The 461373-nt window shown below is 40.0% G+C and carries 487 protein-coding genes, 2 other RNA genes, 6 pseudogenes, 6 riboswitches and 3 other annotated features (2 of these 504 only partly in view); of the genes and pseudogenes, 302 read left to right on the top strand and 193 right to left on the bottom strand.

All coding sequences use genetic code 11. The features are described 5' to 3' along the window. The 4 genes from asnS to ACFQWC_RS03665 form a co-directional block, all read left to right on the top strand. Nucleotides 1–464, top strand: the end of a protein-coding gene (gene asnS / locus ACFQWC_RS03650) for an asparagine--tRNA ligase (protein ID WP_299737916.1). It extends 829 nt beyond the left edge of the window; the window shows 464 of its 1293 coding nt (coding positions 830–1293); its start codon lies off the left edge, out of view; its stop codon occupies nucleotides 462–464. Nucleotides 465–606: 142 nt separating this feature from the next. Beyond that, nucleotides 607–1317 carry a DnaD domain-containing protein gene (locus ACFQWC_RS03655; protein ID WP_299737915.1) on the top strand — a complete coding sequence of 237 codons (711 nt, stop codon included), beginning with the start codon at nucleotides 607–609 and terminating at the stop codon, nucleotides 1315–1317. 113 nt (nucleotides 1318–1430) lie between these two features. Then, entirely contained in the window at nucleotides 1431–2087 is a 657-nt protein-coding gene (gene nth, locus ACFQWC_RS03660; protein WP_299737913.1) for an endonuclease III, read from the top strand. Continuing rightward, on the top strand, nucleotides 2084–2599 hold the full coding sequence (locus tag ACFQWC_RS03665; protein ID WP_299737911.1) for a YpoC family protein: 516 nt from the start codon (nucleotides 2084–2086) through the stop codon (nucleotides 2597–2599). The genes nth and ACFQWC_RS03665 overlap by 4 nt, the downstream gene beginning before the upstream one ends. 36 nt (nucleotides 2600–2635) lie before the next feature. On the opposite strand, the gene ACFQWC_RS03670 is transcribed toward ACFQWC_RS03665, so the two are convergent. Together ACFQWC_RS03670 and recU are read right to left on the bottom strand one after the other, a co-directional pair. Continuing rightward, nucleotides 2636–5347: a transglycosylase domain-containing protein gene (locus ACFQWC_RS03670; protein ID WP_377106079.1), complete on the bottom strand. Its 2712-nt coding sequence runs from the start codon at nucleotides 5345–5347 to the stop codon at nucleotides 2636–2638. Nucleotides 5348–5450: 103 nt separating this feature from the next. After that, entirely contained in the window at nucleotides 5451–6059 is a 609-nt protein-coding gene (gene recU, locus ACFQWC_RS03675) for a Holliday junction resolvase RecU (RefSeq protein WP_299737908.1), read from the bottom strand. Nucleotides 6060–6174: 115 nt separating this feature from the next. Between recU and ACFQWC_RS03680 the strand changes: the two genes are divergently transcribed. The 3 genes from ACFQWC_RS03680 to ACFQWC_RS03690 all read left to right on the top strand — a co-directional run bounded on the left by ACFQWC_RS03680 (nucleotide 6175) and on the right by ACFQWC_RS03690 (nucleotide 8382). After that, nucleotides 6175–7212 carry a DUF2515 family protein gene (locus ACFQWC_RS03680; RefSeq protein WP_377106081.1) on the top strand — a complete coding sequence of 346 codons (1038 nt, stop codon included), beginning with the start codon at nucleotides 6175–6177 and terminating at the stop codon, nucleotides 7210–7212. Between the two features lie 489 nt (nucleotides 7213–7701). Further along, nucleotides 7702–7956: a hypothetical protein gene (locus ACFQWC_RS03685; RefSeq protein WP_299737904.1), complete on the top strand. Its 255-nt coding sequence runs from the start codon at nucleotides 7702–7704 to the stop codon at nucleotides 7954–7956. A gap of 69 nt (nucleotides 7957–8025) precedes the next feature. Continuing rightward, nucleotides 8026–8382 carry a YppE family protein gene (locus tag ACFQWC_RS03690; protein WP_341356531.1) on the top strand — a complete coding sequence of 119 codons (357 nt, stop codon included), beginning with the start codon at nucleotides 8026–8028 and terminating at the stop codon, nucleotides 8380–8382. Between the two features lie 28 nt (nucleotides 8383–8410). Here ACFQWC_RS03690 and yppF read toward each other — a convergent pair whose 3' ends face one another. Continuing rightward, the gene (gene yppF / locus ACFQWC_RS03695; RefSeq protein ID WP_299737901.1) at nucleotides 8411–8593 is read right to left on the bottom strand and encodes a YppF family protein; all 183 of its coding nucleotides are present in this window, start codon (nucleotides 8591–8593) and stop codon (nucleotides 8411–8413) included. Nucleotides 8594–8794: 201 nt separating this feature from the next. On the opposite strand from yppF, the gene ACFQWC_RS03700 reads away from it, so the two are divergent. Beyond that, nucleotides 8795–9286: a YppG family protein gene (locus tag ACFQWC_RS03700; RefSeq protein WP_377106084.1), complete on the top strand. Its 492-nt coding sequence runs from the start codon at nucleotides 8795–8797 to the stop codon at nucleotides 9284–9286. 58 nt (nucleotides 9287–9344) lie between these two features. Here ACFQWC_RS03700 and ACFQWC_RS03705 read toward each other — a convergent pair whose 3' ends face one another. Next, on the bottom strand, nucleotides 9345–9788 hold the full coding sequence (locus ACFQWC_RS03705; RefSeq protein WP_299737897.1) for an Hsp20/alpha crystallin family protein: 444 nt from the start codon (nucleotides 9786–9788) through the stop codon (nucleotides 9345–9347). Between the two features lie 264 nt (nucleotides 9789–10052). On the opposite strand from ACFQWC_RS03705, the gene ACFQWC_RS03710 reads away from it, so the two are divergent. The 11 genes from ACFQWC_RS03710 (at nucleotide 10053) to ACFQWC_RS03760 (ending at nucleotide 21713) form a co-directional block, all read left to right on the top strand. Then, entirely contained in the window at nucleotides 10053–12290 is a 2238-nt protein-coding gene (locus tag ACFQWC_RS03710) for a DEAD/DEAH box helicase (RefSeq protein WP_377107230.1), read from the top strand. Between the two features lie 17 nt (nucleotides 12291–12307). Continuing rightward, entirely contained in the window at nucleotides 12308–13591 is a 1284-nt protein-coding gene (locus ACFQWC_RS03715; RefSeq protein WP_377106086.1) for a ribonuclease H-like domain-containing protein, read from the top strand. A 335-nt stretch (nucleotides 13592–13926) separates the two neighbouring features. Next, nucleotides 13927–14241 (top strand): CotD family spore coat protein, encoded by a 315-nt coding sequence (locus tag ACFQWC_RS03720; RefSeq protein WP_377106088.1) that lies wholly within the window; start codon nucleotides 13927–13929, stop codon nucleotides 14239–14241. Nucleotides 14242–14498: 257 nt separating this feature from the next. Then, entirely contained in the window at nucleotides 14499–15056 is a 558-nt protein-coding gene (locus tag ACFQWC_RS03725) for an SLOG family protein (RefSeq protein ID WP_299737889.1), read from the top strand. Between the two features lie 117 nt (nucleotides 15057–15173). Then, nucleotides 15174–15482 (top strand): cell division regulator GpsB, encoded by a 309-nt coding sequence (gene gpsB, locus ACFQWC_RS03730; protein WP_299737887.1) that lies wholly within the window; start codon nucleotides 15174–15176, stop codon nucleotides 15480–15482. A 60-nt stretch (nucleotides 15483–15542) separates the two neighbouring features. Further along, an RNA gene (rnpB, locus tag ACFQWC_RS03735) (RNase P RNA component class B) lies at nucleotides 15543–15929 on the top strand. Nucleotides 15930–16079: 150 nt separating this feature from the next. Next, nucleotides 16080–17219, top strand: a complete 1140-nt coding sequence (locus ACFQWC_RS03740; protein ID WP_377106091.1) for a THUMP domain-containing class I SAM-dependent RNA methyltransferase — start codon at nucleotides 16080–16082, stop codon at nucleotides 17217–17219. Nucleotides 17220–17316: 97 nt separating this feature from the next. Then, nucleotides 17317–17490, top strand: a complete 174-nt coding sequence (locus tag ACFQWC_RS03745; protein WP_341356527.1) for a hypothetical protein — start codon at nucleotides 17317–17319, stop codon at nucleotides 17488–17490. Nucleotides 17491–17694: 204 nt separating this feature from the next. After that, nucleotides 17695–19620 (top strand): ATP-dependent DNA helicase, encoded by a 1926-nt coding sequence (locus ACFQWC_RS03750; RefSeq protein ID WP_341356526.1) that lies wholly within the window; start codon nucleotides 17695–17697, stop codon nucleotides 19618–19620. 88 nt (nucleotides 19621–19708) lie between these two features. Next, nucleotides 19709–21223 carry a carboxypeptidase M32 gene (locus ACFQWC_RS03755; protein WP_341356525.1) on the top strand — a complete coding sequence of 505 codons (1515 nt, stop codon included), beginning with the start codon at nucleotides 19709–19711 and terminating at the stop codon, nucleotides 21221–21223. 22 nt (nucleotides 21224–21245) lie between these two features. Continuing rightward, complete coding sequence (locus ACFQWC_RS03760) at nucleotides 21246–21713, top strand: GyrI-like domain-containing protein (RefSeq protein WP_299737877.1); 468 nt, start codon at nucleotides 21246–21248, stop codon at nucleotides 21711–21713. A gap of 339 nt (nucleotides 21714–22052) precedes the next feature. Here ACFQWC_RS03760 and ACFQWC_RS03765 read toward each other — a convergent pair whose 3' ends face one another. Both ACFQWC_RS03765 and ACFQWC_RS03770 read right to left on the bottom strand, forming a co-directional pair. After that, entirely contained in the window at nucleotides 22053–23699 is a 1647-nt protein-coding gene (locus tag ACFQWC_RS03765; RefSeq protein WP_377106094.1) for a b(o/a)3-type cytochrome-c oxidase subunit 1, read from the bottom strand. A gap of 1 nt (nucleotide 23700) precedes the next feature. Further along, nucleotides 23701–24177 (bottom strand): cytochrome c oxidase subunit II, encoded by a 477-nt coding sequence (locus ACFQWC_RS03770; RefSeq protein WP_299737873.1) that lies wholly within the window; start codon nucleotides 24175–24177, stop codon nucleotides 23701–23703. Nucleotides 24178–24771: 594 nt separating this feature from the next. Here ACFQWC_RS03770 and ACFQWC_RS03775 point away from each other — a divergent pair. From ACFQWC_RS03775 to ACFQWC_RS03805, 7 genes are all read left to right on the top strand, one after another. After that, complete coding sequence (locus ACFQWC_RS03775; protein WP_299737860.1) at nucleotides 24772–25542, top strand: SDR family NAD(P)-dependent oxidoreductase; 771 nt, start codon at nucleotides 24772–24774, stop codon at nucleotides 25540–25542. A 208-nt stretch (nucleotides 25543–25750) separates the two neighbouring features. After that, nucleotides 25751–26821 carry a type III polyketide synthase gene (locus tag ACFQWC_RS03780; protein WP_299737858.1) on the top strand — a complete coding sequence of 357 codons (1071 nt, stop codon included), beginning with the start codon at nucleotides 25751–25753 and terminating at the stop codon, nucleotides 26819–26821. Next, nucleotides 26821–27387 (top strand): isoprenylcysteine carboxyl methyltransferase family protein, encoded by a 567-nt coding sequence (locus ACFQWC_RS03785; RefSeq protein WP_377106097.1) that lies wholly within the window; start codon nucleotides 26821–26823, stop codon nucleotides 27385–27387. Before ACFQWC_RS03780 ends, ACFQWC_RS03785 begins: the two co-directional genes overlap by 1 nt. A gap of 93 nt (nucleotides 27388–27480) precedes the next feature. After that, on the top strand, nucleotides 27481–27651 hold the full coding sequence (locus tag ACFQWC_RS03790; RefSeq protein WP_299737854.1) for a hypothetical protein: 171 nt from the start codon (nucleotides 27481–27483) through the stop codon (nucleotides 27649–27651). Between the two features lie 183 nt (nucleotides 27652–27834). After that, complete coding sequence (locus ACFQWC_RS03795) at nucleotides 27835–31452, top strand: dynamin family protein (RefSeq protein WP_377106100.1); 3618 nt, start codon at nucleotides 27835–27837, stop codon at nucleotides 31450–31452. Between the two features lie 199 nt (nucleotides 31453–31651). Continuing rightward, nucleotides 31652–32482, top strand: coding sequence for a sulfurtransferase (locus ACFQWC_RS03800; protein WP_377106102.1), 831 nt, complete (start codon nucleotides 31652–31654; stop codon nucleotides 32480–32482). Nucleotides 32483–32598: 116 nt separating this feature from the next. Further along, nucleotides 32599–33498 (top strand): 5'-3' exonuclease, encoded by a 900-nt coding sequence (locus ACFQWC_RS03805; protein WP_299737846.1) that lies wholly within the window; start codon nucleotides 32599–32601, stop codon nucleotides 33496–33498. Between the two features lie 59 nt (nucleotides 33499–33557). Here the strand turns inward: ACFQWC_RS03805 and ACFQWC_RS03810 are convergent, their stop codons facing one another. Further along, entirely contained in the window at nucleotides 33558–33695 is a 138-nt protein-coding gene (locus ACFQWC_RS03810; RefSeq protein ID WP_299737844.1) for a small, acid-soluble spore protein L, read from the bottom strand. Nucleotides 33696–33802: 107 nt separating this feature from the next. On the opposite strand from ACFQWC_RS03810, the gene ACFQWC_RS03815 reads away from it, so the two are divergent. Then, nucleotides 33803–34291, top strand: a complete 489-nt coding sequence (locus tag ACFQWC_RS03815; protein WP_299737842.1) for a divergent PAP2 family protein — start codon at nucleotides 33803–33805, stop codon at nucleotides 34289–34291. A gap of 34 nt (nucleotides 34292–34325) precedes the next feature. Next, nucleotides 34326–34592 (top strand): DUF6123 family protein, encoded by a 267-nt coding sequence (locus tag ACFQWC_RS03820; RefSeq protein ID WP_299737841.1) that lies wholly within the window; start codon nucleotides 34326–34328, stop codon nucleotides 34590–34592. A gap of 99 nt (nucleotides 34593–34691) precedes the next feature. On the opposite strand, the gene ACFQWC_RS03825 is transcribed toward ACFQWC_RS03820, so the two are convergent. From ACFQWC_RS03825 to ACFQWC_RS03835, 3 genes are all read right to left on the bottom strand, one after another. Beyond that, nucleotides 34692–35603 carry a DMT family transporter gene (locus tag ACFQWC_RS03825; RefSeq protein ID WP_377106105.1) on the bottom strand — a complete coding sequence of 304 codons (912 nt, stop codon included), beginning with the start codon at nucleotides 35601–35603 and terminating at the stop codon, nucleotides 34692–34694. A gap of 12 nt (nucleotides 35604–35615) precedes the next feature. Further along, nucleotides 35616–36002, bottom strand: a complete 387-nt coding sequence (locus ACFQWC_RS03830) for a reverse transcriptase-like protein (protein ID WP_299737837.1) — start codon at nucleotides 36000–36002, stop codon at nucleotides 35616–35618. Nucleotides 36003–36140: 138 nt separating this feature from the next. Beyond that, a complete protein-coding gene (locus ACFQWC_RS03835; RefSeq protein WP_299737835.1) occupies nucleotides 36141–36818 on the bottom strand; it encodes a queuosine precursor transporter in 678 nt (225 codons plus the stop codon). Nucleotides 36819–36920: 102 nt separating this feature from the next. On the opposite strand from ACFQWC_RS03835, the gene ACFQWC_RS03840 reads away from it, so the two are divergent. Both ACFQWC_RS03840 and ACFQWC_RS03845 read left to right on the top strand, forming a co-directional pair. Beyond that, nucleotides 36921–37577, top strand: coding sequence for a reverse transcriptase-like protein (locus ACFQWC_RS03840; protein WP_299737833.1), 657 nt, complete (start codon nucleotides 36921–36923; stop codon nucleotides 37575–37577). 72 nt (nucleotides 37578–37649) lie between these two features. Continuing rightward, complete coding sequence (locus ACFQWC_RS03845; protein WP_299737831.1) at nucleotides 37650–37826, top strand: zinc-finger domain-containing protein; 177 nt, start codon at nucleotides 37650–37652, stop codon at nucleotides 37824–37826. 72 nt (nucleotides 37827–37898) lie between these two features. Here ACFQWC_RS03845 and cspD (ACFQWC_RS03850) read toward each other — a convergent pair whose 3' ends face one another. Next, nucleotides 37899–38099: a cold-shock protein CspD gene (gene cspD, locus ACFQWC_RS03850; RefSeq protein WP_034758543.1), complete on the bottom strand. Its 201-nt coding sequence runs from the start codon at nucleotides 38097–38099 to the stop codon at nucleotides 37899–37901. A gap of 379 nt (nucleotides 38100–38478) precedes the next feature. Between cspD (ACFQWC_RS03850) and ACFQWC_RS03855 the strand changes: the two genes are divergently transcribed. The 5 genes from ACFQWC_RS03855 to mntR all read left to right on the top strand — a co-directional run bounded on the left by ACFQWC_RS03855 (nucleotide 38479) and on the right by mntR (nucleotide 42854). Next, on the top strand, nucleotides 38479–39414 hold the full coding sequence (locus tag ACFQWC_RS03855; RefSeq protein WP_299737825.1) for a metal ABC transporter solute-binding protein, Zn/Mn family: 936 nt from the start codon (nucleotides 38479–38481) through the stop codon (nucleotides 39412–39414). 18 nt (nucleotides 39415–39432) lie between these two features. Next, nucleotides 39433–40179, top strand: coding sequence for a metal ABC transporter ATP-binding protein (locus tag ACFQWC_RS03860; RefSeq protein WP_299737824.1), 747 nt, complete (start codon nucleotides 39433–39435; stop codon nucleotides 40177–40179). Nucleotides 40180–40194: 15 nt separating this feature from the next. Continuing rightward, nucleotides 40195–41493, top strand: a complete 1299-nt coding sequence (locus tag ACFQWC_RS03865; RefSeq protein WP_377106109.1) for a metal ABC transporter permease — start codon at nucleotides 40195–40197, stop codon at nucleotides 41491–41493. Next, nucleotides 41483–42358 (top strand): metal ABC transporter permease, encoded by an 876-nt coding sequence (locus ACFQWC_RS03870; RefSeq protein ID WP_299737820.1) that lies wholly within the window; start codon nucleotides 41483–41485, stop codon nucleotides 42356–42358. The genes ACFQWC_RS03865 and ACFQWC_RS03870 overlap by 11 nt, the downstream gene beginning before the upstream one ends. Nucleotides 42359–42437: 79 nt before the next feature. Further along, nucleotides 42438–42854 (top strand): transcriptional regulator MntR, encoded by a 417-nt coding sequence (gene mntR / locus ACFQWC_RS03875; protein WP_377106111.1) that lies wholly within the window; start codon nucleotides 42438–42440, stop codon nucleotides 42852–42854. 97 nt (nucleotides 42855–42951) lie between these two features. On the opposite strand, the gene ACFQWC_RS03880 is transcribed toward mntR, so the two are convergent. After that, nucleotides 42952–43170, bottom strand: coding sequence for a DUF3892 domain-containing protein (locus tag ACFQWC_RS03880; protein WP_299737814.1), 219 nt, complete (start codon nucleotides 43168–43170; stop codon nucleotides 42952–42954). Nucleotides 43171–43368: 198 nt separating this feature from the next. Between ACFQWC_RS03880 and ACFQWC_RS03885 the strand changes: the two genes are divergently transcribed. Continuing rightward, nucleotides 43369–44043: a class I SAM-dependent methyltransferase gene (locus tag ACFQWC_RS03885; protein ID WP_377106113.1), complete on the top strand. Its 675-nt coding sequence runs from the start codon at nucleotides 43369–43371 to the stop codon at nucleotides 44041–44043. A gap of 42 nt (nucleotides 44044–44085) precedes the next feature. Here the strand turns inward: ACFQWC_RS03885 and ACFQWC_RS03890 are convergent, their stop codons facing one another. Together ACFQWC_RS03890 and ACFQWC_RS03895 are read right to left on the bottom strand one after the other, a co-directional pair. Continuing rightward, entirely contained in the window at nucleotides 44086–45066 is a 981-nt protein-coding gene (locus ACFQWC_RS03890; protein ID WP_377106115.1) for a metal-dependent hydrolase, read from the bottom strand. A 1-nt stretch (nucleotide 45067) separates the two neighbouring features. Next, complete coding sequence (locus tag ACFQWC_RS03895) at nucleotides 45068–46201, bottom strand: MGDG synthase family glycosyltransferase (RefSeq protein ID WP_299737808.1); 1134 nt, start codon at nucleotides 46199–46201, stop codon at nucleotides 45068–45070. 179 nt (nucleotides 46202–46380) lie between these two features. Here ACFQWC_RS03895 and ACFQWC_RS03900 point away from each other — a divergent pair, with 179 nt between their 5' ends. The 12 genes from ACFQWC_RS03900 to ACFQWC_RS03955 all read left to right on the top strand — a co-directional run bounded on the left by ACFQWC_RS03900 (nucleotide 46381) and on the right by ACFQWC_RS03955 (nucleotide 58607). Continuing rightward, the gene (locus ACFQWC_RS03900; protein WP_377106117.1) at nucleotides 46381–48072 is read left to right on the top strand and encodes a formate--tetrahydrofolate ligase; all 1692 of its coding nucleotides are present in this window, start codon (nucleotides 46381–46383) and stop codon (nucleotides 48070–48072) included. 28 nt (nucleotides 48073–48100) lie between these two features. Further along, nucleotides 48101–48598: a hypothetical protein gene (locus ACFQWC_RS03905; RefSeq protein ID WP_299737805.1), complete on the top strand. Its 498-nt coding sequence runs from the start codon at nucleotides 48101–48103 to the stop codon at nucleotides 48596–48598. Between the two features lie 45 nt (nucleotides 48599–48643). Next, complete coding sequence (locus tag ACFQWC_RS03910; RefSeq protein WP_299737803.1) at nucleotides 48644–49507, top strand: DegV family protein; 864 nt, start codon at nucleotides 48644–48646, stop codon at nucleotides 49505–49507. Nucleotides 49508–49600: 93 nt separating this feature from the next. Continuing rightward, the gene (locus ACFQWC_RS03915; RefSeq protein ID WP_299737801.1) at nucleotides 49601–50245 is read left to right on the top strand and encodes an HD domain-containing protein; all 645 of its coding nucleotides are present in this window, start codon (nucleotides 49601–49603) and stop codon (nucleotides 50243–50245) included. Next, on the top strand, nucleotides 50242–52128 hold the full coding sequence (locus ACFQWC_RS03920) for an ABC-F family ATP-binding cassette domain-containing protein (RefSeq protein ID WP_377106119.1): 1887 nt from the start codon (nucleotides 50242–50244) through the stop codon (nucleotides 52126–52128). Before ACFQWC_RS03915 ends, ACFQWC_RS03920 begins: the two co-directional genes overlap by 4 nt. Before the next feature lie 78 nt (nucleotides 52129–52206). Then, nucleotides 52207–53334 (top strand): conserved virulence factor C family protein, encoded by a 1128-nt coding sequence (locus ACFQWC_RS03925; protein ID WP_299737797.1) that lies wholly within the window; start codon nucleotides 52207–52209, stop codon nucleotides 53332–53334. Nucleotides 53335–53357: 23 nt separating this feature from the next. After that, entirely contained in the window at nucleotides 53358–53792 is a 435-nt protein-coding gene (locus ACFQWC_RS03930; RefSeq protein WP_341356513.1) for a BrxA/BrxB family bacilliredoxin, read from the top strand. A gap of 96 nt (nucleotides 53793–53888) precedes the next feature. After that, nucleotides 53889–54674 carry a class I SAM-dependent methyltransferase gene (locus ACFQWC_RS03935; RefSeq protein ID WP_341356512.1) on the top strand — a complete coding sequence of 262 codons (786 nt, stop codon included), beginning with the start codon at nucleotides 53889–53891 and terminating at the stop codon, nucleotides 54672–54674. A gap of 756 nt (nucleotides 54675–55430) precedes the next feature. Beyond that, nucleotides 55431–56021, top strand: coding sequence for a YpjP family protein (locus ACFQWC_RS03940; RefSeq protein WP_299737791.1), 591 nt, complete (start codon nucleotides 55431–55433; stop codon nucleotides 56019–56021). A 597-nt stretch (nucleotides 56022–56618) separates the two neighbouring features. Then, nucleotides 56619–57308, top strand: coding sequence for an anthrax toxin lethal factor-related metalloendopeptidase (locus ACFQWC_RS03945; protein WP_299737789.1), 690 nt, complete (start codon nucleotides 56619–56621; stop codon nucleotides 57306–57308). A gap of 22 nt (nucleotides 57309–57330) precedes the next feature. Continuing rightward, complete coding sequence (locus ACFQWC_RS03950) at nucleotides 57331–58125, top strand: thymidylate synthase (RefSeq protein ID WP_299737788.1); 795 nt, start codon at nucleotides 57331–57333, stop codon at nucleotides 58123–58125. Next, nucleotides 58122–58607, top strand: a complete 486-nt coding sequence (locus ACFQWC_RS03955; RefSeq protein WP_299737786.1) for a dihydrofolate reductase — start codon at nucleotides 58122–58124, stop codon at nucleotides 58605–58607. The genes ACFQWC_RS03950 and ACFQWC_RS03955 overlap by 4 nt, the downstream gene beginning before the upstream one ends. 71 nt (nucleotides 58608–58678) lie before the next feature. Here ACFQWC_RS03955 and trhA read toward each other — a convergent pair whose 3' ends face one another. Next, nucleotides 58679–59317: a PAQR family membrane homeostasis protein TrhA gene (gene trhA / locus ACFQWC_RS03960; protein WP_377106126.1), complete on the bottom strand. Its 639-nt coding sequence runs from the start codon at nucleotides 59315–59317 to the stop codon at nucleotides 58679–58681. A gap of 192 nt (nucleotides 59318–59509) precedes the next feature. On the opposite strand from trhA, the gene ACFQWC_RS03965 reads away from it, so the two are divergent. The 3 genes from ACFQWC_RS03965 (at nucleotide 59510) to ACFQWC_RS03975 (ending at nucleotide 61535) form a co-directional block, all read left to right on the top strand. After that, the gene (locus ACFQWC_RS03965) at nucleotides 59510–60163 is read left to right on the top strand and encodes an SOS response-associated peptidase (RefSeq protein WP_299737782.1); all 654 of its coding nucleotides are present in this window, start codon (nucleotides 59510–59512) and stop codon (nucleotides 60161–60163) included. An 85-nt stretch (nucleotides 60164–60248) separates the two neighbouring features. Beyond that, nucleotides 60249–60521 (top strand): DUF2535 family protein, encoded by a 273-nt coding sequence (locus ACFQWC_RS03970; protein ID WP_299737780.1) that lies wholly within the window; start codon nucleotides 60249–60251, stop codon nucleotides 60519–60521. A gap of 171 nt (nucleotides 60522–60692) precedes the next feature. Beyond that, entirely contained in the window at nucleotides 60693–61535 is an 843-nt protein-coding gene (locus tag ACFQWC_RS03975; RefSeq protein WP_299737778.1) for a DegV family protein, read from the top strand. Between the two features lie 89 nt (nucleotides 61536–61624). Here ACFQWC_RS03975 and ACFQWC_RS03980 read toward each other — a convergent pair whose 3' ends face one another. Continuing rightward, complete coding sequence (locus ACFQWC_RS03980; RefSeq protein ID WP_299737776.1) at nucleotides 61625–62110, bottom strand: PCYCGC motif-containing (lipo)protein; 486 nt, start codon at nucleotides 62108–62110, stop codon at nucleotides 61625–61627. 225 nt (nucleotides 62111–62335) lie between these two features. Here ACFQWC_RS03980 and ACFQWC_RS03985 point away from each other — a divergent pair, with 225 nt between their 5' ends. The 3 genes from ACFQWC_RS03985 to ACFQWC_RS03995 all read left to right on the top strand — a co-directional run bounded on the left by ACFQWC_RS03985 (nucleotide 62336) and on the right by ACFQWC_RS03995 (nucleotide 64848). After that, nucleotides 62336–63334 (top strand): nucleoside hydrolase, encoded by a 999-nt coding sequence (locus tag ACFQWC_RS03985; RefSeq protein WP_377106129.1) that lies wholly within the window; start codon nucleotides 62336–62338, stop codon nucleotides 63332–63334. Between the two features lie 99 nt (nucleotides 63335–63433). Next, nucleotides 63434–64264: an SGNH/GDSL hydrolase family protein gene (locus ACFQWC_RS03990; protein ID WP_299737772.1), complete on the top strand. Its 831-nt coding sequence runs from the start codon at nucleotides 63434–63436 to the stop codon at nucleotides 64262–64264. Next, a complete protein-coding gene (locus ACFQWC_RS03995; RefSeq protein WP_377106131.1) occupies nucleotides 64261–64848 on the top strand; it encodes a YpmS family protein in 588 nt (195 codons plus the stop codon). Before ACFQWC_RS03990 ends, ACFQWC_RS03995 begins: the two co-directional genes overlap by 4 nt. 76 nt (nucleotides 64849–64924) lie before the next feature. Here the strand turns inward: ACFQWC_RS03995 and ACFQWC_RS04000 are convergent, their stop codons facing one another. Continuing rightward, nucleotides 64925–65665, bottom strand: a complete 741-nt coding sequence (locus ACFQWC_RS04000) for a DUF4397 domain-containing protein (protein ID WP_299737768.1) — start codon at nucleotides 65663–65665, stop codon at nucleotides 64925–64927. A gap of 333 nt (nucleotides 65666–65998) precedes the next feature. Between ACFQWC_RS04000 and rsgA the strand changes: the two genes are divergently transcribed. The 4 genes from rsgA (at nucleotide 65999) to ACFQWC_RS04020 (ending at nucleotide 68852) form a co-directional block, all read left to right on the top strand. After that, nucleotides 65999–67024, top strand: a complete 1026-nt coding sequence (gene rsgA, locus ACFQWC_RS04005) for a ribosome small subunit-dependent GTPase A (RefSeq protein ID WP_299737766.1) — start codon at nucleotides 65999–66001, stop codon at nucleotides 67022–67024. Nucleotides 67025–67282: 258 nt separating this feature from the next. After that, nucleotides 67283–67828, top strand: coding sequence for a peptide-methionine (S)-S-oxide reductase MsrA (gene msrA / locus ACFQWC_RS04010; RefSeq protein ID WP_299737764.1), 546 nt, complete (start codon nucleotides 67283–67285; stop codon nucleotides 67826–67828). After that, on the top strand, nucleotides 67821–68243 hold the full coding sequence (gene msrB, locus ACFQWC_RS04015) for a peptide-methionine (R)-S-oxide reductase MsrB (RefSeq protein ID WP_299737762.1): 423 nt from the start codon (nucleotides 67821–67823) through the stop codon (nucleotides 68241–68243). The genes msrA (ACFQWC_RS04010) and msrB overlap by 8 nt, the downstream gene beginning before the upstream one ends. 108 nt (nucleotides 68244–68351) lie before the next feature. Beyond that, nucleotides 68352–68852 (top strand): PTS sugar transporter subunit IIA, encoded by a 501-nt coding sequence (locus tag ACFQWC_RS04020; protein WP_377106135.1) that lies wholly within the window; start codon nucleotides 68352–68354, stop codon nucleotides 68850–68852. Nucleotides 68853–68944: 92 nt separating this feature from the next. Here the strand turns inward: ACFQWC_RS04020 and ACFQWC_RS04025 are convergent, their stop codons facing one another. Next, nucleotides 68945–69526 (bottom strand): DUF502 domain-containing protein, encoded by a 582-nt coding sequence (locus ACFQWC_RS04025; protein WP_299737759.1) that lies wholly within the window; start codon nucleotides 69524–69526, stop codon nucleotides 68945–68947. A gap of 164 nt (nucleotides 69527–69690) precedes the next feature. Between ACFQWC_RS04025 and ACFQWC_RS04030 the strand changes: the two genes are divergently transcribed. Next, a complete protein-coding gene (locus ACFQWC_RS04030; protein WP_082051089.1) occupies nucleotides 69691–69831 on the top strand; it encodes a YjcZ family sporulation protein in 141 nt (46 codons plus the stop codon). Between the two features lie 66 nt (nucleotides 69832–69897). Here ACFQWC_RS04030 and ACFQWC_RS04035 read toward each other — a convergent pair whose 3' ends face one another. Next, the gene (locus tag ACFQWC_RS04035) at nucleotides 69898–71679 is read right to left on the bottom strand and encodes a methyl-accepting chemotaxis protein (RefSeq protein WP_377106138.1); all 1782 of its coding nucleotides are present in this window, start codon (nucleotides 71677–71679) and stop codon (nucleotides 69898–69900) included. Nucleotides 71680–72022: 343 nt separating this feature from the next. On the opposite strand from ACFQWC_RS04035, the gene ACFQWC_RS04040 reads away from it, so the two are divergent. The 9 genes from ACFQWC_RS04040 (at nucleotide 72023) to ACFQWC_RS04080 (ending at nucleotide 80023) form a co-directional block, all read left to right on the top strand. After that, complete coding sequence (locus tag ACFQWC_RS04040; protein ID WP_341356509.1) at nucleotides 72023–73330, top strand: aspartate aminotransferase family protein; 1308 nt, start codon at nucleotides 72023–72025, stop codon at nucleotides 73328–73330. A gap of 2 nt (nucleotides 73331–73332) precedes the next feature. Next, nucleotides 73333–74031, top strand: a complete 699-nt coding sequence (locus tag ACFQWC_RS04045) for a 3-oxoacid CoA-transferase subunit A (RefSeq protein ID WP_299737750.1) — start codon at nucleotides 73333–73335, stop codon at nucleotides 74029–74031. Then, nucleotides 74010–74672, top strand: coding sequence for a 3-oxoacid CoA-transferase subunit B (locus tag ACFQWC_RS04050; RefSeq protein WP_299737747.1), 663 nt, complete (start codon nucleotides 74010–74012; stop codon nucleotides 74670–74672). Before ACFQWC_RS04045 ends, ACFQWC_RS04050 begins: the two co-directional genes overlap by 22 nt. 14 nt (nucleotides 74673–74686) lie before the next feature. Continuing rightward, nucleotides 74687–75952 (top strand): peptidase, encoded by a 1266-nt coding sequence (locus tag ACFQWC_RS04055; RefSeq protein ID WP_377106141.1) that lies wholly within the window; start codon nucleotides 74687–74689, stop codon nucleotides 75950–75952. Nucleotides 75953–76145: 193 nt separating this feature from the next. Beyond that, the gene (gene ablB, locus ACFQWC_RS04060; RefSeq protein WP_341356507.1) at nucleotides 76146–76979 is read left to right on the top strand and encodes a putative beta-lysine N-acetyltransferase; all 834 of its coding nucleotides are present in this window, start codon (nucleotides 76146–76148) and stop codon (nucleotides 76977–76979) included. Nucleotides 76980–77070: 91 nt separating this feature from the next. Continuing rightward, the gene (kamA, locus tag ACFQWC_RS04065; protein WP_377106143.1) at nucleotides 77071–78498 is read left to right on the top strand and encodes a lysine 2,3-aminomutase; all 1428 of its coding nucleotides are present in this window, start codon (nucleotides 77071–77073) and stop codon (nucleotides 78496–78498) included. Further along, nucleotides 78491–78781 carry a YokU family protein gene (locus ACFQWC_RS04070; RefSeq protein WP_299737739.1) on the top strand — a complete coding sequence of 97 codons (291 nt, stop codon included), beginning with the start codon at nucleotides 78491–78493 and terminating at the stop codon, nucleotides 78779–78781. The genes kamA and ACFQWC_RS04070 overlap by 8 nt, the downstream gene beginning before the upstream one ends. 109 nt (nucleotides 78782–78890) lie before the next feature. After that, nucleotides 78891–79115, top strand: a complete 225-nt coding sequence (locus tag ACFQWC_RS04075; protein WP_377106145.1) for a YozE family protein — start codon at nucleotides 78891–78893, stop codon at nucleotides 79113–79115. A 254-nt stretch (nucleotides 79116–79369) separates the two neighbouring features. Continuing rightward, complete coding sequence (locus ACFQWC_RS04080) at nucleotides 79370–80023, top strand: hypothetical protein (RefSeq protein ID WP_299737735.1); 654 nt, start codon at nucleotides 79370–79372, stop codon at nucleotides 80021–80023. Here the strand turns inward: ACFQWC_RS04080 and ACFQWC_RS04085 are convergent. Then, complete coding sequence (locus tag ACFQWC_RS04085; protein ID WP_377106148.1) at nucleotides 80007–80177, bottom strand: hypothetical protein; 171 nt, start codon at nucleotides 80175–80177, stop codon at nucleotides 80007–80009. The genes ACFQWC_RS04080 and ACFQWC_RS04085 overlap by 17 nt on opposite strands. Nucleotides 80178–80301: 124 nt before the next feature. Between ACFQWC_RS04085 and ACFQWC_RS04090 the strand changes: the two genes are divergently transcribed. Then, a complete protein-coding gene (locus ACFQWC_RS04090; protein ID WP_148969368.1) occupies nucleotides 80302–80478 on the top strand; it encodes a YozD family protein in 177 nt (58 codons plus the stop codon). A 117-nt stretch (nucleotides 80479–80595) separates the two neighbouring features. On the opposite strand, the gene ACFQWC_RS04095 is transcribed toward ACFQWC_RS04090, so the two are convergent. Next, entirely contained in the window at nucleotides 80596–81684 is a 1089-nt protein-coding gene (locus tag ACFQWC_RS04095; protein WP_299737728.1) for a DUF2515 family protein, read from the bottom strand. A 289-nt stretch (nucleotides 81685–81973) separates the two neighbouring features. Between ACFQWC_RS04095 and ACFQWC_RS04100 the strand changes: the two genes are divergently transcribed. From ACFQWC_RS04100 to ACFQWC_RS04110, 3 genes are all read left to right on the top strand, one after another. Next, nucleotides 81974–82777, top strand: a complete 804-nt coding sequence (locus tag ACFQWC_RS04100; RefSeq protein WP_377106150.1) for a serine/threonine protein kinase — start codon at nucleotides 81974–81976, stop codon at nucleotides 82775–82777. A 17-nt stretch (nucleotides 82778–82794) separates the two neighbouring features. Further along, on the top strand, nucleotides 82795–83565 hold the full coding sequence (locus tag ACFQWC_RS04105) for a sporulation protein (protein WP_299737724.1): 771 nt from the start codon (nucleotides 82795–82797) through the stop codon (nucleotides 83563–83565). A 97-nt stretch (nucleotides 83566–83662) separates the two neighbouring features. After that, the gene (locus ACFQWC_RS04110) at nucleotides 83663–83983 is read left to right on the top strand and encodes a YodL domain-containing protein (protein ID WP_299737722.1); all 321 of its coding nucleotides are present in this window, start codon (nucleotides 83663–83665) and stop codon (nucleotides 83981–83983) included. 75 nt (nucleotides 83984–84058) lie between these two features. On the opposite strand, the gene ACFQWC_RS04115 is transcribed toward ACFQWC_RS04110, so the two are convergent. Both ACFQWC_RS04115 and ACFQWC_RS04120 read right to left on the bottom strand, forming a co-directional pair. Then, nucleotides 84059–84202 (bottom strand): hypothetical protein, encoded by a 144-nt coding sequence (locus ACFQWC_RS04115; RefSeq protein ID WP_172655602.1) that lies wholly within the window; start codon nucleotides 84200–84202, stop codon nucleotides 84059–84061. Nucleotides 84203–84219: 17 nt separating this feature from the next. Next, nucleotides 84220–84342, bottom strand: a complete 123-nt coding sequence (locus ACFQWC_RS04120; protein ID WP_268876310.1) for a hypothetical protein — start codon at nucleotides 84340–84342, stop codon at nucleotides 84220–84222. 130 nt (nucleotides 84343–84472) lie between these two features. On the opposite strand from ACFQWC_RS04120, the gene deoD reads away from it, so the two are divergent. The 5 genes from deoD to ACFQWC_RS04145 all read left to right on the top strand — a co-directional run bounded on the left by deoD (nucleotide 84473) and on the right by ACFQWC_RS04145 (nucleotide 89572). Further along, nucleotides 84473–85177 carry a purine-nucleoside phosphorylase gene (gene deoD / locus ACFQWC_RS04125; RefSeq protein ID WP_299737716.1) on the top strand — a complete coding sequence of 235 codons (705 nt, stop codon included), beginning with the start codon at nucleotides 84473–84475 and terminating at the stop codon, nucleotides 85175–85177. 148 nt (nucleotides 85178–85325) lie between these two features. Next, complete coding sequence (locus tag ACFQWC_RS04130) at nucleotides 85326–86177, top strand: M15 family metallopeptidase (protein WP_299737714.1); 852 nt, start codon at nucleotides 85326–85328, stop codon at nucleotides 86175–86177. A gap of 178 nt (nucleotides 86178–86355) precedes the next feature. Then, nucleotides 86356–86943, top strand: a complete 588-nt coding sequence (locus ACFQWC_RS04135; protein ID WP_377106154.1) for a YitT family protein — start codon at nucleotides 86356–86358, stop codon at nucleotides 86941–86943. 119 nt (nucleotides 86944–87062) lie between these two features. Continuing rightward, nucleotides 87063–88523, top strand: a complete 1461-nt coding sequence (locus ACFQWC_RS04140) for a lmo1851 family serine protease (protein ID WP_299737710.1) — start codon at nucleotides 87063–87065, stop codon at nucleotides 88521–88523. A gap of 113 nt (nucleotides 88524–88636) precedes the next feature. Further along, a complete protein-coding gene (locus ACFQWC_RS04145; RefSeq protein ID WP_377106157.1) occupies nucleotides 88637–89572 on the top strand; it encodes an LCP family protein in 936 nt (311 codons plus the stop codon). Nucleotide 89573: 1 nt separating this feature from the next. Here ACFQWC_RS04145 and ACFQWC_RS04150 read toward each other — a convergent pair whose 3' ends face one another. Beyond that, nucleotides 89574–90299 carry an AlbA family DNA-binding domain-containing protein gene (locus ACFQWC_RS04150; protein WP_299737706.1) on the bottom strand — a complete coding sequence of 242 codons (726 nt, stop codon included), beginning with the start codon at nucleotides 90297–90299 and terminating at the stop codon, nucleotides 89574–89576. Nucleotides 90300–90586: 287 nt separating this feature from the next. Between ACFQWC_RS04150 and ACFQWC_RS04155 the strand changes: the two genes are divergently transcribed. From ACFQWC_RS04155 to ACFQWC_RS04175, 5 genes are all read left to right on the top strand, one after another. Further along, entirely contained in the window at nucleotides 90587–91507 is a 921-nt protein-coding gene (locus ACFQWC_RS04155; protein ID WP_341356504.1) for a CobW family GTP-binding protein, read from the top strand. A gap of 23 nt (nucleotides 91508–91530) precedes the next feature. Next, on the top strand, nucleotides 91531–91827 hold the full coding sequence (locus ACFQWC_RS04160) for a hypothetical protein (protein ID WP_299737702.1): 297 nt from the start codon (nucleotides 91531–91533) through the stop codon (nucleotides 91825–91827). Nucleotides 91828–91839: 12 nt separating this feature from the next. Beyond that, entirely contained in the window at nucleotides 91840–92202 is a 363-nt protein-coding gene (locus ACFQWC_RS04165; protein WP_377106159.1) for a DUF2085 domain-containing protein, read from the top strand. Nucleotides 92203–92305: 103 nt separating this feature from the next. Continuing rightward, entirely contained in the window at nucleotides 92306–92716 is a 411-nt protein-coding gene (locus tag ACFQWC_RS04170) for a MarR family winged helix-turn-helix transcriptional regulator (RefSeq protein ID WP_377106161.1), read from the top strand. Nucleotides 92717–92830: 114 nt separating this feature from the next. After that, complete coding sequence (locus ACFQWC_RS04175) at nucleotides 92831–94450, top strand: MDR family MFS transporter (protein ID WP_299737696.1); 1620 nt, start codon at nucleotides 92831–92833, stop codon at nucleotides 94448–94450. Nucleotides 94451–94534: 84 nt separating this feature from the next. On the opposite strand, the gene ACFQWC_RS04180 is transcribed toward ACFQWC_RS04175, so the two are convergent. After that, a complete protein-coding gene (locus ACFQWC_RS04180) occupies nucleotides 94535–94780 on the bottom strand; it encodes a DNA alkylation repair protein (RefSeq protein WP_044336558.1) in 246 nt (81 codons plus the stop codon). A gap of 71 nt (nucleotides 94781–94851) precedes the next feature. Between ACFQWC_RS04180 and ACFQWC_RS04185 the strand changes: the two genes are divergently transcribed. From ACFQWC_RS04185 to ACFQWC_RS04200, 4 genes are all read left to right on the top strand, one after another. Beyond that, the gene (locus tag ACFQWC_RS04185; protein ID WP_341356502.1) at nucleotides 94852–95136 is read left to right on the top strand and encodes a hypothetical protein; all 285 of its coding nucleotides are present in this window, start codon (nucleotides 94852–94854) and stop codon (nucleotides 95134–95136) included. A gap of 133 nt (nucleotides 95137–95269) precedes the next feature. Further along, nucleotides 95270–95629 carry a hypothetical protein gene (locus ACFQWC_RS04190; protein ID WP_377106164.1) on the top strand — a complete coding sequence of 120 codons (360 nt, stop codon included), beginning with the start codon at nucleotides 95270–95272 and terminating at the stop codon, nucleotides 95627–95629. Nucleotides 95630–95947: 318 nt separating this feature from the next. Beyond that, nucleotides 95948–96760: a CAP domain-containing protein gene (locus ACFQWC_RS04195; protein WP_377106166.1), complete on the top strand. Its 813-nt coding sequence runs from the start codon at nucleotides 95948–95950 to the stop codon at nucleotides 96758–96760. Nucleotides 96761–96979: 219 nt separating this feature from the next. Continuing rightward, nucleotides 96980–97753 carry an SDR family oxidoreductase gene (locus ACFQWC_RS04200; RefSeq protein ID WP_299737689.1) on the top strand — a complete coding sequence of 258 codons (774 nt, stop codon included), beginning with the start codon at nucleotides 96980–96982 and terminating at the stop codon, nucleotides 97751–97753. A gap of 60 nt (nucleotides 97754–97813) precedes the next feature. On the opposite strand, the gene ACFQWC_RS04205 is transcribed toward ACFQWC_RS04200, so the two are convergent. Beyond that, nucleotides 97814–99181 (bottom strand): MATE family efflux transporter, encoded by a 1368-nt coding sequence (locus ACFQWC_RS04205; RefSeq protein WP_377106168.1) that lies wholly within the window; start codon nucleotides 99179–99181, stop codon nucleotides 97814–97816. Nucleotides 99182–99337: 156 nt separating this feature from the next. On the opposite strand from ACFQWC_RS04205, the gene ACFQWC_RS04210 reads away from it, so the two are divergent. The 6 genes from ACFQWC_RS04210 to ACFQWC_RS04235 all read left to right on the top strand — a co-directional run bounded on the left by ACFQWC_RS04210 (nucleotide 99338) and on the right by ACFQWC_RS04235 (nucleotide 104850). Then, nucleotides 99338–100105 carry a carotenoid biosynthesis protein gene (locus tag ACFQWC_RS04210; protein WP_299737684.1) on the top strand — a complete coding sequence of 256 codons (768 nt, stop codon included), beginning with the start codon at nucleotides 99338–99340 and terminating at the stop codon, nucleotides 100103–100105. Further along, nucleotides 100102–100818, top strand: coding sequence for a lysophospholipid acyltransferase family protein (locus ACFQWC_RS04215; RefSeq protein WP_341356498.1), 717 nt, complete (start codon nucleotides 100102–100104; stop codon nucleotides 100816–100818). Before ACFQWC_RS04210 ends, ACFQWC_RS04215 begins: the two co-directional genes overlap by 4 nt. A 13-nt stretch (nucleotides 100819–100831) precedes the next feature. After that, the gene (locus tag ACFQWC_RS04220) at nucleotides 100832–101926 is read left to right on the top strand and encodes a glycosyltransferase family 2 protein (protein ID WP_341356497.1); all 1095 of its coding nucleotides are present in this window, start codon (nucleotides 100832–100834) and stop codon (nucleotides 101924–101926) included. Then, entirely contained in the window at nucleotides 101923–103398 is a 1476-nt protein-coding gene (locus tag ACFQWC_RS04225; RefSeq protein ID WP_377106171.1) for a phytoene desaturase family protein, read from the top strand. The genes ACFQWC_RS04220 and ACFQWC_RS04225 overlap by 4 nt, the downstream gene beginning before the upstream one ends. A gap of 171 nt (nucleotides 103399–103569) precedes the next feature. Further along, on the top strand, nucleotides 103570–104640 hold the full coding sequence (locus ACFQWC_RS04230; RefSeq protein WP_299737676.1) for an undecaprenyldiphospho-muramoylpentapeptide beta-N-acetylglucosaminyltransferase: 1071 nt from the start codon (nucleotides 103570–103572) through the stop codon (nucleotides 104638–104640). 60 nt (nucleotides 104641–104700) lie between these two features. Beyond that, nucleotides 104701–104850, top strand: a complete 150-nt coding sequence (locus ACFQWC_RS04235) for a DUF2639 domain-containing protein (RefSeq protein WP_299737674.1) — start codon at nucleotides 104701–104703, stop codon at nucleotides 104848–104850. Between the two features lie 83 nt (nucleotides 104851–104933). On the opposite strand, the gene ACFQWC_RS04240 is transcribed toward ACFQWC_RS04235, so the two are convergent. The 5 genes from ACFQWC_RS04240 to ACFQWC_RS04260 form a co-directional block, all read right to left on the bottom strand. Continuing rightward, nucleotides 104934–105449: a hypothetical protein gene (locus ACFQWC_RS04240; RefSeq protein WP_299737672.1), complete on the bottom strand. Its 516-nt coding sequence runs from the start codon at nucleotides 105447–105449 to the stop codon at nucleotides 104934–104936. A gap of 147 nt (nucleotides 105450–105596) precedes the next feature. Next, entirely contained in the window at nucleotides 105597–106154 is a 558-nt protein-coding gene (locus ACFQWC_RS04245) for a GNAT family N-acetyltransferase (RefSeq protein ID WP_299737670.1), read from the bottom strand. 277 nt (nucleotides 106155–106431) lie between these two features. After that, nucleotides 106432–107562: an amidohydrolase gene (locus ACFQWC_RS04250; protein WP_341356496.1), complete on the bottom strand. Its 1131-nt coding sequence runs from the start codon at nucleotides 107560–107562 to the stop codon at nucleotides 106432–106434. A 63-nt stretch (nucleotides 107563–107625) separates the two neighbouring features. Further along, nucleotides 107626–108225 (bottom strand): undecaprenyl phosphate transporter UptA, encoded by a 600-nt coding sequence (gene uptA, locus ACFQWC_RS04255; RefSeq protein WP_299737666.1) that lies wholly within the window; start codon nucleotides 108223–108225, stop codon nucleotides 107626–107628. A gap of 10 nt (nucleotides 108226–108235) precedes the next feature. After that, entirely contained in the window at nucleotides 108236–109015 is a 780-nt protein-coding gene (locus ACFQWC_RS04260; protein WP_377106175.1) for an undecaprenyl-diphosphate phosphatase, read from the bottom strand. Between the two features lie 244 nt (nucleotides 109016–109259). On the opposite strand from ACFQWC_RS04260, the gene ACFQWC_RS04265 reads away from it, so the two are divergent. The 13 genes from ACFQWC_RS04265 (at nucleotide 109260) to ribH (ending at nucleotide 120483) form a co-directional block, all read left to right on the top strand. Beyond that, nucleotides 109260–109583 (top strand): DUF4870 domain-containing protein, encoded by a 324-nt coding sequence (locus ACFQWC_RS04265; protein ID WP_148969340.1) that lies wholly within the window; start codon nucleotides 109260–109262, stop codon nucleotides 109581–109583. Between the two features lie 696 nt (nucleotides 109584–110279). Continuing rightward, entirely contained in the window at nucleotides 110280–111275 is a 996-nt protein-coding gene (locus ACFQWC_RS04270; RefSeq protein WP_377106177.1) for a helix-turn-helix transcriptional regulator, read from the top strand. Between the two features lie 136 nt (nucleotides 111276–111411). After that, nucleotides 111412–111627 carry a PLD nuclease N-terminal domain-containing protein gene (locus ACFQWC_RS04275; RefSeq protein ID WP_299737651.1) on the top strand — a complete coding sequence of 72 codons (216 nt, stop codon included), beginning with the start codon at nucleotides 111412–111414 and terminating at the stop codon, nucleotides 111625–111627. Beyond that, nucleotides 111624–112526 carry an ABC transporter ATP-binding protein gene (locus ACFQWC_RS04280; protein ID WP_377106181.1) on the top strand — a complete coding sequence of 301 codons (903 nt, stop codon included), beginning with the start codon at nucleotides 111624–111626 and terminating at the stop codon, nucleotides 112524–112526. The genes ACFQWC_RS04275 and ACFQWC_RS04280 overlap by 4 nt, the downstream gene beginning before the upstream one ends. Beyond that, nucleotides 112523–113299, top strand: a complete 777-nt coding sequence (locus tag ACFQWC_RS04285; protein WP_377106183.1) for an ABC transporter permease — start codon at nucleotides 112523–112525, stop codon at nucleotides 113297–113299. Before ACFQWC_RS04280 ends, ACFQWC_RS04285 begins: the two co-directional genes overlap by 4 nt. Nucleotides 113300–113392: 93 nt before the next feature. Continuing rightward, nucleotides 113393–114271, top strand: a complete 879-nt coding sequence (locus ACFQWC_RS04290; RefSeq protein WP_341356494.1) for a GNAT family N-acetyltransferase — start codon at nucleotides 113393–113395, stop codon at nucleotides 114269–114271. A 156-nt stretch (nucleotides 114272–114427) separates the two neighbouring features. Then, on the top strand, nucleotides 114428–115300 hold the full coding sequence (locus ACFQWC_RS04295; RefSeq protein WP_377107232.1) for a patatin-like phospholipase family protein: 873 nt from the start codon (nucleotides 114428–114430) through the stop codon (nucleotides 115298–115300). A gap of 141 nt (nucleotides 115301–115441) precedes the next feature. Continuing rightward, the gene (locus ACFQWC_RS04300; protein WP_377106185.1) at nucleotides 115442–116137 is read left to right on the top strand and encodes a hypothetical protein; all 696 of its coding nucleotides are present in this window, start codon (nucleotides 115442–115444) and stop codon (nucleotides 116135–116137) included. Nucleotides 116138–116193: 56 nt separating this feature from the next. After that, complete coding sequence (locus ACFQWC_RS04305; RefSeq protein ID WP_377106187.1) at nucleotides 116194–116514, top strand: four-helix bundle copper-binding protein; 321 nt, start codon at nucleotides 116194–116196, stop codon at nucleotides 116512–116514. Nucleotides 116515–116703: 189 nt separating this feature from the next. After that, nucleotides 116704–116847, top strand: a riboswitch (FMN riboswitch). 193 nt (nucleotides 116848–117040) lie between these two features. After that, nucleotides 117041–118108, top strand: a complete 1068-nt coding sequence (gene ribD / locus ACFQWC_RS04310) for a bifunctional diaminohydroxyphosphoribosylaminopyrimidine deaminase/5-amino-6-(5-phosphoribosylamino)uracil reductase RibD (protein ID WP_377107234.1) — start codon at nucleotides 117041–117043, stop codon at nucleotides 118106–118108. Nucleotides 118109–118133: 25 nt separating this feature from the next. Then, nucleotides 118134–118790 (top strand): riboflavin synthase, encoded by a 657-nt coding sequence (gene ribE / locus ACFQWC_RS04315; RefSeq protein ID WP_299737636.1) that lies wholly within the window; start codon nucleotides 118134–118136, stop codon nucleotides 118788–118790. Between the two features lie 16 nt (nucleotides 118791–118806). Further along, on the top strand, nucleotides 118807–120000 hold the full coding sequence (locus ACFQWC_RS04320) for a bifunctional 3,4-dihydroxy-2-butanone-4-phosphate synthase/GTP cyclohydrolase II (RefSeq protein ID WP_299737634.1): 1194 nt from the start codon (nucleotides 118807–118809) through the stop codon (nucleotides 119998–120000). Between the two features lie 12 nt (nucleotides 120001–120012). Beyond that, on the top strand, nucleotides 120013–120483 hold the full coding sequence (gene ribH, locus ACFQWC_RS04325) for a 6,7-dimethyl-8-ribityllumazine synthase (protein ID WP_044336602.1): 471 nt from the start codon (nucleotides 120013–120015) through the stop codon (nucleotides 120481–120483). Between the two features lie 219 nt (nucleotides 120484–120702). Here the strand turns inward: ribH and ACFQWC_RS04330 are convergent, their stop codons facing one another. Next, nucleotides 120703–120897 (bottom strand): hypothetical protein, encoded by a 195-nt coding sequence (locus ACFQWC_RS04330; RefSeq protein ID WP_299737630.1) that lies wholly within the window; start codon nucleotides 120895–120897, stop codon nucleotides 120703–120705. 93 nt (nucleotides 120898–120990) lie between these two features. Between ACFQWC_RS04330 and ACFQWC_RS04335 the strand changes: the two genes are divergently transcribed. Next, nucleotides 120991–122280 (top strand): NCS2 family permease, encoded by a 1290-nt coding sequence (locus ACFQWC_RS04335; RefSeq protein ID WP_299737628.1) that lies wholly within the window; start codon nucleotides 120991–120993, stop codon nucleotides 122278–122280. A gap of 141 nt (nucleotides 122281–122421) precedes the next feature. Here ACFQWC_RS04335 and ACFQWC_RS04340 read toward each other — a convergent pair whose 3' ends face one another. Further along, entirely contained in the window at nucleotides 122422–122718 is a 297-nt protein-coding gene (locus ACFQWC_RS04340) for a hypothetical protein (RefSeq protein ID WP_299737626.1), read from the bottom strand. Nucleotides 122719–122902: 184 nt separating this feature from the next. Here ACFQWC_RS04340 and dapF point away from each other — a divergent pair, with 184 nt between their 5' ends. After that, the gene (dapF, locus tag ACFQWC_RS04345; protein ID WP_299737624.1) at nucleotides 122903–123898 is read left to right on the top strand and encodes a diaminopimelate epimerase; all 996 of its coding nucleotides are present in this window, start codon (nucleotides 122903–122905) and stop codon (nucleotides 123896–123898) included. Between the two features lie 50 nt (nucleotides 123899–123948). On the opposite strand, the gene ACFQWC_RS04350 is transcribed toward dapF, so the two are convergent. Next, complete coding sequence (locus ACFQWC_RS04350; RefSeq protein WP_377106191.1) at nucleotides 123949–125811, bottom strand: DNA ligase D; 1863 nt, start codon at nucleotides 125809–125811, stop codon at nucleotides 123949–123951. Between the two features lie 139 nt (nucleotides 125812–125950). Here ACFQWC_RS04350 and ku point away from each other — a divergent pair, with 139 nt between their 5' ends. Together ku and ACFQWC_RS04360 are read left to right on the top strand one after the other, a co-directional pair. After that, nucleotides 125951–126781, top strand: a complete 831-nt coding sequence (ku, locus tag ACFQWC_RS04355; RefSeq protein ID WP_299737620.1) for a non-homologous end joining protein Ku — start codon at nucleotides 125951–125953, stop codon at nucleotides 126779–126781. Nucleotides 126782–126814: 33 nt separating this feature from the next. Continuing rightward, a complete protein-coding gene (locus ACFQWC_RS04360; RefSeq protein WP_299737618.1) occupies nucleotides 126815–127483 on the top strand; it encodes a phosphatase PAP2 family protein in 669 nt (222 codons plus the stop codon). 136 nt (nucleotides 127484–127619) lie between these two features. Here ACFQWC_RS04360 and ACFQWC_RS04365 read toward each other — a convergent pair whose 3' ends face one another. Next, entirely contained in the window at nucleotides 127620–129170 is a 1551-nt protein-coding gene (locus tag ACFQWC_RS04365; protein WP_377106193.1) for a hypothetical protein, read from the bottom strand. A gap of 336 nt (nucleotides 129171–129506) precedes the next feature. Here ACFQWC_RS04365 and ACFQWC_RS04370 point away from each other — a divergent pair, with 336 nt between their 5' ends. The 14 genes from ACFQWC_RS04370 (at nucleotide 129507) to ACFQWC_RS04435 (ending at nucleotide 142632) form a co-directional block, all read left to right on the top strand. Then, nucleotides 129507–129782 (top strand): YhdT family protein, encoded by a 276-nt coding sequence (locus tag ACFQWC_RS04370; protein WP_299737613.1) that lies wholly within the window; start codon nucleotides 129507–129509, stop codon nucleotides 129780–129782. Then, complete coding sequence (gene panF / locus ACFQWC_RS04375; protein ID WP_299737610.1) at nucleotides 129775–131217, top strand: sodium/pantothenate symporter; 1443 nt, start codon at nucleotides 129775–129777, stop codon at nucleotides 131215–131217. Before ACFQWC_RS04370 ends, panF begins: the two co-directional genes overlap by 8 nt. A gap of 72 nt (nucleotides 131218–131289) precedes the next feature. Beyond that, nucleotides 131290–132786, top strand: coding sequence for an FAD-dependent oxidoreductase (locus tag ACFQWC_RS04380; RefSeq protein ID WP_377106196.1), 1497 nt, complete (start codon nucleotides 131290–131292; stop codon nucleotides 132784–132786). Nucleotides 132787–132834: 48 nt separating this feature from the next. After that, nucleotides 132835–133692: a GNAT family N-acetyltransferase gene (locus ACFQWC_RS04385; protein WP_377106198.1), complete on the top strand. Its 858-nt coding sequence runs from the start codon at nucleotides 132835–132837 to the stop codon at nucleotides 133690–133692. A gap of 91 nt (nucleotides 133693–133783) precedes the next feature. After that, nucleotides 133784–134029 (top strand) — a binding site (T-box leader). 45 nt (nucleotides 134030–134074) lie between these two features. Further along, nucleotides 134075–134324 (top strand) — a binding site (T-box leader). 66 nt (nucleotides 134325–134390) lie between these two features. Beyond that, nucleotides 134391–135788: an anthranilate synthase component I gene (trpE, locus tag ACFQWC_RS04390; RefSeq protein ID WP_377106200.1), complete on the top strand. Its 1398-nt coding sequence runs from the start codon at nucleotides 134391–134393 to the stop codon at nucleotides 135786–135788. Beyond that, nucleotides 135785–136396 carry an anthranilate synthase component II gene (locus ACFQWC_RS04395; RefSeq protein ID WP_299737602.1) on the top strand — a complete coding sequence of 204 codons (612 nt, stop codon included), beginning with the start codon at nucleotides 135785–135787 and terminating at the stop codon, nucleotides 136394–136396. Before trpE ends, ACFQWC_RS04395 begins: the two co-directional genes overlap by 4 nt. Beyond that, on the top strand, nucleotides 136368–137393 hold the full coding sequence (gene trpD / locus ACFQWC_RS04400; RefSeq protein ID WP_299737599.1) for an anthranilate phosphoribosyltransferase: 1026 nt from the start codon (nucleotides 136368–136370) through the stop codon (nucleotides 137391–137393). Before ACFQWC_RS04395 ends, trpD begins: the two co-directional genes overlap by 29 nt. Continuing rightward, nucleotides 137394–138182 (top strand): indole-3-glycerol phosphate synthase TrpC, encoded by a 789-nt coding sequence (trpC, locus tag ACFQWC_RS04405; protein WP_341356485.1) that lies wholly within the window; start codon nucleotides 137394–137396, stop codon nucleotides 138180–138182. Next, nucleotides 138179–138784: a phosphoribosylanthranilate isomerase gene (locus ACFQWC_RS04410; protein WP_299737595.1), complete on the top strand. Its 606-nt coding sequence runs from the start codon at nucleotides 138179–138181 to the stop codon at nucleotides 138782–138784. The genes trpC and ACFQWC_RS04410 overlap by 4 nt, the downstream gene beginning before the upstream one ends. Before the next feature lie 33 nt (nucleotides 138785–138817). Beyond that, nucleotides 138818–140020: a tryptophan synthase subunit beta gene (gene trpB / locus ACFQWC_RS04415; protein WP_299737593.1), complete on the top strand. Its 1203-nt coding sequence runs from the start codon at nucleotides 138818–138820 to the stop codon at nucleotides 140018–140020. Then, complete coding sequence (gene trpA, locus ACFQWC_RS04420) at nucleotides 140013–140804, top strand: tryptophan synthase subunit alpha (protein ID WP_299737590.1); 792 nt, start codon at nucleotides 140013–140015, stop codon at nucleotides 140802–140804. The genes trpB and trpA overlap by 8 nt, the downstream gene beginning before the upstream one ends. A 150-nt stretch (nucleotides 140805–140954) precedes the next feature. After that, a complete protein-coding gene (locus ACFQWC_RS04425) occupies nucleotides 140955–141116 on the top strand; it encodes a hypothetical protein (RefSeq protein WP_299737587.1) in 162 nt (53 codons plus the stop codon). Nucleotides 141117–141249: 133 nt separating this feature from the next. Next, the gene (locus tag ACFQWC_RS04430) at nucleotides 141250–142254 is read left to right on the top strand and encodes a S66 family peptidase (RefSeq protein ID WP_377106204.1); all 1005 of its coding nucleotides are present in this window, start codon (nucleotides 141250–141252) and stop codon (nucleotides 142252–142254) included. Between the two features lie 12 nt (nucleotides 142255–142266). Continuing rightward, on the top strand, nucleotides 142267–142632 hold the full coding sequence (locus ACFQWC_RS04435; protein ID WP_377106206.1) for a VOC family protein: 366 nt from the start codon (nucleotides 142267–142269) through the stop codon (nucleotides 142630–142632). Nucleotides 142633–142716: 84 nt separating this feature from the next. Here the strand turns inward: ACFQWC_RS04435 and ACFQWC_RS04440 are convergent, their stop codons facing one another. Beyond that, complete coding sequence (locus tag ACFQWC_RS04440) at nucleotides 142717–143313, bottom strand: class I SAM-dependent methyltransferase (RefSeq protein ID WP_299737581.1); 597 nt, start codon at nucleotides 143311–143313, stop codon at nucleotides 142717–142719. A gap of 136 nt (nucleotides 143314–143449) precedes the next feature. Next, nucleotides 143450–143714 (top strand) — a binding site (T-box leader). A gap of 35 nt (nucleotides 143715–143749) precedes the next feature. Between ACFQWC_RS04440 and metG the strand changes: the two genes are divergently transcribed. Together metG and ACFQWC_RS04450 are read left to right on the top strand one after the other, a co-directional pair. After that, on the top strand, nucleotides 143750–145408 hold the full coding sequence (gene metG / locus ACFQWC_RS04445) for a methionine--tRNA ligase (RefSeq protein WP_377107236.1): 1659 nt from the start codon (nucleotides 143750–143752) through the stop codon (nucleotides 145406–145408). A gap of 18 nt (nucleotides 145409–145426) precedes the next feature. After that, nucleotides 145427–145915, top strand: coding sequence for a metallophosphoesterase family protein (locus ACFQWC_RS04450; protein WP_341356483.1), 489 nt, complete (start codon nucleotides 145427–145429; stop codon nucleotides 145913–145915). A 53-nt stretch (nucleotides 145916–145968) separates the two neighbouring features. Here the strand turns inward: ACFQWC_RS04450 and ACFQWC_RS04455 are convergent, their stop codons facing one another. Together ACFQWC_RS04455 and ACFQWC_RS04460 are read right to left on the bottom strand one after the other, a co-directional pair. After that, a complete protein-coding gene (locus tag ACFQWC_RS04455) occupies nucleotides 145969–146793 on the bottom strand; it encodes a GNAT family N-acetyltransferase (protein ID WP_377106209.1) in 825 nt (274 codons plus the stop codon). 119 nt (nucleotides 146794–146912) lie between these two features. Next, entirely contained in the window at nucleotides 146913–147974 is a 1062-nt protein-coding gene (locus ACFQWC_RS04460) for a DUF3900 domain-containing protein (RefSeq protein ID WP_377106211.1), read from the bottom strand. 157 nt (nucleotides 147975–148131) lie between these two features. Between ACFQWC_RS04460 and ACFQWC_RS04465 the strand changes: the two genes are divergently transcribed. From ACFQWC_RS04465 to ACFQWC_RS04475, 3 genes are all read left to right on the top strand, one after another. Beyond that, on the top strand, nucleotides 148132–149115 hold the full coding sequence (locus ACFQWC_RS04465) for a cation diffusion facilitator family transporter (protein WP_299737574.1): 984 nt from the start codon (nucleotides 148132–148134) through the stop codon (nucleotides 149113–149115). Between the two features lie 225 nt (nucleotides 149116–149340). After that, entirely contained in the window at nucleotides 149341–149958 is a 618-nt protein-coding gene (locus tag ACFQWC_RS04470; protein ID WP_299737572.1) for an NUDIX hydrolase, read from the top strand. A 968-nt stretch (nucleotides 149959–150926) separates the two neighbouring features. After that, the gene (locus tag ACFQWC_RS04475; protein WP_299737570.1) at nucleotides 150927–151376 is read left to right on the top strand and encodes a hypothetical protein; all 450 of its coding nucleotides are present in this window, start codon (nucleotides 150927–150929) and stop codon (nucleotides 151374–151376) included. Nucleotides 151377–151409: 33 nt separating this feature from the next. Here ACFQWC_RS04475 and ACFQWC_RS04480 read toward each other — a convergent pair whose 3' ends face one another. Next, on the bottom strand, nucleotides 151410–151658 hold the full coding sequence (locus tag ACFQWC_RS04480) for a DUF2164 domain-containing protein (protein WP_299737568.1): 249 nt from the start codon (nucleotides 151656–151658) through the stop codon (nucleotides 151410–151412). A gap of 248 nt (nucleotides 151659–151906) precedes the next feature. On the opposite strand from ACFQWC_RS04480, the gene mscL reads away from it, so the two are divergent. The 4 genes from mscL (at nucleotide 151907) to ACFQWC_RS04500 (ending at nucleotide 153700) form a co-directional block, all read left to right on the top strand. Further along, nucleotides 151907–152290: a large conductance mechanosensitive channel protein MscL gene (mscL, locus tag ACFQWC_RS04485; protein WP_377106214.1), complete on the top strand. Its 384-nt coding sequence runs from the start codon at nucleotides 151907–151909 to the stop codon at nucleotides 152288–152290. Nucleotides 152291–152372: 82 nt separating this feature from the next. Further along, a complete protein-coding gene (locus ACFQWC_RS04490; RefSeq protein WP_377106216.1) occupies nucleotides 152373–152927 on the top strand; it encodes a DinB family protein in 555 nt (184 codons plus the stop codon). Nucleotides 152928–153113: 186 nt separating this feature from the next. Further along, nucleotides 153114–153311 carry a cold-shock protein CspD gene (gene cspD, locus ACFQWC_RS04495; RefSeq protein ID WP_032088076.1) on the top strand — a complete coding sequence of 66 codons (198 nt, stop codon included), beginning with the start codon at nucleotides 153114–153116 and terminating at the stop codon, nucleotides 153309–153311. A gap of 173 nt (nucleotides 153312–153484) precedes the next feature. Further along, a complete protein-coding gene (locus ACFQWC_RS04500; protein WP_299737551.1) occupies nucleotides 153485–153700 on the top strand; it encodes a hypothetical protein in 216 nt (71 codons plus the stop codon). Nucleotides 153701–153946: 246 nt separating this feature from the next. On the opposite strand, the gene ACFQWC_RS04505 is transcribed toward ACFQWC_RS04500, so the two are convergent. Beyond that, entirely contained in the window at nucleotides 153947–154075 is a 129-nt protein-coding gene (locus tag ACFQWC_RS04505; RefSeq protein WP_299737548.1) for a hypothetical protein, read from the bottom strand. A gap of 256 nt (nucleotides 154076–154331) precedes the next feature. On the opposite strand from ACFQWC_RS04505, the gene ACFQWC_RS04510 reads away from it, so the two are divergent. The 3 genes from ACFQWC_RS04510 to ACFQWC_RS04520 all read left to right on the top strand — a co-directional run bounded on the left by ACFQWC_RS04510 (nucleotide 154332) and on the right by ACFQWC_RS04520 (nucleotide 157175). Continuing rightward, nucleotides 154332–155837, top strand: a complete 1506-nt coding sequence (locus ACFQWC_RS04510; protein WP_341356478.1) for a glycine betaine uptake BCCT transporter — start codon at nucleotides 154332–154334, stop codon at nucleotides 155835–155837. Nucleotides 155838–156002: 165 nt separating this feature from the next. Continuing rightward, the gene (locus tag ACFQWC_RS04515) at nucleotides 156003–156704 is read left to right on the top strand and encodes a Type 1 glutamine amidotransferase-like domain-containing protein (protein ID WP_377106220.1); all 702 of its coding nucleotides are present in this window, start codon (nucleotides 156003–156005) and stop codon (nucleotides 156702–156704) included. A 33-nt stretch (nucleotides 156705–156737) separates the two neighbouring features. Beyond that, the gene (locus ACFQWC_RS04520; protein ID WP_377106222.1) at nucleotides 156738–157175 is read left to right on the top strand and encodes a GNAT family N-acetyltransferase; all 438 of its coding nucleotides are present in this window, start codon (nucleotides 156738–156740) and stop codon (nucleotides 157173–157175) included. A 122-nt stretch (nucleotides 157176–157297) separates the two neighbouring features. Here ACFQWC_RS04520 and ACFQWC_RS04525 read toward each other — a convergent pair whose 3' ends face one another. Further along, nucleotides 157298–158389 carry an AI-2E family transporter gene (locus ACFQWC_RS04525; RefSeq protein WP_299737541.1) on the bottom strand — a complete coding sequence of 364 codons (1092 nt, stop codon included), beginning with the start codon at nucleotides 158387–158389 and terminating at the stop codon, nucleotides 157298–157300. Nucleotides 158390–158486: 97 nt separating this feature from the next. Between ACFQWC_RS04525 and ACFQWC_RS04530 the strand changes: the two genes are divergently transcribed. The 4 genes from ACFQWC_RS04530 (at nucleotide 158487) to ACFQWC_RS04545 (ending at nucleotide 163067) form a co-directional block, all read left to right on the top strand. After that, nucleotides 158487–159269, top strand: a complete 783-nt coding sequence (locus ACFQWC_RS04530; RefSeq protein WP_377106224.1) for a nucleotidyltransferase domain-containing protein — start codon at nucleotides 158487–158489, stop codon at nucleotides 159267–159269. 75 nt (nucleotides 159270–159344) lie between these two features. Further along, on the top strand, nucleotides 159345–160868 hold the full coding sequence (locus ACFQWC_RS04535; protein ID WP_299737536.1) for a spore germination protein: 1524 nt from the start codon (nucleotides 159345–159347) through the stop codon (nucleotides 160866–160868). Beyond that, on the top strand, nucleotides 160852–161964 hold the full coding sequence (locus tag ACFQWC_RS04540; protein WP_377106227.1) for a GerAB/ArcD/ProY family transporter: 1113 nt from the start codon (nucleotides 160852–160854) through the stop codon (nucleotides 161962–161964). The genes ACFQWC_RS04535 and ACFQWC_RS04540 overlap by 17 nt, the downstream gene beginning before the upstream one ends. Next, nucleotides 161961–163067, top strand: coding sequence for a Ger(x)C family spore germination protein (locus ACFQWC_RS04545; protein WP_377106229.1), 1107 nt, complete (start codon nucleotides 161961–161963; stop codon nucleotides 163065–163067). Before ACFQWC_RS04540 ends, ACFQWC_RS04545 begins: the two co-directional genes overlap by 4 nt. A gap of 77 nt (nucleotides 163068–163144) precedes the next feature. Here the strand turns inward: ACFQWC_RS04545 and ACFQWC_RS04550 are convergent, their stop codons facing one another. From ACFQWC_RS04550 to ACFQWC_RS04560, 3 genes are read right to left on the bottom strand one after another with little or no spacing between them, the layout of a single operon-like run. Further along, on the bottom strand, nucleotides 163145–163459 hold the full coding sequence (locus ACFQWC_RS04550; RefSeq protein WP_377106231.1) for a DMT family transporter: 315 nt from the start codon (nucleotides 163457–163459) through the stop codon (nucleotides 163145–163147). Next, nucleotides 163459–163803 carry a DMT family transporter gene (locus ACFQWC_RS04555; RefSeq protein ID WP_299737528.1) on the bottom strand — a complete coding sequence of 115 codons (345 nt, stop codon included), beginning with the start codon at nucleotides 163801–163803 and terminating at the stop codon, nucleotides 163459–163461. Before ACFQWC_RS04555 ends, ACFQWC_RS04550 begins: the two co-directional genes overlap by 1 nt. A gap of 4 nt (nucleotides 163804–163807) precedes the next feature. Next, nucleotides 163808–164404 (bottom strand): TetR/AcrR family transcriptional regulator, encoded by a 597-nt coding sequence (locus ACFQWC_RS04560; protein WP_377106233.1) that lies wholly within the window; start codon nucleotides 164402–164404, stop codon nucleotides 163808–163810. Between the two features lie 174 nt (nucleotides 164405–164578). On the opposite strand from ACFQWC_RS04560, the gene ACFQWC_RS04565 reads away from it, so the two are divergent. From ACFQWC_RS04565 to ACFQWC_RS04585, 5 genes are all read left to right on the top strand, one after another. After that, nucleotides 164579–164908, top strand: coding sequence for a hypothetical protein (locus ACFQWC_RS04565; RefSeq protein ID WP_299737524.1), 330 nt, complete (start codon nucleotides 164579–164581; stop codon nucleotides 164906–164908). 73 nt (nucleotides 164909–164981) lie between these two features. Continuing rightward, nucleotides 164982–165347: an aminoacyl-tRNA hydrolase gene (locus ACFQWC_RS04570; RefSeq protein WP_377106235.1), complete on the top strand. Its 366-nt coding sequence runs from the start codon at nucleotides 164982–164984 to the stop codon at nucleotides 165345–165347. 22 nt (nucleotides 165348–165369) lie between these two features. Then, a complete protein-coding gene (locus ACFQWC_RS04575; protein ID WP_299737520.1) occupies nucleotides 165370–165714 on the top strand; it encodes a VOC family protein in 345 nt (114 codons plus the stop codon). Between the two features lie 51 nt (nucleotides 165715–165765). Then, the gene (locus tag ACFQWC_RS04580; RefSeq protein WP_377106238.1) at nucleotides 165766–166245 is read left to right on the top strand and encodes an NUDIX hydrolase; all 480 of its coding nucleotides are present in this window, start codon (nucleotides 165766–165768) and stop codon (nucleotides 166243–166245) included. Nucleotides 166246–166283: 38 nt separating this feature from the next. After that, the gene (locus ACFQWC_RS04585; RefSeq protein WP_377106240.1) at nucleotides 166284–166781 is read left to right on the top strand and encodes a ribonuclease FAU-1 family protein; all 498 of its coding nucleotides are present in this window, start codon (nucleotides 166284–166286) and stop codon (nucleotides 166779–166781) included. Nucleotides 166782–167154: 373 nt separating this feature from the next. On the opposite strand, the gene ACFQWC_RS04590 is transcribed toward ACFQWC_RS04585, so the two are convergent. After that, nucleotides 167155–167346, bottom strand: coding sequence for a hypothetical protein (locus tag ACFQWC_RS04590; RefSeq protein ID WP_044336725.1), 192 nt, complete (start codon nucleotides 167344–167346; stop codon nucleotides 167155–167157). A 747-nt stretch (nucleotides 167347–168093) separates the two neighbouring features. Continuing rightward, entirely contained in the window at nucleotides 168094–168291 is a 198-nt protein-coding gene (locus ACFQWC_RS04595) for a hypothetical protein (RefSeq protein WP_377106242.1), read from the bottom strand. Nucleotides 168292–168899: 608 nt separating this feature from the next. On the opposite strand from ACFQWC_RS04595, the gene ACFQWC_RS04600 reads away from it, so the two are divergent. After that, complete coding sequence (locus ACFQWC_RS04600) at nucleotides 168900–169394, top strand: hypothetical protein (RefSeq protein ID WP_299737510.1); 495 nt, start codon at nucleotides 168900–168902, stop codon at nucleotides 169392–169394. A 49-nt stretch (nucleotides 169395–169443) separates the two neighbouring features. Here the strand turns inward: ACFQWC_RS04600 and ACFQWC_RS04605 are convergent, their stop codons facing one another. After that, nucleotides 169444–170298 (bottom strand): STAS domain-containing protein, encoded by an 855-nt coding sequence (locus ACFQWC_RS04605; RefSeq protein WP_299737508.1) that lies wholly within the window; start codon nucleotides 170296–170298, stop codon nucleotides 169444–169446. 125 nt (nucleotides 170299–170423) lie between these two features. Here ACFQWC_RS04605 and ACFQWC_RS04610 point away from each other — a divergent pair, with 125 nt between their 5' ends. Together ACFQWC_RS04610 and ACFQWC_RS04615 are read left to right on the top strand one after the other, a co-directional pair. Further along, on the top strand, nucleotides 170424–171002 hold the full coding sequence (locus ACFQWC_RS04610) for a histidine phosphatase family protein (protein ID WP_299737506.1): 579 nt from the start codon (nucleotides 170424–170426) through the stop codon (nucleotides 171000–171002). 84 nt (nucleotides 171003–171086) lie between these two features. Then, a complete protein-coding gene (locus ACFQWC_RS04615) occupies nucleotides 171087–171476 on the top strand; it encodes a thiol-disulfide oxidoreductase DCC family protein (RefSeq protein ID WP_299737504.1) in 390 nt (129 codons plus the stop codon). Between the two features lie 126 nt (nucleotides 171477–171602). Here the strand turns inward: ACFQWC_RS04615 and ACFQWC_RS04620 are convergent, their stop codons facing one another. From ACFQWC_RS04620 to ACFQWC_RS04635, 4 genes are all read right to left on the bottom strand, one after another. Beyond that, the gene (locus ACFQWC_RS04620) at nucleotides 171603–172010 is read right to left on the bottom strand and encodes a secondary thiamine-phosphate synthase enzyme YjbQ (protein ID WP_299737501.1); all 408 of its coding nucleotides are present in this window, start codon (nucleotides 172008–172010) and stop codon (nucleotides 171603–171605) included. A gap of 55 nt (nucleotides 172011–172065) precedes the next feature. Further along, entirely contained in the window at nucleotides 172066–172608 is a 543-nt protein-coding gene (locus ACFQWC_RS04625) for a 2'-5' RNA ligase family protein (protein WP_377106246.1), read from the bottom strand. A gap of 19 nt (nucleotides 172609–172627) precedes the next feature. After that, on the bottom strand, nucleotides 172628–172918 hold the full coding sequence (locus ACFQWC_RS04630) for a hypothetical protein (protein WP_299737497.1): 291 nt from the start codon (nucleotides 172916–172918) through the stop codon (nucleotides 172628–172630). A 75-nt stretch (nucleotides 172919–172993) separates the two neighbouring features. After that, nucleotides 172994–173719: a LamB/YcsF family protein gene (locus ACFQWC_RS04635; protein ID WP_377106248.1), complete on the bottom strand. Its 726-nt coding sequence runs from the start codon at nucleotides 173717–173719 to the stop codon at nucleotides 172994–172996. A 373-nt stretch (nucleotides 173720–174092) separates the two neighbouring features. Here ACFQWC_RS04635 and ACFQWC_RS04640 point away from each other — a divergent pair, with 373 nt between their 5' ends. Continuing rightward, nucleotides 174093–174557: an NUDIX hydrolase gene (locus tag ACFQWC_RS04640; protein WP_299737492.1), complete on the top strand. Its 465-nt coding sequence runs from the start codon at nucleotides 174093–174095 to the stop codon at nucleotides 174555–174557. A 54-nt stretch (nucleotides 174558–174611) separates the two neighbouring features. Here the strand turns inward: ACFQWC_RS04640 and ACFQWC_RS04645 are convergent, their stop codons facing one another. Together ACFQWC_RS04645 and ACFQWC_RS04650 are read right to left on the bottom strand one after the other, a co-directional pair. Then, nucleotides 174612–174788, bottom strand: coding sequence for a hypothetical protein (locus tag ACFQWC_RS04645; RefSeq protein WP_377106250.1), 177 nt, complete (start codon nucleotides 174786–174788; stop codon nucleotides 174612–174614). 185 nt (nucleotides 174789–174973) lie between these two features. Continuing rightward, the gene (locus tag ACFQWC_RS04650) at nucleotides 174974–176194 is read right to left on the bottom strand and encodes an MFS transporter (protein ID WP_377106252.1); all 1221 of its coding nucleotides are present in this window, start codon (nucleotides 176192–176194) and stop codon (nucleotides 174974–174976) included. A gap of 357 nt (nucleotides 176195–176551) precedes the next feature. Between ACFQWC_RS04650 and ACFQWC_RS04655 the strand changes: the two genes are divergently transcribed. Together ACFQWC_RS04655 and ACFQWC_RS04660 are read left to right on the top strand one after the other, a co-directional pair. Beyond that, the gene (locus ACFQWC_RS04655) at nucleotides 176552–177232 is read left to right on the top strand and encodes a response regulator transcription factor (RefSeq protein ID WP_299737485.1); all 681 of its coding nucleotides are present in this window, start codon (nucleotides 176552–176554) and stop codon (nucleotides 177230–177232) included. Then, nucleotides 177229–178638, top strand: coding sequence for a HAMP domain-containing sensor histidine kinase (locus ACFQWC_RS04660; RefSeq protein WP_299737483.1), 1410 nt, complete (start codon nucleotides 177229–177231; stop codon nucleotides 178636–178638). The genes ACFQWC_RS04655 and ACFQWC_RS04660 overlap by 4 nt, the downstream gene beginning before the upstream one ends. A 24-nt stretch (nucleotides 178639–178662) precedes the next feature. Here ACFQWC_RS04660 and ACFQWC_RS04665 read toward each other — a convergent pair whose 3' ends face one another. Beyond that, nucleotides 178663–179175, bottom strand: coding sequence for an Hsp20/alpha crystallin family protein (locus tag ACFQWC_RS04665; RefSeq protein ID WP_299737481.1), 513 nt, complete (start codon nucleotides 179173–179175; stop codon nucleotides 178663–178665). Nucleotides 179176–179748: 573 nt separating this feature from the next. Here ACFQWC_RS04665 and ACFQWC_RS04670 point away from each other — a divergent pair. From ACFQWC_RS04670 to ACFQWC_RS04680, 3 genes are all read left to right on the top strand, one after another. Further along, nucleotides 179749–182595 (top strand): 2-oxoglutarate dehydrogenase E1 component, encoded by a 2847-nt coding sequence (locus ACFQWC_RS04670; protein WP_377106255.1) that lies wholly within the window; start codon nucleotides 179749–179751, stop codon nucleotides 182593–182595. Between the two features lie 19 nt (nucleotides 182596–182614). Continuing rightward, a complete protein-coding gene (gene odhB, locus ACFQWC_RS04675; protein WP_377106257.1) occupies nucleotides 182615–183841 on the top strand; it encodes a 2-oxoglutarate dehydrogenase complex dihydrolipoyllysine-residue succinyltransferase in 1227 nt (408 codons plus the stop codon). Between the two features lie 174 nt (nucleotides 183842–184015). Continuing rightward, nucleotides 184016–184144: a hypothetical protein gene (locus ACFQWC_RS04680; RefSeq protein WP_299737475.1), complete on the top strand. Its 129-nt coding sequence runs from the start codon at nucleotides 184016–184018 to the stop codon at nucleotides 184142–184144. 108 nt (nucleotides 184145–184252) lie between these two features. Here the strand turns inward: ACFQWC_RS04680 and sda are convergent, their stop codons facing one another. Further along, nucleotides 184253–184387, bottom strand: coding sequence for a sporulation histidine kinase inhibitor Sda (sda, locus tag ACFQWC_RS04685; protein WP_044336757.1), 135 nt, complete (start codon nucleotides 184385–184387; stop codon nucleotides 184253–184255). 403 nt (nucleotides 184388–184790) lie between these two features. Here sda and ACFQWC_RS04690 point away from each other — a divergent pair, with 403 nt between their 5' ends. From ACFQWC_RS04690 to ACFQWC_RS04705, 4 genes are all read left to right on the top strand, one after another. Further along, the gene (locus ACFQWC_RS04690) at nucleotides 184791–186428 is read left to right on the top strand and encodes an AMP-binding protein (RefSeq protein WP_377107238.1); all 1638 of its coding nucleotides are present in this window, start codon (nucleotides 184791–184793) and stop codon (nucleotides 186426–186428) included. A 187-nt stretch (nucleotides 186429–186615) separates the two neighbouring features. Further along, a complete protein-coding gene (locus ACFQWC_RS04695) occupies nucleotides 186616–187494 on the top strand; it encodes a gamma-glutamylcyclotransferase family protein (protein WP_341356469.1) in 879 nt (292 codons plus the stop codon). A 30-nt stretch (nucleotides 187495–187524) separates the two neighbouring features. Next, nucleotides 187525–188355: a GNAT family N-acetyltransferase gene (locus ACFQWC_RS04700; protein WP_377106260.1), complete on the top strand. Its 831-nt coding sequence runs from the start codon at nucleotides 187525–187527 to the stop codon at nucleotides 188353–188355. Nucleotides 188356–188382: 27 nt separating this feature from the next. Continuing rightward, the gene (locus ACFQWC_RS04705; RefSeq protein WP_299737463.1) at nucleotides 188383–189009 is read left to right on the top strand and encodes a DedA family protein; all 627 of its coding nucleotides are present in this window, start codon (nucleotides 188383–188385) and stop codon (nucleotides 189007–189009) included. A gap of 38 nt (nucleotides 189010–189047) precedes the next feature. Here the strand turns inward: ACFQWC_RS04705 and ACFQWC_RS04710 are convergent, their stop codons facing one another. Further along, on the bottom strand, nucleotides 189048–189383 hold the full coding sequence (locus ACFQWC_RS04710; protein WP_299737460.1) for a hypothetical protein: 336 nt from the start codon (nucleotides 189381–189383) through the stop codon (nucleotides 189048–189050). Between the two features lie 162 nt (nucleotides 189384–189545). Between ACFQWC_RS04710 and ACFQWC_RS04715 the strand changes: the two genes are divergently transcribed. The 5 genes from ACFQWC_RS04715 to ACFQWC_RS04735 all read left to right on the top strand — a co-directional run bounded on the left by ACFQWC_RS04715 (nucleotide 189546) and on the right by ACFQWC_RS04735 (nucleotide 195800). Beyond that, complete coding sequence (locus tag ACFQWC_RS04715) at nucleotides 189546–189749, top strand: DUF6501 family protein (RefSeq protein WP_148971115.1); 204 nt, start codon at nucleotides 189546–189548, stop codon at nucleotides 189747–189749. 89 nt (nucleotides 189750–189838) lie between these two features. Then, nucleotides 189839–190744, top strand: coding sequence for a GNAT family N-acetyltransferase (locus tag ACFQWC_RS04720; protein WP_377106263.1), 906 nt, complete (start codon nucleotides 189839–189841; stop codon nucleotides 190742–190744). A gap of 170 nt (nucleotides 190745–190914) precedes the next feature. Beyond that, complete coding sequence (locus ACFQWC_RS04725) at nucleotides 190915–191796, top strand: ATP-binding protein (RefSeq protein ID WP_341356468.1); 882 nt, start codon at nucleotides 190915–190917, stop codon at nucleotides 191794–191796. Between the two features lie 10 nt (nucleotides 191797–191806). Further along, entirely contained in the window at nucleotides 191807–193726 is a 1920-nt protein-coding gene (locus ACFQWC_RS04730; RefSeq protein ID WP_377106266.1) for a vWA domain-containing protein, read from the top strand. Nucleotides 193727–194225: 499 nt separating this feature from the next. Further along, nucleotides 194226–195800 (top strand): cation:proton antiporter, encoded by a 1575-nt coding sequence (locus ACFQWC_RS04735; RefSeq protein ID WP_299737447.1) that lies wholly within the window; start codon nucleotides 194226–194228, stop codon nucleotides 195798–195800. Between the two features lie 70 nt (nucleotides 195801–195870). On the opposite strand, the gene ACFQWC_RS04740 is transcribed toward ACFQWC_RS04735, so the two are convergent. Both ACFQWC_RS04740 and ACFQWC_RS04745 read right to left on the bottom strand, forming a co-directional pair. Next, nucleotides 195871–197007 carry a toxic anion resistance protein gene (locus tag ACFQWC_RS04740; protein WP_299737445.1) on the bottom strand — a complete coding sequence of 379 codons (1137 nt, stop codon included), beginning with the start codon at nucleotides 197005–197007 and terminating at the stop codon, nucleotides 195871–195873. 14 nt (nucleotides 197008–197021) lie between these two features. Then, complete coding sequence (locus ACFQWC_RS04745; protein ID WP_341356466.1) at nucleotides 197022–197651, bottom strand: 5-bromo-4-chloroindolyl phosphate hydrolysis family protein; 630 nt, start codon at nucleotides 197649–197651, stop codon at nucleotides 197022–197024. Nucleotides 197652–197906: 255 nt separating this feature from the next. On the opposite strand from ACFQWC_RS04745, the gene ACFQWC_RS04750 reads away from it, so the two are divergent. Continuing rightward, a complete protein-coding gene (locus ACFQWC_RS04750) occupies nucleotides 197907–199085 on the top strand; it encodes a D-alanyl-D-alanine carboxypeptidase family protein (RefSeq protein ID WP_341356465.1) in 1179 nt (392 codons plus the stop codon). A 52-nt stretch (nucleotides 199086–199137) separates the two neighbouring features. Here the strand turns inward: ACFQWC_RS04750 and yidC are convergent, their stop codons facing one another. Further along, nucleotides 199138–199878 carry a membrane protein insertase YidC gene (gene yidC, locus ACFQWC_RS04755; RefSeq protein ID WP_377107240.1) on the bottom strand — a complete coding sequence of 247 codons (741 nt, stop codon included), beginning with the start codon at nucleotides 199876–199878 and terminating at the stop codon, nucleotides 199138–199140. 507 nt (nucleotides 199879–200385) lie between these two features. On the opposite strand from yidC, the gene ACFQWC_RS04760 reads away from it, so the two are divergent. Both ACFQWC_RS04760 and ACFQWC_RS04765 read left to right on the top strand, forming a co-directional pair. Then, nucleotides 200386–200763: a fluoride efflux transporter FluC gene (locus tag ACFQWC_RS04760; protein ID WP_299737439.1), complete on the top strand. Its 378-nt coding sequence runs from the start codon at nucleotides 200386–200388 to the stop codon at nucleotides 200761–200763. Continuing rightward, on the top strand, nucleotides 200753–201112 hold the full coding sequence (locus ACFQWC_RS04765; RefSeq protein WP_299737437.1) for a fluoride efflux transporter FluC: 360 nt from the start codon (nucleotides 200753–200755) through the stop codon (nucleotides 201110–201112). Before ACFQWC_RS04760 ends, ACFQWC_RS04765 begins: the two co-directional genes overlap by 11 nt. Before the next feature lie 65 nt (nucleotides 201113–201177). On the opposite strand, the gene ACFQWC_RS04770 is transcribed toward ACFQWC_RS04765, so the two are convergent. Further along, on the bottom strand, nucleotides 201178–201633 hold the full coding sequence (locus tag ACFQWC_RS04770; protein ID WP_299737435.1) for a cupredoxin domain-containing protein: 456 nt from the start codon (nucleotides 201631–201633) through the stop codon (nucleotides 201178–201180). 171 nt (nucleotides 201634–201804) lie between these two features. Here ACFQWC_RS04770 and ACFQWC_RS04775 point away from each other — a divergent pair, with 171 nt between their 5' ends. Then, nucleotides 201805–202155: a DUF1033 family protein gene (locus ACFQWC_RS04775; RefSeq protein ID WP_299737433.1), complete on the top strand. Its 351-nt coding sequence runs from the start codon at nucleotides 201805–201807 to the stop codon at nucleotides 202153–202155. Nucleotides 202156–202192: 37 nt separating this feature from the next. Here ACFQWC_RS04775 and ACFQWC_RS04780 read toward each other — a convergent pair whose 3' ends face one another. Genes ACFQWC_RS04780 through ACFQWC_RS04790 form a run of 3 tightly spaced genes read right to left on the bottom strand, consistent with a single transcriptional unit; the run spans nucleotide 202193 to nucleotide 205968 of the window. Further along, complete coding sequence (locus tag ACFQWC_RS04780; RefSeq protein WP_377106271.1) at nucleotides 202193–203332, bottom strand: Ger(x)C family spore germination protein; 1140 nt, start codon at nucleotides 203330–203332, stop codon at nucleotides 202193–202195. Then, nucleotides 203329–204441 carry a GerAB/ArcD/ProY family transporter gene (locus ACFQWC_RS04785; RefSeq protein WP_377106273.1) on the bottom strand — a complete coding sequence of 371 codons (1113 nt, stop codon included), beginning with the start codon at nucleotides 204439–204441 and terminating at the stop codon, nucleotides 203329–203331. The genes ACFQWC_RS04780 and ACFQWC_RS04785 overlap by 4 nt, the downstream gene beginning before the upstream one ends. Nucleotides 204442–204453: 12 nt before the next feature. After that, nucleotides 204454–205968 carry a spore germination protein gene (locus ACFQWC_RS04790; protein WP_299737427.1) on the bottom strand — a complete coding sequence of 505 codons (1515 nt, stop codon included), beginning with the start codon at nucleotides 205966–205968 and terminating at the stop codon, nucleotides 204454–204456. 154 nt (nucleotides 205969–206122) lie between these two features. Between ACFQWC_RS04790 and ACFQWC_RS04795 the strand changes: the two genes are divergently transcribed. The 4 genes from ACFQWC_RS04795 (at nucleotide 206123) to recQ (ending at nucleotide 209265) form a co-directional block, all read left to right on the top strand. Then, a complete protein-coding gene (locus ACFQWC_RS04795) occupies nucleotides 206123–206254 on the top strand; it encodes a YuzL family protein (protein ID WP_299737424.1) in 132 nt (43 codons plus the stop codon). Between the two features lie 237 nt (nucleotides 206255–206491). Beyond that, nucleotides 206492–206707 (top strand): cold-inducible protein YdjO-related protein, encoded by a 216-nt coding sequence (locus ACFQWC_RS04800; protein WP_034758928.1) that lies wholly within the window; start codon nucleotides 206492–206494, stop codon nucleotides 206705–206707. Between the two features lie 153 nt (nucleotides 206708–206860). Beyond that, complete coding sequence (locus ACFQWC_RS04805; RefSeq protein ID WP_299737417.1) at nucleotides 206861–206992, top strand: hypothetical protein; 132 nt, start codon at nucleotides 206861–206863, stop codon at nucleotides 206990–206992. Between the two features lie 140 nt (nucleotides 206993–207132). After that, nucleotides 207133–209265 carry a DNA helicase RecQ gene (gene recQ / locus ACFQWC_RS04810; RefSeq protein ID WP_377106276.1) on the top strand — a complete coding sequence of 711 codons (2133 nt, stop codon included), beginning with the start codon at nucleotides 207133–207135 and terminating at the stop codon, nucleotides 209263–209265. A gap of 61 nt (nucleotides 209266–209326) precedes the next feature. Here the strand turns inward: recQ and ACFQWC_RS04815 are convergent, their stop codons facing one another. Continuing rightward, nucleotides 209327–210928, bottom strand: coding sequence for an ABC-F family ATP-binding cassette domain-containing protein (locus ACFQWC_RS04815; RefSeq protein WP_299737413.1), 1602 nt, complete (start codon nucleotides 210926–210928; stop codon nucleotides 209327–209329). 445 nt (nucleotides 210929–211373) lie between these two features. Between ACFQWC_RS04815 and ACFQWC_RS04820 the strand changes: the two genes are divergently transcribed. The 4 genes from ACFQWC_RS04820 (at nucleotide 211374) to ACFQWC_RS04835 (ending at nucleotide 215068) form a co-directional block, all read left to right on the top strand. Beyond that, nucleotides 211374–211652: a YkvA family protein gene (locus ACFQWC_RS04820; RefSeq protein WP_341356461.1), complete on the top strand. Its 279-nt coding sequence runs from the start codon at nucleotides 211374–211376 to the stop codon at nucleotides 211650–211652. 67 nt (nucleotides 211653–211719) lie between these two features. Beyond that, nucleotides 211720–212163, top strand: coding sequence for a ferritin-like domain-containing protein (locus ACFQWC_RS04825; protein WP_341356460.1), 444 nt, complete (start codon nucleotides 211720–211722; stop codon nucleotides 212161–212163). A 123-nt stretch (nucleotides 212164–212286) separates the two neighbouring features. Further along, nucleotides 212287–212709, top strand: a complete 423-nt coding sequence (locus ACFQWC_RS04830; RefSeq protein WP_299737407.1) for a DUF4395 domain-containing protein — start codon at nucleotides 212287–212289, stop codon at nucleotides 212707–212709. Nucleotides 212710–213133: 424 nt separating this feature from the next. After that, on the top strand, nucleotides 213134–215068 hold the full coding sequence (locus ACFQWC_RS04835; protein ID WP_299737405.1) for an endonuclease MutS2: 1935 nt from the start codon (nucleotides 213134–213136) through the stop codon (nucleotides 215066–215068). A 71-nt stretch (nucleotides 215069–215139) separates the two neighbouring features. On the opposite strand, the gene ACFQWC_RS04840 is transcribed toward ACFQWC_RS04835, so the two are convergent. Continuing rightward, nucleotides 215140–215895: a ZIP family metal transporter gene (locus ACFQWC_RS04840; RefSeq protein WP_299737403.1), complete on the bottom strand. Its 756-nt coding sequence runs from the start codon at nucleotides 215893–215895 to the stop codon at nucleotides 215140–215142. Nucleotides 215896–216003: 108 nt separating this feature from the next. On the opposite strand from ACFQWC_RS04840, the gene ACFQWC_RS04845 reads away from it, so the two are divergent. Both ACFQWC_RS04845 and ACFQWC_RS04850 read left to right on the top strand, forming a co-directional pair. Then, complete coding sequence (locus tag ACFQWC_RS04845) at nucleotides 216004–216537, top strand: YhcN/YlaJ family sporulation lipoprotein (RefSeq protein ID WP_299737402.1); 534 nt, start codon at nucleotides 216004–216006, stop codon at nucleotides 216535–216537. Between the two features lie 140 nt (nucleotides 216538–216677). Then, nucleotides 216678–217874, top strand: a complete 1197-nt coding sequence (locus ACFQWC_RS04850; protein ID WP_299739560.1) for an MFS transporter — start codon at nucleotides 216678–216680, stop codon at nucleotides 217872–217874. Between the two features lie 55 nt (nucleotides 217875–217929). Here ACFQWC_RS04850 and ACFQWC_RS04855 read toward each other — a convergent pair whose 3' ends face one another. After that, nucleotides 217930–219222, bottom strand: coding sequence for an NCS2 family permease (locus tag ACFQWC_RS04855; RefSeq protein ID WP_299737400.1), 1293 nt, complete (start codon nucleotides 219220–219222; stop codon nucleotides 217930–217932). Nucleotides 219223–219307: 85 nt separating this feature from the next. Beyond that, nucleotides 219308–219408, bottom strand: a riboswitch (purine riboswitch). A 214-nt stretch (nucleotides 219409–219622) separates the two neighbouring features. On the opposite strand from ACFQWC_RS04855, the gene ACFQWC_RS04860 reads away from it, so the two are divergent. Beyond that, complete coding sequence (locus tag ACFQWC_RS04860) at nucleotides 219623–220483, top strand: CvfB family protein (RefSeq protein WP_377106281.1); 861 nt, start codon at nucleotides 219623–219625, stop codon at nucleotides 220481–220483. A 96-nt stretch (nucleotides 220484–220579) separates the two neighbouring features. On the opposite strand, the gene ACFQWC_RS04865 is transcribed toward ACFQWC_RS04860, so the two are convergent. The 3 genes and pseudogenes from ACFQWC_RS04865 to ACFQWC_RS04875 form a co-directional block, all read right to left on the bottom strand. After that, nucleotides 220580–221800 (bottom strand): MFS transporter, encoded by a 1221-nt coding sequence (locus ACFQWC_RS04865; RefSeq protein ID WP_299737396.1) that lies wholly within the window; start codon nucleotides 221798–221800, stop codon nucleotides 220580–220582. A 330-nt stretch (nucleotides 221801–222130) separates the two neighbouring features. Then, nucleotides 222131–222559: pseudogene (locus tag ACFQWC_RS04870) on the bottom strand (glycosyl-4,4'-diaponeurosporenoate acyltransferase CrtO family protein). An 89-nt stretch (nucleotides 222560–222648) separates the two neighbouring features. Then, complete coding sequence (locus tag ACFQWC_RS04875; RefSeq protein ID WP_377106283.1) at nucleotides 222649–223764, bottom strand: glycosyltransferase family 2 protein; 1116 nt, start codon at nucleotides 223762–223764, stop codon at nucleotides 222649–222651. A gap of 211 nt (nucleotides 223765–223975) precedes the next feature. Here ACFQWC_RS04875 and ACFQWC_RS04880 point away from each other — a divergent pair, with 211 nt between their 5' ends. Next, nucleotides 223976–225481, top strand: a complete 1506-nt coding sequence (locus ACFQWC_RS04880) for a phytoene desaturase family protein (RefSeq protein ID WP_299737391.1) — start codon at nucleotides 223976–223978, stop codon at nucleotides 225479–225481. Nucleotides 225482–225537: 56 nt separating this feature from the next. On the opposite strand, the gene ACFQWC_RS04885 is transcribed toward ACFQWC_RS04880, so the two are convergent. Both ACFQWC_RS04885 and msrA (ACFQWC_RS04890) read right to left on the bottom strand, forming a co-directional pair. Beyond that, on the bottom strand, nucleotides 225538–225690 hold the full coding sequence (locus tag ACFQWC_RS04885) for a hypothetical protein (protein ID WP_299737389.1): 153 nt from the start codon (nucleotides 225688–225690) through the stop codon (nucleotides 225538–225540). An 80-nt stretch (nucleotides 225691–225770) separates the two neighbouring features. Further along, on the bottom strand, nucleotides 225771–226310 hold the full coding sequence (gene msrA / locus ACFQWC_RS04890) for a peptide-methionine (S)-S-oxide reductase MsrA (RefSeq protein ID WP_299737387.1): 540 nt from the start codon (nucleotides 226308–226310) through the stop codon (nucleotides 225771–225773). Between the two features lie 300 nt (nucleotides 226311–226610). After that, a riboswitch (cobalamin riboswitch) is annotated at nucleotides 226611–226812 on the top strand. Between the two features lie 136 nt (nucleotides 226813–226948). Here msrA (ACFQWC_RS04890) and ACFQWC_RS04895 point away from each other — a divergent pair. The 14 genes from ACFQWC_RS04895 (at nucleotide 226949) to ACFQWC_RS04960 (ending at nucleotide 239540) form a co-directional block, all read left to right on the top strand. After that, the gene (locus ACFQWC_RS04895; RefSeq protein ID WP_377106286.1) at nucleotides 226949–227911 is read left to right on the top strand and encodes an ABC transporter substrate-binding protein; all 963 of its coding nucleotides are present in this window, start codon (nucleotides 226949–226951) and stop codon (nucleotides 227909–227911) included. Then, on the top strand, nucleotides 227874–228932 hold the full coding sequence (locus tag ACFQWC_RS04900) for a FecCD family ABC transporter permease (protein ID WP_341356456.1): 1059 nt from the start codon (nucleotides 227874–227876) through the stop codon (nucleotides 228930–228932). Before ACFQWC_RS04895 ends, ACFQWC_RS04900 begins: the two co-directional genes overlap by 38 nt. Beyond that, entirely contained in the window at nucleotides 228929–230386 is a 1458-nt protein-coding gene (locus tag ACFQWC_RS04905; RefSeq protein WP_377106288.1) for an adenosylcobinamide amidohydrolase, read from the top strand. Before ACFQWC_RS04900 ends, ACFQWC_RS04905 begins: the two co-directional genes overlap by 4 nt. A gap of 46 nt (nucleotides 230387–230432) precedes the next feature. Continuing rightward, nucleotides 230433–231014 (top strand): bifunctional adenosylcobinamide kinase/adenosylcobinamide-phosphate guanylyltransferase, encoded by a 582-nt coding sequence (locus ACFQWC_RS04910; RefSeq protein ID WP_341356455.1) that lies wholly within the window; start codon nucleotides 230433–230435, stop codon nucleotides 231012–231014. Continuing rightward, nucleotides 231001–231792 (top strand): adenosylcobinamide-GDP ribazoletransferase, encoded by a 792-nt coding sequence (locus ACFQWC_RS04915; RefSeq protein ID WP_377106290.1) that lies wholly within the window; start codon nucleotides 231001–231003, stop codon nucleotides 231790–231792. The genes ACFQWC_RS04910 and ACFQWC_RS04915 overlap by 14 nt, the downstream gene beginning before the upstream one ends. Continuing rightward, on the top strand, nucleotides 231750–232379 hold the full coding sequence (locus tag ACFQWC_RS04920; protein ID WP_299737376.1) for a histidine phosphatase family protein: 630 nt from the start codon (nucleotides 231750–231752) through the stop codon (nucleotides 232377–232379). The genes ACFQWC_RS04915 and ACFQWC_RS04920 overlap by 43 nt, the downstream gene beginning before the upstream one ends. After that, complete coding sequence (locus ACFQWC_RS04925; RefSeq protein WP_377106292.1) at nucleotides 232331–232768, top strand: bifunctional adenosylcobinamide kinase/adenosylcobinamide-phosphate guanylyltransferase; 438 nt, start codon at nucleotides 232331–232333, stop codon at nucleotides 232766–232768. The genes ACFQWC_RS04920 and ACFQWC_RS04925 overlap by 49 nt, the downstream gene beginning before the upstream one ends. Nucleotides 232769–232782: 14 nt before the next feature. Beyond that, complete coding sequence (locus ACFQWC_RS04930) at nucleotides 232783–233370, top strand: cob(I)yrinic acid a,c-diamide adenosyltransferase (protein WP_299737372.1); 588 nt, start codon at nucleotides 232783–232785, stop codon at nucleotides 233368–233370. After that, the gene (locus tag ACFQWC_RS04935; RefSeq protein WP_341356453.1) at nucleotides 233363–233848 is read left to right on the top strand and encodes an ECF transporter S component; all 486 of its coding nucleotides are present in this window, start codon (nucleotides 233363–233365) and stop codon (nucleotides 233846–233848) included. The genes ACFQWC_RS04930 and ACFQWC_RS04935 overlap by 8 nt, the downstream gene beginning before the upstream one ends. After that, nucleotides 233845–234564: an ATP-binding protein gene (locus ACFQWC_RS04940; protein ID WP_377106296.1), complete on the top strand. Its 720-nt coding sequence runs from the start codon at nucleotides 233845–233847 to the stop codon at nucleotides 234562–234564. Before ACFQWC_RS04935 ends, ACFQWC_RS04940 begins: the two co-directional genes overlap by 4 nt. A gap of 167 nt (nucleotides 234565–234731) precedes the next feature. Next, nucleotides 234732–235685, top strand: a complete 954-nt coding sequence (locus ACFQWC_RS04945; protein ID WP_341356452.1) for an LCP family protein — start codon at nucleotides 234732–234734, stop codon at nucleotides 235683–235685. 438 nt (nucleotides 235686–236123) lie between these two features. Next, nucleotides 236124–236969 carry a pyrroline-5-carboxylate reductase gene (proC, locus tag ACFQWC_RS04950; RefSeq protein WP_299737363.1) on the top strand — a complete coding sequence of 282 codons (846 nt, stop codon included), beginning with the start codon at nucleotides 236124–236126 and terminating at the stop codon, nucleotides 236967–236969. A gap of 119 nt (nucleotides 236970–237088) precedes the next feature. After that, the gene (gene proB, locus ACFQWC_RS04955) at nucleotides 237089–238204 is read left to right on the top strand and encodes a glutamate 5-kinase (protein WP_299737361.1); all 1116 of its coding nucleotides are present in this window, start codon (nucleotides 237089–237091) and stop codon (nucleotides 238202–238204) included. A gap of 73 nt (nucleotides 238205–238277) precedes the next feature. After that, nucleotides 238278–239540, top strand: coding sequence for a glutamate-5-semialdehyde dehydrogenase (locus ACFQWC_RS04960; RefSeq protein WP_377106299.1), 1263 nt, complete (start codon nucleotides 238278–238280; stop codon nucleotides 239538–239540). 69 nt (nucleotides 239541–239609) lie between these two features. Here the strand turns inward: ACFQWC_RS04960 and ACFQWC_RS04965 are convergent, their stop codons facing one another. From ACFQWC_RS04965 to ACFQWC_RS05000, 8 genes are all read right to left on the bottom strand, one after another. Further along, a complete protein-coding gene (locus ACFQWC_RS04965; RefSeq protein WP_377106301.1) occupies nucleotides 239610–240365 on the bottom strand; it encodes a 3'-5' exonuclease in 756 nt (251 codons plus the stop codon). Beyond that, a complete protein-coding gene (locus ACFQWC_RS04970; RefSeq protein WP_377106303.1) occupies nucleotides 240365–242281 on the bottom strand; it encodes a DUF294 nucleotidyltransferase-like domain-containing protein in 1917 nt (638 codons plus the stop codon). The genes ACFQWC_RS04965 and ACFQWC_RS04970 overlap by 1 nt, the downstream gene beginning before the upstream one ends. Nucleotides 242282–242475: 194 nt before the next feature. Next, nucleotides 242476–243006 (bottom strand): D-glycero-alpha-D-manno-heptose-1,7-bisphosphate 7-phosphatase, encoded by a 531-nt coding sequence (locus tag ACFQWC_RS04975; RefSeq protein WP_299737356.1) that lies wholly within the window; start codon nucleotides 243004–243006, stop codon nucleotides 242476–242478. A 238-nt stretch (nucleotides 243007–243244) separates the two neighbouring features. Beyond that, on the bottom strand, nucleotides 243245–244438 hold the full coding sequence (locus tag ACFQWC_RS04980; RefSeq protein ID WP_377106305.1) for a class I SAM-dependent rRNA methyltransferase: 1194 nt from the start codon (nucleotides 244436–244438) through the stop codon (nucleotides 243245–243247). A 130-nt stretch (nucleotides 244439–244568) separates the two neighbouring features. After that, nucleotides 244569–245402, bottom strand: a complete 834-nt coding sequence (locus ACFQWC_RS04985; protein WP_299737353.1) for an alpha/beta hydrolase — start codon at nucleotides 245400–245402, stop codon at nucleotides 244569–244571. 237 nt (nucleotides 245403–245639) lie between these two features. Next, a complete protein-coding gene (locus tag ACFQWC_RS04990; RefSeq protein WP_299737351.1) occupies nucleotides 245640–246872 on the bottom strand; it encodes an aminopeptidase in 1233 nt (410 codons plus the stop codon). Between the two features lie 456 nt (nucleotides 246873–247328). Beyond that, entirely contained in the window at nucleotides 247329–248585 is a 1257-nt protein-coding gene (locus ACFQWC_RS04995; RefSeq protein ID WP_299737349.1) for a helix-turn-helix transcriptional regulator, read from the bottom strand. A gap of 264 nt (nucleotides 248586–248849) precedes the next feature. Continuing rightward, complete coding sequence (locus ACFQWC_RS05000) at nucleotides 248850–249179, bottom strand: YckD family protein (RefSeq protein ID WP_299737347.1); 330 nt, start codon at nucleotides 249177–249179, stop codon at nucleotides 248850–248852. A gap of 129 nt (nucleotides 249180–249308) precedes the next feature. On the opposite strand from ACFQWC_RS05000, the gene ACFQWC_RS05005 reads away from it, so the two are divergent. The 12 genes from ACFQWC_RS05005 (at nucleotide 249309) to ACFQWC_RS05060 (ending at nucleotide 259887) form a co-directional block, all read left to right on the top strand. Then, a complete protein-coding gene (locus tag ACFQWC_RS05005) occupies nucleotides 249309–249713 on the top strand; it encodes a sporulation protein (RefSeq protein ID WP_299737344.1) in 405 nt (134 codons plus the stop codon). A gap of 174 nt (nucleotides 249714–249887) precedes the next feature. Continuing rightward, a complete protein-coding gene (locus tag ACFQWC_RS05010; RefSeq protein WP_299737342.1) occupies nucleotides 249888–251627 on the top strand; it encodes a carbon starvation CstA family protein in 1740 nt (579 codons plus the stop codon). 465 nt (nucleotides 251628–252092) lie between these two features. Beyond that, nucleotides 252093–252350 carry a cory-CC-star protein gene (locus ACFQWC_RS05015; RefSeq protein WP_299739558.1) on the top strand — a complete coding sequence of 86 codons (258 nt, stop codon included), beginning with the start codon at nucleotides 252093–252095 and terminating at the stop codon, nucleotides 252348–252350. Nucleotides 252351–252373: 23 nt separating this feature from the next. Then, nucleotides 252374–253333 (top strand): ArsA family ATPase, encoded by a 960-nt coding sequence (locus ACFQWC_RS05020; protein WP_377106309.1) that lies wholly within the window; start codon nucleotides 252374–252376, stop codon nucleotides 253331–253333. Nucleotides 253334–253465: 132 nt separating this feature from the next. Continuing rightward, on the top strand, nucleotides 253466–254722 hold the full coding sequence (locus tag ACFQWC_RS05025; protein WP_377106311.1) for a M24 family metallopeptidase: 1257 nt from the start codon (nucleotides 253466–253468) through the stop codon (nucleotides 254720–254722). Between the two features lie 232 nt (nucleotides 254723–254954). After that, entirely contained in the window at nucleotides 254955–255215 is a 261-nt protein-coding gene (locus ACFQWC_RS05030) for a metal-sensitive transcriptional regulator (protein WP_299737336.1), read from the top strand. Nucleotides 255216–255298: 83 nt separating this feature from the next. After that, nucleotides 255299–255526 (top strand): sulfurtransferase TusA family protein, encoded by a 228-nt coding sequence (locus ACFQWC_RS05035; RefSeq protein WP_299737334.1) that lies wholly within the window; start codon nucleotides 255299–255301, stop codon nucleotides 255524–255526. Nucleotides 255527–255575: 49 nt separating this feature from the next. Beyond that, the gene (locus ACFQWC_RS05040) at nucleotides 255576–256055 is read left to right on the top strand and encodes a DsrE/DsrF/DrsH-like family protein (protein ID WP_377106314.1); all 480 of its coding nucleotides are present in this window, start codon (nucleotides 255576–255578) and stop codon (nucleotides 256053–256055) included. A 50-nt stretch (nucleotides 256056–256105) separates the two neighbouring features. Further along, entirely contained in the window at nucleotides 256106–256678 is a 573-nt protein-coding gene (locus ACFQWC_RS05045; RefSeq protein WP_377106316.1) for a sulfurtransferase TusA family protein, read from the top strand. A 32-nt stretch (nucleotides 256679–256710) separates the two neighbouring features. After that, complete coding sequence (locus tag ACFQWC_RS05050) at nucleotides 256711–257838, top strand: MBL fold metallo-hydrolase (protein ID WP_377106318.1); 1128 nt, start codon at nucleotides 256711–256713, stop codon at nucleotides 257836–257838. An 84-nt stretch (nucleotides 257839–257922) separates the two neighbouring features. Then, nucleotides 257923–258699: a sulfite exporter TauE/SafE family protein gene (locus ACFQWC_RS05055; protein ID WP_341356444.1), complete on the top strand. Its 777-nt coding sequence runs from the start codon at nucleotides 257923–257925 to the stop codon at nucleotides 258697–258699. A 267-nt stretch (nucleotides 258700–258966) separates the two neighbouring features. Continuing rightward, complete coding sequence (locus ACFQWC_RS05060) at nucleotides 258967–259887, top strand: DUF1002 domain-containing protein (protein ID WP_299737324.1); 921 nt, start codon at nucleotides 258967–258969, stop codon at nucleotides 259885–259887. Between the two features lie 61 nt (nucleotides 259888–259948). Here the strand turns inward: ACFQWC_RS05060 and ACFQWC_RS05065 are convergent, their stop codons facing one another. Together ACFQWC_RS05065 and ACFQWC_RS05070 are read right to left on the bottom strand one after the other, a co-directional pair. Then, on the bottom strand, nucleotides 259949–261352 hold the full coding sequence (locus ACFQWC_RS05065) for a sensor histidine kinase (protein ID WP_377106320.1): 1404 nt from the start codon (nucleotides 261350–261352) through the stop codon (nucleotides 259949–259951). Continuing rightward, the gene (locus ACFQWC_RS05070) at nucleotides 261349–262035 is read right to left on the bottom strand and encodes a response regulator transcription factor (protein WP_299737319.1); all 687 of its coding nucleotides are present in this window, start codon (nucleotides 262033–262035) and stop codon (nucleotides 261349–261351) included. The genes ACFQWC_RS05065 and ACFQWC_RS05070 overlap by 4 nt, the downstream gene beginning before the upstream one ends. A gap of 244 nt (nucleotides 262036–262279) precedes the next feature. Between ACFQWC_RS05070 and ACFQWC_RS05075 the strand changes: the two genes are divergently transcribed. The 5 genes from ACFQWC_RS05075 to ACFQWC_RS05095 all read left to right on the top strand — a co-directional run bounded on the left by ACFQWC_RS05075 (nucleotide 262280) and on the right by ACFQWC_RS05095 (nucleotide 265399). Then, nucleotides 262280–262663, top strand: a complete 384-nt coding sequence (locus ACFQWC_RS05075; RefSeq protein WP_341356442.1) for a hypothetical protein — start codon at nucleotides 262280–262282, stop codon at nucleotides 262661–262663. Nucleotides 262664–262888: 225 nt separating this feature from the next. Then, a complete protein-coding gene (locus tag ACFQWC_RS05080) occupies nucleotides 262889–263197 on the top strand; it encodes a rhodanese-like domain-containing protein (protein ID WP_377107243.1) in 309 nt (102 codons plus the stop codon). Between the two features lie 135 nt (nucleotides 263198–263332). Further along, a complete protein-coding gene (locus ACFQWC_RS05085; protein ID WP_299737312.1) occupies nucleotides 263333–263629 on the top strand; it encodes a rhodanese-like domain-containing protein in 297 nt (98 codons plus the stop codon). A 139-nt stretch (nucleotides 263630–263768) separates the two neighbouring features. Next, nucleotides 263769–264896 (top strand): MBL fold metallo-hydrolase, encoded by a 1128-nt coding sequence (locus ACFQWC_RS05090; RefSeq protein ID WP_377106323.1) that lies wholly within the window; start codon nucleotides 263769–263771, stop codon nucleotides 264894–264896. A gap of 107 nt (nucleotides 264897–265003) precedes the next feature. Then, nucleotides 265004–265399, top strand: coding sequence for a YidH family protein (locus ACFQWC_RS05095; protein ID WP_299737308.1), 396 nt, complete (start codon nucleotides 265004–265006; stop codon nucleotides 265397–265399). A gap of 48 nt (nucleotides 265400–265447) precedes the next feature. Here ACFQWC_RS05095 and ACFQWC_RS05100 read toward each other — a convergent pair whose 3' ends face one another. Continuing rightward, nucleotides 265448–265708 (bottom strand): hypothetical protein, encoded by a 261-nt coding sequence (locus ACFQWC_RS05100; protein ID WP_299737306.1) that lies wholly within the window; start codon nucleotides 265706–265708, stop codon nucleotides 265448–265450. Nucleotides 265709–265874: 166 nt separating this feature from the next. On the opposite strand from ACFQWC_RS05100, the gene ACFQWC_RS05105 reads away from it, so the two are divergent. Continuing rightward, nucleotides 265875–266756: an NAD(P)-dependent oxidoreductase gene (locus ACFQWC_RS05105; protein ID WP_299737303.1), complete on the top strand. Its 882-nt coding sequence runs from the start codon at nucleotides 265875–265877 to the stop codon at nucleotides 266754–266756. A gap of 34 nt (nucleotides 266757–266790) precedes the next feature. Here ACFQWC_RS05105 and ACFQWC_RS05110 read toward each other — a convergent pair whose 3' ends face one another. Beyond that, complete coding sequence (locus ACFQWC_RS05110) at nucleotides 266791–267420, bottom strand: peroxiredoxin (RefSeq protein WP_299737301.1); 630 nt, start codon at nucleotides 267418–267420, stop codon at nucleotides 266791–266793. A gap of 361 nt (nucleotides 267421–267781) precedes the next feature. Between ACFQWC_RS05110 and ACFQWC_RS05115 the strand changes: the two genes are divergently transcribed. After that, nucleotides 267782–268303 carry a type 1 glutamine amidotransferase domain-containing protein gene (locus ACFQWC_RS05115; RefSeq protein ID WP_299737299.1) on the top strand — a complete coding sequence of 174 codons (522 nt, stop codon included), beginning with the start codon at nucleotides 267782–267784 and terminating at the stop codon, nucleotides 268301–268303. 76 nt (nucleotides 268304–268379) lie between these two features. On the opposite strand, the gene ACFQWC_RS05120 is transcribed toward ACFQWC_RS05115, so the two are convergent. Continuing rightward, on the bottom strand, nucleotides 268380–268676 hold the full coding sequence (locus tag ACFQWC_RS05120; RefSeq protein WP_299737297.1) for a phage holin family protein: 297 nt from the start codon (nucleotides 268674–268676) through the stop codon (nucleotides 268380–268382). Nucleotides 268677–268918: 242 nt separating this feature from the next. On the opposite strand from ACFQWC_RS05120, the gene ACFQWC_RS05125 reads away from it, so the two are divergent. Further along, complete coding sequence (locus ACFQWC_RS05125; protein WP_113967927.1) at nucleotides 268919–269356, top strand: peptidylprolyl isomerase; 438 nt, start codon at nucleotides 268919–268921, stop codon at nucleotides 269354–269356. A 105-nt stretch (nucleotides 269357–269461) separates the two neighbouring features. Further along, nucleotides 269462–269650, top strand: a non-coding RNA gene (gene ssrS / locus ACFQWC_RS05130) — 6S RNA. 241 nt (nucleotides 269651–269891) lie between these two features. Here ssrS and ACFQWC_RS05135 read toward each other — a convergent pair. Then, nucleotides 269892–270539 (bottom strand): annotated as a pseudogene (locus ACFQWC_RS05135) (MtnX-like HAD-IB family phosphatase). Between the two features lie 152 nt (nucleotides 270540–270691). After that, complete coding sequence (locus tag ACFQWC_RS05140) at nucleotides 270692–270988, bottom strand: DUF948 domain-containing protein (RefSeq protein WP_299737291.1); 297 nt, start codon at nucleotides 270986–270988, stop codon at nucleotides 270692–270694. Between the two features lie 156 nt (nucleotides 270989–271144). Between ACFQWC_RS05140 and ACFQWC_RS05145 the strand changes: the two genes are divergently transcribed. The 4 genes from ACFQWC_RS05145 (at nucleotide 271145) to ACFQWC_RS05160 (ending at nucleotide 276055) form a co-directional block, all read left to right on the top strand. Beyond that, nucleotides 271145–271933, top strand: a complete 789-nt coding sequence (locus tag ACFQWC_RS05145) for an HAD family hydrolase (RefSeq protein WP_299737289.1) — start codon at nucleotides 271145–271147, stop codon at nucleotides 271931–271933. Nucleotides 271934–272044: 111 nt separating this feature from the next. Continuing rightward, nucleotides 272045–272491, top strand: coding sequence for an SRPBCC family protein (locus ACFQWC_RS05150; RefSeq protein WP_377106328.1), 447 nt, complete (start codon nucleotides 272045–272047; stop codon nucleotides 272489–272491). A 180-nt stretch (nucleotides 272492–272671) separates the two neighbouring features. Continuing rightward, nucleotides 272672–275260 carry a helicase-related protein gene (locus tag ACFQWC_RS05155; RefSeq protein ID WP_377106330.1) on the top strand — a complete coding sequence of 863 codons (2589 nt, stop codon included), beginning with the start codon at nucleotides 272672–272674 and terminating at the stop codon, nucleotides 275258–275260. A 75-nt stretch (nucleotides 275261–275335) separates the two neighbouring features. After that, on the top strand, nucleotides 275336–276055 hold the full coding sequence (locus ACFQWC_RS05160; RefSeq protein ID WP_299737283.1) for a DsbA family oxidoreductase: 720 nt from the start codon (nucleotides 275336–275338) through the stop codon (nucleotides 276053–276055). 79 nt (nucleotides 276056–276134) lie between these two features. On the opposite strand, the gene ACFQWC_RS05165 is transcribed toward ACFQWC_RS05160, so the two are convergent. Further along, entirely contained in the window at nucleotides 276135–277265 is a 1131-nt protein-coding gene (locus ACFQWC_RS05165; protein ID WP_341356432.1) for a CAP domain-containing protein, read from the bottom strand. Between the two features lie 193 nt (nucleotides 277266–277458). Here ACFQWC_RS05165 and speD point away from each other — a divergent pair, with 193 nt between their 5' ends. The 6 genes from speD (at nucleotide 277459) to ACFQWC_RS05195 (ending at nucleotide 283610) form a co-directional block, all read left to right on the top strand. Next, entirely contained in the window at nucleotides 277459–278271 is an 813-nt protein-coding gene (speD, locus tag ACFQWC_RS05170) for an adenosylmethionine decarboxylase (RefSeq protein WP_299737277.1), read from the top strand. 153 nt (nucleotides 278272–278424) lie between these two features. Then, nucleotides 278425–279225 (top strand): TIGR00266 family protein, encoded by an 801-nt coding sequence (locus tag ACFQWC_RS05175; RefSeq protein ID WP_299737274.1) that lies wholly within the window; start codon nucleotides 278425–278427, stop codon nucleotides 279223–279225. Nucleotides 279226–279412: 187 nt separating this feature from the next. Further along, nucleotides 279413–280507: a PRK06851 family protein gene (locus ACFQWC_RS05180; protein WP_299737271.1), complete on the top strand. Its 1095-nt coding sequence runs from the start codon at nucleotides 279413–279415 to the stop codon at nucleotides 280505–280507. Nucleotides 280508–280677: 170 nt separating this feature from the next. Then, entirely contained in the window at nucleotides 280678–282057 is a 1380-nt protein-coding gene (locus ACFQWC_RS05185; RefSeq protein WP_377106333.1) for a DEAD/DEAH box helicase, read from the top strand. Between the two features lie 175 nt (nucleotides 282058–282232). Beyond that, the gene (locus ACFQWC_RS05190) at nucleotides 282233–282985 is read left to right on the top strand and encodes an exodeoxyribonuclease III (protein WP_377106334.1); all 753 of its coding nucleotides are present in this window, start codon (nucleotides 282233–282235) and stop codon (nucleotides 282983–282985) included. A gap of 43 nt (nucleotides 282986–283028) precedes the next feature. Next, nucleotides 283029–283610: a branched-chain amino acid aminotransferase gene (locus ACFQWC_RS05195; RefSeq protein ID WP_377106335.1), complete on the top strand. Its 582-nt coding sequence runs from the start codon at nucleotides 283029–283031 to the stop codon at nucleotides 283608–283610. 58 nt (nucleotides 283611–283668) lie between these two features. Here ACFQWC_RS05195 and ACFQWC_RS05200 read toward each other — a convergent pair whose 3' ends face one another. Further along, entirely contained in the window at nucleotides 283669–283977 is a 309-nt protein-coding gene (locus ACFQWC_RS05200) for a hypothetical protein (protein WP_299737261.1), read from the bottom strand. Between the two features lie 172 nt (nucleotides 283978–284149). Between ACFQWC_RS05200 and ACFQWC_RS05205 the strand changes: the two genes are divergently transcribed. The 49 genes from ACFQWC_RS05205 to ACFQWC_RS05445 all read left to right on the top strand — a co-directional run bounded on the left by ACFQWC_RS05205 (nucleotide 284150) and on the right by ACFQWC_RS05445 (nucleotide 330172). Continuing rightward, nucleotides 284150–284431, top strand: coding sequence for a DUF6509 family protein (locus ACFQWC_RS05205; protein WP_377106337.1), 282 nt, complete (start codon nucleotides 284150–284152; stop codon nucleotides 284429–284431). A gap of 697 nt (nucleotides 284432–285128) precedes the next feature. After that, nucleotides 285129–287660, top strand: coding sequence for a cyanophycinase (locus ACFQWC_RS05210; RefSeq protein WP_299737257.1), 2532 nt, complete (start codon nucleotides 285129–285131; stop codon nucleotides 287658–287660). A gap of 162 nt (nucleotides 287661–287822) precedes the next feature. Next, the gene (locus ACFQWC_RS05215; RefSeq protein WP_299737255.1) at nucleotides 287823–288020 is read left to right on the top strand and encodes a hypothetical protein; all 198 of its coding nucleotides are present in this window, start codon (nucleotides 287823–287825) and stop codon (nucleotides 288018–288020) included. 148 nt (nucleotides 288021–288168) lie between these two features. Further along, nucleotides 288169–289305, top strand: a complete 1137-nt coding sequence (locus ACFQWC_RS05220) for a sensor histidine kinase (RefSeq protein ID WP_341357999.1) — start codon at nucleotides 288169–288171, stop codon at nucleotides 289303–289305. After that, nucleotides 289302–289901, top strand: coding sequence for a response regulator transcription factor (locus ACFQWC_RS05225; protein WP_148968912.1), 600 nt, complete (start codon nucleotides 289302–289304; stop codon nucleotides 289899–289901). The genes ACFQWC_RS05220 and ACFQWC_RS05225 overlap by 4 nt, the downstream gene beginning before the upstream one ends. 288 nt (nucleotides 289902–290189) lie before the next feature. Then, nucleotides 290190–290297, top strand: a riboswitch (TPP riboswitch). Nucleotides 290298–290414: 117 nt separating this feature from the next. Beyond that, nucleotides 290415–291113, top strand: a complete 699-nt coding sequence (gene tenA, locus ACFQWC_RS05230) for a thiaminase II (RefSeq protein ID WP_377106340.1) — start codon at nucleotides 290415–290417, stop codon at nucleotides 291111–291113. Further along, entirely contained in the window at nucleotides 291106–291684 is a 579-nt protein-coding gene (locus tag ACFQWC_RS05235; RefSeq protein ID WP_299737245.1) for an ECF transporter S component, read from the top strand. The genes tenA and ACFQWC_RS05235 overlap by 8 nt, the downstream gene beginning before the upstream one ends. Nucleotides 291685–291698: 14 nt before the next feature. After that, nucleotides 291699–293126, top strand: coding sequence for an ABC transporter ATP-binding protein (locus ACFQWC_RS05240; RefSeq protein WP_377106343.1), 1428 nt, complete (start codon nucleotides 291699–291701; stop codon nucleotides 293124–293126). Next, the gene (locus ACFQWC_RS05245; RefSeq protein ID WP_299737241.1) at nucleotides 293123–293926 is read left to right on the top strand and encodes an energy-coupling factor transporter transmembrane component T family protein; all 804 of its coding nucleotides are present in this window, start codon (nucleotides 293123–293125) and stop codon (nucleotides 293924–293926) included. Before ACFQWC_RS05240 ends, ACFQWC_RS05245 begins: the two co-directional genes overlap by 4 nt. Further along, nucleotides 293916–294539: a thiamine phosphate synthase gene (locus ACFQWC_RS05250; protein ID WP_299737238.1), complete on the top strand. Its 624-nt coding sequence runs from the start codon at nucleotides 293916–293918 to the stop codon at nucleotides 294537–294539. Before ACFQWC_RS05245 ends, ACFQWC_RS05250 begins: the two co-directional genes overlap by 11 nt. Before the next feature lies 1 nt (nucleotide 294540). Further along, on the top strand, nucleotides 294541–295638 hold the full coding sequence (gene thiO, locus ACFQWC_RS05255) for a glycine oxidase ThiO (RefSeq protein ID WP_377106346.1): 1098 nt from the start codon (nucleotides 294541–294543) through the stop codon (nucleotides 295636–295638). A gap of 4 nt (nucleotides 295639–295642) precedes the next feature. Further along, nucleotides 295643–295846: a sulfur carrier protein ThiS gene (gene thiS, locus ACFQWC_RS05260; RefSeq protein ID WP_299737233.1), complete on the top strand. Its 204-nt coding sequence runs from the start codon at nucleotides 295643–295645 to the stop codon at nucleotides 295844–295846. A 1-nt stretch (nucleotide 295847) separates the two neighbouring features. After that, nucleotides 295848–296612 carry a thiazole synthase gene (locus ACFQWC_RS05265; protein ID WP_341356426.1) on the top strand — a complete coding sequence of 255 codons (765 nt, stop codon included), beginning with the start codon at nucleotides 295848–295850 and terminating at the stop codon, nucleotides 296610–296612. Next, nucleotides 296612–297631 carry a thiazole biosynthesis adenylyltransferase ThiF gene (locus ACFQWC_RS05270; protein WP_341357998.1) on the top strand — a complete coding sequence of 340 codons (1020 nt, stop codon included), beginning with the start codon at nucleotides 296612–296614 and terminating at the stop codon, nucleotides 297629–297631. The genes ACFQWC_RS05265 and ACFQWC_RS05270 overlap by 1 nt, the downstream gene beginning before the upstream one ends. A 15-nt stretch (nucleotides 297632–297646) precedes the next feature. Then, the gene (thiD, locus tag ACFQWC_RS05275; RefSeq protein ID WP_299737229.1) at nucleotides 297647–298456 is read left to right on the top strand and encodes a bifunctional hydroxymethylpyrimidine kinase/phosphomethylpyrimidine kinase; all 810 of its coding nucleotides are present in this window, start codon (nucleotides 297647–297649) and stop codon (nucleotides 298454–298456) included. Continuing rightward, nucleotides 298453–299094 (top strand): thiamine phosphate synthase, encoded by a 642-nt coding sequence (gene thiE, locus ACFQWC_RS05280; protein WP_377106349.1) that lies wholly within the window; start codon nucleotides 298453–298455, stop codon nucleotides 299092–299094. Before thiD ends, thiE begins: the two co-directional genes overlap by 4 nt. A 119-nt stretch (nucleotides 299095–299213) precedes the next feature. Next, on the top strand, nucleotides 299214–300599 hold the full coding sequence (locus ACFQWC_RS05285) for an L-cystine transporter (protein ID WP_299737225.1): 1386 nt from the start codon (nucleotides 299214–299216) through the stop codon (nucleotides 300597–300599). Nucleotides 300600–300782: 183 nt separating this feature from the next. Continuing rightward, on the top strand, nucleotides 300783–301556 hold the full coding sequence (locus ACFQWC_RS05290; RefSeq protein WP_299737223.1) for an SDR family oxidoreductase: 774 nt from the start codon (nucleotides 300783–300785) through the stop codon (nucleotides 301554–301556). A gap of 46 nt (nucleotides 301557–301602) precedes the next feature. Continuing rightward, the gene (locus ACFQWC_RS05295) at nucleotides 301603–302832 is read left to right on the top strand and encodes an acyl-CoA dehydrogenase family protein (protein ID WP_299739554.1); all 1230 of its coding nucleotides are present in this window, start codon (nucleotides 301603–301605) and stop codon (nucleotides 302830–302832) included. Between the two features lie 18 nt (nucleotides 302833–302850). Beyond that, nucleotides 302851–303600, top strand: coding sequence for an SDR family NAD(P)-dependent oxidoreductase (locus ACFQWC_RS05300; RefSeq protein ID WP_377107247.1), 750 nt, complete (start codon nucleotides 302851–302853; stop codon nucleotides 303598–303600). A 51-nt stretch (nucleotides 303601–303651) separates the two neighbouring features. After that, nucleotides 303652–305250, top strand: coding sequence for a long-chain-fatty-acid--CoA ligase (locus tag ACFQWC_RS05305; protein ID WP_377106351.1), 1599 nt, complete (start codon nucleotides 303652–303654; stop codon nucleotides 305248–305250). 44 nt (nucleotides 305251–305294) lie between these two features. Further along, complete coding sequence (locus tag ACFQWC_RS05310; RefSeq protein WP_299737218.1) at nucleotides 305295–305858, top strand: TetR/AcrR family transcriptional regulator; 564 nt, start codon at nucleotides 305295–305297, stop codon at nucleotides 305856–305858. An 81-nt stretch (nucleotides 305859–305939) separates the two neighbouring features. Then, complete coding sequence (locus tag ACFQWC_RS05315; protein ID WP_299737216.1) at nucleotides 305940–306356, top strand: acyl-CoA thioesterase; 417 nt, start codon at nucleotides 305940–305942, stop codon at nucleotides 306354–306356. Nucleotides 306357–306371: 15 nt separating this feature from the next. Then, nucleotides 306372–307448, top strand: coding sequence for a phosphotransferase family protein (locus tag ACFQWC_RS05320; RefSeq protein WP_377106354.1), 1077 nt, complete (start codon nucleotides 306372–306374; stop codon nucleotides 307446–307448). A 22-nt stretch (nucleotides 307449–307470) separates the two neighbouring features. Then, nucleotides 307471–308247 (top strand): enoyl-CoA hydratase/isomerase family protein, encoded by a 777-nt coding sequence (locus tag ACFQWC_RS05325; RefSeq protein WP_377106356.1) that lies wholly within the window; start codon nucleotides 307471–307473, stop codon nucleotides 308245–308247. 11 nt (nucleotides 308248–308258) lie between these two features. Then, nucleotides 308259–309239 (top strand): quinone oxidoreductase family protein, encoded by a 981-nt coding sequence (locus tag ACFQWC_RS05330; RefSeq protein ID WP_299737210.1) that lies wholly within the window; start codon nucleotides 308259–308261, stop codon nucleotides 309237–309239. Nucleotides 309240–309261: 22 nt separating this feature from the next. After that, nucleotides 309262–310437, top strand: coding sequence for an acyl-CoA dehydrogenase family protein (locus ACFQWC_RS05335; protein WP_299737208.1), 1176 nt, complete (start codon nucleotides 309262–309264; stop codon nucleotides 310435–310437). A gap of 21 nt (nucleotides 310438–310458) precedes the next feature. Then, on the top strand, nucleotides 310459–311217 hold the full coding sequence (gene fabG, locus ACFQWC_RS05340; protein ID WP_377106359.1) for a 3-oxoacyl-ACP reductase FabG: 759 nt from the start codon (nucleotides 310459–310461) through the stop codon (nucleotides 311215–311217). A 21-nt stretch (nucleotides 311218–311238) separates the two neighbouring features. Then, nucleotides 311239–311688 (top strand): MaoC family dehydratase N-terminal domain-containing protein, encoded by a 450-nt coding sequence (locus tag ACFQWC_RS05345; protein WP_299737204.1) that lies wholly within the window; start codon nucleotides 311239–311241, stop codon nucleotides 311686–311688. After that, on the top strand, nucleotides 311685–312086 hold the full coding sequence (locus ACFQWC_RS05350; protein ID WP_299737201.1) for a MaoC/PaaZ C-terminal domain-containing protein: 402 nt from the start codon (nucleotides 311685–311687) through the stop codon (nucleotides 312084–312086). Before ACFQWC_RS05345 ends, ACFQWC_RS05350 begins: the two co-directional genes overlap by 4 nt. Nucleotides 312087–312250: 164 nt before the next feature. Further along, a riboswitch (SAM riboswitch) is annotated at nucleotides 312251–312356 on the top strand. An 86-nt stretch (nucleotides 312357–312442) separates the two neighbouring features. Then, complete coding sequence (locus ACFQWC_RS05355; protein WP_299737199.1) at nucleotides 312443–312598, top strand: YezD family protein; 156 nt, start codon at nucleotides 312443–312445, stop codon at nucleotides 312596–312598. Nucleotides 312599–312697: 99 nt separating this feature from the next. Next, complete coding sequence (locus tag ACFQWC_RS05360) at nucleotides 312698–313396, top strand: phosphoadenylyl-sulfate reductase (protein ID WP_377106362.1); 699 nt, start codon at nucleotides 312698–312700, stop codon at nucleotides 313394–313396. Nucleotides 313397–313454: 58 nt separating this feature from the next. Further along, on the top strand, nucleotides 313455–314477 hold the full coding sequence (locus ACFQWC_RS05365; protein ID WP_299739550.1) for a sulfate permease: 1023 nt from the start codon (nucleotides 313455–313457) through the stop codon (nucleotides 314475–314477). Nucleotides 314478–314518: 41 nt separating this feature from the next. After that, complete coding sequence (gene sat, locus ACFQWC_RS05370) at nucleotides 314519–315664, top strand: sulfate adenylyltransferase (protein ID WP_299739548.1); 1146 nt, start codon at nucleotides 314519–314521, stop codon at nucleotides 315662–315664. A 13-nt stretch (nucleotides 315665–315677) separates the two neighbouring features. After that, nucleotides 315678–316280, top strand: a complete 603-nt coding sequence (gene cysC, locus ACFQWC_RS05375; protein WP_299737195.1) for an adenylyl-sulfate kinase — start codon at nucleotides 315678–315680, stop codon at nucleotides 316278–316280. A 12-nt stretch (nucleotides 316281–316292) separates the two neighbouring features. Beyond that, nucleotides 316293–317903, top strand: coding sequence for a nitrite/sulfite reductase (locus ACFQWC_RS05380; protein WP_377106365.1), 1611 nt, complete (start codon nucleotides 316293–316295; stop codon nucleotides 317901–317903). Between the two features lie 13 nt (nucleotides 317904–317916). Next, complete coding sequence (locus tag ACFQWC_RS05385; protein WP_299737191.1) at nucleotides 317917–318141, top strand: DUF3906 family protein; 225 nt, start codon at nucleotides 317917–317919, stop codon at nucleotides 318139–318141. A 13-nt stretch (nucleotides 318142–318154) separates the two neighbouring features. Then, nucleotides 318155–318931, top strand: a complete 777-nt coding sequence (gene cobA / locus ACFQWC_RS05390) for a uroporphyrinogen-III C-methyltransferase (protein ID WP_299737188.1) — start codon at nucleotides 318155–318157, stop codon at nucleotides 318929–318931. Beyond that, nucleotides 318932–319687: a sirohydrochlorin chelatase gene (locus ACFQWC_RS05395; protein ID WP_299737187.1), complete on the top strand. Its 756-nt coding sequence runs from the start codon at nucleotides 318932–318934 to the stop codon at nucleotides 319685–319687. Then, entirely contained in the window at nucleotides 319668–320219 is a 552-nt protein-coding gene (locus tag ACFQWC_RS05400) for a precorrin-2 dehydrogenase/sirohydrochlorin ferrochelatase family protein (RefSeq protein WP_299737185.1), read from the top strand. Before ACFQWC_RS05395 ends, ACFQWC_RS05400 begins: the two co-directional genes overlap by 20 nt. 118 nt (nucleotides 320220–320337) lie before the next feature. After that, nucleotides 320338–320439, top strand: a riboswitch (purine riboswitch). Between the two features lie 123 nt (nucleotides 320440–320562). Then, entirely contained in the window at nucleotides 320563–321150 is a 588-nt protein-coding gene (locus tag ACFQWC_RS05405; RefSeq protein WP_299737182.1) for a xanthine phosphoribosyltransferase, read from the top strand. Continuing rightward, entirely contained in the window at nucleotides 321150–322454 is a 1305-nt protein-coding gene (locus tag ACFQWC_RS05410) for a nucleobase:cation symporter-2 family protein (RefSeq protein WP_377106368.1), read from the top strand. Before ACFQWC_RS05405 ends, ACFQWC_RS05410 begins: the two co-directional genes overlap by 1 nt. 175 nt (nucleotides 322455–322629) lie before the next feature. After that, nucleotides 322630–324192, top strand: a complete 1563-nt coding sequence (locus tag ACFQWC_RS05415; protein WP_299737178.1) for a fatty acid--CoA ligase — start codon at nucleotides 322630–322632, stop codon at nucleotides 324190–324192. A gap of 172 nt (nucleotides 324193–324364) precedes the next feature. Continuing rightward, complete coding sequence (locus ACFQWC_RS05420; protein WP_377106370.1) at nucleotides 324365–325222, top strand: MurR/RpiR family transcriptional regulator; 858 nt, start codon at nucleotides 324365–324367, stop codon at nucleotides 325220–325222. 20 nt (nucleotides 325223–325242) lie between these two features. Then, nucleotides 325243–326622, top strand: coding sequence for a YjiH family protein (locus ACFQWC_RS05425; protein ID WP_377106372.1), 1380 nt, complete (start codon nucleotides 325243–325245; stop codon nucleotides 326620–326622). Between the two features lie 17 nt (nucleotides 326623–326639). Then, a complete protein-coding gene (locus tag ACFQWC_RS05430; protein ID WP_299737172.1) occupies nucleotides 326640–327761 on the top strand; it encodes an amidohydrolase in 1122 nt (373 codons plus the stop codon). A gap of 13 nt (nucleotides 327762–327774) precedes the next feature. Then, nucleotides 327775–328677 carry a GNAT family N-acetyltransferase gene (locus tag ACFQWC_RS05435; RefSeq protein ID WP_377106374.1) on the top strand — a complete coding sequence of 301 codons (903 nt, stop codon included), beginning with the start codon at nucleotides 327775–327777 and terminating at the stop codon, nucleotides 328675–328677. Continuing rightward, entirely contained in the window at nucleotides 328592–329701 is a 1110-nt protein-coding gene (gene menC / locus ACFQWC_RS05440; RefSeq protein WP_299737168.1) for an o-succinylbenzoate synthase, read from the top strand. Before ACFQWC_RS05435 ends, menC begins: the two co-directional genes overlap by 86 nt. Nucleotides 329702–329977: 276 nt before the next feature. Beyond that, a complete protein-coding gene (locus ACFQWC_RS05445; RefSeq protein WP_299737166.1) occupies nucleotides 329978–330172 on the top strand; it encodes a hypothetical protein in 195 nt (64 codons plus the stop codon). A gap of 365 nt (nucleotides 330173–330537) precedes the next feature. On the opposite strand, the gene ACFQWC_RS05450 is transcribed toward ACFQWC_RS05445, so the two are convergent. The 11 genes from ACFQWC_RS05450 to ACFQWC_RS05500 form a co-directional block, all read right to left on the bottom strand. Continuing rightward, the gene (locus tag ACFQWC_RS05450) at nucleotides 330538–331020 is read right to left on the bottom strand and encodes a ribonuclease H-like YkuK family protein (protein ID WP_377106377.1); all 483 of its coding nucleotides are present in this window, start codon (nucleotides 331018–331020) and stop codon (nucleotides 330538–330540) included. A 970-nt stretch (nucleotides 331021–331990) separates the two neighbouring features. Next, entirely contained in the window at nucleotides 331991–332449 is a 459-nt protein-coding gene (locus ACFQWC_RS05455) for a staygreen family protein (protein WP_299737161.1), read from the bottom strand. 65 nt (nucleotides 332450–332514) lie between these two features. Then, the gene (locus ACFQWC_RS05460) at nucleotides 332515–333282 is read right to left on the bottom strand and encodes a hypothetical protein (protein ID WP_299737159.1); all 768 of its coding nucleotides are present in this window, start codon (nucleotides 333280–333282) and stop codon (nucleotides 332515–332517) included. 148 nt (nucleotides 333283–333430) lie between these two features. After that, the gene (locus tag ACFQWC_RS05465) at nucleotides 333431–334858 is read right to left on the bottom strand and encodes an alanine/glycine:cation symporter family protein (RefSeq protein ID WP_299737157.1); all 1428 of its coding nucleotides are present in this window, start codon (nucleotides 334856–334858) and stop codon (nucleotides 333431–333433) included. 263 nt (nucleotides 334859–335121) lie between these two features. Next, on the bottom strand, nucleotides 335122–337560 hold the full coding sequence (gene parC / locus ACFQWC_RS05470) for a DNA topoisomerase IV subunit A (protein ID WP_299737145.1): 2439 nt from the start codon (nucleotides 337558–337560) through the stop codon (nucleotides 335122–335124). A 3-nt stretch (nucleotides 337561–337563) separates the two neighbouring features. After that, nucleotides 337564–339534, bottom strand: a complete 1971-nt coding sequence (parE, locus tag ACFQWC_RS05475; RefSeq protein ID WP_299737143.1) for a DNA topoisomerase IV subunit B — start codon at nucleotides 339532–339534, stop codon at nucleotides 337564–337566. A 298-nt stretch (nucleotides 339535–339832) separates the two neighbouring features. Beyond that, the gene (locus ACFQWC_RS05480) at nucleotides 339833–340240 is read right to left on the bottom strand and encodes a CoA-binding protein (protein ID WP_299737141.1); all 408 of its coding nucleotides are present in this window, start codon (nucleotides 340238–340240) and stop codon (nucleotides 339833–339835) included. 185 nt (nucleotides 340241–340425) lie between these two features. Then, entirely contained in the window at nucleotides 340426–341325 is a 900-nt protein-coding gene (locus ACFQWC_RS05485) for an ABC transporter substrate-binding protein (protein WP_299737138.1), read from the bottom strand. Between the two features lie 24 nt (nucleotides 341326–341349). Then, nucleotides 341350–342006, bottom strand: coding sequence for an ABC transporter permease (locus tag ACFQWC_RS05490; RefSeq protein WP_044336988.1), 657 nt, complete (start codon nucleotides 342004–342006; stop codon nucleotides 341350–341352). Beyond that, nucleotides 342003–342980, bottom strand: a complete 978-nt coding sequence (locus ACFQWC_RS05495) for an ABC transporter ATP-binding protein (RefSeq protein WP_299737133.1) — start codon at nucleotides 342978–342980, stop codon at nucleotides 342003–342005. The genes ACFQWC_RS05490 and ACFQWC_RS05495 overlap by 4 nt, the downstream gene beginning before the upstream one ends. A 207-nt stretch (nucleotides 342981–343187) precedes the next feature. Next, a complete protein-coding gene (locus tag ACFQWC_RS05500; protein ID WP_377106382.1) occupies nucleotides 343188–344486 on the bottom strand; it encodes a purine/pyrimidine permease in 1299 nt (432 codons plus the stop codon). Between the two features lie 196 nt (nucleotides 344487–344682). Here ACFQWC_RS05500 and plsY point away from each other — a divergent pair, with 196 nt between their 5' ends. Further along, complete coding sequence (plsY, locus tag ACFQWC_RS05505) at nucleotides 344683–345267, top strand: glycerol-3-phosphate 1-O-acyltransferase PlsY (RefSeq protein WP_377106384.1); 585 nt, start codon at nucleotides 344683–344685, stop codon at nucleotides 345265–345267. Between the two features lie 277 nt (nucleotides 345268–345544). After that, nucleotides 345545–346711: a CapA family protein gene (locus tag ACFQWC_RS05510; protein ID WP_341356413.1), complete on the top strand. Its 1167-nt coding sequence runs from the start codon at nucleotides 345545–345547 to the stop codon at nucleotides 346709–346711. 135 nt (nucleotides 346712–346846) lie between these two features. On the opposite strand, the gene ACFQWC_RS05515 is transcribed toward ACFQWC_RS05510, so the two are convergent. Beyond that, nucleotides 346847–347107, bottom strand: a complete 261-nt coding sequence (locus tag ACFQWC_RS05515) for a hypothetical protein (protein ID WP_341356412.1) — start codon at nucleotides 347105–347107, stop codon at nucleotides 346847–346849. Between the two features lie 129 nt (nucleotides 347108–347236). Here ACFQWC_RS05515 and ACFQWC_RS05520 point away from each other — a divergent pair, with 129 nt between their 5' ends. Continuing rightward, nucleotides 347237–347527, top strand: a complete 291-nt coding sequence (locus ACFQWC_RS05520) for a HesB/YadR/YfhF family protein (protein WP_377106387.1) — start codon at nucleotides 347237–347239, stop codon at nucleotides 347525–347527. A 33-nt stretch (nucleotides 347528–347560) separates the two neighbouring features. Here ACFQWC_RS05520 and ACFQWC_RS05525 read toward each other — a convergent pair whose 3' ends face one another. The 7 genes from ACFQWC_RS05525 to acnA form a co-directional block, all read right to left on the bottom strand. After that, nucleotides 347561–347869, bottom strand: a complete 309-nt coding sequence (locus tag ACFQWC_RS05525; RefSeq protein ID WP_299737123.1) for a hypothetical protein — start codon at nucleotides 347867–347869, stop codon at nucleotides 347561–347563. 68 nt (nucleotides 347870–347937) lie between these two features. Then, entirely contained in the window at nucleotides 347938–348354 is a 417-nt protein-coding gene (locus ACFQWC_RS05530) for an acyl-CoA thioesterase (protein WP_299737121.1), read from the bottom strand. Nucleotides 348355–348521: 167 nt separating this feature from the next. Continuing rightward, nucleotides 348522–348749: a small acid-soluble spore protein Tlp gene (tlp, locus tag ACFQWC_RS05535; protein WP_377106389.1), complete on the bottom strand. Its 228-nt coding sequence runs from the start codon at nucleotides 348747–348749 to the stop codon at nucleotides 348522–348524. Between the two features lie 76 nt (nucleotides 348750–348825). Beyond that, a complete protein-coding gene (locus tag ACFQWC_RS05540) occupies nucleotides 348826–348969 on the bottom strand; it encodes an acid-soluble spore protein N (RefSeq protein WP_044336998.1) in 144 nt (47 codons plus the stop codon). A 106-nt stretch (nucleotides 348970–349075) separates the two neighbouring features. After that, a complete protein-coding gene (locus ACFQWC_RS05545; protein ID WP_082051111.1) occupies nucleotides 349076–349222 on the bottom strand; it encodes an FbpB family small basic protein in 147 nt (48 codons plus the stop codon). Nucleotides 349223–349358: 136 nt separating this feature from the next. Then, nucleotides 349359–349946, bottom strand: coding sequence for a peroxiredoxin family protein (locus ACFQWC_RS05550; protein ID WP_299737105.1), 588 nt, complete (start codon nucleotides 349944–349946; stop codon nucleotides 349359–349361). 152 nt (nucleotides 349947–350098) lie between these two features. Continuing rightward, nucleotides 350099–352810 carry an aconitate hydratase AcnA gene (gene acnA / locus ACFQWC_RS05555; RefSeq protein WP_299737103.1) on the bottom strand — a complete coding sequence of 904 codons (2712 nt, stop codon included), beginning with the start codon at nucleotides 352808–352810 and terminating at the stop codon, nucleotides 350099–350101. Between the two features lie 324 nt (nucleotides 352811–353134). Here acnA and sspO point away from each other — a divergent pair, with 324 nt between their 5' ends. Beyond that, a complete protein-coding gene (gene sspO / locus ACFQWC_RS05560; protein ID WP_044337000.1) occupies nucleotides 353135–353284 on the top strand; it encodes a small acid-soluble spore protein O in 150 nt (49 codons plus the stop codon). Nucleotides 353285–353450: 166 nt separating this feature from the next. Here sspO and ACFQWC_RS05565 read toward each other — a convergent pair whose 3' ends face one another. After that, nucleotides 353451–353711 (bottom strand): hypothetical protein, encoded by a 261-nt coding sequence (locus tag ACFQWC_RS05565; protein ID WP_299737100.1) that lies wholly within the window; start codon nucleotides 353709–353711, stop codon nucleotides 353451–353453. Nucleotides 353712–353828: 117 nt separating this feature from the next. Between ACFQWC_RS05565 and ACFQWC_RS05570 the strand changes: the two genes are divergently transcribed. After that, nucleotides 353829–353966: a small acid-soluble spore protein P gene (locus ACFQWC_RS05570; RefSeq protein ID WP_044337002.1), complete on the top strand. Its 138-nt coding sequence runs from the start codon at nucleotides 353829–353831 to the stop codon at nucleotides 353964–353966. 57 nt (nucleotides 353967–354023) lie between these two features. Here the strand turns inward: ACFQWC_RS05570 and selA are convergent, their stop codons facing one another. Then, nucleotides 354024–355421, bottom strand: a complete 1398-nt coding sequence (gene selA, locus ACFQWC_RS05575) for an L-seryl-tRNA(Sec) selenium transferase (RefSeq protein ID WP_377106393.1) — start codon at nucleotides 355419–355421, stop codon at nucleotides 354024–354026. Nucleotides 355422–355521: 100 nt separating this feature from the next. Here selA and ACFQWC_RS05580 point away from each other — a divergent pair, with 100 nt between their 5' ends. Further along, nucleotides 355522–355914: an Hsp20/alpha crystallin family protein gene (locus ACFQWC_RS05580; RefSeq protein ID WP_299737095.1), complete on the top strand. Its 393-nt coding sequence runs from the start codon at nucleotides 355522–355524 to the stop codon at nucleotides 355912–355914. A 58-nt stretch (nucleotides 355915–355972) separates the two neighbouring features. Here the strand turns inward: ACFQWC_RS05580 and ACFQWC_RS05585 are convergent. Beyond that, nucleotides 355973–356158 (bottom strand): annotated as a pseudogene (locus ACFQWC_RS05585) (Rdx family protein); the annotation flags it as partial. Nucleotides 356159–356391: 233 nt separating this feature from the next. Here ACFQWC_RS05585 and selD point away from each other — a divergent pair. Next, complete coding sequence (gene selD, locus ACFQWC_RS05590; RefSeq protein WP_377106396.1) at nucleotides 356392–357444, top strand: selenide, water dikinase SelD; 1053 nt, start codon at nucleotides 356392–356394, stop codon at nucleotides 357442–357444. A 63-nt stretch (nucleotides 357445–357507) separates the two neighbouring features. Here the strand turns inward: selD and ACFQWC_RS05595 are convergent, their stop codons facing one another. The 4 genes from ACFQWC_RS05595 to ACFQWC_RS05610 all read right to left on the bottom strand — a co-directional run bounded on the left by ACFQWC_RS05595 (nucleotide 357508) and on the right by ACFQWC_RS05610 (nucleotide 362651). Then, complete coding sequence (locus ACFQWC_RS05595; RefSeq protein ID WP_377106398.1) at nucleotides 357508–359733, bottom strand: AAA domain-containing protein; 2226 nt, start codon at nucleotides 359731–359733, stop codon at nucleotides 357508–357510. 214 nt (nucleotides 359734–359947) lie between these two features. Beyond that, nucleotides 359948–360589 carry a lytic transglycosylase domain-containing protein gene (locus ACFQWC_RS05600; RefSeq protein ID WP_299737089.1) on the bottom strand — a complete coding sequence of 214 codons (642 nt, stop codon included), beginning with the start codon at nucleotides 360587–360589 and terminating at the stop codon, nucleotides 359948–359950. 178 nt (nucleotides 360590–360767) lie between these two features. Continuing rightward, nucleotides 360768–360890, bottom strand: a complete 123-nt coding sequence (locus ACFQWC_RS05605) for a YjcZ family sporulation protein (RefSeq protein ID WP_172655644.1) — start codon at nucleotides 360888–360890, stop codon at nucleotides 360768–360770. Nucleotides 360891–361121: 231 nt separating this feature from the next. Next, nucleotides 361122–362651, bottom strand: coding sequence for a glycine betaine uptake BCCT transporter (locus ACFQWC_RS05610; protein WP_299737087.1), 1530 nt, complete (start codon nucleotides 362649–362651; stop codon nucleotides 361122–361124). A gap of 574 nt (nucleotides 362652–363225) precedes the next feature. Here ACFQWC_RS05610 and ACFQWC_RS05615 point away from each other — a divergent pair. Further along, on the top strand, nucleotides 363226–363357 hold the full coding sequence (locus ACFQWC_RS05615) for a hypothetical protein (protein WP_299737084.1): 132 nt from the start codon (nucleotides 363226–363228) through the stop codon (nucleotides 363355–363357). Nucleotides 363358–363403: 46 nt separating this feature from the next. On the opposite strand, the gene ACFQWC_RS05620 is transcribed toward ACFQWC_RS05615, so the two are convergent. Further along, complete coding sequence (locus ACFQWC_RS05620) at nucleotides 363404–363982, bottom strand: 3D domain-containing protein (RefSeq protein WP_299737081.1); 579 nt, start codon at nucleotides 363980–363982, stop codon at nucleotides 363404–363406. 320 nt (nucleotides 363983–364302) lie between these two features. After that, the gene (locus ACFQWC_RS05625; RefSeq protein ID WP_299737078.1) at nucleotides 364303–365133 is read right to left on the bottom strand and encodes a 3D domain-containing protein; all 831 of its coding nucleotides are present in this window, start codon (nucleotides 365131–365133) and stop codon (nucleotides 364303–364305) included. A 956-nt stretch (nucleotides 365134–366089) separates the two neighbouring features. On the opposite strand from ACFQWC_RS05625, the gene ACFQWC_RS05630 reads away from it, so the two are divergent. Beyond that, a complete protein-coding gene (locus ACFQWC_RS05630) occupies nucleotides 366090–366248 on the top strand; it encodes a DUF8096 family protein (protein ID WP_299737076.1) in 159 nt (52 codons plus the stop codon). A 227-nt stretch (nucleotides 366249–366475) separates the two neighbouring features. Here ACFQWC_RS05630 and map read toward each other — a convergent pair whose 3' ends face one another. The 8 genes from map to ACFQWC_RS05670 form a co-directional block, all read right to left on the bottom strand. Then, the gene (gene map / locus ACFQWC_RS05635; protein ID WP_299737075.1) at nucleotides 366476–367219 is read right to left on the bottom strand and encodes a type I methionyl aminopeptidase; all 744 of its coding nucleotides are present in this window, start codon (nucleotides 367217–367219) and stop codon (nucleotides 366476–366478) included. 219 nt (nucleotides 367220–367438) lie between these two features. Further along, complete coding sequence (locus ACFQWC_RS05640) at nucleotides 367439–368125, bottom strand: LrgB family protein (protein ID WP_299737073.1); 687 nt, start codon at nucleotides 368123–368125, stop codon at nucleotides 367439–367441. Next, complete coding sequence (locus ACFQWC_RS05645; RefSeq protein ID WP_299737072.1) at nucleotides 368109–368489, bottom strand: CidA/LrgA family protein; 381 nt, start codon at nucleotides 368487–368489, stop codon at nucleotides 368109–368111. The genes ACFQWC_RS05640 and ACFQWC_RS05645 overlap by 17 nt, the downstream gene beginning before the upstream one ends. 178 nt (nucleotides 368490–368667) lie before the next feature. Continuing rightward, on the bottom strand, nucleotides 368668–369321 hold the full coding sequence (locus tag ACFQWC_RS05650; protein ID WP_341356407.1) for a type 1 glutamine amidotransferase domain-containing protein: 654 nt from the start codon (nucleotides 369319–369321) through the stop codon (nucleotides 368668–368670). Nucleotides 369322–369502: 181 nt separating this feature from the next. Next, nucleotides 369503–370933, bottom strand: a complete 1431-nt coding sequence (locus ACFQWC_RS05655) for a PAS domain S-box protein (RefSeq protein WP_299737070.1) — start codon at nucleotides 370931–370933, stop codon at nucleotides 369503–369505. A 26-nt stretch (nucleotides 370934–370959) separates the two neighbouring features. After that, nucleotides 370960–373119: a DNA topoisomerase III gene (locus ACFQWC_RS05660; RefSeq protein WP_299737068.1), complete on the bottom strand. Its 2160-nt coding sequence runs from the start codon at nucleotides 373117–373119 to the stop codon at nucleotides 370960–370962. 245 nt (nucleotides 373120–373364) lie between these two features. Beyond that, nucleotides 373365–373802 carry a DUF6376 family protein gene (locus ACFQWC_RS05665; RefSeq protein WP_299737066.1) on the bottom strand — a complete coding sequence of 146 codons (438 nt, stop codon included), beginning with the start codon at nucleotides 373800–373802 and terminating at the stop codon, nucleotides 373365–373367. Nucleotides 373803–373914: 112 nt separating this feature from the next. Next, on the bottom strand, nucleotides 373915–375012 hold the full coding sequence (locus ACFQWC_RS05670; protein WP_299737065.1) for a M24 family metallopeptidase: 1098 nt from the start codon (nucleotides 375010–375012) through the stop codon (nucleotides 373915–373917). A 259-nt stretch (nucleotides 375013–375271) separates the two neighbouring features. Here ACFQWC_RS05670 and ACFQWC_RS05675 point away from each other — a divergent pair, with 259 nt between their 5' ends. Continuing rightward, the gene (locus ACFQWC_RS05675) at nucleotides 375272–375367 is read left to right on the top strand and encodes a putative holin-like toxin (protein WP_253275457.1); all 96 of its coding nucleotides are present in this window, start codon (nucleotides 375272–375274) and stop codon (nucleotides 375365–375367) included. 317 nt (nucleotides 375368–375684) lie between these two features. Here ACFQWC_RS05675 and ACFQWC_RS05680 read toward each other — a convergent pair whose 3' ends face one another. The 7 genes from ACFQWC_RS05680 to ACFQWC_RS05710 all read right to left on the bottom strand — a co-directional run bounded on the left by ACFQWC_RS05680 (nucleotide 375685) and on the right by ACFQWC_RS05710 (nucleotide 382918). Then, nucleotides 375685–376128 (bottom strand): DUF4064 domain-containing protein, encoded by a 444-nt coding sequence (locus tag ACFQWC_RS05680; protein WP_299737061.1) that lies wholly within the window; start codon nucleotides 376126–376128, stop codon nucleotides 375685–375687. 54 nt (nucleotides 376129–376182) lie between these two features. Continuing rightward, nucleotides 376183–376608 (bottom strand): NUDIX hydrolase, encoded by a 426-nt coding sequence (locus tag ACFQWC_RS05685; protein ID WP_299737059.1) that lies wholly within the window; start codon nucleotides 376606–376608, stop codon nucleotides 376183–376185. A 136-nt stretch (nucleotides 376609–376744) separates the two neighbouring features. Further along, nucleotides 376745–377629, bottom strand: a complete 885-nt coding sequence (locus tag ACFQWC_RS05690) for an SDR family oxidoreductase (RefSeq protein ID WP_341356406.1) — start codon at nucleotides 377627–377629, stop codon at nucleotides 376745–376747. A 367-nt stretch (nucleotides 377630–377996) separates the two neighbouring features. Continuing rightward, nucleotides 377997–379661 carry a glycerol-3-phosphate dehydrogenase/oxidase gene (locus tag ACFQWC_RS05695; protein WP_299737055.1) on the bottom strand — a complete coding sequence of 555 codons (1665 nt, stop codon included), beginning with the start codon at nucleotides 379659–379661 and terminating at the stop codon, nucleotides 377997–377999. Between the two features lie 174 nt (nucleotides 379662–379835). Continuing rightward, nucleotides 379836–381326 carry a glycerol kinase GlpK gene (gene glpK / locus ACFQWC_RS05700; protein ID WP_299737053.1) on the bottom strand — a complete coding sequence of 497 codons (1491 nt, stop codon included), beginning with the start codon at nucleotides 381324–381326 and terminating at the stop codon, nucleotides 379836–379838. Nucleotides 381327–381344: 18 nt separating this feature from the next. Beyond that, the gene (locus ACFQWC_RS05705) at nucleotides 381345–382175 is read right to left on the bottom strand and encodes an MIP/aquaporin family protein (protein WP_299737050.1); all 831 of its coding nucleotides are present in this window, start codon (nucleotides 382173–382175) and stop codon (nucleotides 381345–381347) included. A gap of 182 nt (nucleotides 382176–382357) precedes the next feature. Next, the gene (locus ACFQWC_RS05710) at nucleotides 382358–382918 is read right to left on the bottom strand and encodes a glycerol-3-phosphate responsive antiterminator (protein WP_341356405.1); all 561 of its coding nucleotides are present in this window, start codon (nucleotides 382916–382918) and stop codon (nucleotides 382358–382360) included. 209 nt (nucleotides 382919–383127) lie between these two features. Here ACFQWC_RS05710 and ACFQWC_RS05715 point away from each other — a divergent pair, with 209 nt between their 5' ends. Beyond that, on the top strand, nucleotides 383128–384243 hold the full coding sequence (locus tag ACFQWC_RS05715) for an oxidoreductase (protein ID WP_299737046.1): 1116 nt from the start codon (nucleotides 383128–383130) through the stop codon (nucleotides 384241–384243). A gap of 167 nt (nucleotides 384244–384410) precedes the next feature. On the opposite strand, the pseudogene ACFQWC_RS05720 reads toward ACFQWC_RS05715, so the two are convergent. From ACFQWC_RS05720 to ACFQWC_RS05730, 3 genes and pseudogenes are all read right to left on the bottom strand, one after another. Next, nucleotides 384411–384803, bottom strand: a pseudogene (locus tag ACFQWC_RS05720) (VOC family protein). A 121-nt stretch (nucleotides 384804–384924) separates the two neighbouring features. Next, on the bottom strand, nucleotides 384925–386166 hold the full coding sequence (locus tag ACFQWC_RS05725) for an aminopeptidase (RefSeq protein ID WP_299737044.1): 1242 nt from the start codon (nucleotides 386164–386166) through the stop codon (nucleotides 384925–384927). A gap of 11 nt (nucleotides 386167–386177) precedes the next feature. Further along, nucleotides 386178–386609, bottom strand: a complete 432-nt coding sequence (locus ACFQWC_RS05730; RefSeq protein WP_299737041.1) for an HIT family protein — start codon at nucleotides 386607–386609, stop codon at nucleotides 386178–386180. A gap of 112 nt (nucleotides 386610–386721) precedes the next feature. Between ACFQWC_RS05730 and ACFQWC_RS05735 the strand changes: the two genes are divergently transcribed. Continuing rightward, nucleotides 386722–387225, top strand: a complete 504-nt coding sequence (locus ACFQWC_RS05735) for a GNAT family N-acetyltransferase (protein WP_341356403.1) — start codon at nucleotides 386722–386724, stop codon at nucleotides 387223–387225. A gap of 54 nt (nucleotides 387226–387279) precedes the next feature. On the opposite strand, the gene ACFQWC_RS05740 is transcribed toward ACFQWC_RS05735, so the two are convergent. The 3 genes from ACFQWC_RS05740 to ACFQWC_RS05750 all read right to left on the bottom strand — a co-directional run bounded on the left by ACFQWC_RS05740 (nucleotide 387280) and on the right by ACFQWC_RS05750 (nucleotide 389429). After that, a complete protein-coding gene (locus tag ACFQWC_RS05740; RefSeq protein WP_299737037.1) occupies nucleotides 387280–387780 on the bottom strand; it encodes a CBO0543 family protein in 501 nt (166 codons plus the stop codon). A gap of 90 nt (nucleotides 387781–387870) precedes the next feature. Then, nucleotides 387871–388887, bottom strand: coding sequence for a serine hydrolase domain-containing protein (locus ACFQWC_RS05745; RefSeq protein ID WP_377106408.1), 1017 nt, complete (start codon nucleotides 388885–388887; stop codon nucleotides 387871–387873). Beyond that, complete coding sequence (locus ACFQWC_RS05750; RefSeq protein WP_377106410.1) at nucleotides 388884–389429, bottom strand: GNAT family N-acetyltransferase; 546 nt, start codon at nucleotides 389427–389429, stop codon at nucleotides 388884–388886. The genes ACFQWC_RS05745 and ACFQWC_RS05750 overlap by 4 nt, the downstream gene beginning before the upstream one ends. A 152-nt stretch (nucleotides 389430–389581) precedes the next feature. On the opposite strand from ACFQWC_RS05750, the gene ACFQWC_RS05755 reads away from it, so the two are divergent. Continuing rightward, nucleotides 389582–389974 (top strand): hypothetical protein, encoded by a 393-nt coding sequence (locus ACFQWC_RS05755; protein ID WP_377106412.1) that lies wholly within the window; start codon nucleotides 389582–389584, stop codon nucleotides 389972–389974. Nucleotides 389975–390013: 39 nt separating this feature from the next. Here ACFQWC_RS05755 and ACFQWC_RS05760 read toward each other — a convergent pair whose 3' ends face one another. Further along, nucleotides 390014–391027: a S66 family peptidase gene (locus ACFQWC_RS05760; protein WP_377106414.1), complete on the bottom strand. Its 1014-nt coding sequence runs from the start codon at nucleotides 391025–391027 to the stop codon at nucleotides 390014–390016. Between the two features lie 261 nt (nucleotides 391028–391288). On the opposite strand from ACFQWC_RS05760, the gene ACFQWC_RS05765 reads away from it, so the two are divergent. Then, a complete protein-coding gene (locus ACFQWC_RS05765; RefSeq protein ID WP_341356400.1) occupies nucleotides 391289–392602 on the top strand; it encodes a D-alanyl-D-alanine carboxypeptidase family protein in 1314 nt (437 codons plus the stop codon). Between the two features lie 105 nt (nucleotides 392603–392707). Then, nucleotides 392708–393100: an SET domain-containing protein gene (locus ACFQWC_RS05770; protein ID WP_299737027.1), complete on the top strand. Its 393-nt coding sequence runs from the start codon at nucleotides 392708–392710 to the stop codon at nucleotides 393098–393100. A 36-nt stretch (nucleotides 393101–393136) separates the two neighbouring features. On the opposite strand, the gene ACFQWC_RS05775 is transcribed toward ACFQWC_RS05770, so the two are convergent. The 12 genes and pseudogenes from ACFQWC_RS05775 to ACFQWC_RS05830 all read right to left on the bottom strand — a co-directional run bounded on the left by ACFQWC_RS05775 (nucleotide 393137) and on the right by ACFQWC_RS05830 (nucleotide 407459). Continuing rightward, nucleotides 393137–393850 carry a hypothetical protein gene (locus ACFQWC_RS05775; protein WP_341356399.1) on the bottom strand — a complete coding sequence of 238 codons (714 nt, stop codon included), beginning with the start codon at nucleotides 393848–393850 and terminating at the stop codon, nucleotides 393137–393139. A 323-nt stretch (nucleotides 393851–394173) separates the two neighbouring features. Further along, on the bottom strand, nucleotides 394174–394998 hold the full coding sequence (locus ACFQWC_RS05780; RefSeq protein WP_377106417.1) for an EcsC family protein: 825 nt from the start codon (nucleotides 394996–394998) through the stop codon (nucleotides 394174–394176). 72 nt (nucleotides 394999–395070) lie between these two features. Beyond that, entirely contained in the window at nucleotides 395071–396342 is a 1272-nt protein-coding gene (locus ACFQWC_RS05785) for a hemolysin family protein (protein ID WP_299737020.1), read from the bottom strand. 42 nt (nucleotides 396343–396384) lie between these two features. Next, nucleotides 396385–396786, bottom strand: a complete 402-nt coding sequence (locus ACFQWC_RS05790; RefSeq protein ID WP_299739542.1) for a MerR family transcriptional regulator — start codon at nucleotides 396784–396786, stop codon at nucleotides 396385–396387. Between the two features lie 195 nt (nucleotides 396787–396981). Further along, the gene (locus tag ACFQWC_RS05795) at nucleotides 396982–397464 is read right to left on the bottom strand and encodes a YjdJ family protein (protein WP_377106419.1); all 483 of its coding nucleotides are present in this window, start codon (nucleotides 397462–397464) and stop codon (nucleotides 396982–396984) included. A gap of 270 nt (nucleotides 397465–397734) precedes the next feature. Then, nucleotides 397735–398365 (bottom strand): annotated as a pseudogene (locus tag ACFQWC_RS05800) (nucleotidyltransferase family protein). A gap of 173 nt (nucleotides 398366–398538) precedes the next feature. Then, nucleotides 398539–398703, bottom strand: coding sequence for a hypothetical protein (locus tag ACFQWC_RS05805; RefSeq protein WP_377106421.1), 165 nt, complete (start codon nucleotides 398701–398703; stop codon nucleotides 398539–398541). Between the two features lie 72 nt (nucleotides 398704–398775). Beyond that, a complete protein-coding gene (locus ACFQWC_RS05810; RefSeq protein WP_377106423.1) occupies nucleotides 398776–399999 on the bottom strand; it encodes a type III PLP-dependent enzyme in 1224 nt (407 codons plus the stop codon). Between the two features lie 3 nt (nucleotides 400000–400002). After that, nucleotides 400003–401214, bottom strand: a complete 1212-nt coding sequence (locus ACFQWC_RS05815; RefSeq protein WP_377106425.1) for an MFS transporter — start codon at nucleotides 401212–401214, stop codon at nucleotides 400003–400005. A 2-nt stretch (nucleotides 401215–401216) separates the two neighbouring features. Continuing rightward, nucleotides 401217–403202 carry an IucA/IucC family protein gene (locus tag ACFQWC_RS05820; protein ID WP_377106427.1) on the bottom strand — a complete coding sequence of 662 codons (1986 nt, stop codon included), beginning with the start codon at nucleotides 403200–403202 and terminating at the stop codon, nucleotides 401217–401219. After that, the gene (locus ACFQWC_RS05825; RefSeq protein ID WP_377106429.1) at nucleotides 403189–405084 is read right to left on the bottom strand and encodes an IucA/IucC family protein; all 1896 of its coding nucleotides are present in this window, start codon (nucleotides 405082–405084) and stop codon (nucleotides 403189–403191) included. The genes ACFQWC_RS05820 and ACFQWC_RS05825 overlap by 14 nt, the downstream gene beginning before the upstream one ends. A 251-nt stretch (nucleotides 405085–405335) precedes the next feature. Further along, nucleotides 405336–407459 carry a peptidoglycan D,D-transpeptidase FtsI family protein gene (locus ACFQWC_RS05830; RefSeq protein WP_377107250.1) on the bottom strand — a complete coding sequence of 708 codons (2124 nt, stop codon included), beginning with the start codon at nucleotides 407457–407459 and terminating at the stop codon, nucleotides 405336–405338. Nucleotides 407460–407839: 380 nt separating this feature from the next. On the opposite strand from ACFQWC_RS05830, the gene ACFQWC_RS05835 reads away from it, so the two are divergent. Then, nucleotides 407840–408235: a sporulation protein gene (locus tag ACFQWC_RS05835; protein WP_299737006.1), complete on the top strand. Its 396-nt coding sequence runs from the start codon at nucleotides 407840–407842 to the stop codon at nucleotides 408233–408235. Between the two features lie 52 nt (nucleotides 408236–408287). Here ACFQWC_RS05835 and ACFQWC_RS05840 read toward each other — a convergent pair whose 3' ends face one another. Further along, nucleotides 408288–409022, bottom strand: a complete 735-nt coding sequence (locus ACFQWC_RS05840; RefSeq protein ID WP_377106431.1) for a nucleotidyltransferase domain-containing protein — start codon at nucleotides 409020–409022, stop codon at nucleotides 408288–408290. 140 nt (nucleotides 409023–409162) lie between these two features. Here ACFQWC_RS05840 and ACFQWC_RS05845 point away from each other — a divergent pair, with 140 nt between their 5' ends. After that, nucleotides 409163–409633 carry a hypothetical protein gene (locus tag ACFQWC_RS05845; RefSeq protein WP_377106433.1) on the top strand — a complete coding sequence of 157 codons (471 nt, stop codon included), beginning with the start codon at nucleotides 409163–409165 and terminating at the stop codon, nucleotides 409631–409633. A 39-nt stretch (nucleotides 409634–409672) separates the two neighbouring features. On the opposite strand, the gene ACFQWC_RS05850 is transcribed toward ACFQWC_RS05845, so the two are convergent. The 3 genes from ACFQWC_RS05850 to ACFQWC_RS05860 all read right to left on the bottom strand — a co-directional run bounded on the left by ACFQWC_RS05850 (nucleotide 409673) and on the right by ACFQWC_RS05860 (nucleotide 411749). Next, nucleotides 409673–410398: an HAD family hydrolase gene (locus tag ACFQWC_RS05850; protein WP_377106435.1), complete on the bottom strand. Its 726-nt coding sequence runs from the start codon at nucleotides 410396–410398 to the stop codon at nucleotides 409673–409675. A 15-nt stretch (nucleotides 410399–410413) separates the two neighbouring features. After that, nucleotides 410414–410584, bottom strand: a complete 171-nt coding sequence (locus tag ACFQWC_RS05855) for a tRNA U-34 5-methylaminomethyl-2-thiouridine biosynthesis protein (protein ID WP_377106437.1) — start codon at nucleotides 410582–410584, stop codon at nucleotides 410414–410416. 526 nt (nucleotides 410585–411110) lie between these two features. Further along, nucleotides 411111–411749 (bottom strand): hypothetical protein, encoded by a 639-nt coding sequence (locus ACFQWC_RS05860; protein WP_377106441.1) that lies wholly within the window; start codon nucleotides 411747–411749, stop codon nucleotides 411111–411113. A 233-nt stretch (nucleotides 411750–411982) separates the two neighbouring features. On the opposite strand from ACFQWC_RS05860, the gene safA reads away from it, so the two are divergent. Continuing rightward, nucleotides 411983–412612: a SafA/ExsA family spore coat assembly protein gene (safA, locus tag ACFQWC_RS05865; RefSeq protein ID WP_299736991.1), complete on the top strand. Its 630-nt coding sequence runs from the start codon at nucleotides 411983–411985 to the stop codon at nucleotides 412610–412612. A gap of 160 nt (nucleotides 412613–412772) precedes the next feature. Here the strand turns inward: safA and ACFQWC_RS05870 are convergent, their stop codons facing one another. Both ACFQWC_RS05870 and ACFQWC_RS05875 read right to left on the bottom strand, forming a co-directional pair. Beyond that, the gene (locus ACFQWC_RS05870; RefSeq protein ID WP_299736990.1) at nucleotides 412773–413408 is read right to left on the bottom strand and encodes an FMN-dependent NADH-azoreductase; all 636 of its coding nucleotides are present in this window, start codon (nucleotides 413406–413408) and stop codon (nucleotides 412773–412775) included. 196 nt (nucleotides 413409–413604) lie between these two features. Further along, a complete protein-coding gene (locus ACFQWC_RS05875) occupies nucleotides 413605–414027 on the bottom strand; it encodes a DUF1801 domain-containing protein (RefSeq protein ID WP_377106444.1) in 423 nt (140 codons plus the stop codon). Between the two features lie 234 nt (nucleotides 414028–414261). Here ACFQWC_RS05875 and ACFQWC_RS05880 point away from each other — a divergent pair, with 234 nt between their 5' ends. The 3 genes from ACFQWC_RS05880 (at nucleotide 414262) to ACFQWC_RS05890 (ending at nucleotide 415808) form a co-directional block, all read left to right on the top strand. Then, a complete protein-coding gene (locus tag ACFQWC_RS05880) occupies nucleotides 414262–414981 on the top strand; it encodes a DUF3784 domain-containing protein (RefSeq protein ID WP_377106446.1) in 720 nt (239 codons plus the stop codon). Nucleotides 414982–415275: 294 nt separating this feature from the next. Next, on the top strand, nucleotides 415276–415413 hold the full coding sequence (locus ACFQWC_RS05885) for an FbpB family small basic protein (protein ID WP_377106448.1): 138 nt from the start codon (nucleotides 415276–415278) through the stop codon (nucleotides 415411–415413). Next, on the top strand, nucleotides 415413–415808 hold the full coding sequence (locus tag ACFQWC_RS05890) for a sporulation protein (RefSeq protein ID WP_377106450.1): 396 nt from the start codon (nucleotides 415413–415415) through the stop codon (nucleotides 415806–415808). The genes ACFQWC_RS05885 and ACFQWC_RS05890 overlap by 1 nt, the downstream gene beginning before the upstream one ends. A gap of 40 nt (nucleotides 415809–415848) precedes the next feature. On the opposite strand, the gene ACFQWC_RS05895 is transcribed toward ACFQWC_RS05890, so the two are convergent. The 12 genes from ACFQWC_RS05895 to ACFQWC_RS05950 all read right to left on the bottom strand — a co-directional run bounded on the left by ACFQWC_RS05895 (nucleotide 415849) and on the right by ACFQWC_RS05950 (nucleotide 424600). After that, nucleotides 415849–415980, bottom strand: a complete 132-nt coding sequence (locus ACFQWC_RS05895; protein WP_299736980.1) for a hypothetical protein — start codon at nucleotides 415978–415980, stop codon at nucleotides 415849–415851. An 11-nt stretch (nucleotides 415981–415991) separates the two neighbouring features. Next, the gene (locus tag ACFQWC_RS05900; protein WP_377106452.1) at nucleotides 415992–416414 is read right to left on the bottom strand and encodes a GNAT family N-acetyltransferase; all 423 of its coding nucleotides are present in this window, start codon (nucleotides 416412–416414) and stop codon (nucleotides 415992–415994) included. Between the two features lie 7 nt (nucleotides 416415–416421). Further along, a complete protein-coding gene (locus tag ACFQWC_RS05905; protein ID WP_299736976.1) occupies nucleotides 416422–416559 on the bottom strand; it encodes a hypothetical protein in 138 nt (45 codons plus the stop codon). A 62-nt stretch (nucleotides 416560–416621) separates the two neighbouring features. After that, entirely contained in the window at nucleotides 416622–417086 is a 465-nt protein-coding gene (locus ACFQWC_RS05910) for a GNAT family N-acetyltransferase (protein ID WP_299736974.1), read from the bottom strand. 297 nt (nucleotides 417087–417383) lie between these two features. Further along, nucleotides 417384–417587: a hypothetical protein gene (locus ACFQWC_RS05915; protein WP_377106455.1), complete on the bottom strand. Its 204-nt coding sequence runs from the start codon at nucleotides 417585–417587 to the stop codon at nucleotides 417384–417386. A 248-nt stretch (nucleotides 417588–417835) separates the two neighbouring features. Further along, on the bottom strand, nucleotides 417836–419095 hold the full coding sequence (locus ACFQWC_RS05920; RefSeq protein ID WP_377106457.1) for an MFS transporter: 1260 nt from the start codon (nucleotides 419093–419095) through the stop codon (nucleotides 417836–417838). Between the two features lie 99 nt (nucleotides 419096–419194). After that, nucleotides 419195–419818 (bottom strand): ArsR family transcriptional regulator, encoded by a 624-nt coding sequence (locus ACFQWC_RS05925; protein ID WP_341356389.1) that lies wholly within the window; start codon nucleotides 419816–419818, stop codon nucleotides 419195–419197. 200 nt (nucleotides 419819–420018) lie between these two features. Next, nucleotides 420019–420225: a hypothetical protein gene (locus ACFQWC_RS05930; RefSeq protein ID WP_377106459.1), complete on the bottom strand. Its 207-nt coding sequence runs from the start codon at nucleotides 420223–420225 to the stop codon at nucleotides 420019–420021. Nucleotides 420226–420359: 134 nt separating this feature from the next. Then, nucleotides 420360–421229: a cation diffusion facilitator family transporter gene (locus tag ACFQWC_RS05935; protein WP_299736966.1), complete on the bottom strand. Its 870-nt coding sequence runs from the start codon at nucleotides 421227–421229 to the stop codon at nucleotides 420360–420362. Nucleotides 421230–421437: 208 nt separating this feature from the next. Continuing rightward, nucleotides 421438–421992, bottom strand: coding sequence for a hypothetical protein (locus ACFQWC_RS05940; RefSeq protein WP_377106461.1), 555 nt, complete (start codon nucleotides 421990–421992; stop codon nucleotides 421438–421440). A 453-nt stretch (nucleotides 421993–422445) separates the two neighbouring features. Then, nucleotides 422446–424131 (bottom strand): acyl-CoA dehydrogenase family protein, encoded by a 1686-nt coding sequence (locus ACFQWC_RS05945; protein WP_299736962.1) that lies wholly within the window; start codon nucleotides 424129–424131, stop codon nucleotides 422446–422448. A gap of 82 nt (nucleotides 424132–424213) precedes the next feature. Then, nucleotides 424214–424600: a MerR family transcriptional regulator gene (locus tag ACFQWC_RS05950; protein WP_299736960.1), complete on the bottom strand. Its 387-nt coding sequence runs from the start codon at nucleotides 424598–424600 to the stop codon at nucleotides 424214–424216. Between the two features lie 176 nt (nucleotides 424601–424776). On the opposite strand from ACFQWC_RS05950, the gene ACFQWC_RS05955 reads away from it, so the two are divergent. After that, entirely contained in the window at nucleotides 424777–425733 is a 957-nt protein-coding gene (locus ACFQWC_RS05955; RefSeq protein WP_299736958.1) for a nucleoside hydrolase, read from the top strand. A gap of 116 nt (nucleotides 425734–425849) precedes the next feature. On the opposite strand, the gene ACFQWC_RS05960 is transcribed toward ACFQWC_RS05955, so the two are convergent. Next, nucleotides 425850–429917 (bottom strand): S8 family serine peptidase, encoded by a 4068-nt coding sequence (locus ACFQWC_RS05960; protein ID WP_377106464.1) that lies wholly within the window; start codon nucleotides 429915–429917, stop codon nucleotides 425850–425852. Between the two features lie 258 nt (nucleotides 429918–430175). On the opposite strand from ACFQWC_RS05960, the gene ACFQWC_RS05965 reads away from it, so the two are divergent. Then, on the top strand, nucleotides 430176–431420 hold the full coding sequence (locus tag ACFQWC_RS05965; protein ID WP_341356387.1) for a helix-turn-helix domain-containing protein: 1245 nt from the start codon (nucleotides 430176–430178) through the stop codon (nucleotides 431418–431420). Between the two features lie 108 nt (nucleotides 431421–431528). Here ACFQWC_RS05965 and ACFQWC_RS05970 read toward each other — a convergent pair whose 3' ends face one another. Both ACFQWC_RS05970 and ACFQWC_RS05975 read right to left on the bottom strand, forming a co-directional pair. After that, nucleotides 431529–431681, bottom strand: a complete 153-nt coding sequence (locus ACFQWC_RS05970; RefSeq protein ID WP_299736952.1) for a hypothetical protein — start codon at nucleotides 431679–431681, stop codon at nucleotides 431529–431531. 80 nt (nucleotides 431682–431761) lie between these two features. Continuing rightward, nucleotides 431762–432313, bottom strand: coding sequence for a 2'-5' RNA ligase family protein (locus ACFQWC_RS05975; RefSeq protein ID WP_299736950.1), 552 nt, complete (start codon nucleotides 432311–432313; stop codon nucleotides 431762–431764). A gap of 266 nt (nucleotides 432314–432579) precedes the next feature. Between ACFQWC_RS05975 and guaC the strand changes: the two genes are divergently transcribed. The 4 genes from guaC to ACFQWC_RS05995 all read left to right on the top strand — a co-directional run bounded on the left by guaC (nucleotide 432580) and on the right by ACFQWC_RS05995 (nucleotide 434665). Further along, a complete protein-coding gene (gene guaC / locus ACFQWC_RS05980; RefSeq protein ID WP_299736948.1) occupies nucleotides 432580–433563 on the top strand; it encodes a GMP reductase in 984 nt (327 codons plus the stop codon). 243 nt (nucleotides 433564–433806) lie between these two features. After that, nucleotides 433807–434097, top strand: a complete 291-nt coding sequence (locus ACFQWC_RS05985) for a hypothetical protein (protein ID WP_377106467.1) — start codon at nucleotides 433807–433809, stop codon at nucleotides 434095–434097. 125 nt (nucleotides 434098–434222) lie between these two features. Continuing rightward, nucleotides 434223–434417, top strand: coding sequence for a hypothetical protein (locus ACFQWC_RS05990; RefSeq protein WP_299736944.1), 195 nt, complete (start codon nucleotides 434223–434225; stop codon nucleotides 434415–434417). Between the two features lie 56 nt (nucleotides 434418–434473). Further along, nucleotides 434474–434665 carry a twin-arginine translocase TatA/TatE family subunit gene (locus ACFQWC_RS05995; protein WP_299736943.1) on the top strand — a complete coding sequence of 64 codons (192 nt, stop codon included), beginning with the start codon at nucleotides 434474–434476 and terminating at the stop codon, nucleotides 434663–434665. Between the two features lie 126 nt (nucleotides 434666–434791). Here the strand turns inward: ACFQWC_RS05995 and ACFQWC_RS06000 are convergent, their stop codons facing one another. Beyond that, complete coding sequence (locus ACFQWC_RS06000; RefSeq protein ID WP_377106470.1) at nucleotides 434792–437869, bottom strand: GNAT family N-acetyltransferase; 3078 nt, start codon at nucleotides 437867–437869, stop codon at nucleotides 434792–434794. 281 nt (nucleotides 437870–438150) lie between these two features. Here ACFQWC_RS06000 and ACFQWC_RS06005 point away from each other — a divergent pair, with 281 nt between their 5' ends. Continuing rightward, nucleotides 438151–438480, top strand: a complete 330-nt coding sequence (locus ACFQWC_RS06005; RefSeq protein ID WP_377107252.1) for a DUF3889 domain-containing protein — start codon at nucleotides 438151–438153, stop codon at nucleotides 438478–438480. Between the two features lie 60 nt (nucleotides 438481–438540). On the opposite strand, the gene ACFQWC_RS06010 is transcribed toward ACFQWC_RS06005, so the two are convergent. The 4 genes from ACFQWC_RS06010 to ACFQWC_RS06025 all read right to left on the bottom strand — a co-directional run bounded on the left by ACFQWC_RS06010 (nucleotide 438541) and on the right by ACFQWC_RS06025 (nucleotide 442495). Then, nucleotides 438541–440958, bottom strand: a complete 2418-nt coding sequence (locus tag ACFQWC_RS06010) for a heavy metal translocating P-type ATPase (protein ID WP_377106472.1) — start codon at nucleotides 440956–440958, stop codon at nucleotides 438541–438543. 73 nt (nucleotides 440959–441031) lie between these two features. Further along, entirely contained in the window at nucleotides 441032–441238 is a 207-nt protein-coding gene (gene copZ / locus ACFQWC_RS06015; RefSeq protein ID WP_377106474.1) for a copper chaperone CopZ, read from the bottom strand. Nucleotides 441239–441252: 14 nt separating this feature from the next. Then, nucleotides 441253–441564, bottom strand: a complete 312-nt coding sequence (locus tag ACFQWC_RS06020) for a metal-sensitive transcriptional regulator (RefSeq protein ID WP_299739534.1) — start codon at nucleotides 441562–441564, stop codon at nucleotides 441253–441255. 406 nt (nucleotides 441565–441970) lie between these two features. Further along, nucleotides 441971–442495: a helix-turn-helix domain-containing protein gene (locus ACFQWC_RS06025; RefSeq protein ID WP_299736936.1), complete on the bottom strand. Its 525-nt coding sequence runs from the start codon at nucleotides 442493–442495 to the stop codon at nucleotides 441971–441973. Nucleotides 442496–442836: 341 nt separating this feature from the next. On the opposite strand from ACFQWC_RS06025, the gene ACFQWC_RS06030 reads away from it, so the two are divergent. Beyond that, nucleotides 442837–443661 carry an STAS domain-containing protein gene (locus ACFQWC_RS06030; RefSeq protein WP_377106476.1) on the top strand — a complete coding sequence of 275 codons (825 nt, stop codon included), beginning with the start codon at nucleotides 442837–442839 and terminating at the stop codon, nucleotides 443659–443661. A gap of 95 nt (nucleotides 443662–443756) precedes the next feature. Here ACFQWC_RS06030 and ACFQWC_RS06035 read toward each other — a convergent pair whose 3' ends face one another. From ACFQWC_RS06035 to ACFQWC_RS06095, 13 genes are all read right to left on the bottom strand, one after another. Then, nucleotides 443757–444554, bottom strand: coding sequence for a serine hydrolase (locus ACFQWC_RS06035; RefSeq protein WP_377106478.1), 798 nt, complete (start codon nucleotides 444552–444554; stop codon nucleotides 443757–443759). Between the two features lie 14 nt (nucleotides 444555–444568). Then, the gene (locus ACFQWC_RS06040; RefSeq protein WP_377106480.1) at nucleotides 444569–445573 is read right to left on the bottom strand and encodes an ABC transporter ATP-binding protein; all 1005 of its coding nucleotides are present in this window, start codon (nucleotides 445571–445573) and stop codon (nucleotides 444569–444571) included. Continuing rightward, nucleotides 445570–446493, bottom strand: a complete 924-nt coding sequence (locus ACFQWC_RS06045; RefSeq protein WP_377106482.1) for a C40 family peptidase — start codon at nucleotides 446491–446493, stop codon at nucleotides 445570–445572. The genes ACFQWC_RS06040 and ACFQWC_RS06045 overlap by 4 nt, the downstream gene beginning before the upstream one ends. A 22-nt stretch (nucleotides 446494–446515) precedes the next feature. Continuing rightward, nucleotides 446516–447595, bottom strand: coding sequence for a mandelate racemase/muconate lactonizing enzyme family protein (locus tag ACFQWC_RS06050; RefSeq protein ID WP_377106484.1), 1080 nt, complete (start codon nucleotides 447593–447595; stop codon nucleotides 446516–446518). Beyond that, nucleotides 447592–448530 carry a S66 peptidase family protein gene (locus tag ACFQWC_RS06055; protein ID WP_377106486.1) on the bottom strand — a complete coding sequence of 313 codons (939 nt, stop codon included), beginning with the start codon at nucleotides 448528–448530 and terminating at the stop codon, nucleotides 447592–447594. Before ACFQWC_RS06055 ends, ACFQWC_RS06050 begins: the two co-directional genes overlap by 4 nt. Before the next feature lie 87 nt (nucleotides 448531–448617). Next, on the bottom strand, nucleotides 448618–450243 hold the full coding sequence (locus tag ACFQWC_RS06060) for a peptide ABC transporter substrate-binding protein (protein WP_377106488.1): 1626 nt from the start codon (nucleotides 450241–450243) through the stop codon (nucleotides 448618–448620). A 42-nt stretch (nucleotides 450244–450285) separates the two neighbouring features. Beyond that, the gene (locus ACFQWC_RS06065) at nucleotides 450286–451299 is read right to left on the bottom strand and encodes an ABC transporter ATP-binding protein (protein ID WP_341356374.1); all 1014 of its coding nucleotides are present in this window, start codon (nucleotides 451297–451299) and stop codon (nucleotides 450286–450288) included. Between the two features lie 5 nt (nucleotides 451300–451304). Beyond that, entirely contained in the window at nucleotides 451305–452258 is a 954-nt protein-coding gene (locus ACFQWC_RS06070; protein ID WP_377106491.1) for an ABC transporter permease, read from the bottom strand. Beyond that, nucleotides 452258–453190: an ABC transporter permease gene (locus tag ACFQWC_RS06075; RefSeq protein ID WP_377106493.1), complete on the bottom strand. Its 933-nt coding sequence runs from the start codon at nucleotides 453188–453190 to the stop codon at nucleotides 452258–452260. The genes ACFQWC_RS06070 and ACFQWC_RS06075 overlap by 1 nt, the downstream gene beginning before the upstream one ends. 14 nt (nucleotides 453191–453204) lie before the next feature. Then, nucleotides 453205–454029, bottom strand: a complete 825-nt coding sequence (locus ACFQWC_RS06080; RefSeq protein WP_299736915.1) for a M55 family metallopeptidase — start codon at nucleotides 454027–454029, stop codon at nucleotides 453205–453207. A 1319-nt stretch (nucleotides 454030–455348) separates the two neighbouring features. Then, on the bottom strand, nucleotides 455349–455924 hold the full coding sequence (locus tag ACFQWC_RS06085) for a histidine phosphatase family protein (RefSeq protein ID WP_377106495.1): 576 nt from the start codon (nucleotides 455922–455924) through the stop codon (nucleotides 455349–455351). Between the two features lie 365 nt (nucleotides 455925–456289). Next, entirely contained in the window at nucleotides 456290–457465 is a 1176-nt protein-coding gene (locus ACFQWC_RS06090) for a TraB/GumN family protein (RefSeq protein ID WP_377106497.1), read from the bottom strand. 317 nt (nucleotides 457466–457782) lie between these two features. Beyond that, nucleotides 457783–458370 carry a vWA domain-containing protein gene (locus ACFQWC_RS06095; protein ID WP_299736907.1) on the bottom strand — a complete coding sequence of 196 codons (588 nt, stop codon included), beginning with the start codon at nucleotides 458368–458370 and terminating at the stop codon, nucleotides 457783–457785. Between the two features lie 94 nt (nucleotides 458371–458464). Here ACFQWC_RS06095 and ACFQWC_RS06100 point away from each other — a divergent pair, with 94 nt between their 5' ends. After that, a complete protein-coding gene (locus ACFQWC_RS06100; protein WP_299736905.1) occupies nucleotides 458465–458944 on the top strand; it encodes a hypothetical protein in 480 nt (159 codons plus the stop codon). A 35-nt stretch (nucleotides 458945–458979) separates the two neighbouring features. On the opposite strand, the gene ACFQWC_RS06105 is transcribed toward ACFQWC_RS06100, so the two are convergent. The 4 genes and pseudogenes from ACFQWC_RS06105 to ACFQWC_RS06120 all read right to left on the bottom strand — a co-directional run. After that, nucleotides 458980–459669: a hypothetical protein gene (locus ACFQWC_RS06105; protein ID WP_377106500.1), complete on the bottom strand. Its 690-nt coding sequence runs from the start codon at nucleotides 459667–459669 to the stop codon at nucleotides 458980–458982. A 191-nt stretch (nucleotides 459670–459860) separates the two neighbouring features. After that, nucleotides 459861–460934 carry an NAD(P)H-dependent flavin oxidoreductase gene (locus ACFQWC_RS06110; RefSeq protein WP_341357953.1) on the bottom strand — a complete coding sequence of 358 codons (1074 nt, stop codon included), beginning with the start codon at nucleotides 460932–460934 and terminating at the stop codon, nucleotides 459861–459863. A gap of 155 nt (nucleotides 460935–461089) precedes the next feature. Then, a pseudogene (locus tag ACFQWC_RS06115) lies at nucleotides 461090–461215 on the bottom strand (MFS transporter); the annotation flags it as partial. A 16-nt stretch (nucleotides 461216–461231) separates the two neighbouring features. Then, a protein-coding gene (locus tag ACFQWC_RS06120; protein WP_377106502.1) for a serine/threonine protein kinase crosses the window boundary here: on the bottom strand, nucleotides 461232–461373 show its 3' portion. It continues 539 nt past the right edge of the window; only the last 142 of its 681 coding nucleotides appear in the window; its start codon lies off the right edge, out of view; it ends in the stop codon at nucleotides 461232–461234.

Consider the following 461373-nt stretch of genomic DNA (forward strand, 5'->3'; position numbering starts at 1 on the left):
TCACCTATGATGATGCCCTTAAACTACTGCATGAAAAAGGGTTCGATGATATCGAGTGGGGAGACGACTTTGGGGCTCCACATGAGACTGCGATAGCTGAAAGCTACGACAAGCCGGTATTTATCACGCATTACCCTACTTCTTTAAAGCCTTTCTATATGCAGCCTGATCCAGACCGCGATGATGTCGTATTGTGTGCTGACCTGATCGCTCCAGAAGGGTATGGGGAGATTATCGGTGGCTCAGAGCGTATCCATGATGCAGAGCTGATGAAGCGTCGCATTGAAGAGCATGAGCTGGCTACGGATGCATACAAGTGGTACTTGGAATTAAGAGAATATGGATCTGTTCCTCATTCAGGATTCGGTCTAGGACTTGAAAGAACAGTGGCTTGGATCAGCGGAGTAGAACACGTAAGGGAAACCATCCCATTCCCGCGTCTACTAAACCGTTTATATCCTTAATTCAAATTTCAAACAAGGAGCTGGCTGTATTGCTTTAAAAGCAATACCGGCCGGTTCTTTTCTTTTTCCATCTTTCTTCTAATTCATAACCATGTCCACATATACTGAAGCATGATATACTAGTGAGTGAGGTGTGCCGAATATGGATTATAAACGATTAATGGTGTCCTGGATCGAAGAGGGAACACTGAACATTCCGCAATTATTATTATCAAATTACAATACATTAGGTTTAAATGAGTCAGAGTTCGTTTTACTGCTGCATATTTATGGTCATTTGGAAAAGGGTAACTATTTTCCAACCCCAGAAGAGCTCTCTGAACCTATGAGCCTTTCTACTGAATACTGTTCGTCTATATTACGAAAGTTAATTCAACAACAATTTCTATCTATTGAAGAGGGATCTTCAACAGATGGAATCCTTTTTGAAAAGTATTCTCTCAATCCATTATGGGAAAAAATGGCTGAGTTCGTGATACAAGATTCTAAAATGAAACAAATGCAGAAATCAATGGAAGAAGAAGCAGACATTTATACCACATTTGAACAAGAATTTGGTCGTCCGCTATCTCCATTAGAATGCGAAACGTTAGCCATGTGGTTGGACCAGGATGATCATAATGCTATTATTATTAAAGCAGCCTTGAGAGAAGCAGTCATATCAGGCAAGCTGAATTTTAGATATATCGATCGTATTCTATTTGAATGGAAGAAAAATGGTGTGAAAACCATTGAAGATGCACGAAACCAAAGTCAACGCTTCCGTTCCCATCAAAAACCCGCAGCTTCAAGTGATTCTACGGCTTCTCCTAAACGAAAATCAGTACCATTTTATAATTGGCTTGAGCAATAAGACGATAGAATGGACTGACTCTCACTTGCTTGAGGGTTGGTCTATTTTTTTGGATAACCTTTTTTAATTGAATATTGTTGATTTAGTAGGACAAGGTGGAGGTATTAAGATACATGCTAAATAAAAAACAAATACAAATATGCTTAGATGAAATGAGGGAAATGTTTCCCGACGCTCACTGTGAGCTCCGTCATGACAATCCATTTGAGCTGGTGATCGCCGTCCTTCTATCGGCACAATGTACTGACGCCCTCGTAAATAAAGTCACAAAAGGCTTATTTGAAAAATACAAACGACCTGAAGATTATCTGGATGTCTCCTTGGAAGAACTTCAACAGGATATACGCTCCATTGGGCTGTACCGGAACAAAGCAAAAAACATTCGAAAACTATGTGAGATTATTCTGACGGAACATGGGGGGAGTGTTCCTGAAATTCATGAAGAATTAGTGAAGCTGCCGGGCGTAGGAAGGAAAACTGCAAATGTAGTAGTATCGGTGGCATTTGGAGTGCCGGCTCTGGCAGTAGATACCCATGTTGAACGTGTAAGTAAGAGACTAGGGATTTGCCGATGGAAGGATAGCGTATTAGAAGTAGAAAAAACGTTAATGAAAAAAATCCCGAAAGAAGAGTGGTCCGAAACTCACCACCGGCTGATTTTCTTTGGAAGATACCATTGTAAAGCTCAATCCCCTCAATGTGACGTTTGCCCACTGGTCGATTTATGCAGAGAAGGTCAAAAGAGATTAAAGAAAAAGGGTAACATATGAAAGAAACAATCTTGAACATCCCGTCCCAGTTAATTGATCCTTTTTTCTTTCCTGACTCAGAAGTGAGAGTGGATGCTTCTCATATCATACCGGATGAGCCTTTCTTTGCTTATGAAATTCTCTATTTCAATGAGAAGGCTCTAAGTATACTTCCTTGGGTGGATCGTGAATTATTCATAAGTATCATATTAAAGAGTTGGGGAGAAGGGCAGAAGTGTCTTAAAACGTTATTTAAAGAACGTTCAAAGAATACATTACATCCAATGAAAAAAAGTATTTCGCAATTTTATATGCTTTTATACTGGAGTAATTCACTTCCTGTACAATTAAATTCGGACATTTCTCCCATCAATAAACTTTCCATTAAACCGGTAAACGTAGTGGAAAGAATGACGTTCATTAGAAATAATCCAAACCTATTCCATTCATTTATACAGTTATCTCAGCTATTCGAGGAACAACATAAACAATTTGCTAAATCACTGGCTTTAAAACGAGCTAGAGAGAAATAAAAAGGCAACGAGAACATACTCTCGTTGCCTTTTACCTTATTCTTGATCTCTTCTGGATTCTGATTGGGTAGCAGGTGCACCATCCGTGGAGCCAGCTCCAGTACCTGAGCCGTCGCCAGTGCCGTCACCAGTCCCGCCTCCGGTTCCAGTGCCATCACCAGTGCCGTCATCTGTACCTCCGTCACCAGTCCCATCTCCTTCAGGTGGTGGAGTAGTGCCATCCTCGTCACCTGTGTCTTCACCATCACCTGAACCTTCTTCATTCCCATTTCCTTGGCCATTTCCTTGGCCGTTTCCATTACCATTGTTATTTCCATTATTGTTATCTTGATTTTCATCGTTGTTTTCATCTTGGTTTTCTTCTTCTTCACCATCAGTAGCCTTGACCTCAACATTAACCGTTGCAGGGTTACTGCGTTGATCTCCTGATATTGCTACAACTTCAAAGGTGAAGGTTCCTTGGGATTGAATGTTTTCGACATTTAATCCTTTCTTATCAGTTGTTGTTAATACTTGTTTCGCTTCACCATTTATTGAAACTGCCACTTCGAATTGAACGTCTTTCTCTTTACCATAATCCCAGGCAAGAGTGATGGTTTGATCCTTCTTATTGAATTTACCTTTCAGATTTGATGGTGCATCAATCTTGTCGAATTCTTGTGAAACCTTAGAAGGTTCTGTTCCACGGACGAATAGTTCAGTGATTACTCGGTCATCTGGCGTGTATTTACTTGGTAGTCTTGCCGGATTGCTTCCTAGTTCAACTTTGGATTCAACTACGCTGTCTGGCTTTTTAAAGTCAGGTGTGTCGACACCCTCGTGAACATAGCTCATCAAGTCACTGACGATGTATTGTGAAACTCTTCTATCTGTAGGTGATAGTGGAATGGAGCGAGTCTTATACCCAGTCCAAACAGCCGCTGTATAGTTTGTGGTATAGCCTACAAACCACGAATCAGGTGCGTCTGTCTTAGCAATTCCGTATTTCTCACGTTCTTCTTGAGAATAGTTCGTCGTACCTGATTTCCCTGCCATCGGTAATCCTGGCACCTTGGCATAAAGCCCTGTACCTCTTGGATGATCAATAACGCTCTGCAGCATATCAGAAATCATATAGGCTGTATATTCCTTCATCGCAGGCTTTGGTTTATTATCATTTTCAATCTCTGTTTCACCATCACGTAACACTACTTTTGTAACCGTATGAGGCTTGTTGTATATTCCTTCATTACCAAATGCGGCATAAGCACCTGCCATTTGTACGGAGTTTACCCCAGGAGAAACTCCACCGATTGAAGCAGATTCATAATAATGATCGAATTTTAATCCTAGACCATTCACAAATTCTTCTGCTTTCTCTGGACCAACTTCCTGAAAAGCTTTTAAAGCAGTTATATTTCGGGAATCCCATAGACCTTCGCGTATGGTGATAGGCCCTTTAAATTGACCGTCATAGTTATTGAGTTCCGTTCCATCTGAATATTTATAAGGCTCATCTTTTAAAATATGATAGGTCGACCATTTTAAATGCTCAATGGCAGGAGCATAGTCTATTAAAGGCTTAATAGTAGATCCGGGCTGACGTTTTGTGTCGATTGCAAAGTTAAATCCACGCTGAACGTTTGGATCCTGTTCTCTGCCGCCGCCAATTGCCCTGATTTCTCCAGTTTTCGTATCCATAAGTGTTACACCCGCCTGCATAGGCTCTTCAGAATTCTCTGGATAACTGAAGCTGGTATTTTCACCTGCTAAAATTTCTTCCAAGCGTTTTTGAGCATTCGGGTCAACGGTTGTATAAACCTTTAAACCGTCTGAAAACAGGTTATAGTCACCCATTTTTTCTACTTCATCAATTACGGCATCTACAAAGGCGGGATATTTGTTTCCGTTTTTCTTTTCGACCTCTTCAGCTGAAACCAATCCTTCTGTGATAGGAAGAGCTTGAGCTTCCTTTTTTTCTTTTTCAGTGATTTTACCGTGCTGTTCCATTAAGGACAGAACGATATTACGTCGTTTTTCAGCTTTTTCAGGGTATTTAAAAGGGTTATAATTGTTTGGACTTTGAGGCAGTCCAGCAATTAAAGCCGCTTCATGAAGCTTGATGTCTTTGATGTCTTTACCGTAGTAATAGTCTGCGGCAGTAGCCATACCATTTATTCCAGCGGACATATACACTTTATTAAAATACATTTCAAAGATTTCTTCTTTTGTATATTCCTGCTCAAGCTTAAGAGCCAACCATGCTTCTTGAGCTTTCCTTTTTAATGTTTTCTCAGGGCTTAAAAAAGAACCCTTGATTACTTGCTGGGTAATCGTTGAAGCACCTTCTGAACCGAAACCGCCTGTTACATTGGCAATGACGGCGCCCCCTAAACGAATCAAGTCAATTCCGTTATGTTTATAGAAACGATTGTCTTCTGTAGCCAGTACCGCATCTTGCATCACCTGAGGGATGTCATCAAAGTTTGCATACTCCCGTTTTTCTTTTCCTACAGTTGTAATCAATTCTCCGTTCATATCATAAATTTCTGATGCAATCGGATCCTTGAGTAATTTTTCATCAAGCTTAGGTGCACTAGACGCATAATATGCAAATAATCCTGCACCAGCAAGCATCCCAATAATACCAATGATAAATAATGATATAATGACGCGTTTAACCATAGAGCCCTTCTTCTTGCTCTTTGTGGATTTCGACTTTTTTTGGGCCAGGCGTTTTTCTTCCCTTGACTTATATTGACCAGCCATATTGTTTCCTCACTTTCAATCTTCAGTGTTTTTAGTATTGTCTAAGATTTAAAATATACTACTGATATTGAGATAAATTATAGATTAACTCATTTTGCATAAACTAAAAATATAACTGATGGACTATTTTTAAATAATCGACCCTGGGATGCAGTCCTAAAGGAATGATGACTCCTTTTTCCTCTAGCTCTTCCCGTTTGATTGATTTTCTTCCTCCATTTATCATGCGGTCCCAATAGTTCCTTAGAGCTTTGTAGGGAAGTAAGAAGACTTCTTCGGAAGCAGAAAACCTTACTAGTACAAAGGTAATACCGTCTTGATTATGGACGTTTTCCATATGCTGAATTTGATGCTCGTGAAAATTTTGAAGTGGAAAGGACGTTTTATTCTTTGTTTCTTTCGCTTCAAAGTCGATATATCTTCCGTTGTACACACCATTATAATCCGTCGTGGAGGGCTGCTTAAAGTATGCTTCCTTAATGACGGCGGCACTTCTGGATGGATAATGTACATCCACTATTTGAACGGGAGTCGGTTTTTTGTGAATGACTGCTTTATGGAACGTTAAATAATATTGGTTCGTTTCATTAATGTCTTCTTCAAGGGTCATACCTCTATTGCTGTAAGATAGTTGTTTCGGTTTGGCCTTCGCTTTTTTTGAGGGTAATGGCGCTTCCACATATTTCTTACCATTAGGATAATGGAATTTCATGGTAATTCACCTCGCAGACTAATCTATATCATAACAGAAACCACTCCAATTTGTGTGAATAATTGATTACAAATCTCCTCAATCTATGGCTATAGGGGAGAGGGGGATAATAAGGATGGATGAAATGAGCAATACTTATCGCTTTTTACCCTATATACCTGAACCTAAACGTACAATCGAGTGGATTCATGAAATCAACCATCTAGTGAATCTGCATAATCAAGATAATATAACAAGAACGATGGCTTATCAAAAATTTTTCCTTCTTCATCCTGAAATAAAATGGTCTTTCCTGGCTTCGATGGTATCAAGAAATGCCGGCTGGAATATGACCGATCTTAAAGGTGATATTTTTACGCGGCTTTTACACCCGGCTACCCGTGATGATCTATTCATGACGTATGAAAGAGCGAACTGGAGCATTTTTCAGGATGCCTTCCCACAACTTCTTCTCTATCATTATTCGACGAGGTATAAGAAGAAAATGTTTCATTTGTTTAAAGAATTTCATATTTCAAGCTTCATGGAAGAAGAATGGAATCGTTACTGGGATGAGAGAAATGACCAAAGATTAGTTCATTCTCTAATTATAAATGAGCAACACCTCATTCAAGAACCAGTCATTGAACATGAGGTTTATAAAAAGAGGGTGTTTGGCTCCTCTCTATTCTTTATAGAAGATCATCTTCATTTCAGCTCCGTTCTATTTCCAACATTAGAGGGTGAGCTTTTAGGTGCGAGTGTCCATGGCTTTAGAAAAATCGAAAACAGAATACTGTTAGGAAATCAATTATTTATGATTTTATTTCATCCTGATTACCATTCATCCTTTCTGAACTTTGCTTTACAAGTAGAGCATACAGGGTCTAGAAACGACTACGAACAGTTCTGTAAAGGAGTCCTCCAAACGAGTACACCCATGCTCCATGAAGTTTATGACGATGTTCCACATCATTGGAAGTCTCATACGGACTGGTCGATTAAAGAGAAAATTAATAAGGATTGGTATAAAGAAAAGGAACTCCCTAATGGAATCGAATTAACAAAATGGTTTTTTCATAAGCAAAGGCAGCTAGAGAAGATGGCGAAAGTAAAAGAGGCGTTAAAAAAGATCTGGAAGAGGAATAGAAAGAAGAAGAGACCAACACCCTAAAATAGTGTTGGTCTCTTCTTGTCATGCATGTCGGGTCTGAACGAGCCGCCTCCGCTTTGTTATTAGTCCAGCTACAGGGCTTAGAGGCTCGAGGTCATAAGTCAAGAACACCAAAAAGGCAAAGAGCGCCTTTCCGGTGTCCTCGCCTTATGCTTGTCGCCTCTGGGCAAAGCCCTTCCGCTTTGTTATGTCGAAGGACGGTTTTCGCCTTCTAGTTTAGGGTTGCCTTTTGAGGCTTTGGTTTGGGCTGAATTTGTAGTTTGCTGTTTGTTTTGTTTGTTTTTTTGATTTTTCATTGGGTTACACCTCCACCTATATTATTTTCTAGTTAATACCTTATTTATTCAGTAAGTGTCGAAACATAATTAACCTCATGTCCATTTAACACTTTCTTTGGCGAAACGCTTCTAGTTTTGTCAAGGGGGAAGGGAACGGTTCATAAAGAGAGAATTACAGTATTAATCCAAAAAAAAGGTGGGAGGATTCACAATGCTTCCAAAACAAGATATTATGTTGAAATTAGCTGAAATTGAAGAAAGTTTGAATCAATTAGAACAAAGTCTGCATGATCGAATCTCAGTTGAAGAGCAAGAAGGAATGAATTCGTTAACGAACCAGATACAGAAAATCGACAGTAAATTGAGCTCAGTGGAGAGAAAAGCGGGATCTAAAACCGTTCTTATGAAAAATAGAGAAAAGTCCTTTGTCTTACAAAAACTTGAATTATCCTATAAGACGTCTTAAACTGAATCTATAAGAAAGTAGCGTTGTGCTACTTTTTATTTTTGTCTACATTTTTACGGAGGGCTTTTTTTGAAAGAATTGAAGCAAGTCACAGGGGAATTGATCGTCCTTGTTGAGCAGATGTTGAAAGAATATAAAGGCAGGCGTGAGTCAGGTGAAAAAGGAGACTTTTACACCGAAGTGAAACCTTTTGCCGATAAAGTAAAGGCGGAGAATGATGCGTGGAAGGAATTGTCCTTGATTTGGATCAAGGAACAAAGGCCAAAACACCTTCATTTCCCTCAAATTTTAAACACGTTCGATAATATTGAAATGCTGTCGGTTCACTGTTTCTTTCCAGAGTCCAGTTACAACCGGTTTATCAGTCATTACCAATCTGTCTCGTATGTACTGCAAACCCAGTTGGATGAATTGAATGAAAAATAAGAGGCTGCCGATGGGCAGCCTCTTTACATTATGGTGTTGGAATTGCTTTTTCTTCTATTGTATTGATCTGCTTCGACAGCTCTTTATAATGATGCAATGAAATCTCATTAGAAATATAAAGTTTTTTGGCCATTGTAAGAAGTTCTTGTTGATCCGTTGCTTGATAATGTTTACTACTTTCATATCTCTTCAGCAGTTCACTCAGGTTCATCTTGATTCCTCCCAATACTTATATTTCATTGCGTTGCATCTACATTTATCCTATCATAGAAAACCCTTTCTTTAAGTTGTAAGAATAGTGTAACTTCCGACATTCTTCTTGTATTTGTCGAAAGATCTTTATGGGTCTTTTCACCATTTATCCAGTTAAAACATAAAGTATAGTAACCAATATTAAGTAAGGGGGCTAAGTATGAATTCTTTCCTTCATTCGAGACAGATGCGTAACTATCATCCAAGTTATCATTCGCAATCAACGTATATGGGACCAGTGATGAACTTTCAAGGACAGGGTGTGCGACCTCCAGAATATGGATCTTTCCAACCTAATTATTATCCTCAACCAGAAGCCCAATACCCTGCATCGGGGTTTCATATGAACCAATATCAACAGATAAGCCAGCAGCAAATGAATCCATATTTTGAAAATCCTCTACAGCAGAAAGAATACAATCCGTACCAAATGAAAGCAATGGAGCAACAGGCTTATGCTAATCCATATCCGAAAGCCTCGTTCATGGCTAAACCTCAGTCTGGAGGAGTAAGTTCGATCATGAATTCATTCAAGTCACAGGATGGATCTTTAGATTTCAATAAAATGATGAATACGACAGGACAAATGATGGGGGCAATTAATCAAGTTTCCTCTCTCGTAAAAGGCTTGGGTGGGATATTTAAACTATAGAATGACAAAAATGGGCTGCCGACTTGGCAGCCCATTTTTTCATATGGTAATAGGAAATTTATTCTATAGGTATTCGTTTACCGGATACTTTGTCAACCCTGACAGTCAGCAATCCGTCTTTATGAGAAGCTTTCACATTCTTTTCATTAACTACCCTTGGAAAGGGAATGGTCCTGCTGCTTTTTTTCATGGATTGCTTTCTTCTTACCATTTGATTTTGGTCATTTTCCTCGGAGAACTCTTCTTTATTGGTTACAGAAATCGTAATGTACTGAGGGAACACATCAAGTTGAATCTGCTCTTTCTTAATACCTGGAAGCTGTGCAGTCACGATAAAATAATTATCTGTTTCGGTTAATTCGACCGGGAAAGAACCAAATGGGTTAGATGATGATGTGAAAAATTCATCAATGCTTTGAAGCATTCCTTTCATAGGTCTTTCATGAAAAAACTCGTTCATGGAATGCATCAGGTCACCAAAACCTTTTTTCTCGTTCGACATGGGTATGCTCCTTTCACGCAAAAGTATTCATACTAGTGTATGAATACTTGCAGAATATGTGCATTTGTCCTATATCCCAATATAAGCTCCTCTATGAAAAAAGGTAAAGAAATTTACAGCTTCCTCCACCTTTCGATCCTTCACTTTCTAATGGGATAAGGATGGTAAAGTAATCCTGTTTTTTTTACTTTAGTTTCGAACATAGATTCGGTAAAATGAATAGAAGAGGTGATACCTGTGTTTAAGAAAAACAACCTTGAACAGTTGATCGAACATTTTAAAAAAGACGATGATTTTAATAAGCAGATAGTTCACTGGCATACTATAGAGGAAAAATCAGCTCAATTGGTCGATCTGCCATATGAGATAAATGAAAAAATAAAAAAAGCATTGCAAAAAAGAGGAATTGAAAATCTTTATACCCATCAACATTCCGCTTTTCAGCTGGCAATGGAAGGAAAAAGCTTTACTGCGGTGACTCCTACAGCCTCGGGGAAGACCCTTTGTTATAATCTTCCTGTATTACAATCGATTATGGACAACCCAGATGCACGAGCGTTATATATTTTTCCTACTAAAGCACTGGCACAAGATCAGAAAGCTGAGTTGAACGAAATCATTTCAGAGGCAGAAGCTTCTATAAATAGCTATACATATGACGGTGATACCTCTGCTAATATACGCCAAAAGGTTAGGAAAGCAGGGCATATTGTCATAACGAATCCCGATATGCTCCACTCAGCGATTCTTCCTCATCACACAAAGTGGGTTTCTCTTTTTGAGAATCTAAAGTACGTTATTATCGATGAACTTCATATATATAGGGGGGTTTTTGGTTCCCATGTAAGCAATGTGATCAGGAGATTAAAACGAATTTGCGAGTTTTATGGAGCTTCTCCCATATTCATCTGTACTTCGGCAACGATTGCAAATCCTAAAGAGCTGTCAGAGAACTTGACCGGTACAGAAATGAATTTGATTGATAATAACGGTGCACCCAGTGCCAGAAAGCATTTCGTTTTCTACAATCCCCCTATTGTAAATAAACCGTTGAATATACGCAGGAGTGCGACACTGGAGGTAAGGAGAATTGCTGGTGAGCTATTGAAGAATAAGGTGCAAACCATCATATTCGCCAGAAGCAGGGTGAGAGTGGAAATTATCCTTACCTACTTACAAGAATTAGTGAAGAGCCAATTAGGAGCGAAATCAATCAGAGGGTACCGGGGAGGATATCTTCCAACTCAACGCCGGGAAATTGAAAAAGGCTTACGATCTGGTGAAATCTACGGAGTTGTTAGTACGAACGCTCTTGAATTAGGGGTCGATATCGGACAATTACAAGTATGCATCATGACCGGCTATCCAGGAACGATCGCAAGTGCTTGGCAGCAAGCGGGAAGAGCAGGGAGAAGACATGGGGAATCTCTGGTGATCATGGTAGCAAGCTCAAGCCCATTAGATCAATTCATAATTGAGCATCCGGATTACTTTTTCGAGCAAACGCCTGAAACTGCGAGAATCAACCCGGATAATTTGATTATTCTCATTGATCATATTAAGTGTGCTGCCTATGAGCTTCCCTTTAAAGAAGGTGAACAATTTGGTAAGCACGACATAGAAGATATTTTAGAATTTTTAGTAGAAGAGCGGGTGGTTCATAAGAATGGTGAAAAATGGTATTGGATGAATGATGTATTTCCTGCCCATAACATCAGCCTCCGCTCAGCTTCCCAGGAAAATGTCATCATAATTGATCAAACCGACACCTCAGCCGTTAAAGTAATAGGGGAGATGGACCGTTTCTCCGCCATGACCTTATTGCACGATGAAGCGATTTATTTACATCAAGGGGTTCAATTCCAAGTAGAAGAACTTGATTGGGATGAAAAGAAAGCGTATGTAAGGGAAGTTGATGTGGATTATTTCACAGATGCCAATCTAGCTGTACAATTGAGAGTACTGGAAACAGACAAGCTTCGAACGTCAGAAATGTATGATGTAGCATATGGGGACGTAACTGTTCAAGCAATGGCAACGATTTTCAAGAAAATCAAATTTGATACGCACGAAAATATTGGATCAGGGCCTATCCATCTGCCTGAAGAGGAACTGCATACGAGTTCCAGCTGGATTTCATTAAAAGATGATGCTTCATTTAGTCAGGAGCGTCTGGAAGAAGGACTTATCGGGGCAGCTCAAAGCTTGAAATCGATTATTCCATTATTTGTTATGTGTGATCCAAGCGATATTTTCGTAGTCCCTCAAATAAAGGCTGCACATAATGAACAGCCTACGATCTTTATTTACGATCGGTACCCCGGGGGAATCGGGTTAAGTGAAAAGGTGTATGAACAGATGGAGAGAATCCTCCTTGAGACATCTAACATGATCGAGAGATGTCCGTGTCAAACTGGCTGTCCTTCGTGTATTGGAACGGATCATTCACTGGACACGGCCAAATTGGATGCATTAAAGCTTCTTCATCTTTTCCTTCAATAAGAGAAGGAGGGAACGAATTGTCTCTTAAAAATAAATTATCAAGAATGAAAAAACATATTATTAGAGAAGACGAGGCTGAAGAGAAGAAAGTTCAGCATTTGGTAATAGAGCAGGAAGCGAGAGATTTCCCATATATTGATTTATGGAAACAAAATGGTACGGCTGCCTACTATATAGACAGTGATTTTTGTCTGGTCAGGGAGAAACGATATTCAATCGATCATCAGCATGGGGATTACACATTTAAGGATTTTATTAGAGCGGTGGATGCTTGGCAAGACTTTACCGGTGAGCATCCATTGTCTTCTAAAGGTCTTAATCATGAAGAAATGTTTTTCTTCGATACGGAAACGACCGGTTTAGGTGGAGGGGTAGGAAATACGATCTTTTTATTAGGGCATGGGAAAGTGACAGAAACAGAAGTGATCGTTACCCAGCACTTTTTGCCGCAGCCGGGAAGTGAAATACCTCTCTATCACAGTTTTTTAAGTAATGTGGATTATAACACGCTTGTGACGTATAACGGTAAAGCGTTTGATTGGCCTCAAGTAAAGACAAGGCATACCCTCATTAAAGACCATGTACCCAAATTACCTGCATTCGGACATTTTGATCTTTACCATGGATCCAGAAGACTTTTTAAGCACAAGATGGAATCCGTTAAGTTAATTAACGTTGAGCGTAAGATTCTTGGATTTAATAGAGTTGATGATGTTCCGGGTTATTTAGCACCTATGATCTATTTCGATTATATAGAGCGTAAAGATCCAGAAGGTATTTTTAAGGTTATGACCCATAATGAGCTGGATATTTTGTCGTTGATCACTCTTTATACGCATTTAACTTTTCAATTATTGAATGTCCATAAGCAATCAACTGGACATGAGCGGTTCGAAGTCGGCAGGTGGCTTGAATACACGGGAAACAGAGAGATGGCAAAAGAACGTTACCAAGAGATAATAAATGAGAATGATGGTCCGAATTATGAAGCAATGCACCATCTCGCCCTTCAATTCAAAAAAGAGAGAGATGAGAGTAGGGCGATTGAGTTATGGGAAGAAATGTGGAAAGAAGCCCCTATTTCGATTAGAAAAGTCGTATTACTGGAACTGGCTAAAGTATATGAACACAAAACAAAGAATTTAAAGCTTGCGTTGGATAGATGTGAACAGCTTGAAACCTTGATGTATGAAACCAAAGAGTGGAACAGCGAAAAACACGAAACCTTTATAGGGAAACTTCACCATCGAATGAGCCGATTGACCAGAAAAATAAATAAGAAATCAGACCTTCCAACCTAGTAACACCAAAACTTTTAAAATATACTAAAAAAATGGTTCAATCTCCTTATTTTTATATTGAGAATTTTCAAAAGAAGTTGTAAAATAGTTAATTGTGTTGAAAATATTTAATATTTAGATGGGATGATGAAAATGAACCGGGCAATCTTAATTTTGTTCTTTGTCGTCATTGGTTTAACGGCTTTTGTTTTTACCAATTATCCGGAAACTTTATATAGCTTTATGTAAGATAACGAATTGTTTTCCTAAAAATAGGTATTTTCATTAGTACATGTACCCTCTCCCTTTCATAGGCTATTAGTGTAACGACTAAGAGATGAAAGGAGAGCGTTTCAATGTATAAAAGACCAAGACCTAATCAAGTACTTCCTGCAGTCATGCACCCGACGAAATGTTGTGTGAAGCATACATGCAATACCTATGAGGTGCCACACATTCACCCAACTCACACGACGAATGTAAATAATGTTATGTATCAACATAAACATTATTTCCCGCAAACACAATCACAAGTAGACAGTGTTTCACACCAACATTTTAATTGTGGCGGTGGACCAGGTGGACCAGGATTTGGACCAGGAGGACCAGGAGGACCGGGATTCGGACCTCGTCCAAGACCACCTTTCGGACCGTATGGCATGGGACGATAATATTCAGAGTGAAGATAACAGAGGGATGCCTCTAAGAGATTAGTTTCAAATGCAGAGTGGCACGTCGTGTTACTCTGCTAAAGTGACTAAGGCTTATTAGAGTCATCTCTTCTTTATGATGGTAAATAGTATATGATATTAAGGATTGTTGACCTGGCATATCGTGAAATATGTTACAATAGAGTGTAAAGGATTGGGGTATACTAAGCTTTAAATAGACATGTTTGCCCCGAAAGTTTACTGAAGGAGTTTTGCATTTGAGTAATGTTGCATGCATAACCGGATATAAATCCTTTGAGTTAGGAATTTTCAAGCAGGATGACAAAGCGGTTTACTACATAAAGCAAGCTCTAAAGAAAGAATTAGTATCTCTATTGAATGAAGAATTAGAATGGATACTCATTAGTGGGCAGCTTGGCGTTGAACTTTGGGGGGCAGAAGTGGTGTTTGAACTTCAAGAAGATTATCCTGATCTTAAACTGGCTATACTGACTCCTTTTTTATCTCAAGAGGAAAACTGGAACGACCAGAATAAAGAATACTATGAACTCATCCTTTCTCAAGCGGATTTTGTCGAATCAATCTCGAAAGAACCCTATAAAAGTCCTCAGCAGTTTCGAAACAAAAATCAATTATTCTTGCAAAAAAGCCAAACGTTGGTGATACTGTATGATGAAGAAAAAGAAGGATCACCTAAGTACTTCTATCAAGAAGCGAAGAAAAAGAAAGAGTCCGATCCATCTTTTGAAATTAGGGCGATTACATTCCATGATCTGCAATGGGTCGTCGAAGAAGAGCAGTGGAAGAATGAGTAGAGGATGCTTTATCACTCATTAACCATTCGGAATTATATGAGCCCCGAATAACAATTACAATTGACAAAATGATGGTTATTTGAAAAAATGATAGTGATAAATATAGAGGTGAAAATAATGATCTCAGATAAAGTGAAATTAACGGCTAAGGATATCCTTGAAAAAGAATTCAAAAGTGGAATGCGGGGATACAAGCAAGAAGACGTAGATAAATTTTTAGATTTGATTATTAAAGATTATGAAACCTTTCATCAAGAAATAGAAGATCTTCAACAAGAGAATCTGCGATTGAAGAAGCAAGTAGAGGGAGCCAGTAAGCAACGGTCCGCTGCTCCAACTCAGCAGACAGGCACAACGAATTTCGATATCCTTAAGCGCTTGTCTAATTTAGAAAAACATGTATTTGGAAACAAATTATACGACTAATATTTCCAGTTGAATTATTAGAAGAACTACAGTATAATTAGATATTGCTGATCCTTAATGGTGTTTGGGTAATCGCTGCAACTTATAGTTGTAGAGGAAAGTCCATGCTCGCACGGTGCTGAGATGCACGTAGTGTTCGTGCCTAGCCAATTCATAAGCTAGGGCAGCTCAAGCTTTGAGTTGACGGCAGGGAAAACACCTAAGTCCCTTGGGATATGGTGTGACTACCTTGAAAGTGCCACAGTGACGAAGTCCTGTTAGAAATGGCAGGAGTGGAACGAGGTAAACCCCACGAGCGAGAAACCCAAAATTAGGTAGGGGAATCCTTTCGGAGGAATTGAACGAAGAGAGGGACAAAGGAGCTTCCTTTGTAGATAGATGATTACCACCCGAGTACGAGACGATAAGTCGCTTGTAGTACAACGGAACAAAACATGGCTTACAGAACACTATTACGGGATAAGAGCAATATGGATTAAATAATGCAAGTGACTGATACATGCAGGTAATACACTGCTTCTTTGTATCAGTCCTTTTTATTTTATGGGAAACAAGACAATACTATTAAATAGAGATACTTAATAACGAGGTGACAATATGAGTACATATACATTAATAGCGACTGCAGCGATGGGGCTGGAAGCGATTGTTGCGAAAGAAGTGAAGGACCTGGGCTACGAATGTCAGGTGGAGAACGGGAAAGTCATCTTCAAAGGGGACGAAACGGCTATCGCAAGAGCCAATATGTGGCTAAGAACTGCTGATAGAATTAAGATACTCGTCGGAGACTTTAAAGCGTACTCCTTTGATGAACTATTTGAGAATACTAAGAAACTGCCGTGGGAGAATTTCCTTCCTGTAGACGCAGAATTCCCTGTGCAGGGGAAATCCGTTAAATCAAAGCTATACAGTGTACCTGATTGCCAGGCCATCGTGAAAAAAGCAATCGTTGAACGATTAGGTACAGCATACAAACGTACATCTTGGCTTGACGAAACTGGCCCCTTGTTTAAAATTGAGGTGGCGATCCATAAAGATGTGGCAAGCATCACCCTCGATACCAGTGGACAAGGTCTTCATAAAAGGGGATATCGAATCGGTCAAGGTGAAGCTCCTTTAAAGGAAACGCTGGCTGCAGCACTGATTCAACTAACGTCCTGGAATCCTGATCGTCCATTTGTGGATCCATTCTGCGGGTCAGGTACCATTCCGATCGAAGCGGCATTGATCGGTCAAAACATCGCACCTGGATTTAACCGAGAGTTCTTGTCAGAGCAATGGCCGATGATGCCTGATGATGTATGGGAAAAAACGCGTCTGGAAGCAGAAGATTTGGCTAACTACAACCAGCCCCTTGAAATATTGGGTACTGATATCGATCACCGAATGATAGAGGTGTCGAAAGAGAATGCCCTGGAGGCAGGTCTTGGAGATTTGGTGAAATTTAAACAAATGCAAGTAAGAGACTTCACTTCAGAATTGGAATATGGCATCATTGTCGGAAATCCTCCTTATGGTGAACGTTTAGGTGAACGTAAAGAGGTGGAGAAAATGTATCAAGAAATGGGAAAGGCCTTTGAAAAACTGGAAACCTGGTCGGTATACATGATGACGTCCCATGAAAATTTTGAGCAATGCTATGGAAAGCAAGCAACCAAAAAACGTAAATTGTTCAACGGGTTTATTCGAACGGATTATTATCAATATTGGGGACCTCGTCCTCCGAGAAAAGGGTAAACATTTCAAGTCCAAGAAAAAAAGATAAAGAAGGTCAGAATATCCCCTTCACTTCCTGCGTATAATAGTTCTATCATTTTTAGAGGAGTGAAAGAGGATGGACCATTCTTTCATCGATTACCAAAAAATCTATCAGGCATTACAAAGCTCTATTTCTTCCATTTCATGTGAAGAAGGAGCAGCCATTCAACCAGACTTACACGAAGCAGCGAAAAACCTGGATCAGGCTTTTCAATATGAATTGTTAAGAAAAAAGAGAATATACGACTGAGTGTATTCTAAAGGAGACTAGGGACATCCATTCAAGTGGTAGATCTACCCTTGATATGGAGCGTCTCTTTTCTTTTGTTAAGGGCATCGGAAAAGCTTTGAATGAAAGGCTCATCTTAAGAGCCACGAATAAATTGCGTTTTTATCTTTTCAATTCGTAAGAATTCTAGTAAATTAGAAATATTGTGTCACGTAGGAGGTCCCCATGAGAAGAAAATTACCATTTGAACTAACCAAGGAGCAATCCTTTTATGAAGCATTATCCGATTGGGTCGGTGATGTATTTTATGATCTATTACCTGAAAAGGGATTTGATTTAAGGGATGAACAGGTATTTATGGCCTTTCAACTTAATCAAGCCTATAAAAATAAGCAAGTCATGTATGCGGAAGCAGGTGTCGGTACGGGCAAAACCCTTGTATACCTCTTATATGCGTTATCCTATGCCAGGTATACAGGAAAACCTGCAATCATTGCATGTGCCGATGAAACACTCATTGAGCAGATTGTGAAAAAAGAGGGGGACATCCAAAAGCTTGAACATGCCCTGGATTTAGACATAGATGTTCGTTTGGCAAAGTCGAGGGAGCAATATCTTTGCATAAAGAAATTAGAAGAAAATGTTTCTCAAAATGAAGTTTATCAAGATATGTGGGAGGAATTGCCGGACTTCGTCCATGACAATTCTTCTATGAGAAGCTTCAGTCATTACGGGGATCGTAAAGAATATGCCGGGTTGTCAGATGAAGAATGGAATCATGTAGGCTGGGACTCCCTTCAGGACTGCATGTCCTGCGTCTATCGCCATCGTTGCGGCCTTACGCTTCACCGTGAACACTATCGGAATGCGGCTGACTTGATCATCTGTTCACATGATTTCTATATGGAGCATATCTGGACCAAGGACAGTAGAAAACGGGAAGGTCAGCTGCCACTTCTGCCGGAAGCAAGCTCAGTCGTCTTTGACGAAGGTCACCTATTGGAATTTGCTTCTCAAAAAGCGATGACTTACAGGATGAGGATGGAGACACTTGAAGGACTATTAGAGAAGCTGTCTTCATCGGATATGAGGGAGGAGACCCTTTATATCATTGAAGATATCATGCTCGACAATGAAAAGTGGTTCGAGCTACTCGAGAAGGACTCCAAAGGGGAGTCAGGCTCCGATAGACAATACATCATTCGTTCAGAAGCCATATTACAGCAGGGCAGGTCTATAACGGAGAAAATCGAAAACCTCTTGAATGAGCTCGTTTTTGAATCTGAAATGTACGTTATGGATGATTATCTTTTAAAGGTAGTGGAAGAATATCTGGAGCAGATCCAGTATTCGTTGAAACTGTTTTTAGATGATGAAAAAGGAATCTACTGGTTGGAAACATCAGAGGAAGAGCACACCTTTGTGGTGATGCCGAGATTAGTCGAGGAAATTCTTAGAGAACAAGTTTTTTCTCAAAATATTCCATTTATTTTTTCTTCGGCAACCCTTTCCTATAATGGAGACTTCTCTTATGTTTCTCAATCGCTTGGGATTGAGACCTATGAAAAATTTTCAGTGGAATCCCCTTATGATTACGAAGACATGATGAAAGCGTATCTTCCTTCACTGGATGCCGGAGTACATTCCAAAAATCAGTATGTATTTGACAAACTGAAGAGTAATCAAGGGAAATCGTTGGTTCTTTTCACCTCCATGGATGAAATGAATGCATTTAGGTCGTTTCAGATGCAACAGGCTGATCAGGCATGGAATGTAATCTATGAAGGGGACAGAGAGATCAGTGATACGGTAGAGCAGTTCCAGCAGGAAACGTCCACGGTCCTGTGCTCATATCACTTATGGGAAGGATTGGACGTGCCAGGGGAGTCCCTTTCACAGGTCATTATCTACTCGCTTCCATTCCCTCCAAAGGACCCTGTCTTTGATGCGAAACGAAAGCATGCCACTCATTCTATGGAAGAAGTTGATATTCCTTACATGATCCTTCGCTTGAGACAGGGAATCGGACGTCTGATTCGGACGAGTGAAGACAAGGGGAGCATCCATATTCTGATGAATGACGCGGAAACATCACATAGAGAATTGGTAGAATCAGTTTTACCCGTTGGAATTGAAGTGTTGAACGCATAGTCAATAGAAGTTAAAACCGCCTTAATGGGCGGTTTTTTTTGTGATATGATAAAATAGATTGAATGTTAAAAAAAGGGGGATTTTAAAAATGAAAGAATCAGTAATAGAGACAAAAGATCAATTTCATGATTATGTTAAAAAAATGTCTGCCTACAACGAAGCACTTGGTTTGATGTTCTGGGATTTACGGACCGGCGCTCCAAAAAATGGTGCAGAGCAGCGGTCAGAAGTCATCGGGATGCTTTCATCTGAGCTGTTTGAAATGTCCACTTCCAATGAAATGGCCGCTTACTTAGCAAAACTCTCTCCAGAAATGGATCAGTTGGATGATATGACACAAAAACTATTAGAAGAGTGTCAAAAAGAGTATGATCGCAATAAAAAAATTCCTGCATCTGAATATAGGGAATACGTCGTGTTACAGTCTAAAGCTGAAGGAATCTGGGAAGAAGCGAAAGAAAAAGCGGATTTTACCATGTTTCAGCCTTATTTAGAAAAGCTTGTATCCTTTACGAAACGCTTTATTGATTATTGGGGCTACGAAGATAACAAATATAATACGCTACTGGATATGTATGAGCCAGGTGTAACGATAGAAGTGTTAGATAAGGTATTTGGCGACCTTCGGGATCAAATTGTTCCACTTGTACATAAAATTTCTGAATCGAAAAATAAGCCACAAACCGATTTCCTTTTCAAACACTTTCCAAAGGCTAAGCAAAAGGATTTCAGCTTAAAGATCCTTGAACAAATGGGATATGATTTCAACTCTGGAAGACTGGATGAAACGGTACATCCGTTTGCGATTGGTTTAAATCCTGGTGATGTTAGGGTAACAACTAAATATGACGAGAAGGATTGGAGAACAGCCGTATTTGGAACGATTCATGAAGGTGGACATGCCCTTTATGAACAAAACATTTCAAAGGACTTGATGGGCACACCACTATGTACGGGAACGTCCATGGGAATCCATGAGTCTCAATCCCTGTTTTATGAAAATTTTGTAGGGAGAGATCATTCTTTCTGGAAGAAGAATTATTCGCTATTGAAGGATTACTCAACTGGACAGTTTGATTCTGTGGAACTGGACGATTTCTATCGGGGGATTAATGAATCCAAACCTTCGTTAATTCGAATTGAAGCAGATGAATTAACGTACGCTCTACATATCATCATCCGCTATGAAATTGAAAAAGGATTATTTAATGATGAGATTGACGTGAAGGATCTTCCTGAAATCTGGAATCAGAAATATGAAGAGTACTTAGGTATCCGTCCTTCCCATAATGGTGAAGGAGTCCTCCAGGACGTTCATTGGGCCGGTGGAAGCTTCGGTTACTTTCCGTCATACGCATTAGGATATATGTACGCGGCACAGTTTAAGCGTGCCATGTTAAACGATCTTCCTCATTATGAAGAGCTGTTGGAAGAGGGGAATCTTGCTCCCATCAGAGAATGGCTGACCAAGAACGTCCATCAGTGGGGCAAGATGAAGAAACCGCTGGAAATCATCAGGGAAGTTACCGGAGAAGGGCTTAATGCAAAGTACTTGGCCGAGTATTTAACTGAGAAGTATTCAAAGGTATATTCCTTGAATTAACGAATACAATGGAGGCAAAATCATGGAAATTAAAGTTGCATCGCTAGAGGATAAATTGCTGGTAGGAATAGGGTGGACTGGACCGTATGGAAGAGGGTCTGAGATTCCTAGACTGTTTACCAAGTTTCAACAGATGATCCCATCCATTCACCACATCAATGGAGATGAATGCATATACGCACCTTTCCATGACAGAGCGACTGATTTTACGTATTATTGTACCGTAGAGGTTGATCGTGTGGAAAAGCTTCCACCGGGGTTATTGGAACTAACTCTCCCTGCAGGCGATTATGCTCACGCTCTATATGAAGGGCTGTCAACGGAAGTCGAGCAGGCCTACTTTTCGATCTTTAACTGGATTAAGGAAAATGGGTATGAAAAAGACAACTCCAGACTGAGTGTCGAGAAATTTTTGTCTCAGGACAGGGAAATCAACGAAACGGAAGACAAAAGGAAATTAGAGTTGTTTGTTCCAATTAAAGAGAAATAGAAAAGAGGCTGCCGTTATGTGGCAGCCTCTTTTCTTTATATCATTTTGATTTTTTCGCCCCAGGGCAAGCCGCCTCCGCTTTTCTGATTGTCGAGCTCCGGCGGCTTGGGGCTCGAGGTCATAAGCCAAGTAACCCAAAAAGGCAAAGAGCGCCTTTCCGGGTTACTCGTCTTATGCTTGTCGCCCCAGGGCAAGCCGCCTCCGCTTTTCTGATTGTCGAGCTCCGGCGGCTTGGGGCTCGAGGTCATAAGCCAAGTAACCCAAAAAGGCAAAGAGCGCCTTTCCGGGTTACTCGTCTTATGCTTGTCGCCCCAGGGCAAGCCGCCTCCGCTTTTCTTTTTACCACAAACGATAGCCCTTGGATGCAGGTGGTGCATTTTGAATCATGTCGATGAATGGAACGGTGTAGGCAACAAGAATGAGAGCTGCTAAGATGGTTAACCAAATTCTCCAGTTTTCAAGGACCATTGGAGTTCTCTCGGCCGCTTCCGCTTTTTCACCTACCGGGAATTCTTCTTCTCCTTTAGGTGCGAAGAATGCCAGATTGATAAAGATATATAGAACCAGGATAATCCCGATAAAAAGAATCGTTCCCCCGATCGCTTGTGCGACTTGATATGGAATCCAAGCAAGGGCTTGCGGTGCATCCCCATAAGTCGAAAAAGAAGATCGTCTTGGGGCGCCCAGTAGGCCGACAGCATGCATGGCACCTGACATAATACCCATTCCTACAGACCAAACAATGGCTTGCACGATCGCCAGTTTGTTCATTGCTTTCGTTAAGACGCGTCCCGTTAAATGAGGTACGAGCCAATAGGCAATACCGAAAAACGTTAACACAACGGAAGTTGCCAAAGTTAAGTGGAAGTGGCCCGTAACCCAAATGGTATTATGAACAACCTGGTTCATTTGGTTAGATGCATTGATTAATCCACCTGCTCCCGCAGGGATAAAGGCCACCATGCCGATAAAGGGTACGGTAAAGCGTGCATCTCCCCATGGTAACTTCTTAAACCATCCAAACAATCCGGTAGCTCCTTTGGATCTGCCGTACATTTCAAAGGTAGCGAAAAGAGAAAATGCAGTCATCAAGGAAGGTATGACAACCATAAAGGTAAGAACAACCTGTAGAAACTTCCAATATGCGTCAATTCCAGGTTCCACTAATTGGTGATGAAAACCTACCGGGATAGAGAATAGAAGGAACAAAATAAATGAAAGTCTGGCTAACGAATCTGAAAATATTTTTCCGCCAATGATTTTTGGAATAATGACATACCATGCCATATAGGCAGGCAGCAGCCAAAAATATACAAGGGGATGACCGAAATACCAGAATAATGTTCTGCTTACGAGCACATCTACTCGATCAACGAGGCCAAGAGACCAAGGAAGGAGCTGGAATAAAACCGTTCCTGCCACACCAATGGTGGCGACAATCCATAAGACGGTATTGATGATGGCCATAAACGTTAACAGAGGGCTTGGTAGTCCAGGGTTTTCTTTTCGCCAGCTTACATATTTGATGATCATGCCGGCCCCGCCTAACCAGCTTCCAACAACGACGAAAGTCAAACCTAAGTAAAATATCCAGTGTGCCTGCAGGGGAGCATAGAAAGTATAAAGTACAGTTGCTTCATTTAATAGAATCATAACAGCGGCCATGATTGTACCAAGAAGCATGACCCAGAATCCTAACCAGCCAAACAAACGCGATTTTCCAGAATAGGTACCGGAAGTTCGGGAAATGGCAGCATGCTGGAATCCAAGGATAAAGAAAGTGGTTAATACCAATCCCAATAATACGCCGTGAACCGTTAAGACCTGGTAATAGCCAATCCCTGCAGGCAAAATGAATTTGCCTGACCTTACCAACGCTTGTAATAATCCAGCCAATCCACCTAGAGCCAAGGCAATAAAGCCAACATAAATATGTGCCATCGCCAAAGTAGCATCTTTTTTCTCAATTCTCACAAATCGTTTCATTTTAGTCCACCACCTTGATCATAGATTTCATTGTGTGGTGACCTACCCCACAATATTCATTACATACAACGAGAAATTCTCCTGTTTTATCAAGGGTTGTTGTATATTCACTAACAAATCCAGGTTCAAGCATCATATTAATGTTTGTTCCTGCCACTTCAAATCCGTGAACAACATCTTTTGTTGTGGCGATGATTTTAAGTGTAGATCCTTTAGGTATTTCAATTTCCCCGGGCGTGTAGAGAAATGCTGATGCGACAAACACTAACTCGTAATCCCAATCCTTCCCTTCTACCTTCTTTAATCCCGGCTCGTTAAAGGGCGAGGTTTTATCCACTTGCTCGGGATTGACGTATGCTTTCGCGCTTGGAGGTTGATGTCCTTGATGAAAAGCACTGATTCCTAAAATAACTAAAAATAAGATAAGAGACCCTGTTCCTAACGTTAACCACCATTTTTCATAGCGATGCATGTGCATGTTAACCACTCCTTCAGAATTAAAAACGATTTAAAAATAGTAAGAATACTCCTAGCCAAGTAAGGACTAAAAAACCACCTAGGAACAGAACCGAAGTAAAAGTTCCTTTTAATGAAGTTGACTCTTCGACCTTAACCTCGGTTTTTTGATGTAATTCCGGTTTCGCCATTTATCTCATTCCTTCCATTCATTGGATGATTGATTTTGTTATCACTATCATAAAGGTGTAAACCCTTATGAATCTGTGATAAATGTCACAGGTTACGTGAAAAATTGTGAAATAAATGTGAAGTCAGAAATAAATATGTCTTTCAATCGGTTCATTTGTCGGAACGACATGCATAGAGTATAGGAATGAAAATAAAGAGGGAGGAGGATACTTCGTGGAAAAATTTTATTGTAAGCATTGCTGTCAGATCTTTTCCGAGAAAACGGTTTGTCCTCAGTGTCAACTTCATGTAGATTCGAAAATCCACATTCATGTCCAGAACCAGGGGGACAAGAAGAAAACTCGTTAAAGCGTAAACCTTTTAGCAGTCAACATGACTGTGTTAATATATAGAAGATTCAAATAATGGGTAGGGTGGTGTGAAGATGTATTTACCTTCATTTTCATTAAAAGATAAACTGGCTGTTGTCTCTGGTGCCGGTCGTGGAATTGGACGAGCTCTCAGTATAGGTTTAGCAGAATCAGGAGCCGATGTTGTCCTGCTATCAAGGACGAGGGGCGATCTGGAAGAAACGGCCAGTGAAATTGAAAAGCTGGGAAGAAGGGCTTATATAATCCCGACGGATGTGACATCACGGGAAGAGATTCAAAAAGCGATTGCTTACATAGAAGATCAAAAACGTTCCATTGATATTTTAATTAATAATGCAGGAATGAATATTCGTTCCAGCGCCCTTGAGGTTACGGATGAAGAATGGCAAACGATCATGGATACAAATTTGAAATCTGCTTTTATGATGAGTCAGGAAGCAGGTAAACATATGAAGGAGAAGAATCAGGGGAAAATCATTAACATAGCGTCTGTAGCTGGACATGTTGCTTTACGTACAGGGGTTGTGTACGCTTCAACGAAAGCAGCCATGATTCAAATGACGAAGGTATTAGCCATGGAATGGGGAAAATACAATATTAATGTGAATAGTATCGGACCTTGGTATTTTAAAACGCCACTAACAAAAGAGCTATTGCAAAACGAAGAATATGTAAACGATATTTTGGCCGTAACACCCCTAAAGAGAATCGGTGAACTGGAGGAACTTGTAGGCCCTGCTGTTTTCCTTTCCTCGGATGCTTCGAATTATGTTACAGGCCAAACCCTTTTTGTGGACGGTGGAATGACGATTCAAGGTTTTTGAACTTCCGTACAACAAAGAGCTAACTTATTGGGGGTTAGCTCTTTGTATATGGTAAAGTGATTATCGAATCACAATAATCACCAATGGTATTCTTTTCGAACGAAGGCATATTCAGATGGAATTGAAGGACTATACATAATCTTGAATACATGTTTTGTGATTTTTTGGAAATGCTACCCTTACATGGAAGTGTAAGGAGTGTACGTATATGCCGAAAATTGTCTCAGTTGAAACCGAGATTCCCCCTGTGAAGATTACACAAAAAGAAGCGGCAGAATTTGCGAAACAATTGTTTTCGACAAGCTTTAAGAATATCGGACGTCTTCTCACCGTGTTTGAAAATGGTGAAATAGACAGTCGTTATTTCGTAAAAGATCTCGAATGGTTTTCTAGGGAGCATACCTTTCAAGAAAAAAATGATGAATTCATTCACCACGCAGTTGAATTAGGCAGCAAGGCTGTTAAGAAAATCCTATCCAATCATCAGATTACACTGGAGGACATTGATGCGATTTTTACGATTTCAACATCTGGCCTCGCAACACCAAGTCTAGAAGCGAGAATTATGAATCTTCTGCCATTCTCTTCTCATGTTAAACGAATTCCGATTTGGGGATTGGGATGTGCAGGGGGGGCAAGCGGGCTGTCACGGGCCTATGAGTACTGTTTAGCTTTTCCGAAAGCAAATGTTCTCGTCCTTTCCATTGAACTTTGTTCACTCACCTTTCAGCATGGGGATCGCTCAAAGAGCAATTTAATTGGAACGTCTCTTTTTGCGGATGGCGTTGCGTGTGCTGTTGTATGTGGTGATGAAAGCCCATTACTTGAAGGGATTTCCCACCCATTGCCATCCATTTTCGCCACTCAATCGACTCTCTTAGAGGATTCACTGGATGTAATGGGGTGGGAGGTAAAGAATAACGGTTTATATGTAGTGTTTTCAAAAGATATTCCCACACTGGTGAAGAATTGGCTCAGGCCGAATGTTGAGGGATTTATCAATGCAAATGATATCAGCCTTGAAGATATTAAGCATTTTGTGGCACATCCAGGAGGTAAGAAGGTCATTGAAGCCTATCAGGAAGCTTTAGGAATGGATGAAAGCATGACATCTGAATCAATGAAGGTCTTGAAAAACTATGGGAATATGTCATCTGTAACCATCTTGTATGTGCTGAAGGAATTTATGAATAAAGGCTGTGAGCGTGGAGATATAGGCTTGGGTACCGCTTTAGGGCCGGGGTTTAGTTCGGAACTGCTTTTGATGAGGTGGGAATGATGCTCTATTTCATTCTGTTTTTTTTCGTACTGATGATTCAGAGGCTTGTGGAGCTATTCATTGCCAAGTCAAATGAGAAGTGGATGAAGGAACAGGGGGCAAAAGAATATGGACAGGCTCATTATAAAATGATGGTGGCTATCCATATCGCATTCTTTGTTTCGTTGTTAATTGAAGGAGGGATCTTTCATACAGGGGTTAACCCCTATTGGCCAATCCTGTTGGCTGGCTTCATTCTCACTCAGCTCGGGAGAATTTGGGTGATTTCTTCACTGGGGAAGTATTGGAATACAAAAATCATCGTGCTTCCGAAAGCTGAAGTGGTTGCGAAAGGTCCTTATAAATATTTGAAGCATCCTAACTACCTTATTGTGACATTAGAGTTCTTGATTGTTCCATTACTCTTTAATGCCTATTGGACCCTGTTTGTCTTTGCATTATTAAATCAATTCATTCTCTCTATTCGCATTCCGCTTGAGGAACATGCACTTCGTGATGAAACGAATTATGAAAGGATTCACCTTCATACAAAGGGCTGGATCCCCATAATCAAGAAAGAAAAATAATTTTCTTATTGAAAATGATTATCGTTTTTGTTAAGATTCTAATTGAAGATGATAATTATTCTCAATTTTCTTAACAAAAGGGTGGGGACAAATATGGTATGGTTTCTGATATTGTTTACTGTATTAGCGTATAGCTTCATGATGAAGCATGTTTTATCAAATGTAATGAAGGATTCAGCACAAGAGAAGAAAGTACCATCATACCAGACAAACTCAAAATCTTTTGTTCATTCAAACCTGATCGCAACTGACACAACACGATAAATACATAGTCCCCTTCTTCGGAAGAGGGCTTTTTATTTTGTCTTTTGCCTCTTTTGAAATCCCTGCATATACTAATACCGTTCTCAAATACCCCATGTTGATATGATTTCATAGAGAAATTGAGCTAAATACGATAAAATAAAAACGTTATCATTTTTCTGAAAACAGAAAGGAACTAGTTCAATGAGTCAGATAGAGCATAAAAGTACACAATTACATAATACATTGCAACAACTTACAGCCTACCACGATACTTTCCGTCACAACGGAGACGTAGAGCGGGCCGCAAAGGTAGAAAGATTAGCAGAGAAATTATACAACGATGAACTGATTTTAGCCTTCTGCGGCCACTTTTCGGCTGGAAAGTCTACAATGATTAATCACTTAATGGGGGAAGAAATCCTCCCGTCCAGTCCAATCCCAACCAGTGCGAATCTAGTAAAGGTTCACCATGCATCTACGGATTTTGCGAAAATTCATTATCATGATTCCCAGCCGTTATACTTCAAGGCGCCATATGAGTTCTCCACCATTAAGGACTTTTGTAAAAACGGTGAGGAAGTATACTCTGTAGAAATAGGGCGTAGCAAGAGTGAGATGCCAGAGGGTGTATCGGTTTTAGACACGCCTGGCGTAGACAGTACGGATGATGCCCACAGACTATCAACTGAATCCGCCATTCATCTCGCTGACGCCGTTTTTTACGTAATGGATTATAACCATGTTCAATCTCAGGTGAACTTTGAGTTCACAAAGGAAATGATCCGTCATGGAGTCAAGCTGTATCTCATTGTAAATCAGATTGATAAACACCAGGAAGAAGAATTAACATTCAGCGACTTTAAAGAAAGTGTTGAGAACTCGTTTGCTTCTTGGGGTGTTGTACCCAATGGAACGTTTTTTACAAGTCTAAAAGCTCCGCATCATCCTCATAATGATCTTGAAAAATTAGAGTCATTAATTGAAGAGCAGGTGAAACAGAAAAGTGAACTGATAGAGGACTCTGCAGAATCGGCTATTTCTCAATTACGATCTGAGCATGAGAAGTGGTATGAGGAAGAGCTTGAGAAAATCGAGGAAACAGGGAGAGACCTACTGACAGAGGAGGAGTGGAATAACAAAGACGCTCTTCTTCAAACTGAAAGAAGATTGATTGAAACTTTAGCAAAAAATAACGTAAAAGCGATTAAAGAACATTTTGAGGCAGAAAGAAGAGAAGTCCTTAAAAATGCGTATTTAATGCCGTTTGAAACGAGAGAATTAGCGAAAGATTTTCTGGAAAGCAGACAACCAGACTTTAAGGTAGGTTTTTTATTTTCAAAACAAAAGACAGAAGATGAAAAAGCGATCAGAATTCAGAAGTTTAAAGACGATGTAAATACCCGCATCGAATCTCAATTAGAATGGCATCTGAAGACACTGGGAAAAAACATGGTGAAAGAATACAGTCCTTCATCAGATCAACGAATGAAGTGGGATCAATTATCTCTGGAAGTGGATGAACCATTTCTTATTGATCTAATTAAATCAGGTGCGGGCATAACGAGTGATTACGTTCTACAATACTGTGATGATCTTTCTGAGGAAATAAAGGGGAAAGCCAGAAACTATACAAATGATTTGTTTGGAGACACTTTGAATGAAATTGAAAGCGCGTCTCGAGAAGAGAATTCAGTTTTAGAAGCTGAGCTTAATGAACTCCAAAAGAAAACGGGAGTCATTTATCAGTGGAACACATTATATGAAGAAAAGACCACTCAACTGCGAAAATTAATGAGTATTGAAATCGATCAAATACAGGCAGATTCTATTCTCCAACAATGGATTGTGAATTGGAAGGCAAGGTCGGAAGAGTATATTCTTGCAACTGACATGGAGTTGGATCAAAAAGAGACAATACGACGAACCAGGGAAAAGATTGTGACGGAGCCACGACAAGAACAACAAGCTTCTATAGGAGGGGTTATCGAACGTTTAGATACGATGACCCATGTATTCAGGAAATACAATGGGTTTTCCAAGACAGCGGATCTATTAGAAGGAAAGAAAGAGCGCCTTTCCAATCAATCCTTCACGATTGCATTATTCGGTGCTTTTAGTGCGGGGAAATCATCATTTGCCAATGCACTATTAGGGAAGAAAATACTTCCTGTGAGCCCAAATCCGACAACTGCTTCGATCAATCGAATCAATCCGGTATCAGAAAGCGGTGAGCATGAGACTGCCCATGTACAAATCAAAACCTACGACCAACTATTTCAAGACATCGTTCATTCTCTTTCCTTTTTCAATCGCAGTGTCTCAACCCTCGATGAAGCAATGGTGATTGTACCTGCTTTAACGAGTGAAGGCAGTGGTAAGGAGAATGTACACCTTTCATTCCTGCAGGCTTTTTATAATGGTTATCCTGCCTTTAAAGAAAGTCTTGGAAAGACAAAAAAGGCCAATCTTGAAGAGTATAGAGGATTTGTAGCGGATGAATCTCAAGCTTGTTTTGTTGAGTCAATCGATCTCTATTTCGATTGTGATATTACAAGGCTGGGAATCACACTCGTCGATACACCAGGAGCAGATTCAATAAACGCAAGACATACAGGAGTAGCATTTGAATATATCAAAAATGCCGATGCGATACTATTTGTGACCTATTACAATCATGCATTTGCCAAGGCAGACCGGGAGTTCCTTATTCAATTGGGGCGAGTGAAGGATACATTTGAATTAGATAAAATGTTCTTTGTCGTAAACGCCATCGATCTTGCAAGTGATGAAGAAGAAAAGAATGAAGTGATTGACTATGTGGAAGCGCAGCTGATTCAATATGGCATTCGTTTTCCGAGGATCTTTGGAGTGTCTTCTCTCCAAGCTCTCAAGGAATCAGGTTCCCACAAGTCAGGAATGGACCTATTTAAGAAGGAATTCCAAACATTTATACAGAATGAATTAGTGAGCATGAGTATTGAGTCCGCTCTTAGTGAGTGGGATAGGGGATTGCAACGGTTTAAACAATATATTCATACGGCGTCAAGTGATAAAGCGTATAAGCAAGTACGCAAACAGGAGCTGAACGACGCGAAGGTAAAGGTTCGCTCACTAATCGATGCTGTATCTGTCCAGCCCCTGGAAATCGAAATGCAGCAAGAATCGAAGGAGCTTGTCTATTATGTAAAACAAAGGGTGTTCTTCCGGGTATCCGACTTTTATAAAGAAGCCTTTCATTCAGGATTATTTCTGCAATACTCCAACCAGTCCCTAGCGATAAGAGAAGGGTTAAAGGAATTTCTATCGAGTATCGGATTTGATTTGGCTCAGGAAATGAGGGCCACTTCTCTTCGCATCCAGCAGTTCATTCATAAACAACTCAATGAACAATCGATCGCCCTTGAAGAATTGATTGAACAGGTGGAGAAAGAACTAGTATTATCTCCACAAGATTACAAAAACGAAAGCACCATTGAATTTGAGAACGCATTTAAACAAATAGAGCTGCGACTATTCGAAGAAGCCTTTTCTTCATTTAAAAATCCAAAGCATTTCTTTGAAAAAGGCGGGAAAAAAATTGTTCAGGAAAAATTGGAAGCACTACTACAAAAACCTGCAGATAGCTATTTAGAACATGAACAGTTACGCCTGGAATCATGGGGTGCTTCGTATTTAGAAAGAGAATTCGACATGCTGAAAAAAGAAATGTTGACCCAGGTGATGGAGCAGATCAATTCCAATTTAGACGCTTTAGAGACAGTTCAGGACCTCCACAAACTAAAACAGGATTTGGAGCGTCTCGATCACATTCAAGCTTAAAGAAGAGAAGGAGGAGAATCGTGGCGAATCCTTATCATTGCTGTGCTACATGTATTCACATTCGAGGAGTTAAAACTGATAAGAAGACCTCCTATTTTTGTTCCCGACTAGGCTATGAAACCAAAACCATTTATCAATTCTCTTGTTGGGAACCGAAAGAGGAAGTACTGACATTAATGAAGAAGAGGGGGATGATATCATGAAGGCAATCGTCAATACTGATTGGTTAAGAGAGCATATTCATGAAGAGAATCTAAGAGTCATTGATAGTCGTTTTTCTCTTGGAAACCCGTCAGAGGGGAGGGAGCGCTACAAAGAGAGTCATATTCCGGGAGCCGTATTTTTCGATTTGGAAAAGGATTTATCAGGATACGTGAAAAAGCATGGAGGGCGTCATCCTCTCCCGAATATGAAGAACTTTTTGCGCAAGGTCGAGGACTCCGGTATTGACAACGATACAACCGTTGTCATTTATGATGAAAAAGAAGGTGCCTTTTCTGGCCGATGCTGGTGGTTGTTCCAATACATCGGACACGAGAAGGTGTATATCTTAAATGGTGGATTTGCTGCTTGGAAAGAGGCTGGAGGGAAAACAGAATCAACCTCACCTGTGTATCCCCCAAAAAGTTATCGGCCAAGCTTTAATGAAGACATTGTAGCTTCTCTAGATGAGGTGAGGAGTATTGCAAGTGGGGATCAGAACATCCCTTTAATTGATTCACGGAGTAGAGAGAGATATTTGGGGCATGAAGAACCTATAGACCGCATTCCAGGTCATATTCCACGGGCCATCAACCTCCCCTGGACAGATGGTGTGAAGGGTGGTTATTTTATTCAAGGAGAAGAGCAGAATGAACGATTCTCTCACCTAAATAAAGCGGAGCAGGTAATTGTCTATTGCGGTTCCGGTGTAACGGCGACTCCGAATTTCATTGCTCTTAAAGAAGCTGGGTTTCATCATGTGAAGCTTTATGTTGGAAGCTACAGTGATTGGGTTTCCTATGAGGATCACAAGGTAGATAAGGAATAAAAGGGATAGCTAATTGGAAAAGGTTCATCACATTTCCAATTAGCTATTTATTTGTATATGTTATACTTTATAAATAAAGTGGCTAAATCGAGAATGAACGATGAGGAGTGTACGATTTGAATAATAAGAATGAGCATTTATTACTTATAGATGGAATGGCACTATTATTTCGATCTTTTTTTGCAACGGCCGTAACGGGTCAATTTATGATGAACTCAAGAGGACTTCCTACTAATGGAGTTCAGGGATTTATGAAGCACTTATTAATGGCAGCGGATCATGTGAAGCCATCACATATCATTGTCTGCTGGGATATGGGGAGCCAGACATTTCGTAATGAAGTATTCAATGATTATAAATCCAATCGAAATGCACCACCCGTTGAACTGATTCCGCAATTTGATCTTGCAAAAGAGGTGGCAGAAGGTTTTAATCTTTCAAATGTAGGGGTAGTAGGGTATGAAGCAGATGATTGCATCGGTACTCTTGCCAAAATTCATCAAACCGAGCGCAAAGTATCCGTTCTCAGTGGTGACCAGGATCTCCTGCAGCTTTTGGATGACAATATCGATATTATGCTTCTGAAAAAAGGCTTTGGTAACTATCAAACCTATACGAAAGAGATTTTTGTGGAAGAAAGAGGAATTACTCCTCAACAGTTTATTGATGTGAAAGCATTAATGGGTGATACAAGCGATGGGTATCCAGGAGTTAAAGGAATCGGCGAGAAAACAGCTTTAAAGTTGATTCAACAATATAAGGATATTGCAGGTATTCTCGACAACTTGCACGAGTTAACCCCATCTCAACGAAAGAAGATTGAAGTCGATCTGGACATGCTTCATGTTTCAAGAAAGTTAGCCGAGATTCACTGCGAGGTGCCACTATCTGTTTCGGTAGAGGAAGCTCGTTGGAATAACGTAGCTCATGAAACACTCTCCCTTGTGGATGACTTAGAGTTGAAAGTGCTTAGAAGATATCTAGTAGGCTCTAATGTGATGGTTGCCTCAAGTTAACCTTTATTAGGAGTGTCAGGGATCGTTTTTAACCCTGACACTTTTTTAATGATGAAATGCTACTTCTTATTCGCTTTTTTAGCAGCATTTTCTAACTTGCTCTTCGGCTCCATGGCAAATTCAGCATCCTGGGAAATCCCTTGTGGATTCACACTATTAGCACTTTTACCTTTGTTTTTGTTGTTTCCTTTTGTCATGTCAAAACCCCTCCTTTAATGTGGTCATTATTATTTTGGCTATGTTCATTACAAATATCCCATGTGTAGAGAATTTTAGGACAAACTAGAGACAGGGAGGTGTAAGGGTGAATAAAGGGATAGTAACAGCGCTTATTAGTATAGCCCTCGCACAGGGGCTGAAGATTCCTCTGCATTTTTTGAAGAAGAAGGAATGGAAACCTGAGCTGTTTTTCCAGACAGGGGGAATGCCAAGTTCCCATAGTGCAGGGGTTTCCTCTTTAACAACATTCATTGCCTTAAAGAGGGGAGTCAGAACCATTGATTTTGCTCTTTCATTTATCTTTGGTCTCATCGTGATGTACGATGCCCAAGGAATTCGACGACAAACAGGTGAACTGACACTTAAAGTAAACAGTTTGGATGAGCTCGTTAGAAAAGCTCATGAAAAAGAAACGGTGGAATTCGAAGAGAAAAAGCCAAAAAGACTGAAAGAAATGCTGGGACATCAGCCTCAAGAAGTCGTTGGCGGTGCGTTACTCGGCTCATTTATGGGCTACATTGCCTTCTTGTTTTCGAAAAAGGATAGGCAAAAGAAAAAATTTTCTGTAAGATAAGAGATGACAAAGTGGCGATAAGGTGAGGAGAAACGTGAAAAAGACAACAGAAGAATTTCTCATAGATCTTGAAAACAAAGGCTTCAAATTTCAGGAAGACGCAATTGGCTTCATCTATTTCGGAAAAAAATATACAGATGCCCCGGATGAATTGGTCAATAGCGCCATTGAAATCACATTAAAAGCCCAAAAGCAATTCGATAGCAGTTTTTACATGTCCATATTAGAGAGACTCCATTCCCAACAAATCGCATCCCGAAAAGAAGCACTGAGGTGGATGGAGAAACAGGGCTTGGCATAGAAAAGAGACACGGGACCACCAAAAAGGATTGTTTCCTTTTTGGTGGTCTTTCCTAATACTCACCCCATAAAAAAAATAGGAGAGCCGGCAATCGGCCTCCTATTTCACTTCAACTGAATGATTTTTGTTCATTTTTTTTAACATCCATGCGAAGATTGGCAGCTCAGAAAAGAGCATCCCAATAACGATCAATCCGCTTCCTGCAATAGCCAGGGACCCCAATCGTTCTCCGATCCACAAATAGGAACAGATGGCGGCAAAAACAGGCTCCAAGGTGAATATGATCGCCACTCTTGAAGGCGTCGTATATCTTTGAGCATAGGTTTGAGTGATAAATGCCAATAAGGTAGCTAATAAAGAAGTAATCAGTAAAGCGGTGATCACTTCCTTATTGCCCAAAACGCCATTCAGCAGTAAAACCTTTGGGTCTTCAAACATAAATGCACACCCCATGGAGAGGATTCCCACCGTGCATAATTGCACCGTGGTTAAAAGCAGAAGGGAGGCTTTTTGGGTAAAAAAGTCTGTGTAAATAATATGCAGGGCAAATCCAAAAGCACAAATGAATACGTAGGCATCACCAATGTTAAATGCCTGGGAGTGACCAGCCATAAGCAGGTACAGCCCTATGGCGGCCAAGATAGATCCTGTAATAGCTCCTTTAGAAGGAGATCTTTTAAAGAAGATAAATAAAAAGAGTGGAACAATCACCACACTTAACCCTGTAACAAACCCGGCTTTAGAGGGGGTTGTGAAAACCAGGCCCAGTGTTTGAAAGGCATATCCGATAAACAAAAAAGCTCCTAAAATGATACCGTACAAAATGGATCGCTTAACAAGCGGAGTTTTTTTGATAAACAGGACCATAGTCAAAGGGATAGCGGCCATTAGAAAACGAATCCCATTAAACATGAATGGGGGAAGGAATTCAATGGCCGATTGAACAACCACGAAGGTAGACCCCCATATAAAAGCAACACCGATCAAGGCGATATCAGCAATCCGAGCCAAACGAATCCTCCTCTAGTTCAGATGAATGGCTTTTCGGGCCAGCTCATCTGCAGCTTTATTTTCTTTACTGGGTATCCACTTTACGAAGAATAGCTCTATTTGCTTCGTCATGCCCAATATATCATGTAGCAACTGTTTATATTGAGTATTCCGAACAAACTCTTTCTCAATCGCATGAACGACTGCTTGAGAATCACTCTTCAGCCACACCGTATCAGCCTGTTTTTCTAAACAGATCTCTAGAGCTTTCTTGCATGCAATGAATTCTGCTTCATGATTATCCATGACTCCTAAAGGGATGGAGTGTTTTTCCACTTTCCCGTTGTTTTTAATAACTATTCCGGCTCCGCTTGGCCCAGGGTTACCAGCGCTTGCTCCATCAATATTCACTTCGATCATATGCGTTCACCTCAAAGTACATCTTTAGATTAATATTATAGTAGCATATAAAAGAGACCGTAGGGAGAACGAATTCTTAATTCATACCTCCAATAAAATAGCCGGGGGAAAACCAGTACACCCGGATTCAAATTACTATTACACATCTTTAGGAAATCGTTTTGCCAAATAACCAAATGGGGTATCAATAATGGATATGATCCATTTGAGGAGATAGGTAGTAATGAATATTTCAAACCAGACATCCACCGGATATTCTCCCAGAAAAGCGATACTTGTGAATACAAGAGTATCCAGAAGCTGACTCACCATTGTACTTCCGTTATTACGAATCCAAAACTGTGAATCTGAAGGGAACTTCCGCTTTAAATACGTAAAGATATACACGTCTGTTAATTGACTCACGAGGTAAGCGACTAAGCTTCCAAGAGCAATTCTTGGAATGATTCCAAAGATCGTAGCGAGAGATTCCTGTGCGAAATCTTCAGGATGTGGTTGAAATACTAATACGAGTTGCATAATAATAGTCATAACAATTAAAGTGAAGAACCCTAGCCACACCGCTTTCTGGGCTTCTTTTTTTCCGTATTTTTCGTTAAGGATGTCCGTTACTAAAAATGCCGTTCCGTACATGGCATTCCCTAAAGTAGCAGTCAAACCGAAAATTTCAATCGTTTTAACGACCTGTAAGTTAGCGAGTATCGTGGATATCCCTATCCATACAAACAGTCCGGTTCGTCCAAACATTCTATACATAATCAATAGTAAAGAGAATGTAATGAAAACGAAGATTAATCCAAACCATATATTAAACATATAAAGTCCTCCTAATGAACATGTGTAAATGAAACAATAGTCCTCATTATACAAATAAACGCAGAAATGAACAATCATATGAAAAAAAAGGAGCGTATGATTATGGAAATGAAACTTAAATTTAAATATGTAAGTAAAACAGCGTCAAATATATGGTTTGAATCAAACTACTTTCCAAGAAAAGAAACATTGATTCATATCGATGATTTGATGAAAACCGGTAGAGTCCATGAACTTGAAATCATAGATGAAATGGGGAATTCGTGGTCAAGAAAGGAATTTATCAAACTGAATCAGGAATTGGAAAAGGAACCAGAAAACATCGTTGTGTATTTCGACGGTGGGTTTGATAAGGAATCCCTCATTGCAGGTGCAGGGATAGTCATCTATTACGATAAAGGTGGGGAATCATTTAGAATTAGAAAAAATGAACTTCTCGAGGAAATGGAAAATAATAATGAAGCTGAATACGCAGCCTTACATATCGCCCTCGGATTACTAGATGAAATCGGCGTGAAAAGCGCACCTTGTACGATTTATGGAGATTCCCAGGTAGTTATAAAACAGTTGGAAGGGGAGTGGCCTTGTTATGAAGAGGGCTTGAGTCGGTGGCTCGATCGTATTGAAGCCCTGATCAAAAAGCTTCGATTGAAAATCACTTGGGTCGTGCTGAACAGAAAAGATAATAAAGAAGCGGATAAGTTGGCCAATCAAGCCTTACAAGGGACAAAGGTACACAGCAACAAACGAATAGAATAATATCGTTCCCTATTATATACTCTATAAATAATAATACACTGTAAGTCCTTGAACAAGCTTAGGAGTGATCACATGAATCGAAAAGAAGTGGTGGATAAAGTGGATGAGCTCATAGACACCTACTGTAGCGACTGCTTACTTAAAGCGCACTTTCGTAAAGAGTATGGTAAAACCTATGCTCATCGTTTTTGTATAGAAAAATGCACCATAGGAGAACAAATTCGAAATTACGGACAAAAATTAAATTGAAAAATAAAGGGCAGCAATTCTTAGGTTCACCTAAGAATTGCTGCCCTTTGGTATGCTATATTGTTCGAACGATTATAATTTAACTACGTTTGCTGCTTGAGGTCCACGATTTCCTTCAACAACGTCAAAAGAAACTTCTTGACCTTCTTCTAATGATTTGAATCCTTCACCTTGAATCGCTGAGAAGTGAACGAATACATCGTCTCCACCTTCAACTTCGATGAATCCAAATCCTTTTTCATTATTGAACCATTTCACTTTACCATTTTGCATTTTCGAATCCTCCTAAATCGTTCAAGCACGTGTGTGCCTCTGAAAAATATTTTTCACGAAATGATTGACTCTCATACGTTGGAAATAAGCATAAAAATCGTACACTTCAATGATGACTTTACTATACAATATGACGATTTTCGAGTCAACATTCCCTCCTATTTTTAGGGTGATTAAAGAATTTGGTTAATATGTATTGACAATTATTGAGTAAGGAAATAAAATTTGCACTAAGGAAACTTTTATTGCACTAAGGAAACTTTTGTAGTCTTATAAAAAAGAAATTACTTGTGTAAAAAAAAGTGAACATATATAAGTTTCTTGAATAAGGTAGATGTAGTAGATATCAAAAAACATATGGGTAGAGAGGAGATCAAACATGAAAATAAGATTAATGGCTCTTGTCGGGATGATCATTATTTTAGCGGCAGGACTTATCCTATCAGGCTGTGGAGCAACTACCACTGGGACTAAAAACGATAAAATAGTCGTTACGACAACAATAGGGCAAATAGGGGATGCGGTTAAAAATATTGGAGGAGAGCATGTAGAGGTTCAAAGTTTAATGGGACCTGGTGTAGATCCTCACCTTTACAAAGCTAAACAGTCGGATATTGGTAAGCTTCAGGAAGCAGATATTATTTTCTATAGCGGTCTCCATTTAGAAGGGAAAATGCTTGAGATCTTCGAAAAAATGAACAATGAAAAACCGACTTATGCAATCGCTGATAGTATACCTAAAGATAAACTGCGTAAAGATCAGGCAGATAATACGGCGACAGACCCACATGTGTGGTTCGATATTGATTTATGGAAAATTGCATTGGAGCAAGTGCGGGACGGATTGATTGAGAAAGATCCTGAAAACAAAGAAGACTACATTCGAAATACTGAAAAATACTTTGCGGAATTAGATGAACTGAAAGCATATGCTTCGGAAGAAATGTCTAAGATTCCAGAAGAACAAAGAGTCCTTGTAACAGCTCACGATGCATTTAATTACTTCGGAGCAAAATACGATCTTCAAGTTATGGGATTACAAGGTCTGAGTACAGATGCTGAATATGGTTTAGCAGACGTGCAGTCTCTTGTCAATACATTGGTAGACAGAAACATAAAAGCTGTGTTTGTAGAATCAAGTATCTCTGAAAAATCGATCAACGCTGTTATAGCAGGGGCACAAGATAAAGGCCATGAAGTCGAAAAAGGCGGGGAATTATTCTCAGATGCTATGGGGAAAGAAGGAACAGAAGAAGGAACGTACATCGGTATGTATAAGCATAACGTTGATACAATTGTAGAGGGACTAAAGTAAGTCTAAGGAGGCGATACCATGAATTCAGTTGATATTAAGGGGTTAACCGTTGCGTATCATAGAAAACCGGTTTTAATGGACGTAGAGTTTTCTGTTCCGAAGGGGAGGTTAATCGGAATAGTCGGCCCTAATGGTGCAGGAAAATCCACATTAATTAAAGCCATTCTGGGTTTGATTCCCCGCTCGTCAGGTGATATCAAAATCTTTGAAAAAGCTTATTCCCCTAAGAGCAAATTAGTTGGATATGTCCCTCAGCGTGGATCTGTCGATTGGGATTTCCCTACAAATGCTCTGGATGTCGTATTAATGGGGAGATATGGTCATTTAGGATGGTTTAAGAGACCATCAAAAAAAGATGTTCAATTTGCAATGGAGTGTCTCGATAAAGTAGGTATGACTCAATTTGCATCAAGACAAATAAGTCAGCTATCAGGGGGACAGCAGCAAAGGGTTTTTCTTGCCAGGGCATTGGCTCAGGAAGCGGAAGTCTATTTCATGGATGAACCTTTCGTTGGTGTGGACGCTGCAACGGAAAAAGCGATCATATCTTTATTGAACGAATTAAAGGAACAAGGCAAGACCGTGTTGGTTGTCCATCATGATTTACAAACTGTTACAGAGTACTTTGATTGGACGTTGTTACTGAATAGAAAAACGATCGCATACGGTCCAACGAAAGATGTATTCAGCGTAGAGAATTTACAACTAACCTATGGAGGGAAATTATCTTTCCTGGAAAAGGATCAAATGTTAATTCATCCATAGAAAGAGGTGAATAAGATGAATCATTTATGGCAATCGATTTTAACGGACGGAAATACACAATGGGTATTATTGAGTACCTTATTACTGGGAATTGCAAGCGGAGTTTTAGGCAGCTTTGCTCTACTTAGGAAACAAAGCTTAATTGGGGATGCGGTCGCACATGCAGCATTGCCGGGAATCTGTTTTGCATTTATGTTCATTGGTGAGAAAAATTTCTTTGTACTATTGATTGGTGCTGCTACAACGGGGCTCCTTGCTGCTTACACGATACAACTCATTACGAATACGACGAGAATCAAGGAAGACACGGCTATTTGCTTAGTATTGTCTGTATTCTTTGGATTAGGCATCGTCCTTTTAACAAAAGTTGCTCAAATGCCCACTGGTAACCAAAGCGGCTTGGATGATTTCATCTTTGGGCAGGCAGCCTCCCTGGTGGGGAGAGATGTTCAGCTTATGGGCTTAACGGCAGCAGCTTTAATTATTATTACGTCACTTTTATTCAAAGAATTTAAGGTGAGTACCTTTGATCCTCAATTCGCGAGGGGAATCGGGCTTCCTGTAGGATTTTTGAATTTTCTTTTTGTTTCCTTATTAGTTATTACGGTTGTCATCGGTATTCAAGCAGTAGGTGTCATCCTGATGGCTGCTATGCTGATCACTCCTGCCATATCAGCAAGATACTGGACGGATTCATTGAGGACAATGGTCTTTATTTCTGGTATTGTGGGAGGCTTATCAGGGGCAGTCGGAACGCTGATCAGTACCCTTGGTAAAGGGTTATCGACCGGCCCTTTTATTGTATTGACGGCTACAGTTATTTTTATCGTATCCATGCTGTTCTCTCCGAAGCGCGGATTAATCTCGGTTATTTTGAAAAGGTTGAAAAATGATGATCGACTGGCTATGCGATTCATACTGAAGAAGATGTATGAATCAGGTAAACAAACGAAACGTGTAAGTCAAATATTTCAACAAAGCAATATTTCTAAATTAAGATTTAACCGGGTAGTGAAGCATTTAATGAAAAAAGGTTACCTGGAACAAGAGGATGGAATAGTGACGATTACAAAATCAGGGCTAATGAAAGCGGAGCAATTCAGCTTTGTTGATGAAATCATGGAACTGAAAGAAATGTACCCCAGTGAGTTGGGTTCACTTGATATTCAGTGGATTGAAAAGGAAGAAAAAGAGACGTTATCAAAAGAGCAACTTGCAAAGCTGCAAATGAAAATGTCCGATATTTATATGCAATATCCTTTCTTAAACGTAAAAATGTCAAGCAGAAGAGGGGGGCAAGGATATGAGTTATGAATTATGGATTCTTCTGACTGGTAGTTTAGTAGGTTTATCCTGTGGCATCGTCGGGTGTTTCTTAATCCTGAGAAAGATGTCGATGTTAGCAGATGCAATCAGTCATACCGTGCTCCTCGGATTGGTAATGGCATTCATTGTCAGCCAAAGTATGAATGGGTTTTATATGTTGATCGGTGCAGCAGTGGCTGGATTGTTGACTACCTTTATGGTTCAGTTATTGAATTCCAACGGGATCCAGGAAGATGCTGCAATAGGTGTAGTGTTTACTTCCTTGTTTGCTTTAGGGGTCATCCTCATTTCATTGTTTGCTAAGAATGTTCATTTGGATGTGGAGCATGCCTTAATGGGTGAAATTGCATTCGTTCCTTGGAATACCTTGTCATTGCCGATACTTGGGGACTTACCTAAATCAGTTGTGATGCTGGGATCGGTACTGCTATTGGATATCCTCATCATTTTCCTGCTGTTCAAAGAGTTTAAATTAACCTCTTTTGATCCAAGTATGGCAGCGGCAATCGGCATCCCGGTACTTGGGGTTCATTATATATTAATGGGTCTGGTATCCGTTACGACTGTTTCCGCATTTGATAGCGTAGGTGCGATTCTCGTGGTAGCAATGCTCATCGCCCCTGGTGCGACAGCATATTTACTTACTGATCGATATAAAGTTATGCTGCTATTAAGCGGGGGGATTGGAGTATTCGATAGTATCATCGGATATTACGGGGCTAAGATGTTCGATGTGTCCATTTCCGGTGCAATGGCAGTGGCCGCAGGACTTGTTTTCTTCATCGTATGGATGTTATCACCGAAATACGGGTTGGTATCCAGGATCCTGAATCAACGGTTGACAGAGGAGTAATTTAAAGTGCTTGGGTTGTATTCATTCTGTAGTTATAGTAAACTTTTAATGATATTTATGGAAATTTGGAGGGTACAGAATGCCTACACCAAGTATGGAAGATTATATAGAACAGATTTATATGTTAATTGAGAACAAAGGTTATGCAAGAGTATCAGATATAGCAGAAGCTTTATCTGTTCACCCCTCCTCAGTTACCAAAATGGTGCAGAAGTTAGATAAGGACGATTATCTCATTTACGAGAAATATCGCGGGCTTGTTCTGACTCCAAAAGGAAACAAAGTAGGAAAGCGTTTAGTATATAGGCATGAACTGTTAGAACAATTCCTTCGTGTAATTGGAGTGAAAGAAGAGCATATTTATGAAGATGTTGAAGGAATCGAACACCACCTGAGCTGGGATTCCATTGATCGCATTGGAGATCTCGTTCAATTCTTCGATGAAGAGAATGACCGGGTAGAAGAACTTCGAACAATTCAAAATCGCTCTGAATGATAATGGGCAAAGCATGACAATTCAAGCCAAAAAGGACTTCATTGCAATAGAATGAAGTCCTTTTTGGCTTGTGGGTCTGAAAAGTTAACCCTCACTCTTAGAAAATGGAAGGATAGTCATTGAAGCTTCCGTCATCGACCGACATACTTGTTAGTTCTACTTCTCCCCATTCATTTTCATTCAGGACTACTCCTTGAAGTAATCCCTCTGAGGCTTCCAGTACAGCTTTACGATAGGAAATAATACGGCCGGAAGAAGTTTGAAAACTGATAATGTTACCATGGTAATTCCGTTGAACCTTAGAAATCTCTTCCATACAACATCACCTTTCTTGTTCAGATATAGAACTAGTATGGACAAAAAAGCCGTAAAAGATAATCCAGATCATCAAATGGTTTACATAATAATATTATGTTAATCAGTTTTTTGACAGAGAACATATATGAAAAGAAGGATTATGGTTAACTGAATGAGAATAAAGAATAATATAGAAAAAATATATTGAGGTGTACTTATGAAGAATTCAGAATGGCATACTAGTGCCAGAACGCGCTGGGAAGACAACGCAGATCATTGGCATTCCAAAAGTGTAGAGATGTGGACAACTGGAAGCAGGAAGGCCATTATTCCCTTTTTCACTAAGCATATCGAACGTGGGAGTGCTGTAGCAGACTTAGGATGCGGAGATGGATACGGTTCATTTTTGCTTTTCGACAAAGGCTATGCTGTCACGGGGATGGATTTCTCTGAAAAAATGGTCAAAATTGCAAAGAAACACGAAAGGGACTCATTATCTTTTGTTCAAGGAGACTTGCGTGCTCTCCCTTTTCAAGATGAAAAGTTTCAAGCCGTGATGGCGATTAATTCAGTTGAATGGACGGAGGACCCCCTGCATACTCTGAACGAAATTGAACGAATTGTCTCTCCTGACGGGTATATATGCATCGGTCTTTTAGGTCCGACCGCTCACCCCAGGGAAAATGCCTATCCGCGTCTACATGGAGAAGACGTCATCTGCAATACAATGATGCCTTGGGAATTGGAAAAGCTTGCTGCTGAAAAAGGCTGGAAGAAAATTGATGAGGACTGGGTCTACAAAAAAGGAGTAAAGTCTTCATTATCAGAGACGCTTTCAAGTGAATTAAAGCAAGCTTTAACGTTTATGACATTGTTTATGTTCCAAAAATAATGAACATGCTCGATTCCATTTCGGGGATCGAGCATGATTTTCTTATTTACTGATTTCATTGACAAGTTCTTTTTTGATGCGCTTATACTCAATCGGATGATGGAACCAGCCTACATAGCTTTTCTCGAGTGATTTGTGATGTGAGAAAACCCAGATCGCTTTAAACGGGAATCTCCTTCCTTTTCGAAAACGTAAATCAATCCATCTTACTTCAAGAGCTTCTTTTCTTTCAATCACTCTTGGATAGACAAAAATTGTACTGGTAATGAAGTTGGAGATATCCTTGTTTTGCTTTGAAATTTCAACCCATGGCTGAGGCGTTTCTTTCTCGAGAACAGAGTCCACCATGAGTTTCCCCCACGTATATCTTCCAAGGATATAATTCTCCTCTCCTTCTATGATCACCTGCCAGGAATAAAGGTCCATATTTGGAATGATCTTTACTCCCTTGGACTTTAGAAAGTGAGTAGTCAACTGATGATAAATATAAGAGCGGGTGGCAAACCTTAATAATATATAAATGAAGAGTAAGAGATAGATGGATAGAAATGTTTTCCCAGGATGAAAGCCTGTGAGAGAAAGAATCATACCGGATATATGTAATGAGAAAATGAAATAGTCAAATAAAGGAATACAATCAATGCTGAACCATTTTTCGGTAAAAGGACGTAATACCTGCGTGCCGTGAAAATTGAGCACATCCGTGATGACGTGTACGATGACAGCTCCCAAGTTCCAAACGAAAAGGTGCTGAAGAAATACTAAGTCCGGATAGTAAAGGGCAAATACTGTTGTGATCAGAAAAGCCCAAAGAGGCAGCATGAATAGAGAATGGGAAAAACCTCTATGAAGCTTATAATATTCACTTTTCCCCTTTAACTTAAAAGCATAATCAAAGTCAGGTGCATTTGAAGACAGTACACAAGAGACATAGACAGGCAATGAATATTCCTTTAGAGAAGGATCCAAGGAAGCTAAAGAAGCGATACCGATACCAAATAGGATGTGTGTGGATGTTTCCAAATCACAATCTCCCTTCAACAAGTGTGTTTTTCCTGTGGTCGTGTCGAAGAATATCCTCTACAATCGTGGTACAGGCATTCTTGTTAAATAATGAGGATACATTTTTCGATAATGAATCTATCGTATTTTTATCATAGAGACATCGATAAATGCTTTCCATAAAGTCTGTTTGATTCGAATAGGTGAGTGCTGCAGTCCTTTTTAATAAATAATTGGCATTCTCATTTTCCTGGCCGGGTGAGGGCTTAAAAATGATGATGGGCAATTTAAAACAAGCGGCTTCCGTCAATGATAAAGCACCGGACTTAGTGATCAGACAATCGGTAAGGGAAAAAAGGTTTTCCACTTTGGAAATATATCCGAAAATGTGGATGTTATCGTTGAATTTAAATTTTTCCAGCTGATTGTATAGCTGATCGTTCCTCCCGCACACAACGGCTACTTGAAGATTGTGATCTTTGGATAGGGACAATAAAAGCGGTTCAATATTCGGAATCAAACCTAGACCTCCCCCCATAATGGTGATGGTCTTCCGTTTTGGGGAAAGTCCAAATTCTTTATAGTTTTTTTTGAGTGTATGATGAAAGCTGGAACGGATAGGTAAACCGCTAATGAAGATTTTCTCTGTCTCTACTCCGTAAGAGATGAGCGTCCTCTTTACGTGATCTGTTGCCACATAGTATTTCTCGATCATGGGATGAATCCACAACGGATGAGCACAGTAGTCTGTAATGACGGTATATGTAGGTATGTTCAAGCTTGAGCGAAGCCTCAGGTATGGTGCAGCATGAAGTGGGAATGTCGTGATAATGCATGACGGTGAGTGGGTTTCAACCAGTTTCATTAGTCGATTTTTTCCTAAATGCTGATAAAAGTAGCTCAATCCTCTAGAGGAAAGTTTATCTGTTCCATAGTAGAATGCTTTATAGAAAGGGGTACCGAATTTGGAAAATCCTTTTTTTAATAAATTCTGGGCCAGGGAGTGCATGGCAGGGTAGGCTTCTCCATATAGATCACAGATATTCACCCGTTTATATCCCTGGCTCCTAAATGTATGAGCCAGAGTTTCAGCAGTTTGAATATGTCCTTCTCCAAAACGTGCGGTCAAGATTAGAATCGACTTTTCTTGCAGCAATCTTATTCCCCCTATAAAAGGCAATAATGGTGGAGATATAAAACATAGTGTAGAATTAAGTAACACTACAATTTAAGATTACTAATGGATTGTAAATGAAGTTTATGAGTAAATAAGATTTTTTGTAAAATTTATAACAAGGGCCAAATTCCCATCACATAATTAGAAGGTGATTTCAAGTGACAACAACCAAGAAAATAGTGAAATCAGATATTGAGATTGCTCAACAATCTACTATGAAACCGATACTAAATATTGCGAAGAAAATCGGTCTCACAGAAGATGATATTGAGCTTTATGGTAAATACAAAGGGAAAATATCCTATGAAGCGATACATAAACTCCAAGACCGTTCCAACGGGAAATTAATCCTTGTAACCTCGATTAACCCAACTCCAGCAGGCGAGGGCAAATCAACGGTTACGGTCGGCCTCGGAGATGCGTTAAATCAGTTAAATAGAAACACCATCATTGCCATGAGGGAACCATCACTAGGTCCAACGATGGGAATCAAAGGAGGAGCAACAGGAGGAGGTTATTCCCAAGTTCTTCCCATGGAGGATATTAACCTTCATTTCACAGGTGATATCCACGCTATAACGACGGCGAATAACGCTTTAGCCGCATTGGTAGATAATCATATCCATCAGGGAAATGAACTGAATATCGATCAAAGAAGGGTCGTATGGAAACGGGCTCTGGACATGAATGACCGTGCCCTTAGACAAATCATCGTTGGTTTAGGTGGACCGGTACAAGGTGTTCCCCGTGAAGACGGATTTGATATTACAGTGGCGTCTGAGATTATGGCTGTTCTCTGTTTATCTCAAAATCTTGAAGAATTAAGAAGAAGGCTTGGACAGATGGTTGTCGCATACAACTTTTCAAAACAACCGGTAACCGTCGAAGATTTAGGAGTTGAAGGTGCGCTGACATTACTGTTAAAGGATGCCCTAAAACCTAATCTCGTTCAAACGATTGAACATTCTCCTGCTCTTATTCATGGCGGACCATTCGCAAACATTGCCCATGGGTGTAATAGTGTCATGGCGACCAAAACGGCTCTTAAGCTGGCTGATTATGTTGTAACGGAATCTGGATTTGGTGCTGATTTAGGAGCCGAGAAGTTTCTGAATATCAAATCTCGAGCTGCAGACATAGCCCCTGATGCCATCGTGCTTGTTGCCACCATTCGTGCTCTGAAGATGCATGGAGGTCAAGGGAAAAGTGATCTTCAAACTGAAAACCTTCAGGCTCTGCAAAAAGGATTATCTAATCTGAAGAAGCATATGGAAACGTTAGATCATTTCAACGTACCTTATGTGATTGCGGTTAATCGATTTGTGACTGATAGTGATGACGAAATCCAGACCCTTATAGAGTGGTGCGAAAACCTGGGAGTACAAGTTTCACTAACCGATGTATGGGCAAAAGGTGGAAAGGGTGGAAGAGACTTAGCCGAAAAGGTATTGGATGAGATAGAAGGGAACACGAAGGAATTTTCTCGTCTATATGAACTTTCTGATTCACTCCAATCTAAAATTGAAACGATTGCGAAAAAGGTTTACGGAGCGAAAGAAGTAGATTACACGGTGAATGCACGAAAGCAGCTCCAGCAGTTTGAAGATCAAGGGTGGGGGGTCCTGCCGGTTTGTATGGCCAAGACCCAATATTCTTTATCAGATGATCCATCTAAACTCGGGCGTCCTGAAGATTTTACAATCACAATCCGAGAGCTTAAGCCGAAGATCGGAGCCGGATTTATAGTTGCATTAACAGGAGAAGTAATGACTATGCCTGGCCTGCCAAAAAATCCGGCAGCATTCGGAATGAATGTGGATGATGACGGCAGGGCTGTAGGGTTATTTTAGTCATTGAGGTTTGAAGGGAGAGGAAAACATGTTTGATCCAACAGCCTTTGATAACTTAAAGGTAGTCTTTGAGGGAGCTGTCTATGATCTTGATTTGACAGGGGAAATCCAAATCCTTGACCGGAAGGATTTATTTGACTTTGCTCACTATGAACGTTGTTATCAAATTCACTATTCTTTACCTTACAAGAAATCCATTTCGATCGAATTTCATTTAAAAGCTGATATGGGTCACTTTCTGGCTGAGAGAAAGATGATGACAGAAAAGAATACAGCAGGTGCAGATATCCTCATCGTCTATAAAGGCGATGAAAAGTTGAAGGAAAGCCGTAAGTTACTTGAGGAAACATGGGGTAAGGATAAAAAGTGGGAATGGAAAGAAGTGATATCCTCTCTTAACCCTCCTGCCTACGAGGGGAATCTGACTTTTAAAAGAGTCATTACAGAAGAAATGGTTGATGATGTTCTTCAAATGATTTCATTTTCAGTAGAAACGTTACAACAACTTGATCGAATAGACTTCTAGTATGAAAGAGAGTTCATAAATATATAGAAAAAGGGGATTTTTACAATGAGAATAGCCTGGATAACAGATAGCACAGCATTTGTTCCGACTCATTCAAGCAGTAAAGAAAATCACATCTATATCGTTCCAATGAATATCCTCTTTGGGGAGAGGGAGTATCAAGACGGAGTAGACTTAACTCCTGAAGAATTGTTCTTCAAATTAAAAGAAGAAAAAGTAGAGGTGAAAACTTCACAACCTTCAATCGGAACGTTTAAAGAGTTGTTTGAAGAATTATCCAAGGACTATGATTATATCTTTTCGATCCATGTCTCTTCACATTTTAGCGGTACATATTCATCTGCCCATCAAGCTGCAGAGCTGTTAAAGGAAACACTCCCAAACATTATCTGTATAGATTCGAAGGTCATTTCCAATCCATTGACGGAATTAATCCTATACGGTCAAAGTTTACAACATGAAGGGAAAGCTCCGTTACAAATAAAACAAGCCATTGAAAAACGAATAACTTCTTGTGAAACCTATGTAATGGTAGGCAGCTTAGAGCAACTCCATAAAAGTGGACGGATGAGTGGGCTTTCTTTCTTCCTGGGAAGTGTACTTAATGTAAAGCCTATGCTTGCGATAGAGAATGGTAAACTTGAAGTAAAGGACAAGGTAAGAAGTATTAAAAAAGGATTGACCAGCATGAGCGAGCGGTTAGATCAAGCCCTATCTGCTAAGAGAATAACAAAAGTGTCTGTATTACACGGATTAAATCGGAAAGACGCAATAGAATGGATTGACCAATTGAAAAAAACGTACCCGGAGATAGAATTTGGGGCGTACCCTTTAGGGGCTGTAATTGGGGTTCATGCAGGCGCAAATACAATCGGAATAAGCTGGTTTGAAGAAAACGAAGAGAATTAGGAGAGAAAGGAGTGATGTGAAGAATCATGCATCCACTCCTTTTTATTCTGATGAGAGGGCATTATTTGGTACAATAGAAGAGAAGGTGAGTGCATGGAACGAAAAGAACTGGACAAGTGTGTGGATTTTTTAAAACATGAGTACCTGGGTGAATCTACAGGCCATGATTGGTATCATTTAGATCGTGTACGAAAATCAGCACTCATGATTGCAAGGGAAGAAAATGTATCGAATACATATATAATCGAGCTGGCCGCTTTGCTTCATGATGTGCCGGATGAGAAGTTTGTAGACAAGCAAGAGGGAAAGAAAAGGCTGGATCACATCATATCCCTTCTTGCTCTTTCTGAAAAAGAAAAGGAATTACTGAAAACGATCATCTATTCTATTTCTTATAAAGGTGGTCATGAAGCAGAGTTAACCTCGTTAGATGCAAGAATTGTGCGGGACGCAGACCGTCTGGACGCCATTGGTGCAATCGGGATTGCCAGAACGTTTGCTTATGGTGGAAAGAAGGGTCAACCAATTTACACTCCCGATTCTATTGTAAGGTCGGATATGACCCTGGAGGAGTACAGGAATGGGGATAGTTCCAGTATCCATCATTTTCATGAAAAGTTATTGAAGTTGAAAGACTTAATGTGTACGGAAACGGGAAGGAAACTGGCAGAGGAACGTCATGCTTTCATGCTGCGGTTTTTAGAGCAATTTAATAAAGAATGGACTGGTCAAGAATGAGAATGTTAACAGCTGAGAATCTTTCTAAAACGTATGGAGAGAAAACTCTATTTAAAGATATATCGTTTTCGATTACCGAGAAAGAAAGAGTCGGACTGATCGGGGTGAATGGAACGGGTAAATCAAGCCTGTTGAAACTCATTGCAGGGATGGAAGAATATGATACCGGAGAGCTTTCGAAGCCGGGCGATTATCATATTGCCTACCTTCAGCAAGAGCCTGCTTTTGATGGGGATTTAACCGTGATACAACAAGTGTTTCGTGGTGAAGCAAAAATCATTCAGGCTATGCGGAATTATGAAATGGCCCTTATGGAAATGGAGAACAACTCAGAAAATCCTCGAATACAAGAAGATTTATTTGAAGCTCAGAAGCAAATGGATATCCTTCACGCATGGGATGCAAGTGCAAATGCGAAATCCATTTTAACAAAACTGGGAATTCACGACTTTTCAAAGAAAATGAGCGAGCTGTCAGGTGGGCAAAAAAAGAGAGTGGCGCTGGCGGGCGTCCTGATCGAAACACCGGACTTATTAATTCTGGACGAACCGACCAACCATTTAGACTACCAGTCCATCAAATGGCTGGAAGATTATTTAGGAAAGTATAACGGCTCTGTGTTGCTCGTGACCCATGATCGTTATTTCCTCGATAAGGTAACGAACAGAATCTTCGAATTGGATGGAGGAAACCTTTACTCCTACAAAGGAAATTATGCTTCTTTTATTGAGGCAAAGGCTTCCAGGGAAGAGGTGGAACGCCAATTATCCGAAAAGCAGCAAAATCTTTATCGAAGAGAGCTTGCCTGGATGAGAAGGGGAGCAAAAGCCAGAACCACTAAACAAAAGGCTCGAATTCAACGATTCGAAAACTTAGAGGATACGATCTCTTCAGGTCCCTCAGGCGGCCAGGTTGACATGGCAATCGGAGGAAACCGTCTAGGTAAACAAGTGTTTGAGTTCAAGGATGCTTCAAAAATGTTTGAAGACAAGCGAATTTTAGATGAGTTTTCTTTCCTTATTAAACCTAAAGACCGAATCGGAATCGTAGGTAAAAACGGGAGCGGAAAATCAACATTTCTTAACCTTCTTGCCGGAACCGATGAGCTTACAAGTGGTGATTTACTAAAAGGCCAAACCGTAAAGGTCGCATACTATACTCAAGGTCATGAAGAACTTGATGAGAATATGCGAATGATCGAATATATAAGGGAAGCAGGAGAATATATAACGACGGATAAAGGGGAGCAAATCTCAGTTACTTCCATGTTGGAAAGATTCCTATTTCCAATGAGTACGCATGGTACATTGATCCGCAAGCTTTCCGGAGGAGAAAAACGAAGACTCTTCTTGCTTAAGCTATTAATGTCAAAACCGAATGTCCTTTTGCTTGATGAACCGACGAATGATTTAGATACAGAAACCCTCACCGTTCTCGAGGATTATATAAATGAATTTTCAGGTGTTGTCATAACCGTTTCCCATGACCGCTACTTTCTAGATAAAACAGCTGAGCAATTACTGGTCTTTAATGGAGATGGACAAATCGACTTTTACTTTGGGGAATATACTGAGTACCTGGAAAAGAGCGAAGCGAAAAGTAAGAAGCAGGATCCGGTCAAGAAGCAAGAATCTGCTCCCGTGAAGGGAGAGAAGGAAAAAGAGAAAAAGAGGCTTTCTTACATGGAGAAGAGGGAATGGGACGAAATCGAAGATAAGATGGCCGACATTGAAAAAAGGATAGAAGAAGCAGATGCTGAGCTGCAAAAGGTCGGCAGTGATTTTGAAAAAGCACAGCAGTTAATGAACGAAAGTCAAAATCTTAACGAGCAATTGGAAAAGCTCATTGAAAGATGGACATACCTTTCCGAATTTGCTGAATAAGTCTCTTCGTTTAAGGCATCATGGATACTATGTTAGAATGGATGGTATAAGAACTGTTTATAGAAAGGGGCATCAAGCTTGAGGATAGTATCGATTGAACCTACTCCAAGTCCTAATACGATGAAAGTTCTTCTTGACCAGGAAATGAAAGCCGGGAAGAGCAATAATTATAAAAAAGATGAAGCGGACGGGGCTCCTCCCGTCATTAAAGATATCCTTGCCATAGACGGTATTAAAGGGGTCTATCATGTTGCCGACTTCTTAGCCGTTGAGCGAAATGCGAAATTCGATTGGCAGGAGCTTCTGCCACAGGTTAGAAAAGCTTTCGGTGAAGATACTCTGGACCAGGAAAATGAATCTCCCATGGAAGAACATTTTGGTGAAGTGAATGTTAGCGTGCAGATGTTCAAGGGAATTCCGATGCAAGTAAAGGTGACAGACGGGGAACAAGAGAAGCGATTTTCACTTCCCGCCCCATTCCTGGAAGCAATCGGTCAGTCTCAAAAAGATGGAGATAATGTCGTCCTTCTCAGAAAGTGGAAAGATTACGGTATTCGGTATGGAGACTTAGATGAGATTGGTAACAATGTGACGGAAGAACTAGTTGCAGCCTATCCTTCTGAAAGGCTGGCAGCACTTGTAGAAGAAGCACAGGAAACAACCGATTCCAAAGGACCTCTCATTTACAAGAAGAAGCAAAAGGTAAGTGTCGCGGACTTTGAAGCGCCGGACTGGCAAACAAGGTATCAGAAGCTGGATGCGATGGAGGATCCGACTTTAGATGACCTGCCTCTGCTCGAGAAAGCCCTGGAGGACGAGAAAGTATCCATTCGCCGATTGGCTATTGTCTATTTGGGAATGATTGAAGATGAAAAAGTTCTTCCTTTGCTGTATAAAGGGTTACATGATAAATCAGTCACAGTAAGGAGAACGGCTGGAGATTGCCTTTCGGACTTAGGTTTTGCAAAAGCCACTCCGGAAATGATTCTAGCCTTAAAGGATAAGAGTAAACTTGTGAGATGGCGTGCTGCCATGTTCATTTATGAAGTAGGGGATGAATCTGCATTGCCTGGCTTACGGGAAGCGGAAAATGACCCAGAATTCGAAGTGAAGCTTCAAGTGAAAATGGCCATCGAACGAATAGAGGGCGGCGAAGAAGCAAAAGGATCTGTTTGGAAACAGATGACCGAAGCACGTCAACAATAATAGTGGGAAAGGGTTGATTATAAATGTCAATGGCTTACGAAGAATATATGAGGCAGTTAGTTAAACCGATGAGACAAGAACTTACACAAGCTGGCTTCAAAGAATTGGGTACAGAAGAAGAAGTAGAGAATTATATGGAAAATGCAGATGGAACAACCCTGGTCGTTATTAACTCTGTATGCGGGTGTGCAGCGGGACTTGCAAGACCCGCTGCAACGCAATCCGTCATGAATAATGAAAAGACACCTGATCACCTCATTACTGTCTTTGCTGGGCAAGACAAAGAGGCAACAGCCAAAATGAGAGAGTACTTCGAAGGGTACGAACCTTCCTCTCCATCAATGGCTTTACTTAAAGGAAAAAAAGTCGTTCATTTCATCCCGAGGGAAGAAATTGAAGATCATGACATTTCATCGATTATTTCCAATTTATCCACAGCTTTTAACGAAAATTGCTAAAGACCAAAAAGAAACGGGTGACTCTGTCATCCGTTTCTTTTTATGGTAGGATAAATAAACGAAAGAAAAACCGTAAAACGGTACCATTAAAGGAGAATGTATATAGTGTTTGTCACAACATGCGGGAGAGCGAACCAGGAAGTCATAGAAAAAGCACATAAAACAGCAGAGATACTCGATATTCCCTATATCCCCAGAAAGAAGAGATCGATTTTACACCATATGAATCTGCAAGAGCAAGACTGTTTAGTGATTGGAAAGGAGAGATTAGAACTTCATACAAGAGAAGAAAATAGCGAACCTTTCTTTTTCCATCCCAACTCCGCTTCCTTTAGAATCAAAAGAGTCATGCGCGGGGAGACCGATCCACTCATAGAAGCTTGTGACCTTAAAGAGGGTATGAGTCTATTGGACTGTACGCTGGGTCTTGCTTCAGATAGTATTATCGCCAGCCATATTGTAGGCGAAAAGGGAAGAGTAGTCGGAGTAGAAGCGAATAAGTATATTTCTCATGTCCTACATCACGGCCTTCAGGACTGGGTATCTCCACTCAATGAACTAAATAGTGCAATGAATCGAATCACCGTCATCAACGGACAATTTCAGGAAGTATTAAAGGGTATTCCAAATAATGCATTCGACGTCGTTTACCTTGATCCGATGTTTGAAGAAGCCTTAACAGATTCTCATGGAATTAACCCCATCCGCCAATGGGCCAGCTATACACGCTTAACAAAAGAAGGAATAGAAGAAGCAAAAAGGGTGGCCAAAAAGCGGGTAGTATTAAAAGAACACTTTCAGTCACCGTTATTCAAAGAACTGGGGTTTGACGTGATCAAAAGACCATCAGCCAAATTTCACTTTGGAATCATTCGAGTATAATCTTTTAATTTAGTCTCTCTTCGCGAAGATTGCTAGCTCTGCAGGACTCTGTCAATTGGTGTGTGCTAGATGGTTCGGGGAACTGCTCCGCTTTCCCCGAACGTTCGCCCAGCCTCCTCAGCTTAGCCTAACGGGGTCTCGGCACGCCAGCATTGCGCAGGAGTCTACGCAGTTCCCCTCACCATCGTTACAGAATTTTTGTGACAGATCTTAAAGGTGTGCAAAAAACAATGTAACTAGAAAAAATATTTTTCTTCCTTAAAAAAATCAATACCTCCTCACCTTAATGAGGATGATTGACAAATTTCTTGTTTTTTATGGATTTCTATTAAGGATACATGCTCAGAAAGTTGATTGGAGCGGAAGGAGGCTCACCGCCAGCCCCGCGGAAAGCGAGCATCCTGGAGCGGAAATCAACTATTACTTTCTCCTCTACAATAGCAACAAACTTTACGAAGAGAGCCTTGTGAAAATAACCTTTTTTAAACAATAAAATAGACAGGCATCTTAAGCCTGTCTAATCATCTAAGTATTAATCAGTAAATCCTAGTACAACGAAATAACCTAATAGAAGTAAGTATCCAATATTGATCATAAGTCCTGTATCCATCTAGTTATCCTCCTTACAAAGTATCCTCTTTAATATACTACCACATAAAGATTTTTATATCCTACAAAAAAATGAAACCTTTTTCACTTTTTATCCGTATGAAATAGTATAATAATAGACGTAATACATAGGAAAGGACGTTATCTATGTCAATCTGGCTCAAAAAGTCGTTTTTTATACTGCTATCCATTCTAACCTTTGGACTTGTTTCTCCTTCACAAGCCTTTCTTAATGAACAAAATCATACTATGGCAAAAGGCAATGGAAAGCCTCCGTCGGTTGAATCTGTTCCAGAGGAAGTACTGGAAGAGGAGTCTTCCATTTCCCGGGAGGATTTCATAGGGATAATGATGGTACAAGCAGAGAAAAATGCTTATGAAAAGTTCGGGTCTAAGATCAGGCCAGTTATTGAAGACGAATTCAAGTCTTTAATCCTTCCTAAAATCGAAAAGGCGATAGCTGATACAGCTATTCAATTTCCAGAAGAAGACTTAACGTCACTTACTATTTCAGAAGTGCCCCAATATGCAAAAACAGAAAAGATTTTTCATATTTATGACCAACGCTCTGGTGAAGATGTCATACGGTTTCATGTAAGAAAAGACCATCCGCCTAAAGATGGCTATTACTTCAATTTTCACTATCATACAGTGCATGATCAATTTCAGGCACATCATGATTTAGGAAGTATATATTGGGATAAAAACACTCCGCCACAATGGATGAGTGTCTCCTGATTTCAACGTCCATATTAGAATAAAGGCAAGTGCGTGAATTATGCGTGCTTGCTTTTTTGTGTCAAATTGAATGGCAGGTATGCCTTATGCTTGTCGGGGCAGAACGAGCCGCCTCCGCTTTAGTTATCTTCCAGCTCCGGCGGCTTGCCCCTCGAGGTCATAAGTCAATCTTGCCCTAAAGGCAAAAACCGCCTTTTGTGCAAGCTCGCCTTATGCTTGTCGGGGCAGAACGAGCCGCCTCCGCTTTAGTTATCATCCAGCTCCGGCGGCTTGCCCCTCGAGGTCATAAGTCAATCTTGCCCTAAAGGCAAAAACCGCCTTTTGTGCAAGCTCGCCTTATGCTTGTCGGGGCAGAACGAGCCGCCTCTGCTTTAGTTATCATCCAGCTCCGGCGGCTAGAGGCTCGAGGTCATAAGTCAAACCTGCCAAAAAGGCAAAGAGCGCCTTTCCGCCAGGTTCGCCTTATGCTTGTCGCCTCTGTCCGAGCCGCCTCCGCTTTAGTTATTGGAAACAATCTCTCCTAAAAACAACTCTATCATTATGTTAAAATAGTAATAACATCATGATACTTTCCTTAGAAGAAAGGAGGGACAATAAGTGAAGCGTATATTCATCATCCTCGCTATTTCGGTTACTCTGGTCATTCTGTGGACCAACTCAAAAGCCGACTACAGTGGAACCCTCTTAAAGCATTCTCCTCTTAAAACACAATTACAACTTCAATCCAGTAAAGAGTTAGAAAATATGGTCCTGTTGCCCCAATCAACCTATGATAAAGCAACTGCAATGGAAATGATTGAGAGATTAGATCGGATTCCAACCCCACTTTTAGAGTCTACGAATTCACAGGATATTAAAATAAGGCTGTTTGTAAAAAAATTAACCGATTTTTCTACCACAAGTCACTTGAAAGGAGTTACCCCAAGAGGGTACACTAATAAAAGTATCACGTGGGATGACGTTCCTGGAATTGGTGGATCGAAGCTAGTTTTAGTCAAAATTGGTCACAGTGAGAAAGGGAAGGGGCATAATTCGTTTAATTTAGAATTGCATGAACTCGCCCACAGTATTGATCGTTATGTCTTAACGGACCTTTATTATGAGCTCGAATTCTTGCCTCTTTGGAAGAGAGAAGCTCCACGGGTATTCCCGAACGAACCCTATTTTCTTCAATACAAAGAAGAATATTTTGCAGAAACATTTGCCATGTATTATTTAAACTCAGAAACTAGAAATCTTCTAAAGAAGAAGGCACCAGCAACATATCAATTTTTTAAAGAACTATAAATTTTTAAAAGGTGTGGTCAGTGTGAAGCAATATTTAGATTTGTGCAAACATGTTCTTGAAAATGGCACGAAGAAAGAAGATCGAACAGGTACAGGCACGATGAGCACGTTCGGTTATCAAATGCGTTTTGATCTAAAGGAAGGTTTCCCTCTTCTTACGACTAAAAAACTGCATGTGAAATCCATTATCCATGAACTCCTTTGGTTTTTAAAAGGGGATACGAACGTTGAATATCTTCAAGAACACGGAGTCCGAATTTGGAATGAATGGGCCGATGAAAACGGAGAGTTAGGTCCTGTATATGGTCATCAATGGAGATCGTGGTCAGGAGCGAATGGTGAAACGATTGACCAAATTACGAATCTGATTGATACGATTAAAAACAATCCAGATTCCAGAAGAATGATCGTAAGTGCGTGGAATGTTGCGGATGTAGATCATATGGCTTTGCCTCCTTGCCACTGCTTATTCCAGTTCTATGTAGCCGATGGCAAATTATCCTGTCAGCTATACCAACGTTCCGCTGATGTTTTCCTTGGCGTTCCTTTTAATATAGCTTCATACGCTCTATTAACAATGATGGTAGCCCAGGTATGTGATCTGGAAGCTGGAGAGTTCGTTCATACTTTCGGTGATGTACATATCTATCAGAATCACCTTGATCAAGTGAACTTACAGCTTTCCAGAGAACCTAGATCATTACCATCATTATCTATTAATCCAGAAGTGAAGGATATTTTTGGATTTAAGTTTGAAGATTTCACCCTTGAAGAATATGATCCACATCCACATATTAAAGGAGCCGTGAGTGTATGATCTCTTTTATTTGGGCAATGGATCAGAATCAACTAATTGGGAAAGACAATGGATTGCCATGGAGGCTTCCTGAAGATCTGAAATACTTCAAGAAAACGACAAATGGACATGGAATCGTCATGGGAAGAAAAACGTTTGATTCCATCGGTATGCCGTTACCAAAAAGGGAGAATGTCATTCTTACAAGAAATACAAGCTTTCAACCGGAAGGCTGTCTCGTCCTGCATTCTGTAGAGGATATCCTGGAATGGGCAGAAGGAAGGGACTCTGAAACCTTTATTATGGGCGGAAGAGAAGTGTACAAGCAGTTCATCCCTCATGTAGATAAGTTGTATGTAACAGAGATTCATCATGAATTTGAAGGCGACACGACCATGCCTTCCATCCCATGGGAGAATTTCACTTGTGTCTCATCTGTTAAAGGATTGAAGGATGAGAAAAATCCTTACGACTATGAATTTAAGGTATATGTACGTAAATAGATGAGAAGATAATAAAAGGGTACTGCCGGGATATCCCGGCAGTACCCTTTTATTGAAAAACATAACCATACTTAAACGTAAAACAAGATACAGAAATACATAAAGCTGCTTCCTGCCAATACGAAAAGATGCCAGATCGCGTGATTGTAAGGCAGTTTGTTCCACACGTAGAAAATGGCTCCGATGGAATACATGATTCCGCCTGCCAGCAACAGTCCGAATCCGGCACCGGTAAGACTGGCATATAATGGTTTTATGGCAATGATGACAAGCCAGCCCATCACAAGGTAAAAGAAGGTGGAAACGACCTGGAAACGTTGAACAAAGTAGCATTTAAATACAATTCCTACAATGGCGAGTCCCCAGACAATCCCAAACAATGTCCATCCCAATCCACCTCTCACACTGATTAGCATAAACGGAGTATAGGTTCCGGCGATCAGGATATAAATAGCCGAATGATCTAAAATGGCAAATAGATTCTTTACTTTTGAAGGCTTAAAGCTGTGTAACAAGGTTGAAAATAAGTATAGAAGAATCATTGAGGAACCGAAGATAGAGAAGCTCACAATATGCCAGGCGGATCCTTCATGTACGGCGAATATGATTAACATCACTAAAGCGGGTATGCTCAAAATTAATCCGATTCCGTGGGTAATGGCGTTTGCAACTTCTTCTTTCCAATTGGAAAAATCGAAATCATATGTCAAAGAAGTCTCATCCTTTCTATAATGCCCTCATTGAACGCTCAATGAGTCAACAATGTATATATTTATGATAATCCTCTTATCGTCATTGTGCAATCATTAACATAGTAAAGGATTAAAGTGCGCCTTTTGGATTAGAAATTCTTCTCATTATGATGTATATTCCTAAGTAAAGAAACGAATGAGGTGACAGTGGTGTGCGGTAGGTTTTCCTTAACGACTCCTTTAGAAGAATTAGTAAGACAATACTTAATTGATGAATTCCTTGAAGAATGGCAGCCTCGATACAATATTGCCCCATCACAAAAAGTTCTTTCCCTTATATCACATAAGGGCAAGCGCAGAGCGGGAGAGATAACGTGGGGGCTCGTTCCTCATTGGGCAGAACGGAAGAAGTGGAAACCGTTGATCAATGCCCGCAGTGAAACCTTATTGGAGAAACCCAGCTTCAAATCCCTTGTCCATTCGAAAAGAATGGTGATATTTGCAGATGGTTTCTATGAATGGAAGAAGGAGAACACACAAAAGGTTCCTGTGAGATTTCAATTAAAAGAGGATGAGCCATTTGTATTTGCCGGGTTATGGGATCGTAATGGGGAGGGGGCAACCTCTACGATTCTTACAACAGAAGCTAACTCACTTGTAAAACCGGTTCATGAACGAATGCCTGTTATACTCACGAATCGTGAGGCCATTGAAAAATGGCTGAATACGGACGATTATTCATTTGAGGAAGCGTCCTCGGTTTTAAAACCGCTTCAGAAAGACGGAATGAAAGGGTACCAGGTATCCAATTTCGTTAATTCACCCAAACACGATTCGGTTGAATGCATACTGCCTGTTTCTTAAGAGATCTTTAGAAAAAATATTAGTATTTTTGCATGATTAGACATTTTATGCGCCGTGAAATGGGGTATAATAAGAGTATAAACGGGTGAAAAAGAGGATTGATACTTTGCTGACAAAAACCATTGAGTTCAAATCAACGGATGGACGGAAGGTCAAAATCTTGGAAGTTCCTGTCATGAAGGAAGATAGCCCACTTTATCTAAGGGTAAATCTTAGGCTGAATCAATTTATTTCAAAGATTGTCAATCAGAATCGGCATAAGACCATCTTCAGCTTTAGAGAATATTTAAAGAGAACGACGAAATGGTCAGAGTATGAAGAAATTTATCAATCAGAAGAGTTAAAGAATAATGCATAATTCTAAAAGGGGCAGGTCCTTTAGCGTGAAGGTTACGTTGGGCCTCTCCTTTTTATTTGGGAATTATAACATCTAGATAGATTGCAACGTGAAGAAATCCCTGCTATCTATTTAAATCCGTAGCATTTAACGATATAATACTATTGATATGGGAGATAGGATGTGGCAAAAATGACCAAAATAAATATTGTAACAGACTCGACGGTGGATTTATCCGATGAGGTCGTAAAAGAACTTGATATTCATGTAGTTCCTCTATCCATTTCAATCGATGGAGAAACGTACTTAGATAGAGTTGATCTTTCGCCTTTAAGCTTTCTTGAGAAAATGAAAGCTTCAAAGGAATTACCCAAAAGTTCGCAGCCACCAGCAGGAACATTCGTTGAACTTTATGATGAACTAGGAAAAGATGGTTCGAAAGTTTTGTCCATACATATGACAGGTGGAATGAGTGGAACTGTCCGCTCAGCCGAATCGGCTGCTGAAATGTCTTCATCAGATGTTACAGTTGTGGATTCACGTTTCATTTCCAAAGGACTGGCTTTCCAGGTAATTGAAGCTGCAAAGCTTGCAAAAGAAGGTAAATCCCTTGAAGAAATCCTTGGAGCCATAGAAGAAATTCGTCAAAATACAAATTTATTTGTTGTTGTTGATACACTTGAAAACCTGGCAAAAGGCGGAAGAATCGGAAAGGGACGGGCAATGATTGGTTCCTTGCTTAACATTAAACCTATCGCTTCTTTAGAAGGTGGCGAGTATACTCCCGTAGCCAAGGTCCGTAGCCATACACAAGTGGTCAAATACTTAACAACACATTTCTTGGAAGACGTTAAAGGCAAAACGATACGGGGTGTAGGACTTGTTCATGCAGATGGACTGGAGCTGGCTCAAAATCTTAAGGCTAAGATCATTGAAAAAACAGGTTACGACCAAATCGATATCGTTCCGACAACACCAATCATCAGTACGCACACTGGAATTGGTGCAATAGGATTTATGTATTACACGGATTGATTTATTACGATAAGACGAAAGGGGATTTTTCCTTTCGTCTTTTTTTATATAAAAAAAAAGACAGCAGAAGATTCTCCTGTCTGTATTCATCATGAGGGCATCGGCGTCGGAGTAGGCTTAGCGTACCCTTCTTTATATTGTTCATCAATAAAGTTCCTAATTTGTTTGATGGACTCACCATTCTTGTATTTCACAATGGACTCTGCCGCAATTTCCAAACATACCTGACATCTTGTACCGTGATCATCCCAAACCACTTTTTCACCTTTTATTTCGTAAACAAAGCAATTCAGGTTGCTCTCATGTCCAGCTGAATCACCGCAACCGCAATAACAAGGGATATATTGTAACAGCTCAGGATTTTTAGCAGCCGAAGAATAAATAAGCTTCATATTGTCATCTTTATCGTTAAGGAAAGAGGGAAGTGTATCAACAGAAGCGGTTTCTTCACGGATATCTCCATTAGCGGCTGTATGATCATGGTGAGCTTCCTCTTCCTGATTACTTGAACAACCGGTGATAATGCCTAATAAACCTATAACAAGTGTGAAATATAATAAGAGATTTTTCTTCATACGTTCACCTTTCCTATTAGTTTGTACATGTATTGTACCATTTTTAAAAAGCAGGTACGTACCATTTCTTGAAGATTTTATGTATCTTCTTGCGTCCTCATAACCAAATCAATCATATCATAGAAATATAATAGGTAAGAAAGCTCAGTCTACTCTTCAAGGTATTGGTCAAATGGCATGACGATTCTTCCTATGCAGTAAATAAATGAAAGGAAGTGTCCGAATTTGTATGATAAGAAGAAGGTATTGGTGATTTCAGACTTTGGAATCGATGATATTGTCGCTGTATTGTATGCTTACTATAGTGATACGATTGAAATAGTAGGAATTGTTTCTGACTATGGAAATGTCTCTAAAGAGAGTGCGTTGAATAACGTCAAATACCTTCAAGGCCTCACCGGGATAACCGATATCCCTGTCATCGGGGGAGCGGTCTCTGCTTTAACCGGTGCACAACCTCAATTCTATCCCGAGGTTCATGGGATATCCGGGTTAGGACCCATCATCCCTGAACAAATAGAACTTGATAGCTATGAAATCAGTGAGAATTTCTATGAAATCAATGCACTAATTGATAAGTATGCAGGAGAATTATTTATATTCTCTGCCGGACGTTTAACTTCCTTAGCAACAGCCTTTGTCCTATATCCAGAAACAATGAAAAAAGTGAAAGAATTCTATGTAATGGGAGGGGCATTTCACGTACCAGGAAATGTAACCCCGACTGCAGAAGCGAATTTTTTTGGGGATCCTTATGCAGCGAATATCCTGATTCAACTCGCACCCAAAAAAATCCACCTCATTCCTTTAGATGTAACGATGTATGCACTCATAACACCTTCCATGATTGATTCCCTTCATGAATATTATTTAAAATCAAATGACAAAGTCGGGCAGATCATTAAGCCGATGGTGGATTATTATTATGACTTCTACAAGAAGACTTACCCTGATATATCCGGGAGTCCCCTGCACGATTTATTGGTTATATGGGCTCTTGCCGATGGGGAAAAAATGATATTTGAAGAGGTACCTATCCGGGTTGCCGTCAATACGGGATGTACTTTTGGTCAGAGCATAGGAGATTTTAGACAATCAAAGGAAAAAGCACCATGGCGGGTTCATAAAATCGCGAAGCAGTTCAACTATGGACAGTTTATAACAGAAGTATTCGCTACATTCAAATCAGGTTCCAGCCGTCAGTTCATTAAAGAAGACAAATGAGTCACATGAATTTACATGTTGATAATGTTTTGTTTACAAAGGTTTCATGACTAAACAAGCGTGATATAATAATATTAAAGTGCAAGCGAGGTGACGTATATGAAAAAATTAACGATTCTCATGCTTGCTTTTGTTTTTTTTCTGTCAGGCTGTTCGTTAGAAGATGCTGCTAAGCATATTACAAGAGAAGTATCCATGTGGGATAAAGATAATCCGAACGAAACCTTCATACCGCAAAATTTAAAAGTTGTTTCCGTGGGAGATTCACTAACTCAAGGTGTAGGAGACAGTACGAAAAAAGGTGGATATGTACCTTACTTAGAGGAACATCTGGAATCATTAGATGGAGTAAAAGACGCCCAATTTCATAACTACGGGGTAAGAGGGAACCGTACCGACCAATTATTAAAAAGATTGAAAAAGGAAGATGTGAAAGAATCGATTGAACAATCCGATTTAGTCATGATCACGATTGGCGGAAACGATGTTATGAAAATTTTCCGTGAAAATTTATCACACTTGAAGTTAGATGTGTTTCAAGAAGAGAAACGACAATACCAATTGCGGTTACAAGAGATTATCGAGACGATCAGGAGCTATAACCCAAATGCAGGAATCGTTCTTACAGGGTTATATAATCCATTTAATACATGGTTTTCTGATATAGAAGAAGTCAACCAGGTGATTCATGATTGGAATGATGCCAGCCAGGAGGTTCTTTCAGATTATGATAAAACCTTATTCGTTAAGATAGAGGACTTATTTATTGATGCAGGTGATACTTTGTTATATGAAGACTACTTTCATCCAAATGATGAAGGATATAAAATGATAGCAGATCGTATGTTTATAAACCTGACAAACGGGAAAACATTAGCAACATTGACAGATAGAACAGATTCTGTAGAGGAAGAGGAGCAGCCGTCATGAAGAACAAATGGAAGGTTGGTTTTTTTGTTCTTTTAGGTGTGATATTAATAGGATTAGCCATCATTGTTTCAATGATCTTTATGCCGATAAAAGACGATACATTGCCTAAGAACAACGAAAATCCCAACCAGGAAGTAGGATTTAACGTTAATACTAATAAGAAAGATCTTAATCTCATTATTGAGCATTATATTGAAAAAGAAGGAATGAAGGGACCTGTTGATTATAATGTTCAATTAAAAGATGATGTGGAATTAAAAGGGTCTGTACCCGTTTTCACTTCAAACATTGATTTTAAATTGGATTTCGAACCAAAAGCATTAGAAAATGGAGATATTTTATTGAAACAGAAATCAATCTCTGTAGGATCACTGAATCTGCCGGTTTCCTATGTAATGAAAGTGATGAGAGATTCATATAACTTTCCAGACTGGGTGAAAATTCAACCCAATGATGAATTAATATACGTTTCATTACAGGAAATGGAACTGAAAAGTGATATAAAAGTAAGAGCAAATGAATTTAATCTGAAGGATGATACTATTTCTTTCCGATTATTAGTCCCTGTGGACCGTGCTCAATAAAGGAAGGTGGCCTCCTATTGGAAGCCACCTTTTTCTTACGAGACAATCAGTGATTGAACCCGAAAGATGGATATTATTACCCTTTTAATAGTATGGCCTCAAGCTGCGGTGTTCCGTTGGCTAATCCAACAGCTACTATAGTGTATGCTTGATTAGGGTTTAATTTTACATTTGGGATACTCAGGACGCTGTTTTTGCTTCCTGCCACCCTTGCCTCAAGATTGACTGTCATTGGAGTTAATCCAAGGTATTCAGTAGCTTGTTTGAAGGAGACATTTGGAAAAACAACATCTCCGCCTTTTACTGCAATATCAACTGCAGGTGCGTCTGGCGAAAGATGAATGAATTTGACCTTTGTTTCCCCATTTGGAACCGTTGGATCATCAATAAATGGCAACAGTTGCAGTTTATTAAGGGTACCTACAGCTGCAAGTGTATAAATCTTACCTGGATCAATTTTCACTTTTTTACTTATTACAGTCGTCACACTTGTACCGGCTGGATAAACATCAATATGATATTTACCAGCCGGTAATGTTAAATAGTCACTTACATCTTTAAAGGCCACATCTCGTAAAACGCGTTTTGCATTTACATACACATCTACATTAGGTGCATCAGGTACTGCATGTAATACGCGAACATACGAAGGCTGGGTGGATGTAGTCATATCAGCGCGCTGTGCTTGCAAAGCCAGCCTCATGTATTTTAAATGTTTTTGATAGTAATGAATATGCATGGATGGATCTGAGTATTTATAATAATCGGATAATAAGTCATACATCGCTGCTTTATTCAAATAATCGTGTTGGCTCATCCGTTATCTCTCCTTTTTCTTTATTAACACAATAGATTATGCGGAAGAGAAAAAAATGGTGAAAGAACCTATTTTTTGAATAAATCAGAAATATTTCTTGCGTTATAGAAGAAAATAATGGATAATTAAATTAATAATTGAGAAAGTGGGTGATGACATATGAACTTATTATTGATTTGTTATACAAGTAAACTAAATACGCTTCAAAATGGTTCTGCGCGTCAACTCACTTTTAACGGGATAATCTGATTTTTTTCATTCTTTCAATCTTGAAAAAATCCGTTGGCGTGCAGAACTGCGCATCGGATTTTTTTAATTTTGGGAGGAACTGAATTGAATAATAGAGAAGAAGTATTTGAAATGATGAAACACTTTGAGGAAGAAGGATATATGTTAGGAAGAGTTGTGACCGAGCAGAAGGGTGCCTTCATGGTTATGACCAAAACAGGAGATCTATTAAGTAAAATATCCGGGAAGCTCAGGTTCCAAACGGTTAAACGTGAAGATCTTCCAGCAGTAGGTGATTGGGTTCTCCTGAGCGAAGAAGGAGCAATCATTGAAAAGGTCCTGACGAGAACAAGTAAATTTTCAAGAAAAAAAGCAGGAGAAGAAGCGGAAGAGCAAATCATTGCCACGAATATAGATACCGTTTTCATTCTTTCTTCGTTAAATGATGATTTAAACAGTAAACGGGTGGAGAGATATTTACTTCTATGTTGGGAAAGCGGGGCAAATCCCGTTGTCGTTCTTACCAAATCTGATACATGTGAGGATATTGAAGAGAAAAAGAGAGAAGTTGAAAGCAAATTGCTGGGGGTTAAAGTATTAGCCATAAGTTCTGTAAATCATGAGGGAATTGAGGAACTGCAGCCCTATCTGGAAAAGGGGAAAACGGTCGCCCTTGTCGGTTCTTCAGGAGTGGGTAAGTCCACCCTAACCAACCTCTTAGTAGGAGACGACGTCCAGAAGACGAAACAAATTAGGGAATCCGATGATAAGGGACGCCATACGACAACACATAGAGAGTTATTCTTATTGGGCAATGGTTCTTCCATCATTGATACGCCAGGCATGAGAGAAATCCAACTTTGGCAGGGGCAAGAAGGATTATCCACGCAATATAACGAGATCGAGGAGTTGGCACTGCAATGCCGATTCACCGATTGCCGTCATGTGGATGAACCTGGTTGCAAGATTAGAGAAGCGATTGCCGAGGATTCCCTTTCCGAGGAACGATTTGAACATTATCAGAAATTGCAAAGGGAAATCGCCTACATGGAGAGAAAAGGGAATAAGCGATTGGAATCTTTGGAACGTAAGAAGTGGAAGAATATCGGTAAACAAAGAAAACTTAAATAATGGATTAAGGATTGACCCCGGGGTCAATCCTTTTTTTATTTCTAAAGTTCTTTTTAATAAAATGTTGTTTTTTAGGTAGATGTTGTGAAATCAACCACCTCCCTCCTGATTAAATTCCAACAACGTCTAAGGAAACAGCTATGTTTGTATTTCTTAAGCAATTGAACAAGCTTTAAATTTTACCTTTATAACTTAAATGCGTTAAAATCTCATACAAAGGGAATAGTGAAAGAGAATGAAGTGGAAAGGATGATGAGCATGTCAGAAGCTTCGAAATATCAGAAAGCTACATTTGCTGGTGGTTGTTTTTGGTGTATGGTAAAACCGTTCGATGAACAGCCCGGAATCGGTAGTGTCATATCAGGTTATACGGGAGGAACCGTTCCGAATCCGACCTATAAAGAAGTATGCTCTGAAACGACAGGTCACTATGAGGCCGTTCAAATTGAATACGATGCTTCCCTGTTTCCTTACGAGAAACTATTAGAAGTGTATTGGCAACAAATCGACCCAACCGATCCCGGTGGGCAATTCTTTGACCGTGGACATTCGTATAAAACGGTGATTTTCTACCATAACGAAGAGCAAAAGAGGATGGCAGAGAAATCTAAAAAGGAGCTTGCAGAATCAGGTAAGTTTCAAAAGCCGATTGCAACACAGATTTTACCTGCGGATAAATTTTATCCTGCAGAGGAGTATCATCAGGATTATTACAAAAAGAACCCTGCCCATTATAATCGATACAGCAGAGGATCTGGAAGAGTAGCGTTTATTGAAAATCATTGGGGGGAAAAGAATGAGTAAAGAAGATTTAACGAAAAAGTTAACTCCTGAACAATATGATGTCACGCAAAACAACGGGACAGAGCCACCATTTAGAAATGAGTATTGGAATACGTTCGAAGATGGAATCTATGTAGATATCGTATCAGGTAAACCGCTCTTTAGCTCTAAAGACAAGTATGATGCCGGTTGTGGCTGGCCAAGTTTCACGAAGCCAATTGATGAAGAGGAAATTTCAGAAAAAGAAGATCGAAGTCATTTTATGGTGAGAACGGAAGTGAGAAGTACGGAAGCAGACTCTCACCTGGGTCATGTATTTAATGATGGACCTGGACCAACGAAGCTCCGGTACTGCATCAATTCAGCAGCTTTACGATTCGTCCCGGTAGAAAAGCTCGAAGAAGAAGGATATGGGAAGTACAAAAAAATATTTTAAAATAATGAATTGTTGTGAAACCCTTCACATATGTGCTAAAATAGACTTCTCATGTTTACAATGAGCTACATATGTGTATATAAAATATAATTAGGAAGGTGAATGATTATGTTAAAGAAGCTTTTTGGAAAAAAAGAAGAAGCGCCTAAAACCGTTAATGCAGTTGCACCTTTAACGGGTACATTAAAATCACTTGAAGATGTTCCAGACCCGGTTTTTTCTCAGAAGATGATGGGAGATGGAATTGCAATCGACCCGACAGAAGGTAAAGTCGTTTCACCTGTAGACGGCGAAATCATGCAGCTTTTCCCAACAAAGCACGCAGTGGGTATCAAAGCGAAAAACGGTGCTGAAATTCTTATCCACATCGGTCTTGAAACAGTATCAATGAACGGTGAAGGCTTTGAAGCACATATTTCAGAAGGGTCAAAAGTGAGTATGGGAGATCCATTAATTACGTTTGACTTAAATCTAGTGAAAGAAAAAGCAAAAAGTACCATCACGCCAATCATCTTAACAAACGGCGATGACATGGATGAGCTCGTAAAAAAAGAGTTAACTTCTGTGATAGCAGGACAAGATGAGGTATTAGAGATTTCATCTAAATAATGAAGCATGAAGAGACCGGCATGTTTGCCGGTCTCTTTTTTGAGGAATGGACATCCGGACCTGATAACGTTCTTATCTAATCAGCTTAACAGCTATTTCTCCTTCTTCGTCGTCATTCCACCCGACAAGATAAACTTCATCGCTTCTTCAGATTTAATATCAAGTATTTCAATATCAGTTTTAGGAATCAAAAAAGTGACTCCGGCTACTTGGAAGGTTTGGGGTACGTATACTGCAACGTGATCTTGCAGGTCATTATGCAGGTCTGCAAGGTTCTCTGTTGTGATAAAGCCCATGCATTTCATCGTTGTGCCAGGCATTTTGATGAGTGCCACTTTGGAAAAGGATTTCTTTTCTCCTAAGAAGGAGTGGATGGTATCCTTTATTACCGAGTAAATCGTTTTGACAAAGGGGATCTTGTGTAATAGAACGTCTACTATTCGAATGATCGTACCTGTGAAAAACTTGGTTGATAGCCAGCCAAGAACGGTCAAGAGAATGATGGTGGCGAAAAGTCCGATACCAGGAATATAATTTTCATCGAGGTATGGTTTTAATACATTGCCTAATAAACCGTCTAGAAATAGAAACATTTTATATACAACATAGGCGACCAGGCCAATTGGGACTATTGTAAGAACACCATTAATAAACGACTTTAAAAACCATTTCATGCTGTCACTTCTCCAATCTTCGGTTAAAACCTACCCCTATTATATAGAAAGGTTATAGTGCAGAAAAGGTGTGTCCCTAAATAAAATAGGCGAATACACAAACCTTTTCTAGGTAGATGACATACAGTGTATTGTAAATAAATATTTCATGAGGAGTGATAGGTATGAACTATGGTTATGGTTGTGATCCATGTTATCAAGGTGGATATGCTTATCCAGTTGCCGGTTACAATAATTTTGCGTTGATAGTTGTGTTATTCATCCTGTTAATTATTATTGGAGCCGTTTGTTTCTGCGGGAAGTGATTCATGGTTTAGAAGTGAATCACGAAAATAAAAGGGAGCTGTCACTTCGACAGCTCCCTTTTAGTCTTAAATTTTAAAACTTGAAATGAGTTCTTTTAATTTTTCCGCTTGTTGGGAAAGCTCTGAGGCGCTAGCTGTTACTTGTTCCATCGCAGCTGATCCTTCCTCAGATGCAGCAGCAGTGGTTTCTGTGTTAGAAGCAGTCGCTTCAGCAATTTCATTGACCAGGGCAAATGAAGTAGCGACTTCCTGACTGAGATTAAGGGTTTCCTGGATATGACCAACCATTTCTTCCACGACAACCGTTGTTTTAGTAGTTTGGCTTAGAATATCTTCAAGGGAGGCGTTTGTTTCATTTGTCATTTCAACCCCTGCGATTACCTCTTTCACTCCATCAGAGTTCTGTTTCATGATGACATTCACTTCTTCTTGAATACTGTGTACGATTTCGGTTACACCTTTCGCCGCTTGTCGGGATTGTTCCGCGAGTTTTCTGACTTCATCCGCCACCACGGCAAAGCCTCTTCCATGTTCCCCGGCGCGTGCTGCTTCAATAGCTGCATTCAATGCAAGTAGATTGGTTTGTTCTGCAATGTCAGTAATGGTTCCGATAATGGTCGTAATTTGTGAAGAACGCTGTCCTAACGCTTCTACGGTTTCACTTGTATTGGACATGGTTTCTTCAATACTCAGCATTTTTGATGAAGAAGCTTGAACGGTTTTTCCGCCCCTTTCAGCAACTGCTCTCATATCACGAGCGGTTTCTTTTACCATCTCTGCTTGATTGAATAAGAAACGGGCGGCTTCTTCCAAGCTATTCATTTTGTCTAATGAAGTAGACATTCGACTTGTTGTCTGATCGCTTCCAGCCGCAATTTCGGTAGATGTTTCTGCAATGGAAGTTATCGTGCGTGACGTTTCTTCGGCTGAAGCAAGAAGCTCCTGACTGCTGGCTGAGACGTTTTCCGCCATTTCAGAAACCTGTTTCACAAGGATCGCGATTCCTGCAATGAGTTGATTCGTATCAGATGCGAGGTCTGCCAGCTCATCTTTGGATTTTACATGAATTCGTTTTGTTAAATCTCCACCTGCGTTCGCAATTTCTAAAATAGAACGACTGATCTTCTTTGTGTTCATTTTAATTGTATGAGATAAGATGACTCCGAAGAAAATAGCTAATATAACCGCGAATGCTGATAAGCCAATGGTCACGATCTTGGATAGGTAAACTTGTTGATTTAGAGATTCAATACGATTGTTCAGATCTTTTTGTTGGTCGACTACGATCATATCTACATATGAACGGATTCCATCCAGGTATTTCTTACCAGTACCCGATTCAACAAGGGTAGCTGCTTCCTCGAGCCCTTTATCCTTTCTTGTCTCGATTACCCGATCAACAAATTGCATCCAAAATCCATATTGAGCTTCGATCTTATCCAATTTATCAAGCTGTTTCTGATCATCCTGTAATAGAGTAGTCAACTCTTCAAAATGACTCTCTACCTCACCTTTACCATTTTGATAGGGTGCTAGAAATCCTGTTGCCCCTGTAATGACAAAACCTTGTTCCCCAATTTCAATTTCATTTAATACCTTTGATAGATCTTTTACTTTTGTATCAACCTGCATATCGTATGTAATTAACGTGTTGATTTCTTTTTCCAGCTTCAGCATATTGAAGTAAGAGGTAGAGGCAAGGACTAAAAGGACAATTGTCAATAACCCGAATGACAGAACCACTTTTCCCCTGATTGTCCGAAAATAAGAGAAGACCCCTTTGCTTCTACTAGAACCTTCTTTCTTAATTCTCTTTCTTTTTGTATGTTTTTCTTTTGTCTTCTTCACCATTTCCCCTCCTGAAGATAAGTAAAAAGTAGCATCTAAGGATGAACTTACCATTATTTTATACATATAGACCTAATTTATCTAGTCACTCCATAAAATTTTTGTCGAATTTTTGAGAATTTTAGTATATTTCAACCAATAAAATATGGCTAAAAGAAAAAAGCTATCACTTTTTACCAAGCCTTTGACGTTTAACGAAAATTCATCTGTATTATTCTTTTTTCTTAAAGGAAAGAAAGATTCCGCTTTTCATACATATGAATAATGGTAGGGAAATCTTTATGTGCAACCAGATGAGCGAATCGAAAGAGAGTACGAATCTGATTCTTTCAGGAGGGGGATTATGCCTCATTCGCATTTAATAAAACCACTGATTGGTGAACACTATCCGACAATTGATTATGGAAAAGGTGTCTATTTGTATGATACCGATGGACGGGAGTATATGGATGCTTGTTCTGGAGCGGTTACTGCAAATGTAGGACATGGCATGGAAGAAATTCTTCAATCTATTGTGAATCAAGGAAATAAAGTAGCATTTGTGTATCGTTCTCAATTCAGTAATCAGCCAGCTGAGGATTTAGCGACATTCCTTCATGAGAAGACAGGTTATCCATGGAGTTTCTTCGTGAATAGTGGTTCTGAGGCTGTGGAGACGGCCATCAAGATTGCTATTCAGCATTGGCAGGAACAGGGGAAACCGATGAAAAGAAAAATTTTATCCAGATGGCTGAGTTACCATGGTATCACTTTCGGTGCTTTATCTGCTTCAGGTCACCCAACCAGAAGAGAACGATTTGACTCCTACTTAGGAGACTGGCCAACAATTGAGCCTCCTTATTGTGCTCACTGTCCTTTTGGAAAAACACATCCATCATGTGATCTTGCGTGTGCTTCTCAATTAGAAACGATGATTAGCAGAATAGGAGCCGACAATATTGCTGCATTTATGGCGGAACCGATCATCGGTGCCGCAGGTGGGGCGATCACTCCCCCAAAAGGTTATTATGAACGGATCAAAGCAATCTGTGAGAGACATGATATTTTGTTTATTTCAGATGAAGTGATGACCGGATGTGGTCGGACTGGGACTTTTTTAGCTTTAGAGCAGTGGAAAGTGAAAGCCGATATTGTAGCGATAGGTAAAGGGTTAAGCGCCGGATATGCCCCTATCGCTGCGACCCTCATTTCCGACAACATAATGGAGCCGATATTGAATGGGTCGAAAGTTATTATGAGCGGTCATACATTCAGTGGGAATCCAATGTCTGCAACAGCAGCACTTGCTGTTCTGAAACTGATTGATTCAGAAAAGATGATTGAAGGTGTCGATCATAAAGGAACATACTTGAAAAATCTAATAGAAAAATTAAAAACTGAATTTTCCTTTGTGCAAGATGTGCGAGGAAAAGGACTCATGTTGGGAATAGAGCTGAGTTCCCTTGGAGCACCTTTTACTTCTTATATTGTTCAAGCGGGGGTTGAATGTGGGATTTTGTTATATCCCGCAGCGGCGGGGATAGATGGAAGGAAGGGCTCCGCCATTATGGTTGCTCCCCCATTAAACAGTTCAAAAAGGGAACTTGAGGAAATGGTTAAAAGACTCAGAAGAACCTTTCAACTAGTAGAAGAGAATTGGAAGGAGATCTAAATATGCCCGGTCTTCACAATAAAAGAAGCAGTTATGAAAATATAAAACAATTTTTTTATGATGGAATGACTTTGATGTTCGGAGGATTCGGAGGGGTGGGATCCCCTCCTACTATAAGTAAGCATTTATTGGATTGGGGAACTCAGGAAATCACGATTATAGGAAATGATACAGGTTTTCCCCATATCGGTATTGGACAATTAGTAGCCCAAAACAGAGTAAAGAAAGTGATTGCTTCCCATATCGGATCTAACCCGATTGCTGGTCGTTTAATGAGTGAAGGGAAGCTTGAGGTGGAATTCTCTCCTCAGGGAATATTGGCAGAGAGAATTCGGGCAGGGGGAGTCGGGTTGAAAGGAATCGTAACCGAAATCGGCGTGGATGATCCATATTTAAATAAAGGAAAACCCATACTGGAGATAGATGGAAACCGCTTCTTATATGAAACCGCCCTCGTTGCTGAAGTTGGGGTTGTGTATGCCAAAAAAGCCGACACATTTGGCAATCTTATTTATGATAAAAGTGCCAGAAATACGAATCCACTTGTGGCTATGGCCGCGGATATTACGATTGTGGAGGCAGAAGAAATTGTGAATGTGGGTGAATTAGATCCTGAGGAAATTGTCACGTCGGGTGTTTTTGTAGATCATATTGTTTTGTCTAAAGGAGTCGACTGGAAATGGGCATGGGAAACGAATTGAAGGATAGGTTAGCCAAACGTGCGGCTTTAGAAGTGAAAGAGCATATGATTGTTAATTTGGGAATCGGAATACCCTCCCTTGTTCCGAATCATCTTACCCCGGGGTTTCCTGTTGTATTTCAATCGGAAAACGGAATTATTGGAATGGGGCCTGCACCGGGGGAAGGGAAAGAGGATGAAAACTTGTGTAATGCAGGAGGATTCCCTGTCTCATTAATGAAGGGAGGCTGTTATACAGATAGCTCCATCGCATTTGCCATGATTCGCCGGGGCAAGATTGACCTTACGATCCTAGGCTCGCTGCAAGTCAGTGAGAAGGGAGATCTTGCAAACTGGATTATCCCCGGCAAAAAGGTACCGGGAATGGGGGGCGCAACCGAACTTGCGTCAAAAGCAAATAAAGTCATTGTACTCATGACCCATTTAGATAAAAATGGTGAGAGCAAACTCGTGCGGGAATGTACGCTCCCATTGACGGCCAGGTCTTGTGTCTCCATGATTATTACGGACCGGTCTGTCTTCACAATTGAGAATGATCAATTGATATTGTGTGAAATATTCAGTCCCTACACACTTCAAGATATTAAGGAGACAACAGATGCCCGTTTCACATTAAGCTCTTGCTTAAAATATTTACGTTAAAAGGAGGGCCCCATTTGGAAACTCATCGTCTCATCAGGGAAATAATAGAAGAAAAAAAGAAAAGGACCACCAGGCTTCTGCAAAGATTAGTCCAAGAGGATAGTGTAAGAGGAAATGAATCAAAAGCGCAGGCAATCGTAATAGAGAAGTGCCGTAAACTTGGTTTAGAGTTGGATATTTGGGAGGTGAACGAAAACGATGTAAAGGATCATCCCTTTTACCGGTGCGATCGAAAGGAATTCAAAGGAAACCCGAACGTGGTCGGGGTACTGAAAGGCCAGGGTGGTGGAAAGAGTCTTCTGCTAAATGGACACATTGATGTTGTACCAGAAGGTGACAGGAAGGATTGGACATATGATCCATATGGTGGTTTGATCAAAGACGGAAAGCTTTATGGACGCGGGGCAACGGATATGAAGGGAGGAACTGTCGCTTTACTACTCGCTATTGAGGTTGTGAAGGAGTTAAAAATTCCCCTCAAAGGTGATATTATCTTTCAGAGTGTGATTGAAGAGGAAAGTGGTGGAACTGGTACCCTCGCTGCATTGGTAAGAGGGTACAAAGCAGATGGTGCAATTATTCCCGAACCTACCAATATGAAGATTTTTCCTAAGCAGCAAGGTTCCATGTGGTTTCGTCTTAGAGTAAAAGGGAAATCTGCCCATGGAGGAACCAGATACGAAGGGGTAAGCGCCATAGATAAAGCATACACAGTGATTAACTCTCTTCAGCACCTGGAAGAATCTCGAAATCAGAAGGTGGATGATCCTTTATATAGCAATATTCCTATTCCGTTACCGATTAACATCGGTAAAATAGAAAGTGGGAAATGGCCATCTTCCGTACCTGATTTGGCTGTAATTGAAGGAAGGGTGGGGGTTGGTCCGTGGGAAACCCTGCAAGAAGTAGAAAAGGAGGTTGAAGCTGTAATCTCAAGCCTGAAAGAGGTTGATTCATGGTTTGATCATCATCCAGTGGAGATTGAATGGTTTGGTGGCAGGTGGCAGCCGGGCGATCTTTCTCGTGATCATGAAATCGTGGAGAAACTTTGTTATCATGCCAAAGAAGTATTGGGAATCACTCCAATCATTGAAGCTTCTCCTTGGGGAACGGATGGAGGAATCCTTTCTCAGGGAGGGAATATTCCGGTTGTCGTATTTGGTCCTGGTACAACCGAGGTGGCTCATGACGCAGACGAATACATTGAATTGGATAGAATCTACCAAACTGCTGAAATTCTTACCTTATTTATTATAGATTGGTGCAATAAACAGTCATAATTTTCTTTTTTAAGGGGTATAGGATAACAAATAGAAACCTTTCGGGGGCCTCAATGTAATCCCTTAAACTTCATAACCTCCACAGAAGGAACAACTCACTTGATTAAAGACAGAGGTTGTTCCTTTTTTGTGTTGGTTTGTTTCATAACTTATCCTTTCATTTCATATGTTGGTTAAAAAGGGGCTTATAAGAATGCAAACATACGAATTTATAAAACAACCGAAGCTGGAAGCTGCCATTTACAAGGATGGCTACAACAGGCGACTGCGGGTGGATGAGTTTAGAGGGAATCCAGGATTGTTATGGGAGTATGTTAAGAGAGAAACTGAGTCCAACCTTTATGAAAAGGTGATTGTGAAAGCAAGATGGAATCAATCTCTCTTTTTTTTGGAAAAAGGCTTCATCTTGGAGGGGGGGGTAAACGCTTACTTCAATGGTGATAAGGCTTTATTTATGAGTAAGTTTTTAACGAATGAAAGAAGAAACAGTTCGTACTGGAGCAAAGAAGACGACATTCTCCAATCGGTTCAACAGCTTGATAGGCAAGCGCTTGTAAGTTCTGAAACGATTTCTGTCGCCACTGAGGAGAATGCAGTGCAATTAGCCGATCTGTATCAGGAAGTATTTAAGCTTTATCCTGTACCATTGCACAATCCCGACTATGTGAAAGAGTCAATGAAAAGTGGGACAATCTTTGTTTATATCGAGGAGAAAGGAAGAATCATCAGTGCTGCTTCTGCTGATGTGTCTTTATCCTGCAAGAATGCCGAATTGACGGATTGTGCTACACGCACTTCCTATCGAAAGGGAGGATATATGAAACATCTGATACGAAAGTTAGAAGGTGAATTACTGGATAGGGACATTTTCTGCGCCTATACGATTGCAAGAGCACTTTCATTTGGTATGAATGCAGTATTCCATCAGCTTGGGTATCGATATGGGGGAAGACTGGCGAATAATTGCATCATCTTCGACAAAATGGAAGATATGAACCTATGGGAAAAAGATCTAAGTGAAATGTAAATGGATAAAAACCAATTGTGGTTTTAATTCATAGGCTAATGTATAGCTCTGTTCCTGGTGGAAAGATACTTTTGGAAAGTTGGTGGAGTAGATGAAAATGAATCTCTATAAACCAAAGAGGGATTGGAAGGATATTGAGCTTTGGAAAGATGTGACAGATGAACAATGGAATAATTGGTTATGGCAGCTGACCAACACTATCAGAACCCTTGATGACTTGAAGAAAGTGGTGAACCTGACGCCTGAGGAAGAGGAAGGTGTAAAGATTTCGACTAAAACAATCCCTCTTAATATTACACCTTATTATGCATGGTTAATGAATGAAGATGACCCTCGCTGCCCTATTCGGATGCAATCCGTTCCGATTGGTCAGGAAATCCACAAAACGAAGTATGACCTGGAGGATCCTTTACATGAGGATGAAGATTCCCCTGTTCCCGGATTGACGCACAGGTACCCGGACAGGGTGTTATTTCTCGTGACTAATCAGTGCTCGATGTACTGCCGTTACTGCACGAGAAGAAGGTTTTCAGGACAAATTGGAATGGGTGTACCAAAGAAGCAGCTTGATGCAGCCATTGAATATATTCGAGAGACTCCGAGTGTAAGAGACGTACTGTTATCGGGAGGCGATGGTCTACTGATTAATGATCAGATTCTTGAATACGTCTTAAAGAATTTAAGGGAGATTCCACATGTCGAGATCATCCGGATTGGAACGAGGGCGCCCGTAGTGTTTCCACAGCGGATTACTGAAAACCTTTGTAATATCTTAAAGAAATATCATCCAGTGTGGTTAAATACCCACTTTAATACATCAATCGAAATTACGGAAGAGTCCAAGAAAGCGTGTGAGATGCTCGTAAATGCAGGGGTTCCTGTAGGGAATCAAGCGGTTATTCTCGCTGGTATAAACGACAGTGTTCCAATCATGAAGAAGCTCATGCACGATCTTGTTAAGATTCGCGTACGTCCGTACTATATTTATCAATGTGATTTATCAGAAGGAATCGGCCACTTCCGCGCACCGGTTTCCAAGGGATTGGAGATTATTGAAGGTTTACGGGGACATACTTCCGGCTATGCCGTACCGACCTTCGTGCTGGATGCTCCTGGTGGTGGAGGGAAGATTTCCCTGCAACCTAATTACCTTATTTCTCAAAGTTCTTCGAAAGTGGTTGTACGTAATTTCGAAGGAGTCATCTCCACCTATCCGGAACCGGAAGAATACGTAGCAGGCAGAGCAGATGACTACTTTAAAGAAGTGTATCACGATGAAGAGATTAAAGAACCTTCGATTGGAATTGCCGGCTTGATGAATCAAACCCATTCTTCTCTCACCCCGAGTGGGCTTAAGCGTTTGGAACGTAGAAAGGAATACCAGGAAAACCCCGATCACAATTCCCTTAAGGACTTTAGAGGAAAGAGAGACCAGCTTAAGGAAAAGAAGCACAAAGCTATGCTAACGAAAATGAATCAGGATAAAAATGATGATAAGGAAGAAACCATCAATGGATAAAAAGAATACAAAAGTATGTGAATGGTGTGAAGAGAAGACGGCTCATGAGGATCAATCCAGCGTGTATTGGGAGCTTCCAGATGGCACAAGAGCGATTCAAATCGCAAATGTTCCGAGCGTGAGCTGCAGCCATTGTGGAATGGAGTACCAGGATGAAGGGGTCATCAATGAAATAGAAGACCAGCTTATGCTGGTCGACACGAAATTAATCGATAAAGTGATCGCTTATACTGATTTAATGCAACTTCCCCGATTACTAAAGAAAAATTACTTTCGATTTTAATGGGTATAAAGCTATAGAGCCTTAATATGTCACAACAAAGCAAACACTTTACGAATCCATCTACTTCGGCTATCCTTTTAGAAAAGAAGAACAAAGGTAGGTGGAGCAGATGAGAAAATCCTTTTATCATTATTTAATGAAGTATAGGCAACCTACTGCCAAGAATGAAATAACTCAATTCGCAAATTCAGCTTATGATGATCACAGCTTTCCTAAACAATCACAACAATACCATGAAATCAGCTCCTACCTCGAAATGAATGGGCACTATCTTGAAAGTATGTCCATTTTCGATATGGCATGGGACTATTATCAGTTAGAAGAAAAAGATTAACGTGAATACCTTAAAGCTTCCGGACCGACGTTTGTTTTACACTTATGTCGGTCCTTTTTTCCTCAAGTAGCATGGTCACTCAATCCTCTTTTTGTTGATAGCTACAAAGCCTAAATATAAATTTAATAGTTACAGTGCCTGACAAGCATAGACGATTCCTATTCCAAAGAAAAAAGAGAGTAAGGGATTTCGTGTATACCGATATGGTTGTTACTGCATATCATATAAAAAAGGCGATTAAGGGTGAGGGGAGAATGAAGAAACGAAAAGAGCCTAGATTCAGAGTTGGGGAAACAGTAGTCGTAACAATCTATGGTACAGTCGGGAAAATAACCGACATTAAAAAGCTCGATGGTGAGTTTTTATATGAGGTAAATGAAAGTGAAGGCCTATTCAAGGAGAAAGCATTAGAATTGCTTGATTCTTATGATGGATACATTTTTGAACAGGAACAGATTGATATTGAATATAAATTTCTATTTGGAGATCTTGTAATTGTCAAGGGTTATGAAGAGGATCTCTTTAAAGTGGTAGGATTTCGGACGGAAATATGGCGTTATAAGGACGATGCCTGGGAAGACGTTATTTATGAGTTAATGAGAATTACAGATGGTGAGTGGTTAGAAGCAGACGAAGATGAAATCACCCTGGTTGCAGATGAAGAGCAAGCAGAGGCATTTATAAAGAAATATGGATTCGTATTTCCACAAAAAAAAGAAGGCAAAACAAAATCGCTTCATTCACCTGCTTACCCGAAGCCAAGTTGGATTGATCAGCTCTTAGATCATTATAATGATTACAAAACCCTGTATCTTCTCTTTCAAGATACTAAATATAAGAATAAGATGGACTATGTGTTAGAACAATTAAAAACTCACACGAGCTCTATCGTTAAAGAGAAGGAATAAGCCACATGATGTAAAGAAACACTGGAACACTAACGATTAAGAATGTTAAAAATACGCCTCGAAGAATCCATTGCATTCCAGAAACGATCATTCCTTCACCATTTTCTAAATCTTTTAACATCGTTTTTGTTTTTTTAGTGAATGTGCTTAACATCGAATCGCTCCTCTATCTTTGATGATAAAGTCTATGCTTGTCTTTAAAGTCTTATGAAAACTTTTTTCTCCTAGCATAACTCGGAGAGTGTTGTCATAAATTGAGAATCAAAGGGGGCGATCACATGCGGGAGATAGAAGTCTTTATCGACACTGAGGAAATTGCAGAGTTCTTTATGAAAGAACTCGTTCAAAGAGGGTATGTACCATCAGAAGATGAGCTGGAAGAAATAGCGGATATCACATTCGAGTATCTGATTGCCAAATGTATCATTGATGAAGAATGGGAAGAAGATGTTTAGGATCTTTTCAACCATCGAAATGAAAATCACGTCGTAAGGAATGTCCTTTAATATACTGGGGATTAACTCTTAAGTGTCTGTCATGTTTTTCGAAACATGCAGGCACTTTATTTTGAGTTAATCCCGCTTTAGATTAACCAGGAATGAGGTCAACGTTTTCCACTTTTTTGTCATGGAAAAATGACCGGGTACCATCATCGTCAACAACGGCTCCATCACTTCAATTGACTGGTCCGTAAACCAGTCAGTCGAAGAGAGTGTCAAAGGAGGGATGTTATCCCAGGCAGAACACAGTGTTGGACTATACAGCCGAGTTTTTTTGTTTTTTTTCGAATAAACATGAGGCCAGTAATCTGCTCTTGATCCGCTATGTGAATGGTTAATCGCAAAGGAATAAGATGTAGGAAAGACAGTGTCATGAAATAATATACTGTATAATTTCTTGCCTAACACAATCCTTCGCTTTACCTGCTCAAAGTGAGATACCGAAAGCCCTGCAAGAGAGCAGGGGGAATGTTTTCCATATGGAAAGAGAATGGAAGCAAATTCTAAACGGTCCTGCAAGAGAAAAAGCCACTCTTCTACTCCAATAGGTTTTTTCATTTCTGTTAATATTCTCTTTTGAATCATATGCTGCTCATTCATGATGAGTCCAATGGTTAAAACTTGTTCATTACCGGTAGTAAGAAAGTCATTCCAGATATTCATCATGAAAATGGAAACGTTGAATTTTTTTAGGAGGTGAAAGGAAGAATGTCCCGTTCTTTTCCATTGTTCATATAGTAATAATTGAGGGTAGGCATCATGAAAGATGGCTGCATTACATAGCTCGAGAAATGAGAATAACGCTTTTTGATCATTATTATCCAATACATATGAGAGCAGATTGTTTCGAATGTCTGTCATATGATAACCAGCATTTCTTGATACCATATGAGCAAGAAAAGACCAGTGGATTTCAGGGTGTTTCTTGAAAAAGTCAAGATAACATGCGGTTCTTGTTACGTTATTAAGGTTAGCATTCTTTACTTTGTTCACAATCAGTTCATACAGTTCTTGATCCTGAGGGAAGTAGACCAGGGGAGTAGGGCTTTCGGTTGCATTGTAGAGCTTACATATATACCCCTCGTTCAGAAGAGGTCTCGTGTGGTCATTGCTCCCGGTCTTGATCAGGTTTAAAATCTTTTGAATCGGTGAAGAGGTCAAGTGATCACGCTCCACTAATATATTTTATGGAATTGAAACTAATTTCAAAATGAAACGTATATAGTAATACAAGTGAAAATGAATCATTTTAGGGAGGTTTGTTTATGTTAAGAAAAATAATCAAAGGTTTGTTAAGTTCGAAACATCATCGATATAGCTCCAGTGATGCGTGGAGAAAGTATAAATCACCTAAACATAAACACTTTGGACATCAACATTATAAGAAGCATAAAAGTAAAAGCTTTTTTTCCAGCTTTTTTAGCAGCTGATGGAATGAGAGGAATGTGATATGATACACACTCTTTTTCGCAGACTGATCGATGGTTTTGAACAGACGTGGAAACCGGGAGAAAACATCAATGGCTTCCATATCATCCGATTAGTTGGAAAAGGAAGCTATGGTACCACTTACTTGGTTATCAACCATTCGAATGGAAAAGAAGCCATTTTAAAAAGAATACGCCCTTACAAAAAGTTATTTTCTAATCACGTCCAATATGTTCAAAATGAAATGAATGCACTACAAACTTTATCTCATCCTCAGTTTCCATCCGTATATGCAGCAGGTGAGTATGGAAAGACTCCTTATTTCATTATGGAAAAAATGAACGGTCAAACATTTGAGGAGTTAATTTTTATAGAAGGAAAAACCTACTCCGAAGAAGAATCACTAAAGTTAGGTGTACAATTAGTTACCTTGGTTCAATGGATTCATGAAAGGGGATACGTTCATAGAGATTTAAGGATCCCTAATATTCTATTGGATCATGGGACTCTTCAAATAATAGACTTTGGCCTTGCTTGTGAAATGAATACAACATCAGAGACTATTCCAGAGAAACATAAGGATTATATGAGGGATAAGTCTGTGAAGAGTGATTTCTACGCAATCGGACATTTTCTGTTGTTTTTACTGTATTCTTCTTACGAACCGACGATGAGAAAGGAAAGAAGTTGGGAAGCAGAACTGGCCATTCATCATAATACCAGGATGTTGATTCGAAGACTTCTACAAATTGATTTAGGGTTCAGGGACGCTGCGGAGCTCATTGTGGAATTATCCAGAGTGATTCACACATTACAAGAAAGATAATAGAGGAGGAATTTAACATGTCTTTTTTTAACAAAGTATTTGCGTCAATTGGAATTGGAGCAGCGACAGTAGATACAAAATTAGAAAAATCAAGCTATCAAGCAGGGGAAACAGCAAAGGGTATAGTAGAAATAACCGGAGGGAGCGCAGATCAAAACATCGATGCTATTTATTTAACTCTCTTTACTACATATATTCGAGAATCAGACGACAAGAAGTACACTGATTATGCTCCTATTCAAAAAGTACAGATATCCGAGCCTTTTACCATTGGCGAAAATGAAAAGAAAGAGTTTCCTTTTACCTTTACCTTACCATTTGAAACCCCAATCACATATGGGAATACAAGGGTGTGGGTAGCCACGGGTTTAGACATTAAAAATGCAGTAGATCCCAAAGACAAAGATTATATTGAAATCGTGCCGAATGAATTGACGAATGCTGTGCTTACATCTGTTCAGGAACTTGGCTTCAGAATTCGTAAGGTTGAATGTGAGCAAGCACCACGTCGCTACAGAGGTCGCTACCCATTCATACAGGAATTTGAATTCGTACCGGTAAATGGTCCGTACCAACGAAAATTAGATGAACTTGAAGTGATGTTCATGAATCAATCGGAAGAACAATTGGATCTTCTTTTAGAAGTGGATCGACGTGCAAGAGGGTTAGGCGGATTTTTAGCGGAAGCTCTTGAAATGGACGAATCCATGGTGAAAATGACGATAAGAAAGTCGGACATTCCTGTTCTTTCATCAAAACTGCGAGAAGTGATTAATAAATTCGCTTAATCCGATCGATTCGACAAAGATTCTTATGTTTCCATGAAGGATTCGACAAGGTCTATGTGTAATAGTATGAGTACAACTTAATGACGGAGGGGTGCTCATGCCTTTACTTGAAAAAATCATTCGTCCTAAGCTTTTGAGATCGACCTATGACATGACCATTTTCCAAACTCCTAAGTATGGAGAGAACAAAGGCTATGAAAAGGTATATCGAATCTCTGTTGAAGCTAATAATCATGAAGAAGCCCTATATGAAACGTTCAGAACATTTAACGTACCAGACCTAGTTCCTAAAGATTATCAAGGCAGGTACATTGCTACACGTGATATCATTTTTATTGACGAAGGACGGAGAGGTCATTATTATTATCGCCTTCAGTCAAATGGGTGGAAAAGAGTGAACCGGATCGTGATCCATTAAATAAGCAGGCGTAACACAAAAAGGAAAGAATCATCCATGTCGGTAAGATTCTTTCCTTTATTTTATGGAGAATTTTTATATGTGATTGCCCGGGCCGTTTTTTCGATTCTGGGCTGAATTTTCTTTGGCATGTGCATTGTGTTCAGCATCTAGTGCTTCTTTGGAAATATGGTTATTTTTCTTAGGAGCATTGATTCTGTTTCGGTGTTTTTTACCCATTCAAATTTTCCTCCCCGTTATGATTTAAGTCTTTCAGTTCTTGAAGAGTTAGGTTGTGTCCCGGAACGGGTAGAAGGGTTTGTTTCATTTGCATGCTGTACTGCTTGCTTTAGTTTCTTACTCATTTTTTCTTTAGTCATGTGGATCCCTCCTTCTGACGTTAGTTTGACCCCATGCTCCGCTTTCTATCCTTCCATTTTCATTCGTTGCATAAGAAATAAAAAAGGATTACAATGGTGTTTCAACAGTCTAGTTAGGAGGAAAAGTAAATTGAGTATACATATTAATGCAAAAGAAAATGAAATAGCAGAAACGGTTTTATTACCAGGAGATCCCCTTAGAGCAAAGTACATTGCAGAAACATTTCTGGAAAATCCAACCTGCTATAACGAAGTCCGTAATATGTTTGGATACACAGGAACATATAAAGGGAAAAGAATTTCCGTTCAAGGAACAGGAATGGGTGTTCCGTCCATTTCCATTTATATTAACGAATTAATGCAAAGCTATAACGTCCAAAACCTAATCCGTGTCGGTACTTGTGGGGCTATCCAAAAGGATGTTAAAGTTCGTGATGTCATACTGGCTATGACCTCATCAACTGATTCTCAAATGAACAAATTAACATTTAACGGTATTGACTATGCACCGACAGCTAACTTCGATTTACTTAAAAGGGCATATGATGCCGGAGTGGAAAAAGGCCTTAACTTAAAGGTAGGAAATGTGTTTACTGCCGACATGTTCTACAATGACAATGCCGAGCATGAAAAATGGGCTCAATATGGAATTCTGGCAATTGAAATGGAAACATCGGCTCTATACACATTAGCAGCTAAATATGGACGTAATGCACTATCCGTTCTGACAGTTAGTGATCATATTTTAACAGGTGAAGAAACGACTGCAGAAGAGCGTCAAACAACATTTAATGAAATGATTGAAGTTGCTTTGGAAGCTGCTATTGGGGAGTAGATCCATCTATTATCAAAAGAAACTGCTTACATTCCCATCTCCGGGTTTATAAGCAGTTTTTCATTTTATGAAGTTTATCCTGCTTACAGAAAACCTGATACATGGTAAGATTAAGGATGGAACTATTATAGAGAAACTAGGTGAAAGTATGAAAAAGATCATCTTCGTAACTGCTGCTTCCTTGATTATCTTATCGGGATGTTCGCAAGTACAAGATTGGTCAGAGGATTTATTTGGCCAAAAACAGCAAGAAACGAAAAAAGAGGAACCGAAGCAACAAATTCCACAGGATCAGCCGGATGGACAAACGGAAGAAGAACAACCTGCTCCTTCAGAGGAAGAAGCAGTTCCTCCAGAACTACAATTAGAGTCCCAATACTTCAATGAAGTGAAAGTAGTGGACGGAAAACAAATAATACAAAATCCCTCCAACCTTTTAGCTCTTGTGAATAAGGAATACGCATTAAATGAATACAAACCAACTGATTTGGTCCGCCCAAATGTTCCGTTCGTATTTGGTAATCAAGAACTAGAAAAGGCATATCTTCGTAAAGAAGCGGCAGAGCAGCTGGAGAAAATGTTCGCTGAGGCTAAAGCACATGGTGTTATGCTGACAGCTATTTCAGGCTATCGTTCGTATGAATATCAAAAAATGCTGCTGGAAAGAGAAATTGCTCAGTTCGGAGAAGAAAAAGCCGTAATGGCCGTAGCACCGCCGGGACAAAGTGAGCATCAATCAGGTTTAGCAATGGATATCTCGAGTCAAAGCAATAACTTCCAGGTAAACATTGAATTTGCCGATACGAAGGAAGGCAAGTGGCTTGCTGAGAACGCCTATAAATATGGGTTCATCCTCCGTTATCCGGAAGATAAGGTTTCGATTACACAGTATCAATATGAGCCTTGGCATTTTAGATATGTAGGTAAGGATGCAGCTAAAGTCATTCATGAAAACGATTGGTCTTTAGAAGAGTATTTTAACAATGTGAAAAAGATTTAATGATTTTGAAGGGTCAGGAGCTTTGGGTTTCTGACCCTTTTGGTGTTTGTCATATGTAATATTGCCTTTAAGGAAACTCGCCGCTGCCCACCCCCTCTCCGCTTTTGTTCTGTTTTCTCACTTTCTTACATACAACAATAATAGGGGCTGTCCAATTTGAGGTGAGCGGGTGAAACGGATGTTGAGAACTTTTAGCATTATTATTATAGGAAGTGTGTTTGTAGGGATCGGAATTGATCTTTTTTTCGTGCCTCACCATTTCCTGGATGGGGGAATGATTGGGGTTGGGCTAATTGCCCATTATTGGTTTGGTTTTAAGCCGGGACTTACGATCATCCTTTTGAGTGTTCCATTATATATGCTGGCTTTTTTCGTGGACAGAAAGCTTTTCTATAATAGTATCCATGGCCTCTGGTTATCCTCATTAATGATAGACTTTTTTTATCAATGGAAAAATATTTTCACTTTGCCTCCCCTTATGAGCGCCTTTTTAGGTGGGACCTTCGTTGGAATCGGAATCGGACTAATGCTAAAAGGAAACTCTGCAACAGGCGGTTCCGACTTACTAGCTCAATTGATCGGAAAAAGCTTTCACTTTAATGTGGGGAAATTAATCTTTGTCTTTGATAGCATAGTGCTGGTAGTTGGCTGGCCGATCATCGGTATGGAGTCTTTCTTATATTCTTTATTTGCTGTCAGTACAGTAGGTTTTTTTACAACGATTTTGACACATCATAATCATGACAATGGATTTTCCTTTCGTTAATATTAAAAAGCTGATAGAATAAAGAAGTTATGAGCTTATGATTGCTAAAGATAGATGTTTCATGATATTGTAGACGATAAATTCACACAAGATACATAGCAACGAAAGTGGTGGAAGCTTTGGAACAAGATAAGACGGATCAGTCACAACAAGAAACCCATTCAAATTTTATAAAAATTAAGAAGTTTAAATTTGTTATGCTCCTGTTCTTCCTTGTATTTGCAACGGCAGGAATTACAACATTTGCACTGGCATTCGGAGATGAAAAAGCGGTCAATGTAGGGGTTACAGAACGTTCAGAATTTCAAAAACTTTATGAAGCCTATGATAAGTTAAATGAGAATTATTATAAAGATCTTGATCAGGACACTTTAGTAAATGGTGCTATTAATGGAATGCTTGATAGCGTCGGTGATCCTTATTCTGATTATATGAATGTCGAAGAAGCAGAAAAGTTCCAGGAAAGCATCTCCTCTTCATTTGAGGGGATTGGTGCAGAAATACAGGAGAAAGAAGGATATATATCCATCGTTTCTCCAATAAAAGGTTCACCGGCAGAGAAAGCTGGTTTGCAACCGAATGATACAATCACTAAAGTGGATGACAAAAGTATTCAAGGAATGTCTGTAACCGATGCGGTTCTCCTCATTCGTGGAGAAAAAGGGACAAAGGTTACACTTACCATTCAGCGACCAGGGCAGGATAAGCCAATGCAAGTTACCATCACCAGAGATGAGATTCCAATTGAAACCGTTTATGCAGAAATGAAAGAAAATGGTGTAGCTGAAATCCAAATTACGAGCTTTTCAGAGAATACGTATAAAGAATTAACTGAAGCATTAAATGAGATGAACGATAAAGGCATGAAAAAACTTGTTCTTGATTTAAGACAGAATCCAGGTGGATTACTGGATCAAGCTGTGAAAATCTCTAACTTGTTTGTACCGGAAGGCGAAGTTCTATTCCAAGTAGAAGACAGCAACGGGAAAGTGGAAAAGTATGTTTCCGAATCCGGGCAGAAAATAGGCGTGCCAACAGCCGTTCTCGTTGATGGAGGAAGCGCAAGTGCTGCAGAAATCTTAGCAGCCGCTGTAAGTGAGTCAAACGATATTCCTCTTGTTGGAACAAAAACCTTTGGTAAGGGAACGGTTCAAACAGCCGAAACCTTTAAAGATGGTTCTAACATGAAATTCACAACGGCTAAGTGGTTAACACCTGATGGCAATTGGATACATGAAAAAGGAATCACACCTGATATTGAAGCGAAAATGCCAGATTATGCACAGCTTCCATATATCAATCCGGATAAAGAACTTAAAGAATCAGACTTATCGGATCAGGTAAAAACAGCAGAGCAAATGCTCAATGCTCTCGACCTGAATCCAGGGAACGTTGATGGATATTACGATGAGGACACAACAAAAGCGGTTAAGCAGTTCCAGGAAAAGAATGAACTAGAGGTAACTGGAACGTTAAATGCTGAGACGACGGTTAAGCTTATGTCCAATCTCCGAGATAAACTAAAAGAAAACGATCCGCAAGTGAAAAGAGCGATTGAAGAATTAAACAAAAATAATTAAGTAGAAGATCTCAGGTGAAAGCACCTGAGATCTTTTTTTGGCTATTGGTTTCTTCTTACTCGTATAGAATATATGAGATGTACCAACAATGAGAGTATATATGAGGTGATCTTATGAAAAAAACAGCGTTACTATTGGCTCTATTATATTCTGTATTCATTGTTGTAAGTTGTTCGCCTTTCTGGGGTGGGAGCGAACAACCGGTACCAAAAGAAGAAGTTCAATCGCAAAAGCGTTTCTTAGATGAAAATAATGAATCGATTTTTCCTTTAGTCCTTCAGGAAAAAAAATCTCCTGTTAATGTCCTTCTAATCGGTTCAGATCAACGAAAAAACGAACCTGCCCGTGCAGATGTTTTAATGGTTGCTCAATATACGCCGCAATCGACATCCATTAAGATTGTTTCCATCATGAGGGATACATTCGTAAACATCCCTGGATTTGAAAAGAGCAAAATTAATCATGCGTATACGTGGGGGGGAGAAGAGCTCCTGGCCGAAACGATAAAAAATAATTTCAACATAGATATTCACCATTCCGTGAAAGTGAATTTTAATGATTTCATAAACATGATGGATCTCGTTTTTCCAGAAGGGGTCGGGGTTACAGTGTCAGAACCGATGATCAAGTATTGGAAATGGGCGAAGGATCCCGGGAAGCAAGTATTAAAAGGAGAAGAAATCTTACAATATGTGAGGTTTAGGGGAGACATAAAAAGCGATTTTGGACGAGTGGAGCGGCAGCAGGAAATCATGGCTTTGGCAGAAAAAAGTCTTATGGAGCAAATGCAGTCCGGAGAAGGAATTACAACCGTTGTTTCCCTAATGAGAGAAGGTTTAAAAAACGTAGAAACCTCTACGCCTATTAGTGAAGTGATAAAGTATGGTATGTCATTAATGCTGAAACCCGTGAATCGTGTGGACACACTTCGTGTACCGGTAGAAGGAAGTTTTACTGACCTTTCGACTGTAAATGCAGGACTGGTTTTAGATATGGACGAACAAAAGAATCAAGAAGCTATCAGGGATTTTCTAAATACAGTTGAGTGATTTACCAAGAATGAAACTCAGAAGAATCCAGGTCAAGAAAGGTTTCTATCTTTTTCATTTTTCTTACAATTAAATCGTGTAGATATTTTTTGAACTTCAAATCCTCAGTTTGATTATGTTCCAGATGCAGGATTTTAAGATGTTCCAGATGCTCTTTTAATGTACGCTCATCACTATCAGATCCCCCGGACTGGACTTTGCGAAGAATCACGTCCACCAACTTTTCGTGTGTAGCTTCAATTGTCTTCGTCCCTTGTCTCGCATATATGGCCCCATACCTTAATTCACCTCTGGTCACAATAGAAGTATAGGGAACATAACGCGGATCATAATCAATGATAAGAACCTGAAATCGTTTTAAGTCCAACAATGGATGGATACCTTTAGAGAAAATGAAATCCTCCGTCCTGTATCGTAAATATTTAGGAAGCAGATGCTGCAGTTTATTATCAACATCTGCTTTATCTAAAAATTCCTCATCCGTCAATCCCTTTAATTCTAACGATCCATCATCATATTGCATCACTCCTACAATTATGCATCCGCCTCCCGTATTGGAGATAGCGAGGATATGCTTCGCCATTTTTGTGAATTCAATCCAATCTGATTTGAAATCAACGTAATCTGTTTCGCCCGTATTATGAAGTAAAAGATCCTTCAACGTTTCATGAGAAGGATTCTTCAAAAAGTCCCTAAGTTTAAGCGGAACAATCTTCTCGTAGTACAATGACAACCCCACCTTTAAAGTTTTAACTGTTTATAATTTCGGCTGCAATGAAGCAGCTATTATTGAAAGCTACAAGATACAAGGGGCATCCAGAGATAATCCTTTAGTGTCGCGGTTCCTGTCTATTCATTCTATGCGTGTAAAAATAAGAAATCGCTTTTTTACTAAAGAATCTTCATCCTCTATTCTCCCTTTTACATAAATAGTTGGTGTGGATGCTTTGGTTCGTTGTGTTCATAAGCACTTTCTAATAGAATATGTATAGGATCTATAGAGAGGAAGATTAAATGAAGAAAGATGTTTATATACTATCCGGATTTCTTGGAAGTGGAAAAACGACGTTATTAAAAGGATTGCTGGAGTCCTTAAAGGATCAAAATAAAAAACCGGCTGTCTTAATGAATGAACTGGGAAGTGTCTCCATTGATAGTGATGAAGTTGAAAAAGATACGGCTTTAAGAGAGTTGCTTGATGGATGTATTTGCTGCACCATTTCAGAAAAGCTGGAGTCTCAGCTTCAGGAATTGTTAATGAACGAGGATTTCGATGTATTAGTGATAGAAACGACAGGAGCAGCACATCCTGTTGAGGTGGTCGATTCCATCCTTTCTCCTCTGTTTGCCGATCAATTCGAATTTAGAGGGATTGTTACTGTGGTGGATGGTTTACAGTGGAGAAACAGGGATGAATTTAGTCCAGCTGTTTTACATCTGATGAGAGAACAGATTCGTCATGCTCAATATATTGTCGCGAATAAAACGGATTTGCTTTCAGAAATGGAGCAAGGGACATTCTCATATGACCTTCAGCAAATTAACCCCAATGCTAAGGTATATTTAACGAACTATTCAAAGGTGTCGATGAAAGATTTATTCACTTTGAAAGCTGATCACAGGAGCGGTTCCTATGAGAAAGCATCCATCGGTGAACATTTATCCTTACAAGCGATCGTATATTCCTTTGATGGAACAGTGAGAGGAGAAGCATTTGAGGAATGGGTGAAAAACCAACCTGATGGCATTTACAGAATGAAGGGTTATGTTCCATTACAGGGACGCAAAAATCCAACCTTGTTTCAATATTCATATGGCATGCCGCTGTTCATGCCTGGAGATATGAAGTACCCAACCAATTTTGTCATAATTGGAGAAAACTTACATAAATCAGAAATAATACGTTCTTTGCAGGAGATAGACATAACGGAATAACCTAAGGTGAGGAGAAACGTTATATGGTGTTTCTATTGTTTAGTATAGAACTAATCTTATTTATCAGTGGAATGTATGGTTTAAGCATGTATGAAACGAAACTGCAATTCGTTATCTTTATTGGATTAATTGGGTTCAGTGTGATTATGTTTATAACAACGATCGTGTACTATCAGCGGAAAAAACATAAAAGGGATAGAGCTTATGACTGTTGGGACTGTGCAATTTATTCCCCTGACTGCATTCCTTCTCCACGCTTAGGAAAGAAATTTGATTGTGATTCACCGGACTGTGATTGCACACCGGACTGCAGCCCATAGGAGGGGAAGGAAGTGAAAGCCATCCTTACATTATCCTTTATGCCCTGTCACAGAATACGAGAACGCTCACTCGTCGTCAGGGGGAAGCAATTTCCCTTATGCTTTCGCTGTATGGGAATTCTCTTGGGAATCCTAATCGGGATCCCGTTCGTTTGGTTGTATTTCCCTTTGGTAACATTCGTTCATTTGCTTTATGTGGGGATGCTCATCTTCCCCCTACTGGCAGATGGATACACCCAGAAGTGGAACTGGAGAACCAGTACGAATCCGTTACGGTTGCTGACCGGTCTCCTATGTGGGATCGGACTATCGATCAGTATCATTATATTCTCCAAGATGGGAGTCAGAACCATCATGATCTTGACTGGTTCATAACCATTGACAGATTAGAAGAAAATGTTTAAACTATAATAGTTAACTTAGTGAACTATTTATTTAGTGCAAGAAGTGAGAAAGGTCGATTTTAGTGGGAAAAGAAATGTACGAGTTAGAGGGATTATTCCGATCCGTTTTTAGAATGATGAAATCAGATATTCGAACCATCTTTGGTGAGTTCATTTCCAATGGAGAATTCCGGGTACTTCAGCTCATTAGCGAGAATGGGGCATTGAAATCCTCGGAAATATCCAAACGTATGGAAGTATCGGCAAGTCACATCACTTCCATTACGGATACATTAGTAGAAAAAGGCTATATCACAAGAATGCGGTCTAACGAAGATCGTAGAGTAGTAGAGTTAGCTCTGACACATCAGGGCGTTGATATGCTGGCTAAATGTGAAGAAAAAAAGACTCAATACTTTCAGGAACTATTTGTGAAATTTGATAAAGAAGAGATTAACCACCTGATTGAACTGTTTGAAAAGCTATTAGCATCGAATCGCAAGTAATAAGTGTAAGCATGAGGGAGCAAGGGTTGACCGGAATGGGTCATCCCTTCTATTATGCTTAATTACTTAAGTAAGTGAATTATTCTTATCATAAATATTAAGGGAGACTTAAAAATGGAGCACTTAGAACATCGAAAAAAAGTAATGATCATGATAGCCATCATGTCAGCCATGTTATTTGCGGCATTGAATCAAACGATAGTGGGGACCGCATTACCAAGAATCATTTCTGAGATTGGTGGGCTTGACTACTATAGCTGGGTTTTTACAATCTTTATGTTAACCAGTTCGGTAACGGCCATCTTAGTAGGGAAATTATCAGATATGTATGGAAGAAAGCCATTCATCCTACTAGGTATTGGTGTGTTTATGATTGGTTCATTCTTGAATGGACTTTCATCATCAATCCTTCAATTAATCATTTTCAGAGGAATTCAAGGTTTTGGAGCAGGTATGATCATGTCTACTGCGTTTACGGCCGTCGGGGACTTATTCTCTCCAAGGGAACGAGGGAAATGGCAGGGATTAATGAGCAGTGTATTTGGTCTGGCAAGTGTGTTCGGTCCTACATTAGGTGGCTGGATTGTTGATAATGCAGACTGGCACTGGGTATTCTGGGTGTTCCTTCCTGTTGGTTTCATTGCCTTTGGAATGATTTATAAAATGTTCCCTTCACAGAAACCAAATAGAGGATTGAAAGTGGACTACTTAGGTTCCATTATGCTTACTCTGACGATTATTCCATTATTATTGGCCTTTACGTGGGGTGGAAATGATTATGAGTGGGTTTCCCTTCCGATTATAGGTTTACTGTCAGCAACGGTGGTATCTTTTGTCTTATTTATCATTACGGAAAAGAGAGCAAGCAATCCTGTACTTCCACTTCAATTGTTCAAAAATAAAATTTTCACATTATCAAATATCATTGGATTTATCCTGGGAGCAGGAATGTTTGGAGCCATCATGTATATGCCGTTCTTTATTCAAGGGGTCATGGGGACATCTGCCACTAAGTCGGGCTTGGTGATGATGCCGATGACATTAAGTATGGTGATCGCGAGTACAGTTGGTGGACAGATCATCACGAAGACAGGCAGATATAAATTTCTAGCCCTAATCGGTTTGTTCGTAATGAGTGCAGGAATGATACTTTTATCCTTTATGGATACGAACACAACCAATACAACGGCTCTAATCAATATTATTATAGTAGGAACAGGTCTTGGGCTGAGCTTCCCGGTTTTCACTTTAACCGTTCAAAACGCTGTTCAGCATAAGTTCCTTGGTGTGGCTACCGCTGCCACTCAATTATTCAGACAAATCGGAGGTACGATTGGTGTAGCCATCATGGGTACCGTGATGAATACTTCCATGTCTTCAAAAATGACTGAGAAAATGTCAGATGTGAAAGACTCACCTCTACTTACGAATCCTGAAACATCAGGAGTACTGAAGCAGCTTCAGGATCCTCAAAACATTATGAATGGTGAGAAATTAAAAGAATTACAATCAACATTACCGAAAGAATTCCAAGGGATATACGCAACCATTCTCGAAGGTGTGAGAGAGGCGTTAAGTTTCGCTTTAACGAATGTCTTCTTTATCGGTGCTATCATTCTTCTCTTTGGTTTTGTATTAACGTTCTTTATGGAAGAAATCCCTTTACGTATGTCGAATAAAGATGTAACAGAAGAAGAAAAAGAAACTAAGCTTAAAGAAGCATCCAATCATTAATTGGCATGAGCACTAAATACAAAAAGGGTGACCGGATAGATCTGTCGGAGAGACAGAGTCATCCAGTTACCCTTTTTGTATGCCTTACATTGTACTTTCTCCAAACTTCTTAAACGTCATTTCATCCTCTACTAAACCGCAAGCGGCACATTGAACTTTTAAATCAGGTCCATTGTATGCAAGATGAAAGGGCTCGAGCTGCCCTTCTTCATAACTCTGAACAACTTCTCCAGAGGCAGGATCAAGTTTCACACTCTGAGATACTTGTTGTATAATATTAAATCGAGTGCGATTTGTTTTACAGCTGGGACAGCGATAGGGTGTAGTCATGTACATCACCTTTCTTCGTTTTTTTCTAGTATGCTTTATGATTTAACTTTTTATGTAAAGGTTGTTTGGATATGACATTAGAATCTTTCGATGTATTATTAGAAGCCTACAGGCAGATCTGGAAAAACCGATTGTTAATAAGTGAAGGTGCTTCTTCAGAAAATATCCTGAAGGAAGCGATTAAACGTGAACTATTGGACGGCAATAGTCATCCAAGAGTGCGTAAATCAAAAGAAGAAAAATACCTCTCAGCTACGAAGAGAATTATTGAATCGGACCTGACGAGTGAAGAGAAAGTTGCTTTAATAAAGCTACATCTTGAAATGGTCTTACGATTGATTGAAGATACATATTAACATTTAGGTGCTGTGTTATAGCAAATTAGGACAAGTGATAGACATTAGTCATCCCATTCTGAGCATTTTTCTTCCTTATATACCTGCTTAGGTATATAATGATGATTAGATTATTAAAAAGGATGATGCCAGTATGCTAGTAATAAGCTTAATTCTCTTTAGTGTACTTTCTTATATGATGTATTATCGATATTTCCCTGTGAGAACAAAACAATGGTCTTCTCTTGAGGTAACTTCCCGACATGTAGTCGTTGATGTCCGGGATTATCAGGATTCCTCTAAAGAAGATTGCGATAACATTATAGCGATCCCGTGTGGATATATAGGAAGGCACTCACACGATATCCCTAATGGTCCTATCGTGGTGATGGGGAGTAATCTTATAGAATGCAATGTGGGCGTTAGACAACTAAAACGTCTTGGGTTTCAGGTCAAAGGATATATTATTGTTGAATCTGACAAAAAATGCAAAGAATACCTATCTTTAGGGTGAAATCGCGCTTTCTGTGAAATGTAACTGTAACATCCGTTACAAAATTGGGTCCGCTCAAAAGCTGTCAATACTGATATACAGGTAATAATTAGTTTCCTGAGCTAAATAATACACCCATTGGAAATGTAAGTAAATCATTTCAAATATACTTTCTCCCTACTAGAATCAATGATTACTATAGTACTATAGGAAAATTGTCTTTCATAATAGAACAATTGATTTCTAGTTACCAAGATCTCCCGTAAATGTAACAAAAACGGGGTGGTATGATGAATGTGCAGCAAGAAAAACACATTCACTAAGGAGGAATTCATTTTTATGAACAAGAAAATGATGGTTTCAACAGCAACAGCATTTACACTATTAGCAGCACCATTCGCAGCAGGAAAAGCTGGGGCTGCAGCACCATGTCCAACTCCAGATAAGGTTTCACAACAGGTGAACACTTTTAAATATAATGGTAATCAAGAAGATTTAAATAAATTTGTACAAGATACTCTATCAAAATTTCAAATTGATGGTAAGAATATTAATGTACAAGAGCTATTAAAAGGACAAGCTCCTCAAGCCCAGGCTGCACCAGCGCCAGCTAAGGAAGCACCGAAAGCTGAAGCACCAAAAGCAGAGGCACCAGCACCAGCACCAGCTCCTGAAAAACAAGAAGCACCAAAAGCAGAAGCTCCTGCTCCTGCATCTGCAGCAAACGAACAGCAACAACAACCAGAACAAAAGGTAAGTGAAGAAACAGGTCAATTAAGTCAATACGAGCAGAAAGTAGTGGAGTTAACGAACCAAGAGCGTGCAAAGCAAGGTCTTCCAGCGCTTAAAGTAGATACTGAGTTAAGCAAAGTTGCACGTGAAAAGTCTCGTGATATGCAAGCGAATAACTACTTCTCTCATGATAGCCCGACTTATGGTTCACCATTCGACATGATGAAGCAGTTCGGCATTCAATACAGCTCTGCCGGTGAAAACATCGCTATGGGTCAACCTACTCCAGAAGAAGTAGTACAAGCATGGATGGACAGTGATGGTCACCGTAAAAATATCTTAAGCTCTAACTACACTCACATCGGTGTAGGACATGTAGAAAACGGTAACTACTGGACTCAACAGTTCATTGGTAAATAATATAACACAATCATGAAAGCAGCCTCTCTTATGGAGAGGTTGTTTTTTTGTGTACGAAAAAGGATGAAGCCTGTTTAGGTTATTTTAATCTTATCAAAATAAAATATACAAAAAATGGGGCTATTGTCGAATATGAATGCATTATTAAAGAGCTTACATTTGCAATTCAACATAATCATTCTTACTATTGAAGTATAACGAGTACGTGGAGTGAACTTGATGAAAGAAAAAGTTGTGTTTATAACGGGAGGATCGAAGGGGATCGGTCGGCGAACGGTAGAGGAATTCTCGAAACAAGGATATACCGTTATCATTAACTACAGACAAAATGATCAAATTGTTGAGAATCTGGTTTCCCATTTGATGGGGAAATATAACAATAAATTAATAGCCATCAAGGGTGATATTTCTGTACCTGAAGAATGTGAGCGAATGGTAACAGAAATTCTGAATGAAGTGGAAAGTGTCGATATCTTAATTCATAATGCAGGTCCCTACGTGAAAGAGCGGAAGTCATTTACTGACTATTCCCCAGAAGAATGGAACTACATAGTAAACGGAAATTTAAATAGTGTTTTCTACTTATCAAGGTTGATTATTCCTAAAATGAGGGAAAAGAAATGGGGAAGAATTATCACGTTTGGATATGATCGAGTTGAAACATCACCAGGCTGGATCTATCGTTCCGCGTTTGCGGCATCAAAAGCAGGACTTGCTTCCTTTACGAAAACCATATCTATCGAAGAAGCGCGTAATGGAATAACGGCGAACATGGTCTGCCCCGGGGACATCGTTGGGGAATGGAAAGAAGAAGAGATTCATAAAGCGAAAGAACATCATGATTCTAACACACCGGTGGGGCGTCCTGGAACGGGTGAAGACCTTTCGAGAATCATTTCTTTTCTATGTCAGGAAGAATCCGATTTTATTACCGGTTCCATTATTCCTGTTACAGGGGGCAAGGATGTGCTTGGAAAGGTATTTCGTCAGTGAAGGAGTAAATAGACACAGCCGAAAAAAATCTGCCATGTCTAATGGAATTAAATTATGTGTTTATTGTTTTATAAGACTATATTGCTTTCTATACTTATTCTGAATGAATAGGAGCCTGGCTGATAACGTGATGGCTCCTGCAGTTAAGCCGGATGTCAGGCCGAGCCAATACCCGTACGGACCAAAGGCAGTGTAGTTGGCTAGAACATAACCAAGCGGTAATCCAATCACCCAGTAGGATATGAGTGCCATCATAAAGGTGATATTGACATCCTTGTATCCTCTGAGCGCCCCTTGTACTGGAGCCTGAATGGCATCTGATAGCTGGAAGAACACAGCATACAATAAAAAATGAGCCGTTAATTCCAATACATATGCATCATCTGAATAGAGGTACGAGATTTCTGATCGGAACACGAGCAAAATCACACCATATATGACTGCCAATAGTAATGCAAAGCTTACCCCCATCCAGCTATAAATCTTTGCATCCCGCAGCCTTTTCGCTCCCACCTCAAACCCTACAACGATGGTTAATGCCATGGAAATACTGAGCGGGATCATATAGAGAAAGGATGCAAAATTGATCGCTGCTTGATGAGCTGCTATCACGACTGTATCATAATTGCTCATCAATAAAGTAACAGCAGAAAAGATGCTTACTTCAAAGAAAATAGATAGACCGATCGGCACCCCAATTTGAAAGAGCTCTTTCCATTTAAAGAGGTCAGGTTTATGGATGGTTTTGAAGATAAAGTATAGATTAAATGGTCTTTTTGTATGCACAACCCAAAAAGCAATGAGTGTAATGACCCAATAGGTGATAGCTGAAGCATAACCAGCGCCGACTCCTCCTAATGCAGGGAAACCGAGTTTTCCAAATATCAATAAATAATTAAATACGACATTTATCGGAAGGGAAAGCAATGTAATAAACATGGTGACCCTTGTCATTCCCAGGGCATCAATAAATGATCTCAGTACATTGTAGATGAATAATGGAATCATCCCGAATGAAAGGGCAATGAGATAATCTTTAGCAACAGTACGGACCTGTGTTTCAATATTCATTCCATTGAGAATTGGATTAAGAACGAATGCACCGATAATCATCACGAAAAGTGATAGAGCAATGGCTGCATATACACCTTGAAGCACAGTGTGGGGAACATCTTTCTTATTTCCTCCTCCTATTAATTGAGCGACGATTGGGGTAACCGCTAGAAGGATGCCGCTTAACCCTGTAAATACCGGTACCCAAAGGGAGGAACCTATGGCAACACCGGCCAGGTCTATCGGAGAATACTTTCCTGACATGATGGTGTCGAAAAAATTCATTGCAAACATTCCCAACTGGGTGACCAGAATGGGAATGAGTATAATGGATAATTGTTTGATTTTATCCTTGACTGAATGGGTTTCTCTCATAAAATGAACTCCTTTGAATAACTCCCTTGAGCTTTTGATAAATTCACTATCATACTGTATCACATTTTAGAGAGACAGAGAGTTAAATATGCATTTAAACATTGCACTCTTATATAATTGATGTTGAAAAGAAAGAGCATGTGGGAGAGGAAGATAATGACTAAAGAATGGCAGGACTGGATTTGGATCGTATTTCTTATATGGTACGGAGTGGGGATTATCCTTGTTTCTCTTGATTGGCTTCCTCCATCCCTTCAATGGGCGAATGCCGTTTTCTTATATTTGGCCGGTTTTTTGGCTATTCTTTATGCAATGAAGAAATTCGGAGGACAAATCGGGGCCATCATCGCGTTGTGTATTATGCTGCTTACGATTTTTGCAGAGTCATTAGGCGTTCATTATGGTCTGATATTTGGCTCTTATCATTATGAAAAAGACTTTGGTTTTCAGCTGGTTGGCGTACCCATCACCATAGGCTTTGCCTGGGTCATGGTGATCTTCACGAGTATGGCACACTATGAATTCCTGCTATCCCGAAGAAAGACTGTAATGGCAGCGTTTATCTATAGCACAGTTACGTCCATTTTAGCGGTGACGATGGACCTGATTATTGATCCGGTGGCTTTTAAAGGCCGGGAATACTGGATATGGGATGAGGAAGGGATGTATTATGATATTCCAACTCAAAATTTCTTAGGCTGGTTTTTTGTTTCGTTCTTCATTCAATTTTTCCTGTACTATTTGATAAAACACGAGGGTGTTTCTTCACATTGGAGCTCGCGGATGAGACGGTTGTATTACCTCGTGATCTTTATGTTTATCGTGACGGCAATCGTGGAAGGGCTTTGGCTGGCTGTTTGGGTTACGCTTGCATTTTACGGTGTGTCTCTCTTACTTAGAAAACGATTGGAGAAGGTAGTATGATCGAACCGAAAAAAAGCAGGAGATTTCAACGCCTCTTGGCCCACTACCTTACCTATCAGCTGAAGAAACATTTTTATCGTGTTTGGATCGATGATCACAGGGAGTCTGGAAAATCTCCTTCCGGTCACTTGATACTCGCAAACCATTCAAGCTGGTGGGACGGATTGATGGTCTTTTACTTGAATCATTATGTTGTAAAAGAAGACAGCTACGCCATGATGAGTCAGAAAGGGATGGAAGATTTCTCTTTTTTCCGTAAAATCGGGGCATTCTCAGTAAACCCCGACTCACCCAAAGATTTGGTCTCTTCCTTAAAGTTTGCTGAGAAATGCCTGCAAGAGAAGAAAACTGTCTGGATCTTTCCGCAGGGCAAGGAAGAGCATCTTGAGAAGAGGCCTATTTCATTTATGAGTGGTCCAAGCTTCTTAAGTGAACGTAATCCCGAAATAAAGGTATCGTTGGTCACGTTCTACTACACATTTCGTCATGATCAAAGGCCTGAATTATTTATCAGAATCTGTGATGAGGGAGTAGATCACAATAAGCATTATTCAAGAAAAGAGCTTACAGACTGTCTAAGGACTGTTATGGAAAAAAGGATCGAGTCCCTAAAGTCCGATATCATAAATGAAGATATTTCAAGCTTTGAATTATTACTAAAAGGTTTTCCTACGAATAGTGAATGGTTGAGCTTTTGGAAAAGAAGGAAGTAGAGGTGTAAAGACATTGAATTATTTTATCTTCATCACGTTCATGTTTGTTCTGGTCACGTTCATCAATCTACTCTTTTTACCGAAGCTTTCTCGTAAATTGTCTTCGAATGAACTTGTTTCTGTACTTGTTCCTATGAGGAATGAAGAAAGAAATGTGGAAGGTTTAATTGAAAGTATTAAGAAGATTGCCCATTCGCCTGTTGAATTTATCATATTAGATGATGGCTCAACGGATCGTACCCCTGAACTTCTATTCCAATTAACGAAAGGGGATTCCCGCTTTAAAATCATCAACGGAAAGCCACTCCCAAAAGGATGGGTGGGGAAGGTCCATGCATGCAAGGAGCTGGGTCAGCATGCCCGAGGAACATATTATTTATTCCTTGATGCAGATGTCAGGGTGTCCCCGTCCATCATTGAGAAAGTATTGTTCCAGATGAACCAATACAATGCAGGGCTTGTAACGGGATTTCCGCAATTTCCCATACCTACTTTACTCAGTAAGATGCTGGTTCCCTTTCAACACTTCCTGGTATACTTTCATTTACCCATTGCAGTTGCCAATCATACGACGAATAAAGCATTTACCGCTGCTCACGGGGCCTTTATGTTTTTTAAGAAGGAAGCGTATGAAGAGTGCGGTGGTCATGAAGCAGTGAAATCGTCTTTATTAGAAGATGTGCATATTGCGAGGAAAGTGAAAGAAAAGGGTTGGAAGGTAACAATCGTCAACAATACATATGACGTGACATGCCATATGTATGATACCAATAAGGAAGTATGGGAGGGTTTCTTAAAAAATATTTATATAGGATTAGGGAGAACTCCAATTTCCGTTTTTCTGCTTTCCCTTTTTTACTTCGTATTTTACATATTGCCCCTTCCCCTGTTCCTATATGGATTAATGGCAGGGGAATGGAGCTATTGTGTTCCGCTGGTTGCGATATGGGTACAAACCCTCATGATTGATATTGCATCCAATCAATCCAGGTGGCATTTTCTTATCATGCCGATTGCTTCTATAAGCTTTATCATCATTATGTGGGCTTCGATGCTGCGAGGAATGAAGAAACAGGGATACGCTTGGAAGGGGAGGACCTATTCATGAAGGATATCGTCATTATTGGAGGTGGATTAGGGGGATTGTCCGCAGGTATTTCTCTCCAAAGTAAAGGCTATAATGTAACGATCATAGAAGAGAACCTTCATCCTGGAGGGAAAATGATGCCTGTTGAAATCGAGGAGTATACCTTTGATTTTGGACCTAATACCATTACCATGCCTGAAGTATTTCAATCGGTGATCAATGATGCAGGAGGAGACTCTTCTCATTATTTTCAGTTTGAAAGGCTTGTAAAACATACAAAAAATGTCTTTCACAATGGGAGAATTCTATATCAATCAGCGGACCCGGAGGAAATGATTACGGAACTTGAAAAACTCGATCCGTACGGGGCATCTCATTACAAAGAGTATTTAAGGGAAGTGGAAAAGCTATACACATTAGCCGAGCGGGGATTTTTCTATCGGGTTTTTGGTTCATGGCGGGATTACCTCGCACCGCAGCTATCCTACAGCTTTATGAAGGTCCGTCCCTTTGAAAAGATGGATCATTTTCACCGAAGGTTCTTTCAGGATGAAGATGTGTTGAAAGTGTTTAATCGTTATGCGACATATATTGGATCTTCACCATATGAGTGCCCGGCGACCTTCTCGTTGATCGGCCATCTCGAGATGAAAGAAGGGGTGTATTATACGATAGGTGGAAACCCAGAGATTGCAAAAGGCTTCTACCGATTCTTTGAAGAACTGGGAGGCAAGGTTCATCTGGGCATAAGAATAAAAGAGATTATAGTGGAGGAAAAAAGAGCAGTGGGGGTTGTAACAGAAAATGGTGAAACGGTACCTGCCCATGATGTGATTGTGAATGGGGATTTTATCACGGCTACGAAGAATCTTATTGAAGAGAAAGAGCGACCAAGCCATCCTGATAGGAAGCTGGACTCCTATGAACCTTCCATTTCCGCTTTTGTCATTTTGGCAGGGTTACGAGCCTATCAGGATTCCGTTCATCATCACCAAGTGTATTTCACAGAAGATTATCAAAAGGAGTTCTCGCAAATTTTCATGAAGAAAGAGCTGCCCAGTGACCCGACCATCTATATTAGCCATTCAGCTGCCACAGATCCTAACATCACCAAGGGAAGTAATTTATTTATTCTTGTGAATGCTCCAGCCGTCGAGGTGACTGATGAACAAGCCGAGGCGTATAAAGAGAAGATTTATCAGAAATTAGAAGAAAAGGGGCTGCCAATTCGGAACTCATTAGAAGTAGAGAGGGTATTCACGCCGAATACGATCAAACACAAATTCTCTGCCTATAAAGGCTCCCTTTATGGCCTGGCTTCCCACCGGATGACAGAAGCGTTTCTTCGCCCTTCCAACGTTAGCAAGGACATTGAACACCTCTTCTATGTTGGAGGAACGACTCATCCGGGTGGTGGATCTCCAATGGTTACAATCAGCGGAAGAAATGTAGCCAATTATATATTGAAAAGAGATAAGGTCTTTTCTAATTAAATTAAATCATTACAACGTTCAACACGTTTGTTGCAGAGATTGAAAGGGTTCCGGTTGACGGAGCCTATTCTTTTGTCAAATTTTCGTAGTTCTATCCTCCAGACATTTTTGGTAAAGTGTATAATGATGAAAGATAAGGTTAGTAGAAAATCAAGTTAGGAGTTTATACATATGAGTAAACGCATTTTATTTACAGGCGGCGGATCAGCAGGCCACGTTACGGTTAATACAGCATTGATTCCACACTTTGAAAAAGAAGGATGGAAGATAACGTATATAGGATCAGAAGACGGAATCGAAAAGGAAATCATAACAGAACAATTTCCCCATATTCCTTATGAAAGCATCTCAAGCGGAAAGCTCCGAAGGTATTTTTCATGGAAAAACTTTTCAGATCCATTTCGAGTGATGAAAGGTGTGTTTGATGCTTTAAACGTCATTCGTAAGACGAAACCAGACATCATCTTTTCAAAAGGGGGATTTGTTTCCGTTCCCGTCGTCATGGCTGCTAAGATTGCAAAGGTTCCTGTAGCGATTCATGAATCGGATGTAACACCGGGACTTGCGAACAAATTAGCGGTTCCTTTTGCCACCAAAATCTTCACCACTTTTCCTGAAACGGTTCAATCACTTCCAAGTGATAAATCATTATGTGCAGGAGCGATCATTCGTGAAGAGCTGTTTACAGGAGATGCAAGTGAAGGAAAACGTTTAACCGGGTATTATGAAGACAAGCCTGTATTGATGATTATGGGTGGAAGTCTTGGTGCAAGAAAAATTAACGAAGCGGTAAGAGGGAACCTGAATGAACTCCTTTCCCATTTCCAAATCATCCACATTTGTGGGAAGGGGAATATCGAAGAAACCTATACCCAAAAAGGGTACCGGCAATATGAATTCATAAAAGGTGATCTTCCTCACTATTTAGCGATGACGGATTATGTGATCTCACGTGCAGGATCTAATTCGATCTTTGAATTTCTTGCGTTGAAAAAACCAATGTTACTGATCCCCCTATCAAGAGAAGCGAGCCGTGGAGATCAAATCCTAAACGCTAACAGCTTCGTAAAGCATGGTTATGCATTAAAACTTGAAGAAGAAGAGCTGACCGAAGAGAGCTTCCTCAAGAAAGTTAATGAGTTAAAGGAAAACAGAGATACCTATATCCACAACATGGAAAAAAGTCAAAAAGCCTATACCATACAAGACATGTATGAGGAACTTTCATCAATGTCCCGATAATAAGTCATGGTACCCTCCTTTAAGCATATAGTATATAAATGGTTGAAGGGGAGAAGGACAATGGCTTATCAATTTTCAAAAGGGTGGTACCTTCAGGAGCTTAAAAAGATGGGAATCAGTCATCATCCGTTAGAAAAAAGAAAATTGGAAAACTATAAAACCTATGTTGTAAGGAATCTGTATTTCGAGAAAGTAGCGAAAAAGAAATAAAAAATGGGAGCTGCCTGTTAGTGTGTGCTTATCTTTTGGAATGAAGATAAGCTGTCAACTATCAGCAGCTCCTTTTTTGTGAGCTATAATAATTTTTCTGCGATGATATCGTTCGTTTTCTCGCTGAATCTCTGAGAGGATAAGTCTTCATTCTTGTTCATGAATTTATTTTCGATAAGGGATTGATACCAATAAATAATGATAGAATAGCTGATCGTAAGCATGTACATATAATGGTTCTTCATCCGTTTTAATTTATATATGCCTTTATTCTCGAAAAATGAGGTAAGGGGATAGGCAAATATATAATTAATGGAGAGGTTTAAGAGCATATAGAGTGGAAAGGATCTATAGGTTAATCTGAAAACCCAAAGTGTAGCAGAAAGGAACGGACCCAGAATAAACGATAAATCACCAAGCAATTTTTCTTGTTTGCTTCCTCGAATCTCCCAAAACTTTAGAACCGAGTTACATAATGTGATGGTTGTTAGAATGAAGCTCACTAAAATCGCAGAGGGAGAAAAGCGTATGATGGTTTCCTTCTTGAGAAACAGCAGGCTTCCCCAAGATAGTACGACTAAAATAATTCGAATAGGCATTGTGAAAGCCCTCCTATAAACCTTTTTCTTCACTATATTTTTCCCGGATGTAACTTGAATTTATGTATGAAGAAAGAGAGGGGGAACTTATATGGATTGTTTTTAAAACAAAAAACCGATTTCCTCATAGGGAAATCGGTTTTTATCCTAAGCTTCCAAAGCTTGATCTTCTTCTTGGGAAGGTTGAAGCTGATATAAATAAAGTGTGTATAAGTCTTTGGGGATTTCATATAAATCATATACCTCTTCTTGAGCATTTAATTGTTCGTAAAGAGATTTTCTTGTTTCGTTCGCTTTTAGTACATATGGAAGTTTTTCTGCTGCTTTTTGGGAGCGGGTATTCACTTTGCGGATTCTCATGAATATGGTTTCCATTCCTAATTCGAAGAAAAGTTCAGCGAAGAATGCATCTTTGGCTGGTTGATTGTATCCTTTTCCATGATAGGGTTTGCCAATCCAGGTTCCCAGGAACCCAGCATTTTCTTGAATATCAAATAAGTTTATCGTTCCGATCGGGTTGCCCCATTCGTCCAAAATCGTACGGGAAATGAGTTCTCCACGCTCCTCAGCTTCAATCGTTTGTTTCGTTAAGAAGAGAAGCTCCTCATAGGAATGAGCTTTTTGACGCACGAAAGGGAAGACATCCGGGTGCACCATCAGGTCATAGAGCTCATGACACTCATGTAATTCACGTTTCTTGATCATAGTAGACCCTCCTTGAGGGCAGTCTACTTGCGTACGATCCCACCCTCGAAATTTTTAAATGGTAACTAAAAAATTTCGGGGTGGGAATCGAACCCACTAAGACCAGTCAAGAAACTGGTGGCGCACCTTTTGCCTTCCCTTCATTACAGTCGCTCAATATAAGAATTGATCGCGTCTTTGTAACCGGAAATATATTATCCATTTGTATCATATACGAAATATCTCAAAAAGGAAATAGGTAAAATGCTAAATTTTGATGAAAATTTTTAACAAATTTCTACACACTTTGATAAGCGACTTCTCCATTCACCAAGGTTACAATCGGCTTGGCCATAAAATGAAATGGATGGTGGCTCCATAGTACTAAATCGGCATCCTTGTTTACCTCTATACTACCGATGCGGTCAGATACACCAAGGTTTCTGGCAGGGAGGATGGTGATTCCCTCAAGGGCTTTATGTTCGTCCAGCCCTTCCCGAACAGCGATAGCCGCGCACATATTTAAGTACTGAATCGGAGTGTACGGGTGGTCGGTCGTAATGGACACTTCGACACCAGCTTCCGTCAATTTTTGATACGTGATCCAGCTTTTGTTTTTTAGCTCTACTTTGGATCTTCTTGTAAAGGTTGGCCCTACTGAAACCTTTAAATTTTTACCATAAAATTCTTCAGAAATGAGATGACCTTCTGTACAATGCTCGATGCGTAAATCCAAATTGAACTCGTCGGCAAACCGGACCGCAGACAGGATATCATCTGCACGGTGAGCGTGTATCCGAACAGGGATTTCACGTTTTAATGCAGATACTAAAGGTGCAACTCTGAGATCTTCGGGTTGATCACAATATTTGGCTGAGAAAAATGCTTCTCTAAGCATTCCCATAATGCCCATTCTCGTAATGGAATCGTTGTTTCCATTACTATGAATCCGTTTCGGGTTCTCCCCAAGGGCGATTTTCAATCCGGACGTTTCCTTAATCAGCATCGATCGAATCGTTGATCCATAGGTTTTGATCACAGAAGTCGTTCCACCGATTACATTTGCGCTCCCAGGCATGACATTAACTGTTGTGACACCGTACTTCAGAGCATCTTTAAAACCGGGATCTAATGGATATACGCCGTCAAAAGCCCTGATATGAGGCGTCATTGGCTCAATGGTTTCATTGGCATCATTTCCTGCCCAACCGGTGCCTTCGTCATACAACCCTAAGTGGGTATGGGAGTCGATGAAGCCCGGGAAGAGAAATTTCCCCTGGCAATCATACACTGAAGCATCGGTGAAGGACTCTATGCTTTGTGAGTGAATCTGTTTGATTTTTCCGTCTTCTATGAGTACAGAACCTTTTTGAATGGGCTTGGATGTGATGGGGTATATGGTTGCGTTCTTTAATAGTATCGAATTCATAGGTAATCCTTTCGTGGGTCTTTATTCCTTCTTATTTTAAACAATTTCATGGAAAAAAAGAAGTTAATCCTTCCTTTTGTTTCTCCAATAGGAAAAAAATAGATAGAGAACTGTTCCAACTACTGCAATGAAACTCAAAGGCTTAATATAGCGTACTCCGATTACTTCAATGTGCTCCCAGTGAGTACCCAGCTCCATCCCGATGACCATAAACAATAATGTCCAGGGAAGCATGGCTGCAAAGGTATAAAGACTAAATGTAGAAAGAGGCATTCGGGTGATGCCAGCCGGAATACTAATGGCGTGACGGACAATCGGAATAAATCGAGCGGTGAAAATGACGATGGTACCATGCTTATCAAACCACGTTTCAGCAGCCGTCAAATGCTTTTGCTGAATAAGTAGATACCTTCCATATTTTTCAAAGAAGGGGCGGCCACCATAGTAGCCAAGCCAATAGAGAAATAGTTGTGCAAGTGTGCCCCCGATGACCCCGCTAAGGAACGCTCCAATGAAGGAGAGTTTACCGGCATTCACCATAAAGCCTGCATAGCTTAATACAAGCTCGCTTGGAATCACTTCTATCATGAGTGCAAGTGCGATTCCCGCGTAACCCAAATCAGTTAATTGTGTCAAGATTTGTACGATCGATTCATGGTTCATCGTGTTCCTCCTACATAATCCCAGAGTATTGAAGAAAGAGAATCAAGAGCCCCAGAGCCCACACATAGTAGGAGAAAATTTTAAGGGAGTGCTTTTTCAAAAAATTAACCATCGTAAGGATAGCAAAGTATCCGAATACTGCGGCACTTACTGTTCCGATGGCTAAACTTGAAAAAGAGATCGCTTCAACAGTTCCTCCCATCATTTCTTTCCCTTGTAGCACGATTCCACCAAGTATGGCTGGGGTAGATAGAAGGAAGGAAAAATAAGCCGCCGTTTCCCTGTCAAGCTTCCTGAATAAGCCTGCCGCAATGGTTAATCCTGACCTTGATAACGCCGGGAAGATGGCTGCTGCTTGAAAGCTCCCGATCACCACTGCATCTGTGTAAGAAAGGTCATCGAGTTTTTTATAGCCATTTCTCACTCCATTTGCAAAATACATAATACATCCCGTTGCAAGAAACTCCCATCCGATCGTGGAACCCGTCTTTGAGATTGAGTCAAAGAAATCTTCGAACAAAAAGCCCACGATCACAGCCGGGATGGTCCCAATGATGAGTATCCATGATAATTTACTAAAGGGGTGCCTCAACATGTAGAGAAGTTCCTTTTGATACACAACAAGAACTGCGATCAACGTTCCGATATGAAGCATCGTATCCAAGAAAAGTCCAGCTTCCTGGAGTCCAAAGGTAAGCCTTCCGAGATAAAGGTGACCTGTGCTTGAGATTGGAAGGAACTCTGTTAAACCTTGTATAATTCCCAGAATAAAGGCTTCAAATTTATTCAAATCCATCACTACCTTTCTGCAAGTCCACTAAGGACAAACTCCTCTACTTAACGTATATTCCATCCTTTCACGTTTCATGAGGACTGTCCGGAAGTTTGCAGAATTTCTCTTTAAGGGTTCTCAAAAAAAAATACATGATTAGATGAAACTTTCTGACAGAGTGCACGTAAGTATAGAGGAGGATAGAATCTAACAGTCTGTTTACTCTTGTTTAGGGTGAGCGGTGAAAAGGAGGAATTTCAATATGCCGACGAAAGATGAAAGAATGATGGCAGCTCTTATTTATATATTAAGCTTCTTCACAGCATTCATTGGTCCATTGATCATCTGGCTTATTAAAAAGGATGAATCAGAGTTTGTGGACTTTCATGGAAAGGAATACTTCAACTTTCTTATTTCATATGCCGTTTATGGTTTGGTAAGCACCATTTTGATGGTGGTGCTGATTGGATTTGTTCTGGCTCCTGTCGTGGGTGTCCTGGCCTTGATCTTTACGATATTGGGAGCGATCAGAGCCTATGAGGGAGAGCATTATAGAATTCCGACGGTCTTTCGATTACTTAAATAAGCAGCTGGGAACTCATGAGCATTCATGGGTTCTTTTTTTCTGTTCCATTAAGGCTCTTCTCATAAACTTTGTTGCTCTTAAAAAAGCGAGTAGTGGTTGATTTCCGCTCCAGGTGCTCGCTTTCCGCGGGGCGTGAGTTGAGACTCCTCGGGCATTGCCCTGCGGGGTCTCAACTTTCCCGCAATTCCCGCAGGAGTCGAGCACCTTCCGCTCCAATCAACTTTCTCAGTATGTTTTTTTAATAAAATCTTTTTTTTAATAAAATCTAATTTAAATCAACAAACTTTTAGCAAGTTACCTCTTTAATGGTCGCGTACTAGAAATTCTGTTTTCTATTAGTTTGTTTTTGTCACCTTTTAGCTCTGTCATGAAATCCTCTTATAGATGGGGAGGGGAACTGCGTAGACTCCTGCGGAAGAACGGGCGTGCCGAGACCCCGTTCGGCTAAGCTGAGGAGGCTCGGCCGAACGTCCGCAGAAAGCGAAGCGGTTCCCCTCACCTTCCAGCACACACTAATGGACAGAGCCTAAGCATACCCTCTGATAATAAATAACAGTATTTGCGAAAAGAAATGAGCCTTCATTAAAGTGAATTTTAGAAATAAAGTGTTGACAAAAATATCGGAATATTGATAGTTTTATAAAAATGTCTTTCCGTTTAGAAGGATAGGTTTGTCCCCGAAAGGAGCGTATCAAAATGACGAGGGTGGATAATAAAGAGAGAGTGCTTAGGCTGATGGGTATATTGAGTGAAGAAACCGATGAGGATCATGAGTTGAGTTTGGATGATATCATTAACCGTTTTAAGCAGATGTTTGGCCCTGAGGTGAAATTGAACAAAAATTCATTAAAAGATGATCTTGAGCATCTTATCAGAAATAATTTCGATGTCACCATAAACCAGGAAAAAGAAGGGCTGCCTAAATATTATAGTCATCAGTATCGCCTGTTCGAGCTATATGAACTTCGCATGCTCATCGATGCAGTCGTTTCCGCCAAATTTATATCAAAGAAGGAAACGAGACAGCTGACTGGAAAAATAAAGAAGCTCACAAGTCTTCATCAAGGGAAAAAGCTGCATAATGAAATTCAAATCGATTCCTCCATTAAAAGTGAAAGTCCCTATATTCGTCTCGCTATCCATGATATTCATGAAGCAATAGCAGAACGTAGAATGATTACGTTCCAATATGGTCGATACGATGTGAAGAAACAGTTTAATTTGAGTCATGAAGGAAAGCTTTATAAGGTGAAGCCCTATGCCCTTGCATGGGCAAATGATTTCTACTATCTGATTGCCTATTATTTTGAAGCAGACGAAATCCGCCACTACCGTGTGGATCGATTAAGGAATGTAGAACCCCTTTCTGAAACCTTTCCATATCAACCCTTTGATGTATCTAAGTATGTACAATCCACCTTTCATATGTTTGCAGGTGATGAAGAATGGATTAAAGTTTCATTTCAAAACCACCTCATCAATGTGATCATCGATAAGTTCGGAAAGGATGTAGATATTCAAAGAGATGGTGAAGACCATTTTATTCTAACTACAAAAGCCCGTGTCAGTAGTGGACTAGTGAACTGGATCTTAAATTTTGGCAGTCAGGCGAGAGTCATATCTCCGCCTTCACTAGTCGAAACCGTCAAAACGGAAGTTTCTAAGCTGCATTCTTTATATCATTCGGGATAAAGGAGCACTGATTCTCTTTGCTTTTAGAGGGTCAGTGCTTTTTGCGGTTTTTAGCCTCTAAAATTTCTTGAAAAAATATTAAACGAATTTCTTCTTTCTCCGTCTTATCATTGAAAAACAAAAGGAGGAATTGAAGATGAACGAATTACAAGAAGTATTTCAGTCAATAAATTGGGGACTTATTGCTCCTGTCATCCTTATTCAACTCATACTCATGGTGGTTGCGGTGATTGATGTGATCCGGATTCAAGCAACGAATGGTCCTAAATGGCTATGGGTTCTCATTATCCTGTTTATCAACATTATCGGGCCGGTCGTATATTTCATTTTTGGAAGGAGGCATGATGGATGAATGTAATAGAAGTATGTTCTTTAGAAAAGAAGTATAGGGAAAAGCTGGCCGTAAAGAACCTTACCTTTCAATTAAAACAAGGTCGTTGTACAGCTCTTCTTGGTCCCAATGGAGCAGGGAAAACCACTACAATAAATATGCTAGCAGGGCTAATTACACCTACTGATGGATCAATTTCAACAAGCGTAACCTCTAAAGATATACGGCAAATGATCGGCTACCTGCCCCAATATCCTTCCTTTTTTGAATGGATGACAGGAAAAGAATTTCTCACCTTTTCCGGTGAAATAGCCGGTTTAACGAGGGAAACATCTCAAAATCGAGGTGAAGAACTTTTAGAGCTAGTCGGTTTGCTGGAAGGAAAGAATCGAAGAATTGGCCAGTATTCAGGTGGGATGAAGCAGCGATTGGGGATAGCTCAAGCCCTTATTCATCAGCCAAAGCTCCTAATCCTTGATGAACCGGTATCTGCCTTAGATCCTTTCGGGAGAAGAGAAGTGCTGGAGCTGTTGAAAATGTTAAAAAAGGAAACGACGATCCTTTTTTCTACACATATTTTAAATGATGCAGAACAAGTATGCGAGGATGTGTTGTTTTTGCACGAGGGAGTCCTGATCGAACAAGGACCCCTGGAAGAGATAAAGGCAAGGCATCAAACAACAAGACTAAATCTGTATTTTAGAGAAGGAAGCGAAAAATATAAACCGTATCTCCTGCAAAAAGATTGGGTTCATCATCTTATCTCAGATGGAGATCGACTATCCTTTGAAGTAAGTGAACTGGAAAGGGATAGAGCGAGAATCTTTTCTATGATCTCAGAACACCAATGGGGGGTAACTAAATTTGAAACAAGTGAACAGAGCCTGGAGGAATTGTTCATGGAGGTGATCAAAAAATGAAAATATTCTGGGTTTTATTAAGAAAAGAAATGCGGGAACTAACACGGAATTATAAAATGATCTGGATGCCAATCGTATTCATTTTATTTGGGTTAACAGAACCTTTAACGGCATTTTATTTACCAGACATTATTAATTCAGTAGGAGATCTGCCGGAAGGAACGGTCATCAGTATTCCAACGCCATCATCTGGAGAAGTGTTATTATCGACTATCAGCAAGTTTAGTACCTTTGGCGTCCTCATCATCGTATTAGGATTTATGGGAATGATCGCAGGAGAGAGAAAGAGCGGAAATGCTATTATGGTATTGGTGAAGCCCGTCTCCTACACAGCTTATATTTATTCCAAATGGTTGGCTGCATTTGTTCTGGTGTGGGTCTCTTATGGTCTTGGGATGATATCCAGCTGGTATTATATTCAGATATTATTTAACGGGATTGGTTTTACAGCATTCGTAAATGGCTTCCTCGTCTACGGCTTGTGGCTTACCTTTATCTTAACACTGGTCGTCTTCTTTAGTAGTTTAGTAAAAACGCCTGGCCTGGCAGGATTCTTTACGATCGGGATCGCCATATTCTTAACCTTTGTGTCAGGGTACATGACAAGAACCTTAAAGTGGTCCCCAGGTCAGCTACCCAGCTATGTAAATGAAATCATCCTTCATAGCACGTGGCCGGATCACCTGACAGGGACCATTATTCTCACTACAATCTTTTGCCTGGCCATCCTGCTCATATCACCACCTCTCTATAAGAAAAAAGATTTGATCTGACCAAGCAGACCTCCACTTTTAGAGGGACGGACCTCAAGTAAAAGGATTACCTTATTTTATGTCGAATGATGGTAATAGAAGGGAGTGGGCTGCATGATAGAACTTCAATACACCCATAAAGTTAACAAATTGATTCAAAACGCTCATATGATTGCCGAAAGGAATCATCATACAAGCATTCAAAGCATGGATTTCTTTTTAGGAGCGGCTCACGTAAAAGAAGGTACTCTCAGGGAGATGTATCACCTTATGGAACCCTTTATGGAACAGATAGAAAACATATCTACTATCATTCCTTCAGAGCCACCTGATACAGAGCGAATTGATTGCTTTTCCATTCCTTTATCAACACACGCAAGAAAGGTATGGAACACATCGATTGGAGTCATGAAACGATACAATCAAACGTTTTTAAATGAAGGTCATATTATTAAAGCGTTTTACGCCCATCTTCCAGAACACCCTCAATTGCAAAAAGAACTCAATGCAATCCCTCATGAAAGGATTATCCGATCTGTTACTACAGCCCGGGATTTGACGGTTTATTTATTGAACAAAGATTGGAAATATGAAGTAAACCCTGCTGTCCAAGTTAGCCCTGTACAGGGTGAAGATGAAAAAGAGTTATTGGTATGGGTAGAGGAGCATTTCGGAGGATCGTGGTCAAAAACGTTGTTAAAAGCCTTTCAATCATCAGGGGAATGCATCCCGATTATCAAAGCGGAAGAAGAAGGTGAATTAATTGGATTCGCAGCCTTTGATGCCTATAAAAATAAAAAAGGAATTTACGGACCGATGGGGGTTCTCCCACACACCCGTCATAAAGGAGTGGGAAAAGCACTCCTTTATAATGCATTACAGTGCATGCAAGAGAAAGGGTATATGTATGCCGTTTTAAAAGAAGCTGGACCCATTGAATTTTATGAAAAAATGTGTAACGCTAAACTTATTCCTGTGGAGAATGATGAATGAGAGACCGAGTCGGAATCATCAAGAATGAAATCATTAAGTGGCTTAATCAGTGAGCAAGTTAGTACACATTCTTACTAATTTGTGGGAAAATATAGTCATTTATTCGATACCGGTGACGAAAACTCTTGCATCTTTAGGGAGGTAGACAAGAAGATGATGATTGAAAACACAGGCCTCGTTCTCGAAGGTGGAGGAATGAGAGGGATATACACGGCAGGAGCACTGGAATACTTCCTGGAAAAAGGCATTGAATTTCCTTATGTAATCGGAGTATCTGCGGGTGCATGTAATGCAGCATCCTATTTATCCAAGCAAAATGGACGCAATAAAAAGGTGAATGTAGACTTTATACGTGACCCGAAATATTTATCTTGGCGAAACTATTGGAAAACAGGAGAGTTATTTGGAATGGATTATGTGTTTGATGAAATTCCGAATAAGCTGGTCCCTTTCGATTATGAAGCTTTTCACTCTAATTCAACGGAATTTATTGTCGGTACCACAGATTGTTATACCGGAAAACCGGCGTATTTCTCAAGAAGAGACTATGGGGAGGAGCTTCTTACGATTATCCGTGCGTCAAGTTCCCTGCCATTCGTCGCTCCGATCGTGGAGTTTGAATCCCGTCATCTTCTCGATGGAGGAATAAGTGACCCAGTTCCCATCGAAAAAGCTGAGCAGGACGGATTTAAGAAAAATATAGTCATTCTAACTAGAAACAGGGGCTATTATAAAAAGCCTTCACGATTTTCTTTTCTTGTGAAAAGAAAGTATCCTCAATACCCTGAATTACATAAAACGATGATGAACCGTTACTTGCTTTACAATCACACAATCAAAGAACTAGAAAGGAGAGAAAAGAATGGGGATGTGCTGATTATCCAACCCCAACATCCATTAAAAGTAAGCCGTATTGAAAAAAATCCACAAAAGCTGGACGAATTGTACTGGCAAGGCTATCACGATGCAGAGTCAAAAGATAAAAAAATAATGGAATGGAATCGCTCAGCCACTCCAGTGCACTCATAACATATAAGCCAACGAATGACAGAAAGTCTTCTCATCTCTTATTTGAAGGTTCTGCAAGCGTTGGCTTTTTCTATTTGAATGGTCTATTTAAGGTATTTTCACATACATATGATAGAGATTCCTTGAAAGGACGAGCATTTCATGAACCTCTATCAAATCTACAAAAATGAACAATATACGTTGCTTTATCGCAGTATCATGTATTTTCTTATAGGTGTAGGAATGCTGATGGTGACTCAACAATTATATTATTTCCCCCTGTTAATCTTTATACCTGCGTTTTCAAATCTATATCTCAGCTTTAGTATGAAGAAGGAACTAAAGAAAGCGAACCGACTATTTTATGAGAAAATCCCTGTTTCCCAGCATGCATTAATCGGGGTTCAAACGAAAGAGGGTTCATATTACTTAAAAACGAATGGATGGTCAGAATACTTTATTCAAAGAATGTCCTTGATCAACAATCCAAAACATTACATGTTTCACCGGCAAAATAAACACCCGATGGCAATTTTTCAATGGAGCAGAACCTTGAAAATTGATCAGCGAGGAGCCCGAAAGATTTTTCACTTGAAATATCAGAGCTCTACAGCTATCGAATGGCGAAGTGACGAGGGTGACACAATTATCATTTATAAAGGAAACAAACGATGGATATTGAATTATAATAAAAAAAATTATTTGTCTTTACAAAAAGGATATCTTCCTCAAAGTGTCCAACAGCTATTCGACTATCACCATAGCTATATTTCATTTTATGAAGCATATAGCGAAGAACTTGATTGGCTTCTTATTTTCCTATGGTATGTAGACAGCGATTATTTTCTTACCACATAGTAATCCTTTTTCCCCAGATGGGAATGCTAAATAGGAATGTTCGTGGAGGTGAGATGATGAATGCCGATTACAAACCATGTTTAACGGCTTTGCAACGATGTCTGGAAGCATGTAATGTATGCTATCATGCATCCCTTAAGGAAGAAAAAGCGATGATGATGTGCATAGAGCTGGACCGGGAATGCGCAGATATATGTTCGTATACTATTAATGCCATGCAGCGAAGCAGTAAGTTTGTTCAACAAATTCTGGTCGTCTGTGCAGAAATCTGTGATGCGTGCGGAACAGAATGCAATTCTTATGATCAGCAACATTGTAAGGACTGCGCTAAAGCCTGTTTTGAATGTGCGGAAGAATGCAGGAAGCTATTAGCATAATAAATGTAGAGATGCTTCTATTTAATAGAGGCATTCTTTTTTATTTTTGTAGCATTTTCTTAGTGCTCGCAGGCAGAAATAGAGAGATGTTTCTAATATATATTCAAAAAATAAATACAAAAATAAGTTTTTAGAGCTCCTTACATGATTTCATTTAGGAAACTATGATAGAATAATGATAATCGAATAGGTTTCCTTCGGGGCAGGGTGAAATTCCCTACCGGCGGTGATGAGCGCATGCTCTTAGTCCGTGACCCGGCTAATGAAAATTAGACGGTGGATTTGGTGAAATTCCAAAGCCGACAGTGATAGTCTGGATGGGAGAAGGAACGGCAGTATTTACTTGATGCAGGCGCGAGAAGTCTACCTTTTTTATGGGGATTATGTTTCCGAAAAAAAGAAATCATGTGAATACTTTATTCAGTCATGCCAACTTCCCCCAAGTAAAAACTTACTTGGGGTTTATTTATTTTAGAATAATAGTGAAACGAGAAGGGAGGTAAAACGTTTGAACGATTCACAATATATGAAGCTTGCCCTCTCTATGGCAAAGACCACACAAGGTCAAACATCACCAAATCCTGCCGTTGGAGCGGTTGTGGTGAAAAATGGAGAAGTCGTTGGGATGGGTGCGCACCTAAAAGCAGGAGAAGGTCACGCAGAGGTTCATGCCATAAAGATGGCAGGAGACAAGGCGAAGGGAAGTGACGTATATGTTACGCTGGAACCATGTTCTCATTACGGGAAAACACCTCCCTGTTCAGAGCTTCTGATTTCAAGCGGAGTGAGGCGGGTCCATATTGCAAGTACAGATCCAAATCCCCTTGTCGCGGGAAGGGGAATTCAACAATTGAGAGATGAAGGCATAGAAGTACTGGTTGGAGAGCTTGAAGAAGAAGCCATCGAACTAAATAAGCACTTCTTCCATTTCATTCAATACGGCACGCCTTATATAACCCTTAAGACAGCTGTTACATTAGACGGGAAAACAGCTTCAGCTTCAGGAGATAGCAAATGGATCACCTCAGAAGCTTCACGCACAGATGTCCACTATGATCGTCACCGGCATGACGCGATATTAGTAGGAGTCAATACCGTTATTCAGGACAACCCACACCTTACCACCCGTTTGCCCCAAGGTGGAAAAAACCCCATTCGAATAATATTAGATACCTTTTTACGAACACCTCTCCACTCCCATGTAGTGGAAGACTCAGAAAGCAGGACGCTCATCTTCACGGGCAGTACTGTCAACGAAGAACAGAAGAAGCCCTATATGGAATCAGGCTGTGAAATCATCACCCTTTCAGAGGAAAGGATAGACATTCACACAGTGTTAAAAGAACTGGGTGCCCGGAATATCGGATCCCTCTATGTAGAAGGTGGATCTACTATTCACTCCTCCTTTTTAAAGGAAAAAGCCTTTCAGGAATTGGTTATGTATATGTCTCCCAAGCTTGTAGGCGGAAGCTCTGCCTTCACCAGTTTTGGAGGGGAAGGTTTCCCGACCATTGCAGAAGGTCTTGAAATGGAGATTAAGAGCCTTGAACGAGTAGGAAAGGACATTAAAATTGTTGCTATGCCTAAGATTTAACCTTTATTGAAAGGAGGAGAAAGGGATGTTTACTGGAATCATTGAAGAAATCGGGTCAATTGAACGCATGAAAAAATCCTCCTCATCCATGGAACTCACGATAACAGCGGGCCGCGTTCTGGAAGACGTTCATATTGGAGATAGCATCAGTGTGAATGGTGTCTGTTTAACCGTTACTTCATTCACCTCCAGGCAATTTCAAGTGGATGTGATGCCTGAAACCTTTGAAGGTACAACGCTGCGAAACCTTTCCCATGGTTCTAAAGTCAACCTGGAGAGGGCGATGGCTGCAAACGGTCGTTTCGGAGGGCATTTCGTTAATGGGCATGTCGATGGAGTAGGGACGATTGTTAGAGTAGAGAAGGTTGAAAATGCCTGGTATATGGACATTTCCATTCCGGAAAATCAGAGCCATTTATTTATCATGAAGGGCTCTGTCGCAATAGACGGCACTTCCCTTACGGTGTTTGATGTGAAAAATAATACCATTACGATTTCGTTGATCCCACAAACCAGAGGTGACACGGTTCTTGGTGAAAAGAAAGTAGGGGACCGTGTCAACATTGAATGTGACGTAATGGCGAAATATTTTCATCGTTTCTATGAAGCAAAGGAACAAACTAAGAGTACTTCAAGCGGCATCAGCTATGATTTTTTAACTCAAAATGGTTTCGCTGACTAATAGGAGGGGTTGCCCCATGTTTAATAAGATTGAAGAAGCTCTGGAAGATTTACAAGCAGGTAAAGTCGTCATCGTTGTTGATGACGAAAACCGTGAGAATGAGGGAGACTTTATTGCCCTGGCGGATAAAGCCACTCCTGAAGTCATTAATTTTATGGCTAAAGAAGGAAGAGGCTTAATTTGTGCCCCTATAACAGAAGAGATTGCACAAAAACTAAAGCTTGCACCGATGACGATGTCTAATACGGATCCTCATGGAACGGCATTTACCATTTCTGTCGATCATAAATCAGCTACTACTGGAATTAGTGCATTTGAGAGATCGACCACCATACAGGAATTATTGAACCCGGTCTCAATGCCAGAGGACTTTAAAAGACCCGGTCACGTATTTCCCCTTGTCGCCAAAAAAGGCGGAGTACTAAAACGGGCAGGACACACAGAAGCCGCCATCGATTTGGCTGTTCTGTCAGGTGCACAACCATCAGGCGTCATTTGTGAAATCATGAATGAAGACGGCACGATGGCAAGAGTACCTGAATTAATGAAACTGGCTGATAGATGGGATCTTAAAATCATCTCTATTGAAGATCTGATCAGGTACAGACGTAAAAAAGAAAAGCTTGTGACGAGAGAAGTGGAAATTGAACTTCCAACCGAATTCGGAAACTTCAAGGCAGTTGCTTACACAGAAAACCTTACAGGAAAAGAACATATCGCACTTGTGAAAGGAGAGTTGACCGAGGGTGAAGATGTACTCGTTCGCGTTCACTCAGAATGCCTGACAGGTGATGTATTCGGTTCCAATCGCTGTGATTGTGGACCGCAGCTTGCCACAGCACTTACCCAGATTGAAGAGCATGGAAAAGGTGTACTGCTTTATATGAGACAAGAAGGCCGTGGGATTGGTTTAATCAACAAATTGAAGGCCTATAAGCTACAGGAAGAAGGCTATGACACCGTTGAAGCTAATCAAAAACTGGGCTTTGGTGATGACTTGAGGGAATATGGAATCGGAGCACAGATACTGAGAGATTTAGGCATAACAAAGATGCGTCTACTGACCAATAATCCTAGAAAAATTGCCGGAATCAACGGGTACGGATTAGAAATCACAGATCGAGTGCCGATTCAAATGCCGGCGAAATTCGAAAATGAAAAGTATTTAAAAACAAAGCATGCTAAGCTGGGACATTTACTTAAATTTTAGGAGGAATATACAATGAAAACAATTTATGAAGGTAATTTAGTCGGATCAGGGTTAAGGGTTGCCATTGTCGTTTCACGTTTCAATGAGTTCATCACATCAAAGCTTCTGGGTGGGGCGGAAGATGCATTAAAGCGCCACGGAGTTGAAGAAGGAAATGTTTCTGTCACTTGGGTTCCAGGTGCATTTGAAATTCCTATGATAGCCAAAAAACTTGCTCGTTCAGGGAAATATGATGCCGTTGTTACACTTGGAACGGTCATCCGCGGAGCAACCGCTCATTTTGAATACGTAAGCGGAGAAGTTGCAAAAGGAGTGGCCAATCTAAGCCTGCAGGAGGATGTACCTGTCATCTTCGGAGTCTTAACAACTGACACAATCGAGCAGGCCATCGAAAGAGCCGGCACAAAAGCAGGAAACAAGGGATGGGAAGCAGCGGTATCAGCCATTGAAATGGCCAATTTGATTCGTGAGATAGATAAGTAAAAATTTTCAACCAGGCCAAGCCTCCATTTTGGGGGGCTTGGCTTTCTACGAGGGCCGGACCTGAGGAATATGTGGATAAATTTGTAAAACGGCTGGATTAATCTCCAAAACGGCCGGATTTTTTGTGATTTCGGCCGGATTATTTCAAAAAACGGCCGGATTATTCACAAAAGCGGATGGATTCTGTTCCAATTCGGCCGGATTCCAGAAACTACGGAGTCAGTTATGCGGACTGGCCGAATTGGATGAACTTGTAAAACGGCTGAATTCCTGGTGACTTTGGCTGGATAAGTCACGATAACGGCCGGATTTTTCACAAAAGCCGCCGGATTCCTTCACATTTCGACCGAATCCCTGATCGTGATACCAACCAAAAACCCCGCCGTCTGTATCCATCAAAATACATATTGGCAAACGTCAGACCTTTTGCTAGAATAGTATTTTGTGGCTCCCCTTATTATGGGAGGAGCGGGTAGGGAGAGGGCAGTTTTATAGGAAGATTATAATATGAAAGCACGTGGAGGTATTTTTCAATTAAAGAATCACGGTACCACGATGAAGCAGGAGATGATGGCTGGAGCAATCGGTTATTTCACGATTGTGTACATCATCGCTGTGAATGCTTTAATTCTTTCTGAAGCTGGAATTCCATTTGAAGGAGCGGTCATGGCAACCATTCTTGCCTCCTTCGTTGGGTGTTTGGTGATGGCCTTTTGGGCGAATGCACCGATCCTTCTGGTTCCAGGCATGGGAATTAATGCGATGTTTACGTTTACACTCGTAAAATCATCCGGCTTAACGTGGCAGGAAGCTCTTGCTGTAGTAGTGATTTCAGGAATACTCTTTATGATCATTGCATTTACAAAGCTTTCAAAAGTATTATCAGAAGCCATACCCAAAACATTAAAGGAAGCAATCACAGTAGGATTAGGAATGTTTCTAATGTTTATCGGTCTTGAAAAAGGCGGTCTTATCCAAAGAGGAGACAGTGCCATTATCATGATTGGTGATTTTGGGGAACTAAAAGTGCTGGCGACGGTGCTGACTTTCCTGGTGACAATATTTTTGTTTGTTCGAAATGTGAAAGGTCAATTTTTATGGAGTATTGCCTTCGGGACAATGCTGGGATTCATCTTTGGAATCGAGCCATCCATTCAATCAAGCTCTTTCCAATTGAGTGAATACAGTCAGGTTTTCGGTCAAATTTCCTTTAGTGCCATTATGGAAATACCGTTTTGGATTGCGGTTTTTTCCGTTACAATGGTGCTGGTATTTGAGAACATCGGTCTTGTTCATGGACATACGGATATGATCGATCAACCTCATAAATACTCTAAGGCGTTTCAAGCGAATGCTTTTTCTGCCTTTACATCAGGGTTCTTCGGAACGAGTCCTACAGTTTCGACGGTGGAAAGTGCTGCCGCCATGACAGCGGGTGGCCGAACAGGATTAACATCTTTGACTACTGGAGTATTATTTTTAGGATCCGTATTATTTATTCCGTATTTGAAGTGGATTCCAGACCATGCCATCGCTCCAATTCTGATCATCATTGGCGGTTTAATGATTCAAAATATACGACATATGGATCTTCGTGATTTAACAGAGGCATTTCCTGCAATCTTCATTATTGCAATGATTCCGTTTACGTACAGTATTGCTGACGGAATTGCCATCGGTTTTATTCTTTATCCCATTTTGAAGTTGGCTACGGGTAAAGCGAGAGAAGTATCCATTCCTCTATATATTATTGCTGCATTGTTCCTTATGAACTTTTTTGTTCATTCGATTCATTAAAGCGGTAAAGAACTCAAGTAGAATTGCACATCATAGCGATTTTAATCACATGTGATGGTCAGTCTGCTTGAGTTTTTTTATTGGAAAATTGTAAGTGGCCACCACAAAGCCTTAAATCATGAAGTAGCAGGAATAAGCTAATTACCATACAGGTTTATATTCCCCTGGGGACAGGTATCTTCTTTGAGGCTTAATATACCTCTTCAATTCAACAATGATTAAACGCTGGATATGCTTAGAAGTTATCTGTCTAGCTACATCTGCAGGAAATGGATAGATTCCGATCTGATTGAAACGCACACGAAAGAGACCTTCATGTACAAGGTCTTTTTTGTCATTCAGAATGTGGGCCAATACCGTCACAACCCGTGATTGGTATTCGTCACACACCTCTTCAACCTTTTGAACTTGAAACCGAAAAGTATACTCATCCTTCATGAACATCACCCATCTCATTGTCTCTAAATGGACGAAACAATTCAACTTTTAAGTTGTCTAAACGTCACATAATGGGTAGTACTTTCAATAAAATAGGGTGAGATGATTGCTAAAAGAGCTTGTTTGTGGCAAGCTAAGACTATTAAGAATAGTTTACTAGTAAATTACCGTGGAGGGATTCACGATGAACTTGAATCTAATTAAATGTCATGGCTCAGGAAATGATTTTTTATTGATTGATGAAATGACGAATGGATACGAATTTACAGAAGAAGCGAGACAAAATCTTGCCCTTTCGCTATGTGATCGAAAGTCGGGTCTTGGAGCAGATGGGATCCTTTTCGTGCTTTCGAGTGAACATTGCGATGCGCAAATGAGGGTATTCAATGCAGATGGTTCTGAAGCATCCATGTGCGGGAATGGCCTTAGGTGTGTGGGACGATATGTATGTGAGCTTCTCGACAAAACAACGATTGTGATTCAAACGATGAAAGCGGATCTTCGTGTTTCAGCTCAAGAGGCTATTTATGAAAATATCCCAACATATAATGTTGAAATCTCGCCTGTATTATTTGAATTGGATAAATTACCGATGAATATGGATCGTGAGACATTAGTGGATGAGAGTATTCCTGAAATTTCAGATCGATTAACGTTTACTGCCTTAGCGGTGCCCAATCCTCATTTGATCAGTGTGGTTAACACAGAACATATACTTTCAAATGAGCAGAAGACGATTGCTGAAACGGTGAATGGCCCTAATAATTTCTTTCCTGATGGTGTGAACGTGAGCTTTGTTCATCCATTAGAGGAAGGTGCCATCTATGTTAGAACCTTCGAAAGAGGAGTGGGCTTTACAAATGCATGTGGAACGGCTATGTCTGCTTCCAGTCTTGTAACGTGCTTACTCAACCAGAATGAGTTTGGTAAGGAAATTGATGTTTATAACAATGGTGGAAAAGTACGTGTGGTGGTGAACCGATTAAGTGAAGGGCAATACAATATGGAGTTGATCGGAAATGCAACGTATCTGTATCAATCTCAAATTGAATTGTCTATCTCACATCCGGAAAGCTTCCGTGAATTATCCAGACAGGATTTTACTGAAGAAGGAACATATGAACTTCTCCAAAATCATGCGAAAACAATTGTTGATAGTAAAGTGTTTATGAGTGCCTAAATGAACAAAAGTCTGAGCTTGTATGAGCGCAGGAGGGGGTGATCCAAAAGCTAAGCTTTTGGGTCACCTTTTTCTTTGTCGTTGGATTGCTGTCTCAAAAAATGAATCACGTTATCAAAGGGCTGGAGGTCTTTTACCCATTCGAATTTAGCAAAGGGACAACCCATCTGCATGAATCTCCGCAAAACAACATCTATTGTAAAGTGTTCTGGATGAAGGTCCTCATTTACTTCATGCCACCAAAGGGGAGTCGCGACTAAAGCATCTTCATTCCCCCTTAAGGAATATGGCGCAATGATGGTTTTACCTTCTCCGTGCTGAATGTAGTCCACGTATAATCTGCCTTTTCGATTCTTTTTTAAACGCTCTATCGTAAAATCATCTGGATAATTGGTAACAAGGTAGTGAGCGATGAATTCTGTAAACAAACCGGTGTCTTTCCAGGTGTATCCAGGCGGTAGGGGAATATACACTTGCAGTCCCTTATTTCCTGACGTTTTCACAAAACTATAAAGGTTGAGGCGGTCGAATATTTCTTTCATTATGGTAGCCGCTTTAACCGCCATGGAGAATTGATCCCTGCTTGGAGGATCTAAGTCAAAGACCACTTCATTGACAGATGTATCCTTTGTTCTTTGGAAAGGAATGTGAAATTCTAATGCAAGCTGATTTCCAAGCCAGATCAATGTTTCCAGGTTATTGCATACCGTATAGTCGATGTTGTCCTCCTTGTAAGTTTCAATAAATGAAGGGGCATAATCAGGCGTGTTCTTTTGATAAAATGATTCACCAAAGATCCCGTGTGGAAAACGAATACATGTCAATGGCCTATCTTTCAAGAAAGGCAAAATAGCGACGGACATTTTCCGAAGGTACCGAACGTAATCAAGCTTAGTCATTGAGACTTTCTGAAACAATTCTTTATCTGGATGAGTGATTTCAACCCGACGCGGAAGGGATGCTTCGTCCAGCTTGAATTGCTCCATTGTGCAGGATTCAGGGGCAATGGAGAATAGAAATTTATGAAAATGTGGTTCTCTCAGTTGCCCCTCATACCAATTTAAATATGAAATTTCCACAGTTATAGCCGGGTCTATGTAATGAAGGGAATGCTTTTTCTTCGTACTATTCTTTTTAATCATTGCTTTTAGTGTTTTTTTCTCCTCTTGAGAGAGACCAAAATGAAATAAGCCAACAGGCATTATCTGTTCGTTATCGAATACCCCAATGTGAAAATAATCGTTCGTTTCATCCATCGCAGTGATGAAACACTGACAGTTCTTCCAATTCTTGATTTTTATCCAGCTAGTACTTCGTTTTCCCGCTTCCCATTTACTATGTTTCCTCTTGGCGATGACCCCCTCAGCTTCCTCCTTCTCTACTAGTTCCCATATTTCTCGCCGATCCTTAAAATAGGGGACCATTTGAAGGGTAGATGGGTGAGAAGGAGTAGGTTCTAACGGTAATTGAAAAAGAGTAAATGCTTCTTTCAATTTTTCTTTCCTTGAAAGGTAAGGTTGTTGGGCAAATGATTTTTTCTCATATTGAAGTAAGTCAAATGCCACAAATTTAACAGGCCTCTGTGTCGCCGCAAGTTGGATCTTTTGCTTGTTTCGCATTCTGCCTCTTACTTGCAGCTCAAAGAATTCACTGCTGCAGGAGGAGCGTAATAGCACAACCTCCCCATCCAATATGAGAGGGGTGGGAAAGTTATTTTCATTGAGTAATGCGTTAATCTGTACTTCAATTTCCGGGAAGTGTGGAAGCAATTCTTTCCCGTTTCGACTTAGTAAGCTTATCTTATTCTGAGAATGGATGGAGAGAATGGCGCGAAATCCATCATATTTCACTTCATAAACCCAATCCCCCTCTCTAGGGAGCTCATCATATAAGGTAGGAAGCATCGGTTTCATATCTATTCCCCTAAGATTTTTAGTATTAGTGTGACCAATGGATGCTGTTTTATTTCCAAATGTTTAAAGGAATGAAGAAAGTATGACAACTAAATGATAAAGATAAGGGATTAGTTTAAGTAAAGGAGGGTATTGATATATGCATACGATTTGGAAAGGCTCTATCAGTTTTGGACTTGTGAACATCCCCATTAAACTTCATTCTGCTACAGAAGATCGAGATATAAAGCTGCGATCCCTTCATAAAGAGTGTCACACACCAATTAAATATGAAAAGGTATGTCCAGCTTGTGAAAAAGAAATCGACCATGATGACATTGTAAAAGGGTATGAAGTGACGAAGGGGAAATTTGTCGTTCTTGAAGAAGAGGAATTGAAGGAATTGAAGGAAGCGAACGGGGATAAAGCTGTGGAAATAGTAGATTTTATCAAAATGGAGGAAATCGACCCGATATTCTTTGATCGAAGTTATTTCGTTTCACCTAATGATGGAGGGAAAAAAGCTTATTCATTATTACGAAAAGCCCTTCAGGAATCAGGGAAAGTAGGTATCGCCAAAATCACGATGAGATCGAAAGAACAACTCTCGATTGTTCGGGTGTATGAAAATACTCTCGTAATGGAAACCATTCATTATCCGGATGAAGTAAGAGGCACCGGTGATGTACCGAATGTTCCGGAAGAAGATGAAATAACGAGCAAAGAATTAGAAACAGCGACGATGCTGATTGATCAATTAACCACTGAATTTCAACCGGAGAACTATAAAGATCAATACCGTGAACGCTTAAGTCAATTGATTGAATCGAAGCAAACCGGAGAAAAGGTCGTAACAGCGAAAGAAAAAGAGCCTAGGGAAAATGTGACAGATTTAATGGCCGCACTTCAGGCCTCTATTGATTCATCCAAGCCGAAAAAGGCGAAGAAGCAAACTAAAAAGAAAGCGACGTCCAAGAAAAAAGCACAATAGAACATAAGTCGTTAGTAAAGAGAGGGACAAGTTTTGGAGGAGAAACATATAAAACAAGGAGTATTCATTGCGATATCACTCATTTGTTTGATTGCATTTACATGGGGATTCGTCACCATAGTCGAGGAATGGAAAGAAAATGAAATCGCACAATTTGACAATGGTGTTTTTGAAATTGTAAGAGGGTTCATCTCCCCGAAGTTAACAACCTTTATGACGTCGATTACCTTTTTGGGCGGGGTGAAAGGAATCACGATTTTTGCAATCAGTGTGGTGGTCATACTTTTGTATCTCAAGAAGTATCCACTCGCTCTGTTTGTAGCGACAACCATCACTACAGGGGCAGGATTTAATTGGCTGCTAAAATGGATTTTCAAACGTGAACGACCTGATATTGAAGCACTGATCGAGCAAGGCGGTTATAGCTTTCCAAGTGGTCATTCCATGAGTTCCTTTATTTTCTACGGGACCCTTGCATTCATATTGTTTCGGGCATTAGATTATAAACGGTATAAGTGGGCAAGTGTCATTGCTGTCAGCTTCCTTGTACTACTGATTGGGCTTAGCCGAGTATATTTAGGAGTCCATTATCCAAGTGACATCCTTGGAGGGTTCACTGCTGGAGGTGCATGGTTGACTCTATGTATCGTCATTTATGCTTATTTCTATAATCGAAAACATTGGAAAGAACGTGAGAATTAAAGTGGAATCCTGCTCGGTTGAGGGGGTTTTTGCTTTTTTTAGGTGTTGGTATTGTAGTCTGACGAATATCAAACAAAGGGCTCAGAAATTCTTCTGAGCCCTTGTTTCCTATGATATTATTCAAATTCCCGACAAATCAAAACAAATTAAAAATATATGGTCCAATAGAAGTGGCATATAGAAGAATGTAAATACCCATGAAATAGAATACTCCACCAAAAGTACCCCAGTCAGGGTTTCTCCCAAATTTCCATAGGAGTGCAGTAATGGAGCTGATTACGAGTAATAGTACATACTGACTTCCTGAAAACATCAGGTATTCGGGTGCAGCAAAGTAGAAGTAATCGCCCATCGCTTTAGTGATGAAGGTTAGCGGCATTACTAAAAATATAATGATGGAGGCATATTCAACCCAGTTGATCTCTTCCTTCTCAAATATATTCGGTTTAAAAATATAAAGCAGAATTAAAAGAAATAAGGAAGGTAGTACCCAATAGAATGAAACCATGATCGTGATTAAACTGCTGAATATCATAAGTACGGAATTGTTAACGGCTTCTTTGACACTTCGTTTCGACCATTCAGTGCTTTTGGAGATAACCTGTGCATCCTGCGAAGCACCAAATAACTCATACGTATCCCCATCATAATCCAACCAGACAATGCTATACTTCGTAAGTTGATGTGGAGAATACGTAAAATGTTTTGTTGTACTGACTGGAGCCGCTATTAATTGATTAGAGTCACTGAAAGGTGCTACATATAGACTAATCGCATTATTATCCCCAACCCGATGACCTTCAGATGTGAAGAGAATGGATTTTTCCCCATTAATGGAAAGAAGTTGTGCGGTTCTTGGACTTTGAAGTTTGGCCCCTGATATTTCGTTCGTAAAATCAATTTTTGTGGGCTTCAAAATAGAAGATCCTATTTCATCTATCGGTGTTTGCAGCTTGAAAATCTTATATGACAATGTTCCCTGGGCTCGCATCTCTTCATTATAAAGAAGAGTTAATTGATTGCTTTCGGTGGTAAAGGTTAATCCATTAATATGATGATTCGTTGCTGTGTTAACAATTGCAAATGGATCCTTCACTACTTGTAACGTATCATCCATATAGTACAGGTGAGAGTGACCGTCATCTTGTCTAACCTGTACTACGGCACTGCCATTATTTCCAATATAGACGTCCAGTATTTCATTAGAAAAGCTGAAAACTTCTGTCACTAATGAATCAGCGGGGTTAAGAGAAAAAAGGTTCTCTTTATTCCAGAAGTACACAGATTTCAATGCAGTGCTGATACCTGTTGCTTCTTCAGCAATCGTCGTTACTTCATTACGCTCTGTAGAGATTAACTTATCATCCTTGATCTGAATGACTTTTGTTCCGTCTGTCCAAAAAGGATGGCCCCGTGTAACGCTGGTGTTTAGCGTTGTTTCTTTGGTAGAATCCAATGATCCTTCGAAAGTTAGCCCTGTAATTTTTCCTTTGCTGGCCAAGAAGAGTCCTTCACTTCCATTAAAGATGACAGGGCGTTCTTCAGAATTGTAGTTTAATGGAATGGATCTGCTCCAGTCAGGCTGTGGTTGTTGTTTTACTTGTAAAAGCTGGTGGAGAAATAATGCTCCTATAAACATAACGATTAAAACTAAAGGTATTCCAAATGATTTGAATTTTTCTTTCAAACGTATCCCCCTCGATTCTCTATCACTATCACATGAGCTCAATTTAGAATTTTACCACAATTCACATTTTGAGGCACCAAATATTTCCTTCATTAAATAAAAGTTTTATGTTGACAATTATTATTAGAGGGATTACAATGATATTGAAAATCATTCTCATTTGAACAAAAGAGTTTCCCCCTCTTTCTATAGAGAATGGTTCATGAAAAACCCCCTTTATTAGATATAAAAAGACAGACCCGAAGCAGATGCTTCGGGTCTGTCTTTTCTATTGCATTTCATTTCTTCCTGTCGTAAATTGTTTAAGATGTGTATTTTAAGGAGGGATAAAAGTAAGTGGATCATAAAGAGGATAAACGGTTCAGGGTTGCTGGTCACGAGGCACTGATAGGAATAGCACTTGTTCTTATAAATTTCTTATGGTGGTATGGTTTTGCATTCGGGTTAGGTGGTCAACCGGTTTCAGATTACGATTGGATCCTCGGGATGCCTGAGTGGTTTTTTTACAGCTGCATCGTTGGCTTCTTTCTTATGGTATTGTTAGTGATTATCGTCGTAAAATACATGCTTACTGACATTCCGTTTGACGATGAGGAGGATAAGCATGAATAGTATGGCATTGATTCCCTTATTTGCTTTTTTAATCTTGATTTTTGTTGTGGGAATTTATTCTGCCAGAAAAGTGAGTAGAGCAGATTCCTTCGTCCAGGAATACTTCTTGGGAAGCCGTCAGCTTGGCGGATTTATTTTGGCAATGACCATGATCGCTACTTATGGAAGTGCCAGTAGTTTCATCGGAGGACCAGGCGCAGCTTATACATATGGTTTATCGTGGGTTCTTTTAGCCATGTCACAGGTTGTAACAGGATACTTTGTTCTCCTTATACTTGGGAAAAAGTTCGCGATTATGGCAAGGAAATACAAGGCCGTTACATTGATCGATTATCTACAAGGCAGATATGGCAGTAATAAGATTACCATTCTATCGGCCATTAGTATCATCCTCTTTTTATTCTCAGCGATGATTGCTCAATGGGTAGGGGGGGCACGTCTCATTGAATCATTAACCGGTTTATCCTACGAGAGTGCTCTTTTCCTGTTTGCGGTATCGGTTCTGGTTTATGTTATTATCGGTGGCTTTCGTGCGGTTGCCATCACGGATGCGATTCAGGGGGTGGTCATGCTTGGTGGGACGATTATTCTATTGATTGCCACTATCATCGCGGGAGGTGGCATGGAGAACATCATGATGGGATTGAAAGCGGAAAATCCTAATCTATTAAGTCCTCATGGCCATGATGGAGAACTAAGTGCCCGCTATATTTCTTCTTTCTGGATTTTAGTGGGTGTGGGTGTTGTCGGATTGCCTCAGGTGGCAGTCAGAGCCATGAGCTATAAGAATTCCAGGTCCTTGCACAGAGCACTTATCATCGGAACCATTGTGGTCGGTTCCATTATGCTTGGTATGCACTTAATTGGTGTGCTTGCAAGGGTCGTGGTCCCGGGAATAGAAATAGCTGATAAAGTCATGCCCCTTCTCGCTTTAGAAGTTCTTCCACCATGGCTTGCCGGAATTGTCCTGGCGGCTCCGATGGCGGCGATCATGTCGACAGTGGATTCGTTATTATTGATTGTATCCTCGGCTATTGTGAAAGATGTGTACATGAATTTCATCAATAAAGATGCAAAGGAAAAACAAGTCAAAAGGATTAGCTTTTGGGTGACGAGTATAACGGGTATTCTTGTTTTTCTTATGGCGCTCAGTCCTCCTGAATTAATTATCTGGCTTAATTTATTTTCATTTGGAGGCCTTGAAGCTGTTTTTATTTGGCCGATTGTTTTAGGTTTATATTGGAAAAAGGGAAATGCACAAGGTGCCGTTGCTTCAATGCTATCAGGACTGGTAGCGTACATCTTATTTCACAGTTTCGCACCTAATTATCTGGATATGCACACGGTGATTTTCCCAATTATCATTTCATTTTTCATGTACGTGCTCGTTTCCCTGTTTACTCAAGCACATTATCGTCAAGATGGATGGGTTTAACCCATCCATTTTTGTATTTATCGAGGGAAAAGAGTACGTTATAGAAAGAATCAATGAATTGGGTGAAGAATCTTGAAAAATTCTGTTGTCATAATAGGCGGAGGAATCGGTGGTCTGACCGCAGCTTCACTCCTTGGAAGTGCTGATTACAATGTACAGATTCTTGAGGCTTCCAGGGAATGGGGAGGATGCGCCGGTAAATTCCAGAGAGGAAAAGCCTTATTTCCTGTAGGGGCAACTCTTGGAATGGGGTTTGAAAAAGGAGGTATCCATCAGCGTATTTTTCACTATTTAGGGATAGAACCCCCTGTGTCTCTAATGCTTGATCAGGTTATGAATATTCATCTTCCAGACAAAACCCTTATATTCTACCGAGATAGGGAAACACATGTGAATGAGTTGAAGAAAGCGTATCCAGAAATATCAGAGGAGCTGAGCTCTTTTTATGAAGAAGTGTACAGGATTGCTACAGAAATACGAAAACTGATGGTCGCGTTGCCGATACTTCCACCTAAAACGATGAAGGACTGGATGGAGCTTACGTTTAGTTTGAAACCCGGATCTCTGATGCTACTTCCTGCCTTTCAAAAAACAATGATCGACTTATTAGAAAAACACGGAATCCACGAACACTCTTCATTTAAGCGTTTTATCGATGGACAACTGATAGATAGCATGCAGGTGACCAGCGATCAGTGTACTTTATTGCTGGGGTGCTTGGCTATGGATATGTACCACGAAGGAGCATTCTATCTGGAAGGTGGATTATTCCAAATAGCCCATTGCCTTGTCCGGTTTTCAGAATCTGTAGGAGTTAAAACGACTTTAGGGAGAAAGGTGGTTAGCATCGATCGTGATCATCACGAAAAAGAATGGATAATCCTTGATCATAGGGGTAATGAATATCGTGCAAACCATATTGTATGCAACGTCCCGGTGCAATCTTTAAAAAATCTATTTGCCCCACAATATACACCAAAACTTGAAAACTATTTAAAAGGAAAAGAGAATGAAGATATTTGGGGCACCATGTCCCTTTACATGTTACTGAAAGAAGAATTACTCCCAGAGTCCTATCCTTTGTTTTCTCAAATTTGTGCAAGCCCAAATGGGAATATGTCAGAAGGGGATCATCTCTTCTTATCGCTATCCCATCCAAATGATCGTCAGCGTGCCCCGGAAGGATTCCGTACCTTAACGGTATCAACCCATACTAAATTAGAAAAATGGGAAACCAAAGAAAAATACGATTCTTACAAGGAGAATCTTAAAGAGAAAATGATCAATTCTATTGAGTTAGTCATTCCTACTATAAGAGATAGTCTTGTAAATCTTTACCCTGGGGCACCTAAAGCCTGGGAACGATTTACTGGACGGCCTGGGGGCATTGTCGGTGGATTTCCTCAATCTAATGGTCATGCTCTCTTCAATAGTCTTTCCCACAGGACTCCCTTGAAAAATGTATGGGTATGCGGTGACTCAGTGTTTCCAGGTGCAGGGACCATCGGTGTATCTGTAAGTGCTTACCATGTATATCACTCCATTACAGGCAGAAAACTTCAGAAGTAAGGAGGAACCTCGACTACTTATGTCGAATTCTGGGAATGGGGTGATAATATGTATAAGGTGATCCAGTATAAAGACCCGAAAGTTTTCCAAGATAAGGTCTATTCCCTTTTAATGGAAGATGAAGCGGCGAATAACCTGCCTTTGGGTTTGTTGAACACGATGAAAACGAGTGACAAATATAAAGATCCGCTTCTTCTTTTAGTGGAAAGTGAGGTCGGGGCGGTGGTTGGATCCTTCATCATGACCCCTCCTCATTACCTTGTCAGTACACTTAAGGTGGAGAAAGTAGGAATTCAGGGAATAGCCGAACAGCTCATAGCGTTCTGCGAGAATACCAATATCACCATTCCCGGTTTTGTTGCTGAGAAAGAAACCGCACTTCAATTGACTCATGCATGGTGTCACGTTATGGGAGAGAGTTTCAATGTCCGTATGAGGCAACGTGTTTACCAATTGAATAAGGTGAATGATATTCCTTTAAGTGATGGGAAAATGGTTTCCGTACGGAAGGGCCAGGAGGAACTTTTAGCCCGATGGCTCCTTGGATTTATCGAGGATACAGAAGTGCTACCCATGTCGGGTGAAGAGGCTCTTGAAAGGGCGAAAGATATGATTGAAAATGAACCATATGTGTACTTTTGGAAAGTGGACGGAAGGCCTGTTTCCATGGCACGGGGGGCAAGGAGAACGGAAAACGGCATTACCGTTAATTTTGTATACACCCCTTCAGAATACAGGAAAAAAGGATACGCGTCTTCTGTTGTAGCAGAACTGAGCCGTCTATTGTTGAAGGACCACTCCTTTTGTTCGCTCTATACGGACCTGGATAATCCCACCTCCAACAAGATTTATATGGAAATCGGCTATAAGCCCGTGTGCGATTCGATGATGATTTCCGTTGTGTGAACCTTTTGATGCATATCGGAATATTATTTTATATAAATAGTTGACAATGTGAAGGAATGCTATTAGTATAATAAACAATTAATTAAATGAGCGAATGGCTTTGACGAAGAGGAGTACCTCTGATCGACACTTAAGAGAGCTGGTGGTTGGTGAGAACCAGTGTGAACGATCTTTGGGAATGGACTTCTGAGCCTCCAAACCGAAACTTCAGGGAGTAGGCTTTGGCGAATGTCTTATCGTTATAAAAGACGCGTATTAAAGCAAACCGCTTCGATACGATAAAGTGGACTGTTCAGGCAGTCAACAAAGGTGGCACCACGGGTATCTCGTCCTTTACATGATGTAAATGGATCGAGATGCCCTTTTTTTATAACTGAATAATGATAAATCGTTGAGTAAGAGGAGTACATTCAAGTGATGCATGACAGAGAGCTGAGGATGGTGAGACCTTGGCATGATAGCTTGTCTGGAATGGACTTATGAGTGATGATCTGAATGGAAGTAGGATCGTACGGAATTCCACCGTTAAATGGATAGAGTATCGGGTTATTCATTCCCTGTACTTGAAGCAAGAGGGGATACATCAAAGTATCCCAACTAGAGGTGGCACCGCGGTCAGCATCGTCCTCTATGAACAGATCTTTCTGTTCATAGGGGACTTTTTTATTTTAAGCGGAACATTGAATTGGAGGCATGAAATGATGAAACAGCAAGCATTGGATTATGTGGTGAAAGAATTAAACGGAGACATCTTTACACCCATCTCACTTTTTCAATCGTTAAAAGGTAAGAAGAAATTTTTATTGGAGAGCTCATTGAAGCATGAACAATCCGGTCGGTATTCATTTGTTGGGAGTGATCCATTTCTAGAGTGTAAAGCATATGGAAATACCGTACAGTTAAAAAAATCATCTACAAATGAAGTTGATGAAAGAGTGGGGGATCCCATTCAAATCATACAAAACCTTATTCCTTCCCACAAACTAAAAAGTACGCCTTTTCCTTTTACAGGTGGGGGGATTGGATATCTGGGATATGACGTTATTCGACTCTACGAAGACATCGGTGTAACTCCTCAAGATGAATTGGAAATGCCGGATATTCATCTCATGTTTTATGAAAAAGTCATTGTGTTTGATCATCTGGAACACAAAGTATTTATTGTCGTCATGAATGAGTGGACAGAGGATCAGACAGGAGATCTGGATAAAAAGGTGAAGGAAGTCGAGGCTGAGCTGAGCAATGTGTATTTGAAAACTCATAAAAAGAATCTGGATCGCCTTTCTTTCCATGCCCAAACCTCAAAAGATGAATTCATGGTAAAAGTGGAGGAGGCAAAGCAATCCATAGGAGAAGGTGAGATATTTCAAGTCGTCCTCTCTCAAAGACTTAAGGCGTCCTTTTCTGGTGATCCATTTTCATTCTATAGAAGCTTGAGGAAATCTAACCCGTCCCCTTACATGTTCTTCATTGATTTCGAGGATTATGTCGTAATGGGTGCATCACCAGAAAGCTTGCTGAAAGTTCAAGGGAGGGAAATCACCACGAATCCAATTGCAGGAACGCGAAGAAGGGGAGAAACACTTGACCTGGACAGGGAGCTCGAGAAGGAATTACTTACAGATGAAAAAGAAATCGCTGAACATCGAATGCTGGTTGACTTAGGAAGAAATGATTTAGGGAGAGTTTGTGAGATCGGCTCGATTTACCTTTCAAAGTATTTAACGATTGAGAGATATAAATATGTCATGCACATCGTTTCGGAAGTAAAGGGTGAATTAAAAGAAGAAGTGAAACCACTGGAAGCATTAACAAATTGCTTGCCGGCAGGTACCGTCAGCGGAGCGCCGAAAATCAGGGCGATGCAAATCATCAATGAACTTGAAACCACAAAGCGCGGCGTGTACTCAGGTGCCGTCGGGTATATCGGGGTGAACGGGAATTTGGATTTTGCCCTCGCCATCCGGACGATGGTTCTTAAGGATAAAACGGCATACGTTCAAGCCGGTGCCGGGATTGTTTATGATTCAGACCCAGCCAGTGAATATGAAGAAACCATGAATAAAGCAAAATCATTATTGGAGGTGACAGGATGATCCTTCTTATTGATAACTATGATTCCTTTACGTATAACCTGTATCAATATATAGAAGAGCTCGGTGAAGAAGTAATCGTGAAACGGAATGATGCTATTTCATTAGAAGAAATCAAGGAATTGAATCCTGCGGGAATCATTCTATCACCAGGTCCAGGGAAACCAGAAAATGCAGGCATTTGCATCTCGATTATACAGAATCTTCACGCTAGTGTGCCGATTTTCGGGGTTTGTTTAGGGCATCAGGCTATCGGGGCCGCATTCGGGGCAACCATCGAAGTCGCTGAGAAAGTCATGCACGGAAAAACATCCCTTATTAAACACGACGGCAGCGGAGTATTCGAGTATCTGCCGCAACCATTAGAAGTGATGAGATATCATTCCCTGGTGATTAAGAATGGGACCCTGCCGACACAATTAGAGGCTGTCGCATTGTCCATGGATGATAGAGAAATCATGGCGATAAAGCATATGAAGTATCCAATGTACGGGGTTCAATTTCATCCGGAATCCATTGGTACGAAAACAGGAAAGAAAATCATTCAAAACTTTTTAGTTCATATGAGAAAGGAGAATAACCGTGAAACCTTATCTACAGAAGCTATCTAGCGGTCATTCATTAGAGAAAGAAGATATGAGAAGAGCAGTAGAAGAATTGTTCATTGAAGAAACAACGGATAGTCAAATCGCCTGTTTCCTGACCTTATTAAAAACGAAGGGGGAAACAGTAGATGAAATTACCGCTCTTGTTGAAGTTTTAAGGGAGAAAGCGATGCCGATTAAAAGCACATTAACTGGAATATTAGATAACTGCGGAACAGGTGGAGACGGATCACAGAGCTTTAATATCAGTACAACGAGTGCATTTGTTCTTGCCGGTGCCGGGGTGAAGGTTGCGAAACATGGTAACAGAAGTATTTCCAGTAAAACCGGTAGTGCAGATGTGTTAGAACATTTAGGAGTAGCACTCGATTTTCAACCACATGAGGTTGAAAGTTTACTGAATGAAACCAATATTGCTTTTCTATTTGCACCCCATATTCACTCAGGTTTAAAAAAGGTAATGAAGGTACGGAAAGAATTAAAGATTCCTACCATCTTTAATCTCATTGGACCGTTAACCAATCCGGTTCATCTGGAAACACAGCTCCTAGGGGTATATAGAAGAGATAAATTAGAAACAATGGCGCATGTTTTACATGAATTAGGCAGAAAACGGGCGATTGTCCTTAATGGGGCTGATTACATGGATGAAGCCTCATTAGCAGGAGAAAATCATCTCGTACTGCTGGATCAAGGGGAAATTACTTCACTTACATTAACAGGAGAAGATGTCGGCCTTCCTTGTTATTCCCTGGAAGAGATACGTGGAGGGGACGCTGGAGACAATGCCATTATTTTAGAAGATGTGTTAAATGGGAAGAAAGGGGCTTACACTGATACGGTCTTATTCAATACAGGAATCGGCCTGTTCGCTCATGGCAAAGCGGCAACATTTGCAGAAGGTGTAAAGCTTGCCAGAGAAAGTATAGAAAGCGGTCGTGCAAAAGAAAAGCTCCACTCATTGGTTCGTTATAGTCAACAACGTCGAAAGCAGGTGATTTAATTGTCTACCATTCTACAAACCATTCTTGAAAAAAAGAAAGAGGAAGTTAAAGAGTTAAAGAATGCAGGTTATGAACCCTATTATTATAAGGGTGCTCCCGATCATTCCTTATATGAAGCATTAAAAACAGCATCCAGATTACAAGTGATTGCTGAAATTAAGCGGGCATCTCCATCAAAAGGAGATATCCGAACAGAAGTGAATCCTGTGATTCAAGCAAAGAAGTATGAAGAAGCGGGAGCATGTGCCATATCGGTATTAACCGATGCTCCTTTCTTTAAAGGAAGTATGGAGGATCTCGCGAATGTTCGTAAAGCAGTCTCCCTCCCCATTCTTTGTAAAGACTTTATTATCGATGAAATACAGATAGATCGTGCAAAAGACGCCGGGGCAAATGTCATTCTTCTAATAGTGGCTGCCCTGGATAATAATAGATTACAGGAATTATATTCTTATGCAACGAAGCTTGAACTGGAAGTTCTGGTGGAAGTTCATAATGAAGAAGAAATGAATGTTGCAATCGAATTAGGGGCAACCATAATTGGTGTGAATAATCGCAACCTGAAAACCTTTGAAGTAAATCTGCTTATCACAGAAACTCTCGGCTCCATGGTAAATGGAACAGATATCGTGTTCATAAGTGAAAGTGGAATAAGAAATGAAGCAGACTGTCATCAAGTCGTAATCGCAGGTGCGGATGGAGTCCTCGTCGGAGAGTCGTTAATGAGAAGTGATGACCCTGCAACTAAGCTTGCCTCCTTACAAGTAAGAAAAGGTGTGGTGAAATGACCAAAGTAAAGGTGTGTGGAATTAGAAGACAAGAAGAGGCTCTGTGGGCACTTGAAGCTGGAGCTGATGCGATAGGATTCGTGTTCGCAGATAGTAAAAGAAAAATTGACGCGGAATCAGCAGCACTAATAAGTGCTTCACTGCCTTCGAATGTATTAAAAATTGGCGTGTTTGTAAATGAGGCTAAAGAGAAGATGGAGGAAATATCCAGAACAGTAAATCTAGATTACGTACAGCTTCATGGAGATGAATCAGTCCAGTTTTGTAATAGTCTCAATATTCCTTTTATCAAGGCGATTTCGATAAAGGAAAAAGAAGACTTAGATGGGATCGAATTCTTTGGCGGAGAGATGATTTTGGTGGATAGCGGAAAGGGGCCTCATCGTGGAGGGAATGGGACGACGTTTAATTGGGATTATGTCCATGAACTAAACATCCCTCAACACTTGCTCCTTGCAGGTGGATTGAATCTGGATAATGTTCGGGAGGCGATCACAAAGGTCCGTCCCTATATGGTGGATGTTTCAAGTGGTGTGGAGACGGATGGGAAGAAGGATAGAAGAAAGATAGAATCATTTATTCAAGAGGCGAAGTCGGTATAACGATTGATTAAATCAATGAATGGAGGAATTGAGATGATATACGCACAACCAGATCAAAAAGGGTTATTCGGGCAATTCGGGGGAAGGTTCGTTCCGGAATCATTGATGAAGGCTGTTCAAGAATTGGAAGAGGCTTATGATGAAGCCTCTAAGGATGAAGAATTCCAAGTGAAACTTCAAAACTACTTAAAGGATTATGTAGGAAGAGAAAACCCACTCTACTTTGCTGAAAATCTAAGCAAACAGGTAGGGGGAGCGAAAATCTATTTAAAACGTGAGGATCTCAATCATACGGGTGCTCACAAAATCAATAATACAATCGGTCAGGCCCTGCTTGCAGAACGGATGGGCAAAAGAAAAATCGTGGCGGAAACAGGGGCAGGGCAGCACGGTGTGGCGACGGCAACCGTATGCGCTCTATTAAACCTGGATTGCGTCATTTTTATGGGGGAGCAAGACATTCGCAGACAGAAGCTCAACGTATTCAGAATGGAGTTAATGGGAGCGAAAGTGGTGAGTGTCACCCAGGGAAGTGCCACATTAAAAGATGCAGTCAATGAAGCTCTGCGCTACTGGGTAGCGAATGTAGAGGACACACACTACATTATTGGCTCCGTTTTGGGACCACACCCATTTCCTAAAATGGTACGGGATTTTCAAAGTGTGATCGGGAAAGAAACAAAGCGACAATTCTTCGAAAAAGAAAAATGCCTGCCAAAGGCCATCGTCGCTTGTGTTGGAGGCGGCAGCAATGCCATCGGAATGTTTCACCCGTTCATTGATGATAGAGAAGTTGACTTATACGGTGTGGAAGCGGCTGGAAGCGGGATTGAAACCGACAAACATGCAGCCACATTAACAAAGGGGTCCGTCGGGATTCTTCATGGCAGTATGATGTATCTGCTGCAAAATGATGAAGGGCAGATTCAAGAAGCCCACTCGGTTTCAGCAGGCCTTGATTACCCTGGTGTCGGTCCGGAACATAGCTACTTGAAAGATATTGATAGAGTGGAATATTCGTCGATCTCAGACGTGGAAGCATTAGCGGCATTTAAGCAATTATCCCAGACAGAGGGGATTATACCAGCACTGGAAAGCTCACATGCAGTCGCCTATGCGGTGAAGTTAGCTGAAAATATGTCAACAGAAGAATCGGTTGTCATCTGTTTGTCAGGTAGAGGAGATAAAGATGTGGAACAAGTGAAAGAGTTGCTGGGAGGTAGTCAACATGGGTAAAACATTTCTTGAAAACACGTTTAAAGCTGAACTGGATAAAGGAAATAAACTGTTCATTCCTTACGTGATGGCAGGGGATGGGGGGATAGAGTCCTTGATATCGACTTTGAAAATGCTCGAAGAAAGAGGAGCGACGGCCATTGAAGTCGGGATCCCGTTCTCGGATCCCGTTGCCGACGGACCGACCATCCAAGAGGCGGGGAAGCGGGCCCTGGAAAATGGGACGACACTACAAAAGGTTTTTGAAGTGTTAAAGGAAAGCAGAAAGGAAATTGGTATTCCGTTAGTCTTTATGACATATATTAACCCCATCTACAAATATGGAGTGGAGCGTTTCTTTCGGGATTGTAAGGATGCAGGGGTGGACGGTGTGATCATTCCTGATCTGCCACTTGAACATCATGAATTGGTTAGGGGACCATCTCAAGAAAATGGTATCGCCCTTATTCAATTAGCAACGCTTACGAGTCCGTTAGAGAGAATTCAGAAATTAGCTTCCGTTACTGAAGGTTTCCTTTATGCTGTTACGATTAATGGTATTACAGGAACGAGAGAAGGGTTTGGCAACGATATTTCAGATCACCTAAATAAATTGAAAGAAAACAGTCCGGTCCCAGTACTTGCGGGGTTTGGAATATCCACTCCTGAACATGTGCGTACCATGAGTAAGTACTGTGATGGAGTAGTCGTTGGAAGCAAAATAATCGATTTGATCCAGCATGAATCGTTTGAGGAAATAAAAGAATTAATCAGTGCTTCAAAGGCTAAAGCATTACATTTGTAAAGATTACTGAATTATTCGTAAATAAATGAACGCCTAGATTAACAGATTCTAAATGTGTGTTAAATAAAGGTAAATAGCCTTCTTTTTCCTCGTGAAATCAGTATGATAGAGATGTAGTTGAACAAAGCATCATAACAGGAGGCTATTAAAATGAAAAGTATGAAAAAGTGGTTATTAATGTTAATGACAGCTCTATCAGTAGTAACATTTGCAGCCGGATGCAGCAGTGACACAGAGGAAGACACAGGAACTGAAACGGAAGAAAACATGGAAGAAGAAAGCAACACTGAAGAAAGCAACACGGAAGAGTAAAATGGGTACAGTCAGTCCTAAGTGGGCTGGCTGTTTTATTTTCAGATCAGAAATACGAAGATTAAGGTTGTATTGTACTACTATTTCAATTAATCTGACAATATAAGACATAATTGATAGAGAGGTCAGACGGATGACGATTCCAAATCGATTAAAAATAGGAGATACGATTGGGATTTGTTCCCCATCTTCTCCAGTCGCTGCTCATTGCCCTAAAAGATTGAAAAGGGGGATTGAAGAGCTTAAGAGGTTGGGCTTTAACGTGAAAGTAGCGCCAAACACGTTGAAAATACAAGAGTATATGGCTGGTACCGTTGAGGAAAGAGTGGAGGACCTGCATAATCTCTTCGGGGATAAGAATGTAAAAGCCATCATCACCACAATAGGAGGAACCTGTTCTCATCAACTTCTGGATCATCTTGATTTCTCATTAATCCAAAATAATCCAAAAGTTTTTCTCGGCTTCAGTGACATAACCGCTCTCCACATGGCAATTTATCAAATTACCGGCCTCACAACATATCTTGGACCTGCCGTTCTGCCTCAGTTTGGGGAATATGGAGGAGTACTAACATACACAAAGGAACACTTTTTCCAATCACTCGTTCAAGGAGAAAGAGTAGATTACTCTGCCTCTCCATCCTATGTAATGGAACATTTATGGTGGGACGAAGAAGACAATCGTTTAAGAGAACAAGTTGAAAATAAGGGACCTCGTGTAGTCAAAGAAGGAAGAGCAGAAGGGAAAATCATTGCAGCCAATATGGGAACCATGCTCCTTCTCGCAGGAACAGAATACTTTCCGGATCTCGATGGTGCCATCTTATGTATTGAAGATGATCCAGAGGAAACCCCGTCGTCAATTGATCGATATTTAACTCAACTCAGACACATGGGGGTATATTCTAAAATTCAAGGTCTTGTCATTGGACGCTTTCATGATCACGTTAGCTTCAAAGAAAATCAACTGGCCGGCATTTTATCCCGTGTCACAGAGGGGTATGAAATCCCAGTCGTTACGGACCTGGATTTCGGTCATACTGATCCTATGTTTATCCTTCCAAACGGAATCCGAGCCCGGCTTGAAGTTCACGGAAATCAAATTGACTTTCACCTGGTGGAAAAGCCGGCTACATAAGGAGGAGTTCATATGATTCAAAGAAAGCTGAATACAGTGTTTATTCCCGTGTTTAATCTAAAGGAGTCTGTGGATTGGTACGGAAAAGTGCTAGGTTTTGAAATCGATCCCGTGCAGTATAAGGAGATTGGGGAGCTTCCCGTATATACTTTTCAGATGGGGGAAACATCCCTAACTTTAGAAGTGGAAAAAGGATTCACTCCACCTGTTTCTAATGTTCCCATCTGCAATTTCCATACGACTCAAATTGAAAAAGTAAGAGAAGACTTTCACGAAAAGAAAGTCACATTTGAATCAGGGATCATCACGTTTCCAGACTTTTCATATTTTAACTTTAGGGATATCAACGGGAATTTATTAATGATTTGCACGGGTTAAAGAGGATTGAATATATGTAAACGGTATAGGAAAAAACCTCCTATAGGAATTGATTTTCTTCAGGAGGTTCTTGTTTATGCAAATCTACTTCACACCCTTCACACATACCGTTAAAGCGGGTTTAACATTTTTATAAGAAAGAGTGATATCTTTAAAGCCAGCTTCATGCAAAGCTTCAGAAATACTTTCACCATAGTGTTTCGCCCGGCTATCCCTTTCTTCATCCCCGCGTGGTTGAACGGTGATGAGAAGGGTGCCGCCCTTTTTAAGCATATTATATAAATGTGAAAGGGATTTTTCCTGGTCCTTCCATAGTGGATAGTTATTGACGGAAAAAATCCGATCGTACTCAACATTGTTCAATTCAAATTGACTGATATCATGAAGAAATAACCGAACTCTTCCATTCTCAATGGCTTTTTCATTCTTATTCTGTGCAGCATTCTTCATTGTGTCAGAAATATCAACCCCATCCACAAGCGATTTAGGGAAATGACTTGAAATGCGATGAATACAATATCCGGGCCCATAGCCTACTTCCAAAATATGATCGCCATCTTTAATCGACAATTGCTTAATGGACCAATTATTTATTTTTCTATTATCGAATTCCATTACTTTTCCGGCAAACCAGCCGAGTAATCCATTAGGACGCTTGAATTGCTTTTGTAATGAAAACAACAGGGCATCACCTCTTTTGATGAAATCTGGCCTAATAAAATAGTATCGTCTATTCACCTTTCCACTAATACACACAAATAAAACCTTTAAAGAAATGTTGCAATTTTTTAAAAAAGTGGCATAATATAAACAAATCTAACTTGCGTTGATGAGAAGAGTCCATAGATGAGTCCTTTATCAGAGAGCTTCGGTAGCTGAAAAGAAGCAGGGTAACTCGTTATGGAAAATGGTCTCGGAGCATTCTACTCGAACCGTTTTGGTGTAGGGTAGGACGGGAGTGGGCATCCGTTATCCATGTCACGGTATAAGAGCTTTTTTATGCTCCGTACTTGCTGAGATAGACTTGTGTGAGCAAGCTATAAACTAAGGTGGTACCACGAGTTCAGCCCCTCGTCCTTAGATGTCGATCGATATCTAAGGACGAGGGGTTTTTTATATTGTTCAGGAGGAGGAAAAGGTCATGACTATATTTATTGGTGGCGCTTGGCCATACGCGAATGGGTCGTTACATTTAGGTCACATCGCAGCCCTATTGCCAGGGGACATAATTGCACGGTATTACCGACTAAAAGGAGAGGATGTTCTCTACGTGTCAGGAAGTGACTGTAATGGGACCCCCATTGGTATTAGGGCCAGACAGGAAGGAACAAGTATTGAAGAGGTCGCGAATCGATATCACAACGAATTCCTGGAGTGTTTCCACGCCTTAGGTTTTAGCTATGATGAGTATACAAGAACTGATCACTCACATCATCATGAAGAAGTTCGAAGCATCTTTACCACCCTTTATCAACGGGGCTGGCTTTATGAAAAAGAAGTGGAGCAAACGTATTGTGAGCATGATCATCAATTTCTGCCTGATCGGTTTGTGGAAGGAGTCTGTCCCGTTTGTGGTTCGAGGGCAAGAGGTGATCAGTGTGATCAATGCTCGACGGTTTTAGACCCTACTGATTTAATGGATAAAACCTGCAAGCTCTGTGGTCATGAACCGGTGCTGAAAACGACAAAGCATTTATATTTCTCCCTTTCTAAATTGCAGGAGCCTCTTCAACAATTACTGATGGATAACGGCACAGGGTGGAGAGATAATGCCCTTCAGCTCACAAAACGCTATTTAAAGGAAGGCTTGCATGACCGGCCGGTGACAAGGGATTTAGAGAATGGTGTGCAAGTCCCGATTCAAGGTTTTCAAGATAAGAAAATATATGTTTGGATAGAAGCAGTGAGTGGCTACTTGAGTGCTTCAAAAAAGTGGGCGAGGGAGCATCAGCGTGAGTGGAGGGACTTTTGGCAGGAGGAAACCACGTCCTATTATGTTCATGGAAAAGATAATATCCCTTTTCATAGTATTATCTGGCCGGCCATTCTTATAGGAATTGGCGAAAGGAATCTACCTGACTATATTGTTTCAAATGAATACTTGACGCTTGAGAAAAAGAAAATTTCAACGAGTGGGAATTGGGCTGTTTGGGTGAAGGATCTCCTAAAGGAGTATCATCCAGATTCCATTCGGTATTTTCTCACCATTAATGCACCGGAAAAGAGAGATGCAGATTTCTCCTGGAGAGAATTCATTTATAGTCATAACAGTGAACTGCTGGGAGCTCTGGGGAATCTGGTTCAACGCACGTTAAAATTTTATGGGAAAGAATTTGGTCATAACGTTTCGCTTTCTAGTGTACCTAATGTTGTTAAGGATAAAATAGAAGAAACATTTTATTCTGTTGGCCAATCGATTGAGGACGGTAACACTCGACAGGGAATTGAAATAGCATTCGAATTCATTCGATGGTCGAATAAGCGTTTTGATGAATTGAAACCGTGGAATGTATTAAAAGAGGATAGGGAAAAAGGAAGAAAGATATTAGAGGAATTCCTGTACCTATTATGTAATTTAAGGAATCTCATTCAACCGTTCCTCCCCTTCACTTCTTCAAAATTAACTGGTCAACTGGGGTTGAGCGGGCAATCCGTATGGGCGCCGGTAGGTTTGCCGATAGAAATCGGCATTGAAGCGGCAGCACCATTGTTTAACCGAATTGACCTTGATCAAATTGAGATAGAACGGAAACAATTGAAAGAAAAAGCACAGTGAAGCCAAAAGGAGTATGAGATGAAGATTATAGTTGTGTCCGATACCCACATGCCTAAAAAAAGGAGAGGGCTTCCGGAAATTCTGAAGGAAGATCTCAGGAAAAATGATTTAATCATCCATGCCGGAGACTTTCAAACATTCGATGTTTATAAAGAGTTTATGGAGTACGGAGAACTGATTGCCGTTGTCGGAAATGTCGACAATGCAGATCTTCAGGCTCTTCTTCCCCAAAAAAGAATCATCCAGAAACAAGGACTGAAAATCGGCGTGGTGCACGGAGACGGGAAGGGGAAAACTACGGAGAAAAGAGCTCTTGAAGCGTTCGAATCTGATGAGGTAGACTTGATCGTCTTTGGTCATTCACATATCCCATACTCCCGCTATATGAAAGGGAGACTGTTGTTTAATCCTGGTTCTCCCACGGATAAACGAAAACTTCCTTACTTCTCCCATGGTGTTTTGACCATTGAAGATACGTGGAAAATAGAACATAAATTTTACCGCTAAAAAAGCACAGGGGTCTGAACCTCTGTGCTTTACTCGTTAATATGGCTTATATCTTATAAAGAAAACTGGTAGTAATCCTGACTATAGAAGGTTTGAAAACCACTTGATTCATAAAGCTTAAGTGCATTCCTGTTTGTAGCAGCTACATCCAGGTAAATATCGCTGGTCCACTGGGATTCCATCATCACGACTTGAGACAGGGCATTTCTACCGATGCCTTTTCCCTGATGGGAGGGATGGATAGCAAATCCATAAATAAAGCTTCGATTGTCCACTCGTTGGATTCTAATCTTCCCTACGGTTGCTCCATTATATACAATCATTAAATTGCCTTCCCCTGATTCTTCAAGCAATCTCTTGGTATAGGATTCAGCATCAGACCTTACAACATGAAAGCATTTTTCATCAAGGTCAATGATTGTTTCTAAATCCTTTTCAGAAGCATTCCGTAATTGAAGATCAGTGTTGTTTAGGGACAAGGTTTTATTATTCCACTTCATTTCATATTCTGTAAAATCATAAGAGGCTTTTATTTTTTTAATAAATTCCTTCCCAGATGCCGAAGAACCGGGAGAATTCAGTAAGAGTTTTTGAACAGACCGTGACCTTAGTGATTGGATGGCTTCCTGGAATAGTTCTCTAAATAGTTGTTGTTTGCGGTAATCCGGGTGAATCATCCCACATAATTCATATGTTTCTCCAAAGCCGTACAACCCTAAAAACCCAATCAGTTGCTCCTCTTTGTAAAGAAGAAAATCATCCAGGCTGTTTGTTCGGTTTTTAAGCATATCCCAGTTCAGTTTTAATTTTATCTCTTCGTGCTTTTCGCAGACGATCTGCAGGCTTTTAATGTCTTGAAGCTGTTTTGAAGTAAGCATGTTTCATCCCCAATTATTCATAATGTAAAGAATTCACTTACTAAATTTTATGAAAATTCCTTCATTTAGACAAGAGGGTTTTTAAAAAAGAGCCATGTATTTTAAAATATGGCCCCTTCTTATTCTTTTTCTTGTATTCGCTGAATCACTTCATGCAACTCATCCGGCTTTAAAAATTCAAGAGGTGAGAAGCCTTTTTCAAACATGACGGACTCGCTTTCGATCATCAGTACATATCGACCGTTCACTTTCGCCAGATGAATGCTATCACCAAAGTCGGAAAGAAGAGCTTTAACAGAGACATGATCAAGTTTCACCTTCAGTTCGACTTCTGGTGACTGCTCGACGATTTGGGAGGTGGCTTCTACCACTTGTTCAGTTGTGAACCTTTCCTGAAGCTCACGCTTTGGACTGATTGCCCATTCTTCCACCGCTTCTTCAAATTCAACCCGTTCGTCGCTTTCTTCAGCATACGTTTCGGAAATATGTTCCTTCACCATCCCGTACACTTGGGATTTCACAATTTCCGGCATTGACTTTTCATATTCCACCCATTTTAAGAAATCTTCAAAGTATCTGGCGTGTGATGCTTGATGGATTTTGATTTCGGCAGAGTCCATCATGTCTTCCTCAGGCATATAGGGGTATTGGATGGATTTCATGTTTTTCGTCGTAATCGCCATTTCGACATTGTGAATCAGAGTCGCTTCATCGGTTATGGTGGCAACCTTTGGTTCAAAATCACATTTCATGATGAACACAAAAGGATCGTCGAAGAATTTCGTCAGCTTGGCTGTGGCAACGAGGAAAGCACCACCGCGGATAGCACTTGCTTCTATGTACATTTGAACGATTTGATCACAGGCTTCTCGAAAGTCCTCTTTGTTTTCTGCAAACCGGGTGCGGTGAAATAAATTATAATTTGGATTGGAAGTCAGTTCATGACCCGGTTCCACTACAAAGCGTCCAATTTTGGTTGGAGCAGATTCAGACTTTGAATGTCGATCTACCTTCCGTTTTACAATCTTGGTTAGTTCCCCATCTAAAAAATTTTTTAATGGGCTCTCCTCATATTCGGCTCCGGTTAATGTTTGAAAATGCTTATGACGTTTATCGGCTTCTTCCCCTTTGCCCTCTACCTGTATTAAGTAAAAGGAAAGGTTTTGAATAGTAAAATCCATGTTTTGTTCTCCTGACCTAAATAGATTCGTTTTACATGTAATCATCTATACATTCATTGTTACAGTATAGAAAAGCTGAAAAGGTTCGTCAATTGGCTTATGAAAGTTCTTTCTGGTGAGATACTACTTGTTAAGTATTAAGTATAGGTGGTGTGAAATGTTGGGGGATCAATCATTTTTTTCATTAGTGAAGAAAGGAAACAAGTCATCGTTTTTCGCTATGGTGGGGAACGGAATTCTGGCGATTGCAAAGGGGATAGCCTACTTCATCAGTGGAAGTGGAGCAATGTTTGCCTCGGCGATGCATTCCTTAGCTGATGCAGTGAACCAAGGCTTTGTATTTATAGGAAGTGTTCTTTCAGAAAAACAACCAACGGAGAAATTCCCGACAGGATTTGGAAGAGTCATCAATCTTTTCTGCATGGTTGCGGTTATCGTTGTTTCCATCATGGCCTATGAAACCATAAGAGAAGGGATTCATTTACTAAAACATCCCGCTCTGGTAAAGGGCATTTGGCTGAATGTGTCGGTATTACTATTGAATATCCTTATCGATGGTGCCATTCTCTATAAAGTAATGAGGGAAATCGGACAGGAAGCAAGAGCTGAAAGCACGGGGTTGGGAATTTTCTCAGGAGCGTTCAAAAACGTAAAGCGTGCTTCACCACCGACAAGGCTCGTTTTTTATGAGGATTTGGTCGCTGTTTCAGGGGCTATCTTAGCTCTGATTGCCGTATTGGTGTCCTATTTCTCTGCCTATCAGCTACTGGATGGGATCGTCACCATTGTGATTGGTTTCCTTATGGTTGGAGTCGCCTTCAGAGTCGGTTATGACAACATGGTCGGTCTGATAGGAGTGGCTGCTCCAAAGGAAGTCGAGGACCGAATCGCAAGTGCGATCTTTGAGCACGAAGCAGTAATCGATATCTACAAACTAAGGATCACTCAGGAAGGTCGATACTATCATGTTGAATCGTATCTTGAACTGAAAAGAGGATTACCCCTTTCGGAAGCAGATGATATTAAATTCTCTGTTCAAGAAAAATTGATGAGTGATCCGGATATTGCGGACGTAACGTTGGGGATCATCGAAGACGATGGAATTCAGGGATGGAAAGGAAATAATTCGGAGAAACAATAAGAAACAAAGCATCCTGCCGATAAGTTCAGCAGGATGTTTATTTTTTTGGATTTGAGGCAATGAATTAAGATCGGGACAGATGATCTCCAATTGGAAAAACAGCTTCTAAGAGTTAGTGTTATGGATAGATAGCCAAGTGGGGAAACGTATAGTTTGGTCTTGCTACTTGTTCATACTATAATAAAGAAAATCATAGAATAGATTATCTAAACAAGGGGGGATAGTATGGATGTGAATGAGATACTGCAGCTATTCAAAGAAAGAACACCGAAAGTACTTGGAAGTGAAACATTTTCTGAATATGCTATTCTACTTCCTTTGATTGAGGTTAACGGCCAAACGCATGTTTTATTTGAAGTTCGTTCCTTAAATATGAGAAGACAACCAGGGGAAATTTGTTTTCCCGGGGGGCGGATCGATCGAAGTGATTCAGATGAGAAATCGGCAGCTATTCGTGAGACATCAGAAGAACTGGGGATTCATACGGATACCATTACGGATGTGTATCCACTCGATTATATCGTGTCTCCTTTTGGGACGATCATTTATCCATTTGTAGGTAAGATAAATGTATCCTTGAAAGAATTAAAACCGAATCAAGCTGAGGTGGAAGAAATCTTTACTACACCATTAACCTATCTTCAGGAAAAGGAACCGGACTTGTATAATATCAAGTTCAAGATGGAGCCGGAAGAGAGCTTTCCTTTCAAACGAATCCCGGGTGGTGAAAATTACAACTGGCAAGCAAGAAATATGAAAGAACATTTTTACTACTATGAAGACAAGGTCATATGGGGGCTGACAGCCAGAGTTCTTCATCATTTTGTGAAACTTCTTTCGTGAATAGTCTGATCAATAAGCTGTAATCTAAAACTATCTAAAAGTAGAAGTAGAAAAAAAATCAACCACTACTCGCTTTTTCAAAAGCAACAAAGTTTACGAGAACAGCATCTTTCTAAAAAGAAATTCTACAATTACCCATACGGATTGACATTCGTTTTCAATTAATACTTTTTTCGATAGGGCAACATGTCGGAGAAAGTATTTTTGTTTGTAAATATGTAGCAAATTGAAGTGTTTGTAATGGTTTAAATGGAGGTAAAGACAAGTAAGCAAAAGATGATGAAAAGAAGGAGAGGGGAAATAACTATGATTATTCGTGCTAAGTGCTGGAGAATGTTAAGTGTACAGGAAAAATTGTTTATCCTTAAAGCTGTCTGTAATAAGCATCTCAAAAAGTAATGAATAGGAATTCTTTTTATGCTATTTATTGAAAATTCAAATTCCCTTATGCTCGTGAAGTCATCAAGCCGATATATATAACTGAATTCTATCCCGTTCATCTAAGATTCCTTTGCTCCTCTATTAGTAATGATTGATCTATCAATATCTTAACAATTGTCCGGTTGTATTATTGGAGGTATTCGATTGGTGGTAAGATCAAACAGAAATAATGAAGATACAACAAAGCTATATGAATAATCAGTACACTCTGTGTAGTATAAATAAGAGTGGACTTGGCGACTTTGATCCAGCCACCAAGTGATTTTTCGTTTTATTATTAAAAAATGGATAGCTATGTCCTTTCACTACCGGCCTTCAAGTTTCTTAGAGAATATATATCTAACCTCAATACGTCCCCTGAGACTTCTATTTCAATTATACATTTTACATAAAGTCCCCTATTATTATATTCCATTTCTCTTTCATGAAAAATTAGGACGAAAAGTGCCGGAAACAATTGTTTCTGGCACTTTTCATTTAACATTTGGTAAAATAATTGTGTACATACATATAAGGAGGACACTTTAGTGAAAGGATCAAAAGTAGTAATCATAGCCGGAATACTTATGGCCGTTCTATTGAGTGCATGTAACCGGAATGCTGCTGAAATGGTCGTGAATGGTGGAGTGACAATAGATGAAAAGGCCAATACGATTACATTAACAGGAGTACTAACAGACAAAGCACTTGAACCGAATACTCCATTTCAAACCCGTTTCTTCCTACAGGGAACCACGATAAAAAACGCCCTGGGAACCGATCTGATTTATACAGATGAGGAGTTAAAGAGCCGTAAACAGGGAGAATCACCAAAAGAGTTTGAGGTTAAGAAAACAGTAGACATAAAAAAACCAGAAGAGATCGATAAGCTGATAAGTGAAATAAAGGATAAAGACAGAGAAGCCGTAACGATTGAGGTAGTTAATGATAACGGTCGAATTGATGAACGCGTTCTTCATAAGGTAAAAAAGGAGTAGGACTGTAATGTCCTGCTCCTTTTTATATATTGATTATCTAGTATTGATCGGTCTTTTTAAAGCATACAAATCATCTTCGAAAAGAAGCATCTTATCCATCAATACATCTTTAGAATCCATTACTCCTTGATTATAGAGGTAGGGTCCAATCTCTTTCATAAAGAAATCAAACCAATTTTCAGCACCTAAATCCCCGATTTCATCCCCGGTCTGCTCATAATAAAACGTCTGAATCCGTTCAATCATTGCGTCTTTCTGTTCTTTTGGTATCTTCGTAAACATGATAAGTTTTCCTCCTATTGTTTCTTTCCATCGTAACATAAGCGGAAAGATGACAGGTATAAATCCCAGCCTACTTTTACGCGCGACATCGTGGGATCTCTTCATTACATGGTAGGAGGGCCAATAGTGAAAGACTAGTTTAGCAGAAAGAAATCTATTACATCATATAAATTTGTATAATTGTGGCAAACTAACTCCTGACAGGAAAAGTTCCTGTACATTTATATATAAACAAAAGGAGAATGCGAATGTGGCAGGAGTTTAAAAAGTTTGCCGTAAAAGGAAATGTTATAGATCTTGCAGTGGCAGTCATTATAGGTGCTGCTTTTGGTAAAATAGTCAAATCCCTGGTGGATGACATCATCATGCCCCTTCTTGGTATATTACTTGGCGGCATCAGCTTTACGAACTTAAAAGTTACAGTAGGAGATGCAGTCATTACATATGGCGTGTTCCTGCAAAACGTAGTGGATTTCTTCCTCATAGCCCTCGTCATATTCTTTATTATACGGCTATATAAGAAAATGGAACGCAAAGAAGAGGTCAAAGCGGAAGTGAAGGTCGATCAGAAGGAAGAGCTGCTTAAAGAGATACGTGATTTATTGAAGGATCCCCAGCGCAGTCCTAAATAAATGAATAATCGACAAAATAAACAAGGAGATTCCCATTATTTATCCAATATATAGTAATAGAAGAATAAGAGGGGGAGAAACAATGGAAATCAACTCAATGTATTTAATTAAAGAAAAAAATGGAATGAAGAAAGACTTTTCTTTACTCCTTTCGATGATGGATTATGCACGTTTCACTTCTATAAGAGAAGTGGAGGACTTACCGGTGGAAATGCTTGACTACCGATGTCACGATGAAGCAAATTCAATCGGGATGCTTCTTGCCCATTTTGATGCAGTTGAAAAAATATATCAGGTGCTTACTTTCGAAAATTTAAGTGATGATGAAATCGAGGAATACGCAATGACATTGGAACCTGCCTTAAGCTTAGGCAGTAATGCAGCCGAATTGATTAATGGAAATAGAGTCGACTTTTACCTTGAGAACTTGCAGATGACCAGGAACAAAACGGTGGATCAGTTCAAACAACTGGATGAGGATTGGCTATATGAAGAAGCGGACTGGTGGTATGGTGAAAAAGGAAATAACTTCTTTAAATGGTTTCATGTATTTGAAGATGAAATCAATCATAGGGGACAAATACGTATGATCAAAAAACTCTATGCAAAAGAACACAATATTTCAAAGGTGGACTAAATCCTTGTTCGCATTTTACAAAAAGACCCATTCAAATTCTTGAGTTTTGCATGAGATTCTGTTATAGTAAAGATAGTTATTTTTGTTCGGTTAATATGCATGATTGAAGAACATTCGTCTTGAATCTTAATCAGAGCAGGAATATAAATATTTTTATGTGCAACTGCACTAGGAGGTACTTGTTTTATGTTACAAGGTAAAGTTAAATGGTTTAACGCTGAAAAAGGTTTCGGTTTCATCGAAGTTGAAGGTCAAGACGATGTTTTCGTTCACTTCTCTGCTATCCAAGGTGAAGGATACAAATCATTAGAAGAAGGTCAAGACGTTACATTTGAAATCGTTGAAGGTGCTCGTGGACCACAAGCAGCTAACGTTCAAAAGTAATTCAATTGAAAAAACTCCAAACAGAGTACGTCAGCTGACGTACTCTGTTTTTTTGCGCCTGCATACATTCAGTGGATACTCGACTCTTATCAGTAGTCCCCTATGCTGGTCTTTCCCAAATAACTCTGGTAATGTACAGTTAAACGATATTTAATATACTGGAGTGCTGAATTGTGTGGAAAAACGCTAAGAAATTTTTTGTTTTTATTGGAGTTTTTATAGGAAGTAACATCATTTTAAGTCTTCTTGCTGGTCTGATACTAACAAATTTGTATCATGGCAATGGATATATTGGGTCTCCCGTTATTGGAACCTTACTAAATGTTGCAGCCGCAATACTTGCGGTTTTTGTTGCGTACAAACCGTTTAAAAAGAAAAATCAGGCTTAACCTGGCAGAAGGCATCGTGTCAATCCCTCCCTTCATATAACGAATATTTTACACCTTACTTCTGAATATGTGCACACTTAATGCCAGCAAGAATAAGCTAATCACACTAACCTTTCCGGAACAATCCGGGGAGGTTTTTCTATGCTCAAGATGAAGTGATTCATAGAATTAAGGCGGACCTAATAGAAAGAGACTAGTCAGTCTTGACTAGTCTCTTGGTAAGTATTTAATTATGTCACTATGATATTATTTATTTTGTTGGTTTTGGTTTTGTTGTTTAGCAGCTTTTCTAGCTCTTTCAGCAGCGTTTTGCTCTTGAGCAAATTCTGCTTCATTTTTTTGTTGTTGTGGTTTTTTATTGTTGTTGTTAGTCATGTTTATCACCTCCGTCTACTATAATGTGCCCCGAAATGAAATAAAGATACATGAAAAATCAATATAAAAGTGGGAATTTTACATATGCAAATTTAGAGTGAGGGACGGACCTTGAAAAGGTCCGTCCCTCACTTTCCAGTTACTTACTAGTTTAGCTCTTGGAAATGGGGGGTAATAATAAGTTTGTGCATTTATTTTCTTTACATACCTATTTCTACATGCTAGAGCTACATCTACGAATTAAGGGGGAAGTCATTTGAAAAATTTCACACCAATGTTTTGGATTGCGATTACAATCGGCATCATTTTTGTGGCTTGGGGGGTTATTTTTCCTCAGGCATTGATTGATATCATGACCAATACTCAAGGAGTTCTTCTAGACAAATTTGGCTGGTTTTATCAATTTTCAGCTTCATTCTTTTTCCTCATCGCGATCTTCTTTGCATTTAGTAAATATGGAAAGATTCGATTAGGGAGGGACACTGACAGGCCAGAATATTCCACATTGACATGGTTTGCTATGCTCTTTAGTGCAGGAATGGGAATCGGACTGCTTTTTTATGGGGTCTCGGAGCCTGTTTCTCATTATTCCACGCCACCATATGGGGAAGGTGGGACCATTGAATCCGCTAAAATCGGATTACGCTATACATATCTTCATTGGGGATTCCATGCCTGGGCCATTTATGCGGTCGTAGCATTGGCCCTTGCCTATTATAAATTCAGGAAGGACATGCCAGGACTTATGAGTGCCACGTTATATCCTGTCATTGGAGATAGAGTGAAAGGTCCCATAGGGTATTTTGTTGATATTGTCGCTGTGTTTGCCACGATTTTCGGTGTGGCGATTTCACTTGGGATTGGTGCACAACAAATTAACAGTGGACTCAATTACCTAATGGGAACCCCGATAGACTTTAAAGTCCAGTTGATCATCATGGGAGTAGCAACGGTGCTATTTATTACTTCTGCTGCTTCTGGTTTATCAAAAGGAATTAAATATTTGAGCAATGCCAATATGGTATTGGCGGTCTTGTTATTCATTGTCTTTCTCATCGCAGGTCCTACGCAATTTGTCCTGGAATTGTTTTTGACCACTTTTGGGAGCTACGTTCAAAATCTGCCTAGTATGGGGTTACGCTTTTCACCCTTTAATGTGGAGAATAATCAATGGGTGAAGGATTGGACGATTTTTTATTGGGCATGGTGGATCTCATGGACACCGTTCGTGGGAACTTTCATTGCGAGGGTGTCAAAAGGAAGGACTGTGCGGGAGTTCATAATCGCCGTCATCATTGTGCCTACAATCGTATGTTCTCTATGGTTTGGTGTATTCGGTGGAACAGGTTTATATTACGACTTTGTTCAAGGTGTAGATGTAGCGGGTCAAAGTTTGGAGACGGCACTATTCTATGTGTATGATCAAATGCCTCTAAGTGGTGTGCTATCGATTATTTCCCTAATCTTGATCATTACTTTCTTTGTGACGTCCGCCGACTCCGCAACATTTGTACTGGGGATGCAAACGTCTAATGGAAGTTTGAACCCTCCATTTTTTGTGAAGTTCAGCTGGGGGATCGTACTAGCTGCCATTGCGGCAATCTTGATGGGGACTGGCGGCATCAGCGGATTGCAAGCCGCCACCATCATCACAGCCTTACCATTAGGCATTATCTTATTTGTCATGACATATGGATTAATTCTTTCATTCCAAAAAGAAATGAAAATGAAAAAGAAAAAAACGTCAGGTGCTGGTAAGTGATTTTATTAACAGGATAAGAAGTAAGCGAAGACCCTCTATTTCGTATAGAGGGTCTTTCTATAGGATTTTTTTCTTGATTTAAAAAAATGTACGCTAAGTTCAATGATTTTGATAGGATTAAGTTACTTATCGAAAAATTTTGAATAGAGGGAGAGTGTGAATTCAATGAAACAGATTATCGCAATGGGTGGAGGAGGATTTTCGATGGAGCCTGAGAACCTGCTTTTAGATCAATATATTTTAAATCAGGCTGGGGAATCAAATCCAAAGGTTTGTTTTTTGCCTACGGCCAGTGGAGATGCTGAAGGGTATATAGAGCGATTTTACAATGCTTTTCACTCGCTTCCGTGTGAGCCTTCCCATTTATCACTATTCAAATTGCCAACCAAAGATTTAGAGAGATTCTTTCTTGATAAGGACATTATCTATGTGGGTGGAGGCAATACAAAGAGTATGCTTGCTCTATGGAGAGAGTGGAAGATTGATTCGATCCTCAAGAAAGCTTGGGAATCAGGGACGGTTCTTGCAGGTTTGAGCGCAGGCTCGATTTGTTGGTTTGAAGAAGGAATTACTGATTCCTATGGAGAAGACTTAGAAACGATTAAAGGATTGGGTTTCGTAAAGGGAAGTCATTCCCCGCATTATGATGGTGATGAAAAACGGCGTCCCCTTTATCATTCGTTTATTGATAAGGGGAAACTACAAGCCGGCTATGGAGTGGATGATGGTGCCGCTTTGCATTTTAAGGATGAAAGTCTTTACAAAGTAGTGAGTTCAAGAGTCCAAGCTTCCGCCTATTGGGTTGAAAAGAGAGAGGGTGATATGTATGAAACGGTTTTATCGACAGAATATCTGAAAAGATTATAAAAAAAACCGGGTTTTAAATGGAGGGGAAAAATGATGATTCACATTCGTTTTATTTCAGCTACTGATACATATAGGATCAGACAACAGATCTTAAGGCCAACTCAATCGATAGAGGAGTGTCAGTATGAAGGGGATTTAGCCCAAAGTTCCTTTCACATAGGTGCTTTCGATGAAGACGTACTAATCAGTATTGCTTCCTATTATCAGGAAGCACTAAAGGATTTGAACGGAAATCTGCCTTACCGTTTAAGAGGAATGGCCACCCTTCCAGATTATAGAGGGAAAGGCGTTGGAAAGGAGCTCATTGCATACAGTGAAGATGTTCTAAAAGGAAAAGGGTGTGAAATGTGGTGGTGCAATGCCAGAATTTCAGCTGGTCCATATTATGAGAAATTGGGCTTAACTCAATTGGGGGAAGTATTTGAAATAGAACCAATCGGGCCTCATGTGATTATGTATAAACAGATGTGATCGTTGGAGTAGGGAAACATGGAAAATGACATAACTGCACTTTCAGATTCTTCCGATTCAACAACCACGTTTAAATCACTTCAAAAATAAACAACCGGGCAAGCCCGGTTGTCTCTTTATTTTCATTCTTGAATCGCAGATCTTCTCAGTTTAATGAACTTCACTAAATTTAATACTATGGTTTTTGTTACAGCGTAAAAAGGAACGGCTAAGATCATTCCAAGAATACCCGCTAAGTTTCCTGCCACCAGCAATAGAATGATAATCGTCGCTGGATGAGTATCCAGACGCTTTCCTAAAATAAGGGGTGAAAGGAGGTTCCCTTCTATTTGCTGAGCGATTGTTACAACCACCACGACCAATATGGCCTTAGTCGGGGAATCGAACAAGGCTACTATAATAGCCGGCGCAGCACCGATAAACGGTCCGATAAAAGGAATGATATTGGTGACTGCACCTATTAATGCCATAACCAAAGCATATGGCAGACCAATGATCAAATACCCGATAAAAGTAAGGGTCCCTACAAATGAAGCAACCGTTAATTGTCCTTGTATGTAGGCAGCAAGTGTATCACTCGTATCCTTTAACGTGTTGATTCCTTCTTCCCGGTAGGCAGGAGGAAGGAATTTTGAAATGGCCTTAGGAAATTTATGGCCGTCTTTAAACATAAAGAATAGTAGAAAAGGTACGGTTACAATCAGTATCGTAATACTGGTCAGAACACTTACTAATCCTTTAAGTGCAGTGGTGATATTATCCGGTAATGTATTGGCGAAATCCACTAACTGATTTTCCACATCTTTAAGTGATACGTAATCTTGACTCATCATCCATTTGAATTGTTGAGTTTCAGATAAGTATTCGATAAAATTCCTCGTTTGTCTTGCATACTCAGGAAGTTCATTGAACAGCCCTGTTATTTGCTTTGAGAGAATAGGAGCGATATTTCCTATAATTAACACCATCACACCAACGATAGCAGCGTAAAGCACGATAATGGCGATGGTTCTCGGCAGTCTTGCTTTCTCCAGGAGATTGACTAATGGATTTAATAAAAAATACAGAAATCCTGAAATGATAATGGGGAAAAATAATGTTGAAGCAAATACGACAATCGGTTCAAATAAAAATGAAATCTTAGTTGAAACATAAATAATGGTAAGAATAATAAGAATTTGTAAGCTCCACGAATACATCTTTTTCTTGGTCAAGCTATTCACCTCTACCTATCGACTTGTTTGTGTGAATAAGTATATCAAAAACAGAAAGGAAAACCCTACTAATATATAAAGGGAAGGAGAATTATTTTTGAGAAGGATCATATTAGACGATCTTAGGTGTATAGAAAGAGAAGAGGAGATTAAGATATTGTATGCTGTCGAAGCTGGAAGTCGAGCATGGGGGTATCATATAGATGACAGCGATTATGATGTCCGGTTTATATATATACGAGAGACAACCGCGTATCTAAATCTTCAACAGACAAAGGACGTAATTGTAAAATCTACACACCATGCCATTGAATTCGGGGGATGGGACCTGAGTAAAGCTCTCAAACTTCTTCGTAAATCAAACCCATCTCTATTGGAGTGGTTAACAGATGAAAATGTGTATATTGAGCACCCGACCATAGAAAAAATCAGGAAGCTGCGAGATCAGACTTTTTCTCCAGACCGCTGTTTAATTCATTACTATCACATGACAAAACGCAATATGGAGAAATATTTGAAGGATGATCCAAACGGTACGAAGAAATGGATGACCATCATCAGGCCGTGGCTTGCTTGTAAGTGGATTATGAAGTATCAAACGTTTCCACCAAATGGGATCAACCAAATGATTGACCACCTTAATATGTATGAAGATATAAAGAATACGATTATTTCCATGGTGACCTCAAGAGTTAAAGGGAAAGAGGCCCATCACCTAAAGCATATGGAAGAGTATCTAAAAGAAGATTTACTAAAAATGGACCGAGCTCTGGAGAATTTACATAGCGATCACTCCTATCAATGGGGAGGTATAAATGAAACATTCATATCCATATTAGAAGAGGTATGGGGTATGCAAATAGACGGGAAGAAACGTTAATACGAGCCATGGGCATGCATAATGGCACCTTCTTTGGGAAGCATAGAAAAAAAGATTCTTACTGAAGGTGCTAATATGAGTTCGTTTAATAAAAGGAAAAGAAGAATACCAAAACAGCTGCTTTCAGAAAAAGAAGAAGTAGTGCCTGAATTTCTCACTTTAGAAGAGAAAATCACTTATTTTCGAAACGGTCTATTTAATACAGATGATCTGAAAATAAGAGAATTAACCTTCAATAGTAAAATATTGACCATTATGTTTATTGATTCTGTCATTGATAATAGGAGCTTACAGACGTATATTATCAAGCCTATATTAGAAAAAGGTTCCGGCGATATATGTGATGTCGTAAGTACTAATAGTATTAAAGAAACATTGTATTTAGATGAGGCACTCAGTGCAATGGTGGATGGACACTGTCTTTTACTTGCGGAAGACAGTGAAATCCTGACCTTTATCAGTATGCCTAAGATTCTTAATAATCGATATGAACCAGTAAATGAAAAGGTGATTAGGGGATCACATCAAGGATTCAGTGAAAATATCACAGAAAATGTGCATCTCATAAGAGAGAGAGTTTCAAATCCGAAATTGACTGTGAAATACTCAAGCATAGGAAAAACAACGAGAACAAAGTACGCTTTAGTTTTTTTATCTCATTTAACAAATCCTGAATTGTTGAAAACGATTGAGAACCGGATCAATTTTGTTCAAACAGATTCGATTCAGTCCCCCGGATACTTTGAGGAATTTTTAGAAGATCATTCATATTCTCCATTTCCTCAGTTTTTAAATACGGAAAGACCGGATCGTGTAGTCGGAAATCTAATGGAAGGCAGAATTGCACTGGTAATGGAAGGAAGCCCTACCGTTTTACTCTTGCCTGTGAATTTTTTTTCCTTCTTTCAAACATCGGAGGACTATAATAATCGGGCATTTATCGGTTCATTTATACGATTCATTCGATTAATCAGTTTTATTGCAACCCTTTGTTTACCCGCATTTTATATTGCCGTCATTTCGTATAATTATGAAATCATTCCAGTCGAAATTATTTTTTCGATTAAAAGCTCCCTTGAATATGTTCCATTTCCTCCATTGATTGAAGCAGCCATTATGCAATTGACCTTGGAATTACTTCGTGAAGCTGCGATACGATTACCGAATCCCATCGCTCAAACCATTGGGGTAGTAGGGGGACTTGTAATTGGGACGGCAGTTGTTGAAGCAAATTTGGTTTCAAATACGATGGTTATCGTAGTTGCGATTACAGCTATATCTTCCTTTGTTATTCCATCTAATGAAATGAGTACTTCCGTTAGAATATTAGGATTTCCGCTAATGATTTTTGCTGCATTATTCGGAGTTCTCGGAATCGTAATCGGGTTGATGTTGCTGTTAATACATATGTCGACGCTCAAATCATTAGGTCAATATTATTTATATCCTGTTGCACCTTTGGATTTCAAGTCACTTAAAGACACCTTTATCCGTGTACCCATTTGGCTGATGAAAGAAAGACCAAAGGATTTGAAGCCGCAGTATAAGTGGAAGACGACTGATCCCCGAGGATGGGAAAAAAATGAAGAATCAGACTAATCTCTCGTCCATACAATTGATGTTATTCATTATTCAAACTCAAATTGGTGTAGGGGTTCTTGGCCTTCCATTCAGCGTATTCTCCATTTCTAAAGGTGATGCTTGGATTTCAGTATTACTGGCCGGTATTGTTGTTCAATTGCTAATAACGACTTTGTGGGTCTTGGGCAGAAGATTCCCCGCTAAGTCACTTTTCCAATACTCAATACAGCTGGTAGGAACAGCAGGAGGGACATTCATTAATGTTTCCTATGTGTTTTATGGATTGCTTGTAACCAGCCTTATTTTAATGTATTCAACTGCCATCATTAAAACGTGGGTACTTACCCTGACACCCAAATGGATTATAATGTTTCTATTAATGGGAACAGCCATCTATTTAGGGAAGGAATTACTACCTGACATTTGCAATGTGTATGTTGTTGTTTCAGTGCTGATTTTCTTTCTGATCTTGATATCCATCGTTGTATTGATCATTTACCCTGTTGATTGGAGGTATTTGCTTCCAATCGGACAATCAGGTAGGATCAATATTCTCAAAGGGATAAAAGAAGCCTATTTTTCAATGCTTGGTTTTGAATTGCTTTTGTTTCTTTTTCCTTATTTTCAGCATAATGGGGAACGGTCCGTCTTATTCTCAGCATCAATGGCCAATCTCTCTGTGACATTGATCTATACCTTTCTTACCATTGTCAGCCTAATAACGTTCAGTCCAGAGGAATTAGTCATTGTTCCTCAGCCGGTTCTATACTATGTGAAATCCCTGTATTTGCAAGTTGTCGAAAGAATTGATTTGGTGTTTGTTTCACTTTGGGTAGTAAGTGTTATTACTTCTTTAACCAGTTATCTTTTCTTATCGACGGAGGGAATAACCCATTCTTTCATGCGAATCAAGCGCATCAAACGTTCTGTCATAACCATTTTCTTTGGCAGTTTATCTTTTATCATTGCCTTAATTCCCAATAAAGAAGCAGAAATGGAGTTGTACAACAAATGGGTGATTAATACCTCCTATTTCTTCATACTTGTCATTCCATTTCTTTTATTAGGAATTTCTTTTGTTTTCAAGAAAAAGGAAAGAGGAGAGAACGCATGAGGAAAAAGGGCATTTTAGTATCCGTCCTACTTATCATTAACCTTTGTTTGACAGGGTGTTGGGATCAACGATTACTGAAAAACGGAAGGCTCGTTTTCTCCTCTTCTTTTGATATGGTTGATGAGGATACCATAAGAGCGACTGCCATCATTCGTGACTTTAAGGATCGAACCCCTACTAATGTGGTGGTACAAGGTGAGGGGAAAACGATTCGTGAAACAAGAATGAGTATGGATAGGAAAATTTCCGGAGTGTTTGAACCTTCAAAAAACCGGGTGTTTTTATTGGGGGAAGAATTAGCTAAAAAAGATATCTATAAATTTTTAGATATATTCTATCGTGATCCCAATAGCTCCATTTCTGCTAAATTGGCCGTGGTGGAAGGAAATGGGGGAGAGATCCTCACTAAGTTGAGTGAGAAAAATGTGTTGATATCTGAATTTATTATTGAATTACTAACAAGCGCAGAAGTCACTACAGGAGTTCCTAAACAGAATTTACAAACCGTCTGTACCATTATGTTTGATGAAGGAAAAGATTTCGCACTTCCTCTCATTAAAATGAAAAATGGAGAAGTTGTTTTAGATGGAATAGGTATTTTTCATAAGAATTCACTTACGGGTACTCTATCATTTAAAGAATCATCTCTATATCTGCTTATGAATAATCAAAAAGCAAAATCAACTCGGTTTGTTTCAAAAATAGATAATGATAAAAAAATGAGCATTGACAATTATATTACGTACAATGTTTCTAAATCTAAATCAAAGCTTAAAATTGTATCTGACACACCTGAAAATATTCAGGTGGAAATCGACATGAAAATGGATATTTCAATCGCAGAGTACCCTCAGGACAAATTAACTGATAAGAGTGAACTCAAAAGACTGAATAAAGAAATATCAAAGCATTTAACAAAAGATGCTCAAAAAATGATTGAAAAAATTCAAATTGCCAACTCAGATTTATTTGGAATCGGAAGAGAGTTGATTGCTTTTCATCCAAAGACATGGGAAAAAATTAATTGGGAAGAAACATACCCCTCCATTACCATTGTCCCGACTATAAAAGTGGATATTGTAGGACACGGGATTATTAATTAACCAGTACCTTTCATTAATTAAAAAGTGTCCAGCCTTTGAGAGCTCTTTTCCTCAAAGGCTGGACACTTTTAGTTCGGTCATGAAACAATCTTTAATCCAATAATACTTCCAATAATGCATGTTATAAAAAACAACCTCTTCAAATCCTTTGTTTCCTTGAAAAAGATCATCCCGATGATAACCGCTCCTGCAGAACCAATCCCGGTCCAAATTCCATATCCCGTACTCACAGGAATGTCAAGTAGAGAAAGAGACAATAAATAAAAGCTCAGAGCTCCTGCAGCAAAACTTATGAAGGAAGGGGCCAGTTTCTTGTAACCTTCAGAGAGCTTCATAAACGTTACCATGACAACCTCCGAAAATCCTGCAAATATGAGAAATATCCATGCCATCAGTATGACCTCCCTGTATGTTGCTCCTCTTTATCACTCATTTTTAGACCGATCACTCCGAAAATGAGTAGTGTGATAAAAGCAACTTTCATGATGCTAATCCCATCATTTAGAAACACCATTCCAACTACAGCAGTACCTGCTGCCCCAATACCGGTGAAGACCGCATATGCAGTTCCAATCGGCAATAATTTCATGGAATTAGAGAAAAAATAAAAACTGATTAAGATTAGAACAGCAGTGACAATACTTGGGACAGGTTTTGTAAATCCCTCTGAAAGGGATAACCCAGTAGCCCAGCCAATCTCCAGTATTCCACCAATAATAACGTATATCCAACCCATGATGCTACACTCCTTTACGACTTGAAATACCTAATTCATAAACCTTCCAAGCCGATTCAATTCGTTGTCTGAAAATTTCTTCAGTATAATAATGATGCTCTAAAAAAACACCATCTACTAAACATAAAAAGGAGGCAATGAATTCATCTTCCTTGATTTCACTGAACAGTTTTTGTTTTTGGCCTTCCTGGTAAATTGATACCAAAATTGCTGTTGTCACCTGTTCAAAATAAATGAATTGTTTTTGAATAAGATCTTTAAAAACTTCTGGGGGAAAGAATGTGACTCTTTTCCATAATAGTGCTTCTTTAGTTGTCACTAATCGTTGACAAAATAAGTCAAAGAGTGTTCTTATATTCGTTAGCGGTTCTTGAGGATCCATTTTTTCTTCTGCGCTCTTATAGGCCGTTACTTCCGACACACTTAAATCCTCAATTACTTCCATAAATAAATCCTCTTTGCTTCGGAAATGGTTGTAGATAGATGGTTTTTTAATGCCCACCGCAGTTGCAATTTCCATTAACGAGGTATCCTCATACCCTTTTTGACCAAATAAATCCAATGCCACATCTTTGATGAGTTGTTTATTGTCATTCTTCAAATTCATTCACCTTCTTTTTTAACTAACTAACGGTCGTTAGTTTTATTCTATAACCATTTTTAAATAAATGCAAGAAGGGAAAAATAATCCACTTTTCTTCAAAACGATCGAATGTATGTCAGATTCCTTACATATAATCATCTGTTGATTTTATATGGAAGGAAAGGGATACTCATGATGGGCTTAAGGGCTAAATTTGTAATACTCATTATGTTACTTGTTCTTCTGTTGGGGCTCTTTACTCTGAAGCTGGTGGTTATCAGTCTCGAAGATTGGGTAATGATTGAGGAAAAGTATTTTCCGGTGAATAATAGAAAAGGAGCGGAAGGAATTAAATCAGGTGAGATTATAGATGTAAACAGCAGCGATCCGTCATGCTCGATGAAATTTGATAACGGGCACACCTATAAGCTGGATTGTGATCAATATTTAGATTTTAAAATAGGAGAGAAGGTTAAAATAGTTTCTGTTGAAAATGATTATGTGAAACTAAGAAGGAAGTAAATATTACTGAGGTACATTCCTTCGCATGGTAAAATAACAGGTAAATAAATGATAAAAAGGGATGATTAGACAAATGAATAAGCGTGATCTCGTTCAATATTTCATTGTTAATAAGGAACTGAATATGTCTAAAGGAAAAACGGCAGCGCAAGTGGCCCATGCTGCTACTCTTAGTACACTGACGATGATGTCATCTGATTCACCTTTTCAAAATCGACAAGCAGACTTTGTAGAATGGGTGCAAACAGGTATGAAAAAAATTGTTCTAAAGGGAAAAGCCGGAGAGCTGGAGAAATTAGAGGGTGATGGATATTTCAGTATTCACGATAGCGGGTTAACTGAAATTAAAGAGGGATCTTTAACAGTAGTGGCACTTCCGCCAATGGAAAAGTTTGAAGCAAAAGAGATTGTCGGGCACTTAACACTATTAAAAAACTAGAGTTGAAGAAGGAGGTATTTCATTGTTTTCTAAAGTGGATACAGTCCATATATGTATAAAAGATTTAAAAAAGTCTACCCAATGGTATGTAGAGGTGTTGGGGTTTGAGCAAGTTTTTGATTCGGGAAAGTATGTTGTGTTCCAAATAGGTCAAGGAGGCTCTACTCTAACGGTTCAAGAGGGAGAGGTACGTCCCTCATCCGTCAAGCCGATTCTCTTTTCTGATGCGTTGGAAGAGACTAGGTTAAAGCTTGTGGAAAGGGACGTCAAGGTTGGAGAGATAAAAGAAGATGGAGAGGTTACGTTTTTTGAGTTCTGGGATTTAGATGGAAATGGTTTTGAGGCTTGTCAGTATATAACGGACTAATTCGGTCTGTGTTTCACGTTAGCAGATTCATTTCAGTGAGGAGATTGATCAATGGGTTACATAGAAGAATTAAGAGCAATGGTTGGTACGCGCCCTCTTATTTTAGTCGGATCGGTGGTCATTATTTTGAATGACAGAAAGGAAGTGCTTCTGCAGCAAAGGAGATTTCCGAATGGCTCATGGGGACTGCCTGGTGGATTGATGGAATTGGCAGAATCAACGGAAGAGACGGCGAGAAGAGAAGTGAAGGAAGAGACGAATCTGACATTAGGTAAGTTGAATTTGTTAAACGTATATTCAGGTGCGGATCAATACATTAAAGCTGAAAATGGAGATGAGTTTTATGTAGTCACCACAGCCTACTTTTCAAATGATTACGTTGGAGAAATGAAAGCAGAACACTCTGAATCCATTCAACTAAAGTTTTATAATCTAGAAGAATTACCTTCAACGATGGTGAGAAGTCATCTGCGTATGCTTAATGACTTCAAACAACATGAATGCATAGCCAAGGGTGAGCAGTGTTGTTAAAAAGGAAATATGGCACACGAGAGGGATGGTCTCGTATAGTGGAAAGAGAGGTTTCTGTTAAGTACACATCTACTGGTGAACTGGAAGGATATCTCTCCCTTATAAAATTCGACAGGGTAGCTCACCCTCTATATGTACAATATGAGGGTGACTCCATATGTATTGTAGATGATGGCTATTCATGGCTTCAATTCTTTCCTGATCACCGGCATTTTTCTATTACTACTATGTTAAAAGAAGATCAATCAGTTATTCAGTGGTATATCGATATAACGAAAGAAAATGGATATGATTCAACTAGGGGACCCTGGATGGATGATTTGTTTTTGGATCTTATTATTCTTCCAGGAGGGAAACTGATAGAAAAAGATCAGCAAGAATTAGAAGAGGCGTATCTTAATAAAATAATCTGTGAAAAGGATTATAGGTTGGCAAAGTCTGAGTTTCATCAATTGAACCATCGAATTAAAAACAATGAATTAAACATAGAGAAATTGACCGAAGAACATTTAACATGTTTCAATAAAATTAAATAAAGGTGTAGGGTGTTTTCTGATGGATTATTATTTTAGGACAATTATAATTTCAGCTCTGATAACTCCTCTTCATAATGATTGGAAGGGGATTTGCAAGACTCCTGCGGAAAAACGGGTGAGAAAATAGCCCGCAGAGAAGCGAGGAGGCTTGGTCGTTCATCCGCGGAAAGGGAGCGGATTCCCTTCCAATCAAGCAGTATTCTAATTGAACAGTGGGACAGCACTCGCTTTAAATCAATAGTAACAATGACTTAGATAACAGTTAATTTTAAAAAGGCTTGGTGGATATTAGAACATTTCAAGATGGAAAAAAAGCTGGTCAGACACTATCTGATCAGCTTTTTTAAATGATTTATTCTATAGAGATAAGCGTTTATTTTAAAGTATCTAGATACGCATAGTATGCGGCTAGTTTTTCATTGTTGTTGGCAGCTTTACCGTTACCCTTTAAAGATTTACCTATTGCGAAAAATTCTTTATGAACAGGTAGAACGTGAACGGTAACAGCTGGACGCCCTCTATGCCTGAAATCCTTAGGTACGTGAAGCATAGAAAATCGTTTCATTGGAATGCCTCCTTTAAGGAGAAAGCTATTCTACCTATCTATTATTATTTAAGTAGAATCAATAGTTTTTTAACCATAACATAGTGCATCATTTTATTCAACTTTCTGATTATTATATACAATTTAATAGAGTTTATGTTGATATAAAAATATTTAAGAGAACCCCCAAAAATTAAATCATTCATTCGTATTCTATGGTAAGAATGGTAATGAGAATTATTGACATTCTGATCTAAAACACAACTTGGGGGGTATTTAAAAGTATGAATATTGATGATGTACTAGAAGATACCGTAGAACTTGGACAAGAGGATATAAATCGCCCAATCTATCGCGTTGACATTGATAAAATTCTAGATTTGACGAGTGATATGTAAGAAACACTTTACTATAAAATGAAAAGGCAAGCCCTTGGGCTTGCCTTTTCAATATGCTCGCATTAATAATAGAATGCTTATGCTTGTCGCCTCTGGTCAAGCCGCCTCCGCTTTTGGTTTCATCCAGCTCCGGCGGCTAGAGGCTCGAGGTCATAAGCCAAGACTACCAAAAAGGCAAAGAACGCCTTTCCGGTAGTCCCGTCTTATGCTTGTCGCCTCTGGTCAAGCCGCCTCCGCTTTTGGTTTCATCCAGCTCCGGCGGCTAGAGGCTCGAGGTCATAAGCCAAGACTACCAAAAAGGCAAAGAACGCCTTTCCGGTAGTCCCGTCTTATGCTTGTCGCCTCTGGTCAAGCCGCCTCCGCTTTTGGTTTAGTCATGTCTCTTGTGTTTGTTTAGTAATTCTTTTAGCAGATTAATGATGGTAGCACGTTCGCTTTTGTTAAATGTTTGAGTCCAGCCTGAAATTAGCATATCTTCTTCAGGCGATAAGTCTCGCTGTAAACCGTCAACAAATACTTCTTTTATTTCGTCTTGACCATATTGTGGATTGATAGGGTCATGTCTCATCGAAATACCTCCTTCATACTTCTTTTACATTTTCCCCGTGCAAATTAATCCAAACATCTAAACTCTCTGATCGGGAAAAAATGGTTATGTAATGACGCGGTTAAGGAAAGGATATAGAGAAAAGATAAAGGAGAAATCAATGTCGCTTCCTCTCTTTATTTCCATATTAATCATCCTGATTTATATTGTGATCTTCATGCAAAAAAAGCTTTCATTCACTGCAAATTCCATACAGTTCATGTTGTTATCGATTGTTTCAACGAATTATATTACGATTATGACTAACAAGCTGGAATGGATTAGGGCTTCAGAGGATGTCACTCAATTCATTAGCTTACTGATAAACCGGGAATGTATTTTCCCATTGATTGGAATTATCATGATAAATGGCTACTTGAATTACAGATCAAGAACTCATAAAGTCATATTCTTCTTAAGCCTTTTATTTTTTATCACTATTTTGGATGTCCTTCATATTCACTTTAAAACGCTTGATTATCCTCAATGGAGCCTATTAAATACAACCATCATTAACATAATATATTTATTCATTTGTATTGGGATAGGAAAGGGGCTTTATCATATGCAGAAGAAGGAGGGGAAAAATAGTGGACAGAATATATGAAAGATCATTTGATTTAAACGAGTGGTTTATCATCATTAGTCTACTTGCTCTCCTTATAGTAATATGGATTACTCCAAAAATATTCCCATTCCTGGAAGGGCTAAGTTACTTTATTTATGGCATAGCAATAGGGATGTTTTATGACCATACGATCAGTATTCCACCTTGGGATTTTTACGATGTGAATGATAGTTCAGCTTACCAGGCGATCGATTTTATTAGTTATATCATGTATGGTCCTTACAGTTATTTTTTTATATACATCTATAAAAAATTAAAGATAAGAGGGGTCATGAATCTTGCTTATTTATTGGTTTGGACATCTTTTTCTCTTTTGATGGAATGGTTCACGTTAAAGATTGGCTTTTTTCATTTCGATAAAGGATATGAAATGTATTGGTCCATTCCAATATACATGGCGGTTCAAAGTATTCAACTATTATTTCACCATAGAATAAAGAGGGTAACGAATGGATAGAAGTAACAAAAAACCAGAAACCATGCTGCAAATGGCTTCTGGTCTTATATTAAAGAGGAAGAACCACTTCATATTGAGTGAATCCGATGTCTTCAAGGGCTTGTTTTAAGCTTGAGCTTGTTTTTAAGTCGTCGAAGGTAATGCCGAGGTTCCCTAAAGTATGGGCAAATTCAGGTCGGATACCTGTCAATACCGATTGTACTCCCATCATCTTTAAAGCGTTGATGATTTGGTAAATATTATGAGAAACCATGGTGTCCATGATTGCCACACCGGATATGTCAATAAATAAATAGTCCAATTCTAGTTCAGAGCTTTTCTTTAGAGCCGTTTCCATAATAGACGTGGCTCTATGAGTGTCAATTTCCCCAATGAGAGGAAGAATCGCAATTTTATCTGCAATCGGCACAATCGGTGCCGAAAGTTCATCCATAGCAGTATGAATAAGAGCTAGCTGATCTTTTTGCTGCTTTACAAATAACTCATTTAAAAGATAAGCAATTTCATCCAGTAATGGGTTAATCTTTTTGTTTACTTGCAGCATAAGAGAGGCTGTTATTTGATTATCGCTGATCTGTTTAGTGAAAATATCCCAAATAGTAGTCCGGAATGCTGATAGTGTTTTTAACGATTCATTTAGTGGAATGCCTTTTTCAAGTGCTATTTTTCCTACCTTCTGTGTCCACTCGCTTATCTTAATGAGAGAATCTTTTTGCTCTTCTTGTAAAGATTCTCCCAGCATTTGAATTAATTCAATTCTCCATTCCGTGACTTGCTCCATTTTCACTCCAGAAAACTTAAGTTGTTCAGAATACCGTTTTTCCTGGTATTCAATTACGCCCTGAGCAATATCGGATTTATGTGAAACAATTTCTTGTCCTAGATACACTAATTCATCTCTCATTCTCCTCAGCCAACTCCTTATACTGCTTATTTATTTAAAACTTTCGAAATAGTCTCTATTAATGGTAATATAGTATATCATAAATTCTATTAGAATTATAGCTTTCAATAGAAGGAGTAAATGAAATGACTCATATATGTTTAGTACGCCATGGTCAAACTGATTGGAATCTTAATGGGAAATTACAAGGTCAGACGGATATTCCATTAAATGAAACAGGAAAGCTTCAAGCAGAAGAATGCAGAGAATTTCTAGAGAAATCACATTGGGATGTTCTGATTACTACTTCTTTGGTGAGAGCCAGGAAAACGGCAGACATTATTAATGAAGCCTTGGAATTGCCGATTGTTGAGATGGACCATTTCAAAGAACGTTATTTTGGAGATGGGGAGGGGATGTCCCGTGAAGAAAGAGAAAAGCAATATCCTGATTTTATCTTTCCGAATATGGAATCGTACGAAGTGTTGATCGATAGGATCCAGGAGGGACTGAGAGAGATTCATGATCAGTTTCCTGACCAGAATGTATTGCTGGTTGCTCACGGTGCGGTCATCAGTGCAATATTGCGAGAGTTTCATAAAGAGGAGGTAGGTGTGAACCACGTGAAACTATTTAACGGCTGCCTGACCAATCTCCATTTCACAAATAAACGATGGAATGTCCATTCTTATAATGAAGTAGGTCATTTATCGGAGCATGAATAAAGATGTGAGTGAGAACGGGAGCGTTTACCTCCTCAGAGTGATGTAAAGAATTCTACTATAATTAGATGTGAATGGTGTGATCTAATGGCGATTATTTTGTTTGATGGTATATGTAATTTCTGTAATAGTAGCGTACAGTTTATTATAAATCGTGATCCAAAGGGACTCTTTCAATTTGCTTCCTTACAAAGTGAAATTGGTCAAGAATTATTAAAGAAGCATAAGATTCCTCAAACGACAGATAGCTTCGTTTTAATCGACGATCATAAATCGTATGTTGAATCAACTGCCGCTTTAAAGGTGTGCTCTCATTTAACATGGCCATGGAAGCTTTTCGGCGTGTTTAAGATCATTCCCAAGCCCCTAAGGGACAGGGTATACAGGTGGATTGCCGCAAATAGATACAAATGGTTCGGAAAACAAGAATCCTGTATGCTGCCTTCGCAAAACATGAAAGACCGTTTTATAGAATAGAAAGACTCGAGGAAACGTCCTCGAGTCTTTTCGTTCTATAGGATTTATCATTAATGTCGTCATCATGCTTGGAGGTTAGAGCCCTATGCTTATTGCTATTTTTCAAGCCGATTCGCTTTAGTATGATTATTGACTTTGAATCGTTTTAACCGAAACTTTTCTTCTTGAACGCGGTCCATCAAATTCACAAAGGTAAATACCTTGCCAGGTTCCCAGAAGAAGTTCACCATTAGTGACGATGATTGTTTGAGAGTGGCCGACCGTACTCGTCTTTAAATGGGCGGCTGTGTTTCCTTCTCCATGAAGATCCAGAGTATGTTCCCATGGATATACCTCATCTAATCGACGTAGAAAATCTGTTTTTACATCAGGATCGGCATTTTCATTCACCGTGATTCCGGCTGTTGTGTGCAAGGATTGAACCACCACAAGACCTTCCTTCATTTCTGCGTTGGTGATGATGTCTTGGACATATGTGGTAATATCAATCATTTCATCGCGCTTTTTTGTATCGATTGTAAGAGTTTTTATCATAACAATGACCCTTTCTATGTAAGTCTTATTCTCTACATTCCACCAAATGGCTTGTTCAAAACCAGCCGTTCTCTTTATCAATATGGTGCTGGCTATAAAGTGGTATTACACTGATTACATTGGAAACATCCTGTTCATTTATTTCCTCGATAACGATTTCTTTTACTTCTGTATGGAAACTTTCACTCCAATTTCTATATTCTTTTAAGGCGCGATGGAATTCTTCTTTTAAATCAATCCTCCCCAAGGTGATATGAGGAATGTACGTAAAAGAGGGGTTACGAAAAGGTGTTAGTACTCCTTTATACAGTTCATCATGTAAATGAATGATGGAATCATTCCCTTTTTTTACATTAAGAAATAAATATTCACCAGAGGACCCTGTTATTTCTTTTAATAGCAGGCTGAATGGTTGCAATCGATTAGCAATGCTTTGTACATGTGATATGATTTCACTGTTAGATAAATTTGAAGTGAAAGGGAAAACGAGTGTAATGTGGGGAGGGATTTTATCCCATAATGGGTCGTGTGTTGTTCTGATCCTTTGGATTTCTTCTACTAATTCAAGTTGTGGGAAAATATGAATGGCTCGTTTCATCACATAATCCTCCATTTTGTTAACAGGATTCTTCTTGATCTCTTATGAATATGTGCTTCTTACGCTCGAAAGAAGCTCTGTAGCACTTTCCGTCTTTTGTCTTGTATAGAGCTTTATACACTTTTTCTTTATTATCTGTTGTATGAGTTTGAATGATGCCAATGATGGTAGAATCGGGAGCTACAGTTTGTAGAGATGTTTCAATGCTTGAATGCAAAAGGAACCGCTGATAGCCATATAGAATAATAACGCAAGCAACAAGTAAGATGAACATCCAGCGGAATCCTTCCAGTAGTAACGTCTTATTCATCAGAAAATACTCCTATCTTCTAAAGCATATATTCGACTAAAGGAATGAAAAAGGGCAGTACAGCCCTTTTAGAATTCAACTTAACTTTTTATATAACCTTTTAGCAAGGTTTAACGCAGCTGTGTTGTCACCATGAAGACAAATGGTATCTGCTTTAATTGACAATACCTCACCATCTGTGGAAACTACCTCTTGTTTCTCCACCATTCGTAATACTTGCTTCTCCACTTCGTTTTCATCATGCAGTACGGCATTGGGAAGTGATCGTGGAGTAAGTGAACCGTCAGATTGATAGGTTCGATCGGCAAATACTTCATAAGCGACACGCAACCCTATTTCTTCTCCTGCTTTTGTCAGCTCACTTTGGGAAAGGCCGAATAAAGTTAATCCGGGGTCAAGGTCGTATACGGCTTTAGCAATCGAGGTTGCCAGATCGGAATCCTTCGCTGCCATATTATAAAGTGCACCATGAGGCTTTACGTGAGATAACATGCCTCCCTGTGCCTTGACGAAAGCGAGGAGGGCGCCAATCTGATATTGTACAAGGGCATATGCTTCTTCAGGGGTTACATGCATCATTCTTCTTCCAAACCCTTGAAGGTCAGGTAATCCAGGGTGAGCACCAATCTTTAGGTTGTGATTTAATGCATTTGTAACGGTTTGTTTCATTACGAGGGGATCCCCTGCATGGAATCCGCATGCGACATTGACGGAGGAAACGAATTTCATCATTTCCTCATCTTGTCCTATTGTATATGTACCAAAACTTTCTCCTAAATCACAGTTTAAATCGATTTTCATTTTTCCATCCTTTCATCCTTTAGAATGAATTGTAACATTCTGAATTCTTATCTATCATACCATAAATTTAATCTGGATGCTTTTCTGATAGAGTAGAGGAGGATTAAGGGAGAAAATGATTTTCTCATCAAATTTTAATCTTGTTCTAATAGATTTCACTTTTTCACCCGATACAATGAATCTTGCTTATGAATAAGGATTTATCACTCCCTAAACAAAAAGAAAGTGGGGTAGCTTTCTTTTTGTTTAAATCTTTATTATGTAAGACCCATTCTAATTTCTTTCCTTTGGAGACAAAAGTTTTGCTGAAGCTTTTGTCTTCTTTTTGTGTATTTTTAGACAATGGTTAGAATGAAGGGGAAGGAGGGGTCAAATGGATCTTGTATTTAAACAAAACCAAAACGTTTTTAATTACAGAGTAGTGGCCATCTGGGTAGAACAGGACCATATTTTATTACATAAGCAAGTGGAAGACAATTACTGGTCGTTGCCCGGTGGAAGAGTCGTCATGGGAGAAGCATCACAGGAAAGTTTAAAGAGGGAAATGCAAGAGGAACTAGGAGTTGAAATTATTATAGAACAATTGATCATGGTGAACGAAAATTTCTTTCCATATAAAGAATGGGATTTCCATGAAATTGGATTTTACTATAAAGTGAAAGCTAAAGACAGGGCAATTTTTCAAAAGGATCCCTTTCATGGGCTGGAAGGGGAGCGTTTATTATACAAGTGGATTCCAATTGAAGAACTTTCTGAAGTACAATTATATCCTCAAGAGGTTAAAGATATGTTATTACATCAACCAAATGAAACAATCCATATTGTGTCAAAGAAGTGAATTAAGTGGAAGGCAGAGAAGAACTTCTCCACCCTTTAGACTATGTAGTACTACTTACTGTGAATGAGTCAGTTTTAACTTTACTTTATGAAACAACGATTTCATCTTTCCTTCGCTTCTTTTCGCATTGGGGTGATGATCAATTACTTTTGTACGTAGAAAATAATTAATGCCTTCTTCAGCCAGAATGAGAAGTACAAAAAGAGAAACAATCACGATTATCCAAGTCATATATATTCCTCCCTTACTATCCCTTTCATGTTTATGGATATATCTACCACATTATGAATCGTAATAAACATGTTGGGTCGTAAAGAACGAGCTTTCTTTATTCTACTCAGCAGATGTAGGAATGCAATTGAAAAAAACGGAGCCTGCATTCAGCTCCGTTTTTTCTTTCATCAAGGAATGAACCCTTAAGCCTTTTTAGTTGAGACAGCTTGCGGGGGAGTTTCCGGAACCTTAATGAAAAGCATTCCAACCAGGCTGGAAAATAGACTTAGAACTATGAAAATGATAAAGGTACTCAAAGGTTCAATCAATGCTACTATAGGAGGCCCTAAAGCGACACCTGTAAACCTCATTGAACTGTAAATAGAGGTGATGGTTCCACGATGCTCTTTTTCAATTCCTTCTGTAATAAGTGCATCCAAACAAGGAAGGGCTGCGCCCATTCCAATTCCCGCAATCGAAAAAATACTCAATATAACCCATTTTCCTTCAGTGAAGATTAATGGAAGGAATGCAACCGAAGTCATAAGGGAACCAAAGACGATGACCCACTTCATCTTCTCTTTACTCTTACCAATCACTTTCCCAGTTATGTAGGAGGTAAGACATAAGAAAAGGAGTGGAACCGCTAAATATAGTCCCTTCATCACTCCGTTTATTCCATAAGCTTGCTCTAATCTGGTTGATAAATAATATAAAAAGCCAAATAAGGTAAACATGGAAATGATTCCAATGATGAAGATGCCGAAAATCCATTTCTTTTCCTTCCCAAGGACGATTACCACCTCATGAACAAATTCCTTAATCGATTGTTCCGCTTCTTCTCCTTTTTTTGGTGGAACTTTCACAAATACGACAATCAGAAGAATCGAAAGAATTGAAAATACAGGTATGGAAAAGAATGGGATAAACCAGATCCATGCAGCAAATAACGCTCCGAGTATCGGGCTTAGCACCTTGCCGAAAGTATTGGATGTTTCGATTAAACCCAATCCCTTGGTGATTTGATCATCATCCTCATACAGGTCTCCTACTGTAGGAATGACGACTGGGAAGGCTCCGGCTGCTCCAATTCCTTGAACAATCCTTCCTACAATAACAAAAATATAGGCGTTCGAACCGTAAATTGAAGCAAATCCACAAATGAGGCCACCGATTCCTGCAATGATCAAGCTGGGTATCAGAATATTTTTCCTTCCGATACGATCGGATAAGTAACCGGCTATTGGAATACAAAGAATGGCTATAATAGAGTAAACGGTAATGATTAAGCTTGATTGAAACCCCGTAATGTTTAGCTCCTTTTCTAATTGAGGAAGGACAGGGATCAACATGGAATTCCCGAGTGTCATAACTAAAGGAATAGAGGATAACGCCAGTAGATCTAATTTTTTCTTGCTTTCCATTTCGTGCACCTCATTCTTATTTATACACGTTTATTTTCTTCAACAAGAGCATTTTCATACTACCTATTTATTTCATTATAATAATATTATGTAAACTGATTGCGTCTTTTTTTCTCTAACTAAAAACTTACCTTTTTCTCACTCAATTTTAATGAAAGAGGAGGAAAATGGCAGTATTGATAAAAGGGAGGTAAGAACCATGTGGATTCGAATAATTCCTATTTTATTTTTCAGTTTTACTGCCATTACTTTAATGACGTATCAAGGTATTGAAATCTTTCAAGCGCTTAATGATTATATTTTTAGCAAAAGTAAAATAAAATAAGTGATATTAAGCATTTAGAGCAGGTGATTTATGTGAAAAGAATTTTAGTCATAGAAGATGAAAAAAATCTCTCTCGGTTCATTGAACTGGAACTTAAATATGAAGGATATGAAGTGGGGCTTGCCTATGATGGAAGAGGGGGGTTAGAGAAAGGTATAAACGAGGATTGGGACATCATTTTATTAGATCTAATGCTGCCGAATTTAAACGGACTTGAGGTTTGCAGAAGAATACGGCAAGTGAAAGCTATTCCGATCCTCATGATCACGGCAAGGGATAGTGTAATGGATCGTGTATCAGGATTGGACAGTGGTGCCGATGATTATATCGTAAAGCCTTTTGCTATTGAAGAACTGTTAGCGAGATTGAGGGCCGTATTTAGACGAGCAGGAAATGAAGAAGCAGCTTCAGCTCAAACAACGTATCATTACCGTGATATCACCGTTCAAAAGGAGTCACGGCAAGTATTTAAGCTTGAACATGAAATCGAGGTTACGAAAAGGGAGTATGACCTTTTACTCGCCTTTTTGGAAAATAAAAATATTGTTTTGACCCGTGAAGTCCTTCTCAATAAAGTGTGGGGGTATGATACCGAGGTTGAAACGAACGTAGTGGATGTTTATGTAAGATACCTACGAAATAAAATTGATTCGCCTGACGAAGATAGCTATATCCAAACTGTACGTGGTACCGGGTATGTGATGAGGACATGAATACATTCATGAATCGATTTAAGCCCTCTTCTCTTAAAGTGAAGTGGGCATTAGCCGCTGGTTCAGCCATATTCCTTGCCTTTTTCTTATTTAGTTTTTTTCAATATCATGCAATCAATAAATGGATGGTGGATGAAGAAGAAAATAACTTTAGTCGTGTGCTGGATGAAATTACGGTGTTTTTTAAACAAAAAGGGCCAAATATACAGCTGCAGGACATTTATGATAGCAGGGATTTGATGAAGCAAATAGCTGAAAAAGACCAGACTATTCGTATTTTAGATCGTCAGGGGAATCAAGTATCGGAAATTCAAGGTGAAAATGAATGGGCTTTTTACGTTCCTTTTCAACCCGTCAGAGAGAAGACAGTTACACTTATTGAATCTGAGGGAAAACAAATGCTTATTGGGAGATCTCCGATAAGATCTAGTCAATTCAACGGATATATTGAAATCATCCAGCCTTTAAACCGGTATGAAAAGATCATGAAGAACCTGTTCTGGATGATGACCATCACCGGGGTATTAGCGCTCTTGATCAGTGCAATTATCGGCTATTTCATGGCTAGAAGCTTTGTACGTCCACTAAATAAGCTTTCTGAAACAATGAGATCGATTGAAAGGAAAGGATTTCATGAAAGAGTGGAGATTGTGAAGGCCCATGATGAAATCAGTGACCTATCGCAAATTTTCAATAAGATGATGAGCCAAATTGAGAAATCGTTTCAGCAGCAACAGCAATTTGTTGAAGATGCATCGCATGAATTAAGAACGCCCATTCAGGTATTAGAAGGACACCTGGCTCTTTTGAACAGGTGGGGAAAAAAAGATCCAACGATACTGGAAGAATCTTTACAGGTGTCATTGGAAGAACTTGAAAGAGTGAAAAGGCTTATAGGTGAACTATTAGAACTTTCCAGGGCGGATCGGGAGAAATTCGATCTGCAAAACGCTCGGGCCAATGCACAAAAAGTAGTTGAAAAGACAATTAGAGATTTTAAATTTTTACATCAAGAACACACTTTTTCCTGCTTGTATGAGTTGGATAACGACGCTGCGGTATCTATTATGCCAAGGCATCTTGAACAAATCATGATCATCCTGTTAGATAATGCCGTGAAATACTCTGAGATGGATTCAAACATTGAGATAAAATTAATGGATCGTGAAGAAGAAGTGATGATCGAGGTGAAAGACGAAGGGATCGGTATTCCAGAAGAAGATCTTCCAAAAATCTTTGACCGGTTCTACCGTGTGGATAAGGCTAGAAGTCGTGAAAAAGGCGGGTATGGCTTGGGGTTAGCGATTGCATCAAAGCTTATTCAAAATTACGACGGTGAAATTAAAGCCTTAAGGAACGAACCTGCAGGTACCATTGTGCGACTGTCTCTTAAGTACGCTAATTAAATGTATTCTACATGTCAAGACGTCTCAATATTTATCTGAGACGTCTATTTCTGTATATTGCATGTCGATGCTTTTAGGTATTTTCAGTTCTAATATGCCGTCCTTGAATTGAGCCACTGCGCCTTTTTTCTTCACTAGACAAGGGAGTGTGATGACCTGTCTTTCCCCATTCTCCGGGATGTTCTCGATAATGGCCTGATTCGACGTATGGTATATTTTCAATTGCTTCATCCACTCTTCATTTGGAACGTGAAAGCGGATGTAAATATCCTCAAAGGATTCAAAAACATTTGCAGGTATTGAAGTAGAAGAAGGAGAAGCCTGCCCCCCCTGAGATTTCTGCCCTTGATTACCAATCGGATTCATAAAGGATTGCGCCCCGTTCATCAAATCATTCGGATTCATCATACTCTCCCATCCGCCCGGGAACATCTTTTTCATCATACCTTGTATATAGGAATCCATTTCTTTCGGATTCATCTGGTTCATTTGATCTTTCATTTCTTTATTGAAAGGGAATAAACTCCACGGGAACATGTGAACCACCTCGCTTTAATCTATATAGGCCAACCGCCATGATTGTTATAGTCTATGCAATGCATAGGCGAAAAGTTCATCTGCTTGAAGGAGAAGAATGGAAAAAGTAATAAAGCCCTGGGATGAATTTTCAACTCATAAGATCTATCTATCATTCTGAAAAGCTTATAATATAGAAAAATTAATGAAAAATAACAAAAAATATTTGGTTTTTTTTAGTAACAGTAGTAAGATGGTTTATGAAAAAAGTACCCTCATAACAGGGATACAAGAAGGTGAAAGAGAAAGCGCTTAATAAAATATTATTTCAGAATAGTCGATTATCAAAAAGGTTTTCGTGCAATTTATTATGGGAATATAAGTAATAACCTTAAAAATGAAGGGGAAAACAAAATTTTGAGAAATTTGTCATTAAGACTTTATCTTACTACTGCACAGTGATAAAATGTCCTTGTAAGCGTTTTAATGTGTTAAAAATTACTATTCTTGCATAATGAAACACAGCTTAAAAATTGTAAGAATACATGATACCCAAATTATACTAACTGGCAAAATAGTTGGAGGTTTTTCACAATGAAAAAACAATCGGCAAAAGGGGAACCGTGGCAATCGTTTTACGGACCGAACCTGGGCTATGTAATGGAGGTTTATGAACAATTCTTGGAGGATCCATCTGACGTGGATCCTGAATTGAAAGAATTATTCGAACAATGGGGCCCTCCTACAGCTGAAGACGTACAAGTAATCGCAAGCGCTCAGCATGGGGATACATCATTCACTTTACCAGCACAACCTACTGCGTTAAGCAAAATGGTAGCTGCAGTTAAATTGGCAGATAATATTCGTACATATGGTCATTTAGCTGCGGATATTAATCCCCTTAATGACCGAAACAAAGACACAAGAAGAATTGAACTGGCTGAATTTAATTTATCTGAAGAGGATTTAAAGCAGATACCTGTTGATTTCTTATGCCCGAATGCACCTTCTCACATAAAGGATGGTTTGCAGGCAATCAATCACTTAAGACAGGTCTATACTAAAAAATTGGCATTTGAATATGCTCATGTTCATGAGCTTGAAGAAAAGAATTGGTTAAGAGAAAAGATTGAATCAGAATCCTATTTCACTCCACTTTCAAAGGATAAGAAACTTGCGTTATTAAAACGACTTGCCGAAGTGGATGGATTTGAAAAATATGTTCACCGTACGTTTGTTGGTCAGAAGCGTTTCTCCATTGAAGGACTGGATTCTATGGTACCTTTACTGGATGAAATGGTTCGTTATTCAGTTGAATCAGGTGCTAAAACAGTCAATATCGGTATGGCACACCGAGGTCGCTTAAACGTGCTGGCCCATGTCATCGGTAAACCGTATGAAATGATTTTTGCGGAATTCCAACATGCTCCAAGTAAGGATCTGATTCCTTCAGAAGGCTCGATTGGAATTACATTCGGATGGACAGGTGATGTAAAGTATCATTTAGGTGCTGATCGTGAAATCTCACCTCTACAGTCGTCAACAGCTAGAGCACGTGTCACTCTGGCGAATAACCCAAGTCACTTAGAGGTTGTGAGCCCCATTGTTGCTGGTTACACACGTGCTGCACAAGAAGTTCGTGAAGATAGAGGTTATCCAGAACAATCACCGGAATCTTCCTATGCTATCATGATTCACGGAGATGCTGCCTTCCCTGGACAAGGTGTTGTAGCTGAAACATTAAATATGAGCCAATTACGAGGATATAATACGGGTGGATCCATTCACCTCATTGCGAACAATATGATCGGTTTCACGACTGAAAGCCGTGATTCACGTTCTACTAAATATGCATCTGATACTGCCAAAGGCTTTGAAGTGCCGATTGTCCATGTCAATGCAGATGATCCTGAAGCTTGTCTTGCGGCAGCGGTGCTCGCCTATGAATATCGTAAAACCTTTGGAAAAGACTTTGTCATTGATTTGATCGGCTACCGTCGTTTTGGTCATAACGAAATGGATGAACCGATGGTGACGAATCCATTAATGTACTCTGTCATTCAAAACCATCCTAACGTCAAGAAGCTTTATGCTGAAAAATTAATCTCAGAAGGAATCCTTACAGAAGCAGATGTAGAGAAAATGGATAACGACATCGAAGAAGCATTAAAAGCGGCTTACGATAAAGTGCCGGCTAAAGACGATGATCCTGATACCGTCCTTGCCCCACCTGAATATGTAGCAAATGGCTTACCGGATATTAATACGAGTGTCGATTTTAATAAGCTTGAAGGTTTAAACAGTGAACTGCTTCAATGGCCAGAAGGATTTAATGTGTTCAAGAAATTAGAGCGCATCCTAAAGAGACGAAGTCAGGTGTTTGAAGGGAAAGGGAAAATTGACTGGGCCCATGCTGAGACGTTGGCGTTTGCCTCTATCTTGAAGGATGGTACGCCGATTCGATTAACGGGACAGGATTCAGAGCGTGGTACATTTGCTCAACGCCACCTTGTTCTTCATGATGAAAAATCCGGTGAAGAATACATTCCTTTACACAATCTGAATGACAGTCATGCTTCGTTTGTTGTTCTTAATAGTCCTCTTACTGAAACGGCTGTTGTTGGATATGAGTATGGGTACAATGTGTTTGCACCTGAGACGTTGGTTCTTTGGGAGGCACAATTTGGAGACTTCTCCAATATGGCACAGGTGATGTTCGATCAATTCATTTCAGCCGGTCGTGCAAAATGGGGTCAAAAAACCGGCCTGGTCATGCTCCTGCCTCATGGATATGAAGGTCAAGGTCCAGAACACTCAAGTGCTCGCCTAGAACGATTCCTGCAACTGGGTGGAGAATATAACTGGACGGTTGCCAACTGTTCTACAGCTGGTCAATACTTCCATATTCTTAGACGTCAGGCTGCCATTTTACAAAAAGACGAAGTAAGGCCACTAGTAATCATGACGCCGAAAAGTTTGCTCCGAAATCAATTCGCAGCTGTCACAGCCGAGGAATTAGCCCATGGAGAATTCCATTCAGTCCTGGAACAAAAGGGTCTTGGAGAGAACCAGGATACTGTTGAACGGGTTGTACTGTGCAGCGGGAAAATTGCGATTGATTTAGAAGAGAAGCTTCAAGATATCGATGATAAAGATTGGTTACACATTCTTAGAGTAGAAGAAATTTATCCTTTCCCTAAAGGTGATATATCAGCCATTCTGGAAAGATATTCAAACCTTAAAGAAATTGTATGGATTCAAGAAGAACCTAAGAATATGGGAGCATGGACATTTGCAGAATCACGGCTCCGTGACATTGCACCTGATGGTGTTGAGGTGCATTATGTCGGCCGTCGCAGACGTTCAAGTCCATCAGAAGGTGAACCAACAGTACACAAAAAAGAGCAATCACGAATTATAAATGAAGCGTTAACTCGATAAGAAAGAGGAGGACATCACAGTGGCAGAAATTAAAGTTCCAGAATTAGCAGAATCAATTACAGAAGGTACAATTGCTCAATGGTTGAAACAACCAGGGGATTATGTGGAAAAGGGTGAGTACATCGTTGAGCTGGAAACAGATAAAGTAAATGTTGAAGTCATTTCAGAAGAAGCAGGTACGATACAAGAACTGAAAGCTGATGAAGGCGATACGGTTGAAGTCGGTCAAGTTATTGCCATTGTTGGTGCAGGAGGGGAAGCTCCAGCAACTCCTGAAACTCAGGAAAATGCATCTGCTCCTAAGCAAGAAGAGAAGAAAACTGAAGTTGCGCCAGCCAAAGAGGACAAGAAGAATCGTCCAATCGCTTCTCCTGCGGCTCGCAAATTGGCACGTGAAAAAGGCATCGACCTTTCCGATGTGCCAACAGATCCATTAGGACGTGTTCGTAAGCAGGACATTGAAGCCTATAGCAACAAACCTGCTGCTGCTCCTTCTAAACCTGCTGCGGAAGAGAAGAAGGCACCTTCTAAGAAAGATGATGGAAAGCCAGTGGTTCGTGAGAAGATGTCCCGCCGTCGTCAAACAATTGCGAAACGCTTGGTAGAGGTTCAGCAAACAGCTGCAATGCTTACAACGTTTAATGAAATTGATATGAGTAAAGTAATGGAATTACGTAAACGTAAAAAGGATAAATTCTTTGATGACCATGATGTAAGGCTCGGTTTCATGAGTTTCTTTACAAAAGCAGTCGTAGCAGCCCTTAAGAAATTCCCATACGTGAACGCTGAAATTGATGGGGATGAAATCGTTCTTAAGAAATTCTATGATGTCGGCGTAGCCGTGTCTACGGATGATGGATTGGTTGTCCCGGTCGTACGCGATTGTGAGCGAAAGAACTTTGCAGAAATCGAAGGGGAAATTATGGAACTGGCTACTAAGGCCAGAAACAACAAATTATCTCTTGGGGATCTGCAAGGTGGTTCATTCACGATTACAAATGGTGGGGTATTCGGTTCATTACTATCTACTCCAATTTTAAATGGACCGCAAGTTGGTATTTTAGGGATGCATAAGATTCAACTTCGCCCAGTGGCCATTGATAAGGATACAATGGAAAATCGTCCGATGATGTACATTGCTTTATCATATGATCATAGAATCATTGATGGAAAAGAAGCGGTTGGATTCCTTGCAATGGTGAAAGATTTACTTGAGAATCCAGAAGACTTACTGCTTGAAGGTTAAGTAGTCCTGATTGAATAAGAATAGATGAATGTTTTGCTGATTCATATATCCATTAATGGGTTGTGGATCAGCTTTTTTTTCACATTTTTTTACTAAGAGAATAAAATATGGATAACTAAAATAAAGTTTCCTAAAGGAAACTCTGGGACATGAATAATGAGGGAAGGTGTAACGATGAAGAACTTCAATTCAAAAAAAGTGATTCAGTATTCGTATCTTTTTCATAAATTGGGATTGTTGGATAATGAACAATTCAAACAAATTGAGGAATACCATGGATCCAAGTATAAGAAGCACAGTTAATGTCTGTTTCAAAAATGAAAAAAGACAGACTCAAGTGAAGATGAGTCTGTCGTAATAATCGCATCTCAGGGGGTGAGATAAGCTAGTATTCTTTTTTTATTCTCATTGTCAAGATTTCCTAAAAGGTTTCAATCCTCGGTTACGAATTTCTTTCTTAAGAAGTAAAATCCAGTCTTGATCATTCCCTTGCTTCTCAGCATCACGATAAGCTGCAACCAACTGTTCATTACTTAAGATTTTCATGACCAACCTCCCAGGAATGTGTAAAATATAGAATTTTCTATATTTTCTATTTATTCTACATAGAAAATACTCATTTGAAAAGGGTTTTTTCATAATTTACGTCTAAAGTAGTATTTTTAGTTATTATGTAGAAAAAGGTTTAGAAAAGATGTTTTTTGTCTATATAAAGTGGTTGGACATTTCAGTTCTTGTTGAAACTTGTCATCTAACTATCTCCATTGGCTATTTACCTTTAAGTATTAAAAGTCAGAAGGAAATCACGATTAATTAGTTTGAAAATTTTAATTTTTGTGATAATATTACACGCATAAGGAACTGAAATTTTAACCTCTTTGACTACATATACTGAAATGTTCCGGGCTTAACATGAATACAGATAAAGGGGGATATTCATTTGTCGGAGATTTTACATGCAACTGTAGGTGAATTACTCGAAGAAAAAGCTCGTTTACAGCCTGAGGTTGAAGCGGTTGTCTACGCAGACAGAGGATTAAGATGGTCCTATCATGAATTTAACCAACAGTGCAGGCAAGCTGCAAAAGGGTTTATGAATCTTGGTATCAATAAAGGAGATCATATCGCGATATGGGCTTCTAACACTCCTGAGTGGTTAGTAAGTCAGTTTTCGACGGGGAAAATGGGAGCTGTACTAGTAACCGTAAATACTAATTATCGTACTGCTGAATTAGAATATTTATTAAAGCAATCTGACAGTAAAACGATTATTTTGATGGAAGAGTTCAGAGGTGCTTCCTATATAGATATGGTGTATGAGATTTGTCCTGAGTTGAAAACGTCTAAGCCCGGAGAATTAGAGAGCTCAAAACTTCCTTATTTGAAAAATGTTATTGTCTTAGGGGAGAATGCATATCCAGGTACATATAGCTGGCAGGATATTATGGATAGAGGGAATGATGTTGAGGAAGGTGAGTTGGATGAAAGACTTTCAAGCCTTTCCCCCGATGATGCCATCAATATGCAATACACGTCAGGAACGACAGGATTTCCTAAAGGAGTCATGCTTACCCATTCTAATATCGTAAACAATGGTTATAATATTGCCGGGTGCATGAGATTGACGAACAAAGACCGTTTATGTATTCCTGTTCCATTCTTCCATTGCTTCGGATGTGTATTGGGTACACTTGCATGTGTATCTGTTGGGGCTACTATGGTTCCACTTCAGGAATTCGATCCGAAGCAGGTTCTCCAAACGGTGCAGGATGAAAAATGTACAGGCCTTCATGGGGTGCCAACCATGTTTATTTCCGAGTTAAACCTCCCAGACTTTGGTCAATACGATCTTTCCCATTTGCGTACTGGAATTATGGCCGGTAGTAACTGTCCGATTGAAGTAATGAAGGGCGTCATGGACAAAATGGGGGCAGATGAGATAACCATCGCCTATGGTCAGACCGAATCTTCCCCTGTCATTACGCAGACGCGCACCCATGACCCGATTGAATTAAAGGTGGAAACGGTTGGAAAAGCCTTGCCAAATGTAGAGGTGAAGATTGTTGAGCCTGAATCGAGCCGGGAAGTTCCCCATGGTGTTCAGGGGGAGTTATGTACGCGTGGGTATCATGTCATGAAAGGGTACTATAAGAATGAAGAGGCTACAAGGCTTGCAATAGATCATGAAGGTTGGCTGCATACTGGTGACTTAGCGGTCATGGATGAACACGGCTATTGTAGGATTACAGGAAGATTAAAAGACATGATCATTCGAGGCGGTGAGAATATTTATCCGAGAGAAATTGAAGAATTTCTTTATTCCCATCCAAAGGTATTGGATGTTCAAGTCATTGGAATTCCTGATGAAGTCTATGGTGAAGAAGTTATGGCCTGGATTATTTTGAAGGAAGGACAAACCGCAACACCAGAAGAGATCAGAGAATATTGTAGAGGGAAGATATCCCGTCATAAAATTCCAAGGTACATCGAGTTCACTGATTCCTACCCAATGACAGCTTCAGGGAAAATTCAAAAGTTTCGCTTAAGAGAGCAGGCGAAAGAAGCAGCCCTGCCTAAAAGTAATTAACAAATTGAAAACGCTTCCTCGAAAAGGACATTCCCAATTCTTCGGGAATGTCCTTTTCATGCGGAAATAAAAAGTATAATAGAGTATCAGATAACTGAAATTTCAGAGACTCTTTGCTAAAATAAAAGAAGAGACTCATAAATATATTAACAATAATATGATTATGTAAACAATTGGAGGGTCATCTGTGTACGTTTTTGTTTATGGGACGTTAAGAAAACACGAAATCAATCATTTTCTATTAAAGGAAGCCATATTGATTAGGGAACAAGCTTGGGTGGAAGGTGTTCTTTACGATACTAAAAGAGGATATCCCGCACTGAAAGAAGGCAACGGGAACACTTATGGCGAATTATATAAAATCGACTCCAGTATATTATCACCGTTGGATGAATTGGAGGATTTCATCGAAGAACGAGAAGACAACCTTTATATACGTAAGCTTAAACTTGTACAATCGGATAATGGACCGCAGGAAGCTTTTGTTTATTATTCTGAAAATGAAGAATTGTTCCAAGAAGAAATTCCTTCAGGAGATTGGAAAGTACATCAGTTTCTAAATGAAAAGCCTGATAGGATCCTTTATTTTGCCTATGGTTCGTGCATGGATGATGAGCGATTTAAATTAGCGCAGGTAGATCACCATTTTAAAGACTGTCTGGGTGCAGGGGTTCTAGAAGGATATTCTATGAAGTATCTCTTTAGAGTACATGATGGTGGCCGGGGAGACATCATTGAGGATGGAGGAACGATGGAAGGGGTAGTATATGAGCTCCCTCAACAAGCAGTGGAATACTTGTTCACTAGAGAAGGGGTGGCACCTGGATGGTATAGAGCAGCTTTCATCGACATACAAATTGGTGGGAGGCTTTACAAGGATGTATTAACCTTTATTGTCAAAGATAAGTGTCAGGAAGCCTGTCCCCCAGATCATTATGCAAAAGAGATTCTACGTGGCAGCAGACCACATGTAAGCAAGTCTTATCATGAAAAGTTACAGCAGCAATTAGTTGGAATAGGGATGACAGAAGAGCAGGTGCAGAATCTTCTTAACGAAGAAGAATAGATGCACGAAAGAGTTTCGGGAGGTGAAGTCATGAAGATAAGTGATGATCTATTATTTACAGCAATAGAATCCCATCACTGGGACTATCCAGATCGATTGATACCGAGTGAAGTGGATAGTTTACACAGTGATGGAATCGTTGCAATTAAAAATAAACAGTTGAAAAATGTATTTGCTAATAAGGTACCTAAATTCATTGTGAATAATATGAATGAACTTCAGGTGAAATGGAAGGTGATTGAAGAGTTTTATGGTAAGGAATCCTTTAGTATGTGGATCAGGGAACCACTTATCGATCAGGAAGAGGAATTCCTCCTATCACACGATGGTCTTCTGGAAGAGCGTTATGAGGGGTTGATATTTAATCTAAAACAGGGTCATTTCATCCCTTCACCTGCTCATAAAGTCATTACTGTTGAAAGTGACCTTCACATTCATGATCTTGTCGAAATCAGTTCCTCCATATGGGGTTATCGGGAAGAAGACAAGCCGGTCATCTTTAAACAAAGAAAAGAGTTTATGAGCAAATGGGGACCGGATGGTGGGTTCTCATTAGCTTACAATAAGGAGGGGCATCCTGTTGGATACGGAAATTATCGGTTCAGCCGTGATCATGAAGTCCTTTACCTCAATGGAGGAGGGGTGCTCCAAGAAGCAAGGCATGGAGGCGTATATTCTTCATTAGTCGCCCATCGATTGGAAATGGCAAAACGAGCGCAATGTCGGTTTGTAACCTGTCAGGCGAGAGTCGGACACTCTGCCCCTATTCTCAAGAGGTTGGGCTTCCAAGCGTTTTCAACCTATCAATATTGGGTAGTGAATAGAAAAGCGCAGGCAGATTTGATAAGTGAGAAAAAATAATCGCTTTGTGTGAAATGGGGTGGTACGATGGATGTTTTACTTCAATTGGTCGATCAATTTGGATATATCGCCATGTTTCTTTTTAGCTGGATTGTTTTTTTAGGATTACCGGTACCAAACGAACTCGCTGCTGCACTATCGGGATATTTATCTGAATGGAGAAATTTCAACCCTTATACCTCCTTTTTCTTTATGTATAGTGGATTGATCTCTTATGGAATCTTCGCCTTTTTAAACGGCCGATATTTCGGAACAAAATTAATTTCTCGATTTATGAAGGGAGATAAATCAAGGAAACTCATTGACAATGGTGAAAAATGGATAAATAAGTATGGTCCCTTTGCCATTTCGTTTAGCTATTTCATACCAGGCATCCGATTATTCATGCCTTATATTGCCGGAACGTCCAAAGGGATTTCTTTCATGAAGTTTCTCTTATATGCTCTTCCGTCTGCTTTCGTTTGGGGATTTGTGTATTTTCAGATTGGGAGGTATTTTCCAAAAAGTTTTCAGGGATTACTGGAAGAAGTGAGCGTGAAGGCAGGAATCGTTTTTTCCATGTTATTCATCGGGGTGATCGTGTACAGTATTGTCTTTACCTTGAAAAAAACCCCTGATACCTCGAAATGGAAAAAGGTACGTTATCGAAAATAAGAAAAGACTGATCAAAGATGACTTCTCCTTTAATCAGTCTATTTATCTTGTTCATCCTTAATAATAGTAAAATACTTCCCAAATACACCCAATGCCTTAATTGTGGTTCTTGAGCCATTTTCATCCTCGTATATTTTCCCGATTGTGTTAAATAGCAAGTAACCGTTTTTAATATTTGAGCCTGTTTCTATCAAAGTTGAATAAGTATTCCCCTCAAGTTTCTTTGTACAAGTTATAGATTCATGACATTCAATATTGTATTCATCTAGAAGCCATAAATAAAATTGTTCTTCATTAGGCCGGTTGGTGCTCATGTAAAAAACCATCAAAACAAAAGCAAAAATACCCATTCTTTTTAATCCGCTTTTCACCATCTTAATCGAACCTCTCCTGCAAATCCCTCCTATAATATACCATATTTTCTTGTTGAAAGTAATAGTCTCACATAAAAACTGATAAATGAGATAGTAGTTGAACTTATAGCTCTGTAAGAATATACTATTAGCATAGTACATTTCAAAAAGGAGGTTATTGTATTGATTCACAAAACCTGGACGGAAAATAATACCGGAAAAAAGGTAAAATGTGTACATACGGATGCGAAGAAATATACAGTTGAAAATGTTTTAACCATTGGTAAAGAATACGATGTGAAAAACGAATCTGAAGAGTATTATTTCGTCATCGATGAAAGTGGGAAAATGGGAGGCTTCTACAAAGAGTACTTTGAAGAGGTGTAAGCCACTTCTTTCTGGCTGGTTTCTTTTTAATGTGGAGAAACCGGCTTTTTTGATGGCTATTAAAATATGGTGCAAATGGGGATAAGAGAATGAAACACTCATTTAGTAAGCGAATCATTTCTATGGAGGACCAACCATCTCTCATTAACCTATTCAAGAGTTATGAAAGGGAAGTATATGGAGAGGTTCAAACGAGTGAAGCTGATATTCAAGAAATGATAGAATCTATTCCTGAAGCTGACCGAAGAGGGCTTTGGGATGGAGGAGATTTAGTAGCTATCTCTATTCTTACTGAAAAAGATCACCGTTTACCTTCGTTAATCCTTGCCCTTCCTAACGATCATATGGAGCTTTATATAGGTGAGTTGGCAGAAGAGCTTTTTACATCAGCCAGGAGAAAGAAAGAAACGAATTCAGACTCAAAAACCATTATCCTATCTGCGAATCTTGAGAAAGAGAAAAAGGCCTTTGAGAAATCTGGCTTTACACCAACTCGTTACTGGTTTCAGATGAAAAAAGACCTTGAAGATCTATCTGCTGCAACAGTTTCTCCACCTTATTGTATTTCTGGTTTCAATCCCGATACCGAAGCTGAGAGTCTTTATAAAATGTTTGAAGAGGTCTTCTCAGACCATTTTGATTATCACCCCTCCAGCCTGGATGAATTTAAGAAGCGTTTTCTTCGTCCTTCATTTGATCCCACTCTCTGGTTTGTACTAAGAGAAGAAAACAACCTTGTAGGTTTTGCCTTTTGCACGGTTAACGCTGAAACAAAATTAGGTGAAATCACCCATTTAGGGATTCGCAAAAAGTGGCGTCGCAAAGGGCTCGCCCACTATTTGCTCTATTATGTTTTTTCAAAATTGAAAGAGAAGGGAATGACAACTGCAGCTCTTTCAGTCGACAGTGATAGCTATACAGATGCAACCATCGTTTATCAAAAAGCTGGAATGTACGTATATCGGGGGTTTACTCGATATGATCTAGAAGTTTAGAAGCTGAAAAACACCCGGTTAAGGGTGTTTTTTTTATTTTGGAATATTAATTGGTTACTTAACCAGAACTAAGATAAAAGCTTTGAAAACAAAATTAGGCAGAGCCTTTGCAGTGTAAGCGTTATTACATGTAGAATGTCTAGTATGTGAAATGGAAAGGAAGTCATAAAATGAATGTTGAACGTTTATTACCAGAATCGGTTACACATATAATAAATGAGAGGAAACAATTATTCTCTTCTACTGAGCATTCTCCTTTGATCGGAGAAGGTGGATATACAGCTAGTGAAGACTATATTATTGAAGATAGTATCATCTCTCTGTCATTAGGGAAAAATCTTCTCCTTAAGGGACCCACTGGTTCAGGGAAAACGAAGCTATCTGATACCTTGTCTTCCATCTTCTCTCAACCGATGCACAGTATAAACTGCTCGGTTGATTTAGATGCAGAAGCGTTATTAGGTTATAAAACAATCAGCGAACAAGATGGAAGAAGCGCCATTGAATTCATCGAGGGACCTGTTATTCAAGCGATGAAAAATGGTCATCTCCTCTATATTGATGAAATTAATATGGCCAAGCCTGAAACGCTGCCGATCTTAAATGGTGTGTTGGATTACCGCAGAAGTATAACAAATCCATTTACAGGAGAGGTCGTTAAAGCCGCCCCTTCATTCGGTGTAATAGCAGCCATTAATGAAGGATATGTAGGTACAGTCCCGTTGAATGAAGCGTTAAAAAATCGCTTTGTCGTAGTCGATGTGCCATATATAGAAGGGGAAACATTAAAGACTGTGATTGAAAGTCAAAGCAAGCTGTCCGATTCTAAGCTTATTACTCAATTTGTAGACTTGTCTTCGGATTTATTGGTTCAAGTGAAAAACGGCCAAATTTCAGAGGAAGCGGCTTCCATACGTGCCCTATTGGATGCCTGTGATTTAGCCGTGTACTTGCCTGCAAAAAGGGCTATACAACGCGGAATCGTTGATAAACTGGAAGATGAACGAGAAAAAGCGGCTATTCAAAATATAGCTGAAACCTTATTTGAATGAGGGACTTGTAATGCATCGATTTATTCAATTTAATGATGAAACCATAGACTCTTTTTTAGTAATGGAAATGGCTGATTTGACGAAAACACTTTCCAAAAATGCCGATATGAACTTGAAATACGGACCGTTTTCTTATCTGGATTATAAAGAAGGAACGGTTTATGTCAGTCATTTTTGGGATCACCGAAAAAAAGAAGAAGAAGTACATGGATTGAAAAGTGATATTTATTTAAGGACAATCGGTAATCTGCATGAAACCACGAACGATGATGTTATCGATTATATTGAGAAGGTGAAAGCAACTTCTGTTCCCCGGTTTGCCAAGCAGTTATTTGTCATTGGTGAAGAAGCTCGCTTAGAGGAAATCTGTAAATCAAAGCGTCCAGGAACTAAGAAGTCTTTTGAGACGAGAAGAAAATTATATCGCCAGCACTTCGAAGCACAGCTTAAAGTAAACATTACGAAAAGTGTTTTTACAGATGCATTATTTAATTCAATATTCCTTCTTCTCCATGCACAATCTCCATTAGAGGAACCTGTTAGGATAAATGAGGATATTGATTTAGCAATGCCCTTTTTGCACCGGCAAATCACCCGCTTCTTTGAAACCCGTAACACCAAAGATGTGGTAAGAATTTGCTTGGAAATGGTAGAAGTAATAGATGAGATTGTTAAAAAAGATATGTTAAATGAATACTTCCATTTGCCTGAAGATGTGTATAACTCGGAGGAATTGATTACTGAAACATTTGACGATTTAAAAAGAAAAGATCCCCTTGCTAATCAGGATGTGTTGGAAGAAGAGAGCACAGGGGAGGAAGAAGTGATAGATGAAGAATTCCGAACTTGGCACCGGGAAACGAGTGACAAAGGGGAGTCATTCCTTCAGTTTGACTTAGATCAAGGGTCTCAATCCGATCTTATGGGCGAAGGTGTCCGTGAAGGAGATGATGGAGACCAGGCAATGGCTATGGTACAGGGCTCAGCTAAAGAAACGGAGCAGGAGCAGTACCAAAATGTGAAAGCGCAGGAGCAAGAAAGAGATGAACTTGGTGGTGGGAAAGCTGAGTATGGAAAGGACAATCGCTTTGCTGTACCTCACTTTATTTCACCAACCATTCCTACTCCTGAAGACAAGCACTTGTATAACCTTAACAAAGGGATAATTGCTCCTTATCAAAAGAAGCTTCAGAAAATGATCGAGAAAACATTGGAGCATAAGCGGATCCAGCCAAGGAGTGATTTGCACTTCGGCAGGCTGAACAAAAAGTTATTGCGCTTTATCACAGACGATAACCCAAGACTTTTCTATAAAAAGCAAAACCCTTCATCTGAAATAGATGCTGTTTTCTCATTATTGGTAGATTGTTCAGGTTCGATGTATGACAAAATGGATCAAACGAAGCAGGGGATTACGTTATTTCATGAATCATTAAAATCGGTTCGTGTACCACATGAGGTAGTCGGCTTCTGGGAAGATACGAACAGGGCGACAAAGACCAGTCAACCAAATTATATGAATCCTGTACTGGATTTCTATTCATCCTTAAAACCTAACAGTGGTTCAGAGATCATGCAGCTACAGCCTGAAGAAGATAATAGGGATGGCTTTGCCATCCGTTTAATGACAGAACGGATTCTGAAACGGAACGAAAAACAGAAATTCCTTCTTGTCTTTTCAGATGGTGAGCCGGCAGCGATGGATTATGAGCAGAACGGGATCGTTGATACTCATGAAGCTGTTTTAGATGCAAGAAAGCAAGGGATTGAAGTCATCAACGTCTTTTTAGCGAACGGTGAGATAGATGAGGGGCAAAGAAAAACCATTCAGAACATATATGGGAATTACAGCATTCTTGTTTCAGATGTAGAAGAACTCCCTGAAGTGTTATTTCCTTTATTGCGAAAGCTTCTGTACAAAAGTATTTAGATGAAAAGAAGACGATTGTATGGTAAAACATGTAGTCGTCTTTTTTTGGTGCGGAGGAATTCAAATCAGTCCTGAGGCTGAAACAAAATCAATCATCCATCTCACTCGAATTCCCTTTACCTGCAATATACTGAAAGTAATAAAATTAAAGGGGTGGATAAGATGAACAATATTTCTGATATGAATGCCGCGATCCATGATTACCACAGGATAAATCACATTTTGAATCTAAAAGGATGGAAGCAAGGAAAAAACACCACAAAACAATATACCCCTCCATGGTTTAGAAAGAATCTGTAAATGAAAAAATGCGTTAAGTTCAAAAAAAAGAGGAAAAAAATGTATAATAGAAGAATGACCATGCTTACTTTAGCGTAGATGGTCATTCTTTTTTATTGGGTAAAAAAGCATACAATTGTGAGTCATATTCATGCCGAAGGGAAGATTACAAATAAAGAGATGAGGAAAAAATGATAAAGAAAGGGAGGTCACGGTGATTATGCATGAGTTAGATATGCACCATATTTTTGAACTGGGACTTATTTTAGTGATGATCGCAGCAGGCATCACGGCGATTGCCAAGAAATTCAAACAGCCATATCCAATTGCCCTTGTCATTGTAGGTGCCCTTATCGGGTTATTCAATATACCGGTACTGGAGCCCCTCAAGGATTTTATCACTGAAGGAGAAGTATTTAATTTTGTCATTATCACATTATTTCTACCAGCGCTCTTGGGTGAAGCAGCTTTGAAGCTGCCTTTCACCCATCTGCGTGCGAACAAGGAGCCGATTATTGCCTTGGCTTTTGGAGGAACATTCATTTCGTTCTTAATTATCGGCTTTTCAGCGTATTACTTCTTTGACTTTCCCATTCCGGCAGCATTTGTTTTTGGGGCATTGATGAGTGCGACAGACCCTGTCAGTGTACTATCCATATTCAAGAGTGTAGGAGTTAAGAAGAGGTTGGCGGTTGTCATTGAAGGCGAAAGTTTATTTAATGACGGTTTAGCCGTTGTATTGTTCAATATATCGGCTTATTATTTACTATCCTATATTGATGCTGGCTGGGCCGGACTTGGGAGTGGTGTCTGGGAGTTCATCCGGGTAGTATCCCTGGGTGTCATTATTGGAAGTTCCCTCGGTTATGCATTTTCCGTTTTAACGAAGTACTTCGATGACTATCCGTTGGAAATTATATTTAGTGTGATTTTGTTTTATGGTTCATTTCTCCTTGCAGAGAGCGTCCATGCTTCAGGTGTTATCGCTGTCGTAATTGCAGCTCTTATTTTCGGTAATTATGGCGGGAAAATCGGTATGAGCCCTACAACCAAATTGAACATTAATAGTTTTTGGGATGTAGCCGCGTTATTGGCCAATTCCCTCGTGTTCTTAATGGTCGGCCTTGAAATAACAAGGATTGACCTAGTTGAGAAATGGCCGTATATTTTTGCAGCCATTGTATTAGTACTCGTGGCACGAAGTATTGCAGTCTATACAAGTTTATCTCTCATCGGGAACTTCCCTCACAAATGGAAGCATATTTTGAATTGGGGTGGCTTGAAAGGATCGTTATCAATCGCCTTGGTCCTCAGCCTTCCGAGAGATTTTCCAGGAAGAGAAGACGTCTTAATTCTTGGATTTAGTGTGGTATTATTCAGCCTTGTCATCCAAGGATTAACAATCAAACCATTGATCAATGTATTAGGGATTAAACCGAAAGAAGAGGGACATGTGGAATTTGAAAAATTGCTCAGCCAGCTCCACAGATATGAAACAGCCATTGGAGAAATCCATCGCGTTAAACAAAAGCTTTATATTACAGACCCTGTATCAAATGAGCTTATCGATATGTATACCAAAAGAATTGACATGTTAAAAGCTCAATTGGATGATTTATTCAAAAGAAATCCAGTAATAAAAGCAGATCAGCTAACGACACTGAGAAAACACGCGCTATACGCCGAATATGAGGCGGTTGCGAAACTGGAAAAAGAAGAAATCATCACAAGCTCCATCGCGGAAAAGGAGTATGATGCAATAACGGATAGCATTGTTCACAATGAGGAGAAATAGCAGAAGGTGTTGGTTTGGGCTCATAATATATAAATAAAAAAGTAAAAGAGGGGCCAAATCGGCTCCTCTTTCACTTTCTGATTTCAATAAGTTTTTGTTTTAAGTCGTGTTCCATCGAGACCATTTCCTGCTCTGCCTGCTGACGTTTCTGGCGTCCTTCTGCTTGTATGGCCAAGGTTTCTTCAATGGTGGAAATAAGGTTTTCTTGTGTTTTCTTTAACGTTTCAATATCAATGATTCCTCGTTCATTTTCTTTTGCTGTTTCAATGCTATTCGTTTTAAGCATCTCTGAGTTTTTTAGAAGGAGTTCATTGGTCGTACGTGAAACCTGTTTCTGAGCGGCTACAGCCTTTTGCTGATTCAAAAGAGTCAGGGCTATGGCAATTTGATTCTTCCAAAGAGGAATGGCTGTGAGTACTGATGCCTGTATTTTTTCTGCCAGTGCCTGGTTCGTATTTTGAATTAAGCGTATTTGAGGGGCAGACTGAATGGTCATTTGTCTACTCAGCTTTAAATCATGAATACGCTTATCCAATCGATCTAGAAACTGCATCGTATCATTGACTTCCTGATAAATCAACTCGTCATCCGTTTCTTCCGCTTTCTTGCGTAATGAAGGAAGCAGTGTATGTTGAATCTCTTCACGTTTAATTTCAGCTGCTGCAATGTACATATTCAGTGCTTGGAAATAGTCTTTATTTTTTTCATACAAAGTTTCCAACAACCGGTTATCATCGAGTAAGGTTTTTTTGGAGTGCTCAAGTCTGACTGAAATCCGATCAATTTGGGATCCAATCTTTTGATACTTAGAAAGAACCTCCTGCAGAGAAGAAGAAACCTTTCGAAATAGTTTCTTAAACACACCTTTTTGTTTAGTATTCAGCTCATCAGGATTCATTTGCTCGAGCTTCTTCATTAAATCACTTAAGACATCCCCGATCGGCCCAATATCCCGTTTCTGGACATGATCAAGCATTGAGTGAGAAAAATTCGATAATTGTGATTGAGCGGCTGTTCCGTATTTTAGAATGGCTTCATAGTCTTTATAGTCGATCTGAGCGGCCAGTTGCTTTGCTTTTTCCTGTTGTTCTTTAGGTAATCGGTCAAGTAGCAAAGGAGATTGCTCTTTGACGGCCTGAACTTCCTCCCCAAACGGGTTGGAAAGCAGCAAATCCAGTTCAGATTGTTCATTTCGATGCTCCATCATAAAACCTCCGAAATTTATTTTAATTCTTTTTTATTAGATAGATGTTGATTGGCAAAGTTTAGTTCAAACTTTAATGTATCCATATCATTAGCCAATACATTTTGCAGGTCTTTTTCCAATGACCCTGTCAAATCATCCAGAGTCGTACGTGTTTGTTGTAGTGATAAGAATGTTTCTTTGTTTTTGCCGGGTTGAGCAGCAAGAAACGTATATTTTTCGGTGATTTCAACAACGGAATCCAGGTGATAGAAGAAAAATGATTCAGCTGAAAAGAATCTTTTTGGCTCTTTCTTTACGAGTTGATAAATTCTTCTGCTCAATCGGTTCAGTTCCAGAATTTGTTTGAAGGCTCCCAGAGATCTGACCTTCAATTGTTGTTTTTGAAGGCGGTTAACTTTTTCTTTCGCCTCTTTTAAATTCTTGTTAATATATCGAAATTCCTGTGAGGAAAGGCCATTTTTATTTAGCCACCATCTCTTTTGCAGCCCCTTTACAACAAAGAAAAAGAGAATCCCTGTACCGAGGCTTGATAAGAATGTTAGAGGGAATCCTAAGTCAAATAGGAGTAAGTAGGCGATAAAACTACTGGTCCCTATACTGAATGAGATGACGGTTCGTACTAAAAATTGAAGAAATGTATTCATTTCATCTACCCCTTAATAAAGATGCTTAGTTTAAATACGATTAAATGTGCAAAAAGGTTTCATATCATACTCTTATTTTATTGTAATTGAAGGTGAAATGGAAATTTTGTCCCCTTTTTATCTATACAGGCCGAAATGGATGACAGGAATTTACATCATTCTTTCAATTTCTTAACATTTCTCACATTCATGATTAAAAGAAATATATTTTTGGTAGAATGGGTTAGTACATTGACAAGACAGGTGTGTGGATATATGAAAAAATGGTTCATTGTGCTGATCTTCTTCTGCTTTTCTACATCTATCGTATCAGCTCAAGAAAATAATGTAAAAAAACCTAAAGATTTATTTAGCGATTCGGCTATTATTATAGATTCTAAAACAAAGAGTGTTTTGTATTCTGAAAACTCCAATAAACGAATGAATCCTGCAAGTATCACCAAAATAGCAACAGCTATTTATGCCATTGAGCATGCGAATCTCAATGATCAAGTCGAAATCAGTGAGAAGGCAAGTAATACGGAAGGATCCACAGTGTATTTGGAAGCCGGAGAGAAAGTGTCCTTGAAGCAGCTGCTTCAAGGACTGATGGTTAACTCCGGAAATGATGCAGCGGTGGCCATCGCTGAGCATACGGAAGGGTCCGTACAGCAGTTTGCGAATAAATTAAACGTCTATTTAAAGGAGGAGGCAGGTGTAGAGAATACACACTTTGAGAATCCTCATGGACTGTACGGGGAGAATCACTATACCACGGCATATGACATGGCCTTGATTACAAGCTACGCCTTAAAGAACAAACAATTTCAAGAGTTATTTAGTTTAAAGTCCATCGATTGGTCGACTGAGGGGTGGAATACAACTCTTTATAATCATCACAAAATGGTGAAAGGAGAGCTTCTCTATCCTGAAGTGACCGGAGGGAAGAACGGGTTTATCAATGAATCCCAGCATACCCTTGTTACTTCAGCTGAAAATGAAGACCTTTCTATAGTAGTTGTTACGATGAAGGCTCAGTCAAAAAGAGCCATTTATTCAGATACCACAAAGCTACTTGATTATGGACTAAGTAACTTCATTCGAAGCTATATTCCAAAGGAAACAGCCTTTCAATATGAGGATACATCCTTTCTGCTTAAAGAGAATTTCCAATATACTCAGCCTGCGAATGGAAAATTTACTGAGGCCCTGGATCGTAATGGCGTTTTAACCCTTTATAACGAAGATAAAGAAAAAATAGTTTCAACCAAGCTGAATCCTGTGATGAACTCTTCTGTAAAACACAAAAACGCAGTTGCTTCAACAGAAAGTACAGGAGTGTTTTACGGAGATGAATTACGTCAACAAACTCTGTTTTATCCGTTATTTATTTACATGATCCTGCTGTTCATTGTGGGAATATCCATTTTCAGAAAAGGATCTGTCAAAAAATAATCCTATCCATCATTTATAATTGTAAAAAAGGGAGCTTGAGGGCTCCCTTTTTTCATTGACTTTCTTGTTTTTCTAAAGATGGTTGATGATGATAAAGAGTCTTACCAATCAGCGTTTGTAATAGGAGGAATGCCCCTCCGATAGTCCAATACAGTGGTAAGGCAGCTGGCGCATTAACTGAAAAAATAAAGATCATAATGGGTGAAAGGTAACTCATTATTTTCATTTGGGCAAGCTGTTCTGCAGGAACATTCATCAAGGATACCCGAGCTTGGGCTAAATACACAACACCAGCGATGATGGCCATTATATAGTCCGGCTGTCCCAAATTAAACCATAGAAAGGAGTGGCTTGCAATTTCAGATGATGACCGAATCGCATAGTATAACCCAATCAATATGGGGGTTTGAATGAATAAGGGTAAACATCCCATATTAAGAGGATTCACTCCATGTTTTTGGTAAAGCAACATCATTTCTTGCTGAAGCTTCTTCTGTTCATCTTTATTTTTCGCTTCTTTTATGTTCTTTTGGATTTGCGTCATCTCCGGTTTGATTAATGCCATTTTTCCTTTCATATCCTGTTGATTCTTATACGTTTTAAGCATAAAAGGAAGAAGAACGAGACGAATAAGAAGGGTAATGACAATGATCGCAAGACCAAAGTTTCCACCCAGGAAGGTACCTATTTCATGAATGAGAAACGAAAATGGGTTAACAAGATAGTCGTGAAAGAACGCTCCTTCAGTTGTTGCACTTTGACACCCTGTTAGAGTGAATAGTGACAAGAGCATGATGAATGAAATTTTTCTCAATGATAATTCCTCCTCTGTATAAATGCTTGCTGGTTATAAGCAAACAGAAGAGGATTCTTCGTCATTATCGGTATGGTAGAATTGAAATTTCATGCATGTAATGAACCGGATCCCGATAGGAATAATTTCATTAGCTGCAACGCACTTTGCGATAAAATTTTGTCCTTCAACTTTCTTATCATAGGGTCGTACGTAAAGATGAAATGTGCCAGGTAAGTGCTCCCAAATCAAAGCGAAGATAAATAGTAATACTATACTAAAATGTAATGGACTTAAGTAAAAATCTAATAAGTCTTGTATAATGATAAATGTCAATGGAGAAGACTCCTTTAATTTACTGATCAATATAATTGTTAAAGCATTAACTCTGTTCCAGTTAAAGTATACTCCCAAATGGAAAAAGAAACTATGGTAATTGTATATACGAAATTGTGAACAATAGGTTTCACCAAAAAATAATCATAAAAAATAGGGATGTTATACAGAATGAAATATTTACTAGTGGGGATCGGTGGAGCGTTGGGAAGTTTTTGCAGGTGGGGAATCAGTTATCTTTGGACCATTCAAAATGGGCTACCGTTCGCGACACTAACGGCGAATCTCCTGGGAAGCTTTCTATTAGCCTTTTTCTATTGTCGATGGTCTTCTAAATATGAAAAATCGTATTTACTTATTGCAACAGGGTTCCTGGGCTCTTTTACAACTTTTTCGACACTTAGTATCGAGTTGGTCACCTTTTTCTTGCAAGAGCAATGGGGCATGATTTTCTTATATATGACCATTACTTCTTTTGGAGGGATGCTTTTTGCATGTTTGGGCTTTGTCTCTGGAAGGAAAGGGAGGGTGATCGGTCATGGGAGTTAGCATTTTGTTGATCGCATTAGGGGGGAGTGTTGGGGCAATCGGACGGTTTATAGTTGCGAACGTCGTTAAGCGATGCAGTAGTTCGCGATTTCCGAAAGCGACTCTGTTGGTTAATGGAGTTGGCTCTTTACTTTTGGGACTTCTGGTTGGAAGAGGTGCTGAAGAGAATGTTATGTTTTTTTTCGGGATCGGAGTGTGTGGAGCATTTACTACCTTTTCAACCTTAAACTGGGAGATATTGAGACTTCTCCAGGAAAATACAAAAATGGGTCTGTTTTATTTTTTCGCAAGTTATCTCATTGGGGTCGTATTGGGAGCGGCAGGGTATGCAATGGGCATGGCATTGTAATAGGATGCCATGCCCAAGATCCCCAAGTGGCTAACTTCCATGTTAGAGTACCCACAATTCATACATTAATCAACTACTATATACGCGATCATTGGACCGTTACGATCAATGGTCTCATGTGTTTCACAAATCAGTCTATACGTCCCCTCTTTTGAAAACGACACATTTACAACGGTTTCTTCCCCTTTTTTCACTGTACCTTTAATATCGGTTCCCTCGATATAGAACGGGTGTTCCATACCGTTAACACCATAAATGCGCAATTCCACAGGATGATCTTTTTCAACTACAATCGTACCCGGATCCCATCGATAAGCTTCTATTTCTTTTCCCCCAGGTGTTTCTGATTTGAATTCCCCTGTGACAAGCTGAATGACTTGTTTCTCACCCGTATTATCTGATAATGAAACGGTAGGATAGGAGTTTTTAGAGGATAATGTCCATATCGTTCCGACTGTAATGATCATAATTGTAACCAACACGGCGATGATGGAGCCTTTCTTCAAAACAATAAAATTCAAATGTTTTTCCTCCCTTTTATAACTTGCTTTGATCAACATAGGTCTTTTCTAATAATCGTATGCTTGTACATGGGGGGACTTGTCAATAATTTAGAGTAGCATGATTTAAATATTTTTCTTTCGTTCATATTTTATGTACAATTTGGTCATGGAAAAAAGGAGGGTGAAGCATTGAATAATATATGGAGAGTCATGACAACAAAAAGTGATGCAGAGCCTTGGTGGTTTTTTGAAGGCTGGGAAAAAGATATTGTTCAAGAGTGGACGTTTAATAACAGGGATGAAGCAATCGAAAGGTTTCTTGAGGAAATGAGGAGCCTTAGTAAAAGCCATCGTAAGTCAAAAAGTAAGAGGATGCACTCAATTGCGTTTTGGGACCCAGGTGAAATGTTTTTTTGTGAAGCGTGTGACGATGATCTGCAGGTCTATTACGGATTGATTATTTTCGAAAATGGCCAACCGATGGAAATCAAGAGTGAGTCCGTCATCAACGAAATTACAGATCGAGTTACAGAGGAATAATATAATAGGTCCATCTTTATTGGATGGACCCTAAGGTTTAATCAATCACTCCTGTTCGTATGATTTTATTTTCTACTTTCACATGAAAAGAAGCATCCTTGTACAGCTTATCCCACTTTTCCCTCGATAAATCTTCGTTCCCCCTTATACTTTTATACTCCATACCAAATCCAATCGGATCAGTGCCTTCCTCTTGAAGCATCAAGATAATTTCTTTAATGTTCTTTTCGATATAATCCCCAATCTCATCTTCAAGTAAGCTTAACGCTTTTGGGTCTGACAACTTCATTTCTTCAGACATTTCAAGTAAACGTGATTCGATATTCAATTTCACTTCAAAGGTTGGTGTTGCTTTTTTCTTTGTTTTTATCTTATGGGATGATTCGATACTATCAATCATAATATAAACCTTATCTTTTTCTTGTCCAAGATGAGGACTTGTCAAGTAAGGTTTGAACTTTTCTAATGGCAGTTCCACTTCGACGCTACCGGCATCGTAATCTTCCATAAGAGATCGAATAAAAAAAATCTTGTCTTTTTTTATCTCTTTAATGAATTTATCCCGTGTAAATAATGCGAAGCCATCTATTCCAACCTTCCCGTCTGATGCCTTTAGCAATGGCAGCATGGGGTCTTTGCCAACACTGCCGTAATCAGTGACGAATTCTTGAAGTGTCGGTGAAACAAGTGTCTCCGATTCAACATTTTGCCTGACCAAGTTATATAAGTACGTCCCCATATTCGAAGGTCTTTCCGTCATTTGATAATTCAGGATTTGTTCGGCAGTCGTATCAGCAATTGTTAAGTACACCATATTCCCAATGGAAGAATCCCTTTCCAACGTATCAACTAAGTGGGAAATCCCTTTTTCCGCAAGCTCCCTTCCGTAAACAGTAATCCTTAACTGACCGGAAACAAGCTTATGATCGGTTTCTAAATTCTGCGACAGACGGATTCCTTTACTGGTCTTAGATTTACTAATCAGTACCTTTTCAACGTCCTGCATTGCCGGGTTAAACTGATACAGGACCATTGTGCCGGTTATTTTCTCATCTTCAGCCTGATCATATCCAACGGCTGTAATCAATCCCAGTTTTTCTAAATATTTTGACTCCACACAGCTGCTTAAGAAACAAGTACAAAGACAAAGCAGAAGAAGCATGATGGTTTTAATCATACATCTACACCCTTTTCTTTCTTACTAATGTATTTCAATTTAACCAGTATGAATAAGAGGCAGGGATAGACAAGGGAAAGAATAAAACTGGAGGTCCCAACTTTGTCTGTAATGACATTCATCGTGAGACGATTCTGCACGCATAGGGATAATAGCCATAGCAGGATGGCGAAAAGGTAAATGGATTTTTTTTGAGAAACATTAAATACTCTTTTCATTCCTCTTGAAGCTGTCCAAAAATAGAGACAAATGTTTGGAAGGATGACCAGCATCCAGAAAGAGACGGCAATGAATTCAAATCGCTCCAAGTTTGGGATCCTCAATATCTTGAACATGGACAGGACTGGCCAGATGGTCTTTAAAAGGGCATCTTCTGAGAAAAACCCGATACTGACAACGGTCACAATCGTAAAGAGAAAAGTGGAATATCCTGCACCAATCAGGCCATATTTTAGTACTTTTTTCTTTTCCTTGATGTAAGGGTACACAAATAACACCAATTCAAAGCCAATAAGGGTAAAGCTTGATTTATATATACCCATCATTATTTCTTTGGGGGAAGATGTTAAAACAGGTAGAAGATGATTGAAGTCCAGATATTTAATAGGGGTGTAGATCATAAAGATTAACCAGAAGGCAAAGATGAGCCCTAAAAAGGCAATACCGACCACAACCCGGATCCCCCCCAACACACTATAAACCATTAAAAAAATCAATAACCCCATCAAGAGCCATGTAGGCATTTTAGGGAATATCCATGCCTGGACCATCTCGATATAGTTCATTAAAATCACGTATGTGACACTGAGATAATATCCAATATAAAGAACGTTAATTCCTTTGCTGATCCATTTACCATAAATATCCATATGGATACCGTACAAATCGGTACTGTCGTATGTTTCAAGCGTTTTTACCATGAGAAATAGAACGAACGAAACGAGAATTCCAGCTAATAGAACAGAAATCCATGCGTCCCTGTTTGCCTCCATGTAAATGACCCTGGGTAGTCCTGCAATTCCGACTCCGGTTTGGGCTGTGTGTACGATAAACATTATCAAGAAGGCATTAAACATTAACCGTTCCTTTGGATTCACATTAATATTCATACATTTCATCCTTTACTCATCAACGTCTTTCTTCTCTTTTGCTTTCTTCTCAGGGATTCTTCCCTGATCTATGGGGTGGTTGGAAATCGGACGTTGGACTAAATACTGATAAGGTAAGCGGAATAGACTGTATTTGAAGTCTGCAAACCTAAATGGGTAAATGGGTGATAGATAAGGTCTGCCCAATGTTGTCACTTTCAATAAGTGAATGAGAATAAAACAGAAGCAAAACATGATTCCCACACCCCCGTATAACCCCGCCATGATGATGATCGGGAAACGGATGATTCTCACGGCTGTACCGATTGCATAACTCGGAGCAGTGAACGAACCCAAAGCGGATATCGCGATGATAATAATCAAAATGTTACTCGTGAATCCTGCTTGCACTGACGCTTGACCGATGACGATACCACCTACGATCCCCATGGTTTGCCCAACCTTTGTTGGTAATCTAGCTCCCGCCTCTCTCAGGAGCTCAATGATGAATTCCAATAAAATTGCCTCGAACACGGGAGGAAATGGAACGTTAGATCTTGACTGTCCCAGAGAAACAAGGAGAGCAGAGGGAATGACCTCGTAATGAAACGTCAAGACCGCCACATATGCCGGTGTTAAAAGAATCGAGAAAAAAATGGCGACAAAGCGAATCAATCTTAAAAACGTACCCATATTCCATCTCATATAAATGTCTTCCGTGGATTCAAAGAAATTCATAAACGTGGATGGTCCGATGATCGCTGTAGGACTGCGATCGACAAGTAAACAGATCTTTCCATGAAGAAGTGAGATGCTACAGCGGTCCGGCAGCTCAGTCGTTATAAATTGCGGGAAGAATGTAAATGAATTATCTTCTATCATTTGAGCGAGCACTGTGGAATCCACTATACTATCGACTTCAATTTCCGTAATACGCTGTCTAAACGTATTTACGTTCTCTTCTTCCGCAATGTCCTTTATGTATACCATTTGAACTTTTTTCTTCGCTCTTGATCCAATCATGAAGGTTTCCACGCATAGTTTAGGATCGTTAATATTAGAACGAATTAAATTCAAATTCTTCGTAATGGATTCTGTAAAAGAAATTTTAGGACCAAACACAAGGGATTCTGTTTCAGCTTTTTCCAAGGCCCTTGTTCCTTTATCAGCTACATCCGCTAAAATTCCGTGAGTATCGCCTTGTTTAAAAATATAGGCCGTTCCATTTACTAAGTTGTCTATAACGTCGTTAATTTGATTCGTCTGTGTAAGTTTCGCAATATTAATCGTATCTTGGATGACATGATAATTAAGCTCTCCTGAAGTTTCCTCAAGTGGTCTGATAATACTATCCTGCATCGATGTTGTATTGATCAGGTCATCAAAGTAAACCACGGCGAGTTTCTGTTCGCCGATCGTAATGATTCTAAAAACTAAATCCTCACTATTGCTAACCAAGGTGAGTACTTCTTTGTGAAACGTTTCTATATCAAAGCTATGGGGGGACCCGTTATCAATATCCTTTTTTACTTCTCTCCGTCTAAACACAGAATTCAACACCCTAAACCTTAATTTATTGATTAGACTTCCCATGAATCCTTTTCTTAATCACATGATGGCGTAAAATCCATGTAATGAAATGAGGAAAATCCATACATAAATCGTGAATGATTTGGGCAAGGTAGGAGTGGAGGTGAAGCAGATGAGCAACAAGAAAAAAGATCCATCAAAAGCTGTCCTGGGTTCTTCTCAAGTGGAGGGACAAGGTACGACCAACCAGGAATTACCGGGTGGAGTAAAGGCTCCTTCTTCTAGAAGCAGAAAGAAAAAATGACGAAGGATCTTTATCCTTCCTTCATTACATATGAGGCGATTGTTCCGTTTACTAAGGAGTTCATATATTAAATTGGAGTCAAGTATGGTATAATGGAAACAATCGTAGAAATTGTTCCGATTAAACTGGCTACACCTAACTGACCACATACTATCTGCATCATAAATTACCACAATCATTATTTTCCTGTTAGAAGCATAGCAAGGAAATCCTACTTACCTTAAAGGAGGACGTTCAATGGCTTTTGGTCGTAGAAATCAAGTTGAAGAAGAAATTAAAACAGAGGAAACAAAGATTTGGGCTTGTTCCGCTGAAGATTGTAAAGGCTGGATGAGAGATAACTTCAAAAGTGAAGATACACCTAAGTGTCCGCTTTGTAAAGAAGATATGGTGACATCTACCAAGGTATTACAAGTTGTAGACAATCCACATCCTACAATGAAATCATCCTAATGGATCGTAAGGAACCAATCATTTGATTGGTTCTTTTTTCTTGACCGGGCTATACTGACCTCATCCCATGAAGTGTTTTTAAAAAAATTATTAAACTCTTTTTTTACATTTGAATAGTATGTAATGTATTTATGTATTAAAGGAGGGAGCACCATGTCTAACAAGAAAGAGAAGGAAGTCAAGAGTACTTCTACTGAGAGTAAAGAAAATGTATGGGAAAGCTTTTGGAAGCTGTCAAAGCCTGTTGAAGTAAATAAAGAAGAAAAAACAGTTAAGTGGTTTTAAGTTAATGGCAAGGTTGTGCATTACGTGTATGTATACGAATGTACAGCCTTTTGTTTGAAAAATCGGAGCTTTCTATTGGCACGTTCCTCGTTCTGGAATACAATAAAGGAATACGAATAATTTTCTTGGAGGGGAAAAATGTGATCGTAGAAGCACAACAAGTATTAAAACAATACTTTGGTTATGATGAATTTAGAGATGGACAAGCAAGTATTATCGAATACATACTTGATGGAAAAAACACTGTAGGAATTATGCCAACAGGAGGGGGGAAATCGCTCTGTTACCAAATTCCCGCTTTAATGCTTGGTGGAGTAACATTGGTTATCTCTCCACTCATATCTTTAATGAAAGACCAGGTGGATTCGTTAATTCATCAGGGGATTCCAGCAACCTATATTAATAGTACATTATCGAATAATGAAGTAGAGACAAGAATGGAAGAGATTTCTTTAGGTGAATACAAGCTCGTTTATATTGCTCCTGAAAGATTAGAATCATTTGGGTTTATCCGTTTCCTCAATTCATTACCCATACCCCTTGTAGCTGTTGACGAGGCGCATTGTTTATCCCAATGGGGTCATGATTTCAGACCAAGCTATTTGGGGATTTATAACGCTGTTAATCAACTACAATCAAATCCCACCATTCTTGCATTGACCGCTACTGCAACTCCACAAGTACAAGCTGATATCCTTCATCATTTACACATTCCGGATCAATATAAAGTATTAACTGGTTTTCAACGGACGAATTTGTTCTTCCAAGTTGTAAAAGGTGAAGATCGAAAGCGTTGGGTAGAAAGGTATGTACAAAAGAATCATCAGCATTCCGGCATCATTTATTGTGCCACCCGGAAGGAAGTTGAAAACCTTTATATGTATCTTGAGAAAAAGGGATTTTCCGTCGGGAAATATCATGGCGGATTGTCTGATACAGTTAGGCAGGAACAGCAGGAAGCCTTTCTGAATGATTCCATTACCATCATGATTGCAACCAATGCATTTGGTATGGGGATCAATAAATCAAATGTACGCTTTGTGATTCATTATCAAATTCCCAAGAATATGGAGGGATATTATCAAGAGGCTGGCAGGGCAGGCCGTGATGGAGTGGACAGCGAATGTGTCTTATTATTTTCACCTCAGGATATCCAGACTCAGCGGTATATCATTGACCAGAATATCGTAAATGAGGAATTACATGATAATGAGATGCAGAAATTACGTGAAATGGTTGACTTTGTCCATACAGAAGCATGCCTGCAGAACTACATTTTAGCGTATTTTGGTGAACATGTAGTGGAAGCATGCGGTCATTGCAGCAATTGCTTGGATGATAGGGAGTCTGAGGATGTAACGAGAGAGGCACAAATGGTATTATCCTGTATGATACGAATGAATGAAAGATTTGGAACCTCACTCATCAGCGGTGTACTAACGGGGTCAAAGAACAAAAAGATCCTGGAATGGGGATTCGACCGGCTTTCCACATATGGATTAATGAAGGAGCAATCTCAGAAGGATGTCGGTCTGTTCATCGATTATTTGATTTCAGAGGGCGTCATACAAGTCGAGGGTGGAAGCTTTCCTATCCTGAAAGTTTCATCTAAAGGCAAAGAGGTGTTAATGGGGGAAAGATGCGTAACTAGAAAGGTACAGCCTACTGTTTCGGCCATCAACCTTAAAGAAGATGGATTGTTCCAGACCTTGCGAACACTCCGGAAATCGATTGCGGATTCAGAAGGAGTACCACCTTTCGTTATTTTCTCCGATAAGTCGCTTCAAGACATGTGTGTGAAGATGCCGAAAACATCAGAAGAATTTCTGCAGGTTAGCGGAGTAGGTGAAAACAAGCTGAATCGGTATGGAGAAATTTTCATAAACGAAATTTCCGTTTTTTTACGTGAGAATCCCGAACATCAAGTTGAGGTCGTCAAGCCTTCGCGATCACGGAAGACAAGTCAGTCTGACAAAGCGTCCCATTTAATCAGTTATGAATTGTTCAAAGATAACATGGATATAAAGAAAATTGCGAAAGAGCGGGGAATGAGTACGGCAACGATCGAAAATCATATCATCCGTTCCTATCAGGAAGGCATCACGCAAGACTGGTCTATCCTTTTTACAGAAGAAGAAGAAGAACTTATTGAGGATGCAGTCTCGAAAGTAGGTGCAGGCCTCTTAAAGCCCATTAAAGAAGAATTACCGAAAAAAATAAGCTATTTTCAGATTAAAGGATACTTGGTAAAACATGGACAATATCAGTTATGAGAATAAGGACTAAATAGAAAAAGCAGGTGCCATCCGGCTACCTGCTTTTTTCTGGTATACATTAAGCTTTCATAGAAGCTTTCATTTCAAGAAATTCATCGTACGTAGTTTCTTTATCAATTACACCATCTTCGGTGATCTCGATAATACGATTAGCGATGGTCTGGATGAACTGGTGGTCATGAGATGCAAAAATCATGGCGCCCTTGAAGTTAATCAATCCATTATTTAATGCCGTGATGGATTCTAGATCCAAGTGGTTTGTTGGTTCATCCAATAGAAGAACATTAGATCCACTCAGCATCATTTTTGATAACATACAGCGAACTTTTTCTCCTCCGGAAAGGACACTTGGCTTCTTCAATACTTCTTCACCTGAGAACAGCATACGACCCAAGAAACCGCGGAGGAATGTTTCGCTCTCATCTTCCGGTGAGTATTGACGTAACCAATCCACAAGGGAAGGTTCATTTCCTTCAAAGTACTTGGAGTTTTCATTCGGGAAGTAAGCTTGAGATGTCGTCACTCCCCACTTGAATGTGCCGCTATCCGGCTCCATTTCACCTGCTAGTATTTTGAAAAGAGTCGTTTTGGCAATTTCGTTTGCTCCGACAAGTGCGATTTTGTCTTCTTTATTCAAGATAAAGGAAACATTGTTTAAGACCTTTACTCCGTCAACCGTTTTTGTAAGACCTTCAACACGTAGAACATCGTTCCCGATTTCACGCTCTGGCTTGAATTGTACATATGGATAACGACGTGAGCTTGGCTTGATGTCATCCAATGAAATTTTCTCTAACGATTTTTTCCGGGAAGTGGCTTGTTTTGATTTAGATGCGTTCGCACTGAATCTGGCAACGAAAGCCTGAAGCTCTTTGATTTTTTCTTCCTTCTTCTTATTCTGATCCTGAGCCATTTTAAGTGCTAATTGACTGGACTCATACCAGAAATCATAGTTCCCGACATAAACTTGGATCTTTCCAAAGTCAAGGTCAGCAATATGTGTACATACTTTGTTTAGGAAGTGACGGTCATGCGATACAACGATGACTGTGTTCTCAAAGTTAATTAAAAAGTCTTCTAACCACTGAATCGCTTGAATGTCCAAGTGGTTGGTAGGCTCATCCAGTAAAAGAACATCCGGCTTGCCGAATAGTGCTTGTGCTAATAATACTTTTACTTTTTCTCCACCTGTTAGTTCGGACATTTGTTTCGTGTGGAGATCTTCGTTGATTCCTAAGCCTTTTAGTAGGATAGCAGCTTCTGATTCAGCTTCCCAACCGTTAAGCTCAGCAAATTCACCTTCTAATTCTGCAGCTCTCATACCGTCTTCATCAGAGAAATCTTCTTTCATGTAGATGGCATCTTTTTCCTGCATCACTTCATATAAACGGGAATGCCCCATAATGACAACTTTTAGCACTTCATATTCTTCATATTCGAAGTGATCCTGCTTTAATACAGCAAGTCGCTCGCCTGAACCCATCGACACGTGGCCGGTCTGCGCTTCGATTTCTCCTGAAAGAATCTTTAAAAATGTTGATTTACCAGCACCGTTTGCCCCAATAAGTCCGTAGCAATTCCCTGGATTAAACTTTATATTCACGTCTTCGAATAGCTTTCTATCACCAAAACGTAAGCTTACATCTGATACTTGAATCATGTGTGATATACCTCCTAATACTCAATCTAAAAGATTATAACACGCTAGTATGCTAAAAAGATAGAGTATTGGGCTGAACAGTTATAAATTAACCTGCTTTTTACATAAGCGGATGAAGGATATGGAATGGAGGGAAGGAAGCTGAGTTTGTGGTGGGTGGTAGCACTATTTATTGGGAGAAGCAGTTGGTTATTCTGTTTGAGATGATTTTTGGCTCATTCGAGGGAAACGTATGTTTCCCTCGCCTTTCAGCAAAGCTGAAAGGTCGCCAAGTGATAAAGATGCCCTGGCAAAAATGCATTTTTGCCAGGGCATCTTTATCACTTGGCTGAAATGAGCCAAAAATCAATGCTATATATTAGCAGATGCTCTTGAAATGCTCAATCCCTTCCATTGTTTGTTGTGCTATGATAACAAAATAATAAAAGATAGGTGATGAGAGCGAATGATGAAATTTGTGAAGCGGGTGAGGTTTCTTTTTAATGTTCGCAGGTCGGTGCCGTTTTTGGTTGATTTTTTTCGGTCTAAAGAGGTTTCGTTATTTAAGAAGGTATTCTCGATTGGGCTGGTGGCGGGATATTTCTGGGTTCCGTTTGATTTGATTCCCGATGTTTTTATTTTGTTTGGTATTGTTGATGATTTGGCAGTGTTTGCGTTTGTTCTTCAGCTTATCGTGAAGATGGCTCCTGAAGAGTTACAGCATCGATACGAGTTAAAGAAATGACGCAGAGCATCACTATGGATGGGCTTCTATCATAGTCTGTAAAAGGCAATGCTTTAGGAGGAGATGTATGATGTACAATCAATATCCATATTACTTTGAAAATCATGACGACCGTCAAATCGATCGACAGTTGAGAAGGGATATACAAAAAGCCATTAATGATGAGTTCAAAGCTATTTCTTACTATACACAGCTGGCTGAACTTGCCCCGAATGATACAGCCAAACAAGCGATCCTGGGAATAAGACAAGATGAGATCCGTCATTTTAATGGATTTACACAATCGTATTTACAACTGACCGGTCGCTACCCTTCCATTAATTTAGTCAATCCAAGAGACCTTCCTTCGAATTACCGGCAAGGAATAAGAGAAAGCATTAAAGATGAAAGTGAAACGGTATCCTTTTATTTATCCATTTCAAACCGGCTTACCGAGCCAAGAGCCAAACGTAGATTCATGAGGGCTGCATATGATGAACAGCGTCATGCAGAAATACTAAGGAACCTATAAATGATAAGAACCGAAAGTAGCCAAAAAATGGGCAGCTGCTTTCGGTTTTTTCTTTTGATTTTTACTGCTGTATCCATTACACTATAATTACAATAATTCCAATAAGGAAGGTATGGATTAAAAGTGGATACATTCAATTCAATACCAAAACCGCTCGTTCAATTAAATCAATGGTTTATCGTTACATCTGTTGCCTTTTCATGGGTATTTCAAATAGATTTCTTCTTAGTACTTCCATTCCTGGTGGGATTGACGTCTGTACTATTCAAGTTCAATCCTGTCATAAAAACAGGGAGGCATTTCTTAAAGAAAGAATTGTCATCCTATCCAGCTGAAGACGCTGATCAACAGCAATTTAATAATATCATTGCCGTGAGCTGCCTGGGAGCAGCTATCATTAGTACTCTAGCTGGATGGAGTACAGGCTTTTATATTTTCTCAGGAATGGTATTCTTGGCAGCATCAATTGCTCTTGCAGGATTCTGTATCGGTTGCTTTATTCGTTTTCAATGGAAAAGGTTCCAATATAAACGGTCTATGCAATAGCCTATTGACAATGGATCCCATACATCGTAAACTAATCATGAATTTAATTACTGTATATTAAGGGAGTATGTTATATGTTAGGTGTCGTTCTTAACTAACCGTGAAATGAATACGGACATTTTGTAGGCAGTGGCCTTAAAATTAGGCTATTGATTAATGCTTATTTAGTATGCCTTCAAAGTGTAGTTAAGAACAATGGTCATAGCATACTCAAACCTTTATTAGGAGAGCTGTGTCTTTGTGCACAGCTCTTTTTGTGCACAATGCGGGAAATCAATGTAGTCGTTTCTAACTTCGAGTTTTGAACGATACACGTTTTGCCTAAGCACAAGCTGCTATTACGGGGTAATTAGTATACGAGTGAAGGAAGACCACAATGGACATTGTTCGTTGTGGTCTATTTTTGTATATGGAGGAGAAAACATTGAACGAAAAAACGTTTCAAACATTAGAATTTAACTCAGTGAAAGAGGAGCTAACCCGATTTGCTCTGACAGAAGAAGGAAAAACAGTACTGATGAATATGATTCCCACAACAAACATCCGCCAGATTGATATGCGTTTAGATGAAGTAACAGAAGCCGTTAGAATCCTGGAGAAGAGTGCCAGTATCCCGATTCATGCACTGGACGGAGTAGAAAACATTATAGCTAATCTAAATAAAGGAGTACCTTTAAGGCCGGATCAGCTTACAAACCTGTATTATTTTCTGGATGCATGTAAAAAGCTGAAAAAATATATGCAGGATAAACAGTGGGTGGCACCGAGGGTATCTTCTTATGTCTATTCCATTGAAGATATCCCTGAAATTGGGGAAGAAATCAATCGATGCATCCGAAATGGTAGAGTAGATGATTACGCAAGTAAAGAGTTACTGCGGATTAGAAAGCAAGTTGGGATTCAAGAGGACCGCTTAAAGGATAAAATCCAATCGATTGTAAAGTCGGCCAAGTATAAATCGTTCCTTCAAGAATCGATTGTGAGCCAGAGGAACGGCAGATACGTCCTCCCGATCAAGAAAGAATACAGGGGGAAAATGAAAGGTGCGGTACTCGATACTTCTGCTTCCGGGTCAACCTTATACATTGAACCAGAGGAATTATGCAATCAGCAGGACCAACTATTGTTTTATAAACTGGAGGAAGACCGTGAAGTCGAGAATATCCTTTGGACATTAACAGGATTGGTTCAATTATATGAACCACAATTAAAACTGGCGATTGAAACAATGGTACATTATGATGTATTATTCGCAAAAGCGAAATATAGCCGTTCCATTGATGGTGTGAGCCCCATGGTAAATGAAGATCATCAAATACATTTGATAAATGCAGTTCATCCCCTGCTTGGAAAACAGGCAGTACCATTATCCATTCAGATGGGTGAGGGCTTTCATGCATTAGTCATAACCGGTCCCAATACTGGAGGTAAGACGGTCGCCATCAAAACGGTGGGCCTTCTTACACTCATGACCCAATGCGGCCTTCATATTCCGGCAGAAAAGGGCAGTGCAATCAGTATTTATCAAGATATTCTTTTAGATATAGGGGATGGTCAAAGCCTTCAGCAAAATTTAAGTACATTCAGCTCCCATATTAAAAATATTATCGATATTTTAAAGGGTACAAATGATCGAACTCTGGTTCTGTTAGATGAGCTCGGTTCAGGTACTGATCCCTTGGAAGGAATGGGTCTGGCCACAGCCATCCTGAAACAATTATATGAGAAGGGCGCAACGATCCTCGCCACTACTCATTATAGTGAAATAAAACATTTTGCAGAAGAACACGAGGGATTTATGAATGGAAGTATGGAATTTAATATCGACACATTGCAACCAACGTATCGATTGATTGTAGGGGAAGGAGGCGAAAGTCAAGCATTTTCCATTGCGTTGAAACTGGGAATGCACCCTGAGATCATTGAAAAAGCACATGAAATTACGTATAGAGAAAAGAAAAGCTATAGCCTTGGAGAAATTGATTATCATGCGAAGAAGGAAATGGAGAAGCAGGTTATTGTAAACAAATACAAAAAAAGGCTTCATAGAAAACCCAATTCATTAAAGAGAAACAGTTCAGTTCGATTATTTCACAAAGGAGATAATGTGAAAATTTCGCCGATTGGAGAATTCGGGATAGTGTATGAAGGACCTGATGAAATGGGGGATTACATGGTTCAAATAAAAGGAGAAAAAAGAAGTTTTAATCATAAACGATTGGAGTTATATGTGTCAGCCCAGGAATTATATCCCGATGACTATGACTTTGATATTATTTTTAACAGCAAAGAAAATCGTAAGAAAGATAAACAGATGAGTAAAGGCTTTGTTGAAGGATTAACCATAGATCATGAATGATCATAAAGACGTACTGAAGCACTGGCTCCAGTACGTCTTTTCAGTTTGGCTTAAAAGGCTGGCCAAAGTATCTACGATATATGGGTTAATATATAGGAAAGGATTATACCAAATGAAGATAGGAATCCGACAATAGGTCCTCCTTCTTCAAACGCCTCAGGCAGCATCGTAGAAGAAACCATGGCCAATAATCCGCCTGCACCAAAAGCGCCTATTATGTAAGAGATGCTTTCTGAGGCATCTTGTAAAAATACATACCCGAGCAAGGAGCTAAGGGAGGAGAGAACGACTACACTCCCCCAGAGGGTGAGAATTTTACGAGTACTATAATGATCAAGCCTGAACCCGATGCTGCTTGATAGTGATTCAGGAAAATTACTGATGAAAATGGCGATGATAAATACCCATTGTATTGATTGGTCTCCTATAAAGCTGACTCCAATAATGATGGATTCGGGTATTGCATCCATGATGGTTCCCACATAAATGGCTAATCCAGAATGACCATGGGGATTCTTCTTTGACCTCTTCCTTTCACTTCCACCTTTTTTGGAAATAAAGATTTCGAAAAGAGTGAATATGAGTGCCCCCAGCAAGAACATGGATGTGAGATGGTAAAGGTTCGCTTTGCCTTCTGCCTCACTTAGTAGATCAAAGGTGGCAGAACCTATGATCAACCCCGTTCCTAATGCCATAATATAGGCGACGATTCGTTTTGATATGTGCAAATAAATCCCCATAATAGCCCCGATTAGTAGGGATAAACTTGCAATCCCTCCCCATAAAGCAGCCTGGAACATTTCTCCACCTCCATAAACCTTCTTCATATCAAGTTTTCCCTTATTGTGTGATGAATTAAACACTGGACCATCACTGAATAGTTTTAATGAGCTGTGGGGATAGTAAGGTTGAATAATATTTAGGAGGTAGTCAAAATGAAAAAATATCTATTGATTTCCCTTTTGGGAATAATGTTCATTGGTACCGCAGCTGGTTGTGGTATGGGGGATAACATGAACGAAGAAGGCCAAGAAATGAATAATCGGAATTTGGAAAAAGTGAACTACAAAAATGATCAGGCAAATCGTGATTATGTAAATAATCGTGAGTATGTAAATGACGGAACAATGAGAGAGAATTATTCAATGGCCGATAAAGAGGCGAATAAGGTGGCTAGTCTTAATGAGGTCAAAAGCGCTTATGTTATGACAACCGATCAAAACGCGTATGTAGCAGTGGCACTTGAAGATAATATGAATGGAAAAGTTTCAAAGGACTTGGAGAAAAAGATCTCAGATCAAGTGAAAAGTCAAAACGGAAATATAAATAATGTTTACATTTCAACAAATCCTGATTTCACTGATCGTATGCGAGATTATGCAAACAAAGCAGAGAATGGGAAACCCATTGAGGGACTAGGTGAAGAGATTGCAGAAATGCTGAGACGAGTATTTCCGAACAGAGGCTAATCCTAATGGTTAAAAGTCGAACATTGCTTCGGCTTTTTTTATTTGCCTGTAGGAAATGGAAAAGGAATTCAGTATAATATTTAGAGTAACGAAATAATAAGAAGGAGTGACAATATTTGACTCAACCTGCTGTAAAGCCCATGCAGAATCCTACCATTTACGGTATTCTATTAGCCATCAGTTCCGGTCATTTTATCAATGATACGTTACAGGCAGTTGTTCCAGCCATGTTTCCGATCATTGAGAAATCCTTACAGCTGAGTTATACCCAAATTGGCTGGATCGCATTTTCACTCAATATGACTTCTTCATTGTTGCAGCCGGTATTCGGTTATTATGCGGATATGCGTTCAAAACCTTATTTACTTCCATTAGGAATGCTGTCAAGCTTAATAGGTTTAGTGGGCTTTGCATTATCCGGTCATTTTATCTGGATTATTCTATCTGTGTTATTTATCGGGTTCGGCTCGGCCATCTTTCATCCTGAAGGTTCCAGGGTAGCGTATATGGCAGCCGGAAATCGCAGGGGCCTGGCTCAATCGATTTATCAAGTTGGTGGGAATACAGGGCAGTCACTTGCTCCATTGATTACGGCATTTATATTTGTTCCATTTGGCCAAAAAGGGGCCCTGTGGTTTTCCGTTGTAGCAATCTTAGGGGTCATCGTTTTATTTCATGTATCCAATTGGTACTCTGAACAATTACGTTCTAATGAAAAGATGAAACGTCATAACAAGAAAAGCGCGAAGAAGATCCCGATTCATCCTAGAATTAAATGGGCAATGGTATTAGTTGTGTTTTTAGTGTTTGCCCGTTCGTGGTATGGAGCTGGATTATCAAATTACTACCAGTTTTATTTAATTGAAGATTACGGTCTTTCAATTAAAGAAGCTCAAGCATACATTTTTGTATTTATGTTTGCTGGAGTACTGGGAACCTTTTTGGGAGGGCCGCTTGCAGACCGTTTTGGAAAAAGGAATATCATTTTCTTTTCAATGTTAGGTGCTGCGCCGTTAACCCTTGCATTACCTTACTTATCTTTAAGTATTGTCTATCCATTTATCTTTTGCATCGGGTTTATCTTGTCTTCAAGCTTTAGTGTAATCGTTGTCTATGCACAAGAACTTTTGCCACAAAAGATTGGAATGGTGTCAGGACTAACCGTTGGACTTGCCTTTGGAATGGGAGCTGTAGGTGCAGTCATTTTCGGGGGATTGGCAGATCTATACACCATTCGTTTCGTCATGATACTTTGCAGCTTTCTCCCACTACTGGGGATGATGACGTTCCTGCTTCCTTCCGACGAAACGGTACGGAGTTTTCATAAATATCTATAGAAAGAAAATAGAGAGTGATTGCAAAGTTGATAGTCCAGCAATCACTCTCTTAATTTTAAGAAAAAGCAAAGTAAACAATGAATAATGCACAAAGTATGTACATGATCGGATGAACGTCTTTCCATTTTTTTAACGAGATCATCGCTAGTGGATAAAGGACAAATCCTAAGGCAATCCCGGTTGCAACACTGAAGGTTAAGGGCATCATAATGATTGTTACAAATGTAGGAATAACGATTTCCAATCGGCTCCAGTTAATATGCCTTACCTCGGTAGCCATTAAAGCACCTACAATAATCAATGCTGGAGCTGTCACCTCAGGAGTAATAACAGATAATATAGGAGAAAAGAAGAGAGCAATAGAGAAACAGAATGCAATCACTATAGAAGTAAATCCCGTTCTGCCTCCAACGGCTACTCCTGCAGAGGATTCTACAAAGGAGGCTGTCGTTGAAGTCCCAAAGATCGCTCCCGCCACTCCTGAAGTGGAATCAGCTAAAAGAGCTCTACCTGCATTCGGAATCTTATTATCTTTCATTATACCTGCTTGGCTGGCAACAGCAATCAATGCCCCTGCAGTGTCAAAAAATGCTACAAATAGGAATGTGAAGATCACCGCCATGATTTCAAGGGTGAAAATGTCACCTAAATGAGTAAAAACAACTCCAAATGTAGGCTCTAAGCTAGGAACCTTCCCAATAATGGAGTGAGGCACCTCAATCTTCCCAGTAATCATACCCAGGACGGTGGTTGCCACCATTCCGTAAAATATTCCTCCTCGAATGCCTCTGACTAACATCATCAATGTAATAACGAATCCAAAGACTGCAAGAAGTGTAGTAGGAGAAGAAAGGTTTCCGATAGAGACAAAGGTTTCTGGGTTGGCAACCACAAGTCCGGCATTTTTAAATCCTATAAACGCTACGAAGAAACCAATTCCACCTGCAATCGCATATTTTAAATCCTGTGGAATGACATTGATGATTTTCTCGCGTATTTTCATGACACTTAGGATCATAAATATGATGCCTGCAACAAATACTCCTGTCAGTGCAATTTCCCATGGAACACCCATTCCTATGCATACTGAAAAGGTGAAGAAAGAGTTAAGTCCCATGCTGGGGGCAATACCTATCGGGAAGTTTGCAAGTAATCCAATTAGAAGGGACCCTACAATCGCCGACAGGGCAGTAGCCGTAAATAAAGCGCCTTTATCCATTCCCGCCTGGCTAAGAATGATTGGATTGACGACAAGAATATAGGCCATTGAAAGGAAGGTCGTTACCCCTGCTAATGTTTCTTTTCTATAAGTTGTTTCTCTTTCAGCAAATTGAAAGAATGTTTTCATGTATTATAACCCTCCAAGAAGATAAAATAAAAAAACTCTGGTTCAAAATCAACCAGAGTTATATCCACAGGATAAAATAATTGTTAAAGAATTACTTTATTCTTGTAGACAAGCCATTTAAGGTAGCTGGTAGAAACGTTCAAGCCGTATTCTTGAACTTATACAAGGTGTATGAGATTTTGTTATAATTGAATTAGAAGCATCATATCAAGTCACTTTCATCAGGTCAATGGAAGTAAAAAATGTTCGTGAATTCATTATTTTCTAAATTGATGGTTTATTATAAAGATCGCCGCATGTACTATACATAATCATCTAAAAAAGCTATATTTAGTGAATACAAACGTTGAGTAGAGAGAACTTAAGTAAATACTTAATTGAAATAGGAGGAAATAGAATAATGTCTTCTTTAAAACCAGGTACGGTAGTGGATTTATTCGTTGATCATGAAGTACCGTATGGTTTCTTTCTAACGAATGAAATAGATCGTGTGTTACTGCACCATTCTGAAATTACAGAAGAAATTCAAGAAGGAGATACTGTGAAGGTATTTCTTTATCATGATAAGGATGTTCGTCTGACAGCGACAATGCGTATCCCTAAAGTACAAGTAGGTGCTTACGGATGGGCTGAGGTAGTGGATAAACTGGAGGATTTAGGCGTTTTCGTTAACATTGGCTTGCCTAAAGATATTTTAGTGTCAGCAGATGATCTTCCTAAATTCCTTGAACTTTGGCCAAACCCGGGCGATCAGTTGTTTTTAACATTGAATCGTGATAAGCAGGATCGTTTATACGGACGATTAGCCACTGAAAATATCATTGAACAGGTATCTAGAAGAGCATCTGCAGAAATGATGAACGCAAAAGTGCAAGGAAGAGTATATCGACTGCTGAGAGTCGGAACGTTCTTCTTATCCGAACAAGGATATCGATGCTTCGTTCACGAGAATGAACGCAAAGCGGAGCCAAGACTGGGAGAGCTGGTTGAAGGAAGAGTCATCGACGTTAAGGATGACGGGAACTTAAATGTATCGTTCTTACCGTTAAAGCAGGACAAGATGTTGGATGATGCAGAAGTCATTCTTGAGTATCTGGAAGAAAGAAATGGAGCCATTCCTTTTTGGGATAAGAGCCAGCCGGATGACATCAAAGACCGCTTTAATATGAGCAAAGCTTCTTTCAAACGAGCCCTTGGGAAACTCATGAAGGAAGGCCGGGTTTATCAAGAAGAAGGCTGGACGTACTTGAAAAAGCAATAAAAATAGCGAGGAGGCTCCGGCTGAGAGTGTGGCCCCTCTTTGATTTCCTTAAACATACAAAAGAGTGCTGACAATAACTGTCAGCACTGTTTTGTATTATGATTCTATTTGATTCACATTTTGCTGGCCTTTCTGTACACTTACGGATTTAATAGGCAGGAGCGTACCGATTAATGCGATAAAGGCACATCCAATCAGTACAGAGGAATATCCTGTCACTGCAATTGTGGATAACACTCCAAACACTGCAAGGTCCAAGCCGGAATCTACAATGGATAGCAATGAGATCGTTGTCGCCCTGATCCCGGATGGAATCAAATCATTGCTTAATTGAGAGTATATCGGATAACGGATGGCTCGAACGAGTCTTAATACGAAAAAAGATCCAAGAACAATCCATAAAGAAGAACCGAATATGGCGGATAATAGTAACCCAACTACCGCTAACAAACCAGATACACTCATAAGCTTCACCCTCGAAACTTTTGCAGTCATCCATCCAATGGAATTAGAAGCAAGAAAACCCATGACTGCCGAAATGGCATAAAAAACTCCAATTAGATAAACAGGCAACCCTGCCTCCTTCATCAAGGGCTGATCAAAGTATTGATATACAGCACCTGCAGGAATGAAGACCAATGTTACGTTTAGAAACATCAGCAAAAGCTCCGGTGCTTGACGAATCACGAGCAGACCGCTTTTAATTTGAGAAAAAGGATTCTCTTTTTTGAAGGAGTCCATAGTGGGCTGCTTAATTCTGAAGACGAAGAAAACCTCTATTAAATGGAACGCCAAGCCTAAGGTAATGAGTAGATTAAATTGGCTGTCAGCTAAATCTTTAGCTAAATAAGAGCCGAACATAACCGCAATCAACATACTGATAAATGTGGCAGATTGAATTTTGCCCATTGCATGATCCATGCGATTTTCTTCATTGGATTCTTTGAGTGAGTCATAGATAAGTGCCTCATCAGCCCCGGAAAAAAAGGTCACGCTAAACCCATTTATAAAGCTGTACAGGAAAAACACCCATGGCTCATAGGCGAATAAAAGCAGCGCAATACTAAGGATTTTAAGAATAGATCCAAATAAAAAGGAATACTTTGCCCCAAACCGATCAGCAAACATTCCAGTTGGCACTTCTCCAATTAATACAGCTCCACTCCAAAACATGAGTAAAATCAAAATTTGGGAAGAAGATAATCCTCTTTCAAAATAGAATAAAGTTAAGACTGGTTGAAGAAAACTGATCGTACCAAAAAAAGAAATCCAAAATAGCATCCGGATATTATGGGATGCAATCGTTTGTTTGTTCATTCATGTCTCCTACTTCCTTTTGTTGTACTATATGTCCCGGAAGAAGGAGCGTCGTTTCATGTATAAGGATCCTAAACGTTCACTCCTTCTTGAAATGAAAGTGTTTTGAACGTTTTTTGCATGTTATTTCCCCCTCGTCATTGATGCAATTAGTTTAGCATAATGATGAGAAAAAGAAGAGACTATTTGTTCGACAAATTTCTGCATAATGGTTTTATTGAAGAAGGAGGGAATTAGAGAAGGGAACCGAGCAAATCGGGCGATTTATGGCTTATTGTAGTGGAGGACTTCCTCGGTTCTTATTCTTAAAATGTACAAATTTTTATAAATTTATGCACTATTTGAAAAATGGTTAAAAGTCGGGGTATTAGTCTCCCCTGGTGGCCCGGATTCCTCAGGTGGAGCATATTGGACCATTATCTGGACAATTCTCATTCGATTGTAGCGCTGCACCAAGATAAGTGGGAGATTAAATAGAATTCCATATAAAAACATCACCCAGGACACAACGCCATTATTTAGAATATAAAAAAATGGTGCCGGTATCATTTGCAGCCAGTGAGATCATTCGGCACGTTTCAATTCGTTAAGGAAGGCCACTCTACCCTGATGAGAAGATAGCCCGATTTCATTCTTATTCACTCCTCCCCGAAACCATCCTCCTGCATCGGGTATATGCTTCTTCCATTTTTTGATCCTTATAAACCTATACATTCCGCCACCCGCTTCCATTTCCAATGGTTGGAAGAGGGTGGACAATTTCTGGAGTTAGTGTGGGGTCAATCTGGAAGCCATATAGGAAACAAAGAAATGAATACTTACCCATGCGACAACATTCAGAAGGATGATCATTTCATTTTTTCATCCTTCCCTTTTTCTATATAAACATATCGATCCTTCCACTTCGTGTTTTTCGTGAAAAATGTAGTCAAAACGGAGTGGGAAAAAGTCACAATAAAAAATAGAATATGGATTGGAAATAAGAGCGTATCAAAAACGGTGAAATTCCCTATCCTACTAATTATGAAATACAAGTAAACACTTAAAAAAATGTACTGAATCATATAAATATATGGGTTTGTCCATACCATTACCGGCGAATGAATGATTAAAGAAGTGAAAGCGGCAATCCACAAAGAAGAAAGTCCCAATAATATGATATTTGTCGATTTTGCCCCGGAAGCGAAACTCTTCGACCATCCTTGCATTAACTCACGTAAACCGTTCTCATACATTCTCATGGAAATCGCATTACTTCCGCTGACTGCTTCTACTGATTCTCCACATTTTTTAGCGTGTCGACTTAAGGCAAAATGCTCCACCATTTCTCCTTTGATTGCTTCGTGGCCACCGATTCGACGATATACATCTCTTGAACACAGGAAGCACTGACCAAAGCCACCGGAAGGGTTGAACAACCCGGAAAGGAGATGGGTGACACCGGTTGAGGCGAAAACCATTAAATGAAAAATCATGGATAATGCCTCATATCCACTATTCATCCGATGATAAGGGTGAATGCTCAGAACTCCCTGACATTGCTGTTGTTGATAAGTCTCGCATATTCTAAGCAGTCCTGCTTGCTCAAACCATGTGTCAGAATCAACAAACAATAAGAATTCACCCTTTGATGCTTTCATCCCATTCCAACAAGCCCAGGATTTCCCGTTCCATCCACTTGGCAGAGGGAGTGGATCGATGACTGTTGCTCCGTATCCTTCAGCTATTTCCTTCGTTCGATCCTTTGATCCATCATTCACAACGATCACTTCTACGGGCTGAATAAATTGCTTCTGAATACTGGATAATAGATTTCCAATCGTCTGCTCTTCATTTCTTGCAGGAATGATGATGGAGCATTTTTTCACGAGAAAACTATTCCTTACATGAATGGACTTTTTGACGGTAGGAATTCTAGTGAAAAGGAAAACGGTAAGAATAACAGTCCCTAACCAAATATACATTTTTTCACCCTCTAATCTATTGATTTGTATCGACATTTTAACCATTTTCGTTAAAGGTGATACGTTTATTCATCAGGATTGGATGTTTTGTGCTGAATTCTCTTGCATGAATTCATGTTAAAGTTGGTTTGAAATCCTACAAAATGGGCACAATGGAAAGCTGAATAGACGATTCAGTCGAAAACGATCTTTCTCGTTAGGAGGAAATGAAATGAAGAAGAAAGTAATAGTAGTAGGAGGCGGCTTGGGAGGTATGTCAACAGCCATCCGTCTTGCCTCAGAAGGATATGACGTTACGATTGTTGAAAAAGGGGAAAGACTTGGCGGAAAATTAAATAAAAGAAAAGGAAAAGGCTTTTCTTTCGATACAGGACCTTCCATCCTTACGATGCCATGGGTACTGGAGAAAGTATTTGCTCATGCGGACCGTGATCTTAATGATTATGTAGATATCATCAGAGTGGATCCGGGCTGGAGGACATTTTTTGAAGATGGAAGGGTCCTTGATGTTTCTTCGGATCTCCCGACCATGTTAGAAGAAATGAAGAAGACATCCACAGAGGATGCGAATAACTTCTTTAACTATTTAAGCTACTGTGGAAAAATGTATGAACTTACAATGAAAAGTTTCTATAAAAAGAGCATCAATGGCTTGCAAGACTTGCGCACGATGCATCCGGTCAAAGAATTACTGCAAATGGATCCAATGAAATCCATGGATGCTGCAAATCGTAAATTCATTAAAGACAAGCATCTACAGCAGCTATTTAACTTCCTTATCATGTACGTAGGGTCTTCGCCTTACCATGCACCAGCCATCATGTCACAGCTTACCCATGTTCAGTTAGGTCTTGGAGTCCATTACGTAAAAGGCGGAATGTACAAAATTGCTGAGGCAATGGCCAAGGTGTTGGAGGAACTCAATGTAGAGGTCCGCTTAAATTGTGAAGTTGAAGATATACTTACATCAGGCAGCCGTGCTGAAGGAGTCCGAACAAAAATTGGAGAAGAGCTGATGGCGGACATCGTTGTATCCAACTTAGAGGCCATTCCTTGCTACAAATCCCTCTTAGCTGATTATCATGAATCTTCTAAGGAAGTCGATGAATTAAGCAAATTTGCTCCAACGGTTTCAGGACTGGTGCTGCTACTCGGGGTAGATCGTAAATATGATCACCTCGCTCACCATAATTTCTTTTTCAGTAAGGATCCAAAAAAAGAATTCAGACAGATCTTCGATGAGCAAAAGCTTTCTGACGATCCGACGATTTACATCGGCATCTCGTCGAAATCGGATTCCACACAGGCTCCTGAAGGGAAAGAAAACATGTTTGTGTTAACACATGTGCCTCCATTAAAAGAGGGGGAAGATTGGGCACAATACAAAGAATCTTATCGCCTCAAAGTCCTGGATAAGCTTGAGAAAATGGGCGTAACCAATTTAAGGGATCATATAGAATACGAATATACCTTCACTCCAAACGACATTCAAACCCTTTATGGGGCGAATGGTGGATCGATCTATGGTACTGTCACAGACCGGAAGCTTAACGGCGGTTTCAAGATTCCGAACAAGAGCAGAGTGCTCTCTAATATGTATTTTGTTGGAGGTTCAACCCATCCGGGTGGAGGTGTGCCAATGGTCACGCTTTCTGGACAACTTACGGCGGAATTGATCTTAGATGAACAAGTGAAGGTAAACCGTTTTATAGGATAAAAAAAATATAAGGTGATGGTTTGATGCATGATTACCATCACCTTATATTTTCATTTTCATTCAGAACTATGATTATCCACCGTATCAGAATTATTCACTTTCGCCTCGTCTTCAGCTGGATAGGGATCAAAGAAGTTCACCAGTTTCCCTGGCCCTTCATATCCAACGACTTGCTCTTTATCTTCTTTAACGTGATCATTTTTCTTCATATAAAAACTCCTTTCTGCCAATTAGTTTGGCGAAAGGAGTTTTTTTCATTCTCGGGGAATGATACATTTTTTTAAAGCCCTTAAGCTTTTGGGTTATCCCAATGACTCTCAATAAATTCGTCACGACCGGATTTCGCCCGGTCTTGTTTATATTCATCGGGATTCTTTTTGTAGAACTTTTGATGATATTCTTCTGCCTGGTAGAAGGTTGAGGCAGGTAGGATCTTTGTGACGATTGGATTTTTGAATCGTCCACTTTCTTCTATTTCTTTCTTCGAGTTTTCTGCTAATTGTTTTTGATGATCATTGTGATAGAAAATAGCTGTGCGATACTGGTCACCGCGATCATGGAATTGTCCTCCGTCATCAGTCGGATCAATTTGCGGCCAGTATAGTTCTAATAATCTTTCATAGGGAAAGAGAGCAGGGTCGAAGGTAATTTGAACAGCTTCATAATGTCCGCTGTTACCGGCTTTGATATCCTGATAGGTAGGGTTTTCAAGATGGCCCCCTGAATAACCTGATACGACGTCAATAATACCCGGTAGTTCATCAAATGGTTTTACCATACACCAAAAACAACCCCCGGCAAAAGTAGCGAACTCTTTCTTTTCATTCATTGCGAAAACCTCCTATACATATGCCACTCTAAAGTAGTAAAGCAATAGCTTGAAAAAGATTCTATCATGAAAGGGAGGAAGCGACAATCAATTAGCATCAAAGCTTCTTTGCCTATATGGTTTACTATAAGTGGGCAATTGATAAATCACATAAGCCAAAGCTCTTTTCCTATTCTATAGCCCAGGCATCAACATGCATTATAGAGGTAGATTCAATCATTCTGCAAATTTCCACAAATTCATAAAAATCAATTCACTAACGATGATAACTTGTGTATAATTCATGTGAACGGAACAATTACATATGATACGAGATTAGGTGAAGCGGAAGTTTCGGTAGCAAACTTTTAGCTTCATAATAGGGAAGTTGGTGTAATTCCAACGCGGTCCCGCCACTGTAAATGGAAGTGCGCTGTATGAATGCCACTGTACTAATAGGTATGGGAAGGTGCAGCAAACATTGACCATGAGCCAGGAGACCTGCCTAATGTCTTTCGCACCAAATCTACGCGGATAGAAAGGTGTAATGTGCATGTTTGACGGTATGGAAGCCATTTTTGCATCTTACACAACATCTCTAGTCCCACTAGAGGTGTTTTTTTGTCTGACAATAAGTTCAATTCACAGGGGGAAAAAACATGAAACACTTCAAAATCATTTTCGCACTATTATTATCTTTAGGGATCCTCTCAGCATGCGGTGCTGATGGTGAAAATGTAGAAAAGGGAAAAGGTAATGGAGAAGTCACTAAGGGACAATCTGATTTCCCTTTGTCGGTAAGCGACGCTCTTAGTAATAAAGTTACGCTGGAAGAGCAACCTAAGCATATTGTTTCATTGATTCCAAGCAACACAGAAATCTTATTCGAGTTAGGGTTGAATAAGGAAATTGTGGGGGTTTCAGATTTTGATAATTATCCAAAAGAAGCGGCGGAGAAAGAAAAAATAGGTGGAATGGAATTTAACGTTGAGAAGATTATCAGTCTGAATCCGGATTTGGTTCTCGCTCATGAGTCCACTGCTGTTTCGGCAGAAGAGGGGTTAGAACAGCTTCGAGGTGCAGGGGTAAAGGTATATATCGTACGTGATGCCCATAACTTTGAGGAAGTATACACCACGATGGAAAACATCGGCACATTGGTCGGCAAGAAAGATGAAGCTGAATCCATCATTTCGGAGATGAAAGCTGATCTAGAATCCATTAAGGAAAAAGTCAGTGGTGTCTCCGAAAAGAAAAAAGTGTATATAGAGGTGTCACCTTCGCCTGACATATATTCTACAGGTAAAAATACATTCATCGATCAAATGCTATCACTTGTAAATGCCGAAAATGTGATGAGTGATCAAGAGGGATGGATCCAAGTAAACCAGGAAGCAGTCATCGCATCAAATCCAGACATCATCATTACAACATATGGTTACTACAGCGAAAATCCTAAAGAACAAGTGATGGGCCGGGAAGGATGGAAAGACGTGAGTGCTGTGAAAAATGAGGAAGTTCATGACGTACATTCTGACCTGGTCACACGTACTGGCCCAAGACTGGTTGAAGGAGTAGAGGAAATTGCAAAGTCGATCTATCCGGAGTTATTTACAGAATAAAATATGGATAACATACGGATTGGCAGTATCGTTTTTACTATTCGCTCTTCTTGCCGGTATATCGATTGGAACCATTCCGGTGCCGCCGAAGGACATTTTGTACATCGTCGGAGCTAAATGGTTAGGATACCATTTACCAGAAGAGATTGATCCGATGTTTACAAACATTGTCTTTTCAATTAGATTACCCAGAGTATTATTGGCACTTTTGGTTGGAAGCTCCTTAGCAATCGCAGGAGCTTCTTTTCAAGGACTTTTGCGCAACCCGCTGGCGGATCCGTATACATTGGGTGTGTCTTCAGGAGCATCAGTCGGAGCTGTTATTACATTGTTTTTTAATTGGAGCATTCCGTTCATTGGTAAGTTTACGCTTCCTTTTCTCAGTATTCTTTGTTCGATTATTACCGTGTTCCTCGTATTATGGTTTGCGCAAAAAGTTGAAAGAACAATGAAGGTAGAAACAATCATATTAACAGGAATTATTTTCAGCTCTTTTTTAGGGTCCTTTATTTCCTTAATGATCGCCCTAACTGGAGAAGAATTAAGGCAAATCATTGGTTGGCTTCTTGGAAGTGTATCCATGAGAGGGTGGGATTACATTGCGATTATATTCCCGTTTTTCCTTATTGGAGTGATTTTGTTGTTTTTTAATAGCAAGGAACTGAATGGCATGAGTTTTGGTGAAGAACAAGCCCATCATATCGGGATATCCGTACAAAAGAGAAAACTGCTCATCTTAATTGCAGGAAGTATCCTGACAGGAGCGGCTGTCGCCGTTTCAGGTACGATCGGATTTGTTGGTCTTGTGGTCCCTCATTTTCTACGGAGGATGGTAGGGCATGATCATAAGCATTTACTTCCTTTGTCTATCATAGTAGGCGGAGGCTTTCTCGTTCTGGCGGATCTTATCTCGAGAACCATCATTGCACCCACAGAACTTCCAATCGGAGTGATAACATCCCTAATCGGTGCCCCCATGTTTGCTTATATTCTCCTAAAGAAAAGAGGTCTTTCATCATGATTGATATAAACGGGGTGACTGTTGGATACAACGATAAAAAAATCGTGGAAGACATGAATTTTCATATAGATAAAGGAGAATTCTTTGGGATTCTTGGACCTAACGGCAGTGGAAAGACGACGCTGTTAAAAGCCATGACGGGTCTGCTTCCATTAATGGATGGAACCATCACGTTAAAAGGAAAAAAACTGCATCATTTTTCTTCAAGGGATTTAGCAACACAGTTAGCGGTACTTCCTCAGATATCGACAGAATCCTTCTCCTATGAAGTGAGGGAAACGGTTATGCTTGGGAGATATGCTCACCAGAAAGGTTTTTTTAAAGGAACGACTGAACGTGATGTTGAAATCGTAGAGAGGGTAATGAACCAAACGGGCATTACGTCCTTTCAGCACCGCTACCTTCATGAATTGTCAGGGGGAGAACGGCAGCGGGTGTTCCTAGCACAGGCTCTGGCTCAGGAACCACAGGTCCTGTTGCTTGATGAACCTACTAATCATCTTGATCTATCGTATCAGAAATCACTATTGGATTTAATCAAGAATCAAACGGTACACGAAAAATTAACGGTAATCGCGATCTTTCATGATTTAAATTTAGCAAGTTTATACTGTGATCGCTTACTTCTCTTAGACAAAGGAAGAACCAAACTTCTCCACCACCCGGAAGAGGTTCTGAAAGAGAAACATATAGAAGAGGTGTATCATACAAAGGTTCAAAAACAGGCTCATCCTTTAGTGGCAAAACCTCAAATGGTAATCGTTCCTGAGGAGAGTGCGACAGAGAACTTTGTGTTAGATGAAAGTTACCTAAACGTGAAGGAAGAATACATACATTTCTCTGCCCCTTATCCATTAAAATGCATGTCCTCAGGGATTATTGGTGCAGGAATAGGCTGGTACAAGCACTTTATCAATCGTAAAGTCCCTGCAGATTATGACTGCCCGGATTATCAAGAGGATATGAAAGAATTTCTTGTTCAAAGGAACCTGGATCCCTCATTGTCTGTAGGCATGATGACGGCTCTTCCTTTAAATAATATGGTATGTGATCATTTCGAAGTTCAGGGGCATTCCATATTCGTTGTGGTGACAGCAGGTATCGGGAATGCGATTGATATCTCTACAAGTTATCAATTTGATATAGATACAAGGCCAGGCACGATTAATATGTGGGTGTTCCTAAATGGGAATCTATCAGATGAAGCATATATTGAAGCCCTTGTAACTTCAACAGAAGCGAAAGTGAGAGCCCTTCACGACATGAATGTGAGGGACAGACGAACAGGTCAGCTTGCAACCGGGACACCGACCGACAGTATTTTGATTGCCTCCAGTCAAAAAGGTGAGCTGGAACCCTTTGCCGGGCCGATTACGCCGATAGGGAAGTTGATTGGGCGCGGTGTGTATGAGGTAACGAAAAAAGCCATTCAACGCTATTTGGATCAAACATAGTAGAATTATTTCAACGACAGGGTGATTGTGGAGAGGGGGAGTCGACTTGGGAACCCTATATTTTATTACCGGAGGGGTTAGAAGTGGCAAAAGCTCTTTTGCTGAAAAATGGGCAATAGAGATGAAAAAGTCAAACGTTCCATTGGTCTATCTTGCTTGTGGTGTGAACACTGACAGGGAGATGGAGCAAAGAATCTTGAAACACCAGCAGGACCGGCAAGCGTCTGCTGGTGAATGGAGGACGATTGAATGTCCCGATTCGATTGAATGGATAGTCAACCACATACCTCAACACTCCGTTGTTCTGTTAGACTGCCTCACGACTCTTTTAACAAATGAGATGTATGGTAATGGAGATGGGAAAGGTCAGAATATAGAAGAGAAAATCTATCAGTCTATCATACAGTTACTAAATAGAGTAAATGTACTGATCCTGGTTAGTAATGAATTGGTTTCTGACCTTCCAATTGATTCAAACGATCTTCTTACTTTCCAGAAACGACTTGGTGCATTACATATAAGAATGGTGAAGAAAGCATGTGTGGCGATTGAAATGACGGCGGGAATCCCTATTGTGAAAAAGAGGGGTCACAATGAGGAAGGACGGTTGCCTCATGATCCTATTTAAAAGCTTTCTCCTGAACCTGCAGTTTTTTACAATTCTGCCGATTCGAAAAGAATTCTCAATAGGGAATAGGGAAATGAAATGGATGGTCCGTACATTTCCACTGCTGGGTTTATTTGTAGGTGCGATTCTTCTAGGAGGATATGTTTTTTTGAATGCTTTTACCCACATAAGCTCTTTAGGAATATCATTCTATATTTGGGTAATGCCAATCGTATTAACGGGTGGTATCCATTTAGATGGTTATATGGATGCAAGTGATGCCTTTTTTTCCTATAGAGATAGGGAGAAGCGATTAGACATCATGAAAGACCCGAGGGTAGGTGCCTTTGGCGTTTTGTCACTGGCGGTATTGCTTTCATCACGGTTTATATTTATTTATGAAACCATCCTTCAAACCCATTCCACTATTTTGATTGGTATGGTCCTTGTGTCGATTCCCTTTTTAAGTCGAATGATGATGGGGGCGGGTCTAATTCTTATCCCTCCAGCCCAGGCGTCAGGAATGGGATACGGTTTCAGTAAGAATGTGACGGGTTATGATCTTATTTGGATTGTTTCTGGTTTATTACTGGGTGGAGTCGGCAGCTACTTTTTAAATTGCTTTTATTTTTATGCTTTATTTACCCTGGTGACGTTTGCTTTATTCTGCTTTGTTTATTCTAGATCCATCAAATGGTTTGGCGGTATGACCGGCGATACAATCGGGGGCAGTGTAGAGGGGGTGGAGTTGTTTTTATGGATGACTATATGGTTATTGCATGTATTCGCCATGGTTTAACAGAGGAAAATGAGAAAGGGAAATACCTCGGCTGGACCAATTCCAGTTTATCTCGAAAAGGAATCGAATTACTTAAAAGTCGAAATACTTTTTTTCAAGAGTATGAACGATGCTTTTCGAGTGATCTAAACCGCTGTTTAGAAACCGCTCATTTTCTGTTTCCTCATGCTCCATTGATCTCTTCATCCCTTTTAAGAGAGATACACTTTGGAGGCTGGGAAGGTTTAACCTATGAGAGCTTAAAGGATGACGATGTTTATCAAGAATGGTTAATGGACCCATCCATTTCTCCACCAAATGGAGAAGGGATAGAACAATTTGGAAAACGAGTCGATTTAGCCTGGGCACAGATCGTAGCTCAGATAGAAGAGCACAATGGAAAGAGGTACGCCGTTATTACTCATGGCGGAGTCATTCGACACCTATTAACTTCTTTATCTCCCAGACATGTTCACAGAACGTTTTGGGAGTGGAAGGTCAACCATGGAGAAGGGTATGAAATGGTATGGAAGACAGAAAGTGATTGGAGGAATCAAACATGTACTTCATTACGGGAGGTTCCTTTAATGGGAAAAGCATATGGGTGAAAAACCATTTTAATCTTAAAGAAACTGATACAACCTGGATTCCATTATTTAGTGGAGAAAGGTTTCATTTGGATGATATCAACTTTTCAAACTCTGTCATCGTAATAGAGGGACTTGAGTATGGGATTCGATCAACTATTTTAAATAATGAGCCTGAAGTCAGAAAGTCTTATGCAATTCTGATGCAAACCTTACAACAGTGGGAAGAAGAAGACCCTGATCGCAGAGTGATCTGGATAGGTTCAGAGGTCGGGAAAGGAATTGTCCCGATGGAAAAGCTGTCCAGGGAATGGCGGGATATGACAGGATGGGTTTATCAAGATCTGGCGAAAATTTCTCGAGAAGTATGGCTGGTTTGGTACGGGCTTGCTACATCATTAAAAGGATAAAGGAGAGGGTAGGTATGCAGCTTTACACAAGAACTGGTGATAAAGGTCAGACGAGTTTAATCGGTGGAAGAGTAGATAAAGATGATATTCGTGTCGAAGCATATGGTACATTAGATGAAGTCAATTCATTCGTTGGACAAGCCATTTCTGAACTTCATGATGAGCGTTTTACAGATTTGTTAGAGGATCTTGAGACGATTCAGCATGAGCTCTTTGATTGCGGAGGTGATCTATCCAACGTTTCTAAAAATAAAACGATCAAGCTTCAGTCCCAATCCGTCCAGGCGTTGGAAGAGAAGATTGATCGCTTCACTAAGGAAGCGCCCCCTCTGGAAAAATTCATTTTACCAGGTGGTGTGAAAGCCTCTTCAAGTATTCATATTGCGAGAACGGTTACAAGAAGAGCAGAGAGAATCATGGTTTCGCTTTCAAAAACGGACGAGGACTTTCCCATTGTGACATTGCAGTATATCAATCGATTATCCGACTACTTTTTTGCCTTAGCACGTGTGATCAATTTTCGTTGTAATGTAAAAGATGTTGAATATATTCGCAGCGCAAACGTATTTTCAACAGGTAAAGTTCAGAAAAAAAATGAATAGTAATCTAAGGACTCTTTTAATACTTTCCTTGTTTATGGCTTTTTCTGCGATCGGTGGAATGGTAAAGATACCTGCTGTAATTGGGACCATTGCTTTAGATAGTATGCCTGCACTATTAATTGCATCCCTTTACAATCGGAGATGGGGTGCAATCGTTGCAGGGGGAGGACACTTGCTATCAAGCTTATACGTTGGATTCCCGCTGGGACCGCTTCATGTTCTCATTGCTATTGAAATGGCCTTCTTCGTATGGATATTTGGATATGTGTTTTCGAAGGGTAAACGTGTACTTGCAGCCATCCTGTTTCTTATAGGAAACGGGGTACTGGCAGGGATTCCATTTATATTTATCCTGAGTCCTTCTTTTTATTACACCATTGTTCCATCCTTATTATTGGCCAGTTTCATTAATTTGACGATTGCCCACTTCCTGTACCCTCCTCTTGTTTCAAGAATTAGAAGGGGAGAAATCGCATGATTCAACATCGGGATGTTATATCCATATCGATCTCAGATGAAGAAGAGCTGATCCTGGCATCAGATTGCAGCGGAGGGATAGGAAGCAAAAAAGGGGATGCGGTCATTGCTGAACCGGAGACTGTGGGGTATTACTGCTTTCGTGTAGCAGCGATGGAATGCTTATCCGTGGGAGCAACCCTAAAAGCTGTTCAAGTATTGAACTTTACGAGTAATTCTGCATGGGAGAGTTATTATAGTGGTGTGAAGAAAGGTTTGAGTGAATTAAACATAGAGGATATTCCCATAACGGGAAGCTCTGAATCGAATATCGTTCTACATCAATCTGCTCTTGGAGTTACTTGTATTGGGATGAGAAAAAAAGAGAGACCTTTTACCTCTTGTCATAACCTTGCTCATGCCCTTATCGGAACGCCATTAGTAGGAAATGAAGTAATCACAAATGTTGCTTCTGTTGCCCCTCTATCCCTGTTCATGGACTGTATACACCACCCTTCCATCATCGATATTCTGCCAGTGGGCTCCAAAGGCGTTTTTCATGAACTTTCTCTCTTATTGGGGAAGCCTTTAAAAAGAGAGGGTGTTACCTCTATTCAAGACTTGTATAAATCTAGCGGACCTTCTACTTCATTTATCATTTCTTACAAGAAAGAGGATGAACATGATGTACTAGAACTTACCGGGAGGCATTTTCATTCACTACATTTATCATGCTAGGAACAAATAAATACTTTTTAGGATATTTATGATAAAATATACTTTCAAATGGTATGGAGAAATATGTTAGTTTATCCAGCATTCTGCGATTGTCAATTGTATTTGGATAGAGTACTATTTCATACTATCATCAGTAATTCATGAATGTCATAAAAGTAGGTGAAGAAATGGATTCACGATTAGATCGCAAGAGTAGAAAGAAAAAACGAGGAAGAAAAGTGATATTGGTATTATTATTACTTATCTTTAGCTTGCTCGGTTATGCTGCTTATCAATTTTATAGTGGATATAAAATGGCTGGAAACGACCAGCTTCAAGGAGATTATAAATTTAACGGAGTCAAAGATGAAAACGGTAAGGTTAATGTTTTGTTATTAGGAGTCGATAGCAGGGGCGAGGAAAAATCAAGAACCGACACGATGATGCTCGCACAGATTGATCCAAAAACAAATGAAACCAAACTTGTTTCCTTTATGAGAGATATCTATGTTGAAATACCCGGATATAAAAACTACAAGCTGAATACAGCTTTTTATTTAGGTGGACCCGAATTACTCAGGAAAACCATCAAACACAATTTTGACATTGATATACAATATTTTATGGTGGTCGACTTTAAGGGGTTTGAACAATCCGTTGATATACTTGCTCCTGAAGGTATTGAAATGGATGTTGAAAAGGCGATGTCAGAAAACATCGGTGTTTCCCTCCAGCCGGGTGTCCAAAATTTAAATGGGAAAGAATTATTAGGATATGCCAGGTTCCGTGCTGATGCAGAGGGGGACTTTGGAAGGGTTGAAAGACAGCAAAAAGTCATTAACGCTCTTAAAGATGAGGTACTCTCAATAGGCGGCGTCACAAAACTTCCGAAAATGGCAGGATCCATTCAACCCTATATTAAGACGAATATGAGTAAGCTAGATCAGATTTCCATCGCAAAGGATATCTTATTGAGTAACACGAGTGATATGGATAAGCTCACCATTCCAGTTGAAGGTAGTTATGGTTTTGGAAGCTATAGCGGTGTAGGATCAGTACTTGAAATCGATTTTGAAGAAAACACCAAAGCACTAAAAGACTTCCTAAATGGAAAAAGCTCGGATGAAGCTGCAACTGAATGAATTCGTAAAGCCCGTTAAGCTGGTAAATGGCTTAACGGGTTTTTTTGTACAAATGGAAGAAAGAATACGTTCCTAACAGTCTTCATCATAAAAAATATTGATGCCAATTCAAGTGGAGGCAGAATTTGAAATTCTGATTATACGCTCTCTGAGCCAATATATGGCCTTTAGAAGGAATCTGACTAACATAAATGGTGATGATAACGCTTCCACTAGCTATTTCGGCCAATTCCTTACTACTTCCTATATTGCCCTTGATATCATTTACCAGCATGTTACGATAATAAACGTTGTGAACAAAACACACGCCAACAAAGGTTTTTAGAGACATGAACCAGGAAATTTAACAACAAACAATCCTTTATATTAATACTAAATTTAAAAATGAATGCACGATTAAAAACCAAACAGAAAATATACGAACAGGAGTGGATATGATTGTTAAAACATAAAACGATTGCTTTTTTAGGTGCAGGAAATATGGCTGAAGCTATGATTTCAGGAACTGTACAAAGTGGAAAAATCCCATCCGGACAAATTATTGTTTCAAATCGAAGCAATCAAGGAAGACTTCAGGAAATGAAAGCCAAATACGATATAACAGCTTTAACAAAAGATGATCTACCCTTTAATGAAATAGATATTCTTATTCTGGCGATGAAACCGAAGGATATTGATAAAGCATTAGATTCCATTAATCACTTAGTAAGGAACGATACGGTGATTATGTCAGTGCTTGCAGGAATCACCACTTCTCATATGGAAGAGCAACTACCAGCAGGGCAGCCTGTTATCCGGGTCATGCCAAATACGTCAAGTATGTTGAAAGAATCTGCTACAGCCATAAGTGCAGGGCGTTTTACTTCTAGAGAAGACATGGAGAATGCAGAAGAATTATTATCAAGCATCGGAGAAGTTTTCGTTATCGAAGAAAGCCAAATGGACATTTTCACTGGAATTGCCGGTAGTGGTCCAGCATACTTCTATTATTTAATGGAACACATTGAAAAGACGGGTGCTGAAGCAGGATTAGACCCTAAATTAGCTCGTAAAATCGGAGCTCAAACCATTTTCGGCGCAGCTAAAATGATGCTTGAGCGAGAAGAATCACCAACTCAACTTAGAGAAAATGTAACATCCCCAAATGGTACTACAGCTGCAGGACTTGATGCATTAGCAGAGTTCGGCGGAGGTAAGGCTATCTCAGAAGCTGTCAAGGGAGCAGAAAAACGTTCGAAAGAGATCAGCTCATCCTTACAGTCCAAACAATTAGTAACTAGCTAAAACAAACATCGACTATTAAACACCCCATATAAACATTACCAACCAAACAAGAAATACAAGTCCGTCCCTACACACATAAAGAGGGGCGAGGGACGGACCTTTTTACTAGGAGTGATTGAATGTCCCAAAATAATCAGAAGAAACGTATCGTAATTAAGATTGGAAGTAGTTCATTAACAAGCTTGCATGGAGAAATGAGTCGCAGGAAGCTGGAGCGACTTGTTGATGAAGTTGTTCGATTAAAGGATGACGGTCATGAAGTATTGCTTGTTTCATCAGGAGCCGTCGCTGCGGGCTATCGTAAATTAGGATGCTTAACACGCCCAAGCTCTCTTCCCGAGAAGCAGGCAGCAGCAGCTATTGGCCAAGGACTATTGATTGAAGCGTATTCTGATCTGTTAATCTCCAACGGATACGTGGCTTCTCAAATTCTGATCACTCGTAGTGATTTTTCTGATGAAGACCGATACAACAATGCAAGAAACACAATCAATGTTCTTCTTGAACGAGGGATTATTCCGATTGTAAATGAAAATGATACCGTAACGATCGACCGATTGAAATTTGGAGATAATGATACACTATCTGCTAAAGTTGCGGCATTAGTGGATGCTGATCAACTCATCATTCTATCTGACATTGATGGATTATATGATTCTGATCCACGCAAAAATCCAGATGCTGAACTGTTAGAAAGCGTAACGGAAATTACTGAAGATATCGAAGACATGGCAGGAGAGCCTGGAAGTTCTGTAGGAACAGGTGGAATGAGATCCAAAATCGATGCATTTAAGATCACAATGGCTTCTGGAATTCCTGCGTTTCTAGGTAAATCAGGCAACTCAAATGTTATTTACGATGCTGTCCAACATACTGCTAAAGGAACGTACTTTGAATCTGCAGAAGATTCCGTAAACCTTGATTCCAAAAAGCAGTGGATTGCGTTCAACTCAGGTCCCGAAGGTGAAATCACCATCGACTCAGATGCGAAAGAACGTATTCTGGAACAAAAAGAAAGTTTAACAATTGATGATATTTATACTGTAAAAGGCCGATTTAATAAAGGTGCAGTCGTGCGAATCCTTGATAATCGAAATGAAGAAATTGGTTTGGGAATGGTAAATTTCCGTTCAGGACAACTGAAAAATCCTACAGACATCAAAGCGGATCAAATCGCAGTCGAAATTGACCAACTAGTATGTCATGTCGATTTACCCATTCCAGTAGGAGTATAAAAGAAGGAGTTTGTCTCCTTCTTCCCCTGCACAATCCGGTCGAATTCTTTTTCAAAAAAACAGGAGGTATTTGATGACTTTAACTATAGAAAAAACGGATGTAAAAAAACAAGCGATACTAGCAAAGAAAGCTTCTAAAACATTAAGTATGCTGACTACCGACCAAAAAAATAAAGCCCTTCATATCCTTGCCGATCATTTAGAGGAGAATTACGAATCTATACTAAAACAAAATGAAAAAGACCTTGAAAGAGGGAAAGAAAAGGGCTTCGAAGCTGCATTTATGGATCGTTTATCACTTTCTAAAGAACGTGTTGAAGATTTCGCAAGTGGTCTCCGTCAAGTAGCTGACCTGGAAGATCCCACTGGAAAAGTGGTATCCGATTGGACTCTTGAAAATCAACTGCAAGTTCAAAAAGTAACGGTTCCACTTGGTGTCATTGGAATGATTTATGAAGCACGTCCTAATGTAACGGTTGATGCAACCGGATTAGCACTAAAATCCGGCAATGCCATTGTCCTGAAAGGTGGGTCAAATGCCATTACCTCGAACAAAGCAATTGTGGACGTCATGCATGAAGCACTTGAGAAAACGGATATTCCTAAAGATGCAGTACAATTCATTAATACAACCGATCGAGATGCAACAAGTGAGTTATTCACGATGAAAGAGCATATTGATGTGCTGATTCCCCGCGGTGGAGGTGCATTAATCAATGCTGTCGTTAATAATGCAACTGTACCTGTCCTTGAGACTGGCGTAGGAAACTGTCATATCTATATTGACAAAGAGGCTCAAGTGGATAAAGCATTAAACATCATCATCAATGCAAAAACAGACCGTCCGGCGGTATGTAATGCAGCTGAAACCGTCATCCTGCATGAAGACTGGTTTAAAGAAAATAAGGGTGCATTTGTAGAAAAGCTTAAAGAACACAATGTATCTATTCACGGTGATAAAAAAGTAGTCGAAGCGATTGAAGATGCGAAGCTTGCTGGAGAAGAAGATTGGGCAAATGAATATCTAAGTCTGGATATTGCCGTGAAGATTGTACCTTCTTTGGATGAAGCAGTCGATCACATCGAACAATATGGTACAAAGCATTCAGAAGCCATTGTCACGGAAAACACAGAAACAGCGAAGAAATTCATGATGCTCGTGGATGCAGCCGCTCTCTATCATAATGCTTCCACTCGTTTCACTGATGGAGGAGCGTTAGGATTTGGTGCTGAAATTGGAATCTCTACACAGAAACTTCATGCTAGAGGACCAATGGGGCTACCAGCTTTAACAACCGTTAAGTATATGATGCATGGAACCGGACAAATTCGATAATAAACATGCAAAACGCTTGAGGAAATATTCTCAAGCGTTTTTTCTCTTTTATCAGGGGAAGAAATCTTATCAGAACCCGGAGCTTGTCTCCTCCAATATAAACTCATTCAATCCCCGTATCGTGTGGACTTCTTGCTGATAACAGATTTTTAATAGTTCTTCAAAGATTTCGGCGGTCATGATCGCATCATTTAGAGCATGATGACGGGTCCGTGAGTCGATGTCAAATTTCTTTACAAGGGCGTCCAGGTAACAATCGTCCCGTTCCAGTAATCCATTTGCAAGTGAAAAGGAGTCAACATATTCCGGATTAAATGATGGAAGCTGCCACTTGTAAATGCGTTTCTGAAGAAAATTTATGTCAAAACTAGCAGGATGGGCAACAAGGATGGTACCTTTGCTGTACTCTAAAAATCGCTGCAACCCAATCGGCAGTGTAACTCCATTTAAAAAATCTTTTCTTCTTAGACCAGTAAATCGTTTCGTATCCCTTGACACCGTTTGAAGGGGATTTATGACCTGATAGAACGTGTCATTTCGCTGGACTTTACCTTCCTTGACCTTTACGGCTCCAATTGAGATGATTTCATCTCCCACCTCCGGGAAAAAGCCCGTTGTCTCAAGGTCGAAAATGGTAAAGTCACAATCGAATAAATGCTTTTGTTGAAGCGTGGGTTTTTCCTCTTCAAACTCTTTTAGGGCACGAGATAATTTATGGTAGGAAAGCTTTTCTTTTTCCCGTTTCACTTGAAAGCGAAAGAAAAATTGCTGCCATAAATAATATTTCAGAATGCGGTAACCCACATTAATTCCAATATCATTCATTAAACCACCCGGTTCCTATTAAAACTAATTTCCATCACTTGTTGAAGTCGATTAGCAATTTGGATGGATTCTTTTAATTTCTGACGATCATCTTTTGAAAGAGTACGTACATCAATATCGTTACTTAATGTCTTTCCTTCTTTAAGTTCAAGAAGGTTTTGCTTAGTACGCAGAGTGAGAAGGATATGCATAGCTGTTTTAACATTTTCTGCATCCCTGGGATGAAACGCCTGCATATTTTTCAATGCGTGAACACGTTTAATTGTATTGACTTCCTTGATTCCGTACTTTACAGAATGAATACGTATCATATTGACGATCTGCAAAAGACCTGACTTCTTAATATTAAATAAATGATTTCTGGGTTTCAGGTTCACGCGTCCCAAAGGACCGACAGGAAGCTTGAAGCGAAGGGCATCTTTTCTTAATAGTTGCTGCATATTAAGAGATCGTTTCGATTTTTCCGCTAAATAATTTCGGATTTCTTCAGCGATGGAGTAATCACCGTAAATCGGACGAAAATCATAAAACATTGTAATGTTTTGGACTTCCTGTGCATCTATTTCGTAAAGCCATTCATCAATCGCTTTTTTCCAATCGGTATAGGAACGTTTCCATTTTTGTTCCTTCGCCATGATCCCGCCAGTACATTCAGGAAAACCGCATGCTGCCAGCTTTAAATTGAGTTTTTCAGTAAATGCCTGGAAATACAAATCAACCTTCTTGAGATCGGATAAGTGATTATAATCATCGAGTATGATTCCATTATCCTGATCCGTATGAAAGCCTTGCTCACTCCTGCCTTGACTGCCCATGACGATAAAACAATAATTGATAGGCGCAGATCCGAATCCTTCCTTACGCATTTCTTTTTCAGTTAATTGAATGATTTTTCGGTGCAGGCGATCATTATAGTTTGAGATCACTTCGCAAATATCGTAGCCAAAACTATCCTGGAGGAGTAGATCTTGAATGAACTGTTGAAAAGTCTTACTTTTCACAGTTGCCAGTTCTACCAGTTCGTCGTTCGTAATGGCTTTTTGGATTTTATACGAGAGGTCCAAATAATTTGAATCCTGAATATTGAGAAATGAAGTACTGGTCAGAACTCCCACAACTTCATCGTTGCGGATAATTGGGACAAAGTCGACTTCTTCATGTTTGAAATAAGAAAGGGCTTCATAGGCAAAGGATTCATCACGAATCCAAAACGGTTTTTTCTTCATCCAATCTTTTACTGATTCACTGATACTTGGGTTTGTAATATAAGACAGGATTTCTCGTTGGGTGAGAATGCCTTGCATTTTCTTCTCTGGGTCTACTACCACTAAACCATATGTATCTTCTTCTTTCATCTTTCTTGCTGCGTCCAAAACAGTGGCATTGCCGTCAATGAAAGTGGGGCGATCCATTAGCGTATGGACTTTGGTACGAAAAAGGCTGATATTTTCGTCGTCGGTATCAGTGGCAGACTTCGCTTTTATTTCATCGTACAAAGTTTTCATGCGATTTCCGATACTTTCAAAGATGATTTTTGAAAAGTCATTGTTCTTGGTCATAACCTCCAAGAGCCGGGCCTTCTGAATACGGAAGACGGTGCAATTCTCTATTGCCTGTACGGAAAAGGTCATTTCACCGCTCGTGAGCATAATCATGATCCCGATCAAGTCCCCAGGATAATAGAATCGGAGGGAATACTGCTTGCCACTTGATCGATGCAGAACGTTTTTCGCAAGTCCCGAGACAAGGAAATATATATCCAGTTCTTCTACTGTTTCATCTTCATGAAAAAGGAATTCACCTTTTTTGAAGGTAGTGTATTTAGAACCGGAAATAATGTAATCTAACTGTTCTGTGGTTAGAACATCAAAGGGATAGTGATCTCGTATAATGTGTAATAGTTCCTGCTGGTTCATCGAATACCTCCCATTCTCATTAGTTCCATAGTACTTTACCATAGAATTCCCTATTTTGAAAACGATAAAACAGGCTCGATACTTACATAAAACACCCAGATGCTATAGCTTTATATGTTTATAGTTCTTGGTTATTCTTGCTGAACGAATGGGAAAAGAAAATGGTGTCCCGTCCTTACAGGAACAAAGGGGACTTACTTATTAGTGACAATTAATTCAGCAGCTTCCATTAAGTTAGTAAACATGTAATCGGCGTTATATAGAGGGGAGGGCCCGTCTGCAAGTAAGATAGTAGTGCATCCCGCTTTGCGGCCAGCTTCAATATCTACATCGCGATCACCTACCATATATGATCGGGCAGTATCTAAATCGTACTTTTTGGCTAAGTCCAAAATCATCCCAGCTTCAGGCTTTCTGCATTCACAACCCTCGTGCGGCTTGTGAGTACAACAAGAAACTTCTTGAATGAATCCACCAGCCTTTTCAATTTCCTTCACCATATAATCGTGTATGGAATCAAGTTGTTCATGAGAGAGATATCCTAACCCAACTCCACCCTGGTTGGTGACGACGAAAATCAGAAAGTTGGAGTCAGTCAATAATTTAATCGCTTCAAGAACTCCCTGCAGGAAATAAAATTGATCTGATGTATTAACAAATGTCACTCTCTCGGTTTTCACCTCATTGATTACTCCATCACGATCGAGAAAAACAGCTTTTTTCATCAGCAAACCTCCTCATTCGATCTTTTTCTCTAAAATATCCTTATTGTGTGTCGCTTTTTGCGGTTTCCGAGGAAATAATGACAGAGTATTCTGTCATTTATGGAAAGCAATGAACGTATACTTATCAATGAAATCTTACCACAGATTCTTTACAAAAATAAATAAGGGGAGTAGGACTTATCCTACAGATAAACAAACAGGAATAGGGACGGACCTTTGAAAGGTCCGTCCCTATCTATTATAGTTTTTGAATAAAAGCGACTTTAAGGTAATCACTCTGTTTGTATTGACTGAGGGTTTTAAAGTCTTCTGGCAGAGTGTATTCTTCCAGTATTTTGTATTTACCATTGGTTTCTTTAAAGGCTGCTTCAATAAAGCTTTTGAATTTTTTCATATTAAATGTACTACAATTAGTGGATGCCACAATGGTACCGTTTTTTTCAGTAATGGCAATCGCTTCCTTTAACAAATCTTTATAATCCTTTGCAGCACTGAATGTATGTTTCTTTGAGCGGGCAAAGCTTGGTGGATCAAGAATCACAAGATCAAAGGAGAGTTCTTTTTTTACGGCATATTTAAAGTACTTAAAGACATCTTCCACAATGATGTTTTGTGCTTCATAATCAATCCCGTTTATACTGAATTGTTCAATCGTTTTGCTTAGACTGCGATTAGCAAGGTCTACACTGGTGGTCAGAGATGCACCACCGAGTGCAGCGAAAACAGAAAATGCTCCTGTGTAAGAGAACGTATTTAATACCCGTTTTCCTTCAGAATAAGAGTCGCGAATTCGTTTGCGCACTTCACGTTGATCAAGGAAAACCCCTACCATGGCCCCGTCATTTAAATAGATGGCAAATTGAACGCCATTTTCTTTGACGAGAAGGGGGAATGAAGGACGGTTTCCTTCAACGAAATCATCTTCATCCACATATTTCCCTTCCTGTGCAAACCGCTTTTTTTGATAAATCCCTTTGAAATCCGTTAATTCTCTTAACGATTGCATAACCTCTTCGTGGAATGAATAGGCTCCTTTAGAATACCATTGAACGAGATAGTATCCATCAAAGTAGTCAATGGTGATGCCCCCGAAACCATCTCCTTCACCATTAAATACCCGAAATGCTGTAGTATCTTCACTATAGAAGAAGTGAAGTCGTTGATTGATTGCAGCGTGAAGTTTTTTAAAGATAAAGTCTTTATCAATTTCTTCTTGTTCTTTCCAGCTCAGAAGCCAGCCGATCCCTTTGTTCTGAATTCCGAAGTAGCCTTTTGCAATAAAGGTATTCTTATTGTCAACAAGCTTAAAAATTTCTCCGTCTTCTACATGCTCAATTGATGATGTCACATTTTCTTTATTTATGAGGGGAAAACCTTTCTGGAATTGTTGTATGTATTTAGGGTTTGCTTTAATGATTCTTTCTTTTGTCATTCTACTCATCCTAACCTTGAGGTTTAGTCTTGTGTAGTATAGAACGTAAAAGAATTTTACGCAACTGCACAGAAAAAAACTTCCGTATCAGAATAGAAACTCTATTTGAGTACGGAAGTGAAAATTTCCCTTATTTACTCCATAGGTAATCTCCAACAAGACGGTCTACTTTAATCGTTTCATGTAAGCCGCTATGAGAAATAGATGGATCATAAACGATCTTGGATTGAAAATGACTTTCTTCAAATAGTGATTGACTGCCCATAGCACTTTGAACATTTACCACATCATCACCTGATCCTGCGATGGATAATACATGTATATATGAAGGGATTAAATGGCGATTCATAAATAAATCTTTCAATGCCCGTGATTCTGGTTTTAAGTCAATAACAGCTGCGCCTGTATTAATCTGGTCATAAGATTCCTTGGTAACGCCAAGGAAAGGTGTAGCAATCGTAATAAATTTATGGGTCTTCGGAACAAATGAGTTATCCCTTGTATTTAGAATATATTTAGTTGAAGCAAGCCCACCCATGGAGTGTCCTACGATATTTACGTTTGAAACGTCAAATTGGTGGTACAAGAGCTTCATTGCATTCTCTAACCAAATTGCTTGCTTCTCTAATGATGCACGGTTATCTTCAAAGATGACTTGAACGAGAGGAGGTGAAGTGGGATTTGTGGAAAGAGATCCTTTATACACTACACTGCCATTCTCAGATACATAAATCTCCAACGTTTTTTGACCCCAGCCATGCTGGTTTTCAAATCGTTCTAACATCGTTCTGAAAGAATTGTATGTACCTTTGTACCCGTGTACAAAGACGGTAGGATATTTTTCTTCAGCTGTTAAAGGCTTTTCACTGGATTGTACATTTGTAGTGCGAAATATGATATATAAAGTGAAGAAAGTGAAGATTATGCCACTCCACAAAAACGAATGTTTATGATTGATTGACAAGGAAACCGCTCCTTTAAAAAGGTATACTTCTATTGTAAAGTATTCGTGAAGTATTGAATATGTTAAAAAAGAAATTTATTTGTCATATTATATGTAACTTTTACCAATAATGCGGCAGTATTTAAATGTGTACGTCCTAATGTCGTATGTGGAAGTCGAAATTGTATGATGACATTAAAAAAAGGCTTAAATGAAGCATTTAAGCCTTAACCTTATTCTCCCTTGGAAATCAAAATTTTAAACCCAATCACCAGCTTTGAAAATAGGTTCGATCGTCCCGTCTTCCTTTTGGCCGTCGATATCTAACTGATCCGATCCTATCATGAAATCTACATGTATCATGCTTTCGTTAAAACCTACTTCCCGTAACTGTTCAGCCGTCATACTATTACCATCTTCTACACAGACGGATAAGGCTCTCCCCAGCGCTATATGACAAGAAGCATTTTCATCAAAAAGTGTGTTATTGAAGACAATGTTTGTATTAGAAATAGGGGAGTTGTGGGGAACTAATGCCACTTCTCCTAAATAGGAAGACCCTTCATCTGTTTGTAGTAGATTTTTTAAGGTTTCATACCCTTCCTCGGCTGTGAAATCTACGACTTTTCCCTCTTTAAACGTTAGTGAAAAGTTCTTAATTAACGTACCGCTATAGTTAAGTGGCTTCGTGCTTGAAACTACCCCGTTCACACCATGTTTAACCGGAATTGTAAACACTTCTTCCGTTGGTAGATTAGGAACAAAGGGAATTCCCTGATCATTTGTGAACTGGGCACTGATCCATTTCGTTTGAGGATGGAATTCAATTGTAAGATCTGTTCCAGGTCCTTTATAATGAAGCTTTTTATAATTGTTTTGGTTTAAACGGTCGGCGTTCTTATTGAGGTTACTAATATGTGTTTCCCATAAGGCAACTGTATTCTCTTTATCTGTTCTTGTTGTATAAAAAATGTTTTCCCATAGTTTATCAATTGCTTCTTCTTGAGAAAGTTCCGGGAAAACGGTATGAGCCCATTCGACTGTAGGGAACGCAGCTATTAACCAGCTTATTTTCCCCCCGCCTATATATGCAGAAAAATCTTTCATGGCTTCCGCTGATGTTCTATTTAATATAGCAACCCTTTTAGCATTTGTATCTCTTAAAAGGGAAGGATTTGGTGCTGCCAAATTCAGGAGAGCCACATTATTTTCTGCCATCTCGATATATCCTTTTGCTTTCCAATCAGGAAACACTCTCAATCCTTCCTCAGAAGAATTCTCTAAGCGGATTTTCTTTAACTCTTCATCGTAGAAGTCCGTTAATACATTTAAAACCCCGGCTTCATATGCCTTCTCAGTAACAAGGCGAACAAACTTGTACGCTGTAACAGGTGCGGAGATCAATAGTTCCTGATCCTTTTGCAGGTTTAGTCCTACCTGTACGATTAAATCTGCATATCTCTCTAATTTTTTTTCAAATGCATGATTCATCTGAAATCCCCCTTAATATGTATTCAATACTAACTATATCTCTTTATTCAGAAAATTTCATTGATAATGTTTATGAAGTACTTAATGAAGAGATGGAATTGAGTTGACTAGGTCCTGAGGAAGTACGGGCGTGCCGAGACCATTGAAGCGAAACTGAGTAGGCTCGGCCGAACGCTAGCTGCCAGCGGGGCAGTTCCCCCCACCATCCAGCACACGCTAATTGACAGGGCCTTGCAGAGCGTATGTTAAAAAGCAACAATCTTTTGCAAAAAAAGCGAAATAAAAATAGAAAAAGGACTGGCCTGGATTAGGCTAGTCCTGTATTATTTTATAGTTTACTAGAGAATGGCGGGAACTCTTCTTCATTGACATTGATTACGACAATACCGGAGAGTGCCATAGCAGTCAGGCTGGTGATTAGTAATAACTTTTTCAACTTTTTCATCATTTCACCTCCTATAAAGTTAACATTTCTTCATAAATGACATTCGCTTCATTTAGATGAAATGCTGCATGTTTATATTTTCTAATCCCCTGGTAATACTGACCAAGGAATTTAGAATACTCAGCATATAATAGATGGGAGCCGCTCTTTTTAAAAAAGGGCAGTGTATACTCCTTCATAAACGTTTCAAAACCTTGTGGGAAATCATTTAAAGCAAACTGATAATAAGATAATTGATAGAATTTATCCGGGTACTTTTGTTTAGAGCAAAGATGTAATCCTTTAGGTAACCAGAAACGCACCTCTGAAAATTGGTTTTTTTTATAATATTCTTTGACCAGAGAGAGAATGGAGTATAACTTTCCTTCTTCGTCTGAATCTTTCAATTCAATGCTTCGCAAATAATGCTGAATGGCTTCTTCACTCTTATTCATAAATGATTTCAAATACCCTAGGTTCTGCTCCACCTTGGAATTTAATGACGTATAGTTTATGGAATGTGAAATGAAATTGGCCCACTCATAATGCTTCATTGCTTCTTCACTATAACGTATACGCCGATAGCAAATCCCTAAAATCAAATGTACCTCAGCGCATCTTTTCTGGTAGTAGACGCCCTGGAAAATGGAAAGTGCCTTCTCTCCATAAAAGATTGCTAAACGGTACGTGCCTAAGCGGGTCAAGACTAAGCTGAATAAATAATATAAATCTGCCCGTTCCTCTTCATTAATCACATTACCAAGTACATAGTAGGTTTCAGCTTCTTTCAGTTCTCCTTGGGCTTTATCGTACTCTTCAATCAAATAATAGTAATTCCCTTTGTATTTGTGATAATAGAATTTAAGCGTATCTGAGAGTTCTTTATAATTGGCTTGGATCTGTATCATATGCTCAAAAGCTTTCTGAAGGCTCCCTTTAATTAAATGGACACGGAAGCAAAGGATCTTATGGAATAAATGAGGAGTGAGGTCATCCGATTGTTCAAGTTCCTTCTTAATGACCTTATTGATGGACTCAGCTTCCTCTGTTTTATTCCACAGCAATGCATGGTTCCAGTTTTCTAGAAGTTTGTTCAAATGGTTTGGGTTATCAAGCAGATTATTTACACCTAATCGCTCACAGAGCAGATTAATTATGTCATTTGACGGAGAAACTTGATTGTTTTCCAGTTTGGAAAGATATGATACGGAAATAATCCCTTTTGATAAATCTTCTTGTGTTAAATTCCGTTTAAGTCTGTGAAAGCGGATTTTAGAACCGATTGTCATATGATCCTTCTCCTCTGACTGGGCTTTAATAACTCATTACTTTCATGTAAATGAGCTATTAAAATAGTAACATATTAAAAGGATGAATGTTTTGAATATTCCTATAATTATATTTTTTATGGGTATTTTGTATGGTGTTTCATTCCTGATTCTGATATTGAGGGAACATGCAGAATGAAATGTGAGAAACTTTTCCTCTTTCCAGTGGGGTGAGGCAGATATTGGGGTGGAGTGGAAGGGGAGGAGACCCTTCCACCATTTTTCCTATTCTTTGTGATTCAGTTGTTTACCGTGATGTGGATGTGGATGCCATCTCATCATGTAGTCATTTTCTTTCAATTTTTGATACTTAGCTTCCATCATTTTAAGTACGTTGTCTCCCTGTTCTTTTGAGAAGACGCCATATTCTACATATTTGTTCACAAGTTCTTTTTTGGTTGAATACATTTGTTCATGCAACTTGGCAAGCTCCGTTTTTTGTTCTTCAGTAAGGTTTACCTTAGGCGTTTGTGGCTCACCTTCTGCTGCTGCAAATGTACCGACAGTAAGACTAATCATGAAGACAGCTAAAATAGATGTGACCATTTTTTTCATATTATTCACTCCTTTCCAATGTTTCTCTCATATTCTTTGCCGAATACTCGCAGAATATGTAGGAATAGACGAATATGAAGGGTACATGATAGGGTAAAGATAATTAGGTATAGGAAAGGTGGCTGAAAAATGATTAAACAATTTTTGTCCAGTATAGGGATAGGACATGTAAAAGTGGATACAATTGTGCACAAAACTGAAATTTCTCCTGGGGATTCGATTGAAGGGGAAGTCGTTTTAGTCGGGGGAATGGCCGATCAGCCTATTAATGAAATTCAGTTATTGCTTTTAGAGAAATATGAGGAGGATAAAAAAGATAGTGATTTTTCCTATCATGAAAAAGATTTGGACACGATTATCCTAGATAAGATCGGTACAATCCGTGCGGGTGAAGAAAAGAGAATCTCTTTTATATTTCCTACATCTTCCGATCATCCCAAAACATCGGATTCCAACAAAACCATATTAAGAACCACAGTAGACATACCCCAAGCGGTAGATCCCACAGATGAAGATAGCATATACGTCGTATAACCTTAAGGCAGATTCTATTATTGAATCTGTCTTTTTATTTAGTTCTAAGACCGAATAAGAGTAAATGTTCTCATTGAAATCCATAAAAACCCAATGTAAAATGTAGTAAGCGTATACATTCTAAAAATTCAGATATTTGAATGTATACAACTTATAATAAAAAGGAGGAATTTGATGGGTGGAATATGGTTGGCGGTAATAGGAGGGCTTGTTTTTTTAGTTGGGTATAAATATTATTCCAAGCTTATTGCTGAGCGGGTGTACCGTCTGGATCCCAATTATGTGACGCCGGCACACCAATATAAAGATGGTGTCGATTTCGTCCCAACGAATAAGTTTGTTCTGTGGGGTCACCATTTTACTTCTGTAGCGGGGGCGGCTCCGATTGTAGGACCTGCAATCGCCGTTTACTGGGGATGGCTTCCAGCATTTCTTTGGGTCATATTAGGAACAGTATTTGCAGCCGGGGTGCATGATTTTGGAACGTTGGTTCTTTCAGTTCGAAATAAAGGACAATCCGTCGGTTCATTAGCCAATAAGTTAATAGGGAAAAGAGCAAAAGTACTTTTTCTATTTATTATTTTAATTCTTGTGTTGATGGTGAACGCAGTTTTTGCCTGGGTAATTGCAAATCTGTTCATTACTTTCCCTGCTAGTGTCATTTCGGTGTTCATTCAGATTCCATTAGCAGTTTGGATTGGGTATTCGGTTTATAAGCGAAATGGCAGCATGTTGCTACCTTCAATCGTAGCACTGGCAGTCATGTATGCATCAGCTGTCATTGCCAGCCGGGTTGGATTTTTGCAAATAGATTTAGTTCGTTATTTCGGTGGTCAAGAGGCCACATCATTGTTTGGCTTGAGTTCAACAAGCATGGCTTTCCTGGTGTGGATCGTCATACTGATGATTTATGTCTACATAGCTTCAACTCTACCTGTTTGGAAGCTATTGCAGCCACGTGATTATATCAACTCCCATCAATTAATTGTTGGTTTAGGATTGTTATATCTTGGCCTCCTGTTTACAAATCCTGAAATTACAGCACCAATGACGAACGGAGCTGCAGATGTTTCCTGGTTCCCGTTACTATTTATCACAATTGCCTGCGGTGCGATTTCCGGGTTTCACGGCCTGGTTTCTTCTGGTACATCGTCAAAACAGTTGGACAAAGAAACGGATGCACGCTTTGTAGGATATTTAGGTGCTGTTGGGGAGGGGGCACTGGCATTGATTGCGATCATTGCATGTATAACATTTTTCCCGAACGTGGAAGAATTCCAAGCCACTTACAGCGGTTTTGCTGCAGCAAGTGGTGCCGGTTTGGGTGTCTTCATTCAAGGAGCCGGACAACTTGCTACAGGTGTTGGAATTCCGGCGGATATCGCAGCTACGATTGTTTCAGTGATCATTGTGAGCTTCGCAGCAACAACATTGGACTCCTCTGTTCGACTGATGCGTTATATCATTGCCGAGTTGGGAGAAGAGTACAACGTAAATCCTTTAACAAATGCTCATGTTGCAACGACGATTGCCGTCGTTTCAAGTGCAGCCTTAACTTTATTACCTCAAGGCCCTAAAGGATTCGGGTCAGGTGGATACCTGCTATGGCCGCTTTTTGGTACTTCGAATCAATTGCTTGCAGGAATCAGTTTACTTCTCATTACCATCTGGCTAAAGCGTCAAGGAAGGAATTATATAGCTACCTTAATTCCAATGGTATTCCTTATGTTCATGACCTTATGGGCGATGATTAACCAAGTCGTGTTTGAATGGTCAGGTGTCGGTGAATCAGAAGGGAATATGCTGCTCTTTATCTTTGGAAGTATCATTCTGATTTTCACCTTGTGGATCCTTATTACTGCTGCATCTTCACTGTCTAAAAAGGGAGATGACCCTTCACAGTTCTCTGCTTAGTTATAAGATAAGGGTGACTCGTGCTCGAGTCCCCTTTTTCTACATCCTTTTGAAGGGGGGAATATGTATGGTAGAAGTCCTGATGATTCGCTCAGAGCTTGAAGTAGGCATGGGGTGATGTGGTGGAGTAAGTGGTGACGGGTTCATCACAATGAAACATGATTTCTCTCATCATCACCACGAAAGAAGTTCCCTTGGAAAACTTTATTGTGAAACAAGTGAAAAATATCGGGAGGCCGTGTCCATTCTATACTGCGACCCTAGAAATCTCTTGGCCATCATCTATTATTTGGTGAGGCAGGTGAGAAGAAAGCATATACCTCTATATAAAGCTTTTTTTTACCTTCTCTTCTCAATTAAAAGACAAGCTATTTTCATTAATGGTCATTATCTACAAGATAATCTAAATTATCATGCCACATTACAGAGACATCTTTAAGGAGGGGAGCACGAATGGATTCGTCTATGAAAGAAAAGTTCAAAAGAATCATACAGCTTTACGATGACATGATTCGCCTTCCTCATAAAACGGAAATTGCAAGGGAATTAAGAGATGAGGATGATTTATTCTTATTATTGCTCTATTCAGATATGCTAGGCCTGCCGAATCCCGTTTTTTATTACACATTGGAACTTTATCCGTATATAATAGAGAAATTTCATGATTGGCATTTAAGAATGGGAATGGAGCACTCACCCTTGGATGGCATCAGATGTTGTTGAAGTAAAGTGAGGGGGATATGTACATGAATGAATTACAACACCAGAAAATTCTTTTTGTAGGAGGAAAAGGAGGAGTAGGAAAATCAACATCTGCCTCTGCTTTAGCCGTAATGTTTGCGAATATGGGGAAGAAGACGTTAATCATTTCAACGGATCCTGCTCATAATTTAGGTGATATCTTCCATCAAGAGATCATGGAATATAAAACGCGATTACTTGAAAATCTATGGGGAATAGAAATAAACCCACACATCGAAACACAGCGATATATCAACGGAGTGAAACGGAATTTAAAGGGAATGGTTAAATCAAAAATGGTGAATGAGGTACACCGTCAAATTGATATGGCTGCCTCGGCACCCGGGGCAGAAGAAGCTGCATTATTTGATCGGATGGTTTCCATCATTCTCGAAGAAGGAAATGAGTTCGATAAAATCATCTTTGACACAGCCCCTACAGGCCACACAATCCGACTATTATCCCTTCCCGAATTGATGGGAGTATGGATGGACGGGATGCTTGAAAGGCGAAAGAAAACAAATAAGAATTATTCACAACTATTAAATGATGGGGAGCCGGTCGAAGATCCCATTTATGATGTGCTGCAAAGGCGTCGTGAAAAGTTCTCAAAAGTACGGGGGATTCTTCTGGATCAAAAAAGAACAGGATTCATTTTCGTACTCATTCCCGAAAGGCTCCCGATACTTGAAACTGAGAAGGCCATTGAAATGATGTCCAATCACGGATTGAATATAGGGGGACTGATCATAAATAAGATCCTGCCCATTCAGGCGGATGGAGAGTTCTTGGAAAAAAGGAAAGAGCAGGAAAAGCTATATTTAAAGATGATGATGGAGAAGTTTACAAACCAAACGTTATATCGGATTCCACTACTAGAAGAAGATATCTGTTCAATCCGGCATCTTGAAAATTTTGTAGACCATCTACAAAAAGAAGTTTTTTTAGGTGAACGAAGCATTTAGCATACATATGAACTCTTCAACCAATGACCGTTAGGCTATTTCCTCTAACGGTCATTTTTATTTTTCAGAAGGGATAAATCATTTTTTGTCGAAAGAGTGTAATGAAAACATTGGACTAAGGGAGTGATACCCATGAGGAATAGTGACATGAAGCATTTACCGGGAATTCTCCCGTTGAAGAAAAGAGAAGAAACACAGAATCGTTGGCTATTTCACCGACTTAATACCCTTTTACCTTCGTTAATGAAAAAACATCATCTAGATATGTGGATTATTGCGGGCAGGGAGTATAATGAAGATCCTGTCCTGAAGACGCTTTATCCATCATCAATAGACAGTTCAAGAAGATTGACGATCCTGGTGTTCTTCCTCGACGGAAATCAACAGGTAAAAAGATGGGTACTGCACCCCAATCCGAACTTTGAGCCGTTTTATGAACGGGTATGGAATCCCGAAGATTGTGATCAATGGGAGTGCCTCAAACGACTAGTAGAAGATCATGACCCTGATACAATTGCGTTAAACTATTCCACTACCTTTGCCGCAGGGGATGGTTTAAGTCATTCGTTTTACCAACATTTGGGGATGTTACTAGATGAGTACACTCATAAATTTGTATCTGCCCAACACATCATAGTTGATTGGCTATCAATGAGGACATCGAAAGAACTCATCGCCTATCCTTCAATAGCGGAGCTGGCGCGGCAAATAGCAGCAGAAGCTTTATCGGGAGCGGTGATTCATCCAGGTATCACAACGACTGAAGATGTAGTCGATTGGATAAGGCAACGCGTCTTGGATTTAGGAATGGAAACGTCATTTTACCCTACGGTCGATTTACAAAGAAAAGGTGCTGATATGGATCGATTAGAGGGGGAAATCATACGATGTGGAGACATTGTCCATTTGGATTTTGGTATTCGTTATCTTGGTTTAGCGACAGACACTCAGCAGCTTGCTTACGTTCTCTATCCAGGCGAAGAAGACGCTCCTGAAGGAATTCAATCAGCGTTACAGTCAGCCTTAAGGTTTGAGGATATTGTATCAGAAGAAATGAGAGTGGGTAGAACAGGAAACGAAGTGTTTCAGCGGGTAATGAAAAAGGCAAGCGATGAGGGGATTGAGGCGATGCTTTATTCTCACCCCTTAGGAAACCACTGTCATGAAGCAGGGGCCATAATGGGATTATATGATCAACAAAGAGATATCCCGATAAAAGGCGACCTGCCACTAACAGCAAATACCTGCTATGCTATGGAGTTCAACATCAAGCAATACATTCCTGAATGGAATCAGATTGTGCCGATCTATCTGGAGGAACCTGTCGCTATTATTCAAAATCGAGTCGAATACATGGCAAAAAGGCAAGTGTCCTTTTATCTTATATAATGAAGTGAATGGATGATAGGTTATTGACTAAGGAGCTTGAGTACAGTGAGAATCGTACTCAAGTTCTTTTTTCATTGTGGCTGCATGGCCTGTCATTCCGAAACGATCATAATAATTTCTACAATCATCCATTCCCTTTAATAAAATTGTTGATTATTCCTTGACTTTATACCTAACGGGGTATATTATTGTAATTGTAGCAAGAAACAACAAGCCAACAGGAGGTGTCTTTATGGAATACAATTCACAAGTTCAGAATCGAATTAAACGTGTTGAAGGGCAGCTCCGTGGAATCGTAAGAATGATGGAGCAAGGGGAAGATTGTAAAGACGTTATTACACAACTTTCCGCAGCAAAAACAGCTCTTGACCGTTCCGTAGGCTTAATTGTCAGTATGAATCTTGTTGAATGCGTAAGGGATTCACAAGAGACTGGTGAAAATACGGAAGACCTTGTAAAAGAAGCTGTGAATTTATTAGTTAAGAGTCGATAAAGAAAAGAGTTGACATCTTTTTTTATATCATATAATATACCCTTATGGGTATTAAAACCAATCATTCTTAGGAGGAATTATTAATGAACGCAGATAAAGTACTAGATGCTAAAGGATTAGCTTGTCCAATGCCGATTGTGAAAACAAGAAAGGCAATAAAAGAAATTGAAGCTGGTCAAATTTTAGAGGTTCAAACAACGGATAAAGGAGCTAAAAGTGACCTGACAGCCTGGGCTAAATCTACAGGACATGAATTGCTCGATTCAAATGAAGAAAATGATGTATTTACATTCTGGATTAAAAAAGTTTAAATTTTTTTAAGGGGATCAATACCCCTTACAGTAAATAGGAGGAGATACAATGACTGAAAGAAAAACAACCAATATTATTCTCTTTAGTGGAGATTACGATAAAGCGATGGCTGCATATATCATTGCGAACGGGGCTGCAGCTTATGATCATGACGTAACCATTTTCCATACATTCTGGGGACTGAATGCTTTAAGAAAAGAAGAGATGGTGCCTGTGAAAAAAGGATTTATGGAGAAAATATTTGGGGGGATGATGCCTCGTGGTGCAGATAAACTAGGATTATCAAACATGAATTTCATGGGCATGGGCCCTAAAATGATCAAAGGTGTTATGAAGAAGCATAATGCTATGCCTTTACATGATTTAATTGATATGGCAAGGGAACAAGAAATCAAATTGGTTGCGTGTACCATGACAATGGATTTATTAGGATTACACAAAGACGAATTATTAGAGGAAATCGAGTATGCTGGAGTAGCTGCGTATTTAGCGGATGCTGAAAATGGTAACGTGAACCTATTCATCTAATTTTTTTTTGCAATGAAATATACCCTATAAGGTAATTGGAGGTTTTATATATGAACATGATTGAATCAAATTTCGTATTGGATGCAAAGGGATTAGCTTGTCCAATGCCGATTGTAAAAACAAAAAAGGCCATGAATAACCTGGAAGCAGGCCAAGTGATTGAAGTTCAGGCAACAGACAAAGGATCAATGGCCGATCTTCAAGCGTGGGCAAAAAGTTCCGGGCACGATTATCTCGGAACCATTGAAGAAGGAGATGTTCTGAAACATTTTGTCCGCAAATCAAGCGGGGAAGAGACTGTAGAGCGTAAACATGAGTCAGTAACAGATAATGAAACATTGTCTACTAAACTAGGCGATGAAAATATCGTCGTACTGGATGTCCGTGAAAAGGCGGAATATGCATTCAAACATATTCCAGGCTCGATTTCAATGCCACTTGGAGAACTGGAAACCCGAGTGGATGAACTTAATAAAGACAAGGATATTTATGTAGTATGCCGTACAGGAAACAGAAGCGACATGGCGGCGCAACTATTAGCTGAAAAAGGGTTTCTTAATGTAATCAATGTAGTTCCAGGTATGATCGATTGGACTGGAGACGTTGAATCGAACGTGAAGTAAGAAGATACCACAAATACAGGGAGGTTAAATGAATGGCAGTTAAACCAATGAATTCAAAAGAAGTAGCACAAAAAGTAATGAAAAAAGAAGATTTATTCATTTTAGATGTACGTAATGAAGATGCCTTTGAAGATTGGAAAATTGAAGGTGAAAAATTTGAATATCTGAACATCCCATACTTCGACCTTTTAGATGGTGTAGAAGAAATAATGAATCAACTTCCGACGGATAAAGACGTTCTTGTCGTGTGTGCGAAAGAAGGTTCTTCTATGATGGTAGCGGAAATGCTCTCGGATGAAGGGAAAGATGTTTCTTACCTTGAAGGCGGAATGAAAGCTTGGAGCGAACATTTGGAGCCTGTCAGAGTGGGTGAATTAACAAATGGCGGAGAGCTTTATCAATTTGTTCGTTTAGGTAAAGGTTGTCTATCCTATATGGTCGTGTCAAATGGTGAAGCAGCGATCGTCGATGCTACTCGTATGACTGATATCTTTATCGATTTTGCAAAAGAAAAAGGCGCAACGATTACAAATGTATTCGATACTCACTTGCATGCCGATCATATTTCTGGAGGACGTAACATTGCAGAAGCAACAAATGCTACCTATTGGTTACCTCCTAAAGATGCTGAAGAAGTTACCTTTGAGTATGCAGCACTTGAAGAGGGGAATAAAGTCGTGATTGGAAATACAACGATAGATATCACAGCTCTCTACTCACCGGGGCATACAATCGGTTCAACGTCATTTGTCATTGATGGAAAGTATTTATTATCAGGTGACATTCTATTTGTGGACAGTATTGGACGTCCGGATCTTGCCGGGAAAGCAGAAGATTGGGTAGCTGATCTTAGAGAAAGTCTATACAAACGATATAAAGACCTTTCTATGGAGCTTACCGTTTTACCGGCTCATTTTATGATTATTGAGGAATTGAATGAAGATGGATCTGTAGGTGAAAAGCTGGGAACATTATTTGCAAAAAACCATGGTTTAAATATCGAGAGCGAAGAAGAATTCAGAAAGCTGGTATCTGAAAACCTTCCACCTCAGCCAAACGCGTATCAAGAAATTCGTGAAACAAACATCGGTAAAGTAACTCCGGATGAAGAGAAACAGCGTGAGATGGAAATTGGACCAAACCGTTGTGCTGTTCGTTAATCTATCGTACAAATCTAAACAAATAATCAAAATGGGAACCTGCTAAAGAGGTTCCTGTTTTACTAGAAGAGGAGGAACTACACGATGGATTTGGCCTTTATTATTACGATCTTTCTAATCGGATTTGTCGGCTCTTATATATCAGGAATGGTAGGTATCGGGGGGAGCATAATTAAATATCCCATGCTCCTTTATATTCCACCAATGCTTGGAGTAGCAACATTCACTGCACACGAAGTTTCAGGTATTAGCGCAGTTCAAGTATTCTTTGCCACACTTGGTGGGGTTTGGGCTTACCGTAAAGGAGGCTATCTTAATAAAACTCTTATCACATACATGGGAGTGAGTATTTTAATCGGTAGCTTCATTGGCGGGTACGGATCTAAATTCATGAGTGAAGCTGGAATAAATATTGTGTATGGAATACTTGCATTAATTGCAGCTATCATGATGTTCATCCCAAAAAAAGGAATAGATGATGTAAAACTCGAGGACGTTACATTTAACAAATGGTTATCTGCAACACTAGCTTTGATCGTTGGTATTGGAGCAGGCATCGTTGGTGCTGCCGGAGCTTTCCTGTTGGTTCCGATCATGCTTGTTGTTCTTAAAATTCCGACAAGAATGACGATTGCCTCATCCCTGGCAATTACGTTGATATCTTCAATTGGATCAACGATTGGTAAGATATCGACGGGTCAAGTGGACTATTTACCCGCTATGATCATGGTGGTAGCTAGTTTGATTGCATCTCCACTGGGCGCTATGGCAGGAAAGAAAATGAATACAAAGATTCTTCAAATGATTTTAGCCGTTTTAATCCTGGCTACAGCGATTAAAATCTGGCTCGATATACTATAAAACTATTTAAGCTTAGTTCTTATTTACATTGCATCTTCGCTTTAAAAGAAGATTTGTTGTGAACAGAACTAAGCTCTTTTTTGTGTTGTAGATCCGTGGTTGTTATAATATTTAACAAAAAGTCATTGTAACTTTCATCTGGAATTGTGCGTCTAATCAATTGCTAGAAATAAGACTCTGGATGGATGAACATATTCAATGACACTAGTACAATGGATGAATGGAACAGCTCTATTATCCATCCAACATGAAAAGGGAGAATGATTTATGAAAAAATTGATTGGTATTGCCTTACTGTTTTCACTAATGGTGGGCCTCATTCAGCCGGCATCGGCGGCAGATAATGATAAAGAAAGCATTAATGAAAAATTCGGATTACCTATCGTCGTTTATGGAGAAACACTTACTAATGAACAAAAGAAAGAGGTTCAGGCTCAATTAGGAATTGAAGAGGGAACAGAAGTAGAAGAGTTTATGGCAACAGGCGAAGACTTGGTGAAGTATATTGACGGTGAAAACCGAAATGCCCGTATGTTCTCCTCTGCCATGATTACACGAAAAGATAAAGGTGAAGGTTTAAAGGTTAATATTGTGACGCCCGGGAATATCACGGAAGTGACGAATTCTATGTATTCTAATGCTCTTTTAACTGCGGGGGTTGAGAACGCAGTAGTAGATGTAGCTTCTCCTGTAAAGGTAAGCGGACACTCTGCATTGGTGGGAATCTATAAAGCGTATGATGTCAGTGGGGAGAAGCTTGATACAGTCCGCATGGAGGTAGCCAACGAGGAGTTAACCGTAGCGACAGAACTTGCTAAAGAAGCCGGGATTGATAAGGAAGAGGTTAGCGAACTGTTAACTGAAATCAAGAAGGAAATAGCCGAACAAGATCCAGCTACGAAAGAAGAAGTTGAAAAAATCGTCGAAGAAAAGCTCCAAACCCTGAACATCGAGCTCAGCCCGGAGGATCGCCAGCTATTAATCGACCTGTTTGAAAAAATGAGGTCACTTGATATAAATTTTGATAATGTTCAACAACAATTGGACGACTTAACGAAAGATATCCAAACTACCATTAAAGACATTGTGAATGATGAAGGTTTTGGTCAAAAAGTGTCGGACTTCTTTACCGGCTTGTTAGAGGCCATCGCTAATTTCTTTAAGTCAATAAAAAATCTATTTGGGTGATGGACTATTTGTATGCAGCATAACGAGAAGACTGAGTCAGCACGTGACTCAGTCTTTTTCGTTATATTTCAAGCAAAGGGAACCTTAGATACACTGTTGTTCCTTTGCCTTCTTCACTATCTATTGACAAAGAACCTTGATGTTTATGCATGATTTCTTTCGCTATTGATAAACCGAGACCGTATCCTCCCGTATTCCTGGTTCTCGACAAATCCGATCGGAAAAATCTTTCCCCGATTTGAGACAAAGATTCTGCTGGAATCCCAATTCCGGCATCTTCGATTTTCACCACAGCCATTCCATCTTCCTCATAGGATTGAATGATTATCCGACTCTGTTCAGGAGAATATTTCAATGCATTATCAAAAATATTATAAAACACCTGCATAACCCGGTTGGGATCCCCATTAATGATCGATTCTTCATTTAACTGATGTTGCACATCAATTTTTTTGTTTTCGGCATGAGGCTGAATGAGTGTTAAAGAATCCATTATGAACTGAGAGAGAACAATCGGTTCAATATCTAAAGAAAAAGAGGCATCCTCCAATTTATTTAATTCCAGTAGCTCTGTAATTAATTTCTGCATCCGTATCGTTTCTTTTTGAATCAGGTGCAGGCTTTCTTCCATTTCTTCAGGATTCGTTTGTACCCTGTCAGTCAATGCCTTTGCATATCCTCCAATATAAGTAAGGGGGGTCCTTAATTCATGCGCAACATTCGAAAGAAACTGACGTTTTCGTTCTTCTTGATGTTGAAGTGAGTCGACCATACTATTGAATGTTAGTGCAAGCTCCGCCATTTCATCTTTAGAGGTGACATTGAGCCTGTCCGAAAAATCCCCTTTGGCTACTTTATTCGAAAACAGCTGCATTTCCCGGACAGGTTTAAATAATGACCCTAAAGAAGATTGAATGATTAGGAACAGTACAAAATAAAACATTACCCCAGTGAGGACCAATATAGGAATCCCCTTGCTAAAGACCTCCGTCATTTCAGCCAGGGGGATATAAATAAGTAAATACCCCATTAATCTTTCTTCATTCATTAGAGGAAAGATCGCTCCAATCACATTCCGATCAAACTCTTCTACATATCCTTCTTTCATTACCCGATGACCTTTGATCAATTCACTTTTGTCATCGTTATTGATGAGAGGCTTTTGGTCAATAAGATAGGGGAAACTTTTTGTTAAGTCGTCAAGGTTCTCGACAACAGACACTTCATAAGGGGAAATTACGTTATACCAAAGAATTTTATCCCTTACACTTCCGCTTACGTCACCGTAGTGATAGTGAGCAGCTGTTCTTTGTCCTTGATAAAGCAGTGACTCCTTAACCGTGCCAATATATAAATCTTTGTAGAGAAAATGAATAAAAAGAAAGGAAAAGACAATGGTTAAAAATAAGCTGCTTAATAATAGAAGAGAAACTTTTTTATTGAGAGTCAGGGTTGCGTTTTTCAAGCTGATCCCTCGAACTTATAGCCAAGGCCCCACACGGTTTCAATCAAATGGCCGTAGCTCTTTAATTTAAGTCGTAATGTTTTAATATGGGTGTCGACTGTACGATCACTGCCTTCATAGTCACTTCCCCATATTTGATCGAGCAGCTGGTCCCTCTTATACACCCTGCCTTGATTACGGGCAAGGAACAAAAAAAGTTCATATTCCTTTAAGGTCAATCGAGGTGAAAGTTCACCAACGGATACAGTTCTGGATGCTAAATTAAATGACACTGGCCCATACCGCTCAATCATCGACTGTTGACTGGATTGAGTTCCGTAAGATCTTCTCAGAATCGTTTCGATTCGTGCAACAAGTTCTTCGGCGTTAAACGGTTTAACCATATAATCGTCACTTCCCAGCTTAAGTCCCTTCACCTTGTCTAAATCATCGCCCTTTGCAGAAAGGAAGATAAAGGGGATTTGACTGGTTTCCCTAACCTCTTTTAGCAACTGATAACCATCCATGAAGGGCATCATAATATCCACAACCATGATATCCACATGTGTTTTCTTCAGTTGATCAAGAGCAGCGAGACCATTCTCTGCTTCTAAACAGAAATAATGATCCCTTTTTAAATATAGTTTGATTAGCTGTCTCATTTCAGGTTCATCATCTACAATTAAGACATTCCATTTTTTCAACGTAAATCACTCCCGTCCATTAACATAGGCAATTGCTGAGTTTTATTATAGTCGCAATTAGTGAATTTTTTATGATATAAGGTTTATTTCCACATATCTTCAGTTTTCACCATTTTAGCATGAAATACAGGAAGGGATTAAGAAATGGATTCCTTCATTTGTCCACTACTTTTCCCCTGGGCAGGGACATCTGCCCTTCCCCTTTTCCCATTTATTAATAGGCTAATAAAGAGGAGTGACGAAGATGTATGAGAGGGGAACCACAGACAGAAAAAATTTATTGAACATGTTTAATTCCGGCTCAGGATTTCCGAATAATGGGACTGGATTTAATTACGGCAGTGGAAATGGCTATCAGGGATATGGACCTTGGGCAGATTACCAAGATCAAGTGGCGGGTTTCGGAGGATATGCGCCATATAGTGGGTATGGACCACAAGGGTATCCGCCACCAGGGTTTCCACAGCAAGGTTTCGGTCCATCACCTTACGTGCCAGGAAGCGGCTATGGATATGGTATAAATCCAATCGGTGCAGGATTAATTGGTCTAGGATTAGGGTTTCTTGGAGGGCAAATCGTGAACAGCCCATTTAAAGGCCCACATAAACGTTACTATTATTATCTATAAATAAGTAAACCGACTCTAAGGTCAGAGTCGGTTTTTCTATGAAGATGTTCTATAAGGGGATAGGGTTCTAATAAGTTGCACTTGACTTAATACCTATGGGGGTATATTATGTAGATATAAAGTGAATGCTTTGGCAATCACGAGCAAAATAAAAAAGGTGAGGTGCTTATTTTGGAGTTTATAGGATTAACCTTATTGGCTGTACTTATTTTTCTTTATTTGAGAATGAAAAAACCAGGTGAAAATATCAACCAAATTTCAACGAATGAATTAAAACCATTGCTGGGGGATACCTCCAAGCAGTTTATTGATGTACGAACACCAGGAGAATTCAAACATAATCACATTGCCCAATTTAAAAATATGCCATTACAATCTTTACAACAAAACGCTCACACACTATCAAAAGACAAAGAAACCATCGTGATCTGTCAAAGCGGAATGAGAAGTGCCAATGCATGCAAGGTGCTTAATCAGCAAGGGTTCACATCTGTTACAAATGTTAAGGGTGGAATGAATTCCTGGTCCAATTAATGAGGTTCTATTTTTAGACTTTGTTTTTACAGAATAAGAAGGGTTTTTTATTACAAGGTGAACGATAATCTTAATTCTAAATGAAAAGCAAGTGCGTTATAAGAAAACAATTTTAAATAAAGAGAGGGAATGTAAATGAAAACAATCTCACCAAATGAAGTGATTGAACGATTGTCAGCTGGAGAACCCTTAAATATCATTGATGTTCGAGAGGTTGCAGAGGTGCAAACCGGGAAAATTCCAACTAGTATTCACCTTCCGTTAGGACTACTGGAATTTCGCATGAATGAATTAGATAAGAAGAAAGAGTACATTGTGGTTTGTCAATCCGGTGGTAGAAGTAGTCAAGCTGTAAGGTTTCTCGACTATCAAGGATTCAACGTAATCAATATGAATGGTGGAATGCTCGCATGGGAAGGGAAAGTTGAATAATTCTTTCCTTTTATTCTCTGATTTTCATCAAAGTATGGTGAATATTCAATTTTGTAATACCCCAATAGGTTTAAAATGTGGGAAATAGGATAATTTATTTTCGATGGGATGAAAATAGGATAAGGGAGGAATTCATAATATGACAACTACAGTAAATCAATTGACGGCAAAGGAACTTACTAAAAAGATACTTAATGGAGACAGGATGTTTATTCTGGACGTCCGCTCGAAAGATGCCTTTGATGATTGGAAGGTTGAGGGCAAGAATGTAAAAATTATTAACAAGCCTTTTTCCGAATTGAAAGACAACCTTCAATCTATTCAATCTACACTACCGAATGATGAAGCCATTTATGTTATTTGTGCCAAGGGAAATTCCTCGACGAAAACGGCAGAAATGCTTGTTGATGCCGGGATGGACAACATTTATTCCGTTGAAGGAGGCATGCAGGCTTGGAGTGAATATTTAGAGCCTGTTAAAATAGGTGATATTTCAGGCGGTGCACTTTATCAATTTGTCCGGATCGGGAAAGGATGTTTATCCTATGCCATCATCTCAAATGGAGAAGCGGCTTTCGTTGACCCCAGCCGACTGCTAGAACCTTATAAGGAATTTATTCAAGATCATAAAGTTTCCGTTCAAGCTGTACTTGATACACATCTGCATGCTGATCACATTTCGGGAGGTAAAACTTTGAGCAATGAATACAATACTCCTTATTATTTACCACCTAAAGATGCAGAGGAAGTTCAGTACGAATATGAAGAATTAAACGATGATACTGTCATTAAAGTGGGCGACACAACCATTAAAGCTGTATACTCACCTGGACATACGATAGGAAGCACTTCCTTTATTGTAGATCACCACTATTTGCTAACAGGAGATATTCTATTTATTGATTCAATAGGTAGACCTGATTTAGCCGGGAAAGCAGAAGATTGGGTAGGGGACTTGAGAAAAACATTGTATTCCAGATACAAAAACCTTGAGGATCAGTTAACTGTATTACCTGCACACTTTATGACGATAGACGAGATGAATGAAGATGGATCAGTCTCACATCTTCTAAGTGATCTATATAAGGAAAATCACGGTTTGAATATTGAAGATGAAAAAGAGTTTAGAAAAACGGTCACAGAAAATCTTCCACCTCAACCGAATAGCTATGAAAAAATTCGTGAAACCAACATGGGTAAAATGGATCCTGAAGAAGATGAAAAACGGGAAATGGAAACAGGACCAAACCGGTGTGCTGTCAGATAACAAGAAAGCTATCCTTAACTTCTAGCTGGCCAGCTGGATAAAAACCATAATGTTTAAAATAAAGGATAAGCAACTAATATACAAATCATCCCCCGAATTAGAGGGGGATGATTGCATGGAATGGAAGAACCAGGGAAGTGGAAATCATGAATGAAACCAATGAATCAAAATATATTCAGCAGCACTTAGCAAACGAACGAACGTTTCTGGCATGGATTCGAACAGCCATTGCCATCATAGGGATCGGTTTCTTAACCACAAGCTTGCATTATAACTCGCTTCAAGGGGATGCGGTCCAAGATCGAATCGCCGTTGCCATCAGTGCTATCGCTCTCATCATTGGATTAGTTATCATTATTGGATCAACTGTTAACTATTATAGGACGAGAAAGCATATAAACACACAAACATTTGTGTCCGCAGATGCCATTATTAAGATGATGGCCATTGTTGCAACTGTTGTTCTTCTATTTGTAACGGTTTATTTTTTTACACTGAATTAAAAAGAGCTGAACGAGGGAGGAGATTCAATCCCCGCGTTCAGCTTTTATTTAATCTTGTTTCTTCTCATTATAATATTGAACCGATGTCATGGCTCCTTCACTCACCATGGAATTGTCTTCGATATTGGCGGGATCCGGATTACCGCCTTTTTCTACAGGTAAATCTTCTTTTCTTCTCTTTTTGAATTTCGTAACCAATCCTTCTTTTACATTATGCAGCTGATTACGCTTCTCTTTTGATGACAGAATCCATCCTAATGAACCAGCCGTAACTGTCGCACCCACAAGTAAGCTTTTATTTACTTTCATTTTTTCTCCTCCTACCAATAATAGAGTTTGTTTAGTATGCTCTTTATTTTCCCGGCGTACATGAATTTAAACATCGGGGGTTGAATCAAATAAATCCAGGAGTGGACATTTTTAGAGTTCTAGTTAAAAATATACATAGAAGAAATGCAAAGGGAGGATGAAGTAAATGAAGGAATTAACGAAGGAAAGCGTCATTGGATTTATTGGAACAGGTGTGATGGGACAAAGCATGGCTGGGCATCTACTCGATTCTGGTTTTCCGATGGTCGTTTACAATCGCACGAAAGAGAAAGCATTAAAGCTTATACAAAACGGTGCAAAATGGGCTGACACTCCAAAGGAAGTTGCTGAAGTTTCGGATATAGTCATTACGATCGTGGGCTATCCATCTGATGTAGATGAAATTTACCTTGGTGAAAGTGGAATTCTTCATCACTTGAAACAGGGTTCGATTGCCATCGATATGACCACATCATCTCCAAGATTAGCAGAGGAAATCTACACATATGGGGTTGATAAAGGGGTTTTCACATTAGATGCCCCTGTTTCCGGGGGAGACATAGGAGCAAAAGAAGCAAGGCTTTCTATCATGGTAGGAGGAGACAAAGAACCATTCGAAACTGTAAAGCCTCTATTAGACCTTCTAGGTACAAATGTTGTATATCAAGGAAAAGCAGGGGCGGGGCAGCATACGAAGATGTGTAACCAAATCACGATTGCTTCTAACATGATGGGAGTCAGTGAAGCCCTTCTTTATGCCAAGAAATCAGGCTTGGATCCTAATAATGTTCTTAAGAGTATCACGTCCGGGGCAGCAGGAAGTTGGTCCTTAATTAATCTGGTACCACGAATGATCAAGGAAGACTATGCTCCTGGTTTTTATGTAAAGCATTTTATCAAAGATCTTAAGATTGCCCTGGATTCAGCCAAGGAAATGGACATTAAGACACCTGGGTTAGAGTTAGCCCTTTCACTATATGAAGATTTGGCTCTTAAAGGTGAGGAGAACAGCGGTACTCAAGCTCTTATTAAATTATTGGAAGCATAAAAAATAAAGCCGTCTCATCGACAGGGACGGCTTTTTATATTTTTCCAATGAAGTCAGGATCTTTCTGAATTCCGGATTGGTTCGGCAGCCAATTGGCAGGAACGCCCGCTCCTGTTTTTCTTCCAAATTGTATACCTTCCAGTACTCTCAATATTTCATACGTATTACGCCCAACCTCAGGCGGATAGATCATTTTAGATGTAATGATGCCTTCAGGGTCGATGATAATGGTGGCTCTAAACGTAGCACCAGCACGCTCATTTAATACCCGATAAGCTTTACTTATTTGATGATTTCGATCACTCACTAACGGAAATTGCACTTTAGATGCGGACGGGGATACTTCAGTGAAAACTTTGTGGGCGTAAACACTGTCTGTACTTATCCCGAGAACTTCAGCTTGCAGTGCTTGAAATTTAGGGTGAATAGCAGCGACCGCTGCCAGCTCAGTTGGTCAAACGAAGGTGAAATCGCTGGAATAAAAAAACAGAATAACCCATTTGCCCCGATACGATTCTAAGTTAACGGTGTTTATTTTCTTTTGTGCGTTATCATACGCCTCAGCAATAAAGAGAGGGGCAGGATCATTGGTTTGTGCACAAAACGGTAAGGTACAATCTTCACTTCTCACCGCACGATTAAATGAATAGTGGGGGTTATACATTGGATCACCCCTTTCACAAAAAGTACTATCAACATATGCCAGGTCATGACTTTATATGATTGGATAAGCGGTTCTTTTCCATTTCATACTTCTTTTTAAAATGGGGATAATAGGAGAGTGTTGTTACAATTTTGAAGGTTAGGTGATTCCTTTGAGAAAAAATTCAAGTAAGCAATTTTCGAAACTTATATACACAATTGGTTCTATCATGACCATGGTTGCCTTCCTTGTATCATATTTCCAAACGAAAACAATCATTCAAGCAATTAAGAAGTATAGTCCGTATAATTAAGGTTGATTGGTTGCAATATTTAGATATAACTTAGACAATGATAGTGAAGAAAAGTGAGGAGGGGTCCTGTTGAGGTTAACGGGGAAAAAAGTCATTCAATTAGTAAGTGCAGATTTCGAAGATCTTGAACTGTGGTATCCAGTATTGCGTTTGCGGGAAGAAGGAGCAACTGTACATATTGTCGGAGAAAATGCCGATCAAGAATTTATCGGAAAGTACGGAGTTCCGATTGTTTCAGAATATGCGTTTAAAGACATCAATCCTGAAGACTATGATGCCATGCTGGTACCGGGTGGGTGGTCTCCCGATAAGCTGCGCCGCTATGAAGATGTCATCTCGATGGTGCAAATCATGGATAGGAGTAAGAAACCGATCGGTCAAATCTGTCATGCGGGATGGGTATTGATTTCAGCCAAAATTCTTCAAGGTGTAAAAGTCACAAGTACACCGGGAATAAAAGATGACATGGAAAACGCTGGGGCAACCTGGGTGAACGAACCGGTCGTCACTGATGGTCATATCGTTTCAAGCCGCAGACCGCCCGATTTACCAGACTATATGAGAAAATTCATTGAAGTGATGTCAAAATAAATACAATATAAAAAGGATTGGCCAAGAAAAACTGTGTTTGTGTTTCAGTTTCACATGGACCAGTCCTTTTTCTTCCCTATTTCTTTTTTTCTCTTTTATTACGATCGTTCACCCTTGAGAAAAACGTCTGTTTAACAGATTGATGGGTCGTAATCGCTGCACCCGTTGCGATGAACCCATTGGCAATTCCATTAAAATCAAATCCCAAAGTCCAACTACTGGCAGCAACCCCCACCAGCAACAAAATCCAGATAATCAACCAATCCGGAATGTGAGGAGTCCTCTTCAATGCGTACCCTAAAACCCATAACATTGGAACAAGTACGGTGACTTGGGGGTCAATGGAAATCCCGCTTAATAAATTTTCAATCATAAGTTTCACTCCCTAAAATGAAAAATGACTTCTTTAAAGCTTATTCGAACAAAGTAGTATTTCATGACAACCTGTGCTCGAAGTTTTTAGGGAAAGTGAATACAGCAAGCATTAACATAAAAATAACAAAAATGGTAAGTTCAATAAAGTGCATCCTGATTAAAACAAACCTTTAAAGTGACATTAGAATTGTTCAATGATATTATATTGATTGACCTATTATAAAAAAGGAGCTGTTAATAATGGCGAAAAAAGGATACATACAATTTCAGACAGGTGAAAAAATCGAATTTGATCTATTTCCAAATGAAGCACCTGGAACAGTGGCAAATTTCGAAAAATTAGCAAACGAAGGTTTCTACAACGGTTTAAGCTTCCACCGTGTCATCCCTGGTTTCGTAAGCCAAGGCGGATGCCCTAATGGAAATGGTATGGGTGGTCCTGGTTACACAATCAAATGTGAAACAGAAGGAAATCCACATAAACATGAAGAAGGTTCATTATCCATGGCCCACGCGGGTAAAGATACTGGAGGAAGTCAGTTCTTCATCGTTCATGAGCCACAGCCTCATCTAAACGGCGTTCATACCGTCTTCGGAAAAGTGACTTCAGGAATCGACATCGCTAAATCAATGAAAAACGGCGACGTTATGGAGAAAATGGAAGTATACGACGCGTAATGAAAGAGGGACGGACCTTGGTCCGATGCTTTAATTAACGAGTACCTGTTGCTGGTAAAGAAAAACAATAGTTGAAATGTTATTCATGATGATGTATTATACTAATACAGGCTGCGTTGTACGTAATCATAACGAAGTTTTAACCTTTAAACTGTAATAGGGAGTTTTACATCGAAGTTGGAATGTCAAGCCTCCACGATTTGAGGACGACAGGAAACCTTCTGCAAACACCCACTTTGAGGAGTGGTGGTTTAAAACTTTCTTATATCAAATTACGGCAAATGTGGCTCCTTACATTAGTATCTCAAGCCAGTTCCCAATCGGGGGCTGGCTTTTTCATATCTATAAAAAGTTTTGTTGTGATTAATTAAAATGCCAAATAAAAAAGACCGAACCCCTAATAGGAATTCAGTCTGTAAGTTTTGTATCGAGGCCCCTCCCGTCCGTACATGGTTAAGTGTCCCGCAACAAGCGAATGTTCGGGAGAGGCAAGAATATTATAACACGCTATTAGTCTAAATAGCAAAACGGTCTATCACAGCACACCAATACGTGTTAGATAACGGTCAATGTCATTAAAATCATTCACTTCAATAAAGGAAGTATTGTTTTCCTTTAAAATAGCCTGTAGTGCTTTCATCGCAAAGGTTACATCGGCTACTTTTGCTGGATGGCTATCAGGTTCACTATCACCTGCAAAATAGATGGTTTCATACTCTTTTTTAAGGTCAGTAAGTACCTTTGATTTGTCAATTCCATATCTTTCAGAGTGATGGGGATGCCCGGGATCAATATTCATATGTACATTCTTCTCTTTGTATTACCCTTCATTTGAATACACTTTAACATTCGTAATTTCATGCTGTTGTAGAATATGATGAATATAGTAATCAGTGCCTGCACTTAATATATAGAAGTCTCCACCTTGAGCCTGCACTTTACGGATGAAGGAAGGGACGTATTCATCTATTTCGAGAGAATGGATGTCATCAATAATCTGATTTTCTTCTTGATTGATGGATGTGAAAACCTGACTCAAGAATTCGATATCCTTTATTTCGCCTGACTTCCATTGTTTGTATAAATCTTGTCCCTCTACAAAGTATTTCTCCAGTATAAGATGATAAAAATCCTTCTTAGAGATCGTTCCGTCAAAGTCAGAAACAAATGCCCAATTTTTCATACCGAATCCTCCTCGTAACTAATCTAGTCGATTGTAGCATGTTTAAAGAGGCAGATGGAAGTAAAGGGAAAGGGATTAACGGTAATTTGATTATGTAAATTGTAATGAGCTACATAAAGAATCACCTCACAATAGAGTGAGGTGACGAGTATTTATTTCTTCAGGCTGCTTAAAAATCCCTTCAATACTTCTGGTGTTCGTTTGACTTCTTGAATCGTGCTGGTGATAGTCGTTTTTTTGTATTCTATATCTCCCTGAATCTCCCCTTGAGTTTCTTGAAGCTGGTTCGCTTCAGTAGAAATTTTGTCCATTCTGGTTTGAATGCTTGCCACCGTTTGATTCATATCATTTATTACGGGTCGGGTCGTATTTACTGTTTTCATTAGTGCGACTCCCAACATCACTAAAGAAATCACCATCAACCCAATACTTGCATAGACAATCCACATGTTAAATTCACCTCAATAAATGTTGTTTCTAGTTATATTCCCTAAAAGCCTTGAAAAAAACGCGTGAAAATTATTTTCTATTGCTGGTTTACTAATTGCCGCATAGCTAGTAATCTAACATATAAGTCAACATAAACGAAAGAGGGGGAGAAGAAGATGATCAAAGCCATCATGTTTGATTTGGATGACACATTATTATGGGACTCCAAAAGTATTGAAGAAGCGTTTAAAGCAACTTGCCGTTATGCAGAGACGAAAGTGGGGGTAGATTCGAAAAGCCTAGAGCTTAGTGTTAGAGATGCTGCCAGAAAGTTGTATGAAACCTATGATACATATGAGTTTACACAAAATATCGGTATTAATCCCTTTGAAGGACTTTGGGGAGACTTTCTGGATGAGCATGATGAAGGCTTCCTTAAGATGAAAGAAATCGTTCCTACATACCGCAAAAAGGCTTGGACGTCTGGGTTGCAATCTTTAGGCATTACGGATGTAGAGCTTGGTGCGGAATTATCCGAGCGATTTCGTAAAGAAAGAAAGGATAGACCTTACGTGTATGAAGATACCTTTCGTGTATTAAATGAAGTGAAGGGGAATTTTCAACTATTGTTATTAACGAATGGCTCTCCCCATTTACAGAATACAAAACTTGATAAGACTCCTGAACTTGTGCCTTACTTTGAAGAAATTATCATCTCAGGAAATATCGGTAAAGGAAAACCAGATTCCGCGATGTTCCTTCATGCATTAGAGAGGCTTAAGCTTCAAAAGGACGAAGTGATCATGGTAGGAGATAATTTAAATACAGACATACTTGGGGCCTCTAGACTAGGAATAAAAACGGTTTGGATTAATCGCGGTCAGAAAACAGTTCAAGATCTTGTACCTGATTATGAAATTAAAGAGCTCTATGAAGTACTCGAAATCGTAAATAATATGGAATAAGAGGCTTCGTAGCGAAGCTTCTTTTTTTGTCTACTCCAATCAGTCATAATACCATCAACCCCTTCATACTATTCACGGATATCTCATTTAATAAGGAGGGGGGTCACTCTGATGGTACGGGGAATTCATCATGTTAACGTACATGCTTCACAATCACATGTATGGGAATTCATTCGTGATATGAATGCATGGGCTCCTCTTGTTCATGGATACAAGGAGCATTCCATTGTTTCTGACGTTCAATCGACGTGGAAATTCACCATTCATTATGGGGTGGTGAGCAAAAAGGTTCAGGTGAAAGTACTTATTACAGATTGGAAGGAACCATCTCATGTGAAGTTTATATTAAGGGGGATCAATCAAAAGTTTACTGGTGTAGGCTTTTTTAAAGCTGAAAAAGTAAACTCTTCCAATACGGCTATGACTGGATGTTTAAAGATTGAATCCTCAAGTTCACTGGCTAAAATCCTTGAATCTACATTTGATAAAATGGTCCAAGAGCTCACAAGGGAGCTAACTGAAGCGGTTGGAGAAGCAATCGAGAGAGAAGTGACCTAAAATGCAGGCCCTTATCAATGGGGCCATGTATACTTCTGGTTCAATTTATCCGCATTCAGGGGCAGCTTCTATGCTATAATGAACTATTTGTAAGCAAGAGAATTGTTAGATCGAGAAGAAATACATACACTATAAAGTACATATTAAGATAATTTGTAAAACGTATAAAGGGGTCTTACCGTGCAAAACCTTCACATACTTAGAGAAGAAGCCATAGAGGAAACAAAACGAAAAATAGAAGATGATATCACACTTTACTTAGAGAAACATGAAAATTGTCCTTCATTCAGGGAGTATGTTAGTGAAAGAAGTGCCTTCTTTCACCAAATCTGGACGAATATCTGGCTTAACAAAGTAACCAACGATGTTCTTAGGAGCCATAAAAAAGCCTTTTTAAGAAAGAAAGGCTATGATATCGAGGGGACAGATAAGAAACTGATAAACAAATTATTTCGCAATGAAATTAGAGATTTTGAGCCATTTCATATTTTGAACTGGTTAAACGAAAATCCACCTTCAGCAGACGCGTGGAAAGGGCGCCATCAACATGTAAGAGAAAATTATCTGAAAAAAATTGAAGAAAAAAAACAGGCAGCACTCCAAAAAGATATCCAAAAAGAAATCATCTCCTTCATAAACACTCAAATGGAAGAGTTTGAGCTACATTGGTATGTGGAGTTACGGTATTTATTTGCAAAGAAATTTATACATGATTTAGGAACAAAAACAAAATTCCGACATACGGAACCATATATGCTGGAAGAAAAACTGGAAGATGAAGGGAAATTCACCAGTGATTCCTTTACAACGGTATCTGACTTTCTTAAGGAATTTACCGGCTCCATTCACAAGAAGAGCGAGAACTGGGATGGGCATGTGTGGGAATATGAAACCTATTTCTATCCATACGAACGATTCGTATTCTATTATTCAGAGCAAGTTGTATATCGCTCTCTTCTTGATCAAATGCCGGAAAAATTATTGACGGATTACGTTAAAATATTCAGTCAACAGTTATCAGAAGAACGCTTGAGCAGACTTAGTCACCATTTTCTCCTGACGTTGAAATCAACCTTTTTCACCATGATTCAAGAGGAGTATGTCGTGGATTTATTCAAACTTATAGAATATCCATTTGATGAGAAAATGCACCTTTCCATTTACGAAAGAGACATAAAAGAGCGGGAGAAGAGAAAGGCTGCTGAGTTAGCGGAGTTAAAACGGAAGCTAGAAGAAGAGCAGCGAATGCTGGAAGATATATTCGGAAGGGAGTACAGTCCTTCATTTCGGGGTGATATCAAGTATATTCTCCACATTGGGGAAACCAATACAGGGAAAACCCATCATGCCATCAGCCGGATGAAAGAAGCCGATAGCGGCATGTATTTGGCCCCACTCAGACTTCTGGCACTGGAGGTATTTGATACATTAAATGCTGATGGAGTACCTTGTAATCTGAAAACAGGAGAAGAGGAAAAAGAGGTTTTTAATGCAAAACATACTTCCTCCACAGTTGAAATGTTTCGTGAAAAAGACGAATATGAAGTGATTGTTATTGACGAAGCCCAAATGCTGGCCGATCAGGATAGAGGTTTCTCTTGGTACCGTGCCATTACGAAAGCGAGGGCGAAAGAGGTCCATATCATCGGGAGTGAAAACGTTCGAGAGCTGCTTTTGGAATTAGTCGGAGAAGGGAACATCGAGGTTCATAATTATAAAAGAGAAATTCCACTGCAAGTCGAATCAAAAGAATTTCAACTGCGGCATGCGAAAAAAGGGGATGCTCTCGTTTGCTTTTCCCGGAAGAAAGTATTAGATACAGCTTCAAGGTTGCAAAATAATGGTCATAAAGTGAGCATGATCTACGGTAGCATGCCTCCTGAAACAAGAAAGAGACAAATGATGCAATTCATTAAAGGGAAAACGAACATGATTGTAGCAACAGATGCAATTGGAATGGGTTTAAATTTACCGATACGAAGAATCGTATTCCTGGAAACCGATAAATTTGACGGAACGAGAAGGAGAAGGCTGACATCCCAGGAAGTAAAGCAGATTGCAGGCCGTGCTGGTAGAAAAGGTCTTTATAATGAAGGGAAAGTCGCTTTCACAAAGGATATTAAAGTGATGAAAGAACTTTTGGATCAGCCCGATCGCTCTCTCGAAACATTCGCCATCGCACCGACAAGTGGTGTGTTTGAACGTTTTCAACGCTATTACCATGACCTTGACACGTTTTTCTATTTATGGGAGAAATTCAAAAGTCCTTACGGAACAGAGAAAGCTACTCTATACGAAGAAAAAGAGCTATATGAATTAATCCGTGGGACCGATATTGAGGCGAAGCTAACATTAAATGATCTGTACGGTTTTTTACATCTTCCCTTTTCAAAAAAAGAGGCTCAGTTAACTGAGCAGTGGTTAGAGTGTATGTACGCCATTGTACACGGAGAAGAATTACCGGAACCAGCTATTAAGAATAAAAACCTGGAACAAAAAGAGGTTTCCTATAAGGCTGTTGGTCTGCATCTCTTGTTCTTATATCGTTTAGGTAGACAAACAGAGGCATATTACTGGGAGCGAATTCGAAGTGAAATCGCTGATGGAGTACACGAAAGTCTCAGAACAGAGGTCACCAGTATGACTCAAACGTGTAAACAATGTGGAAAGAAACTCCCTCCAAACTTTGGGTTTCCTATATGTGATCGGTGCCATGCAGCCAGAGTAAAAAGAAGAACGAGAAGAAGGCCTCCTTATTCGAATTCATGAGCAAATCATAAGGAGGAATGCATGATTTATGATACGATCAGATATGAATTGAAAATGTAAATAGAGGTGTATAGGATGAAAATTGAAATTTGGTCAGATTATGTATGTCCATTTTGTTATATAGGAAAACGCCATTTAGAAGAAGCGCTTCAACAATTCCCTCAAAGAGATCAAGTTGACATTGTGTTTAAAAGCTTTGAGCTAGATCCCAATGCGCCAGTCCATACAGAAATGAGTATTCAAGAAATTCTTTCAAAAAAGTATGGTACGTCTCTTGAACAAGCAAAAAACATGACAGACAGCATGTCGCAGCAAGCGGCAACCGTTGGTCTGGATTTTCGTTTTGATACCAGTATTCCGACGAATACTTTCGACGCCCATCGCCTGACAAAATATGCGGAAACGAAGGGGAAGGAAGCAGAGCTTACTGAAATACTGTTACACGCTCACTTTACTCTTTCAAAGCATATTGGTGACAAGGAAACTCTGTTAGGATTAGCGAAACAAGCCGGATTAGAGGAAATAGAATCAAAAGCTGTTTTAGAAGGCAGTGACTTCTCTCAAGATGTCCGAACTGATGAAGAACAAGCAAGACAAATTGGAGTACAAGGTGTACCATTCTTTGTGATTAACCGTAAATACGCTATTTCAGGTGCGCAGCCAAGTGACGTTTTCTTGAATTCCATCCAAAAAGTTTGGGAGGAGGAAAATGAAGCTTCACCACTACAACCTCTTGGAGCTGAGGGGATGGCTTGTGATGAAAATGGATGCGATGTTCCACCATCTAAATCGTAATCCAAAGAGACATTAAATAGTAAGTAAAAAGCAAGTGAGGGATGCTCACTTGCTTTTTTACTGGGTATGAATTTTTTTGCTATTTACTATAAAAGTTCTCTGTGAAATATGGCTGTTCTTTTTCGTTAAATGCGACTCCTACGCCTAGATGTTCATAATGAGGTTGCAGGATGTTTTCCCTGTGACCTTTTGAGTTCATTAATCCTTCATGTGCGTGGATTGAACTTAATTGACCGTAGGCTAAATTTTCGCCTGCGGTACGGAAGGATACCTGATCTTCTTCCATACGGTCAAATGGGGATTCACCTTCCAAATTCGTATGACTGAAGTAGTCCTGCTCTGCCATATCCAGACTATGTTTTCTAGCAGTGTCTCTAACTTGATCATCCCATGAGAGAACATTAAACCCTTTTTCGACACGTGTAGCATTTGTTAAATCGAAAAGCTGGAATTCAAATCCTTCTTTCAACTCGTTACTTGCTTCTGAATAGAAATTCTTCTTACTTGCTTCCAGGCTTTCATCGATTATTTGTATGGCCGTGACGGTGTCATTTTCATGCTTGTCATAGAACACGGTTACGTAGCTTCCATCCACTTGATAGACTTCCTGTTCACCATTGTTTTGGAGCTGATATAGAGTCAATCCTTTTCGGATATTTGAGAGTGGTTCACCGAGTTCATTCTGAACCACCTCTTTGGATACCCCCATTTCGATACCTGATGAGGAGGAAAGGAGGTCTTGATTGGTGTAAAGGCCGTTAACCCGGTTATTTTCATCATAAGAAACCATTAAGAAATTACGGTAGTTTTCGTGATATGCATTCCAGGAAACACCGTATTCATTAGTGGATTTTCTCTTGGCCTCTCCCAGCTCCTGTTCAAGTTTATCTTTTGAATCTCCCATTACAATATTATAGATAGAAAAGGTTTGATCACTTGGTACTGTTAAAGCAGGTTTTTCTACAGGGTTCTCATCCTTTGTATCAGAGGGATCTTCGAGATCTCTAAATGACTCGTCCAACTTTATGAGCAGAAGGTTTACTTCGTTGTAAAGTTGATCGAAGGTGTCTTTCACTTTAGGACTGTTCTTTATTTCTTCAATTTTTGTGAGCACAGAATTGAATTCTGTTGCTTCCACTTTGTCTTCCCATGCGGGTTTTGATATATAGGCAAAAGCAACTATCATAATAAGAAAAAACAATCGTCTCAATTGCTAACACTCCATTCTATCTTCCATTGTATCCAAATTTAGAAATAAGTAAAAAGGGAAATGCTTATTCACTATGTTTAGTACCCATTTTCAACCATCTTCAATCAAAAGAACCTGTTTTAGTATGGTTGGCTCTGGGTAAGATAAAAGCATAGGCAGGCACGACAAACTTACATATAAGGGGAAATTCACAATGAAATTATCTCATGAAGAACGGATTCAACTACATGAATTTAATAACTTAACGAAGTCATTGAGTTTTAATATGTACGATATTTGCTATACTAAGACCCGTGAAGAACGTGAAGCGTATATTGAATATATCGATGAACAATACAATGCTGATCGGTTAACAAAAATCCTGACACATGTATCGGATATTATTGGCGCACACGTCTTGAACGTTTCTAAGCAGGATTATGTCCCGCAGGGAGCTAGTGTGACAATCCTGGTTTCTGAAGGGCCGATAGTTGAAGTGCCTACGGAACATTTTGATGAATCTCCGGGACCACTACCATCCACAGTTACGATGCACCTTGATAAGAGCCATATCACGGTTCATACGTATCCAGAGTATCATCCTCACGAAGGGATTTCTACTTTCCGGGCAGATATAGATGTCTCTACTTGCGGGGAAATTTCTCCACTTAAGGCGTTGAATTATCTTATTCACTCCTTCGACACAGACATCATGACGATGGATTATCGGGTGAGAGGATTTACACGTGATATCAACGGACGAAAATTATTTATCGATCATGATATTAATTCAATTCAGAATTACATACCAGAGGAAATCAAAGATGAATATCACATGATCGATGTAAATGTGTATCCTCAGAATATTTTTCATACAAAATGTAAGTTGAAAGAATTTGATTTAAATAACTATTTATTCGGATATACAAAAGATAAACTGGATGAAAGTGAAATGGATGAAATTACAGATAAAGTGAAAATGGAAATGGATGAAATTTTTTACGGTAAGAACATTCCTAAGCCATGAAAATGGGGAGACACACTTCGTCACGAGCAGATTCGTGACGGAATGTGTTTTTTTAATGAAATCTCATTATTGCGAAAATAGAATTAGAGAAGGGAAATGCATCTGTCTTGAAGAATAGGTAAATATGCTTGAAATTAGAAGGGGGAACAAGGAATGAATTCACATGAAATTGAGTATAAATTGCATGGGGACGATATGCAGTTTGTTGAAATAGAATTGGATCCAGGAGAAAGTGCCGTAGCCGAAGCTGGTGGAATGATGATGATGGAAGACGGCATAGAGATGGAAACGATCTTTGGAGATGGTTCCAAGGGTAGCGGGACCGGGGGGTTTTTAGGAAAGCTTGTTGGTGCAGGGAAGCGTGTATTAACGGGTGAAAGCTTGTTCATGACCGTATTCACCAATGAGGGGAGGGGTAAAAAGCATGTATCATTCGCTGCCCCTTATCCAGGAAAAATCATCCCGGTTGATCTAAGTGAATTAGGCGGTAAAGTTGTTTGTCAAAAGGATGCCTTTCTATGTGCAGCAAAAGGAGTTTCTGTTGGGATCGATTTTCAAAAGAAATTAGGAACAGGCTTCTTCGGCGGTGAAGGATTTATTATGCAGAAGCTTGAGGGCGACGGATTAGCCTTTCTTCATGCAGGAGGTACGATCTATAGAAAAGAACTTCAACCTGGCGAAATGTTACGGGTAGATACGGGTTGCTTAGTGGCCATGACGAAAGATGTGGACTACAATATCGAGTACGTCGGAAAGATTAAATCTGCCTTCCTTGGAGGAGAAGGATTGTTTTTTGCTACAGTCCGTGGACCTGGAACTGTCTGGATTCAGTCACTTCCATTCAGTCGTTTAGCTGAAAGAATTTATGCAAGTGCTCCCCAGGGCGGAGGTCGTTCGACTGGTGAGGGAAGTTTACTTGGTGGAATCGGTGATTTTCTAAACGGAGACGATTGATTTAGTGCTATACATAAAAAGCATTTCCATTCGTGGAAGTGTTTTTTTATTTTCAAACGTTTCCGCTTTTCGCTTCGTCCAGCTCCAGCGGCGGGAGGCGACAAGCCGCTCCCGCTTTTGCAGTGGGTATTCACCTATTTAGACCCCACATCATATGTTTAAATATATGATGCGAAAGGGTGATTTCATGAAAGGAAAGGTTCGTCATTATTATGCTGGGGGAAATACGGCTAAAGGCTTTTACAGTCTATATGATTCGGTGTTAAATGGATTAGAGCGGATTTATATCCTTAAGGGTGGTCCCGGGACCGGTAAATCCTCATTGATGAAGTCGGTTGGAGAACGATTTGAAGGTAAAGGGTTAGAGGTTGATTATTTACATTGCGCTTCCGATAATCACTCAATCGATGGCGTTCTACTCCCGGAATTTGGGGTTGGCATTGTGGATGGGACGGCTCCTCATATTATAGAACCGAAAGCACCCGGCGTTATTGAAGAATATGTGAATTTAGGAGCGGCATGGGACTCAAATAAACTTTTGCCGCACAAAGAGGAAATCCTTGGCTTAAACGATAAAATCGGCTCATTCTTTCAGAAAGCATACGATACCTTTGCCGCATCCCTGAGTGCCCATGATGACATAGAAGAAATCTACATTTCCAACATGAACTTCCCAAAAGCGAATGAATTAGCAGATGAGTTAATTTCACTCTTCTTTGATAATAAGAGTCTTTCTAAACCCTCTACTGTCAAACATCGGTTCTTAGGTGCCGCTACTCCTGATGGGGCAGTTGACTACATTCAGAATTTAACAGAGGATGTCGGTAAGCGCTACTTCATCAAAGGGCGTGCAGGATCCGGAAAGTCAACGATGTTAAAGAAAATTGCTTCTGCTGGAGAAGAGAAGGGTTATGACGTAGAGGTTTATCATTGTGGATTTGACCCTAATAGTCTTGATATGTTGATCATTAGAGAAAAAGGAATCGCTATTTTCGATAGTACAGCACCACATGAATATTTTCCTGACCGGGAATCTGATGAAATCATCGATATGTATGAACGATGCATCACCCAAGGGACAGATGAAAAATATGCTGCCGATATAGAACGAACGACAAAAGCTTATAAGGATAAAATGAAAGAAGCAATCTCATATCTTAAAGAAGCTAAGTGTCTTCGTGAACAACTTGAATCCATCTATATAAGAGCAATGGACTTTTCAAAGGTGAATACGATTAGAGAAGAAATCTTTCAGGAAATAAATGAGTTAATAAAGAAGTAGTATATGAGTGAACACGCGAACGCGATGATCTTTAGGTGATCGCGTTTTTATTTAGGTGATTAGCTTGAAGGATTCGAAATGGGGATCCTTTTTGTTCTTGCTTTTTTACCACGAAACCTTCACTATTAATAGACAAGTCAAATCTCGCTTTAAGAAAGTAGGAATGATCATTGAATTCGTTTGCAAGTCTGGGACTATCAAAAGGTCTTCAGAAAACCTTAGCTACTACCGGTATAAATAAACCGACACTCATACAAGAAAAAGTAATCCCGGCCCTCATGGAGGGAAAAGATGTCATGGCCAAGGCTCAAACCGGGACTGGTAAAACCTTTGCTTACGTTTTACCTATTTTGGAGAAAAGTAAATCAAACACCCATCACGTTCAGAGTTTAATTATTACACCTACACGTGAACTGGCTATTCAAGTAACAGGCGAAATAAGAAAGCTCACCAGAAAAAACAAAGGATTTAGCGTTCTCTCCGTTTATGGTGGTAAAAGTCATGAAGAGGAAATTGAGGAACTGGAAAAGAATGTAACTATTGTGGTTGGAACTCCAGGGCGGCTATTGGATCATCAGAAAAGAGGGAATCTCGATCTATCACATCTTATGTTTTTGGTCATTGACGAAGCTGATCAACTTCTGCAAATAGGTTTTCTAAATAAAGTTGAAGAAATTTTAAGGAAAACTCCGGCTCAACGTCAAACGATGTTATTTTCTGCGACGATCCCTGCTGACATCAAAAAATTGGGTCGCAAATATATGAAAACTCCACAATTTATCGAGGTGGCGGAGGCTGAAAAATCTACTTCCATTAATCAATTTGCCATTTTTACAGTGGATCGGGCCAAGCAAGACACAGTCATTCAATTAATAGAGTCATTTCAACCAAGTAAATCCATCGTTTTTTGCAGAACGAAACGACGGGTGACGAAATTATATCAAGTGCTGAAATCAAAAGGATATAAAGTGGCTGAACTTCATGGGGATATCCCACAAGAAAAGCGTGAAGTTGTATTGGAACAATTTAGGAACGGTGACGTACCAATGTTAGTTGCGACTGACGTTGCTTCCAGGGGATTGGATATTGAGGGAGTCACTCACGTATTTAATTATGACATGCCTGAGAAAGCCGAGACCTACATTCACCGAATTGGAAGAACCGGGAGAGCGGGTGAAACAGGCTTAGCTTATACACTTTATTCTTCTGAAGAAAGAAGCCTTCTGGACGGAATTGAAACAGAGCTGAATTGTCGCATTCAAAAGCAAAATCTAGGGAATACCATTTCTCTAAAAACAAAAACAGCCTCTAAGAAAAAAGGAGAAAAAAGACAAGGTAAAAGGAAAAGCAAGGAACTGGAATCCCGGACAAGAGGGAAGGACAAGTTCAAAGATAAACAAATGACGAGCAGGAAGTCCTCTAACTCACCAGAACAAAAACCTTCAAAACATTCAGAGGGGACAGCAAGAGAAACGAAGCCGGACTTAACAGGGAGAAGAACAGGAAAAAAATCTTCTTCTAAAACATATAATCAAAAAAATAAACGATAAAACCATGCACACGCATGGTTTTTATTGTGCCAAAATTCTAAGGGGGAGCTGAAGTTATACCAGAATAATATCGCATAATCAAATATGTTATATCAGTATAATGAATGTCTTTCGTCGGTTTTATGGTAGGATAATAAAGGGTATTGCTATGAGTAAAGGAGTTAAATAGATTAATATGAAATTAGTATCATGGAATGTAAATGGAATTAGAGCGTGTGTGAAAAAAGGATTTTTAGATTATTTTCAACATATGGACGCAGATATTTTTTGCCTTCAAGAAACAAAGCTTCAAGAAGGGCAAATCTCATTAGAGTTAGAGGGCTACCATCAATATTGGAACTATGCGATGCGAAAGGGATATTCAGGAACGTCCATATTCACTAAAAAGGAACCACTCGCTGTCTCATATGGTTTCAATGATGACCAGATAGAGCCAGAGGGAAGGATCATTACATGTGAGTTTGATTCTTTTTATTTGGTGAATGTTTATACCCCTAATTCAAAGAGGGATCTGTCAAGATTGGGTGAACGTCTGGAGTGGGAGGATACTTTAAGGATGTATCTTCTTGATTTGGATCAACATAAACCTGTTGTTCTATGTGGGGACCTGAATGTCGCACATACCGAAATAGATTTGAAAAATGACAAATCAAATCGAGGGAATTCAGGCTTTACAGATGAAGAGCGCGGGAAAATGACGATGCTGCTCCAGAAAGGTTTTGTGGATAGCTTTCGATATTTACATCCAGAAAAGGATGATGCCTTTAGTTGGTGGTCTTATATGAGTAAAGTGCGTGAACGGAATATTGGGTGGAGAATTGATTACTTTATTGTGTCCAATCGTTTATCCCCTTCAATAAAGAGTGCGGAAATTCATTCTGAAATCCTGGGAAGTGATCACTGTCCTGTATACTTAGAGTTAGAGTAGTACATACAAGAAGTAGGCAAATTACATTTACGGAGGGTAAAGGATGTTACGAAAAAGATTGCTGCAGTATATTGAAGAATCAAAAGGCACCGTTTCTTTATTTCAACAGGAAAAAGAATATGCAGTAAAGCATGGATTGTTGCTGGATGCTCGCGATATCTCTACTCCAGAGTCGGGTTCACGTTATCAAGATGCTTATATCGAGCGCTGTAATAAGGAAACAGAAGATCTAATCAAAAATGAACCTGTCACATTTCTTGATCAGCCTATCAGCTACTTAAAAGAACATAAGAACGAGTTCATCTTCCTCGAATCAAATTGGTTTGATGTGATTGGAGTGGATGCTGTTTCATTGGAAGTGGATGATGTGTTCGGAACGTATGATGCGATGCTGGGATTGAAGCTCCAAAAAAAATATCGTACACACATTGTCCAGTATTTAGAAGGAATGCTTCAAGGAGAAACGTCGTATGACTTATTGTTTAATGGGGAAGATGGATTATGGGATCTAAACATCACATTAAACGATCACCCGGATTTTCATGAAGGTTTATCGATGCTTGCTGTATATGAGCTCATATATGATTTCCTTTTTCTTCTCCTTCAAACGGTGGATGAGGCTTAAAGTAATATGTGAATAAAAATAGAGGGACGGACCTTGTTGAGGTCCGTCCCTTTAATGGTTATCCTTTATTTCCAGGACGCTTGCTGATTTCTTCTGTTACGACATGGGCAAGGTCATCATTGCCGAATAGGGAGAGGACACCCAGTAAAGTCGTGTCGGGAATTTCTTCCGATTCTTCTTTAGGGACCGTTAAGTCAATTCCTTGCAATAAGGCGGGATTTTCCCCTTGATTAGGGTAGGCTTTCTGATAAAGGATTGCAGGGTCAAGGTCGTGATTCACACACCATTGCGCAAACACAAGGATCATCATATGCTCGTCCTTTTGATAATTTTCAATGATTTTTTCTTGCATCTCTTTAGAATTCATTGCATTCTCTCCTTAAACTTCGTATCTACTTCTATTATAACGAAGTTTGGGGAGCAAACCCATTCATTTACTTATGAGGCTGAATAGAGGAATACGTTTTTAAAATCCACCGGTTTAGGTGTATAATAGAATGATGAAAGAAACTTGTTTCACATTGAAAGGAAGTTAAAAAATGAACATTACAAGTCATAGTGCCGAGGAACTGAAAGATCCTACCGGTATTCTAAATGGAGATCGATATGAAGTTATTCTTGATATTGAAGTACCCGAGGATGATGAGCTTTACAGAGAACAGGGTATTTACATAAAAGTCATTTTTGTTCGAGACGAGAACGGTTCCAGGATTGTGCAGTCGACCATTGTAGAAAGAAACACTGAAACGTATCTTGATTTTGAATTAGAAGAAGATGAAGGAAGTCTCATTCTTTCATATTGCGAGGAAAATATCGGCTAATCGATATAAGCTGCCCTCTACATTCGTAAACAAACGAATGTAGAGGTTTTTTTATTGGTTCATTTATTACCTCACCATAAACATCCAATTTTAACCCTTTCTTTCTAATATGATTGATAATTCAGAGATTTCAGAGTTGGCATGGAAATTGCATAATAATTAATTGAAAGGCTCTATTCGTAAAGTTTGTTGCTATTGTAGAGAAGAAAGTAATAGTTGATTTCCGCTACAGGATGCTCGCTTTCCGCGGGGCTGGCGGTGAGCCTCCTCGGCAAGCCTCCGGGGTCTCACCTGTCCAGCTATTCCCGCAGGAGTCGAGCATCCTTCCGCTCCAATCAACTTTCTAAGCATGTATCCTTCATAGAAATCTATAATAACAAGAATTTTAGCAAGCAATCTCATTTAAGGTAAAAGAGATTGAATTTCATTTTAAGGAAGAAGGATTATTTTTTTCTAGTTACATTGTTTTCTTACACACCTTGAAGCTCTGTCATGAAAATACTGTTTAAGATGGTGAGGGGAACTGCGCAGACTCCTGCGGAAGTACGGACGTTTCGAGACCCCGGAAGCGAAGCAGTTCCCCTCACCATCCAGCATAAACCTGGTTGACAGAGCCCTGGTAGATTCTATGCTCGAAAACAACAATCTTTGCGAAAAGAGCCAATTGAAAATAGATTAATAGAAGGGAGAAATGTTGATGAATGGTTATTGGGGTAAAGCGAAGAAACTATTCATTATTATGACTGTATTTACAGTTATAATCAGCTTGGCAACTTCCAGTGTATTTGCCAAGGAAAACGAGAGCAGCATCAAGGGGAATCTAGTGATTGTCGGAGGAGCTTTAGGTAGCAGCAACTCGGCTGTTTACGAAGAGTTCATTAAACTATCAGGGGGGGAAAAGAAAGCGAAAATAGGAATCATTCCTTCTGCTTCAGGCTCTCTGAAGTCATCAAATCAATTTAAGAAAGATTTGATGTCGTATGGAGTAGATGAAAAATCAATTGAAATCCTTCCTCTATCTGCTCACGATTTCTCAGGCACAGAGGAAGACGAAAGTAAATGGAAAAATAATGCTCAAAAGAAAGAAATAACAGAAAAAATCAAGAAGATGACAGGAATTTGGTTTGTCGGAGGAGATCAACTTAAGATCACAGACACATTGGTTAAGGAAAATGGGAAAAACACGAAAGCTTTAGATGAAATTTGGAATGTTTACCGGGAAGGAGCCGTTCTTGGTGGGACAAGCGCCGGAGCAGCCATCATGAGTGATGTGATGATTACGGGTGGTGACAGTTTAGGAGGTCTTCGTCAAGAGTTCATAACGGAAGACGTATCCAATCGAGATGAAGAATATGCACCTGTGTATATCGAAAAAGGGCTTGGATTCTTCCAATGGGGGATTGTGGATCAACATTTTAATGAAAGATCTCGTCTTGGCCGACTAGTAGCTACAGCCATCCATTACGAAACAAACAAACATCACTTCGCCTATGGAATTGATGAAGATACGGCGATGGTGGTTAACAACGAAAAACAAACGATTTCAGTATTAGGAAGAAGTAACATCACGGTAATAGATGTAGCACAATCAACTTCCACTGGAAAAGAAATAAAGAACGTTGATCTTAGTTATCTATCTCCTGGTGATGAACTTAATGTCAAAACGAAGGAATTTACGATGAGCGGGGATAAGGTTGAAACAAAAGGCTATGAATATTATAACTTTAAGCCTCTTGCAGCTACGGGTGTTCTATCATCCTATGGGACACTCCCGCAATACCTGTCGTATTCCCTAGTGGACAATGAAGCAGTAAGTGAGGTACATAGTTACCTTTATGATAGTAAAGGAAATGGTTTTGAGCTCGGATTCAAACAGACAGATGAAACAAACGGATATTGGGGTTATCAGGATGGTCAAAAGGATTCTTACTCTTTATTGCATGTGAAGATGGATATCTCTCCAGTATCGGTCCGCTTTAATGAGAAAGACCGTCTGACACAAGAATATAGGGAGTCAACATTAGAAGTACCTGAGAATTCTTTTGATCCTGAAACAAAGGGAAGTTTGGTGATCGTCGGGGGAGCTTTAGGGAGCAGCAATGAAGAAGTGTACCATGAATTTATTAATCGTACTGGGGAAAATGGGAAAATAGGGATTATCCCTGCAGCAAGTTCCAGTTTGAAATCATCAAAAGCATTTAAAGAGGATCTTTCCTCATATGGTGTTCCGACAGAAAGAATCGACATTCTTCCTATATCTAATCATGACTTTAAAGGGACGGGAGAAGACGAGTCCCAGTGGGCAGATAATAAGAATAACCCGGATTTGGCAGAAAGGATTCTAGAGTATGATGCCATTTGGTTTGTAGGTGGTGATCAAACGGATATCACTCGATCCCTATTAAACGAAGATGGATCGAAGTCAATGGCTCTTGAAAGCATTTGGGAAATCTATCGTAATGGAGCCGTTCTTGGCGGTACAAGTGCAGGAGCTGCAATCATGAGCGATGTGATGATCGCAGGTGGAGGAAGCTACGAGACTCTATCAAAAGGATTTACAGATATGTATGACGGGATGTCTCAACAAGAAGGTGGACCTGGATATCTTGAGAAGGGATTAGGGTTCTTCCCGTATGGTATTGTGGATCAGCACTTTGATAAAAAAGCACGATTGGGGCGTTTAATTGCAACCAATGCTGAACATGGAGAAGAAAATGAATTCGCCTATGGCATCGATGAAGATACGGCGATGATAGTGGATAACGAAGCGAAAACCATTGAAGTAAAAGGTAGAGGCGGCGTTTCCGTAGTAGATTTGAGTCAGTCAAATCTATCACAATCATCGCATACGTATAAAAATATTCAATTATCATGGATTACCTCTGGAGATCAATTAAATTTAAATACAAATGCATATACGATCAGTGATCATAAGGTTTCAACAAAAGACTATGAATATTACGAATATAAAGCTGCTCCCCATACAGGAGTATTAACGCCGCACCCTTCTCTTGCAAACTATTTAAGCTATAGCCTTCTTGATAACTTTGGCCAGGATGAAGTGAAGAGCTATAGTTTTTCTGAAGATGAAGGCTTCGAACTGACTTTCAAAAAGGGAGATCAAACGGAAGGCTTTTGGGGTTATAAAGATGGAAACAAAGATGATTACTCATATCTCAATGTGAAAATGGATATCGTACCAGTAAAAATCTCGATTGAAAACAAATAGAATTGAACGGAAAGCCTGGGCGGATTGACGCTCAGGCTTTTTCAAAGTGAATCAACTTTTCTTAGGTCATTTGCCAGTATATTTGATTGGTAGCATCTGATATACTAGTGATAACAAAGTGCTAGCAGTTGCTAACAGATAGATAGAAAAGGAGGGCGAACCTTGTCAGATCAAGGAAGAATGCAGCTTAATGTAAGGGTTGATACGGAAACATCAAAGAAATTGGATGAAATCGTTGAATACTATCAGCAAAACACGAAGATTGGAAGAGTTTACAAAGGCGATGTGTTAACTGATATCATCCATAAATCCTACGAGGTCATGCAGAAGCAAAAAGCGATTCAAAATCGGAAATATTAGTATTTTTCTGTCTTGGGATTCATATGATCAACTCCTCTAATAGATAATGAAAATTCAGCCACTTGGTATGAAAATATGGGATAATTCATGTAATAATATAGGAGACATGTTTAAAATAATGAAAGTAAAAGAGGTCCTCATCGTGCAAATGCCGAAAAAGTTAATCAATATTCAAAAAGGGTCCGGAATTTCCCCGTACATATGGAGCATCATCAGCATCCTGCCATTTTATTTTATCTTTCAGTCCTCCTCTACGATCGAAATTGTTGTAGGGATTTCCTTGACCATCATGTTCTTTATTTCTTTACGATTTGCTTTTATTTCAAAGGACTGGCCGGTTTATTTATGGACATCAATTTTAATTGCGATATCCATTACCATGACCATTCAATTTAATTTTATCTACTTTGCTTTTTATATTGCCTATTATAATGGGAATATAAAAAACCGGGTGGCGTTTTTAACCCTTTATATTATCCACCTTGTGTTAACGACGGCATCGATCAATTATAATTTTGTTATACAGGATGAATTATTTTTATCTCAATTTCCTTTTATTCTGATCATTTGGATAAGCGTCATTCTGTTACCGTTTAATATTTATAATCGAAATAAACAGGTGCAGCTCGAAGATCAGTTGGAAGATGCTAATAAACGTATTTCAGACTTGGTCAAGCAGGAAGAACGCCAGAGGATTGCCCGTGATCTACACGATACTTTGGGTCAAAAGCTTTCTCTCATCGGTTTGAAAAGCGATCTGGCCAGAAAATTGGTGTACAAGGATCCAGAGCAGGCCCGGAGTGAATTAAAGGATGTTCAGCAGACGGCACGAACCGCTTTGAGTGAAGTAAGGACAATGGTTTCACAAATGAGGGGTATTCGATTAAAGGACGAAATCGTCCGGATCAAACAGCTATTAAAGGCAGCGGAAATTGATTTCGTGATGGATGATGAAGTCATGCTGCCCCAAGCATCACTCTTTCTGGAAAATATCTTGAGCATGTGCCTAAAAGAAGCCGTGACGAATGTTGTCAAACATAGTAAGGCTTCATACTGTGAGCTCATCATTGAAGAGTCGGATAAAGAGATGACCATTGTGGTGAAGGATGATGGTGTAGGAATCGGAGGAGATTACACACAGTCTAAAGGCAGCGGTTTAATCGGGATGAGAGAACGCTTGGAATTTGTAAATGGAAGTTTAGACATCCTTACAGAGAATGGGACCATCTTGATTATGAGAGTGCCGAAAGTGATTAAGCAGACAGACAGGGAGGGAATGGAATGATTCGAATTGTTATCGCGGAAGATCAGCGAATGTTATTAGGTGCCTTAGGCTCGTTACTTAGCTTAGAGGATGATATGGAAGTGGTGGGAAAGGCGGGCAATGGAGAAGAAGCCATTGCCCTCGTCCACGAGCTGCAGCCGGATATTTGTATCATGGATATTGAAATGCCTAAAAAGACCGGTCTTGAAGCAGCAGAGGAGTTAAAAGGCGAAAATTGCAAAGTGATTATCCTGACAACCTTTGCCAGGTCCGGTTATTTCCAGCGTGCATTAAAAGGGGGAGTGAAGGGTTATTTGTTAAAGGACAGCCCAAGTGAAGAACTGGCGAACTCGATTCGCCTTGTGATGGAGGGTAAACGTATTTATGCACCAGAGCTCATGGACGATGTGTATAGTGAAGAGAATCCTTTGACAGACCGTGAAAAGGAAGTGTTGGAGCTGGTTGCTGACGGGAAAAACACGAAGGAGATAGCCGATGAGCTTAGCCTGAAAACGGGTACCGTCCGAAACTATATCTCTACCATACTCGACAAGCTTGAAGTTAAAAATCGAATCGAAGCCATCACTCAATCAAAAGAAAAAGGATGGTTTAAATGATGGGCAGGGAGGGACTTCCAACATGGAAGCCCCTCCCTACTTTAATTGTAATGATTGTCATCCCATAATCCATTTTTGTATATTTATACATTTGTAGTATGCAGTTAATATTGCTGTAAAGAGCTTTATTCTTAAAGGAATTTCATTAAAATTTTTAAAGTGGGTATCCTTTGCTGTGATTGGTTTTGTAGGGGAAGGGCGAATGGAAAATTGATGAAAGGTTTTCTTTTTGGTGTTGACAAGCAAAAGAATCATGGTACGATAGCATCGAATACAAAATTTCATAGGACGATCCACTAGGGGTGCCTTATTAAAGGCTGAGATTAAAGTATGACTTTAAGACCCTTTGAACCTGATCTGGTTGAGACCAGCGTAGGGAAGTGGTGTTTGACGGTCGCGTAGAATCGTAATCTTACATTCTGATCTCAAGCCACTTTCTGTATGCTGCATGCATAATGGGAAGTGGCTTTTTTGTTGCCCAGTTCGGGTCGTCTGGAAAAGGAGAAAGATATTATGTCATTTTCAACGTACTTAAGAAACGAAGTAAACGAAATTTGGGAAGCGAGCTTTCAACATCCTTTCGTTAAAGGGATTGGTGAGGGAACCCTCCCCCTTGACAACTTCAGGTATTACATCCTGCAAGATGCCTATTACCTATCCCACTTTTCAAAGGTGCAGGCACTTGGGGCAGCCAAAGCAACAGACTTACATACTACCTCTAGAATGGCAACACACGCTGTTGGGACAAATGAAGCAGAGCTTTCACTTCATGAAAATTTCTCAAATCGATTAGGGATCACGGAAGAAGAAAAACAGCAGTTCGAACCTGCTCCTACGGCTTATGCGTACACGTCACATATGTATCGGTCCGCTCAGTATGGGGGGCTCGCAGATATTCTGGCGGCAATACTCCCCTGCTACTGGTTGTATTATGAGATCGGTGAACGCTTGAAATCATGTACACCTGAGGAGGCCATTTATCAGGAGTGGATCGCAGCTTATGGGGGAGAATGGTTTCGGGAGTTAGTGGAAGAACAGATTCAGCGACTGGATGGATTGGCAGCAACGATGACAGAAACAGACAAGGAAAGAATGAAAGAGAATTTCATTTTGAGCAGCATTTATGAATTCCAATTTTGGGAAATGGCATACACACTCGAGAAATGGCCGTTTCAGTCTTCTTTAGTCAAAGAAGGTAAAGTACATGTCTAAATTAAAGCTGACGGACATTTTAGTAACGGTCGTGATCTCCATAGGTTTTGGAATTATATATAAGCTTTGGGGACCGGTTTATAACCTGTTAAAGCCATTTGGATTGCATGCGGATCAACTGATCTATGGCATGTGGTTCATGGCGGCAACCGTGGCTTTTTTAATCATTAGGAAACCTGGTGTCGCACTTCTGGCAGAAATTGCAGCATCTTCAGGGGAATTTCTCATGGGAAGTGAATGGGGCCTCGAGGTACTCCTATTCGGTCTTATTCAAGGATTGTTTGCAGAGTTGATTTTCCTTATCACCCGCTATAAGCGTTATGATGTCATCATCATTTGTGCAGCAGCTGTGGGCTCAGCAATTGGCTCAATCCTGATGGACTACTTTAAGGGATACATGGGAGACCTGGTTCTGTGGAATTTATCACTTTTTATTGGTGCCAGATTAATAGGATCCATCGTGATAGCAGGCATAGGAGCCTTTTATCTCGTTAAGGCTCTGGAGAAAACGGGGGTAACCAGTTTAGTCAGAAATGCAGAGCAAAAAGATTATGACGCGTTGAATCAGTAAAGGAGGGAAGGACGATGCATGTTGAAAATCTGCGCCTTACATTCTCCGGTTCAGAGGAACTGATGTTTAAAGACGTAAGCCTTTCAATAGAAGATGGGGAAAAGGTATTGCTATTAGGACCGTCGGGATGTGGCAAATCCACACTCCTCCAGGTTTTTTCCGGTGTGATACCCCATTCGATAGATGTGCCGATGAAAGCTGACTCGATTGAACGTCCTGAATCCTTCGGGTATGTCTTTCAAGATCCGGACGCTCAATTTTGTATGCCCTATGTAGATGAGGAAATTGCCTTTGTTTTGGAGAACAACCAGATTCCAAGAGACGAAATGCCAGAGATTATTAAAGAACTGTTAGAGAAGGTGAATTTAAGTCTGAGGGATTCCCATACGAAAATCTCCTCTCTATCTGGGGGGATGAAGCAAAAATTAGCCATTGCCTCTGCCCTTGCGCTCCATCCCCATACGCTATTTCTGGATGAGCCTACAGCCATGTTAGATGAAGAGAGTACAAAATCTGTATGGGAAACAGTGAAAACGACATGCAAAGATAAAACGTTACTTATCGTTGAGCATAAGCTTGGGCACGTACTGGATATCATAGATCGTATTATTCTTTTCGATGCTAGTGGAAGAATAGTGGCTGATGGTCCAAAGACTCACATTTTATCAAATTTTAAGGAAACAATGAAAACAGTTGGGGTATGGTATCCGGAAGCGTGGAAAGATTATCTTTCTTCCCACCTCCCGGAGAAGGCTGCCCCGTTTGGAAAAACGAATATAAAGCTAGAGAACTTCAAAGGGTATGTACAAAAAGAATTGAAAATCCACCTTGAAAATGCCGTCAGCCTTGAAGGTGAATGGATTGCAATCACCGGAAAGAACGGAGCAGGTAAATCAACATTACTCCACAGTCTCATGAAATTCATCCAAACGACCGGGACGTATGAATTATATGGGAGACAGGTAAAAGGAAAGAATGCTCCCGAGGAATGTACGTTTGTTTTTCAAAATCCCGAGTTTCAGTTTGTAACACACAGTGTGTTTGATGAAGTTGCGTATTCCTTTCGGCGGGGGAAAGTGGATGAAGGGATAGTGGAGGAAAAAGTGCATGCAATTTTAAAGCGATTTAAGCTTGATCCATACAAACAACATCATCCCTATCATTTATCAATGGGGCAAAAGCGCAGATTAAGCGTCGCAGCGTCCCTTGTCAGGAATAAAGATCTTCTATTATTGGACGAACCGACCTTTGGCCAGGATTCCCTAAATACGTTTGCGTTACTTGAGATGCTTCAAGGCTACCAAAAGGAAGGAACTACCATTTTGATGGTGACACATGATGAAAATATTATTACTCACTTTGCATCCAGAGTATGGGTAATTGAAAAGGGGCGTCTCACCCAGGATTTCCATAATGAGATCGCAGGTAGTAAAGCAATATGAATATAGAACTCGAGCATAGAGAAACCTGGCTTCATCAAATAAATCCCAGCTTCAAGCTAATGACCTTGATCGGGCTTTTTGTATTCCTGCTTTTTATTCATTATCTTAACTGGTTGTTATATTTGAGCTTACTCTTTTTTCTCCTGTTATGGGTGTTCTCGGGATATTCATATAGAACGGTCAGTTTAATGATTTTACCCTTTTTCCTTGTTTTCATCTCTACTGCTTCATCAATGGTTTTATTTGGGAAAGGTGAAACAACATGGATGAAATTTGGATGGATCCACATTACCGAAGAGAGTTTTTATCGGGGGATCCATGTTGGATTGCGTACCATCGTATTCGCTATATTGGGATTATTATTTGCTCTTACAACGAGACCGGTGAAGCTTTTCTACTCCCTTATGCAGCAGCTGAGATTAAAACCTAAGTATGCGTATAGTTTTATGGCAGGATTCAGATTAATACCCATTATGATTGAAGAATTCTTCACGATACGAAACGCCATGAAAGTCAGGGGAGTTGAGGAAATGAAAGGAATAAAGCACGTATTCCATAAAATGAAATCGTATTCCATTCCCCTGCTTGCCCAAAGCATCAGAAGAGCTCACAGAATTGCCGTGGCTATGGAGACAAAAGGTTTTAAAGAAAGTGGGAAACGAACCTATTACTACAGAGTAACCTTCTCGAGATATGATGGATATTTCTTGGGGAGCATTCTCTTCATGATTGTGCTCAGTTATTATTTTTCTACCCATCTACCTATTTTTCCGGCGGGAGATGTTCGCTATGGGAATTGAAACGAGAAAACAATTACATGTGATTTCAACAGGAAAACAATCAGTGGAAGAATTGGTGGAAATCTCGAAGTCCATATATCCATACTTCGACGTGCTCCACCTTCGCGAAAAGCAGTGGACGGGGAAAGAATGGACTGTGGCCATTGACCGTTTAGTAAAAGCAGGAGTCCCATTAACGAAATTATGTGTCAATGACCGGGCAGACATTGCCATTATGAAGCATGCAAGAGGGGTGCAGCTTGGCCATCAAAGTGCGGATATCAGCTTAGTGAAAAGTGCTTTTCCTTCCTTACAAATAGGTGCTTCTGTACATTCCCTGGAAGAAGCGCAACAGGCGATGGATAGCGGAGCGGATTATCTACTCTATGGAAATATCTATGCTACCTCTTCGAAGCCAGGAAAGACTGGTGTGGGGGTAGCAAGCTTAGAAAAAATGGTTCAATCAATCCCTCTTCCTATTATCGGTATCGGTGGTATCACACCTAAACGCGTAGGAGAAATCATGCAAACTGGAGCAAAAGGGGTAGCGGTTTTATCAGGCATTTTCCTTTCAAAGGATCCGATTGATTCAGCACGATCCTATTATAAAGAATTACATATGGAGGTGTGGTAGCTTGGTAAAGCAGTATGACGTCATGATTGTGGGTGGAGGAGTAATTGGCTGCTCCATTGCGTATCAGTTATCCAAAAGAGGAAAGAAAGTTCTCCTGATTGAGAGGAATCAATTGGCGGGAAAAGCGTCGAAAGCCGCTGCAGGCATGCTTGGTGTTCAAACGGAATTACATGGGGGGAGTCCTCTGTATCATTTAGCGATGGCCAGTCGAAATATGTATTCTACTCTAGCTGAGGAACTCAAAGAAATTAGCGGAATGGACATTGAGTATGTAGAAAATGGAATGATTAAACTAGCGAAAACAGAGGAAGAAGCCCAGGACTTACTGGAAGTTGCATCTATAGCAGCAAAGGAGGAACAGGTTGAATGGTTATCTCCTAGTAGCCTATCTATCTACGAACCTCATCTATCAAAGGATGTGGCTGGTGGTTTGTATATTCCAAAAGATGGGAATGTCTCAGCCCTAAAGCTTTCACAAGCGTTAGGTTTAGCAGCATCGAGATTAGGTGCAGAAATGAAAGAATTTACGGACGTTTATGATTTTATTATAGAAGGAAGCAGGGTTACGGGGATTCAAACATCTATTGGTCCCTTTTACGCAGACGAAACGATCGTAGCGGGAGGTGCTTGGAGTCAATCTCTACTGAAACAGCTGAATATGACTTTCAATACGTATCCAGTCAAAGGAGAATGCTTTTCAGTTAAAGTATCCCGCAAAGTAGTAGAGTGTACAATTTTCACGGATGACTGCTACATTGTTCCGAAGATTGGTGGAAGGCTTTTGATAGGAGCAACAGAGAAGCCGCATACGTTTGATGAAACCATTTCCGTAAATGGTTTGTTGAACCTCATGCAGCTGGCGACAAGCATTCTGCCTGATCTAGCTTACGCAGAGTGGGAAAAGGCTTGGGCGGGTATACGACCACACACTCATCATGGATTACCATTTATGGGGAGAAGTGAGGAATGGGAAGGCCTTTCCATTGCAACGGGGCATTATCGTAATGGTATTCTCCTCGCACCAATATCAGGAGTGATGATGGCAGACATTATTGAAGGTAGGGATACTCATTCAAAAGATGAATACCAGAGGAGTTGAGAAAGTGGAATTACGGATAAATGGACAGGTGGTCACGGTACCAGACACAATTTCGACTATAGCAGATTTAATTCACTATTTTAAATTTGAAAATCGAGTGATTATAGTTGAGCAGAATCAAAACATTCTTGAAAAAGATGAGCATGAAAAGGCTGAACTGAATAAGGGCGATACAATTGAGCTAATCCAATTTGTAGGAGGCGGTTGAAATGTTAAAAATCGGAAAGTACACATTCCATTCAAGACTATTACTGGGGACGGGAAAATATCCTGATTTTGATATTCAGAAAAGAGCTGTCGAGATTTCCGGTGCAGAAATTCTTACATTCACGGTAAGGCGTATGAATATTTTTGAGCCTAGTCAACCTAATTTCTTAGAAAAGCTGAATCTTGAAAACTATTCATTGTTACCGAATACAGCAGGAGCAAAATGTGCTAAGGAAGCGGTTCGACATGCGAAATTAGCGAGAGCTTCAGGGCTTTGTGACATGATTAAAGTGGAAGTGATCGGATGTGATAAAACGCTGCTTCCCGACCCCGTTGAGACACTGAAAGCAACGGAGGAATTAATAAAAGAAGGCTTTACAGTGCTTCCATATACGTCGGATGATGTGGTTCTTGCCAGAAGATTAGAAGAATTAGGTGCTCACGCCATTATGCCTGGTGCGTCGCCCATCGGATCAGGGCAAGGAATCATCAATCCAGTCAATCTTCGCTTCATTATTGAACAAGCCAAGGCACCTGTCATTGTGGATGCCGGAATTGGTTCTCCTGCAGATGCGGCTTTTGCAATGGAAATAGGGGCAGATGCGGTATTACTTAATACAGCCGTTTCTTCGGCTACCGACCCTGTCAAAATGGCTAATGCCATGAGGCTAGCCATTGAAGCCGGCCGATTCGGATATGAAGCTGGTAGAATTCCGAAGAAACGTTATGCATCAGCAAGCAGCCCGTTGGAGGGGATGAGTGTTTGATGGAAGATAGATATTCAAGACAAACATTGTTTACTCCCATTGGAACAGCGGGGCAGAATCGAATAAGGGATAAACATGTGTTAGTCATCGGGGCTGGAGCACTGGGAACTGGAATCGCGGAAGCACTTGTCCGCGCTGGCATCGGGAAACTTACAATCGTAGATCGTGATTATGTGGAGTGGAGCAACCTTCAACGTCAGCAGCTGTACAACGAGCGGGATGCAAGGAATCGTCTCCCGAAAGCGATAGCAGCCAAAAAAAGACTTCAAGCGATTAATTCAACAGTTGAAATCGAAGGACATATCCTGGACGCCATGCCTGAGGAGATGTCATGGCTTGCCCGTGGGGTGGATCTTATCCTCGATGCCACGGATAACTTTGATACGAGAATGATCATTAATGACGTATCACAAAAATATTCCATTCCCTGGATCTATGGAGCTTGTGTAGGAAGTTATGGTATCTCATTAACCATTCTTCCTGGAATCACTCCATGCCTTCAATGTTTAATCGAGCGTGTTCCGATAGGAGGTTTAACCTGCGATACAGCGGGAATCATCAGTCCTGCTGTATCCATGGTTGTTGCATACCAATCAACCGAGGCATTAAAACTTTTAGTGGGAGACATTGAAGCCCTGAGTCATAAGGTGGTTTCCTTTGATTTATGGAAAAATGAGCATACTTCAATGGATGTGAGGAAGTTGAAAAGAGGAAGTTGCCCTTCATGTGGAGACCAACGAACATATCCAGGTCTCCAGTATGAAAATCAAACAAAAACAGCTGTCCTCTGTGGGAGAGACTCTGTTCAAATACGTCCTTCTTCAACCAATGAGGTTGATCTCGTTAAAATAGCTAAATCTTTTCACAATAAAGGGAAGCAAGTGGACACAAATCCGTATTTGGTTTCTTTCAGTGTTGAAGCCTATAGAATCGTACTTTTCAAAGATGGGCGGGCTATCATTCACGGAACAAAAGATATTAGTGAAGCAAAATCAGTTTATCACCGTTATTTAGGTTGAAAGGAGGAAAACAGCATGATTCAAAAAGCATTGACGATTGCTGGATCTGATAGCGGGGGCGGAGCAGGAATTCAAGCAGATCTTAAAACGTTTCAGGAACTGAAAGTGTATGGAATGTCTGCGATCACTGCGGTTACTGCACAAAATACAAGAGGAGTACAAGGAGTGTATCCATTATCGCCAGAGGCTGTCATTGAACAACTGACATCCATTGCTGAAGATTTATCACCTCAAGCGATTAAAACAGGCATGTTAGTGAATGCAGATATCATTTCTAGTGTTGCCGACTTTGTCCTTTCACGCTCCTGGGATATGCTTGTTGTGGATCCAGTGATGATTGCAAAAGGTGGTGCATCTTTATTGGAAGAAGAATCCATATATGCCCTCACCCAATTATTGTTCCCGCTTGCTTATGTGATCACCCCGAATATTCCAGAAGCGGAGGCGTTGACAGGTATAGACATTCTGAATGATGTTGAACGTAAGAAAGCGGCGGAGGTATTGTTCCAAATGGGACCAAAACATGTGGTGATTAAAGGTGGGCATCAATCTCATGCTCAATCTGTACAAGCGACTGACATACTCTTTGATGGAAAGAGATTTTATGAGTTTAGCAGTCCGAGAGTCTTCACACCACATACACATGGAACAGGGTGTACATTCTCTGCTGTGATTACAGCACAATTGGCAAAAGGACATACGGTCTATGATTCTGTCCAAACTGCCAAACAATTTATAACTGCCGCGATCAGTGACTCCCTGGGAATTGGGAGTGAACACGGCCCGACGAATCATTGGGCGTACCATGCAGGTATGAATGTATGACTCTCAGAGAAAGTCTGCAATTATACTTTGTGATGGGAAGCCATAATTGTGAGAAGCATCCGGCACTTGTATTAGAAGAAGCCCTTTTAGGCGGAGTTACCATGTTTCAGTTTCGTGAAAAAGGTATGGAAGGTTTAGAAGGTGATGCGAAAGTTGAGCTGGCACATGAGCTACAGCGTTTATGTCGGCAACACGGTGTTCCTTTTATCGTGAATGATGATGTAGAGCTGGCGTTATTAATGAACGCAGATGGAGTACATATAGGTCAGGAGGATGAACCTATCGAAAAAGTCCGTCGGAAAATAGGGAATAGAATACTTGGTGTCTCCTCACATGACGTGATTGAAGCCAGGTTAGCTGTGGAGTCCGGGGCAGACTATCTTGGAGTCGGTCCAATGTTTCCTACCAATACAAAGAATGATTGTAGAGAGGTCCGTGGCCCAAAAATCATCCAGTCAATGAGAACATATGGGATCGATATCCCCCTTGTCGGGATTGGAGGCATTCATGACAGTAATGCTTCTCAAGTATTGGAAGCAGGTGCGGACGGTGTCGCAGTCATTTCTGCGATTTCAAAACATCCCTTTCGCACGGAAAACTTATCCCAAGTTGTCCAACAAAAGCTTTTACGATCGTAAGCGATCCACAATAAAAAATTAAACCACTATAGCAACATATCTCCTACTCCCTCATCATACTATACAGTAGACCTCGGTCTAACTTGTATTATCATCAACGATAAGAGGGAGGGGTAAGAATGAATGTCTGGTTTGTTTTGTTAAACATTTTGGTGTTTCTTGTTCTCATTGGTGTATTACTTTATATGCAAAGGAAAAATGTTTCATTTTCAAAACGGGTGTTTACCGCTCTGGGGCTGGGAATTTTATTTGGTCTTGGATTACAGTGGGTATATGAAGCAGGGGATGAAAATGTCACACAATCGATCGAATGGTTTAACATCGTCGGAACCGGCTATATTAAACTTCTGCAAATGATTGTCATGCCATTAGTGTTCGTGTCCATAATATCAGCCTTCACTAAATTAAAACGGTCGCATAATTTAGGGAAGATCTCCGTGCTGATCATTGGATTGCTGGTAGGCACAACAGCCGTTGCTGCTGCTGTCGGAATTGCTACGACCGTGGCTTTTGACTTGGAAGCGATCCAGATTGATCAAGGAGATGCAGAAACGGCAAGGGGTGTTCAATTAGAGGAGAGAGCAACAGCTTTAGAAGGCCAGAGTTATCCTCAAAAAATTCTCGAGCTTTTACCTGCGAATCCGTTCCTGGACTTGACGGGACAAAGAGCAACCTCAACGATCGCTGTCGTAATTTTCGCAGCTTTCATCGGTATCGCTTACTTGGGGGCTCAGCGCAAAGAGCCTGAGGCTGCTGAATTTTTCAAGAAGATCGTTGATTCCGTCTATGCTGTAGTGATGAGAATCGTGACTTTGGTGTTACGACTCACTCCATTCGGTGTGTTGGCCATCATGGCTAAAACAGTGGCATTGAGTAATTTTGATAGTATCATGAAGCTTGGAGAATTTGTTGGAGCGTCTTATGTGGCCTTGATTATCATGTTTGCCATTCACTTAATCATGCTTACTCTTCTTGGCTTAAATCCGGTCACTTACATGAAAAAAGTTTTTCCTGTATTGGCATTTGCTTTTACGTCTAGATCCAGTGCCGGAACACTTCCACTTAACATTCAGACACAAAAGAATAAATTGGGTGTTTCAGAAGGGATTGCCAACTTCTCAGGATCATTCGGGTTATCCATCGGTCAGAACGGTTGTGCAGGTGTGTATCCTGCCATGCTTGCAGTGATGATTGCACCGACTGTCGGGATTAATCCATTAACCCCTTCCTTTATTCTTACGCTCATCGTAGTGGTGGCCATCAGCTCCTTCGGTGTTGCTGGCGTTGGAGGCGGAGCTACGTTTGCTGCTATCCTTGTTCTATCCGCCTTGGATCTTCCAGTAGCGTTAGCGGGGCTATTAATTTCTGTTGAACCTTTGATTGATATGGGGCGAACAGCAGTTAATGTGAGTGGTGCAATGACATCTGGAATCATAACAAGTAAAGTGACAGGGGATTTGGATAACGAAACGTACAACAAAGAAATCATTGAAGCAGAAGCTTAAAAAAGAGGGCTGGCTCATTCAAATATGAGTCAGTTTTTCTTTTGTATGAAAATTAATTTATCTATTTCCATTCATTATGATTGAAAATTCAGACTATATTCTTTACTATAGAATTAAACATACCGACCGGTTAGTATCTAAGGTGTGTGAATGAAATGCTGTAAAAGATGAGGAGGCACGACCATGCATGTGAATGAATTATTTGATTTATCAGGTAAAGTTGCCCTTGTGACTGGAGGAGGCAGGGGGCTCGGAAAACAAATCGCGACAGGGTTTGCTGAGGCGGGGGCAAACGTTGTAGTATGCTCGAGAAACGTTGAAGCATGTGAAGACGTGAAGAAGGAATTAGAAGAAATTGGTGTCCAATCACTGGCATTGAAATGTGATGTCACTAATCCTGAAGATGTACAGCACGTTGTAGATGAAACGAAGAAGGTGTTCGGCCGCATTGATATTTTAGTGAATAACAGTGGTGCATCCTGGGGGGCACCTGCAGAAGAAATGCCTCTTGACGCTTGGCATAAAGTGATCAATGTGAATGTAAACGGTACTTTTATTATGTCACAGGCCGTGGGGAAATTAATGCTCGAGCAACAGGGAGGAAAAATCATTAATATTGCTTCCGTAGCAGGTCTTCAAGGTACAGACCCACGTTATATGGATGCCATTGGCTATAGCACCAGTAAAGCAGCGGTCATCAATTTCACGAAGGATCTAGCCGTGAAATGGGGATCCCGCGGAATTCATGTGAATGCAATTGCACCGGGATTCTTTCCAACAAAAATGTCAAAAGGAATTCTATCTCATGCAGGGGAAGCCATTTTAAACGGAACACCATTAAATCGATTCGGTACCGAAGATGATTTAAAAGGAGCGGCACTTTTCCTGGCGGCTCGTGCATCTGACTTTGTCACTGGTTCAGTTCTCGTCGTGGATGGTGGATCCTCAGCGATGTAACCAAGCGGGAAGTATTACATGTGGTGGTTAAGAAAGGATGGATGTAATGGATTTCTCCTATTCTCCAAAAGTACAAGAATATCAAAATAAAATATCCCGTTTTATGGAAGAATACGTTTACCCGAACGAATCCCTCTATGAAAATCAGCTCAATCAGCATGAAACCCGCTGGAGTGGGGTTCCTACAATCATGGAAGAATTAAAAGCTGAAGCGAAGAAACAAGGATTATGGAACCTATTTCTTCCTCAAAGCGAATATGGGGCAGGGCTCAATAATGTAGAATACGCCCCTCTTTGTGAAATCATGGGGAGATCTCTGATCGGCCCTGAAGTGTTTAATTGCAATGCTCCTGATACAGGAAATATGGAAGTGTTGGAACGTTATGGGACGCCCACTCAAAAACAACAATATCTTATCCCACTTCTAAATGGTGATATCCGTTCGTGTTTCTCTATGACTGAGCCTGATGTCGCGTCTTCCGATGCAACGAATATAAAGGCGAGTATCATCCGGGATGGAGACGAATACATCATTAACGCGAAGAAATGGTGGTCATCTGGCGCCGGTGACCCTCGGTGCAGCTTTTCAATTTTGATGGGAAAAACGGATCCAGAAGCGAGTCGTCATGAACAGCAATCAATGATTATCATCCCACTTAATACACCGGGTGTGAAAATTGAGCGTATGCTTCCTGTGTTCGGTTACGATCATGCCCCTCATGGTCATGGAGAAATCACCTTTACCGAAGTGAGAGTCCCTCTAGAAAATATGATCTGGGGTGAAGGAAAAGGTTTCGCTATTGCACAAGGAAGATTAGGACCGGGGCGAATCCATCATTGTATGAGATTAATCGGGGCAGCAGAGCGGGCACTTGAAGAATTATGTAAGCGTGTTCAGGATCGTGATGCATTTGGAATGGCGTTGGCAAATCAGGGGGTCGTAAGAGAATGGATTGCGAATTCAAGAATTGAAATCGAACAAGCCCGACTTCTCACAATGAAAGCAGCCTACATGATGGATACAGTCGGCAATAAAGCAGCGAAACAGGAAATCGCCATGATTAAAGTGGTAGCTCCTTCCATGGCTTTACGTGTGATTGACCGGGCCATTCAAGCTTTCGGGGCAGCAGGAGTATCGGATGACTACACGTTGGCAGCTCAATGGGCAAATGCCCGTACACTGCGCCTTGCTGATGGACCTGATGAAGTACACCGCGCCCAATTGGCAAAATTGGAATTGAGAAAACACGAAAAAGCTTCTCCTGTAGAGAGCTAGGAAGAGAGTTGGATGATGATGAGATTACAAGGGAAAGTTTCCGTTATTACAGGTGGGGGCGGAGGAATTGGGCGCGCTACAGCACTAAGGTTCTCAAAAGAAGGTGCTGCTGTGGTAGTAGCAGATCTGGATGATGCAAGTGGTGAAGAAACGGTCAGACTCATTCACGAAAAAAAAGGAAGTGCACTCTTTGTCAAGACGAATGTGCGGGAAAGTGAAAGCATTCAATCCCTCGTACAAACAACGGTAGAACATTTCGGAGGTTTCGATATCCTTATCAATAATGCAGGAATCGGACAGTCGGAAGTCAGGAGTATTGATCTGGACGAAAACGAATGGAATGCCGTATTGGATACAAACCTAAAGAGCATTTTTCTGGGAATGAAGTATGCCATACCTGAATTGATGAAAAAAGATGGTGTAATTGTGAATGTATCGAGCCTTCTCGGTTTAAAGGGCCGCAAATACGTGTCAGCCTACAATTCGGCAAAAGGTGGTGTCATCCTACTGACACAAAATGCTGCCCTGGAATATGGAAAGGATAATATTCGAGTGAATGCAGTAGCGCCTGGGGTTATTGATACGAACATCATCAATGGTTGGAAGAAAGATGAGAAGAAATGGTCGGCGATCTCTCAATCAAATGCTCTAAGACGGATTGGAAATCCAGAAGAAGTCGCATCAGCGATTCTGTTTTTAGCTTCTGATGAGGCTTCCTTTATAACCGGTGCCACACTATCTGTTGATGGTGGAGGATTAATCTTTTAAGGTACATTCAGAATTAGTATATGAGTAATCTGAAATGGAAGGAATGATTTTATGACAACTAAATCTTGGCTCAGTCATTACCCTTTAGCGTATGAGACTGAAATTCCTGCGGTGGATTTTTCAATACCAGAAATGCTTCGACATACCGTTTCTTCATTCCCGGATCATCCATGTATCAGCTTTTATCAAAAACGGATCACGTATGGTGAACTTCAAGGTGCCGTCTCCATGCTTGCTTCATCCTTTCAACATATTGGATTGAAGAAAGGAGACAGGGTGGCGATCATGCTCCCGAACTGTCCGCAATATGTGATCTCTTATTATGGAATCCTTACATTCGAGGGAATTGTCACACAGGTGAATCCGATGTCAGTTGAAAGGGAATTAATCCATCTGCTAAATGACTCGGGAGCTGAGACAATCGTCGTATTGGACCGTTTTTATCCTATGGTTAAATCTATACAACAGGAAACAGAGATCAAGACGATTATCGTAGTCAGCCTCCAGAAGGAATACAGTGCTTCAGACTACTCCTTTGATGAATTTTTAAGGGTGGGGGATGGTAAAGTATCGCCCGTGTCGATAAATCCTGAAGAAGACGTGGCAGTCCTTCAATATACAGGTGGGACAACCGGTGCATCCAAGGGAGTTATGCTCACTCATAAAAACATTCTTTCAAATGTCATTCAGAGTCAACTTTTCTTTAAAGAGAGCATCGAAAGAGGAAAAGAGAGAAGCCTGAGTGTGATTCCGTTTTTTCATGTGTTTGGGATGAATTCCTGTATGAACTTTGCGGTCTATTCGGCCAATGAAATGATCTTGCTCCCCAGGTTTGAATTGACCGAAGTATTAACAACGATTAAAAACGAACAGCCTACACTGTTCCCAGGTGTGCCGACGATGTACGTGGCAATCACCAATCATCCACAGGCAGAAGAGTACGGAATTGATTCTATAAAGATTTGTAATAGCGGAAGTGCCCCGATGCCAGTAGAGTTATTGAATCAATTCGAGAAGAAAACAGGAGCGAAAATATTAGAGGGATACGGTTTATCAGAGGCTTCACCAACGACTCATTGCAACCCAGCTTTTGCAGAAAGAAAGCCGGGAACCGTCGGAATCGGCTTTCCATCCACAGACTATAAGGTAGTCGATTTAGCGACTGGTACTAAGGAGGTTCCTTTAGGGGATGTGGGCGAACTCATAATTAAAGGCCCTCAAGTCATGAAAGGCTACTGGAATTTACCTGAAGAGACTGCCCACGCCCTTCGAGATGGCTGGCTTTACACAGGGGACATCGCCCGGATGGATGATGAAGGGTATGTATCAATAGTAGACCGAAAGAAGGATATGATCATTGCATCAGGATACAATGTGTATCCGAGGGAAGTCGAGGAAGTCATTTACGAGCACCCAAGCGTACAGGAAGCTGTTGTAATCGGAGTCCCGGACTCTTATAGAGGAGAAACCGTTAAGGCAGTGGTCGTCTTAAAGTCAGGGGAAAAGGCATCTGAAGGAGAATTGGTTCGATTCTGTCAGGAGAATATGTCTTCATTCAAGGTACCAAGAATCATCGAGTTCCGTGATGAGCTTCCTAAGACGAGTGTTGGGAAAATATTAAGAAGAGCTCTGCGTGAAAGCGTGAGGTAATATGATATAATTCAGGTGATATTTGCAGATTGAGAGGATTTCAGATGAAAGAAAAACTTACAGAACATGCTGTACGCTTATTTGATGAGAAGGGGTTTACTGTTACTTCCATCCAGGACATCGTAGAATCCATTGGTGTAACGAAAGGAACATTCTATTACTACTTTTCCAGTAAGGAAGAGCTGTTAAGGGAAATTCACATGAGCTATATTGATGGCTTATTATCTAAACAGGAAAGAGTTCTTGGGGATGACCGGAAGAGCTACATGGAAAAACTATATGATATTGTCCATCTTTCCATTCTGGACATTAAAGAGCAAGGGGGCAGTGCCAAAGTATTTTTTAGAGAAATGAGGCACTTGAGCAAGGAAAGTCTGGAGGCAATTGAGCCTAAGCGGGATATGTATCGATATAATATTGAAACTCTCCTGAAAGAAGGTAGGAAGAACGGGGACTTTCATGAGGTCTTTGACGTATCGATTGTAGCTTTTGGAATTCTCGGAATGATGAATTGGAGCTACCAATGGTATAAACCTGATGGTGCGAAATCCGATCATGAAATTGCCCGGACTTTTGTCGATATGGTATTAAAAGGGATTGAGTCATAGTAAATGGGAAATCATCTACAGGATTTCCTTTCGAATTAACATACCGACTGGTTAGTATTTATGGAAGGAGAGGGCGTGCAAATGGAAACCATCATGGTAACGAGTAGATTTTGCGAAACGGATGCATTAGGTCATATCAACAATACAACTTATTTTGTTTATTTAGAAGAAGCAAGAATTAGATTCTTTCAAGCTCTCGGATTTGATATGGATGTGAAAGACTGGCGATTTATTCTGGCTTCAACCAAATGTGACTTTATATCCCAAGGATATTTTAATCAAGAGCTGAAGATCACCACCTATCTATCAAAAATTGGATCAAAGAGCTTTCAATTAGAGCATGATATCTTATGTGCGAACACCCATCAATTGATAGCAAAGGGAAATGCGGTGATCGTTTATTTTGATTTTCTTGAGCAGCAAAGCAAAATGATCCCTGAGTTGTTAAAAGAGCAGTTAAGCATTCATCTTCAATCAGAAAAGACTGAATATTCTTAATTAGGGAGGGGTAACATGACTGAAAAAACAGGATATGAAACGGTAGCGGTGCGACAAGGAGAAGAACTGAATGTAACCAATTTAAAATACTTCTTGAATGAGCATTTCCCTAACTTCATTCAAGAAGACCTATCCATAAGGCAATTTTCTGCGGGACACTCAAATCTGACGTATTTATTAAAAATGGGTGAATGGGAAGGTGTTCTGAGACGGCCTCCCTTGGGACCCGTGGCTCCAAAAGCTCATGATATGAAAAGAGAATTTAGGATTCTTTCAGAAATTCAACCACTATTCGGGGTTACACCGGAGCCGTATGTATTCTCTGATGATGAAAGGATCGTAGGCAGCCCATTTTTTATCATGGAGCGAAAAAGGGGTGAAGTATTTGATACTTCCTTTCCCCCGCATCTCCATGTAACCCCAGATGTCTGCAGGAGAATATCGGAGGAAATGGTTTCTAAACTGGTGGAACTTCATTCCATTGATCACAGAAAAACAACTCTTAATGAAATCAGTAAGCCCGAACATTTTATGGAAAGACAAGTACACGGGTGGATCAATCGTTACGAGCGTGCCAAAACAAGTGAAATTGGTGAAGTAGATCAGCTGACACACTGGTTGATAAAGAATGTACCAGGAAATGCTGAATCGACAATCATTCATTATGATTATAAATTAAACAATGCCATGTTTTCTTCTGACATGAAATCCATGGTGGGGTTATTTGACTGGGAGATGGCGACCGTTGGCGATCCCCTTGCAGATTTAGGTGTCGCTATGGGGTATTGGATACAGAATGATGATCCCGAGTTATTAAAGTTCGGTCTTGGAAAGCCTCCGGTAACGATCATGGACGGTTTTTACAGCAGAAGGCAATTTATCGAAGAGTATGCCAGGAAAAGCGGCAGGGACGTGAATCATATCCTTTTTTATTTATCTTTTGCTTACTTTAAGCTCGCAGTCATTGTGCAACAAATCTATTACCGCTTTAAGATGGGGCAAACCAGGGATCCACGATTTTCTCAATTTGATCGGTTTGCGGAATCTTTAATCACCCTTGGAAATCAAGCTGCATTCGAGCGCCAGGAATAAAGACAAGGAGATGATCGAAACGATGAAAACCTCTTTACTAATTGAAACCACTGACCGGGTGCTTACATTGACATTAAACAGACCGGATAGCTTGAATTCCTTTGATGAGAGCATGCTTACGGGAATCGTCGAAGCACTCCAGCAAGCAGAACATAATGAGGAAATTAGAGCCATTGTGATTCGCGGTGCCGGGAGGGCCTTTTCTGCAGGCGGCGACGTGAAAACAATGGGGAGCGCCACATCAACAGAAATCTATGAACATATCGGGATATTAAATACATGCATTAAAGCGATTAAGGAAATAGATAAACCGGTCATCGCCTCGGTACACGGCTTTGCAGCAGGTGCCGGATTTAATCTGGCCCTCTCCTGCGATTTGATTATCGCTTCAGAAGATAGTCAATTTGCTTTAAGCTTCTCTAAAGTAGGTCTTATATCCGATGGCGGAGGTTCGTATTTTCTTCCACGCATCATCGGTCCTCATTTAGCGAAAGAATTCTTCTTTTCAGCAGAACCTGTGGCTGTAAGAAGAATGTATGACTTAGGTGTGGTAAACCGTATTGTCCCTTCTGAAAGACTTGAAGAGGAAACAACTGTTTGGGCTCAGGAATTAGCCTTGGGTCCAAGTAAAGCATATGGAATGATGAAGAAAATGATTGATCGTTCATTCACCACATCATTGGATGAAATACTTGAACAAGAACGAATCACACAAACAATGATGATTTCAACTGAAGATCATGCTGAGGGAGTTTCAGCATTTAAAGAAAAAAGAAGACCATCTTTTTCAGGGAAATAGGAGGGATTAGGATGAAAGCCATTCAGTTTAAAGAGTTTGGAAGCCCTAATGTATTAGAGAATGTGGATATAAATGTTCCGGTGCCTCAAGGTAGAGAAGTCCTTATCGAAGTTCATGCATCTGCAGTCAATTATGCTGATACAGCAAGACGGGAAGGGCAATATGTGGTAAAAACCCCACTCCCATATATTCCGGGTTCTGAAGTGGCGGGAATCGTCACTGAAGTGGGAGAAGATGTGACGAGAGTAAGAAAGGGAGACCGGGTTGTAGCCATGATGGATTCCGGAGGTTATGCAGAATTTGCCCTGACAGATGAGCGTTCGGTGATCCCCCTCCCATATGGATTGGATTTCAAAGAAGCTGCCGCCATCCCTGTTCAGGGTTTAAGTGCCTATCATATTTTGAAAACATTGGGAAGAGTGCAACAGGGAGAAGCCGTCCTCATTCATGCAGCTGCTGGTGGCGTTGGCCTGCTTGCCGTCCAACTGGCAAAACGTTTTGGAGCAGGTAAGGTGATTGCCACGGCCAGTACAGAGGAAAAGTTACGTCTTGCTGGGGAAATGGGGGCAGACGTATTAGTCAACTACACTCAGGATGGCTGGGAAGCAGACGTCTTAGAAGCAACAAATGGAAAGGGCGTAAATCTGGCATTGGAGATGGCTGGCGGTGACATTTTCTATAAAACGTTAAAATGTCTCGACTATTTCGGAAGAATGGTTATTTACGGAGTAGCAAGCGGGGAGCAGAGCAGATTTTATCCTTCTTCATTGATGGCAAAGAATCAATCTGTTATCGGGTTCTTCCTCCCTCCTCTCATGAGAGATTCCGAACTTACCCAGAAAACCCTTCATGAAATCTTTCATTACGTCGCGTCCGGGGAATTGAAAGTAACGGTTGGTCATGTGTTTCCTTTAGAAGAAGCAGCAAAGGTTCATTCACTCATGCAGGCAAGAAAAACGGTAGGAAAGGTAATCCTGCAACCAAAATTCTAGGACTTTATAGGGGGGAACCGGTATGAACTTACGGTTATCAGATGAACAAAGGATGATTCAAAAAACCATCCGTAAATTTGTTGAGAAAGAACTTATACCTTTAGAAAATGAAGTGCTAAGAAATGAACGGGAAGGAAAACCAAGTCTTTCCCCGGAAAAAAGAAATGAGCTACAGTTAAAAGCAAAGGAAGCAGGGTTCTGGGGGATCAATACACCAGAAGAGTACGGCGGAGCGGATCTCGGGCAAATGATGATGGCCATTGTATATATGGAAATCTCCAAAACCTTTGTGCCTTTCAGTTTCGGTGGTTATGCAGACAACATCCTATACTATGCCAACGAAGAACAGAAAAAGAACTATTTGATCCCCACTATAAACGGAGAGAAAAAGTCCTGCTTTGCCATGACGGAACCGGGAGCTGGATCCGATACTCAAAACATTCGGATGACCGCAGTGAAGGATGGAAATGAGTGGGTGTTAAATGGTGAAAAAACCTTTATTACGGGCGGAAATGAAGCAGACTTTGTCATGGTCATGGCGGTGACCGATAAGGAAAAGCATCGGCGAACGGGTCGGGACGGAGTAACCTGTTTTATTGCCGATCGTAGGATGGGATGGACATCTGAATACATTCATACCATGGGGGAATGGGGACCGGCCAGTCTGTTTTTTGATGACGTGCGGGTGCCTGAAGAAAATATTCTGGGTGAAATTGATGGTGGCTACAATCTTGGCCTGGAATGGATCGGGTTCGCACGGTGGATTGTAGGGGCACAAGCGGTAGGAGCAGCGGAACGCTTACTTCAAATGGCGATTGACTATTCAAAGGAAAGGGAGACATTTGGAAAGCCAATCGCGGATAGACAAGCGATTCAATGGAAGATCGCTGACTCTGCCGTGGAAATTGAAGCTGCCAGATGGCTTGTGCTAAATGCAGCATTCACGCTGGATCAAGGAGAAGATAATCGCCATGTTGCATCGATTGCCAAGCTGTACGGATCGAATATGGGCAATCGGGTAGTGGATCGGGTCCTTCAAATTCACGGAGGGATGGGCTACACAAGAGAGCTTCCCATCGAACGCTGGTATCGTGAAGCAAGATTGTGGCGGATTTATGATGGTACTGATGAAATTCAAAAACTGATCATTTCACGGAATCTATTAAAAGGGCATGTAAAAGTGGGCCAATTTGTTTAAAGGAATAGGGAGGTAATGTGAATGGGTGATAGATTTAGAGGAAAAGTAGCTTTAGTAACAGGCGGGAGCCGGGGGATCGGTAAAGCGATTGCAAAGCTCTTTGCAGAAGAAGGGGCAATGGTTGCCATCATTGACGTGAATGAAGAGGCACTTTTGGAAATCAGCGAGGAATTGAAAAAGTATGAAATATATACAAAAGTTGCGAATGTAATAGAATCCCGGGAAGTAGAAGAGGCCATAAACGAAGTCTATGAAACTTTCGGCTCCGTTGATATTGTCATCAACAATGCAGGAGTCATCAGAGACAATTTGCTATTTAAAATGACCGATAACGATTGGCAAACGGTCATGGATGTGCATTTGAAAGGATCATTTAACGTAGCAAAGGCAGCGCAAGGTCATATGGTGAAGAACAGGTATGGCCGTATTATTAATATCTCGTCTACCTCTGCACTCGGTAACCGCGGACAGGCAAATTACGCTACCGCTAAAGCAGGTCTTCAAGGTTTAACGAAAACTCTGGCAATAGAGCTTGGACCTCTGGGCATTACGACCAATGCAGTCGCCCCCGGATTCATCGAAACGGAAATGACTAGAGAAACGGCGAGGCGGATCGGAATACCCTTTGAACAACTGGTGGAAGCGAGTCTTCAAGGAATTCCTGTAGGAAGGAGCGGGCAGCCGGAAGATATAGCGAATGCAGTGGCGTTTTTTGCGGATGAAAGCTCGTCATTCGTTAACGGTCAAGTCCTATACGTAGCTGGCGGGCCGAAAGCCTAAAGGGAGAAAGAGGTGAAGGATATGTTTGAATCTTATATTGGTAAACGCTCAACTTCCGTAGAAAATTGTGTGGAAAAAGGAGCGGTCCGTAAGTTTGCCGAAGCCATTGGAGATCTCAATCCCATTTATGTTGATAAAGAAGCAGGAAAGAGATCCAGGTTCAGGGGGAATATCCCTCCCCCCACTTTTCCCAGAGTGTTCGACTATGGAACGATTGAAGGTTTTCATTTACCGAACGTCGGGTTAATTCATGGTGAACAATCTTTTCACTATGAAAGACCACTGAAGGTCGGGGAATGTATTCAGTGTTACACGAAAATAAAAGATTACTATGAACGGAAAGGATCGGGTGGAACACTTGGTTTTCTTGTAATAGAAGACATCGGTGAAGATTCAGGAGGGAAAAGGGTTTTCACTTCCGAAGCGATTGTCATTATCACTGAAGCGGTTAAAGAGAGGTTGGGAATATGACTAAACTATCATCCTTTAATATAGGTGAAATCCTTCCCCTTGTTGAGTTAGGTCCAGTCTCGAGAATCGACTTAATCAAATATGCAGGAGCCTCGGGGGATTATAACCCCATTCATACGATCGATGAGGAGGCGCATAAACTGGGTCTTCCAGGAGTCATTGCTCATGGCATGTGGACGATGGGCAATGTCTCCAAGCTTTTTAGTGATCTTTATGAAGAAGGATATATCAAAGAGTACACCGTCCGGTTTAAAGGGATGGTTTTATTGAACGATGTCATTACATTGATTGCAGAAGTATCAGAAAAACAGGATGATCTCATACATTTTAAAGTTTTTGCGGTCAACCAGGACCAGAAAAAAGTGATCGAGGGTAAATTAATCTTTCAATTATTTTGATCACTCAGGTGAAAATAGTGTCCTATAGCGTTAATAAAGCGAATAGAAATAAAGAGAAAGAAGGCTTTACAAGAAAAATAAGCCAAAAGACATAAATCCGATAGAGAAACTCGGGTTGACTTCCTTGTAGAATATGATATTATTTAGAATATTAAAATTAATAACTCTTATCCAGAGTGGTGGAGGGATCTGGCCCTGCGAAGCCCAGCAACCTACGTTATGTAAGGTGCTAATTCCAGCAAAATGTGAAGTCATTTTGGAAGATAAGGTATCCTTACCTGAACAACTTTCCAAAATGGAGGGTTGTTTTTTTTCATTCATGTTTTTCTGGATAAGATAAAAATTGGGGGAATCATGTGACTAAAGAAAAAAATCAAGAAGCAGATTATGATGTTGTAGTCGAAAAGATCACTTCGATGTTGAAGACGATGAGTTTTGGATCGATTACAATTGTGGTTCAGGACGGTAAAGTCATTCAATTGGAGAAAAACGAGAAAGTGCGAATTAAATAAGCTGACTAGACAAACTAGAGGCGCATAACACAGATAAAGGAAATTCCTATATCTTGTTATCGCCTCTTTTTGTTTGGATGAGCGGGAAAGGGGTGTATCATGTTAACCTATCGAACTTGGAAAAAACCATCCATCAATTTTGAAATTGATCCGGTCTATAAAGGAGCGCTTAACGTCCTTGAGTGGACGTATGATCATTATGGTGAAAGTGTCGTATATGCATGCAGTTTTGGCATTGAAGGGATTGTATTAATCGATCTCCTAACCAAAGTGCAACCGAAAGCAGCCATAGTATTTCTTGATACAGGTGTTCATTTCAAGGAAACCTATGAAACGATTGAAAAGGTGAAGGAGAAGTATCCTGGTATCACCATTCATATGAAAAAGCCTGAATTAACGCTCCAAGAGCAAGCAGGAACATATGGAGATAAGTTGTGGGAGAGAAACCCCAATCAATGCTGTCAAATTCGAAAGCTTGACCCTTTAAAAGATTCCTTATCCAAAGGGAATGCTTGGATCTCAGGATTAAGAAGAGAACAATCACCTACAAGAAGTCAGGTTGAATTCATCAATAAGGATGACAAGTTTCAATCAGTTAAGATTTGTCCATTGATTCACTGGACGTGGAAGGAGATTTGGAGGTATGTCCATAAGCATAACCTATCCTATAATCCACTTCATGATCAGGGGTATCCAAGTATCGGATGCTTCCATTGTACAACACCATCCATAGACATCAATGATCTCCGCTCCGGTAGATGGAAAGGAAAAGGGAAAACCGAATGCGGTCTTCATTAAAAAGAGGTGACATTCTTTGCTTGAAACATTCGCCCTGATCATAAGCTTGTTCTTCGCTATGAACATTGGTGCCAGCGGAGCGGCAGCATCGATGGGGGTTGCGTATGGTGCAGGAGCAATAAAAAACATCAGGAATTCATTATGGATCTGCGCTGCAGGTGTCCTGAGTGGTGCTGTTCTTGGTGGTGGAGAAGTAGTTAAAACCATTAGTTCAGGGATTATCCCGCAGCATGTACTCTCCATCAAAATCGTGGTCATCATTTTGTTATCCGCCACCATATCCTTGTTCCTTGCAAATGTGATAGGGATCCCGCTGTCTACAAGTGAAGTAACGGTAGGAGCGGTTGTAGGAGTTGGAGTCGCATATCAAGTTCTATATGTGAAATCACTTTTAACAATCATGTCATTCTGGGTGATTGTCCCGGTCATTGCCTTCGGGATTACATGGGTATTCGGTATATGTTTAGTAAAACTTGAAAAGCGTGGTTTCCATTTTGAAAAAAGGTGGCTTGCGTACCTTTTGATTATCGCCGGATTCTTTGAAGCGTTTTCGGCAGGGATGAATAATGTAGCCAACGCCGTCGGTCCATTAGTGGGTGCGGGTTTAATGTCTCCTTCTCGGGGGATTTGGCTGGGTGGCTTATTCGTTGCCCTCGGAGCTATCATACTGGGGAAAAAAGTAGTGGAAACAAACGGGAAAAAAATTACACACTATTCAAAAGCCGAAGGAATCCTCATTTCTTCTACAGGAGCGATCCTTGTGATGGTGAGCTCACTGTATGGATTACCGATTCCGCTTACTCAGGTTACTTCGTCCTCGATCATAGGCCTCGGGATGGCGAAGAACGGCAAACATATGCTGCAAAAGAAAATTGTCAAAAAAATCGTCAAAATATGGGTGGTCTCTCCCCTGATTTCACTTAGTATTTCATATTTTTTAGTAAAGCTCGTGATCGATAGCGATCTATATTCGATTGTGGTTCCAATAAGCGTCATTATCGCAACTGTGGGAGCACTATCCCTCATGCGAGTGATCAATGAAGAAAGGCGATCCGTTCACGAAGACGGAGGCGGAATTTAATCTTAATTCCGATTAAAACAATATGTTAAGGAGGATAAATGATGAGTTTACAGCCCCACGGAGGAACGCTTGTTCAATCATATTTACCAGAAGAGCCCTATGAGGATATTCTCCATGAGATCCCGTTAGACGAAACCGCGTTAAGTGATTTGGAACTTATTGGAATAGGTGCATACAGCCCTATAAATGGATTCTTGACTGAAGTTGATTATCAACATGTAGTAGAAAGTTTACGTTTGCGAAACGGCAGCGTGTGGAGCATCCCGATTACCTTGCCCATTGCAAAAGAAAAAGCAGGAGACGTAAAGAAAGGCTTAAAGAGCCGCCTTGTTTATAAGGGGGAAACATATGGCCTCATTGAAGTCGAGGATATTTATGAACCAGACAAACAGAAAGAAGCCTTTCTCGTATACGGAACGACCGACAAGGATCATCCAGGTGTCAAGAAATTATTCCAACGTGGAGATGTGTATGTAGGTGGGAAAATCAGCCTTATTAAACGTCTTTCCAAACCGTTCAACGAGTATACATTTGACCCAAGTGAAACGAGAAAGTTGTTTAAGGAAAAGGGATGGAAAACGATTGTCGGTTTCCAAACGAGAAATCCTGTTCACAGGGCCCATGAGTATATTCAGAAAACGGCATTGGAAACCGTGGATGCACTCTTCTTAAATCCGTTGGTTGGCGAAACAAAGGCGGATGATATCTCAGCGGGCATCAGAATGGAGAGCTATGAAGTTCTATTACAGAACTATTACCCTAAAGATCGTGTGTTTTTAGGAGTCTTCCCTGCTGCCATGAGGTACGCCGGTCCAAGGGAAGCCATCTTCCATGCACTGGTACGAAAAAATTATGGATGCACGCATTTTATCGTCGGGAGAGATCATGCCGGTGTTGGTGATTATTATGGTACCTATGATGCACAGAAAATATTTGATCAGTTCAATGAAGAAGAGATAGGGATTACCCCTCTCCGCTTCGAACATAGTTTTTACTGTGAGAGATGCGAAGGGATGGCGACTACGAAGACTTGTCCTCATGATAAGAGCGATCACGTTATTTTATCCGGAACAAAAGTGAGAGGAATGCTCCGTAATGGGGAAGTTCCCCCTTCAACGTTCAGTCGCCCTGAAGTGATCGAAGTGTTAATTAAAGGCCTAAAGCAAGAAGCTAGACAAACGTCTTAAGGAGGATACCGGGTTGAATGAAAAATCAGAAAACGTCGTATGGCATGAAACCGCAGTAACGAAACAAGAGAGACGAAAAAAAAATGGACATCAAAGCTTTATTTTATGGTTCACGGGTTTATCCGCCTCAGGGAAATCGACTGTCGCCAATGCATTGGCTCACTCTCTTTTCGAACAAGGACATCAGGTCTATGTTCTGGACGGTGATAATGTCCGTCATGGATTAAACCATGATTTGGGATTTAAGGAAGAAGATCGCAAGGAGAATATTAGGAGAATTGGCGAAGTGTCCAAACTTTTCATCGACAGCGGTCAAATTGTGCTGACAGCCTTTATTTCACCATACAGGGAAGATCGTGCTCTCGTACGAAAGTTAGTGGAGATTGATGAATTTATCGAAGTTTATGTGCATTGTTCTTTAGAAGAATGTGAAAAGCGCGATCCGAAAGGCTTGTACAAAAAAGCACGTAACGAGGAAATCACTCATTTTACGGGAATCAGTGCTCCTTATGAAGCACCTGAAAAACCGGAAGTGGTACTGGATACAGAGAAACATTCAATTGAAGAATGCGTGGAGTACTTACTAACTGTATTGAATCAAAAACAACTTATATAAGGGGAGAAAATCATGGCATATTCAAAATCATGGGAGTCAAATGAAAAATTGAACAAAACAGAACAATGGAAACTGGAGAAAGACGGGTTGTCTATCTTTGAAGATATTCCTTACTATGCGGAAAACGGCTTTTCTTCGATTCCGAAAGAAGAGTGGGATAAATTTAAATGGGCAGGTTTGTATTTACAAAGACCAAAGGAAGACGGCTATTTCATGATGAGAGTGAACGTTCCCTCGGGAATCCTGACACATGAACAGGCTCTGGAGCTCGCTGCCATTTGTAAAGAGTATGGAAGAGACGTCTATGACATCACCACCCGACAGGCGATTCAATTTCACTGGTTGAAGATTGAACAGATTCCGGACATCTTCAAACGTCTGGAAAAGGTCGGATTGTCTTCTGCCGGTGCATGTGGTGATATCACACGTAATATCGTCGGGAACCCCCTTGCAGGGATCGATCCTGATGAACTTTTTGATACAAGGAGTATTGTGAAAGAAGTGTATGATTTCTTCCAGCATAACGAAGACTTTTCTAATTTACCGCGAAAATATAAAGTAGCCATTTCCGCAAATATCAATAATGCGTCGAATGCTGAAATCAATTGTGTTTCCTTTGTTCCTGCGAAAAAGCTGATTGACGGTAAAGAAGAAGTCGGCTTCCATCTGAAGATTGGTGGAGGATTGTCCGCAAGACCATTCCTAGCCCAAGAGTTGGATGTATTCATCCTTCCTCACCAAGTGAAGGAAGTCGCAATAGCCGTCACCACGATTTTTCGCGACTTCGGTTATCGGGAGAAAAGACATTTGGCCCGGTTAAAATTCCTAATGGCAGATTGGGGACCGGAGAAATTCAAAGAAACCTTGTTACAGTATGTTGAACTTTTACCTGCGGGAGAAGATGCCGTGGAAGGATGGAATGCAGGATATTTCTACGGAGTACATCCACAGAAACAGGAAGGACTCAATTATGTGGGGCTGAATGTTCCGGTTGGACGCTTAAATTCTGATGAAGTATATGAGCTTGCGAGGATTTCCAAGAAATACGGGAATGGAGAACTGAGAAACTGTAATTCTCAAAATCTCATCATCCCCAACATTCCAGATGAACAAGTAAATGCTTTGCTTTCTGAGAAAATCTTTGATCGCATTTCAACAAGTCCACTATCCTTCATCGGGTATTCCGTATCATGCACAGGCATCGAATATTGTAATCTCGCTTTAGTGGAAACGAAGGAAAGGATGAGGCAAATCGCCAACCAATTGGATCGGGAACTTTCATTGGATGTCCCTGTCAGAATCCACATGGTGGGATGCCCGAATTCATGCGGCCAACGACAAATCGCCGATATCGGGCTACAAGGAATTAAAATGAGAACAAAAGATAAGAAGATGATCGAAGCATTTGAAATATACGTAGGAGGAACTCTTCAAGACGGTGGAAAACTGAATGAAAAGTTAAAAGGGAAAGTGGAAGCAGGCAACCTGACAGGAGTGGTAAAGCAATTGCTCCTTCATTTTAAACAAACAAAAGAACCGGGAGAAGCCTTTTTTGACTATATCAACCGGGTCGGTACCGCTCCCCTTCAAGAATCGTTAGATCAATTACTTCAGAAAGCGTAAGGAGGCATGCTGGATGAACTTGTATCGATTTGAAGTGACTACTCACGACTTCGTCACGATTGTCGTAGTAGCGGCTGAATCAGATGAGAAAGCCTTTGATCTAGTAGAAATTGAATTAGAGAAGTATTTTTTGAAAAAGCCTGATGTGGTAGACATCTCTCTTTACGAGAAACGTAGAATCCGTGGGAATGGTGCAGGGTTTGTTCTGCATGAACAGGAAACAATCTTAAAATCTTAAGGAGGAAAAATGGATGGGGAAGGTTTACTTGGTGGGAGCGGGTCCTGGAGATCCTGAATTAATCACATTAAAAGCATTGAAGTCAATACAAAAAGCAGATGTCATTTTATATGACCGTCTGGTGAATAAAGAGCTTCTCTCCTATGCAAAGAAAGGAGCCGACTTAATTTACTGCGGGAAACTGCCAAACTATCATACGATGAAACAAGATACGATCAATCATTTTCTCGTGCGTTACGCCACCAGTGGCAAGGTAGTGGTGAGATTAAAAGGGGGTGATCCCTTCGTTTTCGGCAGAGGTGGAGAAGAAGCAGAAGCCCTTGCAAAAAAAGGAATTTCCTTTGAAATCATCCCCGGGATCACTTCCGGCATAGCAGCGGCTGCCTACGCAGGAATTCCCGTTACACACCGGGATGCCAGTTCAAGCGTCGCCTTCGTTACGGGACATAAACAAAATAATCTACAAGAAGATGAAAAGTGGGAAAGTCTGGCCAAAGGAATCGATACACTCGCTATTTACATGGGGGTCGGCAATCTCCCATATATTAAAGAAAAGCTCATTCAAAACGGTAAGTGCAAGGAAACGCCTGTGGCACTGGTCCATTGGGGAACAACGGAAGTGCAAAGAACCGTAACAGGCACGCTGGATACGATTATCGATATTGTAAAAGAAGAGAAAATTGAAAACCCGAGCATGATCATAGTCGGAGAAGTGGTCCGTTTCCGGGAGAAGATTCAATGGTTTGAAGAAGCCTTTGATAAGAAATCGATCATGAGTGAGGCACTGTAATTGACAGGCGCGGTCTTATACATTTGTCATGGAAGTCGTATTGGGAAAGCCCGTGAAGAAGCCATTGATTTCATTGAAAGATGCCAGAAACATGTTAAAGCGGATATTCAGGAAATAAGCTTTCTGGAGCTTGCATCACCTTCTATTGAAGAAGGGTTTGAAACATGCGTGAAAAAAGGAGCTTCACACGTTTCCGTCGTTCCGCTTCTCCTTTTGACAGCGGTTCATGCGAAAAAAGATATTCCAGAAGAAATTCAAAAGTGTCAAGAAGCCTATCCTTGGATTACGGTAACGTATGGTAATCCTATTGGGGTTCACGATAAGATGGCTGAAAGTGTGATAAAGAAAATACACGATGCTGCTTCAATTGACTCTTCCACCGTTGCCGTATTGATAGGAAGAGGAAGTTCAGACCCCGATGTTACAAAGGATTTAGGAGCCCTGGCTGAACTTGTACAACGAAAGACAAAGTTAGCAGGTGTAAAGACCTGTTACTTAACAGCGGCCTCACCAAGCTTTTCAGAGACCTTGGAATCTGTCAGGAATACAGAGAAAAACGTCATTTTTATTCCCTACTTGCTGTTTACCGGGTTACTTATGAAAGGAATTGAAAGGGAGATCAGCCGAACCGAAAATGAGCATATCATTCTGGGGAATTATTTAGGGTATGACCCTCTTGTGGAAGAAGCATTCCTGGACCGGGTGAATGAAACCCACTTAGTTAAAGGAGAATCACATGCTGCCAATCATGATTGATGTGAATGGAAAACAAGTAACGATTGTAGGCGGAGGGAAAGTGGCGTATCGTAAACTCTCTGTATTTTTAGAACAGGGAGCAAGGATAACAGTCATCAGTCCTGATGCTGTAGATGGAATTCAAGCATTACATGAAGACAATAGAATTTTATGGGTTAAAAGAGAAGTGGAACCAGATGATTTACGAGATGCTTTTATCGTCATCGCAGCCACGAATGAACGATGGGTGAATGAACAGGTTAAAATCCATTCTGAGGAAAACCAACTTTTATGCGTGGTGGATGACGGTGATGGCGGAAATATGCAGATGGTCTCCTTTAGGCAGAAAGGTAATTTGACGATTGCCGCCTCAACAGGCGGAGCAAGTCCATTCTTAGCTAAAAAGCTTACCAATCAATTCTTCCAATCATTTGATGATTCCTATATAGAAAGGCTTGCTTTCATTGCCTCTAAGAGAAAAGAAATCAAGGCATCAGACTTGACTGATGGTGAGAAAAGGAAGCTGTTACAGGAACTTTCTGAACGGGTGTAAAGTGGATGAAACTTTATGCCCGTTCACTCGTTTTACGAACATTTTTATAAATTACGTGCATATTGTTAAGAAATGAATCTTTACAAACTGTCAAGTTCCCGTTATACTATCCAATATCAAATCAATATTCGTTTTCACTCATATAATAGCGAGGATATGGCTCGCGAGTTTCTACCGGATTACCGTAAATGATTCGACTATGAGTGAGCAATGGATTGTCCTACAACACGGACGCTCTTTGCCTAACCCAAAGGTCATTGTCTCACTCTAGCCAGAGCACAATAGCCTTTGGGTTTTTTTTGTAGACTTCCAAGTTCTATTACATTAAAGGAGCGTTTTGATTATGAATTTATTAAAAAACAAGATTGAAGATGAAGGTGTCGTCCTTTCAGATACTGTATTAAAGGTAGATTCATTCCTGAATCATCAAGTGGATCCTGAATTGATGATGGAGATCGGGAAAGAATTTGCACGCCGTTTTAAAGATCTGGGAATTACGAAGGTGTTAACCATTGAGTCGTCCGGAATTGCTCCTGGCGTGATGGCTGCTCTTCAATTGAATGTTCCACTTGTATTTGCACGAAAGCGTAAATCATTAACCCTTTCAGAAGGGGTTCTTACATCAACGGTTTACTCCTACACGAAGCAGGAAGAGAACACAATCTCGATTTCCAGTAAATACATAGGAGAAAATGACCGTGTCCTATTGGTTGACGATTTCTTAGCAAATGGACAGGCGGCCTTGGGATTAATCGATTTAGTTAAGCAAGCAGGCGCCCATGTTGCCGGCATCGGGATTGTCATAGAAAAGTCCTTCCAAGACGGAGGAAAGCTCGTTCGTGAAACAGGATACAGAGTTGAATCATTAGCGGAAATCCATTCCCTTGAAAATGGCAAAGTGACATTTAAGCAAGAGGAGGTGCGGGTATAATGAAAAATCAGCCTATTAAACTGGCGTCACTCGGGATTCAACATGTTCTCGCTATGTATGCCGGAGCGGTCATCGTTCCACTGATCGTAGGAGGAGCATTAGGATTAACGGGAGAACAGCTGACTTATCTGGTATCCATTGATATCTTCATGTGTGGGATCGCCACCTTATTGCAAGTATGGAAAAATCGTTTCTTTGGGATAGGACTTCCAGTCGTACTCGGATGTACGTTTACGGCTGTAGGGCCTATGATCGCGATTGGTGGACAGTATGGTATTTCAGCGATCTACGGTTCGATTCTGGTTTCAGGTTTATTCGTTATTGTAATCAGTAAGTACTTTGGGAAACTGGTTCGTTTCTTTCCTCCTGTAGTGACTGGCTCTGTAGTAACGATCATAGGGATTACCTTGATTCCAGTAGCCATGAACAATATGGCAGGTGGACAAGGGAGTGCTGATTTCGGTTCATTGGAAAATTTGTCTCTTGCTTTTGGAACGTTGTTCTTTATATTAATCCTTTATAAATTCTTTACCGGTTTTGTCCGCTCTGTTTCCATTCTACTGGGATTGATAGCAGGAACAGCCGTTGCATTTGTACTAGGCAAAGTAGATTTTAGTGCAGTTGGGGATGCCTCCTGGTTTCATATGGCAAAACCTTTCTACTTTGGAATGCCGACGTTTGAAATAACGGCAATCCTAACCATGATACTAGTAGCAATGGTGAGTTTAGTAGAATCTACAGGAGTTTATTTTGCTCTGGCTGATATTAGCGATAAGAAGGTTTCAGAAGAAGATTTATCGAAAGGATATCGTGCTGAAGGATTAGCCATAGTTCTTGGTGGGTTGTTCAACGCATTCCCCTATACCGCATATTCCCAAAACGTAGGCTTGGTCCAGCTTTCAGGAGTGAAGCGAAACAGTGTGATTTATGCAACAGGAGCATTTCTCGTGATTCTTGGGTTGGTACCCAAGATTGGTGCTTTGACGACAGTGATTCCTGCTTCAGTATTGGGCGGTGCGATGGTGGCCATGTTTGGAATGGTCGTAGCTTATGGGATTAAGATGCTTAGCCATGTGAATTTTGCATCTCAGGAAAATCTATTGATTATCGCCTGTTCAGTCGGAATGGGATTAGGAGTAACCGCTGTTCCGGAATTATTTGCCCAAATGCCATCCAGCATCCGAATCTTGACGGACAACGGGATTGTTGCTGGAAGTATAACAGCCATTGGACTGAATATGTTTTTTAACGTGTTTTCTAAACGCAAGCTAAATGTTGTGTTGAATGAGCAGAAAGCTTCGTAATCATTGTTGTAGAAAGAACGTCACCTTTGCACGATTGGAAGGTGACGTTTTTATTTTCGAATATATTTCTGAATTATCAGATATCAAAGAAGGGTATACATACAACTGTCTCGAACATAAATGAATAGGGAATGTTGCAATAAGGGGAAATACCTTAAGTTAAAGGGGGAGAAATATGTACGCAACGACAGGATCCATTTTTGATCAAACGGTAGAGAAATTTCGGAACAAGGAGGCGATTGTAGAAGAAAAAACAGGTACCCGGTTAACCTTTGCACAGTGGCAAGATGAAGTTCACCGTGCAGCCAATGCGTTACTAAAGGCAGGTGTGAAAAAGGGAGATCGGGTTTCGACATATCTATTTAATACGCTGGAGTTAGCAACTGTGTACTTTGCGTGTGGGAAGATTGGTGCGGTGATTAACCCAATTAATTTTCGCTTGAAGGCTCAAGAAATACACTACATTTTGAAAGATGCCGTACCAAAGGTCGTGATATTTGAAGAAGCCCTCACCCAACCGATTGAGCGGATTTCTCAAGACTTCCCACAGACCCTTTTTTGGTATGTTGGAGAAGATGCCCCTACCTTTGCTCAAAGCTATAAAGAAGTTGTGAATGCATGTTCGAATGACTTAATAGACATCCCTGTTGAAGAAACGGACGCATATGCGATTATGTATACGAGCGGTACTACCGGGAGACCAAAGGGTGTGCTGCACAGGCATAGGGATATGGCAGAGCAAAGCTTGATTTGTACGTCTGTTATGGGGCTGACACCAAATGACATAGGACTTGTTACAGCCCCTATGTTTCATTGTGCCGAACTTCATTGCTGTTTCCTTCCACGTGTTCAAGCAGGAGCGAAGAATATTATCGTTCATCAGTTTCAACCGCAAACCGTATTAGAAGTGATTGAACGGGAAAAGGTCAGTTCCTTTTTTGCTGCGCCAACGATGTGGAACATGCTTCTGCAACACGGGGTAGATGATTATGATACTACTTCTTTACGTATCGGTCTCTATGGGGCAGCACCAATGGCACCAGTCCTTGTGAGGGCCCTCCATGAGAAAATGAAGATTGACTTGATACAAGCCTATGGTCAGACCGAGATGGGTCCAGCGGTTACCTTCCTTCTTCAGGATGAGCAGTTAACCAAGACAGGCTCCGCAGGAAGGGCTGCCTATAACCATGAAATACGGGTAGTCAAACCGAGTGAAAACGGCCCTTCTGAACCGGATGATCTTTGCAAGCCTGGTGAAGTCGGGGAAATCATTGTTCGCGGTTCCTGTACAATGCTTGAATATTTCAATCGCAAGGAAGCGACGGAAAGAGCATTGTATAAAGGCTGGTATCATTCCAGTGATTTAGGTTATATGGATGAGGATGGGTATCTATACGTCGCTGATCGGGTGGATGATATGGTCATATCGGGAGGAGAAAATGTGTATCCCCGTGAGGTAGAGGACGCTCTGCACGCTCATGAAGATATTGTAGATGTCGCCGTGCTAGGTCAGCCTCATGAAAAGTGGGGAGAACAGGTGATTGCCGTTGTTGTATCCAAAAATCCTTCATTGTCTCCTCAAGATCTCGATTTCTTTTTGAAAACGGGGGATCTGTTGGCCGATTATAAGCGGCCACGTGAATATATATTTGTAGAAGAACTTCCTCGGAATGCAAGTGGTAAGATTCAAAAGTTCCTGTTAAGGGAAAGTTTTCCTTCGAAAGAAAAACTAGTTTAAATTAATGTAAGAAAGGTAGATTTGGATTGTAAATATCCATTCTACCTTTCTTTTTTTAATGAAGTGACCGGTAAAAATCTGAATAATAAAATTTTTCATTGAATATGAAGTATATAATGCAATATACTATAAAAAATGAAGGATTTCCTTCAGTGAACAGAAAGGAGTAGTCATGGATCAAAAATCAATTGCACGAATCATTAAAGATAATTATTCCTCCTTATCTGCCGGGCAAAAAAAAGTGGCTGAGTTGATTCTTAAGCATCAAGGTGAAGCAGCGATACTCACGGCTTTTCAGATGGGGAGGAAAGTTGGTGTAAGTGAAACTACTGTGATTCGTTTAGGATATGCTTTAGGCTTTAAAGGATATTCCGAAATGCAGGAAGTGGTGAGAAGGGATTGGTTAGAGAAGGAGCAGGTAAATGAAAATGAATCATTTCCTTCATTCTCAAACGAAGGTGATGAGGAGAGTGTATTCAGTAAGGTCATTGAAAAAGAAAAATCCGTGCTGGAGCAGCTAATGAATCAATTAGACGTGAAAGAAATATGGAAAACGATTGATCGCTTAATTCAATCAGAGCGAGTTTATATCGGTGGGTTTGGAAGTTCTTATGGAGCGGCTTATTGGATGTATTATACGTTAAAACAATACAGGGCAAATGTATTCATTTCTAGTCCAACAGGGTTTGTTCCTGAAGATATATGTGATTTGAACCAAGATTCTACTGTCGTTATGTTTTCGTTTCCCCGGTTCCGTACAGAATCTTTTGAGCTTGTGGAGAAGGCAAAATTACAAGGTTCTTATGTCATTGCGATCACCAATAGACAATTATCACCTCTCGGACAGATTTCTGATCTGACACTGACGACCGAAGAAGGGATGAATTCAGGACATCATTCGATTGGATCTGTCGTAAGTTTAGTTGAAATCATTTTAACCGGTCTTCAACATCGAGATCAGGACAACATAAGTAGTCGGCAAAGGAAGCTGGAGCAATTATATACAAATCAGAGGTTATTTATTGAATAGAACAGAGGGGTGGAGAGTTTATGAACGGGGTATCACAAAGGAATGAAAAGATAGAAACGAAAGCATTTACTACCAGTGACATGTGGAAATTTCTGATTCCATCATTGATTGGAATCCTATTATTTATTGTACCTATTACAACGGAGGATGGCATCACGATTCCTGTCGCTTATTTAGCTGGACAAATCAATGTATATCTAGGTGAAGTTATCCCTGCAATGACTGTATTGATTATGGCGCTATCTGTCATAGGGTCACTCCTAGCGATAACGATCAAACCAGCTTTTATTACAAAGAGTCGTTATTTGAGCACTCTTTTAATCATTAGTCCCTTTTGGCTCGCTGCACGTATCCTTGGAACAGTGTTTGCTGTGATGACGATTTATCAATTAGGACCCGGGATGGTTTTCTCAGAAAATACGGGTGGGCTCTTGATCTATGATCTGATTCCTATTCTATTTTCCACTTTTCTTCTGGCTGGTTTACTGCTTCCGCTCCTTCTTAATTTTGGATTATTAGAGTTCTTTGGTGCCTTATTGCTGAAAGTGATGAGACCTGTTTTTACATTACCAGGACGCTCTTCACTCGACTGCCTGGCATCATGGGTGGGAGACGGCACAATAGGCGTTCTTCTGACGACCAAGCAATATGAGGAAGGGTATTATACAAAGCGTGAAGCGGCTGTCATTGCCACTACATTTTCGGTTGTTTCCATTACGTTTACGATTGTGGTCATTTCTTACTTGAACTTAGAGCAATATTTCCTTCACTATTACGCAACGATTATCTTTGCCGGGCTTGTAGCGGCACTGATCATGCCACGTATACCACCATTATCAAGAAAACCGAATACGGGATATGAAAGAACCGAGTTAAAGAACGAAACAGGAATTCCATCCGATTTCTCCGTTGTTAAATGGGGCTTTCATCAAGCAGTCACGAAGGCTAAAAAGAATAATGGACCTGTTTCTGTCGTGAAAGAAGGGGTTCAGAACGTATTGGATATGTGGCTTGGGGTCTTACCAATCGTTATGGCGATAGGGACAGTCGCATTAGTGATAGCAGAGTATACACCTTTCTTCACCTATCTGGGAAAACCTTTCGAACCAATCCTTACCATCATGCAGGTTCCTGAAGCAAGTGAAGCGGCCCAGACCATGGTAGTCGGGTTTGCCGATATGTTCCTTCCTGCTGTCATCGGTAGTGGAATTGAAAGTGAACTTACCCGGTTTGTCATTGCATGTGTATCTGTTACACAATTAATCTATATGTCTGAAATGGGTGGATTGCTTCTTGGTTCGAAGCTGCCTGTCAGTATCATAGATTTGATCTTGATCTTTTTAATCCGGACATGCATCACTCTACCTATTGTCGTAGTGATTGCCCATATAATTTTTTAATAGGAGGAAGAAACACAATGAACTTTGTAGATGAACATCATGATGAGATTCTAAAAACCTATCAGGAGCTTCATCAATTGGCAGAACCGAGCTGGATGGAAGAAAAGACATCCAGCTATTTAAAAACAAAACTTTCAGAGGCGGGCTTTTCTGTTAAAACGTACGAAGGGCATTACGGATTTATTGCAGAATTAAAGGGTGAGCAGTTAGAGGTCATTGCTCTTCGTGCCGATATGGATGCATTGCTTCAAGAAGTGGATGGAGTGGTTAAACCGAATCATTCTTGTGGTCATGATGCCCATAGTACGATGGTTTTGTATACAGCTCTTGCTCTAGCGAAGAAACCCCTGAAGCATACGGTTCGCTTCATCTTTCAACCCGCTGAAGAAAAGGCAGCGGGGGCACTGAGAATGATAGAAGAGAATGTTCTGGAGAATGTTAAGTTTCTTGGGGGTATCCATCTTCGACCTGAAATAGAGGTCCCTTATGAAAAGGCCGCCCCCGTCATCGTTCACAGCTCTACTGCAACGCTAAAGGGAACCATTAAGGGAATACCTGCACATGCAGCAAGACCTGAACAAGGGAATAATCCCCTGGAGGCAGCGTCTTTATTGATTCAAGCGATCAAGCAGATCAGGTTGAATGTCAACAATCATTATTCCATTAAGATCACGGAGCTTCACGGAGGCGAGTCATCAAACTCGATTCCGGAAAATGCACATTTCACCTTCGATTTAAGAGCTGAATCGAATGACACCATGACAGCATTATTGGAAAAGGCAGAACAGGTGATTTCATGTATACAACAGGAGGCGGATACCGCCATCACCTATCAAGTGGAAGAATATCTACCAGCTGCTGTGAAGGATCCACGGGCAATGGAGCTTGCCCGTGACGCCATTCGTTCGGTTCTTGGAGAGGAGAATGTGGTATCAGAATGTATCTCTCCCGGAGCGGAAGACTTTCATTTTTATTCCATCATTCATCCTGAGTTATGTTCTACTATGATTGGGCTGGGATGTGGTCTTTCACCAGGATTGCATCATCCTTCCATGCGATTTAATCAAGAATCTCTGGTTTATGGAACAAAGATATTGATACAGATGTTAGTAGTAGCTGATCGGCAAGACTGGGAATGAGGAGGTAGAGATCGTGAAACATGAAGTGCAAGCATCATTGAAGATCCGGACACTGCACTCTGTAGAGGATCTAGAAGATGTCAGAAGATTAGAGTCACTTGTGTGGAGTTTTGAAGATTCTGTACCGGTTAATCAGAGTGTAGCCGTGGTGAAGAACGGCGGGTTCATTCTTGGAGCCTATTATCAGGAGAAGCTTATCGGCTTTCAATATAGTTTTCCAGGTTTTGATGGAAAAAAGGTGTATCTTGTATCCCATAGTTTAGGGATCCATTCCGACTTCAGGAAATTCGGGATTGGAGAAATGCTGAAAAGAGCACAAAAAAATACGGCTGCTGAGATGGGGTATGATGTCATTACCTGGACGTATGATCCGTTGGAAACTGTGAACGGTAACCTGAACTTACATAAACTTGGAGCTGTTGTGCGTACGTATATCTCCAATATATATGGAGATATGTCCGATCAATTGAATGCAGGAATAGCGACGGACCGGTTTCTTGTAGAGTGGCGGGTACGTCAATCGAAGAGTAATAGCGTGGCAGGAAATGATCTACATTTTGCTTCTGCTATTGACTTAAAAGAATGTGAGCTTGGTTGGCTTGTAGATAAGGTGAATTTATCCCTCACCCCTAATCACATTTCCGTTTCGGTTCCGGGCCATTTCCAGGAGATTAAAAGGGCTGACCTTTCACTTGCTATGGATTGGCGAAAAAAAACAAGAGACGTCTTTTCTCACTACTTAAATCATGGCTGGATCGTGACAGACCTCGTTAAAGATAAAGAACACCACGGGCAATACCTATACCTCATGGAGAAAGGTGATCATCATAATGGAAATCAAACGAATCATTCTAAGACAGATCAAGATGGATTTACTGAATCCTTTTACGACGAGTGTAGGGACAGAAACGGATAAAACGATTATTCTCGTTGAAGTGAAATCAGCATCAGGGATATCAGGATGGGGGGAGTCGGTCGCGATCACCCAGCCGATCTATAACGAAGAAACGGTGGAAACCAACTGGCATATGATGAGCGAACACTTGATTCCTCTTCTTCAGGGGGAAGCGGTCCAACATCCTGATGAGGTGTCCTGCAGATTTAAAAAAATCAGAGGCAATTATAATGCGAAAGCGGCCATCGAAGGTGCTGTTTGGGACCTATATGCAAAGGAAAACAACCTCCCGTTAGCAAAAGCACTAGGGGGAACGAAAGACAGAATCGAAGTAGGAGTAAGTGTAGGTATTCAGCAAACCGAGACCCTTATGTTAAAACAAATTGAAGATTATTTGAAAGAAGGTTATAAGCGGATCAAGGTGAAAATTCAACCTGGATGGGATATCGGGATCATCCGGTCGATTCGACAGGAATTTCCGAAGATTCCACTCATGGCAGATGCAAACTGTGCTTATTCCCTAAATGACATTGAAATCCTCAAAGCTCTGGATGATTTCGATTTAATGATGATTGAACAGCCGTTGGATCATGATGATATCATTGATCACGCTAAGCTGCAGTCTCAACTTAAAACGCCTATCTGTTTAGATGAGAGTATTCACAGCTTTGAGGATGCAAGAAAAGCCATTGAACTCGGAAGCTGTAAAATCATTAATTTGAAAATTGGACGTGTAGGAGGACTTACTGAATCAAGGAAAATCCATGATCTATGCGTAGAGCACGATATACCTATGTGGTGCGGGGGGATGCTTGAAGCAGGAATAGGAAGGGCTCACAACATTGCCATCACGTCACTGGGGAATTTCACCCTGCCTGGCGATACGGCACCATCTTCTCATTATTGGAAGCGGGATATCATTCAACCTGAGGTGGATATGGAGGATGGATATATAGTTGTACCTGAAGCGCCCGGTATTGGATACGAACCGGACTTGGACCAGATCGAAGCGTTGACTATGTATAGTAAAGTTTTTCATTTTTAATGAGATCAGTCGAATTTCAAAACAGATACCAAGATGCGAACACTTGTTCTTTTATGTATTATTAGGCAAGTTGGTACGGAAATGGCCGTAAAATCGAGAAAAACAAAGATATTAAAAAGAGTTAACTTGAAAATATATAATAAACTACACGAAAAAAATTGAGCATGGGGAGCCCCATGCTCATAGAGAGTAATTAACCCCTTTATAAGATAAAACGATCAGTGGAATAGGGGCTTTCACTTAGAAATTACGGTTGCATTTAGGACAATTACATTTATGGTGATGGTGATGATCCTTCTTATGGCATCCACAATGGTGTTCATGCATTTTACATCCGCAATCACGATGATGGTGATCTTTTTTATGACATGTACAGTCATGTTTGTCCATTATTTTAAAACATTTCACTTCTTGTTCTTCGAATTCTTTTCTTCTTGGCTTGTCGCAAACATCATAGTCATCATCGCATGAACAGTGGATGAACATCAAGTTGTCCCAAAAACGGCAACGATGAAAATCATCTCTTCTGCTTCTTTCACACTGATTAAAAAATGGGAACCACATACTAAATCCCCCTAACTTCTATAAAATTGTCAAGGTAGACCTCGACTTACTCTATACTATGCAACTTTGTCCATTGTGCTTGGGCAGGAGTCATAATTTCTATGTGTTTTAATCAGATAAGGAGAGAGCAGATGTTCAGTGGTTTAATGAAGAGAAGAAGAATAAGAAGTAAGAAGAACTTTAGAATTTGCTGTAAGAATAATGGATCGTCGGTGTAAGAATGGTGTATTTTGATAATACACAACATCAACGAAGAGGATAAAGTATGTCTTTTATTTTGTGTAACGGTTGGCATAACTGGAAGCGACGAAGGCATCGGGTTTAATTTTCGGTTCCACACCCATTGCTTCCATCCTTGCGACCATTTCCTTAACAAACTTGCTTGTTTTATTCTGTTTTCCAGCCCCGATATCAATATGTCCTTCCATTGAAAATGTAGCTCCTTCATAAAGATATGGAAGGATTATATCAATTAACTGATTTTTTCTTTCCTCAGTAAATAACGAAACAATTTCCTCGGATAAAGACAATTCGTAGGAAATCCGCTCATGCAATTGCAGCATTCTCCTAGGGATTAACACTTTTCTAATGCATGCCCACACACCATTTCCTTCATTTAATATCACAATTCCTGTTATGAAGGTGGTATGTGATTGATGAACTTGAGAATCAGTCCCCACCATTAATCGATAGTTACCATTTGGCTCTAATCGCATGAACTTCAAAATATGTTCAAAGACCTTGTCAAATGACATCCCAATTTCCTGTAGATTTTGAAATGAGAAGTAATCATCATTACAGTTTTTCATCTTGTCAAATCACAACTTTCTTAACCAATTTGTGAATGAAGAGATTAGATCTTATCCATATCCTATGATAAGAATTTATTAGCGTGTGAGGAAAAAGATGCAGGTAAATTTGTTTCTTACTGAGGCGTTTTAGCGTTTCAACAATATCGAGGAAATTAAGTTGAAACGATAAACGCCTTTATGAACTACAAGACAAATGAGATATGGGATGATTTTATGGAATGATAAAGAATTTAACGAAATCGAGGTGAAGAATCTGTGTCGCACGGCATCAGCAGTGGAGGGGGAGAAAGTTATCGATTACTCAACGTTCGTTTCTAATTTTAAGTTAACATAATATCTATTATCGGTACCTAAATGAAATAACCGATTTCTGTCTCGTATCACAAGTATACTGTTAATAATGAGACAGAATTGAAAAATGAGATCGATTTGATCTACAGTTTAATTTGTCCTTTAATAACCCTTTGTTTAATGCTAATTATTTTTATCCTAAACTTCGTTTTATTTCATGATAAGTTTAGTTTGATCAACGGTTTCATTTTTTATATTAAAATCTACTTGATTTCTGAATCACTATTTTTATTTTTCTCTTGCTATTATCTGAAAATTCATTGTTGATTTTAAGATTGTTTACTATTTCAATTTGCTAAACAGTCACTTTCCAAACCACCTGTTTGTTAATCCATTCAATTTTAATTAGTTTACATAATATGACGATTGTCTATTTTATTGCGATCAACCCTATTTTATTATAAGCATGCAACTTCATGGTTGTTCCTGCATGATTTCATAAATATCATTACCTAAGAATTCTCAATGCCTACCTCCTCTAAAAAAATGTAACTTCATGGCAGTACAGTTCAAAGAAAAAAGCATAAAGAGTCTAACTCGTGAACCTCTTTATGCTTGAGTACTATTTCAATAAATATTGTCTTGGTGTCCCGAAATAAAGTGTTTGATGATATTCCGGGAATACGGATTCAAAGCAGATGATGATGGGTGCATCAAGAAGCCATGGATAGTACGTATAAAACCCTTTATCCCCGTTCACCATTGCTGCTAAGGCCAATGGCAGCTCCTTTTTGAAAATCATAAACCGTACATTGGAAAGTTGTTGATCAAATTCCCCCCCACTCACATACACGGTTCCTGAAAGAGTGTATTGACCAAGGTCTCTTCTCCATTCTCCTAACACTTCGTCCCTCATGGATGGATTGATCTTCTCCAAATCATAGTGACAACCAACGCTCAAAAATAGTTCACCCGTCGTATCAGAATGAGTCAATGTGTATTTTCGGTTATCAATGGGGTTGAAGATTGAAGCTGGTGGCAAATATGTCACAGCTAGCTTTTCAGGCTTGAATTCACTCATGCGTAAGCCTCCTTTACAAAAATGGGCTTACAACAGAGTATGATAAGAGCCTAGAAATGGTTCAGTTATTTATTTGCTTTCCACTTTATCTTAATCAGGTTCCATTGTTCATTTTCATAATACCAATAAGACGTAGCCGTTCCGATGCCATCCGCCTTATAGGCACCGCTAATTTGCTGATATCCTTTTAATCCCTTACCAGGTTTGCCAATGATTTTCGTCGGCTCAAAAAATGCATACGGTAAAACCATTAATTCCATAGGTTCATTTAAGATTCCATCCGTGTAAATCCCCAATCGATCGTAGTCTTCTTTTCGATCACCTAAATCGACTGTGTAGGATTGATTCGTATCTACAAAGGTAATAGATGCTTGGTAATCATCTTCAAACTGAGCTTGAATCGTTAAAGGCTCAGGTAATCCGATGTCGACAAGTTTATTATCTGCTAACGTATGGAGGGCTTCATTATAGAGTCCGCCGCTTCCCCCTGTTGCTGATGAGTACAGAATATCCTTTATTCCATCATGATTTAAATCAACGAATTGGATTTTCGGCTCATAACCACCTTCATAATCAATTCGAATCTTACTTCCTTCAGACGTTTGAATATCCGCCCAAATTTGTTTCAGAAACAGGACATCAGGAGAAAACGGAATCGCCTTGAGCGTAATCGTATCCTTTTTACCATCGCCGGTTACATCTTTTTTATAAACATTGACAGTCAGTTCATTCACAGGCTGTTTTTCCATTGGCTCACTGGAAAAGTTTCCTGCAATGGCATGGAGGGACATAACAAAGAAAGCACCGAATGCAAATAGTAATTCTTTTCTCATGATTCTCTCTCCTCTTTAGAAAATTATTCACTTTTATTTTCACCAAAGAAGGAAAATCTATGTAATCATTATCGTTTCTATTCTCATCTTTCTTTGCATAAAACAAGTTAAAAAGGACCAACCCATGATAGAGGTTGGTCCTTTCTTGCTATTTTTGTTCTGTTGTCGTTTCAGGTTTTGCTTCCCAGCTCTCAATTCCTTTTAACCCTTTGATAGAGTTGGAGTAGAAAACAGGATCTTTCCCTAGTTTCTTCTGTTCACGGTAATCCTTTAGTGCAGATATGGCGATCTTAGCTAATAGCGTGATGGCGATTAAGTTGATGATCGCCATTAGACCCATAAATAAATCTGCCAGGCTCCACACAATATCCAGTTTGACCACCGCTCCGAAAATCACCATGCCAAGGACGGCCATTCGGTAGATAAATAGAGTGACAGGGCTGTATTTGATAAACTCGATATTTGTTTCTCCGTAGTAATAGTTTCCGATAATCGAACTGAAGGCAAATAGGAAGATAGCGACAGCGACAAATGTATCTGCCCATTCCCCAACATGGAAACTTAAGGCTGCTTGTGTCAGCTGAATGCCATCGATTCCTGTTGTGTATTGATCAGACAGGATGATCATGAAGGCTGTTGCTGTACAAATAAGCAATGTATCAGTGAAAACACCAAGAGTTTGAATAAGTCCTTGTTTAACGGGGTGAGTGACACCAGCAGATGCTGCTGCGTTCGGTGCACTACCCATTCCGGCTTCATTTGAGAATAAACCACGTTTGATTCCCATCATGATGGCTGCACCGACCCCACCACTTGCAACTTCCCGGATACCAAATGCATTTTCAAAAATGATCACAAACATATTTGGCAGCATGGTGATATTGGTGATCAGAATATAGAAAGCTAGAATCAGATAAAGAACTGCCATGATCGGAACCACAATTTGAGTTACACTGGCGATTCGTTTTACTCCACCGAAAATTACAAGGGCTGTTAATACGGCCAGGATGATACCAACAGTCATACGATCAAATGCATACGCTTCTTCCATAGCAAGTGAAATCGTATTGGATTGTACTGAGTTAAATACAAGTCCAAAACAGAATGTGATGATAACGGCAAATAGGATCCCCATCCAACGGGCATTCAATCCCTTTTCCATATAGTATGCCGGACCACCTCGGTAGCCGTCTTTTCCGTCTTTCACTTTGTAAATTTGAGCAAGTGTACTTTCCACGAAGCTGGTCGCTCCTCCTAGAAGGGCGATCAGCCACATCCAAAATACAGCTCCTGGACCACCGCCTGCAATCGCTGTTGCAACCCCAGCCAGGTTACCTGTGCCGACACGGGATGCGGTACTGATCGTGAAAGCCTGGAAGGAAGAGATGCCTCGTTTTCCTTCTGCTGAAATCGTGGTCTTATCTGTTAATAACCTTCCCATTTCTCCTAAGTAACGGAATTGTGCGAATTTTGTTCGTAGTGAGAAGTATAAACCGAGACCGATCAGCGCTACAATCAGTATGTATGACCACATGTAATCATTCAAGGTACCTACTAAACTTGTGAATAACTCCATAATTGTTCCCCCTAGATGTTGTATTTATGACAAAAAATGTATGAATCTATGTAAGTTTACCCATTCAGACACTTTCTTAATCTATCAAAAAATAAATGCCTATTCAACTGATAAATTCATCTTTTCGAAATAATATTAATTGTTGTACAATTTTTTGCTGGTATTGTACAACAATCACGAATGATTATACATTGATTATTCGCGATTGTTTCCATGCGGATATAAAAAACGACCAGAAGCAGTTCTGGTCGTTTCAATACATGCTATTCTTTTGTTTCGGGTAGTAGTGATTCTGCCCACGTTTCACAAACAGATCCGCTATCCCCTTCATCAATCACAAATGATCCATTTGAATATCGGTCATTCGGTCTAAGGTCTGAAAGGAGCACCTCTTCTGCTTTTCCTTTTTTCGTGATCAGGCCTACTTTATCTGTGTCTTTAACTACTTCTATACTTACCACGCGATGTGGATTTGATTTCAATTCCCGCAGCATGATGACTCCACGCTTGGCACGGGATGTTTTTTCGAATTCTGCTAATTTCATTTTCTTCACTGCCCCACGCTGGGTAGCTAAGAAAATGTAATCCTTCATTGGATCTTTTATGATTTTACCTGATACGACATAATCGTCATCCTTAAGGTTGATCCCTTTCACACCAGCCGCACGCGGTCCGACGATGTTCACATCTTCTTCCGAGAACCAAAGTCCATAACTTAAGTGTGTTGCAATGAATATATCGTGTGATCCATCGGTTAAGTGCACATCGATCAGCTCATCGTCCCCTTTTAAATTGATTCCTACAAGAGGACGTGAGTAACGCTGTGCTTTGTACTGAGGAAGCTCGGATCTCTTGATCATTCCGTTCTTCGTTACAAACAATAAATAATGGGATGGATCAAATTCTTTAATCGGTATTGCTTTTAGAACCTGTTCATCGCGATCAATCGGTACGATGTTCCCCACATGCTGACCAAGGTCTTTCCAACGAATATCCGGGAGCTCATGTACAGGGCAATAGATGTAATTTCCTTTGTTCGTGAATACTAAAAGTACATCCGTCGTATTCATCTCATATTGACCAAGCAACCTGTCTGTTTCTTTCATGGCCAGATCCTGCCCGTTTGAAGCAGAATAGGAACGGAGACTTGTTCGCTTCATGTAACCATCACGGGTAACGGTAACCATGACATCCTCACTCGCGATCAGTACTTCAAGGTTGATTTTAATTTCCTCTATCTCATCCTCAATTTTAGTGCGGCGAGCATCAGAGAACTGCTTTTTGATGCCTTTTAATTCTTTTTTGATTACACTGTAAAGCTTGCCTTCACTTTCCAGGATAGCCGTTAACTCAGCAATCGTTTTCGCTAATTCTTCCGCTTCTGCCTGCAGTGCTGTTATGTCTGTATTCGTTAAGCGGTATAGCTGTAAGCTGACGATTGCTTCTGACTGTGCTTCCGTAAATTGAAATTGCTGGATTAAATTATCCTTCGCATCTCGTTTATCTTTCGAAGCACGAATCGTTGCAATTACTTGATCTAAGATTGAGAGAGCTTTCATTAAGCCTTCGACAATATGCTGGCGATCCTTCGCTTTGTTTAGATCATGCTTGGTACGATTTGTCACAACTTCTTTTTGATGTTGAATATAAGCATCCAATAGTTCACGAAGTCCCATCAGCTTAGGACGTCTGTTATGTATCGCAACCATATTAAAGTTATAGGCGATTTGAAGATCACTGTTCTTATAAAGGTAGTTTAAGACGCCTGTGGCATCTGCATCTTTCTTTAACTCAATGACAATGCGCATCCCATCGCGGTCTGTTTCATCACGAACTTCTGCAATTCCTTCCACTTTGCGATCCACACGGAATTCATCCATTTTCTTAACGAGGTTCGCTTTGTTTACTTCATAAGGAATTTCCGTTATGACGATCTGTTGTTTGCTTCCACGGATGTTTTCAATATCAGCTTTTCCACGAACAACCACTTTTCCTTTTCCGGTTTCGTAGGCTTTTTTGATACCGTCTACCCCTTGAATGATACCACCTGTTGGAAAATCAGGTCCTTTTAAGACCGTCATTAAATCATCCACTGTGCTTTGTGGCTTTTCCATTCGCATGATTGTCGCATCAATGACTTCATCAAGGTGATGAGGTGGAATGTCAGTTGCATATCCTGCTGAAATACCGGTAGAACCGTTTACTAAAAGGTTCGGAAAACGTGACGGCAAAACAGTCGGTTCACTGGATGTATCATCAAAGTTTGGTACAAAGTCCACGGTTTTCTTATCTATATCACGCAAGAGCTCCATGGAGATTGCAGAAAGCCGTGCCTCTGTATAACGCATGGCAGCAGGCGGATCTCCGTCAATGCTTCCGTTATTTCCGTGCATCTCGACTAAATATTTTCGCACTTTCCACGTTTGACTCATACGCACCATGGCATCATACACAGATGTGTCACCATGTGGATGATAGTTACCTATAACGTTACCGACGGTTTTTGCTGATTTACGGAATCCTTTTTCCTGGGTGTTCCCATCTACATACATAGCGTAAAGAATACGTCTCTGTACAGGTTTCAATCCGTCGCGTGCATCTGGTAATGCACGTTCCTGGATAATATATTTGCTATAACGTCCAAATCGGTCGCCAAGTACCTCTTCCAGAGGTAAGTCTTGATATCTTTCTACAGTTGTCATGTATTACCCCTCCTCTGCGACCGTAATGTTTTCATTTTCTAGAATGCTTCCATCTTCTTCCAATCCAAAAGCTACATTACTTTCAATCCATTTACGGCGCGGCTCTACTTTATCTCCCATAAGAGTGGTCACGCGACGCTCAGCTCTGGCAGCATCATCAATACGCACCCGGATCAGTGCACGTGTATCAGGATCCATCGTCGTTTCCCACAGCTGATCGGCGTTCATTTCTCCAAGACCTTTGTAGCGCTGGATCATATAGCCTTTACCAACTTTAGAAATGGCTCCTTGGAGCTCTTCATCCGTCCATGCGTATTCAAGCTTTTGTTTCTTCCCTGCCCCCTTACTTACTTTGTAGAGAGGAGGAAGTGCAATATACACTTTCCCTGCTTCTAATAATGGTTTCATGTAGCGATAGAAGAAGGTTAACAGCAGAACCTGGATGTGGGCACCATCCGTATCGGCGTCGGTCATGATGACAATTTTGTCATAATTGATATCGTCGACGTTGAATTCAGGACCGACCCCGCCACCAATTGCATGGATGATTGTATTGATTTCTTCGTTTTTGAAGATATCCTGCAGCTTTGCTTTTTCCGTATTGATGACTTTCCCCCGAAGTGGTAGAATCGCTTGGAATTTACGATCACGACCTTGTTTCGCAGAACCTCCTGCCGAATCACCCTCCACCAGGTAAAGCTCGTTACGCTGAGGGTTTCTCGATTGAGCCGGTGTTAATTTACCAGATAGAACGGTTTCAGAACGCTTACGTTTCTTTCCGTTGCGTGCATCTTCCCTTGCTTTACGTGCCGCTTCGCGGGCTTGAGCCGCTTTAATGGATTTTTTAATAAGAAGGGAACTTGTATCAGGATTTTCTTCTAAGAAATAGAGAAGATGCTCGGAAACAACTGCATCCACAGCTGAACGTGCTTCACTTGTGCCAAGCTTTCCTTTCGTCTGCCCCTCAAACTGAAGGAGATGCTCCGGTATACGTACAGAAACAATGCTCGCCAGCCCTTCACGAATGTCGGTCCCTTCAAGATTTTTGTCCCGATCTTTTAGAATCCCAACTTTACGAGCGTACTCATTAAAGACACGGGTCATCGCTGTCTTTGCTCCGGCTTCGTGGGTACCTCCGTCTTTTGTACGAACATTGTTTACGAAAGACAGAATGTTTTCCGAGAAACCGTCGTTAAACTGAAAAGAGAATTCCACTTCAATGGTATGGTGTTCCCCTTCAAAGAAAGCAACGTTATGAAGCACATCTTTTTCTTCGTTAAGGTATTGAACAAAGGCCTGTATGCCACTTTCGAAGTGAAAGACTTCCTTCTGATCATGACGCTCGTCAATGATTTCAATTTTTAATCCTTTTAGCAGGAAGGCAGATTCCCTTAGACGCTCACATAGCGTTTCGTAATTATACGTGGTATTACTGAAAATCTCCGGATCAGGTTTGAAATGGATACATGTTCCTGATTTTTTCGTTTTCCCAATCTTCTCAAGAGTGGTTTCCGGTTTTCCACCTTTTGTAAAACGTTGCTCATACTTCGTTCCATCTCTTTCAATCGTCACAATAAGCCATTCGGAGAGGGCATTTACGACTGAGGCACCTACACCATGCAATCCACCACTGGTCTTGTAACCACCTTGTCCGAATTTCCCACCGGCATGTAGCACAGTCAAAATAACTTCGGGAGTCGGCTTTCCTAGTTTATGCATACCAGTTGGCATCCCCCGGCCTTTATCTTGCACTGAGATGCTATTATCCTTATGTATCGTAACAATAATCTCACTTCCGAAGCCAGCTAATGCTTCATCCACCGAGTTATCGACAATTTCGTATACTAAATGATGCAAACCTCTTGAATCTGTAGAGCCTATATACATTCCAGGTCTCTTCCGGACGGCTTCTAAACCTTCTAATACTTGAATGGCATCATCATTGTAATCCATGGTCTTATTCTGGTTGGCCACGAACATTCCCCTTTCAAAACTTCTCTAACCGAAAACAATTACTTGTACGGTATTATTGGTTATGTATATATTAACTATAACACAAGAACGTTTGTTCGTTTACCTGTTTTAATCATTTCTGAGGTAAACCACTATGCTATATTGTAGCGTTTTATTTGATTTTCGCAAATGTAATTACTGTGACAGGTCTAAATTGCGCCTGTATTTCTTTTGTGTTGCCCTGTTTTTTTCAGTGGTAATTGAGAACCATCCATCCGAAAAAAAACAAGCGGTAAGAGCCGCTTGTTACGAGTGAGAATTATTTGGTTAAAGCATGTTCAACCTTAATACAGCGATCCATAATGACTGTATACCCACGTTCTTTCAAAAAGCGATAAGCCTCTTCGTTCATTACACCAAGTTGCGCCCAAAAAACGTTAGAATCGATTTCATCAAACTCTTTCGCGATCTCAGGCAAAAATTCTGAGCGGCGAAATACATTGACAATATCAATCGGCCCTTCCACCTCTTTCAGGGTGGGAACTGCTTTAACGCCTAATGCCGACTCAATGGTTGGGTTTACAGGAATAATCTCATAGCCTTGATCCTGCATGGCTTTGGATACCATATAAGATGTTCGTGCTGGATTATCACTTAATCCAATCACCGCAATGCGTTTTGATTGTTTAAGAATGTTTCCGATTTCTTCTCGGGATGGGTTTTCCATGGGTGATCACAACTCCTTCATCGATCCTTATCCATTCATTCTTTGTCTGTTCCTTAAGTCCTATTCTTCTTTTATACCATATTTCCCTTTAACTTTTCAAAATTTTATAAAATTATTCTAAAGAGAACAAAGTGTCAGATGGACAAAAGGAAGCTCCTTAATCCTACCTGACACGCTTAAACATCTTACTCTTCAATTAATCCTTTGGAAATAAGAAATTCCCGTGCGACTTCTTTTGGGTCTTTTTTATCCATATCCACTTTGGCATTCATCTCACTCATCTCTTCTTCAGAGATTTGTCCTGCTAATTCATTCAGGACTTCCTCGACTTCAGGGTGCTCTTCCAGAACTTCCTGACGGATGATTGGTGCGGCATCATATGGTGGGAAGAACCCTTTGTCATCAGTAGTCGTTTTCAGGTTGTAACGTTGTATTCTTCCATCGGTAGTAAAGGCCGGAATAATATCGACGTCTCCGTTCTTCACTGCTTCATACATAATGTTAGGATCGAAGCTTTCTTTCGCTTTGAATTCGTATCCGTAAGCTTCAGCAAATGCATCGTACCCATCACCTTCACGCTCATAGAATTGATGAGGCGCACCAAAACTTAAATCTTTCGATAGGGGTACAAGGTCAGAGAATGTTTTGGCATCGAATTCCTGGTCTTGAGTATAAGCAAGAGTATACGTGTTTTCGAATCCTAGTGGTTTTAACCATGTCACATTAAACTTTTCCTCGTATCCTTTACGTACTTGAGACAGAATTTCCTCAGCTGAAGCCCCTTCTGCCGCTTGCTCTTTTAGAACCGCTTCCAGTCCAGTTCCTGTGTACTCGATATATACGTCGATATCGCCTTTTTCAAGAGCGGGTGTCAGAATCGATACTTCCCCCAATCCTTCTTCCACCTTAACATCGAGATCTGTTTTCTCTTTGAGAAGCTCTGCCATCATTTGAGTTAAGATAAACTGCTCGGTCCACATCTTGCCTGAAACCGTAATCGTGTCTTTCCCCCCACCATTTCCGCAACCAGCGATCACAATGGATAGGGCTATTAATAGAATAAATGGTTTTAGTTTATTTTTCATTCTTACTCTCCTTTGAATTATGGTTTATTTCCGTGCTTTTAGTCCTTTAGGTGTTGTCATTCTTTCGAGAAGCTTTAATAAAAAGTCGAAAGATAATGCAAGTAATGCAGCTGGAATGGCTCCCGCAAGAACTAAAGAATTATTCCAAGTAGAAAGTCCCCTGTAGATGAGGTCGCCCAGTCCACCTGCTCCAACAAAGGTTGCAAGGGTCGCAACTCCAACCGTCAAGACAGTCGCTGTTCGGATACCGGCCATTATGAAAGGCAGAGCGAGTGGAAGCTCCACTTTAAACAGAAGCTGTGAGCTTGTCATCCCCATCCCTCTGCCTGCTTCTATGACTCCCTCATCGACCCCGATGATCCCGGTGTACGTGTTCCTCAGTATCGGTAAGAGTGCATACACAGTCAGGGCAATAATCGCTGTAATACTGCCTGTACCTAATAGGGGAATGAGAAAACCAAATAGGGCCAGGCTAGGGATCGTTTGGAAAATGGCAGTTATTCCGATAAAAAATTCAGCCGTTTGTTTTTTTCGTGATATGTATATACCCAGTGGCAAAGATATGGCAATCGCAATGAAGATAGATACGAATGATAAATATAGATGCTCAAATAATCCATTTAAGATTGCATCAGAACGGTTTGATATCGTGTTGATAAACAAGAACGAGAATGAATTCATACAGAACGTGCCTCCTTTTTCCCTTCTGAGGCTACTGCACGAAGAATCCCGCTGGCCGTTACGCTGCCGACATTCCTGCCGTCTTTTGTAACCATAAGATAATGTTTTTCTGACATTAGAAGTATTCTTGCAGCTTCTTGGATGGACGCGTCATATGGAATCAATGCGTATTCTGATTCTTCCAAGAGCAAATAGGTTGTGTTTTCCTCCATGATGTCAAAAACACGCTTTTGGGGCTGTTGAACATTAAGTCTGTCCTCTCCGATAAATGCACGAACGAATTCGTTCGCAGGATCTTTTATGAGCTCGGATGGGGTAGCGATCTGTTCAATTTTCCCATCGCGCATAACCGCAATTTCATCAGCGATCTTCAACGCTTCGTCAATATCATGTGTGACAAACACAATCGTTTTATGTATCGCATTTTGGATGCTTTTCAATTCATCCTGAAGCTGCTCCCGGCTGATCGGATCAAGGGCACTGAATGGTTCATCCATTAGAATGATGGGCGGTTCCGCTGCCAGGGCACGAATAACGCCAACCCGTTGCTGCTGTCCCCCGCTTAATTCAAGTGGATATCGTTTACGGTATACTTGAGGATCCAGTCCGACAAGGTTTAGAAGCTCGTCCACTCGACCTTCGTATTGTTCCTTCTTCCATCCTTTTAATCGTGGAATCAGACTGATGTTTTCTTCTATTGTCATATGGGGAAGCAATCCAATTCGCTGAATCACATAGCCAATATTACGCCTGAGCTCCACTTCATCGGTTTCAGAAGTATCCTTTCCATTAATCAGGATCGTTCCACTGGAAGGTGAAATAAGCTTATTGATCATTTTCATCGTGGTCGTTTTCCCGCATCCGCTTGGACCAATCAAGGCGACAAGCTTTCCTTTTGGTATCGTCAGGTTGATTCCCTTTATGGCTTCTGTACCATCTTCATAGACTTTTGTGACGTCCTTAAATTCAATCATTTTTCCACCTGCTTTATGAACTGAGAAATTTTTCTATACATAGAAGGGATACCCTCATTATACAAAAGGTAACCATGTTGTCCAAGAAATTGCGTTAGTACTTTTAGTTTATGAATAAGGTGGAATCTACATACAAGATACTTTTTAAAAGAAAGGCGGAAAAGTCCGGCCTTCAGAGCATGGGACAAGACAATAAAAACCAGCAAACTATTGTTTACTGGTTTCAGGATGTTGTTTGTGCTTTAACAGGATATATTGTTCTACGATAATTGCTGTGATGGTTCCGAGTATCAATCCATTGTTTAATATTGAGGCCACCACTACAGGCATGTCTTTAAAAGCGGATGGGGGAACAAACATGGCCCCTACACCCACAATGAGAGAGATACCTGCGACAAAATGGATTTTATCGAGGTCCTTTTCTTTCCGATATTCACCAAGAGCAAGGCCGACCATTTTGATGAAAATGACCGTGGTCACAGCATAGCCAACTGGAGCGGGCAGGCTTGCGAAGAGATTCATAACTTTTGGGATCAGACTGATGATAATGATCATAGCACTTCCAAGAATAAAGGGGATAATGGAGTACATTCCCGTAGCGGCAACAAATCCGGCAGACCCGGAAATGGGAACAGATCCAATTGCTGAAAATATTCCACCGAACAGCTGATTCATTCCGGAAGCAAAGCCGCTCTTTGTATATCTTTCATACGTCGGATGTCCCTTTGCCTTCATTACCTCTTCCATTACTCGAATGGAAGCAATCATATTGGTTGTTAACAAGAATGTGATAAAGATCGATGTCACAATGACACCCGTATCGAACACAGGCGCACCAAATACGAACACATCAGGTAAAGAAAACCAGCTCTCAGAAACAGTAGTGCTTTCACCTAGGCCCATAAGAATAAAGATTATCCAGCCCGAGATGAGGGCAAGAATAATGGAGTATTGTTGAATCCACTTTCGTTTATGGCCTGAGAAGTATAATGCCACTATTATGGTCAGGACGCTCCCGAGTAAGACATGGGGTTGTAGAGATTGTCCTTCATGCTGTATACCGAACATTCCCTTGATAAAAGATCCGCTCAATTGGAGAATCAATAGCATTAAATAAATAAACGTGATCGTTGGTGTAAATAAAGATGACAACTTTTTTAATAGTCCTGTTGCAGAAAGAATAAAGAAAATCACACCACTGACAATCATCCCGCCCTGTAATACGGCGAGCACCTCTTCATGACTGTGGTAAAGGGTTCCTGAAAACCCTGCATAGATGGCGAAAACTCCCCACCATAGTCCAGCGGGTCCTTCGTTAATGGGAAGTTTATGACCAATTAATGCTTGAATAAGACTCGCGGCTCCTAACACAAAGATGGTCCGCTGAATAAATCCTGCCGTGTCTGCGGGTGACAATTGAAACAGGTCAGCTATGGCAATGGGAGCGGCAATTGAGCCTGCAACCATAAAGGCCACCCATTGAAACGCCGATAAAAGTATTTGCATACGTGTACACCTTCATTTCAACTATGTAAAGTGTGTCTATTTTAACATACTTCACTCCTTCTTAATCAGATTTATGAGGAATAAAAGATATTATCTACTTTTATGAACAGGTACTAATTTTTTTGCTTATTTTCTCCCCAACCTTTGGAAAACATGTTAAAATAAGAACGGACTAGTTATTTTAAAAGGAGCAGTGATGATGATTTTTGCCCTTATACTCGTATTAGCATATTTGTTAGGCTCCATTCCCTCCGGTTTACTGATCGGGAAGACGTTCTACGGAAAAGACATTCGTGAGCACGGAAGTGGAAACCTGGGCGGAACCAATACATTCAGAACCCTGGGTGTGAAAGCCGGTATGATTGTAACAATCATGGATATTTTAAAAGGAACGGTTGCGACTCTCCTGCCATTGCTATTTGAAAGTGATGTACATATGTTATTAGCAGGGGTCTTTGCTGTTATCGGCCATATGTATCCTGTGTTTGCAAACTTCAGAGGAGGAAAAGCAGTAGCAACCTCTGCTGGTGTTCTTCTAGGCTATAATTTCATCTTATTTTTCATCTTACTGGCTGTATTTTTTATTTGCTTATATGCTACTAAGTATGTGTCACTTTCTTCAATGCTGGCAGCAGTACTTGCCTTTGCGTATTCGATCTTCACTGGTGATATCCCACTTATAATCGTCGTAGGAATTCTGACCATTTTCGTTGTTTACAGACATCGGGCGAATATAGTACGAATAAGAAATAAAACCGAACCAAAAATTAAATGGCTGTAGTAAAAAAGCGACCAAAGCACCAGGATCTCTTTATTTTATATGGAGTTCCTTGCTGCAGTGGTGGCTTTTTTTCATGCTTTGATAAAGTAAATAGGTATACCCTTTGATTCGTATGAGAAAGATGATGGATATAAAAAGGCAAGTAATATCAAGGATTAACGAAATAGTCTAAAAATCACAAAAATATGATAATATTCTTCAATATTTTCTTAAATATGCCCCGCTTTCCCCTATTTTTTTGTAAAATAGAGGTAGATTTAAATAAAGGATGATGAATATGAATAAAAAGCGATTAATGGCAGGGTTATTCCTTTGTATACCTTTACTCTTAGTGATTGGGTATCTTGTAGATAAGCAATACTCAGACTGGAGAACCTCTGCAGAAGGATTGCAGGAGGAGAACCTTTACTCTTTGCTGCATACGACGAGAGAAGTTCAAGCCTCAGGGAAATCGATGAAGTCCAGTGCTTCAATTGCCGCCATCGGAGATATCCTTCTCCATGATACAGTGTATAATGATGCCAAAGATGAAAACGGGTATAATTTCACCCCTATGTTCTCACCGATCAAGGACATGCTGGCGGCCCCTGATTTTCTGATTGCCAATCAGGAATCAACTCCGGCTGGTGTGGAGCTTGGAGTCTCCAGTTATCCCCTTTTCAATAGTCCTAAAGAGATTGTGAAATCTTTACAGGACGTGGGGGTCGACGCCGTCACGACTGCCAATAACCATTCATTGGATCAAGGTGAAAAAGGGCTTCTAAGTGCAATCGACTATTATGAGAAGATATCCATGCCGTATGTGGGTGCGTTTAAAAGTCAGGAAGATAAGGAACGGATTCGTACCTTCAAGGTAAATGGAATCAAGTTTGCCCTGCTTTCCTATACATATGGAACAAATGGAATACCGGTTCCAAAGGGGAAAGATTATTTAGTCAACCTGATCGACGAACAAAACATGATACAAGAAATTAAGAAAGCCAAAAACATGAACATTGATTTAGTCGTATTGAGTTTACATTGGGGAAATGAATATCAACGCTTCCCTACTGAGGAACAGGAAAGACTGGCAAATGTCTTAACCGAAAGTGGGGTTGATATCATTTTTGGTCATCATCCACACGTCCTGCAGCCAATCCAAACGTATAAAACGAGTGATGGTCGTGATGCCGTTGTCATTTACTCATTAGGGAATTTTCTTTCGGGACAGAAAGATGATTTCAAAGACATTGGAGGAATGGTTACGGTGCAAGTAGAAAAAACGATGAACCCGGGCGGTTCTAAGATCACGTACCCTACCATTGAATTTCAGCCAACCTTTGTGTCAGAGAATCATTACAATAATTACAGGATTTATCCTCTTGATTTTGCTAATAACAACGGTATGATCAGGTATTCAGAAGAAGAAATGGTCTCACATATGGTGAATGGCTTACCTGAATAAGAAAAGGCAAGGTGAACTTGTGGCTTCAAGCCATGCTGCTTTGAAGATACGTCCATAATAACCTATTCCAATGTATTAACCTGAATTTACTCAGCTGCAAAAAAACGAGCTTCCACAATGGGAAAGCTCGTTTTTTTAATGTCCACCGAATAGCAATGAATTAAAGAAAATGCCACCAAGGGCTAAAACAGCCAATAAGGCATTGGCCATCAAAAAAGTTTTGCGGCTCGCCTTAAAGTATAGGGTGACCATACCATAGTAAATGAGTGCAGCAATGATAATAAATGTACCGGCTTCTATCTGATATTTGGCTTCGTGCAATTGCAGAAATGTTAATACACTTAATCCGGCAAAGATAAATGCACCTATGTAATACAATAATGATTGTGTATTCATTTGTCTCATCCTTTATGCGTAATAGTAGATGTTCCGTCTTCTATATGTATATAATATGAAATGAAACCTTCTTTGTAAAGTTACAAGAAATACTCCGGGAGAATACCTGTAGAGAAAGGAGACTCATCGATGAAGGTACATATTTCAAAAGAAGCTCTTACGTGGTTTAAAGACGAAATGCTTGTAGAGGAAGGCGATCAAGTTCGTTTTTATGTGCGCTATGGAGGTTCCAGTCCTCTGCATGATAGTTTTTCATTAGGAGTGAATAAAGACGAACCGGTGGATATTGGCGAACGAGTCGAAGTCGAGAACCGGGAATTTTTTATTGAAGAAAGAGATTTATGGTTTTTTGATGGTCATGATTTGTACGTTAAGTTTGACGATAAACTTAAAGAACCTTCATATGAGTACAAAAAATAAGAAAGCATGGAAGGCTGGCATATGCCAGCCTTTTTATGTCCGGTTCAGAAAACGTGCAATATGGTCGTGTAACCCCTCTGTAAGGAGAATATGATATTGAATGTCTCCCAAAAGATCAAAATGAGGAAATCCGTCTTCCCTCTGATGAATCCATTCTTTTTTTAAACCATACTTCTTACCCCATCCAGTTAATGTATCGATGTCACAGCAGCCGACTTTCGTTACAGATCGTGCATGGGGAAATCGATCATCAAGCCAGTAATGAGTGAGAAATGCAATCTCTCCACGCTTTACACGCTCTTTCCATGCATGTAATTCATGTTTTGTTAAGCCGAATGCCATGGAGGATCTTCCTTTCTGTCATGCTTCAGTATGGGAGTTTTAAAAGGGGCAACTCCTCTATGTAGAAATTACTTCTTAGCCTTTTCATATGCTTCGTGCCAATGTGGGAACATTTTACGAATCGAAATCGGACGGAAGTTTTCCTGCTTGACGCAAACATGTTTCGATTGTCCCGTGATGGCCAGCTGGTTCTGACCATTATAAATTTCATAAGCATAGGTAATGCGAAGCCCGTCATATTCCTCAACCCACGTTTTAATAAACGCTTTTTCCCCGTAACGAACCGGTGATTTATAGCTGACATTCAGATCGATAACAGGAGAAAGAATCCCTTCTTTTTCGATATCAGCATACTTAAAGCCGAGATCTTCAATTAGTTGCGTTCTTCCTAATTCCATCCATACAAGATAATTGGCATGATACACAACACCCATTTGATCCGTTTCTGCGTATCTTACCTCGATGGTTTTTTCAGCAATTTGCATCTTTACACCCTCTTCATCTAATCAGTATCCTTCCTCATTTTAACATAGATGGAGAAAGCATTGAACAAATTGGTTCCGGAGTGAATTGCTTCTGGTGCCTTTATTATGGATGAAAGAACCCGAACGGAAAGGTCTCATTTGAGCCCTTTCCGTTCGGGTTGCAGGTGTTATTGCTCAGTTTGATGAGCTTCGTCTTGAATTTCGTTTCGGAAAGCTTGCAGGCTTTCCCGGCGACGTTCATTCTTATCTTTAATAGACTGAAGCTGCTCTTCACTATCTGTGAAAGCCATCGACTCCTCAGCCTTCTCCATATTCTCAATCGTATGCTGAACCATACCTTGAAGCTTTTCTACATTATCACTACGATCATCTGGATTCGGTTTATCCCATGCCATCCTGCATTTCCTCCTGCTATTCGTGTTGAGGGACGGACCTTAAGGCCTATCCCTTTTCATTTTTCGTCTGAAGCGTTTATTCACCCTTTGTCTGGATGACTTGTGCATGCTTACCAGATTTATCTTGCATTTGTTTCCCTTTGTTGCCGCCTGCAGCTCTTGATTGAGTTCCTATATGGTTTGGTGCAAAATGATTCGGACTTCCCTTTGAATTACTCATAACTTCCCCTCCTTACTAGTATGATTACCAAAATGGGAAGGAAGAAAAGACGTAATAATTGGCAGTATTATTTTCTGTGGGCAAAAAAAATAAGCCTCGTAATTCCTTACTCGGCTTTGCCTATAGGGCGCTTAATTTCCAGTCTTGCATCGATTCGTTCTTCAATGGCATCCATGGCATCTTGATCTAGAAGGAGCTGCTTTTTGTTTTCTTTCACAAGATCTGCAAATGATTTCTTCCTTGGTCTGCGCAATCCAATCGCCTCACTCTCCAGTGTGATTTGTTATAAGTAGTATATCCAAATGTCAGATATTTTAAACAAAGGTCACAATAGATGATTGAGTTTGGTTCAAGAATTCACTATATAGAGTCTGCTGGAGGTCCGTCCTTCACTTGATTAGCGCGGTGAAGTCTGCAAGGGTGGTAATGGCTCCAATTTGTTTGTGGGTGATGGTTCCTTGTTCGTTGATGACGAATGTGGTTGGGACGGTTAGGATGTCGTAGGCGTTGTTGATTTTGTCGTCTTTGTCTAATAGGATCGGGAAAGTGAGTCCCATTGCTTTTTGGTATTCTTTTACGTTGTATTGGGGATCGATATTGATTGCCAGTACTTCAACGTTCTGCCCGTATTTCGTATAGAACTCCTGCATGATCGGCATTTCTTCTTTACAGGGTGGGCACCAAGTAGCCCAGAAGTTAAGAATCACTTTCTTCCCCTTTAATTCAGACAATGTGATCGTTTCCCCGGATAAGGTATCCAATTTAAAGTCGATGGCTTTGTCTCCCACATTTGGTCCAGGATAGTTCTCTACTGGAGTAGTTTCTGACACCTCCCCTTCTTCTATATCAATTAACTGATCATATGCCTCAGCTTGCGGGAACGTATTTTCTGAAAAGTAAGTGGGCTCTGACTTATTCTCAATATAAAACGTGAAGACTAATAATGCTACAAGCAAAATGCCGAAAATGGATTTCAAAGGAGTGTGCTCCTCTCATAGGAATGATATTACTATCATCTTATGTTAGCTTGTCTCTGATTAGTCATGGAATTTAGAATGAGCTTCTAAGCTAGTCAGTTGCTGAGGGTAATTAAAAAAGCCCCGGGAAGACCCGAGGCTTAAAGGTTACATTATGACTGTAATTTATTACGTAGAACCATTTGTAGAATTCCACCATGGCGGTAGTAGTCAACTTCTACATCGGAATCAAAACGAGCTAATACTTCAAACTCTGTTTTAGTACCATCTTCAGCTACAGCTGTAACTGTTAAGATATCACGAGGTTTAACATCGTTTGTAACATTGACAGAAATCGTTTCTCTACCCGTTAATCCTAGAGATTCAGCGCTGTCACCCTTCTTGAATTGAAGTGGAAGCACACCCATCATCACAAGGTTTGAACGGTGAATACGCTCATAGCTTTCTGCGATAACCGTTTTAATCCCAAGAAGATTTGTACCTTTCGCTGCCCAGTCACGAGAAGATCCCATTCCGTAATCTTTTCCTGCCAGTACAACCAATCCAGTACCGTCTTGTTGATACTTCATGCATGCATCATACATAGGCATCACTTCATTTTCAGGCCAGTATGTTGTGAATCCACCTTCTGTACCAGGAGCAATTTGGTTACGGATACGAATGTTTGCAAACGTACCGCGCATCATTACTTCATGGTTACCACGACGAGAACCGTAAGAGTTGAAATCACGAGGCTCAACATTATTCGCGCGCAGGTATTTCCCTGCTGGAGTGTCTTTGCCGATAGCACCTGCAGGAGAGATATGGTCAGTTGTTACAGAGTCACCAAATTTCCCTACAACACGCAGTCCATTCAACCCTTGGATATCTTCAGGAGTTGGAGCTAAACCAGTGAAGAATGAAGGGTTTTGAATGTAAGTTGAAGTTTCATCAAAGCTGTAAAGCGGTTCATTGCTTGTTTGGATTTCGTTCCAACGCTCATTCTCAGAGAATACATGCTCATATTCTCTACGGAATAATTCAGGTGTAACTGTTTGCTTCACTACGTCTTTAACTTCATCTTGAGAAGGCCAGATGTCTCTGAAGAACACATCATTACCGTCTTTGTCTTTACCAAGAGAATCCTTTTGAAGATCGATATCCACTGTACCAGCTAACGCGTATGCCACAACCAATGGTGGTGAAGCCAGATAGTTTGCTTTCACTAATGGATGAATTCGTCCTTCAAAGTTACGGTTACCTGATAGTACTGAAGTTAACAATAGATCAGCATCTGATACTGCTTTTTCAATTTCAGGACGTAATGGACCAGAGTTACCGATACATGTTGTACAACCATATCCTACAAGGTTGAAACCGATATCTTCAAGGTATGAAAGTAATCCGGAGTCTCTAAGGTACCCTGTTACAACTTTTGATCCAGGTGCAAGTGATGTTTTCACGTAGTCTGGAACATTCATTCCAAGCTCTACTGCTTTCTTGGCGACCAGGCCTGCTCCCAGCATTACGTATGGGTTAGATGTATTTGTACAGGAAGTAATGGCTGCGATCCCGATTGCACCGGTAGGCATGGAAACATCTTGACCATCTGCCGTTGTATACTTTGCTGTTTTATTGATTTCAGACTTATCAAGTCCAAATCCTTGTACGCCTTCTTTAGCTGTAATGGATTTGTGGAACATTTCTTTCATGTCAGAAAGTGGAATTAAATCCTGTGGACGTTTTGGTCCGGAAAGATTTGCTTCTACTACTGATAGATCGATTTCCACAACATCTGTGTAAGTAGGCTCTTCTTTTTCAGGTGTAAAGAACATTTCATTTTTCTTTAAGTATTCTTCAACCATCTTGATATGCGTTTCGTCGCGACCAGTTAAACGAAGGTAATCCAATGATTCTGAGTCAACTGGGAAGAAACCGCATGTTGCGCCGTATTCAGGTGCCATGTTGGCAATCGTTGCACGATCTGCAAGTGGAAGAGTGGCTACTCCTGGTCCGAAGTACTCAACGAATTTACCTACAACACCCTTTTGACGTAGAACTTGGGTTACTTTAAGAGCTAAGTCAGTAGCTGTTGCACCGTTTGGAAGTTCGCCAGTGAATTTCACACCGATTACTTCAGGGATTGGGAAATAAGAAGGCTGACCAAGCATTCCTGCTTCTGCTTCAATTCCACCAACACCCCAACCAAGTACACCGATACCATTGATCATTGTGGTATGAGAATCAGTACCGACCAATGTATCTGGATATGTTTCGAAGTCACCTTCTGTTGTTTCAACAGCGTGGACAACATTGGCCAGGTATTCTAAGTTAACCTGGTGAACGATTCCTGTTGCTGGCGGCACGGCACGATAGTTTTCAAATGCTTTTTGAGCCCAGCTTAAGAATTGGTAACGCTCAGCATTACGTTCAAATTCAAGGTCCATATTTGTTTTTAATGAATCAGCTGTACCATATTTATCTACTTGTACGGAGTGATCTATTACAAGATCAACCGGAATTTCAGGATTGATCTTTTGTGGATCTCCACCAATATCAGCCATTGCTTTACGTAAAGACGCTAAGTCAACTACTGCTGGTACACCAGTGAAATCTTGAAGGATGACACGGGAAGGTTTGAATGGAACTTCCGCATCTTTCACTTCAGTTGAGCCCCAGTTTGCTAAATTTTCAACGTGGTCTTTGTTGATCACGCGTCCGTCAAATTGACGAAGTACAGACTCGAGCAATACCTTTACACTGTAAGGTAAGCGATTAATCTTTGTTACTCCTGCTTCTTCAAGCGCTTTTAAACGATAATAATGATAACGTTTTCCTTCTAGTTCGAAAGAAGATCGTGCATTAAATACATCGTTCTTTGCCATTTCGATTCCCCCTCTAAACTACATCACACAATAAGTCGAAAAGTTTTCGTTCTAAACTAACGAACTTTTCTCACATTTACATCTTAATACAAGCGATTACATAAGTAAATAACAATAAAGTTATTGTTTTTGATAAGTTTTTCTTATCTAAAATAATAAACTCCTTTGGGTTTCTAGAAAAATATTGGTATAACAACATTTTTCCCCATGTCAAAACGTGTCAGCTGCCAGAAAATATTATTTTGAAAAAACAAATCTGTTAGCCTTTCCCTCTAATAACGGGTGGATGATGGTGGCATTCTATCCTTATGGAGGTGTTCTACAATGGCTAAACGTAAAGCTAACCATGTAATTAACGGCATGAATGCGGCAAAAGCACAAGGAAATGGTGCCGGTTACAATGAAGAGTATTCAAATGAACCATTAACTGAAGCTCAGCGTCAGTTTAATAAAAAACGCAAAACCAATCAGTAATTCAAATGTAAGGTGATGAAACTAACAGGGCTTATATACATAAGCGAATTAGTTTTGTCACCTGCATTTATGTACATGCCTTCCTCTCTTCTCCCCTACCCTATTTGTTTCAAAATAAAACCCACACTGCTTATTTAGCAGAGTGGGTTTTTTTCCGTATTATTTCTTACGATTGCCCATTTACTTCATTGACGATCGAAGACAAGTCCGATTTGAATTGTTGAAGTTGGGCTCTTTGTGTCTCTGATGCTACTTCAAGTGCATTCTCGATTTGTTGATACGCTTCGTTTACTTCATTCTTCAAGTGAGCCAGCTGTGACCCATAACTAGCTCCATCTAGTACTAGTTCATTAATTGTATTCTGTATTTCAGTAACGCTTTGTTCAGCAGCTTGATAGGCTTGTTGCTTGTTTTTATGGTAAGGCATGGATAATCTCTCCTTATTCTGAAATTAGCTTTTTTAGTATGGTCAAAATAGTTAAAAATCATACCCATGAATAAACTGTTTTCCAACATAGCATTCTAAGAACAGGAGGGATGCTTTATGAACAAAAATGATGGTAAAGATATGCGTAAGAACGCTCCAAAGCAGTCAGGACAGCCGGAGCCTTTAAGTGGATCACATAAAGTGAAGAATCGTAATCACACTCGACAAAAACAACATAGCCATCACGATATGTAAGCAATAATTAAGGTAGTGCGGAATTGTGATAACACAATACGCACTACCTTTTATGGTCTATTGCAGATTCTTTAATGCATGGATAATGTCCGATTGTTCAATGGAGGAGACAGTCCGCAGATCAAGGAGGACGGACCCTTCTTGAATTCTTGTTATGATGGAAGGGTTCCCCTTTCTGAGTTTGTCATGAATTTCTTGAGCAGACAGAATGTTATGAGAAACGGAAACAAGATAAGTATCTAATTCAACATCCGGCATCGTTCCCCCACCAATTTGGCTTTTTCCTTCGATTATCTCGAAACTGAAATCCACTTCCAGTGAATTTTCTATGAAATGGTGGGATTGCTGGAGGATATCTTCTTTTTTCCGGGTGATGGCTTCAATGGTCGGATTTTTATCCTGGACTTCCCCTTTTATATAATGCAAGAGAGTCACCTCCAAAGCTGCCAATGTCATTTTATCTATGCGGAGTACACGAGCGAGCTGATGCTTTTTAAGTTGATCGATCCATTGTTTTTTCCCTGCAATGATACCTGCCTGGGGCCCTCCCAATAATTTATCTCCACTAAAGGATACAAGGTCCGCCCCTTTTTCAATGACTGTTTTTACTACAGGTTCATTTCCGATTCCCAGTTGTCCGAAGTCGTAAAGAACTCCACTCCCTAAATCTTCATAATAAAGAATGTGTGGAAGCCGATGGGATAACTGAACAAGTTCATCGGTGGAAACGGATTCTGTAAATCCTTTTATTACAAAATTGCTTTGATGAACCTTCATGATCATGGCTGTCTCTTCACTCAATGCTTCTTCATAATCTCCTAAGTGAGTTTTGTTCGTCGTTCCCACTTCAGAGAGCAGAGCCCCGCTTTCTTCCATGATGGAAGAAATCCGAAATGATCCGCCGATTTCCACGAGCTCCCCTCTGGAAACAATCACTTCTTTATGTTTGGCAAGGGCAGAGAGAATAAGGTAAACAGCCGCTGCATTGTTATTCACAACCATGGCTGCCTCCGCACCGGTTAGATCACAGATGAATCTCTCGGCATGTGTGTGCCTAGACCCTCTTCTTCCCCCTTCAATGTCATATTCCAAATTACTGTAGTGACCTGCAATCTCTTTAACATGATCAATGGAGACTTGTCCCAATCGGGCCCGACCTAAATTCGTATGGAGGATTGTTCCAGTTGCATTGATGACTTTTAGAAGAGAAAGGGAATAGGTTTCCTTCATCATGGCATCTGCCTGTGCAAAAATCTCTTCGATAAAATCGTCTGTGAATGGATGAGGTCCTTGCCATTGTTCATTCAGCAGGGACTTACGACAGTTTGTAACCGCCTTTTTTAATAAGTCCGTCCCTCTTTCCTTGGTAAGTTGATGCTTGTTGAGGAGAGTATGGAATTGAGTGGCTTGTTGGAGTTCATGGATGGGTGGGATGTTTCTGACGAGTTGTTTCATTATTAACCCTCTTTCATTCTTTATACTGATTATAACACCCTCACCAAATAAATTAGAACGAATACAATGTGTAAAAGAAGAAGTTGGGGGTCAGGTGTAAATGAGTAAGGAAAAGGAGGGTTTCTATTTAGAGAACTGGGAGGAGAATATGAAGGATTGGTTGTTGGATCCTGCAACGGTTCAATTGGATGAACAAGAGTTTAGAGTAGAATTTCTGGATACAACGGAAGCATTCATTGTAGAAATTGAGACAGAAAATATTTGTCCAGAGGAATTGATCATTAAGAAAAATGATACTCAATTGCTTGTATCGATATTGATGAAAGACGAAATCAAGGTGAGAAATCGCACCATACGTTTTCCCTTTTGTTTAAAACAAAGGGCGATCACCTATTCAATTGAGCATCATACAATCGAAATCAATGTTCCTAAAAAAGAATGCCCCACCCCCTCATCCTTCGTTATTCGAGTCCAAGGGTTATCTCATGAGTAATCATACTCTCTAAATAGATGAGAAGGTCTGAGGTGAAAACTCAGACCTTCCTCCATGATTATAAGGAATCGATCGAAGAGATGATACGGTTGACCTCCGGGAAAACACCTGTATCCAGTTTGGAATAAATCTTTTTATCCCCTACTGAAATTTCAAAGGCGCCACCAGAGGATGGTATTAACTTTAATTCTTCAATGTCTGAGCGAAAATGGGTAAACAGTTGTTCCGCGAAACTCGCGGCTTTAGGTGCATAGTTTCATCTCATGCAAAATTCGATTGTAATCGAAACTTTTTTCATCATGAGCTTCCTCCCTTTTCTTGAGCATTTTTTGTAGGATCCCCTCTTATTATAGAGGAATTTTATGTGCAAATCATCTTATTCCCCGCCTGATTTCTAACCGCCCTTCAGTTCTCCTTTGCTCAATTGTATTTTTATCCTGTACAATTAGAATATTCATACATAAAGGGGTGAAGTGAATGAGCAGGGAAGAAATTATGCGTTTAACAGAACTTTCTTCAAAAGCTGGCTGAGGCTGTAAAATTAGTCCTAGTGACTTGACGCAAGTTTTGCGTCAGCTACCCCCTCAACCATTTACCGAAGCATTATTAGTAGGAACCGAATCATCAGACGATGGTGGTATCTATCAACTGACAGATGAACTTGCAATGGTACAAACCGTAGACTATTTCACCCCGATTGTAGATGACCCTTACCAATTTGGTCAAATCGCAGCTGCCAACGCGCTAAGTGACGTCTATGCAATGGGTGGAACGCCGAAAACCGTTTTAAATATCGTAGGCTTTCCAATTAAAAAGCTTGGAAGTGAAGTACTTGCTGAAATCTTGTCAGGTGCACAATGTAAAGTAATCGAAGCGGGTGCTGTGACGGTCGGTGGCCATTCCATCGACGATCAAGAGCCTAAATTTGGGTTAAGCGTAACGGGAATCGTTCACCCGAAAAAGTATTGGACGAATAATGGTGCCAAAGAAGGAGACGTTATTGTTCTTACAAAACCATTAGGAGTAGGGATTTTAACGACAGGCATCAAACGGCAAGTGGTGACAGAAGATCAAAAAAAAGATGTGATCGAAGTCATGAGCACGTTAAATAAATTAGCTTCAGAAGTATTACTGGCCTACCATCCGAATGCAGTGACAGATGTAACAGGCTTTGGTTTATTGGGCCACGCCTATGAAATGGCTAAAGGCAGTAATGTGTCCATCCAGTTCTCATACTCCTCCATTCCCCTTTTAGACGGGACGAAAGAATTAGCAGCCCAAGGGGTCATTCCTGGTGGATCCAAAGCGAACCATAAGTGGCTTGAAGAAAAAGTTTTCTATGATCCGGGTCTCAAACAGGAAGATCAATGGATCGTATGTGACGCGATAACTTCAGGGGGATTATTAGTGAGTTTGCCTGAGGATGAAGGAGAAAAGTATATAGAGGAATTACGTCTTCACTCGGTATCAGCAAGCATAATTGGTAGGGTGCAAACGAAACAGGACTGGAGTATTCTGGTTGAAAAATAAGAAAGCGGTGACTCCTTTTGAGAGAAGTAGATTTCTGCTACTAGCTTTCTAAAGGAACACCGCTTATTTCTCTTCATTCATTTTGAGGAATTGTCCAATTATTTTCTTTGACAAAATTCTAACATGATAAGGGAATCGGTTATTTTCTTTTGAGTAAGAATTGAACCAGATGACCTTATCATCTAACACAATGAACGGTATGATCGTTTTGGATTTTTCAAATATGATGCTCATTCCCGAGTGCAAAGGGCTGCCGTCTTTACATAAGAGTATGACGTTTTTCTCCCTTGATACAGTTATTAATACGCTCATTATATCTCCCGGGATATCTTTGATATGCTCCACATTCACTACGATTGTTTGTTTTGCTGCGTGAAGATCCTTCACCAGTTTACGGTGATCGTTCAAATCAATCCACTTCATTTTTTTAGTTGAAAGAGGAGTGAGTGTTGAACTTGTTTCCTTATGCCCCTTCTTTTGAAGGTGCTTGATGAATTGATGAACCGGTTTGGATGAATGAGTCTTCTCCTGGATAAATTGATCGTTTCCAATAAGAACAAACTTCCCCCTCGCCCGGGTTATCGCAACATTAAGTAGTCTATCGCTTCCGTTTCGGGTTAGTAACGCCCCAGGCTTTCCATGGGAAACCCCATCCACGAGATCAAATAAGATCATGTCATTTTCTGATCCTTGAAAACCATGAACTGTAGCGGCATATAAATCAGTTTGAGAATGTGTGCTCTTTACCAATTCATCTAGTAAAAGGTTATACCAATTCGCTTGAATACGGTAGGGAGTTACTATCCCGATAGATTGAATTCCATCCTCGATTGCTTGCAGAGTAAGTTGGATCGTTACTAAGCTTGATAGGACATTCCAACGTGAGCCTTTTTGAACCTCTGCCCATTCAGTCCCTTCTTTCAGTGAAAATAATACCGCTCCATGTGATGGGAAAGGATTTTTATTCGTAATCTCAGCTCTCTTCAATCGTACCGAATGGTGATCGCCTACCTTAGAATGGTAGATATATTGATTGGTAAATGCCGAAATACTGGGATGCATTCGCCGCTGTTCTGGAAGTAATAATAACTGAGGGTGATCCTGTCCCCTATCAACGGCATGTGCAACCTGAGCCGCATGAAAGATGTCTTCCTTCAGCCATTTGGTTACCATCGGATGGAAGGATGTAGAAATAGGTGGGAGCTGTTTGAAATCCCCGCAGATTATGATCTTCTTTCCCAGGGATGCAGCGAATGCTACCTGAGGTATATAGGCCATACTTGCTTCATCAACAATAACAAGGTCAAATTCTTCTTCATAAAGAATACCATCAATCGCAGCTTTTGAGAGAGTCGTCCCGATGACCTTTGCATCAATAACAAGCTCCCCTTCTCTTCGTTTAAACTTTTCTTTGATTTTTTGATAATGAACCTCAAGCTGTGACAACCGTTCTGAATCATAACTTGAATACGTTTTAGCCAGTTTATTTTTTAACCTTTTCCGGTAGGTTTCGACCTTTCCTTTTTCCTCTGCAAGGGTGGGGTCTAGTTGTTCTAATAATTGAAGTACGCTTAAATCTGTAATATTTTCACTATACACTTTCCGGTTGGTCCCATAACGTAAAACTTCTCCTGCTTTCCACCGATTATGGCTGCTGAGGAAGTGGTGCATTTCCTCTATTAAGACATCAACTGCTGCATTACTATGGGAAAGAAGCAGCACTTTTTTTCCTTCTGAATAATGATAAGCGGCTACTCTGGCGAGCGTATAGGTCTTTCCTGTTCCAGGCGGTCCCCATACATACGTAACAGGATTATACTTACTGCGTACGTATGCTTCATGTAAAGGGTTTTTAAAAGTAGATTTCGGATGTCTTGTGTCTTTCGGTGGATTCATCACATTCTGAATACGCAGTGTTTTTCCATGGCGCTCTTTTGCTTCGTCCAATCGTTCTATTAGCTTTTCTAATATTTCCCATGGTTCGTGCAATATTTGACCATAAGAAATAGTGTCTCCAAGGAATCGTTCGAGCTCAATAATGCACTCTCGTTCCTCTGAACTAATCACCACACCTGTGATTGTAGATTGCTTTCTCTTGTAAACTACGCTCCCTCCTTCTGGTAACGAAGCAGGATAACTAAGGGTGAACCAATAAATATAGGCATTTTCTTCTTTGCGGATACATCGGCCTTCTTCTATCAAAACGCCTGAGTTTTCCCGGTTTTTTAGTTGTAGAATTTCCATATCAAGAGCGGTTTTCCATTCTTCTATCATTTCGATTATTTTCAATTAAATCACCTTTATCATCCGTAAAAATCACGAACCTTATCATAACAATTTATTAAGTGTGTGTATACGATCAAGGACTTATTGGAAATTTTTATTGGTGGCAGAGGGACTCATAAGAGTATGTTCATCAATTGGCGTACCAATTCACAAAGGAAAAATCAAAAAAAAAAAACCGAAATAGAATCCGGTTCTTTTTTTAAAACAGATTTAGAAATCACATAGCCTTGTCTGACTCCTCTTCTTCCTTTTCTATAAATCGGTCTGCGTAGTATAGAACATCTTCAACATATTTGTCACTATGATTGTAGGCAAATACGGCTTGTTCGATTTTCCCATCTGCTGCTCCATTTCGTGCTAAATAGTTGGCAGCACTGAATACTGCATCCTCAATTTGAAAAGGATCGGCTATTCCATCTCCGTTTGCATCAACCCCATAGCCACCGTACTTTTCAATGACGTCAGGGTCTGTTTTTTGGTCTGAAGGGATGTTTCCCTTTCCCAGACCTGAGCACGTTGGATGGGACCAGCCCACAAAGGTACAAGGCATAAACTGCATGTGTCCCTCTGCACCTGCTGGGGAGACAAGAGTCTTCATGGTTGAAAATTTCGTTTCAACCCGGTGATGGGCAGCCAGTAAGTACCATGGTACCCCATATTCTTCTTGGGCAGCTTTATAGATGGGAATATATTCGGCTGGGACCTCTTCTTTACCCAATGATGACAGGTTATAAGAGACCTCTCCACTATATACAGTATAATAGATAACTAAGATGATGATGGGGATAAGGACGATCGTAAATGGTGAGGATCGTTTTTTCTTACTGGGACGCTTTTTCTTTGTGATTTTTTTGGTCATTCAGGTTCGATCCTTTACAAGAATATTGATTCCACTTGTATTTTAATATGAGATTTAATCCATGACAATCCAATATGTATAAATAAAAAAGATGACCCCAAAAGTCAGTTCTTTCTTCACCGGATGTTGGTAGAGAAATCATCGACTATGGTCGGGGTCACCTAACCATTATTTATTGTTAACAAACAAACGCTGCTCCAACGATAATTAATAGGATGAATAATACTACGATTAACGCAAAGCCACCAGCGTAGCCACCACCGCAGCCATATCCATATCCAGGGTATCCATATCCATACATCATCAGTCACCTCCAGTTATCTTACTACGATATTAATGTATGTAGTGGACAAATTGTAGGTTAATTAAAATCTTTATTCATTTTTTGACTATGAAATGCATTTGTAGCAGATTGCCTATGAACAGTGGGTTTTGCTGTTTATGGAGGAGCGGAAAATGAGTAAAATGTCTAGATAAGAACTCCTCGATATGCAAAAAGAGCGCCTGGGGTAGCTCCAGGCGCTCAAGGATTTTACATATGCTCTTTAGGTTCTTTCGTTTTTCTTGGCTTAGGTTTGATGTATAATCCAAGCTCTTTTTTCTCTTGATTCAGTGATTTATACAGAGACAGCATCATCAGGGCCATAATGACCGAGAATGGCAGCGCTGCAACAATTAATGCATTTTGTAAAGCCTGTAATCCTCCACTATAGAGCAGGATTAATGCAACAGTAGACTGAGCAAGTCCCCAAGTTAACTTCACATAGTTTGGCGGAGTTAATGATCCATAGGTAGTTTGCATCCCCAGAACAAAGGTAGCTGAGTCAGCAGACGTAATGAAGAATGTTCCGATCAATGTGATGGCAATGACTGAAAGGATCGTTGACCATTCGAATCCATTAAATACAGCAAACAATACCTCTTCTGTATTTAGTCCTGATAAATCTGTTCCTGCTTGTTGAATTTCAATGGCAGATGTACCAAAAGTAGCGAACCAAATGAAACTGACTAAAGCGGGAAGCAATAGCACACCGATTAAGAATTCACGAATGGTTCTACCTCGTGATACACGTGCGATGAAGATTCCGACGAATGGAGACCAGGAAATCCACCATGCCCAATAGAAAATCGTCCAGCCATTGATCCAGCCGCGATGCTCTTCATTTAATGGGGCGATCCGGAAACTCATGGCAGCGATGTTTTGAATATAAGCACCAATTGTATCAGTGAACATATTCAGGATGAGCAATGTAGGCCCGATAAAGAACATTAACACGAACAGTCCAATTGCCAATACCATATTCGTATTAGATAGATATTTAATTCCCTTACTTAATCCTGACCATGCCGATATCATAAATAAGACGGTTACAACCGCAATGATAATGAATTGAACGGTGAAATTATTTGGAACTCCCAGTAAATATGAAAGTCCTCCGTTAATTTGTGCTGCACCGAACCCAAGCGTTGTGGCAACACCGACAACAGTGGCGAATACAGCCAATACATCGATGACCGTTCCCAGTGGACCGTTCACTTTATCTCCAAAGATCGGTCTCAACGTAGCTGATATTAAACCAGGTTCATCTTTACGGAATTTATAATAAGCTAGTGCTAAAGCGACAATCGCATAGATCGCCCAAGCATGTATTCCCCAGTGGAAGAACGTATAACGCATTGATTCCTTGATCGCCTGATTCGTTCCACCTTCTGCAAGTGGGGGCGTCAAATAGTGTGACAGGGGCTCTGCTGCCCCCCAGAATACTAAACCGATTCCCATCCCTGCACTAAACAACATGGCGAACCATGTTCCTTTCGTGTACTCAGGTTTCTCGTCTGGCTTTCCTAATCTAATCGTTCCAATTGGACTAAAGATCAAGAATACGCAGAAAATAACAATCACTGTTACTAAAATAAGATAATACCAACCGAATGTTGAGGTAATAAAGCTTTGCATATCAGCTGTTACATTTTCGAATGACTTTGGCGCGATGACACCATAGGCAACAGAAGCTGCAACTAATGCAACGGTAATCCAGAAAACATTTGATATCCTCTTCATAAAATTCTCCTTTCCATTTTCAATGTATTTTTGCTCTTTTCTGAATGAAGGTAACGAAAGCCGGATTAAGGGTGTTTGTCATAGTATGTACACCTGCGGCAATAATCTTCATCGTGAAAGAGTCTCAGTTAATGCAGCTGGGAATATGTGCATTCTGAGGAATGTGGAGGAATGATTACTTATTACCTATTCCCTCACGACACTCTCATAAAACCAACATTTGTTACCCTATCAGAAAAAAGTTTAACTTTGCAAGTGATAACCATTATATTTTTTTATAGTGTTTGTCATTTAAACGTTTTCATTCCTATTCTTTTTTTGAAGTTAAAGCCCATTTAGGAATTTTCGAGCTTGAGAAACTGGAAATGAAAACGCGTTATATTCCGTTAAAATAAATCGGGTTGACAATCATGTTTTAACTGTTTTATAGGAAGAAAAAGTATTTAAGTCGATATAATTAAAGGTTTCTCTATAATACTTGAAGTAATAAATGGGAATTCTGGATGAAGTACCTGTAGTAATTTTCATGTATCGGTGAATATTAATTAAAAAATGTACGGGAGGAGGTCCAATCATGAAAAACAAGCAAAAGAATTCTCAACATGAAGCAGCAGAAAAATTAGCTCAACAACAAATGGGTGAGGAAATTGAGATGAAATCAGTAGCTCCTTCTGCTAGAAAAGGGTCTGACGTTCAAGGGAAATAGTTTTTTTATACAAAAAGGACGCCTGAATCGGCGTCCTGACTATTCGTTACTCTTCAATAATTTTCACTTTAACATCCTGTACACCATATTTAAGGGCATCTTTTTCTTTTTCCATATAGATGTCGATACGTTTTCCTTTAATGGCTCCACCTGTATCTTCTGCACGGGCATAACCGTATCCTTCTACATACACCTTAGACCCCAGTGGAATGACACTTGGATCGACGGCAATGACTCTTGCATCAGGGTTCTCGATTAAGTCAACACCCGTCTTTGTGATACCGATACAGCCTTCACAATATGCTGTGTACGCAGTGGCTGTTACATTAACCTCTTTCACCACATTATCCTGAGAATCCTCAGAAGACTTTGTATCTGCTGATTTAACCTCTTGTTGTTCTTCTGATTCGTTATTCACAGTTATACCTTCTTCTAAAAGTTGTTGGCGTGTCCCAACTTCATCTATCGAAACATGATATCGATTTGCAATCTCCCAAAGAATATCGCCTTTTTCAATATTATGATAATCATTCATTGCAGTATCGTTTGAATCTGCATAGGCAGAAGTAAGTCCGATTGTTAATAAAACTGTGAAGGAAAAAATGGAAAATAATACTTTTTTCATCTTGTGTAATTCCTCCTTTTGTGTTTTGTCTATGAAACCAACATTTGAAATAGTAACATAGACTTACCTCAGACGCATAACAAACTGGTTATAAACCGATAACAATTAGATGACAAGCGTGTAATATTTATTGTTTTCTGGCGATTCAGCTGGAAGTGTTTCTAACTCTTTCAATTGAAGGGAAATATTAGTTGGAAGAATGGAAAGATAACTAGTATCGAAGGGATTTATTTAGAAGGTTATAACATGTTCATCTTGGGTTTTTAGATTAACTCTACAAAAAAAACCACTGAGAATGATTTCTCAGTGGTTTCAATCTATTATTTAGTTTCGAGGATTTTTACGTTAACTGATTTTCTGCCCCAATCAACTGCTTGATCTTTTGACGGAATGAATACGTCGATTCGATTCCCTTTAATCGCTCCGCCAGTGTCTTCTGCAGTTGCATAGCCGTATCCTTCAACATATACTTTTGATCCTAGTGGAATTACATTCGGATCAACTGCAATCACTTTTGCATCAGGATTTTCTAAAAGGTTAACGCCAGTTGCTGTCGTACCTGAGCAACCTTCACAACTTGCTGTGTAAGCAGTTGCTTCTACTGTGATTTCCTTTACAGCTTCCTCTTGAGGAGCTGGTTCTTCTGCTGCAGCTTCTTCTTTAGCAGGTTGTGCTTCAGCTGGTTCTGCTGCAGGCGCTTCAGCTTCTGGAGCTACTTCTGCTGTTTCTTCTTGAGCAGGGGCTGCTGCTTGCTCAGAAGTATTTGCAGTAGCTGAAGGTGCTTTTTTATCTTCTAAATTGATGACTAACTCTTGTCCTGGGACAATCAGGTCACTCTCAAGTGCGTTCCAGCCTATTAAACTGTCGACGGAAACACCATATTGTGAAGAAATTCCCCAGAGTGTGTCACCTTTTTTAACTGTATAGTACTCTTTTGATGATACCTTGAGTTCTTGATCAGGGTAGATTAAGTGTGAATTTAAATTGTTCCATTTCATGAGTTGATCAACGGATGTACCGTACTCCTGCGCAATTCCCCAGAGTGTGTCACCTTTTTTAACTTCGATGTCTTGTGCTGAAGCGCTAGCTCCACCAGACACTGCAAGTGTAGTAAATGCAGCCACAGAAATAATCGATTTTTTTAGTTTCATAGAAAAATTCCTCCTTATGTAGCTAGCGGTTTATTTATTTTTGCTAACAGGGAAAATACTAACATAGTAAAATCTCAAATCAATAACAGGAACTTTAATATCGTGCGTCAAGAATATTTCACGACTGTAATAGAAAGCGATTTCCTGTATAAACTATCATATAGAGGAATACTATGGGAATTATTAATGAAAATAATAGATGTAAAGGATATTTATGGATAAAATAGCGGAAAGGTTCTATTCTGTTTGAAGGGTGAAAAAATAGATCCTGTTATCTTTTTTGTACTTAATAAATTGAAGAAGAGCATTATTTTTGTTTGATGAAGAGGGTTCAGTTTTTTAGAATGAGGCTCTTTTCGTATAGTTTGCTATTGTAGAGGAGAAAGTACTAGTTGATTTCCGCTCCAGGATGCTCGCTTTCCGCGGGGCTGGCGGTGAGCCTCCTCGGCTGCGCCTCCGGGGTCTCACCTGTCCAGCTATTCCCGCAGGAGTCGATCATCCTGCAGCGAGAATCAACTTTCTGAGCATATATCCTTAATGGAAATCAATAAAAACAAGAACTTTAGCAAACCATCTCATTTAAGGTAAGTAGAGATTAATCTTCCTTTTAAGTAAAAAAGAAATATTTTTTCTAGTTACTTTGTCATCTTCCACACTTTGAAGCTCTGTCATGAAAATCCTGTTAAAGATGGTGAAGGGAACTGCGCAGTCTCCGGCGGATTTTGGGCGTGCCGAGACCCCGTTCGGCTAAGCCGAGGAAGCTCTGCCGAACGCTAGCTGCAAGCGGAGCAGTTCCCCTCACCATCCAGCATAAACTGGTTGACAGAACCCTGGCAGGTTCTATGGTAAAACAACAATCTTTTCGAAAAGAGCCTAGAATAAAGAAGATTTAATCTTAACAAGGTAGAAGATTGCCTCTATACTATAAGAAGAAATGTTTAAACTAGGGGATGACAATGATGGAAAATATGGAAGAAAATATCGTACTTTATAAAGATGAGCCGGATGAACATAGCGGTCGCTGTGAATGTGGCAACAATATTTTCAAATCCCGAGTATTAGATGGAAAGTTTTATCGAAAGTGTCAAGAATGCGGTAAAACGAAAATCGTTTGATAAAAAAAGGAAACCGACTTGTATTCGGTTTCCTTTTTTATGTGTTCATTTTATGAATGTTCGTGGAACCAAACTGAACCAATCCGTCAGTGGTATGATTTAACTGCCTAAACTAATCGTTTTCCTACATATCACCCATGTTGTTATACAAAACATATACAAAAAGAGGGACGGACCATTGATCCTAGGAGCTACTCCCAGGAATCAAAGGTCCGTCCCTCACTGCTTTACTGTGTTAAAATGATTGGCTCGTCTTTGGTGATGATGATGGTGTGTTCGATTTGGGCAACCAGGCTGTTGTCGGGGGTGATGTAGGTCCAGCCGTCGCCTTTTTCGATTACGTTTTGTGCTTTGGTTGAGATAAAGGGTTCAAATGCGATGACCATTCCTTCTTTTAGAAGGGCATTATCCCATGGGTCGAAGTAATTTAAGATGTGATCAGGTTTCTCATGTAGAGAGCGGCCAACGCCATGACCAGTCAAGTTCATAATCACAGTATAACCATTTTTTCTTGCTTCATTATTAACCGCTTTGCCGATTCCGTTTTGTTTAGAGCCGGCTCTTGCTTTTTGAAGTCCCGCATGGAATGCTTTTGATGCCGCTTCACATAAATCCGTAAGCTTAGGGTCTCCCTCTCCTACAACAAATGAAATTCCTGTATCGGCATAATACCCATTCTTAGAGCCAGATACGTCTATATTGATAAGGTCACCTTCGTTAATCACTCGATCCCCGGGAATCCCATGAGCCACTTCCTCATTTACACTAATACATGTGAAACCAGGAAAATCATATTCTCCTTTAGGACCTGAAATCGCTCCGTTTTCTTCAAACAGTCTTCCGGCAATCTCGTCAAGCTCTTTAGTCGTTACTCCAGGCTTTGTCTGAGATCGTAATTCATCACGTATCATAGCCACAATGCGGCCGATTTCTTTTAACGCTTTTAAATCTTCATCAGTTTTGACAATCATAATATCTTCCTTCTCTTTTTTGATATTTCACCTTCCCTTACTATACCGAAACACACTCTGTTTTTAAAGGGAAAGCTGTTGTAAGGATAGACTTCATGCGATTTCTTCAATCTTCTCAAGTCTCTTTTCGTGAACAGGGTTACTATAGATTCAAAGGAATTGCTCTGTTCAATTAATATGATGCGTGATTATAATGATACGCTCCTTCACCTCACTATATTAAACAAAAAGGAAAAGAATAGGGATGACGAAGGACATGATCGTGGCGGTTAATGCCATAGCGGCACCACTTACTGCCCCTTCCCTTTCCCCCTCTTTAATGGCCTGTGCCGTTCCCACCCCATGGGAAATCACTCCAAATGGCAGTCCCTTTGCGATAGGATGCTTCACTCCCAACCATTTTAAAGTGGATGGGATGATCATAGCTCCGAACATCCCCGTCACAATGACCACCGTGGGAATGACTTCTATATTTGCCCCAATAACCTTCCCAATATCAACGGCTACGGGCGTTGTGATGGTTTTGATAAGCAATGAGCGATTCCATTCAGAAGGGATCCCCAGCCACATACTGAAATAATAAGAAACAAGGATAGACATTCCACTTCCTGTGATAATACCGAATAGTATAGGCTGTACGTGCTGTACTAATAACTTTCGGTGCTGATATAGGGGAAACGCCAGGGCAACAGTAGCAGGTCCAAGTAAATACGTTATGAAAGAAGTGAAGTCTGCATACTGTTCATACGAAATATCCACGAACAATAATGTGACCACAACAGCAATCGTACTAATAAATATAGGAATCGTTAAGGGGCTTGGCCAAAGACGGTGAATCTTTACACCGATGATAAAATAAAATACCGTTATGCATATTGCCAGTAGGGAACTAATGAGATGGATCATGTTTTCGTTTCTCCTTCCATCTTATTAAACGCTCTGCTGATAATGATGTAGCAATGAAACCAATCATTCCACTAATGACAAGAATGACAACCAGTTTCCAGCCAAATTCAATAAAATATGGCCCCAGAACCATGGCGCTAACCGACAGTGGAAGAAAAAAGAAAGAGAAGTGTCTAAGAAAGAACCCTGAACCGTCCAATAATAATCTTTCTTTCAACACGCCTGTAAATAATAATAGGAACAAAAAAAGCATCCCGATAATGCTGCCGGGAATCGGTAAGTGAAAGAAGTCTGTACACCACTTTCCAACTTCATAAAATAAACATAGAATGGTCATTTGAATGATTACCCTAATAACCTGCATGAGCTTCTCCTCTCGTCTTATGCTTCTCACGATTTTATCACAAATGGTTGGTGAAAAGAGAATATAGTAGAAGAGAAAAAAGAGCATGGGCTCTCATTCACCCATGCTCTTTAGAAAATATTATATGACTTCCTCATAAATAGAGCTCCATTTCAGTTTTCATTCAGCTGATATGATCTTATAATACTTTAACGAAGGCTTCCGCTGTTGATTGACTGGATTGTGGATTCTGACCTGTCACGAACTTACCGTCCGTCATAACATGGTCACTCCAAGCCTCTGATTTTTCAAATTGAGCTCCTTGCTCTCTTAATTTTGTTTCTAATAAGAAAGGCATCAATGAATCAAGGCCCGTTTGTTGTTCTTCTTCATTCGTGAATCCAGTTAAGCTTTTTCCATCGACCAACCATTTGCCATTTGATAATTTCGTTCCAACAAATCCTGCTGGACCGTGGCAGACGGCACCAATGGCTTTGTTGTTTTCAGCAAAATGAGCCAGTGCCTGTTGAAGCTCTGGACTCTCAGGCAGATCAAACATCGTCCCATGTCCTCCTGGTAAGAAGATGCCAGCATATTCGTTTACATTTAATTGTGAAAGAACCATCGTTTGGTCAAGTTCCTTAGTGACACCCTTCCACTTCTCCACTTGTTCATCATCCAGACTGTTAGGATCTAATGGAATGCGCCCGCCTTTTAAACTAGCCACATCTACACCGAATCCTTGATTCTTAAATTCTTCATATGGTTCTGCGAACTCAGATAACCAAAGACCTGTTTCGTGTTCATCATCAATTTTGCTTTCATTTGTTAAGACCATTAATATCTTTTTCAATGTATACCCTCCATTTTTAAATAGCTGATTCCCTACCCTTTTGTTTTATCCACTTCTCATGAAATTAAACTTCTGTCTTATAATTATTGGGTTTAAATAGAAGGCCATTTTGATATACATTGCTGTTAATCTGCTTTAAAACAATAACTTTTAGGAAACAGCCATAGAAATAACGACTCCCTTAAAGAGAGTCGTTTCTCTGATGAAGCGGCAGCTGGATCGTCACTTCCGTTCCAATTCCCTGTTCTGTGTGATAAGAAATACTTCCTCCATGATTCTCAATTATTTTGTGAGAAATAAGCAATCCAAGTCCAGTTCCTTTTTCCTTTGTTGAATAAAAGGGTTCTCCAAGATGAGGTATGATTTCACCTGGAATTCCTTCACCGTTATCCTTAACGATCAACTCAAGAATAGTAGATGTTTTAACGAGGTCAAATGATATATATCCATCTTGTTCAATCGCATCTACAGCATTTTGAAAGATATTAAAAAGTACCTGTTTCAATCCATTCTCACTTCCTCTAACATGAGTATCGTGCAGAGAAGGGGAGATTACTACTGTTCCACCTTTAGACTTCAACTCTGAATCTACTATTGTGACAACTTCATGTATGAGTTTAGGAAGATCAACCCATTCATTCATCCGCTCTTGCGGCTTCGCTAAATGAAGAAAATCAGTAATTATATCTTCTACCCGGCTAATTTCATTAATGACAATATGTAAGTAGTCTTCATTGTATTGTTTCTTATCATTGCATAATTGAAGGAATCCTTTAATAGGGGTGAGTGGATTTCGTATTTCATGGGCCACGGCAGCTGCCATTTGACCGAGTACGGCCAACTTTTCTGACTTTTTAATATGTTCTTCTGTTTGTAGACGTTCCTCGATATTTCGAGAAACCGAAACAACATTGACAATATCATTGGATTTTTCGTCCACGATTGCTTTTAATACACTTTCAAACCAACTGTACTCCCCGGATTTTTTCCTTGCTCTGTATGTCATTATGATGGGATTGTTATCTTCCACCAACTTTTGAAACAATTCATCAATGATGGGAAGATCTTCAGGATGAATAATCTCATTAGGGTGGGTACCGACCAACTCATCTGGATGGAATCCGAGTGTTGAGTGGATCGAAGGCGATAAATAAATATAGTTTCCTTCATGGTCATGCAGATTGATGATATCAGAAGAATTTTCTGCAAGGAGACGATATAGTTCGTCACTTTTCTGCTTTTTCACTTCTATTTCCTTTTTTTCCGTTATATCGATAACCTGACCTAAAACGTACGGGTTTTCTTGATCTCTTATGAGTGAAACATGTAAATCGCCAGTTTTCACTGAACCATCTTTACAAATAAATCGCTTTTCTAATTGATACTCATTTCTGTCTCCACTGATAACCTGATGAAGATAGTGCATATCTTTTGGGTAATCATGGGGGTGAGAGATTTCACGTAAAGATTTACAGGTCCACTCAGCTTCTATATAGCCAAGGAACTTTTTGAAAGCCGGATTGTACATCATGTGTTTCTCATCTAATGTCATGACTAATTGAGGAATTCTTGATTGATAAAATACTTCTTTAAATAGACTCCCTGCTAACATTCCATGTACCACCTTTTAATAAATGGTTAGATATCAAATTGGAACTGAATTTTCTTTTCGTTGGGATCCCAGCTAAGGTAAGCTGAAAATTCCTTTTCGCCTTTTTTGAAGCCGTCGATGCGATCGGATTTCCCATCGGTCAACACCTTTTTTACAATCGTTTGCGTAATTCGCTTCGAGAGTATGGTTTTAGAAATAGTGAAGCTGCACTTCGTCTTTTGATAATTAGAACAGCCATAGAACTTTCCTTTATCTATGACTTTTCCACCGCATTTTAAACATGTGCCCACGCTGGTTTTTGCTGCACTCTTCCCTTTCCTTCCTTTTGCTCGCTGGATGGAAGCTGTATCGAGGTCCTCGAAATTCCACGTATTAGAATCTTGAAGGGCATTTTGAACAAGCCGTTCGCTTAATTTCTTCACTTGTTCCATGAATTCGGGTGCAGACGCTTGCCCATTGCCTATTGCTTGTAATCTCTGCTCCCATTTGGCCGTCATTTCTGCTGAGGCTAACACATTTTCCCCAATGGCCCGAATTAAAACCTTTGCCTTGTCAGTGGGATATACGATGTTCTTTTGAATATCAATATACTGTCGATCTTTAAGCATGGTGATAATTCCTGCACGAGTGGCTTCTGTTCCGAGACCTTCTGTTTGCTTTAACACCTTTTCAAGTTCATCATTATCCATATATTTTCCCGCTGTTTTCATTAATGTAATCAGCTGTCCTTCAGTGTACCGTTTAGGAGGCTGAGTTTTTCCTTCCTTCGTTTGAACACTATTTACGACACCATTGTCTTTTTCCTTTACAGGTGGCAGGAGCGGTTCATCCTCCTTCTCGTTCTGCATCAGAACCTGTCTCCAGCCCTCTTGGAGAATCTGCTTTCCTTTAGAAACAAATTCAGCCCGTCCATTCACAACGGTGGTGATGGTTGTGTAGTTAATCACAGCTTTATCGTGATGTGCAGCGATAAAGCGTTTAACCACAACATCATAAATCTTCTTCTCATCACCTGATAGAGATTGAGGATCTGTTACCTGTTCAGTCGGGATGATCGCGTAATGATCGGAAACCTTCGCTTCATTCACAAAACGCTTATTGTTTAGTAAGCTTTCTTGAGGTGCAGGGATCCAGTTATTGTAAGGGCTGAATTCCTTAAGCTTAGACAATATTTCGGGAAAGGCTTCAGCTTCGCCTTTCGTTACATATTGTGAATCTGATCTTGGATAAGATACAAGGCCCTTCTGATAAAGCTTTTGCAGAACATCCAGTGTTTTCTTAGGTGAAAGCTTATACATTTTGTTAACCGTCGCTTGAAGTGCGGAAAGATTGAATAGTAATGGCGGCGCGAACTCTTTTCGTTCTGTTTTCATTTCATCTACGCTTGCAGGTTTATTTATACAAAAAGAAGCGATTTTCTCAGCCAGCTCCCGGGATTGAATTCGCGACTCCCCATCCTTTTGCCAGATGCCCTCGTAGGTGTGGTCACCGATTTGAAAGCTTGCCTTCACTTCCCAGAAGGGTTCGCTCTTAAATCGCTCTATCTCCTCATCTCTTCTCACAATCAGAGCGAGTGTCGGGGTTTGAACCCTTCCAGCAGAAAAAACATCAGACATGCCTTGTTGCTTTAGTAGGATGCTATACGCCCTTGATGCGTTCATTCCCACAAGCCAATCGGCACAAGCACGTGAATAGGCTTCATAATAGAGGCTGCGCATTTCCGTTTCTTCTCTTAAACTAGTAAACCCTTGAAGGATCGCTTTCTCTGTTAAGGATGAAATCCATAATCTCTTCATCGGTTTCTGCACCCTGGACATGGAAATGATATTCCGGATGATTAACTCCCCTTCACGTCCCGCGTCACCTGCATGGATGATTTCCGTCACTTCGTTTTTCTTAAGAAGCTCCTTGATGACTGAGAATTGTTTCGCTTTTGCCCGTTGAAGTTCATATTGAAATCGGAGAGGTATGATGGGAAGGTCTTCTAATGTCCACTTCTTCCATTTGCTCTCGTATTTTTCAGGGGCTTGAAGCTGAAAGAGATGTCCTACAGCCCAGGTAATATATGCACCATCAGGGAACACATCGTTTGAATGTATTTCAATGTATCCTTGACGCTTTCGATGAGGAAAAGGCTTGGCAAGGGTTGCTCCTTGGTCGGGTTTCTCGGCTATTACGACTTTCATAACATTCTCCTGTCCATGTTTATGATTCCTTTATTATAGCATGTTTTTAGAACTCTTGTTCTATAGATCCGGAGAAATCACACTTGTATTTTATCGGTCAAATTTTGAATCATTTTAATACAAATGGATCGTTCGTACTTATTTTGGACCACTAAGGAATGTTACAAGAGTGAGCTGCGTCCTTTATGGTATTTTATTGTAAAAAGGTGTTACAAATAAGAAATCTCATTTGTAACACCTTCATGTTATTGTCCTAAATTTTCTAAGTTCCCTTTGATATCTTGAAGTTGATTAAATGTGTTTACGATGTCAAGGTTTTGCAATTCTGAAATCTGAACTTCTCCCTTATCTAATTCGACCAGGGCACGGTCAATTCCTTCTAGCGCTTGCCCGTTATATTCTTCCACTTTTTGGTGAATGCTATCTGCCAGTTGAGGCGGAGTGAGTTCATTGATTTCCTGTATTTCTGTTTTCATGTCTTCTAATCTTGTTTCAAGTGTCGGTATGGTGGATGGGTCTGCAGCAGCATTTTCCACTAGTCCAGGGAAGTCATTGGCAAATTGTTCTGCTTCATTGAGATAATCGGTCATTTCCTCCACATAGGTTAAACTGTTATTAGCTTCTTCGAGAATCCCGCAGCCTGCCAGCATTATAAAGCTGAAAATGATTAATGTTTTCTTCAATGTAATTCATCCTCCTGTAACTTACTCCCCTTATACATACGAACGAACTCCGTAAAAGTTTCATTTCATAAAAAGAAGGCTAACACTCTTTCGTCAGCCTTCTCGTTTCGACTTATTCAATAATTTGAAGCCCTTTTGGGAAGTTGGTCAAGGTTTCGTACCCGTCTTTCGTTATAAGTACATCGTCTTCAATTCTTACTCCGCCAATTTCGGGTACGTATATACCAGGCTCTATTGTATATGTCATTCCTTCTTTTAATATCCCATTATTTAAATGACTCATTGATGGGAATTCATGTACGTTGATCCCAAGACCGTGCCCGATTCGGTGTGGGAAATAGTCTCCATACCCTGCTTCTGTAATGATATCCCGTGCGATTTGATCCAGATCCCCAATACGGTTGCCGGGCTTACTTGCATCTAGTGATGCCAGTTCTGCTTTTAAAACCGTGTTGTAGATATCTTTTTGCTTGTCTGTAACCGATTTATATGCGAATGTACGTGTAATATCTGAAGTGTAGCCTTCAAGGACAACGCCGAGATCAAACAATACGAAGTCCCCGGCTTTCAGCTTGCGATTACCCGGATTACCGTGTGGATCTCCAGCCTTTTCACCAAATAGTACCATCGTAGAAAACGACATTTCACGAATGCCTTTTTTCTTTAATTCATATTCAATCTTTGCAAGAACTTCCATTTCTGTAATGCCTTCCTGGAGGGCACTTACACCTACTTCTACCCCGAAGTCTGCCATTTTTGCCGCTCGACGCATGATTTCGATTTCTTTCTCGTCCTTCACTACGCGCATCTCGTTTAATTTGTCTTCGACATTCACTACATTGGGTGAATCAAAGATGTTTAAGAATGATTGACTGCGGCCATAGGTAACTACTTCATTCTCGAAAGCAACCTTGCTTCCATCTATGCTTCTTTTTTGAATGGCTTCCTGAATGAATTCCCATGGGTTTTCATGATCAGAGTAGCCGATCACTTCGTTGTTCCAGCCGGCGTCCTTCACTTGACGTGCTTCCATTCCAGGTACGACGACAAATGGTTCTGCATCCGGAAATACAAAAAGCCCCATTAAGCGCTCATGTGGATCTGTGTGGAAATTCGTTAAGTAAAATACATTTTCAGTTGAATTAATAAAAGCTGCTTCAATTTTCTCTTCCTTTAACCAGTTTTCTAACATTTTTATACGCTGTTTCATCGTGTATTCCTCCTCGGGTATCGTGATGTTATGTAATCGTTTAATATGAGCATATCTATGCTAACATATTTCGAGGAAAGTTTAAATAATCGTATTGTATGGGACGGTTCTCAATAGGGTTATATGTTTTTTTGATAGGGTGAAGCTTTTCCTACCTCTTGCCTATAAAGTACGGGGAGTGTTTGTGTTATAATTTGAAGCATACAGTGAATGTAGGGTGGGAGTGGCCACTTCCTTATAGAAGGAGGTGGTGCTTATAGTGACAACGTATGAGGCGTTAACGCTAATGATTACCTTTGGCTCTTTAATTGTCTCCATCATTGCCGTAGTTATTTCAAATGACAAAAAGAAATAACCCCACCCTCATGAAGCGCCTAAACTTTGAAGGGTAGAGTTATGTTCCTTTCTCTATTGGGCCACTGCTTTCCTTGCAGTTTGCTGTGTAGCAAGAGACATTGGTTGCCGCCAGTGTCTCTTGTTTTATCATTATGCTCTACTCTTAAGATAGTATAAATCCGGGAGGAAAGCAAGATGAGTACAAGCAAAATTTACGGTGAAAAGGAATTTTTCTTCTGACATAAAATACTATAGGATATCTTACTTTATTTATTCAACAGTCTAAATATGAATAAAAAATAAAGCTTAGAGAAAAAATCTCTAAGCTTTATTTTTTTAATATACAGGGTCTGTTTTCTTAGGTTTGCGAACAAACGCCATGATTCCTGCAATGAGAAACAGAAGTCCAGGAACGAAACCAAATCCAATCGTGCCTAGTCCGATGACAAGCGCAGCGATGATAAACATGATTCCAGATAATACTGGTTTTTTATTTTTAACAATGGACATTACAGCAATGATACCAAGAATGGATGCAATAATCCCCAAGATCACCAGATAAGATCCCATTGATTCAGCCGTTTCAATAATGGAAGATATATCACCTGCTGTCATATCTTCATTTTGCAAGTTTGGATCACTCGCCATTCCTTCTTCGATTTGGGACATGACCTCAGGATTGCTCATCCCTAAATTAAGTACGATTCCGATGATGGAAAATAATGCGGATAAGATAATTCCGATTACTCCCATCACTACTTCTCCTGTTCGTTTCACCATTCTACTCTCTCCTTTATAGATACATACTTTATAATATATTGTGCTTAAACAATACTATTCCCTTATATGGGTAGTGTCTAGCTTCTTATTCATGTAGGCTTCCAGGATGGAATGATCTTCTGGAAATCCCAGGGGCAGGTCCTTTAGCTCTTGAAGTGAAAACCATTCGATTTTATGTATTAATTGATCAGGGTCCTGTATGGTTGCCTCTCCTCCGAGGAGCTGGACTTCGTAGTAATGAATTCTTGTAGAAATACTCCCTTCATTCCCCCACTTTGTATACAAATGTTTTCCCACTTCAACATCATAGCCTGTTTCTTCCCAAACTTCACGTTTACAACATTCCTGAAGGGATTCGCCCGCTTCCAGTCCCCCTGAAGGAACCGACCATCTCTTCTCTTCTTCCTCTTTCCCCTGTAACACCATCAATAAACGACCTTCATGGATGCAAAGAGCAGATGAACCAATCCATTCATTCAATCAATCACCTCATTTCGTGTGGAAGGATTCAAACTCATTCAGTAATTCCATGAGTTTATGGAAAAGTCTCCTTAAGCATATTCTCTCTTTTGACAAAATTCTCCTTCATAAGAATAATATTCTTTATATTCAGACATTATTCTGCCTTGCTCATGGAGTTCCGCCCCTCTTTGCTCTTTTTCATACCAAGTTTTTTTAGGATTATGTTTTCCAGTATGCTCCATGGAAGGATGGTTTTGAGTAAGAGTGTTAAACGCACTCCTTTGCCTACGGGGATTCTAAAACCTTTTTTCTTGTTTAAGGCTATTTCACGTACTATAGAAGCAATCTCTCTTGGATCTCCAAGTGTATCTGCACTAGCTTGGATTTCTGAGTTGATGGCCTTCATGTAGGAATAATATGGAGAGCATTTTTGCATCGAGCGTGGAGTGACTTTCTTTCCCGATGTCCAAATGTTCGTTTGATAAGAACCGGGTTCGATAAGATGCACGGCTATGCCAAATGGCTTCAGCTCCAATCTCAGACTTTCGGTGTATCCCTCTAATGCATGCTTGGAAGATACATAAGGACTGAGTCCAGGAAACCCGATCCTGCCGCTAATGCTGCTCATATTGATGATTTTCCCTTCTCCTTGCTTTCTCATATAAGGGAGAACAACCTGAGTGATTCTCATTACACCAAAAACGTTTGTTTCAAATTGATCACGATACTCATCGATTGTCACTTCTTCTGCAAATCCTCCACTTGCAAACCCTGCATTATTAAGAAGAATGTCCACCCTGCTGATTTCTATTAGGCGAGATGAAAACGCTCTGATGGATACTTCAGACGTTACATCCAATGGTTGAATCTCAATGGATTTTTCCACCCCCAGTTTTTTCGCTTGAAGTAACAATTCTTCTCCTTTGTCCGGATCTCTCATTGTCGCAATCACTTTAAACCCAAGTTGTGCAAGTTCCAACGAAGATAGTAAACCAAATCCACTATTGGATCCCGTTACAACAGCTATTTTATGACTCATATAAGCTTCCTCCATTTAGTTTCTTTCTATTAGTATAGCAATAATGGGTCTTAATCAACTTTTTTTATCTGTAAAAAAACAGAAAAAGGCTGGCTTCATCCCATTGAAGCCAGCCTTTTTAACGAGGAAGTCGTGTCAATTTCTACTCTTAATTTACAGCAACCCCATATCTGATTCAACATCTCTAAAAAGGGATGAACAGGTCTCTCAGGAAATGGAGAGCAACGTTTAGACGATTTCGGCATAAATTCATATATTTATATAATTGTAAGCATAATTATTGAATTTTAAATCTCACGGTACGGTAGATGCAAGGATAAAAGCAAAAAACAAAAAAGGCAGAAAATAAATTCCGCCTTTTTCTTACTTATGACTGAAGGTCAACTGGTACTACTGCATTCTTCAGTTCATTGTCCAGGTCAAGAGAATAGTGTTTTTTCTGCTCAGCATTCCACTTAAGAAGCTTCGCCATCACCTCGATGACAGGTTCCTTCCACTTCTCCACCCATTCACGATCGAAGAATAAAGCTCCTGTTCGTCTAATGAAGAAATCAACAGGGGTAGCGGCCATCTCTTCCTGAATTGCATAGATCAGTTGTGCATACAAGTAAGGAGGGACGGACCTATCACCCATTGTTCCACTATAAGCGTGTGCAAGTTTATAGAGCTGATCCACGTTTGAACCGTACATGGCTGCTAGCTTTCTTCCATCTTCCTCTGTTAATCCAAATTGAACTGCCTCGGCTGCTTTCTGATCAATATACGCTTGGAAGTTTTTCGATCCGCCTACATGACCTCCAGAGATCGGCATATACTTTGTGGAAGAAGCGGGGAACTTCTTCTTGTTTTCTTCTTTTAATCGTTTTGATACAAGATCAACCACTGTTTCCCCCATTTTACGGTAACCAGTAAGCTTTCCGCCGGCAATGGTGATCAATCCACTTTCCGCTTCCCAAATTTCATCTTTTCGTGAAATTTCAGAAGGGTCCTTCCCTTTTTCGAAAATTAATGGACGAACACCCGCCCAGCTCGATTCCACGTCCTCTTTACTCACGGAGACATCGGGAAACATAAAATGGATCGCATCCAAGATATAATCCCTGTCCTCCGATGTCATATGAGGAGATGATTTTTCCTGATCAAAAAAAGTATCGGTTGTCCCGACATAAGCTTTGCCATCTCGAGGAATCGCAAATACCATTCTTTTATCAGGAGTATCAAAATAAACCGCCTGCTGGAGTGGGAATTTGCTTTGATCAATGACAAGATGAACGCCCTTTGTTAAGCGAAGCTGTTTATTATTCGTACTGTAATCCTTTCCGCGTACATCATCTACCCAAGGACCTGCGGCGTTGACGAATTTTGAACCGCGGATTTCTAACGAATCCCCCGTCAACAGGTCTTCAGCTTCAATTCCGACTACTTGCTTATTTTCATAGAGGAATCGTTGAGATTTCATATAGTTTATGACAGTGGCACCGTGTGCAACCGCTTCTTTCATGACTTCTATCGTTAAACGGGCATCGTCTGTCCGATATTCAACGTAGTAACCTCCCCCTTTAAGGCCTTCTTTCTTGACCAGAGGTTCTTTCGTCAATGTTTCTGATACAGAAAGCATGGAGCGTCGTTCACTTCTCTTTACTCCAGCAAGATAGTCATACACCTTTAATCCAATCGATGTGCTGAATTTACCGAATGTGCCCCCTTTATGGAGGGGTAGAAGCATCCATTCGGGAGTCGTAACATGAGGTCCATTTTCATAAACGATTTCACGTTCTTTTCCCACTTCCGCGACCATTTTCACTTCGAATTGCTTTAAGTAACGTAATCCGCCATGAACGAGCTTTGTGGAACGACTGGAAGTCCCGGCTGCGAAATCCTGCATTTCGACCAATGCCACCTTCATTCCACGTTTCGAAGCATCGAGGGCGATCCCTGCGCCAGTGATTCCCCCTCCGATCACAATCATATCAAAGTGGTTTGAGGCTAATGTTTCTTTCACTTCTCTTCTTGCAGTACTTGAAAATGTCATAAGTGGATCCTCCTCAGGTATCTATATATTGTCTGTACTCTCACTCTTATTGTTTAACCATAAAAAAAGAGACCAAAACTAACATTATGGTGAATGGTTCCATAATGCAGGTTTGGTCTCTCGTGGTCTCTAACCGAATTTATTAACTTGTAATCAGTATATCATACGTTCCTTTTATTTAAAAGCCATAGTTGCTTTAACAGCTTTTTTCCATCCGTTATATAGTTCTCCTTGTATTTCAACGGGCATTTGAGGTTCAAATTGCTTGTCTTTATTCCACTGCTTCGATATTTCATCCCGGTTATCCCAGAATCCTACGGCTAATCCCGCTAAATATGCGGCACCTAATGCAGTTGTTTCATTTACAACCGGTCGCTCAACAGGAACAGACAAGATATCACTTTGGAATTGCATTAAAAAGTCATTTTTAACAGCACCGCCATCGACTCTCAGTTTCTTGAGGGAGATTCCAGAGTCCGCTTCCATCGCTGTCAGTACATCTTTCGTTTGATAGGCAAGGGATTCCAGGGTGGCTCTTACAAAATGCTCCTTAGATGTTCCTCTTGTTAAACCGAACACGGCTCCGCGAACATCACTGTCCCAATAAGGAGTTCCTAATCCTACAAAGGCAGGAACAACGTAGACGCCGTCTGTAGAGTCTACCTTTTCTGCATACGCCTGACTGTCCTTCGCGTCCTTCAGCATACGAAGGCCATCTCGAAGCCACTGAATCGCAGAACCAGCTACGAAAATACTTCCTTCCAATGCATACTCTACTTTTCCATCAATTCCCCATGCCAAGGTTGTGAGTAAACCATTATCAGACTTTACGGCTTTTTCACCTGTGTTCATAAGCATAAAGCAGCCAGTCCCATACGTATTCTTTGCCATACCTTCCTCATAGCACGCCTGCCCGAACATTGCGGCTTGCTGATCCCCGGCTGCACCTGCAATCGGAATCTCCTTGCCGAAGAAATGATAAGGTACCGTTTTGGCATAAACTTCTGATGAGGGACGGACCTCAGGCAGCATACTCTTTGGAACGCCTAAAATATCGAGTAGTTCCTGATCCCATTTCAGGTCATAAATGTTATACATAAGTGTACGGGAAGCGTTCGAATAATCCGTTACGTGGGCTTTTCCACCAGACATTTTCCAGATCAACCATGTGTCGATCGTCCCAAATAGAAGCTGCCCTTTCTCCGCTTTTTCCCTTGCTCCTTCTACATTATCAAGGATCCATTTAATCTTCGTACCTGAGAAGTAGGCATCAATCAGTAGGCCTGTCTTATTTCGAAATGTATCATTAAGCCCCTGTGCTTTTAACTCATCACAAATACCGGCTGTTTGTCGAGATTGCCACACGATTGCATTGTAAACCGGGTCCCCCGTTTCTTTGTCCCAAACCACCGTTGTTTCACGTTGATTGGTAATCCCGATTCCTTCGATCTGATCTGGTTTAATACTTGATTCAGATAAAACGCTTGCAATGACGGCTAAAATGGATCCCCAAATTTCGTTCGCACTATGTTCAACCCAACCCGGCTTTGGAAAATGCTGAGTAAATTCTTTTTGTGCAGTATGGGCGACTTCGCCTTTTTTATTAAATAGTATCGCTCTTGAGCTTGTCGTTCCCTGATCCAATGATAAAATGTATTTTTCCATTTAGTATCCCTCCAAAAATTAATTATCTGTTGATAGCTGATGTACTTTTTGTGCTAAGCTGATCTTTCTGTCACTGACATAAGCAAGCCCGAGTACTGCCAGTGTAACAACTAGGACTACCCAAAAACTTGGTGTAACTTGTCCAATGAAAATCGCTTTATAAAATACGCCTCCAAACGATCCTCCCAAAACAGGACCTACTACAGGAATCCAGGAATATCCCCAATTAGATGGGCCCTTACCTGGGATCGGCAGCAAGAAATGAGCAATACGAGGCCCCAAATCACGGGCAGGATTAATGGCATAACCTGTTGTTCCACCCAGTGATATCCCGATCGCAATAATTAAGAAACCAACGATAAATGGATTCAGACCATCTGTAAATGTATTCGCTCCTATTGATAATAATCCTACTACTAATACAAAAGTTCCAATGATTTCACTTAATAAATTCGAAAAATAGTGTGGAATCGCCGGTCCTGTAGCAAATACACCTAATTTCACACCTGGATCTTTCGTTGCATGCCAGTGGGGCAAGAAGTGTAAGAATGTGATCGTTGCTCCAATGATCGCTCCAATCATTTGGGCTATGATGTACTGAGGAACATCACTCCAAGGGAAATCTCCATTAAACGCTAGTCCAAGCGTAACAGCTGGATTTAAATGGGCCCCGCTAAACTTTCCAACAGCATATACACTCATGGCGACACCCAATCCCCAACCGAATGTGATCACTATCCAGCCGGCGTTATAAGCAAATGATTTCTTAAGATTCACATTTGCACAAACTCCTGCACCGAAAATGATGAGTAAAGCTGTTCCGACCACTTCTCCTAAAAATGCAGTCATGTTCGTTCCCTCTTTTCATTATGGATTAAGATTCATTATGGATTAAAAACAAAAAGACTCACGGAAGATGCCCCTATATGTAAGGCACTTCGCGTGAGTCTCTTAATCTCTTTCACAATGTATTAACTTGTTCATTATGTTACTCCAGAATGAAAACGTTGTCAACACGTTTTTCGACAATATTATTTAGAATCAAAATGTTTCCATAAAGCGCGATCAGAGGTTGTAATAGCATTGGCTCCAGCCTCGAGGGCAGCTTCCACCTCTTCAACCGTATCAATTAGCCCTCCTGCAAAAATGGGTTTACCCGTTTTGTCCCCAATTTCCTTAATGATCTTTGGAACCACCCCAGGCAGCACTTCAATAAAGTCGGGATCTGTCTTATGTATAAGTTCAATGCTTCGATTCATTGCACTTGAATCAATCACGAACATTCGTTGAGTGGCATAAACACCTTTTTGCCGTGCTTTTTTTATGACATTTCCTTTAGTGGATATAATGCCATAGGGTTTGATTTCCTGACAGACATATTCAGTCGCATATTCATCACTGGATAGTCCGTGGATCAGGTCTAAATGCAGGAACATTTTCCGCTTTTCTTTTCGAGCGTAATCGAATACACTTTTCAGCATTCCAACATGGAGATCGAGGAACACACCGTACTGGAAAGAGGTTTCAAGCATTTTATCAAAATCCTTCATGGACCGGATGGCAGGTAATATCTTTTGACCTTCAAAACTCACCTTCTTATTCCCTCCCTTACTATTTTAATTGGGGTTTTTCACAAGGAGAAATTATATCACAAATACCTTATGTTTTCGTGAGAGTCTCAATGATTTTACCACAATATTACATTGTTTGGTACTGGCACATTCATCAGGCGTAAAATTCGATTTCTCGCTGATGGATGATTATAATCATTGGTAAGTTTTCAATAAAAGGAGTGTTTAAAATGAGTTCATTATATAATCGACTATTTTCAAAAGGAAACCTCGGTGCCAGCTTGACAAAGAATCGGTTCATCGTTGCACCCATGACAAGGGTGAGTGCGGATGAAAATGGCGTGGCAAATGAAACGATGGAAAAGTATTATGAACGCTTCGCAAAAGGCGGTTTCGGAGTCATCATTACAGAAGGCATTTACACAGACAAACAATACAGCCAGGGATATTTAAACCAGCCTGGCATTGTAGATAAAGAGCAAACCGAAGCATGGAGAAAAATTGTAAAAACGGTTCATAATCATGGATCTTTGATGATTGCACAGCTTATGCATGCCGGGGGGCAAAGTCAAGGTAATGCTTATCAAGATACAACGAAGGCACCTTCTGCCGTTGCCCCAAAGGGTGATCAGCTTGGATTTTATGGGGGATCCGGATCCTTCCCAGTGCCCGGGGAGATGACGATTGAAGATATAGAGGCTGTCAAGAAGTCTTTTGTAGAAAGTGCTCTGAATGCCAAGGAAGCAGGGTTTGAGGGTGTAGAAATTCACGGTGCTAATGGCTATTTACTGGATCAATTCTTGACTGATTATCTGAACCATAGAGAAGATGAATACGGAGGAAGCCTCGAGTATCGATTGCGTCTTTTGACCGAGGTGATCCATGAAGTTCGAAGTGCTGTGGGAGATAATTTTGTAGTAGGCATTCGAATCTCACAAGGTAAAGTGGCTGATCAAAGCTACAAGTGGCCAGAAGGTCAAGCCGCTGCAGAGACCATCTTTACATCTTTAGGAAAAACGGAACTAGATTACATTCATACGACAGATGGAGATGGTTCTGAACCTTCTTTCGGGGAAGGTAGCATGACACTTGCCGAGGCTGCCACTTCTTTTAGTCAATTACCGGTAATAGCCAATGGTCAACTCCGTGATCCCTCTAAAGCAGAAGTACTTCTACAAAAAGAACAGGCAGAGTTTATCAGCTTAGGTACAAGTGCCCTTGCGAATCCGGATCTTCCGAATAAGGTTGAAAAAGGCTTGGATTTTGAGGAGTTCGAATTTGAAAAAATCTTGCTTCCTCAAGCATATGTGAAAAAACATGAGCTTGAGATGAACATTTTAGAATAAGTATTATAAAAGAAGAACCCTTTACCGACACGAAGGGTTCTTCTTTTCGTGGTTTAAGTCAGAAGTAAGTTAATAATTTTACATCGATAGGATCTGCAAGCCGATGTCTTCTTTTTTATCAAATAGGGTGATGAATTGTTCCGCAAAATCTTGATAGCGGGAACTTATTACTTCTTTCCTAAAAGGGACTGGATACGGGCTTGCATTTCAGTTTTACTGTGATACTCGAACATACCGATTCCATTACCCCATGGATCATTAAAGGTTGTCCACTTCACTGGGACTTCTTCTCGATCATGGATGTCAAAGGAATCAATTCCGAGGAGAGATATCAGCCTTTCCCGTTCCCTATCGATCGATTGGACGCCTAACCGAATCGGACCAGAATTAAGGGAAGGAGTACCTTCTGCTACTTGGAGCCAACAGCCGGGAATGAGTTCCCATTCTGCGAATCCGTCGTGGGGGATGAAATCAGGAGTCCGATTTAATAAAGTTTCATATCATTTCTGTCCTTCTTGCATATCGGTTACTCGGACTTGTACGGTCATTTCATAAATCATGGTTTGTCTCCTTTACTATTGAATTAGACTTAAATGTAAAGTGGGATTAATGGCTTAAAGAATAATATTTTAAGAGTGGAATGGCCAGCACAATCAAATCGACTCAAGCTGGCTATTTTCTTTAGATAGCCCAGTTCCCATTACGGAAAATAGCAATCTTCCTTCCATCACGACACACTCCATCTATATTCATTTGGGCTGATCCAATCATGAAATCTTCATGAACTACACTTTCATTAAGTCCCTTAGCTTCCCGTTCTTCATCAGATAATATCTCTCCATCCTTTATGCACGTTGGATAAGAGGAACCGATCGCTAGATGATTGGATGCATTTTCATCGAATAAGGTGTTAAAGAAGAGAACGCCAGAATCAGAGATAGGTGACTGATGTGGAACAAGTGCCACCTCTCCAAGGTAGGCTGCTCCTTCATCTGTTAGAATCAATTTTTTCAGGATTTCCTCTCCTTTTCTTGCTGTTACAGTCGTAATTTTTCCATTCTCAAAAGTAAGGGTAAAGTCTTCAATGACGTTGCCATTGTACGCCAGTGGCTTGGTGCTTGTAACTGTGCCATTGACTCCGGTTTTCACAGGAACAGTATAGACTTCTTCTGTCGGCATATTGGCAATGAAATGTGTTCCTTGTGGTGTATTGCTCGCCCCCGTCAGCCACAGGTGGTCTTCATGGAGTTCTATGATTAGGTCCGTTCCTTCCGATTGGTAGTGCAGGCTTTCAAGCTTTAAGTCATTGAGTTCTCTTGCTTTGTTGGTCAGAGTTTGGATATGTGTTTGCCAAGCGAGGACGGGATCTTCATGATCGATGCGGACGGATGTGAAGATACGGTCCCAAAGGCTTGTGATTCTCTCTTTCTCGGACAAGTCAGGAAAGACTTTATCGGCCCATTTCTGTGAAGGGATGGCGACGATCGACCAGCTGATTTGATCTTTTTCGATTGCTTCATAGAAACGGTCAAGGGCGTCTCCACTTGCTTTTTCAAAATTAAGGATCCGTTCGGGATCTATTCCTTTCAGCAGATCCGGGTCATTGGCTTCTATTTGCAGGAATGCTCCTTTATGGTCCACAACCCACTCATGAGCAGCAGACAGCCAGCTCGGATATTCATAAAATGTATCATCCGGCGCCAATTCATAATGTGTTCTCATGATCTCCTCGTCATACCATTGAACATGTACATTTCTTGCTCCGGCAAGATATGCTTCTTTTACAACAATGCGTACGAATTTTTCAGTTCCGAGTGGTGCAGAAATCCATAAGAGCTGATCAGGCTGAACATTTACTCCCACTTTAATGGCGAGCTCAGCGTATTGTTTTAATTTTTCATCGAAATCTTTATTGAACGTCATATTATTTACTCCTATTCTAGTAATCTACTTATGAAGGTTTTCATTTTCTTCTGGGTTTCTTCCAGGGATTCACTGTATGATACAACGTCGGCCTCACCATAGAATAAGTCTCCGAATCTTTCCGCTTCCTCATTACGAGGGATAACATGCATATGATAATGAGTTAATTCGTTGTATATGCCTCCATTTTGGCAGATGGTAATGCCATTTGGTTCATATAGAGCCTGAATGGCTTGTGCAACTAGTTGTGTAGCCTTCATTACGGAGAGGCTTTCTTCTTCACTGATTTCCGTTACTTCCACTTTGTGTCGTTTAGGGAGGATCAGGGTATGTCCGGGGTGATGCGGGACATGGTCCAAAAAGCAGGCCACATGATCATTTTCGTATATGATAAATACTCTCTCTTTTTCATTTGCAAGGCGGCAGCCGAGACAATCTTCCATACATATACCTCCAATTTAAAGGGATTCCATCAATCATGTCGAATTCTGTTTGAATAGCTAAAATAAAATCTCCTTCCATCATATCATGGAACAGAAAGAAGGTCAGAAAATAATGGAAATTCAATTACTCAATGAAAAACATGCCGAAGCTTATTGGCAGCTTCGTTTGGAAATGTTGCAGCAGAGTCCTTCAAGCTTCGGAAGCAGCTATGAAGAGGCCATTGCCCGTACCAATCCAATTGAAGTGACAGCCGAGAGACTTGTGCAAAATGGCAACTACACGTTTGGATGCTTTGATGACGGGAAACTAGTCGGAGCGGTGACCCTCGTACGGGAAGGTGCTTTAAAAATGAAGCATAAAGCTTCTATCTTTGCCATGTATGTCTCCCCTGCCCTTCGAGGGAAAGGGTTCGCAAGAGGGCTGCTTCAAGCTGCCATCACTCAAGCAAAAACGGAAGATGGCATTGAACAAGTTATGATTACTGTTGTAACAACCAATGAAACAGCGAAGGGGCTCTATCACTCTTGTGGATTCAAGCCATACGGGACAGAAAAGCGGGCGTTGAAATATAACGATGAATATTTTGATGAAGAATTGATGGTTTTGTTCTTATAATTTTCTTATCATATTAAAAAACGGTGAATCCAGAAGTGTGGATTCACCGTTTTTTTATAGTACATCGTAATCAAAGCTAATAAGTAGAAACGCAATGACAAAGACTGAAAGTACCAATGCCCGAGCAGGATTTTTGAAGTGAAGGCGCAGCATGGGAAACATTATGAAATAAAACAGAATGGTCCACCAAAGATTCCAGCCTTCGAAATATTCAATGAAATCCATTTTTCCAGCTGCCCATTCAATCAAGGTGGAGGTAGCAATATATTTCAAATAATAGAGGATTTTCATCCTGGTTTCTTCTGGATAGTGGCTTAAAAATAGAACCACAAGGCAAGGATAAGTGACCATGGTGTAAAGAGAATCCGTCACGAACATATTGATGAAAAATCCATCTAATTCCCAAACTGCCTTCATGGTGTAGCTGATATACTGATAAAACATATTGAAAAAACTGAAATAATAGATCGTGGGCAGAAATTCTTTCCATCTATTCCAGGATCCCCACTTCAAGGAACTGAGAATAATCACTACAATGACTACAATATGAAACATGGGATCCCCCCCATTACCCGACTCATAATATAGACATTAGTATTACCAAATATTTGGAAATGCATTCCTGACTATTGATTGTACTATTCTTCAGGAAAATAAATCAGCCACTTTATTACTAAACTCCCTTAAATAATAAAGGTATTGGTCTCCTCCATAGTTGTATCGCTTGTTATACATTTTTGACACCACCACATTATAAGCGGGAATGACAAGAATCGTTGGACCGGTGACACCTAATATTTGATAAGATCCTGAAGGTACCCTCTCCCCCAATTCACTTTTATCCCTTGGAACGTCTTGAACGTACCAAAACAGACCGTTCTCAGGAATGGTGGAGTCAGAATACGAAACATTTTGAATGGAAGTGGCAGTCTCAATTACTTTAGAGGGAACGATTTGTCTTCCATTCATCATGCCTTTCTGAACATGTAGCTGCCCCCAGAGAGCAAATTCCCTGGGAGATACAAATAAATTCTTCTCCGTTCCATCTGAAGCTGCCCCCAGTCCAGGTAGTGCAGGTTTATCAATGTGGTCGATGATAGGTACAAAATTTTCATCTGGTTCCGTTCTCCATCCCGTTTCACTGAACCCCAATGGTGTAAAAACCCTCTCGTTTAAAAGTTGCGGGTAACCTTTCCCATACAGTCGGTGAACTAATTTTGTCATTATGTCCACACCCACGTTACGATATGCCCAGCTGGTACCTGGCTTGAATTCCCTAAATATGTATCCATTTTCATCGGAATCGAGTCCGTGGGAATGAGTTACAAGATGACGGATCGTTGTGTCTTTGAACAAATCCTTCTCAAACTCAGGAAAATACTGAATAATGGGATCATCTAGGCTCGAGATATATTTATCTTGTAAAGCGTAGGCAACCGTAAGGCCTAAATAGCTTTTACGGGCAGAAGCTACATTAAATTGAGACTTTTTTGTGATTTGAGTTGCATTTTTTTCGTGGGAGTACCTGCCGCTATAATGCTCCAAAACGACCTGGTTATCTTTTATTACATATAGGGATGCAGCAGAACTCCCGTTTTTAAGTTTAATGTCTTCAACCCAGGAGATCAATTCCTTTAGTGGTCCTTGTACGGCCTGTTTCAAGACTTCTTCCACTCGTCTGCGAGCATCCCATATACAATGTGATCTACAAAATGATCGTAAATCCATTCTCTTTGCCTCAGCTTCCCTTCTTCCTTGAAACCAAGACGCTCTGGTATTGCTCGACTGCGTTGGTTGAATTCTGCAGCGGTTATTTCGACTTTATTCATTTTTAAGTATTCAAATGCGTATTTCGTCAGTCCCCTTGCAACTGTCGTCATAATCCCTTTTCCTTGGTAGCCTTCACCTAGCCAATAGCCGATGTACGCCACTTTGTTCGACCAATCAAGAACGTTGAATCCTGCTACTCCTACTATTTCATTTTGATAAATGATGCCAGTAGCTAAGCTCTTATTATTCGCGAAGCCTATACGTGTACCTTTAATAAATTCCTTTGAATCATCAACCGATTTTGAGTAATCCACCCATGGAAGCCACTCGCGCAGATAGGATCTGGACTGATCAGTCAGTTCATGGATTCGTTCAGCATCCTGTATATCGAGAAGTCTTAATTCTAATTCGTCGTTTAGTTTATAGGTAAACATGTTGATTGCTCCTTTATCCTTTTTGAATGGTAACTTTATCTTGACCACCATTAGTCTTCTAGAAGCTGTAGGGAATTTCCTTTAATATATTGGAATTTGTTGGTCGATATACAAAGGTGTTTGATATAATACATAAGATTGGGGGCGCTGAAATGGATAAAATAAAACAAAATAAACTTATATATATCATGTTCTCCTTCACTTCTATGATTAATTTCCTAGTGTTTTGGTTAGACCCGAAATCCTACATGTATTTGGCCATCAGCCTTATCTTTTTTATGAATGCCTGCGTTTTCTTTATTAATAGCAGGGAACCGGGTAGCGACTACTGGAGACGTTGGGAAACCATTAGAGAAATGGGTAAATGGTTCTTTTCAGTTGTACATGGGTCGTTGATTACTGGATTAATATTCTCAGTGATTCTGTATGTAGTGATTAGAGACTACCTTCCCCTTTTGCTTGCATGCTGTGTAGCAGGTGGATGGCTATGGGGATACATCATGTGGATGATGAATGAAAAGCGGTATAATGTTATGAAGAAGTAGGCAGAAAAAACGTCCTGGAGTGGGACGTTTTTTTATTGGTTATTTGAATGTTTGAATGACTTTTCCTTTTCCACCTGAGACTTCTACCTCTCCATATGCTCCATTGATAAAAGTAATTTGAGGAGGCTGATGGCCACAGTCAATATCATACACGATCGGAATCTGCAGCTCGTCTGATAGCTCTTGGTAGACATCTTCAATCGTATAATCACCAACAGGCGTATTGCTATCACTTCTTCCAAACAGAATTCCAGAAGAATGGTCGAACCAGCCAGCTAATTTCATCTGCACAAGTGAACGGCGCAGATCAGCGGTGTTTAATTCACAGTTTTCAAAATACCAGAGGATGGGTTCATTCTTTATATGCTTCTCTCTAAAATCTGCTATATTACCATAAGGGGTTCCTATCAAGTGCCTGATGACATCTATGCAGCCTCCGAGTAGACGGCCATTTACCTTAACATCTTGTTTCCCTGCAGCTTTCCAAACTGTTGGCTCTGTTAAGTGAAAAATTGTTGGAGAAGGCTTGTCGTGATTCCATTCTTTTTGGTAGTGCTGGGATGAATGCTGAATAACAGACGATCCTTCTTTCGTTGAGAGAACGGATTCCCATTGTACCGTCGTTGGATCTGAGTATTCCCCCCTTAAATCAACAAGATTGGTTCCATGTGCAGTGGCGATTCCGGTTTTTAATGTTAGTGCCAGTAATAGCACACTCGTGTCGGAATAACCCAGCAGCCATTTCGGTTTGATATTTTCATAGTCAATGAGGTCAAGGATCTCTATGAGTAGTTGACCGCCCCATGGTGGGATGATTAGGGAGATTTTTTCGTCCTGCATCATCTGGTTCAATTCTGTTGCTCTATCTTGGGCAGGGGAAGATTTCGCTTTATGCTGCGTCCATACAGTCTCTCCGCATTTTACGGAGTAGCCTTTACTCTCCATTTTAGTGATGGATTGCTTGAACATATCATGCAGTTCTTGAGGAACTCCTGATGAAGGAGCGGTCACGCCTATGGTTGCGTCTTTTTTTAGTAGTGGGTATGTGATCATAGTCTTTCCCTCCAAACGGTTTAGATGATTTTACCAGATTGGAAGATTTGGAGCAAGAATTATTTTCCAGTTACGAAAAGAGGGACGGACCTCTCCCTGCCACATCCTTCTATAAAATAAGGATTCTCCAAAAAGAAAGGTCCGTCCCTCATTTTTACAATAATATGAACGATTTGAAAAGGTTTTGGGGTTTGGGGGCGTTTATGTGGTTTGTGTGGTAAAATAATTTGGTTGTGTAAACTAGGTTGTGGAGGTATTGGTTTGAAGAAGAATGCGATGAAGCGAAGCCTATCGGTTTTGATGATATCCTTTATGGCTATGACGCCTTTTCAGCAAACGGCGCATGGTAAGACAAATTTAGATATAAATGCAGATGCTGCGATTTTAGTGGAAGCAGATACAGGTAAGATTGTGTATAAGGAACACGAAGATCAGCTCCTCGGGATTGCCAGCATGACGAAGATGATGACAGAATACCTTGTGTTAGAAGCCATTCAAGAAGGAAAAATAAAATGGGATCAAACGTATAAAGTAAGCGACAAAGTCTATCAATTAGCGAATGCACCTGGACTGAGTAATGTCCCCTTAAGAGCGGACGAAAAGTATACGGTAAGGGAATTGTATGATGCCATGGTGATCAAATCTGGAAATGGTGCAGCGATTGCTCTTTCCGAAGTTGTAGCAGGTTCCGAAGGTGAATTTGTAAAGAGGATGAATGCAAAGGCGAAGGAACTCGGCTTTGAAAATTATCAATTTGTTAATTCTTCCGGTCTAAGTAACTATGATATGCTCGGCATGTTTCCAAAAGGAACCGATGTGAATGATGAAAACATGGTATCGGCTGAAGATATGGCCACTTTGGCGTATTACCTCATTCATGATTTTCCGGAAGTATTGGAGACATCAGGTCTCTCTTCCAAAGTATTTAGACCGGGTACAGATGAAGAGCTGGTCATGAAAAACACAAATGGCCTTTTAAAAGAGAAAGCATATTATTATAAAGGTGCAGATGGTTTAAAGACAGGTACCACTCCCTTTGCCGGTTCCACTTTTACAGGGACAGCAGAGCGTGATGGAGTCCGATATATTTCCGTTATTTTAGATGCTAAGGATGAATATGGACAGCCTAGCAGTGCAGAGCGTTTTACTCAAACGACAGAACTGTTGGATTACGGATTTAATGAATTTGAAACGGTGAAGTACAGCTTAAATGATATTGAAAAGAAAAAGGAACATACCTTAAACGTTCCAGATGGTAAAGAACAAGAAGTTGTGATTAAAATAGACAAGCCCCTCTCCATTCGAGTAAACAAAGAGGATTTAGACAAAATTGAAACTTCATTGAATTTAGACGAAAATAAGCTAAACAAAGATGGTTCACTCCAAGCTCCGATTGAAAAAGGAGAAAAAATTGGAGAGTTGAGAATTGAGAATCCAAATAAAGAAGAATATATTTTAGATGAAAAACGTCAATCCTATAAAGTGGATGTTATTGCAGCTGAATCAGTTGATAAGGCAAGCTGGCTTGTACGTAGTGCACGTAGCATTCAAGAGTTCATTGGTAATTTATTTTAAGGAAGTAGTCGACTTCTTATAGAGCTGTTAAAGATTTAGTGTTGCTTTTCTATCCAGTTCGTGTCAAGCTTACTAAGTTAAAGGATTAAGAAAGAAGGTGGCCTAATGATCGAAGTGAAAATATCATCTCTTAGTGACGGTGATCTTAATCGCGGCGTTTTTGCAAAAAGAGATATAGCCAAAGGAGAGCTGGTTCATGAAGCACCAGTCATCCCCTATCCCAATGAGGAACATGAACATATTGAAAAAACCTTCCTGGCGGATTATGTATTTGAATACGGAATCAATCACACAGCACTTCTCTTAGGATACGGAATGTTGTTTAACCATTCATATACACCAAATACAACTTACGAGATAAATTTCGATAACCATACCTTCGACTTTTATGCCTACAAAGACATTCAAGCTGGCGAAGAATTGCTCATTAATTATAATGGCGAAGTGGATAATGATGAACCGCTTTGGTTTAATAAAGATAAGAACGAAGAGGAATAAGATGAAAGGGACTTCCAATTGGAGGTCCCTTTTGCCTTACTGACTAATGATTTTCAAGAATTCAGGTTCTGGTTTCATTAGTTTTGTACCTTTATCTGATTTTAAATAGATTTCTTTATCTCCTTCGTAAAGGACTTCAACTTTTATATCATCAAACTGATAAGTTTTCTTATTGGAACGCGGTTCGGTTGATTGATCATCCCAATCAATGCCATCATTAATATAATCCATTAAAGACTGAATGATCTCTTTATCATTGATTGCCCGGCAGGATTCATTACCAGAATCAATATAAACGCATGCGCTTTTTGGAGGCCCATCTATCCAAACAGATGACTGATAAATAGGGTGTTTGTCAAATATGACTTCTGTATAGTCTTCCTCTTGATTAAAATGGGATGAGATAGATAATTCTCCATCAAATCCTTCTTTTCTCCAGGTAGAATAAAAGCCGCCCCAATCATTTTCAGCATCCTGATCATCAAGAGCTGAACCTAATTCACTTACCTCCCAACCCAATTTTGGAAGTGCATCGAGATAAAAATCATAAATACCAACCCAATGATCGCCATTCATTTTATAATCGCTCATTGTCGGTTCCAAGCCTTCATATAAAGGTATATCTTCATGTTCTTCAGGAATGATCGTCATACCCTCATAGGTGCGGTCAGGCACCTTCTGGTAGAAATACCAACTAGGGATCACAAGGGAAAGCAAGATAAGATAAAAAAACCACTTTTTATTTTTCATTGGAACCTCCTTGAAGAACTATCATTTTAGATTTGCTGGATATATGAAGTACAGGAGAAACATCTCTTTGCTCTTTCACAAACATATAAGCCAAATAAAACCACTCCACTCCAGGAATTAGTCTCCTCCCCCAATTTCTCAAAATATCTTCAACTATCGTATAACCATTTATATTCATAACCAAATAAGCATCCCCAAGTATTTCTCTTATCTTAGTATAAATTTCCAGTAAAATGACATCCAAAAAAAATCAGAGGGACGGACCTCTGATCTGCATTCATCATGTAAAAAGATATTGATATTTAGCCTTTTCTCCAGAAAGATTAAATTTCAGAGGTCCGTCCCTCTTCAATCTTCTCCAGGATCCGTCTTTTACGGTAGAGCATACGGCCGGCATCTCCTATGTCTGCGATCATGGATTTGTTGATGAAGGAGCCAAAGAGAATTCCTGCGATGGGAATCATTTGGAATAGTTTTTTCCAGCCGAAGTTGTCACGGAAGCTGGTCATAACTTCCCTCCAGCCTTGAAGCTGGGATAGGGTTTGTTCTCTCTTCTGCATATCCTTTTTGTTAAAGTCCGATAGTTCCTGAAGGATTGCTTGCTTCCCGACAATATCCGAAGAAACGAATTGTAAGCATTTAATTATGAAAATACGCTCCTGCTGATCATTCGGATCGTACCCGTAACATATGGCAATCTCCTGAAGAGTCTTAAGGGATATGCCGAGGATGAAAGGAATATCAATACTTAGCGTTAGGAAACCACCGATGCCGGTAGTCGCCCCCTGGGTCATTGCAACCTTCTTTCTCATGTCCACTATCCCTCCGCTTACTTCATCCATTTCTGTAAGGGGCAGCTTGGAAATATCACTTACAATTATATGAGGGTTGGCTGTTTTCTTAGTAAATCGCTTAACGACTTCTTTCTCACTTGTAAGGTAGCTTCCGCCTTTTTGTATGTAGCTTCCTATTTCATCCAATGCTTGTCCGATCTTGTTATGTACCATTTGAGGAGTGATCCGGTCCAGGATCATAAAGGGAATACGGCCGAGCTTCTCCCAAAACCATAACCCTTTTTGATCATCAGCCCATTTATTTACCACTTCCAGTTCCCGTAAAAGAGCTTCCCTTGTTTCTGTTTCATGCATATAACAGCCTCCTCCTTCTATCAATAATGAACCAAAAAAATAACAGGCAATGAAGAGCCTGTTATTTCCTGCTTACTGAACAATATCTTCGGTTTTTTCTTCTAGTATTTCAACTTTAATCGTACGTACCCGGCGGTTATCCACTTCTTCTACGCTCACTTTTAAGTTTTCATAGTCGAAGCTGTCACCTTCTGATGGAAGATCTTCAAAGCTTTCAACGACCCATCCACCAAGTGTATGATAAGAACTTTCGGGCTCTGGTACATCAAGTAACTCTGTAAATTCATCCAATTGATATTGCGAATCGAATGTATATTCTTTATCGCTGATTTTTCTCATGGAATGTGTTTTTTCATCTTGCTCATCCCAGATTTCCCCTACAATTTCTTCCAAAATATCTTCAAGGGTGATGATTCCGGTTGTTCCACCAAACTCATCTACTACAATGGCCATATGCACATTGTTCTTTTGAAGCTTAGTAAGAAGGGAAGAAATTTTGACAGATTCAAAAATAAACATTGGTTCACGAATCAGTTCCCGGATGTTTACTTCACCGAATTTGATCAAGTGTGTAAAAAACTCTTTCTCTGAAAGAATTCCGATCACATTATCAATATGATCCTCGTAAACGGGAATTCGTGAAAATCGCTCTTCAAAGAACATTTCCTTAATTTCTTCAATCGGTTGATTCACTTCAACAGCCTTGACATCGATCCGTGGTGTCAGGACTTCGGTTGCAAGGATATCATCAAAGTCCATCGAGCGGTGAATCAATTCTCTTTCCTCTTTATCGATGACTCCTTCTTCTTCACTAATATCAAGCATCACTTTTAATTCTTCCTCTGTGACAGAAGGCATCTCGTGATTTTTCGAGAAGAACTTCGATACCAACTCTTTTAATTTGATAAAAAAGAAGTTGATCGGTGTTAGGACTTTTATTAAGAAGAACAGCACGCCGGATATGGTCAGGGAATAGGTTTCAGCATTTTCTTTTGCCAATGATTTAGGCAGTATTTCTCCGAAAATCAGAATTAACAATGTCATGACAAACGTACTGATGACAAGGCCCGTGTTACCTCCAAAAATATCTGTCGCAAGCTTTGCTGAGATACTGGCTGCAGCGATGTTCACGATGTTATTTCCGACTAATATCGTGGACAGTGCTTTATCAAAATTCTCTGCAATATAATGCGCTTTGATGCTTCCTCTTCTTCCTTCACTTACGAAATTCTTAAGTCTGATCTTGTTCACGCTGGAGTATGCTGTTTCCGCCGATGAGAAAAAGGCAGATAAAAGAATTAATGCTCCTAATAATACTAATGAATTCAGTGGTATATCGTCCAAAAAAAAGTCACTCTCCTGTAGTTGTTTATCTATTATGCTGGTTTAACCAGAAAAAACCATTAATGTTTGGAATAAGGCCAAAGCTTGTGGGGAAACTTGTTTTAACATGCGCTTACGGTCCTCATCCCCCAATGTATCCATTGCCTGCAGGACCTCATGCAATTCATTATGCAAATGCTTCATTTCATTTCGTATATGCTTCACTTGATTTTCAAGTAAAGATTGATCTACCTGCTCGGATTTCAACAAAATCAAACGATCTTTGATTTCATGCAATGTCATATTCATCTGCTGACACTGTTCAATCAGCTTCAAGTCGGCTAATGTCTCTTCATTATAATACCGGTAATTATTGTTTGACCGGTCGCATTTTAATAAACCCATTTTCGTGTAATAATCAATGGTCCGCTTGGACACTTCACTTATCTTCGATAGCTCGCCTATTCGATATGATTTCCCAAGTTATCACCTCTAGAGTAGTATACTGCATTTTGATAAAACCGTACAGTTAAACGTTACGGTTTAGGGACGGACCTCAAAATATGACCTGCTTTTAGAGTGAAGTTGCTAAATTTCAAGAGATTTAACATGAAATATGGTCAAATTGAGGTCCGTCCCTCTATTTGATATGGATCCCTCTTAATTTTGGTTGAAATGGCTTTTCATTTGTATATATGGCAATAAGTGAAGGACGCTCGCGACCACTATCATAAATAGTCCAACCGAAAGAAATAACCAAAATAAAATATTCCCTCCTGCAGTAGGGGAAGAGGAGATGATGAAACTTACCGAAAGGTCGATCACACCAAGGAGTGCTGTGAAAATCCGGAAACCTGATTGTTTAAATAACCGAAATCCGATCAGAATTGAAAGATAACTGGCACTGATTATCATCATGCCAGGGTAGAGTGGCGAAAACTTGGCAGCATAAACAAAGAAATCAAGGGCTACAATATCATACGAACTTTGAACACTGTCATGAATCATCTCACTGAACGGAGCCGAATACCTCCATTCCCAAGAGTTATCCAACAAAGCACTCCCTTCATACCAGGAGACCAAAGACGCAAATCCCAGTACAACCAACCCAATCCCTACTTGTGACCAATACCTAATCGACATAACTTTCTCCTTTTCTAGGCGGGACGGACCTCAAAAAACGCTCTGTTTTCAAGATGAAAAACGTTTAATATCGAGGATTTCCCCCTGTAATTGAATTCTTATAAGCGATATGTAACAGAATGACCAATGTGACCGCTTGAAAGATATCAAGCTATGAACAGTACTATGAAGGTCACTCCAACTGATAAACTTTAAATAGCAAAAAAGAAAGTGAATAGTAACTCATATGTAATAACCTTCTACATCAAATCTCCTTTTAAGGAAGAAAATTCACTCTTGCTTCACTTCCCACAAAAATCCATTGGTACCATGGATTTTCACTTTCGGCCACTTCGTATTCCAATCCTTTTCCAGCAACCTTTTTTCATATATAGAGGCCAATGCCTCTTTTTCTGTAAAAGGTGGAGTCGGCTTTATTTGTAGGGAAAGTAAATCTTGTATCCCCCAGGGTGCTGCTAAAATAAGGTCATTATTCTCGTTCAATGTCAATGCAATGGAGGTAGCAGTTTCTGGGAAACGAGATACAGCATCAATCGCTGAGCTATAGGGTGCTTCTCCATTTATAATATGCATCCTGGCCTGGTTTTTTCACGGACCACGGTTCGACAGGTGTTTTCTCCTTCAATTTGGATTCCAGGTACTTTTCGAAATGTTCATCTGTATTCGAAGCATCAAAATACACGACATCAATATCCGGCAAGTCCGTTTTATACGAATACCCATGCAGTGTATCCCACACTTTCGTCCTTATAAACCCAGCACAGATCCACCAGTCGGGCAGATGAAGGGATTGTGCGGTTTCAAGGATACTCATCATCCATGAATCATTTCTCACTAAATCCAAAATGTCCTGTTCAGATTTGATCACGGTCTTCTCCCCTTTGTTCTTTTGGTATACCATTGAAGACATTCCCCTGAATGAATTCACGGGTCTGACTTGTACGGTTTTAACTTATTTTACCATGAAAAACGGGATCAAAAGGATTTTTTCTGATTTGCTATTCAGCTCATTCAACCAGTGGGTATTGGTTGTCAAAATAAAAATGCCAGGAAGCTATTCCTGACATTTTCTTATCATTGCCCCCCGGTAAACCAACTGCTTGCTTTCACACGTTCTTCTTCCTGCAGTTGTCTTTCGTTATGATCTCCTGATTCAAATGTATTTTGAGAGAATTTACGTCTGAGAATCCCACTTACTATACCGAATCCAACGGCAATGAAAATTATCCACCATAGCATCCGCTTCACTCCTATCCTTGAAAGATCTTTTTCTATATATACGGATGAACATAGGAAAAAGTTTCATGTTTTTTAAAAATCAACCTTGTCCAGGTGCTCTTCCAAGTAATGAAATTCAGGATGGGGATGCGATAAGAAATCATGATGAGAGATGGTCCATCCATACGCTCCTGCCATCGAAAATACGATTAAGTCTCCGGCTTTCAATCTTTCTACGTAACCCTTTCGGATTAGGACATCATTGGGGGTACATAACTCACCGGAAACGGTAACGTGTTCTTCCCTTATCTCTGGTCTGGGCAGTGGTTCATCAAACCATATGTCCACTGGATAAATCGTATGGGGATGACTCATTTTCCACGCTGCAGGCAATCGTAAATGATGAGTCCCTCCTCTTATCAGTGCAAAATGCTCACCATGATTTCGCTTAACATCCATTACTTCTGCCACATAGTATCCGCAATCACCTACCATATATCTGCCAAGTTCCAATATCAGCTGGATTCCCTCATGAGTAAATAAAGCTTCCATTTGCTGCAAACCATTCGCGAAGGCTTCCCAATCAAATGGCTCTTCTGGGTTTTGGTAGTTTATTCCAATTCCTCCACCTGCGTTCAATGTAGTGGCAGAAGGTAATGAAAACACAGCCTTCCACTCCACTATCTTCTTCAGGCAGGATTGTATGAATTCCAGGTGATCCCGGGCATCGAGATTATTACTCATCGCATGAAAGTGAAAGCCTTTTATTTCAAGGTAAGGATAGTCTGACAGTTCATTTAATAGAGTAGGAATCCTTTCTTCTTCTATTCCGAATTGAGTCGGAACCCCAGTCATTTTATGAGAGCTCCTGGCCACCTGATAGGTACTGTTTACACGAATGAGGACAGGAAGCTTTTCTCCTGTAACGGATCCTAAGCGGTTCAACCGATGCATGTCCCGTTCGCTTTCTATATTCATACAGTGAAGATTTCCCTTGGATAGATACTCTAGTTCACTATCTTTTTTTGCAGGTGCCCCAAAGATAATGGGCTTATCAGTGAGATCCAGGATCTTGACGAGTTCCCCTTCTGAAGCTGTGTCGAATCCATCAATGTACCCTTCCAAAGCCTGTATGATTTTCATGTCGGGATTTGCTTTGACCGCATAAAATAAGGAACAGTATGAAGGCAACGACTCTCTCAGATGTTGAACATGTTTTTTTAATTTGTAAATGTCATAGATATAGGCACATATGGGATCTTCTTTTCTATTGCTAAGAAGTAATGGTAGATATGCGCTGACGGTTTTAGAAATCATAGATTACTCCTTCCATAAACTTCGATTACTGCGGACAACGACGATGGTGAATAGGATGGTTCCGATTCCCATTGAAAGTCCGGCCGTGTAAGCATCAAATGAACTGGCGATAAACCCGATCAGGATGGCCCCGAGGGGAATGTAGCCCCTGTCCATCAGGGCAATGCCCAATACCCTGCCCCTAAACTCATCTGCCACCTTCACCTGGATAAGAATTCTGCTTAACGTTCTGTAATATTGACTTGCGAATCCCACTAAGAACATAAAGCCCAGAGCTATAAAATAATAACGACTCATCACTGTAAATAAGAGTAAGGTTGCTCCGAAGGAAAGTGAGGACAAAATCAGCCAACGCCCTCCCATCCTCGGTTGTCGGAATGTCAAGATCCCAGTAGCTGCGATCGCACCTGCAGAAGAAATGGAAAGTAACAATCCAAAACCCGCTGGACCGAGACCCATCAACTCTTTCGATAGAATGGGAAGCATTGTCGTATAGGGAAAACCGAAAATCATTGGAGCTACAGCCACTAACATGATACCCAGTATTCCGGGTTTCCCTTTTATGTAATGGAAGGTTTCACTTAATGATTTCTTCCCTTGCGTTTCTCTCTTCCCTTTAACCCGTTGAGGAGCGGGAATGGTCATTAATGATAAAATGACCAGGAGTGTCCCAAACGAGACTCCGATCATCACATCTCCAGCCGTGAAGTACCCTAGGAGAACACCTGCAAACGCTGGACCAATCATTCTTGCAACGTTGATACACGTCGTTTGTAAGGTAATGGCACTACCAAGCATTTCAATAGGAACGATATCAGACAACAGGGCATTACGAATCGGCACTTCGTAACTCATGAAAATGGACCGTATTGTTACGGCGAAGAGTAATAAGTAGAACGATGCTTGTAGCCCAATTATTAGAGCAATTGAAATGGTAGATAGAAAGATTCCACTATATAGGATGAGAAGTAAGTTTCGTCGATTATATTTGTCGGCTGCCACTCCTGCTGATACGGAAAAAAGGAAAACGGGCAGCAGCCTGCATGCATTCACAATTCCTAGCGCTACTGCTGAATGGGTCCATTCGTACACGATCCAGTTGAGGATGGTCAGATCCATCCAATCTGTCGTTCGTACAAAGAAGCTCCCGTACAAGAAGCGTCGGAAAGGTCGTGATTTTAATGCGAAATGTTGTTGAACAGGAAAAGAATTCACTTTCAGCTCTCTTCTTTTCCTAATGGATTGACAACTTGACTGTATAGGTATCCTTCTGAAGGGCTCATTCTCATCCTGGTTAATGCTTTATGCTTTACTTCTCTCTGATATAAAAATGCTCTGTCTTCTTCTACATTGCCGGAAACTGTCTGGGAAAGAGATGTAAATGTATTTTCACAAGCCGTTTTTACCAACGTCCAGAACTCACCTTCATAGACACCTGAAGCTTCTACAAGAAGACGGATGATCTCCCCAAAGTGACTTTGGAAAATCGTGTAGTGGGCTTTTGAGTACATTTCTTCTATATGGTCTGTCATCGTGATACTGCCTGGATGAAAGGCCGGAAATAGATGTTGAGCATCTAATCTCTTTTTGAAGATTCTTGCACCTCCCCAATCCCGGAAGTAAAAGCGCACAGGTTTACCGTTTTTGAACACAGGGAGACTATTCTGCAAATGACCTTCCAACGCAACTCCATATTTTGTCAAGAAGGTGAGGAAACCTGGTATAGTAACAGATAAATAGTCTTTAAAAAATGACTTGGCTCCTCTTTCTTTAGATAATTTCTGATGCTCGCAATATTCATCCAGTAGTTCAGATAGAATGGTACGATTGGAAAAAGGTGAGATGGCGTATAAACTGCTCCCGGTGATCATCACTTCCTGTTCATCCAGATCCTCTTCCCGATTTTCTCTTATGACGACGGTCAGATTTCTCCTTTGATCATTCCTTTCTGATTTAAATGTGTACCCTGCTATTTCATTTAGTGGAAGAAAAGAAGAAGTCAACTCTCTTTCTTCATTTAATATTTCACTCATCATATTCGTGAAAACCGTACTGTTTAAGGCAGTCTGACTTGAGATCGATCTTACAGTGGAAGTCATCTGACTATTGACAGCCAGTTTAACAAACCGAGTGGTGTTATTCTGAGGCAGGACAGTGCGAAATGATGAAGTCGCCTCACATACGACAGATAAAGTTTCAATCGGGATGATAATCCCCTTCTTAATTTCTGTTTGATAAAGTGGATATAAAGCATGTTTGTACTGCCATTCGTGAATAGGCAAAAGCTGATAGTTATTGAGATTGAGTTTATTATTTATCATAAATGCATGGTAGGATGGCATAATCTCTGAAAACGTTTCTTCTATTATATTGGGCTCGGCTTCCGTCATTTCAACCCATTCTTTCTTGACAGCGACAAAGCAAATCTTAAACGTTTGATGAAATTCCGGCGAATACGTGGCAACATGCTCAGGTGACATGCCCGTTTTGGTTTTTGAACCAGGATGTAAGTGATGTCCTTCTAAACTCATCTGCTCATAGAATGAAAGCGGGCTCCATAGGGGTTCCTCCTGTTTCTTCCTTCTAACATATTCCAGGGAAGACGGGCAAGGGGACTTACTCATTTCTTTTTTCACGCTCTCTATCCATTGGGCATTCGCGGCATATCCGAGTGATTGATTAGCCGTTCCATTATCAAGTTCTTGCCTAAGTTTAAATCCCTCATCAGAAAGCTCTAAAAGAGAAATCAGTTCACTTGCCGTCTTTACTTTCCCATGGGAATCTCTCGAGATCCATAAAACATCCCCTTCAAGAGTGACTCTTCGAAAGGCGAGTTCATCCCTGATTGGGAACAGAATCATGTACTCCTCAAAAGACTTCATTCTATATGAAAGATCCTCCCTTAATTCTACAGTTTGAAGCTGATGCAAAAAGGGCTCCCACTTTTTATACACTTTCAAAAGGCTTGTGACATAAACCGAACCTATCTTCTTCAGTTGAACAGAATCAGAGTATAGTGAGTTCACGTCTTCTCTTAATAAAGAGGAGGCAAGCTTGTTCAGGATCGTCTGTCTCCCTTTATCCAGATGCTCTTTATAGTAGGCAACCAAATGGGGTTGCTTCTCTTTCAGGTAGTTCAGGCATTGAGTTTCTTCGCCTAGAAACTGACTTTCTGCTAATAGATGATTTTTATACAGTTTCAATGGTATTCTCCTTTCCTCCTTGAATTAATGGATTAGGAGCCGAAACATACATATTTTCTGTGATCGTATCGGATAATCTCATTTTTATCAGTGACTTTAAATACGTTCTTGTACTGTATAATTCTTGTTCAAAATGAGCTGCATTTTCTTTGTGAAGCTCTTGGCTTTTTAAGTCATCCATGGTGGATTGAATGACATCAGAAACCTGTTGCCATAGAAGAGTTTCAGAAATCTTTAGCTCTTTGGTTATTCTCACGATGATTTCTCCTAAGTGATTATGAATGACGGCATGTGAGAACACTTTATATAGATCTAATGGTTCTGTCGTGAGTAAGTTGGTTTCGTTGCTGATTCTCCCTTTTTCGATAAACGTCCGAGTCCGATCTTCTAAAATACGAATGCCTCCATTGTCACGAATCGATAGTTTCGTCGGAGTCCCATTTTCGAAAATAATGAGTGCATTTTGGAGATGTGCTTCCAGACTGATTCCATACTTTACGATCAAGCTTATGAGACCAGGGGTCAAAGTACTTGCGTATTTTTGAATGAAGCGAGCAGCTGCATTCTCTGTAGAAATCCTTTGTCTCTTTGACCATTCTTCAATAAGTTCCACAACCAACACCTTCCCGGTTACTGGCGAGGTGTTTATGAGTGAGGCTCCTGGAACAGCAATTTCCTCGTTCGTTAGATTCTTTTCTGGATTTTCTCTTATTAGAGCAGATAGGTTTTTTTCTAAATTTAGCGACGCTCCCTTTTGAAGGGATTGGTAATGCCCTCCACTGCTTTCAGATAGAAAGTTAATTTTATTCCTTATCTCTAAGTCGTGTTTGGAGATGGTATCCAACATTTCTGATATAACAGGTCCGTTCCTGACGGATGTCGGTGAAACGATTCTTTTGGCACTCGTCATTTGAACGTTGAGTGCTGTTTTAATGTGATGATGTGTCCGATTATTTGGCGCTAATGATCGGAACGAAATCAGTGGCTGATAGGGAATCGCTGTGTCGATCGGGATCAGCAATTTCTGTTTCAATTCTGTTCTGTAATGTTTTTTTACAGTGTGTTCGAATTGCCATGGGTGAACGGGAATGAGCTCGTATTCATCGGGTACCAGGTGAAGTCGGGTTATATTCCCCTTGAATGCTTCTTCCAGGTATGGATAATCTTTCAATAATACGTCTGTCATTGAAGGTCCATCGGTTATTTTGGAGAATGACGATATGCTTTTATGGATAGCAAGGGGAATGATATCCACCTTATTTCCCCATTCTGGAGCGTACATCATCACTTCATTTTTCGATAAACCAAGTCTTGTCTTTGAACAAGGGTGGAGGGTATGTCCCTCAATGACCATTTGTTCTAAAAACGTCAATGGACTGAATGATGCGTTTGAAGATTGTCCTTGCTGTAAATACCTAAGGGTACTCACTGCTATGCTCCCTCCCCGTCTCAACTTCTCAGCAGTTAAAGCTAAAGCATCATTCGTGACACTGTTTTCCAGTTCGATTTTAAGTTGCTTCAGATTACCAGATTCAGAGGTCCGTCCCTCGATCAATTCCTCTATTAACTGAGAAGGAGTATTGATTGAATGGACAGTGTTTTCTTTTTCTATAGTAATGGGATCTTCAATATCCATGTGTCCAAGTGCATAGGTATGCTTTATGGGAACCTTGATTATTATGTTGTGTGAGGGTTTTATGTATAGTAATTTTACGTCATTGGTTGACGTTTCCTCCGTGTAGTCGATTACCTTTTCTCGAACGATCGCTTGAACCAGTTTGTGAAGAATGCGTTTTTGAGAAATTGGTAACTTTTCTTTGAGTATTTTTTGCACATCGGTCTCTTTTATAAAAATTCGCTGATGTGAGGACAGAGTGGTCATCTGTGCTCCTCCTTTTTTTAGTGAGAATCGTTTTCAATTACAAAGTTTAAATGAAAATGATTCTCATTGTCAATCTAATATACGGAAATAAGGAAATAGTCCCTTAGCGTGAAATGACCTTTTGAGTGATTGCTTCATAATCGCCCTTCAAGTTATGCAGATTGCAGGAGTTTTAGAACGTAGGTTAGAGAGGACTATCATTTGATATAAATAAAAACGCAACCCTTTTCTGCAAAGGATTGCGTTTTTATTTATTCCGCTTGTGTTTCTTGTTCTTCCGTTTCTTCAAGCTGATCAGCATTACGGACTTTTTCTTCTGTTGATGAGTCGAAGTATCCGTCTTTTTCGTATTGCTTTTTCAGCTCGAAGTATTTGTCCATTGCCCGTTTGGCGATGGTTTTATTTACGTATGGATCTTTGTTCTGGTGTGAATATGGTAATACGACTGAAAAGGCTACTTCCGGGTTGTTGTATGGGGCATAGCCGATTAATGTGGTATTGAATGTTTCGTATTGTCTTTTTTCTTCCGGGCTATAATAGAACGCTTCTGCCGTTCCTGATTTTGCTGCAGCGTCATAAGCTGCATTTCTAAAGTTAGTCGCAGTACCATTACTTCCGTGAGTGACTTGATAAAACCCTCTTTGGACCTGTTGTATCTCTCTTTCCGTTGCATCTATCCTGTTTAAAACTTTAGATTGGTTTTCATAGAGAAGAGGCCCTACTTTCCCTCTTTCCTGACTGGGTTCGCGGATTTGCTTCATGATATGAGGCTGTATCCGGTAGCCGCCATTTGCAATGGTGGAAGCGTATTGAACCAGCTGCATGGGCGTGTACAAATCGTACTGACCAATGGCAAAGTCCATGAGTTTACCTGGTTTTATTTCGTTCCCTTTTAGCCCCTCTACCTCTCCAGGAAGATCAATTCCCGTTTTGACTCCCAAACCAAACTGGCTGTAGTAACTTCTCATAATGTCAAATGCTTCGGGATTTATATTCAATGGTTGTTCACGACGATAAGTGGCATCTGCTATTTTGAAAGCTGTCTTAAACATGTACACGTTGGATGAAATTTCTAGAGCACCGATATCACTCAAGTATCTTGAACCACTAAACCAAGATTTCTTGACTTTCGTTCCCTTTATTTTAATCGGCTCATCATAAAGTACTTCCCCAACATTCAACGCTCCAGTCATATACCCCGTCAACACAGTAGCACCTTTAACAGCAGAGCCCACCCCATATTCCGAAGTGAAAGTCCCTAGAGCATAATCCTGCATCTCCGTCTTGCCATCAGCATTTTTGCCATATTTCTTTCCAACCATGGAAAGGATTTCCCCCGTGTGTGGATCCATCATGACAACAAAAGCACGATCCAGGAATGGAGACTCCCAGTATTGGGAGGCCTGTTTGCTTAGCTCTTCTTCAACGATTTTTTCAATCTCTTTTTGCAACTGAAGATCAATGGTTAATACTACGTCTTTTCCACTATGCCCTTCGCTGACGAGTTGTGTATCAAGGACGCTTCCATTTTTCGTGATATATTCGATTTCTTCCTTCTGACCTTTTAGGACGTTTTCATACTGTGATTCGAAATAACTGGTTCCAACACGGTCGTTAAGTGCATATCCTTGAGCTTTGTATTCATTGACAAGCTCACTTGGCAGCCCCTGTTGCGATGTCGAGACTCTTCCTAAAATCGTTCTCAATGTGCTATCATTCACATATTTTCTTTCCCAGTCCGTGGTAACATTCACGCCAGGCAATTCTGACAGGCGTTCACTGACTCTCGCCATTTCTTCCATGGAGACATCTTTATTTTTGATGATTTGAGGCGTGAGGGCATAGCCGGTATTGAACTCGCGGAATATAGCCAGGACTTCCTCTTCTTGTTTGGTGAAAGATTTGATATCCTTTTCGGTGATCCGTTCCAGCTGCATTTCGTATACCTTTTTATTCACATCATCTTTTGTAAGATCTTCATCGTCTTCCAGTTTCTTCAATTCATCTTCTGAAACAAGTTTTTCTGCTTTATCTGGATGACTCAGAAGCCAGAAATCCTGCCGATCCCGATCAGTGATTTTGTCTGTTTTCATTTCGATTAACTCTGCCAGATTTCTTGCTACTTTCAGCATATCCTCGGGCTTCGTCGTTTGTGTTCTGGTATAGGTGATTGCGTTTAAAGGTACATTGTCCACGATTACATTGCGATACCGATCATAGACTTTCCCCCTAGGTGGTGTACCATTATGGGATTTCACATTTTCCGTTCTCGCCACTTCTGCTTCATAATGGTTCCCCTGCACGATTTGCACAATCCCAAGACGAAGAATCAGAAGTGAAAATAGAAAAAAGACCGAAATAAACAGTAGATTCATTCTCAATGGCACATGGGTTTTTTTCTTTTTCTTCTTTTCCTTCAATTGAATGACCCCTTCTTAAGCTAGTATTTTACCAAAATATGATAATGTTCTAGTCCTATTTTATAGAAATTCAGACTATATTTCTACCTCTTTATGGAACAAATTCCAATTTATATACTCATTAGGGGTATGATTCATTATCTGGAGAAAAGTGTGGAGAATGGATGCTGGGAAATACTATAATACTTATAAAAATTCGCGAAATATGTCGAAGAAGGATTATAGACAAGAGGGCTTCTTTTCTTTTAGAATATAGTCGTAGAAAAGATGAAGAAAAGTGAAACCAAAGCTCTCCTAATTGCGTAGAATTGGTAACTAGATGAATGAGAGGTTGAATGACAGTTATGTTCAGTAAATTGATGTGCAGGTTCGGTATAGGTGCAACAAAGATTGATTTGGTATTAAATAAGAAAGAGTTTCGCCCGGGGGACGTGATCAAAGGGGAATATGAACTAACTGGCGGACGTGTTGAGCAGAAATTGAAAAGAATTGAAACAGACCTTTTGCAGTATGATCAGAATCGTGATCACTCATCTGTCCTTCATCACAATACCATATTAAGCTCATCAACGATGAAAGCAAACGAACAACGCACCATTCACTTTTCGTGCAGACTTTCAGATTCATTTCCTCCAAGTAGTGATACAGTCTCTTATAAGTTCGTCACCCGACTTGTCTTTGACGATGGTGTAAACAGTGTCGATCATGATGAATTTCAGATTTTAGTATAACGATAGTTTAATTATGAGCCCTTCTTAGCAGAAGGGCTTTTTAGTTGAATCCTTATCCCTCATTCTTGCCTAATGTAAACCCATCAAATAATCTCCCGCCGTGTGGTTCTAATACCGAATCTACTAATCTAACAATTTCTTGTTTATTCCCATTACGGTAAAACTGTTCGAACGCCTCTACATATTCATCAGCAAAGTCTTGATCATATTCCTTTAGGGATCGAACAACCCATTTCGATGCACCTATCCAGCGACCATTTGTCCTGAGTACAAATTCATGCAGGGATTCCCCTAATGCTCCCGCAATAAAAATACCTTCCCCTCTATTTGTTGAGCCAATAAAATCATCCAATGCATCTGTAATGAAATATCTCTTCATATGGATCGTCTGAATAGTCCATTTTGGAGGTCCGTCCCTCAAAAGTTTATTTGCTTCTTCTTTGAGGGTATGGATGATGCGATGATCGACGATGGGAATTCCTTCTGAGACCATTCTCGGCAGGGATGGGCGGGCTCGTTGACAGTCTGATTGGAAATAGTCTCGGATGGTTTTTAAGTTATGGACAAAGGCTTCGATTGGCCAGCCCTGTGCGATAAGTGATTCCCGGAATTCTGAGGAAGTAGTATCGTCAATGATGACAATATCTAAATCGGATGTGCTTGTCTCCTCTCCCCTTACAACGCTGCCTCCAAGAAGTGCTGCCTGACAGGTTGGAAAGTTTTCTAGAACAAAATTCAAAGCTGCTTCATTCGCAGGCAGTCTTTCCTCTGGCTTTCTTACATTCATTACTTACAACTCCCTCCGATTAAGTGGTAATGAGTATAGTATACTTTATTTTTCTCAGGTTTATAGGAAATCTAATCCAAATTACCTCGTTTTCTCCACTCCTTATTTGGGAATAATGAGTTCAAAAGGAGGAATATCTTGTGAAGAAAATAAATGTATTATCTGTCATCTTAGTAAGTAGCTTTCTGTTTGGGGGTTGTGGAGCCTCTGACGACAATCAAGAGGCAGATAAAATGAAAGATGCAAATGAACCTAAATCCGAGACAACATCCGGGGATGGTGCTTCAGAACAAACTGCAGCTGAAGACCTAAAGTCAGGTGTGAGTGATACTCTTCAAGCCGTTGAGGAGTTAAATATGAGTCTTACGAATGCTTCAAGTGATGCAAAAAAGGTGAATGAACAAGGAATGATGGTTGAAGAAAAATGGGATGAAATCGAGAAGTTGGTCGAGGAACAGTATCCTGAGGATTATAAGAATATAGAAGAAAGCCTGTATCCTTTAATTGCAGAAGCAAAAAAAGATGAACCTGATACTGAACCCTTAAAAGGATTGGTACAGGAAACAAAGAGTAAGATGATGAAATTTCAAGAGAAGCTCGAAACGTCATAAAAATATTGAGGAGTCGAATGAGCAAGCTTATTCGACTCCTTATTGTTTTATTGAATTTTTTAAATCGAACAAATGTCTTAACATATAGTCAGGCTGTTCTTTTTGTGGACACTCATACTCATACTTGTTTATCCATAAAGTATCTAAGCCTAGCGATTTCGCCCCTAAGATATCCGTGAAATAATTATCTCCTATAAAGAGGGTTCTATCAGCAGTACTCCCAAAAACATTCAGGGCATATTGGAAAATTTCTATATTTGGCTTCGAGAACCCTAATTTTTCCGAGACAATAACGGAAGAGCCTGGAAATATACCGCACAGCCCAAGACGGTCTACCTTTTCAAAGGCATTAAACACGGTTCCATTTGTGACAATTCCCAACCCCACACTGTTACTCAATTCAAACAAGAATTCGTTCAACTTCTGATAAGGTTTGATACGATCAAGGTAAGAGGATTGAAATGTTTTCACGAATTTTAGAGAGATTTCCTTCTCCGCTGAGACGTTCAATTCCTTAAAAGTGTTCTTAATTCTTATTAATGAAAATTCATGAAAATTTAACTCGTTGGATGAAAACCTCGGCCATAAAAGATGATTATGCTTTGTAAAGGTTTGGATGAATTCAGAGTGGCCGATTTTCTGTAAGTAATGAAATTGCTGGATCGTATCTACTAATCCATTTTCAAAAGCCTCTGAGTGATCAAACAAAGTATCATCGAGGTCAAACAATAATAAATCATATTGTCCAAGATCTAGATGTTCCATACAGTTACACTTCCCTTACGTTGATTCAGTAATTTCTTCTTTTTCTTTTTTTTTACCTATGCTGTACCCAATAACCAAGCCAATAATTAGGATAAAAAGATAATCCGTTTCAAATCCGTTAGTGAAAAAACCTGTGATCCCCCATCCTAAAAGTGCACCGACAATTACGAAAAAAAGTGATTTCATATCTATTGACCACCCTTTTTAATAGAATCCAACCATTGTAAGCAAACCTACCCCAAGAACGGTTGTTAAACCACCTGTTACGATTGCAATGAACACTATTCGTTTTTGTTTTGTTTCATATCAAATACTAAATGCAACCACGAGGGTGAGTATTATTCCAAAGAACACTGCAGCATACGGGTTGGAAGGTGCTAATAAATCATTCCGATTTAACCAGGTCATCTTGTCATCTCCTTAGGGACTAATTTTGTTTTACCTTTACTAATGTTCACTCTATTTGTGTTTTCGATTAGAGGAAGCAACCCTAGTCCTGTGATGAGTCCCGGTGCCAGTAGTATGTATATGATTCTATTCGCAGAGAGTGCCGCCATTAGGCTATTCGTAGATTACAATTCACAATTCCTCTCCTACAGTGGCCAAGTTGATCACAGATGAAAATCGAGACGTTTTGCTTGCTGAAGAAAATGGAAGGAACCCGAGGAAATGTCTTGAAAAATGTCAGTATCCTTTCCGTTTACGAGTAACGTTATACATTCTTAGATACTGGAGTGTGGGATGCTTCTCTTATGCTCTCCACTCCATGCTTTTCTAATAATGTTAGAATGCGATCCAATTGTACCTGATCTCTAACCACTACAAATTGAGGCTGGAACCATTTCTTTTTCAACTTCACCTCTAATTTATAGCCATGATTGATTTTGTCATCGAGGCCGTAAAGCTCGTGCCACTTAATGATCTTCTCTACTTTATACCCTTTCACCCTGGCCCATTGAACATAGTATCCATTGAGTATAAGTCCCTCATGTAACAAATAAAAATTCCCGCGGTGTTTAATGGAGCTGATCAAAATGAAAAAGAGATGGACGATACTAAAAATAGATTGATGAAGCATATCGGTCCAGTATACAACCGTTAATAAAACCGTTAACAGGCTAATGACACCTACCGTTCCCCATTTCACCCACAGATAAGATTTTGTTTCCTTTGTTAAAGGCTGCATCACCTTGAACTCGCTCGGTATAACAATACTGTTCATATCTTCCTGGCTTGTTGGAAAGTGGGCATTGCCTGCTTTTTCTGCAGCATATTTTAGGTTTAATCGAAACCGAATAAGATACACGATTCCGAGGATGAAGATAACGATGAAGAATAAATTGATCCACATAATGAAGTCCCCCTTTGAAATGAACGTGGGAAGAGTTACTATCTTTCCTTTCTTGTTTTACGATCATATAAAGGAAAAGGTTTCAATTTTTTCCAGTATATCAAAAAACTAATTAAATAGTCACCGTCTTTAAATTCTAGTAAAATTTACTATTTGCTTATTTATTAGGTTTTATAGAGGGGTGGTAACAACTACCTGTTTCAAAATTAACAGAATTATATTTCAATAGAACTATGAAAACTTTAAAACTTTTATCTATCTTATTGTTGTCTGTCACTTTTGTCATTGGTTTTGGTCAAGCTTCTCAGGTTTCCGCAGCAGGTACGTATACTGTGAGCTATGGAGACACAATGTGGAAGATTGCCGTAAAGCATCAGGTGGGTGTATCTGAGTTAATCTCGGCAAACCCGAATGTCAGCAACCCAAACATGATTTATCCAGGACAAAGCCTTATCATTCCAGGAGCAAATCGTACCGCTGAAAGCTATACATACGAGGTGGTGAAACTAGTAAACCAGGAACGATCAAAAGTCGGTTTACCACCACTGAAGGAAAATTGGGAATTATCACGTGTGGCACGTTATAAGTCAGAAGACATGATTGCGAAGAACTATTTCAGCCACACATCCCCAACATACGGATCTCCTTTCCAAATGATGAAGGATTTCGGAATTTCCTATCAAGCAGCAGGGGAAAACATTGCCGCTGGGCAAAGAACACCTGCCGAAGTAGTTGAAGCATGGATGAACAGCGAAGGACACAGAAAAAATATCCTTTCTCCAACTTATACAGAAATCGGAGTGGGTTATGTGAAGGGTGGATCGTACGGTCATTATTGGACGCAAATGTTTATAAAGAGATAAAGCTAAGAGACCCTCTATCATTATGGGGTCTCTCTTTTTTCAGCTTTTGAGAAGAACCTCTATTCTCCCTTATGTATGCTCTCATACGAATTTAAAGTGAAAATAGTATCATTTTTACGTAATTAAAAAAGAGCCAACCGTAGTTGACCCTTTCTTACAATTAGAAAGTTTGTGCTAAATCCTTTGCTCTTGCAATCGCATTTGCTTTGATTTCTTCAGCTTTGTCAGGCATTGCTGCGTGACCTTCGACGAATAAGCCTTCGAATGAAGGAACTCCGTAGAATTGCATCATCACGTCAAGGTAGCGGTGCCCCATTTCCATTGCTGCAGCTGGACCTTCAGAGTAGATACCTCCACGAGCTTGAATATGAAGAGCTTTTTTGTCCGTCAGTAGCCCAACAGGTCCCTGTTCTGTATATTTAAATGCCTTCCCTGCAACAGATACAGAGTCAATATATGCCTTCATTACTGGAGGAAAAGAGAAATTCCAGAATGGAGTTACAAAGATATATTTGTCTGCGTCAACAAATTGATCGGATAGTTCTCCAAGACGCCCTACTTTGGCTTGTTCTTCTTGAGAAAGCTCTTCAAATCCTTGACCGGATTGCAGTTTCCCCCAACCACTGAACACGTCAGCATCAATTTGAGGAATGTTTTCTTTGTACAAGTCCACGTTCACAATTTCATGCGTCGGATTTGCTTGTTTATATGTGTCAATAAATGCTTTTCCTACTGCCATGCTGTAGGATTGTGTATCATCATGCGGATGTGCTGTAATGTATAAAACCTTTGTCATGTTGAATCGTCCCTTTCTGATTGTGAATTCATCATCCAGTTCAATGACATTACCGTTATTGCCTCGAACTGAAATAGTTTTAATTCGAGATTAATATTATAGGATATTTTCTTTAATATCAAATATAAAGCTTCAACCTATAAAAAAATAAGGAATTAGTCATGGTATTTAGACTAATTCCTCCTGATTATCCTGTTTATGGATTTGGGTACGTTTTCTGTAGAAAGCTCATCGATTGGTTAATCAATTGTTTCAATACTGCTTGGTCGATATCTGCTACTTTGTTTATGTACACGCAAGCTTTACCTGTTGTATGTTTACCGAATGAATTCAATACCTTTTCCCTCTCTGGATCCCCAGGGGCGAAATATAGACTTATTTTCGCTTTCCTCGGTGAAAATCCGACTAACGGAGCATCCCCTTCATGTCCTGTTTTATATTTGTAATGATAAGAACCGAACCCGATAATGCTTGGTCCCCACATTTTTGCTTCAAACCCCGTCGTCTCTGTGAAAATATCCAGCAATTTATAGGCATCCTCGCGTTTTTTAGGGTTCTCTACTGCTTCGATAAATTCGATCACACTGCTGTCATTTTGTCTTGTTTTCAATTCATACATTCGACTGCCCCTTTCTGATGCTCTCATTTTATTCTAACCACATAGTTCTCTATTTTCCATCTCGATTCCTGCATCCAGCGTTAAGTTAAGCATTTAATATGCACGGGATTGGTTAATCGAAAATGAGTTTATTCGTCAATACTTGATTTATCGTCCGAATAACACCGAATAATTGAAACCATATCAATATAAAATCGTAAATATACTAACGATAAACTGAGTGGAGGAACGTGAATGGGAATCCTGATTGGGATTCAACTAATGGTTATTATTCTTTTTTCATTATTAGGTTGGGCGATCCGAGCCCAAAAAAATTATTGGCTGATTTCGGGTTTTGTGACGCGGAGTAGGACAGAACAAGAAGAGTTGATTAAAAATGGCTATCCCAAAAAGACCGGGTCTTTATTGATTTATACTGCGGTCGGAATGCTTATCCTTCTTCCCCTTGCTTTCACCTCTTTTCCATTTGTAATAGAAGTTCAATTTGGTTTTATGCTTGTCTTCTTAATGGGGGGGTTAGTATATCTATCCAAATTTGAGGTTTCAGGCAAAAGGAAGAGAAGTTTCTGGATTAGTTCTACTTTGTTTGTGGTTGTTTTAGGATTTGTGAGTGTTCTCACTTATCTCGGGTATGAAAAATATGATTTGATCGTTAAAGATGAGAAATTTGAGGTCACTGGTTTGTATGGAGAAGCGTGGCAGCTTGAAGAGGTTGAAACGGTTGAGTTTATACAAGATATGCCTGAAGTTACCTGGAAAGTCAACGGATTCGGTCTTTCCACCATGGCTAAAGGACAATTTAAAGTGAAAGGTTATGGGAAAAGCTTGTTATTTATACACAAGGAAGCTCCTTATATTTATATAAGGGTGAATGATCAACATATCTTTTTGAATGGTGAAAACCCTGGAGAAACCAAGAAGTGGTATGATGAATTGAATGAAAACATTGACTAGGTAACGGGATATAAAATCTCTCCACTTCACCCCGATATCCAAATTCAAATTCATTGACAACCCTCCATCCATCGGTTATGATAATCTCATAATTTAATATTCTCCTAAAGGGGAGTAGCTGTAACAATAAAGTCGTCATTACAGAGTGTATCACTCTCGGCTTTATTGACAACCATGTTGTTAGCGAGACCTTTACCAGTTGGTGAAGGTTTATATATGTCCAAAAAAGACCTTTACCAATTTCGGTAACGGTCTTTTTCTATATCACTTCACTTTGAAAGGAAGTAATGGACAATGAAAAAATTGAAAAATAACCTTTCCCTATTAATTGAACAAAATAAAACTGAAATTCTGAATGATAAAAATGAGATGGAAAAAATCGAAGAAAGAATAGATCAAAAACATATCTCTACAGAAAAGGAGAATCCATAATGATACTACGTAAATATATGTCGTTACTGGGTATAGGCTCTGCAAAAATCGATCTCGTTTTACCGAAAACCTCTTTTAAGCAAGGAGAACTCCTGCATGGGTACTTCTTTCTGGAAGGTGGAATCATCGAACAAAAGCTGAGGCGGGTCGAATGTGATTTGGTGATGCTTGATAATAACGGTAAAGAAGAGAAAATCATTGATTCTACCACTGTACTAAAATCAGACATTATTCAAGCAGAGGAGTGTAACAAACTCTCCTTTACGTATCGAATTCCAGAAACTCTCCCTTACTCTGTAGAAAACGGGGTTCGCTACCTCTTCAAGACCAAGCTGACATTCGATCAGGGTGTGGAAAGCTTGGATGAGGACTATATTACAATTGACCAAAGCTGAAGAAGAAGGCTCATAATGGTGAGCCTTCTTCGAATAAGTATCATTTCTCTTTAATTTCCTCGAGAAGTTCAATAATTCTTTCATTCTGCTCAATCATGGTTTGATTTTGCTTTCTGAATTTCGTGAAATCAAATGAATAGATTAATAGAAAAATGGCTAAAATGATAACCACTCCATGACCTCCTATTTCCTTTGTTTATAATAAACAATCTCCGGGTCCCCAGGGTCCAGGTTTTCAATCATCCCACTTTGTGAATAGCCGTTAACTTCAAATATTCTCTGCATCTGCCGGTTTGATTGATTAGTAGACGAGAAAATTTTATCTGTCCGCGCAATTTTTTCAACATGCTTCAATAGTAAAGAGGCATTCCCCTTTCTTCTTTCCTCCGGTGAAACAATGATGAGAGAGACGAAAGTGTTATCGAAAAAGTGGGTGTTAAATATAAGAAACCCGGCAGCAGTCTTTCCATTTCTAACAACTAAACATCTCTTTTCCAGTATTGCTTCCTGGATTTGCTCCTGTCTGCTTCCGCTTCCGATCACTTGACAATCAATTTGTATAAGAGATGCTAAATCGTCTATATGCGCATATGCTACGTTTCTCATGACGCTCCTACTTTCTTTTCATTAAGAATAAGGAAATGAATACGATTACCAGGATTAGTACAACCATTCCAATGATTAGTATTCCGGTATTTCCAATAAAAAAATAACTGTCTTCATAACTGAATGTTTCACTTGATGCAGTCAAGTTGCATGGCCTCCTTTACATAGAAAAAGACACCGGATTGGAGTGGTGCCCTTTGTTCAAACTTAAAGAGACTTTGACATCAAGACATTGGTCACTTTGAACCCTGAATTCTGGTACAAGGAAAGAGCTACTTTATTATGACCAAATACATGGAGCGCTATTTTCAAAATACCTTTTTCCCTTGCAAGTGAGTCCAGGGACTTTAAGGCTTCTTTACCATATCCCCTTCCTCTTTTGCTTTCATGAATCTTAATATCATAAATGAATGCTTCTTTACCGTCCTCCTGTACGTTAATCCATAAAGTCCCTACGTCTTCCTGATTGTCACCATCAATTAAAGTAAACAAATAATGATCCTTAGACTCCAGTCCATCCGGCAGTAATTGATTAAATTCGTTTTCAGCCTGTTCCAATGAAGTTTCCTTCTGGAAGTTACCGGCTTTCGTCTTTTCTTCTGCGTATTCTTTAATAGAATCTTGAATCCAAAGAGTATATTCATGGTCTTTCATTGGTTGTAATAGAATCATTGAATGAGTGCCTCCCCTTTTTAAACTATTTCCAGCGGTTCCTGATTTCCCTTACTACAGTCTCAGGACGGTCCCAATGCAGTAGAGGAGTGGTTTCGGGGATCGACTTTACCTCACCCCTGGTTTGCTTCTTGAAAATGGCCCCAGGCTATTACGATTTTCCTCCATGCTTTGGGGAAGGGTTTAATAATCGAATGGAATCGTCCAGTTTGTAATAGATATCCTCTGCTTCATCATTGGTGGTCATCTCCTAAGTATTGCATTTGTCGTTAGGAGCAAAAAACAGAAGGAAGCAATTTAATCGCCTCCTCCACCACCGCCTCCACAATCCCCACCGCCAAATCCGGTGTCGCAGCTGCCTGCTGAATCATGGCCTCCATCATACGGACCATAATAGCCCCCATCCCCACTTCTGTAGCCTCTCTTTGATGAAAGGGAAAGATTTAAAGCAATGATTGTAAAGGCAATTGGGATTAGTATAATGAATAATATTCCTGTCATGTTCATCACCTCTTGCTATTGTATACGGTTTTCAGCCGGATTAAGTTTCGGATTATTTAGAATTATTTCAGGTGAACTTTGAATGATCATATGGAAACAGCGTTTTTCCAACTCAGATAAAAAAGGTCCTTGTCCAGAGGTGAAATCTTAACACTCCCCCAAAACCCCATATGTTAAAAGATTTCAAGGGCGTCTCTGAATGCAATGTGAATAAACATTGAATATACTATTCTTCTAGTTTACCATTATCATCCATTACATTCACGTGCCAAGCCTACTTCCTCTGGATTAAGCTTTGAGGTGTGTGGAAGGGAACGTAAGGTTTTGTTTAAGATCCATACGAGGGAGATAAATAAAATCCCACAAGCACTACCGATGTATACAGACGTGCTACTGTATATTTCAGCAAGGTAGCCGCCAATAAGGGATCCGAACGGCATCGCCATAGCCCCCAGGGATGATGTGACAGAGAAAATTCTACCGAGCAGATGCTGTGGAACGATTGATTGAAGAGCGGCCCCCATGATGACATTGGTGGCCCCGATTGGAATCCATGATAATCCGAATAATACAATGCTTAAGCTATTCATAGGAATAAAACCTGAAATCATCCAAGTAGTTCCACCCAAGAAAAACAATACAATCGTAAGCTTTCCTAACGGATAGCGCTCAAACCAGGATGCCCCAATTGCTCCGATTAAGGCACCTCCTGAAATGGCTGCTAAATAAAGACCATATAGTTCAGACCCACCTATGTCATCGGCAAATGCCGGCAAAATGGCATAGACGGACCCTATGGCAAAGTTTGCTACGATTGATCCCAATAAAAATTTTGCAAGATGGGATTTGAATACGATTGTAAAACCTTCAATTAGATCTTTCTTGTATTCCGCAAAGGCTACGCCTACAGTTTGTTTTTCTTTTGATTTTGTTACGGATTTCATTTTGAGAAGACTGAACAAAATGGCTGCTGCAATAAATGTGACAACGTCGACCATATAAAGGGTGATGGCACCAACTAAGGTGATGAGGATTCCGGCAAGGGCATTGAAGGCAAGATCGACTCCCTGAAAGGCAAAGGAAAACAGGGAATTACTTTTGACAAGTTGATCTTTTCTGACGATTCTTGGTAGGATGGCCGCCTGACCAGGGTAGGTGAATTGATTAAGAGCAGAAATGATCGGCATGAGGATGAGGATGAATGAAACAGTTAAGAACCCCATAAAATGTGCCAATGGGATAAACATAACCAGGATTGCTTGAATGATTTGGGTTCTGATCAGCATTTTCTGAATCGGCCATTTATCAACCAGGGGACCCACGAGAAACTGTAATGTTCCTGGTAATAATGTAAGGAATCCGGCTAACCCTGTGTAAAAGGCACTTCCTCCCAGCTCATAAACGAGCCACATGGCAGCCACGTAATAGATACTATCCCCCATATTCGTCACCAATCTCCCAAAGAACAATGAGGCAAAATTACGGTTTTTCATTAATAATTCTTTCATTCTAATTTCTCCTTCAGACTGTAAATTTTTTTTAACCGTCTATCCAAAAAATATTCCTGAACAGTAAAATAAATTTTACCGTTTGTCTAAAAAAAACCATTAACGGTCTTTTTCTTCTTTCATTACTCTATTTTCAAACTCAGATTCATTAACTTGGAAACCATAAGCTGTAAGATAGTAATGGTTGGCTTCTGGATTCGATTGATTAACTTTTGCTATGTCTTGATATTCTTTTATAAGCTTGAAATATCCATCAATAAACGACTTAAATTGTTCTTCTGTCACTTTTAATTCTAAGGAAGTGGCAAGAATATTCCATTCAGTCGGATCTTCGGGACCTGCTTGATCAAAGGCTTCTGGTGGTGCTGATAATACTCTTGCCATTGTCCTGTCAAGCATTCCATACATCATATGCCTCTTCGTCTCGGTAATTTCTTCTTTATGTGGAAGCATGCTTGAATCCGGATAAAAACCACTTGCAACAGATTGATAAAATTTTTGGACGATGCCATTCTTTTCTTCAGTTTTAACAATTTCGATCAAACCGAGTTTCTCTAATTCTTTTAAATGATAATGAATGCGAGCTCTTGAGAGATCGAATATTTCAGATAACTGTTGACCGGTATAGGGTTTTTCAACTAATCGAATCATAAGTTTGACCCGAAACGGATCGCTGAGTGCTTTGAGTTGATCATATTCTTTAATGATGAACATTGGTTTCATTTTGTATCACCTGTTATATGGATTCACACGGTAAAATTATTTTTACCGTGTGAATGAATTTTAACACCAATTGGTTATTTTATGCAATAGGTGTTTTACCTAATTTTCAAATTAATTGGATTTTTTCTGTTTGGGAAATGTATTTTTAGCCGGACAGACTCAACTATTTTTTTAGTGCTGGTTCGTGATTACTAATTCATTCAGGAGTTTTTATTTCCAGAGGCTGGGACAAAACTAAATGCCACGATATAACAACGAACAATAGAAGTGTAGGGTCTTAATACCGCTAATGATTTCCGTGCAAGACTACGCTTTCCGCGGGTAGCCCGTGAGCCTCCTCGGCAAGCCTGCGGGGTCTCACATAAGCTACTTTTCCCGCAGGAGTCTTCGTCTTGCACTCCAATCAACCGCTGGACACAGCTAAAATCAAATGTACCGAAATAAATAATAAACCCGAATAAATCTGTCCTGTAGGAAGCAGATTTGTTCGGGTCTTACTTAGACTAAAACACTTTGTCCGAGCCTCAATTCCTTCTACCTTTTAATTAGGCTCTACATGGACATGCACATCGTACACTTCATGCTTCTGCATCAATTCTTTCTCTACAACACTTGAAATATCATGTGCCTGTTTAATATCAAGTGTTGACCTTACTAAAATAACCACATCCACGACAGTATTGCTCCCGTAGTTTCTCGCCCGTATATCCTTAACCCCTTTTACACCTGGGATGGTTTGAATAGTCACTTCGTAAGTTTCAATCAATTGTTCATCAAACCCGTCTGTTAAATAGTGTGAAGCTTCCCGGAAAATATTCCATGCGGTTTTACAAATTAAAAGGCCTACAAAAACGGCCGTCAGAGGGTCTAACCAAGGAAGGTAGAATTGAGCTCCAAGAATTCCGACTACTGTTCCGATACTCACCCATGCGTCTGAAAGATTATCCTTTGCAGCAGCCATAAGGGATTGGCTGTTTATTTTTTCAGCCAATCTTTTGTTATAGCGATAAACCAGGTACATGACGATAGCTGCACCCACCCCTGTCCATGCCGAAAGAAGATCGGGCGATTGAGTTTTCCCGTCAAATACAGACTGTATGGCATTATATAGTACTTGCAGCCCTACAATCATCATGATGAATGAAGCAATTAGAGAGGCAACGCTCTCTGCTTTCCAATGACCATATGGATGATCCTGATCTGCAGGCTTTCTTGAATATTTCAGTCCAATAAGAACAGCAACAGAAGCCACAATATCTGTCGCATTGTTCAAGCCGTCTGCCTGCAATGCTTCTGAATTGGCTGTGGTGCCAATGATGAATTTTATTATTGATAATACGATGTATGCAAGGATACTGATGATAGCTCCGCGTTCACCCAATTTTAACTGCTTATATTTTTCTTGATCCACTAGTTAAATCCTCCACACTTTAATTGTGCTTATCATATCAAGCCGTATTCATGTGGGTCTATAGCAACCTTCTTTAGTTCAGCTATCTTATTATGAAGAGGTTAAAAATGTTTTGTTGAGTAAACTTTTATGAACACATAAAAAAATAGGACTGCGAGTGCAGTCCTATTTGGTTTTGGAATTGTTGATTCCTATGAATCTTTCGGTTTTAATCTACAATATCAGCTGAAAAACTAGGTTTTGTTAAGCCTGCTTCTTCATAGATAGCGGCCATTTTTTCTTCGAATGCAGCGAATTGTTCCTCAGATTCTGTGTATTCGGCATTCGCTTCATCTGAAAGATTGGCTGCTCTGGTTTCATACGATTTAGCAAGGTCATCTAACGCTCCTTGGATTTCTTCTTTTTTAGAATCAAGTGCGGCAGGAACTTCAAGAGCATGAACGTCTTCTGCTACAGATTTAGCGGCTGCTTCTGCATCAGTTTTCAGTTTTGCAATTTCTTCATCAGATGGTTTATCTTCTTCCTTTGCTTTAGCTTCTTCAAATGCATAAATAGCCGAATCATTCGCATTTACCGTGTTGATAATCTCCATTTGATAGTCTAATAGAGCGCTTTTCATTTCCAACTCATCTGACTTTGCTTCTTTCTCTGTTGCTTCAGTGTTCGTTTCTGTGTCTTTTTCTTCGGTACTGCCTTCACTGTTGCAGGCAGCAATAAATAAACTCATAGATAACAAGAAAAATGGTACCAATAATTTTTTCATCATCATTTCCTCCCCTTTTAATGAGATCCTGCAATTACATATATTACCTTATTTTATTTCATATGTAAACAAATGGATATTATTTTGTATTATTTGTTAATAACTCAATTTCTGTCGGATTGGTTAGTTACCATAACATTATTATAATAAAATATTTTTGGTTAATTTTTTCTTTGCGTGTTATTCAGTCAATATCAGAAATCGCGATTAACAGATGTTCTAAAAAAGTATGATATAAGAACATTCACTAATCCCAACCTCAATGTATTAAAATTAAAGTTTTGGTTACGATGATTATTAACAAAAGTCATACCGGGGGTGCTTTTCTTGGTGAAAAAAGAGTGTTCATGTGAACGCTGTAAGTGTAAGACGAAAAAAGAATGTGATTGTCCTTGCTGTTGCGAAAAATAATACAAGCCCCTGAACTCTTTCGAGCTTAGGGGCCAATTATTTTTACACTCGTATATTTACACTAACAATATCGTCAAAATATCGAACTGATTTCATCTCTTCATCAATCCATTCGGTTTGGTTCCATGTATGCTCGATAAACACTTCAGCTACCATTCGCTTCCTATCTCCACCCATAGTATGTGCATCCTTAAGTGCGATGACACTTTCGAATATATTGGCCATTAACTCAGCGATTCGTTTTGAATGATACGTTTGCATGTCGACGTCCCCTACTGCTACTTTTTCCAATAATTGTTCTAGTTTTGCTATCCCTTCTGTAACTGGGGTGCTAAACAACAGAAGCTCTTCCGGCAAATTGGATAACTCTTCTTTCATTTTCACCAAAAAGTATTCATGAGCGCGATGTTTATTCATTAACCTTAATACTTCAAGTCCCAAAATATTCGCTGTTCCTTCCCACACCGTCAATACCTGGGCATCCCTAAGTAAGCGAGGCAATACAAAATCTTCGATGTAGCCATTTCCTCCGTGCATTTCAATGGCTTCGTGGGAGAAATGAATCGCTTGTTCAGCTGATTCCTTTTTCAAAATCGCAATAAGTAATCTGTTTAGGACTGACTCTTCTTCTGTCGTCGGGATATCTTCTGATACAACGCGATCAAACAAATGAACGAGACGAAATACTGCACTCGTTTCTACCTCCTGCTTGGCTGCAAGACGAGACAATGATTCTTTGATCATCGGATATTGGGTCAATGGCTGACCGAATGCTTCACGGTAGAATGCATAATTTCTTGCTTCTAGATAGGCTCTTCTCATGATTCCAATCGAGGCAACGGCATTGCAGACGCGGGAAAGGTTCAATGCCTCCATCATATAATAAATGCCGCGATTCGGTTCTCCTACAAGATAGGCTTCAGCTCCATCGAATTCCACTTCTGCTGATGGGACCGCCCGGACACCCAGTTTATCTTTCAACCTTCTAATGTGAATGCCATTTAGTGAACCATCATCGTTCCTCCAAGGAACCGCAAACAGACTGAGTCCTTTCGTTCCATCGCCAGCACCATCGATACGGGCAAGCACCATGGTCACTCCGCACATCCCAGAGTTGGATGCAAAATATTTTTCACCAAAAAGCTTATAAGTATCCCCACCATGTTTGACGGCTTTTGTATCGTTGGCACCGACATCGGAACCCCCTTGACGTTCGGTTAAGAATGTAGCCCCCTCGTATAATTCAACTTCACCTGTTGAAAGGACATGAGGCAGGAATCTCTTTTTCACCTGATCGGATGCGTATTTTTCAAGGAGCAGGGCAGTAGCCATGGAAAGGGTCACAGGACAATAGAAACCAGGCTCTGTTTGTGATAATAGATAGCCTTGTGCATAAGAATATACATAGTTTCCTTTATGCCCGAGTGCAGGAATGTCCTTATGGATATAACCTACTATTCCCTTGTTATACGTTTGTTGCACCGTTTTCTTATATCCTTCATTCACCCAGATTTCAGAAATTTCTTCTCCCAATCGATTGTATTTGATCAGTCTTGGCTGCCCTTCACGGTCGGTGTGCATGGCCCGTTCATCAATTTCCCCCGCACATAATTCACCGAATTCGTCCAGCTCTGGATCAGCCCATTCGAGGAAATCTTTGTTCAGATAATGCTTCATGAGTTCCTTGAAATGAGGATCCTCCCGATAGAAGTTTTCAATTTTTTTCATGATTTCACCTCCTGTATTTCATCGCGCAATGCTTGTAGCATAACCTTCCCCGTCGAATTTCGTAAAAATAATCGTGAAAAATTCAATCTGATGTTTCCCCTGTCGCATTTAATTTTATGGCAAACTCATCCCTAAGTTCTTCCATCTCGGTTCTCATGGCTTCAAGCTCTTCAATAAACGTTGTCACCTCCTCGATTCGTTTGTTTCCATATTCAATCGTGCGTTCTAACTGCTTCCTTCCGGTTCGGTCCTGATCAAATAATTGGATCATTTCTTTGATTTCATCCAAGGTGAAGCCGAATCGTTTTCCCCTGAATATCAATTTCAATTTCGTGATATCACTCTTCGAATAGATTCTCCTTCCTGACTCGCTCCTTGAAGGTTGCAACAGATTTAGCTCCTCATAATACCTTATCGTGCGTGTCGTTACGTTAAATTCCTTTGCCAGCTGAGTTATCGTGTATGTCATAGTAATCATCTCTTTGTTAGAAAATTTTGATACTTCAAGTTTACCATTGACGTTAACGTAAAGTTCAACCTGTTTTAAAAAAGTTTTTGGTTCTTTGGGAGGGGTACCTTTATACATAATCATAATACTGTTTTCCATATACTAGTAATGAATATTGCAGAGGTGGTGAGTGAGACATGCAGAAGGTATTGTTATTTGCGGATATAGGGATCGACGATACCATCGCCTTGATCTATTCTTATTTGAGCGAAGAGATTGAACTGGTCGGGGTTGTTGCTGATTATGGAAATGTGCCAAGATCCCGTGCTGTGGCAAGTGTTCACTACCTTATGAACCAGTTGAACCTTATAGATCAGATTCCGATTATTGGCGGAGCAGAGGTTCCGATGACTGCAGAACAGCCTAAATTCTATCCTGAAATACATGGAGAATATGGACTTGGACCAATTAAGCCTGGTCTTTATGAAGGAATTATTGAAAATTTCTTTGAGATTATAAGATTGATAGAGAAATATGGGGATGAACTGATCATTGTAAATGTCGGAAGGTTGACATCCCTTGCGAATATGTTCATCTTATACCAGACTCTTATGAACAAAGTAAAAAAGATCTATCTTATGGGCGGAGCGTTCTGGGTACCCGGAAATGTAACGGCGGTATCTGAAGCAAACTTTCATTCCGATCCGATTGCAGTTAAGATTGTTTTGACATATGCGAAAAATCTTACCATCATCCCTTTAAACGTAACTGACCATGCCATTGTAACCCCTGAAATGGTTGATTACATCGAGTATAAAGGTCGATCGAAGCTTGTTAAGCCCCTGTTGGACTATTACTATGGTTTTTATAAGAAGAGAAATCCATTGATTAAAGGTAGCCCGGTACATGATGCTATCACCCTCATGTCGGCAGTCAATGATGACATGTTCACGTTTCGAAATCTACCCGTTCATGTAGTGACTTCAAGCACCGGCATCCACCGTGGACAAAGCATTGCTGATATCAGACCGTATATTCAGTTTGAAGAAACAGCCAAAAAGCATCGGATTGCCTTTTCGTTCGAGTATGAGATGTTCTTCGCACGATTTATGAATGTGATGACCGGGGAATCATTTGAGAGAAAAAAGGAATGATCTCTTCAGAAAGAGGTCATTCCTTTTAGGATTTATCAGGTGTTTACTTCAGGCAGTGCATATGATAACTTCTTCATTTCGTACACCCCCTACCAACTTACAATAAGGTAAATGGATTAAAGTCCTAATTCTTTTTTTATGGATTCCAATGTCTTTCCATTCCAAGAATCGGTAGGTGCTGGTGGATTCGTTGCGTCTTCGTTTTGCTGCAAATAGTTCTTCTCCACAAATCTCAAGTCTTTTTCATTCACTACTGTGTCAAAATTGATATCTGCCGCACGGTCATCAGTACCCCAGGCTTCCTGGATCGCAATAGCGTCATGGATGTCGATTACATGGTCTTGGTTTACATCCCCGCCTACTAAACTTATGCCGATTGTTTCTGATTTACCGTATAATGTCCCTTTGTATTCAAACCCAAATGCTTTATCTAATTTTGTAATAAAATGTCCTGGAACATTTACTTCAAATGTATAGGCATCATTACTTAACGGTAGAGGCTCAATTTCAAAACGTGCATTCCCATTAAACAAGTCGGAAGCATCAAGTTCATACCCAGAAGGATTTGTTACCTTAATTGAAGCCCCTACTTTTGCCCAGTCTCTGTATCCAGCAAAACCTCCACTTTCAACAAGATACCCTTCTGGTATCAAGTTTCCTTGAACACGGTTAAATCTAGGTTTTAGATTGTAGCGATTACCGGCACTGAGTAAGGTCTGCTCTTCATTGTTTGCATTAATGATCTTAGCTGTAGGTTTGATGTATCCAATGGGATAGAATAATTCGTCTTGGACTTTCACTTTTACATCTACCACTTCTGTTTGGTCAAATGCTTTATTTTCATCGAATTTCACTTTTACTTGATTTCCATCCACTTCAATAGATGCATAAGCCTCTACTTCATTTGTTAAGGCAGCTTCAACAAGATATACATGTTGTATTCCTGAATTATCAAACGACCAGGTCGCTTCTTTCACCCCATCAAGATTATCTAACACGAGTGAAGCAGTTAAAATATCTCCTGATCTCGCAGTTTCTACATTGTGTTTTGCATACGTAACAGGAGTACCTTCTTTCACGAAGAAGTATTCCTTCCATTTCGCCTGATTCCCAGCGTCGTCATAACCAATCAGATTAAATGAAAGGGATTTGGTTTTTTCGTTCATCTCTACTTCTTCATTCCATTTCCCATTCTCATCCATATAGATAGGACCGTTAGGGAATGGGGCTCCATAGGTGTAAACCGCGAAATTGGACGATTGATCGATGTCTATCCCTGCATATTGCATGGCCTCAACGTTAGAGTCTGTCACTTCCATTTCAAAAGGCACAGTCTTTTGTCCAGGCTTGTATTCGATGAAAGGAGATTCACTGTCGAGTGAACTTTTCACTTCAGGTGCTTCAATATCAATGAACAAATCATGGGTGATAGTCTTCTGTTTTCCAGTTGGTAAGGTTGAAACGAATTTCAGTTTGTAATGACCTGGTTCGGCAATACTCGTTTCGGATGCAACGGGATCCTTCTTATTTCCGGTGAATTTGTAGTAGTAACCGTTAAAGGCTTGTAAGAAATAATCACGGTTGTCTTCTGCTCCATTCAAATTCAGGGTTCCGATCAAGCCCAGGTCCTCTCCAGATTTACCATCTTGCAGGATGACATCCAACGTGTCAACTGGTGAGCTTAAATTGAATAACACCAATGCCGTCGTCGTTCTGTATTGATCATATGCATGATTATAATGTGATGGCGTAATTGCTGGTGTAAGTAAATCCAGTGAGTTGAATCCTTCCTCTGATTTTTTCACGCTGAAAGGAACCCGGTAGCTTTCACTAGAATCATTGCTGTTGGAAATGACTAAGTATCCTTCATAAATACCTTTTTTTGCTGTCTTCGGCATTGTAAGGAATACATTTGATTTCTTTGACTTCCCGGCATTGACCTTAATTGATTTGTCAAAATTGACCTGTACGCCGTTTTCTTTCAGACTATTGGTTCCTTCTTGAACATTTTCTACAATCTCTACGTTGTATGTTTTTTTCTCACTACTTTCGTTTGTAAATTCGAGTGCCTTTTTTACCCGAATGTGAGATCCCTCTGATACGATCTGGTTATCAAAGCTTAAGCCGCCGGTTTGTTCCTTGATTGTGATGAGGTTTTCTCCATTTGGAAGCAATGTTTCATCATTTACTTGGATTTTCGTTTGACTGCGAAGTGCTTGATAAGGATCTATTCTACCCGCCCCGACTTCAAACACACTGTAATCTTCGTTTAATGGATCAGCGGTATTCATAAGAATTGTTTTGATATCTGACGGTTCAAGGTCAGGATTCTCTCCCAGAAGTAATGCAGCCACACCAGCGGCAAAAGGGGACGCCATTGAAGTTCCATTCAATCTTGCATAAGCATATTTATAGTCTTCCGGATTCTCTGGATTCACCATATAGGAAGGGAAGGTAGATAGAACACTTACGCCCGGTGCTACGATTTCCGGTTTCATATCATAGTTTTTATTAACAGGACCTCTTGAACTGAAATCAGCTAACTTGTCCCCTTCTGAGAAAGATTCTTCTAAGTTGCTAAATGTGAAAGTGGTTGCTCCATTCAAGATTGCTTCCTTCAGCTCTTCCCCGGCTTTCTTGGTCATGGAGAAAGCAGGAATAAAGTGAGTAGATTCGCCTAGATTATAGCCGACGTGACCTTCCACATTGTTGTACATGATGACCGCTTCTGCCCCATTTTCTTTGGCAAACTTCACTTTGTCAATTAAAGCAAAATCTCCCCGTTGTACGAATGCTACCTTTCCGTCGACATCTTTATTTTCATAGTCTTGCACATTACCCAAGCCTACATCGACTAATTCAAGAGACTTATCTTCTAAACTGGCAAATTGGTGAGCAAATCCTCTTGCCATGCTGATGATATCCGTGGACCAACCATCTGATAGTTCTCCTGTAAAAGTGGTTTGTGAAACCGGTACATCACTTGCCCCAACGGTTAATGCCAGTGCTGCTGTACCAGGTGATCCAAGCGTGAAATCATTGGATCCTGAATTCCCTGCAGACACAACAGCGGTTACACCATTAAGAACTGCATAATTTAATGCCGTACTAGTCGGATAATATGGATCGTTTATGCTTGCTCCAAGAGATAGATTGATAACATCCATGCCATCTTCTACTGACTTTTCAATACCGGCGATAACTCCTTCTGACGATCCACTTCCGTATGGACCAAGTACACGATAAGCATATAAATCAGCATCTGGAGCAACTCCCTCTACAGACACTTCACTATCATTCTCATTTTGCCCTACAATAGTCCCTGATACATGTGTACCGTGTGAAGTGTAATAAGGAGTACCTACTTGACTAAATTCTGGTTGATTGGATTTCTTCCAATCCTCATAAGTTGCCTCCATTGGATCGCTATCATTATCGACAAAGTCATATCCACCTTTATAAACGTCCTTCAAATCAGGGTGATTGTAGTCCACACCTGTATCAAGAACCCCAACTTTTATTCCTTCACCTGTGATTCCTTCTTTGTGCAGTTTGTCTACATTTAAATAGTTAATGCTTTCCACAGATGTGGTGATGTTTTGATCAACATCAGCTGGTAGGACTTCTTTAACTGGATCTACTGTAAACGTTTGGTTTTTATATACGGCTTTAACGGATTTTGAGTGAAGGAGCTGTTCTACCTGATTGGCTGGTAGTTTGATAGCAACTCCGTTATAAGCCGTTTTATAGGTTTGTGTGATTTTTGGTAATGGCTTTTTTTCTTTTTTATTTGAGCTTGATAGGTGTTTTTCTACGTCTTCTTTAAACACTTTGTGCTCTTGATCTACTTTTGCTTTAGCATCTTCTTTCTTTAAGGTCTTTCCTTTTATTGCAGCTTCTAATACCGCTACATTAACAGGTTTTGAACGGAATTCAACGATGACTGCAATCTCTTCTTCAGAAGTCAGTTCGGTTTCATTGAATCCTTGAAGACCCTCTAAGTTATTTAATTCCAATTGTTTCAAAGCGCGTCTTTGTTCTTCTGTTAAGGAAGATAACATGTCTTCTGATTTCCAGTCCGTTGCATTTACGATTGGTGTTGAGAGGGTGTTGACCGGGGATAAAAGTAATCCAGTGGAAAGGGCAATTACTGCAGAGCGTTTAGCAATTGAGTTTGCATTCATTATTCCTACCTCTTTCTTTTCTCTGTTGATTTTTAGTAGTATTCGAAATAGTAGTACAATTCCATTTTAGTATTCTTTCAGTTCGGAAGCTATTGGGGTTTTGTGTGAGTCTTTTTAACTAATAATAATCACAATATATAATTATAAAGATCTATTTATCGTCGTTATTTTAAAGAAAAAGTGGTAAATACATAATTTTTAATTGGGGTTATGATAATATTGGGTGAATTGGAACGATTGCAAAAAGGGGATGAGATCATGCTTGAAGGTAAAATTATCAAGTTCTATCGCGAACATCAACAGGTCAAACAGAAGGATTTGGGAGAAGGGATTTGCTCTACTACCCATATCAGTAAAATAGAACGAGGACTTACTGAGGTCTCAAAGGAAACAATCCAATTATTAAGTGAACGATTAGGTATTGATATGGAAAAGGAATTAGAGAATTATAAGAGTATCGATTCCCTCCTGAAAGAATGGCACGAATCGATCATTAAGAAGCTGCAGACAAAAGCAGATTCCATAAAGACACGACTCGATGGGATTCATTTATTGCAAATCCAGGATTTCTATCGGACGTATACCTTGATTCTCGCTCGGTATCATTTATTTTCCGGGGAAAATCAGCTTGCCAAACGTCTCGTTGAGGAAATGGAGACGTGGTCAGGACTTAGTCCATATGAACATAATATGTTGCTGCATATAAAAGGCATTTATCTAATGAGGGTAAACCACGATTTCTTCAAAGCCATTTCAGTGCTTAAGGAAATTCGCCTGGATGACTATTCTAACCGCGAATGCTTTTACGATTTAGCGGTTGCCTATCATTCCATTCATTCAAATGTACTAGCGTACTTTTATGCAAATAAGGCATTGCAATTCTTTGTAGAGAAGCGCAGTTTCTCCAGGATGATCGAGTCAGAGATGCTGATGCTGCTTCAACTTGAACAATCCGATGATTCCAACGTGGAAAACAAAGAATACCAACGATTAATCGACATGGCTGAAGACTACGAACTCGAACACCAGAGGGCCCTTCTTCATCATAACTACGCCTATCACCAGCTCAGAAAAGGCGATTTCAAGTCAGCCGGCGAATACTACAAAAAATCCGTCAACACCCGTAAACCCCAAGACCCCAACTACCTTGGCTCACTTGAAGGATACATTAATGCCCTTACCAAAGAGGGACGGACCTCGAAAGATGAGTTACTGCAATACATAGAAGAAGGTTTAGCTTTGGCCCGAAAAGGTAACAACAATACGTTCTATCACTTCTTTACTTTACACAAATTGAATGTTAATGAAGACATAAAAGGGTATTATAAATATTTGGAAGAAAAAGCCTATCCCCACTTTCAGGAAATGGGCTACGTCCTCCCTATGGAGCATTACGGCGTATTACTGTTTGATTATTATATGGAAAAGGGAGATGAGGGGAAAGCAAACTTCTATGCCAAGGGCCTGATGGAGAAGTTCCGAAAGAATAATCAATTTGTATAATCCCATATAAAACGCAAAGGAAAGGCCTCTCCTTTGCGTTTTTAATTGTTTATTTTGTTGTTATTTGATTCAAGGAGGGTGCTTATTCCAAAGCAAGCCCCGCACATTCTACAACTTGTCTTGATCTACTAATTTCTTAAGAACATCTCTCAGCTCTTGGATAGTCGCATTCATTTGTTTCTGTTGTTTTCCGATTGTGAAGATCTCTATGCTACATGCGATGAATAAAAGGAAAAAAATAATATTGATAAGTTCCATCATTGGTGTTCCTCCTGGAAGAATCGTTCTCCGCCAGGTTACCATAATCAACCAAAAAACGCCACTGCAAATAATGATTCATTTTATTCCAGTAGTGACTTTGAATAAACAATCGGAGCCTCTATGCAATCCTTGGAATCATCGATGAGTTCAATTAAGGCAATTCCTGTTATTTTCCCTTCAATGGAGTCTCCTCTTTCTAAACAATGCTTGAAGCCCTGAGATAATTTTTCCGGTGAAAGCTTATTGGCTAAAGTGCAGTGTGGGATCCAGTTGTCAGGAAGATAGAGTGGATTAGCGGTTTCATTGAATTGGTGAAAGAAATCATGATGATCCGTATGAAAGTTAAGTAGTTCTCTTGTGATGGTCGGGGAGAAAAATAGAGTTCCGAAGTTTAGGAATGACCCTACGGTGTTGAGGGTGATATCGATTGGTTTTTTATGCTCATAATACTCCTCTAATGCGTTTATGTATGTTTGTTTATCTAATTCTTTATAACTCCCTATCGTAATGTGGGGCCGTGCATCGTTGATTTCTTCCTCATAGTAAGAAATATTTTTAACGGTCAGTTCCTTCCATATTTCTTGTATCAACTCTTCAGTCTTTTCATCGAATAGAGCGATTACCCAGTACATAGCTTAACCACCTTTACTGTTATACAGATTTGTTCATAAGCCCTTCTTCTTTATACTGTAACATAGTCTCTCTTTCAGTGTGTTTTTAAACTCTTATTTGCAAACGCTTAAATACTTGTTGAATCAATACCTGTGCCAAAATCCAAAGCCTTTTCACTTAAAATGATAAAAATCTTTGACATTGATAAGAAAATGATGTAAATTACCTTATGGACGAACATTTATAAAACAACCAAACTTTAATATTCGTGTTTAGGGGTGTAATAATGGAAAATGTGTTTGATTACGAAGATATTCAATTAATTCCTGCAAAATGCGTGGTGAATAGCCGCTCTGAATGTGATACAAGTGTGACACTGGGTGGACATACGTTCAAATTACCGGTTGTTCCTGCCAATATGCAAACCATTATTGATGAAAAAATCGCTGTATACTTAGCTGAAAATAATTATTTCTATATCATGCATCGCTTTGAGCCTGAAAAACGAATTTCATTTATTAAAGATATGAAGTCCCGTGGTTTGATTTCTTCTATTTCTGTAGGTGTTAAGGATGAAGAGTATGCATTTGTAGAGCAGTTAGCAGAAGAGAAGCTGACACCGGAATTTATTACAATCGATATTGCACATGGTCACTCCAATGCTGTAATCAGCATGATTCAACACATTAAAAAGCACGTACCAGAAAGCTTTGTGATTGCTGGGAACGTAGGTACTCCTGAAGCTGTCAGAGAATTGGAACATGCTGGTGCCGACGCCACAAAAGTGGGAATCGGACCAGGGAAAGTATGTATCACGAAAATCAAAACAGGCTTTGGTACAGGCGGCTGGCAGCTGGCTGCCCTTCGTTGGTGCGCAAAAGCCGCTACAAAACCAATCATCGCTGATGGGGGTATCCGTACCCACGGTGATATTGCAAAATCCATTCGTTTCGGTGCGTCCATGGTGATGATCGGCTCCCTATTCGCGGGTCATGAAGAGTCTCCAGGAGATACAATCGAAAAAGATGGCAAGCTATTCAAAGAATACTTTGGATCAGCTTCAGAGTTCCAAAAAGGCGAAAAGAAAAATGTTGAAGGTAAAAAAATGTTTGTTGAACATAAAGGATCGCTGGAACATACATTGGTCGAAATGGAACAAGATCTTCAATCCTCTATCTCCTATGCTGGCGGTACAAAGCTTGAAGCAATCCGGACAGTAGATTATGTAGTAGTGAAAAATTCAATTTTCAACGGAGACAAAGTATATTAATCTCTTATTAAACATGACTTGGGCCGGATACATTCGTATCCGGCTCTTTTTATTAGGGACGGACCTCTATATCTCAATACTATCCGGATTATCCAAGTTTTTGTCAATTGGAGGTCCGTGCTTCTTACATTCATTTAAGAAGTTATAGACACCGGGGGAATATAAGCTATAATTAGTTTTAATATTATCTTGGGAGGTGAGGTGACTGTGGTGAGATTTTTATTATTGATGGTGTTGTGCATGATGTTTGGGACAGTTCCCGTTCAACAACAGAATCAAAGCCCGACTTTGACAAGTATTGATGATGTGGCTACTATTTCTGACCATGTGCATTTAACCGATGCAGATATGATCCTCGACGTGGTCCCCTCCCTGGGCCAGAAACAAGATGGTATGACTTCTAACAAAGCTACAATCCTTCCTACATTACAATTCAGGTTGATCCCTTTATCAGGAAGTGTGTCTAATGCTGCTATCTTCCCAGATTCATTGGGCTTTCTTGAAGTTGTCATGTACCACTCAAATTACCTCTGATTCTTACATTCATAAATAACATTTGGTCATAAACTTTTTTTTCATTATAGTTAAGGGTCTATTTGTATTGCCCAATTATAAAAAATATTGATCATTGAAAACTAAATAAAATGAGGTGTATTCAAATGAGAAATTATGAATATCGTAAGGAATCCATTGCTTGTTACATCTTCTGTTCCCTTTTCATACTTAGTTTTGTCGGTACCATATTGGTATCTGCAGAAATGAGCGGAAATAGCATCATCTCATCCGTCCCTCGATTCTCTTGGGATATGATGATTAAGTGGAAAGACATTGTTGAAATATTCGACTTAAAGTAAGCTAAAGCAATGTTGCCTTTCAAATACTACTTCTATAATAAAGTGAGGAAATCAAAATGAACCTAGGCTTCGGTGAAATAGCGATAATCTTGTTCGTTGCACTCCTGTTCTTTGGACCAAGCAAACTTCCACAGCTCGGAAAAGCTGCCGGTATGTCTTTGAGAGAATTTAAACAGGCGGTAAGTGGATTGATGGAGGACGACAAAGACAAAGATCAAGGTGAGAAGAATATTACTCAAGATAAATAATTAACATATAGGGACGGACCTCTAAAAAGCCAAAATCCCCATTCATCGGCGTCTTTTAACTTTTAAAGGTCCGTCCCTGATCCCCAAAAAAACGCGAACCTACTATTTAGTAGGTTCGCGCAGTTGTTAAGTGAATTTGATGTGTTGCAGTGGTTTGATGGCTTGTGTAGACTGTGTTTCACCGTAAAATAGGATACTCGGTTCTACAACGATGGTTTCACCCGTTGCTGCAGACCACTTGTTTGTTGACGCAACTAGGAGCACATCTTGGTTCAAATAAGCTTCTGACAGTTTTCTCGTGTTTGAATGAACGAACGTTACAGTTTCTTGATGTTCATCTGATCCAATCGTAACAAAAGGTGTATCTCTCAATACGAATTCCTCTACTCCTGCATAGTATTTATGAAAAATTCCTTGTGTTGGAAGTTTAACGAAACTGGATGTTAATGTCTCACCGGTCTTGAAGAAAGCCTCCAAATCCAGCAACTCTTCAGTAAACGTCCTTCCCGAATTCTGCTGAATCTCTGCGTATACAGCCAGTACCGGCACTTCTGGAAGTGTTAACGCATATTGACGAAGAACAATCCCCTTCATCTTTTCATGCTCCTTGAATTCTGTTGTCAAACAAATCCCTGCCCACTGATGGCCATGTTGATCCAACTTTGTTACAGATCCTATTGCGGTCTTCTCTTTCAACATTGAATAGGAACTAACGGCTTGGAAAGAGTATCTGATACCTCCCCCCCATGGGTTCCACCACGCCCTTGGACCCGGGTTTGGATATTGATGATCCAAGGTTTCATTACCATCAATCGATAATGAATAGATACCAGGATAATATTCAGATGACGCTTTAAACGAAATGACGCCATTATCTACAGACCAGACATCCTCGTTCCCCTCAACCTTTACCTCCCTCTTACCCTTAACGAGTTGCAGAGATTCTACTTTTCCGAAATGACTTTGGGAATGGAATTCCCCAGCTACCCATTTCACTCCTGGTGATGCATGTTCAATCCCAAGATTCAAACGTGTTACTGACTCTGCTTTACTCACTTCTTTCACAAATGTTTCATTTTCTGATTGAATGGTAAATTTACCATGAATATAAGGGGTCAGCATGGAACTGAAAAAATAATCTACCCTTTCACCAACAGACGAAATAACCTCCCCACCGGCTTTTTCTAGAGTATACAAAGGTAGCTCTTTCGTTGCTTCTTCATATCCACCCACCAATTCCCGCCACTTAGACCAGTGGTTAGACGTGTTGATTCCGACCTGGATCGGACCTAAACACATTTCCTCCCGGGGTTGAATCCGGTCGATTTCATATTCCAGAGCCATTCGCCAATCATCTTTTCTTCCAAGGGCTGCTTTCGGCCAAGCAAGCCCGATTGTATCTCCCAAGGAAGAACTTGTGAAAATCCATCGTTCAGTCAAATCCTTGTCTCGAATGTATTCCATAAATGGAACAAGTGACTCATTCCCGACTAAGACTCCATTCCTTTGTGGGATAGCCATTCCTTCAAAGCTTATAAAAACAGGCTGAATGAGGGAAAGATGCTTCCTTTCTTCTCCTCCGGTATTCACCACTTCATGCTTGATTTCCACTAAGCCATCACCGTAAATAGTAAAATACGTATTCAGAAGCATAGACGAAAAGGCATCGGATTCTAAAGTCGTTTTGATCACAAATGCTTCAGGAAGCTCAATATACTCCACAGAGGATGCTTCTTTCTTGGAAAATTCTTCACTGTATGGTTTTCCAAATTTAGGTGTGAAGAACGTTATCGGATCTTGGGTTGAACTCCTAGACCCAATTTTAACGATATGGTTCCGTTTTTCAATCTCAACATAATGTGGGCCATTGAACCCTGACCAATGCTCGTCTGTTTCTCCACCAAATTTCGCCCCAAAACCTGGTAGAGCCAATGACAACCGAGTGGCAAAAGCAGTCACTTCCCCGTTTTTCTGTTCAACCTCTACATTTATTTCTTCTGACAAAAAGCCATTCTTCAAAAGCTGGACCGGAATTGGTATCGAAACTCTCTTATTCCCTTCGATTTTTGCCATCACTTTTGATGTTTCCCAATCCAATACCTTATTTACAGGCAGTTTGATCGTCCAGGTAGTTTCTTCTTTTAATTGGCTTTCTAAGTCGAGATAGAGCATTCCTTTTCCATGGGGTTTCCAATTCTTCTTTACCGTTCTTAACTGAAGCTTCCCCGCTTGTTTAGGAAATATCCCTAGGGTAAGAGGGACTGATTGACCGTCAAATTCAACTGTCACCCCAACAGTCGGGTGCTTCTTCCAAGGACTTGGTTGCCTGGTTGGCATAGTGAGCATTATAGGGAATTGCCCCATCCAATTCTTTTTCACTAAAACGCTCTTATGGAATTCATGCTGTACATGTGAAGATGATACTCCTCTTAGGGAGATTTCAACCGGGTTCTCTTTGCGATTTTCTATATGATACGTCACATAGTGTTCTTTTTTCTCGAGCATCTTGAAGTCAGGAAGCTTCATTTCTAATAATAAATCCTGTGTTTCGATTAAACGAATGCCTCGCCCGGTTCGTTCAAATTGAATACGGACGAACTCATCACCCGCTTCCCATCTGTATTCATAATACGTATGGTCTTTATCTTTCAGGCCGTCTGGTTTGATTTCAATCAGGCGCTGACTGGTTGTATACCAATCATGCTTCTCAAAAAACGACTTCAGCCAGTCAATTTGGAGCACCATCGGGATAAAATTCATCAGATGAACAGTGTCATCGCGATCTTCCCAGAAGAATCCGCATTTTTTATATAGGGGTACGGCTTTTGTATTACCCGCCCACGTAAATAGATCAAGTCTTGGCCATTTTAATTCAACAGTTTTTTCTACTGCTTTCAATACGAGTTGTTTACCGATCTTCAAGCCTTGATAATTGGGGTGCACGTTCAGAAGAGGGATGTAAAGGGCACCTTCATCCTCTCGATATTCAGATAATCCGCAGTAACCGGCCACCTCATCTCCCACCATCGCTATAAATAAATGGAGATTCGTGGAGTTAGCTTCTTTGTCTTTCACGTCTTGTTCCGTTGTGACAACGGAATCCCCACCCCAGTTTTCACGGCTTTCATTCCACATTTTTGCGATCCCTTTTGCTAAACCTTCATGATATTCTACGATTTTCACTTGCTCAAGCGTCGTCTTCATAATGTCCTCCTACGCTAGGTTTTAATATATTTAACCTCATCCTCAGTGATTTTTTGCATTGCATCGACGATTTTAATCATCGTCATCGCCCCCTTTCATTTAGATGGAAAGATTTTCTTCCTCATCCACAGTTTAAGATTTTATGCTGAGTAAGTAAAGATTATTCTAACTAAAAGAAAAATTTCATTTCCTTATGTAATTGTAAGTTAAATGGAAAATGCAGAATAATTTCAGCTAGACTAGACAACCTATAAGATAAAAAGAAGGTTATTGTATTGAAAATGAAACTGTATGTGTCAATCGTGCTTTGCATGAATTTTATTGCCAACACGGCAATACTTGACGTGAAACCCGTACACGCTCAACAAGAGATTCCCTCCTATGCTAAATGGGGAAGTCTGGCAGTGAAAAAGACGAAAGAGAAATATCCTGATGCTGCGATCGTCGACTATCTTCATATTGGGAAGGAAAACGGATCAAAGGTATCAACCGAGAAGTTTAAGCTATGGTTAAAACGAGGCGGTAAAGAATTTGGTGTGTTTGTGGACATTCAGTTTGAAACGGATACGGAGAAACTGATTGATATCAAGTTTAGGGAAACAGATCGATAAATAATAGGTTTTGAACATTAAAAGAGATCAAAGGATTCAATCCTTTGATCTCTTTTAAATTTACAGCTTCACTCTCTGCAATCTCAGGGCATTCAATACAACCGACACTGAACTAAATGCCATTGCAGCTCCGGCAAGCCATGGTGCTAAGAATCCCATTGCGGCAATGGGGATGCCCAGTGAGTTATAAGCCAGCGCCCAGAACAAGTTTTGTTTAATATTACGAATGGTTTTCTTACTCATGAAGATAGCATCGGCGATACTGTTCAAGTCGCCACGGATTAGTGTGATATCGGCAGCTTCCATGGCAACGTCTGTACCTGTACCGATCGCCATTCCGATATCCGCCATGGCAAGTGCAGGAGCATCATTAATTCCATCCCCTACCATTGCGACATTCTTTCCTTCCTTCTGCAGTTTTTGAACTTCCCTTGCTTTTCCTTCAGGTAATACTTCCGCAATTACATACTGAATTCCAGCTTTCTTTGCAATTGCTTCAGCGGTTCGCTGATTGTCACCAGTAATCATTATGACTTCTAACTCCATATCCTTTAACCGTTGAATGGCTAGTTTCGAAGTATCTTTTATAGTGTCCGCTACCGCGACAAGGCCCGCATAGTTCCCATTAATAGCAACGAGCATAACCGTCTTCCCTTCTGTTTCAAGAGCTTGTTTTGTTTCTAATACGTAATCGGTGTGAACACCCTCTTGTTCCATCAATTTTGTGGTACCGATGACCACCTCTGTACCTTCTACTTTAGCTTTTACACCATAGCCTGGTATGGCATCAAAATCTTCACTACCTAATAAAGTAATCCCTTTTTCTTTAATGCCTTTAACAATTGAAACAGCAAGTGGATGCTCAGAAGACCGTTCCACCGCTCCAACCAAAGCTAGAAAATCCTCTTCATTAAAACCAGTCTCCACTTTTACATCTGTTAAAACCGGTTCACCATTTGTAACAGTACCCGTTTTGTCGAGTATAACGGTTGTAATTCCATGAGTGGATTCCAAATGTTCTCCGCCTTTAAAGAGGATCCCGAATTCAGCTGAACGCCCGGAACCTGCCATTATCGAAGTCGGGGTCGCTAATCCAAGGGCACATGGACAGGCAATCACAAGTACGGCAATAAGTTTTTCAAGTGCTTCTGCAAAATTACCTGGTTCAACCCAAATGTACCAGACAAGAAATGTAAGGACTGCAATTCCTACAACAATAGGGACAAATATTCCCGATATTGTATCCGCTAACCGTTGAATAGGAGCCTTGGAACCTTGAGCATCCTCCACCACTTTGATAATTTGTGCCAGAGCTGTATCCCTACCTACCTTTGTAGCTTTCATTTTAAGGAATCCGTTTTTATTCATTGTGGCACCGATTAATGTATCACCTATGGATTTATCCACCGGAACGCTTTCTCCTGTAATCATCGATTCATCAAGTGCTGAACGACCTTCGATGACTTCTCCATCTACAGGAACTTTTTCACCTGGTTTGATGAATACAATATCTCCAACTACAACGTCTTCTAAAGGAATTTCGACTTCATTCCCGCCTCTTTCCACCGTTGCTGTTTTCGCTTGAAGGCCCATAAGCTTCTTTATGGCTTCAGAAGAACGACCTTTCGCCTTGGCTTCAAACAATTTTCCGAGAATAATGAGTGTGATTAAAATGGCACTTGTTTCAAAATATAACTCAACCATATGCATTCCGGATCCAATGGACTGATAAGCAAGGAACACACTGTAAAAGTAAGCAGCAGATGTACCAAGTGCAACCAATACATCCATATTGGCACTATTGTTCTTTAATGCTTTATAAGCCCCTGTATAAAACTGTTTCCCGATAATAAATTGTACAGGTGTTGCTAAAGCCATTTGCATCCAAGGGTTCATTAAGATATCCGGTAATGGAATGAATGATGTAAATTCAAAATGACTGACCATTGACCACAATAGGGGCAAAGATAACAATAGTGACCATATGAACTTACGTTTTTGCTTCTGAATCTCTTGAAGTTTATGATCGGTTTGTTCTTCTTGATTTTCATCATTTTTCACTGTTGCACCGTAGCCAATTGAATCAACCTTTTTAATGATTTGATCTGTAGTGATAGTCCCGGGGGCATACTCAATGGTTGCTTTTTCTAAGGCTAAATTAACCGTTGCATGCTGTATACCATCTTGCTTATTCAATACTTTCTCGATTCTTGCAGAACAAGCAGCGCAGGTCATCCCGGTAATATCAAACTCGGTTTTTTCAAGTTGTATGTCATAACCTAAATCCCGAATTCTTTTTTGAAGGTCACTTGGTTTCACTTCTTCTGGATTGTATTTTACCGCTGCTCTCTCCATCGCGAAGTTAACCGATGCGTTTTCTACACCGTCCATTTTATTTAATCCTTTTTCGATTCGATTCGCACAAGCAGCGCAAGTCATTCCTGTTATATCTATACTGGTTTCTTTATGCTGAGCCATTTATCAACCCTCCATACCTATACGGGGTATGCTTTTCTGTAAAAGAAAACCGTGCTGAGAAAGCACAGTATTTTTACACGACATCATATCCCTGATCATCGATTGTTTCTTTAATTTCATTAAGTTTTACTTGTGAATCATCGAATTCAACTTCTACTTTCTTTTCTTCCAAACTTACTTGCACCGATTTCACACCGTCTAATTTAGCAACACTTCCTTCAATTACTTTAACGCAATGTCCGCAAGACATACCTTCCACTGTTAACGTTTCTTTTTGCATCTGTAACCTCTCCTTTATTTTTTCATAAGTTTTTGGATTGTAATCATAAATTCATCTAATACTTCTGTGTCACCTTCTTGAATTCGGTCGAGAACACATGTCTTCATATGACCTTCTAATAGGATTTTGGCTACGCTGTTAAGGGCAGATTGAGTGGCGGAGATTTGCGTAATAACGTCATCACAATACGTATCGCGCTCAATCAAGCCTTTAATTCCTCTTATTTGACCTTCAATACGATTTAATCGCGTCACAAGGTTTTTCTTAACATTATCAGAGTGATGACTCTTCCGAAATCCTTCGTATGAGCATGTAGCATGCTCCATCACACGCTCTTCTTCTTGAATCACGGATGGGTTAATTTCAGAATCTTTTTCATTCTTTTCAGCGGTCATCTTCCCACCTCCTTACCCACAATATACTATACCCCATTATGGTATGTAAAGGAATATGATTTGATACTTTATTATTGATTTATTCTAGAGGCAACACCCTATCGGAATCCTTCATAACACTGAAAATTCTTCTACACCATGACGTATATATGCTCATAACTATAGAAAACCTCCCGATGTTGAATGCGCTTTAGCTTATAGGTTAAAGTTGGAGAATTCCAGTCTGAAGAGAGAGAGCCAAGAATTTTCACCAAATAAAAAAGCGCGTATCCTCAATGGAATCGACGCCTTTCGTATCTAAATATTATAAATGTTTGTTGATCTCATCTGTTGGGGTCTAGGTATTTATTTCCGTAGAAGCTGTTGCGACACCAATAATGGTGCCCTCTTCGTTTAATAAGGGGTGGGCATACACCTGATAGGATACTGTTCCTGTAGTTAACGAAATCGAGATTACTCGATTGATGGGAGACTTCTTGTCCAGAACCTCCTGTTTCAACCTCATTAATGACCGATTTCCTTCATTATCATTTAGCTCAACGTCTGTTTTTCCTATATGTTCATCTGGAATTAAATCAGGAGTATTGAAGATCCAGGTATAGCGTAATTGAGTATCACAATGAGCGAGCACGACAGGGGCATTCTTTAAGGCAATCGAGAACGGATTTTCCTCAAGATTAAAGCTGGATGCGTGAAAGTCCAACACTTCTCCCAGTTTGACGGTGACCTCACTGCTCGGTTTACGGATCCCGTTCTCGATTTGAGCATAGTAGGATCTTTCAATAAAAGCTTTCGAAGCCACTTCCTGTTGGGTCATCTTCTTCCTTTTTCTTAACTTAATAAGCCAAGTTCTTTTATTCAATCCTCAATACCCCTTTCTGAACCTTAATGGCAGAAAAGCAATGGTTAAACTCTATTAGAGGGTGGCTAAACAGAAACATTCCCAAATGGTTTTATTCGATATAATAGAATGGTAGGAAAGTATTAAAATGACCTACGCTTTTATCTTCATCATGTTGTGAATCTTCTTATTCGTAAAGTGACCTCTTCATAAGAAATCTATACGTCCTCATTTAGTATCATTGCCTATGTACTCCTTATTAAAAAGCATAACATAATATCCAGCGTTTCCTCTATCATTTTCCAAATATATTTACATAATCGTGAAACTCGCAGGTTTGATCATTAGTAGGAGGTTATTATATGTCGATGAACGCAATTCATGACGAAAACAAGTATCTTGAATTCATTAACAACATAGTGGATGAAAAGGCGAAGTTGATTCAAGAAAGAACGAACGAAGACACTTCTTACCCGAATATTGTAAATGTATCTTTGCGGAAATGGAGAGGAGAAATGATTGAGCTCTTGGCCCAGTCTCTGCGTTCTCATGATATTCAAAGATCACTTGAGAGCTGGGCATGTTCATCTGGTACATTATTTAAGCAGTTAGATCTATCCCTTGAGGTAGCGATAGAAGATCTTCACCATTTTCGGGATGAGATCGGGAAAATGATTAAAACAGACGCCATTAAGAGCGAGCTGTCAATTGAATCCTTTTATGAACTTCTTTCTGTTTTTCATTCTGGTGTAGATCGAGCCATATACCGCCTTACGACTGCCTATTCTCACCCCCTTTCTGAAACAATTAGTTCCGAGCTATCGATCCCGATTGTGAAGATGACTGATACGATTGCCATTTTGCCGCTTATAGGAGATATCAACTCAGACCGTGCTAAGGATTTAATGGAAAGATCTCTTTCACAAGGATCGGCATTGGGGCTGAGCTATCTAATTATTGATTTATCAGGAGTATCGGTTGTGGATACAATGGTTGCAGACCAACTCTTCAAAGTGGTAGCGGCACTCAAATTAGCAGGAATTCAAGCCATCTTAACAGGCATCAGACCTGAAATTGCTCAAACAATGGTCAACCTGGGTATCGTCATTAAGCATATTCCGACGTTCGCCAGTCTTCATACGGCGCTTATACATTTACAAAAGACAAAAAGCATCCTGTTGATTTAGGATGCTTTTATTATGGATAATGTTTTTTTCGAGATGGAACGAGATGACATTTAATAACTAAAAAGGATAACGTATTTGGCCTGACATTGCTTTTTTTACAAATCAGGTTTAGTTAAATAATCATATAGAAGCTTCCCGATTTCCGCAATTGTGTCCCGAGCAGATTCGTTTTCTCCAAGTTCGTCAATTAATACAGCTATGTAGGCAGTTTTTTCTTCACACCGAACAATGGCACAATCATGTTCAACACCAGGTAACTCACCTGTTTTGTTTGCTATATAGACTTTATCCTTATCCATTTTCGCAGGGAGCTTGGTATCAAGTTGCTGCTGATGCAATATATATAGCATTTTTTCCCGGCTTTGCTCACTGAATATTTGCCCCTGATCCAGTATACGTAAGCAAGTGATGATATCAGAAGCAGAGGTGACGTTGTCATAGCCTTGTTTCATTGCTTGAAAATCCATCAGTTTCCGACTAAGCTTAGTGTGTTTTAATGCTATAGAGTTACAAAGGCTATTTATTGCATCTGACCCAAGACGGTCGATAATGAGATTCGTCGCGGTGTTATCCGACACAATGATCATGAGCGTGAGGAGATCTTCTACCGTCAAAGAAATATTTTCGGAGAGTGTTTTCAACACTCCTGCCCCTCCCACTCTCTCCTCTTTAGGGACCATTACCGTATCATTTAAATCGATTTTACCTTGCTCTGCCTGCCGAAAGCCTTCAAGTAAGATCGGAACCTTGATTAAGCTTGCAGCAGAATAAGGAGTTTCATTATTGATTTGGATGGAGTATGATGGAAGGTCAATGACTACGCTGACCCTGCCCCTGCCCATATTTTTATCTATAGCGCACAGAATTCTTTCCTCTAATAATTTCTCATTCATCCACTATTCATCCTTTACTTTGTGACCGCTACTTCGTCATGATCCTTGGTGATTTCATTGTCATACAGATGACAAGCTACATAGTGCTTTTCTTCTACTTCCTTCCATTGAGGTTTATAGCTGGCGCACGCTTCCATGGCTACAGGACAACGGGTCCTGAATACACAGCCACTTGGTGGATTGATCGGACTGGGGATCTCCCCTTGAATGATCATTCGTTCACGCTCGTCCTCTACATCGGGATCAGGAATGGGGATAGCTGAAAGTAAGGCTTGGGTATAAGGGTGAAGAGGCTTTTTATAAAGCTCTTTACTCTCTGTTAATTCAACCATATGTCCCAGATACATCACTCCGATACGGTTACTAATATGCTTTACCATGGAAAGATCATGAGCAATGAATAAAAATGTCAGACCCTTTTCTTTTTGAAGTTTTTTCAATAGATTTACGATCTGAGCTTGTACGGAAACATCCAGTGCAGAAATCGGTTCATCGGCGATTATGAAGTCTGGATTAAGGGCCAGTGCCCGAGCTATGCCAATACGCTGGCGCTGTCCGCCACTAAATTCGTGGGGATAGCGATTAGCATGATCCCTATTCAGTCCGACATCTTCCAGCAGCTGATAAATACGTTCCAGCTGTTCTTTTTTATCCCGGTATAAATTATGGGCCTCCATCGGTTCTGCAATAATTTCACGCACCGTTGAACGGGGGTTAAGAGAAGCGTATGGATCCTGAAAAATCATCTGCATGTTTCGATAAAAGGATAGCTTTTCCTTTTCAGAGAGTGTATGAACGTTCTTCCCGTCATACAGGACTTCTCCTTCTGTCCTGTCATACAATCCGATGATTGTACGGCCTGTAGTCGACTTCCCACAACCAGATTCCCCTACTAATCCGAATGTCTCACCTTTATAAATATCAAATGAAATACGGTCTACTGCCTTTAAGGTTTTACCTTTTTCAAGCTGAAAGTATTTTTTCAATTCCTTTACTTCTAATAGTTTGTGATTCGTCATGATGATTCCTCCGTTTCCCCCCAGTAGCGTCTTGCAATACATAATTCTTTCTCGTAGTAGGTTCCTTTCAGTGAGAGAATTTCAATGGTTTTCCCAGTATTGGGAGAGTGGATCATTTGTCCGTCACCATGATAGATCCCAACGTGATGAATGCTTCCCTTACCTTCTTCATATGCAAAAAATAAGAGATCACCAGGCTCTAATTGATCCAGTTCTACTTCTTTTCCCTCTTTTGCCTGGTCATTTGCATCACGGGGAATCAGATAACCATTTGCCTTGCACATGGTATAGCTGAACCCTGAGCAATCAAACCCATAGCTGGTCATCCCTCCCCATAAATAAGGAAGATGAAGAAAGGCTTCTCCTGAAGTGACGATGTCTTGGCCGCTCCCCTTTTGATCGTTTAGCTTCGTGGATGAGATGAATACATCTTTCTGCTTTACGAAGCGTGTGCCTATCGGAGTGGCCACTTCAATAACGTGATCATGCTCTTTCACAACGGGTAAAACCGTTTGAAAACTGAGTTCCATCTCGATCTCGTTCTTTCCATTGATTAAATCCGTAAATTTGCTTTTGACGATGGCATATGTATCCGTTTGAGGCAGCTCTCCTTGTGAAAGTTGAACACTTGGAACCCAACCGGGGTATCCTCGACTGTCTTTTGATGAGGCTTGGTCTGGAATGATCACATGGGACCAACCGTTACTCTCTTCCATCACCAATACTTCTTGGCCGAATAATGCTTGAGATTGTATACGGTTTTCATCGCACAGAGCCAACCGGGTTTCATGTGTTAAGGAATCTAACCATTCGTTGATTTTAACAGGATTGGAAATGGCTGGTGAATCCAAATCACGGGCTGAATCCTTAGATGTCCATACGGTTGATACGGGTACTGCTATTAGTGCTTTTGTCGTCATATTAATTCCCCCTGGTATTCAATTAAACTAGTACTCTCTCTATCCCTAATCCGGGTTGGGTGGGCAATGTGATCATCCGACCGTTATATTCAATGCCACCCGTGACAATATCTTTTGCCAACATAAGAGGGGCGTCGAAATCAAATCGGGTCACGTTTCTCTTGCTTGCTGCAAAATGAGCTGCGGCCGTAATCCCGAGGCGCGTTTCAATCATGCTCCCTACCATACATTCGACACCACAAACCTCCGCGAGATCGTTAATTTTCTGAGCGTAATAAATGCCCCCGGCTTTCATGAGTTTGATATTGATCAGGTCTGCACTGCGGGTTTTTAACACCTCAAATGCTTGATATGGAGTAAAAACACTCTCATCTGCCATAATCAGTGTATCCACTCCATCAGTGACTCTCTTCAGCCCTTCAATGTCATGAGCAGGTACAGGCTGTTCGACTAATTCAATATTGAGATCAAGGTCCTCCATTTTACGAATCGCTTTGACAGCAGCTTTCGATTCCCATCCTTGATTAGCATCCAGTCGAATTTTGATATCGTACCCGATTCGTTGACGGATTTCATGAATTCTTTTAATATCTGTCTCTATATCATCTTTTCCCACTTTTACCTTCAGTACGTTAAATCCTTGCTTCACATATGCTTCAGCATCCTCACCCATTTCCTTTGGGCTATTAACGCTCACAGTATAATCGGTCTCCAGCTCTTGACGGTACCCGCCAAGAAATTGATAGAGTGGAAGATTGCAGTACTGTGAAAGGCAATCATATAAGGCCATATCCACAGCAGCCTTTGCGCTTGAATTCCGGACAAGTAATGAATGTAATTGTTGAAAAAGCTGTTCATAATTTAAGAGACTCTTATCTATGATGGCCGGCTTGATCACTTGTTGTATGGCCCATTCAATGCTTGATAAGCTGTCCCCTGTAATCACGACTGTCGGGGGTGCTTCTCCCCATCCAACTGTCCCGTCGTCACACGTTATTTTCACGACGATGGCTTCTGCCACTTCAACGGTTCGTAAAGCAGTTTTAAAAGGGGTATGTAAAGGGACGGCCGTTCTGAATGTTTCCACTCGATTTATCTTCATTTATTCTCATCCTCCCTTATACCCGTTTCGACTATGAATGTTTGGTCATACGTGTTCATTCTTCCTATGCTCCCAATAGGGATGGCTATACTTGGAGAGGAATGTCCGATCTTAAATCCTTTTAGTACGGGCTTACCTGCATCTGAAATATGTTCTTTGAGCACCTCATCGAGAGTCAGGGATTGTTCGCGTTTTTCCGGCACACAGTTTTTGAAATCCCCGATGATGATACCAGATGCATCATGGAATTTCCCCGCCATCTTTAGCTGATTCATCATCCTGTCCACTTTATAAGGTTCTTCATCAATATCCTCGATAAATAGAATCTTACCTTTTGTATCCACTTCAAAAGGAGTTCCTAATGTGCTTACTAATAAGGTAAGGTTCCCACCGATTACAGGACCGCTTGCTATGCCTTCTACAACTGTTTCTAAAGGGGATAGCTTGTTTGTATACTCGATGTCTTTCGCATGAAACAACTGTTCAAAAGACTTCTTCGTTAAGTTATGAACATCCGAAAGGCCAATATCAGAACTTAACATGGGCCCATGAAATGTCACGATTCCAGTTTGTTGATGAATAGCTGTATGTAAAAAAGTGATATCACTATATCCCCAAAAGATCTTGGGGTTTTCCCCTATCAAGTTGTAATCCAATCGGGATGCGATCCGTCCTGTACCGAAACCGCCACATGCACAAATGACAGCTTTAACGTCACTGTCTTTGAACATCATATGTATATCTTCTATCCGCTCTTGATCATAACCTGCCAGGTACCCATATTTCTTATGGACAGATTTCCCCAGTTTTATTTTCAAACCTAATTCTTCAAGAAATGATAAGGCTTTTTTTAATGGTTCAGGTTTCGGAGGGCTTGCAGGAGCAATGACTCCTATTGTATCTCCTACTTTGAGTTTTGAAGCTTTTATCACCATACATTACCCCTTTCGTAGAAAAAGAGGGAGCAAACGCAAGGCTTCAAATAGCCTTGCGTCTTCTCCACTCACTAGTAGTTCAAGCACTTATTTCTTGTCTGCCCATTTTAATTCCATGTATCCAACTGGATGACGAACGATACCGGACACATCTTCATTTTGTAAGTACACGTGGTTGTAGAAGTGAATTGGAATGATCGGCATTTCATCCATTAGGATTTTCTCTGCTTCATACATTAATTCGAAGCGCTTCGCTTCATCCGCTTCATTCATGGCTTCTTTTATTAAGCTGTCAAACTTTTCGTTACTCCAGCCTGTTCGGTTCATAGAGTGGCCAGTTTGGAAGTTCTCTAGGAAGTTGATCGGGTCTGCGTAATCTGCCAGGAATGAGCTTCGTGATAATTGGAACTTCAATGCTTTTTGCTCATCCTGGAATACGTTCCATTCCATATTGGCTAATTTCACGTCAACCTCCAAGTTTTCCTTGAACATTTGTTGAAGGGCTTCAGCGATTTTCTGATGTGTATCACTAGTGCTGTACGTTAAGGTTACTTCAGGAAGCTTATCGTATCCTTCTTCTTCCATTCCTTTTTTCAGAAGGGCTTTCGCTTCTTCGATATCTGTTTTCACTAAATCTCCATTTGCTTCCCGGAAGTCTTTTCCAGAAGGATCTTTGAACCCTTTTGATACGAAGCCGTAAGCCGCTTTTTCCTTATTCTTTGTTACAAAGTCGACCATCTGCTGTTGATCTACCGCCATAGAGAATGCTTTACGGATATTTTGATTTTGGAAAGGTTCTTTTTCTAAATTGAAACGGTAGAAGTAGGTTCCTGCTTGATCCTCTACATTCACTTTCCCTTCTTCGAATAACTGTTTACTTAAATCAGCCGGTACGTCTGCAGTATCCAGCTCACCCGTTTTGAATAATTGATAATCAGTGTTTGTATCGTTCACCATTGCCCAGTGTACTTTATCCAATTTCACTGAATCTTTATCCCAATATTGATCGTTCTTCTCCATAACAAAGTGGCTGTCATGCTCCCATTCAGTTAATTTAAAAGGGCCATTTGCAACGAATGTATCAGCTTCTGCAAACCACTCAGGATTTTCAGTAGCAACCTTCTCATTGATTGGGAAGAACGCTGGATTCGCAATGACGCTTAAGAAATACGCTTGTGGACTAGTTAGAGTGACCTCAAATGTTTTCTCGTCCTTCGCTGCTACCTTCACTTCATCTGCTGAACCTGTACCTGTATTGAAGGCTTCTCCACCTTCAATGAAATAACCCAAGAAGGCAGCCGGTGATCCCGTTTCCGGATTCAACAGACGTTTCCAAGCAAAAACGAAGTCTCCAGCTGTTACATCATCCCCGTTTGACCATTTAGCATTATCACGAATGTGAAATGTATATACCTTTCCGTCTTCAGACACGTCCCATTTTTCTGCCATTGCCGCTTCGGGTTCATGATTAGCGTTTAAGCGCGTCATCCCTTCCATCAAGTTGTTTAATGCTGTCCATGAATAGGAATCAAACCCTATTGGCGGATCAAAGGATGTTGGTTCAGCACCATTGTTAAGGTTCAGCACCTTTCCTGCCTTTTCTTTCTTGCTGTCTCCATTGCTTGACTCACTGCCTGCATCCTTCGTTGCTGTACAAGCTGCCAATACAAACAAGAGCATTCCCACTAAAAAAATTGATAATAACTTTTTCATGATCTTCCCCCTCTTATTTTATTTATCTAACAAACAATTAGCCTAGCTGATGGTTAAGCTAATCGATGAAAGCATCGCTTTTTTGGCTCGTTTATCCTGAAGCCAGCAGTCGACATGGTGACTGTTTGATAGCTGCGTTTTCATGGGATACACACGGTCGCACACTTCCATCGCTTTTTCACACCTTGGAACGAAAGGACATCCAGTTGGCGGTGAAAATAAATCAGGAGGTGAACCGGGTATCGGAATCAGATCTTCCCCATCAAGGTCAAGCCTTGGAACTGATTTCAGCAACCCTTGTGTATACGGATGCTGAGGGTGATAGAAAATCTCTCTTCTGCTTCCTTCCTCAACAATTTTCCCGGCATACATAACGGCGATCCGATCAGCAACTTGAGCTACTACACCCAAGTCATGGGTAATCAAAATAATCGAGACTCCTGTTTTCTGCTGGATTTCTTTGAATAATTCCAAAATCTGCGCCTGAATGGTAACATCGAGAGCGGTGGTTGGCTCATCGGCTATTAACACGTCTGGTTCGCATACGAGTGACATGGCAATAACGATTCGCTGCCTCATCCCACCACTAAATTGATGGGGATATTGCTTTAATCGTTCTTCCGGGTTTGGAATACTAACTAGTGTCAGCATCTCAATCGCTCTTTGTTTGGCCTGTTTCTTGGAAACATCGTTATGCTGCAGGATTCCTTCTATAATTTGCTCCCCGATTGTAAGGGTCGGGTTCAGAGCCGTCATGGGGTCCTGAAAGATCATGGAAATGTCAGCGCCCCGTATTTTTCTCATTTGTGGCTCAGTCAGGTTCAAAAGGTCTGTTCCTTTGAATAGAATCTTTCCGTTCGTCACCTTTCCTGGAGGGTTAGGAATCAATCGCATAATGCTTTGAGACGTTACACTCTTTCCGCATCCGGATTCGCCGACAATGGCAAGCGTTTCCCCCTTATGTAAATCAAAGCTCACTCCCCGAACCGCTTTGACTTCTCCCCCATATGTCGAGAAATGTACATGGAGATCTTGTACGGATAATACTTGATTCATGATGATTACCTCCTTAGCTTCGGATCAAGCGCATCTTGTAGACCGTCACCTAAAACGTTGAATGAAAACATAGTTAGTGAAATAAATAAAGCCGGGAAGAATAAACGCCACCAATAGCCTGATAGAATCGTAGATAAACCGTCATTAGCCATGACTCCCCAACTGGCATACGGAGCTTGAATTCCCAATCCCAGGAAGCTTAGGAATGCTTCCGCAAAAATAGCACTCGGTACAGTCAGTGTCATCTGAACGATAATAGGTCCCATCGTATTAGGCAGTAGATTCTTACGAATGATCCGTGCCGTCTTTGTTCCAAACGTTTTAGAAGCAAGAATAAATTCATAGTTTTTGATTTGGAGCACCTGGCCCCTTACAATCCGGGCCATACCAATCCAGCCCGTTACGGTTAATGCAACGATAATTGTGAGCAGGCCAGGCCCCATCACGACCATTAATAAAATCACAACTAAAAGGTAAGGTAATCCATATAGAATTTCTACAATTCGCATCATAACGTTATCGGTTTTACCACCCTTGTAACCTGCTATGCCCCCATATACAATCCCGATAACAAAATCAATGAGTGCTGCCATAAAGCCTACAAACAACGATATGCGTGCACCGTACCACGTACGGGTAAATACATCTCTTCCCATATCGTCAGTACCAAACCAGTGATCACCGGAAGGCGGCAGGTTTTGGTTCGAAAGTGTTTGCTTCGTTACGTCATGGGGTGAAATAATGGGGCCAATGACGGCCATCACAATTAATCCTATTAAAAAAACAAAGCCAAGCATTGCCAGCTTATTTTTCACAAGACGCTTCCACGCATCCTGCCAATAGGAAAGACTAGGTCTGACCACCGCTTCCGCATCATCTTTATTTCTCTTCTTCGGTGTAAACCACTCATCCAGCACGTCTGGAGTCACGTTTGTCTCTTGGTGATTTGGAACTCCCATTATTTCGCCTCCTTCTTATGTAACTTAATACGGGGATCAAGGAAACCATAAGCTAAATCTACTAAAAACAGCATGAGTATGAGAAATGCACTATAAAATACAGTGGTCCCCATAATGACAGGATAATCACGCTGATTAATGCTCTCCACGAAATACTTTCCCATTCCCGGAATCGCAAATATTTGTTCAATCACGAATGTACCAGTTAATATTCCTGCTGCCAGAGTACCCAGTACGGTTACAACCGGCAGTAAGGCATTTCTCAATGCATGCTTAAACACAATCTTGATTGGTGACAACCCTTTGGCACGGGCTGTTCGAATATAATCCTGGGTTAACACTTCCAGCATGCTTGAACGAGTCAGACGGGCAATGATCGCCATTGGCCCTGTTGCTAATGCCAAGGTCGGAAGAACCATGTGACGCCAGCTCGTCCACGTTGCTACTGGAAGTATTCCCCAGTTTACAGCCACTTGTTGAATAAGCAACGTGGCCATCACAAAGTTTGGAATGGAAATCCCAAGTACGGCAAACGTCATAGCCATATAATCGATTATTCCGTTATGTCTAAGGGCAGCCAATATCCCCAGAATGACCCCGGAAACCACAGCGATTATGAGAGTAATCATCCCTAATTCAAAGGAAATCGGAAATCCCCTGCCCAACAAATCATTCACGGTTTGAGATGGCTGTGTAATAGATGGACCAAAGTCTAAAGAAACAAGAGACTTTAAATAGAGAAGATATTGGACCATTAACGGTTCATTCAAATGATAATGAGCTTCTAAATTCTGCTGGACTATCTCACTTGTATTTCGCTCTTCATTAAACGGTGACCCTGGTATGGCATGCATTAAGAAAAATGTTAATGTCACAATCAGCCATAACGTAATTACCATGGCCAGTAGCCTTTTTAACAAATATGTACCCATTGATCTCACACTTTCTAACAGAATGTTGTTCGCATCGCCAGTTCAGTCATTACAAGCATGGCTCTATAGGCTTCCAGAATATCTTTCGCCTCAAATCGTACAGTCGTTGTGCCTGCTTCTAGTTCTGTCCCTGGCATGAGGCTTGCCCACTCCGCTTGTCCATAGTTCGCAAATTCAATGCGCAAAGTTGGATGTTCAGGAGGAGTGAGAGGTTTTACATTTTTTTTATTATGTATAGCTTCTTCGGTTTTCTTTTTTAATAGTTGAGACGATTTCATGGGAGTAAGGCTTTTCGCCACAGAACGGGAAATCGTTTCCTTTACAACGGCGGTCGTAACATTAGGTATCAATGCTTCTGCCTCAAGTGCTGCCTGATCATCTCCGGCAACCATTAACACCGGGACCCCATGAAACCCTGCAACATAGGCATTAAAGCCCAGTTCTCCCACAGCAATATCATTAATATACATATTGCGAACTCCAAAGATCATCGAATGAGACATCACCCCTTTCATGGACGCCCGCGCATGATAACCCACAAAAAAAGCCCCATCATACGTAGAATCCAGTCCTTGAACCATTGAATATGGTTTCACACCGCCGGATATCAACTTTGTTTCAGGGTGCAGCTTTTCAATTAACAGATTGTTCATTTGTGAATGGCTATCATTAACCAGTACTTCGGCGCAGCCTGCCTCAAAGGCAGCAGATACCACCGTATTCGCCTCATCCGTCATAATGATTCTCCCGCGCTCATAATTATGCTTGCTTGAATCTACATGAGTATGATCAACTAAGCCTGTAATCCCTTCCATATCCACCGATATATATAAATTCATATAGTGTCCCCCCTTTCCTAGGAAATATTTATTAAATTTTCTTAATATTATAATTATTAATTCGCCTAATTACAACAATTTTTTGAATAAAAAGGAATTTATTCCTATTTTAATAAAAATAAGGTAGATAGGACTATGTTTATTTTCGCTCAAAAGAATTTTCCACCATTTCCAATCAAGAAATAGTTATTTAGAATCATCAAATCTTATCAGAAACCAAAAATGCGATGGATTTTATAATCGAAATCACACCGCACTCTTTAGTTTATGTACATGTCATAAATCATTGGGTTTGAGAGTAAGGAGAAGGATAAATGACCCATGATCATTATATAAATATATTTCCAATGGCTTAGTCGATTTTAGGAAAATGAAAGTCTCGTTATGATTTTTTGTATGTTTGGTATGTTCTTTTGTAGATACATTGTTTTCCTCTGATTGATGATAGCGAGGTTCTAATTACGGTTCGCTGATGAAATGAAATTCCGCTGATATATTTACTATTTCGATAATAAACGAATTATCTCTCCTCTCAAATTCACCATGTTCATCCCTCTTTAACCTTTCATAAGAAAAAGACCTGGAGGAATCATTTCTCCAGGTCTTTATCACTGTTAATGTATATTAGCTTATTTTATTCAAAAGTTTTTCTGAGTGCTGAGAGCCCATCTCTGCCACTAAATCCAGTAATTCTGCTTTCGTTGTCTCATCTAGGCCTTTATAAATAAGGAAAGCTTGCGTTGCATCAGAAGTAATTAACTTTCTGTATAACTTTGAGATTCTTTTACTCCTGTGGGTGTCCATTAGATCCTCCTCTATAAATCCTTTCTGTTATTATAATAAATATAGGCTAGTTTTTTCAATATATTCTTCAAAAATTAATTATGTAACAAAAATGATTCAATTATTTTACAGGGTTACTAATGGTAAACCTTGGAGGAGAAAATAATTTTCTTAGACCTTTACACGTATGTGATTATCTATAAGATAAATCAGGTGATAACTTTCCAAACTCAAGTGCTTCGAGAATGATCTCCTCAGAGAAACCTGTATACTGAGAAAGTATTTGGATCGTAATTTTCTGAGATTTACGAGAAGCTTGCTTTTTTGCCATATGTGTCTGATACAAAACAATGGAATATTTGTCATGTATATTGAGCAACGATCGTCACAGCTCCTATTATTCTCTCCTCACAAGGTTGCGGGTAAAGGCTACTTACTATTTACCCAAAGATCTTTTTTAAAAACGTATCCTGAGAAGTAATCATTTGCGGATTGCTCCGTTGGCTTATTCCCGGATTGAAATGCTCATGGGAGATTTATACGTTTTTAAGTGAGGTATCTGCTGTTTGTCCTAATATATGATTATCGGCGAATTCATACTGTTTATACTCCCCATTATTAGATGAGAGCTTCAGAATATTGCGATCCTCTGGAACTCCTTTAAAATAAGCCCCAATACACCCAGTCGTACAACGATGACCAGAGATCAAGATATTCTTCTCACTTTCTCCATGATTCACCTGTAGTTCAGACATAAATGAAAATACTCTCTGCATGTATTGATCCGTTTGTTCAACACCATTATAGATTCGAGGATCAGGGAGAACCCCAGCCATTTTCACTTCACCTTTTTGCAGTCCATCCGCTTCTCCCAGATCATACACATCCAATCTTAAATCAACCGTAGCTTTCATCCCGGTGGTAATTTCAGCGGTTTGGATGGCTCTTTCTTGAGGTGAAGAAAAGACGTAATCGAAAGTAATTTGAGATAGTATATGCTTTAGGTTTTCAGCTTGTCTTATACCTTCTTCATTTAAGGGCAGACCGTTTCTTCCTTGTAGTCTGCCCTCTTTGTTTAGATTGGTTTGGCCGTGTCTGATAACATAGATCATATGTCGGTTCCTTTCTAGAGTGGAGTATTTAATGGGTAATATTGTATTATTATCTATATCAAATAAAAATTATTTAGCTTTCCCCCTCTTTTGTCTCTCTATTTGAAGCACAAGAAAAGCTACTCCGACGATTCCAACAATCCCGAACCCTCCCGCAATAAACCCTTGAAAAGAATTTGTGAAGATTGTGAATCCCATGATAAAACTTAAACATACAAAGAGGAGAAGTAACCAATGTGCATATCTAGATATAATATTGTTCATAAAAACCTCCATAACATTTATCAATACATTCATTTTAACATAATATTCCAAAAACCCCCCCAAAAAAATAAGCTACCCAACAGGATAGCTTATTTCACTTACTATAAATTTTCAAGAAACAGACGAACAACATCTGCACCACCTATGACTGTTCCTAATGTACTCCCGAGATTAGCAAGTACAATAATAAGTAAGATGCGGGTTACTTTGTTTCTCCAGAATCCTTTTACACTTAGAACATCTTCAGATAGTGAGTCAAAGTCACCGACATTCGGTCTGCGAAAATATGCTTGTACGAATCCGGCGAACCATCCAGCTGCAAGGAGTGGATTTAATGAAGTGATTGGGGCTGCAACGAAAGCCGTTAATATCGCTAATGGATGTCCTAATCCGATGGCTACACCAAGTGCAGAAAAACCACCGTTCCACAATATCCAACTGATTCCCTGTTGTATCCCTGCATCCGGATTGGAAATGAAGGTATAAGCAATCACAGCAAGAATCATGATGGGAATAGCCCAGCCGATAATCTTTGGCCATTTTGATTTAGCAGGTCGTTCGTTCAGTTTGTCTAAATCATGTTCTTTATAGATTTCCCTTGTGATACCAGGAACATGAGCTGCCCCTAACACGGCAACAACTTTTTCTCCAGGAGCATCTTTTATTTTCTGAGCAAGGTATTGATCACGCTCATCGATTAATGGCGTTTTCAATTTAGGAAACACCTGGGTAAATTCATTTAGCATCGAATCAAGCATATCTTGAGATTTGATTTTCTCGAGTTCTTCTTCTGTAATGGTATCGTTACTGAAGATGCTGTATATGATTTGGGTCATAAGCTTAGCCTTGCCACTGAATCCTACGCTATTCCATATACGGGAAAATGTGATTTGAATATTTCGGTCAGCTAATACAAGCTCGGCGCCGGTTTCTTTCGCTGATTCGATCCCCTGAATCATTTCCTGACCGGGCTTGATCCCGAATTGCTTGGCCATCCGTCTCTGAAATGATCCGATTGCAAGGTTCATAAGAAGCAAAGTTGCTTTTTTGTCTTTAATGACTTGAAAGATGTCTGTGTCTTTCCATTTGTCTCCCTCAACGATTGACTGATACCTCGGTTCATCCAGTTCTACACAAACCGTGTCGGGGTGCTCTGATTCAATTACTTCTTTTACCTGTTCTGCGCTCAAACGCGATACGTGAGCCGTTCCGATGAGAATATATTCTTTCCCATCCATATGTATTCTCGTAATATTCTTTTCGTTTTCTGTCGACATAGGATACCTTCCTTTAATTCCGTTGACTTGCGTATAAATTGAATATACCTCATTATGATAAACTAGTTTTGGCAAAATTTAAATAAATTCTATTTAGATTCGAGAAAGTTATTGATTGTTGAGGTATTTTTATACCATTTGTATGGATTAAAGCTGGAAATTTGGCGTGTTGATATTTATTCGTTCGATTTAACGGCGCTATTTCAATTTTATCGGCGAAATATAAGATATAACGGCGAATTCATTATAAAGGACTTCAAATGTTTCTATTATGAAAAAATCCCATCTAATAGATAGATGAGATCCCTAATTTAATATCAATACCCACTCCTTTTCTCAAACACAGCCTCACTCACAATATCATACATTTTTTCAACACCTTTAGCAGAAGCTTCAAATTGATAGGAGTTTTCAATGTCAATCCCAATATTCAAGGCTTCTTCCGTAGCATCGATGGTGGCTCCAAGAAAAATGAACTCCCAATTGTATCGTTCCTGTTGATGATTAATGAGGTCCTTCACCGTATTGGCCGAAAACTCAACGCTCGCATTTTCCATACCATCGGTTGTGATAACGAAAATGACTTTACCCGGTCGATCAACTTCTTCAAGATTGGATAAGCGATGACCTACTTCGAGAATCGTTTTTCCGATAGCATCCATCAGAGCAGTGCTCCCCCTAACATAATATTCCTCTTGTGTGAGCCTTACCTTATCACCCTCCATTCCACTCCATAATTGCTCAACCTTATCATCAAAAAGAACGGTAGTAACGAGGGTTTGACCCGGTAATTGACTCTGCTTTTCAATAAAAGAGTTATATCCTCCAATCGTATCACTTTCAAGGCCACTCATTGATCCGCTTCTGTCTAACAGGAATATAATTTCAGTAGAGTCAGTATTCATTTTTTTCCATCCTCTCTTATTGTTTCTGATATAATCATAAACACGAATAGTAAGAAATGGGTCGCCTCGTAAGCGACATTTTGGAGGTGAACGGATGCTTAATGAAAAGATTTTGCAGGAACTTCATGATTTCGTGGAAACAAATAGAGAAATACGGATATATGATATACAAAAAGAAGAACACTTCTTAAGTGATAAGATTTATTCCAGTGAGCTGGAAGATTTTATTGAGCTGCATCAATCAACGTCTTTTTCAGAGAGGTTGTTTCAGCACATCGATGGCAAGGGTCAGACAGATGCTTCCATCTACAAAAAAGCAGGAGTCGACCGCAAGCACTTTTCGAAAATCAGATCGATCCCTGATTACAAGCCGAGTAAACGGACAGTGGTAGCCCTGTGTCTCTCTCTTGAACTGTCGGAGGAAGAAACATTTGATATGTTGAGTGCCGCCGGTTTCACCCTTTCAGACAGCGACCGATTCGATCTCGTGATTCAGTTTTGTTTAGAGAAGAAAATCTATGACATCGATGACGTGAATCAGGCACTGTATTCCCTTAAGTTAAAACCACTATAAAAAAGTAGAGTGCTAGAAAAGGCACTCTACTTCTACTAATATTTCTTTTCGATTTTTTCTTGTAATGTTTCGATTTTTTCTGGAAGAACAAATAAGTATTCAATGAGGCCTTCTAATAATTCCATCAATAAGCCGGCTGTTTCATCGTCAATTTCTCTCTCCAATTCAAGCATTTCATAAAAGGGAGAGTTTGGATGAACAAGGTGACTCAGCGCCTGGATTGGCTTTGTAAGGTCGACATTTTTGGGTAACTGATCGAATTGTTCCGATAAGGATTGCCCGTTTACTTTGTCCCCATTAAAATTCTTCAGAACACTCTCGAGGACACGCTTAGACATGACGGCTGTAGCAGAGTTATCCTTCGACTGGCTGACATTTAATGCGGATCGAAATGATCGGACGAGGTCTTGTGGAATGCGTTTGTTTCCTTGAATCTGATCCAACGGTCCGTTCGTTGCCAGGGGATCATAAATATAAAGGCCAGCTTCCTCTCTCCGATTGAGCGAGTCATCATTAAGCATAATAACGAATAGAGCAGGTTTCTTACATTCTGAACAATTTGCATCTGCAAACAATCCTGTTTTGTTCACTTGATAAAAATTGGCCTTCAGAAGAAATTCACTTGTCTTAGAACAGCTTGGACATTGACTTTTGACTTTCTTAGGAACTTTTTGGTAACCATACTGAATATGAGACAGTACAGAACCTGGTAATATTTCTCTCATTTGAACCTCCTAAAAAACGCGCCTTATGCATTTTAACTATTCGGAAAATTTAAGATAAATATAAAAACGCTTTCCTTATATCAAAATTATACCTTTGCTAGAAATGATTACAAGGTTTAATATTTGGAAAATAGGATTTGTGAAATTGGGACTATGGAGAGTTTATAAGTAGTAACAGAAATGGAAAATGTTTATTTTTTCAATTCTCCAATTGTTTTTCCTACTTGACTTACGATGGATTCAAGCAGATCTTTAGTAGATATATCCCTGCTAAGCCTTGGGCTTTGTCCAGACCACAAGGACATGAATTCTGGATTTCCTTGTTTCCCAGCTTCCTTTCTCATTTTTTTCGTTAACGCATTTTGTATGGGGTACGGAGGTAATAGGCTCTCGAATTCCTGCATTTCCCTAGTAAATCTATTTTCGATCCCTCGAGCAGGTTTCCCGCTAAAGGCAGCTGTGATGACCGTATGGGTTTCTGATGATTCTAAAACAACCCTTTTATGAATAGCCCCAGCCCCACTCTCTTTACATGTAAGAAAAGCAGTTCCCATTTGGACTCCTTTTGCCCCTAAAGCAAGTGCTGCAATAACGCCTCTTCCATCCATAATCCCTCCTGCAGCTATCACAGGTATGCTTGCGGCATCCACCACTTGGGGAACAAGAGAAAAGGTACCGATCATTGAGTGTTCACATGAGCCTAGAAACGTGCCTCGATGCCCACCAGCTTCACTCCCTTGAGCGACAACGATGTCTACTCCGCTCTCTTCATTGATCACTGCCTCTTCAACAGTCGTCGCGGTGCCGATCACGATGGTTCCTTCCTTTTTTAACTCTAACACAAGTTCTTTAGATGGGGCGCCGAACGTGAAGCTGCAAACAGGTACCTTTTCATTGAAAATGACTTCTAGCTGCTTTTCAAAATCGATTTGCATCTCTGAAAATGAGCTGTTGTCCGTTAGGTGTAATTCCTTTTTAAAAGGCTCTATTAATCTTTGGGCGTTGGTAATTTGTTCATCATTGACTATCGGTGATTCAGGTATGAATAAGTTCACCCCAAAAGGCTGATTCGTATGATCTTTTATTTCTTTGATCGCTAGTCTCATATCATCAGCGGACATATATCCTGCTCCCAAGGTTCCTAATCCTCCCGAGTTTGAGACGGCAGATACCAGATTTGTAGTAGTGACTCCACCAGCCATTCCTGCTTGGATGATGGGATAGTGAGTGCCCAGAATTTTAGAAACGCTGTTTTGATTCCACATGGTTTCCACTCCTTATTCTTGTAATACATAAAATTGAAGCATAAATAAATTATGTCAAATTGATCCTTCATGTACAATTGATTTCTCTCTTTCTTTCTTCTATAGAAAGAGGCGGCAATGAATGCCGCCTTACAATAAATAGTGATGTTTTTTCATTAAGCAGATCTTCTTTCTAACCCACGCAAACAAGCAGTTAGCAGCACGGCTCCTAAAACCATGATGCTTCCGATCCATGGAGTGTGGATGAGCCCGATCCCGTCTACAATAATTCCACCCACGAATAGCTCTGAGCGCTTTTTAGTCTTTTTTAAATGAAGTAAACTTTAACACAATTTTCATGAATTCCTCATAGGAGGTGAAATGCTTGTTCCAGGAGTTATACCATTTTCGAATCGTTTCAAGTAACCAAAATGGAACGGCTTTTCCGTCTATGAGGTTG

The sequence above is a fragment of the Rossellomorea sp. GCM10028870 genome, assembly GCF_042666755.1.
GTDB lineage: Bacteria > Bacillota > Bacilli > Bacillales > Bacillaceae_B > Rossellomorea.

Bases quoted from the DNA above. Each gene is read 5' to 3' on its own strand.
- ACFQWC_RS03655 (WP_299737915.1), top strand. From the start codon at position 607: ATGGATTATAAACGATTAATGGTGTCCTGGATCGAAGAGGGAACACTG.
- nth (WP_299737913.1), top strand. From the start codon at position 1,431: ATGCTAAATAAAAAACAAATACAAATATGCTTAGATGAAATGAGGGAA.
- ACFQWC_RS03665 (WP_299737911.1), top strand. From the start codon at position 2,084: ATGAAAGAAACAATCTTGAACATCCCGTCCCAGTTAATTGATCCTTTT.
- ACFQWC_RS03670 (WP_377106079.1), bottom strand. From the start codon at position 5,347: ATGGCTGGTCAATATAAGTCAAGGGAAGAAAAACGCCTGGCCCAAAAA.
- recU (WP_299737908.1), bottom strand. From the start codon at position 6,059: ATGAAATTCCATTATCCTAATGGTAAGAAATATGTGGAAGCGCCATTA.
- ACFQWC_RS03680 (WP_377106081.1), top strand. From the start codon at position 6,175: ATGGATGAAATGAGCAATACTTATCGCTTTTTACCCTATATACCTGAA.
- ACFQWC_RS03685 (WP_299737904.1), top strand. From the start codon at position 7,702: ATGCTTCCAAAACAAGATATTATGTTGAAATTAGCTGAAATTGAAGAA.
- yppF (WP_299737901.1), bottom strand. From the start codon at position 8,593: ATGAACCTGAGTGAACTGCTGAAGAGATATGAAAGTAGTAAACATTAT.
- ACFQWC_RS03700 (WP_377106084.1), top strand. From the start codon at position 8,795: ATGAATTCTTTCCTTCATTCGAGACAGATGCGTAACTATCATCCAAGT.
- ACFQWC_RS03705 (WP_299737897.1), bottom strand. From the start codon at position 9,788: ATGTCGAACGAGAAAAAAGGTTTTGGTGACCTGATGCATTCCATGAAC.
- ACFQWC_RS03720 (WP_377106088.1), top strand. From the start codon at position 13,927: ATGTATAAAAGACCAAGACCTAATCAAGTACTTCCTGCAGTCATGCAC.
- gpsB (WP_299737887.1), top strand. From the start codon at position 15,174: ATGATCTCAGATAAAGTGAAATTAACGGCTAAGGATATCCTTGAAAAA.
- ACFQWC_RS03740 (WP_377106091.1), top strand. From the start codon at position 16,080: ATGAGTACATATACATTAATAGCGACTGCAGCGATGGGGCTGGAAGCG.
- ACFQWC_RS03745 (WP_341356527.1), top strand. From the start codon at position 17,317: ATGGACCATTCTTTCATCGATTACCAAAAAATCTATCAGGCATTACAA.
- ACFQWC_RS03750 (WP_341356526.1), top strand. From the start codon at position 17,695: ATGAGAAGAAAATTACCATTTGAACTAACCAAGGAGCAATCCTTTTAT.
- ACFQWC_RS03755 (WP_341356525.1), top strand. From the start codon at position 19,709: ATGAAAGAATCAGTAATAGAGACAAAAGATCAATTTCATGATTATGTT.
- ACFQWC_RS03760 (WP_299737877.1), top strand. From the start codon at position 21,246: ATGGAAATTAAAGTTGCATCGCTAGAGGATAAATTGCTGGTAGGAATA.
- ACFQWC_RS03765 (WP_377106094.1), bottom strand. From the start codon at position 23,699: ATGAAACGATTTGTGAGAATTGAGAAAAAAGATGCTACTTTGGCGATG.
- ACFQWC_RS03770 (WP_299737873.1), bottom strand. From the start codon at position 24,177: ATGCACATGCATCGCTATGAAAAATGGTGGTTAACGTTAGGAACAGGG.
- ACFQWC_RS03775 (WP_299737860.1), top strand. From the start codon at position 24,772: ATGTATTTACCTTCATTTTCATTAAAAGATAAACTGGCTGTTGTCTCT.
- ACFQWC_RS03780 (WP_299737858.1), top strand. From the start codon at position 25,751: ATGCCGAAAATTGTCTCAGTTGAAACCGAGATTCCCCCTGTGAAGATT.
- ACFQWC_RS03785 (WP_377106097.1), top strand. From the start codon at position 26,821: ATGCTCTATTTCATTCTGTTTTTTTTCGTACTGATGATTCAGAGGCTT.
- ACFQWC_RS03790 (WP_299737854.1), top strand. From the start codon at position 27,481: ATGGTATGGTTTCTGATATTGTTTACTGTATTAGCGTATAGCTTCATG.
- ACFQWC_RS03795 (WP_377106100.1), top strand. From the start codon at position 27,835: ATGAGTCAGATAGAGCATAAAAGTACACAATTACATAATACATTGCAA.
- ACFQWC_RS03800 (WP_377106102.1), top strand. From the start codon at position 31,652: ATGAAGGCAATCGTCAATACTGATTGGTTAAGAGAGCATATTCATGAA.
- ACFQWC_RS03810 (WP_299737844.1), bottom strand. From the start codon at position 33,695: ATGACAAAAGGAAACAACAAAAACAAAGGTAAAAGTGCTAATAGTGTG.
- ACFQWC_RS03830 (WP_299737837.1), bottom strand. From the start codon at position 36,002: ATGATCGAAGTGAATATTGATGGAGCAAGCGCTGGTAACCCTGGGCCA.
- ACFQWC_RS03835 (WP_299737835.1), bottom strand. From the start codon at position 36,818: ATGTTTAATATATGGTTTGGATTAATCTTCGTTTTCATTACATTCTCT.
- ACFQWC_RS03840 (WP_299737833.1), top strand. From the start codon at position 36,921: ATGGAAATGAAACTTAAATTTAAATATGTAAGTAAAACAGCGTCAAAT.
- ACFQWC_RS03845 (WP_299737831.1), top strand. From the start codon at position 37,650: ATGAATCGAAAAGAAGTGGTGGATAAAGTGGATGAGCTCATAGACACC.
- cspD (WP_034758543.1), bottom strand. From the start codon at position 38,099: ATGCAAAATGGTAAAGTGAAATGGTTCAATAATGAAAAAGGATTTGGA.
- ACFQWC_RS03855 (WP_299737825.1), top strand. From the start codon at position 38,479: ATGAAAATAAGATTAATGGCTCTTGTCGGGATGATCATTATTTTAGCG.
- ACFQWC_RS03860 (WP_299737824.1), top strand. From the start codon at position 39,433: ATGAATTCAGTTGATATTAAGGGGTTAACCGTTGCGTATCATAGAAAA.
- ACFQWC_RS03865 (WP_377106109.1), top strand. From the start codon at position 40,195: ATGAATCATTTATGGCAATCGATTTTAACGGACGGAAATACACAATGG.
- ACFQWC_RS03870 (WP_299737820.1), top strand. From the start codon at position 41,483: ATGAGTTATGAATTATGGATTCTTCTGACTGGTAGTTTAGTAGGTTTA.
- mntR (WP_377106111.1), top strand. From the start codon at position 42,438: ATGCCTACACCAAGTATGGAAGATTATATAGAACAGATTTATATGTTA.
- ACFQWC_RS03880 (WP_299737814.1), bottom strand. From the start codon at position 43,170: ATGGAAGAGATTTCTAAGGTTCAACGGAATTACCATGGTAACATTATC.
- ACFQWC_RS03885 (WP_377106113.1), top strand. From the start codon at position 43,369: ATGAAGAATTCAGAATGGCATACTAGTGCCAGAACGCGCTGGGAAGAC.
- ACFQWC_RS03905 (WP_299737805.1), top strand. From the start codon at position 48,101: ATGTTTGATCCAACAGCCTTTGATAACTTAAAGGTAGTCTTTGAGGGA.
- ACFQWC_RS03910 (WP_299737803.1), top strand. From the start codon at position 48,644: ATGAGAATAGCCTGGATAACAGATAGCACAGCATTTGTTCCGACTCAT.
- ACFQWC_RS03915 (WP_299737801.1), top strand. From the start codon at position 49,601: ATGGAACGAAAAGAACTGGACAAGTGTGTGGATTTTTTAAAACATGAG.
- ACFQWC_RS03920 (WP_377106119.1), top strand. From the start codon at position 50,242: ATGAGAATGTTAACAGCTGAGAATCTTTCTAAAACGTATGGAGAGAAA.
- ACFQWC_RS03930 (WP_341356513.1), top strand. From the start codon at position 53,358: ATGTCAATGGCTTACGAAGAATATATGAGGCAGTTAGTTAAACCGATG.
- ACFQWC_RS03935 (WP_341356512.1), top strand. From the start codon at position 53,889: ATGTATATAGTGTTTGTCACAACATGCGGGAGAGCGAACCAGGAAGTC.
- ACFQWC_RS03940 (WP_299737791.1), top strand. From the start codon at position 55,431: ATGTCAATCTGGCTCAAAAAGTCGTTTTTTATACTGCTATCCATTCTA.
- ACFQWC_RS03955 (WP_299737786.1), top strand. From the start codon at position 58,122: ATGATCTCTTTTATTTGGGCAATGGATCAGAATCAACTAATTGGGAAA.
- ACFQWC_RS03975 (WP_299737778.1), top strand. From the start codon at position 60,693: ATGACCAAAATAAATATTGTAACAGACTCGACGGTGGATTTATCCGAT.
- ACFQWC_RS03980 (WP_299737776.1), bottom strand. From the start codon at position 62,110: ATGAAGAAAAATCTCTTATTATATTTCACACTTGTTATAGGTTTATTA.
- ACFQWC_RS03990 (WP_299737772.1), top strand. From the start codon at position 63,434: ATGAAAAAATTAACGATTCTCATGCTTGCTTTTGTTTTTTTTCTGTCA.
- ACFQWC_RS03995 (WP_377106131.1), top strand. From the start codon at position 64,261: ATGAAGAACAAATGGAAGGTTGGTTTTTTTGTTCTTTTAGGTGTGATA.
- ACFQWC_RS04000 (WP_299737768.1), bottom strand. From the start codon at position 65,665: ATGAGCCAACACGATTATTTGAATAAAGCAGCGATGTATGACTTATTA.
- msrA (WP_299737764.1), top strand. From the start codon at position 67,283: ATGTCAGAAGCTTCGAAATATCAGAAAGCTACATTTGCTGGTGGTTGT.
- msrB (WP_299737762.1), top strand. From the start codon at position 67,821: ATGAGTAAAGAAGATTTAACGAAAAAGTTAACTCCTGAACAATATGAT.
- ACFQWC_RS04020 (WP_377106135.1), top strand. From the start codon at position 68,352: ATGTTAAAGAAGCTTTTTGGAAAAAAAGAAGAAGCGCCTAAAACCGTT.
- ACFQWC_RS04025 (WP_299737759.1), bottom strand. From the start codon at position 69,526: ATGAAATGGTTTTTAAAGTCGTTTATTAATGGTGTTCTTACAATAGTC.
- ACFQWC_RS04030 (WP_082051089.1), top strand. From the start codon at position 69,691: ATGAACTATGGTTATGGTTGTGATCCATGTTATCAAGGTGGATATGCT.
- ACFQWC_RS04040 (WP_341356509.1), top strand. From the start codon at position 72,023: ATGCCTCATTCGCATTTAATAAAACCACTGATTGGTGAACACTATCCG.
- ACFQWC_RS04045 (WP_299737750.1), top strand. From the start codon at position 73,333: ATGCCCGGTCTTCACAATAAAAGAAGCAGTTATGAAAATATAAAACAA.
- ACFQWC_RS04050 (WP_299737747.1), top strand. From the start codon at position 74,010: ATGGGCATGGGAAACGAATTGAAGGATAGGTTAGCCAAACGTGCGGCT.
- ablB (WP_341356507.1), top strand. From the start codon at position 76,146: ATGCAAACATACGAATTTATAAAACAACCGAAGCTGGAAGCTGCCATT.
- kamA (WP_377106143.1), top strand. From the start codon at position 77,071: ATGAAAATGAATCTCTATAAACCAAAGAGGGATTGGAAGGATATTGAG.
- ACFQWC_RS04070 (WP_299737739.1), top strand. From the start codon at position 78,491: ATGGATAAAAAGAATACAAAAGTATGTGAATGGTGTGAAGAGAAGACG.
- ACFQWC_RS04075 (WP_377106145.1), top strand. From the start codon at position 78,891: ATGAGAAAATCCTTTTATCATTATTTAATGAAGTATAGGCAACCTACT.
- ACFQWC_RS04080 (WP_299737735.1), top strand. From the start codon at position 79,370: ATGAAGAAACGAAAAGAGCCTAGATTCAGAGTTGGGGAAACAGTAGTC.
- ACFQWC_RS04085 (WP_377106148.1), bottom strand. From the start codon at position 80,177: ATGTTAAGCACATTCACTAAAAAAACAAAAACGATGTTAAAAGATTTA.
- ACFQWC_RS04090 (WP_148969368.1), top strand. From the start codon at position 80,302: ATGCGGGAGATAGAAGTCTTTATCGACACTGAGGAAATTGCAGAGTTC.
- ACFQWC_RS04100 (WP_377106150.1), top strand. From the start codon at position 81,974: ATGATACACACTCTTTTTCGCAGACTGATCGATGGTTTTGAACAGACG.
- ACFQWC_RS04105 (WP_299737724.1), top strand. From the start codon at position 82,795: ATGTCTTTTTTTAACAAAGTATTTGCGTCAATTGGAATTGGAGCAGCG.
- ACFQWC_RS04110 (WP_299737722.1), top strand. From the start codon at position 83,663: ATGCCTTTACTTGAAAAAATCATTCGTCCTAAGCTTTTGAGATCGACC.
- ACFQWC_RS04115 (WP_172655602.1), bottom strand. From the start codon at position 84,202: ATGGGTAAAAAACACCGAAACAGAATCAATGCTCCTAAGAAAAATAAC.
- ACFQWC_RS04120 (WP_268876310.1), bottom strand. From the start codon at position 84,342: ATGACTAAAGAAAAAATGAGTAAGAAACTAAAGCAAGCAGTACAGCAT.
- ACFQWC_RS04130 (WP_299737714.1), top strand. From the start codon at position 85,326: ATGAAAAAGATCATCTTCGTAACTGCTGCTTCCTTGATTATCTTATCG.
- ACFQWC_RS04135 (WP_377106154.1), top strand. From the start codon at position 86,356: ATGTTGAGAACTTTTAGCATTATTATTATAGGAAGTGTGTTTGTAGGG.
- ACFQWC_RS04145 (WP_377106157.1), top strand. From the start codon at position 88,637: ATGAAAAAAACAGCGTTACTATTGGCTCTATTATATTCTGTATTCATT.
- ACFQWC_RS04155 (WP_341356504.1), top strand. From the start codon at position 90,587: ATGAAGAAAGATGTTTATATACTATCCGGATTTCTTGGAAGTGGAAAA.
- ACFQWC_RS04160 (WP_299737702.1), top strand. From the start codon at position 91,531: ATGGTGTTTCTATTGTTTAGTATAGAACTAATCTTATTTATCAGTGGA.
- ACFQWC_RS04170 (WP_377106161.1), top strand. From the start codon at position 92,306: ATGTACGAGTTAGAGGGATTATTCCGATCCGTTTTTAGAATGATGAAA.
- ACFQWC_RS04175 (WP_299737696.1), top strand. From the start codon at position 92,831: ATGGAGCACTTAGAACATCGAAAAAAAGTAATGATCATGATAGCCATC.
- ACFQWC_RS04180 (WP_044336558.1), bottom strand. From the start codon at position 94,780: ATGACTACACCCTATCGCTGTCCCAGCTGTAAAACAAATCGCACTCGA.
- ACFQWC_RS04185 (WP_341356502.1), top strand. From the start codon at position 94,852: ATGACATTAGAATCTTTCGATGTATTATTAGAAGCCTACAGGCAGATC.
- ACFQWC_RS04190 (WP_377106164.1), top strand. From the start codon at position 95,270: ATGCTAGTAATAAGCTTAATTCTCTTTAGTGTACTTTCTTATATGATG.
- ACFQWC_RS04195 (WP_377106166.1), top strand. From the start codon at position 95,948: ATGAACAAGAAAATGATGGTTTCAACAGCAACAGCATTTACACTATTA.
- ACFQWC_RS04200 (WP_299737689.1), top strand. From the start codon at position 96,980: ATGAAAGAAAAAGTTGTGTTTATAACGGGAGGATCGAAGGGGATCGGT.
- ACFQWC_RS04205 (WP_377106168.1), bottom strand. From the start codon at position 99,181: ATGAGAGAAACCCATTCAGTCAAGGATAAAATCAAACAATTATCCATT.
- ACFQWC_RS04210 (WP_299737684.1), top strand. From the start codon at position 99,338: ATGACTAAAGAATGGCAGGACTGGATTTGGATCGTATTTCTTATATGG.
- ACFQWC_RS04215 (WP_341356498.1), top strand. From the start codon at position 100,102: ATGATCGAACCGAAAAAAAGCAGGAGATTTCAACGCCTCTTGGCCCAC.
- ACFQWC_RS04225 (WP_377106171.1), top strand. From the start codon at position 101,923: ATGAAGGATATCGTCATTATTGGAGGTGGATTAGGGGGATTGTCCGCA.
- ACFQWC_RS04230 (WP_299737676.1), top strand. From the start codon at position 103,570: ATGAGTAAACGCATTTTATTTACAGGCGGCGGATCAGCAGGCCACGTT.
- ACFQWC_RS04235 (WP_299737674.1), top strand. From the start codon at position 104,701: ATGGCTTATCAATTTTCAAAAGGGTGGTACCTTCAGGAGCTTAAAAAG.
- ACFQWC_RS04240 (WP_299737672.1), bottom strand. From the start codon at position 105,449: ATGCCTATTCGAATTATTTTAGTCGTACTATCTTGGGGAAGCCTGCTG.
- ACFQWC_RS04245 (WP_299737670.1), bottom strand. From the start codon at position 106,154: ATGATCAAGAAACGTGAATTACATGAGTGTCATGAGCTCTATGACCTG.
- ACFQWC_RS04250 (WP_341356496.1), bottom strand. From the start codon at position 107,562: ATGAATTCGATACTATTAAAGAACGCAACCATATACCCCATCACATCC.
- uptA (WP_299737666.1), bottom strand. From the start codon at position 108,225: ATGAACCATGAATCGATCGTACAAATCTTGACACAATTAACTGATTTG.
- ACFQWC_RS04265 (WP_148969340.1), top strand. From the start codon at position 109,260: ATGCCGACGAAAGATGAAAGAATGATGGCAGCTCTTATTTATATATTA.
- ACFQWC_RS04270 (WP_377106177.1), top strand. From the start codon at position 110,280: ATGACGAGGGTGGATAATAAAGAGAGAGTGCTTAGGCTGATGGGTATA.
- ACFQWC_RS04275 (WP_299737651.1), top strand. From the start codon at position 111,412: ATGAACGAATTACAAGAAGTATTTCAGTCAATAAATTGGGGACTTATT.
- ACFQWC_RS04280 (WP_377106181.1), top strand. From the start codon at position 111,624: ATGAATGTAATAGAAGTATGTTCTTTAGAAAAGAAGTATAGGGAAAAG.
- ACFQWC_RS04285 (WP_377106183.1), top strand. From the start codon at position 112,523: ATGAAAATATTCTGGGTTTTATTAAGAAAAGAAATGCGGGAACTAACA.
- ACFQWC_RS04290 (WP_341356494.1), top strand. From the start codon at position 113,393: ATGATAGAACTTCAATACACCCATAAAGTTAACAAATTGATTCAAAAC.
- ACFQWC_RS04295 (WP_377107232.1), top strand. From the start codon at position 114,428: ATGATTGAAAACACAGGCCTCGTTCTCGAAGGTGGAGGAATGAGAGGG.
- ACFQWC_RS04300 (WP_377106185.1), top strand. From the start codon at position 115,442: ATGAACCTCTATCAAATCTACAAAAATGAACAATATACGTTGCTTTAT.
- ACFQWC_RS04305 (WP_377106187.1), top strand. From the start codon at position 116,194: ATGAATGCCGATTACAAACCATGTTTAACGGCTTTGCAACGATGTCTG.
- ribD (WP_377107234.1), top strand. From the start codon at position 117,041: ATGAAGCTTGCCCTCTCTATGGCAAAGACCACACAAGGTCAAACATCA.
- ribE (WP_299737636.1), top strand. From the start codon at position 118,134: ATGTTTACTGGAATCATTGAAGAAATCGGGTCAATTGAACGCATGAAA.
- ACFQWC_RS04320 (WP_299737634.1), top strand. From the start codon at position 118,807: ATGTTTAATAAGATTGAAGAAGCTCTGGAAGATTTACAAGCAGGTAAA.
- ribH (WP_044336602.1), top strand. From the start codon at position 120,013: ATGAAAACAATTTATGAAGGTAATTTAGTCGGATCAGGGTTAAGGGTT.
- ACFQWC_RS04335 (WP_299737628.1), top strand. From the start codon at position 120,991: ATGAAAGCACGTGGAGGTATTTTTCAATTAAAGAATCACGGTACCACG.
- ACFQWC_RS04340 (WP_299737626.1), bottom strand. From the start codon at position 122,718: ATGAAGGATGAGTATACTTTTCGGTTTCAAGTTCAAAAGGTTGAAGAG.
- dapF (WP_299737624.1), top strand. From the start codon at position 122,903: ATGAACTTGAATCTAATTAAATGTCATGGCTCAGGAAATGATTTTTTA.
- ACFQWC_RS04350 (WP_377106191.1), bottom strand. From the start codon at position 125,811: ATGAAACCGATGCTTCCTACCTTATATGATGAGCTCCCTAGAGAGGGG.
- ku (WP_299737620.1), top strand. From the start codon at position 125,951: ATGCATACGATTTGGAAAGGCTCTATCAGTTTTGGACTTGTGAACATC.
- panF (WP_299737610.1), top strand. From the start codon at position 129,775: ATGAATAGTATGGCATTGATTCCCTTATTTGCTTTTTTAATCTTGATT.
- ACFQWC_RS04385 (WP_377106198.1), top strand. From the start codon at position 132,835: ATGTATAAGGTGATCCAGTATAAAGACCCGAAAGTTTTCCAAGATAAG.
- trpE (WP_377106200.1), top strand. From the start codon at position 134,391: ATGATGAAACAGCAAGCATTGGATTATGTGGTGAAAGAATTAAACGGA.
- ACFQWC_RS04395 (WP_299737602.1), top strand. From the start codon at position 135,785: ATGATCCTTCTTATTGATAACTATGATTCCTTTACGTATAACCTGTAT.
- ACFQWC_RS04410 (WP_299737595.1), top strand. From the start codon at position 138,179: ATGACCAAAGTAAAGGTGTGTGGAATTAGAAGACAAGAAGAGGCTCTG.
- trpB (WP_299737593.1), top strand. From the start codon at position 138,818: ATGATATACGCACAACCAGATCAAAAAGGGTTATTCGGGCAATTCGGG.
- trpA (WP_299737590.1), top strand. From the start codon at position 140,013: ATGGGTAAAACATTTCTTGAAAACACGTTTAAAGCTGAACTGGATAAA.
- ACFQWC_RS04425 (WP_299737587.1), top strand. From the start codon at position 140,955: ATGAAAAGTATGAAAAAGTGGTTATTAATGTTAATGACAGCTCTATCA.
- ACFQWC_RS04430 (WP_377106204.1), top strand. From the start codon at position 141,250: ATGACGATTCCAAATCGATTAAAAATAGGAGATACGATTGGGATTTGT.
- ACFQWC_RS04435 (WP_377106206.1), top strand. From the start codon at position 142,267: ATGATTCAAAGAAAGCTGAATACAGTGTTTATTCCCGTGTTTAATCTA.
- ACFQWC_RS04450 (WP_341356483.1), top strand. From the start codon at position 145,427: ATGAAGATTATAGTTGTGTCCGATACCCACATGCCTAAAAAAAGGAGA.
- ACFQWC_RS04455 (WP_377106209.1), bottom strand. From the start codon at position 146,793: ATGCTTACTTCAAAACAGCTTCAAGACATTAAAAGCCTGCAGATCGTC.
- ACFQWC_RS04460 (WP_377106211.1), bottom strand. From the start codon at position 147,974: ATGGATTTTACTATTCAAAACCTTTCCTTTTACTTAATACAGGTAGAG.
- ACFQWC_RS04465 (WP_299737574.1), top strand. From the start codon at position 148,132: ATGTTGGGGGATCAATCATTTTTTTCATTAGTGAAGAAAGGAAACAAG.
- ACFQWC_RS04470 (WP_299737572.1), top strand. From the start codon at position 149,341: ATGGATGTGAATGAGATACTGCAGCTATTCAAAGAAAGAACACCGAAA.
- ACFQWC_RS04480 (WP_299737568.1), bottom strand. From the start codon at position 151,658: ATGTTTACGAAGATACCAAAAGAACAGAAAGACGCAATGATTGAACGG.
- mscL (WP_377106214.1), top strand. From the start codon at position 151,907: ATGTGGCAGGAGTTTAAAAAGTTTGCCGTAAAAGGAAATGTTATAGAT.
- ACFQWC_RS04490 (WP_377106216.1), top strand. From the start codon at position 152,373: ATGGAAATCAACTCAATGTATTTAATTAAAGAAAAAAATGGAATGAAG.
- cspD (WP_032088076.1), top strand. From the start codon at position 153,114: ATGTTACAAGGTAAAGTTAAATGGTTTAACGCTGAAAAAGGTTTCGGT.
- ACFQWC_RS04505 (WP_299737548.1), bottom strand. From the start codon at position 154,075: ATGACTAACAACAACAATAAAAAACCACAACAACAAAAAAATGAAGCA.
- ACFQWC_RS04515 (WP_377106220.1), top strand. From the start codon at position 156,003: ATGAAACAGATTATCGCAATGGGTGGAGGAGGATTTTCGATGGAGCCT.
- ACFQWC_RS04520 (WP_377106222.1), top strand. From the start codon at position 156,738: ATGATTCACATTCGTTTTATTTCAGCTACTGATACATATAGGATCAGA.
- ACFQWC_RS04535 (WP_299737536.1), top strand. From the start codon at position 159,345: ATGAGTTCGTTTAATAAAAGGAAAAGAAGAATACCAAAACAGCTGCTT.
- ACFQWC_RS04540 (WP_377106227.1), top strand. From the start codon at position 160,852: ATGAAGAATCAGACTAATCTCTCGTCCATACAATTGATGTTATTCATT.
- ACFQWC_RS04545 (WP_377106229.1), top strand. From the start codon at position 161,961: ATGAGGAAAAAGGGCATTTTAGTATCCGTCCTACTTATCATTAACCTT.
- ACFQWC_RS04550 (WP_377106231.1), bottom strand. From the start codon at position 163,459: ATGGCATGGATATTTCTCATATTTGCAGGATTTTCGGAGGTTGTCATG.
- ACFQWC_RS04555 (WP_299737528.1), bottom strand. From the start codon at position 163,803: ATGGGTTGGATATACGTTATTATTGGTGGAATACTGGAGATTGGCTGG.
- ACFQWC_RS04565 (WP_299737524.1), top strand. From the start codon at position 164,579: ATGATGGGCTTAAGGGCTAAATTTGTAATACTCATTATGTTACTTGTT.
- ACFQWC_RS04570 (WP_377106235.1), top strand. From the start codon at position 164,982: ATGAATAAGCGTGATCTCGTTCAATATTTCATTGTTAATAAGGAACTG.
- ACFQWC_RS04580 (WP_377106238.1), top strand. From the start codon at position 165,766: ATGGGTTACATAGAAGAATTAAGAGCAATGGTTGGTACGCGCCCTCTT.
- ACFQWC_RS04590 (WP_044336725.1), bottom strand. From the start codon at position 167,346: ATGAAACGATTTTCTATGCTTCACGTACCTAAGGATTTCAGGCATAGA.
- ACFQWC_RS04595 (WP_377106242.1), bottom strand. From the start codon at position 168,291: ATGAGACATGACCCTATCAATCCACAATATGGTCAAGACGAAATAAAA.
- ACFQWC_RS04605 (WP_299737508.1), bottom strand. From the start codon at position 170,298: ATGAGAGATGAATTAGTGTATCTAGGACAAGAAATTGTTTCACATAAA.
- ACFQWC_RS04610 (WP_299737506.1), top strand. From the start codon at position 170,424: ATGACTCATATATGTTTAGTACGCCATGGTCAAACTGATTGGAATCTT.
- ACFQWC_RS04615 (WP_299737504.1), top strand. From the start codon at position 171,087: ATGGCGATTATTTTGTTTGATGGTATATGTAATTTCTGTAATAGTAGC.
- ACFQWC_RS04620 (WP_299737501.1), bottom strand. From the start codon at position 172,010: ATGATAAAAACTCTTACAATCGATACAAAAAAGCGCGATGAAATGATT.
- ACFQWC_RS04625 (WP_377106246.1), bottom strand. From the start codon at position 172,608: ATGAAACGAGCCATTCATATTTTCCCACAACTTGAATTAGTAGAAGAA.
- ACFQWC_RS04630 (WP_299737497.1), bottom strand. From the start codon at position 172,918: ATGAATAAGACGTTACTACTGGAAGGATTCCGCTGGATGTTCATCTTA.
- ACFQWC_RS04635 (WP_377106248.1), bottom strand. From the start codon at position 173,719: ATGAAAATCGATTTAAACTGTGATTTAGGAGAAAGTTTTGGTACATAT.
- ACFQWC_RS04640 (WP_299737492.1), top strand. From the start codon at position 174,093: ATGGATCTTGTATTTAAACAAAACCAAAACGTTTTTAATTACAGAGTA.
- ACFQWC_RS04645 (WP_377106250.1), bottom strand. From the start codon at position 174,788: ATGACTTGGATAATCGTGATTGTTTCTCTTTTTGTACTTCTCATTCTG.
- ACFQWC_RS04650 (WP_377106252.1), bottom strand. From the start codon at position 176,194: ATGGAAAGCAAGAAAAAATTAGATCTACTGGCGTTATCCTCTATTCCT.
- ACFQWC_RS04660 (WP_299737483.1), top strand. From the start codon at position 177,229: ATGAATACATTCATGAATCGATTTAAGCCCTCTTCTCTTAAAGTGAAG.
- ACFQWC_RS04665 (WP_299737481.1), bottom strand. From the start codon at position 179,175: ATGTTCCCGTGGAGTTTATTCCCTTTCAATAAAGAAATGAAAGATCAA.
- ACFQWC_RS04670 (WP_377106255.1), top strand. From the start codon at position 179,749: ATGAAAAAACAATCGGCAAAAGGGGAACCGTGGCAATCGTTTTACGGA.
- ACFQWC_RS04680 (WP_299737475.1), top strand. From the start codon at position 184,016: ATGAAGAACTTCAATTCAAAAAAAGTGATTCAGTATTCGTATCTTTTT.
- sda (WP_044336757.1), bottom strand. From the start codon at position 184,387: ATGAAAATCTTAAGTAATGAACAGTTGGTTGCAGCTTATCGTGATGCT.
- ACFQWC_RS04700 (WP_377106260.1), top strand. From the start codon at position 187,525: ATGAAGATAAGTGATGATCTATTATTTACAGCAATAGAATCCCATCAC.
- ACFQWC_RS04705 (WP_299737463.1), top strand. From the start codon at position 188,383: ATGGATGTTTTACTTCAATTGGTCGATCAATTTGGATATATCGCCATG.
- ACFQWC_RS04710 (WP_299737460.1), bottom strand. From the start codon at position 189,383: ATGGTGAAAAGCGGATTAAAAAGAATGGGTATTTTTGCTTTTGTTTTG.
- ACFQWC_RS04720 (WP_377106263.1), top strand. From the start codon at position 189,839: ATGAAACACTCATTTAGTAAGCGAATCATTTCTATGGAGGACCAACCA.
- ACFQWC_RS04725 (WP_341356468.1), top strand. From the start codon at position 190,915: ATGAATGTTGAACGTTTATTACCAGAATCGGTTACACATATAATAAAT.
- ACFQWC_RS04730 (WP_377106266.1), top strand. From the start codon at position 191,807: ATGCATCGATTTATTCAATTTAATGATGAAACCATAGACTCTTTTTTA.
- ACFQWC_RS04735 (WP_299737447.1), top strand. From the start codon at position 194,226: ATGCATGAGTTAGATATGCACCATATTTTTGAACTGGGACTTATTTTA.
- ACFQWC_RS04740 (WP_299737445.1), bottom strand. From the start codon at position 197,007: ATGATGGAGCATCGAAATGAACAATCTGAACTGGATTTGCTGCTTTCC.
- ACFQWC_RS04745 (WP_341356466.1), bottom strand. From the start codon at position 197,651: ATGAATACATTTCTTCAATTTTTAGTACGAACCGTCATCTCATTCAGT.
- ACFQWC_RS04750 (WP_341356465.1), top strand. From the start codon at position 197,907: ATGAAAAAATGGTTCATTGTGCTGATCTTCTTCTGCTTTTCTACATCT.
- yidC (WP_377107240.1), bottom strand. From the start codon at position 199,878: ATGCTCTTGTCACTATTCACTCTAACAGGGTGTCAAAGTGCAACAACT.
- ACFQWC_RS04760 (WP_299737439.1), top strand. From the start codon at position 200,386: ATGAAATATTTACTAGTGGGGATCGGTGGAGCGTTGGGAAGTTTTTGC.
- ACFQWC_RS04765 (WP_299737437.1), top strand. From the start codon at position 200,753: ATGGGAGTTAGCATTTTGTTGATCGCATTAGGGGGGAGTGTTGGGGCA.
- ACFQWC_RS04780 (WP_377106271.1), bottom strand. From the start codon at position 203,332: ATGATTAAAACCATCATGCTTCTTCTGCTTTGTCTTTGTACTTGTTTC.
- ACFQWC_RS04785 (WP_377106273.1), bottom strand. From the start codon at position 204,441: ATGAATATTAATGTGAATCCAAAGGAACGGTTAATGTTTAATGCCTTC.
- ACFQWC_RS04795 (WP_299737424.1), top strand. From the start codon at position 206,123: ATGAGCAACAAGAAAAAAGATCCATCAAAAGCTGTCCTGGGTTCTTCT.
- ACFQWC_RS04800 (WP_034758928.1), top strand. From the start codon at position 206,492: ATGGCTTTTGGTCGTAGAAATCAAGTTGAAGAAGAAATTAAAACAGAG.
- ACFQWC_RS04805 (WP_299737417.1), top strand. From the start codon at position 206,861: ATGTCTAACAAGAAAGAGAAGGAAGTCAAGAGTACTTCTACTGAGAGT.
- ACFQWC_RS04815 (WP_299737413.1), bottom strand. From the start codon at position 210,928: ATGATTCAAGTATCAGATGTAAGCTTACGTTTTGGTGATAGAAAGCTA.
- ACFQWC_RS04820 (WP_341356461.1), top strand. From the start codon at position 211,374: ATGATGAAATTTGTGAAGCGGGTGAGGTTTCTTTTTAATGTTCGCAGG.
- ACFQWC_RS04825 (WP_341356460.1), top strand. From the start codon at position 211,720: ATGATGTACAATCAATATCCATATTACTTTGAAAATCATGACGACCGT.
- ACFQWC_RS04840 (WP_299737403.1), bottom strand. From the start codon at position 215,895: ATGAAGAAGGTTTATGGAGGTGGAGAAATGTTCCAGGCTGCTTTATGG.
- ACFQWC_RS04845 (WP_299737402.1), top strand. From the start codon at position 216,004: ATGAAAAAATATCTATTGATTTCCCTTTTGGGAATAATGTTCATTGGT.
- ACFQWC_RS04850 (WP_299739560.1), top strand. From the start codon at position 216,678: ATGCAGAATCCTACCATTTACGGTATTCTATTAGCCATCAGTTCCGGT.
- ACFQWC_RS04855 (WP_299737400.1), bottom strand. From the start codon at position 219,222: ATGAAAACATTCTTTCAATTTGCTGAAAGAGAAACAACTTATAGAAAA.
- ACFQWC_RS04860 (WP_377106281.1), top strand. From the start codon at position 219,623: ATGTCTTCTTTAAAACCAGGTACGGTAGTGGATTTATTCGTTGATCAT.
- ACFQWC_RS04865 (WP_299737396.1), bottom strand. From the start codon at position 221,800: ATGAACAAACAAACGATTGCATCCCATAATATCCGGATGCTATTTTGG.
- ACFQWC_RS04875 (WP_377106283.1), bottom strand. From the start codon at position 223,764: ATGTATATTTGGTTAGGGACTGTTATTCTTACCGTTTTCCTTTTCACT.
- ACFQWC_RS04880 (WP_299737391.1), top strand. From the start codon at position 223,976: ATGAAGAAGAAAGTAATAGTAGTAGGAGGCGGCTTGGGAGGTATGTCA.
- ACFQWC_RS04885 (WP_299737389.1), bottom strand. From the start codon at position 225,690: ATGAAGAAAAATGATCACGTTAAAGAAGATAAAGAGCAAGTCGTTGGA.
- msrA (WP_299737387.1), bottom strand. From the start codon at position 226,310: ATGAATGAAAAGAAAGAGTTCGCTACTTTTGCCGGGGGTTGTTTTTGG.
- ACFQWC_RS04895 (WP_377106286.1), top strand. From the start codon at position 226,949: ATGAAACACTTCAAAATCATTTTCGCACTATTATTATCTTTAGGGATC.
- ACFQWC_RS04905 (WP_377106288.1), top strand. From the start codon at position 228,929: ATGATTGATATAAACGGGGTGACTGTTGGATACAACGATAAAAAAATC.
- ACFQWC_RS04915 (WP_377106290.1), top strand. From the start codon at position 231,001: ATGATCCTATTTAAAAGCTTTCTCCTGAACCTGCAGTTTTTTACAATT.
- ACFQWC_RS04920 (WP_299737376.1), top strand. From the start codon at position 231,750: ATGGATGACTATATGGTTATTGCATGTATTCGCCATGGTTTAACAGAG.
- ACFQWC_RS04925 (WP_377106292.1), top strand. From the start codon at position 232,331: ATGTACTTCATTACGGGAGGTTCCTTTAATGGGAAAAGCATATGGGTG.
- ACFQWC_RS04930 (WP_299737372.1), top strand. From the start codon at position 232,783: ATGCAGCTTTACACAAGAACTGGTGATAAAGGTCAGACGAGTTTAATC.
- ACFQWC_RS04935 (WP_341356453.1), top strand. From the start codon at position 233,363: ATGAATAGTAATCTAAGGACTCTTTTAATACTTTCCTTGTTTATGGCT.
- ACFQWC_RS04940 (WP_377106296.1), top strand. From the start codon at position 233,845: ATGATTCAACATCGGGATGTTATATCCATATCGATCTCAGATGAAGAA.
- ACFQWC_RS04945 (WP_341356452.1), top strand. From the start codon at position 234,732: ATGGATTCACGATTAGATCGCAAGAGTAGAAAGAAAAAACGAGGAAGA.
- proB (WP_299737361.1), top strand. From the start codon at position 237,089: ATGTCCCAAAATAATCAGAAGAAACGTATCGTAATTAAGATTGGAAGT.
- ACFQWC_RS04960 (WP_377106299.1), top strand. From the start codon at position 238,278: ATGACTTTAACTATAGAAAAAACGGATGTAAAAAAACAAGCGATACTA.
- ACFQWC_RS04965 (WP_377106301.1), bottom strand. From the start codon at position 240,365: ATGAATGATATTGGAATTAATGTGGGTTACCGCATTCTGAAATATTAT.
- ACFQWC_RS04970 (WP_377106303.1), bottom strand. From the start codon at position 242,281: ATGAACCAGCAGGAACTATTACACATTATACGAGATCACTATCCCTTT.
- ACFQWC_RS04975 (WP_299737356.1), bottom strand. From the start codon at position 243,006: ATGAAAAAAGCTGTTTTTCTCGATCGTGATGGAGTAATCAATGAGGTG.
- ACFQWC_RS04980 (WP_377106305.1), bottom strand. From the start codon at position 244,438: ATGACAAAAGAAAGAATCATTAAAGCAAACCCTAAATACATACAACAA.
- ACFQWC_RS04990 (WP_299737351.1), bottom strand. From the start codon at position 246,872: ATGAATCATGCATTTGAAAAAAAATTAGAGAGATATGCAGATTTAATC.
- ACFQWC_RS04995 (WP_299737349.1), bottom strand. From the start codon at position 248,585: ATGACAATCGGTTCTAAAATCCGCTTTCACAGACTTAAACGGAATTTA.
- ACFQWC_RS05000 (WP_299737347.1), bottom strand. From the start codon at position 249,179: ATGAAAAAAATGGTCACATCTATTTTAGCTGTCTTCATGATTAGTCTT.
- ACFQWC_RS05005 (WP_299737344.1), top strand. From the start codon at position 249,309: ATGATTAAACAATTTTTGTCCAGTATAGGGATAGGACATGTAAAAGTG.
- ACFQWC_RS05010 (WP_299737342.1), top strand. From the start codon at position 249,888: ATGGGTGGAATATGGTTGGCGGTAATAGGAGGGCTTGTTTTTTTAGTT.
- ACFQWC_RS05015 (WP_299739558.1), top strand. From the start codon at position 252,093: ATGAAAGAAAAGTTCAAAAGAATCATACAGCTTTACGATGACATGATT.
- ACFQWC_RS05020 (WP_377106309.1), top strand. From the start codon at position 252,374: ATGAATGAATTACAACACCAGAAAATTCTTTTTGTAGGAGGAAAAGGA.
- ACFQWC_RS05025 (WP_377106311.1), top strand. From the start codon at position 253,466: ATGAGGAATAGTGACATGAAGCATTTACCGGGAATTCTCCCGTTGAAG.
- ACFQWC_RS05030 (WP_299737336.1), top strand. From the start codon at position 254,955: ATGGAATACAATTCACAAGTTCAGAATCGAATTAAACGTGTTGAAGGG.
- ACFQWC_RS05035 (WP_299737334.1), top strand. From the start codon at position 255,299: ATGAACGCAGATAAAGTACTAGATGCTAAAGGATTAGCTTGTCCAATG.
- ACFQWC_RS05040 (WP_377106314.1), top strand. From the start codon at position 255,576: ATGACTGAAAGAAAAACAACCAATATTATTCTCTTTAGTGGAGATTAC.
- ACFQWC_RS05045 (WP_377106316.1), top strand. From the start codon at position 256,106: ATGAACATGATTGAATCAAATTTCGTATTGGATGCAAAGGGATTAGCT.
- ACFQWC_RS05050 (WP_377106318.1), top strand. From the start codon at position 256,711: ATGGCAGTTAAACCAATGAATTCAAAAGAAGTAGCACAAAAAGTAATG.
- ACFQWC_RS05055 (WP_341356444.1), top strand. From the start codon at position 257,923: ATGGATTTGGCCTTTATTATTACGATCTTTCTAATCGGATTTGTCGGC.
- ACFQWC_RS05060 (WP_299737324.1), top strand. From the start codon at position 258,967: ATGAAAAAATTGATTGGTATTGCCTTACTGTTTTCACTAATGGTGGGC.
- ACFQWC_RS05075 (WP_341356442.1), top strand. From the start codon at position 262,280: ATGTATGAGAGGGGAACCACAGACAGAAAAAATTTATTGAACATGTTT.
- ACFQWC_RS05080 (WP_377107243.1), top strand. From the start codon at position 262,889: ATGAAAAAACCAGGTGAAAATATCAACCAAATTTCAACGAATGAATTA.
- ACFQWC_RS05085 (WP_299737312.1), top strand. From the start codon at position 263,333: ATGAAAACAATCTCACCAAATGAAGTGATTGAACGATTGTCAGCTGGA.
- ACFQWC_RS05090 (WP_377106323.1), top strand. From the start codon at position 263,769: ATGACAACTACAGTAAATCAATTGACGGCAAAGGAACTTACTAAAAAG.
- ACFQWC_RS05095 (WP_299737308.1), top strand. From the start codon at position 265,004: ATGATTGCATGGAATGGAAGAACCAGGGAAGTGGAAATCATGAATGAA.
- ACFQWC_RS05100 (WP_299737306.1), bottom strand. From the start codon at position 265,708: ATGAAAGTAAATAAAAGCTTACTTGTGGGTGCGACAGTTACGGCTGGT.
- ACFQWC_RS05105 (WP_299737303.1), top strand. From the start codon at position 265,875: ATGAAGGAATTAACGAAGGAAAGCGTCATTGGATTTATTGGAACAGGT.
- ACFQWC_RS05120 (WP_299737297.1), bottom strand. From the start codon at position 268,676: ATGATTGAAAATTTATTAAGCGGGATTTCCATTGACCCCCAAGTCACC.
- ACFQWC_RS05125 (WP_113967927.1), top strand. From the start codon at position 268,919: ATGGCGAAAAAAGGATACATACAATTTCAGACAGGTGAAAAAATCGAA.
- ACFQWC_RS05140 (WP_299737291.1), bottom strand. From the start codon at position 270,988: ATGTGGATTGTCTATGCAAGTATTGGGTTGATGGTGATTTCTTTAGTG.
- ACFQWC_RS05145 (WP_299737289.1), top strand. From the start codon at position 271,145: ATGATCAAAGCCATCATGTTTGATTTGGATGACACATTATTATGGGAC.
- ACFQWC_RS05150 (WP_377106328.1), top strand. From the start codon at position 272,045: ATGGTACGGGGAATTCATCATGTTAACGTACATGCTTCACAATCACAT.
- ACFQWC_RS05160 (WP_299737283.1), top strand. From the start codon at position 275,336: ATGAAAATTGAAATTTGGTCAGATTATGTATGTCCATTTTGTTATATA.
- speD (WP_299737277.1), top strand. From the start codon at position 277,459: ATGAAATTATCTCATGAAGAACGGATTCAACTACATGAATTTAATAAC.
- ACFQWC_RS05175 (WP_299737274.1), top strand. From the start codon at position 278,425: ATGAATTCACATGAAATTGAGTATAAATTGCATGGGGACGATATGCAG.
- ACFQWC_RS05180 (WP_299737271.1), top strand. From the start codon at position 279,413: ATGAAAGGAAAGGTTCGTCATTATTATGCTGGGGGAAATACGGCTAAA.
- ACFQWC_RS05190 (WP_377106334.1), top strand. From the start codon at position 282,233: ATGAAATTAGTATCATGGAATGTAAATGGAATTAGAGCGTGTGTGAAA.
- ACFQWC_RS05195 (WP_377106335.1), top strand. From the start codon at position 283,029: ATGTTACGAAAAAGATTGCTGCAGTATATTGAAGAATCAAAAGGCACC.
- ACFQWC_RS05200 (WP_299737261.1), bottom strand. From the start codon at position 283,977: ATGAATTCTAAAGAGATGCAAGAAAAAATCATTGAAAATTATCAAAAG.
- ACFQWC_RS05205 (WP_377106337.1), top strand. From the start codon at position 284,150: ATGAACATTACAAGTCATAGTGCCGAGGAACTGAAAGATCCTACCGGT.
- ACFQWC_RS05210 (WP_299737257.1), top strand. From the start codon at position 285,129: ATGAATGGTTATTGGGGTAAAGCGAAGAAACTATTCATTATTATGACT.
- ACFQWC_RS05220 (WP_341357999.1), top strand. From the start codon at position 288,169: ATGCCGAAAAAGTTAATCAATATTCAAAAAGGGTCCGGAATTTCCCCG.
- ACFQWC_RS05225 (WP_148968912.1), top strand. From the start codon at position 289,302: ATGATTCGAATTGTTATCGCGGAAGATCAGCGAATGTTATTAGGTGCC.
- tenA (WP_377106340.1), top strand. From the start codon at position 290,415: ATGTCATTTTCAACGTACTTAAGAAACGAAGTAAACGAAATTTGGGAA.
- ACFQWC_RS05235 (WP_299737245.1), top strand. From the start codon at position 291,106: ATGTCTAAATTAAAGCTGACGGACATTTTAGTAACGGTCGTGATCTCC.
- ACFQWC_RS05240 (WP_377106343.1), top strand. From the start codon at position 291,699: ATGCATGTTGAAAATCTGCGCCTTACATTCTCCGGTTCAGAGGAACTG.
- ACFQWC_RS05245 (WP_299737241.1), top strand. From the start codon at position 293,123: ATGAATATAGAACTCGAGCATAGAGAAACCTGGCTTCATCAAATAAAT.
- ACFQWC_RS05250 (WP_299737238.1), top strand. From the start codon at position 293,916: ATGGGAATTGAAACGAGAAAACAATTACATGTGATTTCAACAGGAAAA.
- ACFQWC_RS05265 (WP_341356426.1), top strand. From the start codon at position 295,848: ATGTTAAAAATCGGAAAGTACACATTCCATTCAAGACTATTACTGGGG.
- ACFQWC_RS05270 (WP_341357998.1), top strand. From the start codon at position 296,612: ATGGAAGATAGATATTCAAGACAAACATTGTTTACTCCCATTGGAACA.
- thiD (WP_299737229.1), top strand. From the start codon at position 297,647: ATGATTCAAAAAGCATTGACGATTGCTGGATCTGATAGCGGGGGCGGA.
- thiE (WP_377106349.1), top strand. From the start codon at position 298,453: ATGACTCTCAGAGAAAGTCTGCAATTATACTTTGTGATGGGAAGCCAT.
- ACFQWC_RS05285 (WP_299737225.1), top strand. From the start codon at position 299,214: ATGAATGTCTGGTTTGTTTTGTTAAACATTTTGGTGTTTCTTGTTCTC.
- ACFQWC_RS05290 (WP_299737223.1), top strand. From the start codon at position 300,783: ATGCATGTGAATGAATTATTTGATTTATCAGGTAAAGTTGCCCTTGTG.
- ACFQWC_RS05295 (WP_299739554.1), top strand. From the start codon at position 301,603: ATGGATTTCTCCTATTCTCCAAAAGTACAAGAATATCAAAATAAAATA.
- ACFQWC_RS05300 (WP_377107247.1), top strand. From the start codon at position 302,851: ATGAGATTACAAGGGAAAGTTTCCGTTATTACAGGTGGGGGCGGAGGA.
- ACFQWC_RS05305 (WP_377106351.1), top strand. From the start codon at position 303,652: ATGACAACTAAATCTTGGCTCAGTCATTACCCTTTAGCGTATGAGACT.
- ACFQWC_RS05310 (WP_299737218.1), top strand. From the start codon at position 305,295: ATGAAAGAAAAACTTACAGAACATGCTGTACGCTTATTTGATGAGAAG.
- ACFQWC_RS05315 (WP_299737216.1), top strand. From the start codon at position 305,940: ATGGAAACCATCATGGTAACGAGTAGATTTTGCGAAACGGATGCATTA.
- ACFQWC_RS05320 (WP_377106354.1), top strand. From the start codon at position 306,372: ATGACTGAAAAAACAGGATATGAAACGGTAGCGGTGCGACAAGGAGAA.
- ACFQWC_RS05325 (WP_377106356.1), top strand. From the start codon at position 307,471: ATGAAAACCTCTTTACTAATTGAAACCACTGACCGGGTGCTTACATTG.
- ACFQWC_RS05330 (WP_299737210.1), top strand. From the start codon at position 308,259: ATGAAAGCCATTCAGTTTAAAGAGTTTGGAAGCCCTAATGTATTAGAG.
- ACFQWC_RS05335 (WP_299737208.1), top strand. From the start codon at position 309,262: ATGAACTTACGGTTATCAGATGAACAAAGGATGATTCAAAAAACCATC.
- fabG (WP_377106359.1), top strand. From the start codon at position 310,459: ATGGGTGATAGATTTAGAGGAAAAGTAGCTTTAGTAACAGGCGGGAGC.
- ACFQWC_RS05345 (WP_299737204.1), top strand. From the start codon at position 311,239: ATGTTTGAATCTTATATTGGTAAACGCTCAACTTCCGTAGAAAATTGT.
- ACFQWC_RS05350 (WP_299737201.1), top strand. From the start codon at position 311,685: ATGACTAAACTATCATCCTTTAATATAGGTGAAATCCTTCCCCTTGTT.
- ACFQWC_RS05360 (WP_377106362.1), top strand. From the start codon at position 312,698: ATGTTAACCTATCGAACTTGGAAAAAACCATCCATCAATTTTGAAATT.
- ACFQWC_RS05365 (WP_299739550.1), top strand. From the start codon at position 313,455: ATGAACATTGGTGCCAGCGGAGCGGCAGCATCGATGGGGGTTGCGTAT.
- sat (WP_299739548.1), top strand. From the start codon at position 314,519: ATGAGTTTACAGCCCCACGGAGGAACGCTTGTTCAATCATATTTACCA.
- ACFQWC_RS05380 (WP_377106365.1), top strand. From the start codon at position 316,293: ATGGCATATTCAAAATCATGGGAGTCAAATGAAAAATTGAACAAAACA.
- ACFQWC_RS05385 (WP_299737191.1), top strand. From the start codon at position 317,917: ATGAACTTGTATCGATTTGAAGTGACTACTCACGACTTCGTCACGATT.
- cobA (WP_299737188.1), top strand. From the start codon at position 318,155: ATGGGGAAGGTTTACTTGGTGGGAGCGGGTCCTGGAGATCCTGAATTA.
- ACFQWC_RS05400 (WP_299737185.1), top strand. From the start codon at position 319,668: ATGCTGCCAATCATGATTGATGTGAATGGAAAACAAGTAACGATTGTA.
- ACFQWC_RS05405 (WP_299737182.1), top strand. From the start codon at position 320,563: ATGAATTTATTAAAAAACAAGATTGAAGATGAAGGTGTCGTCCTTTCA.
- ACFQWC_RS05410 (WP_377106368.1), top strand. From the start codon at position 321,150: ATGAAAAATCAGCCTATTAAACTGGCGTCACTCGGGATTCAACATGTT.
- ACFQWC_RS05415 (WP_299737178.1), top strand. From the start codon at position 322,630: ATGTACGCAACGACAGGATCCATTTTTGATCAAACGGTAGAGAAATTT.
- ACFQWC_RS05420 (WP_377106370.1), top strand. From the start codon at position 324,365: ATGGATCAAAAATCAATTGCACGAATCATTAAAGATAATTATTCCTCC.
- ACFQWC_RS05425 (WP_377106372.1), top strand. From the start codon at position 325,243: ATGAACGGGGTATCACAAAGGAATGAAAAGATAGAAACGAAAGCATTT.
- ACFQWC_RS05430 (WP_299737172.1), top strand. From the start codon at position 326,640: ATGAACTTTGTAGATGAACATCATGATGAGATTCTAAAAACCTATCAG.
- menC (WP_299737168.1), top strand. From the start codon at position 328,592: ATGGAAATCAAACGAATCATTCTAAGACAGATCAAGATGGATTTACTG.
- ACFQWC_RS05445 (WP_299737166.1), top strand. From the start codon at position 329,978: ATGGTGATGGTGATGATCCTTCTTATGGCATCCACAATGGTGTTCATG.
- ACFQWC_RS05450 (WP_377106377.1), bottom strand. From the start codon at position 331,020: ATGTCATTTGACAAGGTCTTTGAACATATTTTGAAGTTCATGCGATTA.
- ACFQWC_RS05455 (WP_299737161.1), bottom strand. From the start codon at position 332,449: ATGAGTGAATTCAAGCCTGAAAAGCTAGCTGTGACATATTTGCCACCA.
- ACFQWC_RS05460 (WP_299737159.1), bottom strand. From the start codon at position 333,282: ATGAGAAAAGAATTACTATTTGCATTCGGTGCTTTCTTTGTTATGTCC.
- ACFQWC_RS05465 (WP_299737157.1), bottom strand. From the start codon at position 334,858: ATGGAGTTATTCACAAGTTTAGTAGGTACCTTGAATGATTACATGTGG.
- parC (WP_299737145.1), bottom strand. From the start codon at position 337,560: ATGACAACTGTAGAAAGATATCAAGACTTACCTCTGGAAGAGGTACTT.
- ACFQWC_RS05480 (WP_299737141.1), bottom strand. From the start codon at position 340,240: ATGGAAAACCCATCCCGAGAAGAAATCGGAAACATTCTTAAACAATCA.
- ACFQWC_RS05485 (WP_299737138.1), bottom strand. From the start codon at position 341,325: ATGAAAAATAAACTAAAACCATTTATTCTATTAATAGCCCTATCCATT.
- ACFQWC_RS05490 (WP_044336988.1), bottom strand. From the start codon at position 342,006: ATGAATTCATTCTCGTTCTTGTTTATCAACACGATATCAAACCGTTCT.
- ACFQWC_RS05495 (WP_299737133.1), bottom strand. From the start codon at position 342,980: ATGATTGAATTTAAGGACGTCACAAAAGTCTATGAAGATGGTACAGAA.
- ACFQWC_RS05500 (WP_377106382.1), bottom strand. From the start codon at position 344,486: ATGCAAATACTTTTATCGGCGTTTCAATGGGTGGCCTTTATGGTTGCA.
- plsY (WP_377106384.1), top strand. From the start codon at position 344,683: ATGATGATTTTTGCCCTTATACTCGTATTAGCATATTTGTTAGGCTCC.
- ACFQWC_RS05510 (WP_341356413.1), top strand. From the start codon at position 345,545: ATGAATAAAAAGCGATTAATGGCAGGGTTATTCCTTTGTATACCTTTA.
- ACFQWC_RS05515 (WP_341356412.1), bottom strand. From the start codon at position 347,107: ATGAATACACAATCATTATTGTATTACATAGGTGCATTTATCTTTGCC.
- ACFQWC_RS05520 (WP_377106387.1), top strand. From the start codon at position 347,237: ATGAAGGTACATATTTCAAAAGAAGCTCTTACGTGGTTTAAAGACGAA.
- ACFQWC_RS05525 (WP_299737123.1), bottom strand. From the start codon at position 347,869: ATGGCATTCGGCTTAACAAAACATGAATTACATGCATGGAAAGAGCGT.
- ACFQWC_RS05530 (WP_299737121.1), bottom strand. From the start codon at position 348,354: ATGCAAATTGCTGAAAAAACCATCGAGGTAAGATACGCAGAAACGGAT.
- tlp (WP_377106389.1), bottom strand. From the start codon at position 348,749: ATGGCATGGGATAAACCGAATCCAGATGATCGTAGTGATAATGTAGAA.
- ACFQWC_RS05540 (WP_044336998.1), bottom strand. From the start codon at position 348,969: ATGAGTAATTCAAAGGGAAGTCCGAATCATTTTGCACCAAACCATATA.
- acnA (WP_299737103.1), bottom strand. From the start codon at position 352,810: ATGGCAAAGAACGATGTATTTAATGCACGATCTTCTTTCGAACTAGAA.
- sspO (WP_044337000.1), top strand. From the start codon at position 353,135: ATGGCTAAACGTAAAGCTAACCATGTAATTAACGGCATGAATGCGGCA.
- ACFQWC_RS05565 (WP_299737100.1), bottom strand. From the start codon at position 353,711: ATGCCTTACCATAAAAACAAGCAACAAGCCTATCAAGCTGCTGAACAA.
- ACFQWC_RS05570 (WP_044337002.1), top strand. From the start codon at position 353,829: ATGAACAAAAATGATGGTAAAGATATGCGTAAGAACGCTCCAAAGCAG.
- selA (WP_377106393.1), bottom strand. From the start codon at position 355,421: ATGAAACAACTCGTCAGAAACATCCCACCCATCCATGAACTCCAACAA.
- ACFQWC_RS05580 (WP_299737095.1), top strand. From the start codon at position 355,522: ATGAGTAAGGAAAAGGAGGGTTTCTATTTAGAGAACTGGGAGGAGAAT.
- ACFQWC_RS05600 (WP_299737089.1), bottom strand. From the start codon at position 360,589: ATGACCAAAAAAATCACAAAGAAAAAGCGTCCCAGTAAGAAAAAACGA.
- ACFQWC_RS05605 (WP_172655644.1), bottom strand. From the start codon at position 360,890: ATGTATGGATATGGATACCCTGGATATGGATATGGCTGCGGTGGTGGC.
- ACFQWC_RS05610 (WP_299737087.1), bottom strand. From the start codon at position 362,651: ATGAAGAGGATATCAAATGTTTTCTGGATTACCGTTGCATTAGTTGCA.
- ACFQWC_RS05615 (WP_299737084.1), top strand. From the start codon at position 363,226: ATGAAAAACAAGCAAAAGAATTCTCAACATGAAGCAGCAGAAAAATTA.
- ACFQWC_RS05620 (WP_299737081.1), bottom strand. From the start codon at position 363,982: ATGAAAAAAGTATTATTTTCCATTTTTTCCTTCACAGTTTTATTAACA.
- ACFQWC_RS05625 (WP_299737078.1), bottom strand. From the start codon at position 365,133: ATGAAACTAAAAAAATCGATTATTTCTGTGGCTGCATTTACTACACTT.
- ACFQWC_RS05630 (WP_299737076.1), top strand. From the start codon at position 366,090: ATGATGGAAAATATGGAAGAAAATATCGTACTTTATAAAGATGAGCCG.
- map (WP_299737075.1), bottom strand. From the start codon at position 367,219: ATGATTGTCAAAACTGATGAAGATTTAAAAGCGTTAAAAGAAATCGGC.
- ACFQWC_RS05640 (WP_299737073.1), bottom strand. From the start codon at position 368,125: ATGATCCATCTCATTAGTTCCCTACTGGCAATATGCATAACGGTATTT.
- ACFQWC_RS05645 (WP_299737072.1), bottom strand. From the start codon at position 368,489: ATGCAGGTTATTAGGGTAATCATTCAAATGACCATTCTATGTTTATTT.
- ACFQWC_RS05655 (WP_299737070.1), bottom strand. From the start codon at position 370,933: ATGTTAGCAGGGAGTCTATTTAAAGAAGTATTTTATCAATCAAGAATT.
- ACFQWC_RS05660 (WP_299737068.1), bottom strand. From the start codon at position 373,119: ATGAAAGTCGTAATAGCCGAGAAACCCGACCAAGGAGCAACCCTTGCC.
- ACFQWC_RS05670 (WP_299737065.1), bottom strand. From the start codon at position 375,012: ATGAAACAGCGTATAAAAATGTTAGAAAACTGGTTAAAGGAAGAGAAA.
- ACFQWC_RS05680 (WP_299737061.1), bottom strand. From the start codon at position 376,128: ATGGTGAAACGAACAGGAGAAGTAGTGATGGGAGTAATCGGAATTATC.
- ACFQWC_RS05690 (WP_341356406.1), bottom strand. From the start codon at position 377,629: ATGAGTCATAAAATAGCTGTTGTAACGGGATCCAATAGTGGATTTGGT.
- ACFQWC_RS05695 (WP_299737055.1), bottom strand. From the start codon at position 379,661: ATGACATTTTCAAGTACTGCAAGAAGAGAAGTGAAAGAAACATTAGCC.
- glpK (WP_299737053.1), bottom strand. From the start codon at position 381,326: ATGGAAAAATACATTTTATCATTGGATCAGGGAACGACAAGCTCAAGA.
- ACFQWC_RS05705 (WP_299737050.1), bottom strand. From the start codon at position 382,175: ATGACTGCATTTTTAGGAGAAGTGGTCGGAACAGCTTTACTCATCATT.
- ACFQWC_RS05715 (WP_299737046.1), top strand. From the start codon at position 383,128: ATGAGTTCATTATATAATCGACTATTTTCAAAAGGAAACCTCGGTGCC.
- ACFQWC_RS05725 (WP_299737044.1), bottom strand. From the start codon at position 386,166: ATGACGTTCAATAAAGATTTCGATGAAAAATTAAAACAATACGCTGAG.
- ACFQWC_RS05730 (WP_299737041.1), bottom strand. From the start codon at position 386,609: ATGGAAGATTGTCTCGGCTGCCGCCTTGCAAATGAAAAAGAGAGAGTA.
- ACFQWC_RS05735 (WP_341356403.1), top strand. From the start codon at position 386,722: ATGGAAATTCAATTACTCAATGAAAAACATGCCGAAGCTTATTGGCAG.
- ACFQWC_RS05740 (WP_299737037.1), bottom strand. From the start codon at position 387,780: ATGTTTCATATTGTAGTCATTGTAGTGATTATTCTCAGTTCCTTGAAG.
- ACFQWC_RS05750 (WP_377106410.1), bottom strand. From the start codon at position 389,429: ATGTTTACCTATAAACTAAACGACGAATTAGAATTAAGACTTCTCGAT.
- ACFQWC_RS05755 (WP_377106412.1), top strand. From the start codon at position 389,582: ATGGATAAAATAAAACAAAATAAACTTATATATATCATGTTCTCCTTC.
- ACFQWC_RS05760 (WP_377106414.1), bottom strand. From the start codon at position 391,027: ATGATCACATACCCACTACTAAAAAAAGACGCAACCATAGGCGTGACC.
- ACFQWC_RS05770 (WP_299737027.1), top strand. From the start codon at position 392,708: ATGATCGAAGTGAAAATATCATCTCTTAGTGACGGTGATCTTAATCGC.
- ACFQWC_RS05775 (WP_341356399.1), bottom strand. From the start codon at position 393,850: ATGAAAAATAAAAAGTGGTTTTTTTATCTTATCTTGCTTTCCCTTGTG.
- ACFQWC_RS05780 (WP_377106417.1), bottom strand. From the start codon at position 394,998: ATGCATGAAACAGAAACAAGGGAAGCTCTTTTACGGGAACTGGAAGTG.
- ACFQWC_RS05795 (WP_377106419.1), bottom strand. From the start codon at position 397,464: ATGTCGATTAGGTATTGGTCACAAGTAGGGATTGGGTTGGTTGTACTG.
- ACFQWC_RS05805 (WP_377106421.1), bottom strand. From the start codon at position 398,703: ATGCTATGGTGGATAATTTTCATTGCCGTTGGATTCGGTATAGTAAGT.
- ACFQWC_RS05810 (WP_377106423.1), bottom strand. From the start codon at position 399,999: ATGATTTCTAAAACCGTCAGCGCATATCTACCATTACTTCTTAGCAAT.
- ACFQWC_RS05825 (WP_377106429.1), bottom strand. From the start codon at position 405,084: ATGACCACTCTGTCCTCACATCAGCGAATTTTTATAAAAGAGACCGAT.
- ACFQWC_RS05830 (WP_377107250.1), bottom strand. From the start codon at position 407,459: ATGAATCTACTGTTTATTTCGGTCTTTTTTCTATTTTCACTTCTGATT.
- ACFQWC_RS05835 (WP_299737006.1), top strand. From the start codon at position 407,840: ATGACAGTTATGTTCAGTAAATTGATGTGCAGGTTCGGTATAGGTGCA.
- ACFQWC_RS05840 (WP_377106431.1), bottom strand. From the start codon at position 409,022: ATGAATGTAAGAAAGCCAGAGGAAAGACTGCCTGCGAATGAAGCAGCT.
- ACFQWC_RS05850 (WP_377106435.1), bottom strand. From the start codon at position 410,398: ATGGAACATCTAGATCTTGGACAATATGATTTATTATTGTTTGACCTC.
- ACFQWC_RS05855 (WP_377106437.1), bottom strand. From the start codon at position 410,584: ATGAAATCACTTTTTTTCGTAATTGTCGGTGCACTTTTAGGATGGGGG.
- ACFQWC_RS05860 (WP_377106441.1), bottom strand. From the start codon at position 411,749: ATGTGGATCAATTTATTCTTCATCGTTATCTTCATCCTCGGAATCGTG.
- safA (WP_299736991.1), top strand. From the start codon at position 411,983: ATGAAAACTTTAAAACTTTTATCTATCTTATTGTTGTCTGTCACTTTT.
- ACFQWC_RS05870 (WP_299736990.1), bottom strand. From the start codon at position 413,408: ATGACAAAGGTTTTATACATTACAGCACATCCGCATGATGATACACAA.
- ACFQWC_RS05875 (WP_377106444.1), bottom strand. From the start codon at position 414,027: ATGTATGAATTGAAAACAAGACAAAATGACAGCAGTGTGATCGAATTT.
- ACFQWC_RS05880 (WP_377106446.1), top strand. From the start codon at position 414,262: ATGGGAATCCTGATTGGGATTCAACTAATGGTTATTATTCTTTTTTCA.
- ACFQWC_RS05885 (WP_377106448.1), top strand. From the start codon at position 415,276: ATGAAAAAATTGAAAAATAACCTTTCCCTATTAATTGAACAAAATAAA.
- ACFQWC_RS05890 (WP_377106450.1), top strand. From the start codon at position 415,413: ATGATACTACGTAAATATATGTCGTTACTGGGTATAGGCTCTGCAAAA.
- ACFQWC_RS05900 (WP_377106452.1), bottom strand. From the start codon at position 416,414: ATGAGAAACGTAGCATATGCGCATATAGACGATTTAGCATCTCTTATA.
- ACFQWC_RS05910 (WP_299736974.1), bottom strand. From the start codon at position 417,086: ATGATTCTATTACAACCAATGAAAGACCATGAATATACTCTTTGGATT.
- ACFQWC_RS05915 (WP_377106455.1), bottom strand. From the start codon at position 417,587: ATGACAGGAATATTATTCATTATACTAATCCCAATTGCCTTTACAATC.
- ACFQWC_RS05920 (WP_377106457.1), bottom strand. From the start codon at position 419,095: ATGAAAGAATTATTAATGAAAAACCGTAATTTTGCCTCATTGTTCTTT.
- ACFQWC_RS05925 (WP_341356389.1), bottom strand. From the start codon at position 419,818: ATGAAACCAATGTTCATCATTAAAGAATATGATCAACTCAAAGCACTC.
- ACFQWC_RS05940 (WP_377106461.1), bottom strand. From the start codon at position 421,992: ATGAAAAAATTATTGGTACCATTTTTCTTGTTATCTATGAGTTTATTT.
- ACFQWC_RS05945 (WP_299736962.1), bottom strand. From the start codon at position 424,131: ATGAAAAAAATTGAAAACTTCTATCGGGAGGATCCTCATTTCAAGGAA.
- ACFQWC_RS05950 (WP_299736960.1), bottom strand. From the start codon at position 424,600: ATGACATACACGATAACTCAGCTGGCAAAGGAATTTAACGTAACGACA.
- ACFQWC_RS05955 (WP_299736958.1), top strand. From the start codon at position 424,777: ATGCAGAAGGTATTGTTATTTGCGGATATAGGGATCGACGATACCATC.
- ACFQWC_RS05960 (WP_377106464.1), bottom strand. From the start codon at position 429,917: ATGAATGCAAACTCAATTGCTAAACGCTCTGCAGTAATTGCCCTTTCC.
- ACFQWC_RS05965 (WP_341356387.1), top strand. From the start codon at position 430,176: ATGCTTGAAGGTAAAATTATCAAGTTCTATCGCGAACATCAACAGGTC.
- ACFQWC_RS05970 (WP_299736952.1), bottom strand. From the start codon at position 431,681: ATGATGGAACTTATCAATATTATTTTTTTCCTTTTATTCATCGCATGT.
- ACFQWC_RS05975 (WP_299736950.1), bottom strand. From the start codon at position 432,313: ATGTACTGGGTAATCGCTCTATTCGATGAAAAGACTGAAGAGTTGATA.
- guaC (WP_299736948.1), top strand. From the start codon at position 432,580: ATGGAAAATGTGTTTGATTACGAAGATATTCAATTAATTCCTGCAAAA.
- ACFQWC_RS05985 (WP_377106467.1), top strand. From the start codon at position 433,807: ATGTTTGGGACAGTTCCCGTTCAACAACAGAATCAAAGCCCGACTTTG.
- ACFQWC_RS05990 (WP_299736944.1), top strand. From the start codon at position 434,223: ATGAGAAATTATGAATATCGTAAGGAATCCATTGCTTGTTACATCTTC.
- ACFQWC_RS05995 (WP_299736943.1), top strand. From the start codon at position 434,474: ATGAACCTAGGCTTCGGTGAAATAGCGATAATCTTGTTCGTTGCACTC.
- ACFQWC_RS06000 (WP_377106470.1), bottom strand. From the start codon at position 437,869: ATGAAGACGACGCTTGAGCAAGTGAAAATCGTAGAATATCATGAAGGT.
- ACFQWC_RS06005 (WP_377107252.1), top strand. From the start codon at position 438,151: ATGAAACTGTATGTGTCAATCGTGCTTTGCATGAATTTTATTGCCAAC.
- ACFQWC_RS06010 (WP_377106472.1), bottom strand. From the start codon at position 440,958: ATGGCTCAGCATAAAGAAACCAGTATAGATATAACAGGAATGACTTGC.
- copZ (WP_377106474.1), bottom strand. From the start codon at position 441,238: ATGCAAAAAGAAACGTTAACAGTGGAAGGTATGTCTTGCGGACATTGC.
- ACFQWC_RS06020 (WP_299739534.1), bottom strand. From the start codon at position 441,564: ATGGAGCATGCTACATGCTCATACGAAGGATTTCGGAAGAGTCATCAC.
- ACFQWC_RS06030 (WP_377106476.1), top strand. From the start codon at position 442,837: ATGTCGATGAACGCAATTCATGACGAAAACAAGTATCTTGAATTCATT.
- ACFQWC_RS06035 (WP_377106478.1), bottom strand. From the start codon at position 444,554: ATGAATGAGAAATTATTAGAGGAAAGAATTCTGTGCGCTATAGATAAA.
- ACFQWC_RS06040 (WP_377106480.1), bottom strand. From the start codon at position 445,573: ATGACGAATCACAAACTATTAGAAGTAAAGGAATTGAAAAAATACTTT.
- ACFQWC_RS06045 (WP_377106482.1), bottom strand. From the start codon at position 446,493: ATGACGACAAAAGCACTAATAGCAGTACCCGTATCAACCGTATGGACA.
- ACFQWC_RS06050 (WP_377106484.1), bottom strand. From the start codon at position 447,595: ATGAAGATAAATCGAGTGGAAACATTCAGAACGGCCGTCCCTTTACAT.
- ACFQWC_RS06055 (WP_377106486.1), bottom strand. From the start codon at position 448,530: ATGGTGATAAAAGCTTCAAAACTCAAAGTAGGAGATACAATAGGAGTC.
- ACFQWC_RS06060 (WP_377106488.1), bottom strand. From the start codon at position 450,243: ATGAAAAAGTTATTATCAATTTTTTTAGTGGGAATGCTCTTGTTTGTA.
- ACFQWC_RS06065 (WP_341356374.1), bottom strand. From the start codon at position 451,299: ATGAATCAAGTATTATCCGTACAAGATCTCCATGTACATTTCTCGACA.
- ACFQWC_RS06070 (WP_377106491.1), bottom strand. From the start codon at position 452,258: ATGGGAGTTCCAAATCACCAAGAGACAAACGTGACTCCAGACGTGCTG.
- ACFQWC_RS06075 (WP_377106493.1), bottom strand. From the start codon at position 453,190: ATGGGTACATATTTGTTAAAAAGGCTACTGGCCATGGTAATTACGTTA.
- ACFQWC_RS06080 (WP_299736915.1), bottom strand. From the start codon at position 454,029: ATGAATTTATATATATCGGTGGATATGGAAGGGATTACAGGCTTAGTT.
- ACFQWC_RS06085 (WP_377106495.1), bottom strand. From the start codon at position 455,924: ATGATCTATGTTATCAGACACGGCCAAACCAATCTAAACAAAGAGGGC.
- ACFQWC_RS06090 (WP_377106497.1), bottom strand. From the start codon at position 457,465: ATGTCGACAGAAAACGAAAAGAATATTACGAGAATACATATGGATGGG.
- ACFQWC_RS06095 (WP_299736907.1), bottom strand. From the start codon at position 458,370: ATGAATACTGACTCTACTGAAATTATATTCCTGTTAGACAGAAGCGGA.
- ACFQWC_RS06100 (WP_299736905.1), top strand. From the start codon at position 458,465: ATGCTTAATGAAAAGATTTTGCAGGAACTTCATGATTTCGTGGAAACA.
- ACFQWC_RS06105 (WP_377106500.1), bottom strand. From the start codon at position 459,669: ATGAGAGAAATATTACCAGGTTCTGTACTGTCTCATATTCAGTATGGT.
- ACFQWC_RS06110 (WP_341357953.1), bottom strand. From the start codon at position 460,934: ATGTGGAATCAAAACAGCGTTTCTAAAATTCTGGGCACTCACTATCCC.